This is a genomic window from Polaribacter sp. NJDZ03, from assembly GCF_019263805.1.
Taxonomy (GTDB): Bacteria; Bacteroidota; Bacteroidia; order Flavobacteriales; family Flavobacteriaceae; genus Polaribacter.
This window is the reverse complement of sequence record NZ_CP079195.1, coordinates 2,693,358-3,154,730: the sequence shown is the minus strand read 5'-3', so window position 1 is coordinate 3,154,730 and position 461,373 is coordinate 2,693,358. Positions and strand designations below refer to the sequence as shown.

398 protein-coding genes, 2 tRNA genes and 1 pseudogene (2 of these 401 running past the window's edge) are annotated in these 461,373 nt (G+C 30.4%); 197 read left to right on the top strand and 204 right to left on the bottom strand.

Features of this window, described 5'->3' with window-relative positions:
• Nucleotides 1-4,763: the 3' portion of a T9SS type A sorting domain-containing protein gene (locus KV700_RS13435; protein WP_218598183.1), read on the top strand. It extends 3,748 nt beyond the left edge of the window; the window shows 4,763 of its 8,511 coding nt (coding positions 3,749-8,511); its start codon lies beyond the left edge, outside the window; its stop codon occupies nt 4,761-4,763.
• A gap of 836 nt (nt 4,764-5,599) precedes the next feature.
• On the opposite strand, the gene KV700_RS13430 is transcribed toward KV700_RS13435, so the two are convergent.
• From KV700_RS13430 to KV700_RS13420, 3 genes are all read right to left on the bottom strand, one after another.
• The gene (locus tag KV700_RS13430) at nt 5,600-5,746 is read right to left on the bottom strand and encodes a LysR family transcriptional regulator (RefSeq protein WP_218599857.1); all 147 of its coding nucleotides are present in this window, start codon (nt 5,744-5,746) and stop codon (nt 5,600-5,602) included.
• A gap of 143 nt (nt 5,747-5,889) precedes the next feature.
• Nucleotides 5,890-6,057 carry a hypothetical protein gene (locus tag KV700_RS13425; protein ID WP_166387806.1) on the bottom strand — a complete coding sequence of 56 codons (168 nt, stop codon included), beginning with the start codon at nt 6,055-6,057 and terminating at the stop codon, nt 5,890-5,892.
• Nucleotides 6,058-6,075: 18 nt separating this feature from the next.
• A complete protein-coding gene (locus KV700_RS13420; RefSeq protein ID WP_218598182.1) occupies nt 6,076-10,125 on the bottom strand; it encodes a T9SS type A sorting domain-containing protein in 4,050 nt (1,349 codons plus the stop codon).
• 387 nt (nt 10,126-10,512) lie between these two features.
• Here KV700_RS13420 and KV700_RS13415 point away from each other — a divergent pair, with 387 nt between their 5' ends.
• Nucleotides 10,513-11,985, top strand: a complete 1,473-nt coding sequence (locus KV700_RS13415) for a LuxR C-terminal-related transcriptional regulator (RefSeq protein WP_166387810.1) — start codon at nt 10,513-10,515, stop codon at nt 11,983-11,985.
• Nucleotides 11,986-12,048: 63 nt separating this feature from the next.
• Nucleotides 12,049-12,189 carry a transposase gene (locus tag KV700_RS13410; RefSeq protein WP_368384774.1) on the top strand — a complete coding sequence of 47 codons (141 nt, stop codon included), beginning with the start codon at nt 12,049-12,051 and terminating at the stop codon, nt 12,187-12,189.
• Between the two features lie 101 nt (nt 12,190-12,290).
• Here the strand turns inward: KV700_RS13410 and KV700_RS13405 are convergent.
• Together KV700_RS13405 and KV700_RS13400 are read right to left on the bottom strand one after the other, a co-directional pair.
• Nucleotides 12,291-12,363: transfer RNA gene (locus KV700_RS13405), tRNA-Met, on the bottom strand.
• Between the two features lie 219 nt (nt 12,364-12,582).
• Nucleotides 12,583-12,655 (bottom strand) — tRNA-Met (locus KV700_RS13400).
• Between the two features lie 177 nt (nt 12,656-12,832).
• On the opposite strand from KV700_RS13400, the gene era reads away from it, so the two are divergent.
• Nucleotides 12,833-13,717 (top strand): GTPase Era, encoded by an 885-nt coding sequence (era, locus tag KV700_RS13395; RefSeq protein ID WP_166387816.1) that lies wholly within the window; start codon nt 12,833-12,835, stop codon nt 13,715-13,717.
• A gap of 99 nt (nt 13,718-13,816) precedes the next feature.
• Here era and KV700_RS13390 read toward each other — a convergent pair whose 3' ends face one another.
• A complete protein-coding gene (locus KV700_RS13390; protein WP_254712916.1) occupies nt 13,817-14,326 on the bottom strand; it encodes a GTP-binding protein in 510 nt (169 codons plus the stop codon).
• A gap of 177 nt (nt 14,327-14,503) precedes the next feature.
• Here KV700_RS13390 and der point away from each other — a divergent pair, with 177 nt between their 5' ends.
• Both der and KV700_RS13380 read left to right on the top strand, forming a co-directional pair.
• Complete coding sequence (der, locus tag KV700_RS13385; protein ID WP_166387853.1) at nt 14,504-15,814, top strand: ribosome biogenesis GTPase Der; 1,311 nt, start codon at nt 14,504-14,506, stop codon at nt 15,812-15,814.
• A gap of 75 nt (nt 15,815-15,889) precedes the next feature.
• The gene (locus KV700_RS13380) at nt 15,890-18,277 is read left to right on the top strand and encodes a GAF domain-containing protein (protein WP_166387818.1); all 2,388 of its coding nucleotides are present in this window, start codon (nt 15,890-15,892) and stop codon (nt 18,275-18,277) included.
• Here the strand turns inward: KV700_RS13380 and KV700_RS13375 are convergent.
• Nucleotides 18,274-19,476: a Pycsar system effector family protein gene (locus KV700_RS13375; protein ID WP_218598181.1), complete on the bottom strand. Its 1,203-nt coding sequence runs from the start codon at nt 19,474-19,476 to the stop codon at nt 18,274-18,276. The genes KV700_RS13380 and KV700_RS13375 overlap by 4 nt on opposite strands.
• Before the next feature lie 195 nt (nt 19,477-19,671).
• On the opposite strand from KV700_RS13375, the gene msrB reads away from it, so the two are divergent.
• The 13 genes from msrB (at nt 19,672) to KV700_RS13310 (ending at nt 38,671) form a co-directional block, all read left to right on the top strand.
• Nucleotides 19,672-20,118 (top strand): peptide-methionine (R)-S-oxide reductase MsrB, encoded by a 447-nt coding sequence (gene msrB, locus KV700_RS13370; protein WP_166387822.1) that lies wholly within the window; start codon nt 19,672-19,674, stop codon nt 20,116-20,118.
• Between the two features lie 111 nt (nt 20,119-20,229).
• Nucleotides 20,230-20,766, top strand: coding sequence for a peptide-methionine (S)-S-oxide reductase MsrA (gene msrA, locus KV700_RS13365; protein ID WP_218598180.1), 537 nt, complete (start codon nt 20,230-20,232; stop codon nt 20,764-20,766).
• Nucleotides 20,767-20,811: 45 nt separating this feature from the next.
• Nucleotides 20,812-21,048: a glutaredoxin domain-containing protein gene (locus KV700_RS13360; protein WP_218598179.1), complete on the top strand. Its 237-nt coding sequence runs from the start codon at nt 20,812-20,814 to the stop codon at nt 21,046-21,048.
• A complete protein-coding gene (locus KV700_RS13355; RefSeq protein WP_166387855.1) occupies nt 21,048-22,604 on the top strand; it encodes a YdiU family protein in 1,557 nt (518 codons plus the stop codon). The genes KV700_RS13360 and KV700_RS13355 overlap by 1 nt, the downstream gene beginning before the upstream one ends.
• Nucleotides 22,605-22,668: 64 nt before the next feature.
• Nucleotides 22,669-23,613, top strand: coding sequence for an aldo/keto reductase (locus KV700_RS13350; protein WP_218598178.1), 945 nt, complete (start codon nt 22,669-22,671; stop codon nt 23,611-23,613).
• A complete protein-coding gene (locus KV700_RS13345) occupies nt 23,604-24,122 on the top strand; it encodes a peptide-methionine (S)-S-oxide reductase (protein ID WP_218598177.1) in 519 nt (172 codons plus the stop codon). Before KV700_RS13350 ends, KV700_RS13345 begins: the two co-directional genes overlap by 10 nt.
• A gap of 12 nt (nt 24,123-24,134) precedes the next feature.
• On the top strand, nt 24,135-25,352 hold the full coding sequence (locus KV700_RS13340; protein WP_218598176.1) for a bifunctional alpha/beta hydrolase/OsmC family protein: 1,218 nt from the start codon (nt 24,135-24,137) through the stop codon (nt 25,350-25,352).
• 172 nt (nt 25,353-25,524) lie between these two features.
• Nucleotides 25,525-30,561: a translocation/assembly module TamB gene (locus KV700_RS13335; protein WP_218598175.1), complete on the top strand. Its 5,037-nt coding sequence runs from the start codon at nt 25,525-25,527 to the stop codon at nt 30,559-30,561.
• A 7-nt stretch (nt 30,562-30,568) separates the two neighbouring features.
• Nucleotides 30,569-32,863: a BamA/TamA family outer membrane protein gene (locus KV700_RS13330; protein WP_218599883.1), complete on the top strand. Its 2,295-nt coding sequence runs from the start codon at nt 30,569-30,571 to the stop codon at nt 32,861-32,863.
• 103 nt (nt 32,864-32,966) lie between these two features.
• Nucleotides 32,967-33,986 (top strand): XdhC family protein, encoded by a 1,020-nt coding sequence (locus KV700_RS13325; RefSeq protein WP_218598174.1) that lies wholly within the window; start codon nt 32,967-32,969, stop codon nt 33,984-33,986.
• A gap of 4 nt (nt 33,987-33,990) precedes the next feature.
• Entirely contained in the window at nt 33,991-34,584 is a 594-nt protein-coding gene (locus tag KV700_RS13320; protein WP_218598173.1) for an NTP transferase domain-containing protein, read from the top strand.
• A 20-nt stretch (nt 34,585-34,604) separates the two neighbouring features.
• Nucleotides 34,605-38,288 (top strand): metallophosphoesterase, encoded by a 3,684-nt coding sequence (locus KV700_RS13315; RefSeq protein ID WP_218598172.1) that lies wholly within the window; start codon nt 34,605-34,607, stop codon nt 38,286-38,288.
• A gap of 5 nt (nt 38,289-38,293) precedes the next feature.
• Entirely contained in the window at nt 38,294-38,671 is a 378-nt protein-coding gene (locus KV700_RS13310) for a DUF423 domain-containing protein (protein ID WP_166387841.1), read from the top strand.
• Here KV700_RS13310 and KV700_RS13305 read toward each other — a convergent pair.
• The 6 genes from KV700_RS13305 to KV700_RS13280 all read right to left on the bottom strand — a co-directional run bounded on the left by KV700_RS13305 (nt 38,668) and on the right by KV700_RS13280 (nt 43,453).
• Nucleotides 38,668-39,516 (bottom strand): hypothetical protein, encoded by an 849-nt coding sequence (locus KV700_RS13305; RefSeq protein ID WP_254712915.1) that lies wholly within the window; start codon nt 39,514-39,516, stop codon nt 38,668-38,670. The two genes, KV700_RS13310 and KV700_RS13305, sit on opposite strands and share 4 nt — an antisense overlap.
• 113 nt (nt 39,517-39,629) lie before the next feature.
• Nucleotides 39,630-40,481 (bottom strand): YgcG family protein, encoded by an 852-nt coding sequence (locus KV700_RS13300; RefSeq protein WP_166387843.1) that lies wholly within the window; start codon nt 40,479-40,481, stop codon nt 39,630-39,632.
• Nucleotides 40,478-40,915 (bottom strand): TPM domain-containing protein, encoded by a 438-nt coding sequence (locus KV700_RS13295; RefSeq protein ID WP_166387845.1) that lies wholly within the window; start codon nt 40,913-40,915, stop codon nt 40,478-40,480. Before KV700_RS13295 ends, KV700_RS13300 begins: the two co-directional genes overlap by 4 nt.
• Before the next feature lies 1 nt (nt 40,916).
• Nucleotides 40,917-41,528, bottom strand: a complete 612-nt coding sequence (locus KV700_RS13290) for a LemA family protein (RefSeq protein ID WP_166387847.1) — start codon at nt 41,526-41,528, stop codon at nt 40,917-40,919.
• 120 nt (nt 41,529-41,648) lie between these two features.
• On the bottom strand, nt 41,649-41,978 hold the full coding sequence (locus KV700_RS13285) for a MerR family transcriptional regulator (RefSeq protein ID WP_166387849.1): 330 nt from the start codon (nt 41,976-41,978) through the stop codon (nt 41,649-41,651).
• Between the two features lie 506 nt (nt 41,979-42,484).
• Nucleotides 42,485-43,453, bottom strand: a complete 969-nt coding sequence (locus KV700_RS13280) for a M23 family metallopeptidase (RefSeq protein ID WP_166387631.1) — start codon at nt 43,451-43,453, stop codon at nt 42,485-42,487.
• A gap of 159 nt (nt 43,454-43,612) precedes the next feature.
• Here KV700_RS13280 and alaS point away from each other — a divergent pair, with 159 nt between their 5' ends.
• The 4 genes from alaS (at nt 43,613) to KV700_RS13260 (ending at nt 48,592) form a co-directional block, all read left to right on the top strand.
• Complete coding sequence (gene alaS, locus KV700_RS13275; RefSeq protein WP_218598171.1) at nt 43,613-46,231, top strand: alanine--tRNA ligase; 2,619 nt, start codon at nt 43,613-43,615, stop codon at nt 46,229-46,231.
• A gap of 400 nt (nt 46,232-46,631) precedes the next feature.
• The gene (locus KV700_RS13270) at nt 46,632-47,009 is read left to right on the top strand and encodes a GxxExxY protein (RefSeq protein WP_218598170.1); all 378 of its coding nucleotides are present in this window, start codon (nt 46,632-46,634) and stop codon (nt 47,007-47,009) included.
• A gap of 175 nt (nt 47,010-47,184) precedes the next feature.
• On the top strand, nt 47,185-48,132 hold the full coding sequence (locus KV700_RS13265; protein ID WP_218598169.1) for a GSCFA domain-containing protein: 948 nt from the start codon (nt 47,185-47,187) through the stop codon (nt 48,130-48,132).
• A gap of 73 nt (nt 48,133-48,205) precedes the next feature.
• Entirely contained in the window at nt 48,206-48,592 is a 387-nt protein-coding gene (locus KV700_RS13260; RefSeq protein WP_218598168.1) for a hypothetical protein, read from the top strand.
• Between the two features lie 110 nt (nt 48,593-48,702).
• On the opposite strand, the gene KV700_RS13255 is transcribed toward KV700_RS13260, so the two are convergent.
• Nucleotides 48,703-48,981: a rhodanese-like domain-containing protein gene (locus KV700_RS13255; protein ID WP_218598167.1), complete on the bottom strand. Its 279-nt coding sequence runs from the start codon at nt 48,979-48,981 to the stop codon at nt 48,703-48,705.
• 51 nt (nt 48,982-49,032) lie between these two features.
• The gene (locus KV700_RS13250; RefSeq protein ID WP_218598166.1) at nt 49,033-50,778 is read right to left on the bottom strand and encodes an aromatic amino acid hydroxylase; all 1,746 of its coding nucleotides are present in this window, start codon (nt 50,776-50,778) and stop codon (nt 49,033-49,035) included.
• Between the two features lie 168 nt (nt 50,779-50,946).
• Between KV700_RS13250 and KV700_RS13245 the strand changes: the two genes are divergently transcribed.
• Nucleotides 50,947-51,210, top strand: a complete 264-nt coding sequence (locus tag KV700_RS13245; protein WP_166387617.1) for a hypothetical protein — start codon at nt 50,947-50,949, stop codon at nt 51,208-51,210.
• A 72-nt stretch (nt 51,211-51,282) separates the two neighbouring features.
• Here KV700_RS13245 and KV700_RS13240 read toward each other — a convergent pair whose 3' ends face one another.
• Entirely contained in the window at nt 51,283-51,669 is a 387-nt protein-coding gene (locus tag KV700_RS13240; protein ID WP_218598165.1) for an ankyrin repeat domain-containing protein, read from the bottom strand.
• A gap of 275 nt (nt 51,670-51,944) precedes the next feature.
• Here KV700_RS13240 and gpmI point away from each other — a divergent pair, with 275 nt between their 5' ends.
• Genes gpmI through KV700_RS13210 form a run of 6 tightly spaced genes read left to right on the top strand, consistent with a single transcriptional unit; the run spans nt 51,945 to nt 56,507 of the window.
• Nucleotides 51,945-53,462, top strand: a complete 1,518-nt coding sequence (gpmI, locus tag KV700_RS13235) for a 2,3-bisphosphoglycerate-independent phosphoglycerate mutase (RefSeq protein ID WP_218598164.1) — start codon at nt 51,945-51,947, stop codon at nt 53,460-53,462.
• A gap of 16 nt (nt 53,463-53,478) precedes the next feature.
• Complete coding sequence (locus tag KV700_RS13230) at nt 53,479-54,003, top strand: thioredoxin family protein (RefSeq protein WP_218598163.1); 525 nt, start codon at nt 53,479-53,481, stop codon at nt 54,001-54,003.
• A 3-nt stretch (nt 54,004-54,006) separates the two neighbouring features.
• The gene (locus KV700_RS13225; RefSeq protein WP_166387611.1) at nt 54,007-54,408 is read left to right on the top strand and encodes a BT0820 family HAD-type phosphatase; all 402 of its coding nucleotides are present in this window, start codon (nt 54,007-54,009) and stop codon (nt 54,406-54,408) included.
• Nucleotides 54,409-54,466: 58 nt separating this feature from the next.
• Nucleotides 54,467-55,270, top strand: a complete 804-nt coding sequence (map, locus tag KV700_RS13220; RefSeq protein WP_166387609.1) for a type I methionyl aminopeptidase — start codon at nt 54,467-54,469, stop codon at nt 55,268-55,270.
• Nucleotides 55,271-55,330: 60 nt separating this feature from the next.
• A complete protein-coding gene (locus KV700_RS13215; RefSeq protein ID WP_262887966.1) occupies nt 55,331-55,708 on the top strand; it encodes a GxxExxY protein in 378 nt (125 codons plus the stop codon).
• A gap of 28 nt (nt 55,709-55,736) precedes the next feature.
• Complete coding sequence (locus tag KV700_RS13210) at nt 55,737-56,507, top strand: class I SAM-dependent methyltransferase (RefSeq protein WP_218598162.1); 771 nt, start codon at nt 55,737-55,739, stop codon at nt 56,505-56,507.
• 35 nt (nt 56,508-56,542) lie between these two features.
• Here KV700_RS13210 and KV700_RS13205 read toward each other — a convergent pair whose 3' ends face one another.
• On the bottom strand, nt 56,543-57,535 hold the full coding sequence (locus KV700_RS13205; protein WP_218598161.1) for an FAD:protein FMN transferase: 993 nt from the start codon (nt 57,533-57,535) through the stop codon (nt 56,543-56,545).
• Nucleotides 57,536-57,650: 115 nt separating this feature from the next.
• On the opposite strand from KV700_RS13205, the gene KV700_RS13200 reads away from it, so the two are divergent.
• From KV700_RS13200 to KV700_RS17300, 5 genes are all read left to right on the top strand, one after another.
• Nucleotides 57,651-58,490 carry an OmpA family protein gene (locus KV700_RS13200; protein WP_166387603.1) on the top strand — a complete coding sequence of 280 codons (840 nt, stop codon included), beginning with the start codon at nt 57,651-57,653 and terminating at the stop codon, nt 58,488-58,490.
• Between the two features lie 84 nt (nt 58,491-58,574).
• Nucleotides 58,575-59,294, top strand: coding sequence for a 3-ketoacyl-ACP reductase (locus KV700_RS13195; RefSeq protein WP_166387601.1), 720 nt, complete (start codon nt 58,575-58,577; stop codon nt 59,292-59,294).
• Nucleotides 59,295-59,479: 185 nt separating this feature from the next.
• Nucleotides 59,480-61,357, top strand: coding sequence for a mucoidy inhibitor MuiA family protein (locus KV700_RS13190; protein WP_218598160.1), 1,878 nt, complete (start codon nt 59,480-59,482; stop codon nt 61,355-61,357).
• A gap of 217 nt (nt 61,358-61,574) precedes the next feature.
• Nucleotides 61,575-61,898 carry a Fic/DOC family N-terminal domain-containing protein gene (locus KV700_RS17305; RefSeq protein ID WP_254712914.1) on the top strand — a complete coding sequence of 108 codons (324 nt, stop codon included), beginning with the start codon at nt 61,575-61,577 and terminating at the stop codon, nt 61,896-61,898.
• A gap of 107 nt (nt 61,899-62,005) precedes the next feature.
• Nucleotides 62,006-62,698, top strand: coding sequence for a Fic family protein (locus KV700_RS17300; RefSeq protein ID WP_368384773.1), 693 nt, complete (start codon nt 62,006-62,008; stop codon nt 62,696-62,698).
• Between the two features lie 97 nt (nt 62,699-62,795).
• Here the strand turns inward: KV700_RS17300 and KV700_RS13180 are convergent, their stop codons facing one another.
• Nucleotides 62,796-63,161 (bottom strand): Na(+)-translocating NADH-quinone reductase subunit F, encoded by a 366-nt coding sequence (locus KV700_RS13180; protein ID WP_166387593.1) that lies wholly within the window; start codon nt 63,159-63,161, stop codon nt 62,796-62,798.
• Nucleotides 63,161-64,519, bottom strand: coding sequence for a DEAD/DEAH box helicase (locus KV700_RS13175; protein ID WP_166387591.1), 1,359 nt, complete (start codon nt 64,517-64,519; stop codon nt 63,161-63,163). Before KV700_RS13175 ends, KV700_RS13180 begins: the two co-directional genes overlap by 1 nt.
• A 100-nt stretch (nt 64,520-64,619) precedes the next feature.
• Here KV700_RS13175 and KV700_RS13170 point away from each other — a divergent pair, with 100 nt between their 5' ends.
• The 5 genes from KV700_RS13170 to KV700_RS13150 all read left to right on the top strand — a co-directional run bounded on the left by KV700_RS13170 (nt 64,620) and on the right by KV700_RS13150 (nt 70,771).
• Entirely contained in the window at nt 64,620-65,384 is a 765-nt protein-coding gene (locus KV700_RS13170; protein WP_218598159.1) for a TatD family hydrolase, read from the top strand.
• A gap of 290 nt (nt 65,385-65,674) precedes the next feature.
• Nucleotides 65,675-66,154 carry a methylated-DNA--[protein]-cysteine S-methyltransferase gene (locus KV700_RS13165; protein WP_218598158.1) on the top strand — a complete coding sequence of 160 codons (480 nt, stop codon included), beginning with the start codon at nt 65,675-65,677 and terminating at the stop codon, nt 66,152-66,154.
• Nucleotides 66,155-66,210: 56 nt separating this feature from the next.
• Nucleotides 66,211-69,588 (top strand): hypothetical protein, encoded by a 3,378-nt coding sequence (locus KV700_RS13160; protein WP_218598157.1) that lies wholly within the window; start codon nt 66,211-66,213, stop codon nt 69,586-69,588.
• A gap of 53 nt (nt 69,589-69,641) precedes the next feature.
• Nucleotides 69,642-70,205 carry a DUF3575 domain-containing protein gene (locus tag KV700_RS13155; protein ID WP_218598156.1) on the top strand — a complete coding sequence of 188 codons (564 nt, stop codon included), beginning with the start codon at nt 69,642-69,644 and terminating at the stop codon, nt 70,203-70,205.
• Nucleotides 70,206-70,267: 62 nt separating this feature from the next.
• A complete protein-coding gene (locus KV700_RS13150; RefSeq protein ID WP_218598155.1) occupies nt 70,268-70,771 on the top strand; it encodes a DUF3575 domain-containing protein in 504 nt (167 codons plus the stop codon).
• A gap of 265 nt (nt 70,772-71,036) precedes the next feature.
• Here the strand turns inward: KV700_RS13150 and KV700_RS13145 are convergent, their stop codons facing one another.
• Both KV700_RS13145 and KV700_RS13140 read right to left on the bottom strand, forming a co-directional pair.
• Nucleotides 71,037-73,025, bottom strand: a complete 1,989-nt coding sequence (locus tag KV700_RS13145) for a hypothetical protein (protein WP_166387578.1) — start codon at nt 73,023-73,025, stop codon at nt 71,037-71,039.
• A 214-nt stretch (nt 73,026-73,239) separates the two neighbouring features.
• A complete protein-coding gene (locus tag KV700_RS13140) occupies nt 73,240-75,993 on the bottom strand; it encodes a TonB-dependent receptor (RefSeq protein ID WP_218598154.1) in 2,754 nt (917 codons plus the stop codon).
• A 336-nt stretch (nt 75,994-76,329) separates the two neighbouring features.
• Between KV700_RS13140 and KV700_RS13135 the strand changes: the two genes are divergently transcribed.
• Together KV700_RS13135 and KV700_RS13130 are read left to right on the top strand one after the other, a co-directional pair.
• Entirely contained in the window at nt 76,330-77,538 is a 1,209-nt protein-coding gene (locus tag KV700_RS13135) for a porin (protein WP_218598153.1), read from the top strand.
• 77 nt (nt 77,539-77,615) lie between these two features.
• Nucleotides 77,616-79,871: an inorganic phosphate transporter gene (locus KV700_RS13130; RefSeq protein WP_166387572.1), complete on the top strand. Its 2,256-nt coding sequence runs from the start codon at nt 77,616-77,618 to the stop codon at nt 79,869-79,871.
• A gap of 369 nt (nt 79,872-80,240) precedes the next feature.
• Here the strand turns inward: KV700_RS13130 and KV700_RS13125 are convergent, their stop codons facing one another.
• Complete coding sequence (locus KV700_RS13125) at nt 80,241-82,442, bottom strand: patatin-like phospholipase family protein (protein ID WP_166387570.1); 2,202 nt, start codon at nt 82,440-82,442, stop codon at nt 80,241-80,243.
• Nucleotides 82,439-84,235 (bottom strand): excinuclease ABC subunit UvrC, encoded by a 1,797-nt coding sequence (uvrC, locus tag KV700_RS13120; RefSeq protein WP_218598152.1) that lies wholly within the window; start codon nt 84,233-84,235, stop codon nt 82,439-82,441. Before uvrC ends, KV700_RS13125 begins: the two co-directional genes overlap by 4 nt.
• A 173-nt stretch (nt 84,236-84,408) precedes the next feature.
• Here uvrC and KV700_RS13115 point away from each other — a divergent pair, with 173 nt between their 5' ends.
• The 13 genes from KV700_RS13115 (at nt 84,409) to KV700_RS13055 (ending at nt 95,860) form a co-directional block, all read left to right on the top strand.
• A complete protein-coding gene (locus tag KV700_RS13115) occupies nt 84,409-84,771 on the top strand; it encodes a hypothetical protein (protein WP_203393191.1) in 363 nt (120 codons plus the stop codon).
• A 10-nt stretch (nt 84,772-84,781) separates the two neighbouring features.
• Nucleotides 84,782-85,435, top strand: a complete 654-nt coding sequence (locus KV700_RS13110) for a hypothetical protein (RefSeq protein ID WP_203393192.1) — start codon at nt 84,782-84,784, stop codon at nt 85,433-85,435.
• 103 nt (nt 85,436-85,538) lie between these two features.
• On the top strand, nt 85,539-86,354 hold the full coding sequence (locus tag KV700_RS13105; RefSeq protein WP_218598151.1) for a sensor histidine kinase: 816 nt from the start codon (nt 85,539-85,541) through the stop codon (nt 86,352-86,354).
• Nucleotides 86,341-87,021, top strand: coding sequence for a response regulator transcription factor (locus KV700_RS13100; RefSeq protein WP_218598150.1), 681 nt, complete (start codon nt 86,341-86,343; stop codon nt 87,019-87,021). Before KV700_RS13105 ends, KV700_RS13100 begins: the two co-directional genes overlap by 14 nt.
• Before the next feature lie 134 nt (nt 87,022-87,155).
• Nucleotides 87,156-87,509: a hypothetical protein gene (locus KV700_RS13095; protein ID WP_218598149.1), complete on the top strand. Its 354-nt coding sequence runs from the start codon at nt 87,156-87,158 to the stop codon at nt 87,507-87,509.
• Nucleotides 87,510-87,523: 14 nt separating this feature from the next.
• Nucleotides 87,524-88,132, top strand: coding sequence for a phage tail protein (locus KV700_RS13090; RefSeq protein WP_218598148.1), 609 nt, complete (start codon nt 87,524-87,526; stop codon nt 88,130-88,132).
• A 191-nt stretch (nt 88,133-88,323) separates the two neighbouring features.
• Nucleotides 88,324-92,013 carry an Ig-like domain-containing protein gene (locus KV700_RS13085; protein ID WP_218598147.1) on the top strand — a complete coding sequence of 1,230 codons (3,690 nt, stop codon included), beginning with the start codon at nt 88,324-88,326 and terminating at the stop codon, nt 92,011-92,013.
• Between the two features lie 27 nt (nt 92,014-92,040).
• Entirely contained in the window at nt 92,041-92,220 is a 180-nt protein-coding gene (locus tag KV700_RS13080) for a hypothetical protein (RefSeq protein WP_218598146.1), read from the top strand.
• Between the two features lie 280 nt (nt 92,221-92,500).
• On the top strand, nt 92,501-92,671 hold the full coding sequence (locus KV700_RS13075; protein WP_203393198.1) for a hypothetical protein: 171 nt from the start codon (nt 92,501-92,503) through the stop codon (nt 92,669-92,671).
• Nucleotides 92,672-92,721: 50 nt separating this feature from the next.
• Complete coding sequence (locus tag KV700_RS13070; protein WP_203393199.1) at nt 92,722-93,639, top strand: hypothetical protein; 918 nt, start codon at nt 92,722-92,724, stop codon at nt 93,637-93,639.
• Between the two features lie 2 nt (nt 93,640-93,641).
• The gene (locus KV700_RS13065) at nt 93,642-94,517 is read left to right on the top strand and encodes a hypothetical protein (RefSeq protein WP_218598145.1); all 876 of its coding nucleotides are present in this window, start codon (nt 93,642-93,644) and stop codon (nt 94,515-94,517) included.
• Nucleotides 94,483-95,097, top strand: coding sequence for a hypothetical protein (locus KV700_RS13060; RefSeq protein WP_218598144.1), 615 nt, complete (start codon nt 94,483-94,485; stop codon nt 95,095-95,097). The genes KV700_RS13065 and KV700_RS13060 overlap by 35 nt, the downstream gene beginning before the upstream one ends.
• A 1-nt stretch (nt 95,098) precedes the next feature.
• Nucleotides 95,099-95,860, top strand: a complete 762-nt coding sequence (locus KV700_RS13055) for a phytanoyl-CoA dioxygenase family protein (protein WP_218598143.1) — start codon at nt 95,099-95,101, stop codon at nt 95,858-95,860.
• Here KV700_RS13055 and KV700_RS13050 read toward each other — a convergent pair.
• From KV700_RS13050 to KV700_RS13025, 6 genes are all read right to left on the bottom strand, one after another.
• The gene (locus KV700_RS13050; RefSeq protein ID WP_218598142.1) at nt 95,857-96,327 is read right to left on the bottom strand and encodes a DUF4230 domain-containing protein; all 471 of its coding nucleotides are present in this window, start codon (nt 96,325-96,327) and stop codon (nt 95,857-95,859) included. The two genes, KV700_RS13055 and KV700_RS13050, sit on opposite strands and share 4 nt — an antisense overlap.
• Nucleotides 96,328-96,485: 158 nt before the next feature.
• Nucleotides 96,486-97,106, bottom strand: a complete 621-nt coding sequence (locus tag KV700_RS13045; protein WP_218598141.1) for a lipoprotein signal peptidase — start codon at nt 97,104-97,106, stop codon at nt 96,486-96,488.
• Between the two features lie 43 nt (nt 97,107-97,149).
• Nucleotides 97,150-97,806: a hypothetical protein gene (locus KV700_RS13040; protein ID WP_218598140.1), complete on the bottom strand. Its 657-nt coding sequence runs from the start codon at nt 97,804-97,806 to the stop codon at nt 97,150-97,152.
• A 68-nt stretch (nt 97,807-97,874) separates the two neighbouring features.
• On the bottom strand, nt 97,875-98,252 hold the full coding sequence (locus tag KV700_RS13035; RefSeq protein WP_166387554.1) for a TraR/DksA C4-type zinc finger protein: 378 nt from the start codon (nt 98,250-98,252) through the stop codon (nt 97,875-97,877).
• 5 nt (nt 98,253-98,257) lie between these two features.
• Entirely contained in the window at nt 98,258-101,665 is a 3,408-nt protein-coding gene (gene ileS / locus KV700_RS13030; RefSeq protein ID WP_218598139.1) for an isoleucine--tRNA ligase, read from the bottom strand.
• A 182-nt stretch (nt 101,666-101,847) separates the two neighbouring features.
• Nucleotides 101,848-102,612, bottom strand: a complete 765-nt coding sequence (locus KV700_RS13025; protein ID WP_166387550.1) for a TerB family tellurite resistance protein — start codon at nt 102,610-102,612, stop codon at nt 101,848-101,850.
• Between the two features lie 422 nt (nt 102,613-103,034).
• Here KV700_RS13025 and KV700_RS13020 point away from each other — a divergent pair, with 422 nt between their 5' ends.
• From KV700_RS13020 to KV700_RS13010, 3 genes are all read left to right on the top strand, one after another.
• A complete protein-coding gene (locus tag KV700_RS13020; RefSeq protein WP_166387548.1) occupies nt 103,035-103,445 on the top strand; it encodes a BrxA/BrxB family bacilliredoxin in 411 nt (136 codons plus the stop codon).
• A 77-nt stretch (nt 103,446-103,522) separates the two neighbouring features.
• A complete protein-coding gene (locus KV700_RS13015; protein WP_218598138.1) occupies nt 103,523-103,762 on the top strand; it encodes a hypothetical protein in 240 nt (79 codons plus the stop codon).
• 1 nt (nt 103,763) lies between these two features.
• Nucleotides 103,764-104,423 (top strand): HD domain-containing protein, encoded by a 660-nt coding sequence (locus tag KV700_RS13010; protein ID WP_218598137.1) that lies wholly within the window; start codon nt 103,764-103,766, stop codon nt 104,421-104,423.
• 10 nt (nt 104,424-104,433) lie between these two features.
• Here KV700_RS13010 and KV700_RS13005 read toward each other — a convergent pair whose 3' ends face one another.
• Nucleotides 104,434-105,306, bottom strand: a complete 873-nt coding sequence (locus KV700_RS13005) for an AraC family transcriptional regulator (RefSeq protein ID WP_166387542.1) — start codon at nt 105,304-105,306, stop codon at nt 104,434-104,436.
• Nucleotides 105,307-105,514: 208 nt separating this feature from the next.
• Here KV700_RS13005 and KV700_RS13000 point away from each other — a divergent pair, with 208 nt between their 5' ends.
• The 12 genes from KV700_RS13000 (at nt 105,515) to KV700_RS12945 (ending at nt 120,554) form a co-directional block, all read left to right on the top strand.
• A complete protein-coding gene (locus KV700_RS13000; protein WP_218598136.1) occupies nt 105,515-106,093 on the top strand; it encodes a DUF3244 domain-containing protein in 579 nt (192 codons plus the stop codon).
• 253 nt (nt 106,094-106,346) lie between these two features.
• Entirely contained in the window at nt 106,347-106,901 is a 555-nt protein-coding gene (locus KV700_RS12995) for a hypothetical protein (protein ID WP_218598135.1), read from the top strand.
• A 255-nt stretch (nt 106,902-107,156) separates the two neighbouring features.
• On the top strand, nt 107,157-107,741 hold the full coding sequence (locus KV700_RS12990; protein WP_218598134.1) for a hypothetical protein: 585 nt from the start codon (nt 107,157-107,159) through the stop codon (nt 107,739-107,741).
• Between the two features lie 271 nt (nt 107,742-108,012).
• Entirely contained in the window at nt 108,013-108,567 is a 555-nt protein-coding gene (locus tag KV700_RS12985; protein ID WP_218598133.1) for a hypothetical protein, read from the top strand.
• Between the two features lie 270 nt (nt 108,568-108,837).
• Nucleotides 108,838-109,422, top strand: a complete 585-nt coding sequence (locus tag KV700_RS12980) for a hypothetical protein (protein ID WP_218598132.1) — start codon at nt 108,838-108,840, stop codon at nt 109,420-109,422.
• Nucleotides 109,423-109,704: 282 nt separating this feature from the next.
• Nucleotides 109,705-110,313, top strand: coding sequence for an RNA polymerase sigma-70 factor (locus KV700_RS12975; RefSeq protein WP_218598131.1), 609 nt, complete (start codon nt 109,705-109,707; stop codon nt 110,311-110,313).
• A 206-nt stretch (nt 110,314-110,519) separates the two neighbouring features.
• Nucleotides 110,520-111,626: a FecR family protein gene (locus tag KV700_RS12970; protein WP_218598130.1), complete on the top strand. Its 1,107-nt coding sequence runs from the start codon at nt 110,520-110,522 to the stop codon at nt 111,624-111,626.
• 1 nt (nt 111,627) lies between these two features.
• On the top strand, nt 111,628-114,984 hold the full coding sequence (locus tag KV700_RS12965) for a SusC/RagA family TonB-linked outer membrane protein (RefSeq protein ID WP_218598129.1): 3,357 nt from the start codon (nt 111,628-111,630) through the stop codon (nt 114,982-114,984).
• A 4-nt stretch (nt 114,985-114,988) separates the two neighbouring features.
• On the top strand, nt 114,989-116,458 hold the full coding sequence (locus KV700_RS12960) for a RagB/SusD family nutrient uptake outer membrane protein (protein WP_218598128.1): 1,470 nt from the start codon (nt 114,989-114,991) through the stop codon (nt 116,456-116,458).
• The gene (locus KV700_RS12955; protein ID WP_218598127.1) at nt 116,445-117,923 is read left to right on the top strand and encodes a hypothetical protein; all 1,479 of its coding nucleotides are present in this window, start codon (nt 116,445-116,447) and stop codon (nt 117,921-117,923) included. The genes KV700_RS12960 and KV700_RS12955 overlap by 14 nt, the downstream gene beginning before the upstream one ends.
• Before the next feature lie 8 nt (nt 117,924-117,931).
• Nucleotides 117,932-119,077 (top strand): cytochrome-c peroxidase, encoded by a 1,146-nt coding sequence (locus KV700_RS12950; RefSeq protein ID WP_218598126.1) that lies wholly within the window; start codon nt 117,932-117,934, stop codon nt 119,075-119,077.
• Nucleotides 119,078-119,105: 28 nt separating this feature from the next.
• Nucleotides 119,106-120,554 (top strand): T9SS type A sorting domain-containing protein, encoded by a 1,449-nt coding sequence (locus KV700_RS12945; protein ID WP_218598125.1) that lies wholly within the window; start codon nt 119,106-119,108, stop codon nt 120,552-120,554.
• Nucleotides 120,555-120,645: 91 nt separating this feature from the next.
• Here the strand turns inward: KV700_RS12945 and KV700_RS12940 are convergent, their stop codons facing one another.
• The 12 genes from KV700_RS12940 to rplU form a co-directional block, all read right to left on the bottom strand.
• Nucleotides 120,646-121,422, bottom strand: a complete 777-nt coding sequence (locus tag KV700_RS12940; protein WP_218598124.1) for an enoyl-CoA hydratase/isomerase family protein — start codon at nt 121,420-121,422, stop codon at nt 120,646-120,648.
• Between the two features lie 49 nt (nt 121,423-121,471).
• Nucleotides 121,472-122,881, bottom strand: a complete 1,410-nt coding sequence (locus tag KV700_RS12935) for a PAS domain-containing sensor histidine kinase (RefSeq protein WP_166383924.1) — start codon at nt 122,879-122,881, stop codon at nt 121,472-121,474.
• A 50-nt stretch (nt 122,882-122,931) separates the two neighbouring features.
• Nucleotides 122,932-123,396, bottom strand: coding sequence for a hypothetical protein (locus KV700_RS12930; RefSeq protein ID WP_166383277.1), 465 nt, complete (start codon nt 123,394-123,396; stop codon nt 122,932-122,934).
• A 43-nt stretch (nt 123,397-123,439) separates the two neighbouring features.
• Nucleotides 123,440-124,543 carry an NTP transferase domain-containing protein gene (locus KV700_RS12925; RefSeq protein ID WP_218598123.1) on the bottom strand — a complete coding sequence of 368 codons (1,104 nt, stop codon included), beginning with the start codon at nt 124,541-124,543 and terminating at the stop codon, nt 123,440-123,442.
• Nucleotides 124,544-124,598: 55 nt separating this feature from the next.
• Complete coding sequence (gene moaC / locus KV700_RS12920) at nt 124,599-125,072, bottom strand: cyclic pyranopterin monophosphate synthase MoaC (RefSeq protein WP_218598122.1); 474 nt, start codon at nt 125,070-125,072, stop codon at nt 124,599-124,601.
• Entirely contained in the window at nt 125,072-126,259 is a 1,188-nt protein-coding gene (locus tag KV700_RS12915; protein ID WP_218598121.1) for a molybdopterin molybdotransferase MoeA, read from the bottom strand. Before KV700_RS12915 ends, moaC begins: the two co-directional genes overlap by 1 nt.
• 28 nt (nt 126,260-126,287) lie before the next feature.
• Nucleotides 126,288-127,280 (bottom strand): GTP 3',8-cyclase MoaA, encoded by a 993-nt coding sequence (gene moaA / locus KV700_RS12910; RefSeq protein WP_218598120.1) that lies wholly within the window; start codon nt 127,278-127,280, stop codon nt 126,288-126,290.
• Complete coding sequence (locus tag KV700_RS12905; protein WP_166383287.1) at nt 127,281-127,694, bottom strand: YeeE/YedE thiosulfate transporter family protein; 414 nt, start codon at nt 127,692-127,694, stop codon at nt 127,281-127,283.
• A gap of 2 nt (nt 127,695-127,696) precedes the next feature.
• Nucleotides 127,697-128,254, bottom strand: coding sequence for a YeeE/YedE family protein (locus KV700_RS12900; RefSeq protein ID WP_218598119.1), 558 nt, complete (start codon nt 128,252-128,254; stop codon nt 127,697-127,699).
• A gap of 2 nt (nt 128,255-128,256) precedes the next feature.
• Entirely contained in the window at nt 128,257-129,489 is a 1,233-nt protein-coding gene (locus tag KV700_RS12895; RefSeq protein ID WP_218598118.1) for a 3-deoxy-D-manno-octulosonic acid transferase, read from the bottom strand.
• Nucleotides 129,490-129,962: 473 nt separating this feature from the next.
• Nucleotides 129,963-130,223 carry a 50S ribosomal protein L27 gene (gene rpmA, locus KV700_RS12890; RefSeq protein ID WP_036782547.1) on the bottom strand — a complete coding sequence of 87 codons (261 nt, stop codon included), beginning with the start codon at nt 130,221-130,223 and terminating at the stop codon, nt 129,963-129,965.
• Between the two features lie 26 nt (nt 130,224-130,249).
• The gene (gene rplU / locus KV700_RS12885; RefSeq protein WP_166383293.1) at nt 130,250-130,726 is read right to left on the bottom strand and encodes a 50S ribosomal protein L21; all 477 of its coding nucleotides are present in this window, start codon (nt 130,724-130,726) and stop codon (nt 130,250-130,252) included.
• 266 nt (nt 130,727-130,992) lie between these two features.
• On the opposite strand from rplU, the gene KV700_RS12880 reads away from it, so the two are divergent.
• Both KV700_RS12880 and KV700_RS12875 read left to right on the top strand, forming a co-directional pair.
• Nucleotides 130,993-132,303 carry a pitrilysin family protein gene (locus KV700_RS12880; RefSeq protein WP_166383295.1) on the top strand — a complete coding sequence of 437 codons (1,311 nt, stop codon included), beginning with the start codon at nt 130,993-130,995 and terminating at the stop codon, nt 132,301-132,303.
• A gap of 19 nt (nt 132,304-132,322) precedes the next feature.
• Nucleotides 132,323-134,374, top strand: a complete 2,052-nt coding sequence (locus tag KV700_RS12875; RefSeq protein ID WP_218598117.1) for a pitrilysin family protein — start codon at nt 132,323-132,325, stop codon at nt 134,372-134,374.
• A gap of 77 nt (nt 134,375-134,451) precedes the next feature.
• Here the strand turns inward: KV700_RS12875 and KV700_RS12870 are convergent, their stop codons facing one another.
• Nucleotides 134,452-135,327 carry a DMT family transporter gene (locus KV700_RS12870; protein ID WP_218599854.1) on the bottom strand — a complete coding sequence of 292 codons (876 nt, stop codon included), beginning with the start codon at nt 135,325-135,327 and terminating at the stop codon, nt 134,452-134,454.
• A 161-nt stretch (nt 135,328-135,488) separates the two neighbouring features.
• Here KV700_RS12870 and KV700_RS12865 point away from each other — a divergent pair, with 161 nt between their 5' ends.
• On the top strand, nt 135,489-135,821 hold the full coding sequence (locus KV700_RS12865) for a cation transporter (protein WP_218598116.1): 333 nt from the start codon (nt 135,489-135,491) through the stop codon (nt 135,819-135,821).
• A 91-nt stretch (nt 135,822-135,912) separates the two neighbouring features.
• Here the strand turns inward: KV700_RS12865 and KV700_RS12860 are convergent, their stop codons facing one another.
• Complete coding sequence (locus KV700_RS12860; RefSeq protein ID WP_166383301.1) at nt 135,913-137,454, bottom strand: glycine--tRNA ligase; 1,542 nt, start codon at nt 137,452-137,454, stop codon at nt 135,913-135,915.
• A gap of 44 nt (nt 137,455-137,498) precedes the next feature.
• Nucleotides 137,499-138,062: a class I SAM-dependent methyltransferase gene (locus tag KV700_RS12855; RefSeq protein WP_218598115.1), complete on the bottom strand. Its 564-nt coding sequence runs from the start codon at nt 138,060-138,062 to the stop codon at nt 137,499-137,501.
• A gap of 168 nt (nt 138,063-138,230) precedes the next feature.
• Between KV700_RS12855 and KV700_RS12850 the strand changes: the two genes are divergently transcribed.
• Together KV700_RS12850 and KV700_RS12845 are read left to right on the top strand one after the other, a co-directional pair.
• Nucleotides 138,231-138,800, top strand: coding sequence for a phosphoribosyltransferase family protein (locus tag KV700_RS12850; protein WP_317168364.1), 570 nt, complete (start codon nt 138,231-138,233; stop codon nt 138,798-138,800).
• A gap of 56 nt (nt 138,801-138,856) precedes the next feature.
• Entirely contained in the window at nt 138,857-140,479 is a 1,623-nt protein-coding gene (locus KV700_RS12845) for an Ig-like domain-containing protein (RefSeq protein WP_166383307.1), read from the top strand.
• A gap of 229 nt (nt 140,480-140,708) precedes the next feature.
• On the opposite strand, the gene KV700_RS12840 is transcribed toward KV700_RS12845, so the two are convergent.
• Together KV700_RS12840 and KV700_RS12835 are read right to left on the bottom strand one after the other, a co-directional pair.
• On the bottom strand, nt 140,709-141,857 hold the full coding sequence (locus tag KV700_RS12840) for a cystathionine gamma-synthase (protein ID WP_166383309.1): 1,149 nt from the start codon (nt 141,855-141,857) through the stop codon (nt 140,709-140,711).
• A gap of 175 nt (nt 141,858-142,032) precedes the next feature.
• Nucleotides 142,033-142,488 carry a DinB family protein gene (locus tag KV700_RS12835; protein WP_166383311.1) on the bottom strand — a complete coding sequence of 152 codons (456 nt, stop codon included), beginning with the start codon at nt 142,486-142,488 and terminating at the stop codon, nt 142,033-142,035.
• A gap of 41 nt (nt 142,489-142,529) precedes the next feature.
• On the opposite strand from KV700_RS12835, the gene KV700_RS12830 reads away from it, so the two are divergent.
• A complete protein-coding gene (locus KV700_RS12830) occupies nt 142,530-142,877 on the top strand; it encodes an arsenate reductase family protein (RefSeq protein ID WP_166383312.1) in 348 nt (115 codons plus the stop codon).
• A gap of 134 nt (nt 142,878-143,011) precedes the next feature.
• On the opposite strand, the gene KV700_RS12825 is transcribed toward KV700_RS12830, so the two are convergent.
• The 3 genes from KV700_RS12825 to KV700_RS12815 all read right to left on the bottom strand — a co-directional run bounded on the left by KV700_RS12825 (nt 143,012) and on the right by KV700_RS12815 (nt 145,515).
• A complete protein-coding gene (locus tag KV700_RS12825) occupies nt 143,012-143,488 on the bottom strand; it encodes a DUF4252 domain-containing protein (protein WP_166383314.1) in 477 nt (158 codons plus the stop codon).
• An 83-nt stretch (nt 143,489-143,571) separates the two neighbouring features.
• Nucleotides 143,572-144,555 carry a glycosyltransferase family 4 protein gene (locus tag KV700_RS12820; RefSeq protein ID WP_166383316.1) on the bottom strand — a complete coding sequence of 328 codons (984 nt, stop codon included), beginning with the start codon at nt 144,553-144,555 and terminating at the stop codon, nt 143,572-143,574.
• Between the two features lie 96 nt (nt 144,556-144,651).
• Entirely contained in the window at nt 144,652-145,515 is an 864-nt protein-coding gene (locus KV700_RS12815; RefSeq protein ID WP_166383318.1) for a hypothetical protein, read from the bottom strand.
• A gap of 100 nt (nt 145,516-145,615) precedes the next feature.
• Between KV700_RS12815 and KV700_RS12810 the strand changes: the two genes are divergently transcribed.
• From KV700_RS12810 to mscL, 3 genes are read left to right on the top strand one after another with little or no spacing between them, the layout of a single operon-like run.
• Nucleotides 145,616-146,236, top strand: a complete 621-nt coding sequence (locus tag KV700_RS12810) for a thymidine kinase (RefSeq protein ID WP_166383320.1) — start codon at nt 145,616-145,618, stop codon at nt 146,234-146,236.
• Entirely contained in the window at nt 146,237-147,337 is a 1,101-nt protein-coding gene (alr, locus tag KV700_RS12805; RefSeq protein ID WP_218598114.1) for an alanine racemase, read from the top strand. It abuts the gene before it with no gap.
• 49 nt (nt 147,338-147,386) lie between these two features.
• The gene (gene mscL / locus KV700_RS12800; protein ID WP_166383324.1) at nt 147,387-147,797 is read left to right on the top strand and encodes a large conductance mechanosensitive channel protein MscL; all 411 of its coding nucleotides are present in this window, start codon (nt 147,387-147,389) and stop codon (nt 147,795-147,797) included.
• Between the two features lie 73 nt (nt 147,798-147,870).
• On the opposite strand, the gene truB is transcribed toward mscL, so the two are convergent.
• From truB to KV700_RS12765, 7 genes are all read right to left on the bottom strand, one after another.
• Nucleotides 147,871-148,575, bottom strand: coding sequence for a tRNA pseudouridine(55) synthase TruB (gene truB, locus KV700_RS12795; protein WP_166383326.1), 705 nt, complete (start codon nt 148,573-148,575; stop codon nt 147,871-147,873).
• A 136-nt stretch (nt 148,576-148,711) separates the two neighbouring features.
• Nucleotides 148,712-149,506 (bottom strand): undecaprenyl-diphosphate phosphatase, encoded by a 795-nt coding sequence (locus KV700_RS12790; RefSeq protein ID WP_166383328.1) that lies wholly within the window; start codon nt 149,504-149,506, stop codon nt 148,712-148,714.
• A 2-nt stretch (nt 149,507-149,508) separates the two neighbouring features.
• Entirely contained in the window at nt 149,509-149,751 is a 243-nt protein-coding gene (locus KV700_RS12785) for a DUF3098 domain-containing protein (RefSeq protein ID WP_166383330.1), read from the bottom strand.
• Nucleotides 149,752-149,755: 4 nt separating this feature from the next.
• Entirely contained in the window at nt 149,756-150,634 is an 879-nt protein-coding gene (locus tag KV700_RS12780) for an ABC transporter permease (RefSeq protein ID WP_166383332.1), read from the bottom strand.
• 58 nt (nt 150,635-150,692) lie between these two features.
• Nucleotides 150,693-151,109 carry a methylmalonyl-CoA epimerase gene (mce, locus tag KV700_RS12775; RefSeq protein ID WP_166383334.1) on the bottom strand — a complete coding sequence of 139 codons (417 nt, stop codon included), beginning with the start codon at nt 151,107-151,109 and terminating at the stop codon, nt 150,693-150,695.
• 53 nt (nt 151,110-151,162) lie between these two features.
• Nucleotides 151,163-152,587, bottom strand: coding sequence for a DUF5689 domain-containing protein (locus KV700_RS12770; RefSeq protein ID WP_218598113.1), 1,425 nt, complete (start codon nt 152,585-152,587; stop codon nt 151,163-151,165).
• Nucleotides 152,588-152,603: 16 nt separating this feature from the next.
• Entirely contained in the window at nt 152,604-155,360 is a 2,757-nt protein-coding gene (locus KV700_RS12765; protein WP_218598112.1) for a carboxypeptidase-like regulatory domain-containing protein, read from the bottom strand.
• Nucleotides 155,361-155,493: 133 nt separating this feature from the next.
• Here KV700_RS12765 and KV700_RS12760 point away from each other — a divergent pair, with 133 nt between their 5' ends.
• Nucleotides 155,494-156,558, top strand: a complete 1,065-nt coding sequence (locus tag KV700_RS12760) for an endonuclease/exonuclease/phosphatase family protein (RefSeq protein ID WP_218598111.1) — start codon at nt 155,494-155,496, stop codon at nt 156,556-156,558.
• Nucleotides 156,559-157,243: 685 nt separating this feature from the next.
• Here KV700_RS12760 and KV700_RS12755 read toward each other — a convergent pair.
• The 6 genes from KV700_RS12755 to KV700_RS12730 form a co-directional block, all read right to left on the bottom strand.
• The gene (locus KV700_RS12755) at nt 157,244-158,767 is read right to left on the bottom strand and encodes a ribonuclease E/G (RefSeq protein WP_166383342.1); all 1,524 of its coding nucleotides are present in this window, start codon (nt 158,765-158,767) and stop codon (nt 157,244-157,246) included.
• A 292-nt stretch (nt 158,768-159,059) separates the two neighbouring features.
• Nucleotides 159,060-159,350 (bottom strand): HU family DNA-binding protein, encoded by a 291-nt coding sequence (locus KV700_RS12750; RefSeq protein ID WP_036824254.1) that lies wholly within the window; start codon nt 159,348-159,350, stop codon nt 159,060-159,062.
• Nucleotides 159,351-159,529: 179 nt separating this feature from the next.
• Nucleotides 159,530-160,795: a DUF4302 domain-containing protein gene (locus tag KV700_RS12745; protein WP_218598110.1), complete on the bottom strand. Its 1,266-nt coding sequence runs from the start codon at nt 160,793-160,795 to the stop codon at nt 159,530-159,532.
• A gap of 11 nt (nt 160,796-160,806) precedes the next feature.
• Nucleotides 160,807-161,658, bottom strand: a complete 852-nt coding sequence (locus KV700_RS12740; RefSeq protein ID WP_218598109.1) for a substrate import-associated zinc metallohydrolase lipoprotein — start codon at nt 161,656-161,658, stop codon at nt 160,807-160,809.
• Nucleotides 161,659-161,660: 2 nt separating this feature from the next.
• Nucleotides 161,661-163,136, bottom strand: a complete 1,476-nt coding sequence (locus KV700_RS12735) for a RagB/SusD family nutrient uptake outer membrane protein (RefSeq protein ID WP_218598108.1) — start codon at nt 163,134-163,136, stop codon at nt 161,661-161,663.
• 20 nt (nt 163,137-163,156) lie between these two features.
• Complete coding sequence (locus tag KV700_RS12730; protein ID WP_218598107.1) at nt 163,157-166,492, bottom strand: SusC/RagA family TonB-linked outer membrane protein; 3,336 nt, start codon at nt 166,490-166,492, stop codon at nt 163,157-163,159.
• A gap of 164 nt (nt 166,493-166,656) precedes the next feature.
• Here KV700_RS12730 and mutY point away from each other — a divergent pair, with 164 nt between their 5' ends.
• The 6 genes from mutY to KV700_RS12700 all read left to right on the top strand — a co-directional run bounded on the left by mutY (nt 166,657) and on the right by KV700_RS12700 (nt 174,362).
• Complete coding sequence (gene mutY / locus KV700_RS12725; RefSeq protein WP_218598106.1) at nt 166,657-167,700, top strand: A/G-specific adenine glycosylase; 1,044 nt, start codon at nt 166,657-166,659, stop codon at nt 167,698-167,700.
• A 40-nt stretch (nt 167,701-167,740) separates the two neighbouring features.
• A complete protein-coding gene (locus tag KV700_RS12720; protein WP_218598105.1) occupies nt 167,741-168,184 on the top strand; it encodes a single-stranded DNA-binding protein in 444 nt (147 codons plus the stop codon).
• Between the two features lie 19 nt (nt 168,185-168,203).
• Nucleotides 168,204-169,532, top strand: coding sequence for a gliding motility-associated protein GldE (locus KV700_RS12715; RefSeq protein WP_166383356.1), 1,329 nt, complete (start codon nt 168,204-168,206; stop codon nt 169,530-169,532).
• Complete coding sequence (gene gldD, locus KV700_RS12710; RefSeq protein WP_218598104.1) at nt 169,525-170,076, top strand: gliding motility lipoprotein GldD; 552 nt, start codon at nt 169,525-169,527, stop codon at nt 170,074-170,076. Before KV700_RS12715 ends, gldD begins: the two co-directional genes overlap by 8 nt.
• Before the next feature lie 498 nt (nt 170,077-170,574).
• Nucleotides 170,575-172,992, top strand: a complete 2,418-nt coding sequence (locus tag KV700_RS12705; RefSeq protein WP_218598103.1) for a TonB-dependent receptor — start codon at nt 170,575-170,577, stop codon at nt 172,990-172,992.
• An 11-nt stretch (nt 172,993-173,003) separates the two neighbouring features.
• Complete coding sequence (locus KV700_RS12700; protein WP_218598102.1) at nt 173,004-174,362, top strand: hypothetical protein; 1,359 nt, start codon at nt 173,004-173,006, stop codon at nt 174,360-174,362.
• Nucleotides 174,363-174,559: 197 nt separating this feature from the next.
• Here the strand turns inward: KV700_RS12700 and KV700_RS12695 are convergent, their stop codons facing one another.
• Both KV700_RS12695 and dprA read right to left on the bottom strand, forming a co-directional pair.
• Nucleotides 174,560-175,627 (bottom strand): hypothetical protein, encoded by a 1,068-nt coding sequence (locus KV700_RS12695; protein ID WP_166383364.1) that lies wholly within the window; start codon nt 175,625-175,627, stop codon nt 174,560-174,562.
• Between the two features lie 34 nt (nt 175,628-175,661).
• Entirely contained in the window at nt 175,662-176,762 is a 1,101-nt protein-coding gene (gene dprA / locus KV700_RS12690; RefSeq protein ID WP_218598101.1) for a DNA-processing protein DprA, read from the bottom strand.
• A 96-nt stretch (nt 176,763-176,858) separates the two neighbouring features.
• Here dprA and KV700_RS12685 point away from each other — a divergent pair, with 96 nt between their 5' ends.
• The 3 genes from KV700_RS12685 (at nt 176,859) to KV700_RS12675 (ending at nt 178,869) form a co-directional block, all read left to right on the top strand.
• Complete coding sequence (locus KV700_RS12685) at nt 176,859-177,770, top strand: SPOR domain-containing protein (protein ID WP_218598100.1); 912 nt, start codon at nt 176,859-176,861, stop codon at nt 177,768-177,770.
• A 77-nt stretch (nt 177,771-177,847) separates the two neighbouring features.
• The gene (locus KV700_RS12680; protein ID WP_166383370.1) at nt 177,848-178,357 is read left to right on the top strand and encodes an acyl-CoA thioesterase; all 510 of its coding nucleotides are present in this window, start codon (nt 177,848-177,850) and stop codon (nt 178,355-178,357) included.
• Between the two features lie 11 nt (nt 178,358-178,368).
• A complete protein-coding gene (locus tag KV700_RS12675; protein ID WP_166383372.1) occupies nt 178,369-178,869 on the top strand; it encodes a mechanosensitive ion channel family protein in 501 nt (166 codons plus the stop codon).
• Between the two features lie 136 nt (nt 178,870-179,005).
• Here KV700_RS12675 and KV700_RS12670 read toward each other — a convergent pair whose 3' ends face one another.
• The 5 genes from KV700_RS12670 to KV700_RS12650 form a co-directional block, all read right to left on the bottom strand.
• On the bottom strand, nt 179,006-179,566 hold the full coding sequence (locus KV700_RS12670) for a type 1 glutamine amidotransferase domain-containing protein (RefSeq protein WP_218598099.1): 561 nt from the start codon (nt 179,564-179,566) through the stop codon (nt 179,006-179,008).
• A gap of 121 nt (nt 179,567-179,687) precedes the next feature.
• Nucleotides 179,688-180,932 (bottom strand): murein hydrolase activator EnvC, encoded by a 1,245-nt coding sequence (locus KV700_RS12665; RefSeq protein ID WP_166383376.1) that lies wholly within the window; start codon nt 180,930-180,932, stop codon nt 179,688-179,690.
• A complete protein-coding gene (locus KV700_RS12660; RefSeq protein WP_218598098.1) occupies nt 180,932-181,702 on the bottom strand; it encodes a DUF4292 domain-containing protein in 771 nt (256 codons plus the stop codon). The genes KV700_RS12665 and KV700_RS12660 overlap by 1 nt, the downstream gene beginning before the upstream one ends.
• A 2-nt stretch (nt 181,703-181,704) precedes the next feature.
• On the bottom strand, nt 181,705-182,685 hold the full coding sequence (locus tag KV700_RS12655) for a lipopolysaccharide assembly protein LapB (RefSeq protein ID WP_218598097.1): 981 nt from the start codon (nt 182,683-182,685) through the stop codon (nt 181,705-181,707).
• A complete protein-coding gene (locus tag KV700_RS12650) occupies nt 182,686-183,702 on the bottom strand; it encodes a sugar phosphate nucleotidyltransferase (RefSeq protein ID WP_218598096.1) in 1,017 nt (338 codons plus the stop codon). It abuts the gene before it with no gap.
• A 356-nt stretch (nt 183,703-184,058) separates the two neighbouring features.
• Between KV700_RS12650 and KV700_RS12645 the strand changes: the two genes are divergently transcribed.
• Nucleotides 184,059-187,217, top strand: coding sequence for a S8 family serine peptidase (locus KV700_RS12645; protein WP_218598095.1), 3,159 nt, complete (start codon nt 184,059-184,061; stop codon nt 187,215-187,217).
• A gap of 560 nt (nt 187,218-187,777) precedes the next feature.
• Complete coding sequence (locus KV700_RS12640) at nt 187,778-189,649, top strand: ABC-F family ATP-binding cassette domain-containing protein (RefSeq protein WP_218598094.1); 1,872 nt, start codon at nt 187,778-187,780, stop codon at nt 189,647-189,649.
• 182 nt (nt 189,650-189,831) lie between these two features.
• Here KV700_RS12640 and KV700_RS12635 read toward each other — a convergent pair whose 3' ends face one another.
• Both KV700_RS12635 and KV700_RS12630 read right to left on the bottom strand, forming a co-directional pair.
• A complete protein-coding gene (locus KV700_RS12635; RefSeq protein ID WP_218598093.1) occupies nt 189,832-190,548 on the bottom strand; it encodes a 3'-5' exonuclease in 717 nt (238 codons plus the stop codon).
• A gap of 95 nt (nt 190,549-190,643) precedes the next feature.
• Nucleotides 190,644-191,453, bottom strand: a complete 810-nt coding sequence (locus tag KV700_RS12630) for a T9SS type A sorting domain-containing protein (protein WP_218598092.1) — start codon at nt 191,451-191,453, stop codon at nt 190,644-190,646.
• Nucleotides 191,454-191,684: 231 nt separating this feature from the next.
• Between KV700_RS12630 and KV700_RS12625 the strand changes: the two genes are divergently transcribed.
• On the top strand, nt 191,685-192,383 hold the full coding sequence (locus KV700_RS12625) for a response regulator transcription factor (RefSeq protein WP_166383391.1): 699 nt from the start codon (nt 191,685-191,687) through the stop codon (nt 192,381-192,383).
• A 9-nt stretch (nt 192,384-192,392) separates the two neighbouring features.
• Entirely contained in the window at nt 192,393-193,433 is a 1,041-nt protein-coding gene (locus tag KV700_RS12620; protein ID WP_218598091.1) for a cell wall metabolism sensor histidine kinase WalK, read from the top strand.
• Here KV700_RS12620 and KV700_RS12615 read toward each other — a convergent pair.
• The 8 genes from KV700_RS12615 to KV700_RS12580 all read right to left on the bottom strand — a co-directional run bounded on the left by KV700_RS12615 (nt 193,398) and on the right by KV700_RS12580 (nt 202,620).
• Complete coding sequence (locus KV700_RS12615; RefSeq protein WP_218598090.1) at nt 193,398-194,456, bottom strand: glycosyltransferase; 1,059 nt, start codon at nt 194,454-194,456, stop codon at nt 193,398-193,400. The two genes, KV700_RS12620 and KV700_RS12615, sit on opposite strands and share 36 nt — an antisense overlap.
• A 165-nt stretch (nt 194,457-194,621) precedes the next feature.
• Entirely contained in the window at nt 194,622-195,896 is a 1,275-nt protein-coding gene (gene purD / locus KV700_RS12610) for a phosphoribosylamine--glycine ligase (protein ID WP_166383397.1), read from the bottom strand.
• Nucleotides 195,897-196,006: 110 nt separating this feature from the next.
• The gene (locus tag KV700_RS12605) at nt 196,007-196,777 is read right to left on the bottom strand and encodes a glycosyltransferase (protein ID WP_166383399.1); all 771 of its coding nucleotides are present in this window, start codon (nt 196,775-196,777) and stop codon (nt 196,007-196,009) included.
• Between the two features lie 4 nt (nt 196,778-196,781).
• Nucleotides 196,782-198,137, bottom strand: a complete 1,356-nt coding sequence (locus KV700_RS12600; RefSeq protein ID WP_166383401.1) for an exopolysaccharide biosynthesis polyprenyl glycosylphosphotransferase — start codon at nt 198,135-198,137, stop codon at nt 196,782-196,784.
• Nucleotide 198,138: 1 nt separating this feature from the next.
• Complete coding sequence (locus KV700_RS12595; RefSeq protein WP_166383403.1) at nt 198,139-199,242, bottom strand: glycosyltransferase; 1,104 nt, start codon at nt 199,240-199,242, stop codon at nt 198,139-198,141.
• A gap of 288 nt (nt 199,243-199,530) precedes the next feature.
• Entirely contained in the window at nt 199,531-200,586 is a 1,056-nt protein-coding gene (locus KV700_RS12590) for a glycosyltransferase family 1 protein (protein ID WP_218598089.1), read from the bottom strand.
• Nucleotides 200,573-201,892, bottom strand: coding sequence for an O-antigen ligase (locus KV700_RS12585; RefSeq protein ID WP_166383407.1), 1,320 nt, complete (start codon nt 201,890-201,892; stop codon nt 200,573-200,575). The genes KV700_RS12590 and KV700_RS12585 overlap by 14 nt, the downstream gene beginning before the upstream one ends.
• Nucleotides 201,889-202,620, bottom strand: a complete 732-nt coding sequence (locus tag KV700_RS12580) for a hypothetical protein (protein ID WP_218598088.1) — start codon at nt 202,618-202,620, stop codon at nt 201,889-201,891. The genes KV700_RS12585 and KV700_RS12580 overlap by 4 nt, the downstream gene beginning before the upstream one ends.
• A gap of 127 nt (nt 202,621-202,747) precedes the next feature.
• Between KV700_RS12580 and KV700_RS12575 the strand changes: the two genes are divergently transcribed.
• Nucleotides 202,748-203,071 (top strand): hypothetical protein, encoded by a 324-nt coding sequence (locus tag KV700_RS12575; RefSeq protein WP_166383411.1) that lies wholly within the window; start codon nt 202,748-202,750, stop codon nt 203,069-203,071.
• On the opposite strand, the gene KV700_RS12570 is transcribed toward KV700_RS12575, so the two are convergent.
• The 10 genes from KV700_RS12570 to rnpA form a co-directional block, all read right to left on the bottom strand.
• Complete coding sequence (locus KV700_RS12570) at nt 203,042-204,223, bottom strand: glycosyltransferase family 4 protein (protein ID WP_218598087.1); 1,182 nt, start codon at nt 204,221-204,223, stop codon at nt 203,042-203,044. The genes KV700_RS12575 and KV700_RS12570 overlap by 30 nt on opposite strands.
• A 35-nt stretch (nt 204,224-204,258) precedes the next feature.
• Entirely contained in the window at nt 204,259-205,479 is a 1,221-nt protein-coding gene (locus KV700_RS12565) for a glycosyltransferase family 4 protein (RefSeq protein WP_166383415.1), read from the bottom strand.
• Complete coding sequence (locus KV700_RS12560; protein ID WP_218598086.1) at nt 205,476-206,891, bottom strand: lipopolysaccharide biosynthesis protein; 1,416 nt, start codon at nt 206,889-206,891, stop codon at nt 205,476-205,478. The genes KV700_RS12565 and KV700_RS12560 overlap by 4 nt, the downstream gene beginning before the upstream one ends.
• A 219-nt stretch (nt 206,892-207,110) precedes the next feature.
• Nucleotides 207,111-207,662 (bottom strand): dTDP-4-dehydrorhamnose 3,5-epimerase, encoded by a 552-nt coding sequence (gene rfbC / locus KV700_RS12555; protein WP_218598085.1) that lies wholly within the window; start codon nt 207,660-207,662, stop codon nt 207,111-207,113.
• Nucleotides 207,659-208,516, bottom strand: a complete 858-nt coding sequence (rfbA, locus tag KV700_RS12550; RefSeq protein WP_166383421.1) for a glucose-1-phosphate thymidylyltransferase RfbA — start codon at nt 208,514-208,516, stop codon at nt 207,659-207,661. Before rfbA ends, rfbC begins: the two co-directional genes overlap by 4 nt.
• Nucleotides 208,517-208,518: 2 nt before the next feature.
• The gene (rfbB, locus tag KV700_RS12545; RefSeq protein ID WP_166383423.1) at nt 208,519-209,526 is read right to left on the bottom strand and encodes a dTDP-glucose 4,6-dehydratase; all 1,008 of its coding nucleotides are present in this window, start codon (nt 209,524-209,526) and stop codon (nt 208,519-208,521) included.
• A gap of 3 nt (nt 209,527-209,529) precedes the next feature.
• Nucleotides 209,530-210,567 (bottom strand): hypothetical protein, encoded by a 1,038-nt coding sequence (locus KV700_RS12540; RefSeq protein WP_218598084.1) that lies wholly within the window; start codon nt 210,565-210,567, stop codon nt 209,530-209,532.
• Nucleotides 210,568-210,599: 32 nt separating this feature from the next.
• Nucleotides 210,600-212,279: a hypothetical protein gene (locus KV700_RS12535; RefSeq protein WP_218598083.1), complete on the bottom strand. Its 1,680-nt coding sequence runs from the start codon at nt 212,277-212,279 to the stop codon at nt 210,600-210,602.
• Nucleotides 212,280-212,305: 26 nt separating this feature from the next.
• Nucleotides 212,306-213,937 carry a S41 family peptidase gene (locus tag KV700_RS12530; protein ID WP_218598082.1) on the bottom strand — a complete coding sequence of 544 codons (1,632 nt, stop codon included), beginning with the start codon at nt 213,935-213,937 and terminating at the stop codon, nt 212,306-212,308.
• Nucleotides 213,924-214,340, bottom strand: a complete 417-nt coding sequence (gene rnpA, locus KV700_RS12525; protein WP_240914558.1) for a ribonuclease P protein component — start codon at nt 214,338-214,340, stop codon at nt 213,924-213,926. The genes KV700_RS12530 and rnpA overlap by 14 nt, the downstream gene beginning before the upstream one ends.
• Nucleotides 214,341-214,505: 165 nt before the next feature.
• Between rnpA and KV700_RS12520 the strand changes: the two genes are divergently transcribed.
• The 4 genes from KV700_RS12520 to KV700_RS12505 all read left to right on the top strand — a co-directional run bounded on the left by KV700_RS12520 (nt 214,506) and on the right by KV700_RS12505 (nt 220,794).
• A complete protein-coding gene (locus KV700_RS12520) occupies nt 214,506-215,684 on the top strand; it encodes an acyl-CoA dehydrogenase family protein (RefSeq protein WP_166383433.1) in 1,179 nt (392 codons plus the stop codon).
• A gap of 40 nt (nt 215,685-215,724) precedes the next feature.
• Nucleotides 215,725-216,489 (top strand): SGNH/GDSL hydrolase family protein, encoded by a 765-nt coding sequence (locus KV700_RS12515; RefSeq protein ID WP_218598081.1) that lies wholly within the window; start codon nt 215,725-215,727, stop codon nt 216,487-216,489.
• A gap of 529 nt (nt 216,490-217,018) precedes the next feature.
• Complete coding sequence (locus KV700_RS12510) at nt 217,019-219,760, top strand: outer membrane beta-barrel protein (protein ID WP_218598080.1); 2,742 nt, start codon at nt 217,019-217,021, stop codon at nt 219,758-219,760.
• A 131-nt stretch (nt 219,761-219,891) separates the two neighbouring features.
• Nucleotides 219,892-220,794 (top strand): YihY/virulence factor BrkB family protein, encoded by a 903-nt coding sequence (locus KV700_RS12505; RefSeq protein WP_218598079.1) that lies wholly within the window; start codon nt 219,892-219,894, stop codon nt 220,792-220,794.
• A gap of 21 nt (nt 220,795-220,815) precedes the next feature.
• Here the strand turns inward: KV700_RS12505 and KV700_RS12500 are convergent, their stop codons facing one another.
• The 5 genes from KV700_RS12500 to KV700_RS12480 form a co-directional block, all read right to left on the bottom strand.
• A complete protein-coding gene (locus KV700_RS12500) occupies nt 220,816-221,001 on the bottom strand; it encodes a DUF2892 domain-containing protein (protein WP_218598078.1) in 186 nt (61 codons plus the stop codon).
• A 149-nt stretch (nt 221,002-221,150) separates the two neighbouring features.
• Nucleotides 221,151-221,456, bottom strand: coding sequence for a hypothetical protein (locus KV700_RS12495; protein WP_218598077.1), 306 nt, complete (start codon nt 221,454-221,456; stop codon nt 221,151-221,153).
• Between the two features lie 98 nt (nt 221,457-221,554).
• On the bottom strand, nt 221,555-224,749 hold the full coding sequence (locus KV700_RS12490) for an efflux RND transporter permease subunit (RefSeq protein ID WP_218598076.1): 3,195 nt from the start codon (nt 224,747-224,749) through the stop codon (nt 221,555-221,557).
• 209 nt (nt 224,750-224,958) lie between these two features.
• Nucleotides 224,959-226,038: an efflux RND transporter periplasmic adaptor subunit gene (locus KV700_RS12485; RefSeq protein WP_218598075.1), complete on the bottom strand. Its 1,080-nt coding sequence runs from the start codon at nt 226,036-226,038 to the stop codon at nt 224,959-224,961.
• 134 nt (nt 226,039-226,172) lie between these two features.
• A complete protein-coding gene (locus KV700_RS12480; RefSeq protein WP_218598074.1) occupies nt 226,173-227,483 on the bottom strand; it encodes a TolC family protein in 1,311 nt (436 codons plus the stop codon).
• A 305-nt stretch (nt 227,484-227,788) separates the two neighbouring features.
• Between KV700_RS12480 and KV700_RS12475 the strand changes: the two genes are divergently transcribed.
• On the top strand, nt 227,789-229,186 hold the full coding sequence (locus tag KV700_RS12475; protein WP_218598073.1) for a nicotinate phosphoribosyltransferase: 1,398 nt from the start codon (nt 227,789-227,791) through the stop codon (nt 229,184-229,186).
• 66 nt (nt 229,187-229,252) lie between these two features.
• Nucleotides 229,253-229,858, top strand: coding sequence for a bifunctional nicotinamidase/pyrazinamidase (gene pncA, locus KV700_RS12470; protein WP_218598072.1), 606 nt, complete (start codon nt 229,253-229,255; stop codon nt 229,856-229,858).
• Between the two features lie 17 nt (nt 229,859-229,875).
• Here the strand turns inward: pncA and KV700_RS12465 are convergent, their stop codons facing one another.
• From KV700_RS12465 to KV700_RS12410, 12 genes are all read right to left on the bottom strand, one after another.
• Entirely contained in the window at nt 229,876-232,059 is a 2,184-nt protein-coding gene (locus KV700_RS12465) for an amino acid permease (protein ID WP_218598071.1), read from the bottom strand.
• A gap of 142 nt (nt 232,060-232,201) precedes the next feature.
• Nucleotides 232,202-233,323, bottom strand: a complete 1,122-nt coding sequence (locus tag KV700_RS12460; RefSeq protein ID WP_208890516.1) for an ABC transporter permease — start codon at nt 233,321-233,323, stop codon at nt 232,202-232,204.
• Nucleotides 233,324-233,470: 147 nt separating this feature from the next.
• Nucleotides 233,471-234,577: an ABC transporter permease gene (locus KV700_RS12455; RefSeq protein WP_218598070.1), complete on the bottom strand. Its 1,107-nt coding sequence runs from the start codon at nt 234,575-234,577 to the stop codon at nt 233,471-233,473.
• A gap of 392 nt (nt 234,578-234,969) precedes the next feature.
• Nucleotides 234,970-235,356, bottom strand: a complete 387-nt coding sequence (locus tag KV700_RS12450; protein WP_218598069.1) for a GxxExxY protein — start codon at nt 235,354-235,356, stop codon at nt 234,970-234,972.
• Between the two features lie 122 nt (nt 235,357-235,478).
• Nucleotides 235,479-236,240, bottom strand: coding sequence for an ABC transporter ATP-binding protein (locus tag KV700_RS12445; RefSeq protein ID WP_218598068.1), 762 nt, complete (start codon nt 236,238-236,240; stop codon nt 235,479-235,481).
• 56 nt (nt 236,241-236,296) lie between these two features.
• Entirely contained in the window at nt 236,297-237,199 is a 903-nt protein-coding gene (locus KV700_RS12440; RefSeq protein ID WP_218598067.1) for an ABC transporter ATP-binding protein, read from the bottom strand.
• A 144-nt stretch (nt 237,200-237,343) separates the two neighbouring features.
• A complete protein-coding gene (locus tag KV700_RS12435) occupies nt 237,344-238,249 on the bottom strand; it encodes an HlyD family secretion protein (protein WP_218598066.1) in 906 nt (301 codons plus the stop codon).
• A 159-nt stretch (nt 238,250-238,408) separates the two neighbouring features.
• Nucleotides 238,409-239,659, bottom strand: a complete 1,251-nt coding sequence (locus tag KV700_RS12430; protein WP_218598065.1) for a TolC family protein — start codon at nt 239,657-239,659, stop codon at nt 238,409-238,411.
• A gap of 1 nt (nt 239,660) precedes the next feature.
• Complete coding sequence (locus KV700_RS12425) at nt 239,661-240,272, bottom strand: TetR/AcrR family transcriptional regulator (protein ID WP_218598064.1); 612 nt, start codon at nt 240,270-240,272, stop codon at nt 239,661-239,663.
• 89 nt (nt 240,273-240,361) lie between these two features.
• Entirely contained in the window at nt 240,362-240,658 is a 297-nt protein-coding gene (locus KV700_RS12420; RefSeq protein WP_218598063.1) for a hypothetical protein, read from the bottom strand.
• A gap of 15 nt (nt 240,659-240,673) precedes the next feature.
• Nucleotides 240,674-241,747, bottom strand: coding sequence for a cytochrome d ubiquinol oxidase subunit II (cydB, locus tag KV700_RS12415; protein ID WP_218598062.1), 1,074 nt, complete (start codon nt 241,745-241,747; stop codon nt 240,674-240,676).
• Nucleotides 241,748-241,750: 3 nt separating this feature from the next.
• Nucleotides 241,751-243,082 carry a cytochrome ubiquinol oxidase subunit I gene (locus KV700_RS12410; RefSeq protein ID WP_218599853.1) on the bottom strand — a complete coding sequence of 444 codons (1,332 nt, stop codon included), beginning with the start codon at nt 243,080-243,082 and terminating at the stop codon, nt 241,751-241,753.
• A 367-nt stretch (nt 243,083-243,449) separates the two neighbouring features.
• On the opposite strand from KV700_RS12410, the gene KV700_RS12405 reads away from it, so the two are divergent.
• Nucleotides 243,450-244,055: a TlpA disulfide reductase family protein gene (locus tag KV700_RS12405; protein ID WP_166383478.1), complete on the top strand. Its 606-nt coding sequence runs from the start codon at nt 243,450-243,452 to the stop codon at nt 244,053-244,055.
• Nucleotides 244,056-244,095: 40 nt separating this feature from the next.
• Here KV700_RS12405 and KV700_RS12400 read toward each other — a convergent pair whose 3' ends face one another.
• Nucleotides 244,096-244,677 carry a methyltransferase domain-containing protein gene (locus tag KV700_RS12400; RefSeq protein WP_166383480.1) on the bottom strand — a complete coding sequence of 194 codons (582 nt, stop codon included), beginning with the start codon at nt 244,675-244,677 and terminating at the stop codon, nt 244,096-244,098.
• A gap of 104 nt (nt 244,678-244,781) precedes the next feature.
• Between KV700_RS12400 and nadA the strand changes: the two genes are divergently transcribed.
• Nucleotides 244,782-245,777: a quinolinate synthase NadA gene (nadA, locus tag KV700_RS12395; protein ID WP_218598061.1), complete on the top strand. Its 996-nt coding sequence runs from the start codon at nt 244,782-244,784 to the stop codon at nt 245,775-245,777.
• A 9-nt stretch (nt 245,778-245,786) separates the two neighbouring features.
• A complete protein-coding gene (gene nadB, locus KV700_RS12390) occupies nt 245,787-247,376 on the top strand; it encodes an L-aspartate oxidase (RefSeq protein WP_254712913.1) in 1,590 nt (529 codons plus the stop codon).
• Nucleotides 247,377-247,523: 147 nt separating this feature from the next.
• Here the strand turns inward: nadB and trxA (KV700_RS12385) are convergent, their stop codons facing one another.
• The 7 genes from trxA (KV700_RS12385) to KV700_RS12360 all read right to left on the bottom strand — a co-directional run bounded on the left by trxA (KV700_RS12385) (nt 247,524) and on the right by KV700_RS12360 (nt 255,449).
• Complete coding sequence (gene trxA / locus KV700_RS12385) at nt 247,524-247,823, bottom strand: thioredoxin (protein WP_218598060.1); 300 nt, start codon at nt 247,821-247,823, stop codon at nt 247,524-247,526.
• 17 nt (nt 247,824-247,840) lie between these two features.
• Nucleotides 247,841-248,812 carry a DUF3365 domain-containing protein gene (locus KV700_RS12380; protein WP_218598059.1) on the bottom strand — a complete coding sequence of 324 codons (972 nt, stop codon included), beginning with the start codon at nt 248,810-248,812 and terminating at the stop codon, nt 247,841-247,843.
• Nucleotides 248,813-248,863: 51 nt separating this feature from the next.
• The gene (locus tag KV700_RS12375) at nt 248,864-249,496 is read right to left on the bottom strand and encodes a Crp/Fnr family transcriptional regulator (protein WP_166383488.1); all 633 of its coding nucleotides are present in this window, start codon (nt 249,494-249,496) and stop codon (nt 248,864-248,866) included.
• A 121-nt stretch (nt 249,497-249,617) separates the two neighbouring features.
• Complete coding sequence (locus tag KV700_RS17365; protein ID WP_262887954.1) at nt 249,618-249,749, bottom strand: hypothetical protein; 132 nt, start codon at nt 249,747-249,749, stop codon at nt 249,618-249,620.
• 67 nt (nt 249,750-249,816) lie between these two features.
• Nucleotides 249,817-251,145 carry a TolC family protein gene (locus KV700_RS12370; RefSeq protein WP_218598058.1) on the bottom strand — a complete coding sequence of 443 codons (1,329 nt, stop codon included), beginning with the start codon at nt 251,143-251,145 and terminating at the stop codon, nt 249,817-249,819.
• The gene (locus KV700_RS12365) at nt 251,132-254,332 is read right to left on the bottom strand and encodes an efflux RND transporter permease subunit (RefSeq protein ID WP_166383492.1); all 3,201 of its coding nucleotides are present in this window, start codon (nt 254,330-254,332) and stop codon (nt 251,132-251,134) included. The genes KV700_RS12370 and KV700_RS12365 overlap by 14 nt, the downstream gene beginning before the upstream one ends.
• 4 nt (nt 254,333-254,336) lie before the next feature.
• Nucleotides 254,337-255,449 (bottom strand): efflux RND transporter periplasmic adaptor subunit, encoded by a 1,113-nt coding sequence (locus KV700_RS12360; protein WP_166383494.1) that lies wholly within the window; start codon nt 255,447-255,449, stop codon nt 254,337-254,339.
• Between the two features lie 636 nt (nt 255,450-256,085).
• Between KV700_RS12360 and KV700_RS12355 the strand changes: the two genes are divergently transcribed.
• The 3 genes from KV700_RS12355 (at nt 256,086) to KV700_RS12345 (ending at nt 258,559) form a co-directional block, all read left to right on the top strand.
• Complete coding sequence (locus tag KV700_RS12355) at nt 256,086-257,276, top strand: peptidogalycan biosysnthesis protein (protein ID WP_218598057.1); 1,191 nt, start codon at nt 256,086-256,088, stop codon at nt 257,274-257,276.
• Nucleotides 257,263-258,129 (top strand): acyl-CoA thioesterase II, encoded by an 867-nt coding sequence (locus tag KV700_RS12350; protein WP_166383498.1) that lies wholly within the window; start codon nt 257,263-257,265, stop codon nt 258,127-258,129. Before KV700_RS12355 ends, KV700_RS12350 begins: the two co-directional genes overlap by 14 nt.
• Before the next feature lie 76 nt (nt 258,130-258,205).
• Nucleotides 258,206-258,559, top strand: a complete 354-nt coding sequence (locus KV700_RS12345) for an SdpI family protein (RefSeq protein ID WP_166383500.1) — start codon at nt 258,206-258,208, stop codon at nt 258,557-258,559.
• A gap of 101 nt (nt 258,560-258,660) precedes the next feature.
• Here the strand turns inward: KV700_RS12345 and recO are convergent, their stop codons facing one another.
• Together recO and KV700_RS12335 are read right to left on the bottom strand one after the other, a co-directional pair.
• Entirely contained in the window at nt 258,661-259,383 is a 723-nt protein-coding gene (gene recO / locus KV700_RS12340) for a DNA repair protein RecO (protein WP_166383502.1), read from the bottom strand.
• A 1-nt stretch (nt 259,384) separates the two neighbouring features.
• Entirely contained in the window at nt 259,385-261,745 is a 2,361-nt protein-coding gene (locus KV700_RS12335; protein ID WP_218598056.1) for a hypothetical protein, read from the bottom strand.
• Between the two features lie 86 nt (nt 261,746-261,831).
• On the opposite strand from KV700_RS12335, the gene KV700_RS12330 reads away from it, so the two are divergent.
• A complete protein-coding gene (locus KV700_RS12330; protein WP_166383507.1) occupies nt 261,832-262,305 on the top strand; it encodes a CYTH domain-containing protein in 474 nt (157 codons plus the stop codon).
• Between the two features lie 5 nt (nt 262,306-262,310).
• Here the strand turns inward: KV700_RS12330 and KV700_RS12325 are convergent, their stop codons facing one another.
• Nucleotides 262,311-262,949 (bottom strand): hemolysin III family protein, encoded by a 639-nt coding sequence (locus KV700_RS12325; protein ID WP_218598055.1) that lies wholly within the window; start codon nt 262,947-262,949, stop codon nt 262,311-262,313.
• A complete protein-coding gene (locus KV700_RS12320) occupies nt 262,946-263,710 on the bottom strand; it encodes a 1-acyl-sn-glycerol-3-phosphate acyltransferase (protein WP_218598054.1) in 765 nt (254 codons plus the stop codon). The genes KV700_RS12325 and KV700_RS12320 overlap by 4 nt, the downstream gene beginning before the upstream one ends.
• Before the next feature lie 194 nt (nt 263,711-263,904).
• Between KV700_RS12320 and trpS the strand changes: the two genes are divergently transcribed.
• Nucleotides 263,905-264,873 carry a tryptophan--tRNA ligase gene (gene trpS, locus KV700_RS12315; RefSeq protein WP_166383513.1) on the top strand — a complete coding sequence of 323 codons (969 nt, stop codon included), beginning with the start codon at nt 263,905-263,907 and terminating at the stop codon, nt 264,871-264,873.
• Nucleotides 264,874-264,939: 66 nt separating this feature from the next.
• Here trpS and KV700_RS12310 read toward each other — a convergent pair whose 3' ends face one another.
• The 14 genes from KV700_RS12310 to KV700_RS12245 all read right to left on the bottom strand — a co-directional run bounded on the left by KV700_RS12310 (nt 264,940) and on the right by KV700_RS12245 (nt 277,937).
• Nucleotides 264,940-265,926, bottom strand: a complete 987-nt coding sequence (locus tag KV700_RS12310; RefSeq protein WP_218598053.1) for a DUF4837 family protein — start codon at nt 265,924-265,926, stop codon at nt 264,940-264,942.
• A 185-nt stretch (nt 265,927-266,111) separates the two neighbouring features.
• Complete coding sequence (locus KV700_RS12305) at nt 266,112-267,401, bottom strand: lytic transglycosylase domain-containing protein (RefSeq protein WP_166383517.1); 1,290 nt, start codon at nt 267,399-267,401, stop codon at nt 266,112-266,114.
• A gap of 8 nt (nt 267,402-267,409) precedes the next feature.
• On the bottom strand, nt 267,410-268,171 hold the full coding sequence (locus KV700_RS12300) for an exodeoxyribonuclease III (protein WP_166383519.1): 762 nt from the start codon (nt 268,169-268,171) through the stop codon (nt 267,410-267,412).
• A gap of 47 nt (nt 268,172-268,218) precedes the next feature.
• The gene (locus KV700_RS12295; RefSeq protein ID WP_166383521.1) at nt 268,219-268,449 is read right to left on the bottom strand and encodes a hypothetical protein; all 231 of its coding nucleotides are present in this window, start codon (nt 268,447-268,449) and stop codon (nt 268,219-268,221) included.
• A 1-nt stretch (nt 268,450) separates the two neighbouring features.
• On the bottom strand, nt 268,451-269,104 hold the full coding sequence (locus KV700_RS12290) for a 3-oxoacid CoA-transferase subunit B (RefSeq protein ID WP_218598052.1): 654 nt from the start codon (nt 269,102-269,104) through the stop codon (nt 268,451-268,453).
• A 146-nt stretch (nt 269,105-269,250) separates the two neighbouring features.
• Nucleotides 269,251-269,952 (bottom strand): CoA transferase subunit A, encoded by a 702-nt coding sequence (locus tag KV700_RS12285; RefSeq protein WP_218598051.1) that lies wholly within the window; start codon nt 269,950-269,952, stop codon nt 269,251-269,253.
• A 134-nt stretch (nt 269,953-270,086) separates the two neighbouring features.
• Nucleotides 270,087-272,351, bottom strand: coding sequence for a penicillin-binding protein 1A (locus KV700_RS12280; RefSeq protein ID WP_166383527.1), 2,265 nt, complete (start codon nt 272,349-272,351; stop codon nt 270,087-270,089).
• A 71-nt stretch (nt 272,352-272,422) separates the two neighbouring features.
• Nucleotides 272,423-272,917 (bottom strand): gliding motility lipoprotein GldH, encoded by a 495-nt coding sequence (locus tag KV700_RS12275; protein ID WP_166383529.1) that lies wholly within the window; start codon nt 272,915-272,917, stop codon nt 272,423-272,425.
• A complete protein-coding gene (gene ricT, locus KV700_RS12270; RefSeq protein WP_218598050.1) occupies nt 272,895-274,430 on the bottom strand; it encodes a regulatory iron-sulfur-containing complex subunit RicT in 1,536 nt (511 codons plus the stop codon). Before ricT ends, KV700_RS12275 begins: the two co-directional genes overlap by 23 nt.
• 374 nt (nt 274,431-274,804) lie before the next feature.
• Nucleotides 274,805-275,035, bottom strand: a complete 231-nt coding sequence (locus KV700_RS12265) for a ferredoxin (protein ID WP_166383533.1) — start codon at nt 275,033-275,035, stop codon at nt 274,805-274,807.
• Nucleotides 275,035-276,282: a peptidase U32 family protein gene (locus tag KV700_RS12260; RefSeq protein ID WP_218598049.1), complete on the bottom strand. Its 1,248-nt coding sequence runs from the start codon at nt 276,280-276,282 to the stop codon at nt 275,035-275,037. Before KV700_RS12260 ends, KV700_RS12265 begins: the two co-directional genes overlap by 1 nt.
• A 68-nt stretch (nt 276,283-276,350) precedes the next feature.
• The gene (locus KV700_RS12255; protein ID WP_218598048.1) at nt 276,351-276,611 is read right to left on the bottom strand and encodes a Txe/YoeB family addiction module toxin; all 261 of its coding nucleotides are present in this window, start codon (nt 276,609-276,611) and stop codon (nt 276,351-276,353) included.
• Complete coding sequence (locus tag KV700_RS12250) at nt 276,612-276,860, bottom strand: type II toxin-antitoxin system Phd/YefM family antitoxin (RefSeq protein ID WP_218598047.1); 249 nt, start codon at nt 276,858-276,860, stop codon at nt 276,612-276,614. It abuts the gene before it with no gap.
• Nucleotides 276,861-276,905: 45 nt separating this feature from the next.
• On the bottom strand, nt 276,906-277,937 hold the full coding sequence (locus KV700_RS12245) for a rhodanese-related sulfurtransferase (RefSeq protein ID WP_218598046.1): 1,032 nt from the start codon (nt 277,935-277,937) through the stop codon (nt 276,906-276,908).
• A 656-nt stretch (nt 277,938-278,593) separates the two neighbouring features.
• Here KV700_RS12245 and KV700_RS12240 point away from each other — a divergent pair.
• The 3 genes from KV700_RS12240 (at nt 278,594) to KV700_RS12230 (ending at nt 281,770) form a co-directional block, all read left to right on the top strand.
• Complete coding sequence (locus tag KV700_RS12240) at nt 278,594-279,583, top strand: aspartate-semialdehyde dehydrogenase (protein WP_166383541.1); 990 nt, start codon at nt 278,594-278,596, stop codon at nt 279,581-279,583.
• A gap of 14 nt (nt 279,584-279,597) precedes the next feature.
• Nucleotides 279,598-280,644 (top strand): ferredoxin--NADP reductase, encoded by a 1,047-nt coding sequence (locus KV700_RS12235; protein ID WP_218598045.1) that lies wholly within the window; start codon nt 279,598-279,600, stop codon nt 280,642-280,644.
• Nucleotides 280,645-281,104: 460 nt separating this feature from the next.
• Nucleotides 281,105-281,770 carry a LysE family translocator gene (locus KV700_RS12230; RefSeq protein ID WP_166383545.1) on the top strand — a complete coding sequence of 222 codons (666 nt, stop codon included), beginning with the start codon at nt 281,105-281,107 and terminating at the stop codon, nt 281,768-281,770.
• 312 nt (nt 281,771-282,082) lie between these two features.
• Here the strand turns inward: KV700_RS12230 and KV700_RS12225 are convergent, their stop codons facing one another.
• From KV700_RS12225 to KV700_RS12185, 9 genes are all read right to left on the bottom strand, one after another.
• Entirely contained in the window at nt 282,083-282,262 is a 180-nt protein-coding gene (locus KV700_RS12225) for a hypothetical protein (RefSeq protein ID WP_218598044.1), read from the bottom strand.
• Between the two features lie 432 nt (nt 282,263-282,694).
• Nucleotides 282,695-284,476 (bottom strand): cbb3-type cytochrome c oxidase subunit I, encoded by a 1,782-nt coding sequence (locus KV700_RS12220; protein ID WP_218598043.1) that lies wholly within the window; start codon nt 284,474-284,476, stop codon nt 282,695-282,697.
• 25 nt (nt 284,477-284,501) lie between these two features.
• A complete protein-coding gene (locus KV700_RS12215) occupies nt 284,502-285,518 on the bottom strand; it encodes a cytochrome c oxidase subunit II (protein ID WP_218598042.1) in 1,017 nt (338 codons plus the stop codon).
• Between the two features lie 38 nt (nt 285,519-285,556).
• Entirely contained in the window at nt 285,557-286,963 is a 1,407-nt protein-coding gene (locus KV700_RS12210; RefSeq protein ID WP_218598041.1) for a quinol:cytochrome C oxidoreductase, read from the bottom strand.
• 28 nt (nt 286,964-286,991) lie between these two features.
• Nucleotides 286,992-287,534, bottom strand: coding sequence for a cytochrome c (locus tag KV700_RS12205; protein ID WP_205860385.1), 543 nt, complete (start codon nt 287,532-287,534; stop codon nt 286,992-286,994).
• A 10-nt stretch (nt 287,535-287,544) separates the two neighbouring features.
• Complete coding sequence (locus KV700_RS12200; protein WP_166383555.1) at nt 287,545-288,072, bottom strand: DUF3341 domain-containing protein; 528 nt, start codon at nt 288,070-288,072, stop codon at nt 287,545-287,547.
• Nucleotides 288,073-288,074: 2 nt separating this feature from the next.
• Entirely contained in the window at nt 288,075-289,529 is a 1,455-nt protein-coding gene (gene nrfD / locus KV700_RS12195; RefSeq protein WP_166383557.1) for an NrfD/PsrC family molybdoenzyme membrane anchor subunit, read from the bottom strand.
• A gap of 77 nt (nt 289,530-289,606) precedes the next feature.
• On the bottom strand, nt 289,607-292,669 hold the full coding sequence (locus tag KV700_RS12190; RefSeq protein ID WP_218598040.1) for a TAT-variant-translocated molybdopterin oxidoreductase: 3,063 nt from the start codon (nt 292,667-292,669) through the stop codon (nt 289,607-289,609).
• An 85-nt stretch (nt 292,670-292,754) separates the two neighbouring features.
• Complete coding sequence (locus KV700_RS12185) at nt 292,755-294,062, bottom strand: cytochrome c3 family protein (RefSeq protein WP_166383561.1); 1,308 nt, start codon at nt 294,060-294,062, stop codon at nt 292,755-292,757.
• A gap of 194 nt (nt 294,063-294,256) precedes the next feature.
• On the opposite strand from KV700_RS12185, the gene KV700_RS12180 reads away from it, so the two are divergent.
• Nucleotides 294,257-294,625, top strand: a complete 369-nt coding sequence (locus tag KV700_RS12180; protein WP_218598039.1) for an SPOR domain-containing protein — start codon at nt 294,257-294,259, stop codon at nt 294,623-294,625.
• 191 nt (nt 294,626-294,816) lie between these two features.
• On the opposite strand, the gene KV700_RS12175 is transcribed toward KV700_RS12180, so the two are convergent.
• The 4 genes from KV700_RS12175 to KV700_RS12160 all read right to left on the bottom strand — a co-directional run bounded on the left by KV700_RS12175 (nt 294,817) and on the right by KV700_RS12160 (nt 298,798).
• Nucleotides 294,817-295,386: a DUF2911 domain-containing protein gene (locus KV700_RS12175; protein WP_218598038.1), complete on the bottom strand. Its 570-nt coding sequence runs from the start codon at nt 295,384-295,386 to the stop codon at nt 294,817-294,819.
• Between the two features lie 338 nt (nt 295,387-295,724).
• The gene (gene feoB, locus KV700_RS12170; RefSeq protein WP_218598037.1) at nt 295,725-297,836 is read right to left on the bottom strand and encodes a ferrous iron transport protein B; all 2,112 of its coding nucleotides are present in this window, start codon (nt 297,834-297,836) and stop codon (nt 295,725-295,727) included.
• Nucleotides 297,836-298,066 (bottom strand): FeoA family protein, encoded by a 231-nt coding sequence (locus tag KV700_RS12165; RefSeq protein WP_166383569.1) that lies wholly within the window; start codon nt 298,064-298,066, stop codon nt 297,836-297,838. The genes feoB and KV700_RS12165 overlap by 1 nt, the downstream gene beginning before the upstream one ends.
• Before the next feature lie 51 nt (nt 298,067-298,117).
• The gene (locus KV700_RS12160) at nt 298,118-298,798 is read right to left on the bottom strand and encodes an SCO family protein (RefSeq protein WP_218598036.1); all 681 of its coding nucleotides are present in this window, start codon (nt 298,796-298,798) and stop codon (nt 298,118-298,120) included.
• Between the two features lie 171 nt (nt 298,799-298,969).
• Here KV700_RS12160 and rseP point away from each other — a divergent pair, with 171 nt between their 5' ends.
• The gene (rseP, locus tag KV700_RS12155) at nt 298,970-300,316 is read left to right on the top strand and encodes an RIP metalloprotease RseP (protein ID WP_218598035.1); all 1,347 of its coding nucleotides are present in this window, start codon (nt 298,970-298,972) and stop codon (nt 300,314-300,316) included.
• A gap of 434 nt (nt 300,317-300,750) precedes the next feature.
• On the opposite strand, the gene KV700_RS12150 is transcribed toward rseP, so the two are convergent.
• The 5 genes from KV700_RS12150 to KV700_RS12130 form a co-directional block, all read right to left on the bottom strand.
• Nucleotides 300,751-300,906, bottom strand: a complete 156-nt coding sequence (locus tag KV700_RS12150) for a hypothetical protein (protein ID WP_218598034.1) — start codon at nt 300,904-300,906, stop codon at nt 300,751-300,753.
• Between the two features lie 181 nt (nt 300,907-301,087).
• The gene (locus tag KV700_RS12145; RefSeq protein ID WP_218598033.1) at nt 301,088-302,491 is read right to left on the bottom strand and encodes a flotillin family protein; all 1,404 of its coding nucleotides are present in this window, start codon (nt 302,489-302,491) and stop codon (nt 301,088-301,090) included.
• Nucleotides 302,492-302,513: 22 nt separating this feature from the next.
• Nucleotides 302,514-303,086, bottom strand: a complete 573-nt coding sequence (locus tag KV700_RS12140; protein ID WP_218598032.1) for a hypothetical protein — start codon at nt 303,084-303,086, stop codon at nt 302,514-302,516.
• A 395-nt stretch (nt 303,087-303,481) separates the two neighbouring features.
• On the bottom strand, nt 303,482-304,579 hold the full coding sequence (bioB, locus tag KV700_RS12135; protein ID WP_218598031.1) for a biotin synthase BioB: 1,098 nt from the start codon (nt 304,577-304,579) through the stop codon (nt 303,482-303,484).
• Between the two features lie 13 nt (nt 304,580-304,592).
• Nucleotides 304,593-306,419: a TonB-dependent receptor gene (locus tag KV700_RS12130; protein ID WP_218598030.1), complete on the bottom strand. Its 1,827-nt coding sequence runs from the start codon at nt 306,417-306,419 to the stop codon at nt 304,593-304,595.
• A gap of 67 nt (nt 306,420-306,486) precedes the next feature.
• Between KV700_RS12130 and KV700_RS12125 the strand changes: the two genes are divergently transcribed.
• The 13 genes from KV700_RS12125 (at nt 306,487) to KV700_RS12065 (ending at nt 325,608) form a co-directional block, all read left to right on the top strand.
• Nucleotides 306,487-307,986 (top strand): PLP-dependent aminotransferase family protein, encoded by a 1,500-nt coding sequence (locus KV700_RS12125; protein WP_218598029.1) that lies wholly within the window; start codon nt 306,487-306,489, stop codon nt 307,984-307,986.
• Nucleotides 307,987-308,328: 342 nt separating this feature from the next.
• Complete coding sequence (locus KV700_RS12120) at nt 308,329-309,585, top strand: Y-family DNA polymerase (RefSeq protein WP_166383587.1); 1,257 nt, start codon at nt 308,329-308,331, stop codon at nt 309,583-309,585.
• Between the two features lie 136 nt (nt 309,586-309,721).
• The gene (locus KV700_RS12115) at nt 309,722-310,099 is read left to right on the top strand and encodes a DUF2007 domain-containing protein (RefSeq protein ID WP_166383589.1); all 378 of its coding nucleotides are present in this window, start codon (nt 309,722-309,724) and stop codon (nt 310,097-310,099) included.
• A 52-nt stretch (nt 310,100-310,151) separates the two neighbouring features.
• Nucleotides 310,152-310,586, top strand: coding sequence for a LexA family transcriptional regulator (locus tag KV700_RS12110; RefSeq protein WP_166383591.1), 435 nt, complete (start codon nt 310,152-310,154; stop codon nt 310,584-310,586).
• A 75-nt stretch (nt 310,587-310,661) separates the two neighbouring features.
• Nucleotides 310,662-311,165 (top strand): DUF2975 domain-containing protein, encoded by a 504-nt coding sequence (locus KV700_RS12105; RefSeq protein WP_218598028.1) that lies wholly within the window; start codon nt 310,662-310,664, stop codon nt 311,163-311,165.
• A gap of 1 nt (nt 311,166) precedes the next feature.
• Entirely contained in the window at nt 311,167-311,373 is a 207-nt protein-coding gene (locus KV700_RS12100; RefSeq protein ID WP_165731639.1) for a helix-turn-helix transcriptional regulator, read from the top strand.
• Between the two features lie 54 nt (nt 311,374-311,427).
• Nucleotides 311,428-314,223 (top strand): helix-turn-helix transcriptional regulator, encoded by a 2,796-nt coding sequence (locus tag KV700_RS12095; protein ID WP_218598027.1) that lies wholly within the window; start codon nt 311,428-311,430, stop codon nt 314,221-314,223.
• 250 nt (nt 314,224-314,473) lie between these two features.
• A complete protein-coding gene (locus KV700_RS12090) occupies nt 314,474-317,572 on the top strand; it encodes a TonB-dependent receptor (protein ID WP_218598026.1) in 3,099 nt (1,032 codons plus the stop codon).
• Nucleotides 317,573-317,592: 20 nt separating this feature from the next.
• Nucleotides 317,593-319,005 (top strand): RagB/SusD family nutrient uptake outer membrane protein, encoded by a 1,413-nt coding sequence (locus tag KV700_RS12085; RefSeq protein WP_218598025.1) that lies wholly within the window; start codon nt 317,593-317,595, stop codon nt 319,003-319,005.
• A gap of 72 nt (nt 319,006-319,077) precedes the next feature.
• Nucleotides 319,078-320,421, top strand: coding sequence for a glucoamylase family protein (locus KV700_RS12080; protein ID WP_218598024.1), 1,344 nt, complete (start codon nt 319,078-319,080; stop codon nt 320,419-320,421).
• A 12-nt stretch (nt 320,422-320,433) separates the two neighbouring features.
• Entirely contained in the window at nt 320,434-321,234 is an 801-nt protein-coding gene (locus KV700_RS12075) for a prolyl oligopeptidase family serine peptidase (protein ID WP_218598023.1), read from the top strand.
• A gap of 5 nt (nt 321,235-321,239) precedes the next feature.
• Complete coding sequence (gene bglX / locus KV700_RS12070) at nt 321,240-323,582, top strand: beta-glucosidase BglX (RefSeq protein ID WP_218598022.1); 2,343 nt, start codon at nt 321,240-321,242, stop codon at nt 323,580-323,582.
• Nucleotides 323,583-323,760: 178 nt separating this feature from the next.
• Nucleotides 323,761-325,608, top strand: coding sequence for a family 43 glycosylhydrolase (locus tag KV700_RS12065; RefSeq protein WP_218598021.1), 1,848 nt, complete (start codon nt 323,761-323,763; stop codon nt 325,606-325,608).
• Nucleotides 325,609-325,715: 107 nt separating this feature from the next.
• On the opposite strand, the gene KV700_RS12060 is transcribed toward KV700_RS12065, so the two are convergent.
• From KV700_RS12060 to KV700_RS12045, 4 genes are all read right to left on the bottom strand, one after another.
• Entirely contained in the window at nt 325,716-328,214 is a 2,499-nt protein-coding gene (locus KV700_RS12060; protein WP_218598020.1) for a prolyl oligopeptidase family serine peptidase, read from the bottom strand.
• Between the two features lie 114 nt (nt 328,215-328,328).
• The gene (locus KV700_RS12055; RefSeq protein ID WP_218598019.1) at nt 328,329-329,552 is read right to left on the bottom strand and encodes an NAD(P)/FAD-dependent oxidoreductase; all 1,224 of its coding nucleotides are present in this window, start codon (nt 329,550-329,552) and stop codon (nt 328,329-328,331) included.
• A 5-nt stretch (nt 329,553-329,557) separates the two neighbouring features.
• The gene (locus KV700_RS12050) at nt 329,558-330,007 is read right to left on the bottom strand and encodes a nucleoside deaminase (RefSeq protein ID WP_166383597.1); all 450 of its coding nucleotides are present in this window, start codon (nt 330,005-330,007) and stop codon (nt 329,558-329,560) included.
• A 15-nt stretch (nt 330,008-330,022) separates the two neighbouring features.
• Nucleotides 330,023-330,181, bottom strand: a complete 159-nt coding sequence (locus tag KV700_RS12045) for a hypothetical protein (protein ID WP_205860387.1) — start codon at nt 330,179-330,181, stop codon at nt 330,023-330,025.
• A 60-nt stretch (nt 330,182-330,241) separates the two neighbouring features.
• Here KV700_RS12045 and KV700_RS12040 point away from each other — a divergent pair, with 60 nt between their 5' ends.
• Nucleotides 330,242-332,011: a 1-deoxy-D-xylulose-5-phosphate synthase gene (locus KV700_RS12040; protein ID WP_218598018.1), complete on the top strand. Its 1,770-nt coding sequence runs from the start codon at nt 330,242-330,244 to the stop codon at nt 332,009-332,011.
• Between the two features lie 50 nt (nt 332,012-332,061).
• Here KV700_RS12040 and KV700_RS12035 read toward each other — a convergent pair whose 3' ends face one another.
• The 3 genes from KV700_RS12035 to KV700_RS12025 form a co-directional block, all read right to left on the bottom strand.
• Complete coding sequence (locus tag KV700_RS12035) at nt 332,062-335,544, bottom strand: T9SS type A sorting domain-containing protein (protein WP_218598017.1); 3,483 nt, start codon at nt 335,542-335,544, stop codon at nt 332,062-332,064.
• A gap of 14 nt (nt 335,545-335,558) precedes the next feature.
• Nucleotides 335,559-335,891 carry a hypothetical protein gene (locus KV700_RS12030; RefSeq protein WP_218598016.1) on the bottom strand — a complete coding sequence of 111 codons (333 nt, stop codon included), beginning with the start codon at nt 335,889-335,891 and terminating at the stop codon, nt 335,559-335,561.
• Between the two features lie 152 nt (nt 335,892-336,043).
• Nucleotides 336,044-337,381 carry a deoxyguanosinetriphosphate triphosphohydrolase gene (locus KV700_RS12025; protein WP_166383605.1) on the bottom strand — a complete coding sequence of 446 codons (1,338 nt, stop codon included), beginning with the start codon at nt 337,379-337,381 and terminating at the stop codon, nt 336,044-336,046.
• A 159-nt stretch (nt 337,382-337,540) separates the two neighbouring features.
• Between KV700_RS12025 and KV700_RS12020 the strand changes: the two genes are divergently transcribed.
• A complete protein-coding gene (locus tag KV700_RS12020) occupies nt 337,541-337,972 on the top strand; it encodes an META domain-containing protein (protein WP_218598015.1) in 432 nt (143 codons plus the stop codon).
• Between the two features lie 48 nt (nt 337,973-338,020).
• Complete coding sequence (nhaA, locus tag KV700_RS12015; protein ID WP_166383609.1) at nt 338,021-339,331, top strand: Na+/H+ antiporter NhaA; 1,311 nt, start codon at nt 338,021-338,023, stop codon at nt 339,329-339,331.
• Nucleotides 339,332-339,911: 580 nt separating this feature from the next.
• On the opposite strand, the gene KV700_RS12010 is transcribed toward nhaA, so the two are convergent.
• The 3 genes from KV700_RS12010 to KV700_RS12000 form a co-directional block, all read right to left on the bottom strand.
• The gene (locus KV700_RS12010; protein WP_218598014.1) at nt 339,912-340,217 is read right to left on the bottom strand and encodes a hypothetical protein; all 306 of its coding nucleotides are present in this window, start codon (nt 340,215-340,217) and stop codon (nt 339,912-339,914) included.
• Between the two features lie 339 nt (nt 340,218-340,556).
• On the bottom strand, nt 340,557-342,335 hold the full coding sequence (locus tag KV700_RS12005) for a ribonucleoside-diphosphate reductase subunit alpha (RefSeq protein WP_218598013.1): 1,779 nt from the start codon (nt 342,333-342,335) through the stop codon (nt 340,557-340,559).
• A gap of 3 nt (nt 342,336-342,338) precedes the next feature.
• Nucleotides 342,339-343,613 carry a ribonucleotide-diphosphate reductase subunit beta gene (locus KV700_RS12000; protein WP_166383936.1) on the bottom strand — a complete coding sequence of 425 codons (1,275 nt, stop codon included), beginning with the start codon at nt 343,611-343,613 and terminating at the stop codon, nt 342,339-342,341.
• Between the two features lie 387 nt (nt 343,614-344,000).
• Here KV700_RS12000 and KV700_RS11995 point away from each other — a divergent pair, with 387 nt between their 5' ends.
• Together KV700_RS11995 and KV700_RS11990 are read left to right on the top strand one after the other, a co-directional pair.
• Complete coding sequence (locus tag KV700_RS11995) at nt 344,001-344,192, top strand: cold-shock protein (RefSeq protein WP_166383613.1); 192 nt, start codon at nt 344,001-344,003, stop codon at nt 344,190-344,192.
• A gap of 249 nt (nt 344,193-344,441) precedes the next feature.
• Nucleotides 344,442-345,458 carry a heme A synthase gene (locus KV700_RS11990; protein ID WP_218598012.1) on the top strand — a complete coding sequence of 339 codons (1,017 nt, stop codon included), beginning with the start codon at nt 344,442-344,444 and terminating at the stop codon, nt 345,456-345,458.
• Nucleotides 345,459-345,733: 275 nt separating this feature from the next.
• On the opposite strand, the gene KV700_RS11985 is transcribed toward KV700_RS11990, so the two are convergent.
• The gene (locus KV700_RS11985; protein WP_218598011.1) at nt 345,734-346,156 is read right to left on the bottom strand and encodes a molybdenum cofactor biosynthesis protein MoaE; all 423 of its coding nucleotides are present in this window, start codon (nt 346,154-346,156) and stop codon (nt 345,734-345,736) included.
• A gap of 141 nt (nt 346,157-346,297) precedes the next feature.
• Here KV700_RS11985 and KV700_RS11980 point away from each other — a divergent pair, with 141 nt between their 5' ends.
• Nucleotides 346,298-346,573 (top strand): DUF3817 domain-containing protein, encoded by a 276-nt coding sequence (locus tag KV700_RS11980; RefSeq protein WP_166383619.1) that lies wholly within the window; start codon nt 346,298-346,300, stop codon nt 346,571-346,573.
• Between the two features lie 105 nt (nt 346,574-346,678).
• Here the strand turns inward: KV700_RS11980 and KV700_RS11975 are convergent, their stop codons facing one another.
• Complete coding sequence (locus KV700_RS11975; protein WP_218598010.1) at nt 346,679-346,921, bottom strand: MoaD/ThiS family protein; 243 nt, start codon at nt 346,919-346,921, stop codon at nt 346,679-346,681.
• A 12-nt stretch (nt 346,922-346,933) separates the two neighbouring features.
• Nucleotides 346,934-349,390, bottom strand: coding sequence for a DUF5686 and carboxypeptidase regulatory-like domain-containing protein (locus KV700_RS11970; RefSeq protein WP_218598009.1), 2,457 nt, complete (start codon nt 349,388-349,390; stop codon nt 346,934-346,936).
• Nucleotides 349,391-349,613: 223 nt separating this feature from the next.
• Between KV700_RS11970 and KV700_RS11965 the strand changes: the two genes are divergently transcribed.
• The 7 genes from KV700_RS11965 (at nt 349,614) to KV700_RS11935 (ending at nt 362,305) form a co-directional block, all read left to right on the top strand.
• Nucleotides 349,614-351,911: an NADP-dependent malic enzyme gene (locus KV700_RS11965; RefSeq protein WP_218598008.1), complete on the top strand. Its 2,298-nt coding sequence runs from the start codon at nt 349,614-349,616 to the stop codon at nt 351,909-351,911.
• Between the two features lie 161 nt (nt 351,912-352,072).
• Entirely contained in the window at nt 352,073-352,654 is a 582-nt protein-coding gene (ruvA, locus tag KV700_RS11960; RefSeq protein WP_166383627.1) for a Holliday junction branch migration protein RuvA, read from the top strand.
• 5 nt (nt 352,655-352,659) lie between these two features.
• Nucleotides 352,660-359,775 (top strand): cell surface protein SprA, encoded by a 7,116-nt coding sequence (gene sprA, locus KV700_RS11955; RefSeq protein WP_218598007.1) that lies wholly within the window; start codon nt 352,660-352,662, stop codon nt 359,773-359,775.
• 27 nt (nt 359,776-359,802) lie between these two features.
• Nucleotides 359,803-360,183, top strand: coding sequence for a glycine cleavage system protein GcvH (gcvH, locus tag KV700_RS11950; protein WP_166383629.1), 381 nt, complete (start codon nt 359,803-359,805; stop codon nt 360,181-360,183).
• A gap of 58 nt (nt 360,184-360,241) precedes the next feature.
• The gene (locus tag KV700_RS11945; protein ID WP_254712912.1) at nt 360,242-360,529 is read left to right on the top strand and encodes a VanZ family protein; all 288 of its coding nucleotides are present in this window, start codon (nt 360,242-360,244) and stop codon (nt 360,527-360,529) included.
• 61 nt (nt 360,530-360,590) lie between these two features.
• Nucleotides 360,591-361,310 carry an energy transducer TonB gene (locus tag KV700_RS11940; RefSeq protein ID WP_218598005.1) on the top strand — a complete coding sequence of 240 codons (720 nt, stop codon included), beginning with the start codon at nt 360,591-360,593 and terminating at the stop codon, nt 361,308-361,310.
• A gap of 119 nt (nt 361,311-361,429) precedes the next feature.
• On the top strand, nt 361,430-362,305 hold the full coding sequence (locus KV700_RS11935; protein WP_218598004.1) for a S9 family peptidase: 876 nt from the start codon (nt 361,430-361,432) through the stop codon (nt 362,303-362,305).
• A 192-nt stretch (nt 362,306-362,497) separates the two neighbouring features.
• Here KV700_RS11935 and KV700_RS11930 read toward each other — a convergent pair whose 3' ends face one another.
• Nucleotides 362,498-362,848 (bottom strand): nicotinic acid mononucleotide adenyltransferase, encoded by a 351-nt coding sequence (locus KV700_RS11930; protein ID WP_166383633.1) that lies wholly within the window; start codon nt 362,846-362,848, stop codon nt 362,498-362,500.
• A gap of 140 nt (nt 362,849-362,988) precedes the next feature.
• Here KV700_RS11930 and KV700_RS11925 point away from each other — a divergent pair.
• From KV700_RS11925 to KV700_RS11915, 3 genes and pseudogenes are all read left to right on the top strand, one after another.
• A pseudogene (locus KV700_RS11925) lies at nt 362,989-363,188 on the top strand (dodecin family protein).
• Nucleotides 363,189-363,230: 42 nt separating this feature from the next.
• Nucleotides 363,231-363,587 carry a DUF1304 domain-containing protein gene (locus tag KV700_RS11920; protein WP_218598003.1) on the top strand — a complete coding sequence of 119 codons (357 nt, stop codon included), beginning with the start codon at nt 363,231-363,233 and terminating at the stop codon, nt 363,585-363,587.
• Between the two features lie 66 nt (nt 363,588-363,653).
• Nucleotides 363,654-364,460, top strand: coding sequence for a mechanosensitive ion channel family protein (locus tag KV700_RS11915; protein ID WP_218598002.1), 807 nt, complete (start codon nt 363,654-363,656; stop codon nt 364,458-364,460).
• A gap of 5 nt (nt 364,461-364,465) precedes the next feature.
• Here the strand turns inward: KV700_RS11915 and tsaB are convergent, their stop codons facing one another.
• The 15 genes from tsaB to KV700_RS11840 form a co-directional block, all read right to left on the bottom strand.
• Nucleotides 364,466-365,152, bottom strand: a complete 687-nt coding sequence (tsaB, locus tag KV700_RS11910; RefSeq protein WP_218598001.1) for a tRNA (adenosine(37)-N6)-threonylcarbamoyltransferase complex dimerization subunit type 1 TsaB — start codon at nt 365,150-365,152, stop codon at nt 364,466-364,468.
• 85 nt (nt 365,153-365,237) lie between these two features.
• The gene (locus tag KV700_RS11905) at nt 365,238-366,569 is read right to left on the bottom strand and encodes a TolC family protein (protein WP_166383643.1); all 1,332 of its coding nucleotides are present in this window, start codon (nt 366,567-366,569) and stop codon (nt 365,238-365,240) included.
• 122 nt (nt 366,570-366,691) lie between these two features.
• On the bottom strand, nt 366,692-366,913 hold the full coding sequence (locus KV700_RS11900; RefSeq protein ID WP_166383645.1) for a hypothetical protein: 222 nt from the start codon (nt 366,911-366,913) through the stop codon (nt 366,692-366,694).
• Nucleotides 366,906-367,445, bottom strand: coding sequence for a DUF420 domain-containing protein (locus KV700_RS11895; RefSeq protein WP_166383647.1), 540 nt, complete (start codon nt 367,443-367,445; stop codon nt 366,906-366,908). The genes KV700_RS11900 and KV700_RS11895 overlap by 8 nt, the downstream gene beginning before the upstream one ends.
• Entirely contained in the window at nt 367,438-368,139 is a 702-nt protein-coding gene (locus KV700_RS11890) for an SCO family protein (RefSeq protein ID WP_218598000.1), read from the bottom strand. The genes KV700_RS11895 and KV700_RS11890 overlap by 8 nt, the downstream gene beginning before the upstream one ends.
• A complete protein-coding gene (locus KV700_RS11885) occupies nt 368,136-368,801 on the bottom strand; it encodes a hypothetical protein (RefSeq protein ID WP_166383651.1) in 666 nt (221 codons plus the stop codon). The genes KV700_RS11890 and KV700_RS11885 overlap by 4 nt, the downstream gene beginning before the upstream one ends.
• 191 nt (nt 368,802-368,992) lie before the next feature.
• Complete coding sequence (locus KV700_RS11880) at nt 368,993-369,334, bottom strand: cytochrome C oxidase subunit IV family protein (RefSeq protein ID WP_166383653.1); 342 nt, start codon at nt 369,332-369,334, stop codon at nt 368,993-368,995.
• 86 nt (nt 369,335-369,420) lie between these two features.
• Complete coding sequence (locus KV700_RS11875) at nt 369,421-370,434, bottom strand: cytochrome c oxidase subunit 3 (RefSeq protein ID WP_166383655.1); 1,014 nt, start codon at nt 370,432-370,434, stop codon at nt 369,421-369,423.
• Between the two features lie 56 nt (nt 370,435-370,490).
• Nucleotides 370,491-371,078: a cytochrome c oxidase subunit 3 gene (locus KV700_RS11870; RefSeq protein ID WP_205860390.1), complete on the bottom strand. Its 588-nt coding sequence runs from the start codon at nt 371,076-371,078 to the stop codon at nt 370,491-370,493.
• 2 nt (nt 371,079-371,080) lie between these two features.
• Complete coding sequence (cyoE, locus tag KV700_RS11865) at nt 371,081-371,983, bottom strand: heme o synthase (protein WP_218597999.1); 903 nt, start codon at nt 371,981-371,983, stop codon at nt 371,081-371,083.
• A 200-nt stretch (nt 371,984-372,183) separates the two neighbouring features.
• A complete protein-coding gene (locus tag KV700_RS11860; protein WP_218597998.1) occupies nt 372,184-374,250 on the bottom strand; it encodes a gliding motility protein RemB in 2,067 nt (688 codons plus the stop codon).
• 1 nt (nt 374,251) lies between these two features.
• Nucleotides 374,252-374,824: an acyltransferase gene (locus KV700_RS11855; RefSeq protein WP_302849978.1), complete on the bottom strand. Its 573-nt coding sequence runs from the start codon at nt 374,822-374,824 to the stop codon at nt 374,252-374,254.
• A 2-nt stretch (nt 374,825-374,826) separates the two neighbouring features.
• Nucleotides 374,827-375,573, bottom strand: coding sequence for a deoxyribose-phosphate aldolase (gene deoC, locus KV700_RS11850; RefSeq protein ID WP_218597997.1), 747 nt, complete (start codon nt 375,571-375,573; stop codon nt 374,827-374,829).
• 176 nt (nt 375,574-375,749) lie between these two features.
• Nucleotides 375,750-376,487, bottom strand: coding sequence for an energy transducer TonB (locus tag KV700_RS11845; protein ID WP_218597996.1), 738 nt, complete (start codon nt 376,485-376,487; stop codon nt 375,750-375,752).
• Nucleotides 376,488-376,598: 111 nt separating this feature from the next.
• Nucleotides 376,599-377,174 (bottom strand): DUF3109 family protein, encoded by a 576-nt coding sequence (locus tag KV700_RS11840; RefSeq protein WP_166383665.1) that lies wholly within the window; start codon nt 377,172-377,174, stop codon nt 376,599-376,601.
• An 84-nt stretch (nt 377,175-377,258) separates the two neighbouring features.
• Between KV700_RS11840 and KV700_RS11835 the strand changes: the two genes are divergently transcribed.
• The 3 genes from KV700_RS11835 (at nt 377,259) to KV700_RS11825 (ending at nt 379,319) form a co-directional block, all read left to right on the top strand.
• Nucleotides 377,259-377,846 carry a MarC family protein gene (locus KV700_RS11835; RefSeq protein WP_166383667.1) on the top strand — a complete coding sequence of 196 codons (588 nt, stop codon included), beginning with the start codon at nt 377,259-377,261 and terminating at the stop codon, nt 377,844-377,846.
• Entirely contained in the window at nt 377,847-378,452 is a 606-nt protein-coding gene (locus tag KV700_RS11830) for an NAD(P)/FAD-dependent oxidoreductase (protein WP_166383669.1), read from the top strand.
• A gap of 132 nt (nt 378,453-378,584) precedes the next feature.
• Nucleotides 378,585-379,319, top strand: coding sequence for an energy transducer TonB (locus tag KV700_RS11825; RefSeq protein ID WP_166383671.1), 735 nt, complete (start codon nt 378,585-378,587; stop codon nt 379,317-379,319).
• 435 nt (nt 379,320-379,754) lie between these two features.
• Here KV700_RS11825 and KV700_RS11820 read toward each other — a convergent pair whose 3' ends face one another.
• The 6 genes from KV700_RS11820 to KV700_RS11795 form a co-directional block, all read right to left on the bottom strand.
• The gene (locus KV700_RS11820) at nt 379,755-380,117 is read right to left on the bottom strand and encodes a response regulator (protein WP_166383673.1); all 363 of its coding nucleotides are present in this window, start codon (nt 380,115-380,117) and stop codon (nt 379,755-379,757) included.
• 114 nt (nt 380,118-380,231) lie between these two features.
• Entirely contained in the window at nt 380,232-380,885 is a 654-nt protein-coding gene (locus KV700_RS11815; protein ID WP_218597995.1) for a response regulator transcription factor, read from the bottom strand.
• Nucleotides 380,882-387,295, bottom strand: coding sequence for a PAS domain-containing protein (locus KV700_RS11810; RefSeq protein ID WP_218597994.1), 6,414 nt, complete (start codon nt 387,293-387,295; stop codon nt 380,882-380,884). Before KV700_RS11810 ends, KV700_RS11815 begins: the two co-directional genes overlap by 4 nt.
• A gap of 253 nt (nt 387,296-387,548) precedes the next feature.
• Nucleotides 387,549-389,405: a glutamine--fructose-6-phosphate transaminase (isomerizing) gene (glmS, locus tag KV700_RS11805; RefSeq protein WP_218597993.1), complete on the bottom strand. Its 1,857-nt coding sequence runs from the start codon at nt 389,403-389,405 to the stop codon at nt 387,549-387,551.
• 29 nt (nt 389,406-389,434) lie between these two features.
• Nucleotides 389,435-391,075 carry a DUF4270 family protein gene (locus KV700_RS11800; protein WP_254712911.1) on the bottom strand — a complete coding sequence of 547 codons (1,641 nt, stop codon included), beginning with the start codon at nt 391,073-391,075 and terminating at the stop codon, nt 389,435-389,437.
• A 45-nt stretch (nt 391,076-391,120) separates the two neighbouring features.
• Entirely contained in the window at nt 391,121-391,930 is an 810-nt protein-coding gene (locus tag KV700_RS11795) for a glycogen/starch synthase (protein ID WP_208890834.1), read from the bottom strand.
• Nucleotides 391,931-392,027: 97 nt separating this feature from the next.
• On the opposite strand from KV700_RS11795, the gene panC reads away from it, so the two are divergent.
• The 4 genes from panC to radA all read left to right on the top strand — a co-directional run bounded on the left by panC (nt 392,028) and on the right by radA (nt 396,181).
• Nucleotides 392,028-392,876, top strand: coding sequence for a pantoate--beta-alanine ligase (gene panC, locus KV700_RS11790; RefSeq protein WP_218597992.1), 849 nt, complete (start codon nt 392,028-392,030; stop codon nt 392,874-392,876).
• A 27-nt stretch (nt 392,877-392,903) separates the two neighbouring features.
• Complete coding sequence (panD, locus tag KV700_RS11785; RefSeq protein ID WP_036825265.1) at nt 392,904-393,254, top strand: aspartate 1-decarboxylase; 351 nt, start codon at nt 392,904-392,906, stop codon at nt 393,252-393,254.
• 2 nt (nt 393,255-393,256) lie between these two features.
• The gene (locus tag KV700_RS11780; RefSeq protein ID WP_218597991.1) at nt 393,257-394,201 is read left to right on the top strand and encodes a lysylphosphatidylglycerol synthase transmembrane domain-containing protein; all 945 of its coding nucleotides are present in this window, start codon (nt 393,257-393,259) and stop codon (nt 394,199-394,201) included.
• A gap of 618 nt (nt 394,202-394,819) precedes the next feature.
• A complete protein-coding gene (gene radA, locus KV700_RS11775) occupies nt 394,820-396,181 on the top strand; it encodes a DNA repair protein RadA (protein WP_218597990.1) in 1,362 nt (453 codons plus the stop codon).
• A gap of 168 nt (nt 396,182-396,349) precedes the next feature.
• On the opposite strand, the gene KV700_RS11770 is transcribed toward radA, so the two are convergent.
• Nucleotides 396,350-396,910 carry a sugar O-acetyltransferase gene (locus tag KV700_RS11770; protein WP_218597989.1) on the bottom strand — a complete coding sequence of 187 codons (561 nt, stop codon included), beginning with the start codon at nt 396,908-396,910 and terminating at the stop codon, nt 396,350-396,352.
• Nucleotides 396,911-397,222: 312 nt separating this feature from the next.
• On the opposite strand from KV700_RS11770, the gene KV700_RS11765 reads away from it, so the two are divergent.
• On the top strand, nt 397,223-398,011 hold the full coding sequence (locus tag KV700_RS11765; RefSeq protein WP_166383688.1) for a hypothetical protein: 789 nt from the start codon (nt 397,223-397,225) through the stop codon (nt 398,009-398,011).
• An 85-nt stretch (nt 398,012-398,096) separates the two neighbouring features.
• On the opposite strand, the gene KV700_RS11760 is transcribed toward KV700_RS11765, so the two are convergent.
• Together KV700_RS11760 and KV700_RS17400 are read right to left on the bottom strand one after the other, a co-directional pair.
• Nucleotides 398,097-398,843, bottom strand: coding sequence for a uroporphyrinogen-III synthase (locus KV700_RS11760; protein WP_166383690.1), 747 nt, complete (start codon nt 398,841-398,843; stop codon nt 398,097-398,099).
• A 17-nt stretch (nt 398,844-398,860) separates the two neighbouring features.
• A complete protein-coding gene (locus KV700_RS17400) occupies nt 398,861-399,502 on the bottom strand; it encodes a DUF4271 domain-containing protein (RefSeq protein ID WP_218597988.1) in 642 nt (213 codons plus the stop codon).
• Between the two features lie 82 nt (nt 399,503-399,584).
• Here KV700_RS17400 and KV700_RS11750 point away from each other — a divergent pair, with 82 nt between their 5' ends.
• The 4 genes from KV700_RS11750 (at nt 399,585) to KV700_RS11735 (ending at nt 402,666) form a co-directional block, all read left to right on the top strand.
• A complete protein-coding gene (locus KV700_RS11750) occupies nt 399,585-400,316 on the top strand; it encodes a polyprenol monophosphomannose synthase (protein ID WP_218597987.1) in 732 nt (243 codons plus the stop codon).
• Entirely contained in the window at nt 400,309-400,770 is a 462-nt protein-coding gene (locus KV700_RS11745) for a GNAT family N-acetyltransferase (protein ID WP_218597986.1), read from the top strand. The genes KV700_RS11750 and KV700_RS11745 overlap by 8 nt, the downstream gene beginning before the upstream one ends.
• 89 nt (nt 400,771-400,859) lie before the next feature.
• Nucleotides 400,860-402,200, top strand: a complete 1,341-nt coding sequence (locus KV700_RS11740; RefSeq protein WP_218597985.1) for a dihydroorotase — start codon at nt 400,860-400,862, stop codon at nt 402,198-402,200.
• Nucleotide 402,201: 1 nt separating this feature from the next.
• Nucleotides 402,202-402,666, top strand: a complete 465-nt coding sequence (locus tag KV700_RS11735; protein ID WP_166383700.1) for a DUF4296 domain-containing protein — start codon at nt 402,202-402,204, stop codon at nt 402,664-402,666.
• On the opposite strand, the gene KV700_RS11730 is transcribed toward KV700_RS11735, so the two are convergent.
• Nucleotides 402,638-403,660, bottom strand: a complete 1,023-nt coding sequence (locus KV700_RS11730; RefSeq protein ID WP_218597984.1) for an NAD-dependent epimerase/dehydratase family protein — start codon at nt 403,658-403,660, stop codon at nt 402,638-402,640. The two genes, KV700_RS11735 and KV700_RS11730, sit on opposite strands and share 29 nt — an antisense overlap.
• A 185-nt stretch (nt 403,661-403,845) precedes the next feature.
• On the opposite strand from KV700_RS11730, the gene tyrS reads away from it, so the two are divergent.
• Nucleotides 403,846-405,138, top strand: a complete 1,293-nt coding sequence (gene tyrS, locus KV700_RS11725; protein ID WP_218597983.1) for a tyrosine--tRNA ligase — start codon at nt 403,846-403,848, stop codon at nt 405,136-405,138.
• Between the two features lie 162 nt (nt 405,139-405,300).
• Here tyrS and KV700_RS11720 read toward each other — a convergent pair whose 3' ends face one another.
• From KV700_RS11720 to KV700_RS11705, 4 genes are all read right to left on the bottom strand, one after another.
• The gene (locus tag KV700_RS11720) at nt 405,301-405,747 is read right to left on the bottom strand and encodes a YHS domain-containing (seleno)protein (protein WP_166383706.1); all 447 of its coding nucleotides are present in this window, start codon (nt 405,745-405,747) and stop codon (nt 405,301-405,303) included.
• Nucleotides 405,748-405,750: 3 nt separating this feature from the next.
• Nucleotides 405,751-406,206: a YHS domain-containing (seleno)protein gene (locus KV700_RS11715; RefSeq protein ID WP_166383708.1), complete on the bottom strand. Its 456-nt coding sequence runs from the start codon at nt 406,204-406,206 to the stop codon at nt 405,751-405,753.
• Nucleotides 406,207-406,277: 71 nt separating this feature from the next.
• Nucleotides 406,278-407,057, bottom strand: a complete 780-nt coding sequence (locus KV700_RS11710) for an alpha/beta fold hydrolase (RefSeq protein ID WP_218597982.1) — start codon at nt 407,055-407,057, stop codon at nt 406,278-406,280.
• Nucleotides 407,058-407,123: 66 nt separating this feature from the next.
• Complete coding sequence (locus KV700_RS11705; protein ID WP_218597981.1) at nt 407,124-407,312, bottom strand: hypothetical protein; 189 nt, start codon at nt 407,310-407,312, stop codon at nt 407,124-407,126.
• A 274-nt stretch (nt 407,313-407,586) separates the two neighbouring features.
• Here KV700_RS11705 and KV700_RS11700 point away from each other — a divergent pair, with 274 nt between their 5' ends.
• A complete protein-coding gene (locus KV700_RS11700; protein WP_218597980.1) occupies nt 407,587-409,143 on the top strand; it encodes a serine hydrolase in 1,557 nt (518 codons plus the stop codon).
• Between the two features lies 1 nt (nt 409,144).
• On the top strand, nt 409,145-410,422 hold the full coding sequence (brnQ, locus tag KV700_RS11695) for a branched-chain amino acid transport system II carrier protein (RefSeq protein WP_166383715.1): 1,278 nt from the start codon (nt 409,145-409,147) through the stop codon (nt 410,420-410,422).
• Nucleotides 410,423-410,554: 132 nt separating this feature from the next.
• On the opposite strand, the gene KV700_RS11690 is transcribed toward brnQ, so the two are convergent.
• The 3 genes from KV700_RS11690 to ribB are packed head-to-tail and all read right to left on the bottom strand — an operon-like array spanning nt 410,555 to nt 412,221.
• Complete coding sequence (locus KV700_RS11690; protein WP_166383717.1) at nt 410,555-410,959, bottom strand: hypothetical protein; 405 nt, start codon at nt 410,957-410,959, stop codon at nt 410,555-410,557.
• Between the two features lie 23 nt (nt 410,960-410,982).
• A complete protein-coding gene (locus tag KV700_RS11685) occupies nt 410,983-411,558 on the bottom strand; it encodes a Crp/Fnr family transcriptional regulator (protein WP_166383718.1) in 576 nt (191 codons plus the stop codon).
• Entirely contained in the window at nt 411,559-412,221 is a 663-nt protein-coding gene (ribB, locus tag KV700_RS11680) for a 3,4-dihydroxy-2-butanone-4-phosphate synthase (RefSeq protein ID WP_218597979.1), read from the bottom strand.
• 172 nt (nt 412,222-412,393) lie between these two features.
• Here ribB and KV700_RS11675 point away from each other — a divergent pair, with 172 nt between their 5' ends.
• The 5 genes from KV700_RS11675 to KV700_RS11655 all read left to right on the top strand — a co-directional run bounded on the left by KV700_RS11675 (nt 412,394) and on the right by KV700_RS11655 (nt 416,565).
• Nucleotides 412,394-413,233 carry a helix-turn-helix domain-containing protein gene (locus KV700_RS11675; protein ID WP_218597978.1) on the top strand — a complete coding sequence of 280 codons (840 nt, stop codon included), beginning with the start codon at nt 412,394-412,396 and terminating at the stop codon, nt 413,231-413,233.
• Between the two features lie 355 nt (nt 413,234-413,588).
• Complete coding sequence (locus tag KV700_RS11670; RefSeq protein ID WP_218597977.1) at nt 413,589-414,542, top strand: Fic family protein; 954 nt, start codon at nt 413,589-413,591, stop codon at nt 414,540-414,542.
• 431 nt (nt 414,543-414,973) lie between these two features.
• Nucleotides 414,974-415,288, top strand: a complete 315-nt coding sequence (trxA, locus tag KV700_RS11665) for a thioredoxin (protein WP_218597976.1) — start codon at nt 414,974-414,976, stop codon at nt 415,286-415,288.
• A gap of 330 nt (nt 415,289-415,618) precedes the next feature.
• Complete coding sequence (locus KV700_RS11660; protein WP_166383728.1) at nt 415,619-416,152, top strand: carboxymuconolactone decarboxylase family protein; 534 nt, start codon at nt 415,619-415,621, stop codon at nt 416,150-416,152.
• A gap of 56 nt (nt 416,153-416,208) precedes the next feature.
• Nucleotides 416,209-416,565, top strand: a complete 357-nt coding sequence (locus KV700_RS11655; protein WP_218597975.1) for a cupredoxin domain-containing protein — start codon at nt 416,209-416,211, stop codon at nt 416,563-416,565.
• Between the two features lie 63 nt (nt 416,566-416,628).
• Here KV700_RS11655 and ppk2 read toward each other — a convergent pair whose 3' ends face one another.
• Nucleotides 416,629-417,429, bottom strand: a complete 801-nt coding sequence (gene ppk2 / locus KV700_RS11650; RefSeq protein ID WP_166383732.1) for a polyphosphate kinase 2 — start codon at nt 417,427-417,429, stop codon at nt 416,629-416,631.
• Nucleotides 417,430-417,598: 169 nt separating this feature from the next.
• Between ppk2 and KV700_RS11645 the strand changes: the two genes are divergently transcribed.
• From KV700_RS11645 to KV700_RS11615, 7 genes are all read left to right on the top strand, one after another.
• The gene (locus tag KV700_RS11645; protein ID WP_166383734.1) at nt 417,599-418,378 is read left to right on the top strand and encodes an alpha/beta fold hydrolase; all 780 of its coding nucleotides are present in this window, start codon (nt 417,599-417,601) and stop codon (nt 418,376-418,378) included.
• A 79-nt stretch (nt 418,379-418,457) separates the two neighbouring features.
• The gene (locus KV700_RS11640; RefSeq protein WP_166383736.1) at nt 418,458-419,462 is read left to right on the top strand and encodes a sugar kinase; all 1,005 of its coding nucleotides are present in this window, start codon (nt 418,458-418,460) and stop codon (nt 419,460-419,462) included.
• A 68-nt stretch (nt 419,463-419,530) separates the two neighbouring features.
• Complete coding sequence (locus KV700_RS11635) at nt 419,531-419,896, top strand: hypothetical protein (protein ID WP_166383738.1); 366 nt, start codon at nt 419,531-419,533, stop codon at nt 419,894-419,896.
• Between the two features lie 321 nt (nt 419,897-420,217).
• On the top strand, nt 420,218-421,141 hold the full coding sequence (locus KV700_RS11630; RefSeq protein ID WP_218597974.1) for a hypothetical protein: 924 nt from the start codon (nt 420,218-420,220) through the stop codon (nt 421,139-421,141).
• Between the two features lie 4 nt (nt 421,142-421,145).
• Complete coding sequence (locus KV700_RS11625; protein ID WP_218597973.1) at nt 421,146-423,131, top strand: TonB-dependent siderophore receptor; 1,986 nt, start codon at nt 421,146-421,148, stop codon at nt 423,129-423,131.
• Between the two features lie 35 nt (nt 423,132-423,166).
• On the top strand, nt 423,167-424,054 hold the full coding sequence (locus tag KV700_RS11620; RefSeq protein ID WP_166383744.1) for an MbnP family protein: 888 nt from the start codon (nt 423,167-423,169) through the stop codon (nt 424,052-424,054).
• Between the two features lie 219 nt (nt 424,055-424,273).
• The gene (locus KV700_RS11615; RefSeq protein WP_218597972.1) at nt 424,274-425,302 is read left to right on the top strand and encodes a cytochrome-c peroxidase; all 1,029 of its coding nucleotides are present in this window, start codon (nt 424,274-424,276) and stop codon (nt 425,300-425,302) included.
• Between the two features lie 59 nt (nt 425,303-425,361).
• Here the strand turns inward: KV700_RS11615 and KV700_RS11610 are convergent, their stop codons facing one another.
• The 3 genes from KV700_RS11610 to KV700_RS11600 form a co-directional block, all read right to left on the bottom strand.
• Entirely contained in the window at nt 425,362-426,336 is a 975-nt protein-coding gene (locus tag KV700_RS11610) for a bile acid:sodium symporter family protein (protein WP_218597971.1), read from the bottom strand.
• A 236-nt stretch (nt 426,337-426,572) separates the two neighbouring features.
• Nucleotides 426,573-427,865, bottom strand: a complete 1,293-nt coding sequence (locus KV700_RS11605; protein WP_218597970.1) for an aminopeptidase P family protein — start codon at nt 427,863-427,865, stop codon at nt 426,573-426,575.
• A 521-nt stretch (nt 427,866-428,386) separates the two neighbouring features.
• A complete protein-coding gene (locus KV700_RS11600; protein WP_166383752.1) occupies nt 428,387-429,703 on the bottom strand; it encodes a DEAD/DEAH box helicase in 1,317 nt (438 codons plus the stop codon).
• A 163-nt stretch (nt 429,704-429,866) separates the two neighbouring features.
• Here KV700_RS11600 and KV700_RS11595 point away from each other — a divergent pair, with 163 nt between their 5' ends.
• Together KV700_RS11595 and KV700_RS11590 are read left to right on the top strand one after the other, a co-directional pair.
• Nucleotides 429,867-432,692: a sialidase family protein gene (locus KV700_RS11595; protein ID WP_218597969.1), complete on the top strand. Its 2,826-nt coding sequence runs from the start codon at nt 429,867-429,869 to the stop codon at nt 432,690-432,692.
• 1,038 nt (nt 432,693-433,730) lie between these two features.
• A complete protein-coding gene (locus tag KV700_RS11590; protein ID WP_218597968.1) occupies nt 433,731-434,288 on the top strand; it encodes a transposase in 558 nt (185 codons plus the stop codon).
• Between the two features lie 188 nt (nt 434,289-434,476).
• Here KV700_RS11590 and KV700_RS11585 read toward each other — a convergent pair whose 3' ends face one another.
• A complete protein-coding gene (locus KV700_RS11585) occupies nt 434,477-435,400 on the bottom strand; it encodes an ABC transporter ATP-binding protein (RefSeq protein ID WP_218597967.1) in 924 nt (307 codons plus the stop codon).
• A 394-nt stretch (nt 435,401-435,794) separates the two neighbouring features.
• Nucleotides 435,795-437,873 carry a M13 family metallopeptidase gene (locus tag KV700_RS11580; protein ID WP_218597966.1) on the bottom strand — a complete coding sequence of 693 codons (2,079 nt, stop codon included), beginning with the start codon at nt 437,871-437,873 and terminating at the stop codon, nt 435,795-435,797.
• A 226-nt stretch (nt 437,874-438,099) separates the two neighbouring features.
• Between KV700_RS11580 and KV700_RS11575 the strand changes: the two genes are divergently transcribed.
• Nucleotides 438,100-439,146, top strand: coding sequence for an NAD(P)/FAD-dependent oxidoreductase (locus KV700_RS11575; protein ID WP_218597965.1), 1,047 nt, complete (start codon nt 438,100-438,102; stop codon nt 439,144-439,146).
• A 146-nt stretch (nt 439,147-439,292) separates the two neighbouring features.
• Here the strand turns inward: KV700_RS11575 and KV700_RS11570 are convergent, their stop codons facing one another.
• On the bottom strand, nt 439,293-441,452 hold the full coding sequence (locus KV700_RS11570) for a prolyl oligopeptidase family protein (RefSeq protein WP_218597964.1): 2,160 nt from the start codon (nt 441,450-441,452) through the stop codon (nt 439,293-439,295).
• Between the two features lie 183 nt (nt 441,453-441,635).
• Between KV700_RS11570 and trxA (KV700_RS11565) the strand changes: the two genes are divergently transcribed.
• The 25 genes from trxA (KV700_RS11565) to KV700_RS11445 all read left to right on the top strand — a co-directional run.
• Nucleotides 441,636-441,995, top strand: coding sequence for a thioredoxin (gene trxA, locus KV700_RS11565; RefSeq protein ID WP_165731546.1), 360 nt, complete (start codon nt 441,636-441,638; stop codon nt 441,993-441,995).
• 237 nt (nt 441,996-442,232) lie between these two features.
• Nucleotides 442,233-442,571: a PadR family transcriptional regulator gene (locus KV700_RS11560; protein WP_165731545.1), complete on the top strand. Its 339-nt coding sequence runs from the start codon at nt 442,233-442,235 to the stop codon at nt 442,569-442,571.
• A 12-nt stretch (nt 442,572-442,583) separates the two neighbouring features.
• Nucleotides 442,584-443,240: a hypothetical protein gene (locus tag KV700_RS11555; protein WP_208890799.1), complete on the top strand. Its 657-nt coding sequence runs from the start codon at nt 442,584-442,586 to the stop codon at nt 443,238-443,240.
• Between the two features lie 12 nt (nt 443,241-443,252).
• Nucleotides 443,253-443,897: a hypothetical protein gene (locus tag KV700_RS11550; RefSeq protein WP_208890798.1), complete on the top strand. Its 645-nt coding sequence runs from the start codon at nt 443,253-443,255 to the stop codon at nt 443,895-443,897.
• Between the two features lie 2 nt (nt 443,898-443,899).
• On the top strand, nt 443,900-444,556 hold the full coding sequence (locus KV700_RS11545; RefSeq protein WP_208890797.1) for a hypothetical protein: 657 nt from the start codon (nt 443,900-443,902) through the stop codon (nt 444,554-444,556).
• Nucleotides 444,557-444,560: 4 nt separating this feature from the next.
• Nucleotides 444,561-445,262, top strand: a complete 702-nt coding sequence (locus tag KV700_RS11540) for a hypothetical protein (RefSeq protein WP_218597963.1) — start codon at nt 444,561-444,563, stop codon at nt 445,260-445,262.
• A gap of 12 nt (nt 445,263-445,274) precedes the next feature.
• Nucleotides 445,275-445,982: a hypothetical protein gene (locus KV700_RS11535; RefSeq protein WP_218597962.1), complete on the top strand. Its 708-nt coding sequence runs from the start codon at nt 445,275-445,277 to the stop codon at nt 445,980-445,982.
• A gap of 232 nt (nt 445,983-446,214) precedes the next feature.
• Nucleotides 446,215-447,681 (top strand): DUF5687 family protein, encoded by a 1,467-nt coding sequence (locus tag KV700_RS11530; RefSeq protein WP_218597961.1) that lies wholly within the window; start codon nt 446,215-446,217, stop codon nt 447,679-447,681.
• A gap of 20 nt (nt 447,682-447,701) precedes the next feature.
• Nucleotides 447,702-448,403, top strand: a complete 702-nt coding sequence (locus KV700_RS11525) for an ABC transporter ATP-binding protein (protein ID WP_218597960.1) — start codon at nt 447,702-447,704, stop codon at nt 448,401-448,403.
• 114 nt (nt 448,404-448,517) lie between these two features.
• Nucleotides 448,518-450,743, top strand: coding sequence for a lipopolysaccharide assembly protein LapB (locus KV700_RS11520; protein WP_166383776.1), 2,226 nt, complete (start codon nt 448,518-448,520; stop codon nt 450,741-450,743).
• A 1-nt stretch (nt 450,744) separates the two neighbouring features.
• Nucleotides 450,745-451,158 (top strand): polymer-forming cytoskeletal protein, encoded by a 414-nt coding sequence (locus KV700_RS11515; RefSeq protein WP_166383778.1) that lies wholly within the window; start codon nt 450,745-450,747, stop codon nt 451,156-451,158.
• Nucleotides 451,124-451,342, top strand: coding sequence for an AtpZ/AtpI family protein (locus tag KV700_RS11510; RefSeq protein WP_166383780.1), 219 nt, complete (start codon nt 451,124-451,126; stop codon nt 451,340-451,342). Before KV700_RS11515 ends, KV700_RS11510 begins: the two co-directional genes overlap by 35 nt.
• Nucleotides 451,335-451,724: a DUF6168 family protein gene (locus KV700_RS11505; RefSeq protein ID WP_218597959.1), complete on the top strand. Its 390-nt coding sequence runs from the start codon at nt 451,335-451,337 to the stop codon at nt 451,722-451,724. The genes KV700_RS11510 and KV700_RS11505 overlap by 8 nt, the downstream gene beginning before the upstream one ends.
• A gap of 81 nt (nt 451,725-451,805) precedes the next feature.
• Nucleotides 451,806-452,939, top strand: a complete 1,134-nt coding sequence (gene atpB, locus KV700_RS11500) for a F0F1 ATP synthase subunit A (RefSeq protein ID WP_166383782.1) — start codon at nt 451,806-451,808, stop codon at nt 452,937-452,939.
• Between the two features lie 74 nt (nt 452,940-453,013).
• Entirely contained in the window at nt 453,014-453,202 is a 189-nt protein-coding gene (atpE, locus tag KV700_RS11495) for an ATP synthase F0 subunit C (protein ID WP_068447578.1), read from the top strand.
• 94 nt (nt 453,203-453,296) lie between these two features.
• Nucleotides 453,297-453,797: a F0F1 ATP synthase subunit B gene (locus KV700_RS11490; RefSeq protein ID WP_165731533.1), complete on the top strand. Its 501-nt coding sequence runs from the start codon at nt 453,297-453,299 to the stop codon at nt 453,795-453,797.
• A gap of 7 nt (nt 453,798-453,804) precedes the next feature.
• Nucleotides 453,805-454,362 (top strand): ATP synthase F1 subunit delta, encoded by a 558-nt coding sequence (gene atpH, locus KV700_RS11485; RefSeq protein ID WP_166383784.1) that lies wholly within the window; start codon nt 453,805-453,807, stop codon nt 454,360-454,362.
• Between the two features lie 21 nt (nt 454,363-454,383).
• Nucleotides 454,384-455,961, top strand: coding sequence for a F0F1 ATP synthase subunit alpha (gene atpA, locus KV700_RS11480; protein WP_166383786.1), 1,578 nt, complete (start codon nt 454,384-454,386; stop codon nt 455,959-455,961).
• 30 nt (nt 455,962-455,991) lie between these two features.
• Entirely contained in the window at nt 455,992-456,330 is a 339-nt protein-coding gene (locus KV700_RS11475; protein WP_218597958.1) for a four helix bundle protein, read from the top strand.
• A gap of 29 nt (nt 456,331-456,359) precedes the next feature.
• Nucleotides 456,360-457,226: an ATP synthase F1 subunit gamma gene (gene atpG / locus KV700_RS11470; protein ID WP_218597957.1), complete on the top strand. Its 867-nt coding sequence runs from the start codon at nt 456,360-456,362 to the stop codon at nt 457,224-457,226.
• 165 nt (nt 457,227-457,391) lie between these two features.
• Nucleotides 457,392-457,856 (top strand): hypothetical protein, encoded by a 465-nt coding sequence (locus KV700_RS11465; protein WP_218597956.1) that lies wholly within the window; start codon nt 457,392-457,394, stop codon nt 457,854-457,856.
• 87 nt (nt 457,857-457,943) lie between these two features.
• Nucleotides 457,944-458,864 carry a hypothetical protein gene (locus KV700_RS11460; RefSeq protein ID WP_218597955.1) on the top strand — a complete coding sequence of 307 codons (921 nt, stop codon included), beginning with the start codon at nt 457,944-457,946 and terminating at the stop codon, nt 458,862-458,864.
• A 206-nt stretch (nt 458,865-459,070) separates the two neighbouring features.
• Entirely contained in the window at nt 459,071-459,823 is a 753-nt protein-coding gene (locus KV700_RS11455) for an SDR family NAD(P)-dependent oxidoreductase (RefSeq protein ID WP_166383796.1), read from the top strand.
• A 2-nt stretch (nt 459,824-459,825) separates the two neighbouring features.
• Nucleotides 459,826-460,689: an aldo/keto reductase family oxidoreductase gene (locus KV700_RS11450; RefSeq protein WP_218597954.1), complete on the top strand. Its 864-nt coding sequence runs from the start codon at nt 459,826-459,828 to the stop codon at nt 460,687-460,689.
• Nucleotide 460,690: 1 nt separating this feature from the next.
• On the top strand, nt 460,691-461,373 hold the 5' portion of the coding sequence (locus KV700_RS11445; protein WP_166383800.1) for an ATP-binding protein. Its footprint extends 457 nt past the window's final position; 683 of the gene's 1,140 nt are visible here — the first part of the coding sequence; the start codon lies at nt 460,691-460,693; the stop codon falls past the right edge of the window.

The following is a 461,373-nucleotide window of genomic DNA, read 5'->3' as shown; positions in this document are numbered from 1 at the left end:
ATGGAGATGGAAAAATAGACAATATAAATACAGACGGTTCTCTTAAAAATGATGCTGACGAAGATGGTTTTGACGATGCTGTAGACGGAAGCGTTAATGGAAGTAACAACCCAAATAAAGCTTTAATAGTTACCGGAGCAGATACAGATAATGATGGTAAACCAAATTCTTATCCTAATGGAGATACAGACAAAGATGGTGTATTAGATTTTCTAGATTTAGACTCAGACAACGATGGTGTTGCAGATATTGTAGAAGCGGGTGGTATTGATACTGACGGAAACGGAAAAGTAGACGATATTAACAGTAACGGTACACTTAAAAACGATAAAGATAATGATGGTTTAGATGATCGTTATGATTCTCAAGTAACCGGTGCAACGAACGGAAATAACATTACAAACCCAGATACAGATGGTGATGGTATTCCAGATGCAAAAGATTTAGATTCAGACAATGATGGTGTTCCAGATGTTGTAGAAGCAGGTGGTACAGATGCTAATGGAGATGGTATTGCAGATAATTTCTTAGATACTGATGGTGACGGTTTTAATGATTATGTAGATGGTGATGTTAACGGAACTATCAACAAAAACAAAGCTTTAATACTTACAGGAAGTACAGACGCTAACAATGATGGTAAACCAGACGCTTACATAACTGGTGATACAGATAACGATGGTATCCCTAATTATTTAGATTTAGATTCAGACAATGATGGTATTCCAGATTTAGTAGAAGCTGGCGGAGTAGATGAAGACGGAAATGGTTTAGTAGATACTATTAATGCTGATGGTACGCTAAAAAATGACATTGATAACGATGGTTTTGATGATGCTGTAGATGGAAATGTTAACGGAACTAATAATAGTGCAAAAGCATTAATAGTTACCGGAGCAGATACAAACAACAATGGTAAACCTAATAGTTACCCTAATGGAGATACAGACCAAGATGGTACATTAGACATGTTAGACTTAGATGCCGATAATGATGGAATTCCAGATTTAATAGAAGCTGGCGGAGTAGATGAAGACGGAAATGGTTTAGTAGACAACATCAACAGTAATGGTACATTAATTAACGATACTGATAACGATGGTTTTGATGATGCTGTAGACGGAAAAGTTGGTACGATCAATAATAGCAACAATGCCTTAGTAGTTACTGGAGCAGATAATAATAACGATGGTAAACCAGACTCTTATATTACAGGAGATTCTGATAAGGATGGTATCCCTAATCATTTAGACCTAGATTCAGACAACGATGGTATTCCAGATGTTATAGAAGCTGGTGGTAAAGATACCAACAGAGATGGTAAACAAGATACTACAGTAGATAGTGATAATGATGGTTTTGACGATGCTGTAGATGGTTCTATAAGTGCTGCAAACCCTTTAATAATTACCGGACCAGATACAGATGCTACAAATACAACAATAGATGGTAAACCAAACTCTTATGTAAAAGGAGATGCCGATGCAGATGGTAAACCAAACTTTATAGACATTGATGCCGATGACGATGGTATTCCTGATAATATTGAAGGACAATCTACAAGTGGTTATAAAAAACCTTCTGGAGTTGGAAACAACATTGCAGACAGTAATAATAATGGTGTAGATGATACTTATGAAACTATTGGTGGCTATACAGGTTTTGGCATTATTCCAGAAAATACGGATGGAACTGACACTCCAGATTACTTAGATGCAGATTCAGATAATGACGGTGTACTTGATATTGCCGAAAACGGAGATTTACAAAATGCGCTTGCAAAGGATGCAAGTGGTAAATTATTAGATACAGATGGTGATGGTTTAAATGATGCTTTTGATGATAATTTAGACATTATAAATAACGGATTTACAGTAAATGATGGAGGAACAGCACCTAACAACATAGTAACAACATTAGCTATTTTAGAAAACGCTTTTGGAGATACAGATGGTAATTTCGATCCAAACAACCCAACTACTGGCAACCTAGATTATAGAGATATACCAGAAGCTTCAGACGTTATGATTACGCAAATTTATCAGTTTGGAGAAGAAAGATGGATTGAAATAACAAATATCGGTTCAGAAGACATTCCTGCTAACACAATTAAAGTTCAATTGTATCAAAATAAAACAATAGCTCAGGTTGATGCACTAGCAATAGCAACACCAACTGAAGAAGTTGTGGTAGATTCTGAGTTAAAAGTAGGTAAATCTATCTTGTTTAAAAACAAAACAACATCAGACATAACAAATTTAGGTGATGCAACAATCATAAAAAACAGCGCATTAACTGCAATTGTTGGAGCAAATGATATTATAACACTTTCATCTGCAACAGGAAATTTTGCATGGGCTAATAGATATGATATCGTTTCTAATATTACAGACAATACTTCATTTGTTAGAATAGATGAAGTAACGGCACCTAATAAAGATTATGTTTCTAGTGAATGGGTTGTATTTATAGATGATGCCATAAACACATACCAATCTGGTTATGGAGCAGGTAATGGAAACACGAAGAGACATCCTGAAGATCCATTAATCTCAGAAATAACAAGTTCTAATAAACAAGCAAATACATTGTTAGGTTTACATAGAATTAAAGAAACTACAACAAATGCAGGTGGTACTTGGGATAATGGTTTTCCAGACAGATCTCGTTATGTGATAGTTGATGAGTTTTATAACCATGAAAACAATAGATTAAGTGCAAGAAAATTAAAGGTTGTTAAGAATAATGAATTAAGAGTAACAGATCAATTATTAGTCGTTACTAATGATATAGAGTTAAACGGAGAAATTCGTTTATCTGGTTCTTCTGCTCAATTGATACAAACACACACAGATGGTAGTGAAGTATCTGGTGATGGACAATTATTTGTAGATCAAAACTCAGAAGTGCCTAGTTTATATCGTTATAACTACATGAGTTCACCAGTTACAACTTTAAATACAGACACCTATTCTTTAGAATCTGTTCTTAGAGACGGTACAACAACAAATACACCTAAAGAAATTACATTTGCTAATGGATATGATGGTTCATTTACTGGATCTGGTATTTCCTTAGCAGATTACTGGGTATATACCTATGCTCCTGCTAGTAACGGAAGAGCAAATTGGTTACATAAATATAAAAAAGGACTTATAGATAGAGGTGATGGTTATACTTTTAAAGGACCTGGAAGAAAACAAAACTACACATTTGTAGGTACCCCTAATGATGGTGAGTTTAAGACTAAGCAGATAACTGCTGGACAATCTTATTTAATAGGAAACCCCTTCCCTTCTGCTTTAAATGCTAGAAAATTTTTAGATGACAATAACACTTTAATATCAACACTTTATTTTTGGCAACATGTTGCGGAAACGGAAGCTTCAGGAACTGCAGGTCATAACTTTGGTGGTTATATTGGTGGTTATGCTGCTCAGAACGTAAGTATGGCAACTAAAGTAAAAACGGGAGAGACAGGACCTGTAAACTACACGCTTCTAGCTGAAGATGTAACTGAAACTACCGGTTTTTTAGAATCTATTATAAATCTATTAGGATCTGTAGTTAATTTAAACAGTAGAGATTATATCAAATTCTCTAACATTCCTAGAGGAGTAGAAACTTTAAAAATAAACTACGCATCACTATTAACTAAGAAGTTTAATATAAAAATTGATAATGTAGATAAAGGCGATTTTACTTTTCCTTCTACCGGTCTATTTTATAAAGATATAACCATAAATTTATGTATACCAGCAGGTAGTGATATTACTATAACTGCAACAAGCGACTTAGGTACGCTTGCTATAAACAAATTAATCTTTCAAGATGATGATGGCCTTATATCTTGTGTTGCTAACTCTGGTGGTAGTGAATATGATGATTTATACAAAGATCCAGAACCTTATGTTGCAATAGGACAGGGATTCTTTGTAGAAGGTATTGGTAACGGACAAATTAAATTTAACAATAGTCAAAGAGAATATAAAACAGAAGGAGCTGGTACCTCTATATTCTTAAAAAATAGTCAGAAAAAAACTGTAAAATCAGCTAATAATGAGCTACCTATATTAAAATTAGGAATGAGTTATTCTAATGATCAAGGAAGTAATTTACATCGTCAGATAGGGATTTCTTTTAATCAAGCAAATTCTTTTGGTTATGAAAAAGGATATGACTCAGAAATGTTTGATGTTAATACTACAGATTTCTATTGGAAGTTTCCAAATGATGCAAATAGCTATGTAATTTCTGGAGTACAAGAAATTTCTAGCGCATTAGAAGTACCATTAGAAGTTATTGTAAATGAAAACAGTATTATTACAATTGGTATTGATGAAATAAACAACATCAATCAAGATGTTTACATCAAAGACAAATTAACAGGTAAAACACAGAAAATAAATGATGTTAGTGCAACGTATCAATTAAAAACAGGTATCTACACAGACAGATTTGTTTTAGCTTTTAATGCAGCAGAAGGGACTTTATTAGGTGTTGAAGAAGATATACTTACTGGTAAAACGAGTATTTATGCAGACAATGATAATAACAACATTGTAATCTCTAAAAACCAAGAAGTAAATATTAATAATGTTGATTTATTTGACATACTTGGTAAAAAAGTAACTACTTGGAGTATTAAGGAACAAAAAAGTACTTACCAATTAGACATCAAAAAACAAATAACAGCAGGTGTTTATATTGTAAAAATGAATACCAATAAAGGCACTATAAGTAAGAAAGTAGTTATTGAATAACAAATACTCTACACCTCTATTTTAAAAATAGAGGTGTAGTTTTATAAAACTATATAGGAAAAGTTTTAAAGCTAAATATAATTATCAATAGCACTTTCTTATAAAGTGTGTAAATTTTAAAATCTCCGGTTAATTAATTAACCGGAGATTTTTTTTGTTTAAGTTTCACATACTTATAAAACCATAAGATTTTTAAAAGCAATTTAAAACGAATTAGAACTCACTATTTATTTTAGAACATACTAAAATCAGCCATATAAAAAACACTTAAAAGATAGTTAGATATTCATTTAGATTATGATAAGAATTAAAAATATACATCAATAAATTTTCTATACAGGTAAGCTAAGAAGAAATTAAAAACAACTTTAGTAGATACAGAAATAAACGCTTTAAGAGGTCGTGAAAAATCTATTAACACAATGTGTTATTAAAAAGGATAAAGTACTACAGAGGCTATGGAAAAGATTAATTTTAATGACTTCTATACCGTTTACCATTATAAAGTATTGTGTTTTTTAATGTGATATTTTTTTTAGAGGTTCTACTATAATATCTTCAATACCAAAACCTATAATTCTTGCCTCATAAACAGAATTTCTAGTAAGGCTTCTTAACTAATAATCCCCTTTTTAAAAGTGTAATTTTTAGTGCTTGTAACTAAACCAATTTCAACTTTTATAAATTTACTAAATAGTCATTTTCGGTTGGTGTTTTCTCTTCTAAGATTCCGAAATTTCGAATTTAGAAATTCTATTTTAAATTTGGAATTTACTTTAGCTATAAGACAATTTTCAAAAGTAGTTCTCATTAAAAACTTTATTAAATCAGATTTTTTAAAAAAAGAAAGTAGCATTATAGTCTTCTTCTAAATTTCTAATAGATTTATAAATTGCTTGCTGTTCTGTGAATAATTGTTCAGCAACTTTAATAAAACTTAAATAATTTGCAATTGTTAAAAAATATGAGAAGTTTTGTTTTATTAACAGCTTAGGTATAAATAGGGTTGTTAATAAAATGAATCTATTATTTTTAGGATAGCTTAAAAGTACATGTAAACTTATTTTAAGGCTGTATTATAATAAAAAACTCGATACTATTTCTAGTATCGAGTTTTAAGAATGGATTAAAATCCTACTCCAGGATTTTCTGGAAGCGCAGATGAGGCTTGTGCTTTTTGCGGACTTAAAATCATGTAAGTACCTAAAGCGGTTAACGCGGCATACTTGCCATATTTCCCTATCTTTTCTAAAGCTTCTTTTCTATCTATTTTATTTTCACTTTTAATATTCATGTTTTCTGTATTAAGAGGTTAGTCTATAATTATTTTTTTAGAAACAGATTTTCCTTCGGTAGTAACTTTAACTAAGTAAACTCCTTTAGAAAAACTACTTAAATTAATAGGACTGTATTTATCTGTGGATTGGTTTTGATTTAAAATAACTTTGCCATTAAGATCAAATAAATCAATTTTTAAAGCTCTTGCATTTGCTCCTTTTATTTGTAAGAAATTATTCTGATTATAAATCTGAATTTTTGTTACATCATTAGAAATTACACTTAAAGCCCGTGTAGAAAAATGTACATAAAAACGTCCAAAACCACTAACATCACTACTTAAAGTTAAGGTATAGTTTTTGGTATCGCTTAACTCATAAGAGCTACCAGTTTCTTTATCTTCTAAGTAAACCTTCATTCCTTCTGGTAAATTACTATTTAATGCAGAAAAAGTAATTTTCTCATTTGCTTTACCTTTAAGGTTTAAAGAAATTACTTGGTTTTCATAATTGTTATTAGGTATTGTTTGAATTGTATAATCTGTATCTGTAGCATTATCTAACAATTTAGTTGTTAAATCAAATTCTGAAGAATTAAAATTGATGATATCTCTACCTGCATCAAAACCTACAGTTGCATTTTCAGAAAATAAAACATCTGTATTTACTTTTAGGTTTCCTTTAGCAACATATAATTTTATATAAGATGTTGTTTCTGCACTTTTATTAAAAGTACGATTTCCTGTAAGCGCTGTTTTAGTTCCTATTTTAGTGTTATTAAAAACAACCATTTCATCGGTTCCAGAAGGTTTCATTTTTATAAAAAATCCTTGACCTGGAGCTAATACTTTAGTCGTTGTAGATTCTGCGGAGTAAGCAACATATTTCGCTTGGCTATTTTCCCAAACATAAACTGCAGGAGCATCTATAGCTAATTTAGCAATATTATCTTGTATAAAATCTCCAGAAGTACCTTTATTTGCTGGGTAAAATGCTGTATAGGGATTACCTATTGCCATCCATTTACCATGTGTAGCAGAAACATTTAAGGTATTTGTTTGTAAATTTCCCGTAAAAGTAACTTCTCCATCGGTTCCTCTAGAAACAGAATATCCATTACCCTTTTCAAATGCTACTGCGGCACCTACATTTACATCAAAATATTCCCATTTTTCACCGGTTGCATTTGCATCATTATATTTTGCAATTGCATATCTGTTTGGATCTGTACCTGTGTTTGTGTTTTTTCTGATATCATTAGCTGTATTTAAAGCAAAATCTTTTACTTTTTGTCCTGTTACAGTAGGCGTAATAAGACTCCATTGAGTAGCTAATAAACCACCTCTTACATAAGTTATGTTACCAGTACTGTTTCCTTTTACAATTAATACACCACTATCTGCAGCATCAGAATTTATTTGTAAAACGCTATTTGTAGAAGTAGAAGTAAAATCATTTTGCACAGTTAAATCTCTTGTTTTATCAATAGTTAAAAGTGCTCCATCTAAAATTTCTAAAGATTTTGTGATAGCTCCATCTGTATTTACGGTAACATTCTCTGTACCTTTAATTAAAACATCGTCTGTAGCGGTTGGTATTGTATTGCCTTCCCAATTGTTAGTTGTTAGCCAGTTGTTATCAAAAATATTATCAAAATATTTTTGATCATTATATACCCACATACCTCTACCAAAAGTACCTACGTATACGTTACCATTATTTGCACTTATTTTAATATCGCTTATTCTTACGTTTGGTAAACCGGTTCCTAATTTAGACCAATTAGTTGTTGAGTTGTCTGTAAAGTAGACACCAATTTCAGTTCCTAGATAGATTGTTTCATTCGTTTTATTTGGGTCTAAAATAACTTTAAACATAGTTATGTTAGGTAAATCACTACTTATATTAGTCCAAGTATTTCCATTATCTAAACTCTTATACACCTTTTTACCGGCTTCGTAACTTTTTACGGTTGCATAAACCGTATTGGTGTTAGGTACACCATATATACTATTAATTGTTACACCAGCAGGACTTGTAATTGTAGACCAAGTTGCACCATCATCTATACTTCTTTTAAGTGTAGAAGCTTCTGCAATTTCTCCAATTGCAAATATTCTAACAGAAGAATTGTTTAGAGAAACATCTAGAAATTCTGTTTTTGTTAAGCCAGAGTTAAGCATGGTCCAATCGCTAATACCAACACCACCTCTATTTGTAGCTTTTTTAACATCTCCGTGCCCCGCATAAATAGTTGCGGCATCAGTAGGGTGTAATGCTAATGGAGAAATAAATGCTGCATTGGTTGCATCTGAAGGTAATACTTGTATTGCATTTTCATAATGTAGCGCATAACCATCATCTGTTCTGTTTAATTGACCATTGGTTCCTCCTAAATATCTAATAGCAGGGTTTTCTATATCAATAGCTGTACCTGTTCCGTCTCCTGCTACTGCAGCAACCCATTGTTGAACTCCATTTTTATATACTTTAGAAAAACCATCATTATCTTGATTAGCCATCATGTAATCATCACCATTTAAACCATGTGTAATAGCAATATTATAAGATTGTGTAATAATTAAGCCACTAGAAATATCTGGGAAATCTGCTTCTGAAGTTGGTGAGAAAGACCCCATTCTAAGTCCTGCGTCATTTCCGTTAATAATAGTAGAATTATCTTTAAATAATAAAAAGTGATGATCTGCATGTACGTGAATTTGATCTTCTGGTGCTGGGTTAGTATATGCATTTAAAACAGGAGAAAAAGTATTTCCATTATCTGTAGATTTCCATCCTTGTACACCACCAACCATTAAATTCATTGGGTTTGTTGGCGAAACAGCAATACATTGTATATACCCTTGTTGAGAATCAAAAGGAGTAGGAGTACCGTTAATAAGTGCTGTAACATGTATAGATTTAACTAAGTCTGCAGCAGTATTATCAAAATCAAAATAATATTTTTTAAAATAACCATTTTGATCTATTCCATAAAAATACTCTGTATCTGCTGGCGTAGATGCAAGTCTTAATTTATTTACTGTAGGGTAGTCTCCTGCTACTGCTGGTGCTGCTGCCTTTAGAACAGGGTGTTGTATAAAACTAACTCCGGCATTAGTAGAATACCATATTCCTCCCCAGACATCAGAAACCACAATTTTGTTCGGATCATTTGGGTGAATAACCAATGATTGAAATTCTTCATTATAACTATATGGGTGCGTAAATGTAGCGTCGGTCCAAGTATCTCCATTATTTGTAGACTTTCTTATTCTATCATTTGTTAAAGCGTATAAAATTGATGGATTATTTGTAGCGAATGCAATATCTCTAATGTACTCATTTTGACTTAATGAAAAACTAAAATCTGGTACAACAGTCCAAGTGTCTCCAGCATCTGTAGATTTAAATAAACCTATAGAACTAATATGACCACTATCTCTATCTCCAGTTGCCATATAAAGAATATTTGTATTGTTTGGATGAATTAAGATATCTGTAACGCCCATACCAGCCAAATTATCTGTTTTTGGCACCCAAGTAGCTCCTTTATTTGAAGTTTTCCATAAACCACCTGCAGGCGTACCTACATACATAATATTATCATTATTAGGATCTACAGCCACAACATCAACTCTACCAGGTCCTGGGTAATCAAAGTTCTCATTTTTGTTTACAATTGCTGTTGGTCCTATTTGTAACCAAGGTTTTGTTGTAGAGGCCGTTTTAGCTTTTGTAGTAGAAGAAGTTCTAGCGCTTGTATTAGAATTATTTACTAGTAAATTTAAATACTCTTCTTTATTAACTTGGTTCTTAGGGAATGTACCGTTAGAGTTTACTCTATCTTTCCAGCTCCAAGCCCAACGTTCAAATATTTTTCTAGTTTTCTTTTCTAATCTAGTTTCTACAGTTTTAGAATTTCTTCTTTTTTCTACAAACTGCGCTCTAGTTTTATTTACAATCTCAAAGAAATTACTATTTTCTTTGGAGGCCTCTTTTTTATAATTTATTTTTTGTGCGTTTACTTGAATGCAGCCAATAAAAAATAAAATAAAATATACTTTGTGTACTGTATTTTTCATGTTTTATTTTGTGTTAAAAAAATGTTAACACAAATATCTTCTTTTTATTTGATTTTGTATTATGAAAACATTGAGACAGAGTAAAATAAGACTACGCATTAACTACGCAAACATAGTTAAATAGGTTTTTTTAAGGCTATACAAGGTAGGTAGGTGTTTTTTTTATTATATAATAATTCGTTTTTCAACGAAATGATAAAAGTAATTATATCTTGCTTTTTCTTTTTGCTTTAGTACTTTTGTTGAAAGCGATTTTAATAGTAATTTTTTTAATATATTTTTGTGTCAAATTTATTTAGGTTTTTCTTTTTTCTTTTAAGTGTTCAATGCTATGCGCAAAAAACTGATAATATTTATTTAAGGTATCTAGATTCTGCAAGTAATAGAATGGATAATTATCCAAGGATATCAGAAAAATTTTTAGATTCCATACCTAAACCTTTAGAAGAAAATATTAAAGGACAAATTGCAAAATACTATCATCTTAAGGCAGTATTAAGTAGTCATTTAAATCGTCAGGCAGAGATATATCATTATAATATTCTTTCTTTAAAATATGCAGAAAAAGAAGAAAATTACGAGTTAGCTGGTGCTGCAAGTATAGAGTTGTTCTATAACTTATATATTGTAAAAAAAGAGACCAGCTCTTTAAATTATCTTAAAAAGGCAGAAGAGTTTTATACTAAGGATAAAAACAAAGATGGATTAACAGATGTAATGCAAATGAAGGCTTACATTGAACTTTATAACAAGAATTATAAAAAAAGCAACGATTTAATTCTGCCTAAATTAGATTATTATAGCTCTATAAAAGATGATTCTTTCTACTATTTATATGCATTGTTTATGACAACTTTAAATTTTAGTTACCTAGATGATGATATAAATCGTGATAAATATTACGCCCTTTTTAAAACACTAGAAAACGATACTACTATTTCTCCTTTGCTTTTTAACATACACGATGTTACTTTAAAACTGATTATGGTAGAAAAATTTTTAGGTGAAAAAAAACTAGACGCTGCTTTGTTATCTTTAAAAAAAGCAGGTGAGTTGCATGCCTATATGAACAATTCTGATAAAGAGAATTATTACACCTATTATATAGACTATTATAAGGAATTAAAAGATGCTAAAAATGAAAATAATTATATAGACTCTCTTAAATACCTCCATGAAAATTTAGTTAAAGAAAATATTGATGCTAGTTTTAATATTAGTGAATCCTTTTTAGAAAATTCTAAAATTTTAGAAGTAGAAACAAATAAAAATATTTTAAATAGAAATTGGATTATTTTTTTAATATCCTTATTAATTGTAACTATTATTTTCGTAGCTATAAAATATAAGAGTCTAAAAAGAATTTTAAGTGATTTTACAAAACGTAGAAAAGAATATTCTTTAATTGAAAATAATCATGACAAATTAAAGTTAAAAGTAAAAGGTTTAGAAAATTATATAGTAGATTTAAAGAAAGAGATTAAAAATATTTCTTCAATTACAAATATAGACGATCAAAGAAGTAAAATTAAAGATCTTCATAAAGAAATTCATCATAGCTCTTCTGTTCTTTTAGAAAAAGGAGAAGATCATTTAGATTTAATAAATAATCTTAATGTAGAGTTTTTTAATAAAATGTCTCTAAAACATCCAGAGTTAAACCCTTCTGAAGTAATTATATGTTACTATCTATTTATGGGGTTTAAGAATAAAGAAATTGGTGTTTTTTTAAATACATCTGTTAGGTCTGTAGAGAGTAAAAGATATAGAATTACAAATAAGCTAAATGTTAAAAAAGAAGATTTTAAATTGGTAGATTATTTGATAGAAAGCTTTAAAGATACTGCTACTTCTAATTAATAAAAATAGTTAAGATTAATTAACCTGAGATTTTAAAACTTACACAGTTTCAGACAGTACTTAATTATCAACTATTTTGACAATAGAAGTACAAATGCTTCTGCAGAATCGTTTAATGCTAAAATAAAAGCATTTAGAGCACAATTTAGAGGTGTTAGAAACATCAAATTTTTCCTTTTTAGACTCTCAAATATTTATGCCTAATTTCTAAATCCCACAACTTTTGGACTTGATCCTTTTTAAGCTTAATTTATTTAAATTTAACGCAAAAAAAAGAGTAATCATTGCTGATTACTCTTTGATAGTAGCGGGAACTGGACTCGAACCAGTGACCTTCGGGTTATGAGCCCGACGAGCTACCTACTGCTCTATCCCGCGTTGTACTTCGAAAATAACAACTTAGCTTTTAACTTTCGAATCATAAAATCGATTAGTTATTTCCGGCTGCAAACATACAACTTAATTAGAGAATTACGATCTTTTTAAATAAAAATTATAAATATATTTTTTATTGATACTTGATCCACAAAAACCAACTTTAAAAATAAAAATTTAACGCAAAAAAAAGAGTAATCATTGCTGATTACTCTTTTATAGTAGCGGGAACTGGACTCGAACCAGTGACCTTCGGGTTATGAGCCCGACGAGCTACCTACTGCTCTATCCCGCGTTGTACTTCGAAAATAACAACTTAGCTTTTAACTTTCGAATCATAAAATCGACTCTTATTTCCGACTGCAAATATACAACTTAATTAAATAACTGACCAAACTTTTTTTTATTTTTTTAAAACATTTTTTAATACACTAAATTCTAATCAAATATAAAAAGGAATTATCTTTGCACCATGACGCATAAAGCAGGTTTTGTAAATATTATAGGAAATCCTAACGTAGGTAAATCAACATTAATGAATGCCCTAGTGGGTGAAAAGCTGTCTATCATAACAGCGAAGGCACAAACAACAAGGCATAGAATCTTAGGAATTGTAAATGAAGACGACTTTCAGATTGTCTTTTCCGATACGCCAGGTATTTTAAAACCTGCCTACGAGCTGCAATCTTCTATGATGGATTTTGTAAAATCTGCCTTCGAGGATGCAGACATACTTATCTATATGGTAGAAGTTGGTGAAAAAGAATTAAAAAATGAAGCTTTCTTTAAAAGAATTATACATAGTGAAATACCTGTTATCTTACTTTTAAATAAAATTGATAAATCTTCTCAGGAAGAAGTAGAAGAAAAAATTGAGTACTGGAAAAATAAAGTTCCGAATGCAGAAGTGTTTGTAATTTCTGCCTTAGAGAAATTTAATGTTCCTGCAGTTTTCGATAAAATAAAGGAATTATTACCAGAAGGTCCTGCTTTTTATCCGAAGGATCAATTAACAGATAAACCTGAACGTTTTTTTGTAAATGAAAAAATTAGAGAAAAGATTCTAATGCATTACAAAAAAGAAATTCCGTATTCTGTAGAAGTAGAAACAGAAGAATTTATAGAGGAAGAAAATATTGTTAGAATTCGTTCTATTATTATGGTAGAAAGAGAAACTCAGAAAGGAATCATAATTGGCCATAAAGGGTCTGCACTAAAACGTGTTGGTGCAGAAGCAAGAAAAGATTTAGAAAAATTCTTCGAGAAAAAAGTTTTTATAGAACTGTATGTAAAGGTTAATAAAAACTGGCGTAGCGATAAAACGCAACTAAAACGTTTTGGTTATAATCAAAGTTAATTTAAAAGATCTCTATTAGACCTATTTTAAAAGGTTTATTAAAAATATCATTCCCGTTAATGTTGCTTTCAACAGACAAAACGGGAATGATATTAATATTTATTGCTCAATAATAGTGATTAATAGACTGTGTAATTCTTTCATCTGATTTTTCCCTGTCTCCTTACCTATACTTCCCAAAAAATATAACAACAGCCATATTAAAGGCAGTGCAACTAAAACAGCAATAGGAAACACCAAACTTTCTGCTAACCTATATTGCACGTAAGCAAACACTCCTACTCCTAAAAACAAGGTGGCTACCACAAAATGGACAAACATAAAAAGTGTCCAGACTTGTGGTTTTGGCCCAAAAAGTCCTTTTAAAGTAGATGAACTCTCACTAACTTCTACAATTTCAAAATGCAATTGAGGCGACCAAAAATGACTTTTCCTTACAGGAATATCAATAAAAACATGTTTATCTGCAACATTACTTCGATATATACAAGCATCACTTTTTAGATACCTTGTAATTCTTTCTAGCAATTCTTCCGAATTCTCTTCTAAGTCAATAGAAAACCTAGGTCTTAAAAAAAAATCACTATTTCTTTTTTCTTGAATACTCATTAAATTGATATTATTTTTTAAATGTAATTAAAAATTCCATTTTGATAACAATTCAAGCTAAAATCAATAAAAAAAACAGACAAACTTCCTTAGATTTTTTTTAGTATTTTAAAGACTTTATTTTTTACATCTTTCTTACAAGCTTAAATTGTATCTTTGCAAAAATTTTCAATAGAGATGAACAGTATTGTTGCCATTGTAGGAAGACCAAATGTAGGAAAGTCAACGCTTTTTAATAGACTGGTACAAAGAAGAGAAGCCATTGTAGATTCTGTAAGCGGAGTTACAAGAGATAGACATTATGGAAAATCTGACTGGAATGGTAAAGAATTTTCAGTAATCGATACTGGTGGATACATTACTGGTTCTGACGATATTTTTGAAGGTGAAATTAGAAAACAAGTAAATCTTGCCATTGAAGAAGCAGATTTAATTGTTTTTGTTGTAAACGTAGAAGACGGTATTACACCTATGGATGCAGAAGTTGCAAAACTTTTACGCAAGGTTAAAAAACCAATCTTTACGGTAGTTAACAAAGTAGATAACGCAATGCGTGAGCCTGACGCTATAGAGTTTTACAACTTAGGCTTAGGAGAATACTTTACAATTGCGTCTATTAACGGAAGTGGAACTGGAGAATTACTAGATGCATTAGCAGAAAGAATGCCAGCACCAGAAGAAGTAGATTTAGAAAAAGAAGCATTACCAAGATTTGCTGTAGTTGGAAGACCAAATGCAGGAAAATCTTCATTTATAAACGCTTTAATTGGGCAAGATAGAAATATTGTAACAGATATTGCAGGTACAACTAGAGATTCTATTGATACACAATACAATCGATTTGGTTTCGATTTTAACTTAGTAGATACTGCTGGGATTCGTAAAAAATCTAGAGTTAAAGAAGATTTAGAATTTTATTCTGTAATGCGTGCTGTACGTACCATAGAATATTCTGATGTTATTGTTTTAGTTGTAGATGCTACTCGTGGTTTTGAAGGTCAGGATCAAAATATATTTTGGTTGGCAGAAAAAAACAGAAAAGGAGTTGTAATCTTAATTAATAAATGGGATTTAATAGAGAAAGAAACCAATACCATGCGAGATTTTGAAGCAATGGTTAGAAAACAAATTGAACCTTTTACAGATGTGCCAATTGTATTTATTTCTGCTTTAACTAAACAACGTTTGTTTAAAGCAATAGAAACTGCAGTTGAAGTTTTTCAGAAAAGAAAAACAAAAATACAGACAAGTAAGTTTAATGAGACTATGTTAGACATCATTAAAACTTCTCCACCTCCTGCAATAAAAGGAAAGTTTGTAAAAATTAAATACTGTATGCAATTGCCTACGCAAACACCGCAATTTGTATTTTTCTGTAACTTACCACAATACGTTAGAGATTCTTACAGACGTTTTCTTGAAAACAAATTAAGAGATATTTACGATTTTTCTGGAGTACCAATTACTATATATTTTAGACAGAAATAAACCTATTTGTAACGTTTGTTACCTTTACACGTCTAAGACAATAGTAATATTGTAATTCTATTCTATTTATAAGACATGAAAATTATTGAATCTAAGTTAGCAGCTGAAACAGATTTACCATTACAACTAAACGTATCTTTTAACAAGGTTTTTGACTTGTTTGAAAAGTATGCGGATATTGAATATGCAAAACATCCATATCATAGTTCTGCTAAAAAAATGGTGCAATTAATTAACAAGCATCCAGAATTAAATGATGGTTTTTCTGATTACTCTTTATTAGATAAATATAAAGAACAGATAGATTTATTACTAAACCCCTTATTTCCAGAACCTTTATTATTAAATGAAATAAAAGCAGCAAGTATTCCTTTCTCTTTTACTTCTTTTAAATTTACAAATCGTTTTGAAAATATTTTAAAAAATGCAGGTGATAATTTCGAATTAAATGTTCGGAATTTTGAAGAAGACAGTATGTACATTATGGCATGTACATTTATTTTAAGCTTTGTTCATGGTTTTAATGTTGATCTAAAAAGACCCTTCTATTTTGATATTCCAGATAGTACAACTGGAACAATGAAATATTATAGAACCACCTTTAATGGTGATTTTTCTGAAATTACAGCTACAGAAAATGCACCGAAATTAACAGAAAAAGATTTTAAAGAATTACTTAATAACTTTGATAATGTAGCCTTATGGAAAGAGAAATTCCCTCCGAATAGTTATATTTTTAAAGGATTTGGACTTATTAGTTTGTTTGATGTTACTTCAGAGGAAATGTTGTCTTCTATTAAAGCAAACCTATTAGAAGGCGGACAAGATTTAATTCCGAAGCTTCAAAGTAATTTAAGAGATTTTTACAGTATTAGAGATTTAAAATTGGGGTATTCTATTTTTGATAACGTCAATGCTAAAATTTGTGAAACACAGGTTAATAAATCCAATAGTTTAATTTTAAACCATGGATCAGAAATAAATTGCGATTCAGGCTATTTTTGCAACGTTATATTGCAAAAAGTATTTAAAGACCATGAAACTTTTATCATTTCTGACGTATCTGAATATGGATTAAAAACAAATAATAATCTTTTTTCTCAGAACCTTCAAGAAAACAATATTCAGAGTATTATACTTATCCCTATTAAAGCAACAGACAATGGAGACTTGGCTTTATTAGAAATTGCTTCACCAAGGGCGTATGATTTAAACTCTGTAAACATCAATAAATTAAAAGATATAATTCCTGTTTTTGAAGCCGCTGTAAAAAGAACTTCAGAAGAGCGTCAAAATATATTAGAAGCTACCATTCAAGAAAATTATACATCTATACATAGTTCTGTAAAATGGCGTTTTTATGAAGCTGCAGAAAAATACCATGCAGCTCGTCAAAGTAATAGCAATGCAAAATTAGACGAAATTGTATTTAATGAAGTGTATCCGTTGTTTGGGCAAAGCGATATAAAAGGGTCTTCTATTGCTAGAAATGAAGCAATTCAAGAAGATTTAACCACGCAATTAACCTTAGCAATTACAGTATTAAAAGATGCCTGTAAAACAGAAAGACTTCCTATTTATAATGAGTTAATGTTTAGGGTTACCTCTTATTTAAATGATGTTAAAAAAGGTTTAAATGCAGGTGATGAAATAAGTATTTTAGATTTTTTAAGCAGAGAGATCTATCCTGTTTTTAATCATATTAATAAAATTAGTACAGAACTCTCTCAGAAAGTGAGTGTTTATATGAACCGTTTAGATAAAAATCTAAATGTGGTATATGAAAAAAGAAAAGAGTATGAGAATAGTGTTACACTTTTAAATGACAAATTAGCACAATTCTTAGACAACAAACAAAAGCAAGCACAAGAAATGTTTCCTCATTATTTTGAGCGATACAAAACAGATGGTGTAGAGTACAATATGTACATAGGCCAAACAATTACAAAAAATAAAACGTTTGATAGTTTGTATTTATACAACCTACGTTTGTGGCAATTACAAACCACTTATGAAATGGAAAACTTGGCATTTTATGAGCGTAAAAACATGCAACATGATTTACAAGTAGCTTCTTTAATTCTAGTACATAGCAATGCAATGGCTATTAAATTTAGAATGGATGAAAAGCAGTTTGATGTAGACGGAGCTTATAATATTAGATACGAAATTATAAAAAAGAGAATTGACAAAGCAAACATTAAAGGAACAAATAACCGTTTAACAGTTCCTGGAAAAATTGCCATTGTATATTCTCAAGATAAAGATGCTACAGAGTACATAAAGTACATTAATTACTTACAATCTAAAAATCAATTAGGAAAAATTGAATTCTTAGAATTAGAAGACTTACAAGGTGCTTCCGGATTAAAAGCATTACGAGTTGAGGTTAAATATCAAGAAAATTTTGATGAAACCAAAACCATAACTTTTAATGATTTGATAAAAGAAATTGAAGCTTAAGCAACAATTTCTAAACCATAAAAAGAAATTGCAAAAGCTAACACACTTACAATAATACCAATCATAAAAACGGTATATGTAATTCTTAATATTTTATATTTTCTATTTAAAACCAAGCCTAAAAAGTACAGATCTTTGGTTAAAGAGCCATATAAATAATCTCTATCTTGCATCATCTCTTGAATTCCCCATTCAAAATCTGGTAATTTCATTTGATGAAAATTACCAAAGAATAATAAGTTTACCTTTTTATTAGCCACATCTTCCTTAGTAAATTTACCTTCGGTAACATTTGGTCTTGTAGCCAAAATAGATAATATTATAGAGGCAACAGTAAAAACAACAAAAATTACTGTAGGTATAATTAAGTAGCTATTAGAAGGCTTGTCTAACTTTGGTATTAAATTAGCCATTGCTAAAGAAACAATAATAGCATTTACAGAAAGTAAAATATTTGCTTTCGTATCTGCAATATTACTTAATGTCATGTGGTTTTTTAAAGCCACTCTAAACATGGTTTCCACACCTCTCTCTGGAACTTCACTTTTATTTTTCTTCAATTTTAATGCTTCTTTTTTCTGCTTAAACTTTGCTGAATCTTCTTTTGTTTTATGTTGATTTTTTAATAATTTAGAGACATTCTTATCTTTTCTTGTACTCCAATTTTTTAAAGCATAAACGGTATGAAATTTATGTTCTTTTGTTAAAAAATCTATGTTTATCTCATTCCATTCTGTATCTAAAAACTTCTTATTTTCTGTACTTTCCCATTCTTTTCTTAACAACTCTAACTTATCTATAAAACTTTTACTTCCTAAATGTGCACAATCTGCATCCATTATAATCTGCTCTAAAACATCATCAGATTGATGTCCCATTTTAGTAGCTAAAATCAATTTAGAGATTGCTTCTATTCTTTCTGCATCAACATTGTTGTCTTTTAAAAAACTGGTAGCTATTTTTACACTTTCGGCCTCATGATTTTTTGCACCTTTTATAAAACCGGTATCATGAAACAAAGCTGCAAGCTGTAAATTTTCTTTAGAAATTGCATCAATATTTAAATTTTTTGCAAGCTCCGAGGTATAAGCAACTACATCTTGTGTATGTGTTATGTTATGATATACATAAACAGCATCTAACTCCTTATTTAATAAATTAAAAACATATTTTTCTGCAGTAACAGTTAAGGTGCTCATTGTAAAATTATTTTATAAATAAATAGGAATAAATGATCATTCATTCCCCTACTCTATCAATATTGGTCGTAAATTTATGTTTTGCTTTCAACCGCCCACAAATTAACAATTATTTGTAAGGTAACAAGTGTTTATACGTCTAAAAATGTGATCGCATTACAAAATTAATATTTTAAAAAAGAAAGAAATCAAAATATGCTTACTTGGAAAGAAATTATCAATTTTAGTGTTAAAGGAAATCCAACTCCAGATAAAAGAGTAGAGAAATCCGAAAAAGAATGGAGAGCTCAATTAACAGAAGAGCAATTTAGAATTACAAGACAAAAAGGAACAGAAAGACCAAATTCTGGTGCTTTGTGCAGTATTTATGATGAAGGCCAATATAACTGTGTTTGTTGTAACACACCACTATTTGATTCTACCATAAAGTTTGAGTCTAGTTCTGGTTGGCCAAGTTTTACGCAACCTATTAAAGAGAATGCCATTAAATATCACAAAGATGTTTCTTTTGGTATGGTGCGAGTTGAAGTGATGTGCAATACCTGTGACGGACATTTAGGTCACATTTTTCCTGATGGGCCAGAACCAAGTGGATTGCGTTATTGTATTAACTCAGAATCTATGGTTATTGATAAAAAATAATTTAATTAAAAAAAAGTCTAATGTCATTCCGAACGAGGAACGAGGAGGAATCTTATTATTAATATAGAGATTACTCCGTCATTCTTCTTCGTAATGACAGAGAAAATATAAATGAATAAAAATTTACAAACTGCCACTTTAGGAGGTGGATGTTTTTGGTGTACAGAAGCTGTATTCCAAGAAGTAAAAGGCGTAGAAAAAGTAGTTTCTGGTTATGCAGGTGGTAATGTTCCTGGAGAACCAACCTACAGAGAAATTTGCTCTGGTTTAACAGGTCATGCAGAAGTAATTCAAATAACGTATGATGCAAATATTATTTCTTACGAAGATATTTTAGTTATTTTTATGACCACGCACGATCCTACAACCCTAAATCAGCAAGGTGCAGATAGAGGAACACAATATAGATCTGTGGTTTTTTATCATGATGAAAACCAGCAAAAAATTGCTTCAGAAGTTTTAAAACAGATTCAAGATTATTATAATAACAAGATAGTTACTGAGTTAAGTGCTTTACCTATTTTTTATAAAGCAACAGAAGAGCATCAAAATTATTATAGAGAAAATACACAACAAGGATATTGTAGTTTTGTTATTGAGCCAAAATTAGCTAAATTGAGAAAATTACATGCAGATAAATTGACGTAATTCTATCCTTTCTGCCTAGGCAGGAATCCTTTTTTAGTAAATAAAATGATAAAATTACTTGGCACAGAAAGCTGTCATAAAACTCAATATTATAAAACATTTTTAGAAACGCGTAATTTAGATTACGCGTTTTTAGATGTAAAAAAGAATGAGATTTTTGCCGAACAATTACGTAACTTGTATGAAAATAGAAAACTAAATTTTCCTACAATTACTATTAATGATAAAAAACTAAGAAATCCTTCAGATAAAGATTTGATTAAATGGATTGACACATTATGATGAAACTAAATATAAAAGATACTTTTACTTCAGAACTGCCTGCAGATTCTAATTTAGAAAACTCAAGAAGACAAGTAGAAAATGCTGCTTTTTCTTTTGCAAATCCTAAGAAAACTGCAAAACCAGCAATTTTACACGTTTCACCAGAAATGGCTGCTGAATTGGGTATTTCAAAAGAAGATTTAAAATCTGAATTCTTTAAAAACATTGTTACCGGAAATGAAATTTATCCGAATACAAAACCGTTTGCAATGTGTTATGGCGGACATCAATTTGGCAATTGGGCAGGACAATTAGGAGACGGAAGAGCTATTAATTTATTTGAAGTTGAACATCAACATAAGAACTGGAAAGTACAATTAAAAGGAGCAGGCGAAACGCCGTATTCTAGAACTGCAGATGGTTTGGCGGTTTTACGTTCTTCTGTAAGAGAATATTTATGTGCAGAAGCTATGTTTCATTTAGGAGTTCCTACCACAAGATCTTTGTCTTTAAGTTTATCTGGTGATACTGTTTTACGAGATGTTTTATACGACGGAAATCCGGCTTATGAAAAAGGGGCTATTGTTTCTAGAATTTCACCGAGCTTTTTACGTTTTGGAAGTTTCGAGATTTTTGCAGCTAGAAAAGACACCGAAAATTTAAAGGGTTTGGTAGATTATACCATCAAACATCATTTTCCGCATTTAGGAGCTCCATCAAAAGAAAGTTATATCAACTTTTTTAAGGAAGTTTCTGAGCGTACGTTAAAAATGATTATCGATTGGCAACGTGTTGGTTTTGTACACGGTGTAATGAATACCGATAACATGTCTATCTTAGGTTTAACCATAGATTTTGGACCTTATGGTTGGTTAGAAGGTTTCGATTTTGGCTGGACACCAAATACAACAGACAGTCAACACAAACGTTACCGTTACGGAAATCAGCCAAATATTGGTTTGTGGAATTTATATCAATTGGCAAATGCTTTGTATCCAATTATTGAAGAAGTAGATCCTTTAAATGCAATCTTAGAGCAATATAAAATTGATTTTGAAACCCAATCTTTATTAATGATGAAATCGAAGTTAGGTTTGGTTTCTTCGGATGAAGAGGACGTAAGACTGATACAAGAATTAGAAGATAATATACAATTGGTAGAAACAGACATGACAATTTTCTTTAGAAATTTAAGTCGTTTTTCTGATACAACAACCGCTTTTAAATTGATAGAAGATGCTTTTTACGATTTAGAAAACATTTCTAAAGAAGTAGAGAACAGATGGAATACTTGGTTTAAAAAGTATGCGAATAGACTTGCTATAGAAAGAATTTCATCCGAAGAAAGAAAAGAACAAATGGATTTGGTAAATCCTAAATATGTGCTTAGAAACTATATGTCTCAACTAGCAATTGATGAAGCAGATAAAGGAAATTATACTTTAATTGATGAATTGTTTCAACTATTAAAAAAACCATATGCAGAACAATCAGAAAGCGAAAAATGGTTTGCAAAAAGACCAGAATGGGCACGGAATAAAGTAGGTTGCTCTATGTTATCTTGTAGCTCTTAAAACTATATACAATTAAGACCTCACAAATTTAAAAAGCTGTGAGGTCTCTTAAAATAATACAAACATGAAATTAGGATTAGGAACCGCAGCTTTAGGAAGGCCACAATACATTAATGTTCGTACAGAAAGCTGTGACAACTCCAACTTAGCTGAATTTAGAAAACACAGTTTTTCTGTATTAGAAGAAGCATATAATTTAGGAATCCGTTATTTTGATACGGCTCCTGGTTATGGTTTGGCCGAAGATTTGGTCTTAGAATGGTTGAAAACTAAAAATGATAAAACAATTGAAATTGCTACAAAATGGGGATATACGTACACCGCAAATTTTGATGCGAATGCAACAGTTCACGAAGTAAAAGAACATAGTTTATCTAAATTAAAAGAACAATGGGATTTTTCTAAACAGCTTCTACCCTACTTAAAAGTATATCAAATTCATTCTGCCACTTTAGAAACGGGCGTATTAGAAAATAAAGAAGTCTTAGAATATTTAGCTTATTTAAAAAAAGAATTCAACCTAAAAATAGGTTTGACAACCACAGGAACCAACCAGGTGGAAGTAATTAAAAAAGCACTGAATGTTTTGGTTGATGGAACACCCGTTTTTGATGTATTCCAAGTAACTTATAATTTCTTAGACCAAAGTTTACAAGAAGTTTTAGACGAATTAGTGCATCAAAATAAATCGATAGTCATTAAAGAAGCTTTGGCTAATGGAAGAGTTTTTAAGAATGAAAGCTATCCTCATTACGCCAAAATGTATGCAACTTTAGAAAATTTAGCTAAAAAGAACCAGGTTAGTGTGGATGCAATTTCTCTAAAATATTGCGAGCAAACAATTCCGGAAAGTATTGTTTTAAGTGGCGCAAGTACAACCGCACAATTAAAAGAGAACCTAAAACTGAATTCTTTCACCTTATCTGCTGATGAAATTGAAGTCTTAAATACTTTAAAAATTGCTCCAGATCTATATTGGACAGAAAGAAAACAATTGGCATGGAATTAACCAAAGTCGCTTTTGGTGGTGGTTGTCATTGGTGTACAGAAGCTGTTTTCCAAATGTTAATTGGTGTAGAAAAAGTAGAACAAGGTTGGGTTGCATCCATAGAAAAAAATAATACATTTTCTGAAGCTGTTATTGTTTATTTTGATCTTGAAAAAATCAATTTAAAAACATTGATTGAAATCCACTTATTAACACATAAAAGTACGAGTAATCATTCTATGCGAACAAAATATCGTTCTGCTATTTATTATTTCACACAGCAACAAAAAGAAGATTGTTTAAAAATAATAGAAAAGTTACAAGTCGGTTTTAAATATAAAATAATTACTAAAGTTTTAGAATTTAAAGACTTTAAACCGAATACAGAAGAATTTCAGAATTATTATCAATCAAATCCTGATAAACCTTTTTGTAAGAATTACATCAACCCAAAGTTGACATTCTTATTACAAAAATTCTCAAAGAACATTGACATACGTAAAGTTACTCATCTTATTCCGACTACTTAAAAAATCAAAATAATGAACACTGTTAGATTAGAAATTGAAAATAAAAAAGGCTTAAAGTTACAAGCGTATTTAGAATTGCCTGCAAATGAAAAACCAAATCAATTTGCCATTTTTGCACATTGTTTTTCTTGCAATAGTAATTTTAATGCGGTAAAAAACATCAGTCGTTCTTTATCTAATCATGGTTTTGGCGTTTTACGTTTCGATTTTACAGGACTAGGAAGAAGTGAAGGCGAATTTGCTGAAAGTCACTTTTCTGCCAACGTAGAAGATTTATTAGCAGTGAATGCTTTTTTAGAAAAAAACTACAAAGCACCATCCTTATTAGTTGGTCATTCTTTGGGTGGAGCAGCAGTTATTGTTGCAGCTTCAAAATTAGAAAACATAAAAGCAGTTGCCACTGTTGGCGCTCCTGCAACCGTTAGTCACGTAACTCATTTATTTTCTCATGGAACAGCCGAAATTCCAGAAAAAGGCGACGTAGAAGTAAAAATTGGAGGTCGTCCTTTTAAAATAAATCAAGAATTTGTAAACGATTTTAGTAAAACAGATTTACCTAAAATCATTAAAAACTTACGCAAACCAATCTTGGTAATGCATGCTCCTTTTGATAATGTGGTTGGTATAGAAAATGCACATGAAATTTATCATAATGCCATGCATCCAAAGAGTTTTGTAAGTTTAGACGATGCAGATCATTTATTATCAAAATCTTCAGACAGCATTTATGTGGGTAATATGATTGGTACTTGGGTGGAGCGTTATTTTGAACCTGAAGAAAATAATATGATTTCTACGGAAGGTGAACAATTAGTTGGTCATTTAAACTTGTTAGAAGATAATTTTACCACTTCTATTCAAACTAAAAAACACTCGTTTATTGCAGATGAACCAACAAGTGTTGGTGGTGATGATTTTGGTCCTTCTCCGTATGATTTTTTAAGCGCAGGTTTAGCAGCATGTACTGTAATGACCTTAAAAATGTATGCAGAGCGTAAAAAATGGGATTTACAAGAGGTTTTTGTATACATAACCTATTCCAAAAAACATAGTGACGATTTAGGTATTGCTGTAGAAAAACCAACCAGATTTGATCATTTAAATAAAAAATTAAAATTTGTTGGAAATCTAGATGAAAAACAAATACTACGTCTAAAAGAAATTGCAGCTAAATGCCCTGTTCACAAAACATTACAAAGCGAAGTTATTATTGAAACTGAAATTATCTAATTTTAATACTTAGAACATTTATCCTCTTTAAAACAGCAAAAACTTTTTCAAAATAGGATTTTTAAAACATGAAATCGTTAAGATTTATCAAAAGAGTCAAAAATTTATGATATAAGGACAATTTGAATAGAAATAGCAAGTTACATTTGCACAACTAAAATTGTATGTAACAGTGTCTAAAAAAATAAAGAATACAAAATATCGCTTTTTAAGAAGATTCTTACGAGTCCTTTTAGGCTTTTTTATTTTCATTACGCTGTTAATTCTATTTATTAGAAGTCCGTGGGGACAAAGTATTATTGTTAACAAAGCAGTAAACTTTGTTACCGACAAAACAAATACTAAAATTACTGTAGACAAGCTTTTTTTAACTTTTAAAGGTGGCTTGCAACTAGACGGTTTGTATGTAGAAGACACCAAAGGAGACACTTTGGTATATTCTAAATCTTTAGAAGCAAACTTACCTCTTTGGGCAATGATTAATGGAGGTGCCGTTGGTGTAGATTATTTAGAATGGAATGGTTTACGTGCCAACATTATAAGAAAAGACAGTCTTACTGGGTATAACTTTCAGTTTTTAATAGATGCTTTTGCTTCCGAAGAACCAACTCCGGTTGTTGAAAAAACAACTTCGGAGCCTTTAGATATTGTTCTTGGAAATCTTGAATTATCAAATATTAATGTTGTTTTTGATGATGCTGTTTTAGGGATTGACAGTCATTTTAAAATTGGAAATCTAACTGCCAATATGGATAAAGTTGATTTACAAAAAATGATTTTTAATGCTGATAAAATTTCGCTGTCTAATACCAATATTAAACTTATTCAAAAACCAGTAATTTCAAATACCTCAACAACAGAATCTGTTTTACCTACTTTATCTGTAAATAAATTCTCTTTAAAAAATGTAAAAGCATATTTTAAAAACCCACAAGATCAATTAATTGCAAATGTAACAATTACTGATTTTTATACAGAAATCCCTGAAATTAATTTATCTACAAACAAAATAAACCTTACCACTCTTCAGCTTAAAAATTCTGATGTTCTCTTAAAAACAGTTTCAACAAATACTGCAACCGTTAAGGAAGTACCAAACAATGATCTAGCTTTTAACTGGCCAGATTTTGACGTACAAGTAAATGATGTTAACTTAGAAAATAACAAGATTCAGTATTTTGTAAACAATGAAAAAGTTGTCTCAAATAGTTTTAATCTGAATGCACTTGTTTTAGAAGATCTAACCTTAAAAGCATCCGATATTTTCTTGAAAGACAAAAAAGCCGGTTTGCAATTAAATACTTTTAATTTTGAAGAAAAATCTGGTTTTAGATTGAGAAAACTCACTTTAAATGCAGAAATAACAGATACAGATTTAAAAGTTTCCGATCTTAAAATAGCATTCAAAAAAAGTATGATTACTGGTTTTGCAAATGCGAATTACACATCGCTTTCTCAATTCATTTCATCACCAGAAAAAACAACTATTAACATAGGCGTTCCGTCTTTCTCACTCTTTTTAGATGAACTTTTTACGTTTCAGCCGAGTTTAAAACAAAATGAATATCTAACCAAATTAAGTAAAAAAGAACTTTTTGGTGAAGTAAATATAAATGGAGTTTTAGCTGATTTAAATATTGCCAACACCAACCTTAATTGGGGGAATTATACCAAAATATCTTTAGATGGAAACATCAAAAACAGTACAAAACCAGATAAGTTACAGCTAAACATACCAAATTTTAAAGCAAAGACAAAACGAAATGATCTTTTACAAATTGTAGACGAAAAAGCATTGGGCATTCATTTACCAGAAAATATTTTAATAACTAGTAATGCAAAAGGTACTTTAAGTAATATTATTACCAATACAAAAATAAAGACTTCGCAAGGTACTGCAACGATTAAAGGAAACTTTAAAAATGATGCTAAAATTAGCTACAATACAGATATACAAATTGAAAATTACAATATTGGTACTCTTTTAATGAATCCTAATTTTGGTGAATTAAGTGTGCAATTAAAATCGGAAGGAAGCGGTAAAAGTATTCAAGATTTAGACGCCACTCTACAGACGACCATTTCTAAGTTTCAGTTAGAAAAGTATGAAATTAAAGACTTACAAATAGAAGGAAATTTAAAAAACAGTATTGGAAAAATCACTTCAATATATAAAGATAAAAATTTAAACTTAGATTTAATAGCAAATGTAAAGTTAGACTCTGTAAATACAAAAGCAACTGTAAATTTAAATCTAATTGGTGCAGATTTAGAAGCACTGGGTATTATGCAGCGTAAAGTAAAAACGGGCATGGAACTTTCTTTAGATTTTACAGGAAACTCAGAAAAATACACTTTAAAGAGTACTATAAAAAACGGTGTAGCTGTATATAATAACAGAACTTTTTTAGTAGGAGACTTTGCTGTTAATGCCTTTGTAGCTAAAGATACAACAGCTGTTTCTATCAAAAATAGAATGATTGATTTAAACTTAGAATCAAACACAGACCCACAAACTTTTAGCAGCGCTTTACAACGTCATGTTGCTAGTTATTTTTATAGAGATGTTACAATTTCTGACAGTATTAAAAGCCCTGTAAATTTAAAGTTAAAAGCAAAAATTTCTCAAACACCACTTTTAACAGATGTCTTCTTGGTAAATTTAAAAGATTTGGATACTATAAATATTGATGTCGATTTTAAAGAGAAAAAACGAAAACTAACTGCTAATATTACAGCTCCTCACATTAATTTTAGCGATAATGAATTAGACAGTTTGTCTTTTTCTATGCTTACAGATAATGAAGATTTCAATTTTAATTTAGGTTTTAAAGAAATTAAAGCAGGCCCTTTAAATGTGCCAAAAACCATTATTAAAGGTATTCAACAAAACAACGAATTATCACTTAATTTTTTAGGTTTCTATAAAGGAGAAAAATTGATGAATGTAAACACAACCATCTCTGGAAACAGCGATAAATTAAAGTTTATCATAGATCAAGATAGTTTATTCTTAAATAGTACTCAATGGAAAATTCCAAACACAAATGCCGTTGTATTTGAAAATAATAAACTCACATTCTCTGATTTTAAAATCAGTAAAGACAATCAATCTATAGAAATTACAGATAAAATTTCTCGTATAGAAAAAGATCATATTGCTTTAAATTACAAAAATTTTAAAATAAATGAAGTTTTTAATTATTTAAGTCCTGAAAAAGAAATTGCATCAGGAACTTTAAATGGCGATTTTATTTTAGAACAACCTTTTGGTGATACTGGTATTATTGCCAATCTAAGCATTAATCAATTACAAGTGTTAAAAACAGATTTTGGTACCTTAAGTTTAGATGCTAAATCTTTAGAAAACGGAAAGTATGATTTTAATGCAGCTTTAAAAGAAGGTGCTGTAGACTTAGATTTAAAAGGAGATTATTTTGTAGATAATAATGATGCAAATTTAAATCTAGACCTACTAATTAACAACTTTAAAGTACAAGCTTTAAACACACTCTCTTTTGGTGAAATTAAAGAAACCTCTGGTAATCTTTCTGGAAACTTTAAAGTAACCGGAAAAACATCTGAACCAAAATATAAAGGGAGTTTACTTTTTACAAATGCAGCTTTTAAAGTTACCAAACTTAACGCAAAATTTAATTTACAGAACGAAACTTTACATGTAGATAATAGTGGTTTAACGTTATCTAATTTTACCATATTAGATGCAGAAAAAAATGCATTAATAGTTTCTGGAGACATTAAAACCAAGAGTTTTATAAACCCTACATTTAATTTAGATATTAAAGCAAATAAATTTAGAATACTAAATGCTACTAAAGAAGACAATGAATTGCTTTACGGAAAAGTTTCTTTTAATGTAGATGCAAAACTAACCGGAAATTTACAAATCCCTAAGTTAAATGCAAAATTAGTAGTTGGTCCAGACACAGATGTTACGTATGTATTGCCTTCTAGTTACACAAATATAGAAGAGAGAGATGGTGTTGTTGCATTTGTAAATAGAAAAAACCCAAATGCAATTTTAACCCAAAATGAAGAGCAAACAGCTACAATTACCGGGTTTGATGTAAAAGCGCTCTTAAAAATTGATAAAAAAGCAGCAGTAAAAGTTGTTATTGATAAAGAAACTGGCGATAATTTTAAGATTTCTGGTGATGGAGATTTTGTCTTATTGATGGACCCTAATGGCCGTATAACCTTAACAGGTGCTTATGAGGTTGCAAGCGGACATTATGAACTTAACTTATACAATGTTGTAGATAGAAAATTTGTTTTAGTTCCTGGAAGTAGAATTTCTTGGGCAGGAGACCCGTTAGATGCTAAATTAGACATCCATACAAGCTACACCTTAAAAACCTCTGCCTCTACCTTAATGGCATCACAAATTTCTGGAGAAGATTCATCAACCAAAAATAAATACAAACAAGTACTGCCTTTCAATGTGTATTTAAATATAGGTGGCGAATTGTTGAAACCGCAAATATCTTTTAATTTAGACATGCCAGAAGACCAACAAGGTGCCATTAGCGGTCAGGTTTATGAACGTGTACAACAAGTAAACCAACAAGAAGATGAGTTAAACAGACAAGTTTTTTCTTTATTGGTTTTAAATAGGTTTTATCCAGATGCTGGTAGCGATGGTAGTTCAGGTGGTTTTGCAACAATTGCTAAAAACAATTTAAATGACGCTGTTTCTGGACAATTAAATTCTTTTTCCGATAAAATTCTTGGAGGTTCTGGTATTGAATTAGATTTTGGTTTAAATAGTTTTACAGATTATCAAGGAGATGCTCCAACAGATAGAACACAATTGGATGTTGCTGCTCAAAAAAAATTATTTAACGACAGATTAACGGTAAGAGTTGGTAGCGAAGTAGACATACAAGGCAGCAGTTCTACGGAAGAAAAATCGCCTTTAATTGGTAATCTTAGTTTAGAATATAAAATTACAGAAGATGGTAGATACCGTGTTAGAGGTTTTAGAAAAAGTGAATTTGAGAATGTTATAGACGGACAAACTATTGTTAGCGGAATTGCATTAATTTTCACCAAAGAATTTAATGAATTTCATCAACTTTGGGATTCTATTTTGCGTGCTAAAAAAGAGAATAAAACTGCAACGAAAAAAGAAGAACAAACAGCACCAAAAGCAACAAATAATACTGAAAATTCAGAAAACAAAAAGTAAAAAAAGTTTGAAAGCATCCTATAAAAAACAGCTCTTTTTAATAGTACTATTCGTATTTATTTACGGTTGTAGTATTAAAAAATACATTCCAGAAAACAAACGTTTGTACACTGGAGCTAGCATTGTTATGAAAACCGATTCTACCGTAGAAAAGGTAAAAGAACTACAAGACGATTTGGTTACTGTATTAAGTCCTAAACCCAATACAAAGTTTTTAGGTATGCATCTTGGGTTATATTATTACTATAAAAATGAGCAAGAAAAACCTAGTTTTTTAAGTAAGTGGTTGTATAAAAAAATAGGACAAAAACCGGTCTATAAATCAGATATTAATGTTTTGGAGAATGAAAATATTTTAAGAAACAAATTAGAAAATTATGGCTTTTTCTACAGTACCATAGATGCTAACTTTAAAGAAAAAAAGAAAGAAGCAGCTATTGTTTATAATTTAAAAGTTCCTGCTCCTTATAAAATGGCTACCTATCAAATAGATAGTATGGTTTCTCCAATTTATAACGAGATAAAAAGGTTAACCACAACCAACCCTTTTCAAAAAAATAAGCGTTTCGATTTAGGAAGTTTAAAATTAGAAAGACTTCGGTTAGATGAGGCGTTAAAAAACAATGGTTATTATAATTTTAATCCAGAGTTTTTACTTTTTGAAGCCGACACTAATCAGTATAAAAACAATAGTAAAAAATATGATTTGTTTTTAAAATTAAAAGCAAACGTTCCTAAAAAATCGACCGTTCCTTATCAAGTTAAAAACATCAATATTTATCCTAACTATAATTTGGGTGACTCTACAGAAGTAAGCAGTAGTCGTTTTAATGATAAAAACTATTATCAAGATTCGGTTTATTTTAAATCAAAATATTTAGATGAATTTATCACTTTAAAAGAAGGAGAAAGATTTAACCCATCTGCTTCTAAAAACACTGCCAGAAGACTTTCTTCCATAGGTGTATATAAGTTTGTTAATATTCAATATAAAGAATTAAAAGACTCAATTACAGATACAATTGGTAGTTTAGAAGCCAATATTTTTTTATCACCATTAACAAAGCGAGCACTACGTGTAGAACTACAAGCCGTTACAAAATCTAATAATTTTGCAGGGCCAGAATTGTCTTTAACCTACAGTAACAGAAACTTATTTAAAGGAGGCGAAACATTAAATATTAGCACAAATATTGGGTATGAAACGCAAATTGCTAGTGGTAGCTCTGGTTTAAGCAGTTTAGAATTAGGCCTAAAAAGCGAACTTATTTTCCCAAGAGTTATTACTCCTTTTAAGATTAATAAAGATTATTTTGATTATTCTATTCCCAAAACCAAAACCAGCTTAAGTGCAACCTATTTAAAAAGAAGTCAACTATATACACTTTTATCTGGTACCGGTATTTTTGGGTACACCTGGAATGCAAATAAATACATTACATACGAATTTAACCCTATTTCTATAAACTACACACGTTTATCTAATACTACAGACGAATTTCAAGAAATTTTAGATAATAATTCGTTTTTACAAAGCAGTTTTGACCAACAATTTATAAGCGGACTTACATTTTCTTTTACCTATAATGAAATGTTGAATTCAGAAAAAGAACATCAATTTTTCTTACAATCTACACTAGATGTTGCTGGTAATTCTATTAGTTTGTTTGATAAAAAAACAGGTGAAACTAATAAATTTTTAGGCTTAGAATATGCACAATATGCAAAAGCAGATCTAGATCTAAGATATCATTATAATTTTGGTTCTAAAAAAGAACAAACAATTGCTACCAGATTTTTTGCTGGTTATGGATATGCTTACGGAAATTCTGATGTAATACCATTTGTAAAACAATATTATGCAGGCGGACCTTATAGCGTAAGAGCATTTAATATTAGATCTTTAGGCCCTGGAACTTATAATGATGACACTACAAAAAGTACAAGTTCATTCTTTGACAAAACAGGTAATGTTCGTTTAGAAGCAAATTTAGAATATCGTTTTCCTATTTACTCTATTTTAAAAGGAGCGGTTTTTGCAGATGCAGGTAATGTTTGGAATACCGTTTCTAATTCAGATTTTAACGATGCAGATGGTACAATTAGAGATAAATTTACGTCTAACTTTATAAATGAGTTAGGTATGGGAGCAGGTTTTGGTTTGCGCATAGATGTACAGGGATTTGTAATCCGTTTAGATTTGGCTGCACCATTTCATGATCCTTCTTTAGAAGAAAATAAACGTTGGGATTTTAGAGCAGACGAACCCGTTTTTAACTTTGCTATTGGCTATTCTTTTTAAGTTTCTATTCATTTTATAAATACAAAAATGACACGTATTTATAGTGTATTTTAAAAGAATCATAAAAAATTTTATATTTTAACCTAAATTTTAGTTTTTATTAATGAATCACGAACTTAAAGAAATTATAAATCAGGCAGTCATCAATCAACAAAAGGGACTGAAAAATGTATTGGCAACCGTAGTACATTTAGAAGGTTCTTCTTACAGAAAACCAGGTGTAAGAATGTTAATTTCTGAAGACTTTAGTTCTGTAGGTGCTGTAAGTGGTGGTTGTGTAGAAAAAGAAATTAAACACAGATCAAAAAGTGTTTTTTCTGATAACAAACCAAAAGTAATTACTTACGATGGTAGATACAAACTAGGCTGCGAGGGTATTTTATATGTTTTAATAGAACCTTTTTTTATTACTGATGAATTTCTTACTCATTTTACTAAGTCAAATTCTGAAAGAGAAACCATACATATTGCAAGCCACTTTACCGATGAAAATGAAGCTTTTGGTAATTTTGGCTCTGTAATTACTTTTTACAATAAAAAACAATTTACATTTTCTGAAGCTTTTAATTATCAGCAGAAAAAAGACGAAATAATTTTCTCCCAAATAGTACAACCAAGTTTTAGGTTGATAATTATTGGAGGAGAACACGATGCTGTAAAACTCTGTAAAGTAGCTGCTACATTAGGTTGGGAAATTGATGTGATAACTTGCGCAAAAGACTCTAAGCAAATAAATGATTTTCCAGGAGCAAATTCTGTAATTGGAGATTCTCCTGAAACCATTCAATTTACAAAAATTGAAGAAAACACCGCTATTGTAATTATGAATCATAGTTACGTACAAGACTTAAAATACGTTATAAAACTATCTGAATCCAAACCTAAATATATTGGTATTTTAGGTGCTCCAAACAGAAGAGAACGTTTATTTAACGAACTTTTTGAATTTGTTCCAGATATTTCTGATGAATTTTTAGACAACATCTATACCCCAGCAGGCTTACATATTGGTGCCCAAACTCCTGAGGAAATTGCCGTTTCTATTGTTGCAGAAATTTTATCGGTAATTAGAAAGAAAGAACCTTTTTCTTTAAGAAACCTAACCGGAAAAATACATACCTAAACTTATGAAAAATATTGCTATTTTAGTTTTAGCTGCAGGTAAATCATCTAGAATGAATAGCATAAAACAGTTAGAGAAAATAAACGAAAAAACACTTTTAGAACTTACTTTAGAGAAAATACAGTGTGTTTACACTTCCACTATTTTTTGTATTTTAGGCGCAAATGCTGATAAAATTAAACCAGAAATAAGGACTAAGGACATCCAATTTATTGAGAACGTCAATTTTGAAGAAGGATTAAGTTCTAGCATCGTTTCTGGAATTGAATATCTCAAAAATAAGGAATTCAATTTAGAAGGTATTTTTATTTTATTGGCAGATCAACCAGCCATTAATGTTGCTTATATAGAAGATATGATTCATTTATTTTATCAAAATAAAAACAGCATTATAGCATCTAACTACGGTAAAAAATTTGGTGTTCCTGCTATATTTCCTAAAAAGTATTTTTCTAATTTATTACTGATAAAAGGAGACAAAGGCGCAAAGGAATTCATCAGTAAAAAGAAAAACGAAATTCTTTGTTCTACAATAACAACCAACTTCTTAGACATAGATACCAAAGAAGACTTACAACGATATAAAAAATCAATTTAAAAATAGTTATTTTAGCACTTATGAAACTATTCAAATATTCCGTATTCAGTTTACTTTTTTTATCCATTTCTGCCTGCGCAACCATAGAAATGCAAATTGCAGAAAATCAATCTAATAAAACAGAAAAAAAAGTTTCTAAAATAGCACATAGTTTTTACCTTATTGGAGATGCAGGCAACTCTACTTTAACTGAAGATTCTCCTGCTTTAAAATATTTGAAAAAGCATATTAAAAATGCATCCGAAGAATCTACACTACTTTTTTTAGGAGATAATGTCTATGAAACCGGCATACCAGATAAAGATTCTAAAAATTATCCTTTAGCAAAAAGAAGAATTGAAGCGCAAACAAATGTTGCCAAACAATTTAAAGGAAATTCTATATTTATTCCTGGAAACCACGATTGGTACCACGGTTTAGATGGCTTAAAAAGAGAAGAGAAATTAGTTGAAAAGGCATTAGGAAAATCGGCTTTTTTGCCAAATAATGGTTGTCCGTTAGAAAAAGTTACTATTTCTGATGACATCATTTTAATTATTGTTGATACACAATGGTATTTAACAAATTGGGACAATCACCCAACAATTAATGATGATTGTGAAATTAAAACAAGAGAAAAATTCTTTGATGAATTTGAAGGACTGATTAAAAAAGCGAGAGGAAAAACAACTATCGTAGCATTACACCACCCTATGTTTACAAACGGTTCTCACGGTGGCCAATATTCTTTTAAAAGCCACATGAGCCCTTTACCTGTTTTAGGTTCTCTTAAAAATTTACTTAGAAAAACTACCGGACTTACAAATACCGATATTGAAAATAAAAAATACAACGAACTTAGAAAACGTGTTATTACACTCTCTCAAGAAAATGATAAAATTATTTTAGTATCCGGTCATGACCACAACCTACAATATATTGTAGAAGATAATTTACCTCAAATAGTAAGTGGTTCTGGTTCTAAAACAATGGCTACAAAATTAACAGGAAACGCAAAATTTACTTATGCAGCGCAAGGTTTTGCAAAGTTAGATGTTTATAAAGACGGCTCTTCTAATGTTGCTTTTTACACGGTAAAGGATGATAAAGTAGTGTACACTACATCTGTTTTACCTGCTGACGAAAACATTAATTTCAAGCCATTTACGAACACTAAAATTACAGAAAAAAAAGCAGCAATCTATACACAAGAAGAAGTTGATAAAAGCGGAGTTTATCGTTTTTTTTGGGGAGAACGTTATAGAAAATATTTTGGTACAGAAGTAATTGCTCCAACGGTAGATTTAGATACTCTTTTTGGTGGTTTAAAACCGGTTAGAAAAGGTGGCGGACATCAATCTAAATCATTAAGACTTAAAGATCCAAAAGGTAGGGAATATGTAATGCGCGCATTGCGTAAAAATGCGGTACAATATTTACAAGCAGTCGCTTTTAAAGACCAATATATAGAAGGGCAATTTAACAATACTGCAACAGAAAGTTTATTAAATGATGTTTTTACAGGTTCGCACCCGTATGCACCATTTACTATTGGTAAATTGGCTGATGCGGTTGGAGTGTATCACACAAATCCTATTTTATACTATGTTCCTAAACAAAATAGTTTAGGTAGTTTTAATGATGATTTTGGTAATGAGTTATACATGATTGAAGAAAGAGCCGCTTCTGGTCATGGAGACAAAGAAAGTTTTGGTTTTGCTGATGAAATAATTAGTACAGATGATTTATTAAAAAAATTGAGTAAAAATGAACATCATGTTTTAGATGAAAAAGCATACATAAAAGCACGTTTATTCGACATGTTAATTGGTGATTGGGACAGACACCAAGACCAATGGAGATGGGCTGTTTTTAAAGAAGGTGAACAGACAATTTACAGACCAGTACCAAGAGATAGAGACCAAGCTTTTGCTGTTTTTGGCGATGGTTTTTTATTAAATATTACCACAAAAATAATACCTGCATTACGTGCAATGCAATCCTACAAAGAAGATATTAGCAGTCCAAAATGGTTTAATTTATCGCCTTATCCTTTAGACATGGCATTAATTACAACGGCTAGTAAAGACGATTGGAATGCACAAGTAAAGTTAATTACTACAAACCTTACAGATGCCGTAATAGAAGATGCTTTTACTAATTTCCCTAACGAAGTAAGAGATCATACTGTATCAGAAATAAAAACAAAATTACAAGGTAGAAGAAAGAATTTACAAAAAATTTCTGATGCTTATTTTCAACACCTAAATAAATTTCAAGTTATAAAAGGTACTCATAAAGATGATTGGTTTGATATTGAAAGAATTTCTAACGGAAGTACAAAAATAACTGGATACCGAATTATAAAAGGAGAAAAAGGAACTATTTTTCATGAACGAACTTACAATAAGTCTGAAACCAAAGAAATTTGGATTTATGGTTTAGATGATAAAGATACTTTTGTGGTAAAAGGAAATTCAGACAAGTATATAAAAATTAGAATTATTGGTGGTCAAAACAACGACATTTACAATATAATTAATGGTACAAAAGTAAAAATGTATGATTTTAAATCTAAGAAAAACACTTTTATAACAAACAAAGGAAGTAAAAAGTTAACCGATAATTACGAAACCAACGTGTATGATTACACGAAACTAAAAAACAATCAGTTTATTATATCTCCAACCATTGGTTTTAATGCAGATGATGGTGTAAAAATTGGCGTGTCTAATGTCTATACTTCTTTTGGTTTTGAGAGAAACCCATTTAGTTCTCAACATACCTTAAATGCATCTTATTATTTTGCAACTAATGGTTTTGAATTTGATTATTCTAGCGAATTTGCAAACGTTATAAAAAACTGGAACCTTGGTGTTAAAGCACGTATTACAAGTCCTAATTTTGCTATGAATTATTTTGGTTTAGGAAACAACTCTATAAACCTAAATGCGCCTCATGAAATAAAAGATGAAGAATACAATAGACTTAGAATAAAAGAGTTGAGTGCTGGTACTTTTATACAATGGAAAGGAGATTTGGATGGAAAAATAAAAGTAGGTGTAAATTTTCAAAATTATAAAGTAGAACAAACATCTAATAGATTTGTAAGTGATTCCATTGCTACAAACGATGCTATTTTTAACAATCAACAATTTATAAATACAGAGGCCGGTTATCAATTTGAAAACACAGATAATAGTGCTTTTCCAACAATGGGAATGAAAACATCTTTAAAAGTAGGTTATACCTCTAACCTAAAAAATAGCAACCACTTCGGATATTTAATTCCTGCTATTTCTTTTGATTATAAATTGATTGCTAGTGGAAAATTAGTTTTGGCTACAAAGGTAAAAGGACACTATAATTTTGGAGATTCTTATGAGCTGTATCAAGCAGCAAGCATTGGTGGAAATGATGGTTTACGAGGTTACAGAAACCAACGATTTACAGGGAAAAATTCATTTTACCAATCTACAGACCTTCGTTTACTTTTAAGTAAAATTAAAACAAGTATTGTACCTCTAAATATTGGTATTTACGGTGGTTTTGATTACGGAACCGTTTGGGGACAGCAAAATACAACGTTTAACAACACTAAATTTAACACCGCTATTGGAGGTGGTGTTTTCTTTAACGCTGCAAATATGTTAGTTGCAAATGTGGCTGTGTTTAATAGTGATGATGGCGTAAGAGCAACCCTTAATTTAGGATTTAACTTTTAACAAATATGGATAAAATAGCATTAATTTCAGGAGCAATTTTTGGAATGTCAGCAGTAATTTTTGGTGCTTTTGGTGCACATCTTCTAAAGAAAAAACTAAACACAGACCAATTACAAAGTTTTGAAACAGGTGTTAAATACCAAATGTATCATGCAATTGTATTGCTCATTTTAGGTTTTCAGTTAAACGACCAAATTGCCATAGATAATTACATTATTAACTTTTTTATAATTGGTATTATTTTATTTTCATTTTCTATTTATGGCTTGGTTCTATCATCTGCCAATCATAAAAAAATAAGGTTTTTAGGTCCAATTACACCTCTAGGTGGTTTATGCTTAGTTTTAGGTTGGGGTTTATTAATTTATAAATTTGCCGCTTAGTTAAGCTTTAACTCATAAAAATTACCGCCAGCACCATGAGCTTTTTCGTCAGTAATATATAAAGTATTGTTATCTTTAAAAGCAACTCCTTCTTTTTGAGAAGCGTGATTTAAAGGGATTTTAGTTACTTTACCAGATAAAAAATCATCATTTTTATAATCCGTAAAAATTAAAACTGCTGCTGGCGATAACAACGCTACCTTGCTTCCATCATCAGAAATATCTGCAGAAGTTATCCAATTTTCTGTATTGTCGCCATTATTAAATTCAGAAATAAAAGTTGCTTCATGTTTTCCTTCTTTTGCAGGAATCTTGTATAAAGAAGTTTTTCCAAATTCATCTTTCACCCTACTTTTAGTAAACACATAAAACGCATTATTATAATAGAAAAAAGATTCTGCATCAAAAAACAGTTGCTTCTTTTTAGGTGGAAATTTCTTTTGATTTGGATACGAAAACTTAATTTTCTCTACTTTTATTTTTTTAGAACTTGTTAAATCTTCATGTTTTACTTTTAAAATAACAAGGTTTTCTCTTTTACTATCATTGTTTCCAAAATCACCTATATAGAGGTTTCCCTCTTCGTCTGACGCTAAGTCTTCCCAATCGTGGTTTTTTTCTTTTATGGTGAGCTCTTCAACAATATTTCCGGTAGCAGAAACACCATAAATTTTAGGCTTATTTCCACCGTCATTTTGCATCCAAATTAGATCTGAATTGGCAACTACTTCTGCACCAGAAACCTCTTCTAAGTCTTTTGATAATTCTGATATAAGTTTTAAACTACCAAAATTCTGACAACTAACTAAAGACAGAAAACTAAAAATTACAGTTATTACTTTCATCAACAATACAATTTATTTTAATATTAAAACCCTTCAGTTTTTTTATTCTGAAGGGTTTGTTATTTATTTTTTATAATTAGATTTTCTTCCGACAGGAAAGATTAAAATGGAATTTACCAGCCACCAGAAGCACCACCTCCACCAAAACTACCTCCACCGAAACCGCCTCCAAAGCCGCCTCCGCCAAAACTACCTCCACCAGAAGAACTTCCAAAACCACCACCAAAACTTCCGCCACCTCTACCGGCGTTACTTAAAATAATAGTTTCTAAAATAGCACCTGCAATAGATCCGCTTCTAAAACCTCTACCACCGCTTCCATTATTTTTATTTCCTCTAGAAATTAAAATAAAAATGATAAAAACTATAATGATAAAAATAATGATCCCAGGATCAAAACCTTCTGCATCTGCTTGTCTTGTTCCCTCAAACTCTCCGTTTAAGGTTTTAAAAATATAATCAGATCCTTTGTCTAAACCGCTATAATAATCTCCTCTTTTAAACTCTGGAATAATAACTCTTTCAATAATTCTTTTCGATTGAAAATCAGTTAAAAGATGCTCGGTTCCTTTACCAGCTTGAATGGCAATTTTTCGATCATTTAATGCTAACAACATTAAAACACCATTGTCTTTTTCTGCATCACCTATTCCCCATTTCTCCCCCCAATTGGCAGCTAAATAATTAATATTTTCACCTTCGGTGGATGGAATAATAGCAATTACAATTTGAGTAGAAGTAGTATCTGAATACTGTATTAACTTACTTTCTAAACTTGTTTTTTGACTAGCGGTTAATAAACTCGTATAATCATAAACACTGGTTTGAAACTTTGGAATTTCTGGTATTTGATACCCTTGAGAAAAAACACTTAACGTGAATAAAAACGCAATAAAAAAAGTAATTTTTCTAAAAAATACTGCTAACTGAATACTACTTACTGAATACTGTTTACTGTATATCATCCTTTAGAAATCTCATTAGAAAGTTCATCTACATCATCAATTTGCCAAGGAAAGTGTGCTTGCAATTCTTTTCCTGCCTTTAAGATTCCGTCAACAATTCCTTGTTTAAAAGCACCTTTTTTAAAATGATTTTGCATTACATCTTTGGTGGTATCCCAAAAATCTGTTGGCACCACTTTGTTAATTCCTTTATCACCATAAATAACAAATTTCTTGTCTTTTACAGCAACATAAATCAACACTGCATTAGCATCTTTAGTGTTGTTCATTTTTAGCAAATGAAAAACTTCTAACGCTCGTTCATCATGATTCTTCTCTGTGGTAGCCTCAATATGTACTCTTATTTCGCCAGAAGTTTCTTTCTCTGCAACTCTAATAGCAGAAATAATTTCTTGTTCTTCTTCTGGAGACAGAAACGCTTCTACTTTAGACATATTATTCTTTTTTATTATTAAAATTAAAGTTTACATCTGGTGCATTTTCAGATCCTGCATCTGCTTTATAACGATCCATTTCATCAAAATTAAACATTCCTGCTAACACAGAATTTGGAAACACTTTTATATGTTTGTTATAATTATTTACACCTTCATTAAAACGATCTCTAGCAACGTTAATTCTGTTCTCTGTACCTTCTAACTGACTTTGTAATTCTAAAAAGTTTTGATTCGCTTTTAATTCTGGATAACGCTCTACAGAAACTAATAATTTAGATAACGCACCTGTTAAGCCAGATTGCGCTTGTTGAAATTGCGCCATGTTATCTGCTGTTAAATCTCCTGCATTTATATTTACAGAGGTTGCTTTAGCTCTTGCTTCAATTACTTCTGTTAAAGTAGTTCTTTCAAAATCTGCTGCTCCTTGTACTGTTTTAATCAGATTACCAATTAAATCATTTCTACGTTGGTAAGAACTCTCTACATTAGACCAAGTTGTTTTTGCATCTTCCTGTAAAACAACAGCTTCGTTATTAAAGTTTTTACCCCAATTGTATACTCCGAAAACAATAACAAGGATTACTATTACTGGTATTAACCATTTTTTCATAATTTCTAAATTTTAATTTTTTGATTGATTTTTTGTACTACAAAACTACTTAATATTATTGAGCTTGTAAAGAATATTAGCTTCTATACTATTAAGTTAGACACACAGATAAAGGAAATGTTACAATTGATTTTTAATTTTAATCAATTCTGCTTTAACTCCTTCTAATCTAGTAATAATTTCATGGTTTTGAACTATTCCTTCTGGATCTTTCTTTAGCTTTTGTTTAGCACCCTCTAAAGTAAAACCTCGTTCTTTTACAAGGTTAAATATGAGCTTAAAGTTTTTAATATCGTCTTGTGTAAACAAACGATTCCCTTTCGCATTTTTTTTAGGTTTAATGATATCAAATTCTTTTTCCCAAAAACGAACTAATGAAGTATTTACCTCAAACGCTTTGGCAACTTCACCTATTTTATAATATCTTTTCTCTGGTAAATCTACATGCATCTTTTTCAGTATTCAGTAATCAGTATTCAGTAATCAGTAATCAGTAATCAGTAATCAGTAATCAGTAATCAGTAATCAGTAATCAGTAATCAGTAATCAGTAATCAGTAATCAGTAATCAGTAATCAGTAATCAGTAATCAGTAATCAGTAATCAGTAATCAGTAATCAGTAATCAGTAATCAGTAATCAGTAATCAGTAATCAGTAATCAGTAATCAGTAATCAGTAATCAGTAATCAGTAATCAGTAATCAGTAATCAGTAATCAGTAATCAGTAATCAGTAATCAGTAATCAGTAATCAGTAATCAGTAATCAAAAATTAAAAAATGCTCTTAGAATAACCTAATTTAATCTTCTTTTTTTTGTTTTACCTCTAAATTCTTGATTCTTGATTCTAAAACTTTGAAAAAATTAACACAGAGTAACATAGATTTAGTGCTATTCTTATGTCTTTTTAGTACTCAGTCTTGTCTCTTGTCTCTTGTCTCTAAATTGAAACAAAAACTTAATCATAAGACTGTCCTTCTTCTTCCGCAGCTTTTTGCATGGTAAGAAACTCTTCTGGAGATAAATCTCCATAATAAAAGCTAATAGGATTTACTGCTCTACCATTTTTATGAACTTCATAATGTAAATGTGGACCAGCAGATAAGCCAGTATTACCAACATAACCTATTAAATCTCCTCTTTTTACGTTTTTACCTTTTTCAATTACAATTTTTTTCATGTGTGCATAAATAGTTTCATACCCATAACCATGCTCTATATAAACAACATTACCGTAAGAACTACTTCTTTGCGCTCTAATTACTTTACCATTTGCAGTGGCATAAACTGGCGTACCAACACGCGCTGTAAAATCCATACCCTTGTGCATCTTTCTATACTTTAATATGGGATGCATTCTTAGACCATAACCAGAAGCCATTCTTGTTAAATCTTCTTTTTTAACAGGTTGTATTGCTGGTATAGAAGCCAACATACTCTCCTTTTCTTTTGCTAAATTTACAATTTCATCTAAAGATTTAGACTGTACAACCAGTTGTTTAGAAAGTATATCTATGTCTTTAGTTACTTTTGTAATCATCGTAGAATTATCAAAACCATCTAAATATTTGTATCTATTTACACCACCAAAACCCGCTTTTCTTTGCTCGTCTGAAATAGGGTTTGCTTCAAAATACGTTCTATAAATATTATTATCTCTTTCTTGTAATTGTGCCAAAATAGACGAACTTTCTTGCATTTTTTTAGAAAGCAACTCGTAATGTAACTTTAAATTTTCTAACTCTCTTTTTTGAGCTCTCTCTCTTGGAGACATAATAAACTGGCTAAACACAATAAAACCAATAAAAGAAGCTAATACTAAAGCTAAAACTCCAAAAATAGTTTTCTTATAGTATTCACCTTTTTTTACTGCAATTTTCCGGTAAGAAAGCGTGTCTGCATCGTAATAATATTTTACTTTTGCCATATGGATAAATATACTATTTTTGTTGTATTACGAGAGTTTTATATTTGAAACTCATTTTATTAAGTTACGAATTTACAAAATGTTTTACAACTGCTTTTTATTTGCAGTTTTTTTAAAAATAATTTAACATAATCCAACTTGTTGGAAACTTCTTTTTTTATGAAATCTCAAGATATTCGCGCTACTTTTTTAAACTTTTTTCAAGAAAAAGCACATTTAATTGTTCCTTCTGCACCAATGGTTACTAAGGACGACCCAACTTTAATGTTTGTAAATTCTGGAATGGCGCCTTTTAAAGAATATTTCTTAGGTAACGGAGTTCCAAAAAATAACAGGATATCTGATTCTCAAAAATGTTTACGTGTTTCTGGTAAACATAACGATTTGGAAGAAGTAGGTTATGACACCTATCATCATACTTTATTTGAAATGTTAGGAAACTGGTCTTTTGGCGATTATTTTAAGAAAGAAGCAATTGCTTGGGCTTGGGAGTTATTAACTGAAGTTTATAAAATAGATAAAGACATTTTATATGTAACCGTTTTTGAAGGTTCTGATGATGACGATAACTTAAAAATGGATACCGAAGCCTTTGATATCTGGAAACAATTTATTGCTGAAGATAGAATCTTAAAAGGAAACAAAAGCGATAATTTCTGGGAAATGGGTGAACAAGGACCTTGCGGACCGTGTTCTGAAATTCATATTGATATCCGCTCTGCGGAAGAAAAAGCGAAAGTAGATGGACGAACTTTAATTAATGAAGATCATCCGCATGTTGTAGAAATATGGAACTTAGTTTTTATGCAATACAATAGAAAAGCAAACGGAACTTTAGTAGATTTACCTAACAAACATATAGATACCGGAATGGGGTTTGAACGTTTGTGTATGGTTTTACAAAATGTACAATCTAATTACGACACAGATATTTTTACACCAATTATTAGAGAAATCGAAACAATTGCCGATGTAAAATATGGTGAAAATTTAGAACAAGATATTGCTATTCGTGTAATTTCCGACCATGTTAGAGCGGTTGCATTTTCTATTGCAGATGGGCAATTACCAAGTAATACTGGTGCTGGTTATGTTATTAGAAGAATTTTAAGACGTGCAGTACGTTACGGTTTTACATTCTTAAACAAAAAAGAGCCATTTATTTATAAATTAGTAGATGTTTTAAGCAATAAAATGGGAGACGCTTTCCCAGAATTAAAAGCACAAAAACAATTAATAGAAAATGTGATTAAGGAAGAAGAAACTTCTTTTTTAAGAACTTTAGACCAAGGTTTATTATTATTAGACAGAATTATAGAAAGCACTTCTGGTAAAGAAGTTTCTGGTGATAAAGCTTTTGAATTGTATGACACTTACGGTTTCCCTATAGATTTAACGTCTTTAATTCTTTCTGAAAAAGGATTGACTTTAGATGAAAAAGGATTTGAAGAAGAACTACAAAAACAAAAAAGTAGATCTAGAGCTGCAAGCGAAATGTCTACAGAAGATTGGACTATTTTAGTTGATGATCCGATAGAAGAATTTATTGGTTATGATGCTTTAGAAGCAAACGTAAAAGTTACACGATACAGAAAAGTAACTTCTAAGAAAGATGGTGAAATGTATCAATTAGTTTTTAACCTAACTCCTTTTTATCCAGAAGGTGGAGGACAAGTTGGGGATAAAGGGTATTTAGAAACTACACAAGGAGATGTACTGTATATTTTAGATACTAAGAAAGAGAATAACGTTATTATTCACTTTACAAAAAACCTTCCAAAACATATTAACGAAACTTTTAAAGCGGTTGTAGACAAAAAACAACGTTCTAGAACAGAATGTAACCACACAGCTACTCATTTATTGCACCAAGCTTTAAGAGAGGTTTTAGGGGTTCATGTAGAGCAAAAGGGTTCTGCAGTACATTCTAAATATTTACGTTTCGATTTTTCTCATTTTTCTAAATTAACAGTAGAAGAATTACGTGAGGTAGAAAATTTTGTAAACAGAAGAATTGATGCTCAACTTCCTCTTGAAGAAAGTAGAAATATTACCATGGAAAAAGCAATTGCAGATGGAGCAATGGCTTTATTTGGTGAAAAATACGGTGATACTGTAAGAGCTATTAAGTTTGGTAAGTCTATTGAACTTTGTGGCGGAACACACGTAAAAAATACCAGTGATATTTGGCATTTTAAAATTAAATCTGAAGGTGCTGTTGCTTCTGGTATCAGAAGAATAGAAGCGATTACAAACGACGCTGTAAAAGATTTTTATTCTGAAAACAATAAAGCACTATTTGAAATTAAAGATTTATTAAACAACACAAAAGAACCTGTAAAAGCAGTACAGAAATTACAGGATGAAAATGCTTCTTTACAGAAACAAATAGAACAATTATTAAAAGATAAAGCTCAGAATTTATCTGGTGAGTTAAAAAGCCAATTACAAGAAATTAATGGCGTTCAGTTTTTAGCTACTAAAGTAGATTTAGACCAAAACGGAATTAAAAACTTAGCTTTTTCTCTAGGAAAAGAACATCAAAATTTATTCTTATTATTTGCTTCTTCTGCTGCAAAAGATAAAGCGATGTTAACTTGTTATATCTCTAAAGAATTGGCAAATGAACGTGGTTATGACGCAGGTAAAGTAGTTAGAGAATTAGGAAAACTAATACACGGTGGTGGTGGTGGACAAAATTTCTTTGCAACTGCAGGAGGTAAAAACCCAGGCGGAATTCCGAAAGCTTTAGAGAAAGCGGTGGATTATTTGGTGTAAAAAGTTTCTCGCAAAGCCGCAGAGACGCAAAGAGTGGTGTATTATTATGTTTAACATATAAATTAAACATACAACTAAAACACACAACTTGTAAAAAAACTTTGCGCCTTAGCGTCTTTGCGAGAGAAAAAACACACAACATAAAAAACCTTTGCGACTTAGCGCCTCTGCGAGAGAAAAAACACACAACATAAAAACCTTTGCGACTTAGCGTCTCTGCGAGAGAAAAAAACACACAACTTAAAAAACTTTGCGCCTTTGCGCCTCTGCGAGAGAAAAAACACACAATAAAAAACTTTGCACCATAGCAGCTTTGCGAGAGAAAAAACACCAAACAACTCATAAAACCTTTATACCTTCTAGAAAAACAAAAAAACGTTGTACCTTTTGATAAAAAATTATGACAGAAAATGAAATTTCTAAAATAGTTGTAGATAAATGTTATCAAATTCACGTTGCATTAGGACCAGGTTTATTAGAAAGTGTCTATGAAGAAATTTTGTATCACGAACTAAAAAAGGAAAAACTAAAAGTAGAACGTCAAAAAGTACTTCCTGTATTTTGGGATCAAATTAAGTTAGAATTGGGTTTTAGAGCTGATTTAATCATAGAAAATAAAGTAATATTAGAACTTAAATCTGTCGCTAAAATTGCTCCCGTTCATCCAAAGCAGTTATTAACCTATTTAAAAATCACCAACTTAAAGCTAGGGTTACTAATTAATTTTAATGAAGCTCTTATTAAAAACGGAATCACAAGAATTGTAAATAGTTTATAGTTTCTCGCAAAGGAGCAGAGACACAAAGAGTGTTGTATTACCATGCTTAACATAAAACTAAAACACACAACTTGTAAAAACTTTGCGCCTTAGCGTCTTTGCGAGAGAAACACCACACAACTTAAAAACCTCTACTTTTTTTTCCGAGAAACAAATAAAACCACACCTTTGCAATATGAAACTCCAAACTCAAATTCCTTTAAAAAAAGAAACAAGAAACGCCATAGATTACAATTCTAAGGTACTATTATTAGGCTCTTGTTTTTCAGAAAATATAGGAGATAAATTATCTTATTATAAGTTTCAATCACTTCAGAACCCATTCGGAATACTCTTTCATCCAAAAGCAATTGAAAATTTAATTACAAACGCTATTAATGAAAAAGAATATTCAGAAAAAGATTTAACGTTCCAAAATGAACGTTGGCATTGTTTTGATGCACATTCTAGTTTAAGTGCTGCTGATAAAAACGAATTATTAAACAATCTAAATTCAACAGTTTCATCAACAAAAAAACAATTAGAAGAAGCCACACACATTGTTATTACACTAGGCACTTCTTGGGTGTATCGATTTATAGAAACTGATAAAATTGTTGCCAATTGCCATAAAATTCCGCAGAAAAAATTTTTAAAAGAATTACTTTCTGTTGATGAAATTTCTGAGAGTTTAGAAGCTATACTTGTACTTTTAAAATCTATAAATAAAAATATCCAAATACTTTTTACGGTTTCTCCTGTACGTCATTTAAAAGATGGCTTTATAGAAAACACCCAAAGTAAAGCTCATTTAATTTCGGCTATTCACAATATACTTAATGGAGGCTACGCCTTCTATTTTCCGAGTTATGAAATTATGATGGATGAATTAAGAGATTATCGATTTTATGCAGAAGACATGATTCACCCAAATAAAACTGCCATTAACTATATCTGGGAAAAATTTGTTGCCAGTTGGTTTTCTGAAGATACTCTATTAACAATGAAAGACGTAGATGTAATTCAAAAGGGACTTTCTCACAGACCCTTTAATGAAAACTCAATACAACACCACCAATTTTTAAAAAATTTAGAAGTTAAAAAAGAGACATTAAAAGTTCAGTTTACTTTTATCAATTTTTAAAGCACAAAAAAATAAAATTAATTTACTTAAAAATTTTATGTAAATTCCCATCTTATAACATTAACCTCCAAAAATGAGTCAAAAAATATTAATTGGTATAATTTCAGGTCTATTACTAGGCATGTTCGTTACCTCTATTTTCGTTATCGATGAAATTAATTTAATTGAACTCATTCTAACAAAAATTACTGCAACCTCTATAATAACAGGATTCTTTTGTGGTATTTATGCCCATATTTCAAAATCTAAACTAAAAGTATTTATTGTTTCTATTTTTATAGGAATCTTTATTTTCTATACAAAATTTCTTATAACAGGTCATAATTTTGACCCACTAACTATGGGAGCTTTTATGGGAGCAATGCTAGGTGGAATCTTTGCCTTTTTTAGAAAAGCGACACATTCTATAAAAAAATATAACAGATTACAAAGACACAAAAAAAAAGGTTTTAAAAAATAAAGTTTCTAATTTTAAACAAAAAAAATAGAACTACAACTTATTAAGTTACAATTCTATTTATCTATACTATAGTAAGAAAAATTTCATCGAATTAAATCGATAATTTATTTCTAAGAAACGTGCTCATCTACGTTTTGCCAAGGACCTCCATTAATAACATCTATTCCATGGTTTGTTAAAAACTGAGTTGCTTGTCCGCTTCTTGCTCCACTTCTACAAACAGCAATTACTGGTTTATTCCACGCTTTAATTTTTTCTACCTCTAAAGGAATAACCGTTAAAACTATATGTTCTGCTCCTTCTGTATGCCCTTCATCCCACTCTTCTTGTGTTCTAACATCTAAAACAACTGCTCCTTTTTCTAAATATTCTTTAATTTCTGTACTCATATCTTTTCTTTTAAACATGTCAAATAGACCCATGTTATTTTATTTTTAATATTAAACCTGACACAAAATTAGTCCATTTTCAATTAGCTTTGTGTAGCTTTTGTTACATTTCAATTCTTCCAACCTTTCTAAAATGGTCTCACTAATGGAAAAGTTATTCTGCAAAGCTAATTCATATAACTCTAAAGTCAACAACCAATCTCCTTGAAATTTGCTATTTAACTGATTAAATATTTCTGTTATTTTTATATTTGTTGAAGATTTCTCTTCTCTAAGAATCTTAACTTCAGCATACAAATTATACAATTCTAACTCTTTTACTGTATAAGAAATCTTATGTGTTTTAGTTTCAGAAACTTTACCTAAACCTAAAAAAGAGTCTACATCTGCAGGCCCCGCATAGGCAGAAACCACTTCTTTACCAACCGCCATATCATAAATTCCCCATTCTGGTTGAAACAAAATCTCATCTTTGTAAGCAACCGTGCAATCATCAAAAGAAATAATTAAAATTTTACCTCTTAAATCTCTAGTTCCGGTTATTGCTTTTCCTTTTACAATTACACCGCTCTCAAATTCTAATGTCATAAATTCACCTTCGTAAATTCCGTAAGCCCTTAGATCTCTCGGACTCATGTCTTCTATCGGTAAATTAATTCCTTTTAATTTACCAACCGGACTTCCAAAACCACTAGCATGACTTGTAATTCCGTGTCCAATTAACTCTTTATCTCTATTAGCTAAAGCGGTTGGACCAGTTGTTTGAAAATAAGCAACTTTATTATTTTTATACTGAATAACTTTGGTGAAAACGCCAGAAATTTGAATTCCCGTTGTTAATTCTATAGTCCCTAAATTATCAGAATTTATTAATTTTTGAATACTTTTTAATCCGCCAGTTCGTATTGCCATTGTATTGGCAAATTCATCTAAAACCAAACTTAAATAAGCAAAATCTGGCGTTACAAATAATTGAGGTTGCGGTTTTGTAATATCAAAATTTATGGTTGCAACATCAATAGAATAAGAAACTTTTTTTACTTCATCTTGCATACACCAAGCACTTTCTCCTATAGAGGAAAGCAAACCTGCTCCGTATATTTTAGGATTCTCTAAAGTACCAATCAACCCATATTCTACCGTCCACCAATGTAAATTTCTAATTTGTGCCATTTCAGACAAATCTCCCATATTATTCTGCAGATAAGTTACTTTTTGCTCCGCATTATCTATTTCACTTTCTGTTGAGTTTGGATTTTCTTTTAAGATTGATAAAAGCCTAATTGCCTCATACATTTCATAATCTTTAGCAGAAGAAATTGCTTTGCTACCTATTTCTCCAAATCTTCTTAAGTATTCTGCATATTCTGGATTCGAAATAATTGGTGCATGCCCTGCTGCTTCATGAATAATATCTGGCGCTGGCGTATATTCTATATGATTAATGGTTCTCATATCAGACGCAATAACCAATACATTATAAGCCTGAAATTCCATAAAAGCATTTGGAGGAATAAAACCATCAACAGAAACAGCAGCCCAACCTATTTCTTTTAAAATTCTGTTCATACCTTCCATATAAGGAATGTTTTCTACAGAAATTCCTGTTTTTTCTAAGCCGGTTATATAAGATTTATGTGCTACTTTACTTAAGTAGTCTATATTCATTCTCATTACATAGCGCCAAACAGCTTGGTTTTGCGCAGTATATTCTTCATACGGCTGTTGTACCACAAACTTGTGTAAATGTTTGGGTAATTTTTTAGTGACTTCGTTTAATTCGAAATGTAGGCTCATTAAAAAAATATTGAATTATTCTTACAATAATACGCTTTAAAATAATGATTATTTATTTAAAGACTCAAAAAAAACTTTTTAACGATACTAATCGTAAAGTAAAAACCCTTTTAAACGTAACATTTTATCCTTTTTAGCTACTTATAGTTAAAGAAAATATCATTAATTATGGCTGGAGAAGGTTTTATTGCACATATGATTGCTAGTTTAAAGGCTAACAAAAGAAATCGTCTTTCTACTTTTGATAAAATTAAAGGCTATAAAAAAATAAAAAAAAGAGAACTTTATTTTGATAAAAAAGCAACTCCAGATGAGTTAGAAAAAATTAGAAAAAGAATAATTGCAGAAAACAACACCCTATTTAAAAGAAATATATTAATATTTATACTTTTAATTACAGCTATTTTAATAGGTTTAAATTATGTTAAATAACACCAAATAAAAAACAGACTCCCTTAAAAGGTAGTCTGTTTAACTTTAGATTAATTAATTCAAATAATAATACTAAAGTGCTTCTCTAATCACTTTTATGGCATCTACCGCCTTAGATCTTTTTCCTATTAACAAAGCAGTCATATTTCCAATAGATGATTTTATATCTAACTTTGCCCCATTATCAATTAAAAGTTGTGCAATTTTTGCTTTATTGTGTCTTGCGGCAAACATTAAAGGCGTTAACCCTGTAGATTTTGTGTTTACATTTTGGCCAGTTTCAATTAAAGCTTTTACAGCTTCATAATTCCCCATCTGAATCAACCTACAAAAAGCATTCACGTTAGAATACGTTTTTGCAGAAATTATTTTATTCGATTTTAAAACTTTTGGTGTACTTGCATTTATAGAACTAAAAGCAATAAGACATACAAACATAGACAGGATGATTTTTTTCATAATAAAGTAGTTTTTGGTTTTTTAATTATTTTAACGGTTATATTTAAAAGACTATTAACAACTTAATATGTTTCAATATAAACGATCTATTAACAAGTCTTTAACAAACAAAAAAAAGTTTTTATTTAGAAAAAGTTACTAAAATTAACAGCAACTGCTTATAAAATACACCTTTATTACAGAAAGGTTCTTTACGTTATCGGTTTCGTAAAAATTCTATAAAATCTATAAAAACGATAAAATATTCCTTAATTTTACTGTTCAATTTTAAGACAATGGACAAGAAAGTTATACTAATGATTTTGGATGGTTGGGGAATTACACAAGACCCTAAAGTATCTGCTATTTACAACGCAAAAACACCTTTTATTAATAGTTTATATGACAAATATCCAAATGCTCAGTTAAGGACAGACGGAGAACATGTTGGTTTGCCAGAAGGACAAATGGGAAATTCTGAAGTTGGACACATGAATTTAGGTGCTGGTAGAATTGTATATCAGAATTTAGCTCGTATTAATAAAGCTGTTAAAGAAAACACTTTAGGCAAAGAAAAAGTATTATTAGATACTTTTAAATACGCAAAAGAAAATAACAAAGATGTTCATTTATTAGGACTAGTTTCTAATGGAGGAATTCACGCACACATTAATCACTTAAAAGGATTATTAGATGTTGCTAAAGAAAATGAAGTTGATAATGTGTACTTACACGCATTTACAGATGGTAGAGATTGTGATCCTAAATCTGCACCTTTTTTCTTAAACGAAGTGCAAGAGCACATGGACAAAAGTACAGGTAAAATAGCAACCGTAACAGGTCGTTATTATGCTATGGATAGAGATAACCGTTGGGAACGTGTAAAAAAAGCGTATGATGGTGTTGTTAATGGAGTTGGAACAAAAACAACTGATATTATTAATACTATAAAAACAAATTACGAAGCAGGTATTACTGATGAATTTCATACACCAATCATTGTAACCAATGAAGATGGGTCGCCAAAAGCACAAATTAAAGAAGGTGATGTTGTACTTTTCTTTAACTATAGAACAGATAGAGGTAGAGAATTAACAAACGCGTTATCTCAAAATGATTTTCCAGAATTTGGAATGAAAAAATTAGACCTTTATTTTACAACCATCACTTTATATGATGCAAGTTTTAAAGGAATTAACGTTATCTATAATACAGATAACATTAAAAATACTTTAGGAGAAGTTTTATCTAAAGCAGGTAAAAAACAGATTCGAATTGCAGAGACAGAGAAATATCCGCACGTTACATTTTTCTTTTCTGGAGGACAAGAAGCTCCGTTTGAAGGAGAATCTAGAATTTTAAGAAACTCACCAAAAGTAGCAACCTATGATTTACAGCCAGAAATGTCTGCATACGAATTAAAAGATGCCTTGTGTGAAGATTTAAAGAAAGGTGAAGCAGATTTTGTTTGCTTAAACTTTGCTAATGGGGATATGGTAGGACATACCGGAATGATGGACGCTGCTATTAAAGCATGTGAAGCTGTAGATATTTGTGCCAAAGAAGTTATAGAAACAGGTTTAGATAATGGCTATTCTATTTTATTAATTGCAGATCATGGTAACTGTGAAACAATGATGAACCCTGATGGATCTCCTCATACAGCACATACAACAAACCCTGTTCCTTTTATTTTAATTGATAAAGAAATAAAATCAATAAACAGTGGTGTTTTAGGTGATATTGCTCCTACAATTTTAGATTTAATGGGCTTAGAACAACCTAAAGAAATGACACAACATTCTTTATTATAATTAAAAAATTCTAAATATGAAAAAAGTCTTTTTATTGGCTTGTATTATGGTTTTTGCATCTTGCAACGGCCAAAAAAAAGTAACTGCAAAGAAAAATCAAAGTGGAGATTTAATAGGATTGGCTAACAAAGCCTCTTTTCAACAAACCCCTTATAGTACTTGGTTTAATGAAAGATTAGAAAGTTATACACCAGATTCTGCAACAATTACAATGCTAAAAAAAGAATTAGAAGGTGTTAAAATTAAAGGTTTTATGGGTACTTGGTGCGGAGATAGCAAAAGAGAAACACCTCATTTTTATAAAATTTTAGAACAATCTGGTTTCAATTTAAATAACTTAGAACTAATTACTGTTGACAGAAGTAAAAAAACTCCTGATAACTTACAAGAAGGTTTACAAATAGAAAGAGTGCCTACGTTTATCTTTTATAGAGACGGAAAAGAAATTGGACGATACGTAGAATATGCAAGAGAATCTTTAGAAAAAGACATGTTAAAAATTGTTTCTGGAGAAGCGTATAAACATTCATACGAAAAATAATAAATGCTATCAACAAACCCACTTATAATTGCTGTAGACTTTGATGGTACCATTGTAGAAGATGCGTATCCTAAAATTGGCGAAGAAATGATCTTTGCTTTCGATACCTTAAAAAGATTACAATCTCAAGGGCATCGATTAATTCTTTGGACCTACAGGCACGGAAAAAGATTAGATGAAGCTGTTGCTTTCTGCAAAGAAAATGATATTGAATTTTATACTGTTAATAAAAGTTTTCCTGAAGAGGAATATGATGAAAAACACAGTCGTAAAATACATGCTGATTTATTTATAGACGACAGAAATATTGGTGGATTTTTGGGTTGGACAGAAATACACAAAGCTATTTTTAATTACGAGCCACCTCAAAAAAAGAAAAAAGGTTTTTTCTCATTTTTCAAATAGACAAACCCTTCTTTATTCTACCCAAATTATAGTAACTTTGCCATTCAATTTTTTTAACATGATTAAGATAAAAACAAGAGAAGAGATAGAATTGATGAGAGAAAGCGCACTAATCGTTTCTAAAACGTTAGGTATGCTTGCTAAAGAAGTAAAACCAGGAGTTTCTACTTTGTATTTAGACAAACTTGCCGAAGATTTTATTAGGTCGGAAGGTGCTGTACCTGGTTTCTTAGGGTTATATGATTTTCCAAACTCACTTTGTATGAGTCCTAATTCTCAGGTAGTACACGGTATTCCTAATAAAAACCCATTAGTAGAGGGTGATATTATTTCTATAGATTGTGGCGCATATAAAAATGGTTTTCACGGAGATCATGCTTATACTTTTGCCGTTGGAGAGATTGAACCAGCAACTAGAAAATTACTAGATGTAACTAGAGCTAGTTTATATGTTGGTATTCGAGAATTTAAAGCTGGTAATAGAGTTGGTGATGTTGGTTATGCTATTCAAAAATTTTCTGAAGACCATGGCTATGGTGTTGTAAGAGAATTGGTAGGGCATGGTTTAGGTAGGGAAATGCACGAAGATCCAGAAATGCCTAACTACGGAAAAAGAGGACGTGGTAAAAAGTTTGTAGAAGGTATGGTTGTTGCCATAGAACCAATGACAAACTTAGGGACTCATAAAATTAAACAACATTCTGATGGTTGGACAATTACCACTTTAGACAACAAGCCTTCTGCTCATTTTGAACATGATATTGCTATTGTTAACGGTAAACCAGAATTACTTTCTACATTTAAATATGTACACGACGCATTAGGTATTGTTACCGATGAGGAAGACGAATTTAGACAATAAAAAAGACACTAATTTCACTAATTGTCACTAAAAAATAAACTTTATTTTCACCAAAAACAATTGAAATCAGAACTTATACATAAACAGGAATCATATAACATTATTGGTTCCTGCATGGAAGTTCATAAAGAGTTAGGAAAAGGTTTTAGTGAAATTATTTATGGTGATGCTTTAGAAATAGAATTTAAAAGACGAGGAATTTTATATCAAAGAGAAGTAAAATTTCAAATATTATATAAAGGAGAAAAATTGTCTCATTATTATTTTGCTGATTTTGTCATCGATAATAAAATAATACTCGAAATTAAAGCTATTGAATCTTTAACAAATAGCCATATAAAACAAACTCTAAATTATTTAGCTGCATCAAAGATAAAACTAGGCTTATTAGTTAATTTTGGTGAAGATAGTTTAACCTACAAAAGAGTAATTTTGTAACTCTCATTTTGTGTAATCCGTGTAATTCGTGTCTATTTTTAAATCCATTCTAAACACCATCCCAAGACCTTGGTTAATAAAAGCTAGTTATCTAGTACGACCAATTATTGCTTTTTCTTTAAAAGGCGATACATATACAGACCCAATAGATGGCAAGAGTTTTAGAAAGTTTTTACCTTACGGATACGGTAAGCAACGAGAAAACGCACTTTCACCTTCTACCCTATCTTTAGAAAGACATCGCTTAATGTGGTTGTTTTTAAGAGATGAAACGGACTTTTTTACATCAAAAGAAAAACTAAAGACTTTACATATTGCTCCAGAACAATGTTTTTTAGATGTTTTTAGAAAACAAAAAAACTTAGAATATACCACGTCAGATTTAGAATCTCCAATAGCAGATGTAAAAGCAGATATTTGCGATTTACCTTTTGATGATAACTCTTTTGATGTTGTTTTCTGCAACCATGTTTTAGAACACATTACAGACGATACAAAGGCAATGCAAGAATTGTTTAGAGTGATGAAAAAAGGAGGGTTTGGTATTTTTCAGATTCCGCAAGAATTGTCTAGAGAACATACTTTTGAAGACGATTCTATCACAGATCAAAAAGAACGCGCTAAGATATTTGGTCAATATGATCATGTAAGAGTCTATGGTAGAGATTATTTTAACAAACTACGTTCTATAGGTTTTAAGGTTGATGAAATAGATTATACAAAAAAAATCGCTCCAGAAAAACTAGAACGATTTTGTTTAATGCAGCATGAAATTCTTCCTGTATGTTATAAAAGTTAGTTCTTTTATAAAACACACTATAACAAATATAAAAACTAGTTATAGCCACTTGTTCTATATTCTTCTAAATCTCCATTTTTATTAATGAATAATAAAATAGCACCAATATTTTTATGAATTTCTAAAAATTCTTTGGCATTCTCTAGGCCCATAGCCATAAAAGCGGTTGCATATGCATCGGTATCTGCACAATCTAAATCGGCAATTACAGAAGCACTTAACAAATTACTTTCTATAGCATACCCTGTTTTAGGATTTACTGTATGTACATATTTCTGCCCGTCTTTTGTAACTCTAAATTTTCTATAGTTACCAGAAGTAGCCATCGATTTATTAGATAAATTTATTTTTCGATATCCTTTTATGCTATCCTTTTTTATAGGATTTACGAGCTTAATAACCCAGGGATGATTTTCTTTTTTTACACCTTTTGCACGAATTTCTCCGCCAATTTCAATTAAATAATTCGATATGTTTTTACTATTTAAAAAACGAGCTACTACATCAATTCCAAACCCTTTGGCAATAGAGTTAAAATCTAAATAAATTTGAGCATCTTGCTTTTTAATTTTACCATTAACAATAGTTACTTTATCTAAACCAACATACTGCATTTGCTGTGCTACTTGATCTTCACTTAAATTCAACCTCTCCTTCTTAGGCCCAAAACCCCAAGCATTTACTAGGTTTCCTACAGTTGGATCAAAAAAACCATTGGTTTCTGTATAAATTCTTTTCGATTTTGTAAAAACCTCTAAAAATAAATCATCAACAATAACCGTAGAATCTCCTTTGTTAATTCTAGAAATATCTGAACTAGGTATATAAGTTGATAACGATTTGTTCATTAAAAAAAACAGACTATCTAAAGATGTTTGGTAATTTTTAGAAGCATCTAAATAAACAATCTTATAAGTAGTGCCAAAAACGCGTCCTTTTAAGGTAAAGTCTTTTATTATTTCTGCGTTAGAACAAGAAAAAAAAGCTAGTAAAACTGTAATGAGTATCAGTTTATTTTTAAGAATCATAAATTGTAAAATCTTTTACAAAAATAGAACATAAAGTTTTCATAAAATATCATTTATAGTACTTTTTGTACTAACTATTTGCTAAATTTGTTAACTTAATTAAATATCGTTTCCAATGAAAAAAATATCAATCTTATTATTGACTGCAGTTATAGTTAGTTCTTGTGTTTCTAAAAAAAAGTTTGTTACTTTACAAGATGAATATGATCAAACTACAACAGAATTAGTAAATGTAAAAGCAACTTTACAAAAATGTTTAATTGAAAGTGAAAAAGATGCTGCTACACTTACAGAACAAATTAACTCTTTAAAAGAAGACAAAAAAGGTGCTTTAAAACAAGTTGAAAATTTAACTGTTTTAACACAATCTTCTTCTGACAATATTAAAAATGTTATTACTCAATTAAGTGAAAAAGACAAGTTTATAAATGGTATTAGAGCAGCAATGACTCAAAAAGATTCATTAAACCTTGCTATTAAATATCATTTAACTAAAAACTTATCTGATGGTATACAAGATGAAGACATACAGGTTAATGTAGAAAAAACAGTAGTATTTATCTCTATTTCAGACAAGTTATTATTTAAAAGCGGTAGTTATAATGTAACAGACAAAGCATACTCTGTTTTAGAAAAAATATCTAAAGTAATTAAAGACCAACCAGAAATGGAAGTTATGATTGAAGGTCATACAGATTCTACACCAATAAAAAGAGCTGTTATTCAAGACAACTGGGATTTATCTGCTTTAAGAGCAACCTCTATAACAAGAATTTTACAATATAAATTTGGAGTAAAACCAGGAAGATTAATTGCAGCTGGTAGAAGCCAATATGTTCCTTTAGTAGATAATAATACTGCTGAGAATAAAGCTATAAACAGAAGAACAAAAATTATTATTATGCCTAAATTAAATCAATTCTTTGATTTATTAGAGCAAGATGCAAATAAATAATCTTTATTGAAAAAAAGTTAAAAACCATCTGAAATTCAGGTGGTTTTTTGGTTAAAAAAATAGTCATACTATAAACGTTTAAAAATGGAAAATTTAAAAAACAAAAAAGCAATTATTACAGGTGGAGGAAGAGGTTTAGGAAAAGCAACCGCTATAGCCTTTGCTAAAGAAGGAATAGATGTAGCCATAACAGGTAGAAATGAAGCTGTTTTAAAAGAAACTGTTTCTGAACTAAAAGCATTTGGCATTAAAGCAATGTATGAAGTATTTGATGTTGGTGTTTACGAAGAAGTAAAAACCGGAATTAAAAACATTGTAAACTCTTTAGGTGGTGTAGACATCTTAGTAAACAATGCAGGAATTGCCGCTTTTGGATCTTTTAACGATATGGAAGTTAGCAAATGGACACAAATTATACAAACCAATGTTATGGGTATGTATCATGTTACAAAAGAAGTATTACCTTATTTAATAGAACAAAATAAAGGTGATGTTTTTAATGTATCTTCTACTGCAGGTTTAAGCGGAAACGCAACAACATCTGCATACTCTGCTTCTAAATTTGCCGTTATTGGTATGTCGGAATCATTAATGAAAGAAGTACGTAAAAACAACATTAGAGTTTGTACTTTAACACCTAGTACTATTGTGTCTGATATGACAATTGGTTTAGGTATTGCTAGTAAAGATTCTGAAGACTCTGTGTTACAACCAGAAGATTTTGCAGAGTTAATTGTTTCGGGATTAAAATTACCAAGAAGAGCCATGCTTAAAGGTGCTTCTTTATGGTCTACAAATCCATAGGTAAACATTCTAGAACAAAACATATTTAAATAACATAAAAACCATCTCTAATGAGGTGGTTTTTTATGTAAAAGCAAATTTTAATTTGTTAAAAAAATACGGTAACTTCGTTTCACTTCTGAGATAAAATATTAAAACGTTCGATATCAACTGAATTGTACATAACTACTGAACCAAACAATAAAATGACTATAATAAAATTTCCCTTACTAATTGCTCTTTGCTTATTTTTTAGCAATACGCATTCTCAAGAAATAGTTGAAAAAAAAGTATCTACCAATGTTAATGAGGTCACTGTATTTCTAGAAGGAGCTCAAATAACAAGAAAAAAGACGATTGAAGTAAAACAAGGTAAAACAATATTAAAATTCTCTAATTTATCTCCTTTTATAGATGCCAAAAGTATTCAAGTAAAAGCGGAAGGGAATATTACTGTTTTTGCTGTAAATCATCAACAAAACTTTATAGAAAAATTAGACAAACAACAAGAGCTAATTGACTTAGAAAAAAAACTTAAAGAAGTTGATGATAAAATAGTATTAGAACGTACCTATTTGCAAATATTGACAGAAGAATTAGCTTTTCTTAAAGAAAATAGAAATATTGGAGGTAAAAATCAAGAGGTAAGTGTTACTAATTTAAAAGCTGCATCTATCTTTTTTGGTGCTAAACTAAAGGAACTTAAAATTAAAGAGATTGAAAGAAACAATACCTTACAAAATCTAACTATAGAAAGTAGAGATTTATCAAATCAAATAAATACAATATCAGGAAAAAAGGAATTTCCTAACGGTGAGATTTTGGTAAAAGTAGAGGCTAAAAATAATGCTACTGTAAATTTTGAATTATCGTATGTTGTAGAAAATGCGGGTTGGTTTCCAACTTATGACATAAGAGCAAAGAACGTAAACGAGCCTGTTCAGCTTATTTACAAGGCAAATATTAAACAAGATACAAAGGTCAGTTGGGATAATGTAAAATTAAACCTATCGTCTGCAAATCCTAATGTATCTGGAGTTGCGCCAGAACTTAAAACCTATTTTTTAAATTACAACACGCGTCCTCCTGTTTACAATAGAGCTACTAATGAAGTATCAGGAGTTGTATTAGATCAAAACAACGATCCGCTACCAGGTGCTACGGTGTTAATAAAAGGAACCACAATAGGAACATCAACAGATTTTGATGGTAAATACTCAATAACAATTCCTAATAATGAAAGTTCTTTGGTTTTTTCTTATTTAGGATTTATCAGTCAGACAAAACCTATTCAAAGTGAAGTATTAAATATAATGTTAGAAGAAGATTCAGCAACATTAGATGAAGTCGTTTTAATAGGATACGGAACTGCTCGTAAAAGTAAATCTATAACGAAAGCTCTTCAAGGCACAGTTTCTGGGCTTAATATTCGAGGAGCAAGTAGTTTGCCTGTACCAACTGTTCAAACAGAAAACCAGACCACCGTAAACTTTGAAATAAAAACTCCTTACACCATAAAATCTGATAATAAAAGTTATTCGGTTGATATTGATACGTATAATTTATCTGCATTCTATCAATATTACGCTGTGCCTAAAATTGACAAGGATGCTTTCTTAATAGCGAACATATCTAATTGGGAGCAATATAATTTATTAGAGGGTGAAGCAAACATCTTTTTTGAAGGTACTTATATTGGTAAAACATTGTTAGATGTTAGATATGCTACCGATACTTTGCAAATATCTCTTGGTAGGGATAAAAATGTAAGTGTAAAAAGAGAGAAAGTTAAAGAGTTTATCTCGAAGAATTTTATGGGTAGTAAAAAAGAAGAATCTAGAGGATGGAATATTGATGTAAAAAACAATAAATCACAACAAATCAATATGGTGATATATGACCAAGTTCCGGTTTCGACAAACGACGAAATAAAAATTGAAGTTTCAGAAATCTCAGGGGCGAAAAAAACACCTGAATCTGGAGAAATAAAATGGGAATTTACAATTGCACCAAACGAAAGTAAAAGTTTTATTTTAAGATACTTGGTTAAATACCCGAAAAATAAAACGATAATATTAGAGTAGAATCGTACACATTTAAGGCAAAAAAACAGCTAACTTCGTTTCACTTCTGATATAAAACATAAAAATCATCAATATCAATTAAGATCTAAACATTAAATAAGCTTACTCACTAATTAAGTATATGCTTAAAAAGTTAATTAAAGAAAGTCGTTAGTTAACTTATTTGTATAATTATTAAATAACAAATATCTTTGTTTAAGTTTTATACCTAAATATAATGAAAACATTCAAGTCTGGAAATCGCATAAATCAAGGAACTTATAAAAGTTTCCAACCTAATAAGATAAATCAACAATGGGGAATTGAAGACATGGAGGTATTAAACCTTTTAAGTCAAGCGGATAGACAACTAGGAAGACTCGATATGTATTCGGAATATATTCCAAATATTGACTTATTTATCAGTATGTACGTCTTAAAAGAAGCAACTCAATCTAGTAAAATAGAAGGAACAAAAACGAATATTGAAGATGCACTATTAAATAAAGAAGATGTAAATGATGAAAAAAGGGAGATTGGGAAGAAGTACAGAATTATATAGAGGCTTTAAACTCTGCTATAAAAAATCTCGAAAAATTACCATTTTCCTCAAGATTAATTAGAGAAACTCATAAAATACTATTATAAGGTGTTAGAGGGAAACACAAGCTGCCTGGAGAATTTAGAAGTAGCCAGAATTGGATAGGTGGAGCAAGTATTAATGATGCTACTTTCATTCCTCCGATTCATTCTAGTATCAATGAATATATGGGAGATTTAGAAAAATTCGCACATAATTCTGAATCATTTTTTCCTGATTTACTTAAAATAGCATTAATCCATTATCAATTTGAAACAATCCATCCATTTTTAGATGGAAACGGAAGGGTTGGACGACTAATGATTACTTTATATTTAGTAGAAAAAGGAATACTTAAAAAACCAATTTTATATCTTTCAGACTTTTTTGAAAGAAATAGAATTTTATATTATGATAACCTCACAAAGGTTAGAGAAAAAGATGATTTAAGTCAATGGTTTAAATTTTTCTTAGTTGGTGTTATAGAAACAACTAAAAGCGGAATAAATACATTTGATAGTATATTAAAACTACAAAAAGAGGTTGAAACTAAACTTCAAACGTTAGGAAGTAGATCACATAATGCTCAGCTTATTTTGAATCATTTATTTCAAAAACCAATTATAGATGCTCAAAAAGTGAAAGAATTAACAAACCTTTCCTCGCCTTCGGTTTATAAACTGATAGATGAACTAGAAAAGCTTGAAATATTAACAGAAATAACAGGAGCTAAAAGAGGAAAAATATATTTATTTAGAGAATATACAAAACTATTTAAATAAAAACGTTTTACAACACCGTGTAAAATTAATTGCTAGTTTTAGCCAATTTACGAAATTCACTACTTAAACAAAGCTTATAAATAACCGTCCAACCAACCTACTCCAAGATCTTAATAAAATCATCAAAAGCCTCGTAATAAGGTTGGTCTTTAAAAACAGGACTTTCAACACTTTCTGCGTTGGCAATTCCTACGCCAGCAAACCAAACTTTGGCATTTTGTTTTTTAGCGTGATTTTTAAAAGTCTCCATCCAAATAGTATCATATTCATTCGGATTTTGAATATTATTACTTGCCTTTACCAAGACAAAAATAGTAGGTTCTCCCTTTTTAAATAACACAAATTGGGGATGTCTTTTTAACTGACTGTTTATAGCCTGAAATTCATACCCCATTTTTGTAAGCTTCTTACCAACAATGTTCATTGCCAAATTATGCAATTCTTGTGCTGTTAAAATCTGCATTATTTTTTCTTTTTCTTGTTATGCTTGTTATAGTTTTTATCTCCTCTTGTTTTTGGTTTCTTATATTTTGCAGCAATTTCTCGTCTGTAAGAACCTCCTAAATTTACTTGGCTATTTTTTTCACTCTTTTCATGAAATGCAGCTCCAGGTACATATTCTAAAGAAGTTCTATTTTTAGAAATACCTTGATCTTCTCTTGGACGCTCATCTTCCGTTAATAAATCAGAAATCTTAACGTCTTCTGGGATTTCTAAAACCGGAATCTCATAATCCATTAACTTCTCAATACTTTCTTTTGTTTCTTGCTCTTTTGGAGTAGAAAAAAGAATCGTTTTCCCTGCTCTTTCAGCACGACCAGTTCTACCAATTCTATGCATATAGTTTTCTGGAAACTCTGGTGTATCAAAATTGATAACATGAGAAACATTATCAAAATCTAAACCACGTGCCATTACATCGGTCGCTAATAAGATTCTATTCTTGCCTTCATCAAATTGTCTAATAGAACGTATTCTGTAATTCTGAGTTTTATTAGAGTGAATCACACACATTTCATCATTAAACACTTCTTGTAAATGTTTAAATAATAAATCTGCAGTTCTCTTAAAACCAACAAAAATTAATACTTTATTATAAGTTTCTTTATCTGATAAAAGCTCATGTAACAAATTAACTTTGGTAAAAAAGTTAGGTATATTATAAGAAACTTGCTCAATATTATCTAGTGGCGTTCCACTTACGGCAACAGATATTTTTTCTGGATTTTTAAAGAAATCGTAAATTAATGCATCTACATCTTCCGTCATAGTTGCAGAAAACAAAACGTTTTGTCTTCTTGCAGGAATCACATCAAAAATATTCATCAACTGAAAACGAAACCCTAAATCTAACATTACATCTACTTCATCAATTACCAATTTCTGAATAGATTTTAATTTTAAAGCATTGCTTAACGCCAAATCGTATAAACGACCAGGAGTTGCCACAATAATATCTTGCCCTTGTAAAATTGACTGTTTTTGGGTATTGATGTTTGCTCCACCATATACACCTAAAACACGTGTATTAATATATTTAGATAATTGCGCTATCTGTTCAACCACCTGTAAAACCAACTCACGAGTTGGCACTAGAATCAATACTCTTGGATGTTTTTGTGTAGAATATGGTAAATCTTGCAAAATAGGCATCATGTAGGCAAAAGTTTTACCGGTACCTGTTTGCGCAATTCCTACTACATCTTTCCCTGATCTTACAACAGAAAATGCTTGTTCTTGTATTGGCGTTGGGTTCACATACCCCAAGTCATCAATAGCATATTGTAATTGATTAGAGATTCCTAAATCTTGAAAAGTCATTCTTAATATTTTTCTGCAAAGGTACGTTTTATAAAACGCTAAACAATAGCCCTTTTCACTAAGAATAATTTGTAGTTTTGCAGCTGAAATTTTACACAACATGATTACAGATACACACACCCATTTATATTCTAGTCAGTTTAAAGAAGACCAATCAGAAATGATGCAACGCGCTAAAGAGGCTGGTGTTACTCGTTTTTTCATCCCTGCGATAGATTCTACGTATACAGATAAAATGTTTCAATTAGAAAAAGACTATCCAAATGATGTTTTTTTAATGATGGGCTTACACCCTACTTCTGTTAAAGAAAACTATTTAGAAGAACTAGCGCATGTTAAAAAATGGATTGATGAAAAGAAATTTTATGCTATTGGCGAAATCGGAATGGATTTGTATTGGGATAAAACTTTTTTAACACAACAGCAAGATGCTTTTAGAACACAAATTCAATGGGCAAAAGAAAAAAAGATGCCAATTAATATTCACTGTAGAAATGCTTTTGATGAAGTTTTTGAAGTCTTAGAATCTGAAAAAGGAGATGATTTAAGAGGGATTTTTCACTGTTTTACAGGAACTTTAGAACAAGCAAAACAGGCTATTTCTTACAATATGAAATTAGGAATTGGTGGTGTTTCTACGTTTAAAAATGGTAAAATTGATAAATTTCTGAATGAAATTGACATAAAACACATTGTTTTAGAAACCGATGCGCCTTATTTAGCACCAACTCCATACAGAGGAAAAAGAAATGAAAGCGCTTATTTAACCAACATTGTTGATAAATTGGTAGATATTTATGGACTTTCTTTTGATGAAATTGCAGCAATTACTACTCAGAATTCTAAAGATGTTTTTGGTATTTAAATTGGTATTCATTTAGAGTATTTACAATAAATTTTAAGTAAAAGAATAAATCAGAATAAAGTAAGGTTTGGCTAAAGCCGAAGTTGATATCTTTTATTTACCTATGGATAAATCCATAGGCAATTAAAAAATTGATATCCATAAAGTTTATAATATTTTGAATTGCCAAAGGCTTTAGCCAAACTCAGAAATATGTAAAAGCATCCATTATAAATACAAAACAATGTAAGAATTAGATTTATTTTTAAATCTATAGACTACCAACTTTAGATTTACAAAAAAAATATTCATTGAGCTTACAAACCACATACTACAAAACACCATTAGGAACCGCAAAAATTGTAGGAAACGAAAACGGCATTCAATCTGTTGCTGTTTTAAATGAAGACGTATCTACATCAAAAGAAGTTCCTGAATGTTTACAAGAATGTGTCACTCAATTAGACCAATATTTTTCTGGTAAAAGAAGTAATTTCGATTTAAAATTGAATCCACAAGGAACCGATTTCCAAAAAAAAGTGTGGGACGAATTATTAAATATTCCTTATAATAAAACCAGAACCTATTTAGAACAAAGCAAAGCTTTAGGAGATGTAAAAGCCATAAGAGCAGTGGCTTCTGCAAATGGTAAAAATCCAATTTGGATTATCATTCCCTGTCATAGAGTTATAGGATCTGATGGTTCCTTAACAGGTTATGCTGGCGGAATTTGGCGTAAAAAATGGTTATTGGCACACGAAAACCCTGTAAAACAGCAATCGCTGTTCTAATTTTATTATTCAAACATTAAAAAACATATTTTTACGTTTAGAACATATAGTTTTTTATGATTCAAAGAATTCTCTTCTTCTTTTTACTTTTTATTGGATTCTCAATCCAGTCTCAAACTGTATCTAAAGATTTTAGAATACAGAAATATTTGATTGAAAAAGACACTATTCAATTAGATTCTGTGGCTTTAAACCCAGAGAAATTTAAAGTAATCGATGCTTTTTCTAAGGAAATTCCTTTTTCTGAATATACTATCGATTTTAGCAATGCCGTTTTAATTATCAATTCAGCAAAACACACAGAAATTACAGTTGAATATTTTAGACTTCCCGATTTTATTACCAAAATTTATACTCCTTTTGATGAAAAGTTTATACTTCCAAATGGTACAAATACCGGTAAATTATACAGTTTAACTACCAACAAAAAAGCATCGGACATCAAATTATTTGATGGTTTACAAACTAAAGGATTTATAACGAGAGGAATTACATCGGGTAACAATCAAAATGCAGTTACAAACTCAGCTTTAGATTTAGAAATATCGGGTAAACTCTCTAAAGACGTTACGTTAAGAGCCAATATTTTTGACACCAATATTCCGATTCAAGAAAACGGATATTCACAAAATATCACCGATTTCGATCGTATTTTTATTGAAATGTTTACGGATAATTGGCGTGTAAAAGCTGGTGATATTTCACTACAAAACACCAAAAGTTATTTCTTGCCATTTACCAAACAAGTTTCTGGCTTATTGATAGAAGCGCAACTAAACGACAACTTTAAAGTTGCTGCTTCTGGAGCTGTGGTAAGAGGACAATTTAGTTCTTATAATATTACGAGTGTAGAAGGAAATCAAGGTCCCTATAAAATTTTAGGTACTAATAATGAAAGTGCCATTTTAATTATTGAAGGTAGCGAGAAGGTGTTTATCAATGGAATTCAAATTAAACGCGGAGATGAAAATGAATATACTATAGATTATAATCTTGGGGAAATAGAATTCAATACCACATACCCAATTACTAATGATATGAGAATTAAAATTGATTTTCAATATTCAGAAAGAAACTATACTCGTTTTATAACCTATGATGAAGCTTCTTACGAAGGCGATAAATTTAGTATCGCTGGTTATTTTTATTCTGAAAATGATGCCAAAAACCAACCAATACAACAAAATTTAACAGACGAACAAAAACGAATCTTAGAAAGTGCTGGTAACAATACCGATTTAATGATTGCAGAAAGTGCCTACGAAGATGCTTTTAATGAAAATAAAATCTTGTATAAAAAAGTACTTAATGGAAGTGAAGAAATTTTTGAATATTCCAACAACGCAACAGATGAATTATACACGGTAACTTTTTCTAATGTTGGTAGCAATTTAGGAGATTATGTTTTAGATGAAACCACAGCAATTGGTAATATCTTTTTGTTTGTAGGCACAAACCAAGGGAATTACAATCCTATTATTCGTTTAAATCCACCTACGAAATCGCAATTATTTATTGTACAATCTGCATACAATCCTTCAGAAAAAACAATTATTAATACAGAAGTAGCACTGAGTAATAATGATGCCAATTTATTTTCTACGGTAGATGATGCCCAAAATAAAGCAATTGCAACAAAGGTTAATTGGCAGCAAACTTTAATTGATAAAAAATGGCAGTTAAAGAGTAATATGAGTCATGAATTTGTGCAGAATAATTTTAAAACAGCACAACGTTGGGAGTCTGTAGAGTTTAATAGAGATTGGAATATTCTAACAAATAATGCTACTAAAAGTTATTTTCAATCGGAGTTCACTTTACAGAATAAAAAAGAAGACTTTATCCTATACCGTTTTAACAACCTTGCATATAAAGACATTTTTTCTGGTAACAAACATGAACTGCAATCTAAAATGAAGTTAAAAAACACTTCTTTTTATGTAAATGGTAGTTTTTTAAAAAACACCTCAACCTTAGAAGATAATTCATTTTTTACAGCAAAAGCAAAAGCAGAACACGATTTTAATAAAAAATGGTTGGGTGCGTTTATCAACTTTGAAACCAATAGCAGAAAAGATCTTACTACACAAGAATTTATAAATACCAGTCATAAATTTAAAGAATATGAAACCTATTTTGGAATTGGAGACTCTACTAATGTGTTTACAAAATTCGGATTTAACTACAGAAATAACGACAGTATAAAATCGAATCGTTTTACAGAAATCAATAATAGAAAAACGTTTTATATCAACAGTAAAATCATTCAGAACAAACAAACCAATTTAAGTGTTTTTGCCAATTACAGACTTACAGAAAACAAGTTTACCGAAAATGAAAAATCGTTAAATTCTAAAGTTGTTTTTAATCAGGAATTATTTAATAGTTTCATCAATTTAGGAACCGTTTATGAAACTTCATCGGGTAACGTTGCAAGACAAGAATATATTTATGTGAAAACAGAACCAGGTTTGGGGTATTATACTTGGATAGATTATAACAGTAACGGCGTTAAGGATTTTGATGAATTTGAAGTTGCAGAATTTCAAGATCAAGCGGAATATTTACGTTTACCAAAACCTAATTTACAGTTTATTGCCACTCAACGCGCAAAATTTACGCAGTCTATAACATTAAACCCAAGAATTTGGACTGCTAAAAATGGGGTTAAAAAATTGCTTTCTAATTTTTACAATCAGAGTTTTTTAAGTGTAGAAAATGAACAACAAAGAATAGGAAATTCGTTTAATTTTAATCCTTTTGATTTTGATGAAAGTAAACTGATTGGTTTAAATTTCAGTCTTAGAAATAGTCTATATTTCAACAGAAATCTTCAAAAATATAGCACAACGTATACCTACGGAAAGAACAGAAATAAGCAACAATATTTTATAGGAAATCAAGAAAATAACATTGAGTTACATCAGCTAGATTTTGCACATAAATTTGCAACTTTTTGGTTACTTGAGTTAATGGGTAAAACCGCTGAAAATGATTTAAAAACAGCCAATTTCAACAATAGAAACTATACCATTAACGCCAATGAGTTTCAGCCAAAAATTAGTTTTTTATACAATGACAGCAATCGTTTAACGGCTTTTTATCACTTTAAAAATAAAGAAAACCAACTCGCAGATTTTGAACATTTGAAGCAACAGAAATTCGGAATTGAATACTTTTATATCAACAGTAAAAAGAATCAAATTTCGGCCAATATAAATATGTTTTTAAATGATTTTACAGGAGAAACCAACTCACCCGTTGCCTACCAAATGTTAGAAGGTTTACAAGATGGAAAAAATTACACTTGGAATCTTTTATTCAATCAAAAATTGAATGCTTTTTTAAATTTGAATTTATCTTATTTAGGTAGAAAGAGCGAAAACACAAAAACCATTCATACTGGAAGTGTGCAATTGAGAGCCATTTTTTAGAAACTTGGGTACTTTTTTAATACGTTTGTAACATCAACCAAAAAAAATCAATTATGAAAAAAATTACACTATTGCTTTTATTATTTATTACAACAATTTCTATTGCTCAAGAAAAAGAAGAACAATACCCACAAGACATCAATAAAAAACACGAAGTAAAATTAAATATTTTGGGAGCTTTAGCTTTTGAATGGATAGATGTTTCTTATGAGTATTTAATTAATGACGAATCTTCTTTTGGTGTAGGGGCTTTAGTTGGTCTTGATAATAATAAGAATATAGATGAATACAGAAAATTTTCTTTAACGCCTTTTTATAGAAGATACTTCTCTAATAAATTTGCTAGAGGTTTTTTTATTGAAGGTTTTGGAATGTTGCACTCTTATGAAAACAATAACTCTAATTATTACGATGATTATTCTAACAATTACATTAGTTATGGGAACGATGATACTAAAACAGAATTTGCTATTGGTATCTCTGTTGGAGGGAAATTTATTTCTAAAAAAGGGTTTACTACAGAAATTTACCTTGGGCTAGGACGTAATTTAGGCGGAGATAGCAGCTCTGTAGAAGTAGTAGGTAGAGGAGGAATCTCTTTAGGTTATAGATTCTAAAACCAATCTTATTTACTAAATTTGCTACTTCTAAAATCATTAGATACAAAAAATAAAAAAACATGAAAAAAATACTTTTAGCTTTCGGACTCCTAGTAAGCACTTTAAGCTACGCACAACAAGAAATTAAATTAGACATTGGAGATGTATTGATTGTAAAAAATTTAGAATTTTCTTATGAAAACTACATTACAGAAAGTTCTTCTTTTGGTATTTCTGCTTCATTTAACTTAAAAGATCAAGATGCAGATTTTAGATACCATGAGAACACCATGATTACACCTTATTATCGTAATTATTTTTCTACAAACGAAGCATGGAATTTTTTTGGTGAAGCTTTTTTAGGTATTAATTCTGGTAAAAATGAAATTACTGACTCAGCAGATACTATAACAGGTTATGACAAATACACAGATGCTGCATTAGGTATTGCTGTTGGTACAAAATATATTACAGAAAGTGGTTTAACTATTGATGTACACGCTGGTATTGGTAGAAACTTATTTGGTTCTGACTCACCTACCCTAGTACCTAGATTAGGTGTTAATATTGGTTGGAGATTCTAATACATTTCTTACTTTATAAAACAAAAAACGCACTCTAAGGTGCGTTTTTTTTTGTTCCTTAACAACCACTATACTTTCCCGAATAACATCCTTTTAAACTTGTGTATACATCAATTTGAATATACCTACAAGTACTGTTTATAAATGGTTAGAGAATAGCTTTTATTTACACCTTACAATATGAAATAAAAAAATCTCTTGAAGCATTGCTTCAAGAGATTTTAAGAAATATATAATTAAGTAATTTTACAATTACCAAAGTTTATTATAAACCTGCATTAACCCAAGTCCAAGAAGTAACATCTACTTGTGTACCTGTATTATAAACATTTGTAGTAGTTGCAGCAGCACCTTCAATTATAACGTTCGCTAAAGAACCATTATCTTTCATATCTATGTTAGTATCATAACCTTCTAAATATAAGTTATTAATAGTACCACCAGAATTAAGTTTAAACTGTAAAGCTGTTCCACCAACAGTAGAGATAGCAGTAATATTAGTAAATGTAGGGTTTGCGTTAGCTTTATCTCCTTCAAAAACAGTAGAAAAACCAGCAACAGAATGAGAAATATAAGCGTTTGTTACAGAACCAGACCAAGACTCTGTCCAATCTATTGAATCATCACTATTGTTTTCTAAGTATAAGTTAGATACAGAAACAGTGCCACCAAAGAACTCAACACCATCATCATCTCCGTTGATTACAGAAACGTTTTCTACAGTAGTTCCAGATCCTACAGCATAGAAAGAAACTCCATTGTATTGAGATTCTGAATTAATTTGAGCACCAGTACCTTTAATTACTAAATATTTAATAGAACCAGAGCTATCTGCATCATCAGTTCCACCATAAATGAAACCACCTATTTCTGCTTCTGCACCTGCACCTGCACTAGTTGTAGCATTACCACATAAAGTAAGACCTCCCCAATCTCCAGGTTCACCTGAAGCAGAAGACATAACTACTGGATTTGCTGCAGTACCTTGTATGTCTATTTCACCACCTTGTAAAACTGCGATATAAACTCCTGTACCACCTTCTCTAGCTGTAATTTTAGTTCCTGCTGGTATTGTTAATTTACCACCATCTTGTACAATATAAGAAGAGCTTAATGTATAAGCGATAGAAGCATCTAATGTTACATCACCAGTAACAGCTCCTTGTAATAAGTTAGATTCAAAAGAAACATCAGTATCTACCCAAGGGAAATCTGCTGCAGTAACTGTTGAAATTGCAGAAGTATTTAAAGCATAGAAATATCCGTCTGTTGCTTGATCTTCTGTTAATGCAACTGGAGTATAACCTTGTGAAAAAGTAACGCTAGAAACATCACCACCATCTTTCATGTCTAAATCTACATCATAACCAACTAAAGAAAGACCTGTAATTGTACCTCCAGAAGTAGCTTTGAATTGTAAAGCAGTACCACCAACAGTAGAAACTGCAGTAATATTATCAAAAGTAGGGTTTCCGTTTGCTTTATCTCCTTCAAAAACAGTAGAAAAACCATCTTCTGTATTAGAAATATAAGCATTTGAAATGTTACCAGACCATTCTTCTGTCCAATCGATAGCATCATCTTGTACGTTTTCTACATATAAGTTAGTCACTGAAACAGCACCACCAAAAAACTCAACACCATCATCTGCACCATTAAGTACAGCAATATTGCTAACAGAAGTACCAGAACCTACAGAGTAAAAAGAAATTCCGTTATATTGAGACTCAGAGTTAATTTGAGCACCTGTACCTGCTATTTGTAAATAAGAAATAGCTCCAGAACTATCTGCATCATTAGATCCTCCATAGATAAAACCACCTACTTCAGCTTCTGCATTTACACCTGCACTAGTAGTAGCGTAACCACAAATAGTTAAACCACCCCATCCGTTAGCTTCTCCTGAAGCTGTAGAAATTACAACTGGGCTAGATTGTGTACCGTTAATATTAATTGCTCCACCTTGTAAAACTGCAATATAAACATCTGTACCACCTTCTAACGCTTCAATTTTAGTACCAGCTGGTATTGTAAAAGTATATCCTTCAGGAACAATAAAAGAAGAAGTTAATTTATAAGTAATACTTGCATCTAAAGTAACATCAGAATCTAATCTTCCTTTTAAAATTCCTACTTCTAAATTTTCTTGAACATCAGAATTAAGTAATGCTGGTTCGTCACTAGTACAACTTGCAAAAGTCATAGCAAATGCTAATGCTACAACACTTAAGTTATTAAAAATTGATCTTTTCATTTTTGTTTGTATTGTTTATTGTTTATTTTCATGCAAAGAAACTACCGAACCATTTAAATAACCTTAACTAAATATTAATAATATGTTAGATAAATAGGGCTTTGTTAACTAATTGTTACCTCGTTTTAACAGCTAATAACAAATAGTATTAAAAAAAGAAAAAGCCTAGAAGTAAACTTCTAGACTTTTTAAATTATTTAAAAAAATTCTTTAATTAGAAAGCATATTTAACTCCCAAAGTTAATTGAACCCCTTGTTTATAATTAGAAACTGTTTCATTTGTTTCTATTTCTGTATTTACATTTCTTACGAACTGCGTTTGTTTGATTTCTGGGTTTAATAAGTTTCTACCAACCAATTTAACACTTAATCTATCCGTTAATTCTTTACTTAAAACTAAATCAAGAGAAACAAAACCTTTTTCTATAATTTCGTCATTATAAAGTGTAGCACTATTTACAAAATCTTCTGGAGAACCTAAAGCAAAAACTTTATCTGATGAATAATTACCTGTTAAAGTTGCAACAAATTCTTTTTCTTTATTACTACTATAACTTAAACTACCATTTGCAATAAGGTCTGAAGCTCCTTGTAAGTTTGATTCTGTTTTTCCTTTATATTGAAAAACATCATCTAAATCTTGGCTAAACCACATTTTAGTTAAGTTTGCATTAAAACCTAAAACAGTATCATCATCTTCATTTTTAATAAAGCTTGTTCTAGCTTCCAACTCTAATCCTTTTACTGTTGCTTTCTCTCCTGTATTATAGAAAATAAAGTTACCAGAAGAACCTCTTGACTGTGCCAAGTTAATTGGGTTTTTTATATTTTTATAAAATCCTGTTACAGAGAAAACTTCTCCCCTACTTGGAAAAAACTCCCATTTTAAATCAACATTTACAACATCCGATTTTTCTAAATCTGGATTACCTTTAGAAACACGACCAGTTGGTGAAACATACTCAAAAGGAGATAATTCTTTAAATTCTGGTAAAGTTTGTGTAAGGCTTGTTGCAAAACGTATATATTGGTTTTCTGCAACTTCATATTTTAAATTAAGACTTGGAAACAAGTTTTCGTAAGTTTTACTAGTATTACCTATTCTACCTACGTAGTTTGCTACATCCCAAGAAACATTAATTTCGTCTCTCTCGAAACGCAAACCTAAGTTCCCCGAAAACTTTTCATTTAAAGTAAAGTTAAAATCTGCAAAAGCAGCTAAAACATTCAATTCTCCAGAGAAAAGATCTACTTCTCCTATTCTAAGGTTTAAACCATTATCAAAATTAGATTGCACAAAAGTTGAAGATAATTCATCTACAGAAGGTGCTTTATAATTTCTTGCTAAAACTCCAATTGCTTGTGATTTAAAATCTCTTTCTTTCCTTCTATAATTTACACCATAATTAAGCGCAAAAGGCTTATCTCCTTCTTCATTAAGGTTACCAAATTTCCAGTTATTTTTAACATAAGCATTGTACTCTACATCTTCAATTTTTTGAGTAGATTTTCTTTGCTGATAATCTCCTACGTGTGCAAATTGAATTTCTGATGAACTTGCTACATCTAAAATATTAACTTCGTTTCTAATTCTATTTGGCTCTTCTGCTAAAACAAAATTATAACCACCAGCCCAAGTTAAAGTATTATTCTCGTTTAAATCATGCTTTCCTATTAACTGATTAATAACCATTGTGGTTTGTTTAAAGTTTTGATCTCTAACAAAAGCTCCATCTTCTTGCGGATCTTGATCATATACAAAACCTAAACCATTTCTTCCTTGTTCATATAAATTATTAGAACTCTTGTTTACAAATAAAGTATTAAACTTTAAACTGTTAGCATCATTCAATTTCAATTTAAGATTAACATAACCAGAAGTATTTGTTTTTGTTGTAAAACTTTCTACATCAGAAAACACGTTGTCCTCACGATTCTGTCTAAAACTTTGAAACTCTCCTGAATAATAATCATAAGACTTAGAATGTGTAGCACTTACATAAAAAGACAAATCTTTACCAAAAATTTCAAATTTTTGAGCTGCAGATAAAGAACCACTATAATTTATGGGTTGTGCAGATATAGTTTCTGTATCCCAACCTTGTCTAGATATTAAATCTTGCAAAGCATATTGTTTTTTATGAAAACCTAAGCTAACATCATTATTTGTTATTGTAGTTCTAAAATCCCCATCGTAATCTAATACATTTGTATTTGTTCCTCCGTTTACACCTATAGAATATCCCTTTTTAGAATAATCTTTAGTTACCACATCTACATTACCAGAAGCTTGATCTGCATAACCAGAAGTTGTATATGTTTTACTAATCCCTACGTTTTGAATAACATCTGTAGAAAAAAGATTTAAGTTGATATTTTTCTTTTCAACATCATCCGAAGGTACAGGTAAACCATTCATAGTAGTCGATAAATATCGATCTCCTAATCCTCTAATAAAAATATCTCCCGTTCCTTGACTTTTTGTAACTCCAGAAATTTTAGTTGTTGCTGTTGCCGCATCCGAAACTCCAATTTTAGATAAAGTTTGTGCTCCAATACTTTCTTTAATTACTGTCGCTTTTTTCTGTTCTAATAAAAGTGCCGAAATAGATTCTCTAGACGCAGCAGACATAATAACTACCTCTTCTAAAGAAACGCCTTCTTCTGCAGATAGTATTTGATTTATCGTTAAAGTTTCTCCTACAGCAATTGTAATTGATTTTTCAATTGTTTTGTATCCCAAAAAACTAAAAACAACAGTATGAGTTCCTGCTGGTACGTTTAATACATAATTTCCATCAAAATCGGTAGTTGTACCCATTGCGGTTCCTTTAATAAGAACGTTTGCAAAAGGCAACGGTTCATTATTTGTTTCTTTGTCAGATAATATACCCTTTAATGTACCTTGACTTTGGGCTACTAATAATTGACTAAAAGCTAAAAAAGTAATAAATAAAAATTTTTTCATTTTTTTCGTATAATTTACTGCCGCAAAAGTCCACCGCTTTTGTAAATTCTATGTTAGCTTTAAATTATGCTTGTATCACAAAAACATTAACTAAATGTTAAGTGGGTATAAATCGTTAACATTTTTTTAATTTTGAAAAAACATTCATTTTAATTTTTGGTGAGATATTTGAACTATTCTTTAGAAATAAAGATTACCATAAATTAAATTAGTTTTTGTCGACTACAATTTATGATCTACTGCCTCTCACCAAGGCAGTTTTTTTGTTTACTTAATACTGAATTAACATTAATTTAACATAGTTAACTGTTCTTTGCATTGACAAAAACTAATAACATGCAATTCTCAACACTACGTAAAGTAGTAGTTTCCATTATCATGTGTGCTTTTTTAAGCATACAGGCACAAGAAACAAATGCCCCAAAATTTGGAAACGGCCTCTTTAACCTTGTTGGTAAAGACAGTACATATACAATGAAGGTTGGTTTAAGAGTTCAAACACTTGCCACTTCTCAATGGGATGTTCGTAATGGTCTTTCTAACCCAGAATCTTCTATGTTAATTAGAAGGTCTCGTTTAAAGTTTGATGGTTTTGCTTTTTCTACTAAATTAAAATATAAAGTAGAATTAGGGTTGTCTAATAGAGATCAGTCTGGAAGCTCAGAATACACCAGCAATGCTCCTAGATATATAATGGATGCAGTTTTGAAATGGAATTTCTCTGGAAACTTTGTATTATGGTTTGGGCAAACAAAATTACCAGGTAATAGAGAAAGAATTATTTCTTCTGCAAACTTGCAAATGGTAGATCGTTCTTTATTAAATAGTAATTTTAATATAGATAGAGATATCGGAATTCAATTAAAACACCATTTTAACCTTTCAGATACCTTTATAATTAAAGAAACTTTTTCTATTGCCCAAGGTGAAGGAAGAAATATTACTACAGGTAATATTGGTGGACATCAATATACTACAAGAGTAGAATTACTTCCTTTTGGAAATTTTACGAGTAAAGGAGATTATACTGGAAGTGATTTAAAATTTGAGAAAAAACCAAAACTGTCTTTAGGTTTTGTTTACGACTTTAACAATAACGCCTCTAAAACAAAAAGTAATCAAGGTTCTTATATGTTAAATGATATAGGGTTTTATAATACAAATATTTCTACACTTTATTTAGATGCTATGTATAAACACAAGGGATTCTCTTTTATGGCAGAATATGCTAACAGAGACGCAAAAGACCCTTTAGCAAAAAACTCTGATGGAACTTTAACCGGAGATGAAGTACAAATAGGTAATGGTTTAAATTTACAAACTGGTTATATGCTATCTAAAACTGTAGAAGTTTCTGGGCGTTACACAAATATTACTTTAAGCAAAAATATTACAGAAAAAGGAGCTAAAAATCAATACACTTTAGGTGTTTCTAAATATATATCAGAACATAAATTAAAAGTACAAACAGACGTTAGCTATACAGACATTGGTTTTAGTACAAATCAATTGCAATTTAGACTACAAGTAGATATTCATTTTTAGTTAAAATGATAACATAAACCTAACATAGGCGTTCTTTTATGTCTATAAATTTGCACAACAAAAATTAAATAAACAAAATGGGAGATCCATATATTTTAATGTTAGTCGCTTTAGCTGTTTTAGCTATAGTAGATTTAGTTATAGGTGTTAGTAATGACGCAGTTAACTTTTTAAATTCAGCCATAGGCTCAAAAGCAATATCAGTAAGAAATATTATGATAATTGCAAGTTTAGGTGTGTTTTTTGGAGCCGTTACCTCTAGTGGAATGATGGAAGTTGCACGTAAAGGTATTTTTAACCCTAACATGTTTATGTTCCAAGATATTATGTTCATTTTTATGGCTGTAATGATTACAGATATTTTATTGCTAGATATCTTTAACACGCTCGGAATGCCTACTTCTACTACAGTTTCTATTGTATTTGAACTTTTAGGAGCTGCCGTTTGTATTTCTTTAATAAAAATATCTGCAAATGATTCTCAATCTATTTCTGATATCTGGAACTACATTAACCATGAAAAAGCTTTTGAAATTATTAACGGAATATTATTATCCGTTGTCGTCGCATTCTCTGTAGGTGCTGTTGTACAGTTTGCATCTAGATTAATTTATACATTCAACTTTAACAAAAGAGCTACATATATTAGTGCATTATTTGGTGGATTTGCAATTACTGCAATTACCTACTTTATCATTATTAAAGGAATGAAAGGTACACCTTGGTATGACGATGTAGCACATTTAATTGAAGGAAATACTTTGGGTATTATTTTAGGAAGTTTTGTTATTTGGGCTATTATTTCTCAACTTTTAATACAATTTTTTAAAGTAAATATTTTAAAATTGATTATTGGAGTTGGTACGTTTTCTTTAGCCATGGCTTTTTCTGGAAATGATTTGGTAAACTTTGTAGGTGTACCAATTGCTGCATGGAACTCTTACCAATCTTGGAACGTTTCCGGTATTGCTCCAGACGCTTTCTCTATGGGTATTTTAGCCAAAAAAGTACCTTCTAACATCTGGTTATTATTAGCTGCTGGTGCTATTATGGTGGTTACTTTATGGACTTCTAGTAAAGCACAAAATGTAATAAAAACAGGTATCGATTTATCTCGACAAGGAGAAGGGCATGAAAAATTTCAGCCAAATAATTTATCTAGAGTTGTGGTAAGGTTTGCAATGGGTCTTAATTTTGGAATTAGTAAAATTTTTCCTAAAAAAATATTGACTTATGTAGATTCTAAGTTTCAAAAACCCGTAATAGAATTACCGAAAGACAAAACATACGAGTTACCTGCTTTCGATTTAGTAAGAGCTTCTGTTAACTTAATTGTTGCTGGTATCTTAATATCTGTTGCAACTTCTATGAAATTACCTTTGTCTACTACTTATGTAACATTTATGGTTGCTATGGGTACTTCTTTAGCAGATAGAGCTTGGGGACGTGAAAGCGCAGTTTATAGAGTTGCCGGAGTAATAAATGTTGTTGCTGGGTGGTTTTTAACGGCTATTACAGCCTTTTTAGCAGCTGCTTTAGTAGCATACTTAATTAGTTGGGATATGATTATGATTCCTATTCTATTAGCACTTGTTGCTTTCTTAATTGGAAGAAATAGCTTAATTCATAGAAGAAGATCTAAAGAAATAAAAAAACAAGTATACATAGAAAGAGCAGAATTAATTACTATTAATGGTGTAATTGAAGAAAGCGCAGATCATATTTCTGAAGTAATAAATCGTGTAAATAAATTATATACCAATGTTGTAAATGATTTGGCAAACCACGATTTAAATAAATTACGTAAAACAGACAAACACGTTGCTAAACTTAATGACGAAATAGATGGTTTAAAAGACGGTGTTTTCTACTTTATTAAATCTTTAGACGAAACTTCTGTAGAAGCAAGTAGATTTTATATTATGGTTCTAGGATATTTACAAGACATAGCACAATCTATTAGTTATATTTCTAGAGCAAGCTACAAGCATGTAAATAACAATCATAAAAACTTAAAGAAAGGTCAAATAAAAGATTTAAAAACTATTGACGTTGCTTTATCTGCTCTATTAACTAAAGAAGCTAATATTTTTGAAAACAGAGAATTAGACAATTTAAATAGCCTATTAATAGAAAAGAATGAGTTGTTACAAAGCGTAAGATCTTCTATTGAAAAGCAAGTTGCAAGAATTAGAACAGATGAAACGAGTCCTAAAAACACAACTTTATACTTTAGTGTATTATTAGAAACAAAAGATTTAATTAAGGCTTTAATGAGTTTACTAGAAACTTATGAAGAGTTTCACTTAAGCACAAAACAAGTAAAATTATAATATTATTATAAACAACAAAAAAACCATGAAGCGCTCTTCATGGTTTTTTTTTGTTATATATTTTGTTTATTTTTAAATGTAATCCTTTAAAAGTTCTGTAAAAAAGAAAGCAGATAGAAAATCTGTAAAGGCTATCCTTTTAATTACTGGTACCATGCACTAAAAACAGCAACCCTTAAGCTGTTTACTATACTAAATTTACTTCCCTTTAAGTTTTAGCTCAAAGGAGTTTTGCCTCCTATTCTAATGTATTTTCTACTTACTCTGTAGAGTAACAAAATAGAAATCTAGTATTGGTTTTCTTTTAAAATTAACATTAGATAAAAGCGAATTTTAAGAGATATTCTACTAATACCTATAGACTCCTTTCTAAAACCAAAACCCTAAATTAAACAACCAATATTTTTCAGTATTTTCTGGAGACCAACTATATTTTATTTCTAAAGGACCAATAAAAGAATTATAACTATAACCAATAGCATAACCTGATTTTATGTCTTTAAAAAGATCTATATTTTTGAAAACATTTTCGTCTAAACGCCCATAATTAGCTATAAAAATTGCGTAATGTTTACTTGCAAAAGCATATCTTAAATTAAACTCTGTCTTTACAAAGCTATTGTTAGAAAGCTCTCCAAAATCATAGCCATAAAAAGGCACAAAAGTATTGATATAGTTTTGGTTGTAACCTCCTAAATAAAAGTCAAAAACCTCAGAATCTACATCGTTTAGTGTAAAACCAGCTTCACTTGTTACTTGAAGAGTAAGTTTATCTAAAAAAGTAGTAGCAAAACCTAAAGTTCCTTTAGATTGGGCAAATTGCGAAAAATCATTATTTCGATCTGATGAAACCATGTACCATTTAAAGTTTAAATCTGCAAAATATCCTTTGGTAGGAAAATATTTTTTATCATAAGAGTCTAATTTTAAATAACCAAAAGAATTAAAATAGTTGCTATTATCAAAAACTGTAGCTCCACTATTTACAGATGCAATTGTTTCACTGGTTGCCTTTACATATTTATACTCTACACCCAAACCTAAAGCAAACCTTCTATTAAAGGTAGTTTGAAGAAAAAATTGGTTGGTAATATCTGTATATTTTAAATTAATAGTACTAATTGTAGGATACTGAGATACAATGGAACTAAATTTAGAATTTGTTCTAAAATGATTGTATCTAGACCTAAACCCATAGCTAATATAAAAACCATTATCTACAAAATAATCTAAGTTATACCTTAAATTATCTCCTAAAATCATGTCAAAAGAAAACATATCATTATTTAATAATAAATGTTTTTTATTATAGTTTGCTAAAAAACCAGACTTATATAAATAATCATAATGGACTCCCAATTTTAAATTAGCACTCCCACTTGTTTCGTTTAAATTCAGTTTTAGATTATAAGTATTATCTTCTTTTTTAATTAAGTTATACGTTATTCGTTCGTAATTTTTTGTAGAAGATAAGAGGTGTATCCTTTTGGTAATTTCTTTTCTTGTTAGACTATCTCCTCTTTTTATCTTTATTTTACCTAAAACAAAAGCTCTTGTATATATATTAGATCCTAACAGATTAATCTCTGTAATAGAAAATTTATCATGATCAAAATCTACCTTCTTACGTTCTTTTTTATGTACTTGCTTATTTGCTAATTCTATAAAAACACTGCTAAATTTTTTTCCTTCTTCAATTCCTTTTTCTAAAATACTTTCTTTATCATCAAAACTAACCACATTGTAATCAGTAACAGATGGATGAATATAAACATCAAGCATCTCTTTTTCTTTGTCTGTTGTACGATACATCTGATAACTAACAATCTGGTTCATTATAGCAACAACAGAATTTAGATTTTCTTTTTCATATAAATTCCCTTCAACATCTACTCCTATTATAACATCTACTCCCTTAGATTTCATTACACTAATAGGAAAATTATTTGCTATACCACCATCTACTAACAATTTATCATTTATAAAAACCGGATTTAACAACGTGGGAAAAGAACCACTAGCTCTTAAAGCCAAAGGCAAAGAACCTTTTTCTAATAAAACAGGACTTCCATTTTCTACATCTGTAGCAATACAGAAAAAAGGGATCGGAAATTTTTTAAAATCACTAATACCCTCTACTGATGACAATAATTCTGTTAAAAAATTTAATACATTCTGTCCTTTAGAAACAGCTACCGGAAAGCCTATTGCTCCTTTGTTTACAGGCAAAGTAATCACAGTTTTTTCTCCAAATTCTTTTTCGAAAAATGGTGCAGAATTTCTAGGCAACTTATCTTGTAAAAGTGAAACAAAATCGGTTTCTAAAATGATTTGCTCTATCTGATCACCAGAATATCCTATTGAATATAAACCTCCAATAATTGCGCCCATGCTGGTACCACCTACATAATCTATTTGTAAACCTGCTTTGTCAATTTCTTTTAAAACCCCAATATGAGCAAAGCCTTTTGCACCACCTCCACTTAAAACCAAACCTACTTTTGGCTGCTTTTCTTGACTATTTATAGTTATAGAAAGCAACAATAGAAATGCTAATAAAATGTTTTTCATTTTTTATTCGGTTGAAAATATTGATATACTTTTACAGCTCTTGCATTTCCAATAACCTCTTTTAATTCTTCTAAAGAAGCTTCTTTAACACGTTTTGCCGACTTAAATTTACGTAACAAGGTAGTAATAGTTTGCGTACCAACATCTGGTATTTGCTCTAACTCAGATTTTATAGCACTTTTACTTCGTTTATTTCTGTGAAACGTAATTCCGAATCTGTGTGCCTCATTTCTTAGGTACTGGGTAATTTTTAACGTTTCAGACTTTTTATCTAAATATAAGGGAATTGGATCTCCTGGATAATATATTTCTTCTAATCTTTTAGCAATTCCTATAATGGCAATTTTACCTCGTAACCCTAAAATATCTAAACTTTTTAAGGCAGATGATAATTGTCCTTTTCCACCATCTACAATAATTAGTTGCGGCAACGGCTCTTCTTCTTCTAGTAAACGCTTATACCTTCTATAAACAACCTCTTCCATAGATGCAAAATCGTCTGGCCCATCAACTGTTTTAATATTATAATGTCTGTAATCTTTTTTACTCGGTTTTCCGTCTTTAAAAACTACACAGGCAGCTACTGGGTTTGTTCCTTGAATATTTGAGTTATCAAAACATTCTATATGACGTGGCTCCACATGCAAACGTAAATCCTTTTTCATTTGCGCCATAATTCTTTTTACATGCCTATCTGGATCTACAATTTGTACTTGCTTAAATTGCTCTTGTCTGTAGTATTTTGCATTTCTTTCAGATAATTCTACAATACGCTTTTTATCACCTAATTTAGGAACCGTAACTTTTACAATCTCTCCTAAATCTACTTTAAAAGGAACATAGATTTCTGGTGATTGAGAATCGAAACGTTGTCTAATTTCAACAATAAACAATTCTAATAATTCTTTGTCTGTTTCATCTAACTTTTTCTTAATTTCTGTAGTATGAGATTGAATAATAGACCCATTAGAAATTTTTAAGAAATTGGCATATCCATGTGTTTCATCAGAAATAATAGAAAAAACATCTACATTATTTATAGATGGATTTATAATAGTACTTTTAGATTGATAATTGCCCAACAAATTAAGCTTCTCTTTAATTTTCTGTGCTTCTTCAAACTCCATTTTTTCTGCAAAGCCCAACATCATTTCTTGAAACTTATCTAAGCTTTCTTTAAAATTCCCTTTAATAATATTTCTAATTTCTGCAATAGAATTATTGTAATGGCTCTCTGTTTCTAAACCTTCACAAGCACCTTTACAGTTTTTTAGGTGATATTCTAAACAGACTTTATATTTACCTTCATTTACATTCTGCTGACTTAAATCGTATTTACACGTTCTTAACGGATACAATTCTTTAATAAGATCTAATAAAACTCGCACCGTCTTAATAGACGTATAAGGACCAAAATATTCCGACCCATCTTTTATAACTCTACGCGTCATAAAAACTCTTGGAAAACGTTCTTTTTTTATACAAAGCCAAGGGTAAGATTTATCATCCTTCAATAAAACATTGTAACGAGGCTTGTATTTTTTAATTAAATTATTCTCTAATAATAAAGCATCCGTTTCTGTATTAACTACAATATGTTTTATACGAACAATCTTTTTTACTAATACCCGTGTTTTACCATTTTCATGGTTTTTATTGAAATAAGAAGCAACTCTTTTCTTTAGATTTTTGGCTTTACCAACATAGATAATTACATCTTCCTTATCAAAATATTGATAAACTCCGGGTTCATTTGGTAAGGTTTTTACTTGAAGTTCTAAAGGTGTAGACATCGCGCAAAATTACGTATTTTTTTTAAAGATATAGTGATGAGAAATCACTTCTAAAAACAAAATCTAAAAAGGTATTTTATATTTAAAATGATATAATAAGATTGCTCTTTCTATATTTTTCTATACTTTTAAAGCCTAACTAACATTATTTATAAATAACTAATACCTATTACATGACTAAAAAAAATACAATTTCTTTACAAACCGCTAAAAGATGGACTAATAGATGGCGCAAAATGGAAGGTACTTATAATGCCCACCAAGACTGTAGAGCTTTTAACATTCCATTAGAAGATTTAAAAGAAGCTATTGCAGAAGGAGCCGTAACAGTAAGGGCTTATTTAGGCGTTCATAAACAGAAAATAGAAGGAGAAATTGTTTTTGAAGAAAAATTAATTATTGTTGGTGTAGATGCTAACGGAAAAGATATGATTTCTTCTAAAGATGGCAAAAATTTAGATAAAGATAGTGGTGATATTTATGATTTAACATCTCCTTGTCCAGACAAATGCGATAATGAGAGCCCTTTAAACTAAACTGATTATTATGAGTTTAGATGATTTTATTGTAAATGCTGGGTACTTTTTTTTAATAATAAATACCCTAGCATTTATTATAAGTTATAATAAAAAACACAAAGCATTAAAATACTTTATTATGTATTTAATGCTATGCGTTTTTGTTCAAATTTATTCTAGTTTTTTAAGTTCCTTAAGAATAAACAACCTCTTTCTAAGTCATTATTTCTTTATTGGTCAGTTTATTTTTTTAAGTTTCTTCTTTTCTACTTTATATAACTTTAAAAAGTTAATTAGGCTTTTAACCTTCTTAATAGCATTCTCTTTTATTACATATTTATACAACTTTCCAGAAACACTAAAAAAATGGAATGTTTTAGAAATTGCAATTACATCCATACCTTTATTAGTTTATAGTTTTTTCTTTTTTGTAAAAAAAATAGACAACAATATAGACAAAAAATATATTTACTTTAACTCTGGTTTCTTTGTATACACCCTATGCAGCACACTTATTTTTACGTTAGGAAACATAGGGTCTAGAGAATTAAAATTTTATGTCTGGCAGTTTAATGCTTTTTTATACCTTATTTTTCAGATTATGGTTTTTGTGGAATGGTACAAAAACTTTAGAAAACCGATAAAAAAACCAAGTTTTATCCATTTTAAAAAACAAGTATAAACCCCTGTTTTTCCATAAACATCTTAAAAACTTAAGATAAACTACTATTTTTACCGTAAACTTATTTTTCCGTAATTTTGGTTTTACTTTTCAAAACCCCTTTATGGAAGAATTGCTTACTAAAGAAAACCAAGTGATAGTTATCGTTTTAATAGGTGTTTTATTACTTCTTCTAATGGGAGTTGCATTCCTGTTATTTTTCTTCTTCTCTAGAAAAAAAATAGTGGATAAAGAACTAGAGAAAAGAAACCTAGAAGTAAACCATCAAAAAGAAATTATACAGTCTATTATTATAACTCAAGAAGAGGAACGCAAACGCATTGCACAAGATTTACATGATGATATTAGCTCTAAACTAAATGTAATTAACTTAAATGCAAACCTTTTAAAAGATGGAGATTTAACGCCAGAAGAGTACATAACTGTTAACAACGGTATTTTAGAAGCTACAGATAAAACCTTAGAAAGTGCTCGTAAAATTGCACACAATCTTTTACCACCAATACTAGAAGAATTTGGCTTTAAAGACGCAGTAGAAGAACTAGCTGACTCCTTTAATAACAGTAAAAAAATTAGTATTAAATACAATATAAATTACACCAACAAACTTTTAAACCCACAAAACGAATTACATTTATTTAGAATTACTCAAGAATTAATTAATAACTCTGTAAGACATGGTAAAGCTAATAATAGTACTATAAATATTTCTCAAAAAGACAATCGACTAATTTTTAGCTATACAGATAATGGCATCGGTTTTAATTCTGATGATAAAAATAATAAAAAAGGTCTTGGAATGAAAAATATAGAAAGTAGGGTTTCTTTATTAAACGGAAAATATAATATTGGAAGTGAAGTAGGTAAAGGATTTAACATTTTAATTGTAATACAACCCCCAGAATATGCAAAAAATTAATATTATAATTGCCGATGATGAAGAGCTTTTTAGAAAAGGAATTCGTTTTTTATTAGAAAGAGAAACTAATTTTAATATTACTTATGAGGCAGAAAACGGTAAAAAATTAATAGATTTTATATCCTATTCAGAAGAGAAACCCGATATTATTTTAATGGATCTAAAAATGCCAGAATTAAATGGTGTGGAGGCTACTAAAATTATTCATCAAACACATCCAGAAATTAAAATAATTGCATTGACTAGTTTTGATGGAAAATCATTTATCACCAACATGATAGATGTTGGCGCATCTTCTTACCTACTTAAAAATACAAGTCCTAAGATGGTAATTCATACAGTAAATGAAGTGTTTAAAAAAGGGTTTTATTATGATGATAAAGTATTAAAAATTATTCAAGAAAATATTATCTCATCTAGTGGAAAACGTATAAAAAGCGACTTAGACAAAAAACTACTTTCTAAAAGAGAAATAGATGTTTTAGAATTAATTTGCGAGCAATACACCACTGCAGAAATTGGAGAAAAACTATTTATTAGCCCAAGAACTGTAGAAGGTCATAGAAACAACCTCCTTTTAAAAACACACTCTAAAAATGTTGCAGGTTTGGTTATTTACGGTATTCAAAAAAAATTAATAGAAATTTCACCCGATTTCAATATTTAAAGAATCTACTTTCATTACAATTATTAAAAATCCAAGTATTTATACTTGGATTTTTTTTTGGTTACTTCCCCTCTTACATACTCTAAATGTTGCCCTTACATTTGAAGAAATGTTTAATCAAAATTCCAATTATTATGTATACACTAAATGTAACAAATAACTACATCTCAGACCTTGGCGTTTCTAATGGAGTGACAGTAAAAAAAGGCAAAACCTGGGAAATAAAGAGACGAGGCTCTCTGTTTTTAATGGTTCCTGGTATGGGAGAAATTAACTTTATTGATTTAGGAGATAAAAAACTAGAAGGCTACCCTTTACCTAAAGAAACTTGGGGTGTTCTAATAAGAACCCAAAGCTCTGAAGCATATTACAGATATGAAGGAGGAGGAGAGTTAATTGCTATTATAGATCATATAGGAACTGTACACCTTAGCACAAAAAAAGGTACAATGATTCGTATTAGAATACCAGAACTTATTATTAACTAATAAAAATTAACAACATGGACGAATATATAGGAATTATTAAAATATTTGCAGGAGATTTTGCCCCAAGAGGATGGGCTTTTTGTGAAGGACAATTATTAGCAATTAACTCAAACACAGCTTTATTTTCAATTTTAGGAACCACTTATGGTGGAGATGGTAGAACTACTTTTGGTTTACCAGACTTAAGAAGTAGAGTTCCTGTAGGCCTAGGAAATGGTCCTGGGTTAACTCCTAGAAGATTAGGGGAAAAAGACGGTACAGAACATAATGTTCTTAATGTTACTCAAATGCCTCCTCATACGCATGCTGCAGTATTAACAAGCACAGGTTCTGCAACTGCTACTATTGCTATTCCAGCATTTGATGATACAGGAGATTCTCCTGACCCTAGTAATACTGCTGTTTTAGCTAAAGCTGAAAATACAGCTGGAACAGAGATGAATCTTTATACTAATAGTGCCGCAGACACTACTTTAAAACCATTTACAGCACCTATAACTAATATTAGTGGTGAAGTTACCGTTGGCCTTACTGGAGCTGGCCAAAATATTAATAACATGCAACCGTTTTTAGGACTAAATTATATTATTTGTATGCAAGGTATTTTTCCCTCAAGAAGTTAATTTTCTTAAAAAGTAGTTATGTAAAAGTCAGATTCTAAAATCTGACTTTTACTGTTATATTCTTTATATAAACCCTAATTTAAAAAACAGGTATTTATACCTATAGTAATTTATTTATTAAAAGTATATGTTTGAAAATGAATTAAATAGCTAATTAATCAACTTTATTTTTAGCCTAAAAAATAAAAAACATGAAAAAAATTACACTTATACTAACAGCAATATTTAGTCTTGCTTTAGTAAACAATAACTATGCGCAAACCTTTTGGACAGATACTTTCGACGGTCCATCACCAACTAGTGGTACAAGAAGTGCTTCAAATCATGGAGACACTGTAAATGGGGCTTTTTGTGGATCTGGTGATTACTTTTTTAGAACAAATTTATCTATCGATCCTGTAAATGGATTGACAGAAATATTCTCTAATTATTCTGGACATTATTGGAGAGCAGAAGACCTTGACAATTGTATTGGTAACCCAGATGTTATTAACTTTGCAGGGATTAACATTTCTGGAAAATCTAATTTAGTTTTTAAAGGTCTTTTTGGAGCTAGAGATGGCACCAATTTTGAAAGTGATGATAATATGATTATTGAATATCGAATAGATGGGAGAAGTTATACAAAAGGATTAGCTTTTGAAAGCGATTTGAGTATTTCAGGAAACAATGGTTACATTAGGGTAGACACAAATTTAAATGGAAATGGAGATGGAGCAAAACTAACACCTGCACTAACTCAGCATCAATTTGATTTAGCAGGTACAGGAACTACTTTAGATTTAAGAATTACGGTAAGTTCTGATAGTAGTGGAGAAGAATTTGGGTTTGATCAGTTTACCCTTGAAAGTTCTGTTTCAAACACTGCCCCAGTAATAGCTGGTACCTCTGCTGGTCAAGCCGTAAATGACAATAGTACTTTGTCTCCTTTTTCAGCTATTACAACCACAGATGCAGATGGAGATAACCTATCTGCAACAATTACTTTAGATGATAATGCTAAAGGTGTTTTGTCTGGTACAGGTTTAACAGGTACAGGTCCTTATGCTATTGCAAGTACTACCCCTGCAGACTTACAAGCAAAATTAAGAGCGTTAAGTTTTAACCCTACAGATAATAGAAGTTTAACATCAGAAACTACAACTTTTACAGTTGTTATTAATGATGGTACAGACACAGATACAGATAACACAACTACAGTTATTTCAAGTGCAGTAGCACCAACAGTAACTAGTGTTAGTGCAACAACTACAAACGGAACTTATAAAGCAGGCGACAATGTTATTGTAACCGTAACTTTTAATGAAAATGTTACAGTTACTGGTACGCCACAAATCACATTAGAAACTGGTACAACAGATAGAACCATAAACTATAATGGTACAGGTAGTGGTACTTCTACTTTACAATTTAATTATACTGTACAGGTAGGAGATTCAAGTGCAGATTTAGATTATCTAGCTACAAACTCACTTACTGCAGGAACAAGTATTCAAGATGCTGGTAGTAAAGATGCAATTTTAACATTACCAACTCCTGGAGCTACAAATTCTTTAGGAGATAATAAAGCAATTGTTATTGATGGTAATGCACCTTCTACAACAAGCTTCACAAGAAAAACACCAACAACTCAAACTACTAATGCAGACGTCTTAACATTTTTAGTAACTTTTGATTCAGATGTTACAGGAGTTGGAGCAGCAGATTTTGCCGTTACAGGCCCATCAGGATCTGCTATTGGTGTACTTCAAGTAACAGCTTCTACTTATGATGTAACGATATCTGGTGGAAACTTAGCAGCATTAAATAGTAATGTAGGTTTAAATTTTAATGGTGGAGTTTCGATTACAGACCTTGCTGGTAATTCTTTATCTAATGCAGAACCAGCTACTGATGAAACATATACTTTAGATAACAATGGACCTACTTTAACTTCTTCTAATCCTGCAGATGATTCTACAGAGATTACTATTTCTCAAAACATAGAATTAACATTTAATGAGAATATTAGTAAAGGAACAGGTAATATACTAATCAAAAAAACGTTGGACAACAGTACTGTTGAAACAATAGACGTTACTACAGCTACTATTACTGTAAGTACAAATACTGCTACCATTAATCCTTCTGCTGATTTTGATTTAAATACAGGCTATTACATTCAAATAGATAATACCGCTTTTAAAGATGCGCTTAATAATAATTATGTAGGTATTGCTGATGCAACTTCTTTAAATTTCACATCCCAAGCAAATCAAATAAATTCATATTTGGTAGCTAGTGGAAATTGGTCTGTGCTTAGTAATTGGTCTTTAGGTAGGTTACCAATTAGGACAGATAATGTTAATGTATCATATAATAGTATTAATTTAGACATGAGCAATGTTACAGTTAACGATTTAAGTATTAGTATAGGTGGATCTTTTAATATACTTGGCTCTACATCAATTACAATTAATGGAAATCTTAATCAAAATGGAACATTAAATATATTATCAAATGCTGCTTCCAATGGTTCTTTAATTGTTAAAGGAAATCATACAGGAATTAGTAATATTGATTATCACAGATATTTATCTACAAACTGGCATTTAATATCTGCTCCAATTTCAGGCAGAAATATTAGTACTTTTACTGGAAATGTTAGTACTAATGATAATAAATATGCAATTGCTCCTTATGTAAATAACGTTGTAAGTGCTTCTCGTTGGAACTACTATACTACGGCAGCCGGAACAAATAATATTGCTAGTGCTGGTACGTTTACTGCAGGTAAAGGATATTCTATACAAAAAACCACAAATGGTACTTTAAATTTCTCTGGAACTTTAAATACTACTGATAAAATTTTTCCAATTACTGATGGAGGAGATAACCCTGCAGGAAATAGATGGAATTTAGTAGGAAATCCTTTTACAGCATCATTAAATGGTAGTAATGCCGCTGATGTAACGAATAACTTTTTGAAAGTAAATATTGATGCTGGTAACTTAGATCCTTCTAGAGCAGGTTTATATTTATGGGATGGTTCTGCTTATTTAGAAAAGTCTGTAGACGACGCTGCTTTCTATATTGCTCCCGGACAAGGATTCTTTGTTCATGCTCCAGATGCAGGCGGAACTTCAGTAAGTTTTACTGAAGCAATGGAAACTCATCAAACAGGAAACATCTTTTTGAAAAGTGGTACAAGTTATCCAGAAATAATCTTAAATCTTTCTGATGGAACTAATAACTCATTAACCAAATTAAGATATATTAAAAATAAAACCACAGGATTAGATGTGGGTTCTGATGTTGGTACATTTACTGGAACTAGCTCTAATTTTAAAGTCTACACTCATCTAGTAAGTAATAGTGAGGGTATAGATTTTGCTATACAAGCTTTACCAAACTCAGGTTATGCGGATATGGCAGTTCCTGTAGGAATTAAAGCTGATGCAGATAAAGAAATTACATTCTCTTTAAATACGACTAACTTTGATGCTGATCTTAAAATATTTTTAGAAGATAGATTAACAAATACGTTTACACGTTTAGATGAAGCTAACAATACTTATAAAATTACTTTAACAGAAGCTTTAAACGGAATTGGTCGTTTTTACATCTATACAACCAACAGTGTACTAAGTATTGATAAAAATGCAACTCTAGACAATATTAGTATCTATAAAACAAATAATACTACTTTAAAAATTGCAGGTTTACAAAGTGATAACGCATCAATAAAACTATTTAATATTTTAGGAAAGCAAGTATTAAGAACATCTTTTAAATCTCAAGGTGTTTCAGAAATAGCGCTACCAAAATTAGCTAAAGGAGTTTATATTGTTCAGTTAGAAACTGAAAACGGAAAATTGAATAAAAAAATAATTTTAGAATAATAACGATAATTTTAAAGACAAAACATCATGAAAAAACAAAACGGAAATACTCAGGATATTGCTCAAGAAATTACTCGTAAGCAAGCAATTAAAAAAATAGGGAATTACGGTAAATACGCTGCATTAACTGCCTTAGGAACTTACTTAATTCTAAACCCACAGAAAGCGCAAGCTTCAAGTATGGAAGCTCCAGGTACTGGGTTCTAAAAATAAAGTATTACAGTTGGGGGGATTGTAATACTAATTATAAAAAGGTTGTCAAATTTGGCAACCTTTTTTACTTTAAACTACTTATTATAAAGGCTGTCAAATTAATTTTTTGATGGCCTTTTTTAATATGGGTACTTTCACCCTTTTAGATAAATCAGTATTTGTACTCTAAAATAAAGGATACTTTCTCGGTAATTTTACAGTGTTCTTAATACCTTTTAAGAATAGCCGAATCCGAAAAGCTATATAGAGTAGGAAATATTTTAAATTATATATTATGAGCACAAATTCAAAACAAGCAGTTTTAGATGCATTAAAAAAAGAAGGAGTAACAAACTTAGAGCAATTTGCAGATTTTGCTTCTAACCTAGCTAGTAAAGGAGACCAAAAAGGAAATCCAATTGTTATGACAGCAATTATTTCTCCAGGATTTTTTGTATCTCACTAATTCTTATAAAGAAGAGTATTCAATAAGAATACTCTTCTTTATTATAAAACATGAAACAACAATTAGAAATATCGATTGATAAAAGTCTTACTTGGATAAATAATAATCTGCATTACTTTAATATAAATAGTAATGATGTAGAAAAAAATCCGAATTTAGATATGCAAAGAAAACGTTTAGGAGAACTTGCAATAACATTGTTAATTCTTAGCAGAAATACTTCTTATAAAGAAGACTATCGAGCAAAAAAAATCATCTCCTTTATAAAAGAAATTTGTAATTCTAAAGATTTTTACAGAGGTATTACAAGAGATCTTAATCTTTTCCCTTTCTATTTAATGTTATACAATGGTTTGTATAGTATGAAAATAGAATTTAAAGACTATAAACAATTATTACAAAACATTATAGATGCAAACTTTATGGATTGCATTGAACGAACTGCTTGGAACCAAATAGATTTTAAATATCAATTAGACTTTGGAGGTTTTAAACATAATATGGCTTCTTATGATCAGATGTACAAAACTTCTAGTTTGTATCACCTTCCAAATTTAATTCACATAAGAGATATTGATGTATATGCTTTAACGCATATTTTATTTCATTTAACTGATTTTGGAAATAAAAATATAGATCATCTTTTAGAAGATAAAAAAGATAAAACAGCCGAACATATTGGTAATTTAATGATAAAATATGCATTAAAGGAAGATTGGGATTTACTAGCAGAACTTTTAATCTGCTGTCATAATCTTAATTACAGAAACCATCCTTTGTTTATAGAATGTTGGCAAAAATTATTAAATGCACAAAATAAGAAAGGTGATTTTACAAGTAGGTATATACAAGAAAAATTGAAAAAAGGAGAAATGGTAAATGATAAAGATGTCTTTGACGTAAACTACCATCCAACTCTAGTTGGCTTATTTGCATGTTTATTAGAACACGAATATTTAATAAATTAATTATGGCGTTTCAAAAAGTACTTAAAAAAGGATTCTATTTTGCAATAAAAAACACAAATAATACGGATAAAGAAACCGCTTTAACAGCAATTATTTTAGCTTCAATTTGTAGTTATAAAGACACAAAAATTCAAAAAGAATTTAAACATTTAATAAAAGAGTTTGAAAAAAAAAGAACTGAAAAAGTTAATCTAAAAAACCTACAATTATTATTACAATATGCAATTGTCTATTTTGAAGTTAATGAAGAATATCCTAAAGGATTAAAAAATTTAATAATTGACTATTATAAGGTTCTTTCTTCTGAAAAAATCACAAAAGAGTTACTTCCCTCTTTTTTACTTTTAACAACTGCAAACAAACAACATATTAGTAGTAAACACGTACCATTCTCTTTAAAAATAGCATCTAATTTTACTACTATGATAAAAAAAGAAATTGGTTTTCTTTTAAATGAAATAGAACAAAAAACATATCATGGTTTAGTTTCTATTACAAACCACCCTTTTAAATTAATTACAATTTTAGAAGCTTTTTTAATAACAGCTTGTAGCGATTATAATTTACAACAAGTAAGTAGAGTATTAAATGCTTTATCCTACGTTAATGCTCCAAACTCATTAGCTATAAATACCGCCTTAACTTTTTTAACACACAACCAAAGCACAAATGGGTTTATTGGATACTATGAAAAAGAGTTTTCTTCTTTAGAAAAAAATCAAAAAGTAAATAAAATAGGAATACAATTATCTTCTACCCTACAAACAATTTCTGCAATGCTAACCTATAAAACTGGGTTTCGATTTTATACTTCCTTAGGGAAAAACGATAAACAAAAAAAATATGAGATGGAACTTATACAAACATCCATTAGCTAATACTAATATTAAAAATGGTGCTACAGTTGGCACGTTATTAAGTATTTATATTAGTAATGATAAAAAAACACTTAAACGTGTTTATGATATAAATGGAACAACTGTTTCTGGAAAAAAACCAGTAATAAATTCTGTTTTAGAAATGCAAAAATTATTTGCTAATGAACTGCATTGGTTATCTATTCTTAAAAACAGTAAATATGTTCCTACATTAATTGATTATAATGAGAGTGAAATGAGTATTGTTCAAGAGTTTGTTAACAATGATTTATATACCATTTTAGCAAACAAAGAAAAAATGCCAAAAGATATAGTACAACAACTTGTTGAAATGTATGGTGAGTATCAAAAAAAAGGATTATTTAAAGGAAATGGGGATCCTAGAAATTTAGCAATTAAAAACAATCAACTTATTGCTTTCGATTTTAAATGGGCTAAACAAAGAAGTGAAAAAGGCGTTTTTTATGAATGGATTAGTATGTGTCATTTTTTAAAAAGAATTCACCCTAATCTACTTCAAGAATTAAAAGCAACTTTTAATGATTTCCCTAAAGAAGAAGAACTTCTAAAAATTTATTAAAATGAACAAATCAAATTTACCTTTATCAAAAGAGCAAATAGTTTTTTTTAAAGAAAACGGATATTTAATTTTAGAAGATATTATTGAAAAAAAGATTACTGATACATGGCTTTCTGATTTTGAAAACTATTTCGGACTTGATATTTCAAAACCAACTTCTTATCCTTTAAAAGAGAAAGGAAATGGAAAAAGTGTTAATTTTTTGAAATTTTCTAATAAAAAAATTACAATTAACAATCATCCTAAAATTAAAAAGGCTGTACAACAATTAGCAGGTAAAGCAATAGATGGAGGTATGGAACAATTTATTATCCACGCTCCTAACCCTAAAAAAAAATGGGCACTTCCTAACTTAGCTCATATAGATTTAACTCCTAAAAATTTTAATTGGCGTTTCATGATTGGTTACACCGCTTATGGAACTGAAACAAAAAAAAATGGAGGTTGTTTTATTTTTTGGCCAAAGAGTCATAAAAAAATATGGAAGTTTATAAAAGAGAATCCAAATTATTATTTTGATATTTCAAACCTAACTGCAGATAAAATTCAAGAAAAATACCAAGAAATTGTATCTGGAAAACCAATACAATTTACAGCAAAACCAGGTACTGTTTTATTATGGCATTCTATGCTTCTACACAATGGTTCTATGAATACAAATGCAACACCTAGAATAGGAATATTTGGACGGTTTGGAAAACATTTAAAAGAAAATGAAACTAGAGAAACTTTTAAATCTATGTGGGGAGATTGGTCAATTTAATCTTTAAATTGTTTCGAAAAACCAGAACCCGTATTATCTACAACTTGCCAATTATAAACAGCCGAGAGCTGATATAGTTTAGACAACTCTTCAAACAATCTTGTTTTTGCTTTTTCTTTTAAATCGGTAACTTCTATAGTTCTTTTGATTTGTTCGATACTTTTTTGGTTGATTTTATTTAAATCATACTTAGAAAAAGCATTAAACTGACTTTGTTGTAAGTCGAAATATTTTACATCTGGTGAAATTACAACCTCTTCTTTCGGTATTTTATTGATGTAAATTTTCTTACCTAAAGAATCTATTTGAATTTCTAATTTAGATAAATCATAACCAACCTCTACCGTAGCGTTTACAGTTACAATGGCTTTTTTATCAAAAGAAAGATAATCGTAAAAGTATTTTTTAGAATCTGAATAATTATAAACTTCAGAAAAAATTCCTTTAGAAACAACTAGCTTACTCAAATTTTTAATAGAGGTAACCACTACTTGTATTTCTTCTTGTTTATGATTTCTCTCGCTTCTATCACACCAATATTTGGCGATAAAAAATCCCAGAAAAAAAATAACAAGGTATTTTAGAAAGCGTTTCATAGGCTTAAACTTTCTTTAAAGGTAAAAGATTATTCTTTTAAAACAACCGGCTCATCTTTAGGAAAAGCTTGTTTACTAAAAATAAATAATAAAGCTACACCAATACTTATAAAAGCATCTGCAGGGTTAAATATATATTGAAAAAAAGTAAACATTTCTCCTCCTATAACAGGTATCCAATCTGGCAGAACGCCTTCCCATAAAGGAAAATAAAACATATCTACTACTCTACCATGAAACAACTCTCCATAAGGTTTGTCTGCAAATAGTGTTGCTACTTTATGGTTAGAACCATCAAAAATAGCTCCGTATAAAACAGAATCTATGATATTACCAACTGCTCCAGAAAAAATTAAAGCAATGGCTACAATTACAGCATTGTGTACTTTCTTTTTAATGTTTTGTATTAACCAATAGATAATTCCGGATACTGCAACCAACCTAAATAAGGTTAAAAAGAGTTTCCCTGCTTTACCACCAAACTCAAAACCCATTGCCATACCATTATTTTCTGTAAAATGGATTCTAAACCAATCGAAAACAACTACCTCTTCACCTAAAATAAAGTGTGTTTTTACATAAATTTTAATTACTTGATCTAAAATAATTGCGATAAAAATAATTAGAATAGCAAGACTCTTTTTTGACATTTGTATTGAATTTGTGGTAACAAAAATAACAATATTATTGTGTTTATTTCGTTGTTAAGAAAATATTAGCTTTTATAGAATTTACAAGCACTTTTTTATCTGATTTTTCTACTCTTTTCTGATATGTTTTATCAACTAAAACATCGTTAATTTTTAGTTTACCTGCTTTAGAAACAACATTAATATTTGTATTATTTAATGTAGCATACAAGCTACCAGCATACATTCTTACTTCTAAATTAGCAAAAATAGTATGTAATTTTAAAATTCCTTTTTCAATAAAAATATTTAAACCTCCTTTGTAACTTTTAGCTTCAATATTTATTTCGTCACCAAAAACAGTAACCTCTTTATTACTTGGAATTTTAAGAACTACACTTGCTCTTTGCAACCTTTCTGTTATAAATTTTCTAAACACCTTATCTGCTGGCAAACTTTCTGGTATTTCAAATTGAATCTTTAAAGTGTTAAATTCTTCTTTGTAAATAATATGTTGTTCTGCTATATTTTCTGCAATTAAATAAACTTCTACAAAGTTAGACTCAGAATTTTCTATAACAAAACTATCTAACCCATGTGTAGAAATTTCTATTGCTTTTAATTGAGTTTCAAACTTTTTTACCACTTTCTTTTGCGATAAAACAGGAGCAGAAATTAATAAAAAGAAAAACACTATTTTCAGTTGAGTTTTAAAAGACATAATCTTAAAATTATAAAAATAAAAAAAAGCTTCCCTAAAGAAGCTTTTTAATTATGATCAGAAAATTATTATTGTTTACGTTTAGCTTCAATACTTAAAGTAGCATGAGGTACTATTCTTAAACGTTCTTTCTGTATTAGTTTACCTGTTACTCTACAAACACCATACGTCTTATTCTCTATACGTAACAATGCATTTTTTAAGTCTCTAATAAACTTTTCTTGTCTTATAGCTAACTGAACATTTGCTTCTTTGTTCATCACTTCAGAACCTTCATCAAAAGATTTAAATGAATGTGAAGTATCATTTGTACCGTTATCTGAATCATTTTTATAGGCAGCTTTTAACAATATCAAATCTTCATTTGCTCTTGCTATTTTTTTATCTATAATTGCTTTAAACTCTTGTAAGTCTTCCGCTGAATATTTTTGTTTTACGTCTGACATAAATCTTACATTTTTTCGATTAATATTCTACTTTTTATGGTATCAAACTCAATTTCTGTACCATCCTTTAATTCATCTACAAAAACCAATTCTTTGGTTAATGTTTCACTCATTATGTAGTCTTTATTATCCGTAATAGATTTTTGTAAGTTCTCGAAATTTAAAACCGTTAATTTTATTCTATCTGTTACTTCTAAACCTGTGTCTTTACGTGCATTTTGGATTCTATTTACCAATTCTCTGGCAACTCCTTCTTTACGCAAATCTTCTGTTATGGTAACATCTAAAGCAACTGTTAACGCTCCTTCATTTGCAACTAACCACCCTTCTATATCTTTAGATGATATCTCTACATCTGAGAGTTCTAAATTAATATTTTTTCCATTAACTTCAAGAGAAATGTTTTTATCTTTTTCTATTTTGTTAATATCTTCTTGGGTAAACTTTTGCACCTCTGCAGCAATAAAACGCATGTCTTTTCCAAACTTAGGACCTAATGTCTTAAAATTAGGTTTTATTTGTTTGATTAAGATATCTGAAGCATCATCTAAAATCTGAATTTCTTTAATGTTTACTTCATTTTTGATAAGATCTGCAACCGCTAAAATTTCTTCTTTCTGTTGTTCATTATCAACAGGAATCATTATTTTTTGTAATGGCTGACGCACTTTAATCTTTTCTTTTGCTCTAAGTGATAAAACTAAAGAAGATATTACTTGTGCATTTTCCATTTTACGCTCTAGGCTCTTATCTACAAAACTTGCATCAAAAACAGGAAAATCTGATAAGTGAATACTTTCTGATGTTTCTTTACCAGTTACAGAGTTTAAATCTTGATACAATCTGTCCATAAAGAACGGCGCAATTGGCGATGCTAATTTTGCAATCGTATTCATACAAGTGTACAAAGTTTGATATGCAGAAATTTTATCTGTTTCGTAAGTTCCTTTCCAAAAACGTCTTCTACTTAAACGCACATACCAGTTACTTAAGTAATCTTGTGTAAAGTCAGATATTGCTCTTGCAGCTCTCGTTGGCTCGTATTCTTCATAGAATTTATCTACTTTATTAATTAAAGTATGTAATTCAGATAAAATCCAACGGTCTATTTCTGGTCTATCTTCTAAAGCAACATCTGCTTCTTCATAAGCAAAACCATCAATATTTGTATATAAAGTAAAGAACGAATAGGTATTATATAAAGTTCCGAAGAATTTACGTTTTACCTCTTCTATTCCGTCTAAATCGAATTTTAAATTGTCCCAAGGATTTGCATTTGCAATCATGTACCAACGTGTTGCATCTGCCCCATAAGTTGATAATGTTGTAAAAGGATCTGTTGCGTTTCCTAGACGTTTAGACATTTTATGTCCGTTTTTGTCTAAAACTAAACCGTTAGAAACAACATTTTTATAGGCAACCGAATCAAAAACCATTGTTGCAATGGCATGTAATGTATAAAACCAACCTCTGGTTTGATCTACTCCTTCTGCAATAAAGTCTGCAGGGAAAGATTCGTTTCCATCAATTTTTTGTTTGTTTTCAAACGGGTAATGCCATTGCGCATACGGCATAGAACCAGAATCGAACCACACGTCAATTAAATCGCTTTCACGTTTCATTGGTTGTCCTGATGCTGAAACTAATACTATTTCATCAACAATATTTTTATGCAAATCTATTTTCGCATAGTTTTCTTCGGAATTGTTATCAACCTCAAAATCTTCAAAAATATCTTTTGCTAAAACACCTGCTTCAACAGCTTTCGCCATTTCGCTTTTTAATTCTTTAACAGAACCAATACAAATTTCTTCTTTACCATCTTCTGTTCTCCAGATTGGTAATGGAATTCCCCAATAACGAGAACGAGATAAATTCCAATCGTTTGCATTTGCCAACCAGTTTCCAAAACGACCAGTTCCTGTAGATTCAGGTTTCCAGTTAATAGTTTTGTTTAAACTGTGCATTCTGTCTTTAACATCAGTTACTTTAATAAACCAAGAATCTAATGGATAATATAAAATTGGTTTATCTGTTCTCCAACAATTTGGATAACTGTGTTTGTATTTCTCAACCTTAAAAGCTTTATTTTCTGTTTTTAACTTAATCGCTAACTCAACATCAATAGATCTTTCTGGCGCTTCACCATCAGGATAATATTCGTTCTTTACATATTTACCTGCAAACTCGCCCATTTCTGGTCTAAACTTACCTTGTAAATTTACTAGAGGAACTAAATTATCATTTTCATCTTTTACCAACATTGGCGGAATTGGTGGTACCGCTTGTTTTGCTACCAAAGCATCATCTTGACCAAAAGTTGGTGCTGTATGTACAATTCCTGTTCCGTCTTCTGTAGTAACAAAATCTCCTAAAATTACCCTAAAAGCATCTTGCGGATTATCATTTGGTCTACAGTAATCTAAAACTGGTTCGTATTTAATATCAACTAAATCTTTACCAATAAATTCTTTTATAACGTGATAAGGTATTTTTTTATCACCAGAATTATAAGAACTTAATTCTTCTGTAGTTGCTACTTCAACATTATTTTTACCTGCAAATTGCTTTCCAACTAATTTCTTAGCTAAAATTACTTTGATAGGTTCAAATGTATATTGATTAAACGTTTCTACTAAAACATATTCTATTTTAGGTCCAACTGTTAATGCAGTATTAGAAGGCAACGTCCAAGGGGTTGTTGTCCAAGCGATAAAATAAACCGTTCCTTCGTTTTGTAAAAAGTCTGGAAGCGTATTTTCTACAGCTTTAAATTGTGCAACAATTGTGGTATCAGTTACATCTTGATATGTACCAGGTTGATTCAGCTCATGAGAACTTAAACCCGTACCCGCTTTTGGCGAATATGGCTGAATTGTATACCCTTTATAAATTAATTTTTTGTTGTAAATCTCTTTTAGCAACCACCAAACAGATTCCATATATTTAGGTTCGTAGGTAATGTATGGATCTTCCATATCTACCCAGTATCCCATTTTATTGGTTAAATCATTCCAAATATCTGTGTAACGCATCACCGCTTTTCTACAAGCTGCATTATAATCTTCTACAGAAATGGTTTTTCCAATATCTTCTTTGGTAATTCCTAATTCTTTTTCTACACCCAATTCTATTGGTAAACCATGCGTATCCCAACCAGCTTTACGCTTTACCTGGAAACCTTTCATGGTTTTATAACGTGGAAAAATATCTTTAATAGCTCTTGCTAAAACATGGTGAACTCCTGGAAGTCCGTTTGCAGAAGGAGGTCCTTCAAAAAACACAAAAGGTTTTGCATTTTCTCTAGAAGATACACTCTTTTCGAAGATGTTATTTTCTTGCCAATAGCTTAAGATTTCTTCTGCTACTTTTGGTAAGTCAAGTCCTTTATACTCAGGAAATTTCGCTTTCATTTTCTGTCTTTTCTAATAAGATTGCGAATTTACTGAAATTCTTCTAATTTTTAAGTTTGTTTCTAAAGAAGTTACAAAGCATAAAAAAAGTTACAAAATTGAGAGGAAACGAAATGCTAACTTCGTAAACTCTGCAACTTTGTAACTCTTTAACGTTGTTACTTTAAAACTTGAAACGATATCTACATACCTCTCTCGTTTTTTATTTTTTCATAAGCAGCTTGTATGCTTTGGAATTTTTCATTCGCACCTTTTAAATGCTCCTCTCCTAAACCTTGTAACTTATCTGGATGGTATTTTTTCACCATTTTTCTATAACCACTTTTTACTTCTGCATCTGTAGCAGTCTTTTCTAGATCTAAAATTTTGTATGCGTTTTCTGAAGCATCATGAAACATTGCTTTTATAGACTCAAAATCGTTTTGGTTGATGTACAAATAACCAGCCATTTTTCTAATTTCTTCTATTTCAGACTCTGCTACAAAACCATCTGCTTTTGCAATACCGAATAAGAAATGTAATAATTGCAAACGAGATGCGTGAGACATATTTTGTCTAATCTGTATACAAACTTGACGCGCAGAAACTTCCTTTTTTATAATTCCGCTAAAAAGCTTAAAGGCGTTGTTGGCTCTTTCTTTACCGTACATGCCAACAAATTGAGAACGTACAAAGTCTAATTCGCGCTGATCTACTTTTCCGTCAGATTTTATAACGATGGAGGCTAACACCAATAAACTCATTTCAAAATCTCCAGATTGTGTGTCTGCAGCACTACTTCTACCACCAGATTGTCTGGTTCTTTCGTAATCTATTTGCTCTTGTGTTAAGTCTTTTTCTGAAAAACCATCTACAAAACTACCTACTGCAAAACCAATGGCTGCACCTATTGGACCTCCAAAAGTAAATCCTAATCCGGCTCCTAACCATTTTGTAAAACTTCCCATTTTTTATTTTTTATTTGAAGCGGCAAAGTTACAAAGTTTCAAAGAAACAAAGACTTATAGTTTTTGAAATTGGGTTGTTTGAAATTTTAAAAATATTAACACTGTAACTTTATTACTTTTTTTACTTTCTAACTCTGTAACTAATAAACTTTGTTACTTAGATGCATGAAGGATTGAAAAGTTTGTTTGAGCTCTCCCGCTTTTTAGCGGGAAGCGAGCTTTGAAAGCCTGACGATTTTTTAAAAAAAGTGCAGTGTAAACGGAACTTTGTTTTAAAAATGGGCATGCCCAAAGAATAAAGAATAGCTTTTTAATAATTTATTTGATATCAATTTTATTGATATTTCTATTGAGACAACTATTTTTATAAAGTTGACTTTTCTTTAACTTATACCTATCTTTGCATTTTAAAATTAGAAAATATGTATCCAGAAGAATTAGTAAAACCAATGCGCGATGAGTTAATTAACGCAGGTTTTGAAGCATTATATACAAGTGAAGACGTTGAAAACGCAATAGCTAAAAAAGGAACTACTTTAGTGGTAGTAAACTCTGTTTGTGGTTGTGCTGCAGGTACTGCAAGACCAGGAGCAATTGCTTCTTTAGGTGCAGATAAAGTACCTACAAATTTAACAACTGTTTTTGCAGGTGTAGAAAAAGAATCTACACAGAAAGCACGTGAGTTTATGATTCCTTTTCCTCCATCATCTCCAGCAATGGCTTTATTTAAAGATGGTAAATTGGTACACATGTTAGAGCGTCACCATATTGAAGGAAGATCTGCACAGATGATTGCACAGAATTTAGCACAGGCTTACGAAGAGTTTTGCTAGGCTTCTAAAAATATATTATACAAAAAAAATCCACTTAATAATATAGGTGGATTTTTTTTTCAATAACATTACTTATTATGGCTTCAGAATTTTCTACATACACCAAAGAAGAACTTATAACGAAACTAAAAAAGCAAAAAAACTTTTTTAATATTAAAATAGTTGTCATTCTTTTAATGGTAGTATTTGCTGCTTTTTCTACCATGGAAAACGGCATTTCTTTTCATACTTTTTTACCTTTATTTTTTATACCAATGTCTATTTATATGTATGTCGATATCAAAAATATTAAAAAAGAACTTGCTTTAAGGAAATAATATGAACAAAGAATTAGTAATTGAAAACACAATTGGTTTTGTAAAAGAAACCTTAAAAGATGCCGAAGGCGGACATGATTGGTTTCATATAGAACGTGTCTATAAAAATGCTGTTTTAATTTCTAAGGATGAATCTGTAGATGCTTTTGTAGTTTCTTTAGGTGCTTTGTTGCATGATATTGCAGACCCTAAATTCTTTAATGGAGACGAAACTGTTGGGCCTAAAATAGCTACAAAATTTCTAGTAGAACAAAACGTAGCTAAAGATGTAATAACACATGTTATAAATATTATAAAACATATTTCTTTTAAGAACTCTTTAGAAACTAATGGTAAAAAATTTACGTCTAAAGAATTAGAGGTTGTGCAAGATGCAGACAGATTAGACGCTATTGGCGCCATTGGTATTGCTCGTTGTTTTAATTATGGTGGCTTTAAAAATAGAGCATTATACGACCCAGAAGTTCTACCAAATTTAAATATGACTAAAGAAGAATATAAAAATTCTTCTGCTCCAACAATCAATCATTTCTACGAAAAATTATTGCTATTAAAAGATAAAATGAATACTGTTACTGGACAGCAAATTGCTGCAGAGAGACATTTATTTATGGAATTATTTCTAAAGCAATTTGATGATGAATGGAACGGCATTAAGTAATATAAAATGCTTAATTCTGAATTAAACTCATCATTTCACTTCTATATTTAGATGCTGATTTACCTGTAAATTCTTTAAACAATTTATTAAAGTGAGAAAAGTTATTAAAACCACATTCAAAACAAATATCTGTAATACTCGTTTGGCTTTCAGACAATAACTTAGTTGCATGTACAACTCTATATTCATTTACTAATTTAGTAAACGTTTTACCCGTTGTTTTTTTAAAGAACCTACAAAACGCAGGAACGGTCATACTTACCAAATCAGAAATTTCATCTAAACTGATGTGCTGATTAAAATTCTCGTTTATATGTTTAAAGATAATATCTATTTTACTGCTGTCTTGTGGTTGGGTTTCAAAAGCAAAACCATCTGCATTTAATAATGTATAATCTTCAGATTTAGAAAGCGTGTGTAGTATTTCTAACAAAATTAAAATTTGCTTAAACCCCTTCTTTTCAGAAATTTTCTCTATTCTAGGACCTAATTTTTCTTTTGTTTTAACACCAAAAATAATTCCTTTCTTCGCTTTTTCAAACAAAATACTAATAGGTTTCATCTCTGGGACTTCAAAAAAATCTTCTCCTAAAAAATCTGGTTTAAACTGTACTAATGTTTCAGACCCATTGGTGGTTAATCTATCTGTAAACCCATTATGTGGCAAGTTAGAGCCTATTAATAATAACTGACTATTATTAAAGTAAGACAAATGATTACCAATATGTCTTTTTCCCTTTCCTTTATTTACATAAACTAATTCAATTTCTGGATGAAAATGCCAAAATGCTTTTATTTGCTTTAAAAACTCTGTATGTTTTTTTACCAGTATTGAGCTTCCAAAATCTGGACTAATTTTCTCTAAAGTAGGTTTAACTTTCATAAATAGTACTATTTAACTGCAAATTTACGACACTTAATACTAAAAAGCTGTATAAAATTAACAAAATAATATAGTATATTAACTTTACTTTCTTTTAACGCGTAGATAGTAGATAATATAGCATATAAAATCACCAATTTAGATGTTTTAGAAACAGAATTGCTGTCATAACTTTGCAGTGTTATTAATACGGTAAATTACAAATAAAATGAAAATAAAGAAAATTATATTAGTTGCTTTAATGTTAGGAACATTAATAACTAACGCAAACGAAAAAGACAATACAAATTATAAAGAAGCAAAGGGAACTGTTAAAGTTGAATTTAATAATGTAAAAAAAGGTCATACTTTAACTATTAAAAATGCCAACGGTTTAACTGTATATAATAATGAAATTAAAAATTCTGGAAACTATTCTAGAACATTTGATTTTTCTGCTTTAGAAAACGGAGTTTACGCTGTTGAGTTAAATAAAGACTTCGAAATTGTTATTAAACAATTTTATGTTGAAAACGGATTGGTTTCATTTATAAACAACAATAATGAAAAAATATTTAAACCGATCATTAGAACTGAAGGTAAATTATTATTGATATCAAAAATTAGTTTTAACAACGAACCTTTAAATGTTACTCTTTATTATAATGATGAAGCTGTACTTTCTGAAACCATATCTGGAGACAAACTTTTACAAAGAGTTTACAAATTATCTGAACAAAAAGTAGGTTCTTATAAAGTGATTATTAGTTCTAATAACAGAACTTACGTAAAAGATTTTACAATATAAAAATTTAGTTAATTGTTTCATTAAATTACTGCTATAATTTAATGATAAAAGCGAGTCCAAATGGACTCGCTTTTTATTTGCACTACTTTTAGAGTAAAATGAAATTACCACAAATATACTCTATATTAACCTTGTGTTGATTTACATTTACCAGCAATGATAAAATAACATATAATTATACCAATTATGATGTTTTTAGAACTTAACTACCACCATACCTTTGTAGTGTTACTAACCATTAAATAATAAAAAGATGAAAACAATAATAAAAACAATTTTAGTAGTAACATTAATGTTTGGAACATTAATTGGTTATGCAAACAACAATACAGAGCCTGCTAACATAGTAACTGTAAAAAAGGGAAATGCTTTAACAATTAAAAATGAATACGGAATAACAATATATAAACAAGTATTACAAAATACTGAAAACAATACTAAAACTTTCGATTTAACGAATTTAGAAGATGGTTTATACACTACTGAATTAGAAAAAGACTTCGAAATTATTGTTGAGAAACTAGAGGTTAAAGACGGTTCTGTTACTTTTTATAAGAACGAAAATGAAATAATTTTTAAACCAGTAATTAGAACAGAAGGGAATTTGGTTATGATTTCTAAAATTGAATTTGGAGACCAACCTTTAAACGTTACTTTATACTACCAAAACAACATTATCGTTTCTGATAAATTGAATGGTAAAAAAATATTAAATAGAGTTTATAAATTGTCTGAAGCAGAAAAAGGTGCATACAAAGTTGTTATTAATACCGATAACAGAACTTACGTAAAAGATTTTACAATATAAAAATTTAGTTAATTGTTTCATTAAATTACTGCTATAATTTAATGATAAAAGCGAGTCCAAAAGGACTCGCTTTTTATTTGTATATACTTTTAGATCAAAATAAAATTACCACAAATATACACTATATTAACATTACAATTAATTAAAGTTAATTAATAATGATAAAATAACACATAATTATACCAATTATGATGTTTTTAGAACTTAACTACCATTGTACCTTTGTAGTGTTACTAACCATTAAATAATAAAGAAATGAAAACAATAATGAAAACAATTTTAGTAGTAACATTAATGTTTGGAACATTAATTAGTTACGCAAACAACAACACAGAACCTACTAACACAGTAGCTGCAAAAAAAGTTAAAGCTGAATACAAAAACGTAAAAAAAGGAAATGCTTTAACAATTAAAAATGAATACGGAATAACAATATATAAACAAGTATTACAAAGCGCTGAAAACGATACTAAAACTTTCGATTTAACCAATTTAGAAGATGGTTTATACACAACCGAACTAGAAAAAGACTTCGAAATTATTGTTAAGAAACTAGAGGTTAAAGATGGTTATGTTACTTTTTATAAGGATGAAAATGAAGTAATTTTTAAACCAGTAATTAGAACAGAAGGAAATTTGGTTATGATTTCTAAAATTGAATTTGGAGACCAACCTTTAAACGTTACTTTATACTACCAAAACAACATTATCGTTTCTGATAAATTGAATGGTGAAAAAATATTAAATAGAGTTTACAAATTGTCTGAAGCTGAAAAAGGTGCATACAAAGTTGTTATTAATACCGACAACAGAACTTACGTAAAAGATTTTACAATATAAAAATATAGTTAATTGCTTCATTAAATTCTACTATAGTTTGATGATAAAAAGCGAATCCAAATGGATTTGCTTTTTTTTTGGCTTAAAGATTTCCTATACCGACTATATAACATTAGATATAATTACCTTAAATATATTCTATTTTACCCACCACAACAGCTAATACAAGCTAACTTAACAATATACCACACAAAGTTACCAATTATGATGTTTTTAGAACTTAACTACCATTGTACCTTTGTAGTGTTACTAACCATTAAATAATAAAGAAATGAAAACAATAATGAAAACAATTTTAGTAGTAACATTAATGTTTGGAACATTAATTAGTTACGCAAACAACAACACAGAACCTACTAACAAAGTAGCTGTTAAAAAAGGAAATGCTTTAACAATTAAAAATGAATACGGAATAACAATATATAAACAAGTATTACAAAGCGCTGAAAACGATACTAAAACTTTCGATTTAACCAATTTAGAAGATGGTTTATACACAACTGAACTAGAAAAAGACTTCGAAATTATTGTTAAGAAACTAGAGGTTAAAGATGGTTCTGTTACTTTTTATAAGGATGAAAATGAAGTAATTTTTAAACCAGTAATTAGAACAGAAGGAAATTTGGTTATGATTTCTAAAATTGAATTTGGAGACCAACCTTTAAACGTTACTTTATACTACCAAAACAACATTATCGTTTCTGATAAATTGAATGGTGAAAAAATATTAAATAGAGTTTATAAATTGTCTGAAGCTGAAAAAGGTGCATACAAAGTTGTTATTAATACCGACAACAGAACTTACGTAAAAGATTTTACAATATAAAAATATAGTTAATTGCTTCATTAAATTCTACTATAGTTTGATGATAAAAAGCGAATCCAAATGGATTTGCTTTTTTTTGGCTTAAATATTTCCTATACCGACTATATAACATTAGATATAATTACCTTAAATGTATTCTATTTTACCTACCATAACAGACAATACAAGTTAACTTAATAATATACCACACAAAGTTACCAATTATGATGTTTTTAGAACTTAACTACCATTGTACCTTTGTAGTGTTACTAACCATTAAATAATAAAGAAATGAAAACAATAATGAAAACAATTTTAGTAGTAACATTAATGTTTGGAACATTAATTAGTTACGCAAATAACAACACAGAACCTGCTAACACAGTAGCTGTAAAAAGAGTTAAAGTTGAATACAAAGCCGTAAAAAAGGGAAATGCTTTAACAATTAAAAATGAATATGGAACAACTATATATAAACAAGTATTACAAAGTTCTGGAAACTATACTAAAACTTTCGATTTAACGAATTTAGAAGATGGTATATACACAACTGAACTAGAAAAAGACTTCGAAATTTTAGTTAAAAAACTAGAAGTTAAAGATGGTTTTGTTACTTTCTATAAGAATGAAAATGAAGTAATATTTAAGCCAGTAATTAGAACAGAAGGAAATTTGGTTATGATTTCTAAAATAGCGTTTAATAATAAACCCCTAGAAGTTACTTTATATTACAACAATAGTATTATTCTTTCTGAAAAAGTAGCTGGAGAAGAACTTTTAAACAGAATTTACAGATTATCTAATGAAGTAAAAGGAACTTACAAGGTTATTATACATACAGATAACAGATCTTATAGAAAAAACTTCGTAATTTAAAAAATAGTAAATTTAATCATCAATCTACTGCCATACTTTGATGGTAAAAGCGAGTCTAATATAGACTCGCTTTTTTAGTTTATCATTAATTTTAGAAACAAATTACAACTACTAGAATTACCTTTATAAAATAACGTGTTAAATATAACAGCAGTACTAAAAAAAAATATTCATTATAAAAATTCATCCATTTGAAAAGGATTAACCATTATTTTTTTAAAAATTGTACTTTTACTTTTTTATCACCTATTTCAACGAAATTGGTTAATCTAGGTATTCTACATGAAAGATTATAGTAAAATTGAAATACGGCATTTTAAAAACCTCCAATTAGGTAACGAGAAAGCCTTTGAATTTTTTTTTAATAAATATTACAGTCATGTTCTGGGGTTTTGCATCCAATTTATTTATGATAAACCTCAATCTTCAAGTATAACTCAAGAGGCTTTTCTAAACTTATGGCTTAATAGAAGTAAGATTGAAAAAATAAGCGGAGTAGAATCTTTTTTATACACTTACGCAAAATCTAAATGTCTTAATGCTATTAGGCATAACAAAGTAAAAGAACGTTTTAAAAGTAAAACTTTAAACGATAAAGAACGAGCTTTAGATCTTGATGTATTAAATGCCATTAATTTTGACTCTTTAACTTTAATGGAATTAGAAAATCTTATTTCTAAATCTATTGAAGATTTACCAGAAAAAACAAGAATTATTTTCGTAAAAAAACGATTCGAAAGCAAAAAAAACCAAGAGATTGCAGATGAATTAAATATTACTTTAAAAACTGTTGAAGCTCATATGACCAAAGCTTTAAAAATTTTAAGAGTAAAACTATCCGATTACCTTCCACTTATATTGGTTGCCATAACCCTCTCTAAACACCAGTAACAATAAGCACTATTCATTTTTAAATCTTTTAAAATAATTAGTATTTAATAGCGCTTATCACAAAAAACTCAATACTTTTGTTTTTTATTCTTAATTAGTCTAAATAATAATAAAATAATTTTATAGGGTTATCTAAAAATGAGGTGTACTAATTTATGTGCAACAAAAAGAACAAAACTCAAGTATTAAACCAAAACTATCTTAAAATGATTTCGAATTTAATAACGAAATACTTAAACAATCAAGCAACGGAGAAAGAAGTTGAATTGGTTTTTGAATGGATAGCAGCATCAGATGCTAACAAAAAAGAATTTATCGCCTTAAAAAAAACATGGGTACTTACTTCTATAGAATCAGAAACAAAGGAAAAAGATTGGCAATCAATTCAAAATAAAATAAAAAGCAGAAAATCATTCAACTATACAACATGGCTTAAATATGCTGCTGTAATAATCATTTTTATCACTCTTGGAAAAATTTCTTGGTCCTCCATAAACAACAAACCAAAACAAGAAAATAGTATTGTACTAGAAGTAGAAAACATAAAAAAAGCCATTAACCTGAACACTAATAAGCAGAATATTTTAGATGTTGCTGGTAAAGTTATCGCAGAACACAACAACAATGAAATTGTCTATAAAAATGAAACCACAACAAAAACAGTTATATACCACACTTTAAACATCCCTTTAGGAAAAACTTTTAAGGTAAAACTTTCAGACGGAACAACAGTTCACTTAAATTCTGGTACTACATTTAAATATCCTAAACAGTTTCATAAAAAGGGTAACAGACTCGTTTATTTAGAAGGTGAAGCATTTTTTGAAGTTGAAAAAGATGCAACTCGACCTTTTATAGTAAATATAGCCGATGTTGATGTAAAAGTATTAGGGACAAAATTTAATGTGAACGCGTATTCTAATAATGCAACTTATAGCTGTGTTTTAGTAGAAGGTGCTGTTACCGTATCTCATACAAATAACAACTCTTTATTAACACCTAACCAAAAAGCTAGTTGGACCAAAACAGACAAACCATTTAAACTAGAAGAGGTAAATACAGATTTATATACTTCATGGACTAAAGGCGAACTTATTTTAGACTCTGCACATTTTAGTGAAATAACTAAAAAACTAGAACGTGCTTTCAATGTTAAAATAATAAACAACAATGAGGTATTAGAATTGCAAGAATTTAGCGGAACAATCAATTTTAAAACTTCTAGTTTAGAAAACATTTTAGATCTACTAAAGTTTGATACCTATTTTGAATACACCATTAAAGACAACCAAATAATAATTAGTAGCAATTAATATGAAGCCTCTTTTTTCTCCACATATCAAAACACTAATTCTTTCCTTAGGAATTCTATTGTTTTCTCAAGGTGCCTTTGCACAAACAAAAACCATTTCTATTAACATTAAAGAACAACCGCTAAGTACTGTTTTAAAAATAATAGAAGGTCAAACTTCATATCGAGTTATTTATAATGTAGCTAAAATAGATACCAATCAAAAGATTAGTTTATTTGTAACAGACAATACCTTAGAAGACGTTTTATCAAAATTACTAAAAAACACAAAGCTTACTTATGTAATTAAAAATAAGCAAATTATACTTCTAGAAAAGCAGCAAGTTAAAACGAATGCTGTTAAAACTCAAAAAAATACAAGGCTTATAAAAGGAACCGTTTTTACGGCTAATAACAAACTACCTCTTCCGGGAGCAACCATATTAATTAAAGGATCTAGAATTGGTGCTATAACTAATAACGATGGTCAATTTACGTATCTATTAAAAGAAAACGATATTAATAAAATTGTACTTGAAGTATCTTTTTTAGGAATGGAAACTAATACCAAAGTAGTAGGAAGTCAATCTCAATTCTCTTTTTATTTACAAGAATCTAGAAATTCTTTAGAAGAAATTATAATTACATCATCCTACGGAACAAAAAAACTAAGAGAAGAGGTTGTTGGTAGTATAGAAACATTAAATTCTAAAGACATTGCTTTAGAGCAAGCGTCGGAAAGTATTGATAAAATGGTGGAAGGGCAAATTGCAGGTGTCTTAATAGAAAACACTTCTGGTATTGGTGGACCCGTAAAAATTACCATTCGTGGTCAAGGAACTCTAACTCCTTTAAGTGGTGCTATTTTAGGGACCTCAACACAACCTTTAATTATTATAGATGGGGTTGTAATTGCAGAAGAAACAGGAATAGATAATGCGTTTTTCGATTCTAGTGGTGCTTATTCAGAAAACCTATCTAATCCATTATCGCAAATATCACCAGAAAATATTGAAAGTTTTACCGTTTTAAAAGATGCAGCTGCGGTTAGTATTTATGGAGCAGACGGAGCAAATGGTGTTATATTAATAACTACCAAAAAAGGAAAAAAAGGAAAAGCAAAGTATAGTTTTTCTTCACAATTAGGAGTTTCTTCTGCGGTGAATCAAATTAAATATTTAAACGGAGAACAGTATTCTAATCTTAGAAATGAATATTTAAAAAATACAACGTCAAATTATACACCCATAGCTTATAACGGTGTAGATACAGATTGGTTTGGTTTATTAAACGGAACTGGTATTTATAACAAATACAATTTTAATGTATCTGGTGCTACAGATACCTTTTCTTACAGAACGAGTTTAACGTATTTAAATATAGACGAGCCTCAGATAGGTAATAAAACAAAACAATTAAACGCCAATATAAACTTAGGTTATACAACCGATAAATTAAACATAAACTTAACTCTAAACCCTAGTTATGGACAAAAAAATGCTCCTAACATTTATTATAGTTATGCTTTTACGCCAAATTTATCTCCTTATAATGAAGATGGTTCTTTTGCAAACGTTGGGGTTACCGGATTAGGAAACCCATTGGCTGCTATTGAACAAAATAGAAATAATACAGACAGTTATGGAATATTTGGTAGCTTAAAAGCTGCTTATCAAGCAACCAATAACTTAAGTGTTTCTTCTTTATTCGGACTTTCATATAGCGATAAAAAACAAGATAGATACTTTTCTGGAGAAAACGAAAGTGGGCAAACTAATGGAACTTTTAACCTTAATGGAACAAGTTACCCAAGCTATGGTCGTCGTTTATTAAACGAAAGAAATACCACCAAATGGAACTGGCAAACGCAAGCTAGTTATACTAAACAACTAGATGAAAACAATACAATTGATGGAATTGTAGGTTTTGAATTATCTAAAGAAAAAACAGATTTTAATTATGCTTCTGGTAGAGGTTTTGTAAACCCAAATATTATTAATAACGTAACAGATGCTATGCAAGATGATAATCCTTTAACAACAATAGATGAAACTACAGGTAACCAAATTTACCAAGATGATATTAATTACAATTCTAAAGTTTCATTGTTTTCTCAAGTAAACTACAACTACAAAAAACGCTATTTTATTTTAGGTAATTTTAGACGCGACCAAAGTTCTGTTTTTGGAGACGATACTAATGTTGCTTATAATGGTAGTGCGGGTTTCAGTTGGATTTTATCAAACGAAAACTTCTTAAAAACTACGAATTGGATTGATTTACTAAAACTAAAAGTAAGTTATGGTACCACTGGTAATTCTAGAATTGGTTCTTATCGATCTAAAGGTTTATATACAATTAGTGAAAACGGTTATAATAATTTTGATGATGCCTCACCTTCTTCTGCCCCAAATGGCGATTTAAGTTGGGAAAAAAACACAAAATTTAATACCGGTTTAAATTTTAACTTCTTAAACAGTATAAGCATCACTTTAGAATATTACTACGATAATATTAGCGATATAATTACCAGTAGAGATATTCCTAGAGAAAGTGGATATCCTACCGTACAATTAAATGCAGCAAGCATGTATAATACAGGGCTAGAACTTTCTACACAAATTAAATGGTTTCAAAAAGGAGATTTTAAATGGAATACTTCTTTTAATCTATCTACCTTAAAAAGTGAAGTTACAGAACTAAAAGGATTAGGAAGTAAATATTCTACTTCAGAAAATGCATTGGCTCAAAAAGTAGGGTTTAGTACCTCTACAATTTGGGGAATTCATTGGGCTGGTATAGATCCTGCAACTGGTAGAGATTTACTAGAAAAAGATGGTGAAATTTATGACGCTGTAACTTACAACAACTTATTTTCTAATGCAGATTGGGTACCAATTGGCGATTACCAATCTGATGTTTATGGTGGTTTTAGTAATACCATTGTTTATAAAAACTTAAGCTTTTCTATCCGTGGAAGTTTTCAAATTGGTGGAGATTTTCTTGCTGAAGATGAACGCATCGCTAAATACAATATTACTAGCAACAGAAACCTTTCTGTAAATGCTTACGATTATTGGAGAAACCAAGGAGATGTTGCGCTACAACCCATAGTTACAAGTAACAACCTTACAATTTCTAACTTCGATAAATATATTTACGACGCAACCTCTCTAAAAATTAGTAACGTAAACTTAAATTATAATTTTCCTAAAAAGAGTTTCAATTTTATGGATGCCGTATCTGTATATGTCGACGTTTCAAACGTATTGTATTGGTATAAGGACAAAAGTATAAAGGATAGAAATGGCGTTAGAGAATTTAGATTTACCTACCCACAAGCAAGAACGATTTCAATGGGATTAAAAGCAAAATTTTAAAACGATGATACATACAAAACAAGTTATAAAATACATATTAATCTCGCTGTTTATCGCTTTCTATAATTGCAGTGGTTTTTTAGAACAAGAACCAGGGTCTCAAACATCTATTAACGAACAACTTTCTACTAAACCGGGAGTAGTTACGGCATTAAACGGCATCTATTCTAACTTAGAGTCTAATCTGCGTAGTGAGGTTTTAGCTGTATATTCAGATTTACAATCTGGAAACCTAACATTTACACCAACAGATACAGGTAATAATATAGGTCAAATTAAAGTTCCTTTTACCATAGAAAATGCCTATTCTTTTTCTGATATTTCTACCGAAAGTAATCTTGAAAATTTCTATAATAAGAGTTATGACATTATTAACCAAACAAATTTAATCTTAGAATATGTTGATGTACTTACAGATGCTACAGAAACAGAAAAAAATCAAATAAAAGCAGAAGCTTTAACCATTAGAGCGTACACACATTTTACGCTATCGCTCCTTTATTCACAAAACTATGGTTATACTTCTGGTGCTAGCCACAAAGGAATCGTTTATAACACGACAACTTTAACAAGCGGAATAACATATCCTTCTAGAGAAAACTCTGCAAATACCTATTCTTTAATTATTACAGATTTACAAACTGCCTTAACCTATTATTCAGATGCGCTACTTTTAGACGGACCAACGTATTCTTATTTTAATACCATTAGTACTAAGGCATTATTAGCGCGCGTTTATCTTTCTAAAAACGATTTTCAAAACGCCTACGATACTGCAAATGATGTAATCTTAAATTCTGGTACTTCCTTAATTTCTTCAGATAATTTAATATCTGAATGGGAAAAAACAGACACACCTGTTTCCGAAATATTACTTGAACTCTCTGTCCCTAGAGGTAGCGGTGGCTCTGTTGGTGGTTCGTTAGCCAGTCACTTTGGTTTTACTTCTTCTTCTAATTATTCAGATTATGTGGCTTCTGCAGATTTAATAGCTATTTACGAAGACTCAGACCTCCGTAAACAACTTTTCTTAGAAGAACAATTGCCAACATTAGTTGATGAAGATTTAGAAGATGCTTCTTATTTTTTCACTAAAAAATTTCAAGACAATCCTGGTTATGTAGTTTTTAGATTAAGTGAAATGTATTTAATAAGAGCAGAAGCTTCTTTAGGTTTAAATAATTTAGAAGATTGTAAAACAGACATCAACATTATAAGAAGTAGAGCAAATGCGAGTCTTTTAGAAAACACTACAGGTTTAAAAACAGCACTGTTATTAGAACGTAGAAAAGAAATGTGTTTTGAAGGGCAATACTTTTTCGATTTAGCAAGAAATCAGCAAGACATTGTTCGTGGTGCAGATTGTATTTCACAAACATGTAGTTTAAACTACCCTTCACTAAAATTCATTTTACCAATACCACAAAGTAATATAGAACTTAACGAAAACTTAGCTCAAAATGAATCATACTAAAATAATAATCGCATTAACTATTATAGTAGGCCTCATATTTGCTTGCTCTGAAACAGAAGATAATTCAGCACTTACTATTCCTAGTTTTGTCCGTTTTAACTTTTTAACAAATAGTAATAACGAACCTTTAGTTTACCCTGAAGTTAATAGCGGTGTAATACCAATAACAACATTTAAAAACTCAAGTATAAATACCTTAAAAATACCAGTTACACTTACTTCATATACTTTAAAAGAAACTGTAACGGTAGATTATAGCGTAAGTTCTAGTGAAGATAATAATGTATTTAACATTAAACCAACCAACCAAGTTTCTTTTCAAAATAATCAATTAACAGATACTATTTATGTTGATTTTAATGAACGTTGGACAACTGAACAAAACATCGTTTTAAATTTAAAGTCGGTTTCTGATGCATCAATAAACATTGGTAATATAAACTCTGAAGCACCAAATGACACTTTTACGATTAATTTAGGCACTATTGAAACGTCTTATACTTTTCCTGAAAATAGAATTGAAATTACAGGAGAAATGGGAGAAGAAATAGACTTTGATGTAAATTTTCCGAATGGATATTTTTCTTCTGAAATAGAAAACGAAAATATTTTCAATTTTTTAAAAGGATTCGATTACACCTTAACTCCTTTAAATTTAGGAGAAAATAAAACATCAATTACCTATCGTTTAACTTTAAATGAAGCCATTAATAATGATGATGTTCTTTACCAAACTATCATCACTTTAAATGATACTGAAAACTATAATGCAACAGGTAACAAAAATTTGCAAATTGTAAAACCAATTAAAACATCTCGTGATAATGCTATAAACATAGCTTCAAATTTTTATGATTTATCTAATAGTTTCCACAGAACCTACGTAGAACATTGGAACGATTTTAATGAAGATGGTATTTGTGCTTGGCAATCTACTTTTGCTTTTACGTACCCCGTTGTGGTAGATGCAACAAACCCTAATGCGGTACTTTATGATGATATGGGAACTGTAGATACCTCAGACGATATTTATCATCATGCGTTTCAAATAGGGTTCGATAGTCCAATTGCAACCACCACCACAAACTCTTTTAACCTAAAAAGATACTTTACAAATTCTGCTACAGATCGTGCCAGCTCACCAGGCTTTAATATAACACCCGCAATAGAGTTTTTTCCAGAAAACGGAACAAGCACTACAAACGGAACCATATTAGTTATCCCCCAATTTTTATCCATTTCCGGAAAAAATGGCAATAGTTATGCTTTTGCCATTTCCGGAGAAGGTACTTACCAAGAAATTAGTAATGGAATCTTTGAACTAAAATTTAAATTAAATATTACAAATGATGAAGTTTTTGGAGGTACAATTACATCAGAATATCGTTTATACAACACCAGTAATTATACAGACCCAGAAAACATAACTACTACAAACTGTGTAACAAAATCATATACTTTATAAAAATATTTATGAAAAATCAACTTCTTTTAATTTTCTCTATTTCTCTTCTTTTATTTTCTTGTACACAGAAAAAAGAAGCTAAATACAAAAACATTTCGTTTTTAAAAACAGTGTATTCTAGCGGAGATGTTTCTACATGGCCAAAACCTAATTTAGATAGCACGGTAAATAAAACAACCTTTAAAGACATTGGCGTTTTACCAAATGTTACGCACCCTAAAAGAAATCTATACAATGCAAAAAAAGCAAAATTAGGTAAGACACTTTTTTTTGACCCACGTCTTTCTTCTAGCGGACAAATAGCGTGTGCTTCTTGCCACAATCCAGAATTGGCTTGGACAGATAACTCTACTCGTTCTTTTGGACATGACAGACAAACCGGAGCAAGAAATTCTATGACTATTTTAAACTCGGGTTATGCGCACACTTTATTTTGGGACGGTCGCGCTTCTAGTTTAGAAGACCAGGCAAGGTTTCCTATTGGTGATCCTGTAGAAATGAATGAAAAACTACATATTGCAGTAGACAAAATAGCAGAGATTGAAGGTTATAAACCTTTATTTAAGGCTGCTTTTGGTAACGATACTATTTCTTTACAACGCATTCAATATGCCATTGCCACTTTTGAACGTACCGTAAAAAGTTACAAAACAAATTTCGATAAATTTATTGAAGGTGATTCTACTAAATTAACCAATCAAGAAGTTAATGGTTTGCATTTATTTAGAACAAAAGCAAGATGTATTAACTGTCATAACACTCCTTATTTTAGTGATAATCAATTCCATAATGACGGACAAACACTTTTTGGCACAAAAGACGAAGATTTTGGTCGCTATAATGTTACCAAGAATATGGCAGATATTGGTAAAATAAGAACACCAACTTTAAGAGAAGTTGCAAGAACAGGCCCATGGATGCATAACGGACATTTTCCAAGTCTTTTAGATGTGCTACAATTTTACAACCTTGGTAATCCATCTCCAATTCAAAAGAAATATTTAGGTATAGGAAGAGATTCTTTAATTCCGAATACCTCTCCTATTCTTCAAAAATTAAACTTAGATAAAAGCGAAGTTTTAGATCTATTAGCCTTTTTAGAAACATTGTCTTCAGGAAAAGGTAGAACTTTAATTCCTAATCTTCCTAATTAATATAAATCAATTTTAAACACCGTAAATTATGAGAAAAAAACTACTCTTATTCACCTCACTTATTAGTGCAATTGCCTTTAATGCACAAATTACACTTGTAAAAGAAATTAATAACAACGGAACTTCTAGTTCTAACCCTTCTAATCTTACTGTTTTAGATGGTAAAATTTTCTTTTCTGCAGACGACTCTAACGGATCTAACACACCTGGAGGTGCAGATTTAGGAAAAGAACTTTGGATAACAGATGGTAGTACAGAAGGTACAACATTTGTAAAAGACATAAAACCAGGTTCTGGTAGTGGAAATCCATTTAACTTTTTCACCTTTAACAATAAACTTTACTTTACAGCAAATGATGGAAGTACAGAACTTTGGACATCCAACGGAACAGAAACAGGAACCACAAAAGTAGATATTATGCCAACCATAACAGGTGAAGCTCCCCAACGTTTTGCCGAACTAAACGGAATGGCTTATTTTACTGTTGGAAGTCAACCAGGTTCAGGTGCAGAAACTACAAACAAGTTAATAGAATGGGACGGTGTTAATAACGCAGTACAAGTTGCAGATATAGGTGACGGATATGAATCTATTCTTACTAACATGGTTGTTTATAAAGATGCTCTTTACATGTACATGAATTATTCTACGCAAGACGCTACGTACGGTAACGAACTTTACAAATATACTCCTACTACAGATACTTTTACACTAGTTAAAGATGTAGATGCAGGTACTGGAGACGCTAGTATTAGTAACTTTACAATACTAAATGATATCTTATATTTTGAAGCAGATAATGCTCTTTGGCAAACAGATGGAACGGAAACGGGTACAATAGCTCTAGCACCTGCTGCTTCTTTATCTGGAATAGCGAATGTATATGCTTGGAATAGTAAGTTGTTTTTTGAAGGTGATGACGGTACAACGGGAGATCAACTTTATGTACTAGACCCAGCATTAAATACAGTAACTAACATTAGCAATATTTCTGGAGACAACAAAAACCATGACCCTTCTGATTATGCTGCTTATGATGGATATTTATACTACCGAGGAGAAGATGCAAATGATACAAGCGGACATTTATTTAGAACCAATGGTACCACTATTGAGCAAATAGATAACTTAATTAAAGATATTGATGAAATTACAGTATTAAACAATATTTTATATTTTGAAGGAGATGATGGAAAATCTGGTAACGAGCTTTATAGCCTTAACCCTGCAACTTTATCTACAGAAAATGTATCTGCAGAAATTATTAAAGTGTTTCCAAATCCGGCATCAGAATATATTATGGTACCACAAAGTCTTTTAAAATCTACATATATTATTTATGATATTTCAGGAAAAAGCGTAAGTGAAGGCGTAATTTCTTCAGAAAAAATTGACTTAAATTTAAACAGTGGTTTATACATATTACAAGTACAAACCAACTTAAATACCATCACTAAAAAAATAATGGTAAAATAAATCAATTTATAATTACATAAAAAACCTCATAGTCTTACGATTATGAGGTTTTTATTTGGCCAAAATTAGACCTACTTTTTTAGTATAATCCCTACTTAAAATTCGGTTTTCTTTTATTTAAAAAAGCATCAGTACCTTCCATAAAATCATCTGTACCAAAACATTCTCCAAATTCATCTACTTCTACATCAAAACCATTAACACCATCTTCAAAACCAGCATTTACAGCCCTAATAGCAGCGCTAATAGCTACAGAAGAATTTCGTATAATTTTACTTGCAATTTTTTCTGCCAATGGCAATAACTCTTCTTGTGTTGTAACATGATTTACCAAACCGTTTTCTTTTGCCTCATCCGCAGAAATCATACCTGCTGTCATAATCATTTCCATAGCCTTTCCCTTACCAACTAATTGCGGTAAACGTTGTGTACCACCATAACCTGGTATTACACCCAAAGAAACTTCTGGCAAGCCCATTTTTGCATTATCAGATGCTATTCTAAAATGACAAGACATTGCCAACTCTAAACCACCGCCTAAAGCAAAACCATTTACGGCTGCAATAACAGGTGTAGATAAATTTGCTACATAATCGAATAAAGTATCGTGCCCAATTTTAGATAAGCGAGTTCCTTCATTTACAGAAAAATCTGCAAATTCAGAGATATCTGCGCCTGCAACAAAAGCTTTCTCTCCGCTACCTGTTAAAATAATTGCTCTAATAGTAGTATCATCTTCTAATTCTTCAAAAGCTAGATTCAATTCAATAATAGTAGCCTTATTAAGAGCATTTAATTTTTTTGGTCTATTAATCGTTATTTGAGCCAAACTATCTTTTCTCTCAATTAAAATATTCTCGAATTTCATTTTTTATAAATTTAGTTGCCTATCCTTTACATTCAAGGCAATGATTATATTAACTTTTTGGCAATACAACAGTAAAAACAGTACCTAACCCTTCTTTAGATGTAAAAGAAATAGTTCCTTTATAGGCTTCAATAATATTTCTTATCATACCTAAACCTAACCCCATTCCACTAGATTTTGTAGTAAATTTAGGTTCAAAAATTAAATCTTTTAAGTCGTCAGGAATTCCTTTTCCATTGTCAGAAACGGTAAGCTTTATATTTAGGTCATCAGAAAAAACTTTTACTTCAATTAAAGGATTTTCCTCTAAATTTACCGCCTGAATTGCATTTTTCACTAAATTAGTAATCACTCTAATTAATTGAGTTTTATCTAAATTAGCATATAACTCTTCTTCTTGCGGATAATATTTAATGTAACTTTCTGTAAAAATATCTAAAGCAAACTTTACAACACTAATTAGCTCTACCCGTTCTTTCTTTTGAGTTGGCATTTTGGCAAAATCAGAAAAAGCAGACGCTATAGAACTCATTACATCTATTTGCTGAATTAAAGTTTGGCAAAATTCATTTAACTTCTCTTTTGCCATTTCATCTGTAGGATCAAATCTTCGCTCAAAACTTTGCACTGTTAAGCGCATTGGAGTCAATGGATTTTTTATTTCATGCGCTACTTGCTTTGCCATTTCTCGCCAAGCTTGTTCTCGCTCACTTTTGGCTAATTTAGCAGCACTTTCTCCTAACTCATCAATCATATGATTATAGGCTTCAACCAAAATCTCTATTTCTGAACTCGCTTTGTCTAAAATAATTTTTTCATTCCGTTTATTTAAACGGGTTTGCTGCATTTTATCTGAAATTGTTTTTATAGATCTTGTAATATAACTTGATAAGAAATATGCAATTGCAATTGCAATTAAAAACATCAATATATAAACCACACCTAATCGAAACATAAATTCTCTCAACTCGTGTTCTATCTCAGAGTTATCTTGCGTAAACTGTAACTCTATAATACCTATTCTTTTAAATTTTGGATCGTGAATAAAAGAAAATGAAGATTGAAAACCCGTTCCATTTTCAACACTGGTTTTTAATATTTTATGATTAGAATTTTGCGCCAACTCTTTTAAAACATCCAAAGGAAGCGGTTTTATATCTACCTTTTCAAAAGCGTTTGCCGTAGAAGACTTTAGTAAATTTCCTTTTAAGTCGTAAAACGAGATATTTAATTTATTAATAGATGATATTTCGAAAATACGTTCTTGAAATATTTTAGCTAAATTTCCAGTATTTACAGGATAGGTAGTTTTGTTTTTAAGCTCTAATTCTATAATTTCTTTAGTGGTGGCTTCTTTACGCTCAAAACGTTGAATATTGTAGTCTTTTGTTTGTTCGTCATACTGATAAATAGTAACAACCAAGATTAATACCGATGCCAGTAACATCAATAAAATCATTGATAAAAAGATACGTATTCTTAAGGATATTTTTTTAAAACTTACCAAATCTAATCTATTTTAATTCTCTTTGTTTTCATAGTTAACAAGTCATCTAAGGTTCCATCTTCGTCCCAATCATACTTACTTGTACCGATAAAACCTTCTGTAGTTCGTTCAATCAAGTAACTCACATTCTTGTCTTTACCTCCATAATTATAAGATACTTTTAAAGAATCTCCTACTACATCCCACTTACCAATAGCTTTAGATATCTGCTCTCCCTTTGTGTTTTTAAACCAAGCAGAAAAAGTACCGTCATTATTATATTGAGATCGTGCCACTAGTTCTGGGTTATTATCAAATTTATCTTCGTAAACGTGTAAAGAATCTGTATTATTAACGGTGTACATTTCTATTTTTAGATAAGTAGTCTCCCAACTATCTACCATAAAATCTTTTGTAGAAAGTGCTGGTTCACAACTCGCAAAAAGTATTCCGAATAGAAGTATAAAAAAATAAGATTTTGTTTTCATAATAAAAATGATATTACTTCAATTAAAACATTTTAATTTACAACTAATTTAGTTCTTTTTTAGCTTCATTAAACTCTTCAGGAGTATTTATATTTCTAATATAATTATCGTCAATTTCAACAATTTCAACATCAGAATTAATTAGCATTTTACGCGGACAAGAATATCCTTGTGCCAAGTATTGTAATAAAATAGCATACGCTTTTGGCTCATAAATAGTAATTAAAGGCTCAGGAAAATCTTTTCCTTTCCCCCTAATTGCGGTAGCTGCTTTACTAGGATTTCTATGTTTTAATAATAATTTAATAAGGGCTGTATCTACAAACGGAACATCGGTTGCCAATACAAACCAAGCAGTATTTGGATCTTTCTGAAACGCAGAACAAATTCCACCAAACGGACCTAAATTGATAAATTTATCAGATATTTCATCTTCTTTTTCTGATGATTTTTGAACGGAATAAAACGTTTCTATATTGTTATTTTCTAACAATTCTTTTGCCACTTCTTTCTGTGGTTTCCCAAAATAATTCAATTCAGATTTATCTTGTCCCATTCTTGTACTTTTACCACCAACCAAAACTAGACCTTTTACGGATGCAATTTTTTCTTGAATTAAATTATGAATATGATTGGTAATTTTATCAACCTCATTAATAGTATAACACGTAATATTTTTTATTTGCGGATATTTTTCTTCTAAAAAAGGAAAATATTCTGTTTCTGATTTCAACTTAATAATAAACTGAATACGATCTAACTGATCTAATCTTTTTAAAACAGAAGCTTCTTTAGCTTCGTCTAATACTAAAATCTGTTTAGCACCTTGATAATGGTTTCCGTTGATAAAAACATAATCGAACCCAGCAAAATCTAAACGTTGCTGAAACTTATTGATATCTCCAGAAGTGGTTACCTGTAAATTTCCTTGGTGATGAAACACATATTCAGACAAGTTATTTTTTACCACATCCTTGGCGTGAGAAGCATCAAAATAAGCCAATTTATAATCTGATAAATTTTGAGATACTTTATGTACCAAATCTGAAATAACGCCACAATTTGTACCCAAAATTGCAATTTCATTCGGAGCAAAATTATCGTTATCTCTTCTTTCTAAATTGGTATGTTTGCTGTGTTTTTTCATTTTTTTTCTCTTGAATCAGTTATATCTGTCTGTTCGAGCACGCTCGAGGAGACATTTAATTCTTAATATCAGATTTTCCGCCTGTTTTTTCTAATAACTTTACTTCTTTAATTACCATTTTCTGACTGATGCTTTTACACATGTCATAAATAGTTAAACACGTAATGTTTGCTCCCGTTAAAGCTTCCATTTCCACACCTGTTTTACCGGTAATTGTAACTTCACAAAGAACCTCAATATTTTCTGAATCTATAATATTAATATCAATATCTACTCCATTAATTAATAATGGATGACACATTGGTATCAATTCTGATGTTTTTTTAACACCTTGAATTCCTGCAATAATTGCTGTTTGAAAAACGGGTCCTTTTTTAGTAAATAACTCATCATTTGTAAAATGAGCAATTACTTCTTCCCCTAAAAACATGGTTGCTTTCGCAATTGCTGTTCTTTTGGTAATTTTCTTATCAGAAACATTTACCATTTTAGGGTTATTTCTTTCGTTTAAATGACTAAAATCGCTCATTATCTATATCTTATTATCGGAAAAATCGCTCCTTTTTTAAACTCAGTTTTATCATTTGGCAATTGAATAAAAGCATCTGTTTTCACCAAACTGGCTAAATCTCCAGAACCATTTCCATTAATTGGAGTCGCAATTATTTGCCCGTTATTATTTTCTAACTTCACTTGTAAAAAGTACGTTAAATTAGGTTTAAAAGAAACGTCTACATTTAAAATTGCCGTTTCTTCTTCTACTTTTACGCCTACCGATTTATAATACCAAGGATAAAAATACGCTAAACAATTTACAAAAGTAGAAATCGGGTTACCAGGAAAAGCAAATACTTTACAGTTTCTATTTTCACCAAACCAAAAAGGTTTACCTGGTCTTTGTGCCACTTTATGAAACAATTTTTCTACGCCTAATTCATCAAAAACTTCCGGTAAAAAATCATATTTTCCTTTACTTACAGCACCACTAAAAAGCAACACATCATATTCTTGTAAATAGGTTTCTATTTTCGATTTTAAAATTGGCTTATCATCTGTAATGTGTGCTGTTTCCGAAGAAATATTTAACCTTTCTAACAAAGACACCAGCGTAAATACATTACTCCTTCTAATTTGATGTTCTAACGGAGTTTCATCAACACCAACCAATTCATCACCCGTAGAAACAATCATTATTTTTGGTTGTCTTGCTACTTTTACTGTTCCTTTACCAACGGTTGCTAAGACTCCAATTTCTGCTGCTGAAATTAGGGTGTTTTCTTCAATTAATATATCGCCAGTTTTTCCATCTTTTCCTTTAGAATGAACATTTTGGGCATCATTAATTGTATCAATATTTATAGTTGCAATTCCGTCTACTATAGTTACATCTTCATATCTAATAACTGTGTTTGCATTATATGGCAAAACAGCTCCAGTCATAACTTCTATACAATTTTCAGGGTTTTGAAGTGTGATTTGCTCACTTCCAGCAGCTTGAATTCCTTCTACTTTGAAACCTCTTTGTCCATTTTTAAAAGCAATATAATCAATTGCAATTCCATCCATAGAAACTCTATTAAAAGGCGGAAAATCTCTATCTGCAGTAATTTTTTCCTTTAAAATTCTACTTACAGATTTTATAAACGGAATTTCTTCAACTCCAAAATCTTGATTTGAATTTAGAACGGTTTGTAAAGCTTCTTTTACTGAAATCATTTTTTATAAATGTGTAATTGTTCTATGTTTACCCTCCAATAGTACTCATACTCTCTGAAGCACCACCATCTTTTCTATTTGCTTCTGCTATAAAACCATTTTCTGGTTTCTGTTTTACCAAACTTAAAAATAGTTCTTTTAAATCGTCATTAGAAGCGCCTTTTCTAATAAAATCTCTTAAATTAAAAACACCATCATCAAATAAACAGTTTTTAAAAGTTCCGGTTGATGTAATTCTTATTCTATTACAATCGTTACAAATAGTTCTTGTAAAAGCAGGAATTATTCCGAAAGTTCCTAGATGATTATCAACTTTATAATTTCTAGAAGTTGATGATTTTTCTGATTGAATTTCATTAACATCAAACTCCGTTTTCACTTCATTTAAAATCTTATTAAAAGTCCAATTTTCTTTCATATCCCGTTGTCCTTTTCCATTAAAAGGCATCTCTTCTATAAAACGGACAGCAACATTTTTATCTTTTGTTAATCGTACAAAATCTACAATTTCATTTGTGTTAAAACCAGATTGTACAACTACATTTAGTTTTAAATTTAAACTACTTTTCTCTAATAATTCAAAGGTTTTATAAACCTCTGGATATACATCTCTTCTTGTAATTTTTGCAAACTTTTCTCTATCTAAGCTATCAATACTTAAATTGATGTTTTTTACTTTTTTAAGCTTTTCAATTTTATCAATATGATGAGAAATTAAAGCACCATTTGTAGTAATATTTATTGCATCTAACAAATCGTTATAAGACAACATTTCTAAAAAACCAACAAAATCTTTACGTACAAAAGGTTCTCCACCAGTTAAACGGACTTTATTTACCCCCAATTCTGTTAACACACGAATTAAACGATACATTTCTTTAAAAGTAAGTAATTCTTGTCTCGGAACAATATCTATACCATGCGCAGGCATACAATATTGACAACGCAAATTACAACGATCTGTAACTGCTAGTCTCACATATTCCATTTGTCTGCCAAAGCCGTCTACTAATTTGCTCATTTAATTTGGTAGTTTTTTGCTTAAAACGCCATAAAGTAACGTTCCTAAAAGCGATCCGAATAATAAAATTAAAGCTGGTATTAATTCAAAACCAAGAATTACAAAAATTGGTGCTGCACAAGCACCAGAAATCCCCCATCCTAATCCAAAAAAAGTTCCTCCTAAAAGAGTTCTTATAAAACCTTTTTCTTTTGGTTTTGGTATTATTTTATTTCCATGAATGTCTTTTATAATTCCTTTTTTAAATAGCTGCATAAAAACCATAGAAATTACAACCGCTCCTCCAATAATGCCAAACATATGAAAAGATTGAAACTTAAACATTTCGTAAAAACGATACCAACTAATTGCTTGCGTTTTACTTAAAACGATTGCAAAAAAGATTCCTAATACTAAAAATTTGATATTTTTCATAATTAAAATAATAATGGAATTATAAACCAAGTAGCAATAATACCACCAATAAAAAAGCCAATTACCGCTAATAAAGAAGGTAACTCTAAATTACTTAAACCTGTAATTGCATGACCAGATGTACAACCACCAGCATAACGGGTTCCGAAACCAATTAAGATTCCTGAAATTATTAAAATTAGAAACCCTTTTAATGAAAATACAACATCTTTACTAAAAATTTCATCTGGAAAATATTGACTTCCAACATTCGAAAAACCTAAATCTGTTAATTCTTGTACCGTTTTAGGGTTTAAATCTATTGCTTGATTTGGCGTTAAAAAATTTGCTGAAATAAATCCACCAATAATTAAACCAACTACAAATAGCAGTGCAAAGTCTCTGTCTTTCCAATCTTTCTTAAAATAATCAGACACTTTATCTGCACCTGCAATAGTACATAATGTTTCAAAATTTGTTGATGCCCCAAAATTTTTACCGAAATAAAAATATAATAATAATGAAATTGCTATTAAAGGCCCTCCAACATACCAAGCCCAAGGTTGTAATATAAAATCCATATTTAAATCTTCTCTTTTAAGTAATTCATAATTAATTTTGTTGCCCCAAAATTGTCTTGAATATATCTTTTATTAATTACTCCTGTTAACATTCTAAAGTTTTCATCATTTTTTAGACTGATAAAATTTGATGTAAATTCTACTTGATTTTTTATTGAAATGCAACCTCCAATTTTAACCAAATCTACCGCTTCTTTAAATTTGTCGTAATTATTACCAATCACAACAGGAATCCCAAATGTTGCTGGCTCTAAAATATTATGTAAACCTGTTTTTAAACCTCCGCCTACATAAGCCAAGTCTGCAGCAGCATAAATTTTGGTTAAAATACCAATAGTATCAATTATAAAAACTTGGTATTCTGCCAGGTTTTTACCTGCTTTAGCAGAAAATAAAATTGTTTTTTTGTTGATGGAATTCTGTAATTCTAAAATTGCCGCTTGCTTAATATTATGAGGAGCAATTATAAACTTCTCATCTTCGGATGCATTATTATTAATGTAATTTACCAATAATTCTTCATCTTCTTTCCAAGTACTACCAGCAACAATTGTGTATTTATCATCTTTAAATTGATTGATAAAATCTAACGAGTTATCTTGTTCTAAGATCTTAAAAACTCTATCAAAACGGGTATCACCAGCAATGGTAACATTTTTAAAACTGATAGAATCTAGTAGTTTTTTAGAATTTTCGTCTTGTACAAAAAAGTGATGAAAAGCTTCTAAAGATTTTCTCATAAAACCTCCATAACTTTTAAAGAACAATTGTTTTTCTCTTAAAATACCAGAAACTAAGATTGTAGGAATTTCTTTTGATTTTAATTCATTTAAAAGATTTGGCCAAAATTCGTATTTTACAAAAACAGCAAATTTAGGGTTTACAATCTCTACAAATTTTCTTGCTTGTGCTTTAGAGTCTAAAGGCAAATAACAAACAACATCTGCTAAATTATAGTCTTTTCTAATTTCATATCCAGAAGGAGAAAAAAAAGTAACTAGAATTTTATAAGCTGGGTATTCTTTTTTAATATCTTCTATAATTGGTCTCGCTTGTTCAAATTCGCCTAAAGAAGCAGCATGAAACCAAATAACGTCTGAGTTTTTTAAGGTAGATATTTTAGAAAATGTTTCATTTCTACCGGCTACAAAAAGTTTTATTTTTTTATTAAATAAAGCAATTATTGGCAGTAACAGAGAGGCAATAAAAACGACAAAGTTGTATAAAAATTTCATAACCGTAAAAATACGAAATACTAACAACTAAGCTTCTACATAATTAACTAGATAAATAAAAAGCTACCCTAAAAAGAGTAGCTTATTTTTGTTTATGAAACTTAACTATTAGTAGTAATATTTATATTCCCCCGAAAAAAATGTTACAAGTAAATTAAAATTCAGTGTTAAATATACAATAATAAAATGAGTAGTCGCTATAAGTGATTCAAAAAACACACTTAACAAGCTAAAAATCATAAATTTAAAAACAACCAATCGTTTTTACTACAATAGCTTACTTTTATTCTTATCATAAATTTCATTTAATAAAATAGCTCTAAGCTCATTTATAACTAGTTTACAAACGTAATTACTCCTTAAAAACATAAAATTATTTACTTTAGTAAAGTAAACGCAAATAATTTCTAAACCAAAAAATGCTCAAACATTTTCATGTTTGAGCATTTTTTAATTTTTAAAAGCTAAATTTCTTAAGCTTCAAATGGAGTAATAGATACATAAGATCTATTATCTTTTTTCTTACGGAATTCTACAACACCGTCAACCTTTGCATGTAAAGTATGATCTTTACCCATGTAAACGTTTTCTCCCGGATTGTGAGTTGTTCCTCTTTGACGAACAATAATGTTCCCTGCAATTGCAGCTTGTCCTCCAAATATTTTTACACCTAGTCGTTTCGATTCTGATTCTCTACCATTCTTCGAACTACCTACTCCTTTTTTATGTGCCATGATCCTATGGTTTTAAAATTGAATTTTTATTTAGTTAAAGCGTCAATTAATTCAGCTTTCTTTAAAGAAGTATATCCTGAGATACCTTGATCTTTAGCAGCAGCTTTTAATTCTGTAACAGTCATAGTATTATAATCTGTTGAAGCTTCTTTTGCTGGAGCAGTTTCTTTTTTTACTGATTTTTTTGCACCAGTAGCAGCAATAGATTCAATAAGAATCTCGCTTAAAAATTGTCTGTGTCCGTTTTTCTTAATGTAACCTTTTCTTCTTTTCTTCTTGAAAACGATTACTTTATCACCTTTTAAGTGACTTAAAATTTGAGCTGTTACTGAAGCTCCTTCTATAGCTGGGGCGCCAATTGTTACATTACCTTCTTCATCAAGTAAAAGAACGTTATCAAAAGTTACTTTTGATCCTACTTCTCCTTGTAAACGGTGAACGTATACTTTTTGGTCTTTTGCAACTTTAAACTGCTGCCCTGCCATCTCTACGATTGCGTACATACTAATTATTTTGCGTTTATTACTAATTATTTTGCATTATCCTAATGAAAATGCGGGTGCAAATATACATCTTTTTTATAACTAACCAATATTGTTTTTATAAATAATTTCATCAAAATGAGCAAAGTAAAAGAAAAGTGTACTACTTTTAATGTATATCTTTTTTATTTTTGGTATCTATTACAAATTGTTTGGCAGAAAGTGTAACAAACAAAACCTACCAGCGTCAAACAGCGTATCAATTAATAACTTATTAAATAAATTTTATGAAGAAAAGTATTTTATCTCTTACTTCTGCTTTTTTAGTCGCATTTTCTTTAAACGCGCAGAAAGTAGAATTTGAAGAGTACGATTTAAGCAACGGAATGCATGTTATTTTACATCAAGACACATCTGCTCCTGTAGTTACTACTGCAGTAATGTACCATGTTGGTGCAAAAGACGAACAACCAGATAGAACTGGTATGGCTCATTTTTTTGAACACTTATTGTTTGAAGGAACAGAGAATATTGATAAAGGAGAATGGTCTAAAATAGTTGCTGCGAATGGAGGAAATAACAACGCAAACACTACTGATGATAGAACGTATTATTATGAAATATTTCCTTCTAATAATCTAGAATTAGGTTTATGGATGGAATCTGAGCGTTTATTACACCCAGTTATTGGGCAAGAAGGTGTAGATACTCAAAACGAAGTTGTAAAAGAAGAAAAAAGATTACGAGTAGATAACCAACCTTACTCTCGTTTTTTAGAATATGTTAAAAAAGAAATCTTTAAAAAACACCCATATAAAGGAACAACTATTGGGGAAATGGCACATTTAGATGCTGCTACTTTAGATGATTTTTTAGCATTTAATAAAAAGTTTTATGTACCTAACAATGCTACTTTAGTGGTTGCAGGTGATATTGATGTTGCAAATGCAAAAAAATTAATTGAAGCTTATTTTGGTCCAATTCCTCGTGGAACAGATATAGAAAGAACAGTTATAGAAGAAGAACCTATTACCGCACCAATTGCAGCAAAAGGATATGACCCTAATATTCAAATTCCAGCAATTATAACGGCTTACAGAACGCCATCTATGAAAACTAAAGACTCTAGAATATTAGATATGATTTCTTCTTATTTAAGTACAGGAAAAAGCTCTGTCTTATATAAAAAATTAGTAGACACTAAAAAAATGGCTTTACAAGCTGGTGCAATTAACTTAAGTCAAGAAGATTATGGAACCTATATTATTTTCGGTTTACCACAAGGGGAAACTAAATTAGCAGACATTGTTACAGAAATTGATGAAGAAATTTTAAAGCTACAAACAGAATTAATTTCTGAAAAAACATACCAAAAACTTCAAAATCAATTCGAAAATCAATTTGTAAATTCTAATTCTAGTGTAGAAGGAATTGCAAATTCTTTAGCTCGATACAATGTATTATACGGCGATACAAATTTAATTAATACAGAAATTGAGATTTATCGTTCTATTACTCGTGAAGATATTAGAGAAGTAGCTAAAAAATATTTAAATCCAAATCAAAGAGTAACTTTAGAGTATTTACCTAAAAAATAATTAACAAAAGACATATACAATGAAAAAACAGATAATATCACTTATCGCAATTATAGCAATGTCTTTTGCTACAACTGCACAAATAGATAGAAGCCAACAACCTAAACCAGGACCAGCACCAAAGGTTCAATTAGGTAAATCCGAAAAATTTACTTTATCTAACGGATTACAAGTAATTATGGTAGAAAACCATAAGTTACCAAGAGCATCAGCTAGTTTAACTATAGATAATAAACCTGTAGTTGAAGGAGATAAAGCAGGTGTTTCTAGCATAATGGGAAGTTTATTAGGAAGAGGAACAGAAAACATTACCAAAGATGAATTTAATGAAAAAGTAGATTTCTTAGGGGCTGGTGTTAACTTTTATAGTTCTGGTGCTTCTGCAAGATCATTAACAAAATATTTCCCAGAAGTATTAGCGTTAATGGCAGACGGAATTAAAAATTCTCAGTTTACACAAGAAGAATTCGACAAAGAAATTAAAATTACTTTAGACGGATTAAAATCTGATGAAAAAAATGTTACAAGTACTGCAAGAAGAGTAGAAAGTGCTTTATTGTATGGTAAAAATCATCCTTATGGAGAGTTTGTTTCTAAAGAAACGGTTAATAACATTACTTTAACCGATGTTAAAAACAACTACACTACTTATTATAAGCCAAACAATGCTTACTTAGTAATTGTTGGAGATATAAACCCAAAAGAAACTAAGAAATTAGTAAAGAGTTTATTTAAAAAATGGAAAAAAAGTGATGTACCAGAAGTTGCTTTTACAAAGCCAGAAAACGTTTCTAAAACAGAAATCAATTTTATAGATATGCCAAATGCAGTACAATCTGAAGTTGTAATTGCTAACAATATCGATTTAAAATTAGGAGACAAAGATTACTACGCAGCGTTATTAGCAAACAATATTCTTGGTGGTGGCGGAACTGCTCGTTTATTTATGAATTTACGTGAAGACAAAGGGTATACTTACGGTTCTTACTCTAGCGTTAGACAAAGTAAGGTAGCTGCAACTTTTAGAGCTTCTGCAAGTGTTCGTAACGTAGTTACAGACAGTTCTATTGTAGAAATTAAAAAAGAAATCGATAAAATTCGTACCGAAAAAGTTACCGAAGAAGAGTTAAAAAATGCGAAAGCACAATATGTTGGTAGCTTTGTTATGGATGTACAAAAACCTGCTACTGCTGCTAGTTTTGCTTTAAATATTGCACGTTATAATTTACCAACAGATTTTTACGAAAACTATTTAACTAATATAAATGCAGTTACTGTAGAAGATGTACAAAATGCAGCCTTAAAATACTTTAAAAGTGATGAAGCTCGTATAATTGTTACAGGTAAAGCAATTGATGTTTTAGATAATTTAGAAAAATCGGGTTATACAATCAACTATTTCGACAAAAATGCCGAAGCTGCAGAAAAGCCAGAAATGACAATCGCAGTTCCTGACGGAATTACAAAAGAAACTGTTATTAACAATTACTTTAAAGCAATTGGTGGAGTAGAGAAAGTGAAAGCAATAAAAACAACCTTAACTACCTATGAAGCAAGTGCAATGGGGCAAACTCTTCAGATTATTGAAAAAAGAGATGCAAACAATTTTTCTAGTGAAATTAGTGTTGGTGGTAATGTAATGATGAAAGTCTTAACCAATAAAGACGGAGTTAGTACTAACGGACAAGCTTTACCTGCTAATATAGCATCTGAAATGACACATACATTAGGTGCTTTCCCTGAGTTAGGATTATTAAATAATAGTGAAACTACATTAACAAGTATAGAAAAATTAGATGGTAAAAATGTTTATGTCGTTGCTAAAAAAGGAACAATAGTTTCTGTTTCTACTTATTTTGATGTAGCAACAGGTTTAAAAGTAAAAGAAGTTCAAACTATTTCTATGGGAGGAAAAACTCAAAATCAAGAAGCTACTTTTAGCGATTATAAAGATTTTGATGGAATTCTATTTCCTACAAAAAAATCTGGAACTATGGGACCTCAAAAAATTGAGTCTACTTTAATTTCAGTTAAAATTAATGAAGGTGTTTCTGATGCTGATTTTAAATAAGCAACTTTAGAAATATTTTTTAATAATGAGAGTCAAGATTTAGTTCTTGACTCTTTTTTTATGCACAAATTTAAAAACTACTTAGCCTTATTAACAAAATACACTCCTAAAAGAATAATTACACCTCCTAAAACCTGAATTAAACTTAACTTTTCACCATCTAACATACCCCAAAATATAGCAACTATAGGTATTATATAGGTTACTGAAGATGAAAAAACAGGGTTTGAAATGTGTACTAATTTATTGTAAATAGTTTTTGCAACTCCAGTTCCTACTACAGATAAAATTGCCAAGTATCCTAAAGAATGTATTAGATTTTCATTTTTAACATCAAACGTAGTGAAGAAATCTGTAAAACTTAAAACAATAATTGCAGGAATAATTAATAATAAAAAATTACCTGTTGTAATTGCCAAAGCATCTAAATCATCTAGATATTTCTTTACAATATTTGCATTAAAAGCATACCCTACGGAAGCTACTATAATTAATAAAGCATACCAATAATTTTGGTTAGGGTTTACATCAGCTCCTTTTAATATCAAAATTAAAGTCCCTACTAAACCAATTAAAATTCCATACAATTGTGCTTTTTTAAAAGCGAAGCCAAAAACAATTGCTCCAAAAATTAAAGTATTAAAAGGTGTAAATGAATTTAAAATAGATACAATAGAACTATCTATACTCGTAATTGCAAAAGCAAATAGAAAACTAGGTATAAAGGTACCCGCTAGTGCTGTATAAAGGATATATTTCCAATGTCTTTTTTTAATCTTCTTTATGGACCGAGAAGCTACAGAAAGTAAAAATACAGCTGTAAAAATCATTCTTAAAGCGCCTAATTGAATGGGAGTTACACCCAAAAGTGCTTTTTTCATTAAAATAAATGAACTACCCCAAACGATAGAAAGAATAATAAGGTAAAACCATTTTTGTTGTTGATTATTCATTGCTGATAAAAGTATTCCGTAAAAATCCGACAAAAGTTTAAATCTCAGTACTTTTATTGATAAATTTGCATAATAATTTTATAATTTAACCTTATGCAATTCGTTAAGGGTTTATTCAAATTATTTTTTAACTCAAATATTTATATTCTAAATCTATTTTTATGAAAATTAAAAAAATATTATTTGCTTTTCTACTTGCTTGTTTCGTTTTAATTGGCTGCAAAAGTGAAGCAAAAAAAGAAATACTGCCTGTTAACAAACAAAATGTTTCTTTAGCTATTTCTGGTATGACTTGTCAAATTGGTTGTGCAAGAACAATACAATCTAAATTATCTAAAAAAGAAGGTGTTATAGATGCCAAAGTAATTTTTACCGATAGTATTGCAAACATTGAGTTTGATGCAAATACAACATCTAAAGAAGATTTAGCTTCTTTTGTTAGCGGTATTGCTGGCGGAGAACTTTATAAAGCTTCTATTGCATCAAAAGAATAATGCCTTTAAAAGCTAGTAACAAAAAATTATATCAAAAAAAAAGCTGAATCTCAATTGAGATTCAGCTTTTTTTTATCCTTAAAAAATTGAATTACATTTTCTGTAACCAAGTCTTTACAGCTACTTCTGCTTTAATAATTTCTTTTAAATCTGCAATAGCAACTCTTTTTTGTTCCATCGTATCTCTATGTCTTATAGTAACACATTTATCTTCTAAAGTCTCATGATCTACAGTAATACAAAATGGTGTTCCTGCTGCATCCTGACGTCTGTAACGTTTACCAACGGCATCTTTTTCATCATAAAAAACGTTAAAATCCCATTTTAAATCATCCATAATTTCACGGGCAACTTCTGGCAAACCATCCTTTTTAACTAAAGGAAAAATAGCTGCTTTAAAAGGTGCTAAAACAGATGGCAATTTTAAAACGGTTCTTGTTGTTCCGTTTTCTAATTCTTCCTCTTGTAGAGAGTTAGAAAAAACAGCTAAGAACATTCTATCTAAACCAATAGAAGTTTCTACTACATACGGTGTGTAACTTTTATTTTCTTCATGATCGAAATACTGTAATTTCTTACCAGAAAATTTTTCATGTGCTTTTAAATCAAAATCTGTACGAGAGTGAATACCTTCTAATTCTTTAAATCCGAATGGGAAATTAAATTCAATATCTGCCGCTGCATCTGCGTAATGTGCTAATTTATCGTGGTCATGAAAACGGTAGTTCTCTGCGCCCATCCCTAGAGATAAATGCCATTTTAAACGCGTTTCTTTCCATTGATCGTACCATTCTTTTTGAGTGCCTGGTTTTACAAAAAATTGCATTTCCATTTGTTCAAACTCACGCATTCTAAAAATAAACTGTCTTGCAACAATTTCATTTCTAAATGCTTTACCGGTTTGTGCAATACCAAAAGGAATTTTCATTCTTCCTGTTTTTTGCACGTTTAAGAAATTTACAAAAATTCCTTGCGCCGTTTCTGGTCTTAAATATAAATCCATTGCAGTTTCTGCAGATGCACCTAATTTTGTACCAAACATTAAATTGAACTGTTTAACGTCTGTCCAATTTCTAGAACCTGTTAAAGGATCTGCAATTTCTAATTCTTCAATTAATAGCTTTACATCGGCTAAGTCTTCTTTTTCTAAAGACGCACCCATTCTTGCTAAAATGGTATTTATTTTTTCTTGATAACCAACAACTCTTCCGTTGGTTGCAACAAATTCTTCTTTATTAAAGGCTTCACCAAAACGTTTTTCTGCTTTAGCAACTTCTTTATTTATTTTTCCTTCTATTTTAGCACAATAGTCTTCAATTAAAACATCGGCTCTGTAACGTTTTTTAGAATCTTTATTGTCAATTAAAGGATCGTTAAATGCATCTACATGCCCAGAAGCTTTCCAAGTTGTTGGGTGCATTAAAATAGAAGCATCTATACCCACAATGTTTTCGTGCATTTGCACCATTGCTTTCCACCAGTAATCTCTAATATTTTTCTTTAGCTCAACTCCGTTTTGAGCATAATCGTAAACCGCACTTAAACCATCATATATTTCAGAAGACTGAAAAACATAACCGTATTCTTTAGCGTGCGATAAAACTTTTTTAAATTGATCTTCTTGTTTTGCCATAATGCGACAAATATACATCAATCTAAAAATTTACCAATAAAAATCTAACCTACTTTTTTACAATGATAAACAAAGGCTGGAGGGAAGTTTAAGGGTTCAAAACCTAAAGATATAGATTGATTAAACACATTTTTAAGTTTTTTAAAATACGTTAAACTATACTGAAACTGAATAAAGGTTCCATTATCTGCTAAAACATGAAAAGATTTCTCTAAAATTTCATCTGTAACTTCTTCTGGAATAATTGTTAACGGTAAACTAGAAATAATATGACAGGTTTTATTAAAGTTTAATTTCTTTAACTCTTCTTCAATTTTTTCTGCAGATGATTTAATAACAATAAGTTGTTTGTTTTCTATTTGTGATAGTTCTTTATAAAAATTATCATTTATCTCAAAACAAATTAAAGTAGCATTTGCTGGCAATTTTTGTAATATAAGCTTGGTAATTGCTCCGTTTCCCGGACCCAATTCTACCAAAACTTCTACTTTAGAAAAATCGATTCCTTTTAACATTCTTTCCGCCAAAAACCGAGAACTCGGTGTAACGGTTCCTAATGTTTTTAAGTTTTTTATAGACTCTTTTAAAAAATTTATCCTGTTGTTCAAATCTTATTCTTAAATTATAGTGTTATCTTTCTAAAAAAAGGCTTTGTAAAAATGCGAATTTTAAAAGACTTATTCAATCTTTTTTACCCTAAATTATGTGCTAATTGCAATAATCAACTCATTAATAATGAAAATGCAATATGTACCTTTTGTAGGCATGACTTGCCTTTGACTAATTTTACTAACTATTGTGAAAACAAAATAACGAAAACATTCTATGGAAGAATAATCATAGAAAAAGCAAATTCATTATTATTTTACAGAAAAACAGGAATTACTAAAAAATTAATTCACGAATTAAAATACAAAGGAAATGAAGAGGTAGGTGTCTTTTTTGGCAATTGGCTTGGAGAAATCTTAATAGAAAATAATGAATTTTTAGATGTTGATGTTATTATCCCCGTGCCCTTACACCCAAAAAAACGAAGAGAAAGAGGTTATAATCAAGTTTCAAAATTTGGAGAAACTTTAAGTCATCACTTAGAAAAACCATTTGTAGAAAACATTTTGCTAAGAACATCAACCTCAAAAACCCAAACTTTTAAAGCTCGTTTTGAACGTTTTAATAATAATGACACAAAATTTCAGTTATCTAACTTAACAGCCTTAAAAAACAAACATATTTTACTCATTGATGATGTGATAACAACAGGTGCAACCTTAGAAGCTTGTGCAAAAGAGCTTCAAAAAATAGAAGGTGTAAAAATTAGTATTTTAACAATGGCATACACCGAATAAACTTTATGATTTTTAAGTCAAAAATATATTGTTAATTTGTATAAAATTTACTTTTTGTGAAACACATTTTTAGATTTATTTTTTTTAGCATTTCAATTGTAATTTTATCCAACTGCGCAAAAACAGGAAACCCAGAAGGTGGGCCAAAAGACGAGGACGCACCTTTGTTTGTAACCTCTTCCCCACCCTACAAAACGCTTAATTTTGATAAAAAGGAAATTAGATTAAACTTTAACGAGTTTATAAAATTAAAGGACTTAAACAAACAACTTATTGTTTCTCCTCCTTTAAAAACTCCTTTATTAGTTACCCCACAAGGTACGGCAAGTAAATTTTTAAACATCCAAATTGTTGATACTTTACAAGAAAACACCACGTATATTATAAACTTTGGTAACGCTATTGAAGACAATAATGAAGGAAATAAACTGGAAAGTTTTAAATATGTTTTCTCTACCGGAACATATATAGATTCTCTTTCTACTTCGGGTAAAATTAAAGATGCTTATTTAGATGAAAGTCAAAAAAACATTAATGTGCTATTATATAAAATAGATAGTTCTTTTACAGATTCTATCGTTTTTAAAAAGAAACCAAATTATGTAACAAGTTCTTTAGATACCTCTCTTTTTAACCTTAGTAACTTAAAAGAAGGTAAGTATTTAATGGTTGCTCTAAAAGAAACTGCCAACGATTACCTTTTTAATCCTAGGGAAGATAAAATAGGTTTTTTTACAGACACCATAACTCTACCTAGAGATAGTATTATAAAAAAACCAATAGTATTATTTAAAGAAACACAACCTTATTCATTTAAACGTGGCAAAGAAATTACAAGAGGTAAAATTGAATTTGGTTATGAAGGTGTTATAAAAGATTTAAAAGTTCAAATTATTTCTGATACTCCAGAAGACTTTAGAAGTGTTTCTAAGCTAGAAATAGGCAAAGACACATTAAATTACTGGTACAAACCTTTTGACGCTGATTCTTTAAATTTTATAGTTACAAACGACAAATTTATAGATACCGTTACTGTAAACCTTCGTAAAAAGAAAATAGACTCCTTAATTTTAAACTCTTCTACAAGCGGAACACTGCACCTTAGAGACACTTTTTTTATAAGAGGAAATAACCCACTTGTAAACATTGATACAAGCAAAATTACATTGGTAGATAAAGATACATTATCAGTTCCTTTTGTTAGTATTATTTCTAATATAGAGAACAAAGTAGCATTTGTTTTTGATATAACACCAAAACAGAAATACGCTTTAAAAATAATGCCTGACGCTATTTCTGATATCTTTGAACAAAAAAATGACACTTTAAATTTTAAATTTACTACAAAAGATATTGAAGATTACGGAAGAATTACAATGGATATTGTAAATGAAACTTCTAATCATTTAATTATTGAACTTTTAGAAGGAAAAAACAAAGATAAACTTATAGAAAGACGCTTTATTACAGATTCTGGACAAATACAATACAATCTTTTAGAACCTAAAACATATTATATAAGAGCTATTATTGATAAAAATAAAAACAATAAATGGGACACTGGTAATTACTTACTAAAACAACAACCAGAAAACATTATTTACTATTCTCAAGAATTAAAATTACGAGCTAATTACTACTTAGATGGAAATGTTTTTACTGTTAAGAATCCTGAATAAGTATAAAAACTAGAGATGCTAAACTTGTTTTAGCATCTCTAGTTTCTAAAATTCAATCTTCATAAGAATCTGAAATAAATTCAGATTGACATAAAAAGGCTTTCTAAAAAGGATTCCATCTTGTCATACTGAACTTGTTTCAGTATCTCAACTTACTGAAATTCGAAAATTATAACAATCTGAAATAAATTCAGATTGACAAAAAAAAGAGCCAATTGGCTCTTTTTTTTTATGACTTTAACGCTTGTTCTAAATCTGCAAGTATGTCTTCTATATCTTCTATACCAACACTTAAACGAATTAAAGAATTTGTAATACCCATTCGTTCTTTTTCTGGAGCAGGAATAGAACCATGAGACATACTTATTGGGTGATTAGATAAACTTTCTACGCCGCCTAAAGATTCTGCTAACGTAAATATTTTAGTGTTTTCTAAAAATACATATGCTGCTTCTTGAGTCTCCTCTTTTAATCGAAAAGAAACCATTCCGCCAAAACCGTTCATTTGACTTTTTGCCAATTTGTAATTTGGATGATTTTCTAAACCTGGATAATATACCACACTTACTTTTGGATGCTTTTCTAGAAATTGAGCCACTACAATTCCGTTTTCACAATGTCGCTGCATTCTTATATGTAACGTTTTTATACCTCTTAATGCTAAAAAAGAGTCCATTGGTCCTGAAATTGCGCCTGCGGCATATTGAATAAAATGAATGTCTTCTGCTAGCTTTTTATCTTTTACAATTAAAGCTCCCATAATTAAATCGCTATGACCACCAAGATATTTTGTTGCAGAATGCATTACAATATCGGTTCCTAAATTTAACGGTTGCTGTAAATAAGGCGTAGCAAATGTATTATCTACTCCTATTAAAATACTAGAATCAATATCTTTTACGGCTAATGAAATTGCTTTTATATCGGCAATTTTCATTAACGGATTTGTTGGTGTTTCTATCCAAACTAGTTTTGTGTTTTCTGTAATGGCATCTGTAATATTTTTAACATCGTCCATGTTTACAAAAGAAAACTCTAATCCGTATTTTTGAAACAACTTGGTAAACATTCTATAACTACCGCCATACAAATCGTCTCCTGCAATAATTTCATCTCCCGGATTTAGTAACCGTAAAACGGCATCTATTGCTGCCAAACCAGATGCAAATGCAAATCCGTGGGTTCCGTTTTCTAATGCTGCTAAACTATTTTCTAAAGCAGCTCTTGTAGGGTTTCCTCCTCTAGAATATTCGAATCCTTTGTGTTCTGTAGGGCTAGTTTTCGCAAAAGTAGAGGTTAAAAAAACCGGTGGCATTATGGCTCCGGTAGTTTCTTCTGGTTTTTGACCTCCGTGAATGGTTTTGGTGTTGAATTTCATCTTTAAAATGTATTGAAGATTTTAGATTGCTATAAATAGGCAAACTAGTTTAACCCAGATTGAACCTTTCGTCAAGCTCAAGGCAGGCTAATTGTTTGAGCTCTTTTTTGAGATGCTGTTTTTTAGCATCTCAAAAAAAACGAGTAGTGAAAGCTGGAAATAGCTTCTAAGAAACCTATAAAAATTTCTTGATAGATCTTATAATTCCGTAGTGAATTCCTTCGTGAAAATTGTTAAAAGAAATAGAAGCCTCTATAGAATTAAGTATAAAACCAGTACTTGTTGGGTATTCTGCAAAATCCTCAAAAATACCAGCTTCGTAATCTTCTTGCAAAGTATCTGGCAAGCCTAAAAGCAACTCTTTAACTTCTTCAAACTCTTCTTCTGTAAAGGTTTTTGTTGGTACTGTTCCTTTTTTATAATCTTCAATTAACTCATCTGGACATAAACAGTTTAAACCTGCTAATTTGTAGTTTAAAACCTGTTGCGTAACCACTAAATGTGCCACATTCCAAGCAATATTGTTTTTAAAACCAGCTGGTATAATGTGTAACTGTTCTAAAGTTAAGCCTTCTAATTCCTTTAAAACTAGTGTGCGAGATGTTCTTAAAAGATCGAATTGTATGTTCATTTTTTTGTGTAATTTTGGAACTGTAAATATAATCCATAAAAATGAAGAAAGTCTATTTTTTACAAACTTGTGATACTTGCCGAAGAATTTTAAAAGAGGTAAATACCGATGGTTTTGAACGACAAGAAATTAAAGCAAACAACATTACCGCAGCTCAATTAGAAGAAATGTACACACTTTCTGGTAGTTACGAAGCTCTTTTTAACAAGCGTGCAAAATTGTATAAATCTATGGATTTGAAAAACCAGGTTTTGTCTGAAGCAGATTATAAACAGTTTCTTTTAGATGAATACACGTTTTTAAAGCGTCCGGTTTTTATTGTTGATAATGAAATTTTTATTGGAAATAGTAAGAAAGTAATTGAAACTTTAAAAGAGAAGATTGGTTAAAATCTTCTCTTTTTTTGTCAATCTGAATTTATTTCAGATTCTTATGGATATTGAATTTCAGAAACTTAAGATACTGAAACAAGCTCAGTATGACAAGATTTACCCCTCTTAGACAGTAGCTTTTTTATTGTTTTTTAATTTGATGAATACTTTACATCAGAAGAAGAAATCATAGCTGCTAGTTCATCGTGTGTAATTTTAGTTTTTAAGCCAAAAAGCACCATTTTATCTGAATCGCTGTTGGCTCTTATAATTATTTCTCTGATGTAGTTACCTTTCTCTATAAAAAATAATTCGGCTTTACTACCGTTTTCTTTTACTCTTGCCAGTGTTTTTAGGTTGTTTTTTCTGCTAAACTTTCTAAAGTCTTTTGAAAGATTGCTGTCTTCATTATTAAAAATCATCAATTTAAAATCGCTCGATTTTCTAATAATGTTCATTAAATCGTCATCGTTTTCACTATCTAAAAATGAACCTGCCAATGAAGCGGATAAATTAATTGAAAAAGTAGATTTTTCGTTATTTGAATTGTAAAAGTTTTCGAATTTAGCTTCTTGAGCTGAAACTGCTGTAATAAAAAATGCAAATAGAATTGTTGCTAAATGTTTCATGTTAGTAGGTTTTAAATTTAGACGACTACCAACTACGTTTGTTACAAATACTATTTTTACAGCTTCTTTTAAAGCATATAAATCTATATTTTTTTATAGATTGCCATTAAGTTTTCTGCTTCTTTTTGTGCACTCCAATTTTTTATAATTTCTTCTCGTGCTTCTTTCCCTAAAAGAGGAATTTCATTCTTTAATGATTTAGATAAAAGCATTTCTAATTCAGAAATATTACCTGCTTCAACCAAATAACCGTTTTTATTACTATGTATTAATGAAGAGTGAACTCCAACATTTTTAGTTGCAATTACAGAACAGCCACAAGACATTGCTTCTGCAGTTACTAAAGAAAATCCTTCTGAAAAACTAGGAACTACTGCTATTTTTGAAGCTTGGTAATAAGAGACAATCTCTGATGTTTCATCTACAAAATACACTTGACCTGCAATATGATGCTTTTTAGAAATTGTTTTTAACTCCTCTAAAAAAGCAGGTTTATCTATTTTACCAACAATTACCAACGCCCAATTTTTATGTTCTTTTAAAACTTTTGCTGCTTCTAATAAAACAACTTGCCCTTTTGCTTTACGAACTCTCCCAGCACATAAAATAATATTTTCTTGTTGAATGTTTTTTAGAGTGACATTCTTTTTAGGAGAAAACAAATTAACATTTACTCCATGACCAACAATGGTATTTTTTATACCTAAGTTTTTACTCATACTTTCTATGAGCGTTACCACTTTATCTGCTTTTTTTAATAATTTTAAAGTTAAACCAGACGGGGTAGTTTCTGCATGCCGTGTAGCTATTAAGGTGAATTTTGCGCCTAAAAAACGTAGAAATAACATTCTCATTATTTCATTATTTCTATGACAATGCACAACAACTTCTCGATCAGAAAAAAGAAGTTTTCTTAATCTTGATGTCGTAATTTTCTCTCCTTCAACATTATAACCATAAATATAAGTCTCATATTCTTTATTAAAAAAAGGCAGCACATTTTCTATACTTCTAGTAACTCCGGTTCTTCTTTTATGAAAATGTGTATGTATTAAAATTGGTTTCAAGAGTTGTTTTTATTTTCTAGGTTTAATTGGTTAAAATATAGCGCAGAAAGACTTCAGTTTTTATAAAATGACTAACTGCGCTACTTTTAAATATTTTTATACAAATTTACGTTCTACAATTTCTATAAAACGAGCTTCTAATTCTTGTTGAGTAGACCAGTCGTAATCTGGTTTCACCATTTTATTTATAAACTTTAACGCTTCTTTTTCTGTTCCGTACGTATTTAATTGAGAAACTACTCTGTTAAAATCTTCTTGACTACCATCAAACAAATTCTTTACAAAGGCAATTCTATCATTTAAACCTATTTGAATGTTGCCAGAAAATTTATCATTTAATGATTTTGGTGCAGCAACAGGAATATCAAACAAAGTTGCCATTTCATCAACAGAAATAGTATCTTCTAATTCTTCTTCTAAAGACAATACTTTAATTTCGTCTTTTATTTCTACAGCTTCTGGTTTCGCAAATATAATATCTTCTATTTCATCAAAAGGTTGTTCTATAATTTCTTCAACTACAACCTTTACTTCCTCTTCTATTTCCTCTTCAATCTCTTCTTCTATTTCCTCTTTAAACTCCTCTTCAGCTTCCTCTATTATTACTTCTTCAACTAACGCTTCCGCTAAGAGTTCTTCTACTGGTAAAGTTTCTTCTTCTTCTATTTCATAAAGCGTTACTTCTTCTTCAATAACTTCTTTAACAGGCTCAACATCAACTAAAAAAACTTCTTGAGATTCTTTTAAAGTCAATCCGTTTTCTACATTTTCAATTAATGCCTCTTTTGTTACTTCTAAATTTGGTGTTGTATTTATATATTCTTCTACAAAAGCTAATAAAGATAATTTTTCATAAATTTCTTTCGATTTTTCTTTTAAAGCAAACACATCTTCTTTATTTTTTAATTGTAAAATGCTGTGCGCTAAACTCATTAAATCGGCTTCTAATTTTTTGTGCATAAGTTGTAAGTTGAAGTTATTTTTTACTCGTAAATATTCCTAAATTTGTTGAAATTCAAAGTAACATCAAATTTAATATTCTAACGCCTAAAATTACAAAATGTTTCTCGAAAATACAGTAAATCATTCAGAACAATTTGGCTGGATTGAAGTAGTTTGCGGCTCTATGTTTTCTGGTAAAACAGAAGAATTGATTAGAAGACTAAAACGTGCTCAATTTGCAAAACAACGCGTAGAAATTTTTAAACCTGCTATTGACACACGCTATGATGAAGAGGAAGTAGTTTCTCATAATGATAATAGAATTCGTTCTACACCAGTACCTGTTGCCTCTAACATTCGCTTATTAGCAACTGATGTAGATGTTGTTGGTATTGATGAAGCGCAGTTTTTTGATGATGAAATTGTGGCCGTTTGTAACGATTTAGCAAACCGAGGTGTTCGTGTAATTGTTGCGGGTTTAGATATGGATTTTAAAGGAAATCCTTTTGGTCCAATGCCTGCTTTAATGGCAACTGCAGAATATGTTACAAAAGTTCACGCAGTTTGCACACATACAGGAAACTTAGCTAATTACAGTTTTAGAAAAGCGAAAAATGATAATTTGGTTCTATTAGGTGAAACTCAAGAATATGAGCCTTTAAGTAGAGCTGCATATTACAAAGCAATTCAAAAACAAAAAATATTAGCACAAAAAGATGCTGAACCAACTAAAGAATAAATGAATAACCATGTTACAGTTTTAGAAATTGATGGAGATGCATTGTTGCATAACCTAAATTATTTTAAAGAAAAATTACAACCAGAAACAAAAATTTTAGCGGTTGTTAAAGCTTTTGGTTACGGTAGTGATGCTGTACAAATTGCTAAATTTTTAGAAGACAAAGTAGATTATTTTGCCGTAGCGTATGCTATTGAAGGAATCGCTTTACGTGAAGCTGGTGTAGAAACACCCATTTTAGTGCTGCATCCACATATTCAAAATATTGCATCTATTGTAGAATACAGGCTAGAACCTTGTTTGTATAATTTTAGAATTTTTGATGCTTTTTTAAAATTAGCTGATGAATCTCCGTTAATGAATTACCCAATTCATTTAAAATTTAATACTGGTTTAAATAGATTAGGCTTTTGGCATACAGATATTCCTACTATAATTGCCAATCTAAAAGAAACAACACACGTAAAAGTAGCTTCCGTATTTTCTCATTTGGCTGCAAGTGAAGATCTAGAAGAGCAAGACTTTACCATTAATCAGATAAATAATTTTGCATATATAGCCCAACAATTCTACAAACATTTAGGGTACGAACCAATCTTACACATTTTAAATACTTCTGGTGTGATAAACTACCCAAAAGCACAATTTAATATGGTTAGAATAGGTATTGGCTTGTATGGTTTTGGTAATGATGAAAAAGAAACTGCTCAACTTAAAAATACACATAATCTAAAATCTATTATTTCTCAAATTCATGTTATAGAACCAGGAGAAACAGTAGGCTACAACAGAGCTTATACCGCCAAAAGACAAAGTAAAACAGCAACCATACCAATTGGTCATGCAGATGGTTTATCTAGAAGGTTAGGAAATAAGAAAGGATATGTACTTATTAACAATCAAAAAGCATACATAATTGGTAACGTTTGCATGGACATGATTATGGTAGATATTACTAAAATTGATTGTACAGAAGGTGATGAAGTAATTATCTTTAATAATCAAGAAATGATACAGCATATTGCTGATGTTTCTGAAACCATACCTTACGAAACCTTAACCGCAATCTCACAGCGTGTTAACAAAATGTTAAATACCTAGTTTTTTTTAGTACTTTTGTATTCTAATAATTAATTAAAAACAAAGTAAAATGTTAAAAGAATTTAAAAAATTTATTACTGGTGGTAATGTAATTGAATTTGCTGTAGCCGTAATAATGGCAGGTGCAATAGGCCTAGTTGTAAAAGGATTTGTTAGTAATATTGTGATGCCAATTGTAGGTATATTTACAGGAGGAGTTAGTTTTTCTGACAAAAAATATGTTTTATCAGAAGCAGTTCTAGATGCAGCAGGAAAAGTTGCAACTCCAGAAAATGCAATTACATATGGTGCTTGGATTGATTCTATTATCAATTTAATTATTGTTGGTTTTGTTATGTTTATGATGATAAAAGGATACAACAACATGAAAAAGAAAGAAGAACCAGCTCCGGCAGCTCCAAAAGGACCAAGTCAAGAAGATTTATTAGCAGAAATTAGAGATTTATTAGCTAAAAAATAAGTTTTTACTTTTCAATATAATATAAAACCCAAGCATTTGCTTGGGTTTTTTATGCTTAAATAAATATTGTTTTTTAAGATTCTACAGAATTTGCTTTTAAATCTTCAATAAAACCTTCTACAGAGACTCCTTTTTCAACAGAAAAGTCACCAATTTTAGTTCTTCTTAATGCTGATAAATGTGCTCCTGAGTTTAAGGCCAATCCAAAATCGTATGCTAAAGAACGAATGTAAGTTCCTTTACTACAAACCACTCTAAATTCTACTTCTGGTAAATTTATTTTTGTGATTTCGAACTCTGTAATACTTACCGTTCTAGCGTTAATTTCTGTAGTTTCACCTTTTCTTGCTAACTCGTACAAACGCTTACCATCTTTCTTAATTGCAGAAAAAATAGGTGGTTTTTGCTGAATATCACCAATAAATTGCTTGGTAGTTTCACGTAACAATGTTTCTGTTATATGATCTGTCGTATAGGTATTATCTACTTCAGTTTCTAAATCGTAGCTAGGTGTGGTTGCCCCAATGGTAAACGTACCTGTATATTCTTTTTCCTGCCCTTGGTAGACATGTATTTCTTTTGTTTGCTTACCTGTACAAATAATTAATAAACCTGTAGCTAACGGATCTAAAGTACCTGCATGACCAACTTTAATTTTCTTAATATTAAACCGTTGTCTTATTTCCCAACGAAGTTTGTTAACTACTTGAAATGAGGTCCAATTTAAAGGTTTGTCTATTAATAAAACTTGACCATTTTTATACTCTTCTGCTGTCATAAACACAAAATTATTTCAAAGTGAATTCCTAAAAAGATTAAAGGATTCATAATTATAAAGAACCTGCTTTTCGCAGGATTAGTTCAACTATCAACTTTTATTACATTACTAAGTAATTAATAAAATTTGAGTGTCACTAATTTAAAAGAGCGTAACCAATAGCAATAAAACCTACAATAGCACAGTATAATGAGAAGTAAGATAACTTACTTTTTTTAACCAATGCAATCATCCATTTACAGGCTAATAAACCTGATAAAAAAGCAGCTACAAAACCAATTGAAATTGGTAACATTTCTGAAGATTGAAAACTTAAATCTCCACCTAATAAGTCTTTACCTATTTTACCAAAAATTAATGGAACTACCATTAAAAAAGAAAAACGTGCTGCTTTAGTTCTATCAATACCTAATAAAACAGAGGTAGAAATTGTTGCTCCAGATCTAGAAATACCTGGCAACATTGCAATTGCTTGAGAAATTCCAATTATTAATGAATTAGAAAATGTTACTTCTTTATTGGTGTTTTTTGCTTTATCTGCTAATAATAAAAGTACAGCAGTTACTAATAACATAACACCTACTAATAGAATTTTTCCTCCAAAAAAAGATTCTAATTCTTTTTCAAAAAGTAAACCAACTGCAACAGCAGGAATCATTGAAAGAATTATTTTTAAAGAAAACTTAGATTCATCATTCCATTTAAACTGAAACAACCCTTTAAATATTTCTGCTACCTCTTTTCTAAAAATAACCAAAGTACTTAATGCTGTTGCAAAATGTAATACCACCGTAAAGGTTAAACTTTCTTCTGGCACAGATGTGTCTCCTAAAATAACCTTAGCCAATTCTAAATGACCGCTTGAAGAAACTGGTAAAAACTCTGTTAACCCTTGTATAATACCTAAGATTATTGCTTCTAATATATCCATTTTTATTTTTTTGGATTTGCTAAAATAGCGTAAATTTCAATTCCTAAACCTATAATTACTAATGTTGGCGCTAAACGAATGCGTTGCCAATTGTAAATTTCTTCATTAAAAAATTCTGGATCATCACTTCCACCTCCTGCCATAAATATAAAACCTAAAGCAATAAAAATGAGACCAATAATCATAAAAGTATAATTTCTTTTACCAAATAAAAAAACTGGTTGTTCTGTAATTTCGTTTTTCATTGTATTAATAATAAAGTTCGTCTGTTTGTAAGTTTAAAAAACGTTGCGTTGCAAAGTAAGTACTAATCCAAGTAATTAAAAAGGCTGAAATTAAAACACCTCCAACTAAATATCCTAGTGTAACATAATCTTTTATCAAATGTAAACTAGGTGCAAGCTGATCTACATAATAAATAATAACACCTAAAGCTACAAGTGCTAAAAGAGCCCCTATAATACCTAATTTAATACTTTGCCAAATAAAAGGTCTTCTAATAAAACCTTTAGTAGCACCAACCATTTGCATGGTTTTAATATTAAAACGTTTAGAATAGATAGACAACCTAATAGAGCTATTAATTAATATCATTGCTATTAAACCAAAGAAACCACAAACTACCAATAGCCAAAAGCTAATTCGTTTAATGTTTTTTGTTAATAAATTAATTAAAGGTTTATCATAAGAAACATCAGATACAAAAGCATTTTTAAGAAAACGTGTTTCTAATTCTTGCATTTTTTCTGGTGTTACATAATCGGCTTTTAAGTAGATGTCTATTCCGTTTTTTAACGGATTCTCTCCTAAGAATTTTAAAAAATCTTCACCAATTTCTTCACTATACGTTTCTGCTGCTTTTTCTTTACTTGTATAAATAATTGTTCTTGTAAACTCTTCTTCTAATAAAGAATCTTTAAAATTGTTTCTGTTTTTAGTAGAAACATTATCTTTTAAAAACAAAGTTATCGCTACTTTTTCTTTTACTTTATTGGCAACAAAGGTAGATTTTAACAAAATTAACCCTAAAATACCGACCATAAAAAGCACTAAAGCTATACTTACTACTACTGATAAGTAAGAAGATAGCAGTCGTCGTTTTTGATAAGCATCAAATTTAGAAGACATATTATAGAATATTTTTTAAGCACGCAAGATAATAATTAGAATGCAGTTACCGTAACTGTTAGCAGTATTTTAACGAATCTATTTCTTGGCACAACTCAATAAGAACTCCATTGGTAGATTTTGGATGTAAAAATGCCACTAATTTGTTATCTGCTCCTTTTTTAGGTTCTTTATTTAAAACAATAAAACCTTCATTTTGAAGCCTTTTTATCTCTGCTTTAATATCTGAAACCGCAAAAGCAATATGATGAATTCCTTCACCTTTTTTTTCTATAAACTTAGCAATTGGACTTTCTGGGTTTGTAGCTTCTAACAATTCTATTTTATTAGGACCTGATTTAAAAAAAGAGGTTTTTACTCCTTCGGAAACAACTTCTTCGGTTTTGTAATGCGATACCCCTAAAAGTGCTGCATATAAGTTATTCGATTTTTCTAAATCTTTTACAGCAATGCCAATGTGTTCTATTTTATCCATTTTGTAAAAATAAGAAAACATCTGAATGATGTATACATCAAAAAAGTACAATATTATTCTTTAGCCACAACACTTACATTATCTAACTCATAAGTTCCATTAAAATTTTCATTGCCATTTCCAGTATATTTAAAAGCGATAAAAGCAGTACCTGAATAGGCAGATAAATCTAAATAGGTAGAATGCACCCAATTTTTAAAATTTTCTCCATCTGAAACAATTTTTGCTGGTAAGACAGTCCAACTTGCAGTATTTATATTTTTTTTGTTGCCATCAAAATTTGTAGAAATTAAAACTTGTAACTCACTGCCATTTCCAAAACTATTAGAAGTTTCAAAAGATAAAAACTCTTGAGATGTATTGTCTAAATTAATTCCGCCAGTAATTAACCAAGTAATAGTACTTTCATCTCCAGAGTTAATAGAATTAACTCTAGCAGCTTTACTTTGCGCATAAGTATCCGTATAAGATCTCCAAGATTTTGTACCTTCTTCTCTTAAGTTAATCCAATTTAAAACATCAATATCTCCAGATTCAGTATCAAAATTTTCTGATAATAAAATTGTCGAATATTCTTCTGCTGGTAGCGGTGTACACCTTTCATCATTCATAACAACACCCTTGCTATCATTTAAAACAAGTACAATTAAATCACCTTTAAAATCTTTAGAAACAATCGCATTTATAGTACCTGCTTTTTCTGGCAAAGTTTCGCTTGAAAAACGAGAAAAAGAACTTGTCTCTAACAATAAATCATCATAGCCCAAGCCTAAACAAGTTTGAATTTTACGTTGTGTATCAAAATCTTCTACGGGATCTACATAAGATGTACCTAATAATTTGACATCGAAAAAAACATTTTCTAGCGTTATAAAAGTCCCGATATCAGAGGCATTAATTCCTCCAAAAGCAATTAATTTGGGTATAATTTCTGCTGTAGTTTCTGTTCTATAAATATGATTCGGAATTTGATTTGAAGTAACATTTTCAATCTCCATAAGGTCTGTAGCGCTAATTTTTCCACCTATGGTAATATTACCATCTCCAGAATTTGTTTCGCCAACATATAAACCTTTTAAGCGAATGTAAACCTCTCTACCAATATTAAATTTATTATAACTATTACTTAAATTTAAAGCAACTCTTATACCTGCTGTTGGGTTTTCTGGAGCATCTTGCATATAAAATTCTTTATAAAAATTACCTGATTTATCCGAAGAAACTACATATCCTTTAACCACTATATTTGAAGTAATTTCTAACGGATCATTACCAATTATGTAAAGCTCTTTTAGTTGTTTTATTGTTTTTAATTGAAGCATTCCAATAGAAATACTATCTAAAAGATCACTTACAGCTTCATTTTCTTCATTACCTAAACTTTCTGGGACTCTAAAATCTGTATCGTCAGCACAGGTAACAAATAAAATACTTACTATAAGCGCTATAACTATTGTAATTATCCTTTTCTTTTTCATCTATAATTTTTTTTTCTTAAAATGACACACTTACATTCATAAAATAAGTTGCGCCTCTACCATACCAATACTTATTACCAAAAACAGGTTTATCTAAAGACTTATCTTCTAATAATTGTCTGTAATTGGCATTTCTTCCTTGTTCAAATCCGCCAGATTTATAAGTTTTATTCAATAAATTATTTACAGTAGCAAAAAAACTGATGTAATAACCGTTGATAAGAAAAGATTTTCCTCCAACTAAATTTACTACCGAATAATTATCGAATTTTTCTTGAGATAAAAGTCTTTTAGCAATCTCATTGTCATATTCTAAAAAAGGCAACCCATCATTATCTGTATAAAAATTTTGAGATCTATTTAAAGGCGAAATATCTATAAATGTGTTGCTAAAATAATTAAGTGTTGCTCCACACCACCAATATGATGGATCTCTATATTCAAACCCAACGGAATACGCATTTTGAGGTCCGGCAGCTAATTTGTAATTCTGAAGGTTTGTGGTTCCAAAATCTTTAAATCCGTTTACAAAACCTGCTGATAAAGATTCTGTATCTGCTTCTGTTGTTAAGTATAAATTAGGATTATTATCATACGTAAACTGACCAATAGCAGCAGCTCCTTTTAAATTTAAAGTAGCTGTAATTTGAGCTTCCAAACCTAATTCTAGTCCCAAATGTTTTTTGTTAATTCCACTTAGAATTTCTTGTACAAAAGCAGTATTATCACCACCAACACCATCTGCAAAATAAAACGAAATCTCTGTAGCATCTTTTACAGAAGTGTAATATGCAGTAACTTTAGATGTAATAATCGGACTTCTAAAAACATAACTGATATCTGTAGAAAGCGTTTTTTCACTTTGTAAATCTAAAACCACATTGTTATTTTCTCTAGAGTTAGAAAACGTATTTCTAGTGGTAGGTGCAGCCGTTATATACGCAGCGTTTACATCAATTAAATGACGACCTGTAATTTTATAGGTTACTCCTGTTTTAAATCTATAATTTATAAATTTTTGTGCTTCAGACATTCCTAAAGAATTCTCAGAAAAACTACCATTTTTATACAAACCCTCTCGTTGATGTGTTGTACTAGAAACATTTAAAGCAGCATAAAAATCTGTTTTATTATATCTAAATTGAGCTTGTGTAAAAGCAGCAATAATAGTAGAGTTTATATTGAAATTATACTTAAATTCATCTCCTTCGCCTACTATTCTATTCGGATTTAGAAGATCGTTTTGTTTCTCGTTTACAGTTGCACCAAAAGGATCGATATCTAAATATCCTTCTCCACCTAACAAATCGATAACAGATGCAAAATTATGAGAACGCAGTTGTTTGTATTCCAATTTTCCGTTGACAGAAATATGGTCATCTATTTCTGTATTTAAAATAGTATTTATGGTAAATTGCTTGTCATCATTTCTATCTTCATATAAAACATAAGCATTTTCTAAACCTGAATTTTTATTTGTCCTATTCGCATCAAAAACCCGATTCCAATTTATTTGTCCGTCGTTTTTAAAATTATTTTCAGCATCATACGCACCTTCAAAATCGTCATATCTTAAAAAATAACTTGGCAAATTTTGATAATAAGCAGCACTCGGATTAGAACCTCCGTTATAATCTATTCTACTATTACCAATCTTCCCAAACTGATACGACACATTTGTGTTTACAGAAGTTTTTTCTGAAATATTCCAATAATGATTCAACATTAAAATAGGTTCACTGACTTCTTTTATTCTAGAATTTCTCTTTTCTCCATTTAAAAAACCCCAATAATCATTGTATTTTATTCCTTTTAAATCAAAGACTTCTTGTGTATTTGGTGATGATTTCCCTCTTCTATTTGGCGTAAAAATTCCCGTAAAATTAATACTACTTTTATCACTTAACTTTTTTTCGATGGATGTAAAAAAAGAATATGCTTTGTAAGAAGTTGCGTCATTAAAGCCTTCATTACCTAGTCTAATACTGCCAGAAAAAGTAAAAGCCCAGTTGTTTTTTAACATTCCGGTAGCATACGTTGCCATCATTCTATGCTGATAACTTCTGTTAGATGAAGAGTAAGAAACTCTTATTCCTGGTCTTTGTTCTGAAGCTCTGGTATTCATATTTGTTGATCCTAAAAGCCCGCCAAAAGTAACATCAGAAGGTGTTAATCCGTTTCTAAATTCTTGGTTTCTTAAGACATCATTTAAACCTCCCCAATTTCCCCATTGTGCTCTACCATCATAGATTTTATTCATTTCTATGCCGTTAATTAACACTTTACCGTTTCCAGAATCTAATCCTTTTATCTTAAAAAAGGAAGAACTAAATTCATAAGCAGCAGTTCTAAGAAAAATATCTTTTGATGCTTGTAGTAGTCCAGAAATATTATCAGCAGAACTAGCATCGTCATTTAATTCATCATCAGATAAAGTAATTAAACTTAAATCTTGTTGCTCTATAATATTTTTAACTAAAAAGATACTTCCTAAATTTAAAGTATTGTCCGAGAGTTCTATGGGTATATTTTGAGTTTCGAAACCAATCATTTTTAATTCTAAAATAGCTTTTCTATTTTGGAAATTCTTAATTATAAAATTACCTTTTAAGTCTGTAGTTTTACTTATATCTGTATTTTTTAAGGTAACTAAAACACCTTTAAGTGGTTTTTTAGAATTGTTTTCTAAAACAATTCCTTTTACTGTACTTTGCCCATTAACCTCAATAAAAGAAGCTAACAACAAACAAGTTGCCATAACAATTTTTTTCATAAATAAGGGGTATTCTAATTTTTCTTTTGCACTTAAAGTTAGTCAAAAAAAATTAAAGCACTGAATTTCAAGTACTCTTAACTCATAAAACAACTTTAGTTTCTTACTTTTACTACTTTATAAAAACACTAAAATGAGTAAGAAAATATTTTTTATTTTTATTTTTTCGCTAACAATTACGGTATGTAATTCTCAGAAAAACGAAAAAAAATATAACATTAGAACCATTGCTTTTTACAATCTAGAAAACTTATTTGACACGATTAACGATGTAAATAAGAATGACGAAGCAAGCCCAATAATGGAGTTAAAATCGAATAGATCTAAGGTTTATTGGGATAAAATTGAAAAGCTAAGCAGTACCATAGCTCAAATTGGTGCTGATAAATCAAAAACTAGTCCTGCTATTATTGGTGTCTCTGAAGTAGAAAATCTAAATGTTTTAGAAGATTTAATACATTCTAAACATTTGATAAAGAATGATTACGGAATTATACATTATGATTCTCCCGATAAAAGAGGTATAGATGTGGCTTTGTTATATCAAAAAAAATACTTTAACCCTATTTATCACGAAGCCTTTAATCCTAAAATTTTTAAAGACAACTACCCAGTTTACACAAGAGATCAGCTATTGGTTTCTGGTTATTTAGATGATGAATTAATACATATTATTGTAAACCATTGGCCCTCTAGAAGGGGTGGTGAAGCTGCGAGCAGGCCAAATAGAGAAAAAGCGGCTTACCAGAATACTAAAATTATAGCGCAGGTTAGAGAACAGGATGCCAATGCTAAAATATTAATTATGGGCGATTTTAATGATGACCCTAATAATTCTAGTTTTAAAAATGTACTAAAGACTAAAAGCAGAAAAAAAGAAGTAGCAGAAGGAGATTTATATAACCCATATGAAGACATGTTTCGCAGAGGATTTAATACCTTAAAGTATAGAGATAAAATAAACTTATTTGATATGATTTTCTTTACGTCTCCTTTACTAGATAAAGGTGATAAAGATTTTTCTACTTATAAAATGTACAAGGCAATGATTTTTAATAAACGCTTTTTAACCACTAAAAAGGGTAAATATAAAGGGTATCCTTTTAGAAGTTTTTCTAGCGGAAATTACACAGGTGGCTACTCTGATCATTATCCTGTTTATTTGTATTTGATTAAAGAAGCGAAACAGAATAAATAATTGCAACGTTATTCTTAGCGTTCAGTTTTGCTACACAATTTTGTCTTTTCGACCATTTTGGGAGAAATCCCATGAAGTTCCTCTGTTTTGCGTTAGCTTCTTTATGTGATTTCTCCTAATGTTGGATGATAAGTTGGGGGGATTTATTAGCGTTCAGTTTTGCTACACAGTTTTGTCATTTCGACCCTTTTGGGAGAAATCTCATGAAGTTGTTCTGTTTTGCGTTAGCTTCTTTATGTGATTTCTCCTAACATCGAAATGACAATTGTGGTGGTTTACTAATACGTTATCACTGTTATGAGACTTCTCTTTGCTTTCGAAGTGACAAGTGTTGCAGTGTACTGTTATGAGATAACGATCATGTGATTTCTCCTAACGGCGGATGACAATTGTGGGTGATTTACTGCTGTATTATTACCGTTATGAGACTTCTCTTTGCTTAGAAATAGCTAGGTGTTTTTTAAAATAACTACTCTATCTATTTCTCTATATGCGTTAAGGATAGAGCAATTGTTTGAGCTCTTTTTTATTCTTTTTCTGAATAAAAAAAGCGAGTGCGAAAGCCTGACCCTTGTGGTAACGCCCAAAGAATTACCAAAATCTTATAAAACACAAAACCCCGAAACATAAATGTTTCGGGGTTTTTTGATAAAAAATTATTGCCTTTATACTATAATATTTAAAACTATTTAGATTTAAATTTATAATTTAAGTATGTGTAAGCGTCACGAGGTATAATTGTAATCCACTTTTTGTGTTTTAAATACCATTTAAAACGAATAGAATTTACTCCTTTTGTTAGATAAGATGCAATAAAAGGGTGTACATTTAATTGTACTTTTCCTGCTTTAGAGGTTGACATAAACTTCTCTAAATCTGCTTCTATTTTGTCTAACAAAACAATAGGTGCTTCTACTTCTCCATTAATATTTGGGTTGGCTTCGGTAGTTTTTATACTTAACTCGGGTCTTACCCTTTGTCTTGTAATTTGTACCAATCCAAACTTACTTGGAGGTAATATTTTGTGCTTTGTTCTATCTAAAGCCATTTGATCTTTTAAATGCTGAAACAGTTTATTTCTATTTTCTGCTTTGTGCATATCAATAAAATCTACAACTATAATACCTCCCATATCACGCAGTTGTAACTGTCGTGCTATTTCTGTAGCTGAAATTAGATTTACTTCTAATGCAGTGTCTTCTTGAGAACCAGCTTTATTAGAACGGTTTCCGCTATTTACATCAATAACGTGTAATGCTTCTGTGTGCTCTATAACTAAATAGGCACCTTTACTCATAGAAACTGTTTTACCAAACGATGTTTTAATTTGCCTTTCAATTCCGTATTTTTCAAAAATAGGAGTCTCAGATTTGTGTAATTTTACAATTTTTTCCTTTTCGGGATAAATTTCTTGTAAATACTCTTTTATTTCTTCTTTCAAAGTTTCATCATTTGTTACAATACTAGTAAAAGAATCATTCATAACATCTCTTAAGATAGAGGATGCTCTGTTTAACTCGCTTAAAATTTTTGTTGGTGTGTTTGTATTAGGTATACTTTTACACATTCTTACCCAACGTTCTAATGAGTTTTGCAAATCTTTATCTAGTTCTGCTACTTTTTTGCCTTCGGCAACAGTTCTTAAAATAACACCAAACCCTTTTGGCTTAATGCTTTTTGCTAATCTTTTTAAACGTTCTTTTTCTTTTGGGTCTGCTATTTTTTGAGAAACAGAAACTCGGTTAGAAAAAGGAACTAAAACCAAAAATCTACCTGCTATGGACAACTCTGAACTTAATCGTGGTCCTTTTGTAGAAATTGGTTCTTTTACTATTTGTACTAATAGGTTTTGCCCTGTTTTTAGTACTTGGTTAATACTACCGTCTTTGTTGATATCTTCCTCTTTTTGGAAGCTCTTTAAAGTGAATTCTTTATACTTACCTGTGCTTACTTTCTTAATGAACGAATTTAATGAGTTTACTTGCGCACCTAAATCATGATAATGTAAAAACCCGTCTTTTGGGTATCCTACATTTACAAAGGCTGCATTTAAACCAGTTAAAACTTTTCCTATTTTGGCTAAAAATATATCGCCAACCGAGAATTTGTTATCACTAGTTTCATTATTTAATTCAATAAGTTTTCCATCTCTTAATAAGGCAAAATCAATATCAGATGAATTTGAACGAATTATTAATTCTGTTTTCATGCTGAAATGGTTTTAACTCTACACATAATTGTGCAGATGGGATTAATATTGTCAGGTATTTGTAATACCGTGTGAGATTATTTAATCTCTTATGTCAATGAACTTTTTTCTTTTCGTTATACAATAAACGAAAAAGTAAGCGGATGCTTACTTTTTCTTCTTGTGTCTATTTGCTCTTGCTCTTTTCTTTCTCTTGTGTGTAGAGATCTTAGCTCTTTTTCTTTTTTTACCGCTTGGCATAATGTTTAGAATTTTTAAATCTGTTAAGATTTAGATTAATATTGTGTGTTTGTTACTTTACTACTACTTTACTTTTCACTCCTTCAGTAAAAGTTTTTGCCGGTTTAAAGGCTGGAATATTGTGTGCTGGAATCTTAATTGTAGTATTCTTAGAAATATTTCTACCTGTCTTTTCTGCTCTTGTTTTGATAATAAAACTACCAAAACCTCTCAAATAAACGTTGTCGCCATTTTCTAATGCATCTTTCACTTCAGTCATGAATGCCTCTACAGTTGCTAAAACATCTGTTTTTTCGATTCCTGATTTATCTGAAATTTTTGATACGATATCTGCTTTCGTCATGTCTCTATTTTTACTATATTTTTATTAATTTACTTTCAAAAATGCGGATGCAAATATATGATAATTAATCAATTCGAAGAAATAAACGTTATTAAAGTTGCAATTAAAATTATTTAAATAAAAAAGCCTTAGATTTTCTAGAAAACCTAAGACTTTTTTTAGAATTATAAGTACGCTAATTATCTTCTAATAATAAACCAAACATCTGGATTTGCAACACTAGTTAATTTAACTACTGTTGGATCTGTAGTAGATGATGCTTCTACAGAATAAGGTGCATTATCTACAATTAAAGCTACCATAGGGTCTAGATAAGTAAAGAAACTCCAGTTAGTACCTGGACCTGTTCTTGATATGTTTAATAAGTTAGAATTACCAAAAACACCCGCAAAAGATAGGTTATACCTACCAATAAATGCTGACGTAGGACTAACATTATAAATCAATATGCTTGAATCAGTACCATCAAAATTTGTAACAGTACCAAAATCCATAGTAGTACCTAATGTCCAATTTCTTGCAGCAAGACTAGCATTATAAATTTCTACAAAAGTATTAAAAAACGTATCAGAAACTTCTCCTACACCAACAACGTTTATTGCAAATTGTTCATTAATATTAAAAGGAGCTGTTAAAATTGATATAGAAAATTCACCATCTTCAGATACAAACTTATTTCTTGCATCATTTAACGTAAAATTAGAATACCCATTACCATTATCTGCTATGATTGCAGGACTTATAGTAATACCTGTTGGCGTGTAACCAATTCCAAAATCTGTATCATTAATTTGTGTATCTAAGTTAGAAACAAACCTTCTAGCATTATTAAAACTAAAAAAATTAATATCTCCACCAACTTCATAAGCTAACTGACCAGAAATAGCACTTACGATAGTATTATTTTTACTTAAATCACTCCAGTCAGCAGAAGTAGCTTTTTTAAATATAACCTCATTAAAACCTCTATTTGCTCTAAAGATAATATTATCTCCATCTGTACCATAATACAAGAATTCAAAGCTTCCTAAATATCCTTGACCAGTTAAATCGGCATCAGGAGCATTATTAGAGTCTGATAATTCGTGTATTTTATTTCTGGTTGTAAAAGTAAGTTTTACCGTAGATCCAAGGGTAACATCCCATTCACTAGCCGTTCTTGTTCCTTGAGTTGAACCAAAGTCAGAATCCATTTCTACTGTTTTGTCTCCAGTAAAATCCATTAAATACGTATATCCTCCTAATTGAGAATCATCTGTAAAATAGGTTACTTTCCATCCATCTTCAGAAGACTGAAGCAACTCTCTTAAATCTTCTTTTTGCTTAGTTAACCTAACTGATGGTACCTCATTAAAAACTTCATCAGGATCATTATTTGTTGTACATGCATTTAAAATAAAAAATGCAACAGCAATAAGACTTATTTTATTTATAATTTGTTTCATTTGTTTCATTTTTAATTTAATACTTTTAATACATTCTCTGCTGCAACTCTTTGAAGCTCATAAATATCTATATCAAATTCTGATTTAAAATAAGTAACTACAAGCGCTTCTTTTGCTCTAATATCAGTCTTTGCTTGTTCACTTGTTATTGCATCAATAATTGCATTATAACTTGCATTATCATTAGAAAGCAATGCAGTAACCATCTCTGCAAAATCTTCTGTTTCATTAGATCTCGCGTAGTCTGATATAAACCCTAATTCTCTTGCTTCAGCAATAGAGCTATTAAACCATTGAGCGGTATAACCAGAAGGGGTTATTTGTTCAAAAGTTTCTTCATCAAAAGGTACTGTTTGATTGATAATGTGTGTGTACTCATGTTGTATTGTTGATACAAATCTAATTAATTGATTTCTATCTTTTAGATCTACTAAATCTGTATTAAAAAAAGTAATTCTTTTACCCCCTTCTGCAAGACCTAATGTAATAGTTCCTGAAGGGTTTAAATTGATACCTCCTATTAATAAAATTTCTCTAGGTGCTATTAATTTTACAAAATCATCACCAGCTACTTCTCTATAAGTTTCCAACCAAATAGCTTTCACTGCTTCCATTGCAGGCTTTACTTTTTCTACTGTTGGAGGAAACAAATATCTATTAAAATCTACTCTATTTTCATTCCAATTATAAAACACCTCAATATTGTAAGGAGAAGTATAATTACCTCTTAACCAAATATCTGTAGCGTTTAAAGAGGGTGTTTCTGTGTCTAAATTACTCTCTGTTAAAGTATCTTCTGTTTTTGCACAAGAGATAGCTAGTGTTAGAAAGACGAATGCTATTAAAATATATATATATCTCATAATTATCTAGGATTAGGTGTTACACCAAAATTTTGTGCTGTTAATGGTATTTGTAATTCTTTTCGCTTATCTTCTTTTGTTAATACTATAGGAGAGTTATTAAATGAATGTGTAACTTCTAATTGAAATCTTTTTACATCAAACCATCTCAAACCTTCATGATAATATTCTCTTCTTTTAAAATCTGCAATACCTTTTATAAATGATGTTTGCGTATCATTTAAAGTATAGAACGGCGTAAACTCATTTTCTATTACAGGGTATCTAGAAGTCAGATCAGACTCTTCTAGTATATCTGTTGCGGCATTAAAGTTTGCAGTTTTTAATGATAAAAAAGATGTTAAATCGCTTAAAGATGCTGCATAATTTTCTTTCATAGCATAAGCTTCTGCTCTGTTTAATAAAACTTCATCTTTATCAAATAAAACAATACCTAAATAAGGTAGACCTGTACCCGCACTTTGATTTGTTATTTTAAAATATTCATCAAATTTTGGTAAGTTATATACCTCATCATTTCCAAATACTCTATAAGCCCAAGCTTTACCAAAAGGATTTCCACTACCTCCAAAAAAGAATTGACTTGCAAGATTAGAACTTAAACCAAACCTAGAACTCGCAAACTTACGTGCCCATAAAGATGAAGTTGAACTTAATAATAAATTTGTTCTATCTAAAGCACTACCATATGTTCTAGCTGTTTCTGAATAAGATAAACTACCATACGCAACGTCATCTCTAATCTCTGTTTGTGGATTAGAAATAACTTTAGAAGCATATAATATTACATTATCCCAATCTCCCTTATATAAATAAAACCTTGTTGCAAATGCATTGGCAGCATCTTTGGTAAAATGAAATTTAGGTTCTTTATATTCATTTTTTACAAGCCTTAAACCTTCTGTTAAATCTTTTTCAATTAGGTCGTATACTTCTTGTACTGTATTTCTTGTATATTCTTGTATTAATGCTGTTTCTGGACTTATCACGTAAGGCACTCCTAAATCTGAACTTGCTGTAGCAGGATTATAGGTTTTTCCCCAAAATGTTACTAACATAAAATGTGCATACGCTCTTGCTAAAAGTGCTTCTCCTTTTTGTGCATCTAAATTTATAGAACCAGAAAGTTCTTCTATAGACGCTAAGGCTTGGTTTGCTTGAGCAATTGCTTCATATGTATTATTCCAAAAGAATACTGGTGCATCTCTGTCTGTTTCTAAATTAGAATCTTGCCATTGATACATTTCAAGATCTAATTGATCTCCTCCATTTACAAATTTTTCACTTGCATTATCAGACATTAACTCTGCTATTAACATATAGTTTGCTTCCGTATAAGCCCCTGTAGTTAATGCTGCTATTTTATCTGCAGAATCAATATTAGTCCTATTATCCGGTAGCTCGGTTAAATAACCTTCACACCCTAAAAAAGAGAAAATGAAGATATAAAGTAAAATATTAAATTTATTTTTTAACATGTTTTATTTTTTAAGATTAATTATATACTAAGATTTAACGACATTGTGAATTGTCTTCTTATAGGAAGAGCAACACCCCCTGTATTATAAAACTCTGGATCTTGTCCATTTAATGCAGAATCTGAATAAATTAGGAACAAGTTAGTACCTTGAAATCTTACGCTAAAAGAAGAAAGACCTAGTTTATCGGTTAATTGCTTATTAAACGAATACCCTAAAGCAATGTTTTTCATTCTTAAGAAATCTCCGTCTGCAACACGAGCAGTTGAATAATTATAAGCATTGTAAGCTACATTTAAATTATTAATAGTTGCTTGTTGTTGTGCACTAGCAATAACAGGAATATTTGTAAAATTCTCATCTCCAGGAACCGTCCATCTATTTACAAAATCTTTAGAAAAAACATCTAAATCTGAATATTGACTAGAGTATAAAGGGTTTAAACGCACTTTATTACCACCAGACCCAGTTATTAAAACATCTAAACTCCAATTTTTATACTTGAAATTATTTGAAAAACCTCCAGAAATATTAGGATCTACAGACCCCTCAAAAACTAAATAATCTGTAACATCTACAGAATTTTGAAAATCAACCCCTGTTGTAACATCAGATCCTTCTGGAAGTCCAAATGTTGGAAAACCTCTACTATCTAAACCATCAAACTTAAAAGAAAACAATGAATTAATTGGGTATCCTTCTATATTACCACCTGTTTGATCTACTAAACCTAATGCAATAGGCGTATTTTCTAGTTTTGTTATTTTTTGATCATAATAAGAAACATTTAAAGATGAAGTCCATTTAAAATTTCCTGTATCTATATTGGTTGTCGTCAAACCAAGTTCAAAACCATCTGTAGTAACATCTGCGTTATTACCTTGTTTTATAAATTGTCCTCCAATACCAGAAGTTCTAACAAAATCTACGTTATCAAAAATATCTCTAAAATAAACATCTGCTGTTAAAAACACTTTATTATTAAATAATCCTAAATCTAGTCCAAGATTTAATTCATATTGTTTTTCCCAAGTCAATTCAGAGTTTTGTAAATCACTTATATTTAGATATGTTTCTCTGTCTCCAGGAATTAATCTATTGCTAATTAAACTTTGAAATATTGCTGCAGCATTGGTAGCAGAACCTGGCGTTGCTACTAAACCATAAGAACCTCTAACCGCTAAATTACTAACAGTATTAGAATCTTGAAGAAAATCTTCATTGGTAGCATTCCATTTAGCACTTACAGAACCTGTAGGTAACCATCTAGAACTTGATGTTTGCCCTTGTCTATTAGAACCATCATATCTTCCTGTTAAAGAAAATATATATCTATCATCATAACCATAAGTAGCTTTACCAAAAAAAGCAACTGTTCTTTCTCTTTCATTGTTAAGTGCAAAATAATTATCACCTTCAGTAATTATTTTCTCTAATACCCTAGGATCCGTGAAAGGCACATATCCATTTTCGTATTGTAAACCATAACCTGTAAAATCTGTGCTACTTCTATCTACATATCTCAACTCCTGCCCTAACAAAACATTTAACTCATGTTTGTCCTTAAATATATTATTGTAATTAAAACTATTTCTTAAATAATAAGTAGTTAAAAAATTGTCGTTTTTATTATAAATACCTCCTTCTCCCAAAACTGGCACAGGAGTAGCATTTGGATTTTCTGGATCTGTAAATAAAAAGATATTAGCATCTCTTACTATAGTTGTTTCATTCGCATTATATGCTTTTATAACATTAGAGTTTTCTTTTACATTGTGTTCTCTAACACTATTTACATATCTAGCAGCAGAATTAAAATCATAAGTTATATGTTCTGATAATTTATATGAAGCATCTATTTGAAAACGGATATCTCTTAAATTTAAATCTATATAATTATTTTCTATTTCTTCTAAAATATTAAAATCTGCCCAGTTATTACGGTAATATTCCAAATTACCGTTAGCATCTCTTGGTCTTAAAGTTCTAGAAGTATTTAAAGCATAACTAAATGGATTGATATCAAAATCTCTAGAAACATCTCCAGAAACATTATCTGTCTGACGCTCAAATGTTCCTGGCGCTCTTTGCTCTCTTATAGAAGCATTAGAAGACAGTGTTAAATTAAATTTATCTGAAAAGTAAAAAGTGTTTTTTAAATTAAATGTTAATCTATTTACGTTTTCTGCAACAGACCACCCTGGATCATTAAAAAAACTTACAGAAGCATACATTGCACTCTTTTCTCCACCACCAGAAAAACTTAAAGAATGATTTTGAGTTAAAGACTGTCTAAACAGTTTTTTAAACCAATCTGTATTCCCTAACTCATATTGTTGTAAAAAACTATTTCTAGCTTCTGGTGTGTTTTCAAGTAAAAACCTTCCAGTTTCAGGATTATACGTATTTGTTCTATTTGCCATAATAGCATAAACCCCTCCATATCTTGCTTGCGCTACACTCGGTAACTCTAAGAATCCTTTAGCTTCTAATTCTTTTAGAATACTTAAATTCTCTTTAGAATCTAAAATATCATATTGAGAATAAGATGGTAAATCTCTTACTGTTTGCTCTAAAGAGTAAGTTACTTTTAAGGGAGATGATTTTCTACCACTCTTTGTCGTTATAACAACAACACCATTTCTTGCACGCGCTCCATAAAGAGATGTAGCAGATGCATCTTTTAAAATATCAATTTTTCTTATATCATTTGCATTTACACCTGCAATAGAAGAACTTATTAAAGTTTCAGCATTTCCAGAAGATAACTGATCTAAATTAGCCTCCACAATATCTTCTTGCACTACACCATCTATAACATATAATGGAGCATTATTACCAAATATTGAAGAAGACCCTCTAATAGTAATCTTTGGAGCAGCACCAAAAGTACCAGAAATATTCTGTATACTTACACCAGGTGTTCTTCCTTCTAACATTCTAGCAACATCTATAACACCATCAATTTTTACATCTTCCATTCTTATAGTACTTGCAGCACCTGTAAAAGATTTTTTATTGATTTTATCATAACCAGTTGTAATTACAATTTCATTTAAAGACTGTTCATCTTCTTCAAGAATTACATTAACAGTATCTCCATTAACAACCTTCTCTATGGTTTTCATTCCTAAGTACCTAAAAACAAGTACATCTCCATTATTTGCGATAATAGTAAATTTACCATCAAAGTCAGTTTCTACACCTTTTTTTAATGTTTTATTAACAACGGAAACCCCCGGTAGAACACCTGTTTTATCTGAAACAGTTCCAGAGATTTTTTTATCTTGCGCAAAAGTCATTTGCACCACAAACGCTAAAAACAGCGTTAGAATAAAGTTTGTTTTTAATTTCATTTATATTCTATTTGAATTAATTTATGTAAACATCATAATTAATTGTTAATAAAGCAAGATAAATGCTAATTTTAACAACGATAATGTTAATAATTACCAAATTAGTTAAAACGCAATATGAATTTTAACATAACACTATATTTTAACATAAAATCTATTAAAAATTGAAATTCCATAAAACATTAATACACTGGTACTTACAAAATAACCGAGATTTACCATGGCGAAAAACCAAAAATCCATATTTTATTTGGTTATCAGAAATCATGTTACAACAAACAAGAGTTGCCCAAGGTTTGTCTTATTATCAAAAATTTACTACAGATTTTTCAACTGTTTTTAACCTCGCTAAAGCAGATGAAAGTACCGTTTTAAAAATGTGGCAAGGTCTAGGATATTATTCTAGAGCAAGGAACCTACATTTTTCTGCAAAACAAATTGCAAACGAACTTAATGGCGAATTCCCAACTACCTATAAAGAGATTATAAAACTAAAAGGAATTGGAGATTATACCGCATCTGCTATTGCTTCTATTTGTTTTAACGAGCCAACCGCAGTTGTAGACGGTAATGTTTACAGAGTGCTTTCTCGTTATTATGGAATAAATACACCTATAAATTCAACTGCAGGAATTAAAGAGTTTAAAGCTTTGGCACAATCATTAATTGATGAAACACAACCCGGAACGTATAACCAAGCTATTATGGATTTTGGAGCATTGCACTGCAAGCCTCAAAATCCATTATGTGATACCTGCCCTTTTTCTGATAGCTGTGTAGCTTTAGAAAAAAAGTTAACCAAAGAATTGCCCGTAAAAGAGAAGAAAATAAAGGTCAGAAAACGATATTTTAATTTTCTTGTGATAAAAACCGATGATGATAAAACTATTTTATCAGAAAGAAAAGGTAAAGGAATCTGGCAAGGTTTATACCAATTTCCGTTAATAGAAAGTGAAAAAATTATTAATAAGGAAGAATTAATTTCAGCAGAAGAATTTATCAATTTATTTCCTTTAGAAACCACCATTTCACTTTTTAACTCAAAAGAAATTGTTCATAAATTATCTCATCAACATTTATATACTCAATTCTGGATTGTAGAAACTGCAAATACTGCCGAAACAACTATAAAATGGAATGAAATTGAAAAATACCCTGTTCCTATTTTAATTGCAAATTTTTTAGAAGCTTTTCAAAATGAAAAGTAATTGATATTTTTAGTACTTTTGTATTTAAAACCCACAAGCCATGGCTGCAGGAACAATAAATAAAGTGATTTTAATTGGTAATCTAGGTGATGATGTTAAAATGCATTATTTTGATGATCAAAATTGTGTTGGTAGATTTCCAATAGCAACCAGTGAAAGTTACACAAACAAACAAAACGGAGAAAAAGTTACCTCTACCGATTGGCACAACCTTGTTGTAAGAAATGGTTTGGCAAAAGTGTGTGAAAAATACTTATCTAAAGGAGATAAAGTATATGTTGAGGGTAAATTAAGAAACCGACAATGGGAACAAGATGGCGTTAAACGTTATTCTACAGAAATTCATGTAAATGAAATGACCATGCTTTCTACCAAGAAAAATACAGATAGCTCAACCCCTATGGCACCACAAGAATCTAAAGCTTCTGCCCCAGCACCAAAAAGTGTTGCTACACCAGAAGAAGACGATGATTTACCATTTTAATTAATATAACTTATAACAATTGGACCCAGATCCCGAAATATTATTCTCATTATTTGCCTCAATAGATTTTGTAACTACGTTTAATTCAGTTTTTCTAATTGTTTTACTTATAAGTTCTGCATTAGTTTCTGGAGCAGAAGTTGCCTTCTTTTCACTTTCACAAACCGATTTAAACGAACTTTCTAACAACGGAAAAGACCAAAACATAGTAGTTAGTTTATTAGAAAGACCTAGAAAATTACTAGCCACAATTTTAATAACCAACAATTTTATAAATATCTTAATTGTATTATTATTTGCTTCATTGGCAGAAACCTTATTTGGTAGCTTCGATTTTAAACTAGAGCTATTTTCGTTTTTAATTCCTACCCGATTTTTATTAGAAATTGTTCTTGTAACCTTTCTAATACTTTTATTTGGAGAGGTTTTACCAAAAGTCTACGCTTCTAGAAATGCGCTTAGCTTTTCTAAAACAATGTCTAAGTTTATACATGCCATAAACATACTATTAACACCTTTTAGTTTACCATTAATTACATTAACAAAGTGGATTGAAAAAAAATTAGGTAGTAAAAATTCTAATTTTTCGGTAGAAACACTATCCCAGGCACTAGAGTTAACTTCTGAAGGTGCAACCACAAAAGATGAGCAAAAAATTCTTGAAGGAATTGTAAACTTCGGAAATACAGAAACCGTGCAAATTATGGTACCTCGTATAGATATATTTGCGCTTTCTGATACTGAATCCTACGAAGTAGTTTTAGACAAAATTCTAAAAAATGGCTACTCTAGAAACCCAGTCTATAAAGACAACATAGATAATATTGTTGGAGTTTTATACGCTAAAGACTTATTAGCTCATTTAAATAAAACAACCTTTAAGTGGCAAGCACTACTAAGAGAAACTTTTTTTGTGCCAGAAAACAAAAAATTAGATGATTTATTAGTCGATTTTAGAGAGAAAAAAAATCACTTAGCAGTTGTTGTAGATGAGTATGGAGGAACAAGCGGTTTAGTTACTCTAGAAGATGTAATAGAAGAAATTGTAGGCGATATAAATGATGAATTTGATGATGAAGATTTACATTATTCTAAAATAGACGCTAACAATTATATTTTTGAAGGTAAAACAAGTATTAAAGATTTCTGCAAGATTTTAGATGACGAGGATGAAGATATATTTGAAGAAGAAAAAGGAGAAAGTGAAACCTTGGCTGGTTTTATTTTAGAAGTTTCTGGTAAATTCCCTAAAAAAGGAGAGAAAATAAACTTTAAAAATTATACGTTTACTATAGAAGCGTTAGATAAAAAACGCATTAAACAAGTTAAAGCCACACGAAATGCGTAATATTTTTCTATTAATTCTTACAATTCTATTTCTATCTTGTAAAGATGATGTTCTACCAAAACCAAAAGGATATTTAAGTTTAACATACCCTACAAAAGCCTACAAAAAATTAGATTTAGAAAGACCTTATTCTTTTGATATTTTAGAAAATACAAAAGTTTATGACGACCCTAACAATTGGCTAACCATAAAATACCCTAATTTAAAAGCTTCGATAGACATTACATATAGACCTGTAGAAAATAACATTAAAGAACTGCTAACAGAAGCAGAAAAACTGGTTTTTAAACATACAATAAAAGCAGAACAAATTATTCCAAAAGATTTTGTGAATCCTAAAAAAAGAGTGTTTGGTAGCATGTATTATATAACTGGTAATGCGGCCTCTCAAATTCAATTTCACATAACAGATAGTACCAAAAATTTTATAAAAGGATCCTTGTATTTTTACGCCAAACCAAACTACGATTCCATTTTACCTGCTGTAGATTATGTAAAAAAAGACATTTTACGTTTAGTAGAAACACTAGAATGGAAACAATAAACCTTTAAGCTTTTTACTAACATCTAAAAATATAGATGAAAAACTCACGTGTAAAAAACTTACCCTCTTACTTTTATCAACATTTTTTATAAGCACCTCTGCTGTTTTAGATAAATACATTGCTTTACCACAGAAGCAATTATATTATGTAAAGTTAGTTTTGCTACCATTTTAGTTTATATTTTTTGTAAAATGAAAAAATAGATTCAATAATCCTTATTATCACAACACTACAAATTAACCTAGCCTTCTGTATCTCCTAAAAAATAAAAAAAGCTATTTTTAAAAGGATAATTGTGCTTATAAAATAACAAAACTAAAAACACACTATATAGAATCATTAAAAATAACGTGTATTTTTTTAATTATTATCATTATAAACACCTAAAAATTAACACATACATCCTAAAAGTAGCATAAAAAAAATAATTCCTTAAATCCATTAAGTTTATTTAGACTAATTATAAATAATATTATATTTGTCGAAAAATAAAACAAATGCCATCTTTTTTTAAAACACTTATACTGCTACTTATATCATACACTGCTTTTGGTCAAGAAGGTGATTTTTACGGAAAAGTAAAAGTAGATGACAATGAACCAGGTATCGATATTTTTGTAGTTATAAAAGGAAATAACTTTTATAAAGAAACAGTTACTGACTTTAATGGAGAATTCTACATAAAATCAATTCCTTACGGAACTCATAAAATTCAATTCCATTCTTTAAATTCAAAATCTAAAACAATTACTGTTCAACTTAATGCTAAAAAGAAAGAAGTAACTGTTTTATTAGAAAGTATAAAAAATCAGTTAGAAGAAGTCCGTATAACAACCAAAACTGAAGAAACAAAAAAAGAGACCCAAGGTTTTGCTGTAAATGTTATAAAAACCGAAGAAGCAAGTCTTAGAAATGTTCAAACAAACGATTTATTAAACACTACAGTTGGTGTAAAAATTCGTCAAAATGGTGGCTTGGGATCAGAAGTTAGTTATAGTTTAAATGGATTATCAGGTAATGCTGTAAGAATTTTTATTGATGGAATCCCTAGTTCTATGTATGGTTCTTCCTACAACCTAAATAGTATTCCTCCTTCCATGATAAAGAATATTGAAGTGTATAAAGGAGTCGTTCCTGGGCATTTAACAGATGATGCTTTAGGAGGTGCCATTAATATTGTACTACATAATGACGTTAAAACAAATTTAAACGCATCTCTTTCTTATGGTTCATTTAACACCCTACAAACTAACGTAAATGGCTTATATCGTTTTGAAAAATCTGGATTTACAGTAAAATCTGCTATTTTTCATAATTACTCAGATAACAACTACAAAGTATCTGGAAGAAGTGTTGTAGATACAGGTTTAGGAGGCGTGCAAACCCCAATTACTGCCAAAAGATTTAATGATGCTTATAAATCTACTGGAGGACTTTTTCAAGTTGGTTTTACAGATGTAGAATGGGCAGACCAGTTTTTGGTTGGCTTTAATGCTTCTAGTGATTACAAAGAGGTACAACATGGTGCTTTTATGACTATAACACCCTATAAAGATCGTTTTTTAGAATCAGATGCTTTGTTAGCAAACATAACTTATCAAAAGACAAATCTTTTTACCAAAGGGTTAGATGTAAAAATAAACGGATTGTATGGAAAAAGAAACCGTGCTATTAGCGATACAGTTGCTTGGGCTTATAGTTGGACCGGAGAAAAGGCAATAGACTTTAGAGGTAACGAATACAAATATACTTGGGGATCTCAGCAAGAAGGAGGACCAACATTAGCTAAAATTAAAAGAAAAGTAGCTTCTATTAGATCTGGTATCTCTTATGATTTTAATGATCAACATAAAGTTTTAGTAAACCACGTTTACAGCGGAGTTGACAGAGAAGACAGTGATGTTTTAGTTTCGGTATTAGAAAACACCTTTAAAGGCACAAGAAATATTGACAAAAACATCTATTCTTTAACCTATGAATTTAAAGCTTTTGATAATAGATTAAGAACAAGCATATTTGGAAAACATTATCAACAAAAAACCACCAGTATAGATCCTGAAATACAAACAGATACAAACGGAAACAAAAGTATCGTTGATGAAATTATAAGTAGTAATAACAAAAAAGACGGATACGGTTTTGCAGCTTCTTATGCTATTTCTCCAAAAGTTACATTGTTAACTTCTGCGGAAAAAGCTGTTCGTTTACCAGATGAAACTGAAGTTTTTGGTAATGATGGTGATAACGTAGTAGCAAACCCAACTATTAAACCAGAACAAAGTAACAACTATAACTTAGGTTTTAGATTTGGAACCTTTAACATAAAAGACCATGATTTCTCTATCTCTACCAATGTATTTACAAGAAACATTAAAGACAGAATTGGTTTACCTATAGAAACATCTTTTAATGTTGATGACGAATTAATTGTATACGTAAACCAAGGAACCGCAACTTCTAAAGGGATAGATGCACAATTAAATTACACGTATGATAGAAATTTTGGAGTAAATTTTAACGTGTCTCGTTTCGATTTACAAATTATAAATAGCAATGTAGAAATAGATGTACCAAACACACCTTTTTTTACCATGAATGGTAGTTTACGCTACTCTTTTAAAGATTTGATACAGAAAAAATCTAGACTAAACCTATTTTACTCGATGTACTTTACAGATGAGTTTTCATACTTAGTACCACAGGGTTCTAATACAGTTGGTAATGATTTTTTTGAAGTACCGAAACAATTTTCTCAAGATTTTGGTGTGAGTTATTCTTTTCCAAACAAAAAACTTGTTGCTAGTTTCGATATTAAAAACATATTTGACAAACCTGTATTCGATAATTTATCTGTACAAAAACCAGGTAGAGCTTTTTACATAAAATTAAATTACACAATCAATAAATTTAACTAAATAAAATAAAAATGAAAAGATTTTTTTTAAACCACAAAGCATTAGCCCTTGTATTATCTTTAGGCCTATTTACGGCATGTAGCGAAGATGTCAACGATGATCCAATTGATACCCCAGAACCAGATGCTACTAGATGGATAACAATTGCTGGAGCAAAAATGGGAGATGCACCAGGAGATGGAAATGGAGGAACATTAATTTATAGTGTATCTAGTGAAGATGCAAAAGACCCAACAGTGTCTATAGATCCTTTCGAAAATGGTTTTATAGCACCTTCTAATAGAACTGCTAGATTACAAGCTTCTGAAAACGGGAACACTATTTTTAACATTAGTTATGCAGGAGATACTGGTGGTAATTACACAAAGTATACTGTAGAAGGTGGTCAAAATTTTACACCACAAGGTACATCTATAAGTATTGCTCCTTATGTAGGAACTGCACCAAGATGGATAAAATTATTTGACGGTGACAAAACAGGATCTGCAGTATACGTATCTACAGAACACCAAGTGGATGATAACGGAACACCAGATGATGCAACAGATGATGTTTATACAAACACAGAAGCGACTATAGGTGTTGTTACTTTAGATTTAGAAAACTCATCAATAATTCAGTTTAAAGAACACGTTGTTCCTTTAAGTGCAGAAGAAGAAGCTGCAGGTTATTATTTTTCTAGAATTGACATGCCAACTTTAAATGCAGCAGGAGATAAATTATATATCGGAGCTCGTTTAAGTAAAGTAAATCCGACTACAGTAGAAAGTGAAAGTGATTACGAAATTTTAGGTTCTAAGACAATTGTATTAGATTATCCATCATTAGACAACCCAACAGTAATCACTTCTACTGTAGGACATGGAAACACAAACGGATACAGAAGTATTAATGCTTTTGAATATAACGGAAGTGTTTACCAAGCAAACCAAAGTGATCCAGAAGGTTCTCATATTTTAAAAATTGGAGCTAATAATGAATATGACAATTCTTACGACTTTAATTTAGACGATGCTTTAGGCGTAACAGGAGCTTATGTTCTTGCTTGGAGACCTGCAGCAAACGGAAAAGCAGTATTAGCGTATCGTCATGAAGCTTCTGCGGATGGTTTAGCAGGAGCTCAAGGATTTTTTGCTTTGGTAGATTTAAATGCTAAAACAGCTGTAAAAATTGAAGATATTCCTTATGATCCAGATTTTTACTTATTCCAATACCAAGGTTTTGCGGTTGATGGAAATGAAATCTATTTAACACAAGCGCCTGTTGGCCAAAACGGAAACATTTATGTTGTAGATACTGAAAGTGGTGCTGTAGCTAAAGGTGCTGAGTTAGTAAACGCAACAGGAAGTCATTTTATTGGGGCTTGGTAATATTAAAATAATGCCAACTAAAAAGGACGTAAATTAATTTTTACGTCCTTTTTTTTTATTTCAGAATCTTTCTTTTAGATACTAATGCTTGTAATTCCTTTAGTAAAATAGTTTACAAACAAGTTTAGCCCTGATTGAAGTGGCATCCTTTTTTTGTTTTTTCAAAAAAAGATATAACGGAAAGCAGGAAATAGCTTCTAAAACAACTCTTTATTACTAATATCTAAATAGTTACGCTTAACAAAAGCTAGAATAGTTTCTAAAATCTCACCCATATTATTACATTTTTTAAACTCTACATCTCCTACATATTTAATTAATTGCTTTTTTAGAAGCGCTACGTTTTTTGGGTAAGAAATAGTATCTGCTTTCATACATTTTATTAAACGGGCAGTTCTTCTTGGAGCGGTAATCATCCTTTTAGCCATAAAGGAACGTTCTTCTATTTTGTATTGATCTATAGAGCTATTTTGTAGTTTTTTACCAACCATTTCTACCATCTTAAAGTTCTCTTTCATAAACTGTAAGTTGTAGACTTTTAAGTTTCCTTCAAAAGATTGCTGATCGAAATCTATAGCTCTTATTTTATAGATAACTTGGTCAAAATCGTGAATTGGTGTAATTACGTAATTGTACGAACGCATATCGCCCAATAAACGGATTAAACATCGTTCTTTAAACTTTACAAATTCTTTGGCTATTTGTGCTTTTTCTAACTCGGTACAGCCTGGTAAAATGTCTCTAATAAAATCGTCTCCAGGTATACCTGCAATGTGCTCTTCTATTAAGGTGTCTTTAAATACCAAAAAGTTCATGTTATGGGGAGACAGAATATGCTCTAATTCTAAACCATAAATACGAGAAGCATCTGCCTTTTTTACATAAAAATAGGTAAAGTTATCATTTAAGATATTTCTAACTTTAATTCTAAATGGTTTAGAGTTACCAAACGTACAATAATCTATAGCATCTATGTTTAAATACGGAATGCTATCATCATTACCATCGGAATGCAACCTTGTGTAAATTTTCTTTAAATTTCTATCAATCTCTTCTCTTTCGTATTGAGAAAAGTAGGTTCTTACCCATAAAGTGTCTTCATCATTCTTATCATAGACAGTTATTGATCCTTGAAAACGTAATAAATCATCATAATAAAGAGGAATCTTTATATTTCTATTATAGTTCTTTAAATAAGCACCAAGCATTTCATTTACGGGAAATGTTGGTTTTTTTCTGGACATCAATTTTTTCTCTACCGCCATCTTTACTTCAGATTTTCATCAAAAATAAGCATTATTAAGTAAGTTCGAACATCTTTCCTGGCAAAGGTTTTGTTACGCCTTTTAATTCCATTTGCAACAAAATAGATGATAATTGATAAATAGGAATATTACATTCTAATGAGATAACGTCTAATAATTGTTGTCCTTTTTCATGTAATAAATCATGAATTTTTTGCTCTTTCTCGTTTAATTCTATAAACAATTGTTTCTGAATTGGTTTCGTTTTCTCTTGAACATCCCAATTTAACATTTTTACAATATCTGAAGCAGAAGTTAGCAAGTGCGCTCTGTTATTTTTAATTAAATTATTACAACCTCTACTATAAATATCTGTGGTTCTGCCTGGAGCCGCAAAAACATCTTTATTATAAGAATTCGCTATATCTGCTGTAACCAAAGAACCTCCTTTTGAGGCAGATTCTATAATAATAGTTGCTTTAGATATGCCCGCAACAATTCTGTTTCTTTTTAAAAAATTTTCTCTTAAAGGAGTTTCTTCACTCCAAAACTCGGTTAAAAAACCGCCATTTTCATTTACTTGGTTTATATATTTCTTATGTACCTTCGGATAAATTTGCTCTAAACCATGTGCTAAAACAGCAATGGTTTGCAAGTTGTTTTCTATTGCTGCTTTATGTGCACAAATATCTACTCCGTACGCAAAACCACTTACAATTATAGGGTTGTAAACTGCAATTTCTTTAATTAATTGATTGCAAAAATCGCGTCCGTAAGAACTAATATTTCGGGTACCAACGATAGAAATAATTTTTTGGTTAGAAAAATCTAAGTTTCCATCTTTAAACAATAATATAGGACTATCTATACAATGTTGAAGATTTTTAGGATAATCATCTTCTAAAAAATAAGTATAAGAAATCTTATTATCTTGAATATATTTTAGCTCTTGTTGCGCTAATTCTATATTTTTCGAATCGAACAAATGTTTTAAAACATGACCTCCTATTCCGTTAATTTTTGAGAGTATCGCTGTCTTTTCTTTAAATACCTGTTCTACATCTCCCACATTTACAATGAGTTTTTTGGCTAAAATATCGCCAATTGCTTTGCTCTTTTGTAATCTTAAGATCGCTAATAATTTTTCTTCTTTCAATTTTGTAACAATTTGAATACCAATATATAAAATATTTGTTAATAAAATTGTTAAGAAATTCTTTTACAAAACGGCTTAATTTCTATATTTGCTACAATGAATTTAGCAACTTACATAAACGATTTACTGTACAGATACGATTGCGTAATTGTACCTGATTTTGGAGGATTTGTAACTAATAGAATTGGTGCAAAAACCAATAATTTTACACATACTTTTACACCACCAACTAAACAGGTTACTTTTAACAGCTTGTTAAAACACAATGATGGTTTATTAGCTAATTATATTGCTTCTGCAGAAAATATTTCTTTTACAAAAGCATCTACTGCTATTTCATTATCTGTAATTAAGTGGCAAAATGAATTGCAATCTAAAGTTGTACAAATTGATAGTTTAGGTATTTTGTCTTTAAATGAAGAAAAACAAATTATTTTTGAACCAAATACTGCTGTTAACTATTTAACAGAATCTTTTGGTTTAGATACCGTAACTTCTTCTGCTATTTCTAGATTTAAAGAACAAGTAAAACCTTTAAACCCTCTTCCTGTAAAAGAAGAAAATAAAGGAATACCTGCATTTATAAAATACGCAGCAACTGCAGCTATTTTACTAACGTTGGGTTTTGCTGGTTATAATGGTTATGAAAATAATCTACAAAAAGAAAATTTAGCAAATCAAGAAAAAGCAATTCAGAAAAAAATACAATCGGCTACTTTTGTTATTTCTAACCCTTTACCTACTATTAACTTAAATGTTGTTAAAGAAGTAGCAAAACCTTTTCATATTATTGCTGGAGCTTTTCAATTTGCAGAAAATGCAGAAAAAAGAGTAGAAGAATTAAAAGCAAAAGGATTTGATGCTCAAATAATTGGCGTTAATAAATGGGGGTTAACACAAGTTACTTTTAATAGTTACACTAACCGTAATGAAGCTACTAATAACCTTTATAGAATTCAAAAAACAGTATCTAAAGATGCTTGGTTGCTTGTTGAAAAGTTAGATTAACACTACTTTTCTTTAACATTTTTAAAACTCATTTTTTAAGAAGCGATTACTATCTTTGCAAAAAAAAATATTTTTTGATGGAAGTAAAAACGCCGAAAGAATCTTTAACAATACTTACCGACTTAGTTTTACCCGGTGAAACCAATTATTTAGACAACCTTTTTGGAGGCGAATTACTTGCCAGAATGGACAGAGCTTGTAGTATTGCTGCAGGGAGACACTCTAGACGAATTGTAGTTACAGCCTCTGTAAACCATGTTGCTTTTAGCAAAGCAGTACCCGTTGGAAGTGTGCTTACTATAGAAGCTAAAGTTTCGAGAGCGTTTAACTCTTCTATGGAAACATATGTAGATGTTTGGACAGAAGACAGACAATCTGGATCTAGAACTAAAGTAAACGAAGGTATTTATACGTTTGTTGCCGTAGATGAAACAGGAAGACCTGTTGCAATTCCACAAATTAGACCAGAAACAGATTTAGAACAGACACGCTACGAAGGTGCTTTACAACGTAAAGAATTAAGTTTAGTTTTAGCAGGAAAGCTAAAACCTGGAGATGCAACTGCCTTAAAAGCTGTATTTAGTTAAATACTATAATTATGGAATTTTACAATTATAAAATTATATCCTCGCTAGCAATTTTAATTGTTGCTTTTTTTATTCGCTTTGTAATTACCAATTCTTTAAAAAAAATTCAACTGAAATTTGGGTTTCAAAAAGCCAGAATTATTTTAACTAATAAAATAATTTCAGTGCTTATTTACATTACCATAATTGTATTTGTATCTTTTGTTTGGGGTGTAGATGAGAAACAATTATTAGTCTACGTTTCTTCTTTTTTAACCATTTTAGGTATTGCTTTTTTTGCGCAATGGTCTATTCTTTCTAATATTACTGCGGGTTTAATTTTATTTATAAATTACCCCGTAAAAATTGGAGATACTATTACTATTTTAGAAAAAGATAATAATATTACTGGCGAAATTAGAGATATTGGTGCATTTTTTATCACGCTAAGAACGCTAGAAAAAGAATTAATAACCATTCCTAATGCAGTTATTCTTCAAAAAAACATTAAATATTCTCCTCAACCAGAGTAGTCTTCATTTAATTTTTTAGTAAAGATTTTTGTTTAGATTAAAATAGTTAAAGATTATCATAAAAAAGAAGCGCAAATTTAAATTTGCGCTTCTTTTTTTATTTATCAATAATAATCGTTTTATTTAAAAGATAAAACTAAGCCATTTGACCTTTGTGTTTACCTTCATATACTTCCTCTACTAACTTAGCATTAAATGCAGGTAAATCATCAGGGTTTCTACTGGTAACCAAACCCTTATCTACAACTACTTCTTCATCTACCCAATTTGCTCCGGCGTTTATAAGGTCTGTTTTAATAGAGCTATATGAAGTTATTTTTCTCCCTTTTAAAACATCCGCTTCTGCCAATAACCAAGGTCCATGACAAATAGCACCTACAGGTTTATGATGCTCAAAAAAGGATTTTACAAAACTAACTGCATCTGCATTATCACGCAATACATCTGGGTTTATAACTCCACCAGGCAACATCAATGCGTTATAGTTTTCTTGAGATACTTCTTTTAAAGTTTTATCTACTTTATACGTTTTTCCCCAATTACCTTCATTCCAAGATTTTATTTCTCCAGATTCTAAAGACACAATGTGCACCTCTGCACCAGCTGCTTCTAAAGCTTTCTTAGGCTCTTTTAATTCACTTTCTTCAAATCCATTAGTTGCTAATATTGCAACGGTCTTTCTTTTTAAGTTTTCCATTTTAATAAAATTTTAATTAATATAAAAAATTTGTAAATTCTACTACAAAATTAATTATATACCAGCGTTCTTATGTGTGGTATCAAATTCTATTTTAACGCAAATACTATTTTAAGTAATTTTATCTTCTTAAAATCCAAGAAGAAGGATTTAAACGTGTTGTATTTTTAAACAATACAAAGATTAATTTTGTTTTTTTAGAAACTTTATCTGTAAAAACCTGACCAATTGCTTGCCCCGTTATAACAACATCTCCTTTACTAACAGTAACTTTTTCTAGGTTATTGTAAGATGAAATATAATTACCATGTTGTATTAAAACATTTTTTCTACCCTCTGCACTCACCAAAACATTTAATACTCTTCCATTAAAAATAGATTGGGCCTTTATGCCTTCTTTGGTAGCAATATGCAAACCAGTACCATTAACGGTAATTCCAGGAAATGATGGATGAGGCTGAGTACCAAATTTTCTAATTACAATACCTTCACTTACAGGCCAAGGTAACTTACCTTTATTTAATTCAAATTTTGCGGCTAAAGCCTTTGCTTCCGGACTTAAAATAAACTCATTTTTCTTAACAACAGTTGGTTTATTGGGCTCATCTTTTAGCTTAGCTCTTGCAACTCTATTTGCTCGCTCAATTTCTTCACGAATTTTTCTATCAATTTGTACTGTAACCCTTTTCTCTTCTTTAACTTTACTTTGAAGCTCTTTCTTGTAACTACTTTCTTTTTTCTTGATAGTAGCTAATAATTTCTCTTGATTCCTTTTATCTTCTTCAATTTCCTTTTTTTGTTCATTTTCAGAAGCTATTAACTTGTCTTTTAAGTTTTTTTGAACCAATAAAGAGTCATTTACAACTTGTACTTCATTTGTATGAACAACAATTTCTTCTCCTTGTTTTTTTCTATAAGCAGTATACTGTTTCATATACTCAAACCTTTTATAAGCCTGATGAAAATTCTGGGAAGAAAGTAAAAACATCATTCTACTTTGCTGAGATTTACTTTTGTAAGATTTAAGGATAATACTTGCATAATCTGCTTTTAAATCTGCTAACTTCTTCTCTAATTTTTTTAGCTCCATTTCATTTGCACGAATCTCTTTTGATAAAATCCTTGCTTCTGCGTTAATTATAGAAATTAATTTAGCCCTAACACTAATCTTTCTATTTAAATCATTTAAATCTTCTAAGGCATTATCTACTTTCTTCTTTTCTTTAAAAAGCAACGAGTTTACTTGCTTAATTTCATAATTAAGTTTTTTACGTTGCTCTTCTAACTGTTTTCTTGTTTGTCCAAAAACAGAAAAAACACTTAAAAATAAAATAAAAACGGGTATATAAATTTTTCTGCTTTTCACTATAATTTAATTTTCTTGTAACCTTTAGGTATTGAAAAAGAAGTGTCTATATCTTTATTAAACTCCACAGATCTTACTATAAAATCTATATCTGTAAATTTACCTGGTTGTTTTGCTTTAATATTAATTTCTGATGGAAAAATAGCATCATCAACCAAATTATAAGATGGGTAAAAGATATCTAAACGTTGATTTTTTGCTGTATTTACAATAGATTGCTTGTCTAATTTAAAATGCGAAGGATTTACAGAAAAGAAAACATCAAATAATTTTTCTTGGGTTTCTGGAGATAAAACATACGAATTATCTATGATGCTTACATGTTGCTTTTGATCTTTAACATTTTTTAAAGATTGCCCCAAAAACAAATTTTGAAGTTGATTAAAATTAATATCTGTACCCAATAACTTTTTTAGCATTGTAAAATCTCCTTCAAAATATTCTCTTTCTAAAGAGGAATAATAACTTACAGAAGTTGGTGTAATCTTTGCTTTAAACAACGTAATAATCTTAGTTCCTTTTAGCCAGATTACTTGATCCTTTTCCATTTTTAAACTAACAGAAAAACCTTGATTAATCTTACCGTTATTAAAGTTTGCTTTTAGCTTTGCATCTACCGTTTGTTTATCAAAATTAGCAGCAATATGTTTTCTTGCAACCTTTTTTGCAGACATTTCTTCGGCAATATTATTTGCACTTATTAAATCTTTTTTTGTTTTACAAGAAGTAAAGACTACTGCAAAAACCACAAAATATTTTAAAAACTTCATTCTTATTCTTTTATTTTTTTTGATTTCTCAATAAACTTTTTTTCTTCTATAATATTACCTAAACCCTTATAAGAAACTGCCATTTCTTTATAAAAATCTACTTTCATAGTATCGTCAATTACAAAATCGATACCATTCTGTAAACTTATTAACGCCTTTTTAAACTTTTTCTGATAATTTAATGCCTTTCCTTTCATTAAATATACAAAAGCCTGCGCAGGAAACAGTAGAATACCTTCATCAGAATATTTTAAAAGTTTTTCAGGATTCTCTTTAGATGCTATTAAAATTTGTTGTAAAACGGCATACGAATTATTCGCTTTAAATTGCTCTTCTAGAGAGCTACCGTTAGTTACCCCCTCTTTAACTACTGCTTTATTGTTTCTTTTAGTTAAGCCTTCTTTCAACCTTTTAAAAGAGGCAGAAAGTCCGTTGTTTTGCTCCATTGTATTCATTAAAGAAATCGCTTTATCTTCTTCTTTATTATTTAAATACAACTTTACCAACAACTCTTGCTCATTTAAGTTAATTGCAACCAATTTTTGCTGAACAACAATAGCTTCAGAAAAATTTTTATCTCTTATATGGATTTTAACAAGATGCTGTAACATCCAAATATTATTGGGTTCATTATTAAGAGCTCTTTTAATATATTCTTTTGCCAATAACGTTTTATTAAGCAATAAATAATTTTTAGAAAACTCAAAATAAACAGCCATATTACCTGCTAAGATCTGGTTACTATTTTCTAAATTCTCAATAGCTTTTTGATAATTACCAATTGATTTCTCTGACAAAGCCTTAAAAAAAAATTGCTGAAAATCTAACTCTTTTTCTTCTGTTAAATCTTTAGCAATTGGTATACTATCTTGTGAGAAAGAGTTTAAAGAAGAGAGAACAAAGAAGAAAGAAAAAAGAACATAGTTATAAAAACCAATAATGTTCTTTTCTCCAAACTCTTTGTTCTTCCTTCTAAATTTCATTTATGTTAATTCTGTATAATCACCAATACTTACAGAAGTATATTTACCATTATATTTAGCATGGTTACCAATCATTGCATTGTCTAAATCTGCATTAGAAATTTCTACATTAGATTGAATTAAAGAATTAACAATCGTAGAATTTTCTACTACACTATTTGCTCCAATAGAAACATACGGTCCTATTTTTGTGTTTTTAAGCACTACATTTTTCCCAATAAAACATGGTTGAATAATTTCTGAATTTTCTAAAACTATATCTTTAGCAACTAAATTATTACCCGCTTCATGCTCAAAACCTAAAACTTGCTTGTTTGTATCTACCGTTGGGTCTTTTTTACCACAATCCATCCAAGCGCTAACGGTACCAGGTACAAATTTAGCTCCTTGTTGTTTTAAAGATTCTAAAACATTGGTAAGTTGATATTCTCCGTTTTCTTTTAAATCGTTATCGATTAAATATTGAATTTCTTCTAATAATTTATCGCCACTTTTAAAGTAATAAATTCCAATAATAGCTAAATCAGAAACAAAGTCTTTTGGTTTTTCTATAAAATCTGTAATAATACCATCTTGTAATTTAACTACACCAAAAGCACTTGGGTTTGCTACTTTACTTACCCAAATTGCACCATCTGCATTTACATCTAACGTAAAATCTGCTTTAAATAAAGTATCTGCATACGCTACAACACACGGTCCGCTTAAAGATTCTTTAGCACAGTAAATTGCATGTGCTGTTCCTAAAGCTTCTTCTTGTACATAAACAGATCCTTTAGCACCTAATTCTGCCGCAATTTTTAATAATTGTGCTTCTGTATCTGTAGGAAATCCTTTGGCTGTTGTACCGATAACAAATGCAATTTCATCAATCTCTTCATCAATAACAGAAGCAATATCTTCTACTAAACGTTGTACAATTGGTTTTCCTGCAATTACTGTTAAAGGTTTTGGAACTGTTAATGTATGAGGTCTTAAACGAGACCCTATTCCGGCCATTGGTACTATTATTTTCATATCTTTTTTTTATCAATAAATATGAGCGCAATATACTATTAATATAGGAGATGTAAAAAAACAAGATTTCAATTTTACTTTCTCATTCTCACTGAAAACAGTTAGCTATCCCACTGTTTTCAGTGATGGTAAATTTCACCTTTTTCAGTGATTGCAAGATCCGTAATAAAAACATAATTTTACAAAGAATAATTTACAAATATTTACTAATCCACGCAAAAGTAAAAATTATTCGTAATATATTATTAAATAAAATTAATAATACACATCTCTATTAAGTCTTATCGTTTAGACTTTCAAAAAAAAAAGGCGATAAAATTAACCCAAACAATCATTAATTGAAAACTACAAAAACAATGAAAACAAATTACTTCAGTAAACTTCTTATTATAGGAGTTTTTTTCGCATTCAGCTTAAACCTGCATGCACAAAAGCAAGTTGAATTAAAAAAAATTAGTGCCAAGTACAATCAAAAAACATTAAGTACTTTAGAAAATAAACTTAAAGAAAAGTCTTCTTTTGAAAAAGAAAAGGCACTTAAAATAGCAAAAAAGAAAGGATGGGATGTTAGGTTTATTAACAAAAAAGGAGAATTACTTGAACTTCAAAAAGTAGTAAACGGAAAACCAATTTACTACACAACATTTAATGTTGCTGCAGCAAAATCTACAAGAACAAACCATCTAAATTCTGGCGGATCTTTAGGCCTAAATCTTATGGGGCAAAATATGATTGCACATGTTTGGGATGGTGGTTTAGCAAGAACTTCTCATCAAGAATATGATGGAGCTGGCGGAACAAATAGATTTTCTATTGGAGACGGCACAACAACATTAAACTATCATTCTGCTCATGTAACAGGTACTATTATTGCTTCTGGGGTAGTTGCAAAAGCAAAAGGAATGGCACCACAAGCAAGAGCGGTTGGTTATGATTGGAATAATGATACTTCAGAAGCTACAAGTGCTGCTTCAAACGGAATGTTAGTTTCAAATCACTCTTATGGTTTTGCTACAAGAAATCAACAAGGGCAACCTCAACTTCCAGATTATTATTTTGGAGGATATATTTCTGATTCTAGAGATTGGGATAACGTTATGTTTAATGCTCCTAACTTTTTAATGGTTGTGGCTGCAGGAAATGACGGAAATGATAATTCTGCAAACGGAACTCCTTTAAATGGAAATTCTTCTTATGATAAGTTATCTGGTCATGCAACCTCTAAAAACGGAATGGTTGTAGCCAATGCTAATGATGCAAATATTGATGCCAATGGAAACTTACTTTCTGTTACCATAAACTCTTCTAGCAGCGAAGGACCAACAGACGATTACCGTATTAAACCAGATATTACAGGAAACGGAACTGCCGTTTATTCTACTTATGAATCTAGCGATACTGCATACAATAGTATTACAGGAACCTCTATGGCATCTCCAAACGTTGCTGGTACGTTATTAATTTTACAACAACACGCCAACAATGTTAGGGGTTCATTTATAAAAGCTTCTACGTTAAAAGGAATTGCTTTACATACTGCAGATGATGCAGGTGCCAATGGTCCTGATGCTATTTTTGGATGGGGATTAATGAATGCTAAAAAAGCAGCGGTTGCAATTACACAAAACGGTACTGAATCTAAAATTGAAGAATTAACTTTAACAAGCGGACAAACATACCAAATTACTGTAGATTCTGACGGAGTGAATGATTTAATGGCTTCAATTTCTTGGACAGATAGAGCGGGGGTAGCAACAACAAAAGTAAATTCAAATACAGCTGTTTTAGTAAATGATTTAGATATTAGAGTCTCAAAAAACGAAACTACATACACACCATGGAAACTAACGGGTGTTACCACTAATGGAAAAGGAGATAATACCGTAGACCCTTATGAAAGAGTAGATATTGCAAATGCATCAGGAACTTATACAATTAAAGTAACCCATAAGGGATCTTTAATTGGTGGAAGTCAAAATTACTCTTTAATAGTAACTGGTTTAACAGGAACTCCTACTATCTGTAATGCTACAACTCCAACAAGTCTTACTATTGATAATTTTGATTCTTCTACCGCAACTGCTTCTTGGAGTGCAGTTACAGGTACTTCTTACGATTTTAGATATCGAAAAACAGGAACTTCTACCTGGACAAACACTACTACCGCTACAACTTCTACTTCTTTATCAGGCTTAACTCCAAAAACTTCATACGAAGTACAAGTAAGAAGTAAATGTATAAATAATTCTACATCAGCATATAGCCAATCTGTTAATTTTACTACTAAAGATGTTCAATTAAATTATTGTAACTCTAACGGAAATAGTGTGAATGATGAATATATTAGTAAAGTAGTTTTAGGAAGTATTAACAATACAACCGGAGGAGCACCTAGCGGATATACAGATTACACTTCTCAATCTACAAATTTAACTAAAGGAACTTCTTCTACAATTACAATAACTCCTACTTGGACAGGAACTGCATATAATGAAGGTTATGCTGTTTTTATTGATTATAATAAAGATGGTGATTTTTCTGATAGTGGAGAAACTGTTTGGACTGTTACAACTTCAGAAACAACACCAATAAGTGGTTCTTTCACAGTGCCAACATCTGCAATTACAGGGCCAACAAGAATGCGTGTTGTTATGCAATACAATACAACTCCTTCTGCTTGTAATTCTTATGATTATGGAGAAACTGAAGATTATAGTGTAAACATTACGGGTGCTGCTGCAGTAACAGCATCTACAACAATGCTACATGAAGCTTATTTTGAATCTGACTGGAGCGGTTGGTCTGACGGAGGAACTGATTGCTATAGATATACTGGCACTAGCTCTTACCAAGGTAATTCTTCAATTAGAATTAGAGATAATTCTGGTACCGAATCTGCAATGACATCACCAACATTTAATTTAACTAGTTACAATTCTGTTGAAGTAGAATTCTATTTCTATTCTTACTCTATGGAAAACGGAGAAGATTTTTGGCTACGTTATTACAATGGGTCTTCTTGGACTACAGTAGCTGCTTGGGTAAGTGGAACAAATTTTGAAAATGACAAATTCTACACCGCTAAAATCACTTTAAATAATACTGATGTTAATTTTGCAACTAATACTGCCTTTAGGTTTCAAAATGATGCCTCTAATAATAACGATTACATCTATATAGACCAAGTAACTATTAAAGGTATCGTTGGCAATAAAGCTGCCGAAAACGCTATTAATGCACTGCCTACTAAAAACATAGGTTTTACAACTAACAATAGTTTATTTAATGGCGATAAAATGGTTTATCCAAACCCTGCGAGAGATATTTTAAATATCAATCCTAATTTTAGTTTAATATCACCTAATTATAGTATTACAAATGTATTAGGTCAAATAATAAAAACGGGGAGTATTAAAAATAATGCTATAAATATTAGCACCCTAAAAAAAGGAATTTATTTAATAAAATTAACCGACGAAGAAGAAACTTTTACTCAGAAATTTATTAAACAATAAATAACTTATTACCAATCATCCTTTAAAACCCTAGGTATAGCCTGGGGTTTTAAATTTTACATAACCATTTTCAGGGAGTCATCTCACCATTTTCAGGGAGGTGAAATTTCACCATTTTCGGGTATTGACAAGTACCTTTATTCATTATATATTTACATTATTATTGTATTAGAATTTATTAGGTTAAACAATACCTTTAAAAATAATACTGTGGATCTAAATACTTTTAAAAAAGAAATTTATTTAACTACAGTATCAAAAAAAAGAAAAACTTTTACCAAAAAAATTAACTAAACAGTAAAAAATCAACTAACTAACTAACTAACTAACTAACTACTAGAACTCTTAAGTTTAACTTAAGGGTTCTTTTTTTTTGTACTATCATTTTTACAGAGACAAAAATTTACGATTATAAGTAATAAACTCGTGCTTTATTTTACCAGATATTTATTTATTATTAGAAAATATTTAATTTATTCCTCTAAAAAAATTAAATGCCATCAAAAACCTAAGTTAACGCTTTGGTTTTTTGTTTCTTTGCAAAAAATAAATTTATTTCTGTGAATTATTTATCTGTTGAAAATATCTCTAAGTCATACGGAGAACGCGTTTTATTTGAAGACATCTCTTTTGGAATTAGTAAAGACCAAAAAGTTGCCTTTGTAGCTAAAAATGGTAGTGGTAAAACATCTATCTTAAATATTATAGCTGGTTTAGATGTTCCAGACTCTGGGCAAGTAGTTAGTAGAAAAGGTATTTCTATTGCTTATTTGGCTCAAAAAGATGATATTAATCCAGATTTAACCATAGAAGAAACCATCTTTGCTACAGATAATAAAATTCTTTCTATTGTTAACCAATACGAAAAAGCATTATTAAACCTAGACGATACCGATGCATACCAAACTGCTTTTGAGCAAATGGAACAATACAATGCTTGGGATTTTGAAACACAATACAGACAAATTTTATCAAAATTAAAGTTAGACGATTTAACTTTAAAAGTAGGTGCACTTTCTGGTGGACAAAGAAAACGGTTATCTCTAGCAATCGTTTTAATTAATAAACCAGATTTATTAATTTTAGATGAGCCTACAAATCATTTAGATTTAGAAATGATCGAATGGTTAGAAGCTTTCTTTGCAAAAGAAAAAATCACTTTATTTATGGTTACGCACGACCGTTATTTCTTAGAACGTGTTTGTAACGAAATCTTAGAGTTAGATGAAGGTAAAATATATAAATACAAGGGTAATTACTCTTACTATTTACAAAATAAAGAAGAACGTTTAGCTTTAGAAGCAACCAATTTAGGGAAAGCTAAAAGTTTATTTAAAAAAGAATTAGAATGGATGCGTAAGCAACCAAAGGCAAGAACTACAAAATCGAAATCTAGAACAGATGACTTTTATCAAATTAAAGAAAAAGCACATCAACGTAGACAAGATCATCAAGTGCAATTAGAAATAAATATGGAACGTTTAGGAAGTAAAATTCTTGAACTTCATAAGGTTTCTAAGTCTTTTGGTGATAAAAAGATTTTAGAGAATTTCGATTACGTCTTTAAACGTGGAGAACGTATTGGTATTATTGGTAAAAACGGAACCGGTAAATCTTCTTTCTTAAATATTATTACAGAAACGGCAGAATTAGATGCTGGTAAAGTTATTTTAGGTGAAACTGTAAAGTATGGTTACTATACACAAGCTGGTATAGAAATAAAAGAAGGACAAAAAGTAATTGATGTTGTTAAAGAATTTGGAGAATTTATCCCTTTAACTAAAGGAAGAAAAATTTCTGCATCACAATTATTAGAGCGTTTTTTATTCGACAAGAAAAAACAATACGATTTTGTAGAAAGACTATCTGGAGGAGAACAAAAACGTTTATACTTATGTGCTGTTTTAATTCAGAATCCTAACTTTTTAATCTTAGATGAGCCAACAAACGATTTAGATGTTGTAACACTAAATGTATTAGAAAGTTTCTTATTAGATTTCCCTGGTAACCTATTAGTTGTTTCGCATGACAGGTATTTTATGGATAAAATTGTAGACGCATTATTTGTTTTTAGAGGCGAAGGTGTTGTAGAGAATTTTCCAGGAAACTACTCAGATTTTAGAGCGTACGATGATGGTTCTGCTTTAACAGAAGTTGTAGCAAAACCTATAGGGAAACAGGAAGATAAAAAAGAGGTTAAAAAATCAAATAAAAACACCTTAACTTTTGATGAAAAAAGAGAGTTTGGGGCTTTAGAAGGAGATATTGAAAGACTTCAAAGAAGAAAAGCAACGATAGAAGCAGAATTTTTAAATGTAGAAATTGCGCCTGATGATATTGCTAAAAAATCTGAAGAATTACAAGAAACAATCGCTAATTTAGAGCAAAAAGAAGAACGCTGGTTAGAGCTTTCTATGAAATTAGAAGATTAAAAGTTGTTGCACAAAGAATCTACTAGTAAAATAATTTTCATACTCCTGCAAGGTCTTTTTTTGACCTTGTAGGTGTAATTCAAAATAGTTAAAAACACCTACAAGGTTTTGGAAACCTTGCAGGAGAAACTTCTTATTTTCTTTTATACGTCTGAGTTTCTCTATAAATCTCGGCAAAATAATTAAACACTTACAATATCTTCTGCTTTCAATAATTCTTGGTTGTTAAAACGCAATAAAATTTGAGCCACTGCAATGGTATCCTTTTCACAATAGGTTACAATTCTTTGTAGGTTTTTTTCTTTGTAATAGACTTTAGCCACTTCACTCCCATCAATATCATCTTTTGGTGATGGAATACCTAAAATAGACGTTAATAATTTTAGTGATGTATAATGTTTATAATCGCCAAATTTCCATAGTTCTAGTGTATCTATATGCGGAACTTCCCAAGGCTTTTTACCAAACAAGTTTAATTTACTTGGTAATTCTATTTGATGTACAATCATTCTTCTGGCGATAAAAGGAAAATCGAATTCTTTACCATTATGTGCACATAAAACATTGCTTTTCTTATTAAAATGTAAGTTTAGTAACGATTTAAACTCCATTAAAAGTAGATGTTCATCATCACCATAAAAAGAAGTTAAACGCAATTGTTTTCTCTTTTCAACATCAACAAAATACCCAACAGAAATACAAACAATCTTGCCAAATTCTGCCCAAATACCAGCTCTTTCATAAAACTCTTCGGCCGTAACATCTTCTTTACGTTGGTATTCAGTTTTCTTATTGTACAGTACTTGCGTTTCTTCTGCAAGCTGTTCCCAATCTTCATATTCTGGCACAGTTTCAATATCTAAAAAAAGAACATCATTAAGTTTTAAAGGTAAATTCATAGCAATATATTTTCTTGTTCACCTAGTAAGATACTAAAAATAAAAAAGTTCCGAATTTAATTCGGAGCTTTTTATAATAAAGAGGTGTTTAGAAATTATCTAATCACTAATTTTTTAGTAGCTGTTTTACCATCTTCTGTAACTTTTAAAATGTAGATTCCAGAGTTTACTGTAGAAACATCTAAGTTTTTCTTTAAACCTGTAAAAGAAGTAGAAAACACTTTTTTACCAATAACACTAAAAATAGCTACTTGTTTAGTATTTGAACTATTACTAGAAATCGTAAAATTTTTATCTGTAATTGGGTTTGGGTATGTTGCAAAACCTTCTATAGCATTATTTTTTACTGATGCTGTTGTATTTTTAATAAATGATAAATCATCCCAATAAGTAACAGAGTTTGAATAAGATCTTACCTCGTAATAAAAACGATCTACACCTGCAGGAGCAGTAACGATAACTTCGTGTTTTGTCCAAACACCACCATTATTATCTAAATAACCATCTTCTGGCCCTCTTAAAATATCAGCAGAACGATTATTTCCATCTCCTGCATGATAAACTGTAGTTGAACCATTTTTCCAAGTACACCAAATTCTTGCATCCTTATCATCTCCGGCAGTAACTTTATACCAAAAACTTACTGTATAGCTTTCACCAGGAACAATTCCTGTAATTGTTTGTCCTAAATCTTTAGTCCCAGATTCACCATTTCTAACCGCTGAAAAAGAACCACCATGTATTTCTGTTGTTATTTTGGTTAAACTCTCTGCTTTTGTCCAACTTGTTGGAGACGTATCATCATCCCAATTTTCTAAACCTCCGTTTAATAGCATTTCTTGACCAAAAGAAACACCTGTTAAACAAAGTGTAATTAATAAAGTAAAAATGTAGTTTTTTTTCATGCTGCAACTATTTTAGATTATTCAAGTAAAAATACATATAATTGAATTATTAATAGCTTAATTTATTATTCAACTAATAAAATTAAAAAAAAACTAAATTTTAATCAATAATATATTTTAATGTTACATTAACGTTAATAGACTTGTTTGAGATTAAATGATTGTTAAGTAATAGACTTGCTAATATAATTATTACTATTTTTGATATTCAACGGTACTTTAACTAGTTATATGAATAAAAGTGATATTAAAATTTTATTGGTAGATGATGAACCAGATATTATAGAAATTGTTGGTTACAATTTAAAAAATGAAGGTTATCAGATATTTACAGCAACAAATGGTGTAGAAGCTGTTAAAGCTGCTAAGAAAAATATTCCTCATCTAATTTTATTAGATATTATGATGCCAGAAATGGACGGAATAGAAGCTTGCGAAAAAATTAGAAAAGTAAAATCACTAGAAAACGTTATTATTGCATTCTTAACAGCTAGAGGCGAAGACTATTCTCAATTAGCTGGTTTTGAAGCCGGTGCAGATGATTATATTACAAAACCTATTAAACCTAAAGTTTTAATAAGTAAAGTAAAATCTCTTTTACGAAGACTAAAAACAAAAAAAGATAGCGAAGAAACTTTTAAAATTGGTGATATTGTTATCGATAGAGATGAATATGTAGTCTATAAGGCAGGAAAAAGAATATCGCTACCTAGAAAAGAATTCGAATTATTTTCTTTGTTAACCTCTAAACCTGGTAAAGTTTTTAAAAGAGAAGTTATATTAGATACCGTTTGGGGAAATGAAGTTGTTGTAGGCGGCAGAACTATTGATGTACACATTAGAAAACTGCGTGAAAAAATTGGTGACGACCACTTTAAAACTGTAAAAGGGGTTGGCTATAAGTTTGTTTTAGAAGGTGCAGAACATTAAAATTGCCTCATGAAAATTAAAAAAACGTATTCTTACGCACTTTGGTCTGCCGTATACTTAACAATGCTTACTGTTGTTATCGCATTAATATTCTATTATTTTTTTTCTAATCATATTGGTGCCGTTTCTGTCTTTTTTTCTATTGTAGTTCTTTTTGTAATTTCCTTTTTTATCATTCAGTATAGAACAGAACACTTTATTTACAGACGTCTTAAAAAAATATATGAAGATGTTTCTATTTTAGATGTAAACGATTTACGAAGAGATTCTGTAACTACAGATATTGAAAAACTTTCTAAAAGAATGCAAAGATTTGTAGAAGGTAAAAGACTAGAAATAAAAAGTTTAACAGAGAGAGATTCTTTTAGAAGAGATTTTTTAGGAAATGTTGCACACGAACTAAAAACACCTTTATTTACGGTACAAGGCTATATTTTAACCTTAATTGAAGGAGCCGTAAATGACAAAGAAATTAGAACAAAATACTTAGAAAGAGCCAATAAAGGAGTAGAAAGATTGGTTGCTGTTATTAAAGATTTAGATATGATTGCTAAATTAGAAAATGATGGTATGAAACTAAATAAAGATGTCTTTAATATTTTAGAACTTGTACAAAATGTCTTTGACATGTTTGAAATGAGAGCTAAAAAAAGAAACATTATCTTAAAATTTGATAGAATTCATGAATTTCCTGTATTTGTAAAAGGAGATGCAGAAAAAATTGAACAAGTTTTAATAAACCTAATTGTAAACTCTATTAAATATGGTAAACCAAACGGTACTACTATTGTTGCGGTAGAAAGTTACAATGAAAATAAATTTATTGTTAAAACAATAGATAATGGTGAAGGGATTAAACCACAACATCTTTCGCGTCTTTTTGAGCGATTTTATAGAGTAGACCAAAGCAGATCTAGAGAACAAGGTGGTTCTGGTTTAGGTTTGTCTATTGTAAAACACATTATAGAAGCACATAACGAAACCATTTTACTAAAGAGTACTTATGGCGAAGGATCAGAGTTTTCTTTTACGCTCGAAAAGGCTAAATAAATCTGAATCTAATATTGTTTCTACAGTTTTTAAACCTTTATAATCTTCAACTTTAAAAATATCTTCTTTTACAAAATCTTTCATTTTAGAAAATGGAGCATACTTTTTTTCTTCTAAAAATGATGCTAAATATTCTTGCTCATCTTGTTGTTCTGTTGGAATAAAAAATACTTTTTTACCCAGAACAGCCAAATCCATTATAGAGGAATAACCAGATCTACAAATAACAATCTTACTCGCGTTTATTAAATCTTGAAGTTCGTGTGATAGTACATAATTGTAAAAAGTAGTATTTCCTATTTTCCAACTTTTTTTTGCGGACTCTATTTTACCTAAAACAAAAATAATATTTCTAGTGTCGTTTTTAAAGACTGAGATTAACTTTTTCTCTAAGAATGTCCTGTTGGGTTCAATACCAGAAAGAATGATTAAAACATCTGTATTTTGGGTTGATGCTGCTTTTTTAAAACGACTTAAAACTCCAATAAACTTTGTGTTCAGATTTTTTTTGGTTGATGATAGTTTTCCTGAAAACTGAGAATTTTCATTATCGGGAATCCAACATTCATCAAACTTTTTTATTATTTGTTGATGAAAATAAGAAGTAAAAAAAGTGGTACGCCCAGACAAGACGTTTACTTGATGGGTTATGTAAACCGAAGGAACTAACGAGCTTCTTACTCCGAATCTGTTATCTGATATTACACCAACAACGTCTGTATTTTTAAGTATAAAATCATTTATAATTTTACATTCTTCTCTAACAGCTTTTAAAATTTTAGGAATTTGAAAAAGTAATCCCAACTTTAAATTTCTATGATAAGAAATATTATAAGCTGGGATTTCTATATATTCTAAGTAAGGAAACTCTTTTCTTAAAAAGGTTAAGGCGTTTCCGTCTGATGCAATAATGGGTGTAAAATTATTTTCTAATAATGCATTTATAATAGGCACACAACGTGTTGCATGACCTAAACCCCAATTTAAGGGTGCAATTATTATTTTATTTTGGCTCGCTTTCATTTTTTAATCATCACTAAAAAACTCGGATAAAACAGTTGCTTTTAAACAAGTGCGTTAGGGATTGAAATGGCATCCTTTTTTTCTTTTTCTGAAAAAAAGATATAATCTTTCGACTCCACTCAAGATAAATTCCAAGCCTGTTAAAACGCCCAAATAAAAATAAATTTACACTAAATCGAAACCAATGTCTTTTCTGTAATTCATTTTATCGAAATGAATCTTATCTATACTTTTATAACTCTTTTCTAAAGCCTCTTCAATGGTGTTACCAAAAGAAGTTACCGCGATAACTCTACCTCCGTTTGTAACCACTTTACCATCTTTAATGGTAGTACCTGCATGAAAAACGAAAGAATCTTCTACGGTATCGTAACCTGTAATTTCTTTATTTTTCTCGTATGCATCTGGGTATCCGCCAGAAACCAACATTACGGTTGTTGCCGTTTTATCGGTTACAGAAAATGATTTTTCATGTAAATTTTGATGTGCCACTCCTTCGAACAATTCAAATAAATCTGACTCAATTCTTGGTAAAACAACTTCCGTTTCCGGATCCCCCATTCTCACGTTATACTCAACCACAGAAGGGTTTCCGTTGTCGTTCATTAAACCAATAAAGATAAAACCTCTGTAATCTATTCCGTCTTTTTGTAAACCTGCAATTGTTGGTTTTACAACCAATTCTTCTACTTTATCTAAAAATGCTTTATCTGCAAATGGTACAGGAGAAATTGCGCCCATTCCGCCAGTATTTAAACCTGCGTCACCTTCTCCAATTCTCTTATAATCTTTTGCTGATGGTAAAATTTTATAGCTTTTTCCGTCTGTTAAAACAAAGACAGATAATTCTATTCCTTTTAAAAATTCTTCGATAACAACGGTTGTAGATGCTTCTCCGAATTTTTTGTTAGAAACCATATCTTCTAATTCGGTTTTTGCTTCTTCTAAAGAGTTTAAAATTAATACTCCTTTTCCTGCTGCTAAACCGTCTGCTTTTAATACAAAAGGTGGTGCTAAGGTTTCTAAGAAATCAAAACCTTCTTGTAAATTATCTTTCGTAAAAGATTGATATCTGGCTGTTGGAACGCCATGTTTTTGCATAAATTGTTTAGAGAAATCTTTAGATCCTTCTAACAATGCTCCGTCTTTTTTAGGTCCGATTACAGGAATATCTTTCAACTTTTCGTCTGCCAAAAAGAAATCGTGAACTCCAGCTACCAAAGGTACTTCTGGACCAACAACAACCATTTTAATGTCGTTTTCTAAGGTTACTTTTTTAACCGCTTCAAAATCTGTAGCATCAATATTAATATTGGTGGCAATTTTGTCTGTTCCGGCATTTCCTGGAGCTACAAATAGTTTATTAATTTTTTTACTTTCTAATAATTTAATTGCAAAAGCGTGTTCTCTACCTCCAGAACCTAAAATAAGTACATTCATTGTTTGTTGTGTTGTTGTTATTGCAAATATATTTTAAAAATATTGGATTCCCCTTTGATTGTATAGACAATTTAAAGGAAAACGAAATTCTATTTAAGAACTTTGCGTTCTTAAAACCCCCATTTAAAGAAATATTTAACCACAGATAAAGTATGTCGTAAAAATAATTTTTTGCTTTTAGAAGAGCCTTGTTTTAAAACATGTATGATTTCTTCTTGAGGAAAATAGATTTTTTTCTTCTGTAATACATCTATTTTTTTACAAATATCAACATCCTCCATATATAAGAAATATCGCTTATCAAAACCTTTTAATGCTATAAAGTCTTCTGTTCTGTATAATTGAAAACAGCCTGTAATATATTCTGCAAAAAAAGGCACTTTTAAATCTCTTTCTCTGTATTCTCCTTTTAAAATAACAGCTGTAAAAAATGGTTTTAACAATGAAAACCTCCTAGCAATTAACTCTGAAACAGAAGGATACCTTCTGCAAGAATATTGATGCCTACCATCTGGAAACAAAACTTTTGGCGCAATCATTGCAACTTCTTTATTGTTTGCTAATTCTTTAATTAAGTTAAGTATAACTGTTGGTTTAAAAAAAACATCTGGGTTTAATACTAAGTGAAACCTAGAGCTTTTATCAATTTTATCTAAAACTATATTATGTCCAGAGCCAAAACCTATATTATGTCCAATAGCTATATATTCTATTTCATTTTGTAAAAAAAGATTATTAAACATTTTTTCAGGAGTATTATCTATTAAATAAAGTTTCTTTTTTAGTGGAATACTTAAAAAACAATTTATTGTTTCGGTAAGCTCCTCTAAATTTTCATTATAAAGAACAATAGATACTGTTATGTCTAATTTCTCTTTCATTTATTTAATATGCTTTCTCTTCTCCTTTAAAAATATTCATACAAGTTTTAAATATAATTTTAATATCTAATAAAAATGACCAATTTTCTATATAAAAAACATCTAAACGAACTCTATTTTCTATATCTGATTTTTTTTGTATTTCACCTCTATAACCACTAACCTGAGCCAAACCAGTAATTCCTGGTTTTACAGACTTTCTTTTCATATAATTATTAACTTCTTTATCAAATTTTAAAGAATGAATATTCATATGTGGTCTTGGCCCTACAATACTCATCTGACCTAAAAATACATTAATAAATTGAGGAAATTCATCAATACTTGTTTTTCTTAAAAAAGCTCCTACTTTAGTAATTCTGGCATCATTTTTCTTTGTATGGCCTGCATCTATTGATTTTTCTTGATACATAGATCTAAATTTATAACACATAAAGTCTCCTCCATTAATACCTTCTCTTTTTTGTTTAAAAATTGTTGCCCCTTTAGATTCAATTCTTATAATAAGAATAATAATAGGAAATAGCCATGAAAAAACAAGTATACCGATTAAAAAAGAAAATAAAATATCAAAAAATCTTTTTAAAGCTCTATTCTCAAAGATTTCAAGTGGTAATTTTTTTACATTTAAAATTGGTAAAGAATTACCAAAATACTCTGTATTTAAATCTTTATTATATATTTCTCTTGAGTTAGGTATTAATTTTAGTATTAAATTATTTCTATTCGCAAACTTTCTTATTTTTCTTAATTCTACTTCTTTTAATTCATCTAAAGAACAGAATATTTCATCAACTTCATTTTTTAACACATATTTAAAACTAGCTTTAATAGTACCTAAATACAACTTATTAACTTTTACTTTATCAGAAAAAAAACCTAGATACTTATATCCTAATTCCTTATCTTCTATTAATGTTTGTATAATTTTTTTTGTTGAACTATCACTCCCTAAAACAACAACGTTTCTGTAATTATTACCTTTAGACCTGTATAATCTTATCGAATAAAAAACAAAAAGTTTGAAGATCCATAAAAATGCTATAATTATTGTTAAAATTTTTGCTTGATTATTAATAACAACCCCCTCTCTAAAAAAACCAAAATAAGTAAAATAGCCTAAAATAAAAATAACCGTCTGGGATATTAATATTTTAATAAGCTGATAAAGTTTGGTATTTCTATACGTATTATAGTATCCTAAAACTAAAGAAGAAATTAACCAAAATAGGGAAATGTAAACTAGAAAAAATTTATTTAAAAACTCAGAATCATAGATAAAAAAGATTACTAAGTTTATTATTAATAAATCAAAAAAAAATGATACTGGTTTTATATATGTTGAATATCTTTTTCTCAAATTAAAGATTTTTTATTTTTTGTTCTACAAATTCTTTAAATTCTCTTTCAAACCTTTCTTTACTAAAACGCTCTGCATTTCTTCTAATTATCTTAGCGTCAAATTTTAAAGTCTCAAATTTGTTTACAGCTTCCATAATATCTGTAGTTTCTTGTTTTTGAAAAAACACACCAGTTTCATTATTAATCACGGTTTCTTTTAACCCACCTCTATTTAGTGCAATAACTGGTGTACCACAACTTTGAGCTTCTACAGGTAAAATTCCAAAATCCTCATCAGCGGCAAAAACTAATGCTCTTGCTTTTTGTAGAATTTTAACCATGTCATCTTGTTTTTTTCTTCCTAAAATTTCTACATTGCTTTTAGCAATTTCAACAATTTTAGACATCTCTGGTCCTTCTCCAATAACTTTTAATTTTTTATTTGGCATTTTATTAAAAGCTTCAACAATTAAAGCAATTTTCTTATAAGAAACTAATCTAGAAGCTGCTACGTAATAGTCTTCTTTATTTTCTTCTAATGGAAAATTTTGTATATCTACAGGTGGATAAATAACAGTAGCTTCCCTATTATAAATTTTCTTTATTCTTTGGGCTATGTAATTAGAATTAGCTACAAAATGGTCTACTCTATTGGTAGAAATAACATCCCAAGTTCTTAATTTATGTAAAACTCGTTTGGCATACCACCCTTTTAAACCTGTTGTTAGGTTTTTATCTTCTAAATATTCATGATATAAATTCCATGCATATCTCATTGGAGAATGGCAATAACAAATATGTAATTGGTTTTGGTTTGTTAAAACACCTTTAGCTATCGATGACGAAGAAGAAATTACTAATTCATAGTCGTTAAGGTTAAAGGATTCTATCGCTTTTGGAAAAAATTGCAAAAATTTTCTATGATTCTTTTTAGCTGTTGGAAACTTTTGAATAAAGCTAGTTTTAACTTTTTTTCCTTTTAAAATAAAAGATCTGTCTTTTTCATCTAAAAAATCTATAAGTGAGTGATATTCTAAATCATCCCAAATATTACCAATTGAATGAACTACTTTTTCGGCTCCACCATTTGTATAAAACCAGTCATGTACTAGTGCTTTTCTCATTTAATTTCTAGCTTTTTAGCCCAAATTTATGGAATGTTGCCTTATAAAATAGTGTAAAATCAAAAAAATGACAGTAATTTTTCTAAACTTAAAAGGGATATACAAATAAACCTCTAAAATTGAACTTCTTGTAGAAAAAACTAAATAACAATGGTGTTAATAGACCCTATAGTAAAACCTAAAAACACATGTAATATAACAGATGATATTTTAAAAAAACTACAACATCAAATAACCTACTAAAACCATATTTACACACAACAAGAAGATTCATTTATTAAAAAGGTTTTACTTTTTTAAATGCTTTGCCTCTAATTCTAAAATTTTTATTTTTAAGAAACTAGCAGACTTCGTCCAACTATATTTATCCAATTGATTAAATACTTGCTTAGGTTTATTTATTGATAAAATAATTTTATCTTTTATATCCGCTGTACTTTTAGGATTAAAATACACCGCATTGTTACCACAAACTTCTTTAAAAACATCTATATTAGAAACACATACAGGAGCACCACAACTCATAGCTTCTATTATTGGTATACCAAAACCTTCATACAAACTAGGATATACAAAAAGCCTTGCGTTCTTATAAAATCCTTTTAAATCATAATCATTTACACCTGTTAGTATTTTAATGCGAGAATGATGTTCTTCTATATTTAAAGCCTCAAAAGCAAAATTTTTATCAAAATTACCAATAATATATAACTTTAATTTTTTATCAGGTAATATAAGAAATGCTTCAATTAATCTTTTTAAATTTTTTCTAGGATGAAAAGAAGAAACTGTTAGAATATAATCTTCTTCATTTTTATAACTTTCTTTTTCTTGTGCATCTTTTTCTAAAAAAATGGTACTTACAGCATTGTAGATAACACTAATTTTATTTTCAGGTATTTCTAATTCACTAATCAGTTCTTTTTTAGAGCTATTACTAACTGTTAATATATGGTCTGCCTTTTTAGCTATAATCGGTATCATAAAATTATATACCAATGAAAACATTTTTGAATTCCATTCGGGAAATAACATAAAACTTAGATCATGGATTGTTACAATTTGATGTTTTAAAAAAAGAGGAGCAGTATTACATAATGAAATTAATAAGGCATCTTTTTTGCTAACATACAATTGTAATGTTATTTGCTCCCATAAATGACCTGTTAAATTACCAATTTTTTTTATATCTAATTCTTCTGCAATCTCAGAATTTATAATATTTTTTGGAGAAACAAATTCAATTTCTAAATTACTTTTTTTTAACTCCTTACAAATTTCAATTGCAAACCTTTGAACCCCTGTAATTCTTTGAGTTAAAAATCTTGAATTAATTATAATCATACGAATTTTTCTTTTTTAGGGTATTAAAAAATAAAAGCGAATTAAAGAAAGAAAAAAAGATAACACCATCTGATCTTACTAAAATATTTTCCGTTAAAAACATCAGACAAATAGATATTATAAAATAAAAATATATAAAATTTTTATCTCTATAAGATTTTCTTATCATATAAAACAAAAAAAACATAAAGGCTATAAAACCAATAACACCAGAAGAAACAAAAAATAAAAGATACTGATTATGAGTATTATAATCATTCCAACTATAAATAACAGAACTAAGTTCTGTAGAATAACAATTATTTAATTCATCTTGCATGTCACCAATACCAACACCTAAAAATAAATTTTTAGGAATTAAATTTAACGAACAGTAATATATACCGTTTCTAACATTTGAAGAATTATAATCATTAATTTTTGAACTTTTATTTAAAACCTGAAACCCTGTGTTAAAATACTCTTTTACCCTTATAGATAGTGGGTTCTTAAACGATAATGTAAGAATACAAATTAGCGAAAAAGTAAAACCTAAATAAAACAACTTCTTTTTTGTTAATCTACCAAAAACAACAATAGTTATAATACTAGATACTAAAAGAGACAATAAAGGCATTCTAGTTGAAATAAGGTATAACCAAGTTAACAAGATAACTACTAAAAAGAATAAAACGACTCTTTCAGCCCATATCTTCCTTTTATAAATTGAAGCACTAAATATAAAAATAGTAAAAGATATCCATAATCCTTGGTAAGTAGTATGTGTGTTTGAAATGGTATTTATAAAACTTCTAAACCTTCTAAGCTTAATTCTTGAAACAGCTTCTTCAGTAACCTCATGAATAGATTTGTATCCGTTAATTTTTATTTCTGATACTGATAATCCTTCCAATAAATAGTCCATATTAAATAAGACTACACTTAATTGATAAAGAACTAGTAAAACAACGGCAATAGAAAAAACATATATAATTCTAAACACATTTTTATTATTAAAAATATTTCTATTTAAAAAAAAAGGAATTGGAATAATTATAAAAGACAACATTTTAGTTAAGGTATTTATTCCTTCATTTGTATTTTTAGAATAAATTAATGAAAAAATTAATATTAAATACGGAATTAAAAACACCCATATTTCTTTATTCAATTTAACATTAATCTTATTTTCTTTAAAATAAAATAAAATACCAGATAGACACCAGATAACAGTTACGACACTTCTAACTCCAAAAGGAAGTAAAGGAAAAGATGCTAAAACTAAAGTGAAACTTAAAAAGAACTTATGTAAAATACTTATTTTCATTTTTCTAAATTATGTATTACTTTCTCTTTTTTTATTTTTATAAACAATAACGGAAAGATTCCTAAAAACACAATGCTTTGTGTTAAATGAACAAGAAAACCAGCTAAAAAAAAGGCTATTAAAATAAAAAAGGACTTATTATTATTTTTAATTTTTTGAAGAATAAAAAGAATAATTAAAACAATTCCTATAAACCCAGATGAAAATAAAAAAAAGAACCAAGAACTATCTATAGTCTCTATAAAACCACCTATTCCTCTAACACCTCCTCCTACATTACCAATTGCTCCTCCAAAAAGAAAATTATAATCTACATTAATCTGAGTAGTCCATAAATGAACTCTATCATATAAAGATGCTGTTGATAAAATATTATTTTTAGCTAAAAAAATAAATGTTAAAACACCAACAGGCATTCCAACCTTTAAAAGTAAAACTAACTTCTTCAAATTTTTCTTTTTGGTAAAAAACTTAAAAAACTCATATACTATAAAAATCAAGTATGGACTTCTTACAAATGAAAAAATTAAAGGTATTAATGCAAAGTATTTCTTCTTTTTAAATTTTTCATTTTGATCCATTAAAAGATAAGTTAAAATACTAAAATAACCTACAGATGCAGGATTACCAATAAGAGCTGGAGATCTCCAAAATTTAGAAAAATTAGTCATTTTAAATTTATATTCAGGATCAATTCCCCATCTATAACGTCCTGTCATTAATTCCATATAACTCTTTGGCCCTAAAACATAGGTTAATATTATAAACCCTGTATTTAATATTAGTAAATAAAAAAGAAGGTTTAATATTTTATTCCACTCTTTTTCTTCGATTTCTAATTTTTGAAATATAAAAATGAGAATAAATAAAAAATACACTTCTCTAAACGAAATATATAAAGATTGTAATCCATTATTATTAAACAACAATACTATAAATAACCCCAAAAAATATAGAATAAAAAGTGAGTCTATAATGGTGACTTTTATTTTTTTTATTGCTTTAAAAAGGAACAGAAAACAAATTAAAAAAAAAGAAAGAGGATGGATAAGTTTTTTTAATTCCCAATTACCAAGAAATTTAAAAACGACAAAAGTTAAAACACCTTGTGTAGATATTATTGTTAAAAGAATAGACCAAAAAAAAAGCTTATTTAATTTTACCCTCATTGATCAATAATTTATGAAACACATTTAAATACTCCTCTACAACTTTTTCTACTTTAAACTGTTTAAGAAACTCCTCATTAAAATTAAAACTATTTAAAAAATTCTTGTCTAAAATTATTTTTTCGATAAGAAGATCTAAATTTTCATCATCCGGGTTAAAAATAAAGGCTTTATTATTCGACAAAAGTTCTATGATGCCACCTCTCTTACTACCAATAACAGGTTTTTTATGTATTAAAGATTCTAAAACAACTCTTCCGAAAGGCTCGTGCCATAATGAAGGCACAATTAACACATCTATTTTCTTAAAGAAATCATTGCTATTTATAAACCCTAAGAATTTTATTTTATCAGAATTATTAATTCCTTTTAAATAATTAAGATATTTTTCCTCTATATTTCCTGCAATTAAAAGTTGCCAATTCTTACTTTTTATATTTAAGAAACTTTGTAATAACAACTCAACACCCTTCGATTTATTAACCTGACCAATATAACCAAACACAATTTTATCATTATCTATAGAATTATGTTTACTCTTAATATTAAAACCATTATAAATTACTTGATTCTGCACATCTTTAAAATATCCATTTTTTAAATGATCTTGTAAAATATAATTACTAATACCTATTACATGATCTACTTTAGCTGAATCTTTCTTTTTTGTAATAGAAAGTAATTTACAATCTACGCAAAGAGTTTTACAATTTTTTTCATTTTTAAACTTTGTTATTTTTGGACATTGTAAATAATAATCTCTTAAAGTATGAACTATCTTTACCTTAAATTGCTTTGCTATTGACCAAATATTGGTAGAAAAGCCACTTAAATTATTTGTAAATAAAACATCTGGTTTAAATTCTATAAATATTTTATTAAACTCACTAAGATAGTTGGTATTCTTAGAATCTTTTAAATGCCATAAAAATTTCTGATATGGAGACTTAGTACTATTATCAAAAGGCCAATAATTGTTTTTAATTTTTAAAGCATTAACACTAACTCCTTTTATTTCATAATTTGAGTCTTGTTTATCTAAACAAACAACTTTTACAACATGTCCTGAAAGTACTAGTTTTTCAGCTAAAATTTGTACTGATTTCTCTGCACCTCCAATACTATTAGGATAATATAAAGTATTAACAATCAATATTTTCATAAACAAACTCTACTTTAGTAAGTATTTTTTTAATATCACTTTATTAGGTGATTTTTAATTTTATTTTTAACCTTATCATATAACACCAAATTACTTAAATAAAATTTGAGCCCTCTAGATTGCTCGTACTTCTTAATATTAAAAATTAATTCTGTATCATTTTCTATTTTTTTTACCTCCTTTACAATTGGTAATATATTTTTAGCATTCTGAGACCAATTAAAGTTTTCTTCTGAATAGGCTATTGCATTTCTCTTTCTTTCTTCTAAATTCAGAGAATTAGTAACATAATCTTGTAATAAAAATGTTAAATGATTTATATCTACATAGCTCTCTTTCCAATAATATTTATCCCTTCTCTCTTTTCTGGACGAAACATTAATTAAGTGACCATTTTTTTTATCAACAACAAACTCATTCATTGGTGCTTCATTTGTTGTTATTACCGGCATTCCACAACTCCCTGCTTCCGCAATAGACAAACCAATTCCTTCTAATCTAGTTGGATATACATAAACATCACCTTTATGATACAAACCAGGTGCGGATATTGTTCCATTTATAATTTCTAGTTTGTTCTGTTTTATTAAATCTTCACATACATTTTTTAATTTCGGAAAAAAATTAAAAATATCTGCCTGAGAATGTATAATTAACTTTGCTATATCTGAATCTAATTCGTTAAATGCTTTTATCAAAAAATCTGTCCCTTTTCTATAAGGATTCATTCCTGCTGAATGGAAAAAAACTATTTCATTTAATTTTGTGATTTTTTTTTGTGTTTTGTTAAATATATTCTGGTTTGTACCCCAAGGAATATAAAAAACTTGTGGATGCCAATTAAAGACATTATAATGTCTCTTAGTATTGCAAATTAGAAAATCGAAAACACCAAATAAAGGAACTGTTGATGCTGTGTAATAATCTATATAAGAACCAATTGTTACTCCTAGTTCTCTACACAATAAAACTGGTGACCAAATATGCTGTTCATTAAAAAAAACAATGTCTAGATTATTTGTTTTAACCCAATTTTCAAAATGCTTAAGGTCTATTTTATCTAACTTTGTGTAAGAATACCTTTTACCATAAGTAATCTGTTTTGTCTCCCACTTTGGGTCATTAGAGGCAACATCCTCACCACCTCTAGCGTATATAAATACTTCGTTTTCTTCTTCCCAAATTTCTTTAAATTGTTTAGAGACATAAGCAGCTCCCCTTTCAAACCAAGTAGTTACTATTCCTATTTTTTTCATAAAATTTCTTTAACTTTTTTTATATTAATTCCTATTTCATTTCTATTAAAAAATACAAATATTATTATTGTTAAGAGCTGCATTAAAAATGAAAACCAAACTAAAGAAATAAACGTATTAATAATAAATAATAAGGTAATAAGTAAGAATAGTGAAAAAAAGTAGTTTTTAAAATACATTAAATAATTATATATTTTTAAATTTATTAATTTAAAGGTAATATAAAACCCAGCAAACATTTCAATTGTAGCAAATAAATTGATGCCCAAAGCTATACCTAAAGCAGATTTAAAAAAAAAGTAACCTAAAAACACTCCAATAAACCTTAAAGGAATAGATATAAATATTGCATATTTCCATTGTTTATTTGGGTTTCCTGTTATCAAAAATAATAGTCCTGATGGAGATGCTATTATCATTCTAACACATTGGTAACCAAAAATTAAAAGAAGTGGTAAAGTTTCAATCCATTTATTAGTTAAAAGCTCTGGTACCAAAATTTGACTTATAGATACAAGAAAAATAATTAATGGCGCTAAAAAAAAGAAAAATGAATATGTAAAACTAATATAACTATCTCTAATTAAAGATGATTTAACTTTTGTTAAAACGGGATAAATAGTTTTGTTGAAAATCTGAACTAATAATGATATTGGTTTTAAAATTAAATTGAAGGCTAATAAGTATATCCCTAACTGTTCCTCACCAAGTAATTTACCAATTAAAAGAACATCTAATTGCTGAGCGAAAAAATTTAAAACGTTAAAAATAAATACATTATACCCAAACTTTAAATGTTCATAGATAATTTTAAATGAAAAAAACTTATGTCCAAAAACACTCTTAAATGTTATAAGTAAAAAACCCAAAGAAGTTAAACCAACTGTAACTAATTGCTGAACTATTAAAGACCAGTAACCATAATTTTTTATTGCTAAAAAAACTGCAATAACTCCTGATATAGTAATAGCAATTATTTCTACTATAGCTAATCTTTTAAAATCTAATTTCTTTTGCAAATAACCTCTAGAAACAATACCAAAGCTAGATAATAAGACTGTTAAAACAAGTACTTTAAAGATCGATTCTATTTCTTTATTATCATAAAAATATGATAAAAATGGTGATAATAAATATCCTCCTAGATAAATAAAAACCCCTAAAATTATATTTAAAAGAAATAAAGAAAGTAAATGATTTTCTTTAAAACTTTTAGAATAAATGATAGAACTATCAAACCCAATATTTTGTATTGTATTAAAAAATAGCACAAAAACAGTTGCCATACCTATAATACCGAAGTCAGAGACATCAATTAACCTTGCTAATACAACTAAGGTTAAAGAAGAAAATAAAACTTTATATACTTGCGTAATAAAATTCCAACTAAAACCTTTAATAACTATATTCATTATATATAATTTAATACTTTTAACCTCTAAACAATAAAGATTTAATCTGTGTTTTATTATTTTTCATCTACGATTCTGACTCCATAAATGTTATGTAGCTTACTTACAGGTACGAGAATCTTTTAATAGCTTGTGCTACTAGATATATCTCGAATAAACAAAATAATTTTTGTTATAATTAAGATGAGGTATATTTTTTAATAAATAACTTATTGTAAATTACGATTCCTTTACAAACTTGTTAAATGGGTGTAATTTAGTATCCTTTTCTGACAATGTAACTTTATTAGAAGGTATTTTCCAATCAATTTTTAAATCTTCATCATTATAAATAACGCCATCTTCAGACTTTAGGTTATAATAATTATCACATTTATAAGATACAATAGTATCATCTTCTAAAACAGAAAAACCATGTAAAAATCCTCTTGGAACAAATAATTGTTTATTATTTTCTGCAGACAATTCTACCGAAAACACTTTACCATAAGTTTCAGAATCTTTTCTTGCATCAACGGCAACGTCTAAAATTCTGCCCTTTACAACTCTTACTAATTTTGCTTGTGCAAACTCGCCTCTTTGTAAATGCAAACCTCTTACAACACCATATTGCGAAGTAGATTGATTTCCTAAAACAAAATCTCCAGTAAAACCTGTCTTTTCTTGAAACTCTTTTTTATTATATTCCATTAAAAAACACCCTCTATTATCTTTAAAAAAAATTGGTTCTATTACAAAACAATCTTTTAATCCTGTCTCTTTAACTATCATTTTATTTCTAATAAATTATTTCCATAACCACTTTTTAAAAGTGGTTTTGCTAATTCATACATTTCTTGTTTGGTAATAAAACCAGCTCTAAAAGCAGCTTCTTCTATAGAACCTATTTTTAAACCTTGTCTTTCTTCAATTACCTGTACAAATTGAGAGGCTTGCATTAAAGAGTTAAAAGTACCAGTATCTAACCAAGCAGTACCTCTATCTAAAATGGTTACTTTTAATTTTCCTTTTTCTAAATAGGTTTTATTAATATCTGTTATCTCAAGCTCTCCTCTTTTACTTGGCTTCATTTTTTTTGCAATTTCTATAACAGAATTATCATAAAAATAAATTCCTGGAACTGCATAATTAGATTTAGGCTCTAAAGGTTTCTCTTCAATAGATAACACCTTCTTATCATCATCGAACTCTACCACTCCATAGCGTTCTGGATCATTTACATGATAAGCATATACAATTCCTCCATCAGGATTATTATTTTCTTTTAATAATCTTGGTAAACCAGAACCATAAAAAATATTATCACCTAAAATTAAAGCTACACTATCATTTTTTATAAATTTCTCCCCAATAATAAATGCCTCTGCCAATCCATTAGGTTCTTCTTGAACTGCATATTGAAAATCACATCCATATTTTTTTCCATCACCCAATAATCTTTTAAACAATGGTAAATCTTGCGGTGTAGAAATGATTAATATTTCATTTATCCCTGAAAGGATTAAAACAGAAATAGGATAATAAATCATCGGTTTGTCATACACTGGCATTAACTGTTTACTAACCGCTAATGTAAGAGGATGCAACCTTGTACCAGAACCTCCTGCTAAAACTATTCCTTTCATATTTAACTATATTTTTCTAAATACCACTGAATGGTTTTTCTAATACCAGTCTCAAAATTTTCTTGAGCTTTCCAGTTTAATTTATTCTCTATTTTCGATGCATCAATTGCATATCTAAAATCATGACCTGCTCTGTCTTCTACAAAACTAATTTGTTCTTTGTACGATTTTCCTTTTGGTTTTTCATCGTCTAAAATTTCACAAATAGCATTTGCTATATATAAATTATTTCGTTCGTTTTTACCGCCAATATTGTAGGTTTCCCCTAATTTACCTTCTTTAAAAGCAAGTGCTATTCCAGTACAATGGTCTAATACAAATAACCAATCTCTTATATTTTTTCCATCACCATAAATGGGAATATTTTCCCCAGAAATTGCTTTTCTTATAATTGTAGGAATCAGTTTTTCATCATGTTGTTTCGGCCCATAATTATTAGAACAATTGGTGGTTACAACATTCATCCCAAACGTATGAAAATAGCTTCTTACCATAAAATCTGATGATGCTTTAGATGCACTATACGGACTATTTGGTGCATAAGGTGTTTCTTCTGTAAACAAACCTGTTTCACCTAAAGTGCCATATACCTCATCTGTAGAAACATGTAAAAATCTTGAGCTTTCAAAACCTTTTGTAAATACATTCGGGCTTTCCATCCAATATTTTTTTGCAACATCTAGTAAATTAAAAGTTCCAAAAACGTTTGTTCTAACAAAAGCATCAGGATTTTTAATAGAATTATCTACATGAGATTCTGCCGCAAAATGAATAACCCCTGTAAATTTATGTTCCTTAAAAAGGTTTTCTACCAAATCTCTGTCACAAATATCTCCTTTTACAAAAATATATCTTTCATTATCTTCTATTTCAGACAAGTTAGAAAGATCTCCTGCATACGTAAGTAGATCTAAGTTTACAACTTTGTAATTTTTATTGGTATTTAAAAAATAAGGTATAAAATTAGAGCCTATAAACCCTGCTCCACCTGTTATAAGAATTGTTTGCATTGTTTATTTTTTGTAGTTGTTTAGAAACGTATTTAACTGTTTTATCATTAAAAATAAAATCATAATAGCCGCACCTAAAGCACATAATAAAAACACATAATTTTGTGTAACTCCACTTATTTTATAACCTACCGCCTGAAAATTAGAAATTACATTTATAATCTCATATTTTTCAGATTTATCATCAACAACACTCATTAATTCATTATTAATCCTTCTGTTTGTTTCAAATAGCTCTAATTCTTTAGTTGTGCTCTTTACTCCTCCTAAATCTATATTTGTTCCATTACTTTGCTTCTTAGCCTCTTCAACCATTACTTGCATGTAAACCTTTCTCAAAGAATCTACCTGACCTAAATTTTGGCGTAATAATGAATCTGTTCTATTTAAATTCTCATTACCTAACTCTTTTAATCTATTAAAGTATTTATTTTTTGTAACTGAAGAAATAATAACATCTCCTAAATTATTAAAAACGTCGTTTTTCTCTGAAACTACATGAATTTCATGAGCCTTATAGTCATAATCTGAGAACGCCATTTTAAACTGTTCATATTTATAACTCTTAACAGTTGCTGTATCTACATCCAAAATAAATTTATTGTAAGAATCAATAATATCGTTTTCAGTTTTAATTGAGGTGATTGTAAATTTCTTAAAACTGGCAGCTGTTGGTTCATCTAATTTAAAAATAGCTGCTAAATCTGCCGTTTTCTGTTGTTTTACAAGATCATTATAGTAATTTATATTATTGTATAATTGCCTTGTACTTTCAAAATTCGGTTTTACAATTAAATCAGATCCATAAAGATCTTTCTTTTTTACCTCCAAAAAGACACCTGCAACAGCCCCAATTAATGCTGCAATTGCAATTTTAATAAAGTGTTGTTTAAAAAAGATTAAAATTATGATTAGAAAATTAAAAAACGCTTTAAAAACACTTCCAATAAAATTAAAAAACTTAGAAAATCCTTTACCTATAAGTACAAATAAAGAACCTAAATCTATTTCTTCTTCGTTATTTTTTTGATTTGTTGACATTCTTCTTTGATATAAAATTTAGCCTTTGGCTATTAAAAAATTTGTTCTAATATTTTTTGTGTAATCGCATATGTTGGTGTAACACCTGTCATACCTAAACCTCCTGAGGCCAATGTTGCTCCTGTTTCTAGCGGATTATCTGATGCATAGTATGCATATCTTACTTTTACGTTTTTAGAAATATTTCCTCTAATTTTAGAGGCAGATTGTATTGCTTTTTGATAATGAGCTCCTTCCATCTCTAAACCAATAACATTCCATGTAGAATCATGGAAAAACTGTAACAAATCTTTATTTTGTAATGAGGTTCCTAAAACAGAAATCATAGAACCATCAAAAACTTCTACTCCAAAACCTTCTAAGTCTTCTTTAGACAACTCATTTTTAAACGGATAATTGTCTGCAGTACCTTCAAAAATATGTGCAGTAGGAATCATAATATCTCCTTTACCACCTTCTAAAATACCTGCTTTACCCATTATAGAAACAGATTTTACATCTAAATGATTCTTTTTCTTACTGTTTTTATAAGGTTTTAACAACTCGTCCATAGTTTCGTAAGCTTGCTCACCAAAAGCATAATCCATTACAATAATAACAGGCTTTTTGTTTACAGAATTTACTTTATCAAACGGAGAATCTTCAAAATTAATTTTCTCTGTATCTATTACTTGTACATTAATATTGGTACCAGAAGTATCTTTAATATAGATCAATCCATTTTCAGACGCATATTGCTTAACCGCTTTTTGCAAAGGTTTACTATCTGAATTACTTAATAACTGAAACAGGCCAAAACCTTCATGTTCTTCAGCTTCTTTTGGCAACGCACCTTTTGCATAAATAGAATTTAAGACACTGTGCATGTTTGCACTAATAATATGAATTGGTCTTTTTAGTAAACTATTTTCTTTTAGTACTTTTTTAATATTATTTGCCCAAATATCACCATAAATATGATGTCCGATTTCTTCAATTAAAACAGAGCTAAAAGTAACTTTTCTCTTTTTGTTATCTAAAACTTCATCTATTGCTAATTTACCTAACCAATAAATTAAATGAAAAAAACGATCTTTTTTTTCTGATGTTGCAAATGTTTTATGAATATCTACTACTTCCTCAAAAGTTCTTCCTAAAATATTACTTAAATGAGCAGTAGCAACCTCTCTTTCTTGGTCTGTAATTTCTTTATTATAGATAACAATATCTTCTAAATATTTCCATTCTCTAATAAAATCTGTTCCTTCGTTTATGGTTACTCTTTTTTGAATTTTATGAGATTCTATAAACAAGAACGTTAAATGTGTAAGAATATCATAAATTTCAGAACGCCCACGAGTAATCTCTATGTTCATTTGATCTTTGTCTATTCTATAACAATTTCTTCTTCTTTTTGGAGGAATTATGCTTTCGAAATGAGAATCACCATAGCCTTCATCTGCCGTTAAATTGATAAATTGACACTCTTCAATTCCTTTTGGTAATCTTTCTATTACATAGACCAAACCACTTAATTCAATTCTTTCTTCTGCAATTGAACCATAAATCTCTGGTCTTAAAGAAAGTAAAGATTTACGCAATGTTTCTCCCGAAATTCCCATTGGTTTATAAAAACCTCTACTAAATAAATGACGCATAGAAATGTATAATTTCTCTATTGCATTGGTAGATTCTTGGGCTCTTGTTCTATCTGTTTTATTTATTTTCGCCATTCTAAATTTTAATCTTCAAAGATAAATTAATTAGCGGACAATAGCTGCTTATATTCATCTTGGTTATACAGTAATTTAACTGCTTCTTTTATAACCAAATCATTTTTTAAATTATGGTTATAAACTCCTTTTCGATAATAATATCTATTTAATATTTCTTCTTTAATTACTCTTTTTAAAATATCTTTATTCTTTGATATTTCATCAATCTTATCTTTAACCAATTTTTCTTTAATTTTTTTATACTCGTCAGAAATATCATTTCCTTTTGATGCCTGATAAGCTTCCTTAAAAAGCTTCTCTTGTTTGGTAACAAACGTAGTATCTGATTGTAAATAATTAGTAAAATCTATAAAATCTGATTCTTTAAAATCAAAATTAACTTCACTTTCTATTGATGGATGCTGATAATAATAATTTGTTGCAAAATTAAAAATAGTGATAGCGCTTAATAATTTTTCTGTTGCTGCTGTTTTTTCTGATGTTTTAATAACTACATCTGGTAAAACTCCGCCTCCATCATATACTTTTCTACCGTTTGCCGTTGTAAAGACATTAACTCCTGCATCAGAAAATTTAGGAACTTTTCCATTTTTATCTCTATTAGCATAATCTAATTCTTGAATACATCGACCACTTGGCGTATAATATTTAGAAATTGTTAATTTTAACTGCGTACCGTATGTCAATTTTCTATAACGCTGCACCAATCCTTTACCAAAAGAACGTTGCCCCATAATTACCGCTCTATCATAATCTTGCAAAGAACCACTTACAATCTCAGAGGCCGAAGCAGAACGTCCATTTACTAAAACTACAATCGGTATTTCTAAGTCTAAAGGATCATTAGTACTTTTATAAATATTGCTCCATTTTTTAACTTTAGCTTTTGTAGAAACAATTACTTCTCCTTTTGGCAAGAAGAAATTAGAAATATTTATAGATTCTAACAAAGAACCTCCGGGATTCCCTCTTAAATCGAAAACCAGTTGCTTCATTCCTACTTTCTTTAATTTTCTAAATGCTTTTTTTACTTCAAATGACGCTTTTTCATTAAATCTTGTTAATACAATATACCCCGTTTCTTCATCGATCATTTCAGAAAAAGGTACTGGGTTTATCTCCACTTTATCCCTTGTTATTTCTTTCTGAATCCTTTTTCCTTGTCTTTCAATTTCTGCAGAAAACATGCTGTTTGGCGTTCCTTTTATCAACATAGAAAGTTGTTCACTTTCCATATCTTTTACAGTTTGTCCATTAATAGAAACAATAATATCTCCAGGTTTTAAACCAGCTTTATCTGCCGAATATCCCTTAAAAATTTCTTTAATCTGAATTCCTTCTTTTAAATAATAAACAGTAACGCCAATACCTCCGTACTCACCTTCTCTTAATATTTTTGCATTTTCTACATCTTGCTCGTTGTAAAAATTGGTATAAGGATCTAAATCTTTAAGCGTATTTTTAATAGCACTATCTGTTAATTCTGCAGGATTAATTTCATCTACATAATACATATTTAACTCCTTAAATAAAGTATTGTAAATTTCAATTTGTTTTGCAACCTCAAAAAATTTCGATTTAAATGCAAACGATAAAAAGATTGTTCCTACCAAAAGGACAATAATTGTATTTTTCGAAATCTTAAACCTCGTCATTTTTCTTATTATTTATTTCGCTCACAAACCGAGTTAGTAACTTTTCCATTTTTAAGTACATCTCGTCATAAGTACATTTATCTTTCCCAATATACGAAATCATAAAAACATAAGGTAACTCTATATTATTGTAGACAATTTCTTTTTGTAAACGATAAGATTCTCGCATTAATCGCTTAATTCTATTTCTATCTACAGCTAGTTTAAAATTACGTTTAGGAACAGAAACACCCACTTGAGCTGGGAATTCTGAGGTATGCTCCGTTTGTAAAAAAATCATTCTAAGAGGAAACGCCTTTACAGAATTTCTCTCCATATAAAGTTTTTCTATGAGCTTTTTACTCTTTAAACGCTCTTCTTTTCCTAAGGTATGCTTCATGTATACAAACTTAATAGAAATCATCTACTTTTTATAGATTTTGTATCTTTAACTTTAATATTTGTTGCTTTTTTAAAGTTTCATTTTAACAAACATCAATATTAAACAAGAATCAATATATTTGTTTAAAAACATACATATTGTTCAAAAAATAAGATTAAATTCGAATCAATTTTTAGATATAAACTTATGAAACAAGATCTTTTTCAAGCTCCAGATTATTATAATTTAGATGATTTATTATCCGAAGAACATAAACTAGTAAGAGATGCCGCTAGAGAATGGGTAAAACGAGACGTTTCTCCTATTATTGAAGAATATGCTCAAAAAGCAGAGTTTCCTACTCAGATTATTAGTGGTTTGGCAGAAATTGGTGCTTTTGGGCCTTATATTCCAGAAGAATATGGTGGCGCAGGCTTAGATCAAATTTCTTACGGATTGATAATGCAAGAAATAGAACGTGGAGATTCTGGAGTTCGCTCTACAGCTTCCGTACAATCTTCTTTAGTTATGTATCCTATTTATAAATATGGAAATGAAGCACAACGCAAGAAATATTTACCAAAGTTAGCTTCTGGTGAATGGATGGGCTGTTTTGGATTAACGGAACCAAACCACGGTTCTAATCCCTCTGGCATGGAAACAAAGTTTAAAGATATGGGAGATCATTATCTCTTAAATGGTGCTAAAATGTGGATTTCTAATGCGCCTTTTGCTCAAGTTGCCGTTGTTTGGGCTAAAAATGAAGAAGGTAGAATTCATGGTTTATTGGTAGAACGCGGAATGGAAGGTTTTACAACGCCTACTACACATAATAAATGGTCTTTACGTGCTTCTGCAACCGGAGAACTTATTTTTGATAACGTTAAAGTACCTAAAGAAAATTTATTACCTAATAAATCTGGATTAGGAGCGCCTTTAGGTTGTTTAGATTCGGCAAGATTCGGAATTGCTTGGGGCGCAATTGGTGCTGCCATGGATTGTTATGACACCGCTTTGCGTTATTGTAAAGAGCGCGAACAATTTGGCAAACCAATTGGTCAATTTCAATTGCAACAGAAAAAATTAGCAGAAATGATTACAGAAATCACCAAAGCACAATTATTAGCATGGAGATTGGGTACTTTAAGAAATGAAGGCAAAGCAACATCTGCTCAAATTTCTATGGCTAAACGAAACAATGTAGACATGGCAATTACCATTGCAAGAGAAGCAAGACAAATGTTAGGAGGAATGGGAATTACTGGCGAGTATTCTATTATGCGCCATATGATGAATTTAGAAAGTGTAATTACTTATGAAGGAACGCATGACATTCACTTATTAATTACAGGTTTAGACGTTACGGGTTTAAGCGCTTTTAAATAAAATTGTGTAATTAAATCACTAAAAGTCAGACTACAATAATATGAAGAACTTATACCTCCTTATTACTGCAGTCTGTTTTTTATTGTTTTTATCTTGTGCTAGCGTTTCAGAAATAGATGCTATCATAGAAAATGAAGAGATTATTACCGTAAAAGATAGTGTAACAGACATAAATAATTCTGATACAATAAAACACCAAGCTTTTAAAATTTTAGCGCTAGGAGATAGTTATACTATCGGACAAAGTGTTTGTAATACTTGTAGATTTCCTGAACAATTAGTAGGTTCTCTTTTAATACAAACCGAAAACAAAAGTACTTTTCCTTTAAAAATAATAGCAAGAACTGGCTGGACTACTACTAATTTAATTAACGCAATAGCATCAGAAAAAATTAGTACAGACTATAATTTAGTTACATTGTTAATTGGTGTCAATAATCAATATCAGAATAAATCGTTTTCCCTTTATAAAGAAGAATTTCCTAAATTGGTAAACATGGCTATAAAAGCGGCTAATAGTAATATGAATAATGTTATTGTTGTATCAATTCCCGACTATGCTTTTACACCTTTTGGACAAGGAAACCCTACTATTTCTAGTGATATTAAAAAATATAATGATTTTGCTAAATCTTACTGCGCAGAAAAAAACATTACTTTCTTAAACATTACAGACATTACAAAAATGGGGTTATCAAACACTGCTTTAGTTGCTAATGATGGTTTGCATCCTTCTAAATTAGCCTATACAAAATTTGTAGAAAGACTTTTACCAATTGCATTAGAAAAGTTAGCAAAACAGTAAGTATTCTAAATAAAACAGCTTGTTATCTACAATTAACTTTATTACCAATCAACTTAAAAAAGTAATAAGAGCAAGGACTTAAGAAGCTTTTAGTAAAATATTTGGGCATCGCTTACAGTTGATACCCTTTTTTTTATACTTATTACAACAGCTACTTTTTGGTTTTATGCAGTTAGAAGAGCAAACACTATCACAAACGGATGTATTTAACATAGAAACTACAGACTTACTTTCGGTATAAAAAACTATCATATTAAATAATTATATCGCAAATATAGTATTTATTTAGAATAAATAAAAATAACAAAATAAAAAACTATAAAATCTCCACACTTAACTAATTTTTATTGTAATACACGCAATGGATACCTGATAAACTTGGTTCATTTTTTTCTCAAAATAGAAAAAGAAATAGCAATCTAAAAACTTAAAGTTTTGTTAAAACACCATATTTATCAATTCTTTAATTAAACCTTTGCCTAGAAATTTAGTTACACTATTTCACACCTCATTTAATCAACCAATAATAATGAAGAAAGTTCTTTTACTCATCTGCTTAATTTTTACCTGTATCACCTATTCTCAAACTAAAGAATTTAAAATTACTGGTACAATAACATCTCTAGAAGATAATGAATTACTAGAATCTGCAACCGTACATGCAGAACGTTTAAAAGACAGCAGTATTATTTCTTATACAATAACCGACGCTAAAGGTTATTTTAATGTTGAAGGAAAAACAGCAGATAGCCAAATAAAATTAGTCGTTTCATATATTGGTTATAAACCGTACACAAAAATAATTAATACAAAAAACCAGCATGTTGGTAATTTAAACTTAGAACTAGCTAATGCATTAGATGCTGTTGTTATTAGATCTAGTGCTCCTATCACCATAAAAAAAGATACTGTAGAATTTAATGTAAAGTCTTTTAAAACTAAAAAGGATGCCAATGTAGAAGATCTGCTAAAAAAACTACCTGGCGTAGAGGTAGATGATGAAGGTGGCATTACCGTAAACGGAAAATCTGTTAATAAAATACTCGTTAACGGAAAACCTTTCTTTGGTAACGACCCAACAATTACCACCAGAAATCTTACAAAAGATATTATAGAAAAAATACAAATTTCAGATACAAAAACAAATGCACAAGCGTTTGCTGGTGAAGATTCTGATGGAGAAAACAAAACGATAAACCTTACTATTAGAAAAGAAAATAATAAGGGATATTTTGGTAAAACTGCAGCTGGTATAGGAACAGACGGCAGGTATGAATATGCAGGCATGGCAACGCGTTTTAAACAAAGTGAACGAATTGGACTTTTAGCTGGTGGAAATAATGTAAATTCTCCTGGTTTTAGTTTTGGAAATCAACGATTACAGTTTGGTGGAAATGATAGAAGTTTTGGAGGTGGCCAAGGTATTGTTACTTCTAACAATTATGGTCTAAACTACATAAATGATTTTGGAGAAAAATTTGAACTTTCTAGTGATTATTTCTATAAAAACAGTGAATCTGACAATAAAACAACTAGAAACAGAGAAACATTCTTAGCAGACGGTACAAGCTTTTCTACAAATTCTTACAACACTTCTTTTAATGAAAGCGATAGTCATGATGCAAGTGTAGATTTTGAGATTGAAATTGACAGTACTTTTAGAATTGATATAGAGTCTGATTTTAATGCAGATACAAACAAGAACACATACTCAAGTATCTCAGAAAGTTTTAATAATAGCAACACACTTACAAACGATTCTAACTCTAATTCTATTGCAGATTCTAATAGAAAAAAGTTTGATAATGAGATAAACATAACAAAGATGTTTGGTAGTAGAGGTGCATTTTTAAAAGTAGAATTGACAGCAAATGTAGATAAATCTGAAACTGAAGATTTGGTAAAATCAGAAACCAATATTTATGGAGATAGTCCAAATCAAATAGTAAGAGATCAATTTTCTGATGGTAATACAGACAAAACAGAAATAGGTAGTGAGGTTACCTATCGTATTCCAATCATCTCTAAACTTTTACACTTTGATGTTATTTATGAATACTCCAACACCAATACAATAAAGAAAAGAAGTACATTTAATCTTGATGAAAACACAAACGATTACTCAGATTTTAGTAGTTTATTAAGTACCGATTTTAAGTATCAAGATAATGTGAAAAAGCCACGTGCAAAGCTATCATTCAGAAATGAAAAATGGTCTACATCTGCAGACATCGCTTACGTAAACAGAACCCTAAAAAACACAGACTTTCTAAGACCAGAAACAGATTTAGAAAGAGAGTTTAACAATCTAGAATATGGATTAAGTCTCCGTTTTAGAAAAAACAAAACTAGTAGCTTTCGCCTTAGGTATAACTTTAGAAACGGAACTCCATCATTATATGAATTACAACCATTTAGAGATGAATCTAACCCTCTAAATATTGTAACAGGGAACCCAGAGTTAGACCCAACTAAAACACATAGCCTTCGTTTTGGGCTCTCTAATTTTAATTGGCAAGACAGAACAGGTTTTTGGGCTTTTGGTAATGCTTCTATAACAAACGATAGAGTAATTGCAAATACTGTAATAGACCAAAATACACTTATTAGAGAAACTACCTATGCCAACGTAGATGGTTTTTATAGTATACAAGGTGGTGGAAGTTATAGTGTAACCAAAAAATGGGAAGATTTAGGTAGTTTAAAATATGAATTTATGGTTTTTGGAAATCATAATAAAAATATTAACTTTAATAATGGTGTACAATATTCTAGTAAAGCAACGTCAATTTCTCCAAGAATTGGTTTTGATTTTATGTGGGATGATGTCTTTGAAATTAGACCGTCTTATTCTGTTTCATTTAACAGAAACACCTACGACATAGATAGTTTTAGTGATAAAAATTTTACAAGTCATGATGTTTTAATAAGCACCTCTACTTTTTTACCTAAAAAATTAGAATGGCGAAATGATGTTAAGTATAACTTTAATCCGAATATTGCAGACGGATTTCAAAAAAGTGCTTGGTTTTGGAATACCACTTTGCGTTATTCCATCTTAAAAGATCAAGGAGCCGTTGGTATAAAAGTGTATGATATTTTAAATCAGAATACAAATGCAAGAAGAGTAGCAACAGAAGATTATATTCAAGATTCTTCAAGTACCGTTTTAAAACAATATGCAATGTTAACCTTTACCTGGAAATTTAATAGTTTAGGAGGAGAAGGTAAAAAGTTTGAACCACAAAGAAGAGGAAGACATAGAGGATAAATTATAGAAACTAAAAAGCAGCATTTTACTATTTATTTTTCAATATAAAAGATGAACAGGAAATAGTATACTAAAAAACACTCGTTAAAAAAGAAAATTAGATTTATATTTATGCTATAATTTAGCTTTTAATGATAGAAAAGAAAGAAGATACTAAAAGAAAAAAGTTTAACCTAAAACACTTACCCGAGTTATTAATAACGAGTGCTAAATCTTGGTTTAAAGATGATCCTTTTAATAAAGCTGCAATTATTGCTTATTATGCAATACTTTCTTTACCTGCACTTCTAATTATTATTTTTAACCTCGTTGGTTCTATTTGGGGTAAAGAAATTGTAGAAGGACAAATTTTAAACGAAATATCGAATGCTATTGGTGCTGAAACTGCAGAAACAATAAAAGGAATGATGCTTAATGATGGAGGTAAAAAAACGTCATTTTTTACAACAATAATTGGTATTGCAACTTTAATATACGGTTCTACTGGGGTGTTTTTTCAAATACAAAATATTTTAGATTCCATTTGGGACGCTAAACCTAGGTTTAAAAATGGTGTTTTAGAAACTGTTTTTGTTAGATTAAAAAGTTTTGGTTTTATCCTTATTATTGTTTTCTTACTTTTAATAAGTCTTGTATTAACTTCACTACTTAGTACTTTTGGAGAAAATTTAAAAAATATTATTTCCAATGAATTCGTGAATTCTATTTTTACTTTAGATATTTTTATTTCCTTAGCTTCTATTTATTTTGTTTTTGCTGCGATGTTTAAAATTCTACCAAATGCAAACGTACCATGGAGAGCTGTTAGAATTGGTGCATTGCTAACCTCAATTCTTTTTGTTGTTGGTAAATATTTACTTGCAATTTATTTTAGCGAACTAGAACCCGGTTCTACTTATGGTGCTGCAGGCTCTATAATTTTAATAATGCTGTGGGTTTCTTACACTAGCTTAATTCTCTTTTATGGGGCACACTTTACAAGAGCTTATTCAACAAAATATCTTTTAAAACAACCAGAAAAAATTATCGAATAAGTCTTATTTTAAGATCAACTCTTATTTTTTGACGCCCAACTTCACTAAAATGGTTTCTAACAAACACCATTTTGTAAATGCAGATTGGATTAAATTTACACCTATAAATACGGTAAACCACATCCAATTAGGACTCACATAAACAGAAAGCACCACACTTAATAAAACCATTACTCCTACTACAACTCTAAAATATTTGTTTAACATTTTTATTCTTTTTTGTCTCCCGCTAATTTCACAGATAAGCGCAGATTTTTTTACTCTATGGCTCTGCGTAAATCCGCGTAATCTGCGGGACTATTAATCATTCCTTATTTTTATGTCTAAATTCTTTTGAAACTTTGCAGACTTAACTTTTAAATAAATCTTTCTACAGGAAGAACAATCGCTCTAATAGGGTTGTTTGTTTCTAAATTAGTATTAAACGCTTCTATAAAATTGAAAAGTCCGTCAATTTTTTCCTCTTTAGTAAAAGAAAAAAACATAATAGATTCATTACCGTTCTTTTCTGCTGAAAACCAATTTGAAGCTTTTAATAAAGAAGGTGCATTTTTATAACCATCAATATCAGAACTACTAAAGTTTTCAATATTTGCTTTCTTGAAGATTTTTAAAACCTCCTTTTGAAATTCTTCTACCGCTGTAACTATTACTAATTTCATGAGTTTATTTTTTTGGTTTCCCGCAGATTTCGCAGATAATCGCAGATTTTTATTTAACTCTTCTGCGTAGATCCGCTTAATCTGCGGGAAAAAGTTCTTTATTTATAATTTTTCTTTTCAATCATATAATACACCAACGGCACAACCAACAAGGTTAATACTGTAGAAACAATAGTTCCTCCCATTAATGATATTGCTAGTCCTTGAAAAATAGGATCAAATAAGATTACAAACGCCCCAATTACAACAGTACCTGCAGTTAATAAAATTGGCGTTGTTCTTACTGCTCCTGCCTCAATACAAGCTTGTTTTAACGGAATGCCTTCATCTGTTCTTAAGTTGATAAAATCAATTAACAACACCGAGTTCCGAACCATAATTCCTGCCAGAGCAATCATTCCAATAAAAGACGTTGCTGTAAAAAAGGCACCCATAATCCAGTGTCCTAAAATAATTCCTATTAATGATAACGGAATTGCAACCATCATTACAATTGGTGCTTTAAAGTTCTGAAACCATCCAACAATTAAAATATAAATTAAGATAATTGCTCCTAAAAATGCGATTCCTAAATCTCTAAAAACCTCTAAGGTTATTTGCCATTCTCCATCCCATTTCACAGTATAATCATCTTCAAAATCTGGCTGACCTAAATACATTTCGTTTAATTTAAAGCCTTCAGGAAGTTTTATTTCTTTCAACTTATCTTCCATTCCTAAAATAGCATACGCCGGACTTTCTAATTCTCCTGCCATATCAGCCGTTACATAAACTACACGTTTTTGATTTTTTCTATAAATGCTTTTTGCAGCTGTAGTTTCTTTAATTTCAACCAAATCTGCAATAGGCACCATGTTACCTTGTTTAGATTTCACTTTCAATTGAGAAATATCAGAAATAGTAGACTTTTCTTTTTCATCTAAAGTCAACAATAAACCAACTTGATTCACGGCATTTTCATCATACAAATTAGTAACAGGTCTGTTAGACAACGCCATATTCATGGTGTACGCAATTTGTTGTGGCGCAACACCATATAACATTGCTTTTTCTTTATTTATTTCAAATTGATATTCTTTTTGGTCTGCTTCCACCATCCAATCTACATCTACCACATCTGCAGTGTTTTTTAGGATATTCTGAACATCATTGGCAATTCTCATTTGCTCATTATAATCTGGTCCATACACCTCAGCAACAATGGTAGATAAAACTGGAGGTCCTGGTGGAACTTCCACCAACTTTACATTTGCATTATATTTTGCAGCAATTCGTTGTATTTCTGGTCTTAATAATTTTGCAATTCCATGACTCTGAATACTTCGTTCTCCCTTATCAACCAAATTGACTTGAATATCTGCCATATTAGATCCACCTCTTAAATCGTAATGACGTACCAAACCGTTAAAAGTAATCGGAGCAGAAGTACCTATATAATTCTGATAATTCACCACTTCTGGTCTTGTCGCTAAATATTGCGAAATTTCTTGTGCTACAACGCCTGTTCTTTCTAAAGTAGTTCCTTCTGGCATATCTATTACTACCTGAAACTCATTTTTGTTATCAAAAGGTAACATTTTTACAGCTACAGAATTGGTGAAAAACAATACCATTGTTGCCATTAAAACCACAAATGTTCCACCTAAAAACAACCAACGTAACTTTCCGTTTTCTAACAAAGGTCTTTCAAACTTGTTATAAATTCTATAAATAAAAGTTTCCTCTAAAGTTTTTTCTGCTTTTTCTACACCGCCTTTTTTATCTTTTTCAATTAAGAAAATATACCCTAAATAAGGAGTAATTGTCAATGCTACAAATAATGATAAAATCATTGAAATTGATGCTCCAATTGGCATTGGCGCCATATAAGGGCCCATTAAACCAGACACAAAAGCCATTGGTAAAACAGAAGCAATTACGGTAAATGTTGCTAATATTGTTGGGTTACCAACTTCATTAATCGCATACAAAGCCGCTTGTTTAAAAGGCAGTCGTTTCATCTTAAAATGTCGGTGCATATTTTCTGCAATAATAATGGAATCATCTACCACAATACCCGTTACAAACACCAATGCAAATAAAGTAATTCTGTTTAGTGTATAATCCATCATATAGTAACTCAACAACGTTAAAGCAAACGTAATCGGCACAGATAAAAACACCACTAAACCACCGCGCCAGCCCATTGCCAACATCACAACCAAAGTTACTGCAAAGATAGAACCAATCAAGTGCCACAACAATTCAGATACTTTATGAGAAGCTGTTACTCCGTAATTTCTTGTAATTTCTACATGTACATCATCCGGAATTAAAGTAGTTCGTAAATGGTCTACTTTTGTTAAAATAACTTCCGAAATTTTCATTGCATCTGCACCTTTTCTTTTAGCTACCGAAATGGTAACCGCAGGATATTCAGATTTGTAATCTGCAGATTTTTCACTCCCTTTTCCAAAACCTAAAGACACATAATTTTGAGGGATTTCTGGTCCATCAACAATGTTGGCAATTTGCTTTAAATAAATAGGTCTGTTCTGCTGTACCCCAACCACTAAATTCTCTACATCTGTTACAGACTCTAAAAACTTACCCGTATTTACTAAAAATTCGGTATCATTTTTATCAAAACTACCAGAAATTAATTGGGTATTATTGGCTTTTATCATTTCAGAAACCGATAAGAAATCCAATCCGCTTGCGGCCAATTTATCTTTGTCTAAAACTACACGTAACTGACGATTTCTTCCACCAATTTTATGCGTAATAGAAACATCATTTACCTTCTTAATTTCCGATTCTAACTCTTGCGCCATTTGGCTTAATTGATAATCGCTATAGTTTTCACTCCACAACGTTAACCCCAACATTGGCACATCATCAATAGCACGAGTTTTAACCAACGGAAACGTAACACCCGCAGGCATTTGATCCATATGTTTGTTAATTTCGTTGTATAATTTCACAAAAGAACGCTCAATATCTTCGCCCACGTAAAATTGCACAATTACCATTGCTTTTTCGTTCATAGAAGTAGAATGCACATACTCCACACCCTTAATATTCGAAATTAATTTCTCTAAAGGTTTTACAACTCTACTTTCTACTTCTGTAGGATTCGCCCCCGGATACCCCACAAAAATATCTGCCATTGGCACATCAATTTGCGGCTCTTCTTCCCTCGGAATCAAAAACGAAGCATACACACCAACCACCATAAAAACGATCATTAGCAACACGGTCAGTTTCGATCCAATAAAGACTTTTGCAATTTTTCCAGCTAAACCTTCTTTCATATTTTCTTATATTTTGGGCGTTTTAACAGGCTATCCGTTACAATCTTTTTTTGCCATATATGGCAGCAAAAAAAGGATTTTCACTTCTATCCTTAACGCGACAATTCTAACTAAATTTGTTATTTTATTTGTACCAACAAAGTTTTTAAAACCTTGCAGAACTACTCTTTACTGCAACTGATGACTGAATACTGCCAACTGAACACTGTCTACTGAACACTAACTTTAGCTCCGTTAAACAACTTCCCTTCACCAGAAACGATATAAGATTCATCAGCATTTAAACCCGATAAAACCTCAACCTGATTTCCGTACGTTCTTCCTAAACGTAACCAACGCAACATTGCTGTATTGCTTTCACTTACTGTATAAACCCCAGATAATTGACCGTTAGTTACAATTGCTTCATTAGGAATTAAAACCAATTCCGATTTCACTTTTCTTTCTACTGGAAACTGAACTGTAGCAAACATCCCAGATAAAATAGACACCTCTGTTCTATCTAAATTAATTTTCACTAAATATTGTCCACCTGTATTTTTAGCAGAAGTACTTACTTCCGTAACTTTTCCTGTTAATGTTTTATCCATAGATTTCACTAAAACATTTACAGTTATTCCTTTTTTAATTTGCGAAATTTCTGTCTCAGGAACCATGGCAATTACTTCAAACTCCTTAGGAGTTTCTATACTAATTAAAGGCATTCCTGGGTTTGCCATATCTCCACTTTCAATATTTTTACTTGTAACTATACCACTAAAAGGCGCCGTTATGTTAGAATACGCAAACTGTGCATTAATTTCGTTTTTCATTTGATTTGCAGATTCTAAACCTGCTTTTGCCATTTGGTAATTTGCAGTCATGTCATCCATTTCTTTTTGAGTAACACTTTTACTCTCAAATAAATTTTTAAAACGATTGTAATTCTTTTCTGCATTATTAAAAGCAGTTTTAGCTTGTGTAATTCCTGCGTTTACTTGTCCTTTTTTAGCTTGTAAATCCGCATTATTAATAGATATTAACAACTGACCTTTTTTAACTTTATCGCCAACATTAACATGTACTTTTTTAACGTACCCCATCATTCTGGTGCTTAAATCTGCACTATTAGATGCTTGTATTTTTCCACTTACAGATAAAAACGGACTGTTACTGTTTACAGCAACTTTACTCACCGTAATTTTAATTGCAGGCGAATTATCTACTGCTGCCTTTTTTTCTTCACTTCCACAACTCACTATAAATAGTAAAAAAGTGAATACTGTAATTATGTTGATATATTTTTTCATTTGTATTGATTTTTATTTGATACCTAAAAGGTTTTTGAAACCTTGCAGGATAATTCTATTTACTTTGTTTTTTTTAAACTAGAAATACACAAACCGCTGTCTTGATTCTTGGTTCTTAATTCCTGGCTCTCTTTTTATTTCTTCGTTAGAAAATTTAAATACGTTTGTGTAAAATTGAATTGATAAATTGTTTGATAATATTCTAATTGTTTTTGTGCAAATTGCGTTTCTGCCATTAATAAATCAGATGTTTTTTCTAAACCTTCTTTAAACCTATTTTTTCTAATTCTTAAAGACTCTTCAGATTGTTGCACCGCTAAACCTGTTAATTCTAAACTGTTTTTTGCATCCACTAATTGACGTTTTACTTTGTTCAACTCTAAATTACTTTTAGACACATATTGATTGTATTCTAACTTCGATTTTTCTAATTCGGCTTTACTTTTTTGAGCTTTCCCAAAACGTTTAGAACCCTGAAAAATATCCCAACTTAGTTGGGCACCAATTAAATACCCATTTGCATCACCCTGAAAAATTTTATTATCATACATTTCATAACTTCCAAAGGCATTTAAACGTGGTAGAAAAGCCATTTTATCTGCTTTATTCATGGCTTCGTATGCTTTAGAAGCTAGATGCATTGCTTTTATATCTGCTCTATTTTCAGAAATTGTTTTGTTATCAACATTAAAACTAGCAACAACTAAACTTTCTGTTGGTTTATATAAAACATCGCTTTCATCATTCATTAAAAATGATAGATAATTAGAGGCATTTTGCACATTACTTTTTGCAGTTTGCAACTGATTTTTAACTTCTGTAACTCTTATTTCAACATTTAAAACATCAGCTCGCTGTAAAAAACCTTGTTTAAAACTATTGTCTGCCATTTGTTTATTCGCATTTGCAGCGTCTAAAGCCTTTTCTAAAACTTCAACTGCTTTGTATGCCAACTGCAATTGCATGTATGCTTTATCTACTTCAAAGGCTAAATAATCTTGCGTTCTTTCCGTTTTTAAAGACATCGCTTCCATTTTAGTTTTGGCAGCTTTTCTTTTATAAAAACCATCTAAATTAATTAATGGTTGCTGAATTTCTATTTTCGTCGCAAAGTTTCTAGTCGTTGTAGGATCATTTAAAATAGCTGGATTAAAATCTGCAGCTGTCAATATTTCTTGATTCAATTTAGAACCAAAAGACATTAACGGGTTTGTGGTAGAAATACCAGTATGACTTGCTGTAATGTTTGGTAAAAACACCGCATTTGTTTGTCTATAATCTGCTTTAGAAGCATTAAACTCTTCCTCTGAAATCTGAATCGTTGTATTTTTCTCCGCAACTTTAGCTAAGACTTCTGCTTTTGATATTGGTTTTATTTCTTGCGCTTCTACCAGAAAAGTAACTGTAAATAAGCAGAGTATGGTTATGTATATTGTGTTTTTCATGTATTCTTTAATTATCTGTGGCAAATGTACATTAGACTATTTCTCTAGTCAGTAACATAAGTTACCGAGCAAAGAATGATAGTTCGCTATAGTTGCATACTTATTTTTACGAAACACACGGATTCACTACCACAAATAGAATTAAAAGTAGTTCTAGGATAAACTATTATAAAAATTTTCACAAATAAAAGAACGGTTATGGGAGTTATAGAAATGTTTAAAATAAAGGAATGCACTTTTTTTCTAAAGGCTTAGGAATAATATCTCTTTTTTTAAATACCTTCACATTTTAAAACTTAATTAGCATGAATATTACAGCGGCTTACACAGATCTTTATCAACTTACCATGGCTCAAGTCTATTTTAAGACGAAACCAGATGGACGAGCCGTCTTTGATTATTATTATCGCCACAATCCTTTTAATGGTGGGTATTCTATTTTTGCAGGATTAGAAGATGTATTAAAGACTTTAGAAACTTTTAAATTCTCAGCTTCTGATATTGCATATTTAGAACAACATGGTTTTCAGAATGATTTTTTAGAATACTTGAAGAATTTTAGTTTTAAAGGAACTATTTTTTCAAGTAAGGAAGGTGATGTTGTTTTTCCTAATCGCCCTATTTTACAGGTAGAAGCGAATATTATTGAAGCACAGATTATAGAAACTTTTTTACTAAACATTCTTAATTTTCAGACTTTAATAGCAACCAAAGCAAGCAGAATTAGATATAGTGCAAAAAAGGAAGTTCTATTAGATATGGGTTTACGTCGTGCACATGCCACTGGAGGCTATTATGCATCAAGAGCCGCTATAATTGGTGGTTTTGATAGTACAAGTAATGTCATTGCTGCCAAAGATTATAACATTCCGTCTACGGGTACAATGGCGCACTCATTCATACAAAGTTATAAAGAAGAAATACAAGCATTTAGAGATTTTGCAAGCATACGACCAAAAGGCTGTGTACTTTTAATAGATACCTACAATAGTTTAAAAAGTGGATTACCAAAAGCGATTACGGTAGCCAAAGAAATGGAAGCTAGAGGAGAAAAATTACTTGGAGTCCGTTTAGATAGTGGTGATTTGGCATATTTATCTAAAAAAACGAGAGCAATTTTAGACGAAGCCGGTTTAGATTATGTAAAAATTGTAGCCTCTAATCAATTGGATGAATATGTTATAAAAAGTCTTAAAGAGCAAGAAGCTCCTATTGATATTTTTGGTGTTGGAACTAATTTAGTTACAGGAAATCCTGATGCTGCCATGGATGGTGTTTATAAATTATCTGAATACAATGGAGAGCCAAGAATTAAACTTTCCGAAAACATTATAAAAGTATCATTACCTTACAAAAAACAGGTTTATAGAATGTTAGATGATAAAGGCATGTTTTATGGTGCGGATGCTGTAGTACTATATAAAGAAGGCGAAGTAGCGAAAATAGAACATCCTTTTGATGCTACAAAAAGTTTAAATTTAGATGCTTTTAAACAAGAACCATTGCTAGAGAAAGTTATGGAAAATGGAAAAAAAACAGTCCCTTCTAGATCTGTTTCTGAAATTGCTGCATATTCTAAATCTCGTTTAGCACAGCTTCCAAATGAATACAAACGTTTTCAGAATCCGCATATTTACAAAATAGGACTTAGCTTAAAACTAAAACAAGACCGCGATCAATTGATACAAGAACATAAATTCTAAATTGAATATTCATGAGACCATTGTGTATAGCATGATTATATATTAATTTCAACTAAAAAACGATTTATGAAAACACTTCTTATAATCGATGTACAAAACGACTTTATGCCAACTGGATCGCTTCCTGTTCCTAATGGAGATAAAATAGTTTCAATTATCAATGATATACAACCTAAATTTGATTTGGTAATTGCTACGCAAGATTGGCATCCAGAGGATCATATCAGTTTTGCTTCGAACCATAAAGGGTTATCTAATTTTGATGAAATTAAAATAAAAGGACAACCACAAACCTTATGGCCAAATCACTGTGTACAAGGTTCTAAAGGAGCAGAATTACATCCTAAACTAAACACATTACAATGTGAAACTATTTTTAGAAAAGGAACAGATAAGAAAATAGATAGCTATAGTGCCTTTTATGATAATGGACACCTAAAATCTACCGGATTAGCTGGATATTTAAAAGAAAAAGGAACTACCCAACTCTTTATGTGTGGGTTAGCTGCAGATATTTGTGTTTATTACTCCATTCGTGATGCTGTTAAAGAAGGTTTTGACTGTTATTTTATTGAAGATGCTTCCGAAGCTTTAGATAACGAAGGTTTTAAGAAAATTAAAAAAGATATGATTGATATGGGAGTCCGAATTATTTCATCAAAATTGATTTAAAAACACACCTAAACCAACTACTTATCTTCTTCAAAATCTAAGTCTAAAACATTAAAATTATTGGCAGCTTTTACTAATAACGTAGAGCCAATAGTTTCGAATAAGTCGTTTGTTTTAAGAATAAATTGAGCTTGTTTTTCAATTTTATAATTAGGAATTCCAACAATTGTTAAATCTGTAGATTTAGAGTATTGCTTTATTAAATCGTAAAAAGGGGTTTGATCTATAACATTTTCTACAATTACAATTTCTACTAATACTCTAAGATCTTCTACCAATTCAGATATTTTTGCATGAATAACATCCGGATTCACATTATTATTATCCACAAATAAAACACGAATAGAAGTTTGATTCCATTTTGGAGCAGCAATAATAAAACGAGCAATATTTAGCATCATTTCGGCATTTTTACTGTCGGTTTCTCGCCACCATAAATCGATGGTTTTGTACCTTCCAAATTTCGATTTTCTATCAAAATCTAAATACAATAAGTTATAATCTAAATAGAGCAAAGTTTCCGTCATTTCTGCATATTCAGAAGAACCTTCTAAACCTTTTGGCCACCCCATCATAATGGTATTCGGTTCCACGCCAGAAAAACCAAAAGTAGTAGCAATATTGGTAATTCCTTTATATAAATTATCAACCTTAACTTGTCTAGCAAAAATACCTAATTCATTATAGATGTCTTCTCTAACAACCTGATCTCTCTTCTTTAAAGGAATTTTATTCTCTTTATCAATAATCAACTTAAAGTTAGTAACCACACCCGTTTTACCAGAAACGGCTTTACTTAATTCTAATAAATACCCCTGATGCTCACTACTTCCGCTAAAAAGAATAATATTTGGGTTCCAATTAGTGTCAATATCATGTTTTGTATCAATCCGCATCAAGCCTTTATTTACCACATTTTCCCAAACGCTTTTCCAGATATCTGTAGAATTTATTTTCACTTCATTTCGTTGCAACATAAAATACAACCCACTAATTACAGCTAAAGCACCAATCATTGCAATCATGTCTAATTTAAACATCACTCCAAAACAAGCTACAAAACCCACCAAACCAATCCATCTTTTAATTTTAAAAGTGGGCTGAAAATCTGGGTTTGCCCAACTTTCTAAAAAATAAGACAGATTTATAAAGCCGTAAGCGGTTAAATAAAACATAGAAACCACACGCGCAATAACATCTAATTCACCTATTAAAATTCCGGCTTCTGCAATTAAAAACACCAACAATAAAGCATTTACTGGCTCATTATTTTCACCTCTTCCTTTTGCAAAAAAACGAGGTGTAACTTTATCTACAGACATGGCTTGTAAAATTCTTGGGCCACCTAAAATTCCGCCTAAAGCGGATGATAATGTTGCTCCCCAAACCCCAGCAATTACGGCAGGAGCAAAAAAGGCTATTTTCATTAGAATATTGTAATCCGATTTTAAAACTTCAGAATCTATGGTGTAGGCTATAAAAACTGCCAATACTAAATACACAATTAAACCAACCCCAATAGCGAGTAAAGTACCTTTAGGAATAGAGTTTTTAGGATCTTTTAAATCTCCGCTCATTGCTATACCCGCAGTAAAACCAGTAACTGCAGGGAAAAACATGGCAAAAACAACCTCTAAAGGAACCGATCCTTCCGTAGAAAACATAGATACCGTTTGTGGTGTAAAATCATGCGACCCAAAGAAGATAGAAACTATTGATAAAACAATGGCTCCTAAAATAAAATATTGAGATTTTAAGGCAACGGATGTGCTTATTAATGCCAAAGCTGTCAGTAAAACTAAAGCGATAGTTCCCGTAATTCTAAAGTCATTTATTTCCATTCCGAAGCCCAAATAACTATTAAAACTTTCTGCAAAACCTATTAAATATAATGCAATAGAAAAAGCGGTACCTACATACAAAGCAATACCAATAGAACCACCAATTGGAACACCCATACTTCTAGAAAGGACATAATAAATTCCGCCTGCACCAATTTTTTTATCAGTGGCAACAGAAGACACACTAAGACCTGTTGAGATAGAAATAACATGTGCAATTATAATAATTAGAATAGCACCTAATAAGCCTGCGTTTCCAACTACCCAACCAAGACGCATATACATAATTACACCTAAAATGGTAAGTATTGATGGTGTAAAAACACCTGCAAATGTGCCGAATTTTTCAGTTTTTGACATTCCTTAAACCCTGTTTATTAAAATAAAGTAATCTGAATATGAATTTTTAAATTCATCAATTTTCTCTTACTGCAAGATATTAATAATTACTCAACCTAAAAACTAAGTTAATGTTGCATTTTCTAATAATATACGATAGTAATTATGATGTTTTCTTATAACTCCAAACTGCCAAACCATTCATAACAATGGCAAAAAGTAATGTTTTTATTAATTGCGGAAGAATATCTGTAAAACCAGAACCTTTAAGCATTACCATACGCATAACCTCAACAAAATATTTTATTGGATTGAATTCTGTAACTATTTGTGCCCACTCTGGCATACTTTCGATAGGTGTAAACAAGCCGCTCATTAAAATAAAAATAACGGTAAAAAACCAAGCAATAAACATGGCTTGCTGCTGTGTATCTGTAAAGTTAGAAATGAATAACCCGATGCCTAAAATCACCAAAATATAAATAGATGTGTATAAATATAGAAGTGCCAAACTACCAATCATAGGAACGTTAAATATCAGTTTTGCTAAAGTTAATCCTACTGTTAATAGCCCCATTCCTATCACCCAAAACGGAAAAAGTTTACCAATTATAAACTGACTCTTTTTAATAGGTGTCACGTTTATTTGCTCTAAAGTTCCTATTTCTTTTTCTCGAACAATATTCATCCCCGAAAGGAATAAAGTAATCATGGTAACCAGCAAAACAAGAATTCCAGGAACCATAAACGTTTTGTAATTCAATGTTTTATTATACCAGAATAAAGGAATGGTTGCAATACTAATTGGCTGTACGCCTTTGTCTGAAATTTGTAATAAATCTGTTTTTATCTGTTGATTAAAACTCTGTAAAATCTGTGTTACATATACGTTTTCTACACCTGCTGCTGCTCCATCAATGGCGTTAATAGTTACTCCTAATTTATTGTATTTTTCTTTTTGTAAATCACGTTCAAAGTAGTGGGGAATTTCTATAACTACATCTACCTTACCTTTTAGCATTTCTGAACTTGCTAATTTTTCTGAAGGAAAATCGGTTAATACATCAAAATAGGTAGAAGCATTAAATTTTTCTATTAACGCTCTAGAGGTTGATGTATGATCATGATCTATATAGCCAAATTTGATGTTTTTCACTTCAAAAGTAGCCGCATTAGATAAAATAACGAGTTGTAATAACGGTAAAACAAAAATGATTGGAAGCATTCCTTTATTTCTAAAGATTTGCTTAAATTCTTTCTGTATGATGTATAATATTGTTTTCATATTTATAAAAGAATAAAGAGAATAGAATAAAGAAAAAAGACATTTTAGTTTAGCCTATATTTTCTCTTAACTTTATTTACTCTTATCTAAATTTCACTTTTTTGTTTAACTGAATACTGCTACTCTTTACTGTGACTGCAAACTATTTCACTCTAATCTAATTTTATATTTTTTAATACTTAAGGCTATAAAAAACACGGTCATTCCTAATAAAATTAAGGTTTCTTTCCATACATATTGTAATCCAACTCCTTTTAACATAATGCCCTTTATAATGATGATAAACCATTTAGCAGGAATAATATTACTGATCACTTGCAATGGAAATGGCATACTTGTTATAGGGAATATAAAACCAGATAATAAAATTACAGGCAGCATTAACCCCATTAAAGAAATCATCATGGCAGTTTGTTGCGTTGCAGAAATAGTGGATATTAAAATACCCAAAGCCAATGCAGAAATAATAAATAAAACACTTTCTAAACCTAACAATAATAAGCTTCCTTGAACTGGCATTTTAAAGATAAAAATACTCAGTAAAACAATAACGACAGCGTTAATAATGGATAGAAAAATATAAGGAAAAACTTTTCCTATAATTACTTGAAATGGTTTTAATGGCGATACTAAAAGTATTTCCATAGTACCTAATTCCTTTTCTTTGGTGATGGAAATAGAAGTCATCATTGCAGAAACCAGCATTAAAATAATTGTCATAACACCAGGCACAAACATGTACACACTTTTTAATTCTGGGTTGTACACCATACGCGTTTCAGGTATTATTTGATACGCAATTGTAATTTCTTTATTTAATTCTTGTTGATATTTTTGCAGAATCGCATTTACAAAATTACTAATGGTATTCGCTGTATTTGGATCTGTAGCATCCGTAATAATCTGAACCGTTGCTTTGTTTTCTTTAATCAGGTTTTTACTAAAGTCTTTCTCGAAATTTAAAACAGCTTTTACATGTCCTTTTTTAAAAATAGTTTCAATATCAGCTTCTTTTTCAATAATTTGCTTGATACTAAAATACTTTGAAGCCGCTATTTTATTAATGATTTCTTTTGTAGTGGCGTCTTTAGAATGATCTAAAATGGCAATATCTACATTGTTGATTTCGTTGGTAATAGCAAAACCAAATAGCATAATCTGGGCAATCGGCATCCCAAAGAGGATAAACAATGAGCGTCTATCCCTAAATATATGGTAGAATTCTTTCTTTATAAAACCTATGAACCTTTTCATAATATGTTTCTTTCTTCTGTGAATTTATCTCTCGCAGATTTTTTTTATTCTCTTTTCTGCGCAAATCAGCGTAATCTGCGGGAAACATTTTTCCCTCAACTCTTTATCTCCCGCTGATTTCGCAGATATGCGCAGATTTTTTAATCAGTGTGTTTCATTTTTTCTTTTACGCTCATATGCGGGAAAACCTATGAACCTTTTCATAATATGTTTCTTTCTTCTGTGAATTTACCTCTCGCAGATTTTTTTTATTCTCTTTTCTGCGCAAATCAACGTAATCTGCGGGAAACATTTTTCCCTCAACTCTTTATCTCCGACTGATTTCACAGATATGCGCAAATTTTTTAATCATTGTGTTTCATTTTTTCTTTTATGCTCATATGCGGGAAAATCTATAACTCATTTACTTTTCTAAAAATTCCTTTTGTTATATTATCTTCGTTAAAATTGACTAATATTCCTAACTTCAATTTTGAAAGTTTTAAATAAGTTAATACTTGCTTATGATGCACCTTTGCCAATTTTTCAACAGATTTTATTTCTACTATTACTTTATCATTTACTAATAAATCTAATCGATATCCATTGTCGAGTTCAATATCATCATAAAATATTGGTAACATTACTTGTCTTTTAGCAGTTAAACCTTCTTTTTCTAATTCGTAGGATAATACTGTTTCATAAACCGATTCTAACAAACCTGGACCTAATTCATTATAAACCTTAAAAATAGCTCCTCTAATTATATAGGATATTTCGTTTTCTGTTTTTCCTTCCATAGTTTTTGTTTTTATTTTATTTTCACTCCCGCGGATCACACAGATAAGCGCAGATTTTTTCAATCTCTTTTCTGCGTAAATCCGCGAAATCTGCGGGAAACTTTTCTCTTTTTTTATTAACACTAAACTACCTTCCCTCTGGGAAGGGTTGGCGATGGGCTCCTAGCTAATTTTAAAAACACATCATTCATATTATCTACTTTAAACTGTTCTTTTAATTTTTTTGGCGTGTCTAAAGCTTCAATTTTTCCGTTTACCATGATGGAAACCCTGTCACAATATTCTGCTTCATCCATATAATGTGTCGTTACAAAAACCGTGGTTCCTTGATGAGCAGCTTTGTAAATCAATTCCCAAAACTGACGCCTAGTAATTGGATCTACGCCTCCAGTGGGTTCATCTAAAAAAACAATTTTTGGGTCGTGAAGCAAAGACACCGAAAAGGATAACTTTTGTTTCCACCCCAATGGTAATGAACCGACCAACTTCTTAGCAACACTTTCTAAGCCTAATTCTGCTATTAAAATTGCCGATTTTTCTTTAATTCGTTTTCTTGACAAACCATAAATTCCACCAAAAAAAGTGATATTTTCTTTCACTGTTAAATCGTCATACAAAGCAAATTTCTGACTCATATACCCAATGTTTTTTTTGATATCTTCTGCATGTGTAAACACATCAAAACCAGCAACTTTTGCTTTACCAGAAGTGGGAGTAGAAATACCAATCAGCATTTTCATAGCCGTTGTTTTTCCTGCGCCATTTGCGCCTAAAAAACCAAATATTTCGCCTTTTTCTACCTCAAAAGTAATTTTATTGACGGCTGAAAAATCTCCAAACATTTTGGTTAATTCTTCTACTTGTATGACTTTGTTGTTGTTCATTTTGTTTTATTAGAGACCTTACAGGTTTTAAAAACCTGTGAGGTCTAATACGCTGTTTATTTTGCTAGTTCCATAAAGGTATCCTCAATAGTTGCTGATGTTTTCTCTATTGAAACATTAGCTAAATTTTTCGATTCTAAATATGTTTTTAAATCATTCGGATTAAAAGCTGTTCTTGTATCTGTATAATGCACAAACTCACCAAAAGGATATACACTATGGTTAAATTCATACTCCTTTAAATTATTAATAAGCTGATACATATTGTCTGCGCCTACATTGTAAATTTGATACGGATAATGTTTTACAATGGCTTCTGGCGTATCAATTTCTAAAATTTTACCATCCTGAATTAAGGCGATTCTATCACACAAAGCAGCTTCATCCATATACGGTGTAGAAACTAAAATGGTGATGTCTTTTTTCTGTAAACGTTTTAACATTTCCCAAAATTCTTTTCTAGAAACGGGATCAACTCCTGTTGTTGGTTCATCTAAAAACAACACTTTAGGTTTGTGAATTAGCGCACAACATAAGGCTAGTTTTTGTTTCATTCCGCCAGATAATTTTCCTGCTCTACGATTCTTAAACGGTTCTATTTGAATATAAATATCTTTTATTAAATCGTAATTTTCTTCAATAGTTGTCCCGAAAATAGTAGCAAAAAAATCTAAATTTTCTTCGACTGTTAAATCTTGATACAATGAAAATTTCCCTGGCATATAGCCTACATTTTTTCGAATACTTTTATAGTCTGTAATTACATCAAAACCAGCAACGGTTGCAACACCTTCATTAGCAATTAAAAGTGTGGTTAACACTCTGAACAAAGTGGTTTTACCTGCTCCATCCGGACCAATCAAGCCAAAAAGTTCTCCGGGTTTTACTTCAAAAGAAATATCTTCTAAAGCTTTTATCTTTTTATAAGATTTGCTAATATTTTTTATAATTATAGACATTTTCTTTTTTTTCTATGTGTTACTCCGTGATATCGCTTTATGGGTTATTACACAGAACTTCACAGGGTAAAATGAGTTTCACAGAGGTATTTTGTTAACAACTAAACTATTATCTCAAATTCGTAAATTTTTAACTGCCAACTGCTACTGAAAACTGCTAACTGAATTAATCCACATTTCTGCAGGCATCCCTATTTTTAAGCTTCCATCATTAATCACATTAATTTTTGCAGCATACACCAAAGCAACACGTTCTTCTTTAGTTTGAATAATTTTAGGCGTAAATTCTGCTTCAGAAGCAATCCAACTAACGGTACCTTCAAAAGATTTCATATCTTCCGTAGCATCAATTTTAACCGTAACTTTTTGTCCGATTTTAATGTTTGCCAATTGTGTTTCACTAATATAAACACGTAGTTCCATAGTACTTAAATCTGCAATTTTATACAAAGGTTTTCCAAAAGCAGTAATTTCATTTGGTTCTGCATACTTGGTTAAAACGGTTCCGTTTACAGGGTTTATTATTTTACTTTTCTCAATTTGATCTTCAACTTGTTTTAATTGAACATCAATACTTTTAAGTTCATTTACAACAGGCGAATTCTGTATTTCTACACTTCTAATCTTACTTTTAATAACATCAATTTCACCAGAAACATCATCTAATTGTTTTTGTGTACCTGCATTGTCTTTAATTAAATTTTCTACTCTAGTTTTATTAATTCTGGCAGTTTTTAATTTTGAATTTAACACAGAAATCTGTGATAAAACACCTTTAGACTTAGAACTAATTACAGACTTTGAAACGATTAATTGTTCTTGTTTTAAAGCTAATTGCACTGTATCTATAAAACCAACAAATTGGTCTTTTTCTAATTGATCGCCTTCTTCTATAGAAAACTGCATTAATTTTCCGTTATTTTCTGCCGAAATAGTTATTTCTGTAGCTTCAAAATTTCCATAACCATCTGCTTTATCGTTGTTGTTTCCACAGGAAAATAGAGTTGAAGCAATTATGCTTAATGTTAATATGTAATTATTGTTTTTCATTTTGTATGTTTTTTCTCCCACTGATTTTATTTTCTCTGCGCTTATCAGCGCAATCTGCGGGAATATTTTTTTTACTTCTCTCCCGCAGATCTCGCAGATTACCACAGATTTTTATTTTGTTTTTTCTCTGCGCACATCTGCGTTATCTGCAGAAAATATTTACTTTCCTTTTATAGTATTATAATTCGCTTTTGCTAATTGTATTTGTATTTTATGTCTTAACAAGGTGTTTTCTGCTTCAAATAAATTGGTGAATTCTGTAATATAAACCGAAGATGTGATGACACCATTTTTAAGTTGAGAATCTAATGTTTTCAATACTTTCTTACGAAGATTGATAATCTCTTCATCCGAATTTATAAAAGCTGAAATCTTTTCAATTTCTTGTTGTTGTTTGTTAAGTTCTATATTGGTGTTTAGTTTAAATATTTCAGTTTCATTTTCTATGATATCTTTGTTAATTGCCACTGTTTCTTGTTGTTTTTTATTGGTATTCCAATCAAACACATTCCAATGTAATTTAACACCCACTATATAATATGTCTGAAAAGAGTTATCCAACATATTCAACCCAGGATTTCCATAACCGCCAGTTGCAAAGCCATTTAATTTTACCGAATTTTGTTTAGAAATAAGTGCTTCCTGACTGTTTATTTCTTCCTTTTTCAATTGAAACAAATCTAGTTCTGGTCTAGATATTTCCGTTTGTAATTCCGTTTTAACTAAAGGTTTTTCAAATTTTGTAGCAGTACTTACAGATTGTCCAATTAAACTCGATAAAGTATTCATTAAAGTTAATTTTTGACTTTCTACCTCAATAAATTGTTGCTTAATTTTTAAGATTTCAGCCTCTAAAACACTATCCGAAGAAGGCAATAAAACGCCGTTTTTTATACCCGATTGTACCTCCTTTAATTTCGATTCTAATTGCTTTTTTTTAGCTTCTAATAGATTGAAAATTTCTTGGCTTAATAGAACAGAAAAATACAATTGATTAATTTGTGCTTTTAACTGATAAATATTCGCATCCACTTGTTTCTGTTTCGTTTTTAATTGTGCCGTTTTTACCTTTAAGTTCGCTGCCGTTAACCCACCATTATAAATCAATTGATTTACCGATAAAGTTGCTTTGTATTGATCCTTATTTAAGGGATCTATATTCGCATTCGGAATCGGAATTTGAATAACTTCAGATTGATACGTTGCTTGTGCATCTAAGTTAATTTGTGGCAATTTCGAATTCGAAATAATTTCTGTATCTAATTGATGTTGCTTCTCTAATAACTGATGTTGCTTAATTAAAGGATAGTTTGTTTCTACTAAATTATAACAATCATTAAGTGTTAAACTTTCTTGGGCAAATGCCGAGATACTTAGTACTGCTATTAAAATGAATACTACTTTTTTCATCTTATTTTTTTATTGAATTAATGATAAAATCGGCAACTTCAGTTTTACGATCTTCAATTATTTGCTGAAATCCGTCTTCTTCAACTGCTATTAAACCCTTAATTAAAGGCTTGGCTATAAAAGGAAATACATTTAAGGCTAGAATATTTATAAATAATTGCTCCGCGCTAATATTTTTAAGAGTGCCATTTTTAACTTCAATAGTTACCTGTTTTTTAAATTTCTCTAGATTTGGAAACACATTATTTTCCTTCATTTTTAACATAAAATCAGGATTTCTATTTAATTCTTGAATAATAAAATTAGGTAAATAAGGATGCTGCTCAATAAAGGAAATATAGTTCGAAGAAAAATTTCGTATTTTATTTTCTATAGATGAATCGTCATTTAAAATAGCATTTATTTGAGGCGCTAATAAGGAGAAAGCATTTATAAAAACAGCTTCAAAAAGTAATTGTTTACTTCTATAATAATAGTGCAACATTGCTTTGTTTATGCCTGCTTCATTGGCAATTTCTTGCATGCGAGCACCATCCATTCCTTTAGATTGAAATACATTTTTTGCTGCATTTAAAATTTGATCTTCTGTATTTTCGTTTTTAGTCCCGCCCATCAACTATTTAGTTTAACCAATTGGTTAACAAATGTATAATGAATTGAAACTAGATAAGATGACTTATATCATGTAAGCTATATAAACAGTTATTTATTAAGCTTATTATAGATTTTTTTAATGATAATCAACCCTAAAACACCTCCTAAAACGGAGACGATACAGTTCATTATAAATAATGAAGTATTAAATGTACCATGTTGCATTATAGATTGCGGATTAAAGCCTAATCGCCCAAATGATTTAATGAAAAATACACTTCCAAAAACACCCGCTATTGTATTGCCTACAATACCAAATGAATATTTTTTAAAAAGCATACCAAAACCAATCGCTCCGATTATTCCTAATAAAATACTCAGTAAAGAAATTAATGTTTCTGTCATAATAGTAGGTTTAGACTAATGGCCGTAATCCATTTTATCAACTTTACCTCCCTTTAATCTTTTTTGAATAATTGCATAAATTACAATTAAGATAATACCGATAATTCCCCAAATAAATGCCACAGACAAACCGTATTCTGGTGCCGAAGTATTATATATGGTAAGTGGCTCGTGAACATTATTGACAGAAGGTAAAATAACTGGAAATAAAGAAGCCAAAGAAGAAGTAATTCCTCCTAATATTAATAACGTTGATAGCCAAAAAGCATGTACCTCTTTTTTAATTTTTTTGATAAAAAACAAACCAACTAATCCTGTAAAATACAGCATAGGGAATACCAATAAATAAGGTTTATCAACAAAATTATTTAAAGAGTCTGGATTTACAATTTGCCAAAGTGCTACAGAAACAATGGTAAGAATTGTTAAAGCAATATTCAACTTAAAAATAACACCTTTCAATTTTAAGTTAATAGTTGAATTGGTTTTTAAAATTATCCAATTAGCACCGTGAATTGCTAAAGTAACAACAGAAATTAAACCTATAATAATCGTAAACCAATCTATAACCCCTGGATGCTCTGTTAAAGGACTAAAACTACTATCCCATAATGGCAAGAAAAAATAATGCCCTTCGTACACAGAAACTCCGTTTTCTACGCCACCTAAATTTACACCTCTCACAATATTCCCTAGCGCAATCCCAAAAAATAAGGCTAATAATAAACTAGAAACTCCAAAAGAAACATCCCAAATGTCTTTCCACATTTGATACTTAAACTGACTCCTAAATTCAAGGCCAATTGCTCTAAAAATAATCAACCATAAAACGATGATTAAGGGTAAGTAAAATCCACTAAATACAGAAGCATAAAAAGTAGGAAAAGCCATAAAAAGCATCCCTCCAGCTGCCACTAACCAAACCTCATTAGAATCCCAAAATAAACCTGCAGATTTTGTAATTACTTCTTTATCCTTCTCTTTTTTTGCAAAAAATAAATGAATAATTCCTGTTCCGAAATCATATCCATCTAAAACAAAAAAGATACCTAAAACCGTTGCTATTATAATGTACCAAAATATTTCCATCTTTTAATGTTTTTCAAGTTTAGGACCTTCGTTAATCGTTTTACCAACTAAAACTAAAAATAATAGTCCTAGTAACATATACAAAGCAACAAAACCTAATAAGGTAAATAAGGTGTTACCAGAAGATACGGTTGGCGAAATACCATCGCTAGTTTTTAACAATCCATATACTAAATACGGCTGTCTCCCTAACTCTGCCGTGTACCAACCTGTAAGATTTGCGATGTACGGAAACGGAACTAAAAACATAATAAACCAAAGTATTGGCTTAAAAGTATACAGTTTTTTTCGCCATAAAAAGAAAAGTGCTAGTGCCATAATACCAATAAAAATGGTACCTAAACCAACCATTATGTGATATGAATAATACAGCGCCGGAATATTATCTGGTAATTCTTCTTCTTTGAATTGATCCATTCCAGGAATCTGCTTATTCCAATCTTGATGCGTTAAAAAACTTAAAATATTAGGAACCGCAATTTTATTGTCTAACTTTTTTTCTACCATATTTGGTTGACCAATCAACACAATTTCTGCTCCAGCTTCTTCTGTTTCAAAAATTCCTTCCATAGCAGCAAAAGCAGCTGGTTGATATTTTGCCACATTTTTAGCGTTCCAATCTCCCGTAGGTAAAGCCACTAAAACACTAGAAATCAAACCAAAAATTACACCTGTTTTTAAAAATATTTTCCCGTATTCTACTTGTTTTTTTCTTAAAATATAAAAAGCACCAATACTTGCAACCACAAAAGAAGAAGTTACCACAGACGCCATTTGATTGTGTAAAAAAGCAGGTAATAACCAAGGATTACTAAACAGTGCAGAGAAGTTTTCTAACACAAACTTACCATTCTGTAAAATTTCATAACCTACCGGATGTTGCATCCAAGCATTGGTAGCTAAAATAAACCAACCACTTGCCCAAGAACCTAAAAACACCAAAAAACCGGTTAAGAAATGAAGTTTTTGTCCCATTAATTTTTCACCAAAAATAAAGAGCGCTAAGAAAGAGGATTCTAAAAAGAAAGAGAACATCCCTTCCATTGCCAAAGTCTGACCGATAATTCCACCAGTTAATTCAGAAAATTTAGCCCAATTGGTACCAAATTGAAATTCCATTGGAATACCAGTTATAACACCCATTGTAAAGTTAATTGCAAAAATTTTCATCAGAAATTTTGCAGCATTGTTATATTTTTCATTATTATTTCTGAGGTATTTCCATTTATAATAGACAATCAGTAATGAAAGTCCCATTGTTAACTGCGGAAATATATAGTGAAAGGTGATAGTAAATGCAAATTGCAATCTATCATAAAAAATCATGTCTTCCATATTAAAAATACTTGTTATACTTATTAATATCTGCAAAAATAAACATTGTATTACATTCTCTATGTAACATAAGTAGCTAAGCTATATTTTGCATTGGTAAATTTAATAAAACAAGAACACATAGAAGGGCAATTATTTAATATTAGTTTAACAAGTTTGGTAACTAGAGTTACCTGCGTAAAGTCTTATTTTATCTATGTTTGCACATTGTAAAAATCTAAAAATTAAATAGAAATTTTTATACTTTCTAATTTTCTTGTAATAAGGATTTTAATGAGTCAAATTTTATAATTACCAATTATAAAACATCCTACATAAATTGATATTATAAATGAAAAAAAAGATACAATTTCTTAAAAAAAATAAAATGAAAAAAAATAAAAACACCAAGAAAACGTGGATTCAGAACGGAGTTTTTGTCTGCATTATTATTACACTTTACGCTACAGGTTTGCACACAGAGGTTATTGGTTTTGTACAACGAGGCGTATTAGCTACTGGCTTAATGAACCCTAATGTAAAGGAAATTACACATAAAAAAGATTCTGAAACCATTACGGAATACGCAAAAGCTAATTTAAATGTAAGGTTGATGGATGCCGATGGAAAAATTACATCTTTAGCAGATTTAAAAGACAAAGTAATATTTCTAAATTATTGGGCAACATGGTGCCCTCCTTGTATTGCAGAAATGCCAAGTATTAGTAAATTACATAAAGAAATGGGAAATGATATCGCTTTTATACTGCTGTCTTTTGATAAAAATTTTGAAACGGCAAAGGATTTTGATAAACGTAAAGGTTATAACCTACCAATTTATACGCTTGTAGGAAACCTACCTGCAATGTTACAATCTTCTGCCTTACCTACAACTTACATCATTGATACTGATAAAAATATTGTATTAGCACATGAAGGAATGGCTAATTATAATACGGATGAATTTAAAGTATTTCTAGAAAATCTTAAATAGATTAAGACTTACAAAAAACACACTTTTTAAAAAGCACTTATTACTTTTTCAAAAACTTTACAAACAACTCCATTTCTTGTCTGTTAGGGTAAGAATTATAACATGCTGTAAAAACATCCATTATAAAATGAGAATCGAAATAAGTAGTATATTCTGTTTTACTTCCACCAAAAGGTGGATGATCATCATTTAGTTTTGCATCAAAAAGCAACCCTACTAACTTCCCTTTATCTCTCAATAAATAATTCATTTTACCTGCATACTTTCCTCTTAAATCAGGCTGAATTGCACAGAAAAAAGTTTGTTCAATAATCAAATCAAAAGTTTGATTTACATCAAAAAAATCACCTAAAATTAATTGTGATTCAGGAAAACCTGGAACCCTTTTTTTAATATTTTCTAGGGCACTTTTAGCTAAATCTACCACATAAACATTGGTAAAACCATTATTAAAAAGATATTCTGCTTCGTAAGAATTTCCTCCTCCTGGAATTAAAATTTTTAAGTCTTTATTTGTTAATTGATCAAAATATATTTTTAATGGTGGAGAAACCACTCCTAAATCCCAACCAATTTTGTTTGATTGATACTTGTTTTCCCAAAAATTTTCAGATAAGTTCATTTTTTAGCTTATTACAACCATAATTTAACAGAATGACGCCAATCATTTTCCTACCAACAAAATAGAGTTTATATTTGCAACGTAGTTAATAATAAACACTTTTTATGAAAACTTTAGTTAGTGCAAAAAAAAACCTCAACAAAAAAGGATTTTTAGATATTGAAACTCCTAATATTGATTATGTTGAGGAGATTTTGAAACTAAAAAAAGAGAAGAATGCCGTTATTTTAGCGCATTACTATCAAATAGATGAGATTCAAGAAATTGCAGATTTTGTAGGTGATAGTTTGGCTTTAGCACAACAAGCCGCTAAAACAGATGCAGACATTATTGTTTTTGCAGGAGTTCATTTTATGGCAGAAACTGCAAAAATATTAAATCCGACTAAAAAAGTTTTATTACCAGACTTATTAGCTGGTTGTTCTTTGGCAGATTCTTGTCCGCCAGAACAGTTCTCAGACTTTAAAAAGAAACATCCAGATCACTTAGTTGTTACTTACATAAATTGCTCTGCAGAAATAAAAGCTTTAAGCGATTACGTTTGTACCTCATCTAACGCTAGAAAAATTATCGATTCAATTCCTTTAGACCAACCAATTATTTTTGCTCCTGACAGAAATTTGGGTGCTTATTTAAATAAAGAAACAGGAAGAGAAATGTTACTTTGGGACGGAGCTTGTATGGTACATGAAGCTTTTTCTATGGAAAAGTTAATCGACTTATATCAAGAACATCCAGATGCAGAATTAATTGCGCATCCAGAATCTGAAGCGCACATGCTTAAGGTTGCTAAATATATTGGTTCTACTTCTGGCCTTTTAAACCATGTTAGAAATAGTGATAAAAAGAAATTTATTGTTGCTACAGAAGCTGGTATTTTGTTTCAAATGTTACAAGAAAATCCTGATAAAATAATTATTCCTGCTCCGGCGAAAGAAGATAATACATGTGCTTGTAGTGAATGTGCATATATGAAAATGAATACAATGCAAAAATTGTATTTATGTTTAAAACACGAGTTACCAAATATAGAAGTAGAAGCAGAATTATGTGAAAAAGCAATAATTCCTATAAACAGAATGCTAGAACTTTCTAAATAACGCCTTAAAATGTTACCTGATAAAAACATAATCTCTACCGATTTTTTAGTAATTGGTTCTGGAGTTTCTGGATTAACTTTTGCTTTAAAAGTTGCCATAGAACACAAAGATGCTAAAGTTGTTATTGTTACTAAAGACAAACAAAGCGAATCTAACACAAAATATGCCCAAGGTGGTATTGCAACCGTTTACAACAAAACTGTAGATACTTTTGAACAACATATAAATGATACTTTAGTTGCCGGTGATGGTTTGTGCGATGAAGAAGTGGTAAGAATGGTTGTAGAAAATGCACCAGATAGACTGCAAGAGTTAATAAATTGGGGAACAGAATTTGATGAAAATGAAAATGGAAACTATGATTTAGGTCGTGAAGGCGGACATTCGCAAAACAGAATTTTACATCATACAGATATTACAGGTGCAGAAATAGAACGTGCTTTATTAGCGCAAGTAAATGCACAACCAAACATAGAATTTCTTACCTATCATTACGCAATAGATTTAATTACAGAGCATCAAACTAAAAAGACCAAAACAAAGCGAAATGGCAAAATTTCTTGTTATGGTGCTTATGTTTTAGATATTAAAGAAGATAAAGTAAAAACCTTTGTAAGCAAATTTACACTTTTAGCTTCTGGAGGAAATGGGCAAGTTTACGAAACTACTACAAACCCAACTGTGGCAACTGGAGACGGAATAGGAATTGCATACCGTGCAAAGGCAGAAATTTCTGAAATGGAATTTATACAGTTTCACCCAACCGCGTTGTACAACCCAGGCGAATATCCTGCCTTTTTAATATCCGAAGCTGTGCGAGGATTTGGTGCAAAACTAAGAGATTACAATGGTGATTTTTTTATGCATAAATATGATGAAAGAGAAGAATTAGCCTCTAGAGATATTGTTGCAAGAGCCATTGATAATGAATTAAAAAAGAGTGGAAAACCGCATGTATATTTAGATTGTACTAATTTAGACATGGTAAAATTTAAAGAGCATTTTCCTAATATTACAGAAAAATGTGCATCTTTAAATATTGATGTAACCAAAGACTATATTCCTGTAGTACCTGCAGCTCATTATATTTGTGGCGGTGTAAATGTGAACAAAAAAGCAAAAACATCTATCAAGAAATTATACGCTTGTGGTGAGGTTACCAGAACTGGTTTACATGGCGGAAATAGATTGGCATCTAACTCTTTATTAGAAGGACTGGTATATGCTCATAATGCATTTTTAAGCATTTCTAAAAAATATAATAAAGCCAAAACCCCAAAAGATATTCCTGTTTGGAATGATAGTGGTGTTATTAAAAACATGGAAAAAGTATTAATTACGCATGATAGAAATGAAGTAAAAACTATTATGAGTAATTATGTAGGCATCGTACGTTCTAATGAGCGTTTGCTACGCGCAGAAAAGCGTTTAAAAGTACTTTATGAAGACAACAAACGCCTCTATGACCATTCTGAGCTTTCTATAGATTTATGTGAACTGAGAAACTTAATTACAACTGCATATTTAATTACACAATTCTCTAAAAAGAGAACCGAAAATTGTGGTGGTTTTTATAGTTTAGATTGTATTTCTAAATAAAAGAGGCTGTCTAAAAAAGGTTTAAAAGACTTAACTTTTTCAAAAAATCAACTTAATCAAGTTCTACCTTTATAAGCATCTGAAATAAATTCAGATTGACAAAAATGTCCTTTTTAGAAAACTATTTCTAATCAACCTACTATTAAATTACTTACCACTGTTATTTATAATAGTGATTAACTGGTTTTTAGGTACTGCACCAGATTGTCTCCAAACTTGTTTTCCAGACTTATATAAAATGAAGGTTGGTACCCCTCTAACTTCATATTTTGCTGCTAACGATTGGTTTTTATCAACATCTATTTTAACAATAGAAACAGCATCACCTAATGCGTCTTTTACTTCTTTTAAAATTGGACTCATGGTTTTACAAGGCCCACACCATTCTGCGAAAAAATCTACTAAAACAGGTTTATCTTGATTTATAATTTCGGTAAAGTTAGGCATACTAAGATTTGTTTTTTTTATTTATTAAAGGTAATACTCCAGATTCCTCTCACTTGATTTTCACTATATCCAATTGCCAAATCTTTTGGATATAACTTTTCTATTTGTGCTAATGTAGTGCTTTTAATATCTAAGGTTGGTTGGCCATGACATTGCAAACACATGCCATTTGTTTTAATCGGATAATATACTTTTACATTTTCTGCAGCTTCTACCACAATTGGTACTGACGCTTTATTTAATTTAGCCTCTTCTTTAAACACTGTAATATATCCATTTTCTATAGCAGTTGCTTTATTTTTAAGATTTCTAGGCTTATCAGACACTCTTTTTATGGTTGCTTTGTGTACCACAGACATACTATCTGTTAAAGGGAATGCATTTACATTACAAAACTTTAATGCAGCTAGCGTTCCTTCTTTTTGCATTTTACTCATTAAATTCCCCCCTAAAACTGTCTTGGTAGAAAGTGCGTATTTTAAACCTTGTTCTCCATAAGATAACTTTTTTAAATTATTTCCTTGGGGCTGTTTTTGCATTCCGTTACTATTGCCATGCTGTTTATTATAATGTTCTTCAAACCATGTTGGTTTTTCAATATCAAACTTAAACATATAATCTGCAATTTGTTTAATGGTTTCTTCAGGAAAAGCCTGTTTTGGCATTACTCCAAATCGTTTTACAGCTCCATACATTTTAGCATTTTCTACTGTTGGGTTTTTAATAAAATCTTGCAAAGAATTGATAAAAGATTCTTTAGAACTGTTGCCCATTAAATAACGTCTTTTAATAGCAATCATTGGTGGTGCAATTCTATTACCTTCTATTGTTGTTGGGTTGTGGCAAGCATAGCAGTTTGTTTCCATTAACTTTTTACCAGCATGGTTTTGCATTTCTGAAACGTTATTCTTCTTAGAATAGGGCGGTTTTTTAGAATCTTTACAACCGAAAAGAAAAGTAATTGCGATGAAAATAGTAAAATATTTCATTATTTTTATTACAAAAATAAGACTCCACTTTAAATTACACAGTAACTAATGTTACAGTTCTAAAACTTTAATACTATTTCTAAATAATTGAATTTTACTTTCGTTTTCTAACTTTTTAAGCAATCTAGAAATTACAACTCTAGAGGTATGTAAATCTTCAGAAATTTGTTTGTGGGTAACATTTAAAACATCATTGTGGGTAACCATTGCCTTATCTTTAAGATATTTAAAAAGACGCTCGTCCATTTTTAGAAAAGCGATGGTATCTAAAGCTTCTAAAAGCTCATCCATTCTGTTATGATAGGTTTGTAAAATATAAGATTGCCACGTTTTATATTTCCCTAACCATTCTGCCATTTTTTCTTTTGGCAACATAATTAATTCAACATTTGTTTCTGCAACCGCTCTAATCTTACTTTTTGTTTGTCCCATACAGCAAGAAAGTGTCATGGCACAAGTATCTCCTTTTTCTAAATAGTATAAAACAATCTCATCTCCATGCTCATCTTCTCTAAGAATTTTAATAGCACCAGAAATTAGTAAAGGCATCGATTTAATATAATCTCCAACTTCTATAATGGTTGTATCTTCTTTAAAGGTTTTAAAAACCCCTAATTCTTCTATTTCTGAAATTAAATCTTTTTCTAAAAGATAGCCAAAATTAATTTCTAACTTACTTGTCATTTTACTTTATTTTTCATCTATAAAAATAGTGAAACGTTTTTTATAAATAAAGGATATTGAAATTTATTGCAACAATAAAAGCCCGAGATAAACTCAGGCTTTTGTATATATTAGGTAATAATTACTTTGCTTTTTTATCTGTACTCATTAATAAATAAACGACTACAACTAAGCCAACAACAACTACAGCAAAAACGCCTATCATAATGGTACCATTTACCCAAGAAACTTGTGGTATATTTAAAAAGCTCATATTCATCTAATTTTGAATTCAAAAATAAAAAATAAGATGATTTTAAAATATGATCAAAATCAGTTTTTTAAAAATTCACATTTAAAATATCTCCACTTAATTGTAAAAGCTGTAATTCAATCAGTTTTGCATCAAACTTAGCATTGTTATATGCCGTTTTAGAATTGATAAAATTAATCTGAGCTTGTCTAAATTCAATAGAAGTTATCTGTCCTAATTTGTAACGCTCTGTACTTCTATCAAAATTATTTTGCGTGGTTAACACGTTTTGTTCTTGTGCTTTTAGAATAAATAATTGGTTCTGATAATTCTCCCAAGTATTTTTTAAATTATTATTGATGGTTACTTTTTGTTGCTCTAATAGTATTTGCTGATTTTCTAAAGCAATTTTTGCATTTGCAACCCTCGTTTTTGTACTTCCACCATCAAACAAATTCCAAGATAAACTTAAACCAGCATTTAAACCGTTAGATGATGTAGATTTTGGTTGAAAGGCATTGGCAAGGTTTTCATTATCATTCTGGTTCCAACCATAAGATGTATTTAAAGCTAAAGAGGGTAAATAATTAGCCTTATTTACTTTTATGTTAAACTCACTAATTGCAATGTTTTTTTCATTTTGTTTAAGGGTAGAATTATTAGCAATTGTTTTTTGCTGAAGCTCCTCTAAGTTCATCATTTTATTAAAAACAACCTCCGTTTCAACATTATAAGTTACTGCTTTTTCAATTCCTAAAATAATGTTTAAACCACGTTTTGCATTGCTTAATTGCTGTTTGGCACTTATTAATGTTATGCTATCATTATTTACATCTACCTCTGCGTTTAACAACTCTAACTTGGTAGATTGTCCGTATTCGTATTGATATTTTGCACGCAGTAAACGTTGTTTAGAAATAGACAATGCCTCATCTAAGTTTGTTTTATTTTCTGATAACCTTGCAATTTGAAAATACGTCGTAAACAATTGTAAATACGTATTTTCGATTGTTTCTCTAGCTTGCAATTCGGTTAGATTATAGGTTTCTTTTAATTGCTCATAATTGTATTTTCTTCCCAATCCATCAAAAAGAGTATAATTTAAGCTAATACTTGCGTTATAAGACTTAGTTACAGCACCTGTTGTAGATGTTGACGCGCCCGTTTGCGGTGTGTTGGTTTGATTATTATTACTATAATTTGCCCCAGAAGAAACAGATGCAGTTGGCAAAAAACCAGTATTGTAAATACTTTTATTGTTGTTTGCAACTTCTAAGTTATTGTTTGCTATTTTAATTCCGAAATTATTTTCTAAGGTAATTTCTAGCGCTTCTTTCTTCGTTAAGATTTCTTGTGAAATCCCTTGTAAGGTATATAAAAACCCAACTAGTAATATGGTGTTTCTAATGATCTTCATGTTCGTCGAATTTAGATTCTATAATAGCTCTTTCTACTTCTTCTTTATTTACTTTCTCTCCTGTTTTTAACCATTTAATTCCCACTTTTATAGAATTAGAAACCGACAATAGTAATGGCAACATTACCAAGGTTAAAATAGTTGCAATTGCAATTCCGTAAGAAATAGAAATTGCCATTGGAATTAAAAATTGTGCTTGTCTACTTTTTTCTAACATTAAAGGTGCTAAACCAGCTACTGTGGTTAAAGAAGTTAAGAAAATTGCTCTAAAACGAGATTGACCTGCCATAATTAATGCATCATCAAACAACATTCCTTCTTTTAAATAGCTATTAAACTTCCCTATTAAAACCAAACCATCATTTACCATAATACCCACCAAAGCAATAATACCTAACCAAGATAAAATATTTATAGAGAAATCATGAATATAATGCCCCAAAACAACCCCAATCATACTAAAAGGAATCATTAAAAGCAGTAAAATAGGCTGACTGTAAGAACGAAATGTAAACGCAATTACAATATAAATTAAGCCTAAAATAATCCACTTTAACCATTCTAAGGAATCTATAGTTTTTTGGGCCTCTCTATTCTGACCTTCGTAAAGTGGAGATACAGAATGATATTTAGAAATTATTAACGGCATTACACGTGTTTTAATATCATCTAAAATTTCTGTAGCACTTTCTTTAGCATCTTTTAAATCTGCAGAAACTTGAATTTCTCTTTTTCCGTTTAAGTGATTTATAGCAATGTCTCCTCTTTTAATTTGATAATTTCCAATTTCAGAAAACGAAATTCTAGTTCCGTTTGGAGCTACAATTTGCATATCATCTAAGTTTTTAATAGAAGACCTATCTTCTTTATTATAACGTACCCAAACTTTAATTTCATCTTGTCCACGCTGAAAACGTTGTGCTTGCAAACCGAAAAAACCATAACGAATTTGTGCCATTACAGATTGTAAATTTAACCCTAGTACATAAGCGTTGTCTTTTAAGGTGATGCTTACTTCTTTTATTCCTGCAGGATCATTGTCTGAAATATCTTTTAAAAGTGGGTTATTTTCTAACTCTAGCTTTAATTCTGCTTTTGCTGCTTTAAGCTCTTCAATATTATTTCCTAAAAGAGACACAGCCACCGGGCTTCCACCAAAGTTACCACCAGAACCAAAAATTAAACTTTCTACACCATATACTTTTCCAACTTTTTCTCGAATAGAATTTGTTATTTCAGATGATGCAAACTCTCTTTTTTCTCCTGGTAATAAATTAATATTTAAAGATGCATTTGCACTCCCTGGACCAACTCTTTTAATTACGTTTTGTACAACCTCATCATCTCCAGATTGTTTTTCTGTGTATTCTTTATTAATAATCCAAACTTTTTCTTCTATTGCCGAAATAATAGAATCTGTAATGTGTTCATTAGTTCCTTGTGGCATGTTTAAAGTAACCTGAATTCTATCACTTGCAACAGAAGGAAAAAATGAAGTTCTTACAATTCCCCCTCCAATGGATGTTAAACTAAAAATTAATAAAGCAATAGGAATTGAAAATGCAAATACTTTGTTTTTTAATGAAAACTTTAAGAAAGGAACATATAGTTTTTGATTTACCTTGGTTAAGCCCCCATCTGCAAATCTGTTTATTTTATTAAAAAAAGCATCAATTGCATTCTTCTTTTTTATTTCACCACTTTCTAATCTTTTTCTATCTAAAGCTTTAGAATGTGCAATATGTGCTGGTAATATAATTAAAGCTTCAATTAAAGAAACCGTTAAGGTTAAAAGGACCACTGTAGATACTTCACTAAAGAAATTACCAATTCTACCATCTACAAAAAACAAGGTAGAAAAAGCTATTATAGTTGTTAGAATTGCAGATACAATTGGCGGAATTACCTCCATTGTTCCGTCTATTGCCGCTTGAATTTTAGATTTACCTAAGTCGTAATAATGATGGTAAATATTCTCTCCAATTACAATACCATCATCCACCAAAATACCAATTACAATAATCATCCCAAAAAGGGATAAAATATTTATAGTAACATCAAATTGAGCTGCTAAAATAAACATTCCAAAAAAGGAAATAGGCAAACCAAAAGCCACCCAAATTGCCAAACGTAAATTTAAAAATAAGGCTAAGAAAAACAAAACAAGTAAAATACCTACGACTCCATTTTCTATTAAAAGTTTGGTTCTACCTTGTAAGGTAACACTTCTATCATCTGTAATATCTAAATGAATATTTTGGTTTTCTTGATTAAATTTATAGATATACTCTTTAATCTTATCAGCAGAAGAAAGTAAGTCTTCGTTATTAGTATTACTAATAGAAATATCGATTGCTAGGTTACCATTATAATACAATCTGTCTGGAGTTTCTGACCACGTATCTCTAACATCTGCAATGTCTTTTAACCTAATTATATTTCCGTTTGTTTCTGTTCTTACAATTAAGTTTTGCAATTCTATACCATAATAAAAACGATTGCTTGCCCTAATTAAATAATCTTCTTGAGGTGTTTTTATATTACCTCCAGTAATTAAAAGATTAGAATTTTGAATAGCTTGTGCAACCTCTGCAAAAGATAAATTATAAGCACGTAAATCATTTTCTTTTACAGCAATTTCTATTTCTTCGTCTGGAAAACCAGAAATAGCAACTTGAGATATTCCTTCAATTCCTCTAATGTCATTTTCTATATTTCTAGCATATTGCTTTAAAGATTTTAGCGGAATATTTTCTCCACTAACCGTAAAACTAATAGTAGGTCTTACACTTTCTACCTTTGCAATTACGGCAGGTTCCATTCCAGAAGGAAAAGACGGAACTCTATCTACTGCATTTTTTACATCGGTTAAAACAACATCTATATTTTTACCTTTTTCTACTTCTATTCTTACGGTTGCAGAATTTTCTCTAGAAACAGATGTTACACGTTCTACACCAACAATTCCTTTTAAATTGTCTTCAATTTTTAACACAACACCTTCTTCCATTTCTGCTGGAGAAGCACCAGGGTATGTTAAAGAAATGTTTATTAATTCTGAATCTGTTAATGGAAAGAAAGACGATTTCATATTTAATGCGCCCACTAACCCAAAAGCAACAAAGGCAATAATAAATACATTTACAGCAACAGGATATTTAATAAAATATGTAATTATTTTTTTCATCTAATTACTGTTTATTAATTTTTACAATCATACCATCAAAAGCACCTGGCAGTATTTGTGTTAATATTTTTTGATTATTTTCCAACCCTTTAATCACCACTTTTTCACTGCCAAAATAAACTGGTTGAATATTAGTTAACGTTAAAATACTGTCATTTTTAACTGTATAAACAGATTGGTTATCTACTAATAATTTTCTAGAAATTTCAATAGCATCTGTTTCAGATTTGGCAACTAAGTCTGCTTCTAAAAACATACCTTCTTTTAAATCGGTATGTATTACATCTACATATGCTTTTATAGTTTGTGTTACTTGGTCTACTTTTCCGTTAACACGAACCACTTTTCCTGTGTATTTTTTTGTTTTTTCTAAATTAGATAAGTCAACAGAATTACCAAGTTTTAATAAGTCTGCATATGCTGAATTTACAGAAACTTCCATTTCATATATTTTAGGATCTATAAATTCTCCTAATTTCTGACCCACTCTAACCAAAGTTCCAGGGCTAACTAAAGCTTCTGTTAAGATACCAGAAAAAGGAGCTCTAATTTGATGTTTAGACAAACGTACTTCTAGGTTTTTAACATTATAATATGCCGTTAAAATTCCTCTTCCAGAAATAAAGTACTTTTCTTTATCTGATGAAAATTTTGGTAATTTTGGTGTTGATTTATTCATATCAAAACCTTGTAAATAATTTTCCCACTTCTTAAATTCAACCGGATAATCTAAACGTAAATCTGGTAAAATAGCAGTAATTAAGTTGTTTAAACTGCTTTTTTGAGATTGTAAACTAGCGTAAAACTCATCACTATTAATACTTAATAAAGTTTCGCCACGGTTATAATTTGTACCCGCCTTAAATAATTTATTAGCAGATTTTAAAACTCCAGAAACTTCAGAGTAGATTTCTATTTTATTCTTTGCAATTAAGTTTCCGCTTGCAGTTAAAATAATAGGAATATTTTTATTATTTACATTTTCTACAAAAACTGTTTTTAGCTGTCTTTTAAATATTGGCTTTGGTTTTTGGTTTTTATCAATAAGGTAATTACCTAATAAGATAGCACCTACAATTGTTAAAACTCCTAGAATAGCTAGAATAATCTTTCTCATAATTAGTTAGTTGTACTTTAAATTTTATGCTTTTAAAAAAATGGTATTTGGCAAATATAGTTCTAAGACGCTCAGAACATTAAATAGTTTAGAATCAAGAATGTTAAAGAAATGTTATAATTGGTTAATTGTTGAGTTAAAATTTAATGAAGTTCTTTTTATTTTAACGTTATATACTAAACGAACAAATCTAAGTATCGTCTAATTTTAGAGTTTCATCAATTTTAAAAATCAAAAAGAAATACCTTTTTAATAAAATAAGACTAGACACACTGTTTTTATTAATGTTACTGCCAATAACAATTATCTATTAAAAAATTACACCAATAATAAATGATACTCCATTTTAGACTCGTATAAAATTTAGACAACAATACGTAAGAAGCCATACCCTTATTACGACTGATTACTCGCCACAAAAAGAATTAATTAGAACATTCTTTTCTAAAGCTATTAATTATAGAAAATAAAAGTTAGGCTTATAAAGACCTTTTTTTTTATAAAAAAACTGCAGACACTAATAATACATAAAAGCTATTGAAATTAGAAGCAATAAAATTTGACTTATAAAAAGACCTATTATTACCAAAGAAAACGGAACTTTGCATAGAAATTTAAAATACCATATGAATTAATTTGATTTGCAGTACTACCAAAAATACCGCAAAATTTTTCTCTTCTATAGATGAAATTCCTTCCAAAACTTGGAAGGCTTTAGGTTGTACCGAAAATATTTATTTTCACCCAGAATTTTTAGCATCATTAGAAAAAAATCACCCAGAAATAACTTTTATTTATATTATTTTGGTTGATAAAGAGAATCAACCTACTGCTTTTGCAAGTTTGAAAATAATTAATTTTGAATTAAATTCTATTAAAAACGATTTTGAAACTTTAAAAAATATTGGAAGAAAACTACATGTATTTCCTGATAAAAAACCTTTAAAATTATTTGTTTGTGGAAACACTTTTGTTAGCGGAGAACATGGCGTTTTTATAAAGGAAAATCAAGATAAAAAAGCCATTATAAAAGAATTGGCAGAAAGCATCAATTACTTTGTGAATGCTGATAAAAAGCTAAAAAAACAGATTGATGCATTTCTTGTAAAAGATTTTGCAAACGAATCTTTGTTTATTACTAATATTTTAAAAGATTTTGGTTACCATCCATTTTCTGTTGAACCCAATATGAAGCTTCAATTACATGAAAATTGGCAAAATTTTGATGATTATTTGGCTGCCATGAAAACGAAGTTTAGAGTAAAAGCAAAAAAAGCTTTTAAGCAGAGCTCTAAAATAGAAATTAAAGAAGTTACTTTAGAAAACATAGATGATATTTTACCAAAAATAACTGCTCTTTATAAAAAAGTTGCGTTAAATTCTGGTTTTAATTTAGGCGTTTTCAATTTAGAAACTTATAAAAATTTAAAAGAAAAATTTGGTGATACTTACATTTTAAGATCTTATTATTTAGATGATAAAATTGTTGGTTTTATTTCTGGAGTTGTTAATAAACAAGCATTAGACGCACACTTTGTAGGTATCGATTATCAATTAAATAGAGAATACGCTATTTACCAAAGAATGCTCTATGATTATATAGAAATTGCCATTAATAAAAAACTAAAAATTTTAAATTTTGGCAGAACTGCTAGCGAGATAAAAAGTTCTGTTGGTGCAGTACCCCAAGATTTAACCATGTATCTTCGTCATCAAAAAACGATTAAAAACAAAATTTTAAAGTTATTTTTGCAAAGAGTTCTACCAACTCTATTTCAACAAAAATTTCCTTTTAAAACTTTAGAACCCAAGCATGAAAAACACTAAAGAATTAATATCACTTTTAGATTTAGAAAATTTAGACAATCATAATTTTCGCGGAAATAGCGTTACCATTGGAAGTCCTAATGTTTTTGGCGGACAAGTAATAGCACAAGCAGTAAATGCTGCTTATAAAACCATACCAGAAGATCGTTTTTTGCACTCTTTACACTCTTATTTTTTAGAAGCCGGAGATTTAACGATTCCTATTAATTACCATGTAGCAGAAGTAAGAAATGGAGGTAGTTTTTCTACAAGAAGAGTTACTGCTAGCCAAAATGAAAAAACTATTTTTATTTTAGCAGCTTCATTTCATAAAAAAGAAGATGGTTTTGAGCATCAAGCAACGTTTGATGTGGCTATAAAGCAACCTGAAAAATTATTGAGTTGGGATGATATGTTAGAGAAATTTGGTGATTTTTTACCAAAATCTATGAAATACTTTTTAAGCATAGAAAGACCCATAGAATTTAAGCCGGTAAGAATACCAAACCCACTACAACCAGAAAATTTACCACCAACAGAACAGGTTTGGTTTCGTTTAAAAGGTGAAAAGCAAGAAATGAATTTTAGAACAAAACAAGAAATTCTTGCCTATATTTCTGATTATAACATATTAAATGCAGCTTTTAACCCGAATGCAAGCAACTACAATTTTGGAAATACTCAAACCGCAAGTTTAGATCATTCTATGTGGTTTTTTAGAGATTTCGATTTTGATGATTGGATGTTGTATTCCGTAGAATCTCCAAATGCTTTTGGGGCTAAAGGTTTGTCTAAAGGAAATATTTTTACAAGAGACGGTAAATTAATTGCCTCTGTAGCACAAGAAGGATTATTAAGACCTATTAAAAAGTAGGCAGTAGCAGTAGCAGTAGCAGTAGCAGTAGCAGTAGCAGTAGCAGTAGCAGTAGCAAAATTAAAAAAATAGAATTATGAGTGAAACTTTCATATATATACTTACCACAAACGGTTTATTATTTTTAATCAGTATTCTTTTTTGGAAATTCCCTCCCAAAAAAGTAAATGGAATTTATGGCTACAAAACACCAAAAGCAATGCTAAATCAAGAAATATGGGATTTTGCAAATGCTAATTTTAATAAAAGTTTTTTAATTTACTCTGGTATTTCTTTTTTAGGTGCTTTAGCTCTTGTAAACTTTGCTACTATAGAATTAACTTGGCAACCAATGGTTTTAGTGCTATTATCTATTTTAGTTAGTGTTATAAAAACAGAAAGAGCATTAAACGATAATTTTACTGAAGAAGGTAAAAAGAAGAAAAATTAAATTTTTTTTCAAACTAAAAAACAATCAATAGCCAAAGTCTTGTTTCTTGCGTCTTTTAGCAAAGCGGTCTTAAGTCTTTTACAGTCGGTATTTTTGATGTATCAACTAAAAACGGTTTCTAAAATTTGTAATGATTTTGGCTTTCGAAATCCATCTAAATGCAATTCGAAATAGTGAATTATAATTTTTAAAACAATCTGTCTCTCTTGTTTGCTAAAAGATACATTTTCTATTTCGTCAAAAGTTATGCCTAACAATTTTTTAAACTGGTAATAATAGTTGCCTGAAATAATGTTTTTTTGAGAGATTAAATCAGAAAACATGCCTTCACCTAAATCAAAACCATATTTGTCTTCATCAGATAAATCTGGATAAAAACCTAAAAAACGGGTTAAATTTAGTAAAAACAATAAGTGAAAATTGGCAATTTTATCATGTAAATCTAACCAAATAAGTCCCGATTCTAAATACTCGTAAAGGCCTTCATTTTTTTCTTCTTCTTTTATAGCATAAGAGAGCACTTCAGATAAAAATAAAACTACAGATTGTTTAACAATGTCTCTATAAATAGTTTGGTAAGGATATGAAACCTGAACCTCTTTAATAGAATTTAAAGTCCCTTTATTGTTATGGCTTGCAACAATTGTTAATTGTGTTAAAGGCTGAAAATAAGCGGCCTTTATACCTCCTTTTTTAGCTTTTAAAATACCTCTAATTAAATAAGATTTTACACCTTCTTCTTCTGTAAAGCATTTTACAATTAAGCTAGAGTCTCCAAATTTTAGAGAACTTAAAACAATTGCTTTAGTAGTTACAACAGCCATTTTAATTTACAATTGCAATTTTAGTAACCGCTGTTTCTGTTGCATCCTCATTAGAAAGTAACACAATATAAATACCAGAAGCTACAGCATTACCTGCAAGATTTTTTTTATTCCAAACCACTTTTCCTCCTTGTAACTCCTGCCCTTCTACTACATTCGTTTCATGCACCAAGTTACCAGCAACATCAATTATTTTTACATTGGTTCCTTTTGGTAAATGTGTACCGTTTCTACCATCAATAGTAATCGTTTCATGATTTTTTAGCGCAGGGTTTGGGTAAGCATAAATAGCTGGAATAACATCGCCAAAAGGCGCCACTTTACTATTGTAAACTACAAGACCTCTATTGGTTGCAAAATAAACTTTCCCTGTACTATCATCTACCGCTATTTTTACAATTTTATTAGATGGTAATGGCGAATTTTGCATGCTAAAATTGGCTAAAGTAGTTTGTCCGTTTGGATTGGTATAAATTACACCTCCATTATCTGTACCAAACCATTTATTATCTGCGCCATCTACCACAATGCTATTAACCCTTTGATCTCCCAAAAGCCTTTCTCCAAAACCCTCCTCGTTTCCGTTGATAACTACTGCATTTGCATTTGGTGTGGCATCATCAAAAACACCTGATGCATTACTATACATTACCAAACCAGATCTCGTACCAATCCAAACTCTATTGCTACCATCCACAGCCACAGACTCTACATTTGCATCCGGAAGGTTTCCTAAATTTGGTGTAGCAATCAAAGCTTTTTTTCTATTTCCATTTTCATTAAAAACATAGACTCCATTTGCTCTTGAGCCATACCAAAGACTGTTATTTTTATCTATAGCAATTTCACTTAAACCTGCCCTACTAGCATCAGTTTCTACAGATCTCATATCAAAACTAGTCCAATTGCCACTTGCAGAAAGTTTGTGTAACTCATTATCTACTAAAACATTTGTAACCCATAAATTTCCTTGAGAATCGAAGACAGAAGCACTAACTCTTACCGTTACTCTTACTGGATCTCCTGGTTCAATATCTTCTAAAGTACTATTATTATGATTATAAAATGTTTTTATCTCGTCATTTTCTAACACTAATAAACCTCCTGTTGCATTCTTATTATTAATAGAAGTTATATTCGTATCACCAAAAGAACTTACATAGACTTTATTTTCTGTATTTGGATCTATAGTTACATGATTTAAATCTGTAAATGGAGCTGCTGAATTTAAATTTATATTTTTCCATTTTGCTCCATCAACCTCTTCATCGTTAAAATGACTAACAATGCCTATTCTATTACCAATAGGTCCGTAAGTATCTGTATAACCTCCATAAACAACCCAAACATTGTTATTATTCGCTGCAATAGAAAAAATATCATTTTCTACAGGACCTTCTGGATGGATTTCAATATAATCTATGCTATTTTTATTCTTTTGTAAAATACCATATTCTTTGGTTGCTAAAAAAATGGTCTCATTTTCAAAAAAGGAATTGTTTAAGGTAAAATTGAAACCTGGTATCGTGCTAAATTGAAAAACAGTATTTAAAGATGTATCAAAAATTACGGAGTTTTTACTTAGCGTAACCGCCAAAAAAGAGGCTGAGCTTTTAATAGAAGTAATAGATTGAGAAAAATCTCTTATTTCATTTAAATTCATTCCATCTATTTCATAGATTTTCGTTTCAGATATCGCAAATATGCTATTATTAAACGTTACTAATCTCTTAAAACTATTGCCGTTAAATTGCTGTTTCCAATTATTAAAATCTATTAAAGATGTATTGTTTATATCTGCCGTATAAATTCCGTTTTCGGTAGCTGCATAAATAACATTATTTAAAATAGTAGTTGCATTAATTCTTATAGCACTAGATCCTGCACCAATAAAATAGGTGTCTCCAAACTCTAATCGATCAATATCATACACTACAATAGCAAATGGGGTAGACAAATACAATTTGCCATTATACGCTGTAATATCGTTGATGCTTTTCTCTCCAGATTGATTAAAACTAACAATATCTGATGAAATAGTTATGATACCATCCTCATCTACAACCTCTACCAATCCGTTCTCATACCCAATTACAAGCCTTTTAAAATCACTATTATAATGAATAGAGCTTGTATTTTCTCCAGACAAACCTTGTACGGAAGACAATTTTTCAATCTCTTTTGTAACCACATTATACGTAAAAACAGCATTGTCTGATAAAGCATAAATTACATCATCTACTTTTACAAAATCTTTTACATTGTTGTAAGAATAAAAGTCTTCCCAAGAAGCACTATAATCTGTTTGCGCAGAAAAAAGTACTGAAAATAGCAATGTATATAGTAATAATAGTTTTTTCATTATTAAATTTTGATTCTCAAAGATATTTATTTATTGTTACAATAACGATAAAACACCTTACATTAGTACAAAAATGAAAAGATTTTATGAGCGTAGAAATAGAAAGAAAATTTTTAGTAAAAAACAACGATTTTAAAAGTAATAGTTACGCGCAGAAAAGCATTAAACAAGGGTATTTAAATTCTGATAAAAATAGAACTGTAAGAGTTAGAATTGCTGATGAAAAAGCTTTTATGACTATTAAAGGAAAATCTAATGCAACAGGAACAACCCGTTTTGAATGGGAAAAAGAAATTGACAAAACGGAAGCTGAAAGTTTACTTTTATTATGCGAACCAAGTATTATAGATAAAACAAGATATTTAGTTAAAGTAGGTAATCATACTTTTGAAGTTGATGAATTTTATGGAGATAACCAGGGTTTAACGGTTGCAGAAGTAGAATTAAACTCAGAAACTGAAACTTTTACAAAACCAAGTTGGTTAGGCAAAGAAGTTACTGGAGATGTAAAATACTATAATTCTAGTATTAGTAAACATCCTTTTAAAGATTGGGAATAAAATATCTACAAATAATAAATGGCAAGAAAGTGACTGATGCTACCTAATAAAACAAATACGTGAAAAATAGCATGATTGTAAGGTAGTTTTTTGATAGAATATAAAATGGCTCCAACCGTATAAAATACACCTCCTGCAATTAATAAATTTAAACTAAAACTTGTTAATGCTTCCATTAAAGGTTTTACAAAAAACATCATTTGCCAACCCATTAAAAGATACATTGCTGTAGAAATCTTATCGAACCTTCCTGTAAAAAATAGTTTTAAAATGATGCCTGTTAAGGCAAAAAGCCAAACGGCAATAAACATCCACCAACCTAAATCAGAATTTAAAGCTACTAAGCAAAAAGGCGTATAACTCCCAGCAATTAAAACGTAAATAGCTGCGTGATCAAAAATATTTAATCGTCTTCTTTTCTTCGGATTTTTCGCTGCATGATAAAATGTAGAAGCAGCATATAAAACAATTAAACTCAACCCATAAATTACAAAACTAGTAATGTTCCAAAAGTTAACATAGTTAGTTGCTTTTACTATTAAAAAAGGAAAAACAATAATACTTGCAAGCAAGCCTAAACCATGAGACCAAACATTTAAGCGTTCTTCTGTCTCTGAATATCCTGGATTTATTTTTACACTCATTTTGTGCTATTTGTATCTTTCATATACTTTTTGTCATTTGCCAAATCATTGTAAATAATATCAAATGTTTTGTCTTTTAATTGATCTATATCTTTAGTAGACAGGCCTTTTGTAGAAATAAATTTATGTTGGTGTACTCTAAAAACACCCATACCTCCTTTAAAAATATCCCAAGAAAATAAACGTTTACAATCAAAATAAACTTGCGGCACAATAGGTATCTCATACTCAATAGCTAAACTAAAAGCTCCTTTTTTAAATGGTGCTAAAATTACATCTTCTTCTGGCACTAATCCTTCAGGAAAAATAGCCATACTTACACCATTTTGCAATCTTTTTTTAGCCATGCTAAAAACTCTTCTTCTACTTTCTGGATTGTTTCTATCTACCATAATAACAACTCGTTTATAGAAAAAACCAAAAACTGGTATTTTAACCAACTCTTGTTTACCAACAAATACAATAGGGTTTTTACTGATGGCAATCAATACAAAAGGATCCATTAAAGAAGTATGATTTGGGCAAAACATATAACTTTTATTCGGCTCTAGTTCTTCATCAAATTGCGTATTTAAACGAAAACCCATTCCGTAAATTAACACTTTAGATAAAATTCTAGCAATTCTCCAAAAAATAGGATAATGCGACTCTTTAAAAGTAAATACTAGTAAAAGCGGAGACATCACTAAAATAGTTACAATCATTAAAAGATAAAACCACAAACGCCAAATTAAAAGAAAAGGGATTTTAAGGTATTTCATAAAATCAAAAAAAATTGCTTGATTATTTAAATTAGTAATTACTTAAAAGAATAAAGTTACTATTCTTAATGCTACTAAGAAACAAAAATACTAATATTCTTTTGTTTGATAGGTTTTCTTAAACAAAACCTTATTTTTGTAGTTACAGAGAGAATTAGAATTTCTCCATCAAAAAAAAAGATAAAAACAACGTAATGTCTAGAATTTTAACAGGTGTACAAAGCACAGGAACTCCACATTTAGGAAATTTATTAGGAGCTATTTTACCAGCAATAAAAATGGCAAATAGTCCAGGAAATGAATCTTTTATATTTATTGCAGATATGCATTCTTTAACCCAGATTAAAGATGGAAAAGAATTAAGAGAAAACACATATAGTGTTGCTGCTACTTGGCTTGCTTGTGGATTAGACATTAACAAAACAATATTTTACAGACAAAGTGATATACCACAGACAACAGAATTGACTTGGTATTTAAGCTGTTTTTTTCCGTATCAAAGATTAACATTAGCACATGGGTTTAAAGATAAAGCAGATAGATTAGGTGATGTTAATGCCGGTTTATTTACCTACCCAATGTTAATGGCTGCAGATATTTTATTGTATGATGCAGAGATTGTACCTGTTGGTAAAGATCAATTACAACATTTAGAAATGACACGAGATGTTGCCAATAGGTTTAATAATATTGTTGGGGAAACATTGGTTCCGCCAAAGGCGGAAATTCAAGAAGGAACAAAGTTAGTTCCTGGAATTGATGGTGAAAAAATGAGTAAATCTAGAAATAACATTATCAATATTTTCTTACCAGACAAAAAGTTAAGAAAACAAATAATGGCTATTAAAACAGATAGTTTAGGCTTAGAAGATTCAAAAAACCCAGATACAGATAATGTTTTTGCATTGTATAAATTACTAGCTTCAGATACTCAAATTGCAGAAATGAGAGCAAACTACGAAGGTGGAGGTTATGGGTATGGACATGCAAAACAAGCTTTATATGAATTGATTCTTGAGCAGTTTTCTCCAATAAGAGATCGTTACAATCATTATATGGAAAATAAGCATGAACTTGATGAGGCTTTAAAAATTGGAGCAGAAAAAGCAACTGTTGTTGCTAACGGTGTTCTAAAAAGAGTGAGAGCCAAAATTGGTTACTAAATAATATTTTTAAGCATAAAAAAACCGAAAGCAAATGCTTTCGGTTTTTTTTATATAAGTTCCTTTTTATTTAATCTTCATAGATTTTGCAATAGCCTCTAATTCAAACAAAAAAGCTCTTTTATTTACAGAAGGCGCATAAGTAAATCCTTCAAAAACAATTAATCGGTTGTTCTTTTTATCTACCACCGTGTAATTTAAAAATGGTCCTGCCATAAAATCGTTTTTCACTTCCCACTTTCCACGAGTTTCATACGCTTTTTTACCATCTATAACTGCATCAAAAGTAAAAGGAGTATATGCTAACTCGGTAATCATGTGCATGGTTTCTGGATCTGAACCAGGTATGTATTTTTTTCCAATTCTATTTCTAACAGCTACAATACTATCAGAAACTTGTGCTTCATCTACTAAAGGAACAGCATACACTAAAATATTATTACTTCCGGTTTTTGCAATTCCGCTTGATAAATGTTGACGCAACCATAAAAAATCTCCCGTATCATCTACGGTATTAAATTTATTATTAATGGTTAATGAAACCCCTAAATTTTGTAGTGTTTTAAATTGAGAATCATCTAATTTATTTTTTGCAAACAAATTTTGAAGCATGTTTACATCAGATTCAATAAAAGTTTTAATAATCTCTTTATGATGTTTTTTAAAGAGTTTTACTACACTTTCTCTGTCTTTGGCATACACATAAACAATAGTTTGTGGTTGTGCATATACATTTTTTCTTATAAAGTATTTTTCTTCATCTGCAACACCAATAACCATAATATTTCTACCAACTTGCATCATTGTTTTAAATCCGTTTGGAGCAACTTGAGATACAGATAAAAGAGATTCTGGCTGCGGTAAACCAACCATTAATTCTCCAAAAGAATTTCTTATTTCTTTACCAATATCACCAGCCCAATCACTAGCCTTGGTAACTACCATTACTTTGTTTACTTTACCAACCGATGATCGTAAAGTAATTTTATCCTTTCCATCATCACATGAGGTTAATAAAACTGCAATTACTAGTAGTGTAAATATTTTTTTCATGAGTTTAGTTATTTTTTATGTTGTAAGGTTGGTTCTAACATTTAAAAGTTTAATACACCAAATACTGTTCCACTTTTAGAGTATTTCAAAGAAAATTAAAAATGTTTTTAGAAATACTTTAAAGCAGGTCTATTAGGTATCTTTTAGGGGAGTTTTTATTACTTTTTTCTTTCTTTAAACAGTATTTACCTTCCTATTTTCTTTGGATAAACAGACAATCTTTGCCCTATTTTTAATCGGCTTGTCTTTAAACTATTCCAACGTTTAAGATCACTTACACGAACCCCAAATTTATTTGCTATTTTACCCAAGAAATCTCCATTTTTTACTCTGTAACGTATACGTTGATCCATTTCAAAATACTTAGGTAAAGGCTTTTCTCTTTGCGCATCATCTGTATCTGCCAAAGCATAAATTTCTTTTTCCTTATCTAAAAACTCAATAACCTTGCTACTTGGTAATATTAAAGCATAATTTTTGTCTTTTACAAACGGAATAATATCTAATTTATAAGACGGGTTTAGCTCAGACAAAACATCTTCATCAATGGCAATCTTCTCTGAAATTTGATCGAAACTAATGGTTCTTTTAACATGAATTGTATCTGTCTGAAAATCAAAAAACTGAGGAAGCTCAGAATAAATATTATGTTCATTTGCATATTCAAAAATATACATAGTTGCATAAAAAGCAGGTACATAACTTGCCGTTTCTCTTGGTAAATAAGGTCTTATATTCCAATAATTTGTATACCCACCAGAACGTTTTATTGCTTTTCTTACATTTCCAGGTCCAGAATTGTAGGCCGCTAAAGCTAAATCCCAATCTCCAAAAACAGTAAATAACTGACTTAAATATTTACAAGCAGCAATGGTTGCTTTTACAGGATCTTGGCGCTCATCTACATAAGAACTCACTTTTAAATCGAACTCTACTCCCGTACCATACATAAATTGCCACAAACCTGTTGCACCAGCTCCAGACTTAATTTTTGGTCTTAAAGCAGATTCTACAATAGCCAAATATTTCATTTCTAAAGGAATATCATATTGATCTAGATATTGCTCAAACATTGGAAAATAGTATTTTGCTTTTGCCATTAAAGCAGGATAGTATCTTTTACGGTGTAACAAGTAACTATTAATTACCTGTTCTAAAGAAGGATTAAATGCTAAATTAAAAGGCGTTTTATTATTTAAAGCAGTAAGACGTGATTTTAACAAATCTGTTGTTAAAACAGTGCTTGTGTTTCCTATAATATCTATATCATTTATTACGTAACTTAACGAATCTACCAATGCCGAATTAAATTTTTCATCGACCAATAAGCTATCAATTGCATTTAAATCTGCATCAGAAAAAAAACTTTTTCTAATAGGTTTTTGTAAGGTGTCTTTGGTTATAAATAAAGTATCTTTTTTTACTTGTGAAAAAATAGGACTAGTTAATAGGAGGAATATAATTAGTTTCTTCATGTTTTATTTTAAATATCAAGTTCTACAGCTATTGGACAATGGTCTGAATGTTTTGCTTCTGGCAAAATATATGCTCTAGAAATTTTTTCTTTTAGAGGTTCTGAAACCATCGCATAATCTAAGCGCCAACCTTTATTATTTGCTCTAGAATTTGCTCTGTAACTCCACCAAGAATATTCTTGTTTTTCTTGATTTAAAAAACGAAAACTATCTATAAATCCGCTCTTAATAAATTCACCAATCCATGTTCTTTCTTCTGGCAAAAAGCCGGAAACGTTTTTCATTTTCGGATTGTGAATATCAATTTCTTCATGACAAATGTTATAATCTCCACAGATTACTAAATTCGGAATTTCGAGTTTTAAATTATTGATGTATTCTTGAAATTCATCCATGTATTTAAACTTAAAGTCTAATCTTTCAGAATTTGTTCCAGAAGGCAAATACAAGCTCATTACAGAAACACCATCAAAGTCTACTCGCAAATTTCTACCTTCAAAATCCATAGATTCAATTCCGGTTCCATACTCAATATGGTTTGGTTTTTCTTTACAAAAAATGGCTACAGAAGAGTATCCTTTTTTCTGTGCAGAAAACCAATAATGATACGGATAACCTGCATTTTCAAAATCGGTAAGATCTAATTGTTCTTTATGTGCTTTGGTTTCTTGTATGCAAATTACATCTGGATTTGCGGCTTCTAACCAATCTAAAAATCCTTTTTTTAATGCGGCTCTAATGCCGTTTACGTTGTATGATATTATCTTCATGTATGCTTTTTAATTTCCTGATAAAGGAAAACACTCTTATTTTTAATTTATTGCTCTAGCACTATTGGATTCTTTAAAAAGATCCAAGTAATTTGCTTTTTCTTTCCTGTTTGGGTTAGAATTATTTTTTTTCTTGGCGATATGATAAATGCTAAAACAGCACTAATTGCCGCTTTTAAAGGGAAATTATCCGAGGTATAAAATTGATCAAAAATCAACATAAACAACACAATTAGAATGGGATAAATTAACCAATATGTTTTTTTAAATAACTTCATATTAAAACTTCATTTCTGGTATTTCTCCATTTACAATTAAGGTTCCTTCTGTTGCATTCTTAATATCTTCTACAGAAACGCCAGGAGCTCTTTCTAACAAATGAAACACGTTGTCTCTTACTTCTAAAAATGCTAAGTTTGTTACTATTTTTGTTACACAACCAACTCCCGTTAAAGGCAAAGAACATTTCTTTAAAACTTTAGATTCACCACGTTTATTGGTGTGCATCATGGCAACAATAATATTTTCTGCAGATGCAACTAAATCCATTGCACCTCCCATTCCTTTTACCATTTTACCTGGAATTTTCCAATTGGCAATATCACCATTTTCAGCAACTTCCATGGCTCCCAAAATAGTTAAATCTACATGTTTACCACGAATCATAGCAAAACTCATTGAAGAATCGAAAAAACTTGCTCCAGGCATCGTCGTTATCGTTTGTTTACCAGCATTTATAATATCTGCATCTTCTTCACCATCAAAAGGAAAAGGGCCCATGCCTAGAACACCATTTTCACTTTGAAATTCAACCTCAATATCTTCACGTACGTAATTAGCAACCAAGGTTGGAATACCAATACCTAAGTTTACATAAAATCCGTTTTGAACTTCTTGAGCGATTCGCTTTGCAATTCCTATTTTGTCTAACATAGTACTAATTTGAAAATTAATAAATTTGGTAATTAGAAAATGTATTAATTCGATCTAATGTGATTCTTGTAAAAACAAAACTCTCTAATTAATTTCAAATTAATACAGTATCAATCCCTGTCTAGGCAGGAATAACAAACGAATAATTATTCGCGATTACGCACCGTTCTTTGTTCTATTCTTTTCTCGTAATCTTTACCTTGAAAAATACGTTGTACAAATATTCCGGGAATATGAATATTGTTGGGGTCTAATTCACCAACTTCAACTATTTCTTCTACTTCAGCCACAGTAATTGTTGCGGCGCCGCACATATTCGGATTAAAATTTCTAGAAGTTCCTTTAAAAATTAAGTTTCCAGCAGCATCTCCTTTCCAAGCTTTAACAAAGGCAAAATCAGCCTTAAAAGCAGGTTCTAAAACATACATTTTACCATCAAACTCTCTGGTTTCTTTTCCTTCTGCAACTTCTGTTCCGTAACCTGCAGGCGTATAAAATGCTGGGAAACCAGCTTGTGCAGCTCTACATTTTTCTGCTAACGTTCCTTGCGGAGTTAACTCTACTTCTAATTCTCCAGATAACATTTGACGTTCAAACTCTTCATTTTCTCCTACATATGAAGAAATCATTTTTTTGATTTGTTTATTTTGAAGCAATAATCCTAAACCAAAATCATCTACACCTGCATTGTTAGAAATACAAGTAACATCTCTAACATCTAGTTTTACCAATTGAGCAATTGCATTTTCTGGAATTCCACATAAACCAAAACCACCCAACATAAAAGTCATTCCATTTTTAACACCTTTTAAAGCATCTTCTACGTTGTTTACTTCTTTATTGATCATAATTGTTCGTGTTTTAGAACTTCCCGACTAAACGCGAAGCGACATTCTTGTAATTTACTAAAAAATAAATTTAATGCAAAATAAAGAATTTATTGAAACAAAAATCTCCTAAATATTAGGAGATTCTTTTTAGACTAAAAATCGGTATCTTCTTCTATAGGAGCATCGTTATCATCAGATGTATCATTACAATTAATATTGATTGATAAATTATCTGGTTTTTCAAAATCTTTCTTACTCACATTTAACGTTTCATCCGCATATACTTTTTGCATATATAACGCCCAAGAAGGTAAAGCCATTGTAGCTCCTTGTCCTTTTGCAATACCAGCAAAATGAGTTGCTCTATCTTCTCCACCAGTCCAAACACCTGTTGCTAAATTAGGTACAATCCCCATAAACCACCCATCAGATTGATTTTGAGTGGTACCTGTTTTACCTGCAATTGGGTTTGTAAATTTATAAGGATGCCCTGTAACGTAATCTGCTTTTTTCCAAGGTAAACGTAAACGAACACCAGAACCAGATTGGGTAACTCCCTTTAATAAATCTAACACAACATAAGCAGATTCTTCGCTTAAAACTTCTTTTGTTTCTGGTGTGAATTCTTCTAAAACAGTTCCGTTTTTATCTTCAATTCTTGTTAAAATCATTGGAGCAACACGTAAACCTTGATTTGCAAAAGTAGCATATGCACTTACCATTTCTAATAATGATAAATCTACGGCACCTAATGCAATAGAAGGATTTGCAGGAATATCACTCTCTATACCAGCAGATTTTGCTAAACGCACTACATTCTCTGGACCAACCATATCTATTAATCTTACAGACATTGTATTTACAGAACCTGCTAAACCATCTTTTAAACTTAGCATACCACCATACTTTCTACTTGCATTTTCTGGAGTCCAAGCTTTAGGTATTCCATATTTTCCTTTTGGAATTGTATAAGGTATGTTTGGAAACTCATCACAAGGAGATAATTTTAATTGATTAATTGCAGCAGCATATACAAATGGCTTAAAGGTAGAACCTACTTGTCTTTTCTGTTGCGCAACTGCATCATATTTAAAATGTTTGTTATTAATACCACCTACCCAAGCTTTAATATGACCAGATTGTGGCTCTATAGACAACAAGCCAGAACGTAAAAAGTATTTGTAATATCTTAAAGAATCTATTGGAGACATAATGGTATCAATATCACCTTTCCAAGAAAAAACACTCATTTCCGTTTTGGTTTTAAAAACTTCATCGATATATTTTGTAGATTTTCCTGCAATTTTTAATCTTTTATATCTGTCAGAATTTTTCTTAGCTCTTTCTAAAATTCTATTAATTTCAGATTCATCTATGTCATAAAAAGGAGCTGTTTTATTTCTTTTCTGCTCTGTAAAAAAATAAGATTGTAAATTAGACATGTGTTCTTCAATAGCTTCTTCTGCATATTTTTGCATTCTAGAATCTATCGTTACATAAATCTTTAAACCATCTCTAAAAATATTATATTCTTCTCCGTTTGGTTTTGGATTTTCTTCCACCCATTTTCTTAAATATTTTTGCAAATATGTTCTAAAATAAGTTGCAGAACCATCACTGTGTCCTTCTTTATGAATATCTAAACCTAAAGCCAATGCCTGTAAAGAATCTTTTTCTTGTTCAGACAGAAACTCGCTACGATTCATTTGTTTTAACACAACATCTCTACGATTTTTTACTCGTTCGGCTCTTCTTAAAGGGTTAAATAGTGATGCATTTTTTAACATCCCTACCAACATTGCAGATTCTTGTATCTCTAATTCTTTAGGTTCTTTACCAAAATAAATACGCGCTGCAGAACGAATACCAACTGCTTGGTTTATAAAATCGTACTTATTTAAGTACATGGTAAGAATTTCATTTTTGGTATATTGTCTTTCTAATTTTATAGCAACCACCCATTCTTTCACCTTTTGACCAACTCTTAAAAAAATATTTCTAGAAGCTCTACCAGTAAATAACATTTTAGCTAGTTGCTGTGTTATTGTACTAGCACCACCACTTCCTGGTTTTAAGATAGCTCTTGCAGTTCCTTTAAAATCGATACCAGAATGCTCAAAAAAACGTTCATCTTCTGTTGCTACTAAAGCTTTTATTAAATTATCTGGTAAATCCTTAAACTTAATAGGTGTTCTATTTTCTGTAGCATATTTACCCAATGTTTTACCATCTGAAGAAATAATTTCTGTTGCTAAATTATTTTCTGGATTTTCTAATTCTTCAAACGTTGGTAATTTTCCTAAACCACCCCAAGAAGCAATTAAAAACAATAGTAATACTGCTGCAAACCCACCTAGAATTAGCAACCAAAACCATTTAATATATTTTTTAAAATCTGTTGTTTTCTTTTGTGTCATAATAAAAAACTATTTCTCAACATTGTTGAGATTTCATTAATTTGTCTTTCCCACGCAAACGGGAACTTTATTTAATTTTCTATGCTAAAACCTACATCCTGAATTCCTTTTAAGAATTCAATAGGTTTCACTTCTCCATTTTTACGCATTGCATGGCGCACATTAAAAATATAATTTCCAGAAATTGGAAATGCCTTTTTTTCTTTATAAAATAATTTATTTTCTTTAATTTCTGTAAACCCAACACCTAAAAAACGTCCTGTTTTATCAGCCATTTCGTATTGTAAAGTATCTACAACCCTGGTTTCATTAGGAAAAACAAGTTCTGTAATAAGATACAAATTGCTATAGGCGTACTCATTATTATTTCTAATGTTGATAAATAGGTTTTTTGGAGAAATAGTGTCTTTTACTTCAAATTCAAAAAATATTTTTTCATTCGCTTTCCAACCTTCATTGTCTATTGATTTATATAGATTAAAATCTGATTTATCATCACAAGAAAACAGCAATAAAAGAGTTACTAAAACAATTAAAAAAGAATTACTTTTCAGAATTGTTGTCATTTTTTGGGTTATTATTTTTACGGTTTCTATTATTTTTTCTTGGCTTATTTACCTTTTTAACCTCTCCCTCTGGTTTCTTTATATCCTTAACTTCTCCTGCTGGTTTTTTTATTTCGTCTTGAGGTTTCGGTTTGGGTTTTCTTTGCGGCCTTGGTTTAGGCTGAACGTTTGCTTTAAGCTTTTGATTTGGGTTCGAATTTGCATTCGGGTTCACTTTAGCTTTAGGCTTCTGGTTAGGGTTTGTATTTGGTTGTTTCTTAGCCTGTGGCTTTCTTTTTTGATTTGGGTTGGGCTTTTGGTTTGGATTTGTATTTACCTTTTGATTTGGGTTTAACTTTGCCCTTGGCCTATTATTAGCAACTTCTGCTGGTTTTTTCTTATTTCTACTTTTCTTACGATTACTCGTTTTAGGAGTATCAAAACGTGTTAAACTATCTTGCCCAACAGCATCTTCGAAATCTACTTTTACTGGGATTTCTACATCTGCTTCATATTCTTCTAATGAAATAGATTTTTCATTATTTTTATTAAGCGCTATTATTTCTAAAACTTGTTCTAGTGTAAGTCTAAACCATTTAAATCGTTCTTCTTTATAAGTATACCAAAGATGATTTTTAAAAATATCCATCTTTACAAATACTGCATCTCCTTTTTCTGTTTTTAGTACTAGATCTTGTTTCGGAAATGATTTTAAAGCATCTAAATAGGTGTCTAACTCAAAATTTAAACAACATTTTAACTTACCACATTGACCAGCTAACTTTAAAGGGTTTAAAGATAGTTGTTGATAACGTGCTGCAGATGTAGTAACTTTTCTAAAATCTGTTAACCACGTAGAACAACACAACTCTCTACCACAAGAACCAACACCACCTAAACGGGCAGCTTCTTGTCTTGCACCTACTTGTTTCATTTCTACACGAATAGAAAAAGCACTTGCCAAGTCTCTAATTAACTGTCTAAAATCTACTCTTGTATCTGCTGTATAATAAAATGTAGCTTTGTTTCCATCACCTTGATATTCTACATCAGATAATTTCATTTGCAAACCTAAACGACCTAAAATTTCTCGTCCTTTTCTTTGCGTTTCTTCTTCTTTTCCTCTAGCTTCTTGCCAAATATCTATATCTCTCTGACTCGCTTTTCTGTAAATTTTCTTTACATCTTCATGCTCTGCGGTAATTTTGCGTTTTTTCATTTGCACTTTTACCAATTCTCCTGCCAAAGAAACCGTACCAATATCATGTCCTGGAGATCCTTCTACCGCCACAATATCTCCCATAGTGATGGGTAAATTATCTGGGTTTGTGAAAAAATGCTTTCTTCCATTTTTAAAACGGACTTCAAAAATATTAAATTTCTCTTGTCCACTTGGCAACGTCATATTAGACAACCAGTCAAAAACGGCTAATTTATTACTACCACTTCCGCAGGTTCCTGACCCACAATTACCATTACTCTTGCAACCTTTTGGTACTCCATTTTCTGTTGTACCACAACTTCCACATGCCATGTAAGTATATATATTTTTATAGTTGATAGTCTTTATAGTCTATTTTTAGCAGCATATCCACTAAAAAAGCGCTCTATAAATCCTAAAAACCTCTTGGTTTATAAATTGATTATCAAGCTGATAGATATACACAACTTAACCCTCACTAATTCGTAAATATACGCATTCTCAAAGAATGAAAAAATAGGTTTATGAAAGTTAACATAACTACTTTTTTATTTATTGATACCTCAAATGTAGTATGAAAAATTGTTTACTTCCGAATCCGTTTAGTATTTGCATGGTTTTAATTAGTATTCGTATAAACACCTCTTTTTTTTAAACAAAAAAAGCCCTCAATAAATGAGGACTTTATTTTTAAATTTTCTCGATTTTTAAACCTGTTTTACTTCAATAATTTTAACAGGACAGGCTTTTTTAGCTTCCAAAGAAGCATCAAAAATAGATTCATCGAAAGATTTTATAGTGAAGAAACCTTTTTTTTCTATGGAATGTAAAAGAACAGTTTTCCCGTCTTTTTTAGACATTTGAAACTGACTTGGCGCTAATTCTACACAGTAATTACAACCAATGCATTTGTTTCTTTGCAACGTAATTACTACCATTAGTTTTCTGCGAATTCCGTTTTTACAATTTTATATAACTTATCTGATCTTCTTATTTTAAAATCTAACTTCATGGTAACTTCGTCTCCTTTAGTTGCTTTTTCTGCAGGAACATCGTTTACAAACATTTGTTTTACTTCCATTTCTTGAGCCCCAGTTGAAGGCCCAGTTATTAGAATTGTATCGCCTAAAGCAACATCGTACGCATCAATTTTAAACTGACCAATTTTAGCTTTGTCAAAATAATGTTCTCCTTTGCCCAAATAGACTTTCTTTTGTGTTGCATGAGAACCAGACTCTTTACTCCATTCTCCTAATTTCTGACCTAAATAATAGCCATTCCAAAAACCACGATTGTAGACTTTTTCTAATTCTTGCATCCAAGAAATTACTTTTTCTTTATCGTAAGTTTCTGCAGCCAAACTATCAATTGCATCTCGGTAACATTTAATTACTTTGGCAACATATTCTGGTGCTCTTCCTCTACCTTCAATTTTTAAAACTTTAATTCCAGCATCTGCAACTTGGTCTAAAAAGTCAATAGTACACAAGTCTTTTGGAGACATAATATATTCATTATCTAACTCCATTTCAAAACCAGTTTCCTGATCGATAACCGTATATTTTTTTCTGCAATTTTGTTTACAAGCACCTCTGTTTGCTGATGAATTTGATGAATGTAAGCTCATATAACATTTACCAGAAACCGCCATACACAAAGCACCATGACCAAAAATCTCAACTTCAACTAATCTACCAGAAGGTCCTTTTATTTGATCTTTCTCAATTGCTTCTGTAATCTTTTTTACTTGTCGTAAACTCAACTCTCTACTTAAAACAATAGTATCTGCAAAAAGTGCATAGAATTTTACCGTTTCTATATTTGTAATATTTATTTGTGTAGAAATATGGACTTCCATTTGCTGTTCTCTAGCCATAGAAATCACTGCTTGATCCATGGCAATTACAGCTGTTATATTTGCTTCTTTTGCACGTTTTATCAATGTTTTTACTATTGATAAATCATGATCATAAACTATTGTATTTAATGTAAGATAGGTTCTCACATTTTTTGCTGAACATCTTTTAGAAATCTCTTCTAAATCATCTAACGTAAAATTAACAGAAGCTCTTGCTCTCATATTAAGTTGCTCTACTCCAAAATAAATAGAATCGCAACCATTATCTAAAGCAGCTTGCATAGATTCAAAATTACCAGCTGGCGCCATTAATTCGATTTTTTGCATGACTTTATTTTTTAAATTTTAGAATTACAAAGCTTTTTTTGTTCTTTGTTCTTTTATTTAATAAAAGTTTATTTCCCATAATGATAGCGACAAGCAGCAATTAATAGCTGTTCATTCTCATATTTATATACTAGTCTATGTTCAGATGTTATTCTTCTAGACCAATACCCTTGTAAATCTCCTTTTAAAGCTTCTGGTTTTCCAATCCCTTCAAAAGGTGTTCTAACGCAACTTTTAATAAGTTCATTAATTCTTTTAACAATTTTCTTATCAACTTTTTGCCAATAGACATAATCGTTCCAAGAAGATGCTGACCAAATTAATCTCATTTATTCGATTAATTCTTTTTGAAATCCTTTGCCAGCTTCTAATTCTTTAATGGAATTTAATAAAACATCTCTGTTTTTCCCTGTAAGCAAATAACTTGTTTCCTTAAGAGAGTTATATTCGTCTAATGAAATTAGAACTAAATCCTTTCCTCCTTTTCTTTTAATGACGATATCACTAACATCATTAAAAACCTTATCGAACCAATGTTTTAAATTGGAACGAAAATCTGTATAATTTACTGTTTCCATGAATCAAAGATACAGAAAAGAACTTATTTAAGTACTTTTTTTAACTTACTTCTTAAACTTCAAAACTTCGCTTCGTCCTTTTTTAAAAATTTTATTGCTATTTCCTTTGCCTTTTCTAAGCTCTTTTTGCTCTTCAAAAGACAATTGAATTATTTCTTGGCAATCTGTAGAACACGTATTTTCTGTAGCTTCTGCACATTCATCACATTGAATAAATAATAAATGACACGCTTCGTTTGCACAATTTGTATGCTCGTCGCACGCTTTACCACATTGGTGACAGTTAGAAACTACATCATCTGTAATGCGTTCTGCTCTTCTATGATCAAAAACAAAGTTTTTACCGATAAATTTATTCTCAATCCCTTCTTCTTTTACCTGACGTGTGTATTCTATAATTCCGCCTTCTAATTGAAAAACGTTTTTGAAACCTTTGTGTTTGTAGTACGCAGATGCTTTTTCGCAACGGATTCCGCCAGTACAATACATCAACAAATTTTTGTCTTCTTTGTTGTCTTTTAAATCTTCTTCTATAATATCTAAAGAATCTCTAAAGGTATCTACATCTGGAGTTACAGCGCCATCGAAATGACCAATTTCACTTTCGTAATGGTTACGCATGTCTACACAAACCGTATCTGGGTTTGCTAACATTGCGTTGAATTCAGCTGCATTTAAATGCACACCTTTTGCAGTTACATCAAAAGTTTCATCATTTAAACCATCGGCAACAATTTTGTTTCTAACTTTTACTTTTAACTTTAAAAACGATTTATTATCGTGTTCTATAGCAACATTTAAACGAATATCCTTTAAAAAAGAAATACTGTCTAATTGGTCTTTTAAAGCATAAAAATTTTCTGATGGAACAGATAATTGAGCATTGATACCTTCGTATGAAACATAAATTCGACCTAAAACATCGAGTTCACTCCATTCTAAGAATAATTTGTCTCTAAATAATTGTGGGTTTTCTATTTTAAAATATTGATAAAAAGAAATTGTTAAGCGGTCTTTACCAGCTTCGTCTATTAATGCAGCGCGTTCTATGGCGCTTAACTTATTGTACAGTTGCATGCTATACTAATTTGTTTAACGTTTTTAAACTGAATTTGTTTCAGTTTCTCTTACTGCAAAGTTACAAATTTTAGAAAGAGGTTTTATGATTTTTATCATGGATTTGCTCCGTTTTATGCTAAAATGAGAAAGTTTTAGGCTCTATAGTAGTACTCGTTTCTAACGAATTTCTAAATTATTATTAAAGACAATCTTTAACCACACTCGTTAGAAAGGAGTCTTAAACTCTTTACAAAAACTAAAAAATTGACCACATAGACACATAGAAAACATAGCGCTATGTTTTCTATGTGACTACGAGGTTGTTAAAAGCAGTTTTAAAAAAAAATAACAAAGAAATCTGCTTATTAATCGTGAAATTGCTTCGTACCTAGCAGTAATGCTGCCAAATAAGTTTAGCCCTGATTGAAGCATTTGTTTGAGCTCTTTTTTGACTTTTTAGGAAAAAAAAGCGAGTGCGGAAAGCAGGAAATAGCTTCTAAAGAAATTTTAAAGATCGGTTTATTATAATTTTACATCAAACTGTTTAAATTTAAACATCAGGATTTTTTGTGCTTCAATTTTAAACTTTAGTCGATTTAGAAGGATGTAAGTGATTTGTATGATTATTATTTTTAAGATATTTGCAACTCAATTTATAATTAAATTTTTAGGCGATGAAAATAGCTGTAGTAGGTGCAACTGGAATGGTGGGCACAGTAATGTTGAAAGTTTTAGAAGAGCGTAATTTACCTATAACGGAATTTATTCCTGTAGCTTCTGCAAGATCTGCTGGAAAAAAATTATCATATAAAGGGAAAGAATACACCATAGTAACTTTAGAAGATGCTGTAAAAATGGCTCCGGATGTAGCTTTATTTTCTGCTGGTGGAGAGACTTCTTTAGAATGGGCTCCTAAATTTGCAGAAGTTGGTACAACAGTTATCGACAACTCTTCTGCTTGGAGAATGGACCCAACTAAGAAATTAGTAGTTCCAGAAATTAACGGAGACGTTTTAACAAAGGATGATAAAATTATTGCAAACCCAAACTGTTCTACAATTCAGTTAGTAGCAGTTTTATCTCCGTTACATTTAAAATATAAAATGAAACGTGTAGTTATTTCTACGTATCAGTCTGTTTCTGGTTCTGGCGTTAAAGCGGTACAGCAATTAGATAATGAAGAGGCTGGTATTGAAGGTGAAATGGCATATCCTCATAAAATTGGAAGAAATGCAATTCCGCATTGTGATGTTTTTTTAGAAAACGGGTATACTAAAGAGGAAATGAAATTAGTTAAAGAACCTAAAAAGATTTTACGTGATGATTCTTTTTCTGTAACTGCAACTGCGGTTAGAATTCCTACTGCTGGTGGACATTCTGAGGCTGTAAATGTTCAGTTTGAAAATGCTTTTGATTTAGCAGAAGTTCGTAAAATATTAAGTGAAACTCCTGGTGTTATTGTAGAAGATGATTTGGCTAACAACGTGTATCCGATGGCAATAAATGCTCATGATAAAGACGAAGTGTTTGTTGGACGAATTAGAAGGGATGAATCTCAAGAAAATACCTTAAATTTGTGGATCGTTGCAGATAACCTACGTAAAGGTGCTGCTACAAACACAGTTCAAATTGCTGAATATTTGGTAGCAAATAATTTGGTATAAAACATATATTTTTAATGGTAACATTTCATAAAGTAAACATACAAGAAGTGATTAGAGAAACCGCAGATGCGGTTTCTCTGGTATTTAAAATACCCGGAAACTTAAAATCTAAATTTGCTTTTCATGCAGGGCAATATTTAACACTTAAAAAAACAATTAACGGCAAAGAGGTTAGAAGGGCATACTCTATTTGTTCTTCTCCTAGTGAAGCTTATTTAAAAGTAGCTGTTAAGGCGGTAGAAAATGGTACTTTTTCTACCTATGCAACTACAGAATTAAATGAAGGAAATTTTATAGAAATATCTGAACCAGAAGGGAAATTTATATTAGACCCTAAACCGCATAAAAACTACATTGCTTTTGCTGCAGGATCTGGTATTACTCCAATTCTATCTATGATTAAAGATGTGTTGAAAAATGAAATTTCATCTACATTTACATTAATTTATGGAAATAAAACGGCTGCAGATACAATTTTTAAAGAAGAATTAGATGCTTTAAAAGAAGCATATCCAGAACGTTTAAACCTACACTACATTTATAGTAGAGAACAAATAGAAGGTTCTTTATTTGGTAGAATAGACAAAGCGCGCACTAATTTTTACATTAACAATAGTTACAAAGACATTTCTTTTGATGCCGCTTTTTTATGTGGACCGGAAAGTATGATTGATGAAGTTTCTGCAACACTTACAGAACGTGGTTTTGCTAAAGAGAACATTCATTTTGAATTATTTACAACTTCTATAGACGAAGAAGCTGTTGCTGAAATTAAAGAAGGCACTACAGAGGTAATTGTAATGCTAGATGATGAAGAAACAACCTTTACTATGAACCAAACTGACGATCTTTTATCCGCCAGTTTACGTAATAATTTAGATGCTCCTTATTCTTGCCAAGGTGGGGTTTGTAGTACTTGTTTGTGTAAAGTTACAGAAGGAAATGCTATTATGGTTAAGAATTCCATTTTAACAGATAGCGAAATTGAAGAAGGATTGGTTTTAGCTTGTCAGGCATACCCTACAACTTCAAAAATCTCTATAGATTTTGATGATGTTTAAAAATATTTAGTTGATACCTACAAGGTTTCTAAAAACCTTGTAGGTATCAACTTTTATAAATTCTACTATTTTTTTGGCGTTCGAGCGGGCTTTCCGCTATATCTTTTTACAGAAAAAGTAAAAAGGATGTCGCTGCAATCCCTAACGCGGATTTAGTTCTATAGATTACACATTGCAAGAATAGCACTTCAAAGAATACTAAAATCTCATAACAGTGAGCTTACAACTTTAAGTTCCATTATATGATTTCTACCAAAAGGTCTAACAGACAAACTGATTAGTAAAAAAGCCTTTGGTAAAATAAGTTAAAAACATACAAAATTCACAATCGTAACATTTAGAACGTAGAGAGAAGTTATATAAAACGGAACAATATTATGTTACTTAAACATAAGACACTACTAAGACAATTTTAAAAACTGATAATGGTAAATCGTAATTAAACAATTACCTTTATCCAATGGATATTTACGACTTTAAGAATGCATTTTTGATAGGTTTTTTCATGGCTTTTATGATAGGACCTGTTTTTTTTATGCTAATTCAAACCAGTATTTTAAAAGGAGCTAGAGCGGCAATTGCGTTTGATATTGGTGTGCTTTTGGGTGATGTTACTTTTATATGTATGGCTTATTTTGGTAGTCGTTCTTTTTTAGAAAAGATTAAAGATGATCCAAGGCTTTTCTTTATTGGTGGCCTAGTACTTATTGTATATGGACTTATAACTTACTTTGATAAACAAAATAAAAAAGAAGCTTTAGCATCAGCAGAAAACATAGAAGTACCTGTTAAAAACAACTATATAAAATTATTTTTTAAAGGTTACTTTTTAAACTTTATAAATATTGGAGTGTTGGCCTTTTGGTTGGGAACTGTCTTAGTAATTGGCCCTACTTTAAACATGAATTCTAACAGTATCTTTTGGTATTTTGCAACTATAATTTTAGGGTATGCACTTACAGACCTTGGAAAAATACTCTTAGCTAAACAACTAAAAAATAAAATGACACCTTTGGTTATTTATAGATTAAAAAAAATAATGGGTATTATATTGGTTATATGTGGTGTTTTTTTAATATTAAAAGGATTTATTCCTAATGATAAGATAAATAATTTCATCAATTAAACTCATTGATCATTTTAATGAATAGCTGTACTTAAAGTTTATTACACAGATATTACTTACTAAAGTTTAAGGTAGAATGAATCGTTATAGATTTTAACTAGTTCTCTGAAAAAATACATCAGAAAGAGTAATACTAATTTATTTTCATTTAGAATAAAAGCTAGTATTGTAAAATCTACTACACTACTTTTAACAACCATAAAATCACCTTTGTAACAATAGTTTTACGCCAATATATAAAGTTGGTCAACAAAATAAGATTGAGCCCTTATTTGATATTCATTCTTTCTAAAATGACATATAAAGAAGGTTTTAAACCAACTTAGATATATCCTTAATCAACTGAAAGTATGATGTATGCTTCATAACAATTACTTCTTTTTCTATATTAAAAGAAGAACTGAATAGATATCTAATAGAATTAAAAGAAGTAAGGTAAGAAGAATCACTTGGTGTAGTATTAAATGGATACAAGAAACTATATGTAAACACTCGTTATATCCTTTTTATAGCAGATAACAACATTTTATAAAGCACGTAACTTGACTTTTACAAATAATTAGGATAAATCCTTTTCATTACTTTAGAAAGAAATATTTCTACTGCTGAATGTTTTAATATTCCTTAAAAAACCTAGTAACTTTTATAAACCAATCAAATATTCTGTTGTTATTACGGTTAATTTTATCATCCATTACGTCATCAACCGAAGGTTGAAATCAAAAAGAATACAACATAATTGTATGACTTAAACTTGAACTTTCAAACTAAAAGATAATCACATTTATTAGCTGCACATATACTATAGTACTATTTAAAAAAGGTGAAAACCTGTATATTGTTAAACAAAAAAAACCAGTGAAAAAATTTCACTGGTTTTGTATATTAAATATCATTTATAATTAAATGATGTCTTTTTAAAATCTAAGAAGGTTCTTCACCCTCTAATAAAGGCACAGTTTGTAACACAAAGTCTTCACCATGTAAATAGTCACTATCATCATCTTCTGGATCTACACGTTTACTGTAATCATACGCCCATCTGTGTACTTCTGGTAATTTACCTGGCCAGTTTCCATGTACATGCTCTACAGGAGTAGTCCATTCTAAAGTAGTTGCATTCCAAGGATTCATTGTTGCCTTTTGTCCTCTATAAATAGATATAAAGAAGTTTGCAATAAAAAATATTTGAGCAAAACCACCAACTAAAGCAAATAATGTAATTACTATATTAATATCAGATAAATCATCGAACATAGGAAATGCTGTGTTAGAATAATATCTTCTCGGTAAACCTGCTAAACCTATAAAGTGCATTGGCCAGAAAACTCCGTAAGCACAAATGATGCTTAACCAGAAATGCCAATAACCTAAAGTCTTATTCATCATTCTACCATACATTTTAGGAAACCAGTGATACACACCAGCAAACATTCCAAAAATAGCAGAAACCCCCATTACTAAGTGAAAATGCGCTACTACAAAGTACGTATCATGCACATTAATATCTAAAGCTGAATCTCCTAAAACAATACCTGTTAAACCTCCTGTAACGAATGTAGAAACCAATCCGATAGAGAATAACATGGCAGGATTTAATTGAAGATTACCTTTCCACAATGTAGTTAACCAGTTAAATGATTTTACTGCAGATGGAATTGCAATTAGTAACGTTGTAAATGTAAATACAGAACCTAAGAAAGGATTCATACCAGATATAAACATGTGGTGTCCCCAAACAATTGTAGATAAAAATGCAATTCCTATAATAGAACCAATCATTGCGCGGTAACCAAAGATAGGTTTACGTGAATTAATTGCTAAAACTTCAGAAACAATACCCATGGCAGGTAAAATTACAATATATACCTCCGGGTGACCTAAGAACCAAAATAAGTGCTCAAATAATACTGGAGAACCACCTTGATAATGTAATACTTCACCAGCAATAAAAATATCTGATAAATAGAAAGAAGTTCCAAAACTTCTATCAAATATTAATAATAAACAAGCAGATAATAATACTGGAAAAGAAACTACACCAATAATTGCAGTTACAAAGAAAGCCCAAATAGTTAAAGGCAATCTTGTCATTTTCATTCCTTTTGTTCTTAAGTTAAAAACAGTTGCTATATAATTTAAAGATCCTATTAAAGAAGAAGCAATAAAAATAGCCATAGAAACTAACCATAAAGTCATACCCATTCCAGAACCTGGAATTGCTTGTGGTAAAGCACTTAATGGAGGATAGATTGTCCATCCTGCTGCTGCTGGACCTGCTTCAACAAACAAAGAGCACACCATGATGATACATGAAACAAAAAACATCCAGTATGACACCATGTTTAAAAAACCAGAAGCCATATCTCTCGCTCCAATTTGCAATGGTATTAATAAGTTAGAAAATGTACCACTTAAACCAGCCGTTAATACAAAGAATACCATTATAGTACCATGTATTGTAACCAAAGCTAAGTACATATCTGGGTTCATTACACCGTCTGTTTGGTGATCTCCTAAAAATGCTTCTATTAGAGAAAATGACTTTTCTGGCCATGCTATTTGCATACGAAATAACATAGACATAAATACGCCAATGATTCCCATAAACATACCAGTTACTAAGAACTGCTTAGAAATCATTTTATGATCTTGGCTAAAAATATATTTTGTTACAAATGTTTCTTTATGATGATGTTCTGACATAATCTTATTTATTTGTAGTGTCTTTTTAATTATTATTATTTAATACTGATGCTAATGTTGGTTGCTCTGCAATCCATTTGTCATACTCTTCTTGTTCTACAACCGTAATTTTCATTTGCATGTTATAGTGAGAAGCTCCACAAATTTTATTACATAACAATAAGTAATCAAACTCATAAGGATCTTCTCCTTTAGATTTTCTTATTTTGTTGATCCCTGCAGTTTTTTCAATTACTTCAGATTGTTGTCTCATCTCTGCAGTAGTATACTTTGGAGTAAAACCAAATTGAGTAACCATACCTGGTACACAGTTCATTTGCGCTCTAAAGTGAGGCATATAAGCGGAGTGCAAAACGTCTTGAGAACGAAACTTGAAATGAACTTTTCTACCTTTTGGTAAATACAATTCAGTTACTTGTTTATCATCTTGCGCATTTTTATCATCCATATCAACACCTATAGTGTTCATACCTTTAATATAGTTAACGTTTCCTAAACCTAAGGTATTATCATCACCTGCATAACGAGCATCCCATCTAAATTGCTGAGCATACACTTCTATCACAACAGGATCTTCTAAATCAGATAAATCCATGATATTATTCCATTGCCATAATCCGTAACCAATTAAAACAACTAAAACAACAGCTGGAGTAATGGTCCAAATAGCCTCTAATTTATGACTGTCTGAATAGAATTTTGCTTTCTTTCCTTTCTCGCCTTTATACTTAAAGGTAAAATAGAAAATAAAGAATTGCATTAAAAATTGAACAATACCAATTAACCAAAATGTAATATCAAAAAGGTTATCATCATGTTCTCCTTCATAAGAAGCAGATTCTGGTAACATTACAACATTCATGAAGATTAAACAATAAATCATCATTGCGTATAAAAAAACCATAAAGTAAATGGCATTCCTACCTTGGGTTGCATTGTCTTTATCAGTAGCAATTACGCTTCTTAAGTTTAATATTCTGGTTATTTGCCAAAAACTTACACCGATTGCAACGACTATAAAAATATAAAATAGAGCTAGCATATTTATCTCGTCTTAATTATTTTAGTTTAAATTATTTATTAATGATGATCTCCTGAACCTTCACCTCTGTGTTCAATATTATAATAATGATAATGTTTACTTTCTTCTAAGAAAGGATTACCAGTTGGTATTGCAATTGCTTTTGCAAAAGAACTAAAAGTAGCATATATAAAGACTCCTAAGAAGAACAATATAGCACCAATTTCAGGGATACCGAATGACCATTGTGCACCAACAGTACCAGGCATAACCATTACAAAAATATCAATATAATGTCCAATAAGGATTGCGACACCACCTATAACGATAAACCAAGGAACACTTTTAAAGTCACTATTTAATAATAACAATACAGGAAAAGCAAAGTTCATTACTACCATTGCTAAGAAAGGAAAGTTATATTCATTAAATCTCATAGCAAAGTAAGTAGTCTCCTCTGGGATATCTGCGTACCAGATTAACATAAATTGAGAAAACCATAGGTACGTCCAAAAGATAGAAAAACCAAACATATATTTAGCTAAATCATGAATGTGACTATCATTTACTGCTGGTAAAGCACCCTTAGAACGTAAGTAAATAGTTACAAGAGCTATTACAGTTAACGCACTTACTAATAAACTAGATAATACATACCATCCAAATAAAGTAGAAAACCAGTGAGGATCTAACCCCATAATCCAATCCCAAGACATTAATGTTTCGGTAATCATAAATAAGAAAATAAAACCAATAGAAACATTAAAGCTTAATTTGTATGTTTTATAACCATCATTTGCAGTATCCTCTTTTATAGAATTTCTACGGATAAACCATCTATAGGCATTCCAAATTGCTAAATAAATAATACTTCTTATAGCCCAACCAGGTAAATTTATCCACCAAGATTTACCATCTACAATAGGATCGTAGTTAGGACTTGTAGGATCAAATACTCCTTCTGCCATCCAAGGGAACATGTGGTTCCAATGCATTACAGCAGAAAGTACTATAAGCACCATTACTATTGATGTTGGTACTAAATTAGCCGTAATAGCTTCCATTACTCTAAATAGAAGAATAGACCAACCAGCTTGTGCAACTCTTTGAATTGCATAAAAAGTTAATACTAATAAAGTAATTCCTAAAAAGAAAAACAATGCTACATATACCGCAGACCAAGGTTTATTTTTTAATTGATGCAAAACATGTTCAGCATGCGCGTCATCATGAGATCCATCTACTGAAGCATGGCTTTCACCATGTGCTTCACTTTTATGCCCATCAGCACTTACTTCTTCATGAGAAGTAGCATGACTTTCGCCATGTGCTGCCTGTTGTGCAATAATTTCTTTAGCTTCTTCAACTGTTTTAGGAGCTGAGTAAAAACCATAACCAATTCCCACTAAACCAATAAGTATTAGTGCTAATGAGAATGTTTTTAATTTACCTGAGAATTGATACATATCTTTTTCGTATTCTTTCTTATTGAAATTATAATTCTGAACGTAATTTTTCTACGTATTGTACTATCTGCCAACGCTCTGTATACGTTGTTTGAGATGCATGTGAACCCATTAAGTTTTTACCGTGCATAATTACATGATAAATACTACCTGTGTTAATGTCTCTATCTTTATAGTTAGGAATACCTGAAAACTTATCTCTTTGAGATAAAACTCCATTTCCATCACCAGCTTTACCATGGCAACTTGCACAGTATATCTCATACATAGCTTTACCGTTTGCTAAACTTTCTTCTGTAGTTTCTAACGGGTTAGTTACTCTAAGTTTAGCTAATTCATATCCTTCATTTGTGTTAGGGATATCATAAGCTGCATGCCCACCTCTTGCAATTGTACCTGCAACAGGTTTAATGTTTACTGGTTCTCCATTAAGACCATTAGCTCCATTTACATCATAGGGCACAGATACATACATATCTGGCATAAATTGTAATTGAGGCGTACGTTTATCATTACAAGAAATAATACTTGTAAGCGTAAATAAAGCGATAATTAATTTAAAATTCTTCATTTTCTATATATTAGTGCTTGTCTACTACATTAATTTCTACAGCTCCTGTATTGGTTAATAAAGCAATAATTTTAGCTTCATTATTGTTTACAGGTATTTCCATTAAAAAATGATCATCCGTAGTTCTTGGGTCTGGATTTTCTGCATCTTTAAATGGCCATAATCTACTTCTCATGTAAAAAGTAATTACCATTAAATGGGCTGCAAAAAACACTGTTAATTCAAACATAATTGGCACAAATGCTGGCATGTTTGTCCACCAAGAAAAATTTGGCTTACCACCAATATCTTGTGGCCAATCTTGAATCATCATGTAATTAGTCATCCAAATAGCAAATGATAATCCTGTAATTCCGTAAAGAAATGCAGTTATTGCTAATCTTGTTGGTGCTAATCCCATGGCTTTGTCTAATCCATGTACTGGAAAAGGACAAAATACTTCCTCTATATGAAGATGTTCTGCTTTTACAGCTTTCACTGCATCCATTAGAACTTCGTCATCATTATAAAATGCGTGAATAACTTTTGCTGATTCCATAATTATTCTTTATTAGATTTATCAGTTGTACCTGCTACGTTAGCTACATTAATAGCTGGCTTAGTTGGTATACCTTGTTCTCTTCTCTTCTTGTAAAATTCTCCAGAAGATTTTAAAATTGTTTTTACCTCTGCTTGTGCAATTACAGGGAAGGTTCTTGCATATAATAAGAATAATACAAAGAAAAACCCAATAGTACCTACAAAGATTCCAACATCTACAAACGTAGGTTCAAAACGCCACCATGTAGATGGTAAATGTCCTTTACTTAATACAATTGCAATAATATCGAAACGCTCAAACCACATACCAATATTAATAGCAATAGATATGATGAAAGTCATAATAAAACTTCTTCTAATTTTCTTAAACCACAATAATTGAGGTGTAACAATATTGAATCCTATTAATGACCAAAATGCCCAAGCATAAGGTCCTGTTGCAGCACCTACAGATAAGTATGTATAGTTTTCATAAGGTGAACCTGTATACCATGCAATAAAGAATTCTGTTGCGTATGCTACAGCTACAATACCACCTGTTAAGATAATTACCATATTCATATATTCAATATGCATACGGGTAATGTAATCTTCTAAGTTAGTAACCTTTCTCATGATTCCTAATAACGTTTGTACCATTGCAAATCCAGAAAAGATTGCTCCTGCCACGAAATAAGGAGGGAAAATTGTTGAGTGCCAACCTGGGTTAATAGAAGTAGCAAAATCCATAGATACAATTGTATGTACAGAAAGTACTAATGGTGTTGCTAAACCTGCAAGTACCAAAGATACTTCTTCAAAACGTTGCCAGTCTTTTGCTCTACCAGACCAACCAAATGATAATAAAGCATATATTTTCTTTTGGAAAGGCTTCACAGCTCTATCTCTAATCATTGCAAAATCTGGTAATAAACCTGTCCACCAGAAAACCAATGACACAGATAAATACGTTGATATTGCAAAAACATCCCATAATAATGGTGAGTTAAAGTTTACCCATAATGAACCAAATTGATTTGGCATTGGCAATACCCAGTATCCGTTCCATGGTCTACCCATGTGAATCAATGGAAACAACCCTGCTTGAAAAACGGCAAAAATTGTCATTGCTTCTGCAGAACGGTTAATTGCCATTCTCCATTTTTGACGGAATAATAAAAGTACTGCAGAAATTAACGTTCCTGCGTGACCAATACCAACCCACCATACAAAGTTTGTAATATCCCAAGCCCAACCAATGTTCTTGTTCAATCCCCAAACTCCAATACCAGTACCTATGGTATAAAAAATACATCCAAATCCCCAAAGCGTTGCAGCCAAAGAAATGTAAAATGCTATATACCAATTTTTATTTGCAACCCCTTCAATAGGTTTTGCAATGTCTTCTGTAATATCGTGATAACTTTTATCACCTAGTACTAAAGGTTCCCTTATGGGTGCTTCGTAATGAGACATATTTTTATTACTTAGTTTAATTATAGTTTTTAAACTTTCAAAGTCCTTCAACTTTGAGTTTTAAATTTAAAATTTTCTTACGCTTCGTTTGTATTTCTAACTTTCACTTGATATACTACATTCGGCTTCGTCTGCAAGTAATCTAATACGTGATAAGCTCTCTTGTCTTCTGCTAATGTAGCTACTTCGTCTTTTTCGTTATTAACATCTCCAAAAACCATAGCTCCTGTTGTACAAGCTGATGAACAAGCTGTTGAAAACTCATCTGTGTTAACAGGTCTTCCTTCTTTTTTAGCTTGTAAAATTGTTGCTTGTGTCATTTGAATACACATAGAACATTTTTCCATAACTCCTCTAGAACGAACTACAACATCTGGGTTTAAAACCATTTTACCGTAGTCATTATTCATGTTGAAGTCAAAATCTTTGTTGTTAGAATACTGAAACCAGTTAAAACGACGCACTCTATAAGGACAGTTGTTTGCACAATATCTTGTACCTACACATCTATTATATGCCATTTGGTTTTGACCTTGGCGACCATGTGATGTTGCTGCAACTGGACACACAGTCTCACAAGGAGCATGGTTACAGTGCTGACACATCATTGGTTGAAAAGTAACCTCTGGGTTTTCTGCTTCAGTTTCTATAGCTTTATACAAGTCTCCACCGCTTAAGCCCATTGCTTTCGCTTCTTCTCTTGTTGCAACTTCAGAAGAGTAATATCTATCGATACGCAACCAGTGCATATCTCTACCAACTCTAACCTCATTTTTACCTACAACTGGTACATTGTTTTCTGCATGACATGCAATAACACACGCACCACAACCTGTACAAGATGATAAATCTATTGATAAGTTAAAGTGATGACCAACTTCTCTGTTGTGCTCTCCCCATAAATCTATAGATTTTGCTTCAACTTCTTTATGGTCATAAGATACAAAAGCAGGCTTGTTCCAAGAATGTTTTGGATCTACACTACTTACTACCTCTTTTAAAGAAGCTACTTTTAAAATATCATGACGACCTGCAATTGTTTTTTGTACTTGTGTACAAGCAAATTTATGGGTACCAGATACTTTTTCTATTGTAACTCCGTACTGAATATTGTTTCCGTTAATGTATAATGGATATCCATTAATACCAACTTTCATTTCGTCTTTTAAACCAAAAGTTTTACCGTAACCTAATGCTAAACCGACAGAACCAATAGCCTGACCCGGTTGTACCATTACTGGAACAACAACATCAACACCATTAACAGATACTTTGGCATAATCACCATTAATAGCACCGTTATCTTTTACAGGATTAGAAAAACCTAATTCTCTGGCATCTGCCATAGACATCATTAAGTAATTATCCCAAGAAGCTCTTGTAATAGGGTCTGGAAATTCTTGTAACCAAGGATTGTTTGCTTGTTTACCGTCTCCTAAACCTGTTTTAGTATATAAGTTTAATTCAAAACCAGAAGCTTTCTTCGCTGAACTTGCTAATTTTGATGCAATATCAGAAATTACAACAGTAGATTCAAAAACTTCTCCCTCTTCTTCTAAAGAAAGGTCTTTTTTGAAAAAACCATTATGTAAAGCTTTGTTCCATGAAGCACCACCTAAAACATTGGTAGCTGCGTATGTTTTTAAATAATCGTAATATTTTGTAGTATCTCCAGACCATTTTAATAACGTGTCTTGAACCTGACGTGTATTAAATAATGGTTGAATTGTTGGTTGCATTAAACCATACGTCACAGAATCGAACTGCGCATCTCCCCAAGACTCCAAAAAGTGTGGAGTTGGTAATGCATAATCCATTAAAGCAGTAGTGCTGTTATGTTCTGTAGACAATGCTACTGAAATTTCTAGTTTACCTAATCCTTCAGAAAAATCTGATGCATTTGATAATGAATACACAGGATCTACATTGTATGCAATTAATCCTGATACTTTACCAGCTTTCATATCTGAAACTAATTGAGCAACTTCAGCATCATTTCCTTTACGGATGTTTAGCGTATTTTTTGTATCAATAATTTCACTATTTAATGCTTTATTAATCGCTAATGAAATTAATTGTGCATTTTTATCATTTAACCCTGTTAAGACAACACCTTTAGAACCAGCTTTCTTTAAATCTGAAGCTAATTTTTTAATTGTTGCATCTACAGAAGTTGCTTTAGAAGGAACATTAGCTCCTGTAATAGCGTTGTATAAATTTAACAATGCAAAAACCTGATCAGATGGTTTTACAACCACTCTTTTATCAGCATTAGCACCGGTTAAAGACATATTACTTTCTATCTGTACATGGTAAGACATATATCCTTTTTCTGGTTTTCTACCAGCAATATATTTCTTCTCTAAACCTGCGTGAAAATCTCCAAGAAAATCTGCACCAAAAGAAACAATTGTTTTTGCATTTTCTAAATGATAATTTGGTAACACACGTTTACCGTACATTGCCATAAAAGCATCTGCTGCTCCAGATTCTGAAACCGCATCATAAACAACATGTTTTACATTAGGGTTAGCAGCAATAAAGCCTTCAATAATTTTATCTGTTGATGGACTTGCCATAGTTCCTGTTAATAAAACAACAGGTTTATTAGCTTCTTTTAATTGGTTTAATTTTGCACCAATTTTCGCATCAGCATCTGCCCAAGTTAAAAAAGCTTCTTTATCTTGAGGCTCTTTTAAACGTAATTTTTCATCATATAAAGATAAAACAGAAGCTTGTACTCTCGCACTTGTAGTTCCGTTTGCTTCTTTATTAGGCATTATTTGAATAGGACGACCTTCGCGTGTTTTAACCAACACATTTGCAAAATCGTAACCATCTGCCATAGAAGTTGCGTACCAATCTGCAATACCAGCAATGATATCATCTGGTTTTACAACATAAGGAATAGCCTTTCTAACGGGTCCCTGACAAGCTGCTAATGAAGCTGCAGCTGTAGTAAAACCAACATATTTTAAAAAGTCTCTACGCGAAGTAGAAGAATTTTCTAGAGTTTCTTTATCACCTAAAAACTCATCTGTAGGAAGTTCTTCTACAAATTCGTTTTTACTTAACGTTTCAACAATAGAACTACCTTTAAGTTCCTCAACACTTTGCCAGTATTTTTTGTCTGAAGCCATTTATACTTTTTATTTAATGATTGAAAGATTTAAAATTGAAAAAAACATTCAGTCTTTTAATCTTTTAATTTTTAATTCTTTTTTATTAGTAGTGACATTTACCACACTCTTTACCACCCAACTGTGAAATGGTAACTTGATCTACATTGTATTTCTTTGCCAAATCTTCATGAATTTTCTTGTAATAATCATTACCTTTTAAATCCACTTTAGTTTCTTTATGACAATTTATACACCAACCCATTGTTAATGGAGAGTACTGATACAGTTCATCCATTTCCTCTACAGGTCCGTGACATTTTTGACAATCGATACCAGCAACCGTTACGTGTTGTGAGTGATTATAATAAACGAAATCTGGTAAATTATGAACTCTCACCCATTTAATCGGAGCCGTTTCACCTGTATATTCTAAGTTATCTGCATCCCAACCTGCTGCCGTGTATACTTTTGCAATTTCAAGATCTAACTCTTCTTTTCCAAGAACAACTCCATCTTCTAATTCTACAACAGTATCATCTGCAACTTCAGAAATATTTTTATGACAATTCATACAAACATTAACAGAAGGTATACCAGATGTTTTACTATGTTTTGCTGATGAGTGACAATATTGACAATCTATCTTATTATCTCCAGCATGTATTTTGTGTGAAAACGCAATTGGTTGAATTGGCTGATACCCTTCATCTACCCCTACTTGAAATAAGAATCCGAATAGGACATAAATACCAATCAATACTAAAAATATTGTAGTTAATACTTTTAAGAATGTGTTTTTCATTATACCTGCCCAAAGCTCATGTAAATCTCTTTTAAGATTAGAGTCTTCTCCAGGAGCAGAATCGCCTTTTAACTCACTTACCTGTTTTAACAAGCTTGCAATCATTAAAAAAGCAACAATAATAGCACCAGAAAGTACATATATTAACCAACCCGGAGCATCTGCAGAAGAAACATTTGCAGAAGCATCACCTGCCGCTACTTCTCCTACTTTTTTAAGCTCACCTACTGTAGTATAATATAAAATATCATCTACATTTTGATCTGTTAATTGAGGGAAAGCAGACATTGCTGCCCCATTGTACTCGTCAAAAATTGCATTAGCATCTGAATCTCCAGTTGCTCTAAATTCTGCATTATTTTTAATCCAAGCATGTAACCAATCATTCTCTCTTCTCTCCTCAACACCACTTAAAGCTGGTCCAATTAATTTCTTATCTAACTTGTGACAAGAAGCACATAACGATTTAAATAATTTTTTCCCTTCTTTTTGTCGTGCCTCATCAATATCTTGTGAATAAGCAGATACACTGAATGCAAAAATTAGGAGAAAAGTAATACTTTTAAGAAGTAATGTGGCTAGTCTATTGTGCAGTTCTACACTTTTCATATTTAAACTTTGATTAAAAATATCTAATATAAAATGACAAAAGTCATTTTTTTTCGTTTGACAAAAGTAATACTTCTTCCTAAGGTTTGAAAAGCTAAAAGAATCTAAAACATAATTTATAATTATTCTAAATAAGAGTTAAATCTAATTTATTACTAAACTAGTCGTTATTTTTGTACAAAATTAAATTAAGCATGAAAAGTAAATTAACAGTACTCTCGTTTTTGTTTGTTTTACTAACAACAAGTTACAATTCTTTCTCACAAAACAAGACTAATGAATCTGCAGAAATAAAAAATATTGTTTCTAAAAAAAGAAGTTTCAATAGCACTTATGGCTTTGGTTACAGAATTCAACTTTATAACGGTAATGAGCAAAAAGCAAGACAATTTATGGCTCGTTTTAAAGTAGAGTTCCCCGGAATTTTCTCTAAACTAGTTTATTATGCTCCGGAATGGAAAGTGCAAGTGGGTAATTACAAAACCAAGTTAGAAGCAGATAAAGATTTAATAAAGTTTCAAGATAAGTTCTCTGGAATTATTGTGATTCCGATGGGTAAATAAATTACCTAAAGAATTAAAACAACCATACAAGTAATTAAAAAAGCTTCATTTTTTTGCTTTCTGAATAGAAAACATAAAAATGAAGCTTTTTAGTACCGTATATTTAAGTGCGTTTTTTTTAACTAAAACACTACATAATTAGATAAATAACCACATTGGGTTATAAGCTTGATAAAAAATCAACAAAAAAATTATTCTTTTAAGTCAACTTGTTCTTGCAAAGAAACCGAAACTATTGTATTTCCCCAGCCTAAATGCATGGTAACTAAATCATCCTCTTCTTCATTAAAAACTATTGAAAAAGCTTCTATAGATTTTTTTGCTTCAGAAACTTTACCAGAAACTCTAATAACGTCATCTTTTTTATCATAGGTATAATGACCCCAAACATTTCTAACATTACTAAGAATCAGCGTCCATTCTTTATCTCCAGGTATAGAAAACAAAGTATATGTACCCGCTTTTACGCTTTCTCCTCCAAATAAAACATCCTTAAAAAAAGTAATCTCAGAAGCTTCATTAGCACCGGTTCTCCAAACACCTTTATCTGAAACCTCTGCTAAAGAAGACAATGCTCTTCCTTTTAGTTGTGGCCTTCCGTAAATAACTCTTACTAACTTATCTGAGTTCCTCCAATCACTGGGATACGAAGCAACATCAAGAGGACTCACATCTAATCTTGGAAATTTTTGAGCAAAAATATCTGTTGATGAAATAATGGAGAGTGCAAAAACAGCAAATAATAGAATTGTCTTTTTCATTTTTATAATTTAGGACGTGATATAAAGATCCGTCATCAAAAATAAAAAACCTTCTTGCGTTATTTTACTAATTTTGTGTTAAACATATTTAAGATTCAAAAAAATATTTACACTATTAAAAAAGCAACAGATTGCTCTTTTAAATCTTGTTTTACCCTATTATTCGCATGTTAAAACCCCTTAAATAACTAAAAAAAGTGAACTACAGATTTATGAGAAAATAAATTAACACCCACAACCAGCACTACATCCTTTCTTTTTCTTAGAAGGAAAAACGTATTTTCTCAATAAAAAAGTAACGGCTAGAACAACTAATATATATGCTATAATTTCTTGCATTAACTTAAAATTTGATAGGTTATAAATGAAGCAACATACGCCAATAAGCCCATTCCAAACAATTGGATTAATGGCCATTTCCAAGTCTTCGTTTCACGTTTTACAATAGCCAAAGTAGCCATACACTGCATTGCAAAGGCATAAAAAATCATTAAAGACATCCCAACAGGAAAATTAAATCTTCTTTCTCCGGTATCTGGGTTTATTTCCGACCTCATCTTTTCTTTAATAGTAGATGTATTTTCATCATCTGCTTCTACACTATAAATGGTTGCTAACGTACCTACAAATACTTCTCGTGCGGCAAAAGATGTAATTAAAGCAATTCCTATTTTCCAATCATATCCTAAAGGTCTTATGGCTGGTTCTATTGTTTTTCCTAAAATACCAATATAAGAATTCTCTAGTTTTGCAGATGCTACTTTTTGTTGTAATTCTTGATCTGTTAAGTTCTGATTTGCACTGTTTTCAATCGTGTTTCTCTCTGCATTCTCATAAGAAGTCGGTCCGTTTGATGCTAAAAACCACAACACGATAGACAAAGCTAAAATGATTTTTCCAGCTTCTAAAACAAATGATTTTGTTTTTTCAATCACTTCAAAAAATACATTTTTAACAGATGGTAATTTATAATTTGGCATTTCTACCACAAAAAACGACTTCGTTTTTATCTTTAAAGTTCTATGTAAAATATAGGCAGCAATAACAGCTGTTACAAACCCCAACCCGTACAACAATAACAAAACCAGCCCTTGTAAATTTAAAAAACCTAAAATTTTTGTATCAGGAATAATCAAAGAAATTAAAATTGCATATATAGGTAAACGTGCAGAACAAGTTGTAAAAGGCACCACCAAAATGGTAATTAAACGCTCTTTCCAACTAGCAATTGTTCTAGTTGCCATAATTGCAGGTATTGCACATGCTGTACCCGAAATTAACGGAATTACACTTTTACCATTCATACCAAAACGTCGCATAATTTTGTCCATTAAAAATACTACACGACTCATATAGCCCGTTTCTTCTAAAACAGAGATAAATAAAAATAGAATGGCAATTTGTGGAATAAATATAATGACACCTCCAATTCCTGGTATTATCCCTTCCGTTAACAGGTCTGTTAGCACTCCATTTGGCAGATTACTTTTTGCAAAATCTGCAATTTGAGCAAAGCTAACATCTATAAAATCCATAGGTACTGAAGCCCAATCGAAAACAGATTGAAAGATAATTAACAATAAAAACACAAAGAAAAAGTACCCAAAAAACTTATGTGTAAAAACTCTATCTAACCTACCACGAAGGTCTTTTGCTTTGGTTTTATCAACTATATATGTTTTTTTAAGTATTTTATTTATTTCTTGATAACGATAAATAGTTTCTTTATGTTGATATTTCTTCAACTTAGAAACATCTTTTTTAAAGCTAAGTAATTTTTGTTTTTCTTCTGATGAAATTGTGTCTGGATAATTATTCTGAGTTACCATCAACCATAATTCATACAAAGAATAATTAGGGCTAATTTCTTTTAACTTATCAAAATAATCTGGATCAATCTGATGATTAATGCCACATAAAGGAGATGCTTTTGCAGCAACATGACAACGAATAATTGCTGCTTTTACGTCATTTATACCTTCATTTTTTCTGGCACTTATTAAAATTACTTCTGTATTTAATTCTTTTTTTAGTAAAGATAAATCAATAGTAATTCCTTTTCTGTTCATTTGGTCAACCATATTGATTGCCAAAACTGTTGGAATTTCTAAATCTTTAATTTGAGAAAAAAGCAGTAAGTTTCTTTTTAAATTCTCTACATCTGCAACCACTAAGATAACATCTGGAGATTCTTTAATATCTTTTTTTAATAAAGTTTTTAAAACAATACTCTCATCTAAAGAAGTAGGGTTTATACTATATGTACCTGGTAAATCTGTAATAATTGCATTCTGAGTAGCAGAAAGTTTACTAACCCCATTTTTTTTATCAACAGTAATTCCAGGGTAATTTCCAACTTTTTGGTTTAAACCAGTAAGTTGGTTAAATAGTGATGTTTTTCCGGTATTAGGGTTCCCTATTAAAGCAACCTTTATATCATTTTTAGACATTATAACTGTGCTTTAAGTATTCGAATTTTAGAAGCTGTTTCTATTCTTATTGCCAAATGACTTCCGTTTACGCAAATATATAGAGGGTCTTTTAAGGGCGCTATTTGAACTAACTGAACCTCAGCTCCAGGCAAACAGCCCATTTCTAATAATTTTAAAGGAATAAAATCTAAAGACTCTTCAGAAATATACCCTATCTCTCCCTTACGTAATGTAGCTATTGTGCTCAATGATTTTTATTTGGAAGGCAAATATAATCATTTAGAATGATTCTAAACAAGTTATTCAGATGCATATTCTTCTTTTAACAAAACTATATCCGTTTTTAGCTTTTCCATATCTTCTTTTTCTGTGCCATCATAATAGCCACGAATACGTCTGTCTTTATCTACCAAAACAAATTGCTCTGTGTGTATAAAATCACTTTCATCACCATTTCCTTCATCTAAAACTGCAAAATAACTTTTTCTAGCCAACTCATAAATATGTTTTTTAGGTCCCGTAGTTACATTCCATTTTCCATCAATAACCCCTTTTCTGTCTGCATATTCTCTTAGAACAGAAACACTATCTATAACCGGAGTAACGGAGTGAGACAAAAACATAATATCATTGTCTTCTTTATAATACTCTTGCAACTCACCCATATTATACGCCATGGCAATACAAATTGTTTGGCAACGAGTAAAAAAGAAATCTGCTATGTAAATTTTATCTTTATAATCATTGTTCGTAATCGTTTCTCCATTTTGATTGATGAGTTTAAAATCTGCAACAGTATGGTTGTTTTGAATGTGCACCATACTATCATCTACCAACCTCGGGTTTACATCAATAGGGTTATAAATTTTAAGGTGTTTATCTACCTTTAATAAATGATAATAAACGGTAAGTGAAATTGCAGAAAAAACCGCAAAAAAGATAAGTAAAGGAAGAGACTTTTTAAAGATTTTAAACTCCATAAGATAGTTTTGTAACAACAAATTTACGACTTAATAAAACCTTAGAAAAAAAAACAAAAGGGAATAGTATACAAAATCTTTGTTAAATTAAAAAGGTACCTCAATTTGTTCTTTTGCAACTATCTTTAAAAACGTACATTTGCGACTATTTTAATTATGATTTAACGCTGAATGGAAATATTAATAAAAGCATCGCAATTTATTTTAAGTTTATCTTTATTAATTGTATTGCACGAGCTAGGGCACTTTATCCCTGCAAAATTGTTTAAAACAAGAGTAGAAAAATTCTACTTATTCTTTGATTATAAATTTTCAATTTTCAAGAAAAAAATTGGTGATACTGTATACGGTATTGGTTGGATTCCTTTAGGTGGATATGTAAAAATATCTGGTATGATAGATGAAAGCATGGATACTGAACAAATGGCATTGCCGCCACAACCTTGGGAATTCCGTTCTAAACCTGCGTGGCAACGTTTAATAATTATGCTAGGTGGTGTTTTTGTAAACTTTGTGTTAGGTATTTTTATCTACATTATGTTAATGTACGCCTACGGAGAAAGATTTTTACCAAACGAGAATGTAAAAGACGGAGTTTGGGTACAAGATTCTTTGGCCATGAATTTAGGCTTAAAAACTGGAGATAAAGTTTTAACTATTGATGGAGAGAAAATTAAAAAATTTAACGAACTTACTTTAGGATTTGTAAACGGTAATAATTTTCAGATTGAAAGAGAAGGACAAGTTATTGATAAAGTAATTCCAGAAGATTTCATCTCTCAATTAGTAGACAGAGGTAAAGATGCTGGAGCAATTTTACAACCAAGATATCCTTTTGTTATTGGTGGTGTTTCTAAAGAATCGCCAAATGTAGATACCGATTTAAAACCAAATGATATTGTTGTTGCCATTAATGGAAACCCAATAAAGTATTTTGATGAAGCTAAAACTTCTTTAAATAAGTTTAAAAATCAAGATATATCGATTACAGTAAAAAGAGGAATTGAAACAAAAAATATCCCTGTAAAAGTTACTAATGAAGGAAAACTAGGCGTTAGTTTAGGTCAATTACCTTTTAAAGATTTAGAAAGACTAGGTTACTACAAATTAGCAAATATTGAATACACTTTTGCAGAAGCAATTCCTGCAGGATGGAACAAATCTGTAAAAACGCTTACAGACTACATTAAACAATTAAAGAAGATATTTAACCCAAGTACTGGTGCCTATAAAGGTTTAGGTGGGTTTATTTCTATAGGAAGTATTTTCCCTTCGGAATGGAGCGCACAATCTTTCTGGGAAATAACAGCATTCTTATCAATTATGTTAGGTTTTATGAACCTTTTACCAATACCTGCTTTAGATGGTGGACACGTAGTTTTTACTCTTTGGGAAATGATTACCGGTAAAAAACCAGGAGATAAATTTTTAGAATATGCACAAGTAACTGGCTTTATACTTTTAATTGCCTTGCTACTTTTTGCAAACGGAAACGATATTTTTAGGTTGTTTAACTAAACAAAATACAAGTTATTAAAAAGCCTCACTTTTATAAAAGTGAGGCTTTTTTTTTAAATTTTAAAAGAACGATTGATAAAAGAAAACCAAGTATACTGTACGTTACAATTATCGCAAGCATACGCTTTAGTACCTGGTATCAATTTAACCAATATACCCCTCTTCATTCTATGGTTAGATTTAGATTTACATCTCGGACAAGCTTTCATAATTGACGCTGTTTGGTTTACACCTGAAATTTAGCAAGTTAAAACAAGCTAATTCTATTCTAAATTACCTGATTTATATAGTAAAAATTAGGTTGCAAAAAAAGACTGATTACAAAGAAATTTTTTGTCAATCTAAATTCATGCAAATATTGTATTTCAGTAAACAGGTATATAGCAACAAGTTCGGCATAGAAAGATTTATTACTTTTTAGACAAACTCTTTTTCTATACTTTAAAAGTATAATTGATAAAAGAAAACCATGCGTACTCCGTATTACACTTATCACAAGCATAACCTCTTGTTCCTGGAATCATCTTTACAATTCCTTTTCTTCTCATTCTGTGTCTAGATTCAGATTTACATTTCGGACAAGATTTCATAAGCTAGGGGATATTTATTTTAAGCCGCAATGTACTAAATACAAGCAATGTATTTACCCCGTATTAATACCTATTTAATAACCTTCTAACTCAAACTTACAATCACAAACTATTCATCAAAAAAAAGCCATCATTTAAAAATTAATTGATGGCTTACATTAAAACTTGTATTTTTAATCGATTAGTTATCTTTAGTATCAACAACCTCTACAGGTAACTCTGCAGGAATATCTTTTCCTTTTAAATAACTTGGCAACTCCATACCTGCCATGTTAAACATTTCTTGCAATGGCGGTACCGCTTTATACATTCCCGAAATAAAGTTAGAAGTTGATGTTTTTCCATCTGCTCCTCCTCCGTTTTCCCAAACAGTAACTTTATCAATTTTAATGTTTTTAATAGCTTCGGCTTGTATTTTTACTAATTCCGGTAATTTATCAGCAATTAATAATAAGGCTGCATTTTGAGAATCGTTTCCGGCAGCTTTTACTATTTGATCTAAACCTTGTGCTTGTTTTGTTAAAACCTCATACAAACCTTGTGCTTCTGCTTGTGCTTTAAATAAAATTGCATCAGCTTCTCCTCTTGCAATTCTTCTAATATTTTCTGCCTTTGCTTCAGCATCTATTTCTACTTTACGTTTGTCTATTTCTGCAGGTACAATAATATCTGCTAATTGAGAAGAACGTTCTCTTTCTGCTCTTGCAACCTCTGCTTCTTGCTCTGCTGCATACGATTCTTTTAACGCATTTGCTGTTTGTACTTTTTCTGATGCAATTGCTGTACGTTCTGCTTCTGCCTCTCTTTGTCTTCTTAAAGAGTCTGAATTTGCAACATTAATTTTTGCTGTATTTTCCCCAGCTACTGCTTGTGCATTTGCTGCAGCAACTTGTGTTCTTTCGTCTTGTACAGCGTTTGCTTCTCCAATAGAACCATCTCTATTTTTTTCTGCAACCGATTTTCTTGCCGCGTTAATTGCGTGCGCTGCTGCTTCTTTTCCTAAAGCTTCTATATAACCAGATTCATCAACAATATCTGTAATATTTACGTTGATTAATTTTAAACCTACTTTCTTTAATTCTGTTTCTACAGATTGAGAAATATTGGTTAAAAACTTATCACGATCATTGTTAATTTCTTCAATATCCATCGATGCAACGACCAAACGTAACTGACCAAATATAATTTCTTGTGCTAAATCTTGAATGCTGTCTTGGTCTAAACCTAACAATCTTTCTGCAGCATTTTGCATAATTCCTGGTTCTGTAGAAACCCCAATTGTAAATCTACTTGGTACATTTACACGAATATTTTGCTTAGAAAGTGCATTTACCAAATTTACTTCAATAGAAATAGGTGTTAAATCTAAAAATTGATAATCTTGAATTACCGGAAATATAAATGCGGCTCCACCATGAATACACTTAGCAGATTCGCCTCCACTAACTTTTCCATAAACTACCAAAATTCTATCCGAAGGACATCTTTTATATCGTTTTACCATTGCAATTAGCAATATAAAAACGAAGAGAATTGCAATTCCGATTCCGATTAATCCGGCATATTGACTAGTTTGTAATATCATAAAGTTTAGCATAGCTTTTTTTTTAATTTTGAGGTTCTATAATTAATAATCCGTTGTTAGTTACTTCTATTACTTTAATAATTTTTCCTTGTTTTAAATCTTCATTATGGTCTGTTAAAGCTTCTAATTCTCTTAAAGCTCCCTGAATTTTAATTTGAATTTTACCTATTTTAGATCTATTTGCACCTACAGTTAAATAGACTTCGCCAATAGCGTTTAAAGCATTTTTCATTTTTAAAGTTCCGCTAGAGGTTAATTTACTAATGTAATAAAACAATGCTGCCATTACAAACATCATTACCAACCCACAAAACACAGAAATAATTACAGTAACCACTTTAGCGTTTCCTGCATCTATACTTGCAATACCGCTCCAACCAAAAATGGCAAAAAAAGCGACTAAGTTCTTCAACGTAAAAAATTGAAATCCTGCACCCGTATCTGCATCAATTTCTGCATCTACATCGCCAATATCATCTGTTTCAGCACCAATTACTGTGGTGATTAAAACCAACAAAAACATAAAGGTAGAAATTCCTGTAATTACCCAATAGGTCTTTTGAAAAGAAGTTAATTCTTGAAACCATTCCATCATAGTAGTTTGTTTTAGAAGAGATTAAAGATAAATGTTTTTGACTGAATAAAGAGGTTTATTCCATCAATATAAAGCACCACAATACCATTTGAATGTCATCAATTTTTAAGAGCGCTCTTTTTAAGTTGATTTTAAACTTTAATAAACACTTTTTTATTCTAGAAATAATAAAATTAAAGTGAGTTGTATAATTAAGCTTCTCTTATAAGTAGTTAAAGAATCTATTTTGTTACAATTTTTTTTAAAAAAAATTAATCAAAAAAAAAGGCCTTGATATAGCTAATCAAGACCTTTTCAAATTATATAGGCAAAAAATAGCTGCTATAGCACCTAAATTAAACATATAATTTCCCTTTTTCAAATACTTTAAATCAATTAAAAGAAGAGTACTACTTTTAACCTTTTATAATTTTACCTTTTTGTTTGGCTGCTTCATTTCTGTCAATTTTATGGTTTGGTCTCGTCCATTTTGGTTTTTCTTCTAAAGATTGATATTTAGAATCTGCTGCAGCAACTGTTTCTGGTTGAACTTTTTTAGTAAATGGTTTTTGAGGGTTTAAACCTAATAATTTAAACATCTTCATATCTTCATTTACATCTGGGTTTGGAGTTGTTAATAATTTATCTCCAGCAAAAATAGAATTTGCCCCAGCAAAGAAACACATTGCTTGCCCTTCTCTACTCATTTGAGTTCTACCTGCAGATAAACGAACCTGTGTTTCTGGTAAAACAATTCTAGTGGTAGCAACCATTCTAATCATGTCCCAAATTTCCACGGGTTTTTCATCTTCTAAAGGCGTTCCTTCAACCGCTACTAAAGCATTAATTGGTGTAGATTCTGGCTGCGGATTTAAAGTAGACAAGGCAACTAACATGCCTGCTCTATCTGCTGCAGATTCTCCCATACCAATAATTCCGCCAGAACAAACCGTAACATTTGTTTTACGCACATTACTTATAGTATCTAATCGGTCTTGGTAACCTCTTGTAGAAATTACTTCTTTATAATATTCTTCTGACGAATCTAAATTATGATTATATGCATACAAACCAGCTTCTGCCAACCTTTTAGCCTGATTTTCGGTTACCATACCTAATGTACAACAAACCTCCATATCTAACTTATTTACGGTTCTAACCATATCTAAAACTTGGTCAAACTCTGGTCCATCTTTTACGTTTCTCCAAGCAGCTCCCATACAAACACGAGAACTTCCGCTTTCTTTTGCTCTTAATGCTTGTGCCTTTACTTGGTTTACAGTCATTAAATCATTACCCTCTACATTGGTATGATATCTTGCTGCTTGTGGGCAATAGCCACAATCTTCTGAACAACCACCTGTTTTTATTGATAATAAAGTAGATACCTGAACCACATTAGGATCATGTTGTTCTCTATGAACTGTTGCTGCATCGTACAACAACTCCATTAATGGTTTATTATAAATTTCTAGAACCTCTTCTTTTGTCCAATTATGTCTTACTTCGCTCATCTCTATTTTTTTATTAGTAGCTATAACGCAACCCAAATAATACATTACTTGATGGCATTGGTACAAAACCAGATTCTATATAATCTGCATCAAAAATATTATTAGCAGTTGCAGTAAAACTAAATTTATTAAAATCTACAATTATAGAAGCATCCCAAACATTATAACTTGTACCAATAGTTCTTTGTGCGTGTTTGTAAATAATATTTTGTCTTACGTTTTTAAAGAATTTACTTGTAAAACGAGTTATAAATTGATGTTTTAAAGTGTTTAAAGAATAGCGAGACAACTCTTTATTTTGATCTAAAATGTCATCTTCTAAAAAATTATATCCAAAAGATAAAGTCTGATTAAACTCATTTAACATAAAACGATAATCTGCATTTAACTCAAAACCTTGGGTATTTACTTTGGCAATATTTGTTGCTGTATATTTAGAGGTAGCATCTGTATCTGGTCTAATAAAATCTATTAAATTATCTGCATCTCTATTAAAAACTGCCATAGAAGCTGTAAATTTTCCAGAGTTATACTTTAAACCAATTTCTTGTGCAAATGCTTCTTCTGGGTCTAAATTTTCATTTCCAATAGTTCTAGGATCATTATAAAATAAATCGGTATAAGTAGGTATTCTATAGGTAACTCCTAAATTTCCATAAGCCTTTAAGTTTTCAGAAACCTGATACCCAATATCTACTCCTGGAAAAGCATGAAATTTAAAATCAGAAAAATAAGTAACTGCAACTCCCGGAGTAATATCTAACTTTTCATTAGCCAATTTAAAACGATGTTCTAAAAATAGATTTGCCATTGTTCTATTTCTTTTTCCTAAATTATTACTACTTATAGAAACTCTAGAAAGATCTATACCAAAACCAGTAATTCCTAAATTAGAAGTATATGAAGCATTGGCCTCTGCCCCCACTTTGTTGGTAATATGTAAATTTCTAAAAAAACTAGGATCCTCTCTTTTTAATAAGAAAATATCTTGTCCTCTTCTCCAATAAACTCTTGGTGTAATCTTAAATTTTTCAGTTCTAAAAACTGTAGAAACTCCTATTACACTATTCTGAGTTTCTTCATACTCATGCCAATCTGGATTTGTTGTATAAAAATTCTCTGCACCATATTTTTTATCGAAAAAAGTAGCTAAAACCTCAATAGGCTGTTTCTTCTTATTAAAAACCCCTTTTAGTACATAATTCTTATTTTCATAATCAGAATTAGTTCTATAACCATCTGAAGTTAATGCACCAACATGCACCATAAAAGAAGCGTTCTCGTATTCTTCTCCAAAAGTTACAGAACTATTTAATTGTCCGAAAGAACCACCTTCTACATTTATACTAGCACTGCTTGCTAACCTCTTTTTAGTAACAATATTTATAGCTCCTGTAAATGCATTCTGACCGAAAACTCTTGCTGCAGGACCTTTAATAATTTCTATTCTTTCGATAACCTCTATAGGTAAAGCGGCATTTAATGTATGATGACCGGTTTGAGAATCATCCATTTTAATACCATCAACCAATAATAAAGTCTGGTCGAAACCTCCTCCTCTAATATATAAATCTGCCTGACTCCCAGCAGTTCCTCTTCTTCTAATATCTACACCCGCAACTTGCTGTAATAAATCTGCAACATTTGTAGCCGCACTATTTTTAATTGCTTCGGATGAAATAACATCTATAGTTCTAGAGTTCTCTTTAAAAGGTAAATCTATTCTTGTAGACGTAATTACTACTTCTTTTAAAGTATCTCTTTTTATAGAATCTACTTGTGCTTTTGTCTGTATCGCTGATAATAACAAAGTTGCTATTAAGGTAATTTTAATTTTCATAAATAATCATTTAAATACGCTGCAAAACTCGTAACTTTCCGGACGATTAAACTAGTCCAGTTTTAAAATGATAGATAGTCCGGTTATTGCGCTTTTTAAACAGTTAATTAATTTTGATAAATCGATACCTCAACCTGTTTACATACAAGTATCTCAGCAAATTATAAATGCAATACAACGTAGGTTTTTAGTTAAAGGTACCATTTTACCAGGAACACGCGTATTGGGGCAGACCTTAAAAATTCATAGAAATACAGCCGTTGCTATTTACGAGGAGTTGGCGTCACAAGGTTGGGTAGAAATTATACCTAATAAAGGTACGTTTGTCTTAGAGCCAGAGCAGAAATCATCAAAAATAAAAGCACCTTCTCAAAAAATAAATCAGGCATATACGTATGCAAAATCTACAGGGTTTCCTTTTCAAAAATCATTTCATTTAGCATCCACAACTCAATTAACAACAGCAAAGTATACCATTAATGATGGTAAACCAGATTTACGTCTACATCCTGTACATGAATTTACAAGATGGTACAGCGCTGCTATGAAGCGAAAAACGCTGATAAAAAAATGGAACAAACCCAATGAATCTTCCTATTCTTTATTTCAAACACAACTTTGTAATTATTTAAATGCAACGAGAGGTTTTCATATAACCCCAAATAATTTAATTAATACACGTAGTACAGAAATGAGTTTGTATATTGTTTCTCAACTATTGATAAAACAAAACGACCTTGTTTTAGTTGGTAATTTAAGTAATTATGCAGCTAATATGATTTTTCAACAAGCCCACGCAACCATTAAAACAATCCCTGTAGATGCAGATGGTTTAGATGTAGATTATATTAAAAAACATTTTATAAAAGGAAGTATTAGATGTGTGTATGTATGTGCACATAGAGATTACCCAACAACAGTAACCTTAAGTGCAGAACGCCGTTTGGCTTTATTGCAATTGGCAAAAGAATATGGTTTTGCTATTATTGAAGATGATTATGATTACGATTTTCAGTTTACTGGTTCTGCAATGTTACCCATGGCAAGTGCAGATACTAACGGAATGGTTATTTATTTAGGAAAATTGGGCCAATCCTTATTCCCTAGTTTTCAAACAGGATTTGTAGTTGCGCCAGAAAATTTAATTTCGGAAGCTAACAATTATTTACAGCTACTAGACAAACAAGGCGATTTAATTCAAGAACAAATGTTGTCTGAATTAATTAATGAAGGTGAAATTTATCGTCTCATGAAAAAAAACATTGTTGTCTATAAACAAAGACGAGATTGTTTGTGTAAACTCTTAACGCACTATTTTTCTGAAACGGCGAAATGGGAAATTCCTGCTGGCGGATTAGCACTTTGGTTGCAATTTTCACAACAAATTTCTTTGGTAAAACTAGCTGAAGAAGCAGAAAAAAACGATTTATTTCTACCCAAAACAATTCTGTATCAAGATAAAAACACGTGTGCAATCCGTTTTGGTTTTGGTCATTTGGCTATAGAAGAAATTGAGATTGTTATTCAGAAATTAAAAAATGCTTACAGTAAAGTGTCTTTAAAATAAAATTTTGTCAATCTGAATTTATTTCAGATTCTCTTAGCTATATCGATCACTTTAATGAGATGCTAGAAATTAAAAAAGGCTTACAGTAAAGTGTCTTTAAAGTAAAATTTTGTCAATCTGAATTTATTTCAGATTCTCTTAGCTATATCGATCACTTTAATGAGATGCTGAAACAAGTTCAGCATGACAATGTCTATTTTATTTATTTCGTTTAATTTTAGGTGAATTTTGTCGAGTATCAAAAACATCACTTATTTCAATCCTCTTTTCTTTAAAATTTATCCAATAAATTAAGATATTAACAACGCTATTTTGCCTACTATTTTTAGGTACTTTTATAGCATGTTTGCACTAGTAGATTGTAATAATTTTTATGCTTCTTGCGAGCGGGTTTTTAACCCAAACTTACAAGGAAAACCCGTTGCTATTTTAAGTAATAATGATGGTTGTGTTATTTCTATGAGCGACGAAGCTAAGAAATTACAACTGCCTTTTGGTGCGCCTATTTTTAAATGGGATGCTTTTTGTAAAGCAAATAATATTACTGTTTTGTCTTCTAATTATCCTTTATACGGAGATATGAGTGCCAGAGTAATGAATATTTTAGCAGATTTTTCTCCGGATGTAGAAGTCTATTCTATTGATGAATCTTTTTTAGAATTAAAAGGTTTTGAGAACTACAATTTAGAAGAATACGCTACAAAAATGAGAAGTCGTATTTTAAAATGGACAGGCATACCAACTTGCGTTGGAATTGCGCCAACCAAAGCATTGACAAAAGTCGCCAATAAAATTGCGCGCTCTAACCTAAAACAATCGAAAGGAATTTGTATTATAGATTCTGACGAAAAAAGAATCAAAGCCTTAAAATGGACAAAAATTGGCAATGTTTGGGGAATTGGGAGTCGTTTAAAAAAAAGATTGGAAGAAAAAGGTTGTATTACCGCGTACGATTTTACACAACTTTCTAGTGATTGGGTTTTAAAAGAATTTTCTATTGTAGCATGGCGTTTGCAAAAAGACCTACAAGGTATTTCTAAAATTCCGTTAGAAGAAGTTTCATCAAAAAAAATGATTGCTACCACACGTAGTTTTGAATATACTTACTCTGATATTGACAATATAAAAGAACGCATTTCTACCTTTGCAGCTAGTTGTGCAGAAAAATTACGCAATCAAGAATCTAGTTGTCACATGCTTATTGTGCAACTTTCTAGCGATCGACATAAAAAAGAATTTCAACAACATAGAGAAAGTACAACAGTTGTTTTTTCCTCCCCTACAGACTCTACTTTAACCATTGCTAATGCAGCTGTAGAAGCTGTAAAAACCATTTTTAAAGCAGGTATTAAATATAAAAGAGCAGGTGTAATTGTTACTGGTTTAGTACCTAATGATAATTTTCAGTTGAATTTATTTTCAAACGAAAACCCAAAACACAAACCTTTAATGTCCGCAATAGACAAATTAAATCGTAAATTTAAGGCAGACAAAATTAAATTAGGAAATCAAGATTTAAACCGCACTTGGAAAATGCGTCAAGAACGATTATCCGCTAGATTTACCACAAATATTAATGATGTTTTGATCGTTAAATAAACCTCGTTGGATTAGAACTCCATAATTTTTAATAAAAGAAAAAAATTCTTTTTAAATTCAGTTTGTCATCTCGAACGAGGAACGAGGAGGAATCTCATAATTATAAGGTTTTAACCTTTAAATTGATAATATTTTCATGAATGATAATTACAAAATTTTAGCCGTTTTTGAATATTCTACAGAAGCGCATATAACAAAAACGAAATTAGATTCCGAAGGTTTCAAAACCTTATTAATGGATGAGAAAACCATAGATACCGACCCTTTAGTGAGTAATGCAATTGGGGGTGTAAAATTGTTGGTTCATAAAGATGATTTTGAAAAAGCAGCAACTATTTATAATGAGATTAGAGTTTATCAAAAGGATGAAAATGGAAATGATATTTTTTGTCCGAATTGCAACGCTACTCAAATATTAATTGCACCTCTTAAAAGGAAAAATATATTCTATATGTTATTCCCATTTTTCGAAAAAACAAGACGCATTTGCAATAATTGTAAGACCGTATTTTAATTGCAAAATAATATCTCAAACATTTAAAGAAAAGTTATAATTTGCAAACATTATGAACGGAACTAAAAACCTTACTTTTTTTACACCTAAAGCTTCTTCTGGTAACGGAGCTATTTTGGTTGATGTTGGTATTTCTGCCGGTTTTCCTTCTCCTGCAGATGATTTTAGAGAAACTAGAATTTCTTTAGATGATGAATTAATCCACAACAAAGACGCTACTTTTTTTGCAAAAGTAAAAGGGCAATCTATGATTGATGCAGGTTTAGATGACAATGATTTATTAGTTATTGACAGAAGTTTAGAACCTGCCAACAATAAAATTGCTGTTTGTTTTTTAGATGGTGATTTCACTGTGAAACGTTTACGTGTAGAAAAAAACGAAGTTTGGTTACAACCAGAAAACCCTAATTATCCTATTATAAAAATCACAGAAGAGAATGATTTTATGATTTGGGGAATTGTAACAAGCGTTATCAAAAAAGTTTAAAATTACCTTTTTTTAATATTTTATTATTGTTTTTCGATAGTTTTTATATATTTGCAGTGTCAAATATGTAAAGTCATGAGAAAAATTAATATTTTAAAAGCAATTGTAGATTTACTTTGGATTTTTTCCATGCCAATAGTCTTAATAATTATCGGATTTTCTATTGCAATTTTCTTTGTAGACCTAGGTGATTTAAATATAAAAATAAACTCAATAGGTCTTAATACCGACACACTATTCTCAAAAACACTTCTTGTTGTTTCTACACTAAATTATTTATTAATTATTGCTGCTTTGTATTTTTTTAAGAAAGTACTAAACCACTTTGTAAGAGTAAAAATATTTGAAGAAACCGTTATTTCATCCTTCAAAAAGGCAGGAAATCTATTATTGATTTCCGGAATTATTTCATTCACAATTTCTATAATCAATAAAGTGTATTTTGAGAAAAAAATATCTTTAGAATTCGGTTTGAATCAGCATTTAGTTATTATCTGTTTAGGATTATTCTTTTTGACTTTAAGTGAAATATTTAAAATTGCAAAACATCAAAAACAAGAAAACGATTTAACAATATAATATGGCAATCATAGTAAACTTAGATGTAATGCTTGCCAAACGCAAAATGCGGAGTAAAGAATTGGCAGAAATTATTGGCATTACAACCGCAAACTTATCCGTTTTAAAATCTGGTAAAGCAAAAGCCGTTCGTTTTTCTACTTTAGAGGCAATTTGCAAAGCACTAGATTGTCAACCTGCGGATATTTTAGAGTATCAAAAAGATTAAAAACAGTATTTTTAGTGCGTCTTAAAAACACATCAAATTAGTTAACGAATCGTAATGACAAAACATTTAAAAATTTTAAGCATACTTTTCTTTTACATATCTATAACAGCTGTAAATGCTCAATTTTCTCCTAGTCTCAAAAACTATACGCTGGCAGAATACAAAGCTGGTAACCAAAATTGGGACATTACAAGATCTAAAAATGGTAAAGTATATGTTGCTAATAATAGTGGCTTATTAGAATATAATGCGCTGGTTTGGAAATTGTATCAATTACCTAATAAAACAACCGTTCGATCAGTTTTAGCTGTAGATGATATCATTTACACAGGTTCGTTCGAAGAATTTGGCTTTTGGGAAAGAGATCATTTCGGAATCCTTAAATACCAATCATTAAGTGATACGATTCTCAACAAGATTTCTCCTAATGAAGAAATATGGAGCATTGTAAAGTATAAAGACAAAATAATTTTTCGCTCTTTCTTAAATATTTATATATATGATTATAAAAGCATTACACAATTAAAGTCTGACTCAATACTTATTTCACTTAGTGTTATTGACGATGATTTATATGTAAGTACTTTAAATGGAGGTGTTTTTTTACTTAAAGACAACAAACTAGCACCTTTTTATTCTAATGACTTACTTCTAGATACTAAGATTATAGCTATCAACAAATATGAAGATAAGCTTCTGTTGATGACCTCTCTAAAAGGAAGTTTTTTTCTAAAGAAAGGAAAGCTAGTTCCTACCGGTTTTGAGATAAATGAAGCCATTAAACTACATCAACTTAATGATTTTTCTATTCTAAAAAATGGAGAAATGGTTTTCGGAACTATAAAAGACGGCGTTTTCTTAACGGATCATTTAGGGAACTTAAAATTTCATATCAGTAAAGAAAATGGTTTATTAAATAATACTGTTTTGGGTCAAGCACAAGATGATTCAGACAACCTTTGGTTGGGGTTAGATAATGGAATTGCTCATATAGAACTAAGCAGTAGTAATTATTTCTTTAATGATGTTTCTGGGAAGCTAGGTGCTGTTTATGATATTATTGAATACAAGGATGTTATTTATATCGGAACTAATACAGGGCTTTTTAAACTTGATGCTAATGATCAATTAGAGTTTATAGAAGGTTCGCAAGGTCAGGTTTGGGATCTAACAATTATAGGTGATGAGCTTTTTTGTGGTCATAATGAAGGAACTTTTTTAGTAGATACGAATACTTTTAAAAAGATATCTAATTTTACTGGAGGCTGGACAATAAAGAAAGTTCCTGAAAGAAATGATACCTATATTCAAGGTACCTATTCTGGATTGGTAAAATTTGAAAAGAAAAATGGAGAATGGACTGTAAAACAGTTTAACAAAGCCCTAATACCTTCTCGTTTTTTAGTATTTGAAAATTCTTACACAGCTTGGGTTGCACATGAAACCAAAGGCGTTTATAAGATTCAGTTTGATGAAGATTATGAAACCATACGTAGTGTAGAGAATTATGAAAAAAAAGGTATTAGCTCTAATTATAATATAAGGGTTTATAATATTAAGAACAATATTAGTTTTAAAACAAGTAAAGGTTGGCAGAAATATGAACCTATTTTAGATTCTATTATCCCTTATAAACTACTTAATAATAAGTTAGGAAAGCATAGTTATATTATATCTGAAGATGACACAAATCTTTTTTCGCTGAAAAACAATCATGGCTTTATTAATTTTAAATCTTTTTCTAATGATGACGAACTCCTTGTTTTAAGTGATGATCAATTAAAAAACAGATACATTATAGGTTACGAAAATGTATCTAAAGTAAATGATTCGGCTTATGCTTTAAATTTAGACAATGGTTTTATGATGATTAATAATACCACAGCCTCTAATTATAGTTTACAAAAGCCAAAAATAGAAGTTATATCTGTAGATGGAATTCCTATTGATTTATCTGAGATTAAGAACAATGAAGTCCGTTTTAATTTTAATGAAAATATTACGGTAGCGCTGTCGTCTTCAAAATCCGTAAATCATTATTTTGAATACAAAATATCTAACACCGGTAATTTATGGTACAAAGCAGAAAACGATAAAATAGAGTTCCCTAACCTTAAAGACGGAGAATATACAATTTCCTTTAGAGCAAAAGGAAATTCTGGAAATGTATCAACTGTTCAAAATTTAAATATAGATGTATTACCTCCTTGGTATAGAGATACTTTTGGGTTCTTGCTATACACAATTATTGCACTTTTAATTATTGCAGTATTATATGTTTTGCAAAATAAAAAAATAGCAAAAGAACAGCGTCTTATAAAAATCAAGTATCAGAAAGAGCAAGAAAAATTACTACGCGAAAAGACCTTAGAAAACGAAAAACAAATTGTAGAGTTTAAAAATGAATCTTTGCAAAAAGAAATTAAGCTTAAAAGTAAACAGCTAGCCAATAATGCGATGGCTTTGGTGAAGAAAAATGAAATCCTTGAGGAAATTAAAAAAGATCTGATGGGGCATAAAGAAGGCTTTAATAGTCAGTATAACTTTAAAAAATTGTTGAAAAAATTAGATAATTCTATTGTACTTAAAGATGAATGGGCCGTTTTCGAAAATAATTTCAGTCAAGTTCATGATGAGTTTTTCGAAATCTTAAAAACCAAACATCCAAAGCTTACTCCAAAGGATTTAAAGATATGTGCTTACATCAAAATGAATCTTTCTTCAAAAGAAATTGCACCTTTAATGAATATCTCTCATAGGGGTGTAGAAACGCATAGATATAGGTTAAAAAAGAAGTTAAATTTAGAAAATGATATTTCTATCACTGATTATTTGTTAAATATCAAATAATAAACTTCTTTTTTTACCTAATACACAATTAATAACTACGTCATCTATACGTCATTTCTTTAATTCCTCTTCAACTACAACGTTTTATTTAGGGCAACAAAGTACGTCAACCGCGATTTGTTAATGATTTTTAACATTTGGTGCATTTAGTGACGTATTTAAAATGTAAAGCTCTTTTTAATTTATTTAATAATAGTTTATAATTTAGTCTACCGAATAAACTGAATATTTAATAATTAATAACACTAATATGAAAACAAAGATTAGTCTATTATTAATATTGTTTTTTTCATTAGGTGCCTTTGCACAAAAAATGGAAATAAATGGTATTGTAACAAGTAAAAATGGAGGTACTCCTTTACCAGGAGTAAGTGTTGCTTTAGCAGGAACAGCCAACGGGGTCTCAACCGATTTTGATGGAAAGTACGCTCTTACCGTTAATAAAGGTGAACAATTAACATTTAGCTACATTGGCTTTAAAAAAATTACAGTAACAGTAAATAATGAAAATGTTATCGATATTTCATTAGAAGATGACGTAGAATCTCTAAATGAAATTGTAGTTATTGGTTATGGTACCCAAAAAAGATCAGATCTTACAGGTGCTGTTTCTAGTATTAAATCAGATGATTTATTAAAACAACCCGCAGCAAACGCTACACAATCTATACAAGGAAAATTGTCTGGTGTAAATATTATTAACACCAATGCACCTGGTAGTGATCCTGTAGTAATGATAAGAGGATTAGGTACTGCCGCATCTGGTACAACACCTCTTTATATTGTAGATGGTATACAAGTAAGTGGTATTAGTAACATAAACCCTTCTGATATTGAAACAATGGATGTTATGAAAGATGCTGCCTCAGCTGCTATTTATGGTATGGATGCTGCAAACGGTGTTATATTCATTACAACCAAAAAAGGGCAGAATGGAAAAGCTAAAGTTTCATTAAGTTCTTACTACGGAGCAACTAGTACGCTGAACCCAGTAAAAATGGCAGATGCATCAGAGTACATTACTTACTTTAATGAAGTTCGTACATCTTTAGGGTCTACAGATTTATTATCACCAAACCAAGCAAATGATACAGATTGGTATGATGAGTTAACAGATGTTAGATTATCTAATAGTAATAATGTTTCTATTTCTGGAGCTAATGAACATACAAATTATTTCTTTAGTTTAAATAATTACAATGAGGATGGACTTTTAAAAGATCAAAACTTAACTAGAAATACGTTAAGATCTAACAATACCTTCAACCTTTTTGAAAACACGGTGAAATTTACACAAAGCTTTAGTGCTGCAATTTCAAAAGGAACTCCAAAACCTTTTAATGCCTTTAATGAAGCATACAGACAATCTCCATTAGTGCCTGCGTACTATGATAATGGTGCTTTTGGTCAATCTAACTGGAATACGAATACAGGAATTGTTGGTTACCAAGGTAACAGCCGTTTAAACTCTATAGGTAACCCTTTGGCAACTGTATATTATAACAATCAAAAAGATGAAACTACAGATTTACAAGGATCTTTTGATTTAGAGGTTAAGATAACAGGTTCTTTAAAAGCAAACTCTCGTTTTGGAGGTACTAAATCGTACTACAAATCAAGATCTTTTAATGATATTAAGTCTCAGTATTTAACTACAAATACAGGGCAAAATGAAGCTGATTTTAATGCTTTAAAAGAAGCAAACCCAACAACTACAGCATATGCAGATAACAACTTATCTTTTAGCAGATCTGAAAGCTATAGATACAACTGGGATAATTATTTAACTTTCGACAAAATAATAGGCAATCACAGCATTAATGTGGTAGCAGGTCTTACAAAAGGTAGTAAAAACAATACGTTTAACACTTATCAACTTGCTTATGATGTGCCACAAAAAGAACAATATTGGAACATCAACTTTGCTTCTGAAGATTATGAACAAACGTCACAACAAAGTTCATCTACGCCTACAAATCAATTATCCTATTATGGAAGGTTGCAATATAACTACAATGAAAAATACTTTCTTCAAGCAAATATTCGTAGAGACGGTATAAGCACATTCAATAATGATAACAATACAGAATATTTTGGAAACTTCCCTTCTTTTAGTGCAGGTTGGGTGTTAACTAAAGAATCATTTTTAAGTGATATAGAAAACCTAAATTTCTTAAAAATGAGAGTAGGTTGGGGTAAATTAGGAAATTCAGATGTTCCTTTTAATGTGTCAACATATTCAACCGCTACCGGAAGTAGTAATGTAAATTACGTATTTGGGGCGAATCAAGATTTAGTGTACGGTGCAGCTTTAGGTGCTTCTATCTACCCTATTTCTTGGGAAATTACTAAAGAAACAAACGTTGGTTTAGATTTTCAGGCGTATAGCTCAAGATTATCTGGTAGTTTTAACTACTACAATAGAAACACAGAAAATGCTATTTTAAATGTAACTCCTGTTTACACTTCTGGTGAAGGAACCAATTATTATGATCATGGTGCAGAAGTACTAAACAAAGGTTTTGAAATAGAATTTAATTGGAGAGACAATATCACTGAAGACTTATCATACAACTTAGGTTTTGTGTTTTCTGATAATAAAAATAATGTTGAGAATGTAAAATCTGCTTATGATGGTCAAACCGGAGGTAGTTTATCTAACGGTCAAATCACAAAGAAATTACAAGAAGGACAGCCTATTTATGCTTGGTGGATGTACGAAGCAGATGGTGTTTGGCAAAACCAAGATGAAATAAATAACAATGCACATTACGGTACTCCATCTCCAGGACATTTACGTTATAAAGATCAAAATAATGATGGTGTTATCGATGATAATGACAAAAAATTCTTCGGTTCTTACATTCCTACTTATAACTTCGGATTTAATGTAGGTTTAAACTATAAAAGTTTTGACTTAGCTGTTGATGCTTTTGGAGCTGGTGGAAATAAAATCTATAACGGTTTAAAAGGAACGAGTATAGACGGTGGTGAAAACATAGCGTATGATACATTTGCAAATAGATGGACAGGCGAAGGATCTACCAATGTAAACCCAGGAGCAGGTAAAGATTCTTATGCATCAAGTTATTATTTAGAAGATGGAGATTATTTAAGAATCAACAATATTACCATTGGTTATACTTTACCGGTGCTAATGAATCAAGTTTCTAGAATTAGAGTTTATGCAACTGCTAAAAACCCATTTATGTTTACTAAGTATTCTGGTTTTACTCCAGAAATAGTTGGTTCATCTGGTTCTGCAGGAGCAAGTGGAGCAGCAGGAATAGAACTTTCTGCATACCCAAACACTAAAACTTTCTTATTTGGTGTAAACATCGATTTATAAAATTTTAAAAAATAATTATCATGAAAAATAATATTAAAAATATACAGATTCTATTTGCTATAGGACTGCTTTTCACTACTGTTTCTTGTAGTGAAGATTATTTAAATGTTGATAGTAAAGATCGTTTAGAGCAAGACGATACTGAAACAGTAACGCCTAAAGAAATGGTAAATGGTGCCTACGGTATGTTAACCGAATGGGATTATGCTTTTTCTTATCTTGGAATAACAGAAATTATATCTGACAATTCAGATAAAGGTAGTTCTTCTACCGATACTGGGGGTGATAAAGACGTATTAGATGCCTTAACCTATACAAGTAGTGCTGGTTCAATTCTTTCTATGTGGCAAAATTGGTATAAATCTATAAACAGAGCAACGATTGCTATAGATTATACAGAAAATTATGGTCTAACAGATGAAAACTTACAAAACAGATTAGTTGGTGAAGCGAAGTTTTTAAGAGCTTTAAATTATTTTTGGTTAGTAAGATCTTTTGGGGCTGTACCATTACAAGATGTAGATTTAGTTGAAAGACAACCTGTAGCAGATGTATACGCTTATATAGAAGCAGACTTATTAGATGCTATAGAAAAGCTACCTCTTAAAAGTAAGTATGCTTCAGAAGATTTAGGTCGTGCAACTAAAGGAGCTGCTCAAGCACTTTTATCTAAAGTTTACCTTTATGAAAAAGAATGGCAAAAAGCATATGACATGGCAGACAATGTTATTAATTCTGGAGAATATGAATTGCATCCAAATTATGAAGAATTATGGAGAGCTTCCACAGAAAATTGTATCGAATCTATTTTTGAAGTGCAAGCTAGAGGAGAATCTATAGCTCATGGTGTGCAACAATATTCACAAACTCAAGGTGCCAGAGGTGCTGACGGTTGGGGATGGGGATATAACAATCCATCTGAAACACTTGTAAAAGCGTTCGAAGCAGAAGGTGATCTAATTAGAATGAATGCTTCTATTATTTTTGAAGGTGAAACACTATGGGATGGTCGTAAAGTTTTTGAAGTTGAAAACCCTAGGTATAATGAAAAAGCATATTCTACTGCTTCTGCAGGATCAGACGATGGCGATAAAAACATACGAATACTTCGTTATGCAGAAATTCTATTAATAAAAGCGGAAGCTGCAACATATATTGGTCAAGATGCTGCAACACCACTTAATTTAGTAAGAAGCAGAGTAGATTTACCTTCTATTAGCAATCCAACAGTAGCACAAATATGGAAAGAAAGACACTTAGAATTAGCGATGGAACATGATCGTTGGTTTGATATTGTTAGAACAGGACAAGCAAAAGAAGCAATGGCTGCAGATGGTAAAACATTTGTTGTTGGTAAACACGAATTGTTTCCAATTCCTTACAATCAATTAATACAAACTCCGGGAATGACACAAAACCCAGGATGGGAGTAATCTAAAATTTCAGCTATGCTTACCATTTAAGTATAGCTGAAATTTAATGTATCATTTAAGAACATGTTATATATGCGTAATTTTCTATTAATAAGTATACTATCACTAGCTCTATTTGGTTGTAATAAGCAAAAAGAAGAAACTACTACAGATACCGTTGTAGAGGATAACTTTATTTCTGATGATGCCCTTTTAGATCGCATTCAAGAACAAACTATCAATTATTTTTGGGAAGGAGCAGAACCTAATTCAGGTTTGGCTCTCGAAAGAATACACATGGATAATATGTATCTTGAATCGCCTAAAACTACCGTAACTACTGGAGGAAGTGGTTTTGGATTGATGGCCATTTTAGTAGGAATTGAAAGAGGATTTATATCGAGAGAAGCAGCACTTATAAGGTTTCAAAAAATAGTAGATTTTTTAGAAAAAGCAGATCGCTTTCATGGTGCTTGGCCACATTGGATTAACGGTGAAACCGGAAAAACACAGCCCTTTAGCGAAAAAGATAATGGAGGAGATTTGGTTGAAACAGCTTTTCTTATTCAAGGTTTATTAACGGTTTCTGAATATTTTGATGGCAATACTCTAGAGGAAAAAGAATTGGTTTCTAAAATAGATAACCTATACAGAACTGTAGAATGGGACTGGTACACCAAAAACGGAGAAGATGTTTTGTACTGGCATTGGTCGCCAGAATATGGTTGGGACATGAACTTACCTGTTCAAGGTTATAACGAATGTTTAATTATGTATGTCCTCGCTGCAGCATCACCAACACACCCAATTACAAAATCTGTTTATGAACAGGGATGGGCAAAAAATGGTGCTATTGTTTCTAATAAAACCTATTATGATGAAAACCTCGTTTTAAACTATTTTTATAATGATACAGATTTGATTGGACCTTTATTTTGGGCGCATTACTCCTACTTAGGTTTAGATCCTAGAAACTTATCAGATCAATATGCAAATTATTGGACACTAACACAAAATCAAGCTAAAATTCATTACAAATACGCAGTCGATAATCCACTAAATTATAAAGGATACGGAGAGGATCTTTGGGGTTTAACTTCTAGCTATTCCATAGATGGTTATCATGGACATAGACCAGGTGATGATCTTGGTGTAATTTCACCAACTGCAGCATTATCTTCTTTTCCATACACACCAAATGAAAGCATGAATGTTTTAAGAAACATTTATATAAATCATGATCGTGTTGTTGGTAAATACGGTCCTTATGATGCTTTTAGCCTTGAAGATGATTGGTACATAGAAAAATATCTTGCAATAGACCAAGGTCCTATTCCTATAATGATAGAAAATCACAGAACAGGCTTGTTATGGCGATTATTCATGAAAAATAGCGATGTACAAAATGGTTTAGATGCACTTGGTTTTACCTATTAATAAGTAAGAAAAATGAAGTTAAAAACACTTATAACAACACTCTTTTTAGTTTTTGTGATGTCTTTTTTAATGAGCGCACAGCAATTAAAAAAGTCTGAAGATTTATTTCTAAACAAAACACATATTGTTGAGAAAGACACGCTTAAATACAGAGTATTATTACCTAAAAACTTTTCTAAAGACAAAACATATCCGGTGGTATTGTTTCTTCACGGAGCAGGAGAACGAGGCGACGATAATAAAAAACAGCTCGCAAATGGTAGCGATTTATTTTTAAATGAAACAACAAGAAATTCATTTCCTGCAATCGTTATTTTTCCACAATGTCCAGAAAATGATTATTGGGCTAAGTTAAAAGCAGATCGATCTACAAAACCAATTACGTTTAAGTATAAATACAAGAAATCACCAACCAAAGCAATGGGTTTGGTAATGAGTTTGATGGATGAAATGGTAGAAAAACCATATGTAAAAACAAATCAAATTTATGTAATGGGTTTATCTATGGGAGGTATGGGTACTTTCGAAATAATCTATAGAAAACCAGAAATGTTTGCAGCAGCTATTCCTATTTGCGGAGGCGGACATCCAAAAACGGTATCAGCATATGCCAAATCTATTCCATTATGGGTTTTTCATGGAGCAAAAGATGATGTTGTAGACCCAAATTTATCAGTAAATATGGTGTCTGAAATTCTTAAAAATGGCGGATTTCCAAGATTTACACTCTATGATTTTGCTAATCACAACAGCTGGGATCCTGCTTTAGCAGAACCAGAATTATTAACATGGCTTTTCTCTAATTCAAAATAAAAAAAATGACAAAACAATCTATTCTAAAAATAACAGGTATTCTAATTATAGCAATCATCTTTTCGAGCTGTAATTCTAACAATAATACAGGTACAAGTTCTAAAGCAACAGCAGAAAATCTATTCGAGCCAAAAATAGATTCAATTCTAGAACTAATGACCTTAGATGAAAAAATTGGCCAACTTAATTTACCAACTTCTGGAGATATAACCACAGGAACAGCAAAAGGAACTGATGTTGGAGAACGCATAAAAGAAGGTAAAGTTGGTGGGTTATTCAATATTAAAACAGCAGAAAAAATTTATGAAGTTCAAAAAATTGCTGTAGAACAAAGTAGATTAGGAATTCCATTAATTTTTGGAATGGACGTGATTCATGGTTACAAAACAACGTTTCCAATTCCTTTAGGTCTTTCTAGTTCTTGGGATATGGAAATGATTGAAAAAACGGCAAGAGTAGCAGCTACAGAAGCAAGTGCAGACGGAATTAACTGGACGTTCTCTCCGATGGTTGATATCTCTAGAGACCCACGTTGGGGACGCGTTTCTGAAGGAAATGGAGAAGATCCTTATCTAGGAAGTAAAATTGCTGTAGCTATGGTAAATGGGTATCAATCTGATGATTTATCAGCAAATAACACCTTAATGGCTTGTGTAAAACACTTTGCACTTTACGGTGCTTCTGAAGCAGGTAGAGATTACAATACAGTAGATATGAGCCGTAATAGAATGTATAATGAATACTTAGCACCTTACAAAGCAGCAGTAGATGCCGGAGTGGGTTCTGTAATGGCTTCCTTTAACGAAATAGACGGAATTCCTGCTACAGGAAACAAGTGGTTGCTTACAGATGTATTAAGAGATGATTGGGGTTTTAATGGTTTTGTGGTAACTGATTATACAGGTATTTATGAAATGATAGCACATGGTGTTGGAGATAAATATCAAGTTTCGGAACAAGCATTAAAAGCAGGTGTAGATATGGATATGGCAGGAGATTCTCCTTCAGTTCCAGCTGCTTTTATAAAAACTTTAAAAGAGTCTTATGAAAACGGTAAAGTAACCATGGATGAAATTGACACGGCGGTAAAACGTATGCTAACAGCAAAATACCAATTAGGTTTATTTGACAATCCTTATAAATATTGCGATCTTGATAGAGCTAAAACAGAAATTTTTACACCAGAAAACAAAGCGTTTGCACGTAAAGTTTCTGCGGAATCTATGGTATTGCTAAAAAATGAAAATCAATTACTTCCGCTTAAAAAATCTGGAACAATTGCTTTAATTGGTCCATTGGCAAAAGCAGCTAACAATATGGCTGGAACTTGGAGTGTAGCTACAGATCAAGAAAAATCAAACTCTGTTTTTGATGGTTTAAAAGAAGTTATTGGTGACAAAGCAACCATGTTATACGCAAAAGGAAGTAACATCGATTATGACTTAGAATTAGAACAACGTGCCACTATGTTCGGTAAAGGGATTCCTAGAGACGGACGTACAGACAAACAATTGTTAGATGAAGCGCTTAAAATCGCAGCAAAGTCTGATGTTATTGTAGCAACTATTGGAGAATCTGCAGAATTAAGTGGAGAAAGCAGTAGTAGAACAGACCTTGGTATTCCACAAGTTCAGAAAGATTTATTGAATGCTTTATTAAAAACAGGAAAACCTGTTGTTTTAGTATTATTTACAGGAAGACCTTTAGTTTTAGTGGAAGAAAATGAAAATGTACCTGCTATACTTAACGCATGGTTTCCGGGTAGTGAAGCTGGTTTAGCAATTTCTGATGTATTATTCGGAGATGTAAATCCTTCAGGAAAATTAACAGCTACTTTTCCAAGAAATGTAGGTCAAGTACCATTATTTTACAATCATAAAAATACAGGAAGACCTCTTGGAAATACAGAAGGGAAATTTGAGAAATTTAAAAGTAACTATATCGATGTTCGTAACGAGCCTTTGTATCCTTTTGGTTATGGATTAAGCTACACTACGTTTGATTATGGAAACTTGAAATTAGATACCTCTTCTATAAATATGGATGGCGAAATTAATGTTTCTGTAGAGGTTACTAATTCTGGTAATTACGACGGAAAAGAAGTTGTTCAATTATACATAAGAGATCTTGTTGGTTCTGTAACTAGACCTGTAAAAGAGCTAAAAGGTTTCCAAAAAGTAGAGATTAAGAAAGGAGAAACTCAGAATATAACGTTCAAAATTTCTGTTGAAGATTTAAAATTCTATAATTCAGAATTAGATTTTGTAGCAGAACCAGGACAGTTTCAAGTTTTTGTAGGAACAAATTCAGACACCAAAATGATGAAAGAATTTGAATTGACTAAATAAAAGCATCACAATTAAATAATAACAATTTCATGCCACACATAATTTTTAAGTTTATCCCTATTCTTATTATTTTGTGTGGTTTTTACTTGTCAGATTGTAACATAATCTTAGGTTAGTAACTTGGGAATGAAATTTTCAGAAGAGAAAATTAATTTGAACACGCACTAAATTATAAATCATGAAAAAACTACTTTTTTTATTCACTTTAGTATTCCTTTTTTCTTGTAATAATGAAAAAAATAAGAATACAGCACAAGCTTCTGATACCAAGAAAATATCAGAAATAAAAAAAAGGCTTGAAACCTATATCAACCCATTAGATATTGATTATACCTATATGGTATACAATTCAACTCAAAATAAATCGTACCGTTCAGGTGCAGATCCAGCGGTTATAGAATTTAAAGGAGAGTATTACATGTTTGTAACCCGTTCTTTTGGTTATTGGCATTCTACAGATTTAATAAACTGGAATTTTATTAAGCCAGAACAATGGTTTTTTGAAGGTAGTAACGCGCCTACAGCTTTTAATTACAAGGATTCATTGGTATACTTTGCCGGTAACCCTGCAGGTTACGGAAGTATTCTTTACACAGACGATCCTAAAGGAGGAAAATGGACACCAACAGCTTCTATATCAACAGACATTCAAGATTCTGAATTATTTATAGATGATGACGGACAAACTTATTTGTATTGGGGCTCTTCTAATGTGAATCCGCTTCAGGTAAAAATGTTGAATAAGGACGATCGTTTTTTAGAAACAGGTGTGCGTAAAGAATTGTTTAATCTCGATGAAGAAAAACACGGATGGGAACGTTTTGGAGAAAACAACTTTCATCCAACCTTAAAGGAAGGCTATATGGAAGGCGCTTCTATGACCAAACACAACGGAAAATATTATTTACAATATGCTGCACCTGGCACACAATTTAATGTGTATGCAGATGGAGTTTATATTGGAGACACTCCATTAGGCCCATTTAAATACATGAAAAACAACCCGATGAGTTTTAAACCAGGCGGATTTACAAATGGTGCTGGACACGGAATAACGGTAAAACAAACCAATGGGCAATATTGGCACTTTGCAACCATGGCGCTTGCCTCTAATTCGCAATGGGAACGTCGTTTAAGTATGTTTCCTACTTATTTTGATGCTGACGGATTAATGTATAGCAACACATCTTATGGTGATTATCCGCGTTTTGGAGCGAATCATCCTACAAAAGCAGGAGAACACAATGGTTGGATGTTATTGTCTTATAAAGGAGCTGCTACCGTCTCTTCTTCCTTAATGCAGATAAAGAAATTTACGTCTGATGATGATGCGGTAGAAGTCACAGAATTACCTTTAGAAAAAAATACTGATGGTCAAATAATCTCTAAAATATTAACAGATGAAGATCCTAAAACATTTTGGGTTGCAGACACCAATGATGATAAACAATGGATAACTATTGAAATGCTAAAACCCGGAAATATCAATGCTTTTCAATTAAATTTCCATGACCATGAATCCGGAATTTATACGCGTACCGAAGGATTAAAGCATCAATTTACTATTGAAACTTCTGAAGATGGCGTTAACTGGCAAATCGTTGTAGATAGAAGTACAAGCGAAAAAGACACACCAAATGCTTACATTGTTTTAGACGACCCTGTAAAAGCAAAGTATGTACGTTATAACAATATAAAAGTACCTGGAGCAAACTTTGCAATGTCCGAGTTTAGAGTATTTGGATTAGGACTAGAAAATAAGCCAACAGGAGTTACAGGGTTCAAAGTAAAAAGAGAAGCAGATCGTAGAGATGTATCTTTTTCTTGGGATGCAGTAAAAGGTGCTCAGGGTTATAATATCCGTTGGGGAATTGCAAAAGATAAATTATATCAATCATGGCAAGTCTACGATACGACAGAACATTTTATGCGTTCTTTAGACAGAGATACACCGTATTATTTTACCATAGAAGCATTTAGTGAAAACGGAATTTCAGTAAAAAGTAATATTCTTTACACTAAATAAATTATAGCTAACAAATAATTTTAGATACTCTAAAGCATAAAAAAACTCCGAATTTTCATTCGGAGTTTTTACTTTTTAGTTCTCAATTACGCTCAAACTAACAAATATTACTTATTCATCGGTTTGTCTAAATTCATATACATAAAATCTACATCGGTAGCTTCTTTGCCTAATAAATATTTGCTAAAATGATCTGCTCTTAGCCAGAAAGAATATTCTGTCATACTACCAAAACCATGTCTTTGTCCTGGCATAATCATATATTTAAAACGTTTGTGTGCTTTAATTAATTCATTTGCCATTCTAATAGTTCCTGCAGGATTTACGTTGTTATCCATATCTCCATGAATCAACATTAAATGTCCTTTTAAGTTTTTTGCCAAAGACGGATTTGTATCAATCTTATATTTATAAGAACTTTTTCCTTTCTCATCAATTTCTTCTTTTACACCATGATGCGTTTCACTCCACCAAGAATTATACACATTATTGTCATGATTTCCTGCAGATGAAACTGCAGCTTTAAAGAAATCTGGATACACCAACATGGCTGCTGTAGACATAAATCCACCACCAGAATGACCGTAAATTCCTACTTTTTCTATATCGATAAAACTATGTTTGTTTGCCAATTGTTGTGCTACATACTTTTTATCTGCCAAACCATAATCACGTAAATTACCGTAACCATAATTATGATACCATTTAGATCTATCTGGATGTCCTCCTCTGTTTCCTAAGGTAATTACCACAAAACCAACTTGCGCCATTCTATCTACACGATCCATTCTAAAAGAAAAAGATTTATTTACCGCTTCCGTTTGCGGACCAGGATAAACGTATTCTAATAAAGGATAAACCTTTGTAGAATCCATATCAAAAGGCTTATACATTACTCCGTAAATATCGGTAATTCCATCATCTGCTTTTACTTTAAAGGTTTCTGGAAACTTGTAACCAGATGCAAATAGTTGGGACAAATCAGCCGTTTCTAAATCCATTACTTTACGTCCGTTCGCATTTCTAAGTTCCGATTTTGGTACGGTATTTACTCTAGAGAAATTCGTTACAAAATATTGATTAGAATCTGCCATAGAAGAAGTTGCTGTAAAATCTCCAGGGTTTAAAGTTTTCATTCCTGTTCCATTCAAATTAATTTTATAAGAATGTGCATAGTAAGGATCTTGCTTTTTATTAACTCCGTTTGCAGAAAAATATAAGGTGCGGTTTTTTTCGTCTAAACCTTCAAAATTAGCCACATGATAATCGCCTTCTGTAACTTGGTTTTTTAAATTTCCATTCGTATCATATAAATAAAAATGTGCCCAACCATCACGTTCTGCCCAATGCAACATTTCCTTTTCATCATTCAATAAAATTAACGGACGTGCTTCTATATAGGTGTTAAAACGTTCTTCAATTAAGGTTTTATATTCACCGGTATTAATATCAGCAACATTAATATCGTACTTTTTACGATCTCTAGAAATTACACTAAAATATATTTTCCCTTTTTTTGATAAAAGCAAAGAAGGTTTAAAATCATCATCTCTATTAGATTGTTTTCTTGGTGCTCTAAAAACAGAAACACTTTGTTGTTTAATAGTATCTAAAGGCACTTTTACATGCGTTTTTGTAGGAATATCAAAAATTAATAATTCAGATTTATAATATTCTTGTTCACCTGGCATGTGATATTTATAGGTTTCTAACGTTGGTCTTTTTTTACCTGTAGAATTAATTACCCATAAATCTTTAATATGTCTAGAATCAGATTTTTGAAAAACAAACTTTTTAGAATCGTGAGACCAGATTCCTCCAACACCGTTTCTTTTGTCTTTATTTTTTTCTTTATCTACATTATCTCCTCTAGAACCACGCCCATACGCATAGTTTTCTTCACCATCTTTTGTCCATTGGTTTTCTACAACTGTACTATCTTTTTCGTCTTTAATAAACTTTTTAAAGTTTACTTTATCCATCCAATACAAGTTGTACTTTTTAGAATACAGTACAATAGAACTGTCTGGCGCAATATTTGCCCATTTTTTCCAATCTTCTTTTTCTTTCTTAATCGTATCAATAATTGTTACTTCATTTCCACCTAATTTATATTCTAAATGGTAGACTTTTTTCTCCATTTTAGGCTTCTTACTTTTTTCATTTTTTGATGATACAGAGTCTTTTTCTACTTCCTTTTTATCATCAATAACTTTAACTTCTTCTGTTGATGTTACTCTAAAACGAATAGCATCTTCTGCTTCGTTAAATTTAAAATCGAAACGAGGTAAGTGTTTTGCATCATAAGGATCTTTAGTGATTTCTGTTAACCACTTTGCCATCTTTACATTATCAAAAAGTGTTTTTTTAGATTTTTTATCTGCATCCACTAAATAATAATTAGCTCCTTCAGATGTTTTATAAGCATACCAAAAACGGTTTCCTTTTTTTAACCAATGAGGACTTACACTTGTTGAGTGTACCATTTTCGCCAAATTTGTTGGCGAATACTTAGCAGCAGCTCTGTAATTGGGGGTTGGAGTTTCTTGTGCAGAAATTGTTGAAACAACAATAAATGGCAAGAATAAAAGTAAAAATTTTTTCATGAAGTAAAATAATTTGAATTAGTTAACGTAAAGTTTCTCTAAATCAAACTATCTCACAAATTTTTAAGATTTATTTATAAAAAATTTAACACTGAAAAAAATATAAAATCTAAGTTAAAACTCCTTATTATTAAATTTATATTTTAATTTCATCCATAAATAACTAAAAAATCTTGAGAACATTTTATTATAATTAAAGTTAAATAAACTATCTATAAGAACATCTATAGAAAAGTGTTTATGTAAAAACTGTAACCTGTTCTCTATTTGTAAATCAGAATATCTATTGTACATTCTTCTAGCGGAAACTTCACTTAATCGCCATTTTAAAAGCTTTTTCTTTTTCCACTCCTTCTCGTACTCTTTAAAATTTTCTTTTCCTGTTTTAAGATAAATATCTATATAATCACATGCTAAATTAGCACTTTGCATTGCATACCTTATACCTTCTCCTCCTCTTGGGTTTATTGCAGAAATTGCATCACCAATAGCAATTACATTGTTTTTATAATAAGTATCATTTAAGCCTTCACAGTACCTTAAAATACCACCATGAATGTCTAATAATGTGTAACTTTCTGGTTTAATATACTCTTTAATAATTTTTTCTGTAATTTTTTTGGTTGATTTATCTGTGTTTTCTTGATCTTTAGATTTTAAATGAGTTCTACCCGAACCAACTTTTAAAATTCTATTTTCCATAGGAAAAACCCAAGAATACCCCTTCAAAGCCCACTTATGTCCTAAGAAAAAAACTAACTTCTCTTTATATTTATTGTACGTTTTCTGATCTACTTCTATTAAATATTCTGTTCCACTACCCAAATTCATTTTAGGTTGTTCTTCTTTAGAATCATACATTACTTTTCGTAATGGTCCTGTTGCATCTATTAAAAGTTTCGTTTTTACCGTTTTTATTTTAGAGGTCTCAGCTTCTAGAAGATCTACTTCTACTTCTGTATTTACAACTCTTTTTTCTACATATTTATGACCTAATAAAACCTCACCCCCATTAGCAACAGATTCTTCTGCTAAAAACTCTCGCAACTTACCAAAGTCTAATACAACCCCTTTTGGCTTTTCACCAAACCAGTCATATTCTTTTTCTGTACATTTTATGGTAATGTCTTTCCAATAAGCCCCAACTACCTTATCTGGTAAATTAAATTCTTTCATAGGCTCTAAGGTCATTCCTCCACTAGAAAAATTATTATCATAAAAACTTTTATAACGCTCTACCAAAAGTGTTTTATATCCTTTTTTAGATAAATTTCTAGCTGTTTGTCCTCCAGCAGGTCCTCCGCCAATAATTACAACATCGTATTTCTTTTCTATCATCATAATTAATTTAGATTTCGCTTTTCAGCAAAAAAACGTTTTAAAAGCAAAGAACATTCGTTCTCTAAAATTCCGCTCACAACTTTTGTCTTTGGATGTAGTGTGGTTTTTAAATTTACAAAACCTCTATCTGGCTCTGTTGCTCCATAAACAATTTTACCAATTTGCGCCCAATAACTCGCACCTGCACACATTTGGCAAGGCTCTAGCGTTACATATAATACACAATCTTTTAAATACTTACCTCCTAAAAAATCTGCAGCGGCTGTAAATGCCTGCATTTCTGCATGAGCCGTTACATCGTTTAATGTCTCCGTTAAATTATGCGCTCTTGCAATAATTTGATCTTTAAAAACAATAATGGCTCCTACAGGTACTTCGCCTTTATCAAAAGCAGATTCTGCTTCTTGTAAGGCTTTTTTCATAAAATAGGTGTCGTCAAAAGGTTGTATCATACGTTTAAAATTAAATTACTTTTTTATTTTAGATCCTTTAACAATTGCCAACATTACAAAAACAATTGCTATTATTCGAAACCAAAAACCCAAATTATATTTATTACTGGTTACTATATTTAAAATAATAAGAATACAACTTGCTACTAATATTGCTATGTTTTTATTATTCATAATAACTATTCTTTTTACAAATCAATATTACAAAAAGTTAAATTGTATTTTTGCCTTTAGATGAAGAACTTGTTAGACAATATATCAAATCCAGAAGATTTACGGAAACTAAATCAAGATCAACTACCTCAACTTGCAAAAGAATTGAGAGATTTTATTATTGATATTGTATCTACAAAAGAAGGTCATTTAGGTGCAAGTTTAGGCGTTGTAGAATTAACGATCGCTTTGCATTATCTATTTGACACCCCAAATGATTTATTAGTTTGGGATGTTGGCCATCAAGCATACGGACATAAAATTTTAACAGGAAGAAAAGACGTTTTTCATACCAACAGACAGTTGGGAGGAATTGCTGGTTTTCCGTCAAGAAAAGAGAGTAATTTTGATGCTTTTGGTGTCGGTCATTCTTCTACCTCTATTTCCGCAGCTTTAGGTATGGCAATTGCATCTAATATTAAAGGAGCTACAGAAAAACATCATATTGCCGTTATTGGCGATGCTTCTATTGCAAGCGGAATGGCTTTTGAAGCCTTAAACCACGCAGGAGTTTCTAAGGCAAATTTATTAATTATTTTAAATGACAATGCGATTGGAATTGATCCTTCTGTTGGTGCTTTAAAAGAGTATTTAACAAAGGTTAAAACAGATAAAAGGCTTGCGGCTCAAAATAATATTATAAAAGCTTTAAATTTTGATTATTCGGGTCCTATAGACGGACATGATTTACCGAAAGTTTTATCAGAACTAGAACGATTAAAAACCGTAAAAGGCCCAAAATTTTTACATGTAATTACTACAAAAGGAAAAGGTTTACAGCAAGCTGAAGAAGACCAAGTAACCTATCACGCACCTGGTAAATTTGATAAAATTTCTGGGGAAAGATTAAAAATAGCAAAGAGTTTATATACAAAATACCAAGATGTTTTTGGACAAACAATTGTAGAGTTAGCTGATAAAAATGATAAAATTGTAGGTATTACACCAGCAATGTTAACAGGAAGTTCTTTAAAATTGATGTTAGAAAAGCATCCAAAAAGAACTTTTGATGTTGGTATTGCAGAACAACATGCAGTAACTTTAGCTGCAGGTATGGCAACGCAAGGTTTAATGCCTTTTTGTAATATCTATTCTACTTTTTTACAACGTGCTTTTGATCAAGTTATTCATGATGTTGCTTTGCAAAATTTGCCTGTTATTTTCTGTTTAGACAGAGCTGGTTTGGTTGGTGAAGATGGCGCAACGCATCATGGTGTTTTCGATTTAGCATATTTACGTTTAATTCCGAATTTAATTGTTTTTGCACCAAGAAACGAAATTGAATTGCGTAATATTTTATACACTGCTCAATTAGGTTTAAAGAACCCAATAGCCATTCGATATCCTAGAGGAACTGGGACTATTATAGACTGGAAAAAACCTTTTGAAAAAATAGCAATAGGAAAAGGGGTTTGTTTACAAAAGGGAACTAAAACCGCTATTTTATCCATTGGAACCATTGCTAAAAATGTTGCTGAGGCATTAGAATTCGTAGAAAATATAGATAATTTTTCTCATTACGACATGCGTTTTGTAAAACCTTTGGATGAAAACTTATTACATGCTATTTTTAAAACAGCAAAAACCATTATAACAATAGAAGACGGAACCATAAAAGGTGGTTTTGGAACTGCTATTTTAGAATTTGCTTCACAAAATAATTATCAACATAAAATAAAAACGTTAGGAATACCCGATCATTTTATTGAACATGGAAATATTTTAAAGCTCCAACACGCACTTGGTTTAGACGCAGATAGTTTAGCAAACATATTTAATACATTTATATAAAAAAAGACGCCAAATGGCGTCTTTTTTATGTTTGTATAATTGAATTTTAATTATTCAATAATTATTTTACTAGAAGATTTTTTATTGTTTTCATCAATAATGTTTACAATATAAACTCCAGCATTTAAACTCACAGAAACCGCTTGTTTTCCATTTGATGTAAAATCTACTTCTTTAGCAAAAACTTGTTTTCCTGTAAGACTAAAAACAGTCATTTTAGTTTTCCCTAAGGTACTTTTTGCTTGTAAAGTAAAGTCTCCTTTAGAAACAGTAGGATAAATTGCAAATACCTGTGTACCTGCTAAAACATCTTCTACAGAAGCAGTTGCTGTATTCTTATTTATAGATTTAATAGCCCAACCATAAGAAGATGCTCCTGGATCTGAAACTAAACTTAATTTAAAAACAATTGTTTCTCCAATAGCAAAACCTTTATCTGTTAACGTTATATTTTGTTCTTTAAATAAAGCATCATTACCAATTGCATTGTCTCCTTTATTATATTCTGTTAACCATTCTGGAAACCTTCTTGCATCATACTTATCTAATGTTTTCCATGTAATTAAATCGGTAGAAGCTTCAATTAAAACGAAATCATAAAACTGAGTCAAATCGGTTAAATCATCTGTATAAGGCTCTACAAGCGCAAAGTCTTCATACGTAAAAACCTTATTGTCTTCTGATATTGTTAATGGTTGTTTTAATGTTACCGAATATGTTTTATTATTATTATAAGGATGTTCCGAATTATTTAAGACAACACTAGCTACATTGCCGTCTAAGTTATCTATAACAAAATTAGATTTATAAGTAAAGACATCTGTATCCTGAAATTCTGAAATTTCAATTGAAGTACCTGCATCCTTATAATCAATTACTAAAAACTCTTGGTTATTTATTGGTGTTTCTAGATTATTAACATCATCAAAAACCTGAATACCTAGTTGATGATACCCTTCTGCCACATCTATTGTTTCATAAGAATAAGTTACTTCTGTACTAAAATCTTGTACAATCTCTGTTTGCTCTAATCCGTCTATAAATATTTTAACTCTACTTACATCATCTGAAGGTACGTTATAACTTACGGTTGTTTTTAAACTTTCAATTTCTTTTTGTTGTGCAGTAGCATTTGGAAACTTTAAATATCCTGGAAGTGTATATGTACTTAATTCTGGTATCGTTGCAGACCATACACCTCTACCATAAGTTGCAATTACAACTTGATCGTTTACTACTTTTAAGTCATAAACAGCTACAGAAGGTAAATCTGTAATCATACTCCAACTTGTACCTCCATCTTCTGTTTGAAAAAGACCAATATCTGTACCTGCCCAAATAATATCTTTGTTAAAAGGCATTTCTAAAATACTGTGTACTGCTACATCGGGGAAACCTGTATCTATACTAGCTTCAAATCCTGTAATATCAGACCAAGTAGCACCTAAATCTTCTGTTTTTAAAATCTTAGGTCTACCTTGTGAAGAAAAAAGAGCATAAGCCCTATTTTTTTCAATATAAGAAGTTCCTAAACCTGAAATAAATAGATTATGGTTATCATTTGGATTGTTATAAACACCTGCATCTGTAAAAGTTTGTCCATTATCTTTAGAAACATGTAAAACATAACTACCACTTTCTGTCATTAATGCTCCAGCCCAAACAATATTTGGGTCTGCTATAGATACTTTTACATTTAAAGCACTTGAGGTACTTGAACTACTTGTTATAAATTTAGAAGTAATTGGCACTAAATTCCAAGTTGCTGCAAAATCGGCTGAACGCCAAACCCCATTACCAGAAACAGAAAAAACAGCATTTGGGTTGTTATTAGCATTTGCTAATTTTGTGTAAAATATTTCTTCTCCTTCTAAACTTTCTTGACCTGCAAACGCAAAATTAACATATCTACCAATTCTATTGTTCTGAGAAGAAACAATAAAATCTTGAGGATTGTCATAATGCCAAATAACTTCAAAGCCGTCGCCACCAAATGCCTCTAAATACTCTTTGTCTTTATTAGCATCATTTCCTAATGATATCCAACAACCATTATCTTGTGCGCCTGTTAAATAATTATCTTCTCCATTTTGTTTTGTTGCTCCGTAAAATTGTGTACTATTTTTTCCTAAGGCTGCACTAGACCAATCGCCTTCATTTACACCTGGGTCTAAAGCCAAATTACTAGAATAAATACCACCATCATTTGCTAAAATTAATTGAAAAGCATTATCAACTCCTTTTATAGCTGCAAGCCCATGCTGATCTACATGAACATCTGTATTAACTTGAGTAAGGTTACCATTTTGACCAGTAGCAGCAATCTCTAAAGCTGTAAAAGTATCATCATTATTAACAGTAACTTTAAAAAGCTCCACACCTCCAACATAAAAAATATTCTCATCAAAAGGATGCGTTAAAACAATATTATCATACCATCCTTGTCCGTTTACCAAATCTAATCTATCTACGCTAGCATCAATTGGAGCTGTTAAATTTGTAAAAGTAGCCCCCGCATCTCTTGATATATATAAATCTGTATTAGTACTAACAGTACCATCAGAACCAGAATACGCACAAACAACAACAACCGATGTATTTACTTCTGATACAGCTGTTTCAAACCTGCTATGGTTTACATTAACAGCTGCTTTATCTAAAGCAACACTCCATGTAATACCACCATCAATACTTTTTACCAATCCTACTCCATTTACAGAACCAAATTGAATATTAAAATCAGATGAAGAAGCATCTAAATCTTGAACTCTGCCTGTTGAATTATAAGTTTTAGTCCAGTTTACACCACCATCAATAGTTCTATAAATACCAGAAGTAGTTCCTATAAGAACATTATTGTCGTCTAGGGGATTAATAATCATTCTACCAACATCTCCTAAAGATGCTGTAGCTGTTAAATGTTGCCAAGTAGCACCACCATTTATTGTTTTGAATACGCCAGAACCACCAATTGCACCTAAATTACCAAAAGGTTCTCCGGTACCTGCATATAATATATTAGAATTTATTTGACTAATTACAACAGTAGAAGTTGCTAAATTAGGCACCTTAAAATCTGTTAATGTTTCCCAAGTTGCTCCGGAGTCTTCTGTAAGCCAAACACCTCCACCAACACTACCTACAAACCATCTTTTTGTATCATTAGGATCTATAGCAATTCCTCTAGCACGACCAGGCACATTATTAGGACCTCTTTCTTTAAAAACAGGGCTAATTGCACTTTTACCACTTTTTTTTAATTTTTTACTTTTAGCTTTGTTAAATTCTTCTACAAGATATCCTTTTTTATAAGTGGAGTTTTCTTCTTCAATTCCTTTTCTTATCTGTTTCTGATAATCTGCAATCTGTTCTATTCCTTTTTTATGAACACCTTTTTTCTTTTTTTGTTTCTTTATTTGATTAAAGTTATTCTTTAAAACAATTTCGGTTTCTTTTGCTTTTGTCTGACAACCAATAAAAAAAAAAGTTGATAAAAGAGCACAGGTAATAGTAGTTAGGTAGTTGTTATTCATACGTATATATTAAGTTAATCTATTTTTATAAAAATATATTTCTTTTTAGTTGGTACGCTTTCAAGAAGTACTTCGTCACTTTGTTTTTGGACCATGCCAATATGTGGTGTGCATTTTAAAGTGGTATTATCTAACCATTCCATTTTTTCGCCAGTAAATATTCCTTTTTTTAATTCCTTATTTGTTTTTACATCAACTACCTGATACTTAAAAGTAATCACTGGGTTTTTGGTAGATGTATATTGCAACATTAATACTTTAGACTTATCTTGATTATAAACTTTATCTGTAATTTCTTTATCCTGAAAAGTTATAATTTGGTTGTTTTTAGTATTTTGTTTACTCACGTTATTTGATTTACAAAAGAAAAAAAGACTAGAAACTAGCATTAAAAAAAATAATTGAATGGTTTTATTTAACATAAAGTATCATCGTTTAAAAGTTAAGTTTAACATATTGTTTAAAAATGAAATCTAAATATAGGTACTATTGGTATCAATTAAATGATATTACCTGTTAATTTCTTATGTGTTCTAATCGCATAACTATCAGACATTCTAGAAACATAACTACATATTTGCATAATTCGTTGATACAAACTAATAGATTCTGTTTGGTATTCTTCTGGTAATAAATTTAATACCAAATCATCAAAATTAGATTCACAACCATCAAACTTATTGTTTAAAGCAGTTACAAAAACGTCTAATAAATCTGCAATAATTCTATAACCAGCAATTTCTTTTTCTACAACATCTTTGCTTTTGTAAATTTTTGCAACACTTAGTTTTATAATGTCTTTTATTTGTGCCTCATATTTACATCTGTCTAATAAAGATTTCTCAAAAGTTCCGTTTAAAATAGCTTCTTCATTTGCTAAGAAAATAGCAACAGCTTCATTAATTAATACACCAATTGCTAAAGCTCTTAAATAACTTATCCTGTCCGTTTTATGTTTTAAAGAATGATACTTTTTAATATCGATGGTATCTTTTACCAACTTAATCATGTATTCTAAAGCAAATTCTTCTTCAATTAAACCTAAATTAATTCCGTCTTCAAAATCGATTATTGTATAGCAAATATCATCTGCCGCTTCTACTAAATACGCCAACGGATGTCTATAAAAGGAAATTGCCGACGTAGACTTTTGTTTCATTCCTAAGTTATCTACAATTTCTAAAAAAGCATCTTTTTCTGATTGAAAAAAACCATACTTTTTATCTACAATATGGTTTGTTGGTTTTTTAGGAAGACTTTCTTTTGGGTATTTTAAAAAAGCCCCCAAGGTTGCATAACTTAAACGCAGACCTCCAGAAATACCCTCTCTACTTTCTGTTAAAATTTTAAATCCGTTTGCATTACCTTCAAAATCGATTAAATCTTGATATTCTTTATCAGATAATTCCGCTTTGTATTTTACACCTTTTCCTGTTTTAAAATACTCGCCGATCGCTTTTTCTCCAGAATGACCAAAAGGAGGGTTTCCAATATCATGCATTAAAGAAGCCGTACCAACAATGGCACCAAAATCATTAAACGTGTAGCCTAATTCTTCTAATTTAGGATGACGCTCTAACAACACCTTACCGACTCTTCTGCCCAAAGTTCTCCCCACAACAGAAACCTCTAAACTATGCGTTAAACGTGTGTGTACAAAATCTGTTTGAGATAATGGTATTACCTGTGTTTTGTCTTGTAAACTTCTAAATGCTGAAGAAAATATAATTCTATCAAAATCTACATCAAAACCCAAACGAGTTTCGTCTTGAGTAGCTCTTGGGCGTTTTTGTGTATCGCCAAAACGTTTTAAAGAAAGAAGTTGTTCCCAGTTCATTTATTTTTATAATAAAGTTTAATGTGTAAAAATACAAACTATTATTTTGTGGAGATGTTCTGATTATAAAAACATTTTTTACGAAAAAATTAAGAGAAATTTAATGTAAAAAAGTTCAAAATGTTCTCAACTTAACTTATTTTTATAAAAATTTTTTGGATGAAAACGAAAATATTATTCATTATTATAATTTCGACTACCATAATGAACTGTAAGTCAGTAAGTGGAAAAGACCACGACAATGCAATTACAGAAAAGTATTGGAAACTTACATCTTTAGATGGAAACGATATTAAAATGGAAGACACGCAAAAACGTGAAATATTTATTACTTTAAATACTAAAGAGAATAGATTTACCAGTTTTGCAGGTTGTAATACCATAAATGGCGAGTACATTTTAGAAGAAGGAAATAGAATTAAATTCACCAAAATTATTTCAACTAGAATGTTTTGTAATAATACCGATGAATCTAAATTATTAGAAGCTATAAATTTAACAGATAATTATACTATTAAAAATAATATATTATCTTTAAATCTTGGAAAAAGAACACCTTTAGCAGTTTTTAAAGCAGTGTCCATGAATTAAAAAATGTTCGTGACCATTTTATTCAGTTTATAAATTAACCCATTATTCATGATAAAAAAATTATTTATTACCCCATTTCAAAAGTTTGTAAAAATTGAAAGTTTTAGCGGAATTCTATTATTACTATGTACATTAATTGCTTTATTTTGGGCAAATTCTCCTCTACATGAAAGCTACTCTTCTATTTTAGATTATAAAGTTGGGTTTTCTGGAGAAAGTTTTGAATTAAAGAAATCTGTCTTATTTTGGATTAATGATGGTTTAATGGCTATTTTCTTTTTCTTAATAGGATTAGAAATTAAACGTGAAATTTTAATTGGAGAACTAAACACCGTTAAAAAATTAGCTTTCCCATTATTTGGAGCTGTTGGTGGAGCGCTTATTCCGGTTGGTATATTTATGCTTTTAAATCAAAACCCAGAAACATTTAAGGGTTGGGGAATTCCTATGGCAACAGATATTGCTTTCTCTTTAGCTGTATTAAACACATTAGGAAAACGTATACCGCTTAGTTTAAAAATATTTTTAACTGCATTTGCAATTGTAGATGATATTGAGGCTGTTTTAGTAATTGCTGTTTTTTACAGTGAATCTATTCAAGTTACATTATTATTAATAGGCTTAGCATTAATAGCACTATTATATGTGTTAACTCATAAAGGGTATTACTCTAAATTTGTAATGATTGTTGTAGGTATTATTGTTTGGGTATTGTTCTTAAAATCTGGAGTACACCCTACTGTTGCAGGTATTTTAATTGCATTTTCTGTACCAATTAGACAAGAAATAAAAACAACTACTTTTCTTTCTCAACTAGAAGGTATTTACAATAGCATTAAAAGTGCACCTGTATTAAAGGAACCTATATTGTCTAATGAACAATTAAAATTGGTAAATAACTTAACGCATTGGAGTAAAAAATTTCAATCTCCTTTACAGCATTTAGAACATAACCTACACAATTGGTCGGCTTATTTTATAATCCCTGTTTTTGCACTTGCCAATGCAGGTGTGTTAATAGATAGCTCTGTACATATAGACACGGCTTTGGTATTCCATATTATACTCTGTTTAGTATTAGGTAAAGGACTAGGTATACCACTAGTTATATTGGTTGCAAAAAAATTAAATTTAATTCAAATACCTGGAGACATTCACTTTATACAAATTTTAGGGGTTTCATTTATTGCTGGTATTGGGTTTACTATGGCTATTTTTATTGCTGGTTTGGCTTTTTCAACATCACCAGAGTTTATTAGCTCTGCAAAAATAGGTATTCTTTTAGGCTCGCTTATTTCTGCGATAATTGGTTATCTTATTTTAAGATTTGCACCAGTTAAAGACTTTATTAAAATTTAGTAAGTATTTAAAATATTATTTATAAAAAAAGAGAAGCTTTTAAGCTTCTCTTTTTTTATATAATTACATCTTGTTTTATAAAATGGATTCTTTTTTCTGATTGTAATAATTCAGTAGGGTATTTACACTCATATTGCCGTCTATTAAAGCAAATGGACTTCTGTAGCATAAAAATCACACTTACCAAACCTCAACAGGTATATAAAACTGTATTTTAAAGTGCTTTTAGATACGTAGACAAGTTTTTATCACCTTTACAAGACTCTATTGGATTTTAATTTTAAAACCTCTTACGAGCTTTATTTTAACTTATTACTTTTTCTTATCTCTGTTCACTTTCAAATACTAGAGATTTAGTGATATTTTAAAGCATCTCTATGAAGATTTAAAAGAGAAACCTTTATACTCAAATAGCATACAAATAAGTTTAGCCCAGATTGAAGCATTTGTTTGAGCTCTTTTTTGTCTTTTGCTGATAAAAAAAGTGAGTGCCTTTCGACTATCCTCAAGATAAACACCAAGCTGGAAATAGCTTCAAAAAATAAAAAAAAGAGAAGCCTTTCGACTTCTCACATTTAATTTATTTAAAACTCCAAAGAGTATTAGCAAACCAATTTGGTTTCCAAGCTTTATAACTTACTGGATTAAAATGCACATCTGTTATTTTAATCTTTAAAATTTGTTTTGGAAGTAAAAACACAGGATGACTATATAAAGGTCCTTTTAAAACCAAAAAATGATAGCGTTGAGATTTATCTTTAAATCTTTTATGAGGTCCTAAATTATAAAGAATACATCTTCTTGTTACAACATTACCTTTTACAGTTTTAAAGGTTAAATTTACTATCAATTTATCATTGATAGATTTCATAAAAATTTTATTCATATTTAATATACAGTTAAAACTATCAACAATTATTTTTTGTTGACAAAATTACAGTAGTAAGAACGCTACATATATAACCCTCTTAAACTACATTACTAATTATATAAATATTTTTTGGCGGGAAGCTTCTAATTGTGTACTTTTGAAGTATCAATAGAAGGAGGATAACTCTTCTTCTCTATTCATAATATAATTGGGGTCGGATCCAAATAATATTAAAAACACCAAGGGCAATATTTATATTTCCCTTTTTTTATGCCTTTTATTTACTTCAATATTTACTATGTTAATAATAAAGAGAAGCCTTTCGACTTCTCTTCTAATTTATTTTATTACTAATTACCCTTCGCAACTAGCACATTCTTTCTTTTGCTTAAATTTCTGAGCAGCATTCATACTGTGTTGGTAATACATAGATTTTACACCTAATTTCCAAGCATTAATATAAACCGAATTCACTTCTTTAATTGGCATATCTGGATGTACCATAATATTGATAGACTGTCCTTGATCTATATGATTTTGTCTATTAGCTGCCTGATATACAATTACATTTTGATCAATTTCTGAATAGGTTTTAAACACATCTTTTTCTGCTTCTGTTAAAACGCTTAAATGTTGCACAGAACCATCATTATCTCTAATACTTTTCCAAATATCTGATGTATTATGTCCTTTTTCTTCCAATAATGCTTCTAAAATTGGATTCTTAATCGTTGTTTTAATTTTTGCAATATCCTTTACATAGATGTTAGACCAAATTGGCTCAATTCCTTGAGACACTTGTCCTAAAATAAATGCAGATGATGTTGTTGGTGCAATAGCATTTAAAGTGGTGTTACGTCTTCCGTATCCTTTTAATACTTCTGGTTCACCATACAACTTAGCCATTTCTTCTGACGCTTTGTAAGATTTTTCTTTAATTACCTTAAAGATTTCACTGTTTAAAGCATACGCTTCTGCACTGTCAAAAGCATGCATTTTAGATTGTAATAAAGAGTGCCATCCTAAAGCACCTAAACCTAAAGCTCTGTTTTCTTTGGCAAAATTATACGCTTTCTCCATAAAACGGAACGTAAACTGATCGTCTCTATCATCTGAATCTTTATATACTTCTAACTTAGTGATAAACTCTTGCATTACTGCATCTAAGAAATAGGTAAGTGTTTCTACAGCATCTGTATCTTTCCATTTATCATAATGTAATAAGTTTACTGATGATAAACAACATACAAAAGACCAATCTTCATTAGAAGGCAACATGATTTCTGTACATAAGTTACTCGCATAAATTTCGTGGTTTTTGTCTTTATAAACATCTACCGTTCCATTATTTGCGTTGTCTCTAAAAAGTATATAAGGATATCCTATTTCTCCTCTTCTTTGTAATATTTTTGCCCAAATACTTCTTTTTTCTACATCACCATCAATCATTGCTTGCATCCAATCGTCACCAACAGTAACTCCGTGCGTTAATTCTTGAATTGGGTTTCCTTCTGTTCCTATCTCTAAAAACTCTTTAATATCTGGGTGATCTACTGGTAAATATGGAGAAAAACGGCCACGTCTTACAGAACCCTGACTTACAACATCTACCATTTTTTCGAACAACTGCATAATGTGTACAGAACCAGAAGATGAACCGTTGTTTTTTACATCGGCACCTCTTTTACGCAACTTACCAAAGTATCCAGAAGTTCCTCCTCCTAATTTAGACATCATACCAACTTCTGATTGAGAGAACAAAATATCTCCCATATCATCTGCTACATGCGATCCAAAACAGCTAATTGGCAAACCTCTTTTCTTACCAAAGTTAGACCAAATTGGTGAAGCTAAAGAGTAATACCCCTCTGCCATATATTTATAAAACTTATCAGAAAACCCATCCATATTTAAAATACGCTCTGCATTGTCTGCAATTTCACGTATTCTTTCTTCTGGTGTAGTATCTCCTGTTAAATAACCAGATTGTAAAAATTTACGACTATTTTCTGTTAGCCATGTAATTTCTGGCTGGTCTTTACCTTTAAGCATTTCTTTCCTAGCAGCGTTTCTAACTTGAATTAACTGTTCGTGTTCTGTAAGTTCTGTTGTTTTTGTTTCGTTCAAGTTCATAATTTAAAATAAGTCGTCGCTAGTTATACTTTTTGTTCTTTTACTATAGTTGATTGATCTTTTTACAAAGAAATCACCATGTTTGGTTCCAATAATTTCATCATCAAACCAATCTGTTTCTGCTAATAATTTTTGATCTACCTCAAATATTTTTGCAATACCAATACTTTCTAAAGAATTATTAAACCTGTTTTTAATAAATTCTTTGATTACATTTTTAGGTAAAAAATCTAATTCTCCTTTTTCAAAAATCCAATCGATTAGTTTACTTTCAGAAAGAAACGCTTCTTTACAAGTTTCTTGAACCAATAAATTATGCTCTTCGCTAAACCAATCTGGATTTTCTTCTTTTATAATTTTAATTAAATCGATACCAAAATCTCCGTGAATCTGCTCTTCTTTAGAAGTTGCTTCTACCACATTAGAAATTCCTTTTAGTACATTTTTATGCTTATTAAAAGCCATAATAATCAAAAACTGAGAAAATAAAGATACATGCTCTATAAATAAAGAGAACAATATTATAGACTCAGAAAACTCTTGATTGTCTTCACTATTTACATTTTTTAAAGCAGCTTCTAAATAGTTAACACGTTTCATTATAACAGGGTTTTTCTTTAAGTTTTTAAACTCATTGTTTAACCCTAAAATCTCTAATAAGTGAGAATACGCATCATGATGACGTACTTCACTTTCTGAAAACGTAGCTCCAACAGAACCAATTTCTGGTTTTGGCATCTTTTTATAAATGTCTCCCCAAAAAGTTTTAACAGCAACTTCTATTTGAGAAATTGCCAACATAGTATTTTTTATCGCATTTTTTTCTATCTCTGTAAGAGAAGTCTTAAAGTCCTGAATATCACTGGTATAATTAAACTCTGTATGAATCCAATAAGAATGTCTAATAGCATCTACATATTCTCCCAAAGCAGGATAATCGTAAGGTTTTAAGTTAATTCTCTTTTCAAAAATATTTGGTTTTCTACTTCTTGTTTGTTCGTCTCTATATAAAATATAAGCCTTTGCAACGTCATGAAAAGGGCTGTCCATTAATTTATACTCTACAATATCTTGCACCTGTTCTACTGTAGGAATATAATCTGGTTCATTTAACCTTCTCTCTAATAAAGTACCATGTACAATGTTAGAAATTGCAATTGCATCATTTCTAGAACCGTTGTTAACGGTAAGCATAGCTTTTTCTATAGCATTAATAATTTTCTCTAACTCAAATATTGTTGTTTCCGAGTCTCTTTTTATAATATGCGTAATTTCCAAGGTAAATGAAGGGTGTTTAAGTGTTATTTTTAGTGTTAACAAAGATTGGATTTTTTGCTCCAAAATAAAAGTTATACTTATTCACAAAACCCTTGAAGTTTTTAACAAATTAACAGTTTTGCTGATTTTAAGGTTAAAAAAATGATTTTTTAAAAACTTCATTCCCAAACAATTATCAATCTAAAATCGCTGTAACTACTATCGGTATTGGGTTTCTTAAAAGACCTCTATTAAAAAAATTTTGTAACAATTATTTGCTTTTTTTTCACTTACAATCTGTCACTTTATACGAACAAAAAGAAAACAATTATTTAAAACCGCATTTTGGTAATATCAATTAATATAATCTTATATTTGCAGTATTATTAACATTTATATTATATTATTTTGAAAAAAGGAACAGTAAAATTCTTCAACGAATCTAAAGGATTTGGATTTGTAACAGAAGATGATTCAAACACAGAGTACTTTGTACATGTATCAGGATTAATTGACGAAGTAAGAGAAGGTGACGCAGTAGAGTTCGACCTTAAAGAAGGTAGAAAAGGTTTAAATGCAGTAGACGTTAGAGTTCTATAATTTTAAATTTTTTGAAAAGAACAAGTCGCTTAATTTTTTAAGCGGCTTTTTTTTGTCTTATTTTTTTTGATAAGATAAAGCCTACATAAAAAGTAAACGATTATTTTAATTAATTGAGTCTAATTATTTAGAAAAAGAAGCTCTTTTAAACACTTATTGGCAAGTATTTCCTTTTTTATAAGAACAAGTCGTTTAATTTATTTTAAACGAATTTTTTTTGCCTTATTTTTGTAAAAACATTTATTTATAATGAAAAGTAGCTTCACCAAAACTGTACAAATTGCCATTATATCTGTCTACTTAATTTTTTTAGCAGGCTCTGTTGTTAGAATGACTGGCTCTGGAATGGGATGTCCTGATTGGCCAAAATGTTTTGGTTATTATATTCCGCCTACAGCGGAAGAACAAATTACTTGGAAACCAAATTCTGAATTTAAAAAAGGTTTTATCATTATTAAAGATGAAGCGCTGTTTGTTGCAGAACACGATATTAAAACAGCAGAACAATTTAATAAAAGCAATTGGGCTACTTATACAAAACACGATTACGCAAAATTTAACAAATACCATTCCTGGACAGAATACATTAACAGATTATCTTCTGTTTTAGCAGGTTTTGTTTTCTTATTTTTAATTTACGGAGCTTCAAAATTCTGGAAAACAGATAAAAGAATCCCTATACTTGCCTACACCGCTTTCTTTTTAATGTTGGTAGAGGCTTGGTTAGGAAAAACAGTGGTTGACAGTAATTTAAAACCATCTATAATTACCATTCACATGGTTATTGGTTTAATTATTATAGCGCTTCTATTACAGGTAAAATTTATTGCTTCAGATAAAAAGAAAAACTACAATTACAATTCACTGTTTAGTAAACTACTTATTGTTTCTGCTGTACTTTCTTTAATTCAAATAGCAGTAGGAACCCAAGTAAGGCAATTTATAGATGAGCAAGTAAAGCTTTATGGTTTCGAAAACAAAGATTATAGTTTAATGAACCCGAGTTTTAAATTCTACTTTCATAGATCTTTTACCATTGCAATTGTGCTAATAAACTTTGGCTTGTTTTATATAAACCAAGTAAAAAAATTAGATTACAAATTGGTAAATTGGGTGGTTGCATTAATTTTCTTAGAAACCATTTCTGGTATGTTAATGTATTACGCAGAGTTTCCTTTAGGCACACAAGCAACACATTTATTGGGTGGTGCAATATTATTTGGACTACAGTATTATTTATGGCTGCAAAGTAGACTTACTAAATAAACAGTATTCAGCCTCAGTATTCAGTGGCTCACTGTTGTGTAAGCTGAATAATACAAGATTGACGACATAGCAATATAGAAAACACAGTGTTTTTTAAACTTTAAAATTTGTTTTAGCCGACATCTGATATCCGCTAGCGCGAGCGTCCCGCTCGTGCAAACACCAATAACACATGGAGTAATTTCCACAAACTTACTCAACAATAATTTAAGAAAAGATACGAGCGAGATGCTCGCACCAGCATTGAGATTGTAACTAAGAGCCGAAAACTAAAATTAAGGATGCGCATTCACCCAAACCTCCCCGTCTGAAAAATATTCTTTTTTCCAGATTGGAACAGTTTCTTTTAAGGTATCTATTGCAAATTCACAAGCTTCAAAAGCAGCTTTTCTATGTTTAGAAGAGGTGGTTATAATTACAGGAACTTCTCCGATTTGTAACATTCCTTCTGCGTGGTGAATGGCTATTTTTTTTATATCAAATTTTTCTAAAGCCAAATCTGCAATCTTTTGCATTTCTTTAATTGCCATTGGTTTATAGGTAGAAAAGTCTAATTGGGTAACTTCTTTTCCTTGTGTATCATTTCTTACAGTTCCTACAAATGCTGAAATTCCGCCACAAGAATCATCTTCTACAAAACGGTAACATTCTTGTAAATCTAATTTTTCTAAAGTAATTTTTATTGAAGTTCTTTTCATTGTTAAACAAAAATAGGAAAACAAAGTTGTATTTTTGCAAAAATAAATAAATCGTCATTACAAGAGGTATTCTGTTGATTAAAAGACAATGGTTCTAAAAGAGATTACCGACATAAGCTGCATTGACCAAAAGTTATCTTTATGAAAAATATTTTTAGAATTGTAAGTGTATTGGAAGGGATTTCTTATCTATTATTATTATTTATTGCTACACCTATAAAATATTTACAGGATGACGCCACTTACGTAAAAATGTTAGGAATGCCTCATGGAATTCTTTTTATGCTATACGTAGTATTAGCTTTTGTAATTAAAAAAGAAATGAATTGGAACAATAAAACGTTAGGTATTGTTTTAATTGCTTCTGTGATTCCTTTTGGCACTTTTTATATTGATAAAAAGTATTGTCAGAAATAGGTTGTTGGTTATTACGCGTAGATACACAGAGAAGAAACTAAAAGTACATAAAGAAGAGAACAAAAGGGTGTTTCTTGCCTTTTAGAAGGTTAAGATGAGCTTCTTTTATCCTCCACTAACTGGTGGAATTATAGCAATAACATCACCTTCTTTTAACACCAATTCATCAGTTGCATAACTTTCATTTACTGCAATCGCATAAGAGTTGATGTTTTTTAACTGCGGATGTTTTTCTTTTAATAAATTTTTAAAACCTACAACACTTAAAGTATCAGCAACCTCTAAATCTAAATTAGAAGCACCTACTAAATCTGTAGTAATTCCAAAAAAAAGTACTTGAATTTTCATATTTCAAAAATATTAAAACAAACTTAATCTAAACAATAAACCATCATTTTTAATACCTCCATGAAAAGACCTCACATAATCTACTCTTAGAAAGCGCCATTTACCATAACCAATATTATCTAAACCGATAGAATATTCTGTATAAGGCTTTTTATTTGCCATAAATAAGGTTTTTGCCCCTCCAACTAAATGAAAATTCAATTTATTTAATAATGGAATCTTCCCTAAAACAGCTCCTTTAAAATTATGCTCAATATGTGCTTCTGCATATTTATCGTTGGTATAAAACTTATAATACTCTAAAATACCAAAACTATTTAATTCGCCATTTAAAGGAAATAATAATTGGTTTCCATTAGCTTGTAAAAAATCCATAAAAGCTATGTTTTTCTTTTTTAGAAACATCCCTCCTCTTAAATAATAACTTAGGTTTCCATAATTTCCGGCATTAATATCTTGTTTTAAAATTGCAGTAAACACATCAGAATTTAACTCAGAATTAGAAGCACCAAATCGTTTTCTATAATTAATATTTAATGACGGATATTTCTCATTGCCAATATTTTCTTTTCTATCTGGGTAAGACAAATATTTTTGCCCAAAAACAAAAGTAGCACCTACATTTAAAGTAGCAATTTCATGTTCTTTAAATACATCAATTACATTTGAAGGATTATTAGAAGTATATCCGCCATTATGCCCTTGCTTTGCAAAGGAATAATCTGTAGTATTAAAAAGTGGTTTTCTGTTTGCATACTCTAACGATGATGAAAAGTAAATTCCATTCTTAATTTCTTCTGAATAACTTATTTTACCAAAAGTTTTATCGTAAATTTTTAAATAATTTAACCTTCTCACTAAAGATCCAATGGTGTTATTTAATTTCATGATAGGTTTTCTATCGTTAAACTGAGCCGTTTCAACTCCTCCAGAAATTGTCATTGTTGGTCTAGAAATATCATTCCATTTTTTAGTAAAAAAGAAGGTTGGCCTTATGCGTTTATCAGAAAAACCATAATTTACTTTTGCTCCGGTATTCCACCATTTGCCTGTTTCATTTTGTTTTTTAAAAAAACTAAAACCTAAAGAAGCATTAAAACCTTGTACTGTATTATAATTAAAATTCTTTATTAATCCATTGTAAGAAATAGCCCATTTTTCGTAGGAATTTCTATGTGTATGACCCATCATAGGCGAAAGTAAATTAAACTTATTTTGCTTCTTATTTACAGAATCTAAATATTTTTTAGATTTTCTAACAAGTTTTAAACTGTCTTTAAATTTATAATCTGTAGCTTCCTCTATGGTTAAAGGCACAGGTCTTAAATTACCCCAATAAACGGTGTCTTTTTCTGTAGCCTCCTTCTCAAACGTTAAAACTTCATTGGTAAATGTATTTTCATTATATTCTGGTGTAAAATTATAGGCTGAATATGCAGATGAAAAGCGTCCGTCTAAATTAAAACCAAAAGCATCTACCTTAAAGTCTATACTCTGGCTAATTAACACCCAAGCATCATTTTCTGCCGAGTAATTGTAGTTTTGTTTTAAATACAAAACATCTACAACAGGTACATTTATTTGCGCTCCAGTAACAGAAACATCTGCACCGTAAATAGCCCAATCATCTTCTACTATATATAAATACCCATTAAAAACACGATCATTTTTACGCTTCGGAATTATTTTTATCTTATTAATAAGTTTACCATTCTTATTATAAAAACTTCCTTCTAAATTAAATTTATAATAACTAAAAGCATTGGTAGAAATTGGTGAAATTAAATCACCTCCAAAGTTTACACTATCATCATAAAAATTAATATTTGCATCTTCTGCTCTATTAAAACTAATACCATTATCTGTGCCGCTTACTTTAGATGCAATAATTTTCTCTTTAAACTTCTTCGGTTTTTTCTGAAAATGAATTTCAGAAACCGTTTCAGAAAGATAAATAATTCCACTTCTTGTAGAATCTAATGCACCACCAAAATCTCCCAGATTCTGACCTAAAAATTTCTCTGGAGCATCTTTGATTTTATAAAGCCCGCGAGAATAAAATTTAGCCGTATATTTTGCATACTTATCTGTATTTTTATCCTTATTTGCTATTACATTTCTAATAATTCTATTTGCAGGATTGTCTTTTGTAGAGATAGAAATTTCCGCCAATTGCACATTCTCTTCCTGTAATTCAATATTTAATTCAAATGGAAAAGAGGTAATATTTACTTCTTTTTTTAACGTTATGTAACCTAAAATTTGAAAAACGATGGTATGTTTTCCTTTTTGGGTCATATTTAAAATGTAATCTCCATTGTCATTAGACGTGGTTCCTGTAACCGTATTATCTAAATAAACACTTACAAAAGATAAAGGGCTGTTTGTGGTGTCTGTTATCTTTCCTTTTACTTGTGCAAAAAATGAAAATGAAGTAAAAAAAAGGATTAGAAAAGTATTTTTTGGCATAGCATTGCTTTGGTATATAGACGTAAACTTAAGACTTAAGTTACAATCAAAGATATAAAATATGTTAAACAAAGTAAAAACAGAAATCTAACATCAAGCTATTTAGAGCAATACAAAGGTAATATTTACTTAAAATAGCACTTATTAAGAAGATTAGAAAATAAATTCTCTCTTTCGCTGAAAATCATATATTTGTAAGCTTAAACAAGTAAAGACTTATTATATGAGCGATTCTAGAAAAAGACACGAAGCTTTATTATATCACGCAAAACCAAAACCAGGAAAAATTGAGGTTGTTCCTACCAAAAAATATGCCACTCAACACGATTTAGCGTTGGCATATTCACCAGGTGTTGCAGAACCTTGTTTAGAAATAGCAAAAGACAAAAACAATGCATACAAATACACTGCTAAAGGAAACTTAGTTGCTGTAATTTCTAATGGAACTGCAGTTTTAGGCTTAGGAGACATTGGTCCGGAAGCTTCTAAACCAGTAATGGAAGGAAAAGGGTTACTATTTAAAATATTTGCAGATATTGATGTTTTTGACATTGAAGTAGATGCTACCGATGTAGAACTTTTTATACAAACTGTAAAAGCTATTGCACCTACCTTTGGTGGAATTAACTTAGAAGATATTAAAGCACCCGAAGCTTTTGAAATTGAAAGACGATTAAAAGAGGAATTAGACATTCCGGTAATGCACGATGACCAACACGGAACTGCAATTATTTCTGCTGCAGCCCTAAAAAATGCGATTGACATTACCAACAAAGATATTAGCAAAGTAAAAATTGTTGTAAATGGTGCTGGAGCAGCTGCTATTTCTTGTACCCGTTTGTATTTAAAACTAGGCGCAAAAAGAGAAAACGTAGTAATGTGCGATAGTAAAGGTGTTATTAGAAGCGATAGAGACGACCTTACCTCTCAAAAAGCAGAATTTGCAACTGATAGAGATTTACACACTCTAGATGAAGCAATGCATGATGCAGATGTATTTATTGGTTTATCTAAAGGAAATGTAGTTTCTCCACAGATGCTTTTAACCATGGCTAAAGACCCAATTGTTTTTGCAATGGCCAATCCTGTAGCCGAAATAGATTACGATTTAGCAGTAGCTACAAGAAAGGATATTATTATGGCTACAGGAAGATCTGACCATCCTAACCAAGTGAACAATGTACTTGGGTTTCCATTTATTTTTAGAGGTGCTTTAGATGTTAGAGCTACCAAGATTAATGAAGAAATGAAAATGGCAGCCGTTCATGCTTTAGCAGATTTGGCTAAAAAATCGGTACCAGAACAAGTAAATATTGTTTATGATGAAGTTAGTTTAGCGTACGGAAGAGAATATATTATTCCAAAACCATTTGATCCAAGATTAATTTATGAAATTCCACCAGCTATTGCAAAAGCTGCAATGGATTCTGGTGTTGCTCTAGAACCAATTGAAGATTGGGATAAATATAGAGAAGAATTAATGGAGCGTTCTGGTTCTGGAAATAAAGAAATTAGACTTTTACACAACAGAGCAAAAAGTAATAGAAAACGTATTGTATTTGCAGAAGCAGACCATATAGATGTTTTAAAAGCTGCACAAAGAGTACATGATGAAAAGATTGGTGACCCAATATTATTAGGACGAAAAGAAGTAATCTTAGCTCTAAAAGCAGAAATAGGTTTTACTGAAATTGTGCCAATTATAGATCCAAAAACCGATGAAGAAACAGAACGCAGAGAACGTTTTGGTAAAATTTATTGGCAAAATAGACGACGTAAAGGACGTACCTTATCTGAAGCAACAAAATTAATGCGAGAACGTAATTATTTTGCTGCAATGATGGTAAATGAAGAAGAAGCAGATGCATTAATTACAGGATATTCTAGACCTTACCCAACAGTTTTAAAACCAATTTTAGAACTAATTGAAAAAGATAAAGGAGTTACTAAAATTGCTGCCACCAACTTAATGTTAACCAAACAAGGTCCGTTATTTTTAGCAGACACCACAATTAACATAAACCCTACGGCTAAAGAATTGGTGAAAATTTCTCAAATGACTGGAAATTTTGTAAAAATGTTTGGTATGAAACCAAATATGGCAATGGTATCTTTTTCTAACTTTGGATCTTCAAATTCTGAAACTTCTAAGAAAATTAGTGAAGCCGTTTCTTATTTACACCGTCATTTTCCAGACACTGTTATTGATGGAGAATTGCAAGCAGATTTTGCTTTAAACCCAGAAATGTTAGCTAAAGAATTTCCGTTTTCTAAATTAAATGGTAAAAAAGTAAATGTTTTAATTTTCCCAAATTTAGAGTCAGCAAACATTACTTACAAACTAATGAAACAATTAAACCACGCAGAATCTATTGGTCCAATAATTTTAGGATTGAGTAAACCTGTACATATTTTACAATTAGGTTCTAGTGTAGATGAAATGGTAAATATGGCTGCATTGGCTGCCGTAGATGCTCAAGAAAAAGAGAAGAGAACTAAAATTAACAATAATTTAGTGTAAGATTAATTTGATGTGAGAATCAATTAAGTTTAAATAAAATAGAGATTAGACATTTATTTGTTATCATTTAAAGTCTAGTCTCTATAATTTATAAAATATAAATTGCACTCACACCAAACCTAAAATAAATTCTTACTTTAGAGGCTTAGAAAAAGAAATATATGATTACACAAGTTAGAGGAAGATTGGTAGAAAAAAACCCAACAGAGGTTGTAGTAGATTGCAATGGAGTTGGTTATTTATTACATATTTCTCTAAACACCTTCTCTAGCTTACCCGATGATGAAGCTGTTGTTTTATACACCCATTTATCTATAAGAGAAGATGCACACACCCTTTTTGGATTTTTCACAAAAACAGAGAGAGAAGTTTTTAAGCTATTAATTTCTGTTTCTGGCGTTGGGCCAAGTATTGCAAGAACTATGTGCTCATCAATGACAGCAGAAGAAATACAACATGCAATTGCATCTGAAAATGTACCACTCATACAATCTGTAAAAGGAATTGGTGCAAAAACAGCGCAAAGAGTAATTGTAGATTTAAAGGATAAAATTTTAAAAACCTTTAACATGGATGAAGTTTCTACCTTTACAAGCAATACCAATAAGGATGAAGCGTTATCTGCTTTAGAAGTTTTAGGGTTTAATAAAAAACAGTCCGAGAAAGTTATCTCTACTATTTTAAAAGAAAACCCAGAAGCCACCGTAGAAAACTTAATAAAACTAGCCTTAAAAAATTTATAAGAATTTTGAGAAATTTTTTTAAAAAAATATTTTTATTTCTTGCTTTTGCTTTTATAGCAAACACCTCTTATGCGCAAACCGATAGAGATACAGATTCTATAACTGTAAAAAATGACACTCTAAAATTAAGATATAACTTTAAAAAAGAGCAAACTGGTGGTTTGTTTTTAGATTATCTGGCAGAGAAAGAAATTATTTTTGATAAAGATTTAAATAGATATGTAATTGTAGAAAAAATAGGTGACTATTATACCAAAACACCAATATATCTAACCCAAAAAGAATATGCAGATTATCGTTTAAAACGAGATATGACGCAGTATTACAAAGACAAAGTTAGCGCTACAAACTCTAAGAAAAAAGGTTCTATAGAAGCTCAAAAAGATCTACTACCAACCTACTATGTAAAATCTGACTTATTTAAAACTATTTTTGGAGGAAGTGAAATTAAAGTAACACCTACCGGAAGTTTAAATTTAAAATTGGGTTTTATTTATCAGAATACAGAAAACCCGCAATTATCCGAAGAAAACAGAAGCAGTTTTACATTTGATTTTGATCAACAAATTAATGCAAGTATTCGTGCACAAGTAGGTACCCGATTAGATTTTACGGCAAATTACGACACACAATCTACTTTCGATTTTCAGAATTTAGTGAAAATTGGTTACGAACCAACGGAAGATGATATTTTACAAGGAATAGAAGCAGGTAATGTTTCTATGCCCATTAAAAACTCCTTAATAAACGGAGCTCAAAGTCTTTTTGGGGTAAAAACACAATTAAAATTTGGGAACACTAATATAACTGCTGTTTTCTCTCAACAAAACTCAGAAAGTACCACAACTGTTGCAGAAGGTGGTGCTTCTATACAAGAATTTCAATTAAAGGCGACGGATTACGATAATGATCGTCACTTTTTCTTATCACAATATTTTATAGACAATTACGCAAACTCTCTTAAAAACTATCCTTTAATTAACAGTCAAGTTAGTATTACAAGAGTAGAAGTTTGGATAACCAACAGAAACGCAAGTACAGAAGATTATAGAAGTATTGTAGCTTTAGCTGATATTGGAGAATCTGATACAGATGTTTTGGTAAACCAAACAGGAGAAGTACAGCTCACAAATCCGCCAACAACTACTGGTGGAAATATACCTACAAACGAATCGAATAATTTATCTAATTTACTAACTACAACTAGTGGTATTAGAAATATTTCTACCGTAAATAGCACTTTGCAACCTTACAACATGAGTGAGGGTACAGATTATTCTGTATTAGAAAATGCAAGAAAATTAAGCACTAATGAGTTTACGTTAAATTCTCAATTAGGTTTTATTTCTTTAAACAGAAGGTTAAATGATGGTGAGGTTTTAGCCGTTGCTTATGAATATACAATTGCAGGTGGCGTTTCTGGGAGTACAAAAACTTCTTTTAAAGTTGGTGAATTTTCTAATGATGGTATTCTATCTCCACAAACTTTGGCTGTAAAATTATTACGCAGTGAAATTTTAAAAACCAAAAGAGATCGAGTTGTTAATGGTGCTACCATTACAGAATCTTTTCCTACATGGCGTTTAATGATGAAAAACGTGTATGCTTTAGGTACTTTCCCTTTATCGCAAGATGGTTTTTATTTCGAAATTCAATATAGAGATGACCAAACAGGTATTTCTTCTAACGTGTTACAAAATGCAAATACAGCAGGTATTCCTAACTTGCCACTAATACAAGTTTTTAAATTAGACCAATTAGACCAAAGTCAATATAGAAGTCCAGACGGATATTTTGATTACGTAGAAGGTATTACCGTAAATTCTCAAAACGGATTTATATTTTTTCCAGAACCAGAACCTTTTGGAAATGATTTAGTACAAAAAAACAACAATGATATTGGTTTAAATGAAACGGTAGACAATAACTATTTATTTAAAGAACTTTATTTAAACACAAAAGTAAACGCACAAAACAATTATCAAAATAAAGACAAGTATTTCTTAAAAGGATATTTTAAATCAGAAAATTCTGGAGGAATACCCATTGGTGCTTTTAACGTACCAAGAGGATCTGTAACCGTAACAGCAGGAGGTAGACAATTGGTAGAAGGTGTAGATTATGTGGTAGATTATCAACTAGGTCGAGTACAAATTATAGACACTGGTTTGCAAGCTTCTGGCACACCAATTAGTGTTTCTACAGAGAACAATGCAGTCTTTAATCAACAACGTAAAACCTTTATGGGTGTAGATGTTGAGCACAAGTTTTCAGATAATTTTATTCTTGGAGCAACCATTCTAAATGTAAATGAAAGGCCTATTACTCCAAAAGTTAATTTTGGTTCAGACCCTATAAACAATACCATGTTTGGGGTAAATATAGATTACAGTACAGAAGTACCTTATTTTACAAAATTGGCAAATAAACTACCTTTTGTAGATACAGATGTGCCTTCTAATTTATCGGTTAGAGCAGATATGGCATACCTGCTTCCTGGCACACCAAGTGGCATTGATGTAGCAGGTGCTGCAACTTCTTATATAGATGATTTTGAAGCTTCTCAAATACCTATTAGTATATTATCGCCATTAGATTGGCATGAAGCCAGTACTCCCAAATTTTTCCCTGGTTTTAATGGTGATCAAGAAAATTTATCTTACAATTACCAAAGAGGAAAATTAGCCTGGTATAATGTAGATCAAATTTTTTACGGAGCCGGAGATACACCTGCAAATATTAATGCTGTAGAACTTTCTAGAGCAGAAACTAGACAGATTAATTATAGAGAATTATTCCCTAATGTGCAGTTAGATATTACACAGAACTCAGTAATAAGAACTTTAGATTTAGCTTATTTCCCATCAGAAAGAGGTTCTTATAATTTTGACACCGGTATTAATGTAAAAGCAGACGGAACTTTTTCTAATCCTCAGAATAGGTGGGCAGGAGTTATGAGAGCATTAACTACCAACAATTTTGACCAAGCAAATGTAGAATATGTACAGTTTTGGGTAATGGATCCTTATGAAAATTATTCAATTACAGAGGAAGAAGGTTTGCCTATAGGAATGAATCCAGAAAACACATCAAACCAAGTTGGTGATTTATACATAAACTTAGGTAATGTTTCTGAAGACATTTTAAAAGATAGTCGAAAAATGTTTGAAAACGGTTTGCCAGAAACTGGTGGAGATATCAATACCATAGAAACAAATTGGGGTAAAGTACCAACAAACCCATCTATAATTTATGCTTTTGATGAAAATGATGAATCAAGAGCAAATCAAGATCTTGGATATGATGGTTTAAATGATGCGGAGGAATTTACTAAGTACAGCACAACGCTTCCTAACTTTAGCAAATTAAACCCAAACGATCCTGCATCAGATAATTTTCAATATTTTAGAGGTAGCGAGTTAGATGCAAATCGTGCTTCTATACTTACCAGATATAAAAATTACAACAATACTCAAGGGAATTCTCCAACTTTAAATCAATCTACAGAAAGCTACCCTACTTCATCTACCACCTACCCAGATGTAGAAGATATAAATAAAGATCAGACCATGAATACCGTAGAAAGTTACTACGAGTATAAAATTTCTATGAATAGAAATAATTTGGTAGTTGGAAAGAATTATATTGTTGATAAAAAAACAACAGATGTAACTTTAGAAAACGGAGAAAAGCAAACAGCAACATGGTACCAATTTAGAGTTCCTATTAGAAGTGGAACAGAAGTAAATGGTATTTCAGATTTTAATAGCATTCGTTTTGTTAGAATGTTTTTAACTAATTTTAGAATGCCAGTAGTACTTAGGTTTGGTGAGTTAGACTTAGTACGTGGAGATTGGAGACGATATACAAAAACCTTAGATGAATCTATTTCTACTCCAATAGATTTAAACAAAAATGAGTTAAAAGACTTTGAAGTTGGTGTTGTAAGTATAGAACAAAATGAAGGAAGTTATATACAGCCTCCTGGAATAGAAAGAGAGCGTTTACAAGGTAGTACAAGTGTACAATTACAAAACGAACAATCTGCAACCTTAAAAGTAACTAATTTACCAGCAAACGAAACCAGAGCAATTTATAAAAACATTAGCATAGATTTAAGACGATTTAAAAATTTAAAGATGTTTATACATCTTCAAAAAAATGAAGGGGCACTTGATATTAATGATGATGATTTTTCTGCAATTATAAGATTAGGTACAGATTTAGATGACAACTTTTATCAAATAGAAGTACCTTTAAAAGTATCTGAAAATGGTACTTCTGCTTTAGATATTTGGCCAGAAGCAAATAATTTAGATGCTTTTCTAGAAACTTTTGGATTGGTAAAATTAGAAAGAGACAAAGCTGGTGTTGCCATTACAGACATCTATACTTCTATAGACCAAAACGCTGAAATACCTTATACAATTTCTGTAAAAGGAAACCCAACGTTGGCAGAGTTAAAAACAATTGTTTTGGGTGTAAAAAACAAAACAACAACTCCAATTAGTGGTGAGGTTTGGTTTAATGAGTTACGCTCTTCTGGTTTTGATAATAAAGGTGGTTGGGCAGCCGTTCTAAACGCCGATGCAAATTTTGCAGATGTAGCAAATGTATCTTTATCTGGTAGCATGTCTACCGTTGGTTTTGGTAATGTAGAAGACAGGGTTGGCCAACGTAGTTTAGATGAAACAAAGCAATATGATGTTGCTACGTCTATAAATTTAGGTAAAGTATTAACCCCTAAAGAATGGGGAATTCAATTGCCAATGAGTTATAGTATTGGTGAACTTTATATAGACCCAAAATACGATCCTCAGTTTCAAGACATAGAATTAGCAGATGCTTTAGGTGAAAATGAAAACAGTGAATTTTCTAGAGATTATACCAAAAGAACAAGTATCAGTTTTACAAACGTAAAAAAGAATAGAAACCCTAATTCTACAAAAAAACAAAGATTTTACGATGTAGAAAACTTAGCGGTATCTTACGCACATAATAAAGAATTTCAAAGAAATTATAACATTAAAAAACGTATTAATGAAAGTGTAAGAGCTTCTGCTTCTTATAATTTTAGTTTTGATTCTAAACCATTAGAGCCTTTTAAAAATAATGATTCTATTTTTAGAAACAAATATTGGCAACTTATAAAAGACTTTAATTTTAATCCAATTCCTAAAACTTTTGCAATTAATTCTAGTATCAACAGAAATTATAATGAACAACAATCTAGAAATTTAGTAAAAGGACTATCTGCACAACCAGAATTAAAACAACGTAGATTTTTATTCGATTGGGATTATACCATTGGTTTCGATTTAACAAAATCATTACAAGTAAACTTTAATGCAACCAATAGTTATATTTACGACACTTTTGGTAACAATGATGAAATACAGGTTTTTGATGACTTCTTTAACACAGGAAGAGCCAATCATTACCATCAAGCATTAAACGGAACCTATAATTTACCAATAGATAAAATTCCGTTTTTAAAGTTTATAAAAGCCGATTACGCATATACCGCAGATTTTGACTGGCAAGCAGCTCCACAAAATACCATAGACATTAATGGTGTAGATGTACCCTCTGTAAACTTAATAGGAAACACCATACAAAATGCAAATACACACAATTTAAATACCACTATTAATTTTGATGCTTTTTACAAAGGGCTTGGTTTCGAAAAATTATTATTGACTAAAAATCAACGTAAAAATGCAAAAGGAGATCAAGGTGCAGGTTTACCAAGAACACCAGGAAGAGTTAAGCAAAACAAAAAATTATCTATCGGTAAAAAAATATTAAAAGGTACTTATGATGTTCTAACTTCTGTAAAACAAGGGAAAATAAGTTATTCAGAAAACAATGGTCAATTACTACCAGGATATACAGAAGATGTTGGTTTTTTAGGCGGTGCTCCTACTTCTTTTGCTTTTGGTAGTCAAGTAGATATTAGAAACAAAGCATTAGAACAAGGTTGGTTTGTAAACAGAAATAATGGAGAAGAATATTACAGTAAAACTTATAGTAAAACACATTACAATAAATTAGATTACACCTTTACATTAAAGCCAATTAAGGATTTAAATATAGATGTTAGAGGTAATAAAATACAAACAAGAGATCTTTCTCAGCAATTAGATCTTGTCTCTGGTAGCAATCAATTTGAAAACACTCCTTTCTTTGAAACAGGAAACTTTAGTACCAGTTACTCTATGATTTCTACTGCATTTACAGACGGAGATGTTTTATTTCAGAATTTAAGAAATTATAGAAGTATCATTTCAAACAGATTAGCTACAGAAAATACAGTACCTGCAAGTGGCTTTGGTAACAATAGTCAACAGGTTTTATTACCTGCTTTTGTAGCTGCTTATTCTGGTAAAAATCCAGATAAAGTAAATACTGGGCTCTTTAGAGATATTCCTATCCCTAACTGGACATTGCGTTATAATGGTTTAATGAAGTTTAATTTCTTCAAAAAGAACTTTAGTAATTTTGTAGTTTCACATGGTTATAGATCTTCTTATACGGTATCTAGTTTTACAAATAATTTACAGTATGATGCCAATAATCCGTATGCAAACTTAAATGCTGCCAAGAATTATGAATCTCAATTATTAGTATCTGCAGTTACTTTAGTAGATGAATTTTCTCCACTAATTAAATTAGATATGAAAATGAGAAACTCATTTTCTTTAAGAGGAGAAATAAAAAGTGACAGAACGCTTACAATGAATTTTAACAATAGTACTTTAACCGATATTTCTGGTACAGAATTTATATTTGGAATGGGCTATGTTTTTGAAGACGTTAAATTTAATACCCGTTTTACAGGGAAGAAACAAACACTAAAAGGAGACATCAATTTAAGAGCAGATGTGTCTTTAAGAGATAATATTACACAAATTAGGTCTGTAGATGAAGATAATGATCAAATTAGTGGTGGACAAAAACTTTTTTCTATTAAATTTACCGCAGATTATAGATTAAGTAATAGTTTAACCGCATCTTTCTATTACAACCATCAAACATCTAGATATGCAATATCAACCACTTTTCCAAGACAAGCGATTAATGGTGGATTTAATATTATTTATAACTTAGGAGGAAATTAAACATAACAACAAAAACTATTTAAAAAAATGAATTTACCATCAGAATTAAAGTACACTAAAGACCACGAGTGGATTAAAATTGAAGGAGACGTAGCAACCGTAGGAATTACAGAATTTGCACAAGGAGAGTTAGGAGACATCGTTTATGTAGATGTAGATACTTTAGACGATACTGTAGAAGAAGGAGACGTTTTTGGATCTGTAGAAGCTGTTAAAACCGTTTCAGATTTATTTATGCCTTTAACAGGTGAAGTAATAGAATTTAATGAAGAATTAGAAGATGAGCCAGAATTGGTTAACTCAGACCCTTATGGTAAAGGTTGGATGATTAAAATTAAAATATCAGATAGTTCACAAATAAATGATTTATTGGATGCAACAGCGTATAAAGAGCTTATTGAAGGATAATCTTTTTATCGTTGCAATAATCATAACAGTTTTAATTGCATATTTAAGTTTAAGGAGAATGCCTGAAATAGAAACAGGTATTAAAAACGTTGATAAAATATATCATCTTATTGCCTACTTTACACTTTCTGTAACTTGGTTACTCTCTTTTTATAGAAAACCAATTCTAAAATATGTAATTATTATTTGTTGTATTCTTTTTGGCATAATTATTGAAGTTTCACAACAGACATTAACTACATATAGAACAGGAGATTATAAAGATGCACTAGCAAATACAGCAGGTATTATCTTGGGATTTATTGTTTTTAATCAAATTTTGAAAAAAATTACAGTTAATTCATAGTAAGACTTGTATATAAACCAATAATTTAATTAAATTAGCGAACTATTAAAAACCCTTTACAATGGAAATTAAAAAAAACCCGAAGTCAAATTTAGAAAATTACAGTAAAATTTTTATGCAAATAGGTTTGGTTTTAGCGCTATTTGTAACATATGCTGCTATAGAAAACAAAACTTATGATAAAGTTATTGGAGACTTAGGCGCAGTTACCATGAATGCTGACATGGAAGAAGAAACAGTAATTACTGAAAAAATAGAACCTATTAAACCAAAAACTCCACCACCACCAGCTCCAGAAAAAATAGAGATCGTAGAGGATGAGAAAGAAGTTGAAGAAACTGTAATAGAATCTACTGAAACAGATGAAACAGAAGCTGTAGAAGTTGAAGAAATTGTAGAAATTCAAGAAGTTGAAGAAGTTGTAGAGGACGTAAGTTTTATGATTATTGAAGATGTACCTGTATTTCCTGGATGTAAAGGAAGTAAAAATGAGTTAAAAGCTTGTTTTAGTAAAATGGTACAAAAGCATTTCTCAAGAAAATTTGACGCTAACTTACCTAACGAATTAGGATTATCTTCTGGTAGAAAAAGAGTATTTATCGGTTTTAAAATTGATAAAAACGGTAACATTGTTGACGTTAACGCAAGAGCTCCACACCCAAAAATTAAAAGTGAAGTTATTAGTGTAATGAAACAATTACCTAAAATGAAACCAGGTAGACAAAGAGGTAAACCAGTAGGAGTAAAATATAGTATTCCTTTTACTTTAATTGTAGAGTAATTTATAATACATTATATATAAAAACGTTTAGAGATAAAACTCTAAACGTTTTTTTTATGCCTTAAAGTTTTATAACCTTTTTATTTATCCATAAGTTATAGCAAATTAAAAAATTAACCATGAAAAGTTACTTAATCTTAATATCTTCAATTCTACTTTTTTCTAATTGCAAACAGGAAATTAAAAAATCAGAAAATTTCTCACCTTTATTAGACTACCAATACCTGATTAAAACAAATAACGATTTTAAAATACCAACTGAAACCTACAAAATACGTTACAAATCTGATGGTCTTGAAATAACGGGTTATCTAACAAAACCAAAAGATTTACAGAAATATCCTACCATAATTTACAACAGAGGAGGTAATAGAGATTTTGGTACTTTTACGCCCAAAAGTTTAATATATCAACAATATTTAGCCTCAAATGGCTTTATAGTACTGTCTTCTCAATTAAGAGGAAATATGCACAGTGAAGGAGAAGATGAATATGGAGGAAAAGATTTAAATGATATCCTTAAACTTATTGAAATAAATAAATCCCTAAAATATTCTAATCAAAATATAGGAGTATACGGAATATCAAGAGGAGGTCTAAATGCTTATCAAATTTCGAGATTAACAGATGAAATAAAAGCCATTGCAGTTGTTGGTGCTCCAACGGATCCAAGACTAGATTTTGATACTCGTCCAGAAATGTATGAAAAAGTATTAAAAGAATTAGTTGGTGACACTATCAATTTTAAAAAGGAGTATGACTATAGATCTCCAATAAAATGGGTAAATGAAATAAATGAACCAACGCTTATTTTACATGGAGCAGATGACTGGAGAGTAAAGCCCATAAATGCAGAACTAATGATTGAAGAAATGAAAAAACTGAATAAGGAGTTTGATTATCAAATTGTAGAAAATGGTAACCATGGATTAAGTACTCACACTACAATTAGAAATGAAAAAGTAATAAACTGGTTCAAAAAATACTTAAAATAAAGTGCTATAGTAATAAAAACGATACTTACTCTAACAAGTTAATTGTTAATAACTAGAATAAAAAAACTCTAATTACATAGAAACGAAAACCTTCTATTAGATAACCAAATACAGTTAATTCATAAAAAAACTCCAAAAAATTACTTTTTTGGAGTTTCAATAGCCCGTTAATTGGCTAAACAAAAATAAAAATTATTTATTAGCAGCTAATCTAGCTTCATGTTTCCATAAATTTACGCTAACAATTGCATTGTTGTAATAATTAATTTCTTTTAAAGATTCATCATTCCAAACAAACCACTTCCCTACTTTTTTGCCGTCATTGTATTTAGCAATTTGAGTTTTGTTTCCTTTTTTATCAAAACGAGTCCATTGACCTGTTAATTTTTTATCCTTAAAATACCCTTGAGTACTGATAGAACCATCTTCATGGTAATAAGTAGCTTTCACTAAATCTCCTTCTATAGTATAAGTAGTTTCTTTATCTTGTGCGTATCCTATTGTTGCTAAACAAAGAACTATAAGTGTTATTATTTTTTTCATGACGATAATTTTTAATGGTTATAGTTACAAATATATATAAAAACTTACAATTAAACAACCTTTTGGTAACATTAAATTAACATTGGGCTTTAAAGAATAAAAACAATATCTTTACTATATATAGATTTAAAAAAAAGAGGATGGCAATTATGAAGGTTATAGAAGTATTAGCTAATTCTGAAAAAAGTTGGGAAGAAGCAACTAGAATAGCAGTAAAACAAGCGTCTAAATCAGTAAAAAATATAAAATCTGTTTTTGTACAATCGCAAAGTGCTGTTGTTAATAATGATGAGGTTACTGATTTAGAGTAAACTTAAAAATTAAATTTGAAGTAAATTAAAATATAAAAACACACAATTTTAAAGTCATTTAACACTATATAATGCACGTTAATCAAATAATACTTATTAGCTTGGTGGCTATCATTCACATCTATATTGTCTATTTAGAAATGGCTGTTTGGACATCGAAAAAAGCGAGGAATGCCTTTGGTATAAAAAGTAAAGAATTTGCAGAAGAAACAAAAGCGATGGCTGCAAACCAAGGTTTATATAACGGCTTTATAGCTGCAGGGTTAATATGGTCTTTAATTGCAATAAAAACAGATGTAGCAATCTTCTTTTTGTGTTGCGTTGCAATTGCAGGACTTTATGGTTCTTATTCTACCAAAATAATTCGCATACTTTACATACAAACGCTACCTGCAGCACTAGCTATTATTTCACTTGTATTATTCTAGTTAATCTTTTTCTTGTTCAATAAGAAACCTTTATTTTTGCAGTTAATTTTTAACAGAAAATAAAAAATGAAAAAATATTTAGAGTATTTAGAAGGATTAATTATTGAATATACGCCCAAAGTATTAGTAGCATTAGCAATTTTAATTATTGGTTTATTAGTTATAAAACTAATTGTTAAAGGAGCTAAAAAAGCAATGACCAAAAGTGGTCTAGATGTTACACTTCAAACTTTTTTAGGAAACTTAATTAGTTGGACCCTAAAAATATTATTAATTATAGTTGTTATTTCTAAACTAGGAGTAGAAACAACTTCATTTGCAGCAATTTTAGCCGCAGCAGGTTTAGCAGTTGGTTTAGCATTACAAGGATCTCTTGCTAACTTTGCAGGAGGAATTTTAATTATGATTTTTAAACCTTTTAAACTAGGTGATTTTATTGAAGCACAAGGTGAAAGCGGAACTGTAAAAAAGATTGAAATTTTTACAACGAAACTAAACACTACAGATAATAAAGAAATAATAATTCCTAACGGAACCTTATCTAATGGTAATATTGTTAACTATAGTACAGAAGCAACTCGTCGTGTAGATTTTACATTTGGTGTAGGCTATGATTCTGATATTAAGAAAACAAAAGATATTCTTTATGGTATTTTAAACACGCATCCATTAATTTTAAAAACTCCTGCAGCTGCAGTTAATTTATCTGAATTAGGAGATAGTTCTCTTAATTTCTTTACAAGAGGTTGGGTTAAAAAAGAAGACTATTGGACTGTTAAGTTTGAAGTTATGGAACAAGTAAAAGAGGCTCTAGATGAAGCAGGAATTGATATTCCTTACCCACACAGAGTAAACATCAACAAAAACGAATAATTTTTTTAAAAGGTAGGTTTCTTTTTCTTTTCAGGAATTACAACAAAATCTTTTAAATAAAAAGGTTCAAAATAAGCGACATCTTCGATGTCGTTTTTTTTGTACTTATCAAAAGATAATTGTGCCATTTCTTTAGCAGAAGGAAACTTATCATCAATAAAAACAGCATTTTTATGAGTAATGATATCTTTACATTTATGTGCTCCATCACCTAAAAAAAGAACTTTACCAGCCTCTAAATATTCTACAAATGAATTTTCGTCTATAATTTCTGCTTTAATGTCTCTTATTTGTTGGTAATCTTCATTAAAAACAGCCGCATATACTTCCATTCTTCTAGCATCTAACATGGGTATTATAAGTCCATCATTTACGGCAACAGCATGTGCTAAAGATTCTAATGTTTTAATAGATATTAATGGCTTATCAAAAGCAAAACAAAGCCCTTTTGCAGCAGAAACTCCAATTCTAAGACCAGTATAAGAACCCGGACCTTTACTTACCGCTACAGCGTCTATTTCTTTAGTGGTTACTTGCGCTTCCTTTAATACATCTAAAATAAAAGGATGTAACACCTCTGCGTGAGAATAATTACCATTATTCAATTCTTTTATTGCTATAACTTGTCCGTCTTTAGCAAGACTTACAGAGCAGTTCTTGGTTGCGGTTTCTATGTTAAGGATAATTGCCAATTGTTGTATTTTTATGCAAATATAAGTTATAGAAAAAAGAAAACCTCGCAAATGTGCGAGGCTTCATAAGGAATCTTTATTTTATTTATTCTAGCACTAATTCTCCAGAATAGAATTGTAAAACTTTCGTTTTAAAAACATAATCATATTTAGAGCGTATCATAGTTCCTTGTGCATTAACTAAACGTGTTCTAACTAAGTCGAAATCGAACAATGTCATCACTCCATAATTATATCTTTCTTGTCCATTTTTAAATGCCTCTTGTTGAGCATCCAAAGAAATCATTGCAGCTTCATAAGCTTTTAAAGAAGATTTTACATCTAAAAAGGCCTGTTCTATGGTTTGTTTTAAGTTTAACTTTTCACTTTCTAATCTAGATTCAAAAATTTCTTTATTAATTTTTGATCTTGTAACATTAGCATCTGTTTTAAAACCATTAAAGATGGGGATATTAACATTAAAACCTACACCATAACCTAGGTTTCCATCTAATTGATCTAAAAAATTCCCTGTTGGAATACCAGTTGGTTTTATAATATATCTGTAGTTTGTATTTGCAAAAACAGAACTTGTAACGCTAGGTAAATAACTACTTCTACTTATTGCTATGTCTAATTCAGCATTATCTATAGCTAATTTAGCTCTTTGAATTTCTGGCATTTTTGTTAGAGATTTATCATATACAGATGATGAATTTTTGTATAATAAATCTGAAGAAGGTAATTGAACATTTACAGGTGAAACATCAAAATTATTAACAGGTACTTGTAATAATTGTGCTAAATTTAATAAAGCAAGATCTAGTGCATTTTCTTGAGTAATTACACTTTGTAAATCGTTTGCTGCAGTAGATTTAAAATTTAATAATTCACCTTTTGCAATTGTACCAGCCTCAAACCTATCTGTTGCAGCTTTTATCTGTTTTTTACTTATTTCTGCCTGAACTTTAGATACTTCTAAATTTTCTTTGGCAAATAGCACATTCAAATAACCGTTTACAACAAACAAAGAAATATCATTCTCAATTTTCTCTAAGTCTAATTTACTAGTTTCAATACCTAATTCTGCCTGCTTATATAAGTTTAAGTTTCTAAACCCATTAAAAACAGTAACTCCAGCACTTAAACCTACGTTTCCTCCAAAAAAAGTTGTGCTTGCAGATCTGTTGTTTGTTACAGGATCAAAGTTAGAACCCGCAGAGAGATTACCTCCAGAATTAGCATTAACAGAAGGTAAAAAATTACCTTTAGAGCTCTTTAAATCTGTTTTAGCGATTTCTAAGCTTAATTTATTTTGTTGAATAGAAATATTTTTTTCTAAAGCTTGTTCTACACATTCTTTAAGCGTCCATTGTTTCTGAGAAAAGGTAGTAATAGTAGTTAAAAAAGCTACAAATAGGATCAGTTTAGTTTTCAAAACGTATTATTTTTTTAGTTGATATAATATAAGTTGCAATTACAAAAGAATAACTTTTCTTTTGAAGTTAAAAATAAGACGACTAAAAGTAAAATTTGTTACAAAATAAAACACTTATAATCCTATTTCTCATTTATCCGTTTATATCTATAAATTACAAATAATAAAAGCCCCACTAAAAGATAAGGAAATACCATTAAATAAGTTATTCCATTATTAACACCTTCTGCCATAGAACTATCTCCATTTTCTACCACTGCCTTACACATTGCACATTGAGAAAATGAAATTTTCGATGTAAAAAACATCAACAAAAACAATACTAAAATTCTTTTTTTATACATAATAAGGAGATATCATTAAATAGACAACAACACCTGTAATAGCAACATACAACCATAAAGGAAATGTAATTTTAGCTATTTTTTTGTGCTGAGGAAAGTTACCCAGTTTTGCTCTCATAAAAGTTGTAAGAACAAATGGTATTATAATAATTGACAAAATAATATGGGTAATTAAAATAAAATAATAAATATATTTTATAGTTCCTTCACCTCCAAATTTTGTGGAATCTGATGTCATGTGATACCCAATATATAAAAGCAAAAAAACCAAAGAACAACCTATTGCAAAAGTATTTAATTGTTCGTGTAGTTTTTTATTACCCTTTTTAATTGCAACAACTGCTGCAATTAGAATTATTGCTGTTAATCCATTTATAGTTGCATAAATAGGTGGTAAAAAAGTTAAAGGTGCTACATTAAAACCCAGTTTTCTTAAATTAACACCAAATAATGCTGCAACTGCCAAAGGAATAACAATAGATAAAGCAGTAATTATTTTTTTATACTTTTTTTCTTGGGCTAAATTATTCATCCAATAAAATTTTAATATCTTCTTTTAATTCTTTAACCTGATCTGCAAAACCTTGTTCAGATAAAGCTCTGTAATACATAATAGGATTACCATACTCATCTTTTCTAGATCTAATATTTCCTTCTTTATCTACCAAAGCAAATAAGCCAGAATGCTCAAAGCCACCATGATCTTCTGCTCCTTTACCAGCAAATAATTTAAATCCTTTATTAGCTAAGTCGTAAACAATCTCTTCATTCTGCCCAGTTAACAAATGCCAATTCTTATGTGATATTTGGTTATCTATAGCATATTGCTTTAAAATCTCTGGAGTATCAATTTCTGGCGTTATAGAAAAAGACGCAATCCCAAAATTATTATTTGAAGCAAACTCATCTTGAATAGTAACCATTTTTTTATTCATTAAAGGACAAATGGTTGGACATGTAGAAAAGAAAAATTCTACCACATATACTTTTCCTTTATAATCTTTATTACTTATTACAACTCCGTTTTGATCTATAAACTCAAAATCTGGAACTTTATTAAACGTGTATAAGTCATTTCTATTTGTTCCTTTTTTATCTACCTTATTCAACCTATCAGCTTGTACAAGATCATTGTCATTTATTCTACTATCTATGTTTCTAACAACATAAATTCCAAATAAAAGAACAATAAACGAAACACCTATATAAGAATATTTTTTTTTCATAACCCTACTTCTTTTCTATCTGCTTTGTTCTTATTATTTTCTTTAAAAGCAGCATAATACTCGTAATAAAGTACTAATACATCATCTTTTAATTTTGCGTTTAGTACAGAAACAGAATTCATATTATAGCAAAATAATTTTCCATCAACGCTATCTGCATCACTTACTCTACCTCTTAAGTCTCCATTTTTATCAATTAAAAAAACATTAGGTGTATAAAGATTCTCTAATGTATCATTAGAATTAAAACCAGCGTGTAATGCGGTAATTTGTTCTTTAGAGCCTGCTGTAAACTTCCATTTTACCATATCTGTAAAAGCACTTATTTCTTTTTTAAGAATAGCTACCTCCTTTTCTTTTCCTTCGGGATAAACAGCAATGATTTGAAATTGATTATACTCTATAAATTTTTTGTAGATTTTCTCATTCAAATTAAAGAAACCTCCTTTGTTAGAATTCATATCGTTGCCTAAAAAGCAAACAATAGAAATATTACCTTCAAATGTTTTTAATGAATCTAACGTAGAAACATCTACAACATTGTTAGTTACAACAGGTAGTTTGCTAAAATTATTTGTACCGGTTGATAAAATTAAAAAACAAATTAAGGGAAAAATAAAAAGTAAAAATAAAACAACTCTTTTTTTAGTAAGTTTCATCATTGTAAAGAATTATAAATTAACCGCAAAGAGCGTAACGTATTTTTATATAAACCCAGTTAAGTTCTTTCTATGTCTTATCTTATTAGGTAATAAAGAAATACTGACTATTTTATTGTTGGTTATTTGATTATAAGAATCGCTATTTTGTATATAAAAAAAGGTGGTTAAAACCACCTTTTTAAATTTTTAAATTACCATTTTACAAGTGGTGCTAAAACGCTATGTAAATAACTACCTTCTATTAATAAGAGTGTTAGTAAATAACAAATTAAGAAAACAGAGGTCCAAACTATAGAACGTCTTAACCATTTATTTTCTCCTTCTAAGTGCATAAATGCCCATGCAATGTAATAAGCCTTTACTAATGTTAAAATAATAAACATCCAGTTTAAAGGACTTGTACCTAAAATACTGGTAAGGTGTAAAGATGCTGGTTTAATAATACCAAATACAACCTCTACAGTAGTTATAACTGTTAATAGTACTAAAACTACCCAGATTCTTTTTGTGTTTGATTCGTGTGCGTGTGCCATTTTTAATCTTATTTTAGATTCCTACTTTCGTGGGAAAGACAATTTAATTAGAACTTCTAGACAATACCTAGAGGTAATTATTTTTTTTATACTAAGTAGAAGAAGGTAAATACAAATACCCAAACTAAATCTACAAAGTGCCAATACAACCCTACTTTCTCTACCATTTCATAATGTCCTCTACGCTCATAAGTACCTAGTACTACGTTAAAGAAAATAATAATATTAATGATAATTCCAGAAAGTACGTGAAATCCGTGAAAACCTGTAATAAAGAAAAAGAAATCTGCAAAACTAATGTTTCCATATTCATTAACTTCTAGGTTAGCCCCTTCAACAACCATTTTTGTTTTAGCCAATTGCGCCATTCCTTCTTCTCTAGAAAGAATTATTTTTTGTTTTGTTGCTGGGTCAATCAATTCCGAACGAATTAAAACGTCTGAATTTGATTTGTATGATTCTTGAATTTGAGCAATAGAATAAGTAGCAATCGCTTCTTCTTTCTCAAACCATAATCCGTTTTCTCTTTCGTGTAGTATTCTTCCGTCTGTTCTTTCACCTACCACAAAATCAGACAATGCTATTTGATCAAATATAGGTTCTCCATCTTCATCAAAACCATTCTGTGTAGCAAATTGTAAAAGTCTACCATCTGTAGTTTTTACAGCTCCATAACTACCCGCAATAAAGTTTTTCCATTCCCAAGCTTGAGAACCGATAAAAATTATTCCAAAAACAATAGTAGCAAACATATACCAAGCTACTCTTTTTTGTTTCATTTGATGACCTGCATCAACGGCTAAAACCATTGTTACAGAAGATATAATAAGAATAAATGTCATTAATGCCACATAATACATTGGTGCATGCACTCCATGCAAACCAGGAAAATGCGTAAAGACTTCATCGGCAATAGGCCAAGAATCTATAAATTTAAATCGAGTTAAACCGTAAGCGGCTAAAAACCCTGAAAAGGTTAAAGCATCAGAAACGATAAAAAACCACATCATCATTTTACCATAACTTGCTCCTAATGGTTTCTGTCCACCACCATTCCAAGTATCTTTACCATCTGTAGGTATAGCAATATTTGCTTCCATATAATAATCTCTGTTAATTAATTCTTAGTTAGTTTGTCAAAAATAACTATTTTTCATCACCTAATAAAATAGAAAAAGAAAAATAGATAAATCCATAGTATATCTACAAAATGCCAAAAGATTGCACCTAGTTCAAACCCAAGCATATTGTCTGATTTGTATTTGTATTTAAAATGATTATAAATAACAACCAAAAGCACTAGAACACCTGCCAACACGTGTAAAATGTGCATAAATGTAATACCTATTATAAAAGATGTTGAGACAGTACTCTCTGGTCCTGTAAAAAATAACCCCACACTTTTTAACTGATTAAAACCTACGTATTGTTGCCAAATAAACCCTATCCCTAATAATAAAGTAACCACAACCATCACTAAAGAGAGTTGTCTTTTATCATTTTTTAAGAATTTTTGAGATAAAAAAAGCGTAATACTACTGGTAACAATTAAAAATGTACTGATATAAAATGATTGTGGTAAATTAAATGTAACCCAATCATCTCTTTCCATACTTATTACATAAGCACTTGTTAAGCCAGCAAAAAACATCACCATACTAATCATGGAAATCCATAACATAGGTTTTGCAGATTTTTTCTTAGCAATAGCTAATTCTTCTTCTATTCTCTGTTCTCTTATCATTATTAATGTAAAAATTTATCAACTACGTAAACAATTTGCACTACTGTAATATATAAAACACTAGACAACATTAGTTTCCGTGCATCAATATTATCTTCGCTTTTATGCAATTTAACACCAAAATACAACATATATATTCCTAACAGTGCAACAATTACAGCCGTTATTGGATGAATATAAAATGCCCCAGATAATTTTAAAACTGGCGAAATAGATACTAATATCATAATTACCGTGTAAAAAATAATCTGTTTTACGGCTCCCTTATTTTTTTGCCCCATTGGCAGCATATTAAAACCTGCTTTTTGATACTCTTCATGCTGTAACCAACCAATAGCCCAAAAATGTGGGAATTGCCAGAAAAACTGAATCATAAACAAAAAACCTGCTTCCATACCAAATTCATTGGTGGCTGCAACCCAACCTAACATAAAAGGAATTGCACCTGGAATGGCACCTACAAAAACAGATAAAGGTGTTACTGGTTTTAAAGGAGTATAAACACTAGTATATAAAAATATAGAGATAGCACCAAACAATGCTGTTTTAGCATTGATGCTGTATAAGATTGACAACCCAGAAATTGTAAATAGAATTGCAATTGTAAGCGCAACATTAACAGACATTCTACCTGTAGGCAAAGGTCTGTTTTGCGTACGTTTCATTATAAGATCTGTGTCTTTTTCTATGATTTGATTAAATGCATTTGATGCACCAACCATAAAAAAACCTCCAATAGCTAACATTAGAAGCGTAAAATAATTTACAACATCTATGGCCAATAAATAACCGGCAACGGAAGAAAACACAACACTTAATGACAAACCAACTTTTGTAAGTTGTTTAAAGTCTGAAATTATAGCTTGCATAGATATTTTATTGTCTGTAATTACTGTTGATTCCATTTTATAAAATAGTTTGCAAAGATATTTGTTAATTATGACTTTACCACCCTTTTAGTTAGGTTTTAACTATAAATAAAAAACCCACTCAATAAATTGAGTGGGAAAATTGCTATGAAAAAGAAAAAGTGTGACTTAATTAAAAATCACACTGCAAATGTATGTATAAAACTCTTATGTTTTTCTTAAAAAAACATTAAAATTTAAAAGTCGAAATACCAATTAAACAAATCTGCCCTTACTCCTACTGAAAACCAAACATTTGAACCAGATGGATAACTTGTTAAATCTGAATCTGAAGAGAAATTTCTATAAGATAAACCCGCAAATAGATTCGTATTCGTAGAAGGATTAATTAAATAATTGGCTTGTACGTCTGCAATAAAAACATTTGCAGCATTACCCTGTGCAAGCTCTATACCCGTATCTGATAATCTATTGTTATAAGATTGGTAAATATCACCACCATAACTTATTGCTTGATCTTCTAAATCGAACCCTTTTTTACCTACTATAATTTTTGCACTACCACTCCATCTATCTTTTTTATATCTGGCAATAGCAATTGCCTCCCAAAAGTTAGCTCCCCACAAATGCCCAAGAGGCTGACTGTAATTACCGTAATTTAATATTGGTGACTTATGTGCAAAGGTATAAGGACGCGCACGATTGTACTCTAACTGTAAAAATAAATTTTCCACCTTAAAAGCATCAAAATATTTTACACCTAATTGATATGCGAATTTATGTTTCCAATCACTCATATCACTAAAGTTTCCTACAGAAAATTCATCAATTACTAATTGAGAATATAAAGAGACATTATTATTAAGCTTATACTTACCTGTTAAACCAACAATTGCGTTTCCAGAATCTTCACCTCTATTAAACTCTAAAGACCTATAAAATATAAGTGGATTTAAGAAACCAGCATCTATTCCGTTTTCTCCTGCAGAAATTGCTGTTTCAAAAAAGCCTAAGTTTAGTTTATCTGTAACATTCACACTCAAATAATGAGCTGCTACATACTTTCTTGCATGTTCATTAGGATCGGATACTGAACTTAAAGATGGTTCTGTGTTCCACATCCAAATATTGGTATATTGTATTTTCCAAATATCTAATTTCATTTTTAAATAGGTAGTTGGAGAAGAAACATCAGATAAAATAAAAGACCTATACCCATCTCCTATAAAATTTTTACCGTTTCCAAACTGAAATTGCATGTATTTATTTGGTGTATATGCCAAATAACCTTCTGCTACAGGGTAATCGTGTGAATCTTCTTTAAATCCTTTGGTTTTACCTCTTCCAGGAACTAAACCTTCCGAATTTTTAGGTCTCACATTTGCAGCTCTATTTGTTACAAAACTATTTACATATTCTGCAAACCTACCCTGACTCTCTGCATACGTTGTAGAAAATGAAAAGTTATTTCCAATTTCTCCATTTACATTTACAATTCTAGAATTATTAAACGTGTAATCTACATCCGAATTATCTTTACCTATTTGAACATCAAATAAAACATCTACGGTAAGCCAATAATCGTCTTTTTTAACTTGTACCAAATGCTCGTTCCATACCTTTTTACCTAACCAAGTTTCTTTGTTAGCTTTCAAAAACTTCTTTTTTTCCTTAGTTAAGTCATAATATGGCTTTATATCATCATAGGTATAAGGTTTAGAAGCTGTATGTGTTCCTTTTGCTTTGTGCAAAGCAAATTCATAATCTACATAACTTCTATGTGTAAAAGGTATGTTTAGTTTGCTACTATGTTCTAAAAAAGTAGAATCTGCAATTCTCTTTTTTGCTACAACATCTATTAAGCTTTCTTTTTTAATTTCTAAGGTGGTGGTGTCTACAATAACATCACTATCACCCGTTAAAGGAAATTTTATAGGAAGCTCAAATTTCATTTCTATTGCATGGTCATGATACCAAGCAGGTGTAATTTTCGAAAAAACTTTAAAAGCCCTCTTTACCTCGTCTCTAACTTCATCAAAAGGTGTGTCTACATATATTAACCTAAATTCTCCTTCTGCTGTAACCGCAAAAATAGTATTGGCAGAACCAACAAAACCCTCTTCGTTTACAATTGCTGGTATTTTAAATTCCGCAAAAAATAGCTCTTTTGTTTGGGCATAAAAACAATCTCTTAAAGATTGAACTTCTGCATCTTTACAAGCATCAAAAACGGGGTATTTTTCTTCTTGAGCAAAATATATTGAGGGGAATAATAAAACTAGAAATATGTATTTTTTTAGCATCCTATAACTTTATAATGGTATTATTTTTTAATTGATATGTTTCATTGCTCTCTTTACAGATCGCAATTCCGTTTTTATTAAATTCTAATCGATGTCCGTATTCACTTACCCAACCAATTTGTTTGGATGGATTGCCAACTACCAATGCAAATGGTAAAACTTCTTTTGTTACTACTGCTCCGGCCCCAATAAGCGCATATTCTCCAATAGTATTACCACAAATAATAGTTGCATTTGCTCCAATACTTGCGCCTTTTTTTACTAAAGTTTGTTGGTATTCATTTTTTCTTTTGATGGCACTCCGTGGATTGATTACGTTTGTAAAAACCATAGAAGGTCCTAAAAAAACATCGTCTTCGCAAATTACACCTGTGTAAATAGATACGTTATTTTGTACTTTTACATTTTTACCCAAAACTACTTCTGGAGAAACCACTACATTCTGACCAATATTACATTGTTTACCAATTACACAATTAGACATAATATGACTAAAATGCCAAATTTTGGTATCCTTTCCAATACTGCAATCGTTATCTATTACAGCCGTTTCATGTGCAAAATATTCTATCAAAATTAGTATCCTGAATTACTGTTTTGTTCTTTATTAACAATCTCTTTAGAAGAAGATGTACCAATTCTATCTACTCCTAAAGCAACCATTTTTACAGCCGTTTCATAATCTCTTACACCACCTGCTGCTTTTATTTTTAATGGTTTTGCATTTTCTGAAATTAATTTCATGGTTTCAAACGTTGCTCCGTTTGGCAAATTGTTTGCTGTTTTAAAAAAACCTGTAGATGATTTTACAAAAACCTTATCTGCATTTTCTTCGCCAAAATCAGTAAAAACAATGTTTTTAATTAAACGCGAAATTACAATTATTTCTTTGTTTGTTAAGGCAGCAACTTCAATTATCCATTTTATTACTTTGTTATTTGCTAAAGCAAGCGCTATTCCTTTTGTAATTTCATTAGTAACCAAGGCTATTTCTTCTCTTTTAAAGGCTTTATAGTTTACAACAAAATCTAGCTCATCTGCACCCAAATTAATAGCTTCTCGTGCTTCGTCTAATTTTTCTTGAGTAGTATAAGTACCCTCATGAAAGCCAATTACTGTTCCAATAAGAATATTTGCACCTACTTCTTGAAGCATTTCTTTAGCTAAAGGAATGTATTTAGCACGAATCATAATTAACTTATAATCGTACAAAATAGCTTCTTGTATTAAATCAATAACGTTTTGTTTATTTTCTTCTTCTGTAAGATTTGCCTGACTTGCTGTTTTTAAGTAAGTAGCGTCTAAATATTGACTGATTTTCATCTTACAAAAATAACAAATAATAAATATACTCACTAAAAAGAGGCTGTTTAAAAAGTGTGTTTTTTGTTAATCTAGATTTATTTTAGATTCTTATAAAAATTGAATATCAATAAGTTGAGATACTGAAACAAGTTGAAGATAACAAGGTTTAATTCTTTTTAGATAACCTCTTTATTTTACTCTAAACTAAAAGCAATGGGTAAATTATATCTTACTTTAACAGCTCTACTATTTTGTATACCAGGTTTAAATTTTGGCAATTTCTTAATAACTCTTAATGCTTCTTTTTCTAAGGTTTTATATGCCGTTCTTATTTTAACATCAACTATTTCTCCTTTATCATCTATAACAAACTGCGTATAAATTTTATGTTTACCGGCATGTAAGCCTATTTCATTAGCCAACGTTACATTAAAATTACGTTGTACAAATTGTTTCATTTTTTTTTCAAAACAAACCTTATTCTCTTCTTTTGATAAATGATCACATCCTTTAAAAATGGGTGCATTTTGTATATTGATAAAATCTACATCTTCAATAAATTTCTCTTCTAACTTAACTTCTACAAGATTCTCTATATCTATTAAAATAGGATCTTCTATGCTTGTGTCTTCAAAAACAGTTTCTATAATCGTATTTTTTCCTTTTACAATTTCATCAACAATAAAAGGTGCTGCTTTAATTATTTTTAATTTAGGCACAACTTTAGGCTCTTTGGTAAAAAGAACCTCTGTATCTGGCGCTACATAGACTACTGCTCTTTTAGCAGAATTAAAATCTACCACTATTTTCTCTTCGGTTTTATGCTCTAGTGTTATAAAGACAATAAATAGGACTAATACCAACCCTAGCTGTGTAAAAATATTAGAGAATTTTTCTAATTGTTTTGTTGGTAGTTTTTTGGTGTTTTTCATAATTCGAAAGTTTTAAAATGTTAAAACTCTGTTAAAACAATTAGTATGCCATAAAAAAAAGCATCAAATTTATTTGATGCTTTTAGGTCTATTTATTTCTGATAAAATAATTTACTTACTTTCTAAATGTTTTGCCGCAATTACTTCTAATTCATCATACCATTCTTGTCCAAATTTTCTTACCAAAGCTTGCTTTACAAACTTGTAAACTGGCACTTGTAATTCTTTTCCTAGAGAACAAGCATCATCGCAGATTTCCCATTTATCATAATTTACAGCAGAAAACTCGCTATACTCTTTTATTCTGATAGGGTATAAATGACAAGAAACTGGTTTTTTCCAATCTATTTCTCCTTGGTTATACGCTTCTTCTATTGCACAAAGCGCTGTCTTTTTTTCATCAAAAATAACATAAGCACAATCTGCACCATTAATTAAAGGGGTTTCTAATTCTCCCCACTCACTAGTAACCCAAGTACCTTGCTCTTCAATAACAGCAATTCCTTCTTTTCTTAAAAAAGGTTTTACTTTAGGATATATTCTTTCTAAAATTTTTGTTTCCTCCTTATCTAAGGGAGCTCCGGCGTCACCGTCTACACAGCAGGCACCTTTACAAGCAGATAAATTGCACACAAAATCTTTATCGATAATATCTTCTGAAACTATAGTTTTTCCAAGTTGAAACATATCGCAAAAATAGTGTTATTTTTTTCTATAACTTTGCGTTTTCCTAAACTAAGTTCTCTAATTTTACAAAATATATAAAAAAATATGAATTTTAATTTTAAAGAAGCCTTTACCGCCTTTATGGTTTTGTTTGCAGTTATAGATGTTATTGGTAATATCCCTATTATTATTGACCTAAGGAAGAAAGCAGGCCATATTCAATCAGAAAAAGCAGCTATTATTGCAGGTGTTATTATGATCTTTTTTTTATTTTTAGGGCAAAGTTTACTAAAATTAATTGGTATTGATGTACATTCATTTGCTGTTGCAGGTGCTTTTATACTTTTTTTTATTGCCTTAGAAATGATTTTAGGAATTACACTTTACAAAGACAATGAAGATGATGTAAATGCAATTACAGCGTCTGTATTTCCATTAGCTTTTCCTTTAATTGCAGGTCCAGGAAGTTTAACAACCCTACTTTCTTTAAGATCTGAGTTTTATATAGAAAATATTATTATTGCAGTATTAGCAAATATTATTTTAATTTATATTGTATTAAAAACCTCTTCTAGAATAGAGCGCATGATTGGCCCAATAGGAATTCAAATAATTAGAAAGATATTTGGTGTAATTTTATTGGCTATTTCTGTAAAATTATTTGCGGCAAATATTAAAGTCCTTTTTATTTAAATGATTTTTGATGTTCTTATTATAGGTGGTGGCACTTCTGCATTGCAATGCGCTTTGGTATTAGGTTCTGCAAAAAATAAAGACTTTGCAGCTAATAAAACTATTGGAATTATTAGTCACCAGAGAGCTTCTCACCTACAAAATGCGTTATTTAATAATGTATTAGGCATACCTGCCAAAACTTTAGGGAAAAATATATTAATTGAAGGCAAAAAACAGCTTTCTACTTTATACCCTCATGTAGAACAAATAGAAAATGAAAAAGTTACCTCTATTTTAACGATAGAAAACGGGTATCAAATAACAACTAACGATACTACGTATTTTAGTAAAGTTGCAATTCTGGCTTTAAATTACTCCAAACCTTTTACAATAGAAGGATTAGATACTTTTATAGAACCTCATAAAAGAGCCAATGCAGCAAAAGATAGAATTCAACTTAAAAATAACAACCACTTAATACAAGACGGTTTATATTGTTGCGGTACCATTTCTGGCTGTAGAAGTCAATTTGCAATTGCTGCAGGAAGTGGCGCAAGTGTTGCTACAGATATTCTTACACTTTGGAACAATAATACACCTACAAAGGTACACGACAAAGTATGATGAAAATCATATTTTAAAGCCCTTTAAACTATTAATTTTACAATAGAAAATCAAATTTACAAGAATCTGATAATCTATATCGCTATTTTTTAATAACGAAGTTAAAATTATACATTTTTAAAGGATTTCAAAATGGACATTAAAAAAAACCCAAAACAACAGTTAGAAAACTACAGTAAAATTTTCTTACAAATAGGGTTAGTATTAGCCTTATTTATTACTTACACTTTAATAGAACACAAAACTTACGAAAGGAATGACCTAAAAAGCTTAGGACAAGCAAATATGGTTGATGAGATGAAAGAAGATATTCCTATTATTGAAATGCAAGAGGTAAAACCACCACCAAAAAATACACCTCCACCGATAGTAGAGCAAATTATGGTTGTAGAAGATGAAAAGGAGATTGAAGAAACAGTCATTGAATCTACAGAAACCGATGAAACAGTAGGTATAGTAGTAAATACCGATGATATTGTAGAAGTAGAAGAAGTGGAAGAAGTGGTAGAAGATATTCCTTTTATATTAATTGAAAACGTACCTGTTTATCCTGGTTGTAAAGGAAATAATAAAGATTTAAAAGACTGTTTTACTAAAAAGGTAACAGAATTTTTTGGTAAAAGATTTGATATTAATTTAGCTAGTGAATTAGGCTTAGAGCCTGGTAAAAAGAAATTATTTGTAATTTTCACCATTAATAAACTAGGTAATATTGTAAATGTTAGAGCAAGAGGGCCACACCCTCGGTTAGAAAAAGAAGTTGTAGAAATTATTAATGCTTTACCCACTATGACTCCCGGAAAGCAAAGAGGTACTCCTGTAGGTGTAAGCTACAGTATACCTATTACATTTGAAGTTAGAACCTAAAAAAAAAGGAAAAACCCAACGTAATGTTGGGTTTTTCTTTTTTAACTAAAAATCTACACAGTGCTAAAAACTTACAGGGCCTAATAGCAATGTATTCTACTTTGCATTTAACAAAAATCTACATTTTAGTCCTGATTATAAAAAATAAGAAAATTACCTATTGAACAACCTAACAATGTTATATATATTTGTAGTATAGAAACAAGTATATAGTTGATAATCAATGAAATTGAATGATACTAAAAAATTGTTTTAATAAATTTTTTATTCCCCCTATTATTTTAATAATACATTAATATACAATTCCCCCAATTATATTAATAAAAAAGCTAAACAACCCCCTTAATGTTTAGCTTTTTGTTATTATAAAAACTTTGTAAAAATCAATATTTTTTTTTTAGAATTGAATCTTTTAAAAGATAAGTAACCTAATGGTTATGCAATCTTAATTGCCTCAATTAATTCATCAAAATCTTTAGCCTTGTCAAAAAAGGCAAAGGCACCGTATTTAAAACATGTCTTCCTTAGCTCTGTACTTATAGAAAATACAAAGACTTTAGTATCCTTTTTATTTTCTTGAAGCATTCTTAGCAACTCTATACCATTACCGTCAGGTAATTTCAAATCGAGTATTATTAATTCAAAATTAGTTTTATTAAAAGTAGAAATTGCCTCATGCAAAGATTTCTTTAAGCAAATATCTCTTATACTAACAATTTCTTTAGCGGCATCAAGAATATTCTTCCCTATAAAAGGATTATCTTCTACTATCAATAAGTTACGAAGTGCTGCTTTCAATATAAGGTTGGGTATCTTAATTAAAAGGCAAGATAAATGGTTTTTCTAAATATTTTCATAAGCAAAGTGCTTATCATTATGCTTTTAACATTTATCTTAAAAGATATAGAACTCTTAAATATCTAATGAAGTTAACCCTTCTTGAATGGCATATTTTGTCAATTCAGGAATTGTGAATAAATCTATTTTTTTCATAATATTATTTCGATGTACATCTACCGTTTTAGGACTTAAAAATAAGATCTCTCCTATTTCTTTAGAAGAACGCCCCTCTGAAATTAACTGTAATACTTCTTTTTCTCTAGAACTTAATTGTGTTTTTTCTAATGCTTTGGGCTCTTTTAATGCAGATAGAAACTCTTGATTAATATCTTTTGAAAGATATTTTTTATTTTGCATTACCGTACAAATTGCAGTAATTAACTCATCTGAATCTCCATCTTTTAACAAGTAAGCAAAGGCACCAGCTTTAAACATACTTTGTATAAACTGCTTACTAGAGTGCATAGAAAGACCAATAATTTTTATATCTGGATTGTTTTTATGAATTTGCCTTGTTGCCTCTATACCATTTAAACCAGGCATGGCAACATCCATAACAATAACATTTGGCAAAAGTTTTGGACATATTTTTATAGCCTCTCTACCATCGGAAGCTTCGCCAATTATGTGCATATTAGACCTCTGCTCTATAATGTTTCTTAGACCATCTCTTAATAACTTATGATCATCGACTAATACAATTTTAATATCTTTTAAATAACTCATTTAGATAAAGGTATAAAAATTTTAACTGTTGTACCCATATTTATTTTTGATTTTATTGTAAATTTTCCTTGAATGTTTCTAATTCGTTCCTGAACCGTAAACAAACCAAAACCAGATCCAGAATGATTATGAAGATTATTTAATATAGAAGTATTAAAACCAACTCCATTATCTGTAATAAAAATATCAAGTCCTAAGTTATTCTTATCAAGGTCTAAAGTTATTAAAGATGCACTTGCATATTTTATAGCATTGGTTAAAACTTCTTGTATACTTCTATACAATAAAATAGATTTTACTTCATCTAAATTAATATTATCTACATTACTATTAACTACGCAAGCAATCTTATGTGTAGTTTCTACATTGTCAAATAACCAATTTAACGCCTCAACAATACCTAATTGATATAATACCGGAGGTGAAAGCTCATACGTAATTTTACGGCTATTCTCTAAAGCTTCAGAAATATGCGTTTCAATAAATCTTAAATCTTCATCAATCAATTTTAATTGTGGTCTTTTTTTCAACTCATTAATTTTCATTTTTGAGATTACTAAAGACTGACTTAAATGATCATGTATATTGGTTGCAATTTCTTTTTTCTGTTTTTCCTCTATCAACGTCATCTCTGTAGTTAATTTCTGAAGTGATGTTTGGTATTCTTCTATTTCTTGCTTAGCTAACACCCATTGCGTAATATCTCTTGCAGATGAAACATAAGAACTAATCTCATTATCTTTATAAACTGGAGACGATAAAAACTCTAACCAAATGTAATGTCCTTTTTTATGTAACACTCTACAACTAAATGTATCTGTATACATATTACTAAATTTTCTTTGAACCATTACTTTTTTTAAAGCTTTAATATCACTTTTATGAACAATACCAAAGACATTTTTACCTAAAAGTTCTGATTGTTTATACCCTAATAAGTTATAAATAGAAGGACTGATGTATTTAAAAGTACTATTTATTTCATGTAAGCAAATTAAATCATTAGAGTTATCCGTTATAATACGGTACATCTCTTCTGCTTTTTCAATTTCTCTTCTTGCTTCTTTTTGAGCTGTAATGTCTTGATTAGTTCCTTTTAAACTGATTATAACATTATTTTCGTTAAATATAGGCTTACATATAGCCCTTATGGTTTTTTCTACATTATTAGGTAAACAAATTCTAAATTCTATATCATAAGGAATTCCTTTAGCATAAAGTAAATCTACAGTATGTTTAAAAAAATTAAGATCATCTTTATGAATTCTATTTAAAATTTCTACTTGTCCTAATGTTGGTTTATTTAAATCGAAACCCCAAATACGCAACGTTTCTTCAGACCACTCAGATTTTTCAGTTAAAACATTATGCGTCCAACTACCAACCTGAGCTAATTCTTGTGCTTCTTTTAATTTTTCTAAGGATTCTAGCTCAGACAATTTAGCATCTTTGATACTTTGAATACTTTGAATACTTACAGGTACTGTTTTCTGCTCTATCTCTGTTTGAGGTATAGGAATTGAAACTAAGGCAGCAAACTCATCTCCTTCTAGTGTTCTAAAATTTACTTCTGATAAAAATACCTTCTCATAATTCCAAATAGCTTCTATAAGGTTTTCAAATATTTTCTCTGCCCCTGTACCAAGTGTCTTGGAAAAATTCACTAGAAATTCTTCATGGTTTTTAACTTTAAACAATTTTAAAGTAGCAGCATTTACACTATTAACCATCAATTTTTCTAATAAAGCATTTAACAACCATGGGTGCTGTTCTAAATACACTTTTATATTAAGAATTTGAAGCGTTCTAAGCACTTCAATTTCTTTAAAAATACTCGTAAAATCTTCATTCCAAATAGAAACAGTAGCATTATCAAAGAGTCTTCTATAATTATCTTCTACCCTTAAATGCTCTTGTTCTATTTGTTTTCTCTCGGTAATATCTTGTAGAACACCTCTTCTTCCAACTACAATTCCGTGCTCATTATACAAGGGTTCAACAATCATTCTTGCCCAAATCTTTTCACTTCTAGTATTAATTAATTTAAATTCAACATCATAAGGAGTTCCATTTAACTCAAGATCTAAAGTTAATTTTTTTAACTTTTTTTGAGAGTCTTCATCCAAAAAAGACATTATTTCTTTTAATGGGGGCAGCGGAAGTTTTGGGTCTAATCCAAAAATAACATAAAGATATTCAGACCACACAGAAGTATCTGAAGCCATATCATACTCTAAATGCCCTATTTTAGCCATTTTACTAGCTTCATTTTTAGAATATTCACTCATTTCTAATAAATCTAAAGAAGTTTGAATTTCTTCTTTAGAATGCTCTAGTTCAAATTGTGCTTTTTTAGCAACTGTAATATCTTGTAGAATACCTCTTCTTCCTATAATTTCATTTTGCTTGTTATAAACAGGCTGACCAACATTTCTAACCCAAACTTCTTCTTTATCTTTGGTAACAAGCCTCAATTCACAATCAAAAGGAGTACCATTTTTAACCAGATCTTTAATTGCTTTTTCATATTTAACTATAGATTCATCATCAAAAATTTGTTCAATATCTTCACGTGATGGAATTCCTTCATTTATATCAAACCTTAAAATATCATAAACATAATCAGACCATATAAAAATACCTGTTGCATTATCATATTCTTGATACCCTATTTTAGCTATTTCACTAGCTTTACGCAAGGAGTATTCCTTTTTCTCTAAAAGTTTTAAAGTGGTTTCAATCTTTTGGTTAGAAAGCTCTAATTCTTCCTGTGCTTTTTTAGAAGCTGTAATATTCTGTAAAATACCCCTCTTACCAACAATTTCATTTTGTTCATTGTAAATAGGTTGTGCTACATTTCTAACCCAAACAACTTCCTTTTTTAAGTTAATAAATTGCAATTCTATATCATAAGAAACACCTTTAGAAGTAAGTGCTATTGTTGCTTCTGCAAACTTTTCTTGCGATTCTTTTTTCATGTTTTTCAAAAACACCACCTCTGGTGGAATTCCATCTTTAGGATTTGATCCAAAAATACGATGCACATACTCAGACCATACAACAATGCCTGTTAACATATCGTGCTCCCAATAACCTATTTTGGCTACTTTACTAGCCTCATCCATCGAATTCTTTCTTTTTCTTGATAATTTTAAGGAGGTCTGAATCTTTTCTTTAGAAAGCTCTAATTCTAGTTGCGTATTTTTAGAAGCGGTAATATCTTGTAATACTCCTCTTCTTTTAATAATTTTATTTTGTTGATCGTAAACAGGTTCAACTACAATTCTAATCCAAACTACTTCCTTTCTTAAGTTTATCATTTTTAACTCAAGATCAAAAGGAATGCCCTCGGTATCTAATTTAAAGGTAGCTTTCCCCATCTTTTCTTTAGACTCTTCGTTAAAAAGTTCTGCAATTTCTTTACGTGAGGGTACAGGCTTTTTTATGTCAAATCCAAAAATATGATATATATATTCTGACCAAACATAAGTTTCTGTAGCAATATCATCCACTAAATACCCCATTTTAGCCATTTTACTAGCTTCATTCTTAGAGAATTCACTATTCTCCAACAACTCTAAAGACTTCTGAATCTTATTTTTAGAGAGTTCTAATTCTAATTGAGCTTTTTTAGAAGCTGTAATATTATGCACTACACCTCTTCTACCAATAATTTCATCTTGTTCGTTGTAAATAAGCTGTACCACTTGCCTTACCCAAAACTCTTTATTTTTTTTATTAATTAATTTCAATTCAATATCGTAAATAGTTCCTTTTAGGGTAAGATTTACAGTAGCTTTAGCTAACTTAAACTGAGAATCTTTATCATAAAAACTCACCATTTCTTTACGTGAAGGAATACTTTCATTTAAATCGAAACCATAAATTTCATACACATAATCAGACCAAACATAACTATCCGTTGCTATATCATACTCCCAATGCCCAATTTTAGCAATCCTACTAGATTCCGTTAAAGAATGGTCTCTTTTTTCTAAAAGATCTAATGAAGATTGAATCTTTTCTTTAGATAATTCTAATTCTAATTGAGCTTTTTTCCATTCGGTTATATTTTGTAAAACCCCTCTTCTTCCAATAATCTCATTTTCTTTGTTATAAATAGGCTTAGCTACATTTCTTACCCAAACCTCTTCATTATTTCTATTAATTAATTTTAGAATAACATTATAAGGTGTACCTTTTGTATTCAGTTCTAATGTGGCGGCTAATAATTTTTCTAGAGACTCTTTGTCACAAACCTTCACTGCTTCCTTATGTGGCGGAATTCCATCATTTGGGCTTAATCCATAAATATGGTAAATATAATCAGACCATGTATATGTATCTGTTTCAATAATATAATCCCAATACCCTATTTTAGCCATTTTACTAGACTCATTTAAAGAGTAATCTTTTTTCTCTAATAACTTTAAAGAGATTTGAATATTTTCTGTAGAAAGCTCCAAAGCTAATTGAGCTTTTTTAGAGGTTGTAATATTTTGTAAAAGACCTCTTCTTCCTGTAATTTTATTTTGCTTATCATATACAGGCTGTACTATACTGCGTACCCAAACCTCTTCTTTGTTTTCATTAATCAATTTTAAATCAATATCATAAGGCGTTCCTTTTAAGTTCAATTCTAAATTAACTTGCTCTATTTTTCTTTGAGATTCATCATCAAAAAAAGCTAAAATTTTTTCTCGTGGAGGAATTCCCTTTTTAGGATCTAATCCAAAAATCTCATAATGATAATCAGACCAAATAACATGAACCTGGTCGTTACTAAACTCCCAATAACCAATCTTAGCCATGCTACTCACTTCATCTAAAGTAAAACCCTTTTTCTCTAAAAGTTCTAGAGAAGATTTAATTTTTTCTTTTGAAAGCACCTCTTCAAACTGTGCATTTTTTAAGGCCGTAATATCTTGCATAACACCTATTCTACCTACAACCTCATTTTGTTGATTATAAATAGATTTAGCAACAGTACGCTCCCAAACAACTTTATTTTTTTTGTTGATAAATCTTAATTCTACATCACAAGAAACTCCTTTTTCTGCAATATCCTTTACAACCTGGGCTATCTTTTCTTGAGATTCTTTATCATATAAAGAGATGAGATCTTTTTGAGATGGAACTCCCTTTTCTGGATCTATTCCGTAAATGGTATACATATAATCAGACCAGATAAAAGTATCTGTTTTAATATTATATTCCCAATATCCTATTTTAGCAACTTTACTAGCCTCTTCTAAAGAGTGTTCCTTTTTTTCTAATTCCTCAAAAGAATCTTGAATTTTCTCCCTTGCTAAAATTCTCTGCGTAATATCTCTGGCAGAAGTAACAAAGTAACTAATTTCATCTCCTTTATAAACCGGAGATGACAAAAATTCTAACCAAATGTAATGACCATCTTTATGTAAGATTCTAACGGGAATAGCATCAGAAATAACGCCTTTACTAATTAATTTTTTTGCTAGTAATTCCTTTATGATTGTAATATCATCTTTATGAACAATACTAAAGACTTGCTTCCCTAAAAATTCTGATTGTTCATAACCCAATATTTTTTTTATAGAGGGACTAATATATTTAAAAGTGGCATCTGGTTCTTGTAAAAAAATTAAATCACTAGAGTGATCTGTTAGAATACGATACATCTCTGTAGTTTCTTGAATTACTTTTTCTGCAGATTCAAATTTTTGTCTATAAGTTAGTGGCTGAAAGATATCTTTAATTTTAAAAATAGTTGATATCGACTTACTTTTATCGAAAAATCGTAAATAAAGGTAAAGAAAAGTCCCATAAAAAATAGTAAAAATTCCTTTTGATATAAGTCCAGATATTATAATTGAAGTTAAATTATGTACATCCCAAGACGTTAAGATTACAAAAAACAATGTATCAAAACTAATAACAATTAGCATAGTAATACAAATCTGGAGAAATAAGAATTGTATTTTTTTAGATATATATTCAAATAAAAATATGATTAAAAAAGCATCTAAAAACAACACTACTGTACTAATAAATAATTCCCATAAACTAATATTAAAAAGATCTTCTGTTAAATTAAAACCACCTTTTATAGATGTGTTGGTAAAGTTTAATGTTTCTACAAGAATAGACATTACTATGTTTACAACAAACAAAGCATAAATAATTTTTTTAGTTTCATTTGTGTCTTCCTTTATGTAAACCATAAGTAAAACAAATAGAGATGCTAAGAAAAAAACAACATGTCCTGGAGAAACAAAAAAATTATCTGTAATTGAAATAGAAACACTATTGTATAAAAACACCTGTACAAACTGAAATAATCCCAAGCATGCAAACATAACTCCAATACCCAACTGTTTTCTATAATGAAATAAAAAAAGCATTACTAAAGCAACTAAAGTACCCTGCATAAACAAGAGGGTTATTTGACTATAATTCATAGTATTTTGATAAATTAGAAATGGAATTTAAAATTAACATCTCTGCTATTTTATATGCAACATTAAATATTTTAAGGACTAAGGTAAGTATATTTTTTTTTTTACATATCAATATATAATCTTGATATGTAGCCAATCACAAAAATTAAGTGTAATATATTACTTTTTTAAAATGAAAAAACCCAGCTAAAAGCTGGGTTTTTTTTATAAAGTATAAGAAAAATTACTCCACCGTAACCGATTTTGCTAAATTTCTAGGTTGATCTACATTTTTATTTAACATTACCGCAATATGGTATGATAATAATTGAAAAGGAATTGTAGTTAATAGCGGTGTTAATGCTTCTTCTGTTTCAGGAATTTCTATAACATGATCTGCTATTTCTTTAACCTGAGTATCTCCTTCTGTAACAATTGCAATAATTTTACCAGATCTAGATTTAATTTCTTGAATATTACTCACTACTTTTTCGTAATGCCCTTTATTGGTTGCAATAACAAAAATTGGCATGTTCTCATCAATTAAAGCAATTGGACCATGTTTCATTTCTGCTGCAGGATATCCCTCTGCATGTATATATGAAATTTCTTTTAACTTTAAAGCACCTTCTAATGCTACCGGAAAGTTAAACCCTCTACCTAAATACAAACAGTTTTTTGCATCTTTATATACTGCTGCAATTTCTTTTACTTTTTCATCAATCTTTAAAAGTGCCTCTATTTTAGCAGGAATTAATTCCATTTTCTGCAAATACATTCTAAATGCAGAGTTTGACATCGTTCCTTTCGCCTTAGCCAATTTTAAAGAAATTAATGTAAGCACTGTAATTTGAGTTGTAAATGCTTTTGTAGACGCTACACCAATTTCTGGACCAGCATGCGTATAAGCACCTGCGTGTGTTTCTCTAGCAATAGAAGAACCCACAACATTACAAATACCAAATACAAAAGCTCCTTTAGATTTTGCTAATTTAATAGCAGCCAAAGTATCTGCCGTTTCTCCAGATTGAGAAATTGCAATAACAACATCATTTGGTGTAATTATTGGGTTTCTATATCTAAATTCAGATGCATACTCAACCTCAACAGGTATACGTGCCATATCTTCTATTAAATACTCACCAACTAAACCAGCATGCCAAGAAGTACCGCAAGCAATAATTATAATTCTTTCGGCATTCAAAAACTTATTCAAATGGTCATCTATTCCAGACATTTTAATAATCCCTTCATTAGGCAACATTCTACCTCTATAAGTATCTATAATGGCTTTAGGTTGTTCATGAATTTCTTTTAACATGAAATGGTCATAACCACCTTTTTCAATTTGATCTAAACTTAGCTGTAATTTCTGAATATTAGTATCAACCATAGAGTCGTCTTTAATTTTACGAACTTTTATGTCTTTACCAATTTTAACAACCGCTAACTCTTCATCTTCTAAATAAATAGCATTCTTTGTATACTCTATAAAAGGTGATGCATCAGAAGCAACAAAAAACTCACTATTATCTTTTCCTACTCCAATTGCAATAGGGCTTCCTAAACGAGCAATAACTAACTCATTTGGTTTTGTTTTATCAAAAACAGCAATTGCATAAGCACCTACAACACTTGTTAATGCCAATTGAACTGCTTGCCCAAGTTTACAACCTTCGTTCTTTTTTACTTCTTCTATAAGATTTACTAAAACCTCAGTATCTGTATCACTCTTAAAAACATAGCCTCTAGATATTAGCTCTTTTTTTAAAGTGTCGTAGTTTTCAATAATACCATTGTGTACAATAACTAACTCACCAGACTGAGAAACATGAGGATGAGAATTTACATCATTTGGTACTCCATGAGTAGCCCAACGTGTATGCCCAATTCCTATATTTCCTTTTTTTCTTTTTTCGTCATTATCAGTTATGGCTTCTAAATCAGAAACTTTTCCTTTAGTTTTAGAAAGATGTATTTCTTTTCCATCATACATCATAATCCCAGAACTATCATACCCTCTGTATTCTAGTCTTTTAAGTCCATTTACAACTATTGGATAAGCATCTCTAAAGCCAATATAGCCAGTAATTCCACACATAAAATTCTTTCTTTTAGTTCGTTTTTTTTTTAATTCTTTTTTCTAATATATGAGACTTTTAATTGAGCTTTCTTCTCTCCATTCTCATCAAATAAAACCACAGATCTTGGATTCCAATTGTATTGTAATACATTCACATTTAAGGCTCCTGTTATTATAGGGTTATCAGTAGAATTATATACTTTAAGTATTAATGACGAAAAATCATCAGAAGAACCATCTACTAAATCAGAAATGTAATCTGTAATTTTAAAAGTATAACTTTCTGGAACTTCTTCTTCAGTTGATGATAAAACGCCACTAAAGAAAGCTCCCTCTTCATAAGAATCAGATAAATGTGTTGGGGTTACTCCTCCATTTCCGTTATCTTTATTTTTATAAATATAAAGTCTTTGAGGCAATAGGTCTGAATTTGTACTTAGCGCACTGTTTACTGCAAAAGTTAAATCTGCATCATTAATTAAAAATCCAAACTCATTATTCTCAATATCTCTAATAGAAGCTATTTCCTTTAAATCTAAATAATTATTATTATCTAAATCTTTATCTGAAAAAGCTAGAAAAGGATCTTCTGGACTTAAATTTAATAAATTAACACCTAAAATCTTAACTTCTGCAGAAAAACCAGCAGTACCTTGAATAACAAAATTATTTACTGGAACAGTATTTATATCTTCCGTTTTGTATATACTGTTTTGGATTCCACCTAGAGAAAAAGAGTATGCTTCTTTTATAACTTCATTATCTTCACCTTCTTTTTTTACTGTTTTAGAATATAAAAAATCTACAGCAAAATTTGAATTAGGAATTAAATTGAAAGGAACTAATGCCCCATCAGTACCTTTCGCTTTTACAATAATTCCTTTAAAATAATTTTGAAACTCTCTTGATGAAGAAAACTCTACATCATTAAATTTATCCCAAAATAATGTTTTCATTTTATTTATATCTAACGGAATTGCTAAAAAAGGAGTTGCTGCACCTGCAGTATTAGTTACCCTTAGGGTATCATTAACTACCGCCGTACTATTTACATCTATCCTTCTATCAATTCTATCAAAAGTAAAAATAGTATCTGTTGCTTGTGGTATAAAAGAGAAACCTGTAGTTGCTGTTAACAATTCAGTTTCTTCATAATCAAAATTAGATAAATAAGAGTTTTGTTTTGATATTTCCAAAGGTTTTAAACCATATAAAAAAGTTGGATTCCTATATACTTCTAAAGTGGTATTAATTGAGGTATTTCCTAAAATAGAATCTAACCTATAGATTGGTACTCCATTAGAGTTTACACCTAAAGAAACAGACGTATAGGGTATCTTTAAAACAACTTTATCTAAATTAAATATAGTATCTCCATCAACCATCTCTTGACGATTCTTTAAGTTCGAAACAAGACCTAATTGAGATACAAAGCCAGCTTCTATTTTTTTAGCATTATTACTGTTATAAACTCCTAACCAATAATCTACGGAAGGAAAACTATTATTTTGTAATCTAGGTAAACCTATATTATCTGCAATAATACTTTCTGTATTTATAGATTTTATTTCTAGATCTAATACAACTTGTTCTGTATCAAATTTTGTATTGTTAACAATACTTGATCCAATATCTGTAAAATCTTTTTCACAAGAAACAACAGCTGTAAATACTAATACTATAGCCACAATAAATGTGCTTTTCTCAAAAAATCTCCTCACTTTATAAAATAATTAATTAGCCGAAATTAAATCAGCATAAAAATTTAAATAACTTTCTTTTAAATCTTCAGATTGATATTCTAAAACCGGAATATCTTTACCTTCTATAAAAGAAGTCAATTCTTCTGAGATCTCCTCACTACCATGTATAATTGCGTCAGAATTTTCTATGGCACTTTTTAATATGTTTGTAAAGTTTGGTGTTTTTATTGTAGCAATTTTCTCGTCACAAATATTATCAAACTTCACTTTATCTGCTAAAGACTCGTCTAACGTTCCCTCAAAAGGGTTGTTATACAAAGAGGTAATAATTTTACTTTCTGTAAACAAAGGCTCTTCTTTATAAAACTCCTTTAAATAAAGAGGTAAAAGAGAAGCCATCCATCCATGAACATGAATAATATCTGGCGCCCAGTTTAATTTTTTTACAGTTTCTATAACTCCTTTTGCAAAGAAAATAGCACGTTCATCATTATCCTCAAACAAATCATCATCTTCATCAGTAAAAACGGCTTTTCGTTTAAAATATTCTTCATTATCTATAAAATACACTTGCATTCTTTCTTTAGGAATAGAAGCAACTTTTATAATTAATGGCATATCCATATCATTAACTACTAGATTCATACCAGATAAACGAATTACTTCGTGTAGCTGATGTCTGCGTTCGTTAATTACGCCATATCTTGGCATGAAAATTCTTGTTTGTACTCCTTTAGAATGTGCGTTTTTTGCAACATTAAAGGCTGTAGATGATAACTCTGTTTCGGGTAAGTATGGCACTACTTCAGATGAAACAAATAATATTCTCTTGTCCTTCATTAAATCAAACTCTTTTATAAGAAGCGCAAAAATACAATTTTTTATGCTAATATCGTGTTAAATTGGTAAGTTTGCAGACTCTACTTAATTTTTGAAGATGAAAATTTTTAACACAAAACAAGAAATAAAATCATATTTAACCTCTAAAAAAGAGGATAATAAAACCATTGGTTATGTGCCAACAATGGGCGCATTACACGAAGGTCATTTATCTTTAATAAAAAAAGCAATCGAAAAAAACGATCTAGTTGTAGTTAGTATTTTTGTAAATCCAACCCAGTTCGACAACCAAGATGACTTAATTAAATATCCAAAAACAATAGAAAACGATACTAAATTGTTAGAAAGTGTTTCTTGCGATGTATTATTTTTACCTTCTGTAGAAGAAATTTATGCAGAAAATATAGCCTCAGAAAACTTTGATTTCGATGGCTTAGAACATCAAATGGAAGGCAAATTTAGAAACGGTCATTTTAACGGTGTTGGTACCATTATAAAAACCCTTTTCGAAATTATAACACCCAACAGAGCTTATTTTGGTCAAAAAGATTTTCAGCAATTGCAGATCATCAAAAAAATGGTTAAAAAAAATAGAATCCCAGTAAAAATTAAAGGTTGTCCTATTTTTAGAGAAGAAAATGGTTTAGCTATGAGTTCTAGAAACACAAGATTATCTAAAGAACATAGAACTGAAGCAGCATTTATATACAAAATACTTAAAAAAGTTCGTTATAAATTTAACTCAGAAGAAGCTAATAAAATTAACGAATGGGTAGAAAGTCAATTTAAAGAACACCCTTATTTAAAATTAGAGTATTTTACAATTGCTGAAGAAAAAACACTAAAAACCATAGAAAGCAAAGAATATCATAAAAAATACCGTGCTTTTATTGCTGTATTTGCAGGAGACATAAGATTAATAGACAACATTCGTTTAAAACATTAGTAATAAAAAAAACAGTATTTTTGCCACATGTTAGTACAAGTTGTAAAATCAAAAATCCACCGTGTAAAAGTTACAGGTGCAGATTTAAATTATATAGGAAGCATTACCATTGATGAAGATTTAATGGATGCTGCCAACATTATTGAAGGTGAACGCGTTCAAATTGTAAACAATAATAATGGCGAACGTTTAGAAACCTATGCAATTCCCGGACCTCGTGGAAGTGGAGAAATTACCTTAAACGGAGCCGCAGCAAGAAAAGTTGCTGTGAATGATGTATTAATTTTAATCGTTTACGGATTCATGGATTTTGAAGAAGCAAAAAACTTTAAACCATCTTTAGTTTTCCCTAACGAAAAAGACAATACACTTACATAGATTTGAATATCAAAAAAATATTAAAAACCGTATTACCTCTCGTTTTGGGAGGTTTTTTAGTATGGTATTCGCTCTCTAAAATTTCTTTAGAGGTTTTAATCGGCTACTTTAAAGAAGCACATTATAGTTGGATTTTTCTTGGGTTATTCTTTGGTGTTTTAAGTCATTTATCACGGGCTTATAGATGGAAGTTTATGTTAGAACCCTTAGGCTTTAAACCCAAATTCACCAACAGTGTTTTAGCGGTTTTAGTAGGTTATTTAGTAAACTTAGCATTACCAAGAGCTGGTGAAGTATCTAGAGCACTAGTACTTACAAATTACGAAGAAGTTCCTTTCGAAAAAGGATTTGGAACCATTGTAGCAGAAAGAATTGCCGATTTAATTATGATGCTATCTATCGTATTAATCACACTTTTTGTACAGTTCGATTTTATCTACGGACTTTTAACTAAAAATTTCGATCCTACTAAAATAATCGTTGGCTTAGCAATTTTAATTATTGGCTTTTTCATTTTTACATCCTTTGTAAAAAAAGCAAAATCAGGCTTTCTTTTAAAAATAAAAACTTTTGTTTCTGGTCTTTTAGAAGGCGTTACAAGTATCTTTAAAATGAAAAATAAGTGGGCGTTTATTTTTCACACCGTATTTATTTGGGTAATGTATGTAGCCATGTTTTGGGCAACAATACCCGCAATAGAAGGTTTAAGTGTACCTTTTGGTGGAATTCTAATTGCCTTTATAGCCGGTGGTTTTTCTATCGCGGCAACAAATGGAGGTATTGGTTTATACCCAATTGCAGTTGCTGGCGCATTGGCTTTATTTGGAATTGCAGAAGAACCTGCAACCGCTTTTGGTTGGATTATGTGGACTGCACAAACCGCAATGATTATCATTTTTGGAGGTTTAGCCTTTTTTGCACTACCAATCTATAATAAGAATAAATAATTTTTGGGCGTTCCCTAAAAAGGTCGCGCTTTCACTACTCGCTTTTTTATTTTGCTGAAAAATCAGCAAAATAAAAAGAGCTCAAACACACCGTTCAATCGCTAACGCGAGTATTTGCTAACTTTTTTTTACCCAGTTTGCCTTTTTAACCTTTTGAGAGAAATCACATAAAGTTGCTCCATTTTATGTGATCACCGTTATGCGACTTCTAAATATTTCGAAGTTACAAACGGAATTACTTTCTTATTATCAGAGAATAATTAACACACAAAATAAAACCCAAAGTGTCATTTCGAAATGAGCTTTTTTAAGCGATTGAGAAATCTCAATAATTTACTTCCAACAACCTTATAAAAAAACTAATAATACGTGTTAGGCTTTATGTGATCACAATTATACTACTTCTCAATACTTCGAAGTCACAAACTGAATTACTTTCTTATTATCAGAGAATAATTAACACACAAAATAAAACCTAAAGCTGTCATTTCGAAATGAGCTTTTTTAAGCGATTGAGAAATCTTACACACAGTTTAATATTTTAATATCCTTACCTAATAAAATAACAACTATTACTTTGTAACTTTGTTACTCTAAAACTTTGTAACTTCTTAAAAAATGGCCAAAACCAAAACAACTTTTTTCTGTCAGAACTGTGGAACCCAACATGCAAAATGGGTAGGACAATGTGGTGCTTGTAAAGAATGGAATACCATTGTAGAAGAAGTAATACAAAAAGAAGAAAAACGAGTTTGGAAACAATCTGCTACCGCAAAACAAACTGTAAACAAACCTTTAAAAGTTGCTGACATTCAGTTAAACCCAGAAGAAAGAATTGTTACCAATAACAACGAATTAGATACCGTTTTAGGTGGCGGATTGGTAAAAGGTTCTGTAACCCTTTTAGGAGGTGAACCCGGAATTGGAAAATCGACTTTATTATTGCAAGTTGCCTTAAACATCAGTCAAAAAGTATTGTATGTTTCTGGAGAGGAAAGTCAGTCTCAAATAAAAATGAGAGCAGAAAGGTTAGAAGCAAATAACTCTAACTGTTTAATTTTAACAGAAACCAATACCCAAAACATCTTTAAAAATATAGAAGAAACAATGCCAGATGTTTTGGTAATAGATTCTATACAAACACTACACACAAGCTCTATAGAAGCTTCTCCTGGTAGTATTTCTCAGATTAGAGAAACTGCTGCAGAACTAATAAAATACGCAAAAGAAACAGCAACTCCGGTTTTATTAATTGGTCATATTAATAAAGATGGAAACATCGCTGGACCAAAAATTTTAGAGCACATGGTAGATGTTGTTTTACAATTTGAAGGAGACAGAAACCACACATATAGAATTTTAAGAAGTCAAAAAAATAGATTTGGTTCTACTTCAGAATTAGGGATTTACGAGATGTTGTCTACGGGATTAAGAGAAATATCAAATCCATCAGAAATATTAATTTCTAAAAAAGATGCAGATTTAAGCGGAACAGCAATTGCGTCTACTCTAGAAGGCATTAGACCTTTAATGATAGAAATACAAGCTTTAGTTTCTACTGCCGTTTACGGAACACCACAACGCTCTACAACTGGGTATAATTTAAAACGTTTAAACATGATTTTAGCAGTTCTAGAAAAAAGAGCTGGCTTTAAATTAGGTGCCAAAGATGTATTTTTAAATATTACAGGAGGAATAAATGTAGACGATCCTGCAATAGATTTAGCAGTTGTAGCTGCCATTTTATCTTCTAACCAAGATGTTGCTATTAACCCAAATGTTTGTTTTGCCGCAGAAGTTGGTTTGGCTGGAGAAATAAGACCGGTTTCTAAAATAGATCAACGAATTACAGAAGCAGAAAAATTAGGTTACAAAACTTTAGTCGCTTCTAAATACAATAAAATAGCTTCTAAAAATCACGGAATTCGTTTGGTTTTAGTTGGTAAAATAGAAGAAGCTTTCGCTACTTTGTTTGCTTAAGGTTTAATTTTTTTACTATTTAAAAATCAACGAACCTTAATTGTTTTCTATTAGCTAACAAACAGGTTTAGCCCTGATTGAAGCGGCATCCTTTTTTTGTTTTTCACAAAAAAAGATATAGCGGAAAGCAGGAAATAGCTTCTAAAAAAACAGTACATAATAAATTTTCTAAGCTTCTAATTTCCGAATTACTTTACAAGGGTTTCCTGCCGCAAAGACATCTGCAGGTATATTTTTTGTTACCACACTTCCTGCTCCTATTACGCTTCTGTCTCCAATAACCACACCCGGACAAACTACCGTACTTCCTCCGATCCAAACATCTTCTCCAATAGTTATTGGTTTTGCTAATTCGAGTCCAGAAGCTCTTTCTTTATGATTTATAGGATGTGTTGCTGTATATAATTGCACATTTGGACCAATTAATGTTCTAGAACCAATTGTAACGGGAATTACGTCTAAAACAACACAATTAAAGTTAAAATACACATCGTTTCCTGTAATTATATTGTAACCATAATCGCAATAAAAGGGCGTTTGTACAAATAGATTCTTCCCTTGATTTGGCAGTAATTTATGTAAAATAACATTTTTTGATTCCGCTTTATCTTCTGATAAATCATTTAGCTCTTTTAATAACAATCTTGCTTCTAATCGTTCTTTGGTAAGTTGTATATCTGAAGCATCATACAATTGACCAGAGAGCATTTTTTGTTTTTCAGTTTTCATTTATCAGTTCTATTTGTACGAAGTTACTAAGATAATTTGTTTTCTAAAAAACAATAATAAAAAGACCCTTCAGGTTTCCAAAACCTGAAGGGTCTGAAAGTATTTTACCTATAAAATTAAATTTAATAGAAATTTCTAATATTAAACACCTCATAAAGCGCTTGAAAGTCTTTATAAGCTAAAATTTTAAATTAAAAATCATTTCTTTATTTGGAATGAGTTCATATCTAATGCTATTGTTATATTATTAATCTTAAAAAGGTTTGATATTTGAACTTTATAACTAAATATTATTAACTTAAAACAATACATATGAAATTTAAAATATTAAGTATTATCTGTTTAACCTTAATTACACTTGTAGGCTGTAAAGAGACTAAAAAGGAAAAGGCAAACGATACTCCAGAAAAAAGCACAAAAATTACCTTAGAAAAATTAGAAAACTCACCAGAATACGCTACTGCTTCGCTTAAAATGATAACACCAAGTGATACAGTAATAAAAACGGTTGGAGAAACTCTTTTTAATTTTGAAGTAAATAATTACGAGTTAGGCGCAATAACAAAAAGCAATAACACAGCGCTTTTAGCAAATTCAGAAAAAGGACAACATATTCATTTTATTCTGAATAACGAGCCATATTCTGCGCATTATGAGCCAACTTTTAAAAAAGAGATACCTAATGGCGTGCATCATTTGGTTGCCTTTTTAAGCAGATCTTATCATGAATCTGTTAAAAATAAAAACTCTGTAGTTGTTAAAAAATTAATTGTTGGAGAAGATACTAAAGATGATAAAAATTTAGACATAAGCGCACCAACACTTATTTATAGTCGACCAAAAGGAGAGTATACAGGAAAAGATACAGAGAACCTATTACTAGATTTTTTTGTATTAAATACACAACTTTCAGAAAATGGTAATAAAGTTCGTGCAACTATTAATGACAACGAATTTATAATAACAGAATGGGCACCAATGGTTATTAAAGGTTTACCAAAAGGAAAAGTTTCTATAAAATTAGAATTAATAGATGCAGAAGGAAAATTAATTCCGGGGCCTTTTAATAGTGTTGATAGAACAGTTACTTTAAAAGAATAATTAAATTTATAGCAAAAAAAAATCATAAAAAAACCAAGCAAAATTGCTTGGTTTTTTTATGTAATTTATAGTATTTTAAGAAATATTACTTCTTATTTACTATTTTAATATATTTATCTAAAGCCATTGTCATAGAAGGTGTTTCTGGTGACGGCGCAGTAATATCGCATTTAAAACCTGCATCTGTAACTGCCTTAACAGTAGAGTTACCAAAAGCTGCTATTCTAGTTTTATTTTGTTGAAAGTTCGGAAAATTCTTTAAAAGAGATTCTATGCCTGATGGGCTAAAGAACACTAAAACATCATAAAACACATCTTCTAAATCAGACAAATCGCTAACAACTGTTCGATATAAATCTAATCGTTTCCAAGTGATCCCTAAACTATCTAATTCTTCAGGAATTAAAGGCTTTAGTTTATCTGAACTTGGCAATAAAAACTTTTCTGTTTTATGTTTCTTGATTAATTTTGTTAAATCTGGAAACGTTCTTGTACCTACATAAATTTTTCGCTTTCTGTAAACTACATATTTTTGTAAATAAAAAGCTACTGCTTCAGACTGGCAAAAATACTTCATCGCATCTGGCACCTTAAAACGCATTTCTTCTGCTATTCTAAAAAAGTGATCAACAGCATTTCTACTTGTTAAAATAATAGCGGTAAAGTTATGTAAATCAACTTTTTCTCCTCTTACTTCTTTGACAGAGATACCTTCTACATGAATAAAAGGTCTAAAATCTATCTTTACTTTTTGTTTATCCGACAGGTCAAAATAAGGGGAAGTTTCTGTCTTTGGTTCTGGTTGCGATACTAAGATCGTTTTCACTTTCATAAGATTCTTTTTTCTAGTTAAAACAGCAATCTAAACAGTATAAATAGCGGCGCTATTTCGAAGGCGCAAAGGTACAAAATAAAATAAAACAACTCGCTAAAAACCAGCTTTTTATTAATTACTGCGTGAAATATAAAGCGAATGGAAAATAATAAGACCGAAAAATAGACTAAGAAAAGTGTATTTAATTTTGAGTACTCTACCAAAACAATAGCTATAAGTAGAAAAAAGGAAACAGAATATAAATAAACAGATTTAGAAACTAAAAAGAAATCTAACTTTTTATCGATCTTAAAAACGACAGAAAACAAAAATTCTAACAACCTTTTAAAAGTTAAATAAGAAAAAACAACACCTAAAACCTTTAAAAAAGTAAAAAAACCTTCTTCAGCAGTAGAATTATAATACAAATAGATTTTATATGCTAGTAAAGAAAGAACTACAATAGAAAAAATAAAAACAATGTTTTTAAAGGGATTAAAAAAAGAACTATTCTCCTCTATTTCAGAATCTATAAAACTTTCATTAAACAAAGAAGACACACTTCCTTTTAACCTAACAGCACTCAACCCTCTTAAAAGGAAAACACAGGCAAACAAGCATACCAATAATATGGTAATCCAACTGTTATCTATTACTACTCTTTCTATTGCTTGCACCTATTTTTGTTTTGGTAAGATTAACACAAAATTAGTAATTAAAAAATGTATATTTGTCTACTTACCACATGAAATTTTATTTATGTCAGATGCGTTAGTCATAATACCTACTTATAACGAAAAAGAAAATATAGAAGCTATTATTAGAGCCACTTTTAATCAAAAGGAAAAATTCCATATTTTAGTTGTAGATGACAATTCTCCTGATGGAACCTCAGATATTGTAGAAAACTTAATTTTAGAATTTCCAAATCAGCTATTTTTAGAAAGAAGAATCGGTAAAAGTGGTTTAGGCACTGCTTATATACATGGTTTTAAATGGGCCATTGCTAAAAAATATGATTATATTATAGAAATGGATGCCGACTTTTCTCACAATCCTAAAGATTTAATTCGCTTGTATAAAGCTTGTAAAAAAAAGGGAGCAGATGTTTCTATAGGTTCTAGATATTCACAAGGTGTAAATGTTGTGAATTGGCCTATGAAACGAGTTTTACTTTCTTATTTTGCTTCTAAATACGTCCGTTTTATTACTAGAATTCCGGTTTGTGATACTACAGCAGGTTTTGTATGTTGGAAAAGAAATGTACTTGAAACTATAGTATTAGACAAAATAAAATTTATTGGTTATGCTTTTCAGATAGAAATGAAGTTTAAAGCATGGAAACATGGTTTTAATATAAAAGAAGTCTCTGTAGTTTTTACAGATAGAACATTAGGAACTTCTAAAATGAGTGGAAACATTATTTCTGAAGCTTTGTTTGGCGTAATAAAAATGAGAGTAAAAGGATTACCAAAAAAGGTTTATGAATAAAATTACTATTAGAACTGCTTCTTTAAAAGATTTAGAAACCCTACTAGAGTTTGAACAAGGAGTTGTAGCTGCAGAAAAACCTTTAGATCCTTTTTTAGGTGATGGTAAATTATCTTATTACAATATACCCGAATTAATTTCTAATAAAGACATTTATTTTATTGTAGCTGTTTCTAACGATCAATTAGTTGCTTCTGGTTACCTAAGAATAGAAAATTCTAAACATTATCATAAAAACCCAAAACATGGTTATATTGGTTTTATATTTGTAAAACCAGCTTTTAGAGGAAATAAGATTAGTAATTTAATTTTAGAGTCTTTAAAAGGTTGGGCAGTAAAAAATGATTTAAAAGAATTAAGATTGGATGTTTATAGCAATAACTCTGCTGCAATAAAATCTTACGAGCGCTTTGGTTTTACAAAAATCTTAGTGAACATGAAAATGGGTATTTAGCAGACATAAATAGTAAAAAAAAGAATTAAAATACTTTACTAACTTTGTAAAAATTAGCAAAGTATTTTCAGAAAAAATAATTATAAAAAATGGTGAAATCAACTTTAATAAAAAACGCAAGAATTGTAAATGAAAATAAAACTTTTTTAGGCGATGTTCTCATTGAAAACGGAATTATAAAAGAAGTTTCATCAGACATAAAAGCAACTGAAAATGTTGAAATTATTGATGCAGAAGGAAAATATTTAATTCCTGGTTTTATAGATGACCAAGTACATTTTAGAGAACCTGGTTTAACACATAAAGCAAATATTGCTACAGAAAGTAGAGCTGCCGTTGCTGGCGGAATTACTACTTTTATAGAAATGCCAAACACCGTACCACAAGCTACAACGCAAGATTTATTAGAAGATAAATTTATAATTGCAGCAAACGATTCTTACGCTAATTATTCTTTTATGTTTGGTGGAACAAACGATAATTTAGAAGAATTATTAAAAACAGATCCTAAAAAAGTAGCCGGAATTAAATTATTCTTAGGTTCTTCTACAGGAAATATGTTGGTTGATAATGAAGAGATTCTAAAGAAAATTTTCTCATCAACAAAAATGATTATTTCTGTACATTGTGAAGATGAAGCAACTATTAGAAAAAACACACAAGAATTTATTGACAAATATGGCGATGATATTCCTCTAAAATACCATCCAATTATTAGAAGTGAAGAAGCTTGTTATTTATCCTCTTCTAAAGCTATTGAGTTGGCAAAGAAAACAGGGGCAAGATTGCACATTTTTCATGTTTCAACCGCTAAAGAAACCGAACTTTTTAGAAATGATATTCCTTTAGAGGAAAAACAAATTACTGCAGAAGTTTGTGTGCATCACTTATGGTTTTCAGATAAAGATTACGAAGAAAAAGGGACTCATATTAAATGGAATCCAGCAGTAAAAACAGAAAAAGATAGACTTGGTTTATGGGAAGCCTTGTTAGATGATAGAATTGATGTTTTAGCTACAGACCACGCTCCGCATACTTTAGAAGAAAAAACAAATGTATACACAAAAGCACCAAGTGGCGGACCTTTAGTACAACATGCCGTTATTGCGCTTTTAGAAAAAGTAAAAGAAGGAGTGATTCCTATTGAAAAACTAGTTGAAAAAATGAGCCATAATCCGGCAAAATTATTTCAAATTGAAAAACGAGGCTTTATAAAAGAAGGGTATTTTGCAGATATCGTTTTAATTGATACCAACAAACCTCAAACTGTATCTAAAGACAATATTTTATACAAATGTGGTTGGTCTCCTTTTGAAGGCACTACATTTTCATCAACCATAACACATACCTTTGTAAATGGAAATTTAATCTATAATGAAGGTGTTTTTAATGATAATATTAAAGGAAAACGCCTAACTTTTAATCGTTAATATGAAAAACTTAAGTTATTTTCTTGTTTCTATTTTCTTGGTTTCTTGCACAAGTAACACCATTTTTAAAGAACCAAAAGACCTCATTCCTAGAGACACAATGACCTTATTACTTGGTGATATGATGATTGCTTCTTCTGCTAAATTTGTACCAAACAAAAACCAGCAAAATAAGGTTAATTACATGGCTTTTATATATGATAAATATAAAATAGATAGCCTGCGTTTTCAAAATAGCAACTTATATTATACGTCTAAAATAGATTTATATCAGGAAATGATTACCGATGTTAAAAAAAACTTAGAAGAAAAAAAAGATTTTTATAAAAAGATAAGTTCACGTAAAGACTCCATTAGAAGGGATTCTATTAAAAAAGTGGGGGAAAAATTGAAAGAATTAGATTCTATTAAAGAAACTGAACCGATTTTAGAAGTCGCTAAGGCAGATTTTGAGATAAAGAATTAACATAGCTATCAGATACTTCTTTTATCACTTCATCAACTTTTTCAAACTGAAAAGGCAGCATTTTTTCAACTTTTTCTGACGAGTATTTAGATATTGAATGTGCACTTCTTGCTGAATATTTGCTCAACAATGGTTCTTTCCCTGAAACGAAAGACAACACCCAAGAAACCCTCCAAAAAATTGCTGTTTGCCAAGGCTTACTATTTTTTGTTGGTCTTTTTTTACCGAAAGCATCAGCTATAGAAAAGAAAATTTCTTTAAACGATTTATTCTCCGCTACTAAAATAAAACGTTCATTTTTAATGCTAGAATTCATCAATTTAATCATTGCAGCAACCACATCTTTTACACCTACAAAACCTGTAATTCCGTTTGTATAATAGTTTAATCCGTTATAAACTTGTGAAAATATTTTACCGGAACCAGCAGTATAAAATCCGCTTCCTAAAATAATACCTGGGTTTACAATAACTACATCAACTCCCTCTTGACTTGCACGCCAAATTTCCATTTCTGCACCAAATTTTGTTATCGAATAACCACTATTATCAGATTCTGGGCTCCACTCATTCTCTTCAGTTATAAGACCACCTTTTAAAGAATTTCCTACAGAAGCAATAGAACCCACAAAACAAATTTTATGCACTTTTGCATCAATGGCAAGGTTTACAATAATCGCTGTTCCATGTATATTTACTTTGCGCATTTCTCTATAATCTTTAGGATTAAAGGAAATAAATGCTGCGCAATGATATACTTTTTCAACTCCAATAAAAGCAGGAATCATAGCAGGAACGTCTGTAATATCTGCTTTAAACCATTCTATTTTAGAAATTAAATCTGCAACATCATCAGTATAAAAAGAAAAGACTTCTTGTACTTTTTTAATTCTTTCTTCAGAACGGTAAATAGCACGTATTTTTTTACCATTTTTAACTAAATGATATAACAAATGTGCACCAACTAAACCTGTTCCTCCAGTAACTAAAATCATACCGCGAATTTATGATATTTTCATTGATAAGTTTATCTTTGCATAATGAAAAATAGCAAATAAATAATTGCTATAAGATGCCAAATTGAGCTTGTCTAGATTGATAATTTAAACGATCAAGACACAAAACTTAAACAAGCTGAATTTGGCATTCGTATTTTGAATTGAATTAATTTAGACTTATAATGACAAATTTTGTTGAAGAATTACGCTGGCGTGGATTATTGCATGATATTATGCCAGACACGGAAGACTATTTATTAAAAAATAAAACTGCTGGTTATATTGGTTTTGATCCAACTGCAGACTCACTACATATTGGTAGTTTGGTGCAAATATTTATTTTGAAACATTTTCAAAATGCAGGTCATAACCCTATTGCTTTAATTGGTGGAGCTACTGGTATGGTTGGTGATCCTTCTGGAAAATCTGCAGAACGTAATTTGTTAGATGAAGTTACTTTGGCAAAAAATGTTGCTGGTGTTAGAGAAAATCTAGAACGTTTTTTAGACTTTGATGCTGCTGCAGAAAACAAAGCAGAATTGGTAAACAATTACGATTGGATGAAAGATATTTCATTAATCGATTTTGTAAGAGATACAGGGAAACATATTACTGTAAACTACATGATGGCTAAAGATTCTGTAAAGAAACGTTTGAGTTCTGAATCTTCTGTTGGTATGAGTTTTACAGAATTTACCTACCAGTTATTTCAAGGATACGATTTTTATCATTTATACCAAGAAAAAAATTGTAGACTGCAAATGGGGGGTTCTGACCAGTGGGGAAATATTACCACAGGTACAGAATTAATTCGTAGAAAAGCACAAGGAAAAGCGTATGCAATTACAGTTCCTTTGGTTACTAAAGCAGACGGAACAAAATTTGGTAAGACAGAAGGTGGAAATGTTTGGTTAAATATAGACAGAACCTCTCCTTATAAATATTACCAATACTGGTTAAATTCTTCAGATGAAGATGCAGAAAACTTTATTAAAAAGTTTACATTTTTAGACAAAGAAACTATAGAAAACTTAATTGCAGAACATAAAGAAAATCCGCATTTACGTTTGTTACAGAAAAAATTAGGAGAAGAAGTTACTATTTTAACACATGGTAAAGAAGCGTATGAGAATGCTTTAAAAGCTTCTAATATTCTATTTGGTAAATCTACTGCTTCTGATTTAAAATCTTTAGACGAACAAACATTTTTAGATGTTTTTGATGGTGTGCCACAAGCAACTGTATCAATCTCTGATGTAGAAGAAGGTTTAGATATGATAGGGGCTTTGGCTGCAAAAACAAACTTTTTAAGCTCTAATGGAGACGCAAGAAGAGCGTTAAAAGAAAATGCAATTTCTGTAAATAAAGAAAAAATAAAAGAGGATTATTCTATTACAAAAGAAGATTTAATAGCGAACAAATATGTCTTATTACAACGTGGTAAAAAAACATATTATTTATTAGTAATTGAGTAATTTAAATAACAATATCGTTTCTAAATGAACTTTTTTTTAGTCATTGGGAAGTCTAGTTATTGTACCAAGTAGTAATCTATTGATAATTATTTAATAAAAAAAGAGCTGAATATATTCAGCTCTTTTTTTTTACAACATTCACAAAACCCCCCGATATTGCTTTCAATCTTCATTCTTTATTTTAAGCCAGTTTTCATCTGCTTTATCTCTAAGTACCTCTGCTCCTTCTTTCTCCCATAACTCTAACGTATTTGTTCCCCAAGAATTGTAGAATAAATATAATTTTCCATCTCTAATCTCAAAAGTGTTAGGATCTATAGAAACTTTCTCTCCTTTTACGCCAATTGCATAAGCACAATAACCTCCATAGGCAGGCACGTATTTTTTAGGTGATTTATTAAAAATCTCTAAATTTTCTTTTGATGAAAATTTAAAATCTACCCCATCGTATGATGTTGTAAATTCTTTATCTCCTTTTTCTGCATTATTATTAAAATAAGCAACAACATCGTACCCTTCTGCTACAAAACCTTTTTTGGTATTATAATCATTCTTCTGCCCTACAGCTGTAAATGAAATTAGCAGAAAAAGAATTCCTAAATTTCTCATTATTTAATTGTTTTTATGTTTTAAACCTTGCCAATTTTTGTCTGCTTTTATTTGTAATTTCTTCGTATTTCCTTCTTTCCAATCCTCTAACTTATTACCAAAAAAAGAACTATAAAATAAATATAATTTACCATCTCTAATTTCATAAGCCTCTGCATCTATATACATTTTTGTGTTTTTCTCTGCAACAGCATAAGCACAATACCCACCATATTGTGGAACATATTTTTCGGGATTTTCTGTAAACATTTTTAAATGCTCCTCTGAAGAAAATTGAAATTTAGCACCATCGTAGGCCGCTACAAATTTCTTTTTACCTTCTACTGGTTTTTTGTCTACAAAATAAGAAACCACATCATATCCTTCTGCTACAAAACCTTTTTTAGTATTATAATCTATTTGTTGCGCTGATAAAAGAGTGGAAATTCCTAAAAAAAGGAATAGTAGAAATTGTTTCATTCGATTGATTTTTTATAAACAGTCGAACAAACTTCAAAATAATTACAAGAAACTATAAGATAAAGGTTAAATTAACAGCTTTTTATGAATTTTTTTAAAGAAAGAATCAATTCTGGAGTATTTTCAATATGACTCATATGGCCATCAGGAAAAACAACCAATTCAGAATTTGTTTTTTTAGCTTCCTCTTTAGAGCTTTCTAAATTTAAAACAAGATCTTTTTCTCCAACAATTATTAATTTTTTAAAATTATTTTCAGCTAAAACAGCATTGGTATTTAGACGGTTTTTCATCCCTTCATTCGCAGCAACATAACCTTGTAAAGATGTTTTTAAGGCTTCTTTTTTTATTGCCTCAATCTCTTCTTTATATGTTGATACATGTTCTTGATTAAATAAATTTGAAATGGACATTTTAACCATGTTTTCAAAATTATTTTGAACCATTTTATTTGCTCTAATTCTTATTTTTATGCGTTCTTCAGAATCTTTTTCTGAAGTTGAATTTAACAAGCATAATCCCTTTATTTTAGAAGGATTCATTTTGGCAAGAGCTAAAGAAATATAGCCTCCTAGAGAATGCCCAACCAAAATAAATTTTCTAATTTTTAAGTGTTTTAAAACAGCTTCTACCGTTTTAGCAAATAGCTCCATAGAATGTACATAACCTAAGCAATCAGATTTTCCGTGACCTAGTAAATCAATGGTAATTATTCTATTTCTTTTGGTAAGTTCTGGCACAATTTTATCCCACATAGTGGAATTTTCTAAAAAACCATGTATAAGAACAACAACGGATCCCTTTCCTTGATCTGTATAAAAAATATTAGCGTTTTTGTAGACTAAAAGCATAGTGAAAAATTAAAAACAATTCAACCCTAAAAGGGTTTTAACCCCTTTCAGGGATACTTAACAAAACTATACTACCTTAATATTTAACCATTTTTCTACAGCAATAATATCCGTTTTTTGTTGGTGCGAATCTATAAAATTTTCCTTTGTATCAAATTGATAAAATACTTTATCTTTTTCTATAGATGATTTCTTATTAGAAATTATAGAAAAATAAGAACTCCAAGGATAATCAGCTAATTTTTTAACAAACACCAAGCAAAGGTTTCCGCTACAGGAAAAATATATTTTTTATATAATTTAAAAAATAACGATAGTTTTTATCAGAATAAAATAAGTCTTCACCATTAATTCCTCTATGATAGAAATGATCTAATTTAATGGTTTCTAATGCTCGCATTTTTAATTTTTATTGATAAGAACTCTAAAAGTGCTTGAACCCCTTTTAGAGTTCATCGAATATTTATAAAATATCACATTTAAAGATATGAAAAATATGTATATTTCAAGGATAAAACTCACCTCAACAATGTTCAACTTTAAACAAGCAATTATTTGCTTTTTATTACTATTTATAATAGTAAATAGTAACGCTCAAATTTCAGAAAAAAACCTCGATAATTTAATAGAACAAACCTTAAAAACTTTTGATGTTCCAGGTATTTCTGTCGGAATTTTAAAAGACGGAAAAATTGTGTATGCTAAAGGACATGGAGTTCGTTCTTTAACCAACAAAAAAGACATGAATGAAAACACCTTGGTTGGTATTGCTTCTAACAGTAAGGGTTTTACATGCTTTGCTTTGGCTATGATGGTAGATGCGGGGAAATTAAATTGGGACGATAAAGTAAGAAAATACATTCCCGAATTTGAAATGTACGATGCTTGGATTACACAAAACATAACAGTTCGTGATCTAGTTACACATAGAAGTGGTTTAGATTTAGGATCTGGAGATTTAATGTTTTTTCCTGAAAACAATAATTTTACCACAAAAGATATCATCAATAATGTAAAACATTTAAAACCATCGAGTAAATTTAGAACCGATTTTAAATACAACAACAATATGTTTATTGTTGCAGGAGAAGTATTAAAACGTGTTAGCGGACTTAACTGGGATGAATTTATTGAGACTAAAATAATGAATCCGGTTGGTATGACTAGCAGTAAAGCATCTTACAACCGAGTTACAAACAGAACAAATATTATTGATGCGCACACAAGAGCAGACGGAAAAGTAATTCAGATTCCGCATGATTGGAGCGAAACTGCAAACCCTGCTGGCGGAATTGTAAGTAACGTAAAAGACATGCTTACATGGGCAAATTTTTTAATGAATGATGCCGTTACCAAAAACGGAGAACGCTTGCTAAGTGAAACTCAATTTCATGAACTATGGCAACTACAAACTCCTTTAAAAGTAAGGAAAAACGATTCTTACAACTCTAATTTTAGAGGCTACGGTTTAGGCTGGTTTTTAACAGATGTAAAAGGCGGACATAAACAGGTATACCATACAGGTGGTTTATTGGGTACCGTTACTCAGTTTACTATGATTCCAGATTTAGATTTGGCCATTATTGTATTAACAAACCAAATGAACGGAAGTGCTTTTAACACCATTACAAATACGGTAAAAGACACGTATTTAGGTTATGAGGATAGAAACTGGTTAGAAAATTTAGGGACTAACAATACCGAATATTTAAAATACAACGACAGTATAAAAGCAAGTGTTTATAGTAAAGTAGCGCTAGCTAAAGCTGATAAAAGCCTACCGAAACCTTCACAAATTGTAGGGATTTATAATGATGCCTGGTTTGGAAATATGACCATTTCTAATGATGGAAATTCTTACCTTATAAAATGTGAGCGCTCTGCTACTTTATTTGGCGAGTTGTTGCCTTACAACCAAACAACCTACGTTGCAAAATGGAACAATAGAAGTTATGATGCAGATGTTTTTGTACAATTTTCTTTTGATGAAAAAGGAAATACTACAGGAGCCACCATGAAATTTATTGCACCAATTACAGATTTTAGTTTCGACTTTAATCATTTAAACTTTAAAAAAGTAAACTAAATTGAACAAAACAAAAGATATTTGGATTGCAGGTTTTGCACTTTTCTCACTCTTTTTTGGCGCAGGAAATTTAATTTTACCTCCATCTTTAGGCGTTAAATCTGGTGCAGATTGGTGGATTGTTGTTTTAGGTTTTATCTTAACAGCTATCATTATTCCTATTTTTGCCATTTTTGCACATGCAAGGTTACAAGGTACTTTGTATGATTTTGGTAAAAAAGTATCACCTGTTTTTAGTACTATTTTTTGTTTCTTAATATACATTATAGCAGCGGCAATTCCGTCTCCAAGAACTGCTGCCGTTACACATGAAATGGCAATTCAACCATTTTTTAATACACCTCCCATTTTAACAAGTATTGTCTACTTTGTTTTGGTGTTTATTTTTGCAGTAAATCGTTCTAAAATAATAAGTTTAATTGGTAAGTTTTTAACACCAATTATTGTGCTTATTTTATTAGTAATTATAGGAATAGCCTTTTTCACTTCTCCGGGAACCGTAAATCCATCAACCTTTAAAAATCCTTTTGTAGATGGAATTTTAGAAGGCTACCAAACTTTTGACGCTATTGCTGGTGTAGTTGTAGGTGCCGTTATTATCATCTCTTTAGATTATAGTAATCATAACACCTTTAACGAGAAAAGAACATTGATTAGAAAAGCGGGTTATATCTCTGGGATTGGTTTATTACTTATTTACGGAGGTTTAATTTTAAGCGGATCATTATTCAGTGCTACCTTTGCAGAAAATGCTTCTAGAATTGAAATTTTATCTGGCTTAAGTACACAAACTTTAGGGCATTTCGGAACCATATTTTTAAGTATTTTGGTTGCCTTGGCTTGTTTTACAACTGCTGTTGGTATTGTTACCGGAACCGCAGATTATATAAAAGGTATTTGCAATAATTCTAAGACTGCGTATATTGTTACAGCAGCAACAGCTTCAATTATTGGTGTTATTGTTGGGAGTTATAATGTTGGGTTTATTATTGATGTTGCAGTGCCTGCATTAATGTTTGTCTATCCAATTACTATTGTTTTAATTCTACTAAACGTGGTACCAGAAAAATACGCTTCTAAATTGGTTTTTAGAGGTGTTGTAATTGTCACTTTTATTTTTAGTATTCCAGATTTTTTAGGGTTTATCATTCCTAGAGAAAACTTAACGGGTATTAAAAGTTTTATTCCTTTAGCAGCACATAGTTTGGGTTGGGTGTTGCCTGCTTTGTTGGTTTTTGTATTGTTAAACCTAAAAACTTATACGACAAAAAAAAACTGATTAAACATCGTTTCTCTTGAAGAAACTGAAAACTTAAAATGCTGATTCTTAATTAAACAAAAAATAAAACCCTATCTAAAATACATTTTAGATAGGGTTTCCTTTTTTGTTAGACAATTTACAATAAAGAGTCTAGTAATTTACTTTTGCGTTGTTTTTTAACTTGTCCTTTACAATAGGAAATAGATTATAAGTTGGATAAATTTCCGTCTTAAAAGCTTTCCAAGCAGTTCTTTCAATTGCTAAATTTACAGCAGCTAATTTTGAAGCAGGAAGTTCTAGTACTACCATTTGACCAAGTCCCATAACCACATACCAATCAACTACAGAAGTACCTTCTGGAGGAAAGCTTTCATAAAAACCTTGATCTGTTCTTATCTTTTCAATCTCATGTAAAGTCATGCTTTGATCGTGTTTAAGAAAAATAGTTAATAGCAACTTGTCACTAGTTTTTTCAGAACTGGTTTTTACATCAGTAGACTGTGAATAACCAGTAAATTGCAATAAGAATAATCCTAGTAATAATGCTTTTTTCATGTTTTATAATTTTTAGTTTAGTATTAAATTTTAGATTTTATTCTACTCAAAGTTTCTTGTGAAATATTAATATACGAAGCTACAATTTTGTTTGGTAAGCGTTTTACAATGTTTGGGTTTATTTTAAATAGTTGCTTGTATCTTTCAGATGCATCTAGTGTAGTAAATGATATTAATCTCTTAGAATTATTTACATATGCTTTTTCTAAATAGATGCTATAAAAGTCTTTCCATTTAGGCACAATAGTCATAAGATGTCTAAAATCATCGTGGGTAATATATAGAAGTTCACTGTTTTCAATAACTTGAATCGTTTCTTGCGCAGGTTCATTGGTAATAAAACTAACCAGTTCTGTAGCAAACTGATTTTCAAATGCAATATAACGTGTTACGTCTTTTCCTTCCTCATTGATATAAAATAGTCTTAAGCTACCTTTTTTTACAAAATAACTAAGCTGACTATTTTTTCCATTGGAAAGTAAAATTTCATTTTTCTTTTTTTTTATTGTTTTAAAATAAGACAACACGATTTTTAAATCTTCATCATCAATATTTATATTTTTTTTTATGAAATTAGTGAGTTCTATATTGTCTGCCATCTATTTGTAATCTCTTACAAATGTACGATAATGAATAATATCTTGTATAGATACTACGATCAAATTATGCTCATTTGCAAACTCTAAAATGGTGTCAGTTTTTGCCATTGTTCCATCATCGTTCATTAATTCACACAGTACAGCTTCTGGTTTTAAACCTGCTAATTTCATTAAATCTACGCTACCTTCTGTATGTCCTTTTCTTTCTAAAACGCCATTATATTTAGCTCTTAAAGGAAAAACATGACCTGGTTTTGCTAAATTGGCACTACTCGCATTTTCTTTGCAAGCAGCTTTTATGGTTGTTAATCTGTCTTTAGCAGAAACTCCAGTAGTAACACCTTCTTTGGCTTCAATTGTAATTGTAAAAGGTGTTTGGTAGCTACTTGTATTTTCTTTTACCATATACGGTAATTCCAGTGCATCTGCTTTTTCATTGGGCAAACAAAGACAAACAATACCACTACATTTTCTAACCATAAGTGCCATTTGATCATTGGTCATATTATGTGCAGAAAATATTAAATCTCCTTCATTTTCTCTACCCTCATCATCCATTAAGATAATTCCATTTCCTTGCTGAAGATGTATAAAAGCTTTTTCTAATCGTTCTTTACTGTCATTACCAAACATTTTTAATGCATCTAATTCCGTAAGTACCATTTTATATTCTATTTAATTTTGCGATAGCAAAACTACTATTGTCTCAAGTGAAATTATTTGATGTAAGTCAATAAATTTATTTATTTTTAAAAATTGAATAAAGTTTATATTTAGAAATAAAACGTAAAGTTTATAACTATTTTTACGACCAACAAACAAAACAAACTCAAATTTGGCAATTCAATATATTACAAAATACTCTTTTCAGAATACTTTTTCTTTAAGTACAGTTGCTTTTGAAAAAGCCTGTACAATAGATCATAATGAGCAAGTAAATGCGTATTCTATTTATTGGATTCAAGAAGGTAGTGGAACCTATAATATCGATTTTGAACAATATACTTTTGATGATAATGTGCTGTTCTTCTTGTCTCCAGGCCAAGTTTTTACGGTAGATTCCGAGCAAATAAAAACCGCTTACAAACTTACTTTTGTTAGAGATTTTTACTGCATACAAACCCACGATCAAGAAGTGGCCTGTAACGGAATTCTATTCAACAATATCTATGAAACACCGTTTGTAAAACCTTGCGAAAAAGACACGGCAAAACTCAACTTTATTTTAGAAAGTTTAATAGAAGAATTTCAACAAAACGAAACTGCACAATACGATATGCTGCAGTCTTATTTAAAACAATTTATTATTTCTGCAGTTCGTGTAAAAAAAGAAAACCATGTTATTAAAGAAGACGTAGAAACCCGTCTTTTTAAAGATTTTAGCTTGTTGGTAGAGCAGAATTTTAAAACCATGCACTCGGTAACCGAGTACGCAAACAGATTAGGACTTTCGCCAAAATCGATAACCAAACACTTTCAGAAATTGGGGGCAAAAACGCCATCAGACTTTATTAAAAACCGTATTTTGTTAGAAGCAAAACGGTTGTTAGTCTATACGGATAAAACGGTAAAAGAAATTGCTTTTGAACTTGGTTTTAACGATCCTGCCTATTTTACACGTTTCTTTACAAAAGGAATAGAAAAATCTCCGCTTCAATTTAAAAAAGAGTATTAGTTGTTTATATTTTACCTCAGCAGTATTATAAAATTCTTTTTAAAGACTAATTAACAGTGTTCATTTAGTTTTTTTTCATTCAGTTTTGTCATTTCGAACCTTTTGAGAGAAATCGCATAAATTTTGGTTGTTATGTTATCACTGTTATGAGATTTCTCCTATTGTCGAAATGACAAGTTTGTGGTTTGTGGTTTTTTTCATTCAGTTTTGTCGCTTCGACCTTTTGGGAGAAATCTCATAATGTTTGGTTGGTGTTGTGTTATCACTATGTTTTGCTCAATTAAAAAATCCCGTTTCATCCAATAAGTATAGTTAAATGATTGTATATTTGATACTATCAAATGATAGTATCACTATGAAACCACCTTACGAAATAACTTCTTCTATTTTAAAATTAATAACTTCTATTTCAGAAAAAATAGGTGAAGTAAATGCCAACTTGTTAAATAAACCTTCTCCAAAATTAAGGAAACAAAATAGAATTAAAACTATTCATTCTTCTTTAAGAATTGAAGGTAATACACTTACCGAAGAACAAATAACAGCGCTTCTTGAAAACAAAAGAGTTATTGGTCCAAAAAAAGATGTACTTGAAGTTTTAAATGCCATAGAAATCTACGAAAATTTAGATATTTATAAACCATCTAATGAAAAATCTTTTTTAAAAGCGCATAAAAACTTAATGAAAGACCTTATTGAAGATGCAGGGAAATATAGGAAACAAAGTGTTGGTATTGTAAAAGGTTCTAAAGTAGAACATGTAGCTCCTCCTTTTAGAAACCTTCCTTATTTAATGAAAGACCTTTTTGAATATTTGAAAAAGTCAGACGAAATTGAATTAATTAAAAGTTGTGTTTTTCATTATGAAATGGAATTCATACATCCATTTTTAGATGGTAATGGAAGAATGGGAAGATTATGGCAAACGCTAATATTAATGGAAAAATATCCAATATTTGAGTTTTTGCCTTTTGAAACTTTAATTAGTAACGATCAAGAAAAATATTATAAAGCTTTAGCTGAAAGTGATAAATCTGGAAAATCAACAAAGTTTATTGAATATATGTTAGGAGTAATTGATATTTCAATAAGTGAATTATTAAATTTTAATAATCGAACATTAAACGAAAAAGACAGATTAGAATATTTTGTTTCTTTAAATAAAATTCAGTTTACTAGAAAAAATTATATGGATATATTTAAAGACATTTCTTCTGCAACCGCAAGTCGAGATTTAAAAAAAGGTACAGAGTTAAATTTATTTGAAAAAATAGGAGAAAAAAATAAAACAATCTATAGAATAAAATAACAGGGCACAACACCGTGTATTAAAAATTGCTATATTAGTCCTTAATAAAAAGTAGTTGCATTTTTGTGAACTACAATTTTCTTTAGAAAAATAGCCGTACACTTAAAACGAAACTTTCAATACACAACAACCATGAGACTTCTCCAAAAGTCGAAAAGACAAGTTTGTGGTTTATTTTTTTGGGAGTGCCCTTATCAGGTCAGGCTTTCGCAACTCGCTTTTTAAAGTTTTATCAAACTTAAAAAGAGCTCAAACAAATTGCTCTATCCTTCACGCGTGCATTTTTGCCAACTATTTTACGCTGTCCTAACAGTAAGAACTTCTGTCCATTTTTAAACCTTCATTTGGGTTGCATCTTTGCAGTGTGTAACAATAACAACACAACAACAAATAATTTATCCTGCGTTAGCAGCAACTAAAAATAAGAAAAAATGGAAATTCAATTAGAACAAACAAACTTTACGAATGTTATAGAAAATAACAGTAACGTATTATTAGATTTTTATGCAGATTGGTGTGGACCTTGTCAGACATTATTACCAACTATAAACAAATTAGCAGACGAATTAAAAGACGATGTAACCATTAAAAAAGTAAATGTTGATGAATATCCAGAATTTGCAGCACAATTTAATGTAAGAAACATACCAACCTTAATTTTCTTTAAAAACGGAGCACCTGCAGACAGACATACAGGTTTAATTACAGAGAGTAACTTAAGAGCTAAAATAGACAGACTAAAATAAACGCTGCAATCATTAAAAAAAAAAGGCAACTTTTTAAGGAGTCCTAATCAAAGGAACTTTTGTCCAATTTTTGAAGTCCTTATCGGTTGCATTTTTGCAGAGCCAACTATTAGAAACGCTTTTTGAAAGCATTTCAAAAAAACAAAAAAGTGTCATTCCTATAAAAATGGAAAACTAACAACAATAATATGAAAACAATAGAAAACACACAATGTCCTAACTGTTGGGGTTACCAAACATACGACGATCAAAACACAGCACAACAACTTTGCAAATGCAAAGCATAATATAAAAGAAGAACAAAACATTAATAATATAAAAAATAAAATTATGAGCACATTTAACGTACCAACAAAAAACGAAGTATCAGAAAATAACAAAGCAATCTTTGGTCAATTAGAAAAAGGATTAGGTTTTGTACCTAACTTATACGCTGCATTTGCACACAGTGAAACAGCATTAGGTAACTTTTTAGCAATAGGACAAGGAAAAACAAGTTTTTCTGCTAAAGAAAAAGAAGTAATTAACTTAGCGGTAAGTCAAGTAAACCAATGTGTTTATTGTTTATCTGCACACACTGCAATTGGTAAAATGAATGGTTTTACAGAAGCTCAAATCTTAGAATTAAGAGCAGGTAAAGCTTCTTTTGATGCAAAGTTAAATGCTTTAGCTAATTTTTCTAAAAGTGTAGCAGAAAACAGAGGCGCTGCAACAGCAGAATCTGTAGAAAACTTATATGCAGCAGGATATACAAAAGGAAACTTGGCAGATGCAATTATCTTAATAGGAGAAATTACAATTACCAACTATTTTCACAAAACAACAGATGTTGCAGTAGATTTTCCTGTAGCACAAGCATTATAAATAAAAGTAAATAAGAATAATAATCAATTTTTAATAATTAGTAATACACAACAATCATGAAAAAAGTAATCGCAATTTTAGTAGTAGTTTTAGGTTTCGCATTTAATACAAATGCACAAGATGTAAAAACAGTTTCTTTAGAACAAACAAATGGTGAGTTTACTCAGAAACAAATTACTTTATCTGAAGGAACTTATATTTTTGAAATAGCAAACAACAACGTAGGGCACAATGTAGGTTTTGTTTTAGCACCAAAAGCAGATGTAAAAGCGCACATTAAAAACGCGTATGTTACTGCACAAGTAGAAAACAATACTAAAGGGAATTCTAAAGAGGTAGTTCTTAAAAAAGGAGAATATGTTTATTTCTGTCCTTTAAACCCAACACCACAATATACTTTAATAGTAGAATAATTTTTAAAATTGGGGAAATTAAGAAGGCGAACAGAAATGTTCGCCTTTTTTTATTTTTAGAAACTAAAACTTTTCTGGCACAAAGGTTTGGTAATCCATTGGTGGTCTTACATACGCTTTACCATCTGGTAATGGCGGAAGCTCAATTGGTTTAATATCCATCTGTTTATAAGGAATTTTACTTAACATGTGGCTAATGCAATTTAACCTCGCCTTCTTTTTATTTTCTGAATTTACTACAAACCACGGCACTTGTTTGGTGTCTGTATGTGCAAACATTTGATCTTTTGCTTTAGAATATTCTAACCAACGTGAGCGAGATTGTAAATCCATCGGACTAAATTTCCAACGTTTTAAAGGATTAGAAATACGGTTTTTAAAACGTCTTTCTTGCTCTTCATCACTAACAGAAAACCAATATTTTAAAACAATAATGCCAGATCTTACCAACATACGTTCAAACTCTGGGCAAGAACGTAAAAACTCATCGTATTCTTCTTCTGTACAAAAGCCCATTACTTTTTCTACGCCTGCTCTGTTGTACCAACTTCTATCAAACAACACAATTTCTCCTGCGGCAGGTAAATATTGCACGTAACGTTGAAAATACCATTGAGATTTTTCTTTTTCGGTAGGAACACCTAAAGCTACCACTTTGCAAATTCTAGGGTTTAAAGGCTCTGTAAAACGTTTTATAGTTCCACCTTTTCCAGATGCATCTCTTCCTTCAAAAAGGATAACTACTTTTAATCCTTGGTTTTTAACCCACTCTTGCATGTGCACCAATTCTGTGTGCAATATTTTTAATTCTTGGTCATAATTAAGTTTATTTTTTTTTCTGTTTGAAGTTGTTTCTTTTTCCATTTAGGCAAATTACAAAAAATAGAAAAAACAGGAAACAAATTTCTTTTAAGAAAGGCTATTTTAAATTTATTATAAATAATAAAAGGGTTAAAAAAACAACTAAAAACTTCATCAAAATTAAAAGTCTTATTTTAGCACTTCCATTTTAATAGCTATCAAAAATAAATATTTGCTAAACTACTATTCATATCCACATACAACCTCTAAAGAATGGGTTACTTTTGTTCATGGAGCAGGAGGCAGTAGTTCTATTTGGTTTAAACAAGTACGAGATTTTAGAAAACAGTTTAATGTTTTAATTTTAGACTTGCGTGGTCATGGAGATAGCAAACCTACACTAAAAGATACTTTTAAAGCAAAATATACTTTTGATTCTATTACGGCCGATATTGTAGAAGTAATTGATCACTTAAAAATTGAAAAATCTCATTTTATTGGTATTTCTTTAGGTACCATCTTAATAAGAAATCTTGCCGAAAAAAGACCAGAAATGGTAAAAAGCATGATTATGGGAGGTGCCATTATAAAAATGAATTTCCGCTCTCAGGTTTTAATGAAAGTTGGTAATATCTTTAAATCTGTAGTGCCATATATGATGCTATACAAACTCTTTGCATTTATTATTATGCCAAAGAAAAATCATAAAAAATCTAGATTGCTGTTTGTAAACGAAGCGAAGAAATTATATCAAAAAGAATTTTTACGCTGGTTTAAATTAACATCAGAAATCAATCCTTTACTTCGTTTTTTTAGAACAAAAGACATTCAAATTCCTACATTGTACGTTATGGGTGCCGAAGATCATTTGTTTTTACCTTCCATAAAAAACATTGTTTCTAAACATGTTACTGCATCACTATTTGTAATTGAAAATTGTGGTCATGTGGTAAACGTAGAACAGCCAGAAATGTTTAACAACCAGACAATTCGTTTTATTACATCTTTATAATTCCACAAACTTAATTTAATATAAAATAGATCATTAATAGATTATTATACGGTATATTTACCTTTTAAACACATTTATTATGAATCAGATAATTACATTTGGAGAGGTTTTAATGCGAATTTCACCTTCAGGAAACAAAAAATTTATTCAATCTAACCAAGTAGAGTTTTATTTTGGTGGTACCGAATTAAATGTTGGTATTTCTGTAGCCAATTTTGGACAAGATGTAAAACATATTTCATGTGTTTCTGATGATTTTATAGGTGATACTGCAATTTCTTTTCTAAGAAAATTTGACGTAAGCACTTCAGCAATTGTTCGTTCTAACAGACCTTTAGGTGTTTATTTTTTAGAAGTTGGTGCTGTTATGAGACCGAGCTCTATTTCTTATAATAGATCTCACTCTTCTTTTTCTGAAATTCAACCAGAAATGGTAAATTGGGAAAAATCTTTAAAGCAAGGAAAATGGTTTCATTGGACCGGTATCACACCTGCGCTTTGTAAAGGTGGTTATGAAACTTTAAAAGAAGGATTAATTCTTGCCCAAAAAAAAGGTATGGGAATTTCTGCAGATCCTACATACAGAAGTGGTTTATGGAAATGGGGAGGTACTCCAAAAGAAATTTTATCAGAATTAGTAAATTATTCCACCGTTTTTATTGGTGGTGTAAATGAAATAAATGAACTTCTAGAAACCAATTACTCTTACTCTAACGACGATTTTATTGAGGCTAGTAAACAGTTAATGGAAACATATCCTACCATAGAAAAAGTATTTGATAAAATTAGAACTTCTATCAATTCTTCTTGGCATAAAATTAGAGCGAGAATGTGGAACGGTAAAGAATTTAAAGAAACTCAAGATTTAGACATTACGCATATTGTAGACAGAATTGGGACTGGTGATGCTTTTGCAGCCGGAATAATACATGGTTTACAAAAATTTGATGACTATAAAGCAATGCAATTTGGTAGCGCTGCTTGTGCCATTAAACACACCTATTTAGGTGATATTAATTATGCAAACGAAAAAGAAGTAATGAGTATTCTAGAAGGAAATACTACTGGAAGGTTACAGCGATAAAATACTATCTATTTTTTATAAGATTAGTAATCTTAGGAAATTTTATAAAAAAACAAGATATTTGCATCGTGAAAATAGCTGCCATATTTTTATCGGTATTCTTGCTTACCAAACCCTTGCTTCCATTATTGGAGTATGCTGCTTTTTACGATTATATTAAAAACGAACTTTGTGAAAACAAAGATGCTCCAGAGTTACAGTGTAACGGTAAATGTCATTTAGCAAAACAAATTGTGAAGGCAGGAGATTCTGAAAGTGGTAATGAAAAAAACCAATCTTTTAAAGTAGAAATTTCTATCGTTTATTTTCAAGAAACAACTCACAAAGAATCTTTCCTTTTGTCTAAAGACGAAAATTTAAAAATAAGTACTTCATATAATAACACCTATAAATTCCATTATACGGATGTTGTTTTTCACCCACCACTCGCTTAATTTCTTCATACTAAGAAACGCAATACACCAAATAATTGGTGCTTAATTAATTTTAATTAGGCATCTAGTTCTGTGCTATCAATTAGAAATAATTAATAGTAAAGAACAACACACCGTTAAGTTTTTTTTTAAAACAAAAGCTTTTTACGCAGTGTTTGGTAAGCGTGTTTCTTAACGATTTCTTTTTAGTAGTAAAAATGCAATTATAGCAATTGTGTTTAGCTGATAATGTGCAATATACTTTCTTAAAAACGAGTAATTGTTCTCCTATTTGTTGCTACTAGTTTTTCAACAGTTTTTTAATAAAACAGTCCTAAAATAATGAAACATTTACAGATAATTGTAATTGCAATTTCTATTGTAATAACTTCTTGTACGCTAGATAAAACGAATTACGAAGCCGAATTAAATATAGAAACTACAGAATATATTGAGTTCGAAGAAGTAACTATCGCAAATAATGAAAATTATAGCATTAGCATAGAAGCTTTAAATGGTACTTTGTATAAAGGTTATAATGAGGTTCATCTAAACATCACCAAATTAGAAACAGGTGAGAACATCGATAATTCTAAAATTACCTTTTTACCAATTATGACCGATGCGAATGGTAATAAATCTTCTTGTCCGCATGAATATAATCTAACATATAATGCAACTGAAGGGTATTACGTAGGATATGTTGTGTTTACAAATGAGAGTAGTTCTACAGTAGATTGGCAGTTGTATATCGGTTTTACTGATAATACTAAAACTCAATCTATCGATAAAGTTATCACTGTAGAAGAGCAAACAAACATGAACCTCAACATGACGGCTTTTACAGGCAATGATAACGAGCAGTATTTTATTGCGTTAGTTGCACCTCAAAGTCCGCGTGTGGCACAAAACGATTTGGTTGCTGGTATTTACAAATACAACAAGCCAACTAATGCCTCAGGAGAATTTACTGATGTTACGCAATTTTCGTATTCAGCAGTAGAAAATCACACATTATTAATAGATCCAAGAATGCCTGAACCTTCTATGGGAAATCATTCATCACCTTATAATGAAGATTTATCCCAAGAAAGTGATGGTTTGTATCATGGAGTTGTGAATTACACTATGACAGGGAATTGGACGTTGAATTTCATTTTAAAAGATGAAAATCAACACATAATAAAAGGAAACGAAGTTTCTACCGAATTTACTCCAGGAGTAGAAGGAGAAAGAGGAGAACTTCATATTGATATCTTATTTTAAGAATATGAAAATAATAACGATAGCAATCCTATTATTAGCAACTCTCGCAAATGCACAAACTGTTGAGAAGAAAAAAGATAGTTTAGGTGGCGTCTTAGAAGAAGTAATAATTATAGCGGCTAAAAAAAATAAAATAGAAACAGACATGAAAATGGCAGTTTCTGTGGATGAATTTTTAGCCTCGTCAGACAACATCAGTTTTATTAAACGTGGTCCTTATGCTTGGGAGCCGTTGTTGAATAACATGAGTACAGAACGTTCTTTAGTGACCATAGATGGTATGCATGTTTTTGGCGCTTGTACCGATAAAATGGACCCGGTAACGTCTTATGTAGAAAGTAATAATTTATCTGATATTGATATAAAATCAGGACAAGAGGGCAGTTTGCATGGAGCAACAGTTGCTGGTAGCATCGATTTGAAAAGGAAAAGTACCGCATTTACAATTGGGGAGAATTACAAAGGTGCTTACCAAACAGGATTCGAGTTTAATAACAAACAGTTTTTTAACCTTGCAAACTCCTCTTATTCTAGTGAAAAATTAGTAGTAGATGGAAGTATCTCTAACAGAAAAGCATCAAATTACTCAGACGGAAATAATGACGAAGTACAACATTCTCAGTTTGAAAAATTGAACGCTTCTTTAGGAGTCGCTTACAAAACAAGTGATTTATCCTCTGTAAGAGTAGATGCCATTTTTGATAGAGCTAAAAATGTTGGTTTCCCAGCATTACCAATGGATTTGTCTTTGTCTAGAGCGTTAATTACATCGGTTACCTACAAACAATTTTTTGAAAAAGGAATTGTAAAAGTGTGGGACACCAAAGTGTATTTTAATGCTATAGAACATTATATGGATGATACCACACGTCCGGAAAACTTGGTTCACATGGACATGCCTGGTTGGAGTACAACGTATGGTTTGGTTTCTAAAGTAAATCTTCAGAAAGGTAATTTATCATCTGAAGTGCAATTGAATGCCTACAATAATTTATCTATTGCAGAAATGCGCATGTATCCGCAAGACCGAAGTGAACGAACTATGTTTGCATATAGTTGGCCTTGGGTTACAACAACCTATGCAGGACTTTCAATAGGTAATTTATGGGATATTTCTGATACAAGTCAACTAAGTTTTGGTGGCTCTCTAGGTGTCAATTACAATTATTCTAAATATGTAGAATTCAATTGGATTTTTCACCCGGGAACACCACAAGAAAAAACAAGATTTTTACCAAGTTTAAATACAAGTTATCATTTAAATGTAGGTGATTTTAATTTTTCTGTTGGTGGTGGTTACGGTCATAGAGCGCCTTCTGTTTCCGAAGGATATGGATATTATATTTATAACAGTTTCGATCGGTATGATTACATCGGAAACCCAGATTTGAAAAATGAAATTTCTTATGAAGTAAATGCGAGTGCTGGCTTCGAAAACGAAAAAGGAAGTATCAATGCCAAAGTGAACTATTTCTATATTCAAAATTATATTATAGGAAGAATTTTAAGTTTGGGGAGTCCAATGAATTATCAATCTGTGGGTGTTAAAGGATATACCTCTTTAGATTATGCAACATTGTTCAATTTCTCACTAAATACCAAGTACAATATTTTGGAAAACTTACATTGGAAAGGAACGTTAACCTATGCAAGAGGTTTAGATGATAATAAAAAGAATTTACCATTTATTCGTCCGTTGAGTTATCAAACTTCGCTACATTTTTCTCATAAAAATTTCGGTTTTGGAACAGCACTAAATGGTGATTTCAAACAAAATAATTACAGTCCAGAATACGGAGAAGACGAAACGCCATCTTACAAAAACTTTAATATTTCTGCAGATTATACTTTTTACATTAATAATTACAAAACAGTTTTTCAGGTAGGTGCAGAAAACCTATTTAATGAATATTACAGCACCTACGCAGATTGGGGAAACATCCCCAGAATGGGACGTAACATTTTTACGTCTTTAAAGATCAATTTTTAAACAAAGAATAATAACATCAATTAAAATTAATACAAATGAAAAATTTAAAAAAATACCTTTTAGCATCACTTATCTCATTATCAATCACTTCTTGTAGTGAAGACAGTATTCCTGTTGCTAATAATGTAACGTTAGAATTTAACAACACATTTGCAGAAACTACTATTGTTTTAGGAAATGAAACATCTACAGAAGCAACAGCAAACACTTCTGCAGAAGGACAAACTCACCATTTTTCTGAATTGAAATATATAATAAGTAATATACGTCTTGTAAACGCAGAAGGAAATGAATTTCCTTACAATACACAAAACTTAGACAATGGAGCTACTATTATTGACCAATCTAAAGAAGCAACATTAAAGTATGTTTTAAGTAATATTCCTACAGCCGATTACACACAAATAAAATTTGGACTAGGTGTAAAGGCAGCGTTAAACACTTTAAGTGAAGAAAGCTTCCCTACTTTTTATGCTGCAGCTGGCGCAAACGACACATCATTACACTGGTACTGGGCAACAGGGTACCGTTTTACAAAAATTGAAGGTTTTTACGGAACAAATAATACTCCATTATCTATCCATACGGGTAGTGTTTTAGGAGGAACTAAAACCGATGAAAGCACATGGTCTAGCGCAGAAACACATGCTCGTAATGCTTACAGAGATATTACATTAGAGCTTACTACAAATGCAATGGTTGGCGAAAATGCTCCTACTATTAAAATTAAAGCAGATTTTAAAAACTTATTAAGCGGAACAAAATCTATTACTTTAGATGCTGCAAACGAAGGTTTTACTTCAGGAACTGCGCCAAGTTATCATTCGAGCCCAGACGTAATGGTACAGTTTGTAGATAATATTGGTGGAAATGGAGAAACGAATACCAAAGGAATGTTTTCTATTACAAGTGTAGAAAACTAAACTTTAGAGCTGGTTGTCTAAAAAGCAGTAAATTTTGTCATGTAGAATTAGTTTCAACACTTCTACTTACTGACGTTATTTGAGAATCTGAAATAAATTCAGATTGACAATAATACCTTTTTAGACAACCTCTCTTTATTAAAAAAACATTGAGATTTTGTTAACGGCTTCATTTACGCCTTCTTCCCGCTATTGCGGAAAGATGAAAATGTATTTAAAATGAAAAAAATAATACTGAATATTTTTATCTTACTGCTCATTTCATCTTGTACAAAAGAAGATGTTTACGAACCTTTTATTTTGGATAACCCAGAAATAGAAATCAATATTCCTGAAGGTTTCCCAGAATTAAATAATTCATTTTATACCAATAAACCCACAAAATACGGCGTTGAATTAGGTGAAAAATTATTTTTTGACAAGAAATTAAGTGCAGACAACACTATTTCATGCTCTAGTTGTCATATTCAAGCAAATGCTTTTGCAGATCATAATGCAAAAGGTATCGGTATTGAAGGACGAATTGGACTAAGAAATGCACCACCTGTGCAAAACATGGCATTTATGCAACAATATAATTGGGACGGAAGTACATCTCAATTAGAAGATCAGCCACTCGTTCCTATAATTACACCAGAAGAAATGAACTCTTCTATTTTAGAAGTGATTGGAAAACTACAAAATGATGCATCGTATACTGAATTATTCACTAAAACCTTTGGTGATAAAAATATAACCGGAGATAGGATTCTAAACAGTATTGCCCAATATGAATACACCTTAATTTCTGCTAACAGTAAATACGATAAAGTAAAAAGAAATGAAGGCGAAGTTTTTACAGAAAATGAAGCACAAGGTTATCAAACTTTTAAAGATAAATGCTCTAGTTGTCACAGTACAGAATTGTTTACAGACCAAAGTTTTAGAAATATAGGGTTCCCAATAAACCCAGATAGCGAAGAAACAGGACGCACTAGAGTTACACTCAGTTCTAATGATTTAATGAGTTTTCGTGTTCCTTCATTAAGAAACATTGCCTATACTGCTCCTTATGGTAGTTTCGGTCAGTTTACTACTTTAAAAGAAGTGTTAAATTATTTAGACAATGGCGTTTTAGATGCCGATAATCTAGATCCCATTCTTAAAGAGAATAAAAATAGAATTCCACTTACAGAGGATGAAAAAAACAACCTTATTATATTTCTAAACACCTTAAGTGATACTGGTTTTGTAAATATTGACGATTAGAAAAAGTAGAACTACCTCATAAAAAAAGAGTCTCTTTTTTTATGATTATTTAAAGTTTCTTATAAATGAACTTCCTTTCGTTTTGCCAATTTAGAAGCCACAATGGTAATTATTAAAATCTGTGTGCCATGAAACAACATTAAAGGCAAAAGAATAATACCAACCGATGCCATGTTACCAAACAATATTTTAGAAAAAACGGTACCGTGTACTAATGATTTTTTAGTACCACAAAACTGTGCTGTAATTTGGTCTTCGGTATTCATTTTTAACTTTTTAGAAATAAAACCTGTTATAAAAAAAGCCATAATAAATAAGAATATTACTCCAACAAAAATAGCACCTAAATCTAAAAGTGAAACAGCACTAAAAATATGACCATTAAAAGATTCTGCAAAACTTTTATAAATTATCAATAAGATAATAGACTTATCAAACAACGTTAATTTACTACTGTGTTTGTGAACAAACTCTCCTAAAAAACGTTGTAACAAAAGGCCTAAAACTACAGGTAAAATAATTTGACCAATCAGTTTTAGGTAGATGCCTGTAAAATCAAAATCTGTTTGGGCATCATTTACAAACAAACCCATCCAAAGAGGTGTAATGGCAATTCCTATAATTCCAGAAATACTTGCATTAAAAATAGCTGCAGGTATATTTCCTTTTGCCATAGATACCATAACAACCGATGATGAAACTGTAGAGGGTAATGCTGCCAAGAAAAAGAAAGCCAACCAAATGGTTTCTTGTTCTTCATTCATGATTAATGGTCTAAACAATAAAACCAATAACGGAAACATTAAAAATGTAGCGCTTTGTACTAAAAGGTGTAACCTCCAGTTTTTAAGTCCTGCTTTTAACTGTGTCGGGTTTAATTTTAATCCGTAGAAAAAGAAGATCAATGAAATTCCAACTGCACTAATTGTATCAATAGGAATTTTACTTTCTGGTGCTCCCCATTGTGGAAAAAAATAAGCGATTAAAATAGTTCCAACAATAGAGAGAACAAATTTATCAATCTTTAATTTCATATTTACGTTCTTTGGTGCTATAGGTTTATTAATAAGAATAATTCTTTTTATAAATCAATTTAATTTTAAAATTAATTCAAATCAAGGATTTAAATGTAGCAAAGTTACTTCAAAATTTTAAAACTAAAGTACCTTAAAGAGGTGCTTAAAAAACGATATAGCATCACCATTAATAAAAATTTAACACAAAAAAAAGCGAGTCATATAACTCGCTTTTTAAGTATCTATTACAAGAATTAACCTTGCATTATAGCTTCAATTTCATCTGCTTCAATAGGTATATTTGCCATTAAATTAAAAGGTTCTCCTTTTTCTTGAATCACCACATCATCTTCTAAACGAATACCAAAACCTTCTTCCGGAATATAAATTCCTGGTTCTACAGTAAACACCATATTTGCTTGCATTTTTTCATGCAACAAACCATAATCATGCGTATCTAAACCAATATGATGGCTTGTTCCATGCATAAAATATTTTTTATATGCTGGCCAATCTTTAGCTGCATTCTGTACATCTGCCTTGTCTAATAAACCTAATTTCAGTAATTCAGAAGTCATAATATCACCAACCTCTACATGATATTCTTTCCACAAAGTTCCAGGAACCAATAATTTTGTAGCTTCTTTTTTAACGTGGTTTACAGCATTATAAACAGCTTTTTGTCTGTCAGAGAATTTTCCAGAAACAGGTATTGTTCTAGTTAAATCACTTTTATAATTTGCATACTCCGCAGCAATATCCATTAAAATTAAATCACCACTTTTACATTCCTTATTATTCTCCATATAATGCAAAACATTTGCACTATTACCAGAAGCTATAATTGGCGAATACGCAAACCCTTTAGATCTATTTCTTACAAACTCATGCAACAATTCTGCTTCAATCTCATATTCCCAAACACCAGGTTTTACAAAATCTAAAATTCTACGGAAACCTTTTTCAGTAATATTACACGCCTTTTGCATTAAATCCAATTCAATTTGGTCTTTAACAGCACGTAAACGATGCATAATAGGGCTACTTTTAGCAACTGAATGTGCCGGGTATTTTGCCAATAACCACTTTGTAAAACGGTCTTCTCGAGTTTCCGTTTCTACATTTGCTCTATAATGTTCATTGGTATTAATGTAAAAAGTATCTGCATAAGTAGACAATTCAAACAAAACCTTCTCTAAATCTTGTAACCAGAAAACTGTTTTAATTCCACTTGTTTCAAAAGCAGCTTCTTTGGTTAATTTTGCTCCTTCCCAAACCGCAATATGATCGTTGGTTTCTCTAACAAATAATATTTCTCTGTAAGCTTCATTTGGGCAGTCAGGAAACAAAAACAATACACTTTCTTCTTGATCTACACCACTTAAAAACAAGATATCTCTGTGTTGCTCAAAAGGCAATGTACTATCTGCACTAATCGGATAAATGTCATTAGAATTAAAAACAGCCAAACTATTTGGTTGCATAGCAGCAGCAAAGTTTTTTCGATTTTTAATAAATAATTGTGAGTCTATTTTATCGTATTTCATACTGATGAATTTATGTTGAAATACAAAGGTAGCAATATTTCGGTGGCTACAAATTGAACACTCACAAAATATAAAAATCTCTTTTCATAAGTCTCATTATCCATTTAATACTGTATGTAAAAACTAAAAATCACATCTAATAATTATACTTCTTTTGGGCGTTCGAGCGGGCTTTCCATTATATCTTTTTGCAGAAAAAGCAAAAAGGATGTCATTACAATCCCTAACGCAAAATAAAATCACAATAGCTATCATTTATACTATAGGTGAAATCTCATAGCAGTGATCACACAAGACTGAGTCACAATACTTGTCATTCCGAAGTATTGAGGAATCCCATAACAGTCTTAACACAACCCCTACTAAACTTTAGGTGATTTCTCAATCGCTAAAAAGCTCATTTCGAAATGACAAACTTTATGGTTACTGAGTTGTATTAAAAGTTATTTAAAAGTAAAAATCCTACAAAGTTAACAACCTTGTAGGATAATAAAATTTGTGTAAATTAAATAAATTAGTATCTAAAAACGCTTCTTTTTAGGCGCTCCAGTTCTTCCTCTTCCAGAAGTACTTTCTGGTTTATTTCCTTTAAAATGGGGCTTCTTTTTTGGTTTATCTCCCTGAGAAGAACCACCATTTGAAGATCTAGTTTTCTTTCCAAAAGATCCTTTACTTTGCGTTGCTGCTCTTTTAGGAGCTGCCGTATCTGTAGGCTCAAAACCTTCTACAATAGAAGTGTTTAATTTTTCTTTTAGTAATTTTTCAATTTCATTTTGGTATTCAGTTTCTTCACTACAAACTAAAGAAATTGCCTCTCCAGCTGCTCCTGCTCTACCCGTTCTACCAATTCTATGTACATAATCTTCAGGTACATTTGGTAATTCGAAGTTAATAACATGCGGTAATAAAGGAATATCTAAACCACGTGCTGCAATATCTGTTGCAACTAACGCTTTAATGGTATTATCTTTAAAGTTTTTTAATGCCTTTGTTCTAGCACCCTGACTCTTATTTCCGTGAATTGCTGCAGCAGAAATACCTGCTTTAATCAATTTCTCGGTTAATTTGTTTGCTCCATGCTTTGTTCTTGTAAAGATTAAAACTTGGTTCCAATTTCCGTCTTTTATCAACTTAATTGTAAACTCTGTTTTTTGGCCTTTATCAACTTTATAAACATTGTGAGTTACTTTCTTAGCTGTTGAGTTTTGAGGTTCTGCTTCTACAGAAACTGGATTATTCAAAATACCTGAAGCTAATTTTTTAATATCAGTAGAAAAAGTTGCAGAAAACATCAAGTTCTGACGCTTTGCAGGCATAAAACTAATTAGTTTATTTAAGTCTCTTGCAAAACCCATATCTAACATTCTGTCTGCTTCATCAAGAATTAAAACATCAATTCTGTTAAAAGAAACTGCTTTCTGACTGTGTAAATCTAATAATCTACCTGGTGTTGCTACTAAAATATCTACACCACTTCTTAACGTTGCAATCTGTGGTTTTGCATTCACTCCACCAAAAATTACGGCAGATTTAATGTTTACATATTTACTATACTCTCTTACATTGTCATGTACTTGAGCAGCCAATTCTCTTGTTGGCGTTAATACTAGCGCACGTAAAGGTCTGTATTTTGCATGCTTTGTTTCTGCTAAATATTGTAAAACTGGCAATGTAAAACCTGCTGTTTTTCCTGTACCTGTTTGTGCAGAAGCTAAAATGTCTTTACCTTCTAAAATATGTGGAATTGCTTTTTCTTGTATTGGTGATGGTTTGGTATATCCTTTTTCTTCAACTGCTTTTACTAGTGCAGCAGATAAACCTAAATCTTTAAATGTCATAAAAATACTTTTTTGAATGCAACTTTATGTAGTTGTTTCAGCCTGCAAAGATACGTTGTTTTAAATTGAAGTGTATTTTTCTTAAAATTCATTTTTATGTTAATTTTTTTGGTATTGAAAATACAAGTGGTAATTTCATCACTTTAAACCAAACTAACTTTTTATGAAGTATATTTTCACCTTTTTCGCACTCTGTTTTTCAACAATATTAATTGCCCAGACCGCTACGGATTCAGATATTATTCAACAATCTTTAGACCAGAAGTCTCAAATGATAAATTCTTCTTTGGTAAAAAATGTTCAATTTACCAATATTGGACCAACTGTAATGAGTGGTCGTGTGGTAGATATGGATGTAAACCCAAATAATACAACAGAATTTTATATAGGGTATGCTTCTGGCGGACTTTGGTATACAAATAATAACGGAACAACGCTTACACCAGTTTTAGACAATGCTCTAACTCAAAATATAGGTGATATTGCTGTAGATTGGCAAACCGGAACGCTGTGGGTTGGTACAGGGGAAAACAATTCTTCTCGTTCTTCTTATGCCGGAATCGGAATTTTAAAATCTACAGATAAAGGCCAAACTTGGCAAAATGTTGGCTTACCAGATACACACCATATTGGTAGAATTTTAATCAACCCAAATAATGCTGATGAAGTTATTATTGGAGCAATTGGACATTTATATTCTCCGAATGCAGAAAGAGGAATTTTTAAAACTACAGATGGAGGAAAAACGTGGTCTAAAACATTATTTATTGATGAAAATACCGGAATTATAGACGTTGCAGTTGCTCCAGAAAACTTCAATATCATGTATGCTGCTTCTTGGGAGAGAGAACGTAAAGCGTGGAATTTTGTTGGAAACGGAGAAAATTCTGCCATTTATAAAAGTATAGATGCTGGTACTTCTTGGACAAAAATTGCTGATAAAAGTGGTTTTCCTACAGGTAATGGAGTTGGTAGAATTGGATTGGCTGTTTTTAATGAAAATACCGTGTATGCTTTACATGACAGTCAATATAGAAGAGAATCTAAGAAAAATAAAACAGCTTATAACTTAACAAAACAGCAATTTGAAAATTTATCTTCCGCAGACGTTTTAGCGCTTAGAAATAAAACTTTAGATACCTATTTAAAAGAGTATGGTTTTAGAGAGAAGTTTAGAGCGGAAAATGCAAAACAATTGTTAAGACCAGGAGGTTTAAAACCAAAAGAATTGATGGCTTTTTTAGATGATGAAATGGCAATTGCTTTTGAAGAGCCAGTAATTGGTGCCGAAGTTTTTAAAACAACTAATGGAGGAACTTCTTGGAAAAAAACACATACCAATTATTTAGACGGAATTTATAGTTCTTACGGATATTATTTTGGAGAAATTAGAGTGGACAACCAAGATGAAAATGGAATTTACATTTTAGGAGTTGGCATTATAAAATCTAAGGATGGTGGTAAAACATTTACTTCTATTAGTAGAGAAAATGTACATTCAGATCATCAAGCATTGTGGGTAAATCCTAAAAAAGAGGGGCATTTAATTGAAGGAAATGATGGTGGTTTAAATATTTCTTATGATGATGGAGAAAGCTGGATAAAATTAAACAATACTGCCGTTGGTCAATTTTATTCTGTAAATGTAGATAATGAAAAAAACTATAATGTGTATGGCGGTTTGCAAGACAACGGTGTTTGGTTTGGGCCACATAATGCAAAAATGGATAAAGCATGGCATCAATCTGGGCAAAACCCCTTTAAGTCAATTATGGGTGGAGACGGAATGCATGTTCAGATAGACAACAGAAACCATAATATTGTGTATACAGGCTATCAATTTGGTAATTATTATAGAATTGATAGAGAAAATAAAGAAGAAATTTACATACAACCTAAACCAGAAAAAGATGCAAAACCTTACAGATTTAACTGGCAAACTCCTATTCATTTATCTAAACATAACCAAGATATTTTATATTTAGGAGGAAATAAATTACACAGATCTTTAAACCAAGGAGATACATGGGAAACAATTTCTGATGATTTAACAAACGGCGGAAAAGAAGGAAATGTTGCTTACGGAACCTTAACCTCTATTTCTGAAAGTCCGTTTAAATTTGGATTAATTTACACAGGTTCAGACGATGGTTTGATCTATGTTTCTAAAAACGGTGGAGGAAACTGGATAAAAATTTCTGACAACCTTCCAAAAGATTTATGGGTTTCTAGAGTGATTGCTTCTAAATTTAAAAAAGAACGTGTGTATGCAACTTTAAACGGATATCGTTTTGATGATTTCACTCCGTACGTATACGTGTCTGATAATTACGGACAAACCTGGAAAAACATTGGAAACACCATTCCAACTGCTGCCGTAAATGTTATAAAAGAAGATTCTAAAAATGAAAACATAGTGTATTTAGGTACAGACAACGGATTGTATGTTTCTTTTAACAACGGAACTTCTTGGGAAACTTTTAGTAAAGATTTACCTAATGTAGCAGTGCATGATTTAGTGATTCAACCAACAGCAAAAGATTTAATTGTTGCAACACACGGACGTAGTTTATATAAAACCAATATTGCTGCAATTCAAAAAATGAATGACAGTGTTTTAGCAAAACCTATCGCGCTTTTTAATATAGACAATATTAAAAAAAGTAAAAGATGGGGAAGCTCTAGAAGTCAATGGAGAAAAGCAAGTACGCCAGAAATTAAAATTCCTTTTTATGTAAATGCTGATAAAAAAATAACGCTTGATATTTATGCAAATGATGTAAAAGTAAACTCAATTTCTGCAGATGCAGACAAAGGTTACAATGAAACTGTTTATGATGCTTCTTTTTCTAAAAAAGGATTGAAAGATTTTAAGAGAGCTAATAAAAAATCTGAAATTGAAAAAGGAAATAACGATGTATATTATTTACCTAAAGGAAAATATACCGTTAAAATTGGTGAGGAAAAAACAAGTTTTGAGGTAGAGTAATTTACTTACGTTTTTAAACAGTTATTACGTATACTCGTTACAAACGAGCACTAACTTGTGAGCAATTATTATAGATTTATTAGTCGCTAGCGCTCGTTTTTAACGAGTGCCGTCAAAAATAAGAACATTCAAAATTATTTTTTTGTGTTTTTGAAAAGTTATGAGTCGAAAATATAAGTTTCACAACAAATCTGCTTTATATTTTGTAAGTTTTGCCCGATAAGATTCGTTAAAAACGGGTGCTAGCAATAATAAGAATACAAAACCGGTACTCGTTGCAAACGAGCACTAGCTTGTACAAGCTATCATTTTAGATTTCTTAATCGCTAGCGCTCGTTTTTAACGAGTGCCGACAACAATAAGAACATTCAAAATTATTTTTTTGTATTTTTGAAAAGCTATGAGTCGAAAATATAAGTTCCACAATAAATCCGCATTATATTTTGTAAGTTTTGCCCGATAAGATTCGTTAAAAACGGGTGCTAGAAATAATAAGAATACAAAACCGGTACTCGTTGCAAACGAGCACTAGCAAAGAAAAAACAAGTTTTGAGGTAGAGTAATTTACTTACGTTTTTAAACAGTTATTACATGTACTCGTTACAAACGAGCACTAGCTTGTGAGCAAATTATTATAGATTTATTAGTCGCTAGCGCTCGTTTTTAGCGAGTGCCGTCAAAAATAAGAACATTCAAAATTATTTTTTTGTGTTTTTGAAAAGCTATGAGTCGAAAATATAAGTTTCACAACAAATCTGCTTTATATTTTGTAAGTTTTGCTCGATAAGATTTGTTAAAAACGGGTGCTAGCAATAATAAGAATACAAAACCGGTACTCGTAGTAAACGAGTACTAGCAAAGAATAGTATCTATATTTTTGTTTCTTATAAAGAGTATACCTAACGTGTACTCGTTACAAACGAGCACTAACTTGTACAAGCTATCATTTTAGATTTCTTAATCGCTAGCGCTCGTTTTTAACGAGTGCCGACAACAACAAGAACATTCAAAATTATTTTTTTGTATTTTTGAAAAGCTATGAGTCGAAAATACAAGTTCCACAACAAATCCGCTTTATATTTTGTAAGTTTTGCTACTGTATATTGGATAGAAGTCTTTACAAGGCAAGTATATTTTGATGTATTAGCAAAAAGCATCGATTTTTGTAGAGCGAAAAAAGGTATGGAACTGTATGCGTATTGTTTTATGCCAAGTCATGTCCATTTATTATTTAGATCTTCTAATGAGCAACCTATGGAGTTGCTACGTGATTTCAAAAAACATACTGCAAAAAAAATAATTGAAGCGATAAAGAACAATCCACAGGAAAGTAGAAAAGAGTTATTACTATGGTTATTTGAAAAAGCAGGGAAAGAGAAAGCGAATGTAACTAAATATCAATTTTGGCAACATCACAATAAACCAATAGAATTGTGGAGCGAAAAAGTAATCAAGCAAAAAATAGATTATATTCATAACAATCCTATTGAGCTTGGTTTTGTAACAAACTCAATCGATTGGAAATATTCTAGTGCAAGAAATTTTCAAGATGATCATACCATTTTAGAAATAGATGAAACCGGTTTTTTAGGTTAAAAACCTAAAGATAATAGTGTAACTAAAAATAGAAAAGCCTTGTGGGTACTCGTTGAATATATCTTTTTAGGTCCCTTAATCGCTAGCACTCGTTTTTAACGAGTGCCGGAACAATAATAAAATATAATTTAACACTCAGTTTAAACCAGTTATAGCTTGTAATTTTTACATTAATAAAAGTGGTATACCTACAAAAATTTTAGATCAATTATAGCACCTTGAACCAAAATAGAATCATGATTAAAAAACACATTTTGACCATTAAATTCAGCTTCTATTAACCAATAAGAACCTTTAAAATAAGAGTTTAATACAGTTGCTTTTAAATCAGAATTTTCTACTACTTTTATTTGATGTGGATATACTAAAACTGTTTTATTGTTGATGGTAATTTCATTGACATCATCAAACAAGGCGGCAACGTATTTTTCATTTGGATTGTTGTAAATCTCTTTCGGAGAATTGTCTGCTATTATTTTATTGTCTTTAATAATAATAAGTTTGTCTGCAAAAGAGAGAGCGTCATTTTTATCGTGTGTTGCAATAATACAAGCAATGTTTTTTTCTTTTAAATAACTGAATAAATTTCTGCGTAAAGAGTTCTTTTTAAAGTTATCTATTTGTCCGAATGGTTCGTCTAACAATAATAACTCAGGCTCTTTTGCCAAGGCTCTTGCAATAGCGACACGTTGTTTTTGTCCGCCACTTAGGTTTTTAACCATTGTATTCTCAAAAGCTTTCATTTGAATTACTTCTAATAATTCTTGGGTACGTAACTCACTTTCTTCTGGATAAAACCTCGACAAGAATTTTTTAATATTTTCTGATACAGAAATGTAAGGCATTAAATCGAAATCTTGTGCTACATATTTAAAGTTTTCGAAACCGGGAACAAGATGTTTTTTTGGGCCAAAAATTTGTTCGTCTTTCCAAAATATTTCCCCTTTATTTAGGTCTACTAATCCGTAAATAGCTTTTAAAAGTGTCGATTTTCCACAACCACTTTCTCCCATTACACAAAGGTGCTCCCCTTGTTGCAAGGTGAAATTAAAATCGTTTAATATTGATTTTTTTTTATAGTAAGAAAATGAAACGTTATCTACTTTTAGCATCTTACAAAAATAAGAATTATAAATAAATAGTGATAAGGTTTTTGAAACCTTGTTAGAAAGTTAAGTATCGATGTGGTTGCTGGGTTGGAAAGGATCTCGCAAAGGCGCAAAGACGCAAAGCGATCTGGATATTGTGTCTCGTTTTTTTTAGACTATTGAGAAGCTTTTCTACGCTTTGGAATGACAAGTTTAAGTAAAAATGAGTTTAACAAAATTGCGTTAGAGATTGAACGGTTTGTCTGAGCTCTTTTTTTGAGGAACGAAAAAAAAAAGCGAGTAGTGAAAGCGCGACCCTTGTGGTAACGCCAAAAAAAACCGACACTTTCGCATCGGTTTTAAATTTTTGCACACAAATAATTGTGCACAAATTGTAATACTTAAAGACACTGCGTGTCTACCAGATTCTTACTCTTTCTTCTGGTTTTAAATACATTTTATCACCTTCTTTAACATCGAACGCTTTATAGAAAGCATCTACGTTTTTAAGCGGCATATATGCTCTGTACATTCCAGGAGAGTGAGTATTTGTCATGATTAAGTTTTTTAAAGCTTCGTCACGCATTTTTGTTCTCCAAATTGTTCCCCAAGAAAGGAAAAAACGTTGTTCTGGCGTATAACCATCAATATCTGCTGGTCTTCCATTCTTTTGTAAGAAAACTTGTAACCCTTCATAAGCAGCTTGTACACCACCTAAATCTCCAATATTTTCTCCTAAGGTATATTCACCGTTTAAATGCATAGAATCTATGGCGATAATATCTGAATATTGTTTGATTAATTGTCCGCCAATTTCTTTAAACTTTACAGAATCATCTTCTGTCCACCAGTTGTTCAGATTTCCGTCACCATCAAAACGAGCACCAGAATCATCGAAACTATGAGAAATTTCGTGACCGATAACCGCTCCAATTCCACCATAATTTACAGCTTCATCAGCTTTATAATCATAAAAAGGAGGTTGTAAAATTGCTGCTGGAAAAACGATTTCATTATTTACAGGATTAAAGTACGCATTTACAGTTTGCGGAGACATTCCCCATTCTGTTCTGTCTACTTCGCTACCTAATTTTGCCATTTCTTTGTTGTAGTTCCATTTGGTTACATTAATAGCGTTCTCAAAATAAGAACCTCCATTTTCTAAACCTTTAACTTGTAATTCTGTATAGTCTTTCCAAACATCTGGATAGGCTATTTTAACCGTTAATTTGTGTAGTTTTTCTAACGCTTTTTCTTTAGTAACTTCACTCATCCAAGGTAATTGTGCAATTCTAGCTTCGAAACCAAGCATTACATTATCAATCATTTCCTTCGCTTTTACCTTTGCTTCTGGTGGAAACATTTTTTCTACATACAATTTACCTAAAGCTTCGCCAATTGCACCATTTAAGCTACCTAAAGCACGCTCATCTCTTGCTCGTTGTTTTTTAGCACCACGCATTTCTTTAGAATAGAACTCCCAATTTGCAGTTTCTAAATCTGTAGATAAAGAACCTAAAGAGTTATTAATCGTGTTCCAACGTAATAATAATTTAAGATCATCTACCGAGGTTTTTGTAAAAACATCACTAAAAGCTTTAAAATAACCAGGATCTGTAACAATTACAGTTTCTAAATCCGTTACTCCAATTCCGTCTAAATGTGCTTGCCAATCTATTGAAGGTGCTAATTTTTGTAATTCTGCAATCGTCATTGGATTGTAGATTTTACGAATATCTCTACTTTCTTCTTTAGACATCATTGGTGTTGCCAAACTAGTTTCTAAAGCAACAATTGCTGCTGCATTCTTTTTAGCTGTAGCTTCATCATCACCAAATTCTTGTAACATTTTTGCTACAAAAACTTCGTACTTTTCTAATTTGTCTTTCACTTTAGCATCAACATAGTAATCTCTAGATAAACCTAAAGAACCACCGCCCATATAACCTGCGTATTGACTGCTGTTTTTTAAATCGTTATAAACGCCAAAACCATAAAAACCTCCGCCACCATAAGGTGCCATGTTTATTAAATACGTTTCTACATCTTTCTTTGTTTTAATTTCATCTACTTTTGCTAAATAAGGCATTACAGGTGCTTTCCCTTGTGCATTTCTAGCAACAGTATCCATTATTGTTTGGTAATAGTTTACTGCTTTTTCTTGATCTGAATCAATTTCATTTCCTTTAGCATCTTTTATTTTAGGGAAATTACTTTCTTCAATTGCTTTGTTTAAAATAGTTAAAACATCTGCATCTGTCTTTTTACGAAGCTGGTTAAATCCACCCCAAGAGGTTTGATCGTCTGGAATTTCTGTTTTATCTAACCAAGTTCCGTTTACGTGTCTAAAGAAATCATCTGTAGGTTTTACAGTTGTATCCATGTTTTCTAAAGCAATACCAGGTGCTTTTTCTACTTTTGGGCTGTCTTGTTTACAAGCTACTAAACCTAAAGAGGCAATAGCCGAAACAAAAAAAACATTTTTAATTATCTTCATTATTATCTGATTTTTGTTGAGTTTAATTATTTTATTAGTAACAAAAATAGCATTTTGTTACATATTTTTAAGTTTATTTTTTATTGATTTCATATTTTATCAAAAATAATAAAATTTAAAAACGCATAAATTTCACTATTCTTACATCAAAAAATCTGTTTAACTAAATCGATATTCTTCTTGTAGCCTTTTTAATTATAGTAGTTTTGTAGAGATAAAACTATTTATGAAGGATTATATAATTATAGGAGCAGGACAATCTGGACTTGCAATTGCATATCATTTAGCCAAACAAAATGCTAATTTTTTAATTGTTGATGCAAATAAAGAAACTGGTGAACCTTGGTTAAAACGATGGGATTCTCTAAAATTATTTACGCCTTCGGAATTTAATAGTTTACCAGGAATGAAATTTCCTTATAAAAAAGGACATTATGCTAACAAATACGAAGTTGCCGATTATTTAAAAGCCTATGTTTTTAAGTTTAATATTCCCATTGAATTTAACCAACGAGTAACTTCTTTAAAAAAAGAGAATGGCATTTTTACTTTAAAAAGCAAAACCAAAACTTTTGAAGCAAAGAATGTAATTATTGCAACTGGTCCGTTTCATAAACCATTTACCCCGAGTTGTCATAAAAAAATATCAAAAGATGTTTTACAGATTCATAGTGAACATTATAAAAGTCCGGATCAATTAAAAGAAGGCGCAACTTTAGTTGTTGGTGCTGGAGATTCTGGCGTACAAATTTTAAATGAAGTTTCTAAAGCTAAGAAAAAAGTTTACTTTTCTGGTAAAACAGATATTGTTTCGCTTCCTCAAGAACTTTTAGGAAAAACATTGTGGTGGTGGTTTAGTAAAGTCGGTTTTTTAACAGCGAATAAATATTCTTTTATCGGAAAAAAATTAAGTCATAGCGGTCAACCTGTAATTGGCACTGACGTAAAAACTTTGTTTAAAAAAGAAAATATCACCTGTGTTGGCAGAACGTTAGATGCAAATAACGACACCATCATTTTTGAAAAACAAAAAGTTACCGATATTAAAAATATTGTTTGGGCAACCGGTTTTAAACCAAACTTTAATTGGATTGAAAACATCGAATTAGACGAAAACCAGTATCCTAAAAACTACAGAGGTGTTAGCGACCTGGAAGGTTTGTATTTTATTGGTTTGCCATGGCTCTACACAAGAGGTTCTGCTACTTTAGGCGGTGTAAAAAAGGACGCAAAATACTTATGTAATTATATTGCTAAAAAACAAAAGAAGTAGTCTAAAAAGGATTAAATCTTGTCATACCAAACTTGTTTCAGTATCTCAACTTATTGAAATTCAACTTATATAAGAACCTGAAATAAATTCAGGTTGACAAAAACTTACTTTTTAGACGACCTCTTTTATCAATCTAGTTTTATAAACTAAGATTTAATTTTAGCCGATATCGGATTTGGTAACTGCTCAAACCCCATATTAAATAACGTAAAACCAAAAATATCTGCATATTGCTCAATGGTTTTTGCAACAGGTGTTCCGGCTCCGTGACCAGCATTGGTTTCTATTCTTATTAATGTAGGATTATTCCCTGACTGTTTTGCTTGTAATTCTGCTGCAAATTTAAAACTATGTGCCGGCACAACTCTATCATCATGATCTCCGGTAGTTACCAAAGTTGCCGGATATTGCACACCTTCTTTTACATTATGCACTGGCGAATATCCTTTTAAATACTCGAACATTTCTTTGTTATCATCTGCGGTTCCGTAATCATACGCCCATCCTGCTCCGGCAGTAAATGTATGATAACGCAACATATCTAAAACGCCAACTGCAGGCAAAGCAACTTTCATTAATTCGGGTCTTTGTGTCATGGTTGCTCCAACTAAAAGTCCACCATTAGAGCCACCACGAATTGCTAAAAACTCTGAAGATGTATATTTTTCTGAAATTAAGTATTCTGCAGCTGCTATAAAATCGTCAAACACATTTTGTTTTTTTAATTGCGTTCCTGCATCGTGCCATTTTTTACCATATTCTCCTCCACCTCGTAAATTAGGCACTGCGTACACACCACCTTGTTCCATCCAAACTGCGTTTGCGATACTAAATGAAGGCGTTAAACTCACATTAAACCCACCGTAACCATATAAAATAGTTGGGTTTTTCCCGTTTAACTCTACTCCTTTTTTATGAGTAATAATCATCGGGACTTTTGTTCCGTCTTTTGATGTGTAAAAAACTTGTTTACTTGTATATGCATCAGCATTAAAAGCGATTGAAGGTTTCCAGTAAGATTCATACGTTCCGTCTTCTGGGTTGAATTTGTATGACGAACCTGGCGTACTGTAATTGGTAAAAGAAAAATACAATTCTTTCGCTGCTGTTTTTCCTCCAAAACCACCGGCAGTTCCAACTCCTGGTAATTTTACTTCTCTAATTAATTTTCCATCAAAATCGTATTGCAATACTTTAGAAACCGCATCTACCATATACGTTGCAAAGAAATAACCTGCACCAGAATTTAAACTCAATACATTTTCTGTTTCCGGAATAAAATCTTTCCAGTTTTCTGGAGTTGGATTTGCAACATCAACAGTTACTACCTTTTTATTCGGTGCATTTAAATTTGTTACCAAATACACTTTACTTCCAATATTTTCTATCGGATAGGTATCACTATCAGTATGCTCTAAAATAGTTACCAACGGACTATTTGGCTTAGAAAGGTCTTTTAAAAACAACTTGTTTCCAGAGGTTGAAACACTTGCAGAGATAAAAAGGTATTGATTGTCTTCAGAAACATTTCCACCAACATAACGGTGTTTTTCTGATGCTTTTTCACCAAAAACCACAACATCTTCTTTTTGAGAGGTTCCTAATTGATGATAATATAATTTGTGTTGATCTGTTTTTGCAGACAACTCACTTCCCTCAGGTTTATCGTAACTAGAATAGTAAAAACCTTCGTTTTTGTACCATGAAATTCCAGAGAATTTTACATCTACCAACGTATCTTCTTTTATGGTTTTAGAAACTGCATCCATAATAATAATTTTACGCCAATCAGAACCTCCTTCAGAAATTGCATAGGCAGCAATTGCCCCATCTTTAGTAAAACTTAACGAGCCTAAAGAAGTAGTTCCGTCATCAGAAAAATTATTTGGGTCTAAGAAAACTTCTGGTTCAGAATCTCCTTTGGTTCTGTAAATAACACTCTGATTTTGCAATCCGTTATTTTTAGAAAAATACGTGTAATCGCCTTCTATAAAAGGTGTACCTACTTTTTCGTAATTCCATAATTCAGACAAACGTTCTTTTAATTGTTCTCTGTACGGAATCTTATTTAAGTAATCGAAAGTAACCTCATTTTCTGCTTTTACCCAAGCTTCGGTTTCTTTACTTCTATCGTCTTCTAACCATCTATAGTTATCTACAACAGCTGTACCAAAAAGTGAATCTATTACTGGTTTTTTAGTCGTTTCTGGATATTTCAAATTGATGTTTTTTTGTTTAATTTCTTCGTTACAAGAAACAAATATTGCACTTGCAAATAAAATTGGAATGATTAATTTATTTTTCATGAGCTCTAAAGTTTGGTTGATATCAAAATTAAGGATATTTAATATATTTATAGTTATTTAAGCATTTTTAACTTTTGAAGCTTCAATTTACCTCCATTTTGTAATTTATCAAGTATAAAAACGACTACTTTTGTGAAAATAGATTACGTATTTCCGATTTTATCGGAAGCAAATTAAAAAATTATGACAGAAAACTTAACAAAAGAAACTTTCTTAGAAAAGGTTTTTAATTTTGAAGAAAGCCAAGAATGGAAATTTAAAGGAGACAAACCAGCATTAATCGATTTTTATGCAGATTGGTGTGGACCATGTAAAGCTATAGCACCTGTTTTAGAGGTTTTATCTGAAGAATACGAAGGTAAAATTGATATTTACAAAATAGACACAGAAGCTGAACAAGAATTATCTGCAGCATTCGGAATTAGAAGCATTCCTTCTATGTTATTTTGTCCTGCAGAAGGAGAACCACAAATGGCAAATGGCGCTTTACCAAAAGCAGAATTAGAGCGTATTATTGCTGATGTTTTAAAAGTGACGAAATAAATTTGTCATTGCGAAGAATGAAGCAATCTTTTAAATAAAAAAAATCTCGAAATTAAGTTTTCGAGATTTTTTTTATTTAAAATTTTATACATAAGAATCTAATGTATAAGATAATTATGTATATTTGACTGTCATTGCGAGTTTACGAAGCAATCTGTTGCTTTAAACTATAAGACAGCTTCGTACCTCGCAATGACAGTTACACAAATAAACACTTACACGATTACACATCAAAAAATGGGAAATCAGAAATTATATAAAGGCTCTTTACAAACCATCATTTTAAAGTTGTTAGAAACGAATGATAAAATGTATGGGTATGAAATTACTCAGAAAGTAAAAGAACTCACCAAAGGCGAATTAAAAATTACCGAAGGTGCTTTGTATCCTGCATTGCACAAATTAGAAGCCGATGGTTTGTTAGATGTTGAGGTTGCTAAAGTTGGTAACAGACTTCGAAAATATTACAAACTTACCGAAAGTGGCACTAAAGAAACCGCCAACAAATTGGATGAAATGCAAGAGTTTTTAAGAACGATGCAACAATTGGTGAATCCTAAATTAAGTTTGGAGTAAAAAATTTTAGCTATGGAATTAACAAAAGAACAAATTCAACACATTGATAACCATTTTAAAAAAATGGGGATTAAATATTGGGATTTAAGACTAGAAATGATAGATCATACTGTGTCTTATATAGAAAGTGAATTCAAATCTGATAATTTTGAAGAAGCTTTTAAAGGAGCTCTTAAAAAATTTAACTGGAGAGGAAGTTTATCTCATTTAAATAGAGAAGGCTGGCAAAATGTAAATAGAAAATACAGAAGCGAATATAATAAAGGATTTGTCAATTTTTTTAAAAGTTTTAAAAACCTTTCTCTCTTTATAATTAGTTTTTTAGGTCTTTACTTTATTTCTGAAAATATTTCTTTTAATGTTTTTAATAAATTATGTTATGGATTATTTATCCTTCCCTTAATTATAGTAATTAAAGAGTTTATTAGTCAATTGTTTAAAAAATATGGGAGATCTATTAACTTAGATTATGGTGTAACTTACATGACAATGAGTTTTCTGCTTTTAAATGCAGTTCCTATTTTTTTTAAAGATCAAGGTGAATTTATTCAAAAAATAGTTTGGTTTATTATTTTACCAGTTCATTTCGTTGCCTTTTATTCTGGATATAATTTATATAAGAAAACTATTGTTAAAGTTGAATTTATGAAAAAAGCATTGACTTCTTAAAAAAATAACGCTATGGAATTAACAACACAACAATTACAAAGAGTAGAACATTATTTAAATGTAAAAGACATTACGTATATAGATATAAGGACAGAAGTTTTTGACCATATTGTTTCTGATATTGAAACAAAAATTGAAACTGAAAAATTAGATTTCGAAACTGTTTTTTATAATGTAACTGATAAATGGAATATTCATTTAAAACAAACATCTAGTTGGCTATATGGAATTGCCTATTCTGCTCCGAAAATTGTAATGAAAAAAGTAAATAACAATTTTAGAAAATGGTTCTTAATTTCTAATTCATTAATGATTTTATTATCAATGGCTGAAAAGGAATTAAATCTTTCATTTTCAAAGAACACACAAGTATTCTTAACAAACTCTTTAGTTATTATAAATATAATTTCTTCCTTTATTTTAGTTTTTTTAATGACTAAAAACTCAAAAATTAAAGAAAAAACGAGTTATAGTTTTATATTAAAGACACAAAGTTTAGGTTTTTTCTTAGGTTTTGTTGCCATCTTTTTTTCGGGAATAATTGAAGGTGTTACGCCAATTTATAGCCTAACATTAACGTATATAGCGGTAACTTATATTTATTCTCATTTTCTTAAAAAACACAAAGAAGCTATCAAAAAATATAAAATTCTATAACTATGGAATTAACGACAGAACAACTACAAAGAGTAGAAAGTTATTTAGACAAAAAAGAAATTACGTATATAGATATAAGAACAGAAGTTTTTGATCATATTGTTTCTGATATTGAAACAAAAATGGAGGATAAAAAACTAGATTTTGAAACTGTTTTTTATAATGTAACTGATAAATGGAATATTCATTTAAAACAAGAGTCTAGCTGGATTTTTGGAGTTGCATATTCTCTACCTAAAATTGCATTAGAAAAAGCGAAGAGATCTTTTAAAAAATATTATTTCATTAGTGTTTTGTCATTTATAATTCCCTTGTTCATTTTAACAATAATCGATCTACACTTTACTGAAAGCATAAAAAATGAATTAAACTTATTTTTACAAACAATAACAGTGTTAACTTTTATTGTATTCGGTTTGCTGTTTATTTTAAAATTTAAAGAGAAAACAAAAACTACTTATAGTTTTATTTTAAAAACTCAGAGTTGGAATTTTATTTTTGGCTTTATTATTTTATTCGATTTAGATTATATGAATAAAAATGGGGATTTTCAGGCTTCACAGTTAGCCCTTTTAGTAGCTTTTGTTTTCTCTACATATAGCTATTTCCATTTCTACAAAAAACACAAAGAAGCTATCAAAAAATATAAAATTCTATAGTTTAATGAAACTAACCAACACTCACATAGAAAAACTCTACAAATTCACTAAAAAACATTACGTAGAATATTATGATGTTCAAACGGAATTGGTAGATCATTTGGCAAATGATATAGAAAGTATTTGTACAGAAAACCCGAGGTTAACTTTTGAGCAAGCTAGAGATACATCTTTCAAAAAATTTGGTGTTTTTGGTTTTATGAATGTTGTAGAAAAAAAGCAATCTCAAATGACAAAAAAGTACTTTAAAATCATTTTTAAGTTTGTTAAAGAGTGGTTTCAACTTCCTAAAATTATACTTACAATATTACTTTTTACAGGTTTTTATCAATTACAAAATACTTCAAACGCCTACACAGTATATGTTACTGTTTTTGGGTTTGTTTTTATAGCACAAGTAATTTTAACAATCATCAATGCTAGAACCTTAAAAAAAGAATTTAATTTAACACAGAAAAAATGGTTATTCAAAAACATTATTAATGTTCAGGGATTGATACAAACTGCTTTTATATCGATTTATTCTTTTCAATATTTTTTCCCTAATAATGCAAAAGAATTTTTAGTGATGGCAGATTTTAGAAAAGCTTTTTCGGCATTTTTTATCACATTTATAGTGATTTTCGGCTATATCACTTTAATTGTCATTCCTAAAAAGGCGGAAGAATTGTTAGCAGAAACATATCCAGAATATAAATTGGTTTAAATTTTCAGGTTGATGAAATTATCAGAAGATCACATAGACGAACTTTATAAATTTACCCAAAAACATTATGTGTATTACTATGATGTACAAACCGAATTGGTAGATCATTTAGCAAATGATATAGAAGAAATTTGGGAAGAAAATTCCAATTTAACTTTTGAAGAAGCACGAAATGTTTCTTTTAAAAAATTCGGTATTTTTGGTTTTTTAGATGTTGTAGAAAGCAGACAAAAAGCAATGAATAAACGCTATTGGAAAATAATTTTACGTTTTGCAAAAGAATGGTTTACAGTTCCTAAAATAATCATCACATTTTCTGTGTTTCTACTATTTTTTAGTCTTTTACAGATAAAATTTTCGGAATATATTTTCTTAGCAACACTTTTAATTTTAATTACTTTAGAAGCCATCACTTCTTACAAAGTGAGAAAAAAGCACAAAGAAAAAGAAGTAAAAAAAGAAAAGATATTTCTTTTAGAAGAAATGCTTGGCACGACAAAAAACACCTATACAGGTTTTACTTTTGTCAACTTATTTAACATTGCCAATTTAACAAGGTTCGATTTTAGTCATTTAAATATCTATTGGATTTTTGCAATTTCTATTGTGTTGACTTTATTATGTATTTTATTTTATGTTTCTAATTATATACTTCCTCAAAAATCAGAAGAATTACTACAAGAAAACTACCCGGAATATAAATTATTAAAAAGCGATTAAATAAATTATAGAATACAAATATCACCTCCACAGCAAGAGAAGTTTCATAAAAAAGGACAAACAAAATGGAGCAATAATATGAGATTTCTACTAAAAGTAGATATGACAAACTAGATGGAAAAAGAAACACAAAACTTTGCGTCTTTGAGCCTTAGCGAGAAATTATTTAATAATCTGTAACAAAATCCATTTCTAAACTACTTATTATCAATCAAACTAATTACCCAAACTTATGATTTTACATTTTTTAAAGCTAGAATGGAAACAATATTTCCGTTCTTCTCATTGGCAAAAAGGAATTGCACTAAAAATACTTATGGGCTTCTTTGTCTTGTATTTTTTAGTCGCTTTTTTAACAGTAGGAATTGGAGGCTATTATCTTTTAAAGAAAGAATTCCCAGCATCAGATCCTTTAGAATTGGTAAATTCTTATTTACTTTTTGCAATTCTTGCAGATTTAATTGTTCGGTATTTAATGCAGAAATTACCTATCATGAATATTAAACCGCTACTTATTTTACCAATTCCAAAAAGTAAGTTAGTACATTACGTTTTAGGGAAGTCTATCTTTTCAGTTTTTAATATATTAAGTCTTTTCTTTTACATTCCGTTCTCAATTATATTAATAAAAGAAGGTTATAATACAGCAGGTGTTTTAGGTTGGCTAGCAACCATGATTTTAATTATTCAATCTTCTAATTTTTTAAATTTTTTAATCAACAAAAACAACAAAGCATTACTAATTATTGGTGCAATATTGGTAAGTTTAATTGGTTTACAGAAGTTCGAAATTTTTAATGTAGTTGGTTATGGAGGCGCAATCTTCAACTCAATTTATCAAAACCCAATTTACGCATTGGTTGGCGTTGCAATTTTGGCATTTTTATATCAATTAAATTACAAACAATTACGCAACCAAGTGTATTTAGATGAAGCAGTTGCTACTAAAGTAGAAGAAGCAAAATCTGCAGATTTATCTTTTACTGATAGATTAGGTGATGTTGCTCCGTTTATAAAAAATGATATTCGTTTAATTTGGAGAAACAAAAGAACGAAAACGGTATTTTTAATGTCGTTTTTATTTCTTTTTTACGGAATGATATTCTTTTCAGGAAAAACGTACGCAGATATGCCAGCAATGTTAATTTTTGCATCCCTTTTTATTACGGGAGGTTTTACTTTAAATTACGGCCAATTTATTCCAGCTTGGGACAGCTCGCATTATAAAATGTTAATGAGTCAAAGTTTTAGATACCGTAAGTTTTTAGAATCTAAATGGGTTTTAATGGTTACAATGACTACCATTTTATATGTTTTAAGTTTTCCGTATTTATACTACGGACTGGATATTTTTTTAATGATTACAGCCGGTGCTATTTTTAATATTGGTTTTAACTCACTGTTTTTATTATATGCCGGTTCTTTTAATAGAAAAAGAATAGATTTAACAAAAGGAGGTTTTGGAAACACACAAGGTACAAGCGCCACTCAATTTTTAGTTGTTATACCAATAATGGGCATCCCAATGTTATTATTTTGGGCTTTTAGCACACTAATTAACTTTAACGCAGGTATTATTGCCATTGCATTAGTAGGTATTTTAGGGTTTACTTTAAAAAATTATGTGATGAATTTTATCGAAAAAAAATATATAAAAGACAAATATGTTATGATTAACGCTTTTGGTAAAGAAGCATAATTTAACTTTAAAATATACAAATGATTACAATAGATACAATTACTAAAAAATACGGAAAAACAGAAGTTTTAAATGTAACATCAGTAGAAATACCTACCGGACAAAGCTTTGGTTTAGTAGGTAATAACGGCGCAGGAAAAACAACTTTGTTTAATATACTTTTAGATTTAATTAGACCTACAACAGGGAGTATTACAAACCATAAAATTGTTGTAAACCAAAGTGAAGATTGGAAAAACTTTACAGGTTCTTTTTTAGATGAATCTTTTTTAATTGGTTATTTAACTGCAGAAGAATATTTCGATTTTATTGGAGATTTACGCGGCATGAACAAAGCAGATGTAACATCTTTTCTAACTCAGTTTGATGACTTTTTTAATGGAGAAATTACCGGAAAGAAAAAATACTTGAGAGATTTAAGTAAAGGAAATCAGAAAAAAGCCGGAATTGTTGCTGCGTTAATGGGAAATCCTAAAGTTGTAATTCTAGACGAACCTTTTGCTAATTTAGATCCAACCACACAAATAAGATTAAAAACGATTATTAAAAAGTTAACCGAAAACAGAGATATTACCGTTTTAATTTCTAGTCACGATTTAACCCACGTAACCGAAGTTTGTGAGCGAATTGTAGTTTTAGACAAGGGTAATGTGGTAAAAGATTTAGAAACATCTACAGAAACTTTAGAGGAATTAGAAAGCTATTTTTCTGTAGAAGCTTAGTATTCTTAATTTATTACTATTTTTACACATCAATTTATACTATTTTCGATAGATTTTAGTTTAAATAAGAGTTTCTTACTTTAAAAATTAGTTGTTTAATCAAGATATATCTGTGTGAATTACACCAAAAAAATAGTTTTAGCAATTGCTGTATTTTCAGTTATAAACTCTTGTAGCACAAGAAAAGATACTGTAATTAGTAGAAACTGGCATGCCTTAAACACAAAGTACAATGTGTTGTTTAATGGTAAAGAAGCTTTTAATAAAGGAATTGAAGACATTAACGAAGGCTATAAAGATGATTGGTTTACACAAATACCTATAGAACCTATTAAATTTGAAGAAGACAAAGTTACCATACCAAATCTAAATACTGGTATGGGTGCTGGTTTTAATGATGACAACGGAAACGAAGAAGATAAAGCCACCACTCCTTTTGGTATTGCAGAAGAAAAAGCTGTAAAAGCAATCCAAAAACACGGAATGAATATTAAAGATGTAGAGCGCAACAGACAAATTGATGATGCGTATCTATTATTAGGAAAAGCACGTTATTATGAACAACGTTTTATACCTGCCATAGAAGCATTTAATTATGTAATTGCTACGTATCCGGATGCAGATTTAATTGCAGAAACTAAAATATGGAGAGCAAAAGCAAATATTAGAAATGATAATGAAGAGTTTGCTATTGAATCTATGAACTTACTTCTTAAAGTAAAAGACACCTTAGAAGTAGATTTACCAGAAGTAATTAGAGAACAAGGGTACACCGCTTTGGCGATGGCCTATATAAAATCTGACAGCATAGACAATGCAAAAAAATACTTAATTAAATCTACAGAAACCCTAAAGAATAGAAACCAAGGTGCTAGAAACCTCTTTGTTTTAGGTCAGATTTATAGTTCAGAAAATAAAAAAGATTCCGCATCCTTAGCATTCAATAAAATTATCAACTTTAAGAAAGCACCTTACAAATACAAAATGCATGCTCATATAGAATTGGCAAAAAATTCTACGAGCGATTCTACTTCCGCTTTCATTTTAGAGAAAATGCAAGACTTAATTAAAGAAAGAGAAAACAGACCTTATTTAGATGAATTGTATTATCAGGTTGGTTTTTTACACGAGCAAAACGATAGCATAAATTTAGCGGTAGATTATTACAATAAATCTCTTAGAGCTGAATCTGATAATGTAAAACAGAAAACATTTACTTACGAAAAATTAGGGAACATCAATTATAAAAATTCAGAATACATCGTAGCAAGTTCTTATTATGACAGTATTATAAACATTGCTGCTGACACTTTAAATTTAAGGTTTAGACGTATTAAAAGAAAGCATAAAAATTTAGCTTCTTTAATTAATTTTGAAAAAACGGTTTCTGAAAATGATAGTATTTTAAAAATTGTAGCACTTTCTAAACCAGCACAAGAAGCTTTTTTTCAAAAATATATAGACAACTTAAAAAAGAAAGACGAAGAAGCTGCTCAGTTAAAACTAAACCAACAAGCCTTTGGTGATACATTTGGCGGAAATCAATTAAAATCGAACAACAAAGGAAAATGGTATTTCTACAATTCTCAATCTATAAGTTTTGGTAAATCAGAATTTGAAAAAATATGGGGAAATAGAGTTTTAGAAGATAATTGGAGATGGTCTGGTACTATTGGCACAAACACAACAGAACAAGATTCTATAGTTGTAAACACCAAAAATTTACGCTACGACTTGGCAAGTTATTTAGAAACAATCCCTTCAGAAAAAGAAAAAATAGATACTTTAAATATTAACAGAAATAAAGCTTTATACGAATTAGGTGTTATTTATAAAGAACAATTTAAAGATATAAGGCTAGCACTTGAGCGCTTAGAAAGAGTTAATAACTTAAACCCAAGTAAAGAATTAGTGTTACCAATTAATTGGCATTTATATCAAATTTATAATGACCTAGGCAATGCTATAAAAACAAATGAACATAAAAATATAATTCTTACAGACTACCCTACTACAAAGTTTGCACAAGTAATTAAACACCCAAACAAACCGCTTGATGATGCCGTTTCTAAAAATGAAATTGAAGAATCTTATAAAGAAATGTATTATCTATATAATGAAAGTAAGTTTAAAGAAACAGTTCTTAAAATAGATGCATTACTACCAACGCTACAAGACTCGAAACTATTACCGAAATTCGAGCTCTTAAAAGCCTATGCTATAGGGAAACACCAAGATATAGAGACTTATAAAACAGCTCTAGATTTTGTAGCTGTTAATTACGGAAATACAGAAGAAGGGAAAAAAGCAAAAGAGATAATCAAACAATTAAATAAATAAGATGTTTAATAGTAAAAGTAAACAACCACTAAATAAAAAAGTTATGGAAAGAAATGTTTTAGCTAAAAACACAAAAATTGTTGGCGACATTAAATCTGATGGCGATTTTAGAATTGATGGCTCATTAGAAGGAACCTTAGTTACAAATGGAAGAGTTATTATTGGTACAGAAGGCTATATAAAAGGAAAAATAGAATGTACCAACGCAGATATAGAAGGTAAGTTTTCTGGAAATCTTTTAGTATCAAACACGCTAACCGTAAAAACGAATGCAAACATTACTGGAGAGGTAATAATAGGCAAACTATCTGTAGAACCAGGTGCTACATTTAATGCAACCTGTACTATGAAAGGAGCTGTAAAAGAATTAAATTCTAGTAATGACAAAAAAAACCGATCAGAAAAAACCGCTTAATAAAGCAATAAGACTCTCTGGTGCGGGTTTGCAAATGGGGATAACTATTTATTTAGGCTTCTTGTTAGGAAAATGGTTAGACATAAAATTTAAAACTTCTTTCTTAACAGAAACAATAACATTATTTGCCATCTTTGTAGCTACCTATTCGTTAATAAAACAAGCCAATAAAATTAATGATTAAAATTGTTATTACGTATTGCATTACCTTAGCCTTACTTTTTATTATATGTTTCTTTAGCCATAGTTATTTAATAGAAAAACAAGGACTAATATTGCACTTTAAACTAGTAGAAATCTACGAATTTAATGTTGGTTTCTCTATATTGGTTTGTACTAATTTTGTGGCATTTTCATTTGTTGATAAGTTCAAACAAAAATTAAGTTACATATATCTTGGTGCCATTTTTATTAAATTAATATTGTTTAAATTAGCTTTCTACGACACCCTATTTGTAAAGGAAACACTATCTGTAACAGAAAAACTATCTTTGTTAATTCCAACAGTTATTTTTTTATCAACAGATGCTTTTTTTGTAGCTAAATTACTGAACAAAAAACAATAAAGAAAAATAGCCAAAAAAAAGGGTGTAAGTATTTGATTAATTACATACCTTTGCGGCAAATTTAGAAAGCGTATTTTAAAAATGGGTATTGCACAAAAAACAATCAAATTTCTTACAATAGCTGTAATAGCTCTTATTACAACTACAAGTTTCGCATTTGAATCAGGTAAAAAAATCGACGACCAAAACGACGGCGGACAAGTAAACACCAAAGAAGAGGTAAAAGCTTATATAGAGCATCACCTTAAAGATTCTCATGATTTCGCATTTTACTCTTACACAAATGATGCCAATGAAAGAAAACATGTAGGTTTTCCGCTTCCTGTTATTGTTTGGACTACAGAAGGTTTAGTTACTTTTATGTCATCTGCATTCCATCATAATGATGATGGACATGTAATTGTAGAAAAAAACGGATTAAAATTCGCAAAAATACACAGTAAAATTTACGAGTTAGAAAACGGAGCTGCAACAGTTTCTTTTGACGATGCTCATCATGCTACAAACGCTAGTAAAGTTTTAGATTTTTCTATCACTAAATCTGTTGTAGGTATTTTATTTGCAGGTTTTTTAATGTTCTTAGGATTCTCTAGATTGGCAAAACAATATAAATTTAGAAAAATACCAATAGGTTTTAGTCGTGTTTTAGAACCATTGGTTTTATACGTTAGAGACGAAATTGCAAGACCAAACATTGGTGAGAAAAAATACAAAAAATTTACGGGCTTTTTATTAACCGTGTTTTTCTTTATCTGGATTTTAAACTTATTAGGTTTAACTCCATTTGGATTTAACGTTACGGGTCAAATTGCTGTTACATTAGCATTGGCATTATTTACAATGGTAATCTATTTAGTAAATGGTACAAAAGATTTTTGGATGCACACATTATGGATGCCAGGTGTACCTTATATTTTAAGACCTATATTAGCAGTTATAGAATTAGCAGGTTTTATTTTAATTAAACCGTTTTCATTACTTGTACGTTTATTCGCAAACATTACTGCGGGTCACTTTATTGTAATGAGTTTAATTGCATTAATGGTAACAATGAAAGAAGCATTCGGACCAGTAGCATCTACAGGAATGTCTTTAGCATTGGCTTTGTTTATAATGGTTATAGAAATCTTAGTAGCCTTTTTACAAGCATACATTTTTACAATGTTATCATCATTATTTATTGGAATGGCTGTTGAAGAACATGACCACCACTAAAACCTTGGTGCAAACCAAGTATCAAAAAAGAGTATTAGAATTTGTTTAATTAATATATTTAAAAATCAATTAGTATGTACAATTTAATTGGAGCAGGATTAATCGTAATCGGAGGAGGACTTGGATTAGGTCAAATCGGTGGAAAAGCAATGGAAAGTATTGCACGTCAACCTGAAGCAGCTGGTAAAATTCAAACCGCAATGATCATCATTGGTGCCTTATTAGAAGGATTAGCATTTGGTGCATTAATCTTAGGGAAATAATTTTCTCAAAAAAAAACGAAAACACATTTCTGTAACGGTTGGTTACAGAAAGTGTTTTTAAATTAAACAAAGAACAATATAATTAGTAAATAGAATGGAAACTTTATTAAACGACTTTTCACCAGGCTTATTTGCAATGCAAGTAGTAATCTTAATTATCTTATTAATTTTGATGAAAAAATTTGCTTGGAAGCCAATTCTAAACTCTTTAGAAGAAAGAGAAACAGGTATAGAAGATGCATTAGAAGCTGCAGAAAATGCACGTAAAGAAATGCAAAATCTACAAGCAGATAATGAGAAATTATTAAAAGAAGCTAGAGCAGAAAGAGAAGCAATGATGAAAGATGCTAGAGATATTAGAGATAATATGCTAGCAGAAGCAAAAGAAGATGCAAAAGAAGTTACTTCTAAATTAATAGAAAAAGCACAAGCATCAATTCAGCAAGAAAAGCAAGCTGCTATAGCCGATATTAAGAAAAACGTTGCCGAATTATCTATTGGTATCGCAGAATCAGTAATTAAAAAAGAATTATCTAATAAAAAAGATCAACTAGAATTAGTTGAAGGACTTTTAAAAGATGTTACTTTAAACTAATTTAAGCATGAAAAACGCAAGAGCAGCAATACGTTATGCAAAAGCAATTTTAAATCTTGCTAAAGATTCAAAAGAAGAAACTGCCGTAAATGACGATATGTTATTGATAGCTAGTACAATTTCTGAAAATGAAACTTTTGAAGTAATGCTAAAAAGTCCTATTGTTAAACCATCAGAAAAAACAAAAGTTTTAAAAGCTTTGTTTGAAGGTAAAGTAAACAATATTACACTTGGCTTGTTTCATTTATTACAAGATAATAAAAGAATATCAATGCTTCTTAGTATTGCAAAGCAATATGCTATTATTTATGATTTTGATAAGAATATAAAAGTAGCAAAGGTAACTACAGCAGTTCCTTTAACTGAAGAGATAGAAAAGAAAATTTTAGCTAAGATAGTATCTTTAACAGGAGACGAAGCTAATATAGAGAACGTAGTTAATCCAGATATTTTAGGAGGATTTATTTTACGTGTGGGAGATGTGCAATATGATGCAAGTATCTCTAATTATTTATACGAATTGAAAAAGGAATTTGACAACAGTCATTTTATTCCAAAAATTTAATTATACATCAAATTATAAAAGATGGCAAGTATCAAACCAGCTGAAGTATCAGCAATTTTAAAGCAACAGTTAACAAATTTTGAAGCAAAAGCTACTTTAAACGAAGTAGGTACTGTTTTACAAGTAGGAGATGGAATTGCTCGTGTTTACGGTCTTTCTAACGTTCAATATGGTGAATTAGTAGAATTCGATAATGGATTAGAAGGTATTGTATTAAACTTAGAAGAAGACAATGTAGGTGTTGTTTTATTAGGTGCATCAACTTCTATTAGAGAAGGATCTAACGTTAAACGTACAGAACGTATTGCCTCTTTACAAGCAGGTGAAGGCGTTGTTGGACGTGTTGTAGATACTTTAGGTAACCCTATTGATGGTAAAGGACCAATTACAGGTAAAACGTATCAAATGCCTTTAGAGCGTAGAGCTCCTGGTGTTATTTATAGAGAGCCAGTAACTGAACCATTACAAACTGGTATTAAATCTATTGATGCAATGATTCCTGTTGGACGTGGACAACGTGAGTTAATCATTGGAGATAGACAAACTGGTAAATCTACCGTTGCTATTGATACTATTTTAAATCAAAAAGAATTTTACGATGCTGGTGAACCAGTATATTGTATATATGTAGCTATTGGTCAAAAAGCTTCTACTGTTGCAGCAATTGCAAACATGTTAGAAGAAAAAGGCGCAATGTCTTATACTACAATCGTAGCAGCAAATGCATCAGATCCTGCAGCAATGCAAGTATATGCACCATTTGCTGGAGCTGCAATTGGAGAATTTTTTAGAGATACTGGTAGACCAGCTTTAATTGTTTTTGATGATTTATCTAAACAAGCAGTTGCATACCGTGAGATTTCTTTATTATTAAGAAGACCTCCAGGACGTGAGGCATATCCTGGTGATGTATTTTACTTACACTCTAGATTATTAGAACGTGCTGCAAAATTAATCAATGATGATAAAATTGCTAGTGAAATGAACGATTTACCAGATTCTTTAAAAGGAATTGTAAAAGGTGGAGGTTCTTTAACTGCATTACCAATTATTGAAACACAAGCAGGAGACGTTTCAGCATATATTCCAACAAACGTAATTTCGATTACAGATGGACAAATTTTCTTAGATGGAGATTTATTTAACTCTGGTGTTCGTCCAGCAATTAACGTAGGTATTTCTGTATCTCGTGTTGGTGGTAACGCTCAGATTAAAGCAATGAAAAAAGTATCTGGTACATTAAAATTAGATCAAGCTCAATACCGTGAATTAGAAGCGTTTGCAAAGTTTGGTTCTGATTTAGATGCAGCTACAATGAGTGTAATTTCTAAAGGACAACGTAACGTTGAAATTTTAAAGCAAGCTCAAAATGATCCTTTCTCAGTAGAAGATCAAGTTGCAATTATCTATGCAGGTTCTAAAAACTTATTAAGAGATGTACCTGTAAATCAAGTTAAGAAATTTGAGAGAGATTACATCGATTTCTTAAACGCAAAACATAGAGATACTTTAGATACATTAAAGTCTGGTAAATTAACACCAGAAACAATTGCAGTTTTAGAAGCAGCAGCTTCTGAAATTTCTAAACATTTTGCATAAAGACTAGTTAAGAGTTTAGAGCGATGAATTATGAGTAAGTTAACTGAAAGCCCTATAAGAATTAAAAGCTTTCAGTTTGCTTGCGAAATAGTTAAATATTGTGATACTCTTAAAGAAAATAAAGATTTTGAATTAGCATCTCAATTAATAAGAAGCGGAACAAGTATTGGAGCCAATACAAGAGAAGCACAAAGAGGAGTTAGTAAAAAAGATTTTAAATACAAATTTGGTATTGCTTTAAAAGAAGCTAATGAAACCAAATATTGGTTAGAAATTTTAGAATCAACAGGTAGAAAAGTACCAGCTGAATTGAATAATAAGTGTGAAGAGTTAATACGTATTTTGGTAGCAATTATCAAAAACTCATAACTTAACACTCATAACTCATAACTTGAGAAATGGCAAACTTAAAAGAAATACGTAATAGAATTACCTCTATTAAATCTACAATGCAGATTACATCTGCCATGAAAATGGTATCTGCTGCAAAGTTAAAAAAAGCACAAGATGCAATTACGGCAATGCGTCCGTATTCGTCTAAACTAACTGAATTATTGCAAAATTTAAGTGCAACTTTAGATAGTGATGCAGGTGGGGTTTACTCTACTCAAAGAGAGGTTTCTAAGGTTTTAATAGTAGTAGTAACTTCTAATAGAGGTTTGTGTGGTGGTTTTAACTCATCAATTACAAAAACAGTTATTAAAACTATTAAAGAGAAATACAGTACTGTTGAAGTAGATTTATTTGCTATCGGTAAAAAAGGTGGTGATGTGTTAACTAAACAGTTTAATATTGTAACCTCTAGAAACGATATTTTTGATGATTTAACTTTTGACAATGTAGCTTTAGTTGCAGAAAGGTTAATGGAGTTATATGCAGAGGGTACGTATGATAAAATTGAGCTTATTTATAATCAATTTAAAAATGCTGCAACACAAATTCCTCAAGTAGAGCAATTTTTACCAATTAAACCAATAGAAGGTGTAGATGTAGATGCAGTTAGTTCTGAATATATTTATGAACCATCTAAATTAGAAATTGTTGAGGCATTAATACCTAAGTCATTAAAAACGCAATTATACAAAGCTATTAGAGATAGTTTTGCATCAGAACACGGTGCTCGTATGACTGCAATGCACAAAGCAACAGACAACGCTACAGATTTAAGAGACGATTTATTGTTAACTTATAACAAAGCACGTCAGGCAGCAATTACTAACGAAATTTTAGAAATTGTTGGTGGTGCAGAAGCATTAAAAAATTAGACGAAGCTTTTGCGAAGTCAAATTACTTAAAGATGCAAAATCAATAAATAATTAGAAGAATATTTAAAAGTATTTTTTTTTACAATAATATAAAAGCGAACCATTTAGGTTCGCTTTTTTTATAACTTGGCATATCGTTTGATTTCAATTATAAAAATAAGAACTATGAAAACTTTATCCATTTTGCTAATTATATTAAGTTTTTCACAATGTGGAAACACAAAATTTGAAAACAATACACCTTTTATAATTGATTCGGCAAACTATATGACTTGGACTGGAGGACAACCAGGAATTCATGGTATTAATGTTCAAATTCAATTAAAAGAAAAATCGAATATAACATTTGATTCATTATACTTTAGGAACAAGGCCACAAAAGTAGAATTTAAAGAAGCCTCTCTTATTATAGCAAATTATAGTAGTTCAAAAAATACAAATTCAGACATTATACTTCACTTAGAGCCTAAAAAGGAATTTAAAAATAAAATTCCCGTACAAGAAAAGATTCCTTTTAAATTAGAAGATAATGAAGCAATTCTCACCTATCAAGTAAATGGAGAAACAAAATATTATAAAATAAAAGAGATTAAAGAAATGGATGACAAATCTTATCAACAAATACAATAAGCATCAAAAAACCACTAATAATTGAGTGGCTTTTATTTTTGGCACGTATTTTGAAATTACATAAGCATAACAGTAAAATTCAAGCTTATGAAATCAATAAAACTACTTATAACAATAATCATTACCGGAACGCTATTGACTTCTTGTTCTACATTTGATGATAATTATCAAATACCTTTAGAACAAGTAATCACAGATTATGACTTATGGTATGTAGATTATAACAGAACGACAGGAAATGGAGATATCCCTTATGTTTCAAGAGCATTTACTTTATCATTTGTAAATGGAATTTTATACGCAAACAATAATATTGTAGATATTGGAAGAACCGGAAATGGTTTTGGAATTGATGTTGGAACATACAATACGTATAATGGGGAATTGGAAACAGATCATGATATAGACGGTGCAAACGACTTTGAAGTTACTGTACTTTCTAACAATGAAATTAAATTATACAACTACAGACAAAACGTAAGTTATTATTTAATAGGATATCAGGTAGATACATTTGACTATGACAAATTATTTTACGAAAACATAGAATACTTTTTACAAGAATATATTGGATGGGAAAAAATAAGTACAAATGATGGCGTACCAAATGCCTTTGATGCTGAAAATTATTTAGCCTTTTCACCAGAAAATATAACAACATTTTATAGTTCTCAAGAAGAAGTTGGCACAAAAGTTGATTATAGTATTTGGGATTACGTTGGTGCATATGAAATCGATGATATCAATGGATTTGAAGACATAAAGGATTTAACATTATTTTATGATAATGGCGATACAGAGGTGTTTGAATTGAGCGTTATTGATGATGGAACGATAGCACTTTATAATTCTAATTCTAACACCACCTACGAATTTTCTGGAATAGGTTTTATAGAATTAAAGAAAAGCAAAAATTCTAAAACAAGCGCAAAAGATATTGTAAGGAATAATGGAAGAAAACGTACTAAGGTAATAAGAGAAACAAAAGAAAGAAGAAATTTAAAATAAAGTTTGGTTAGTTGATTTTTGATTGGAGTAGTTACCAATTGAAAGATAAACCGTCCTGTGGAGGACGGTTTTTTCTTTGTTCATAATTTAATAAAATTTTACACTTAAATTTTAAACTAACAACATATGTTTTCTTAATTTTATAGGACAATTTAGCAGACTAAAATTAAATTACTGCTATCGCAGGAATACTAGAAATAAGACAAATGAAACAAACAGCATTTATAACCGGAGCTACTTCTGGAATTGGAAAAGCAACCGCAGAAATTTTTGCAAAAAATAACATCCGTTTAATTCTTTGTGGAAGAAGAGCAGAAAGATTATCTGAACTTAAAGAAACTTTAAGTAAACTTACAGAAGTAACTACTTTACGGTTTGATGTTTCTAAAAGAGAAGAAGTAGCAACAGCTATAAATTCATTACCCGAAAACTTTAAACAAGTTGATATTTTAATCAATAATGCAGGGAATGCACATGGATTGTCTAGCATACAAGACGGCGATATAGATGATTGGGACGCTATGTTAGATATTAACGTAAAAGGCTTATTGTACGTTTCTAAAGCTATCATACCACAAATGACAGAAAGAAACAATGGTTTTATTGTAAATATTGGCTCTATAGCGGCAAAAGAAGTATATCCTAACGGAAATGTGTATTGTGCTTCTAAACACGCTGTAGATGCTTTAAATAAGGCTATGAGAATAGATTTAAACAAACATAACATTCGTGTTTCTGCAATTCATCCTGGAGCAGTACAAACTGAGTTTTCAGATGTTCGTTTTAAAGGCGATACAGAAAAAGCAAAATCTGTGTATGCAGGTTATAAAGCTTTACAAGCAGAAGATATTGCAGATATTATTTATTTTGTAATTTCGAGACCTTATCATGTTAATATAGAAGATTTAGTAGTGTATCCAACAGCGCAAGCATCACCAACAATTTTAAACAAGTTATAAAAATGCCAAAATCAGAACTCATAATTGGGTGCATGTCTTGGGGAAAATGGGGAAAACAATTTTCTACTAAAGAACAAATTGATATGATTCAATTCTGTGTAGAAAACGGTAATGCAACTTTTGATCATGCAGATATTTATGGGGATTATTCTACAGAGGCTGAATTTGGAAAAGCGTTTGTAGAAACTGGCATTCCGCGTGAAGAAATTCAGTTAATATCTAAATGTGGTATCCAACTTGTTGGAGAAGCAAGAGATAATACATTAAAACATTATAATTATTCGAAAGAATATATTATTTGGAGTGTAGAATCTACTTTAAAAAACTTAAAAACAGCTTATCTTGATACTTTTTTACTGCACAGACCAAGTCCGCTTATGCAACCTGACGAAATTGCAGAAGCTATTACAGAATTGCAAGAAAGTGGAAAAATAATCAATTTTGGAGTTTCAAACTTTACGCCTTCTCAAGTTGATTTAATTGCTGATAAAATTCCTGTTTCTGTAAATCAGATAGAATTTTCTTTAACACATCATAATGCAATGCAAAATGGCAGTTTAGATCAAATGCTACAAAAAAGTATGCAACCAATGTGTTGGAGTCCTTTAGGAAGTGTTTTTAGAGAAAAAACAGCACAAACAGAAAGAGTAAAAGCAGTTTTAAAAACATTAGTAGCAAAATACATGGTTTCTGAAGATGTGTTATTATTAGCTTGGATTTTAAAACATCCTTCAAAAATATCTCCTGTGATTGGAACCACAAATAAAGAACGAATTTTAAACGCAAATAAAGCTTTAGAAATTAATTTAGAGCTACAAGATTGGTTTCTACTTTTAGAAGCTAGCCAAGGAGAAGAAATGCCATAAAATGATAAACAAAAGACTTTTAATCAAAAACCTACTTTCTCACAACGATGAGAATAGTTTTTATGATAAAAAGCAAAAATTATCATTAAGTGCAAAAGATGGAAAAGCAAAGTTTTTAAAACATATTTGTGCGCTTTCAAACTCAAATCCAGAAAATAATTCTTACATCGTTATTGGTGTAGAAGATGAAGAAAACAAAATTATTGGTGTCGATTTTTATGATGATAGCAAGATTCAGAATTTGGTGAATGCGTATTTAAAAAATCCACCAAAAATTGAATACGAAAATGTTCCTTTTCCTAGCTTACAGCGTCATAAAGTTATTGGTTTGGTTACCATTCATCCGAATAATAAAATTACATCACTTTTAAAGAATACTTGGAAATATAGCAAAGGAACTACTTTTTACAGAAGAGGAAGTAACTCTATACCTTCTTCCGGAAATTTTGAATTGCGAAACACTAATAAAGATATTGTGGAAGCTATCGAAAAAAATGCGCGCAATAATATAGAATTAACCTTAGATGGTGTTTTCGATTTCATCAACAATCATAAACCTGCCTACAACCCACAGTACAAAGTTTTTAATGAGCAATTTGTGCTATGTTGGGCAGGAGAAAAAAAGCTTATAAACGATGAAATTTACTTTTCTAGAGTAGATATAGAATTAATTAACGAGCAAGT

Bases quoted from the DNA above. Each gene is read 5' to 3' on its own strand.
- KV700_RS12150 (WP_218598034.1), bottom strand. From the start codon at position 300,906: ATGAAATCTTGTCCGAAATGTAAATCTGAATCTAGACACAGAATGAGA.
- KV700_RS13270 (WP_218598170.1), top strand. From the start codon at position 46,632: ATGACAGAAAATGAAATTTCTAAAATAGTTGTAGATAAATGTTATCAA.
- KV700_RS12005 (WP_218598013.1), bottom strand. From the start codon at position 342,335: ATGAACTTGAACGAAACAAAAACAACAGAACTTACAGAACACGAACAG.
- KV700_RS13110 (WP_203393192.1), top strand. From the start codon at position 84,782: ATGAGTTTAGATGATTTTATTGTAAATGCTGGGTACTTTTTTTTAATA.
- KV700_RS11460 (WP_218597955.1), top strand. From the start codon at position 457,944: ATGAAATCAATAAAACTACTTATAACAATAATCATTACCGGAACGCTA.
- KV700_RS12100 (WP_165731639.1), top strand. From the start codon at position 311,167: ATGGCAATCATAGTAAACTTAGATGTAATGCTTGCCAAACGCAAAATG.
- alr (WP_218598114.1), top strand. From the start codon at position 146,237: ATGAATAACCATGTTACAGTTTTAGAAATTGATGGAGATGCATTGTTG.
- KV700_RS12570 (WP_218598087.1), bottom strand. From the start codon at position 204,223: ATGAAAATATTGATTGTTAATACTTTATATTATCCTAATAGTATTGGA.
- KV700_RS13055 (WP_218598143.1), top strand. From the start codon at position 95,099: ATGAACAAATCAAATTTACCTTTATCAAAAGAGCAAATAGTTTTTTTT.
- KV700_RS12685 (WP_218598100.1), top strand. From the start codon at position 176,859: ATGAATTTAGCAACTTACATAAACGATTTACTGTACAGATACGATTGC.
- KV700_RS11765 (WP_166383688.1), top strand. From the start codon at position 397,223: ATGAAATTTAAAATATTAAGTATTATCTGTTTAACCTTAATTACACTT.
- gldD (WP_218598104.1), top strand. From the start codon at position 169,525: ATGCGTAATATTTTTCTATTAATTCTTACAATTCTATTTCTATCTTGT.
- KV700_RS11815 (WP_218597995.1), bottom strand. From the start codon at position 380,885: ATGAGTTATTTAAAAGATATTAAAATTGTATTAGTCGATGATCATAAG.
- KV700_RS11510 (WP_166383780.1), top strand. From the start codon at position 451,124: ATGACAAAAAAAACCGATCAGAAAAAACCGCTTAATAAAGCAATAAGA.
- KV700_RS12035 (WP_218598017.1), bottom strand. From the start codon at position 335,544: ATGAATAACAACTACCTAACTACTATTACCTGTGCTCTTTTATCAACT.
- KV700_RS13085 (WP_218598147.1), top strand. From the start codon at position 88,324: ATGAAAAAAATTACACTTATACTAACAGCAATATTTAGTCTTGCTTTA.
- KV700_RS12840 (WP_166383309.1), bottom strand. From the start codon at position 141,857: ATGAAATTCAACACCAAAACCATTCACGGAGGTCAAAAACCAGAAGAA.
- KV700_RS11920 (WP_218598003.1), top strand. From the start codon at position 363,231: ATGCACGTTAATCAAATAATACTTATTAGCTTGGTGGCTATCATTCAC.
- KV700_RS12520 (WP_166383433.1), top strand. From the start codon at position 214,506: ATGAAACAAGATCTTTTTCAAGCTCCAGATTATTATAATTTAGATGAT.
- KV700_RS13305 (WP_254712915.1), bottom strand. From the start codon at position 39,516: ATGAAAGTAATAACTGTAATTTTTAGTTTTCTGTCTTTAGTTAGTTGT.
- KV700_RS13080 (WP_218598146.1), top strand. From the start codon at position 92,041: ATGAAAAAACAAAACGGAAATACTCAGGATATTGCTCAAGAAATTACT.
- KV700_RS11880 (WP_166383653.1), bottom strand. From the start codon at position 369,334: ATGGCACACGCACACGAATCAAACACAAAAAGAATCTGGGTAGTTTTA.
- KV700_RS13200 (WP_166387603.1), top strand. From the start codon at position 57,651: ATGAAAAAAATATCAATCTTATTATTGACTGCAGTTATAGTTAGTTCT.
- alaS (WP_218598171.1), top strand. From the start codon at position 43,613: ATGAAATCTCAAGATATTCGCGCTACTTTTTTAAACTTTTTTCAAGAA.
- KV700_RS11690 (WP_166383717.1), bottom strand. From the start codon at position 410,959: ATGAAAAAAGCATTATTACTAGGATTATTCTTATTGCAATTTACTGGT.
- KV700_RS12110 (WP_166383591.1), top strand. From the start codon at position 310,152: ATGAACGGAACTAAAAACCTTACTTTTTTTACACCTAAAGCTTCTTCT.
- feoB (WP_218598037.1), bottom strand. From the start codon at position 297,836: ATGTCTAAAAATGATATAAAGGTTGCTTTAATAGGGAACCCTAATACC.
- KV700_RS13105 (WP_218598151.1), top strand. From the start codon at position 85,539: ATGGAAGAATTGCTTACTAAAGAAAACCAAGTGATAGTTATCGTTTTA.
- KV700_RS12305 (WP_166383517.1), bottom strand. From the start codon at position 267,401: ATGAAGAAACTAATTATATTCCTCCTATTAACTAGTCCTATTTTTTCA.
- KV700_RS11990 (WP_218598012.1), top strand. From the start codon at position 344,442: ATGAAAAGTAGCTTCACCAAAACTGTACAAATTGCCATTATATCTGTC.
- era (WP_166387816.1), top strand. From the start codon at position 12,833: ATGACGCATAAAGCAGGTTTTGTAAATATTATAGGAAATCCTAACGTA.
- KV700_RS12465 (WP_218598071.1), bottom strand. From the start codon at position 232,059: ATGTCAAAAACTGAAAAATTCGGCACATTTGCAGGTGTTTTTACACCA.
- KV700_RS12635 (WP_218598093.1), bottom strand. From the start codon at position 190,548: ATGAATTTACCTTTAAAACTTAATGATGTTCTTTTTTTAGATATTGAA.
- KV700_RS13375 (WP_218598181.1), bottom strand. From the start codon at position 19,476: ATGAGCACCTTAACTGTTACTGCAGAAAAATATGTTTTTAATTTATTA.
- KV700_RS11525 (WP_218597960.1), top strand. From the start codon at position 447,702: ATGATTACAATAGATACAATTACTAAAAAATACGGAAAAACAGAAGTT.
- KV700_RS17365 (WP_262887954.1), bottom strand. From the start codon at position 249,749: ATGAGCTTTTTAAATATACCACAAGTTTCTTGGGTAAATGGTACCATT.
- KV700_RS11745 (WP_218597986.1), top strand. From the start codon at position 400,309: ATGAATAAAATTACTATTAGAACTGCTTCTTTAAAAGATTTAGAAACC.
- KV700_RS12650 (WP_218598096.1), bottom strand. From the start codon at position 183,702: ATGAAAATAATAGTACCAATGGCCGGAATAGGGTCTCGTTTAAGACCT.
- cydB (WP_218598062.1), bottom strand. From the start codon at position 241,747: ATGGAAATATTTTGGTACATTATAATAGCAACGGTTTTAGGTATCTTT.
- bglX (WP_218598022.1), top strand. From the start codon at position 321,240: ATGACAAAACAATCTATTCTAAAAATAACAGGTATTCTAATTATAGCA.
- KV700_RS13340 (WP_218598176.1), top strand. From the start codon at position 24,135: ATGAACACTGTTAGATTAGAAATTGAAAATAAAAAAGGCTTAAAGTTA.
- KV700_RS12065 (WP_218598021.1), top strand. From the start codon at position 323,761: ATGAAAAAACTACTTTTTTTATTCACTTTAGTATTCCTTTTTTCTTGT.
- KV700_RS12145 (WP_218598033.1), bottom strand. From the start codon at position 302,491: ATGATATTACAAACTAGTCAATATGCCGGATTAATCGGAATCGGAATT.
- KV700_RS12285 (WP_218598051.1), bottom strand. From the start codon at position 269,952: ATGATCAATAAAGAAGTAAACAACGTAGAAGATGCTTTAAAAGGTGTT.
- purD (WP_166383397.1), bottom strand. From the start codon at position 195,896: ATGAATGTACTTATTTTAGGTTCTGGAGGTAGAGAACACGCTTTTGCA.
- KV700_RS17305 (WP_254712914.1), top strand. From the start codon at position 61,575: ATGAAAACATTCAAGTCTGGAAATCGCATAAATCAAGGAACTTATAAA.
- KV700_RS12905 (WP_166383287.1), bottom strand. From the start codon at position 127,694: ATGAAAAATATCAAATTTTTAGTATTAGGAATCTTTTTTGCAATCGTT.
- KV700_RS12605 (WP_166383399.1), bottom strand. From the start codon at position 196,777: ATGAAAGAGAAATTAGACATAACAGTATCTATTGTTCTTTATAATGAA.
- KV700_RS13000 (WP_218598136.1), top strand. From the start codon at position 105,515: ATGAAAATAAAGAAAATTATATTAGTTGCTTTAATGTTAGGAACATTA.
- KV700_RS12370 (WP_218598058.1), bottom strand. From the start codon at position 251,145: ATGAAGATCATTAGAAACACCATATTACTAGTTGGGTTTTTATATACC.
- KV700_RS12950 (WP_218598126.1), top strand. From the start codon at position 117,932: ATGAAAAATCAACTTCTTTTAATTTTCTCTATTTCTCTTCTTTTATTT.
- KV700_RS12435 (WP_218598066.1), bottom strand. From the start codon at position 238,249: ATGAAAAACAATAATTACATATTAACATTAAGCATAATTGCTTCAACT.
- KV700_RS13345 (WP_218598177.1), top strand. From the start codon at position 23,604: ATGGAATTAACCAAAGTCGCTTTTGGTGGTGGTTGTCATTGGTGTACA.
- der (WP_166387853.1), top strand. From the start codon at position 14,504: ATGAACAGTATTGTTGCCATTGTAGGAAGACCAAATGTAGGAAAGTCA.
- KV700_RS12490 (WP_218598076.1), bottom strand. From the start codon at position 224,749: ATGAAAGAAGGTTTAGCTGGAAAAATTGCAAAAGTCTTTATTGGATCG.
- KV700_RS12935 (WP_166383924.1), bottom strand. From the start codon at position 122,881: ATGATTTTATTGATGTTACTGGCATCGGTATTAATCTTGGTTGTTACT.
- KV700_RS11655 (WP_218597975.1), top strand. From the start codon at position 416,209: ATGAAAAAAGTAATCGCAATTTTAGTAGTAGTTTTAGGTTTCGCATTT.
- KV700_RS12125 (WP_218598029.1), top strand. From the start codon at position 306,487: ATGATAGATAGTCCGGTTATTGCGCTTTTTAAACAGTTAATTAATTTT.
- tyrS (WP_218597983.1), top strand. From the start codon at position 403,846: ATGACAAATTTTGTTGAAGAATTACGCTGGCGTGGATTATTGCATGAT.
- bioB (WP_218598031.1), bottom strand. From the start codon at position 304,579: ATGAGCGAAGTAAGACATAATTGGACAAAAGAAGAGGTTCTAGAAATT.
- KV700_RS12200 (WP_166383555.1), bottom strand. From the start codon at position 288,072: ATGGAATCAGCAAAAGTTATTCACGCATTTTATAATGATGACGAAGTT.
- KV700_RS12875 (WP_218598117.1), top strand. From the start codon at position 132,323: ATGAAAAAACAGATAATATCACTTATCGCAATTATAGCAATGTCTTTT.
- KV700_RS13090 (WP_218598148.1), top strand. From the start codon at position 87,524: ATGGACGAATATATAGGAATTATTAAAATATTTGCAGGAGATTTTGCC.
- atpG (WP_218597957.1), top strand. From the start codon at position 456,360: ATGGCAAACTTAAAAGAAATACGTAATAGAATTACCTCTATTAAATCT.
- KV700_RS11975 (WP_218598010.1), bottom strand. From the start codon at position 346,921: ATGAAAATTCAAGTACTTTTTTTTGGAATTACTACAGATTTAGTAGGT.
- KV700_RS12730 (WP_218598107.1), bottom strand. From the start codon at position 166,492: ATGAAATTAAAAACAAACTTTATTCTAACGCTGTTTTTAGCGTTTGTG.
- KV700_RS12160 (WP_218598036.1), bottom strand. From the start codon at position 298,798: ATGGAGTTTAAAATCTTTAAAAAGTCTCTTCCTTTACTTATCTTTTTT.
- KV700_RS12420 (WP_218598063.1), bottom strand. From the start codon at position 240,658: ATGACAGAAACATTAATTTCTTTACTGAGTATTTTATTAGGAATAATC.
- KV700_RS11760 (WP_166383690.1), bottom strand. From the start codon at position 398,843: ATGAAAGTGAAAACGATCTTAGTATCGCAACCAGAACCAAAGACAGAA.
- KV700_RS13360 (WP_218598179.1), top strand. From the start codon at position 20,812: ATGATAAAATTACTTGGCACAGAAAGCTGTCATAAAACTCAATATTAT.
- KV700_RS13325 (WP_218598174.1), top strand. From the start codon at position 32,967: ATGAATCACGAACTTAAAGAAATTATAAATCAGGCAGTCATCAATCAA.
- KV700_RS11935 (WP_218598004.1), top strand. From the start codon at position 361,430: ATGAAAAGTTACTTAATCTTAATATCTTCAATTCTACTTTTTTCTAAT.
- KV700_RS11550 (WP_208890798.1), top strand. From the start codon at position 443,253: ATGGAATTAACAACACAACAATTACAAAGAGTAGAACATTATTTAAAT.
- KV700_RS12105 (WP_218598028.1), top strand. From the start codon at position 310,662: ATGAGAAAAATTAATATTTTAAAAGCAATTGTAGATTTACTTTGGATT.
- KV700_RS12700 (WP_218598102.1), top strand. From the start codon at position 173,004: ATGAAAAGATTTTTTTTAAACCACAAAGCATTAGCCCTTGTATTATCT.
- rpmA (WP_036782547.1), bottom strand. From the start codon at position 130,223: ATGGCACATAAAAAAGGAGTAGGTAGTTCGAAGAATGGTAGAGAATCA.
- KV700_RS12215 (WP_218598042.1), bottom strand. From the start codon at position 285,518: ATGCTAGCTCTATTTTATATTTTTATAGTCGTTGCAATCGGTGTAAGT.
- KV700_RS12255 (WP_218598048.1), bottom strand. From the start codon at position 276,611: ATGAGATTAATTTGGTCAGCATCTTCTTGGAACGATTATGTCTATTGG.
- panD (WP_036825265.1), top strand. From the start codon at position 392,904: ATGTTAGTACAAGTTGTAAAATCAAAAATCCACCGTGTAAAAGTTACA.
- KV700_RS13175 (WP_166387591.1), bottom strand. From the start codon at position 64,519: ATGACTTTTCAAGATTTAGGAATCTCTAATCAATTACAATATGCTATT.
- KV700_RS11900 (WP_166383645.1), bottom strand. From the start codon at position 366,913: ATGTATAAAAAAAGAATTTTAGTATTGTTTTTGTTGATGTTTTTTACA.
- nadB (WP_254712913.1), top strand. From the start codon at position 245,787: ATGTTACCTGATAAAAACATAATCTCTACCGATTTTTTAGTAATTGGT.
- KV700_RS12365 (WP_166383492.1), bottom strand. From the start codon at position 254,332: ATGAAAAAAATAATTACATATTTTATTAAATATCCTGTTGCTGTAAAT.
- KV700_RS12925 (WP_218598123.1), bottom strand. From the start codon at position 124,543: ATGAAAAAACACAGCAAACATACCAATTTAGAAAGAAGAGATAACGAT.
- KV700_RS11475 (WP_218597958.1), top strand. From the start codon at position 455,992: ATGAGTAAGTTAACTGAAAGCCCTATAAGAATTAAAAGCTTTCAGTTT.
- KV700_RS13425 (WP_166387806.1), bottom strand. From the start codon at position 6,057: ATGAATATTAAAAGTGAAAATAAAATAGATAGAAAAGAAGCTTTAGAA.
- KV700_RS13225 (WP_166387611.1), top strand. From the start codon at position 54,007: ATGCTATCAACAAACCCACTTATAATTGCTGTAGACTTTGATGGTACC.
- KV700_RS12295 (WP_166383521.1), bottom strand. From the start codon at position 268,449: ATGAAGTTATTTAAAAAAACATATTGGTTAATTTATCCCATTCTAATT.
- KV700_RS12260 (WP_218598049.1), bottom strand. From the start codon at position 276,282: ATGCAAAAAATCGAATTAATGGCGCCAGCTGGTAATTTTGAATCTATG.
- KV700_RS13160 (WP_218598157.1), top strand. From the start codon at position 66,211: ATGATTCAAAGAATTCTCTTCTTCTTTTTACTTTTTATTGGATTCTCA.
- KV700_RS12060 (WP_218598020.1), bottom strand. From the start codon at position 328,214: ATGAAAAAATTTTTACTTTTATTCTTGCCATTTATTGTTGTTTCAACA.
- KV700_RS11585 (WP_218597967.1), bottom strand. From the start codon at position 435,400: ATGCTAAAAGTAGATAACGTTTCATTTTCTTACTATAAAAAAAAATCA.
- KV700_RS12075 (WP_218598023.1), top strand. From the start codon at position 320,434: ATGAAGTTAAAAACACTTATAACAACACTCTTTTTAGTTTTTGTGATG.
- KV700_RS11750 (WP_218597987.1), top strand. From the start codon at position 399,585: ATGTCAGATGCGTTAGTCATAATACCTACTTATAACGAAAAAGAAAAT.
- KV700_RS12655 (WP_218598097.1), bottom strand. From the start codon at position 182,685: ATGAAATTTAGAAGGAAGAACAAAGAGTTTGGAGAAAAGAACATTATT.
- rplU (WP_166383293.1), bottom strand. From the start codon at position 130,726: ATGTACGCAATCGTAGAGATGGCAGGGCAGCAGTTTAAAGTTGCAAAA.
- KV700_RS11940 (WP_218598005.1), top strand. From the start codon at position 360,591: ATGGAAATTAAAAAAAACCCGAAGTCAAATTTAGAAAATTACAGTAAA.
- KV700_RS12565 (WP_166383415.1), bottom strand. From the start codon at position 205,479: ATGAAAAAAATAGGAATAGTAACTACTTGGTTTGAAAGGGGAGCTGCT.
- KV700_RS12325 (WP_218598055.1), bottom strand. From the start codon at position 262,949: ATGAGTGTAAAAATAAATCCAGGATATTCAGAGACAGAAGAACGCTTA.
- KV700_RS11640 (WP_166383736.1), top strand. From the start codon at position 418,458: ATGAATCAGATAATTACATTTGGAGAGGTTTTAATGCGAATTTCACCT.
- KV700_RS12205 (WP_205860385.1), bottom strand. From the start codon at position 287,534: ATGAAGAATTTTAAATTAATTATCGCTTTATTTACGCTTACAAGTATT.
- KV700_RS13245 (WP_166387617.1), top strand. From the start codon at position 50,947: ATGGCTGGAGAAGGTTTTATTGCACATATGATTGCTAGTTTAAAGGCT.
- KV700_RS12185 (WP_166383561.1), bottom strand. From the start codon at position 294,062: ATGAAAAGTGTAGAACTGCACAATAGACTAGCCACATTACTTCTTAAA.
- uvrC (WP_218598152.1), bottom strand. From the start codon at position 84,235: ATGTCTACACCTTTAGAACTTCAAGTAAAAACCTTACCAAATGAACCC.
- KV700_RS11720 (WP_166383706.1), bottom strand. From the start codon at position 405,747: ATGAGAAATTTAGGAATTCTTTTTCTGCTAATTTCATTTACAGCTGTA.
- KV700_RS12830 (WP_166383312.1), top strand. From the start codon at position 142,530: ATGAAGAAAGTCTATTTTTTACAAACTTGTGATACTTGCCGAAGAATT.
- KV700_RS11575 (WP_218597965.1), top strand. From the start codon at position 438,100: ATGAAGGATTATATAATTATAGGAGCAGGACAATCTGGACTTGCAATT.
- ileS (WP_218598139.1), bottom strand. From the start codon at position 101,665: ATGAAAGCGAAATTTCCTGAGTATAAAGGACTTGACTTACCAAAAGTA.
- KV700_RS12405 (WP_166383478.1), top strand. From the start codon at position 243,450: ATGAAAAAAAATAAAAACACCAAGAAAACGTGGATTCAGAACGGAGTT.
- KV700_RS12930 (WP_166383277.1), bottom strand. From the start codon at position 123,396: ATGAAAACAAAATCTTATTTTTTTATACTTCTATTCGGAATACTTTTT.
- KV700_RS13355 (WP_166387855.1), top strand. From the start codon at position 21,048: ATGAAACTAAATATAAAAGATACTTTTACTTCAGAACTGCCTGCAGAT.
- KV700_RS12130 (WP_218598030.1), bottom strand. From the start codon at position 306,419: ATGAAAATTAAAATTACCTTAATAGCAACTTTGTTATTATCAGCGATA.
- KV700_RS11840 (WP_166383665.1), bottom strand. From the start codon at position 377,174: ATGTTTCAACTTGGAAAAACTATAGTTTCAGAAGATATTATCGATAAA.
- KV700_RS12645 (WP_218598095.1), top strand. From the start codon at position 184,059: ATGAAAACAAATTACTTCAGTAAACTTCTTATTATAGGAGTTTTTTTC.
- KV700_RS12990 (WP_218598134.1), top strand. From the start codon at position 107,157: ATGAAAACAATAATGAAAACAATTTTAGTAGTAACATTAATGTTTGGA.
- mce (WP_166383334.1), bottom strand. From the start codon at position 151,109: ATGGATAAAATAGAACACATTGGCATTGCTGTAAAAGATTTAGAAAAA.
- KV700_RS12680 (WP_166383370.1), top strand. From the start codon at position 177,848: ATGGAAGTAAAAACGCCGAAAGAATCTTTAACAATACTTACCGACTTA.
- KV700_RS11715 (WP_166383708.1), bottom strand. From the start codon at position 406,206: ATGAAACAATTTCTACTATTCCTTTTTTTAGGAATTTCCACTCTTTTA.
- KV700_RS12350 (WP_166383498.1), top strand. From the start codon at position 257,263: ATGAAAAACACTAAAGAATTAATATCACTTTTAGATTTAGAAAATTTA.
- KV700_RS12380 (WP_218598059.1), bottom strand. From the start codon at position 248,812: ATGAAATATTTTACTATTTTCATCGCAATTACTTTTCTTTTCGGTTGT.
- KV700_RS11555 (WP_208890799.1), top strand. From the start codon at position 442,584: ATGGAATTAACAAAAGAACAAATTCAACACATTGATAACCATTTTAAA.
- KV700_RS13280 (WP_166387631.1), bottom strand. From the start codon at position 43,453: ATGGCAAAAGTAAAATATTATTACGATGCAGACACGCTTTCTTACCGG.
- KV700_RS11945 (WP_254712912.1), top strand. From the start codon at position 360,242: ATGCCTGAAATAGAAACAGGTATTAAAAACGTTGATAAAATATATCAT.
- trpS (WP_166383513.1), top strand. From the start codon at position 263,905: ATGTCTAGAATTTTAACAGGTGTACAAAGCACAGGAACTCCACATTTA.
- KV700_RS11600 (WP_166383752.1), bottom strand. From the start codon at position 429,703: ATGACATTTAAAGATTTAGGTTTATCTGCTGCACTAGTAAAAGCAGTT.
- KV700_RS13135 (WP_218598153.1), top strand. From the start codon at position 76,330: ATGCAATTCTCAACACTACGTAAAGTAGTAGTTTCCATTATCATGTGT.
- KV700_RS12575 (WP_166383411.1), top strand. From the start codon at position 202,748: ATGAGAATAAATAAAAAATACACTTCTCTAAACGAAATATATAAAGAT.
- KV700_RS13095 (WP_218598149.1), top strand. From the start codon at position 87,156: ATGTATACACTAAATGTAACAAATAACTACATCTCAGACCTTGGCGTT.
- KV700_RS12705 (WP_218598103.1), top strand. From the start codon at position 170,575: ATGCCATCTTTTTTTAAAACACTTATACTGCTACTTATATCATACACT.
- moaC (WP_218598122.1), bottom strand. From the start codon at position 125,072: ATGAGCGATTTTAGTCATTTAAACGAAAGAAATAACCCTAAAATGGTA.
- KV700_RS13420 (WP_218598182.1), bottom strand. From the start codon at position 10,125: ATGAAAAATACAGTACACAAAGTATATTTTATTTTATTTTTTATTGGC.
- KV700_RS11965 (WP_218598008.1), top strand. From the start codon at position 349,614: ATGAGCGATTCTAGAAAAAGACACGAAGCTTTATTATATCACGCAAAA.
- KV700_RS12085 (WP_218598025.1), top strand. From the start codon at position 317,593: ATGAAAAATAATATTAAAAATATACAGATTCTATTTGCTATAGGACTG.
- KV700_RS12980 (WP_218598132.1), top strand. From the start codon at position 108,838: ATGAAAACAATAATGAAAACAATTTTAGTAGTAACATTAATGTTTGGA.
- KV700_RS13005 (WP_166387542.1), bottom strand. From the start codon at position 105,306: ATGAAAGTTAAACCTACTTTAGAGAAAATTAGTCCAGATTTTGGAAGC.
- KV700_RS13125 (WP_166387570.1), bottom strand. From the start codon at position 82,442: ATGAAAAACATTTTATTAGCATTTCTATTGTTGCTTTCTATAACTATA.
- KV700_RS12540 (WP_218598084.1), bottom strand. From the start codon at position 210,567: ATGTCAACAAATCAAAAAAATAACGAAGAAGAAATAGATTTAGGTTCT.
- KV700_RS12410 (WP_218599853.1), bottom strand. From the start codon at position 243,082: ATGGAAGACATGATTTTTTATGATAGATTGCAATTTGCATTTACTATC.
- KV700_RS12050 (WP_166383597.1), bottom strand. From the start codon at position 330,007: ATGATACAACCTTTTGACGACACCTATTTTATGAAAAAAGCCTTACAA.
- KV700_RS12235 (WP_218598045.1), top strand. From the start codon at position 279,598: ATGGTAACATTTCATAAAGTAAACATACAAGAAGTGATTAGAGAAACC.
- pncA (WP_218598072.1), top strand. From the start codon at position 229,253: ATGAAAACACTTCTTATAATCGATGTACAAAACGACTTTATGCCAACT.
- KV700_RS13320 (WP_218598173.1), top strand. From the start codon at position 33,991: ATGAAAAATATTGCTATTTTAGTTTTAGCTGCAGGTAAATCATCTAGA.
- KV700_RS12300 (WP_166383519.1), bottom strand. From the start codon at position 268,171: ATGAAGATAATATCATACAACGTAAACGGCATTAGAGCCGCATTAAAA.
- KV700_RS13415 (WP_166387810.1), top strand. From the start codon at position 10,513: ATGGATAATTATCCAAGGATATCAGAAAAATTTTTAGATTCCATACCT.
- KV700_RS12720 (WP_218598105.1), top strand. From the start codon at position 167,741: ATGGCTGCAGGAACAATAAATAAAGTGATTTTAATTGGTAATCTAGGT.
- KV700_RS12625 (WP_166383391.1), top strand. From the start codon at position 191,685: ATGAATAAAAGTGATATTAAAATTTTATTGGTAGATGATGAACCAGAT.
- KV700_RS13310 (WP_166387841.1), top strand. From the start codon at position 38,294: ATGGATAAAATAGCATTAATTTCAGGAGCAATTTTTGGAATGTCAGCA.
- KV700_RS11580 (WP_218597966.1), bottom strand. From the start codon at position 437,873: ATGAAGATAATTAAAAATGTTTTTTTTGTTTCGGCTATTGCCTCTTTA.
- ricT (WP_218598050.1), bottom strand. From the start codon at position 274,430: ATGGCATGTGGAAGTTGTGGTACAACAGAAAATGGAGTACCAAAAGGT.
- KV700_RS12045 (WP_205860387.1), bottom strand. From the start codon at position 330,181: ATGAATAATAAAAACATAGCAATATTAGTAGCAAGTTGTATTCTTATT.
- KV700_RS12960 (WP_218598128.1), top strand. From the start codon at position 114,989: ATGATACATACAAAACAAGTTATAAAATACATATTAATCTCGCTGTTT.
- KV700_RS11530 (WP_218597961.1), top strand. From the start codon at position 446,215: ATGATTTTACATTTTTTAAAGCTAGAATGGAAACAATATTTCCGTTCT.
- KV700_RS13020 (WP_166387548.1), top strand. From the start codon at position 103,035: ATGTATCCAGAAGAATTAGTAAAACCAATGCGCGATGAGTTAATTAAC.
- KV700_RS12870 (WP_218599854.1), bottom strand. From the start codon at position 135,327: ATGAATAATCAACAACAAAAATGGTTTTACCTTATTATTCTTTCTATC.
- KV700_RS12580 (WP_218598088.1), bottom strand. From the start codon at position 202,620: ATGGAATTAATGACAGGACGTTATAGATGGGGAATTGATCCTGAATAT.
- KV700_RS12760 (WP_218598111.1), top strand. From the start codon at position 155,494: ATGAGTAAGAAAATATTTTTTATTTTTATTTTTTCGCTAACAATTACG.
- KV700_RS11980 (WP_166383619.1), top strand. From the start codon at position 346,298: ATGAAAAATATTTTTAGAATTGTAAGTGTATTGGAAGGGATTTCTTAT.
- KV700_RS13045 (WP_218598141.1), bottom strand. From the start codon at position 97,106: ATGTCAAAAAAGAGTCTTGCTATTCTAATTATTTTTATCGCAATTATT.
- KV700_RS11825 (WP_166383671.1), top strand. From the start codon at position 378,585: ATGGACATTAAAAAAAACCCAAAACAACAGTTAGAAAACTACAGTAAA.
- KV700_RS12750 (WP_036824254.1), bottom strand. From the start codon at position 159,350: ATGACGAAAGCAGATATCGTATCAAAAATTTCAGATAAATCAGGAATC.
- KV700_RS12735 (WP_218598108.1), bottom strand. From the start codon at position 163,136: ATGTTAAAAAATAAATTTAATATTTTACTTTATATCTTCATTTTCTCT.
- KV700_RS11970 (WP_218598009.1), bottom strand. From the start codon at position 349,390: ATGCCAAAAAATACTTTTCTAATCCTTTTTTTTACTTCATTTTCATTT.
- ribB (WP_218597979.1), bottom strand. From the start codon at position 412,221: ATGGTACTTACGGAATTAGATGCATTAAAAATGTTTGGTAATGACAGT.
- rseP (WP_218598035.1), top strand. From the start codon at position 298,970: ATGGAAATATTAATAAAAGCATCGCAATTTATTTTAAGTTTATCTTTA.
- msrA (WP_218598180.1), top strand. From the start codon at position 20,230: ATGAATAAAAATTTACAAACTGCCACTTTAGGAGGTGGATGTTTTTGG.
- KV700_RS11515 (WP_166383778.1), top strand. From the start codon at position 450,745: ATGTTTAATAGTAAAAGTAAACAACCACTAAATAAAAAAGTTATGGAA.
- KV700_RS11730 (WP_218597984.1), bottom strand. From the start codon at position 403,660: ATGATTTTAGTTACTGGAGGAACAGGTTTAGTTGGTGCACATTTGTTA.
- KV700_RS12660 (WP_218598098.1), bottom strand. From the start codon at position 181,702: ATGAAGTTTTTAAAATATTTTGTGGTTTTTGCAGTAGTCTTTACTTCT.
- KV700_RS13255 (WP_218598167.1), bottom strand. From the start codon at position 48,981: ATGAGTACAGAAATTAAAGAATATTTAGAAAAAGGAGCAGTTGTTTTA.
- KV700_RS12455 (WP_218598070.1), bottom strand. From the start codon at position 234,577: ATGAAAAGGTTCATAGGTTTTATAAAGAAAGAATTCTACCATATATTT.
- radA (WP_218597990.1), top strand. From the start codon at position 394,820: ATGGCCAAAACCAAAACAACTTTTTTCTGTCAGAACTGTGGAACCCAA.
- KV700_RS11610 (WP_218597971.1), bottom strand. From the start codon at position 426,336: ATGAAATTAAAGATTGATAAATTTGTTCTCTCTATTGTTGGAACTATT.
- KV700_RS12120 (WP_166383587.1), top strand. From the start codon at position 308,329: ATGTTTGCACTAGTAGATTGTAATAATTTTTATGCTTCTTGCGAGCGG.
- KV700_RS12220 (WP_218598043.1), bottom strand. From the start codon at position 284,476: ATGTCAGAACATCATCATAAAGAAACATTTGTAACAAAATATATTTTT.
- KV700_RS13015 (WP_218598138.1), top strand. From the start codon at position 103,523: ATGGCTTCAGAATTTTCTACATACACCAAAGAAGAACTTATAACGAAA.
- KV700_RS12505 (WP_218598079.1), top strand. From the start codon at position 219,892: ATGATAGAAAAGAAAGAAGATACTAAAAGAAAAAAGTTTAACCTAAAA.
- KV700_RS12400 (WP_166383480.1), bottom strand. From the start codon at position 244,677: ATGAACTTATCTGAAAATTTTTGGGAAAACAAGTATCAATCAAACAAA.
- KV700_RS11570 (WP_218597964.1), bottom strand. From the start codon at position 441,452: ATGAAAAATAAATTAATCATTCCAATTTTATTTGCAAGTGCAATATTT.
- KV700_RS12290 (WP_218598052.1), bottom strand. From the start codon at position 269,104: ATGTTAGACAAAATAGGAATTGCAAAGCGAATCGCTCAAGAAGTTCAA.
- KV700_RS11535 (WP_218597962.1), top strand. From the start codon at position 445,275: ATGAAATTATCAGAAGATCACATAGACGAACTTTATAAATTTACCCAA.
- KV700_RS11505 (WP_218597959.1), top strand. From the start codon at position 451,335: ATGATTAAAATTGTTATTACGTATTGCATTACCTTAGCCTTACTTTTT.
- truB (WP_166383326.1), bottom strand. From the start codon at position 148,575: ATGACAGCAGAAGAGTATAAAAATGGTCAAGTTTTATTAATAGACAAA.
- KV700_RS13025 (WP_166387550.1), bottom strand. From the start codon at position 102,612: ATGGGAAGTTTTACAAAATGGTTAGGAGCCGGATTAGGATTTACTTTT.
- trxA (WP_165731546.1), top strand. From the start codon at position 441,636: ATGACAGAAAACTTAACAAAAGAAACTTTCTTAGAAAAGGTTTTTAAT.
- rnpA (WP_240914558.1), bottom strand. From the start codon at position 214,340: ATGATTTCTATTAAGTTTGTATACATGAAGCATACCTTAGGAAAAGAA.
- KV700_RS13190 (WP_218598160.1), top strand. From the start codon at position 59,480: ATGACTATAATAAAATTTCCCTTACTAATTGCTCTTTGCTTATTTTTT.
- recO (WP_166383502.1), bottom strand. From the start codon at position 259,383: ATGGCTGTTGTAACTACTAAAGCAATTGTTTTAAGTTCTCTAAAATTT.
- nhaA (WP_166383609.1), top strand. From the start codon at position 338,021: ATGATAAAAAAATTATTTATTACCCCATTTCAAAAGTTTGTAAAAATT.
- KV700_RS13295 (WP_166387845.1), bottom strand. From the start codon at position 40,915: ATGTCTAAAGTAGAAGCGTTTCTGTCTCCAGAAGAAGAACAAGAAATT.
- KV700_RS12770 (WP_218598113.1), bottom strand. From the start codon at position 152,587: ATGAAAAAGAAAAGGATAATTACAATAGTTATAGCGCTTATAGTAAGT.
- KV700_RS12040 (WP_218598018.1), top strand. From the start codon at position 330,242: ATGAAGAACTTGTTAGACAATATATCAAATCCAGAAGATTTACGGAAA.
- rfbA (WP_166383421.1), bottom strand. From the start codon at position 208,516: ATGAAAGGAATAGTTTTAGCAGGAGGTTCTGGTACAAGGTTGCATCCT.
- KV700_RS11455 (WP_166383796.1), top strand. From the start codon at position 459,071: ATGAAACAAACAGCATTTATAACCGGAGCTACTTCTGGAATTGGAAAA.
- KV700_RS11700 (WP_218597980.1), top strand. From the start codon at position 407,587: ATGTTCAACTTTAAACAAGCAATTATTTGCTTTTTATTACTATTTATA.
- KV700_RS12245 (WP_218598046.1), bottom strand. From the start codon at position 277,937: ATGCAACTGTACAATAAGTTAAGCGCCATAGAACGCGCTGCATTAATA.
- KV700_RS12175 (WP_218598038.1), bottom strand. From the start codon at position 295,386: ATGAAAAAGACAATTCTATTATTTGCTGTTTTTGCACTCTCCATTATT.
- KV700_RS12810 (WP_166383320.1), top strand. From the start codon at position 145,616: ATGTTTCTCGAAAATACAGTAAATCATTCAGAACAATTTGGCTGGATT.
- KV700_RS12675 (WP_166383372.1), top strand. From the start codon at position 178,369: ATGGAATTTTACAATTATAAAATTATATCCTCGCTAGCAATTTTAATT.
- KV700_RS12360 (WP_166383494.1), bottom strand. From the start codon at position 255,449: ATGAGAAAGATTATTCTAGCTATTCTAGGAGTTTTAACAATTGTAGGT.
- KV700_RS13180 (WP_166387593.1), bottom strand. From the start codon at position 63,161: ATGCAGATTTTAACAGCACAAGAATTGCATAATTTGGCAATGAACATT.
- KV700_RS13075 (WP_203393198.1), top strand. From the start codon at position 92,501: ATGAGCACAAATTCAAAACAAGCAGTTTTAGATGCATTAAAAAAAGAA.
- KV700_RS13205 (WP_218598161.1), bottom strand. From the start codon at position 57,535: ATGATTCTTAAAAATAAACTGATACTCATTACAGTTTTACTAGCTTTT.
- KV700_RS12915 (WP_218598121.1), bottom strand. From the start codon at position 126,259: ATGATTTCAGTAAAAGAAGCTTTACAAACCGTTCTAAATTCAAATCAA.
- KV700_RS12330 (WP_166383507.1), top strand. From the start codon at position 261,832: ATGAGCGTAGAAATAGAAAGAAAATTTTTAGTAAAAAACAACGATTTT.
- KV700_RS11545 (WP_208890797.1), top strand. From the start codon at position 443,900: ATGGAATTAACGACAGAACAACTACAAAGAGTAGAAAGTTATTTAGAC.
- KV700_RS11605 (WP_218597970.1), bottom strand. From the start codon at position 427,865: ATGAAATACGATAAAATAGACTCACAATTATTTATTAAAAATCGAAAA.
- KV700_RS11895 (WP_166383647.1), bottom strand. From the start codon at position 367,445: ATGAATAATTTAGCCCAAGAAAAAAAGTATAAAAAAATAATTACTGCT.
- KV700_RS12115 (WP_166383589.1), top strand. From the start codon at position 309,722: ATGAATGATAATTACAAAATTTTAGCCGTTTTTGAATATTCTACAGAA.
- KV700_RS11830 (WP_166383669.1), top strand. From the start codon at position 377,847: ATGATTTTTGATGTTCTTATTATAGGTGGTGGCACTTCTGCATTGCAA.
- KV700_RS11795 (WP_208890834.1), bottom strand. From the start codon at position 391,930: ATGAAGGACAAGAGAATATTATTTGTTTCATCTGAAGTAGTGCCATAC.
- KV700_RS13315 (WP_218598172.1), top strand. From the start codon at position 34,605: ATGAAACTATTCAAATATTCCGTATTCAGTTTACTTTTTTTATCCATT.
- KV700_RS12535 (WP_218598083.1), bottom strand. From the start codon at position 212,279: ATGGCGAAAATAAATAAAACAGATAGAACAAGAGCCCAAGAATCTACC.
- KV700_RS12375 (WP_166383488.1), bottom strand. From the start codon at position 249,496: ATGACAAGTAAGTTAGAAATTAATTTTGGCTATCTTTTAGAAAAAGAT.
- KV700_RS11670 (WP_218597977.1), top strand. From the start codon at position 413,589: ATGAAACCACCTTACGAAATAACTTCTTCTATTTTAAAATTAATAACT.
- KV700_RS12865 (WP_218598116.1), top strand. From the start codon at position 135,489: ATGAAAATTAAAAAAATATTATTTGCTTTTCTACTTGCTTGTTTCGTT.
- KV700_RS13040 (WP_218598140.1), bottom strand. From the start codon at position 97,806: ATGTCTTTTAAAACTCAACTGAAAATAGTGTTTTTCTTTTTATTAATT.
- KV700_RS12860 (WP_166383301.1), bottom strand. From the start codon at position 137,454: ATGGCAAAACAAGAAGATCAATTTAAAAAAGTTTTATCGCACGCTAAA.
- KV700_RS12695 (WP_166383364.1), bottom strand. From the start codon at position 175,627: ATGGCGGTAGAGAAAAAATTGATGTCCAGAAAAAAACCAACATTTCCC.
- KV700_RS12765 (WP_218598112.1), bottom strand. From the start codon at position 155,360: ATGAAAAAAATTGTTATGGCAACTTGTTTGTTGTTAGCTTCTTTTATT.
- KV700_RS12590 (WP_218598089.1), bottom strand. From the start codon at position 200,586: ATGATTATAATTAATTCAAGATTTTTAACTCAAAGAATTACAGGGGTT.
- mscL (WP_166383324.1), top strand. From the start codon at position 147,387: ATGTTAAAAGAATTTAAAAAATTTATTACTGGTGGTAATGTAATTGAA.
- KV700_RS11465 (WP_218597956.1), top strand. From the start codon at position 457,392: ATGAAAACTTTATCCATTTTGCTAATTATATTAAGTTTTTCACAATGT.
- atpH (WP_166383784.1), top strand. From the start codon at position 453,805: ATGAAAAACGCAAGAGCAGCAATACGTTATGCAAAAGCAATTTTAAAT.
- KV700_RS12265 (WP_166383533.1), bottom strand. From the start codon at position 275,035: ATGGTAGTAATTACGTTGCAAAGAAACAAATGCATTGGTTGTAATTAC.
- cyoE (WP_218597999.1), bottom strand. From the start codon at position 371,983: ATGGAATCAACAGTAATTACAGACAATAAAATATCTATGCAAGCTATA.
- KV700_RS12945 (WP_218598125.1), top strand. From the start codon at position 119,106: ATGAGAAAAAAACTACTCTTATTCACCTCACTTATTAGTGCAATTGCC.
- KV700_RS12740 (WP_218598109.1), bottom strand. From the start codon at position 161,658: ATGAGATATATATATATTTTAATAGCATTCGTCTTTCTAACACTAGCT.
- KV700_RS13070 (WP_203393199.1), top strand. From the start codon at position 92,722: ATGAAACAACAATTAGAAATATCGATTGATAAAAGTCTTACTTGGATA.
- KV700_RS12335 (WP_218598056.1), bottom strand. From the start codon at position 261,745: ATGAAAAAACTATTATTACTATATACATTGCTATTTTCAGTACTTTTT.
- KV700_RS12985 (WP_218598133.1), top strand. From the start codon at position 108,013: ATGAAAACAATAATGAAAACAATTTTAGTAGTAACATTAATGTTTGGA.
- KV700_RS13155 (WP_218598156.1), top strand. From the start codon at position 69,642: ATGAAAAAAATTACACTATTGCTTTTATTATTTATTACAACAATTTCT.
- KV700_RS12495 (WP_218598077.1), bottom strand. From the start codon at position 221,456: ATGAAATTAGTAATAGTTACAGCGGTAGAAGAATTTCAAAAGGAGGTT.
- KV700_RS11885 (WP_166383651.1), bottom strand. From the start codon at position 368,801: ATGATGAAACTTACTAAAAAAAGAGTTGTTTTATTTTTACTTTTTATT.
- KV700_RS12900 (WP_218598119.1), bottom strand. From the start codon at position 128,254: ATGGATTTTATATTACAACCTTGGGCTTGGTATGTTGGAGGGCCTTTA.
- KV700_RS12790 (WP_166383328.1), bottom strand. From the start codon at position 149,506: ATGGATATATTAGAAGCAATAATCTTAGGTATTATACAAGGGTTAACA.
- KV700_RS11870 (WP_205860390.1), bottom strand. From the start codon at position 371,078: ATGATAAGAGAACAGAGAATAGAAGAAGAATTAGCTATTGCTAAGAAA.
- KV700_RS11890 (WP_218598000.1), bottom strand. From the start codon at position 368,139: ATGAAAAAAAAATATTCTTATATAGGTGTTTCGTTTATTGTTCTTTTA.
- KV700_RS13230 (WP_218598163.1), top strand. From the start codon at position 53,479: ATGAAAAAAGTCTTTTTATTGGCTTGTATTATGGTTTTTGCATCTTGC.
- KV700_RS12630 (WP_218598092.1), bottom strand. From the start codon at position 191,453: ATGAAAAAAAACTACATTTTTACTTTATTAATTACACTTTGTTTAACA.
- KV700_RS11620 (WP_166383744.1), top strand. From the start codon at position 423,167: ATGAAAAATTTAAAAAAATACCTTTTAGCATCACTTATCTCATTATCA.
- KV700_RS12140 (WP_218598032.1), bottom strand. From the start codon at position 303,086: ATGATGGAATGGTTTCAAGAATTAACTTCTTTTCAAAAGACCTATTGG.
- panC (WP_218597992.1), top strand. From the start codon at position 392,028: ATGAAAATTTTTAACACAAAACAAGAAATAAAATCATATTTAACCTCT.
- KV700_RS12020 (WP_218598015.1), top strand. From the start codon at position 337,541: ATGAAAACGAAAATATTATTCATTATTATAATTTCGACTACCATAATG.
- KV700_RS13195 (WP_166387601.1), top strand. From the start codon at position 58,575: ATGGAAAATTTAAAAAACAAAAAAGCAATTATTACAGGTGGAGGAAGA.
- KV700_RS12440 (WP_218598067.1), bottom strand. From the start codon at position 237,199: ATGTCTATAATTATAAAAAATATTAGCAAATCTTATAAAAAGATAAAA.
- KV700_RS12230 (WP_166383545.1), top strand. From the start codon at position 281,105: ATGGATATTTACGACTTTAAGAATGCATTTTTGATAGGTTTTTTCATG.
- KV700_RS12080 (WP_218598024.1), top strand. From the start codon at position 319,078: ATGCGTAATTTTCTATTAATAAGTATACTATCACTAGCTCTATTTGGT.
- atpA (WP_166383786.1), top strand. From the start codon at position 454,384: ATGGCAAGTATCAAACCAGCTGAAGTATCAGCAATTTTAAAGCAACAG.
- KV700_RS12180 (WP_218598039.1), top strand. From the start codon at position 294,257: ATGAAAAGTAAATTAACAGTACTCTCGTTTTTGTTTGTTTTACTAACA.
- KV700_RS12320 (WP_218598054.1), bottom strand. From the start codon at position 263,710: ATGAAATACCTTAAAATCCCTTTTCTTTTAATTTGGCGTTTGTGGTTT.
- KV700_RS12585 (WP_166383407.1), bottom strand. From the start codon at position 201,892: ATGAAAATAAGTATTTTACATAAGTTCTTTTTAAGTTTCACTTTAGTT.
- KV700_RS13290 (WP_166387847.1), bottom strand. From the start codon at position 41,528: ATGAAAAAATGGTTAATACCAGTAATAGTAATCCTTGTTATTGTTTTC.
- KV700_RS13250 (WP_218598166.1), bottom strand. From the start codon at position 50,778: ATGAGCCTACATTTCGAATTAAACGAAGTCACTAAAAAATTACCCAAA.
- KV700_RS13300 (WP_166387843.1), bottom strand. From the start codon at position 40,481: ATGATATACAGTAAACAGTATTCAGTAAGTAGTATTCAGTTAGCAGTA.
- KV700_RS11740 (WP_218597985.1), top strand. From the start codon at position 400,860: ATGGTGAAATCAACTTTAATAAAAAACGCAAGAATTGTAAATGAAAAT.
- nrfD (WP_166383557.1), bottom strand. From the start codon at position 289,529: ATGTCTCATTACGAAGCACCCATAAGGGAACCTTTAGTACTAGGTGAT.
- KV700_RS12745 (WP_218598110.1), bottom strand. From the start codon at position 160,795: ATGAAACAAATTATAAATAAAATAAGTCTTATTGCTGTTGCATTTTTT.
- KV700_RS11615 (WP_218597972.1), top strand. From the start codon at position 424,274: ATGAAAAAAATAATACTGAATATTTTTATCTTACTGCTCATTTCATCT.
- KV700_RS12480 (WP_218598074.1), bottom strand. From the start codon at position 227,483: ATGAAAAACACAATATACATAACCATACTCTGCTTATTTACAGTTACT.
- msrB (WP_166387822.1), top strand. From the start codon at position 19,672: ATGCTTACTTGGAAAGAAATTATCAATTTTAGTGTTAAAGGAAATCCA.
- KV700_RS13285 (WP_166387849.1), bottom strand. From the start codon at position 41,978: ATGCATGTAGATTTACCAGAGAAAAGATATTATAAAATAGGTGAAGTT.
- KV700_RS12275 (WP_166383529.1), bottom strand. From the start codon at position 272,917: ATGACAACAATTCTGAAAAGTAATTCTTTTTTAATTGTTTTAGTAACT.
- KV700_RS11875 (WP_166383655.1), bottom strand. From the start codon at position 370,434: ATGGAAGCAAATATTGCTATACCTACAGATGGTAAAGATACTTGGAAT.
- KV700_RS11625 (WP_218597973.1), top strand. From the start codon at position 421,146: ATGAAAATAATAACGATAGCAATCCTATTATTAGCAACTCTCGCAAAT.
- KV700_RS13380 (WP_166387818.1), top strand. From the start codon at position 15,890: ATGAAAATTATTGAATCTAAGTTAGCAGCTGAAACAGATTTACCATTA.
- KV700_RS13010 (WP_218598137.1), top strand. From the start codon at position 103,764: ATGAACAAAGAATTAGTAATTGAAAACACAATTGGTTTTGTAAAAGAA.
- rfbB (WP_166383423.1), bottom strand. From the start codon at position 209,526: ATGCAAACAATTCTTATAACAGGTGGAGCAGGGTTTATAGGCTCTAAT.
- KV700_RS11490 (WP_165731533.1), top strand. From the start codon at position 453,297: ATGGAAACTTTATTAAACGACTTTTCACCAGGCTTATTTGCAATGCAA.
- KV700_RS13390 (WP_254712916.1), bottom strand. From the start codon at position 14,326: ATGAGTATTCAAGAAAAAAGAAATAGTGATTTTTTTTTAAGACCTAGG.
- gpmI (WP_218598164.1), top strand. From the start codon at position 51,945: ATGGACAAGAAAGTTATACTAATGATTTTGGATGGTTGGGGAATTACA.
- KV700_RS11590 (WP_218597968.1), top strand. From the start codon at position 433,731: ATGAGTCGAAAATACAAGTTCCACAACAAATCCGCTTTATATTTTGTA.
- trxA (WP_218598060.1), bottom strand. From the start codon at position 247,823: ATGCCTAACTTTACCGAAATTATAAATCAAGATAAACCTGTTTTAGTA.
- KV700_RS12425 (WP_218598064.1), bottom strand. From the start codon at position 240,272: ATGGGCGGGACTAAAAACGAAAATACAGAAGATCAAATTTTAAATGCA.
- KV700_RS11630 (WP_218597974.1), top strand. From the start codon at position 420,218: ATGAAACATTTACAGATAATTGTAATTGCAATTTCTATTGTAATAACT.
- KV700_RS12595 (WP_166383403.1), bottom strand. From the start codon at position 199,242: ATGAGAAAAGCACTAGTACATGACTGGTTTTATACAAATGGTGGAGCC.
- KV700_RS13130 (WP_166387572.1), top strand. From the start codon at position 77,616: ATGGGAGATCCATATATTTTAATGTTAGTCGCTTTAGCTGTTTTAGCT.
- KV700_RS13240 (WP_218598165.1), bottom strand. From the start codon at position 51,669: ATGAAAAAAATCATCCTGTCTATGTTTGTATGTCTTATTGCTTTTAGT.
- KV700_RS13060 (WP_218598144.1), top strand. From the start codon at position 94,483: ATGAGATGGAACTTATACAAACATCCATTAGCTAATACTAATATTAAA.
- KV700_RS12780 (WP_166383332.1), bottom strand. From the start codon at position 150,634: ATGTCTTCTAAATTTGATGCTTATCAAAAACGACGACTGCTATCTTCT.
- KV700_RS11735 (WP_166383700.1), top strand. From the start codon at position 402,202: ATGAAAAACTTAAGTTATTTTCTTGTTTCTATTTTCTTGGTTTCTTGC.
- KV700_RS11810 (WP_218597994.1), bottom strand. From the start codon at position 387,295: ATGCAGGGTACTTTAGTTGCTTTAGTAATGCTTTTTTTATTTCATTAT.
- trxA (WP_218597976.1), top strand. From the start codon at position 414,974: ATGGAAATTCAATTAGAACAAACAAACTTTACGAATGTTATAGAAAAT.
- moaA (WP_218598120.1), bottom strand. From the start codon at position 127,280: ATGAGCAAATTAGTAGACGGCTTTGGCAGACAAATGGAATATGTGAGA.
- KV700_RS12445 (WP_218598068.1), bottom strand. From the start codon at position 236,240: ATGAACAACAACAAAGTCATACAAGTAGAAGAATTAACCAAAATGTTT.
- KV700_RS12025 (WP_166383605.1), bottom strand. From the start codon at position 337,381: ATGAACTGGGAACAACTTCTTTCTTTAAAACGTTTTGGCGATACACAA.
- deoC (WP_218597997.1), bottom strand. From the start codon at position 375,573: ATGAAAATCAGTCAATATTTAGACGCTACTTACTTAAAAACAGCAAGT.
- KV700_RS12615 (WP_218598090.1), bottom strand. From the start codon at position 194,456: ATGAAAGCGAGCCAAAATAAAATAATAATTGCACCCTTAAATTGGGGT.
- KV700_RS12475 (WP_218598073.1), top strand. From the start codon at position 227,789: ATGAATATTACAGCGGCTTACACAGATCTTTATCAACTTACCATGGCT.
- KV700_RS11560 (WP_165731545.1), top strand. From the start codon at position 442,233: ATGGGAAATCAGAAATTATATAAAGGCTCTTTACAAACCATCATTTTA.
- KV700_RS12835 (WP_166383311.1), bottom strand. From the start codon at position 142,488: ATGAACATACAATTCGATCTTTTAAGAACATCTCGCACACTAGTTTTA.
- KV700_RS12965 (WP_218598129.1), top strand. From the start codon at position 111,628: ATGAAGCCTCTTTTTTCTCCACATATCAAAACACTAATTCTTTCCTTA.
- KV700_RS11710 (WP_218597982.1), bottom strand. From the start codon at position 407,057: ATGCTTTTAGTCTACAAAAACGCTAATATTTTTTATACAGATCAAGGA.
- KV700_RS11540 (WP_218597963.1), top strand. From the start codon at position 444,561: ATGAAACTAACCAACACTCACATAGAAAAACTCTACAAATTCACTAAA.
- KV700_RS12530 (WP_218598082.1), bottom strand. From the start codon at position 213,937: ATGACGAGGTTTAAGATTTCGAAAAATACAATTATTGTCCTTTTGGTA.
- KV700_RS12515 (WP_218598081.1), top strand. From the start codon at position 215,725: ATGAAGAACTTATACCTCCTTATTACTGCAGTCTGTTTTTTATTGTTT.
- KV700_RS12095 (WP_218598027.1), top strand. From the start codon at position 311,428: ATGACAAAACATTTAAAAATTTTAAGCATACTTTTCTTTTACATATCT.
- KV700_RS12785 (WP_166383330.1), bottom strand. From the start codon at position 149,751: ATGAAAAACGAAATTACAGAACAACCAGTTTTTTTATTTGGTAAAAGA.
- KV700_RS13170 (WP_218598159.1), top strand. From the start codon at position 64,620: ATGATTACAGATACACACACCCATTTATATTCTAGTCAGTTTAAAGAA.
- atpB (WP_166383782.1), top strand. From the start codon at position 451,806: ATGGGTATTGCACAAAAAACAATCAAATTTCTTACAATAGCTGTAATA.
- KV700_RS13265 (WP_218598169.1), top strand. From the start codon at position 47,185: ATGAAACTCCAAACTCAAATTCCTTTAAAAAAAGAAACAAGAAACGCC.
- KV700_RS12815 (WP_166383318.1), bottom strand. From the start codon at position 145,515: ATGCACAAAAAATTAGAAGCCGATTTAATGAGTTTAGCGCACAGCATT.
- KV700_RS11930 (WP_166383633.1), bottom strand. From the start codon at position 362,848: ATGAAAAAAATAATAACACTTATAGTTCTTTGTTTAGCAACAATAGGA.
- KV700_RS12280 (WP_166383527.1), bottom strand. From the start codon at position 272,351: ATGACACAAAAGAAAACAACAGATTTTAAAAAATATATTAAATGGTTT.
- KV700_RS13115 (WP_203393191.1), top strand. From the start codon at position 84,409: ATGACTAAAAAAAATACAATTTCTTTACAAACCGCTAAAAGATGGACT.
- KV700_RS12190 (WP_218598040.1), bottom strand. From the start codon at position 292,669: ATGGCTTCAGACAAAAAATACTGGCAAAGTGTTGAGGAACTTAAAGGT.
- KV700_RS12310 (WP_218598053.1), bottom strand. From the start codon at position 265,926: ATGAAAAAAATATTTACACTACTAGTAATTGCAGTTTTATTAACCTCA.
- KV700_RS12620 (WP_218598091.1), top strand. From the start codon at position 192,393: ATGAAAATTAAAAAAACGTATTCTTACGCACTTTGGTCTGCCGTATAC.
- KV700_RS11595 (WP_218597969.1), top strand. From the start codon at position 429,867: ATGAAGTATATTTTCACCTTTTTCGCACTCTGTTTTTCAACAATATTA.
- KV700_RS13145 (WP_166387578.1), bottom strand. From the start codon at position 73,025: ATGAAAAGATCAATTTTTAATAACTTAAGTGTTGTAGCATTAGCATTT.
- KV700_RS13260 (WP_218598168.1), top strand. From the start codon at position 48,206: ATGAGTCAAAAAATATTAATTGGTATAATTTCAGGTCTATTACTAGGC.
- KV700_RS12895 (WP_218598118.1), bottom strand. From the start codon at position 129,489: ATGAAATTTTTATACAACTTTGTCGTTTTTATTGCCTCTCTGTTACTG.
- KV700_RS12055 (WP_218598019.1), bottom strand. From the start codon at position 329,552: ATGATAGAAAAGAAATACGATGTTGTAATTATTGGCGGAGGACCTGCT.
- KV700_RS11845 (WP_218597996.1), bottom strand. From the start codon at position 376,487: ATGAAAAACACCAAAAAACTACCAACAAAACAATTAGAAAAATTCTCT.
- KV700_RS12345 (WP_166383500.1), top strand. From the start codon at position 258,206: ATGAGTGAAACTTTCATATATATACTTACCACAAACGGTTTATTATTT.
- KV700_RS12010 (WP_218598014.1), bottom strand. From the start codon at position 340,217: ATGAATAAAATTTTTATGAAATCTATCAATGATAAATTGATAGTAAAT.
- KV700_RS11915 (WP_218598002.1), top strand. From the start codon at position 363,654: ATGAAAAAATATTTAGAGTATTTAGAAGGATTAATTATTGAATATACG.
- KV700_RS12975 (WP_218598131.1), top strand. From the start codon at position 109,705: ATGAAAGATTATAGTAAAATTGAAATACGGCATTTTAAAAACCTCCAA.
- KV700_RS12240 (WP_166383541.1), top strand. From the start codon at position 278,594: ATGAAAATAGCTGTAGTAGGTGCAACTGGAATGGTGGGCACAGTAATG.
- KV700_RS13035 (WP_166387554.1), bottom strand. From the start codon at position 98,252: ATGTCAGACGTAAAACAAAAATATTCAGCGGAAGACTTACAAGAGTTT.
- KV700_RS12210 (WP_218598041.1), bottom strand. From the start codon at position 286,963: ATGTATCAATTCTCAGGTAAATTAAAAACATTCTCATTAGCACTAATA.
- KV700_RS13140 (WP_218598154.1), bottom strand. From the start codon at position 75,993: ATGAAAAAATTTTTATTTATTACTTTTTTAGCTTTTAGTCAATTATTA.
- rfbC (WP_218598085.1), bottom strand. From the start codon at position 207,662: ATGATAGTTAAAGAGACAGGATTAAAAGATTGTTTTGTAATAGAACCA.
- KV700_RS12460 (WP_208890516.1), bottom strand. From the start codon at position 233,323: ATGAAAACAATATTATACATCATACAGAAAGAATTTAAGCAAATCTTT.
- KV700_RS11660 (WP_166383728.1), top strand. From the start codon at position 415,619: ATGAGCACATTTAACGTACCAACAAAAAACGAAGTATCAGAAAATAAC.
- KV700_RS12450 (WP_218598069.1), bottom strand. From the start codon at position 235,356: ATGGAAGGAAAAACAGAAAACGAAATATCCTATATAATTAGAGGAGCT.
- ppk2 (WP_166383732.1), bottom strand. From the start codon at position 417,429: ATGGAAAAAGAAACAACTTCAAACAGAAAAAAAAATAAACTTAATTAT.
- KV700_RS12250 (WP_218598047.1), bottom strand. From the start codon at position 276,860: ATGGAAACAGTAAATTATACAGATTTTCGTTCCAATTTAAAACATTGG.
- KV700_RS12485 (WP_218598075.1), bottom strand. From the start codon at position 226,038: ATGAAAAAATATATCAACATAATTACAGTATTCACTTTTTTACTATTT.
- KV700_RS12430 (WP_218598065.1), bottom strand. From the start codon at position 239,659: ATGAAAAAAGTAGTATTCATTTTAATAGCAGTACTAAGTATCTCGGCA.
- atpE (WP_068447578.1), top strand. From the start codon at position 453,014: ATGTACAATTTAATTGGAGCAGGATTAATCGTAATCGGAGGAGGACTT.
- KV700_RS11835 (WP_166383667.1), top strand. From the start codon at position 377,259: ATGAATTTTAATTTTAAAGAAGCCTTTACCGCCTTTATGGTTTTGTTT.
- KV700_RS11685 (WP_166383718.1), bottom strand. From the start codon at position 411,558: ATGGCAGACAATATAGAACTCACTAATTTCATAAAAAAAAATATAAAT.
- ruvA (WP_166383627.1), top strand. From the start codon at position 352,073: ATGATTACACAAGTTAGAGGAAGATTGGTAGAAAAAAACCCAACAGAG.
- KV700_RS12955 (WP_218598127.1), top strand. From the start codon at position 116,445: ATGAATCATACTAAAATAATAATCGCATTAACTATTATAGTAGGCCTC.
- KV700_RS12940 (WP_218598124.1), bottom strand. From the start codon at position 121,422: ATGAAATTCGAGAATATTTTAATTGAGAGAAAAGATAGTTTGGCTCAA.
- KV700_RS11770 (WP_218597989.1), bottom strand. From the start codon at position 396,910: ATGAAAACTGAAAAACAAAAAATGCTCTCTGGTCAATTGTATGATGCT.
- KV700_RS11985 (WP_218598011.1), bottom strand. From the start codon at position 346,156: ATGAAAAGAACTTCAATAAAAATTACTTTAGAAAAATTAGATTTACAA.
- KV700_RS12825 (WP_166383314.1), bottom strand. From the start codon at position 143,488: ATGAAACATTTAGCAACAATTCTATTTGCATTTTTTATTACAGCAGTT.
- KV700_RS12970 (WP_218598130.1), top strand. From the start codon at position 110,520: ATGATTTCGAATTTAATAACGAAATACTTAAACAATCAAGCAACGGAG.
- KV700_RS13100 (WP_218598150.1), top strand. From the start codon at position 86,341: ATGCAAAAAATTAATATTATAATTGCCGATGATGAAGAGCTTTTTAGA.
- KV700_RS12090 (WP_218598026.1), top strand. From the start codon at position 314,474: ATGAAAACAAAGATTAGTCTATTATTAATATTGTTTTTTTCATTAGGT.
- KV700_RS12880 (WP_166383295.1), top strand. From the start codon at position 130,993: ATGAAGAAAAGTATTTTATCTCTTACTTCTGCTTTTTTAGTCGCATTT.
- KV700_RS12670 (WP_218598099.1), bottom strand. From the start codon at position 179,566: ATGGAAAACTTAAAAAGAAAGACCGTTGCAATATTAGCAACTAATGGA.
- KV700_RS12510 (WP_218598080.1), top strand. From the start codon at position 217,019: ATGAAGAAAGTTCTTTTACTCATCTGCTTAATTTTTACCTGTATCACC.
- KV700_RS13065 (WP_218598145.1), top strand. From the start codon at position 93,642: ATGGCGTTTCAAAAAGTACTTAAAAAAGGATTCTATTTTGCAATAAAA.
- KV700_RS12560 (WP_218598086.1), bottom strand. From the start codon at position 206,891: ATGAATATAGTTATTAAAGGTTTTAGTTGGAATTTTATTACGCAAGTA.
- glmS (WP_218597993.1), bottom strand. From the start codon at position 389,405: ATGTGTGGAATTACTGGCTATATTGGCTTTAGAGATGCTTATCCAATA.
- KV700_RS12500 (WP_218598078.1), bottom strand. From the start codon at position 221,001: ATGTTAAACAAATATTTTAGAGTTGTAGTAGGAGTAATGGTTTTATTA.
- KV700_RS11860 (WP_218597998.1), bottom strand. From the start codon at position 374,250: ATGCTAAAAAAATACATATTTCTAGTTTTATTATTCCCCTCAATATAT.
- KV700_RS13150 (WP_218598155.1), top strand. From the start codon at position 70,268: ATGAAAAAAATACTTTTAGCTTTCGGACTCCTAGTAAGCACTTTAAGC.
- KV700_RS12995 (WP_218598135.1), top strand. From the start codon at position 106,347: ATGAAAACAATAATAAAAACAATTTTAGTAGTAACATTAATGTTTGGA.
- KV700_RS11450 (WP_218597954.1), top strand. From the start codon at position 459,826: ATGCCAAAATCAGAACTCATAATTGGGTGCATGTCTTGGGGAAAATGG.
- gcvH (WP_166383629.1), top strand. From the start codon at position 359,803: ATGAATTTACCATCAGAATTAAAGTACACTAAAGACCACGAGTGGATT.
- nadA (WP_218598061.1), top strand. From the start codon at position 244,782: ATGAAAACTTTAGTTAGTGCAAAAAAAAACCTCAACAAAAAAGGATTT.
- KV700_RS13350 (WP_218598178.1), top strand. From the start codon at position 22,669: ATGAAATTAGGATTAGGAACCGCAGCTTTAGGAAGGCCACAATACATT.
- map (WP_166387609.1), top strand. From the start codon at position 54,467: ATGATTAAGATAAAAACAAGAGAAGAGATAGAATTGATGAGAGAAAGC.
- KV700_RS12755 (WP_166383342.1), bottom strand. From the start codon at position 158,767: ATGAAAACAGAATTAATAATTCGTTCAAATTCATCTGATATTGATTTT.